Raw genomic sequence first — 461,373 nt, forward strand, 5'->3', positions numbered from 1 at the left:
AGGCACGCTGCCGCTGACATTGCCTTCCTGCGATGCCAGCGCGCCGAACGCGCCCGAGAAATTGCTGAGCACGGCGCTGGCGCCCGGCGCGGGGCTGTTGCCGGCGATAAAGGCGAAGTCGAGGAAACCGGCGCCCGAGAACTGGCTGGTGTCGATTTCCACGCGGTAGGCTAGCGGGTCCGCCAGCGCCACGCTGGAACTGGCGGCCAGCACGGCGGCCAGCACGGCGCGGCGCAGGGCCGGATTGAGTTTCGTTGTCAGCATGATGGTGTCCTCAGAAGTTGCCGGCGTAGATGCTGGCGGAATAATGGATCGTCGCTTTCGACGGATTGGTGAAGCTGACGGCGAACGAGGCCGTCGCACCGGGCGCCAGGCTGGCCGCATTGACGGTGACATAGGCGGCGCCCGCATGGCTGCCCGTGGCGTTGCTCAGGCTGACGCCGGCCGGCAAGCCGCCAAACACCACCTGGAACGGGCCGCTGATGGCCGCCGTGCCCGTGTTCGTGAAGGCGAACGTGCCCGTGTATTGTTGCGTCGCGCGGTTGAACGTGAGGCCCGAACTGGCTTGCGCCACGCCGGCCGTGATGTCGCGGTAGGCGGGCTGCAAGTCCAGGCTGATGACGACGGGGTCGTGGTCCGAGGCGCGGTAGGGCAAGGCGTTGTACAGGTCTTGCGGCTTGGCCGCATCGATGTTGTAGTCGATCACTTCCGGCTCGTCCGCATTCACATGCCATTCGGCAACACCGGCCACTTGCGGACTCAGCGAGGCGCTGGCCAGGGCATGGTCGAGGTAGCCGCTCTGGCCGCCGAATACGTAGGAGTACGGCATACCGGACGGCCGCACGAAGCGTTCGAGTTCATTGACGAAGCCGGCGCCCGTGATGAGCTGGATCGGGTCTTCCGCGCCATACGAATTGAGGTCGCCGATGACCAGCACGTCCGCGTCGCCGGCGGCGGCCGCCACTTGCGGCACGAAGCTGCCCACCAGGCGCTGGGCTTGCTGCACGCGGGTGGCGTTCCAGCAGCTCTGGCTATCGTTGTTGTCCGCATCCGGCCCGCTTGCCGGGCAGCTGCCCTTCGATTTCAGGTGGTTGACGATCAGCGAGAATTTCTCGCCATTGCCCGCAAGAAAAGTTTGCGCCATGGGCGGACGGTTGTTGATGGCGTTGGCATCCGACAAGGCGCCGCCCACCAGGCCCAGTTTGGCGGGCTTGTAGATCATGGCCACGCGGATGGCGTCCGTGCCCGTGGCGGCCGGCTTCGGCACGACGGCGTAGGTGACGCCGCCGATGGCCGCGTTCAGCTGCTCGACCAGATAGGTGACGGCCGTTTCGCCATTGTTCTGGATTTCCATCAAGCCCACCACGTCCGCATCGATGGCTTTCAGTTCGGCCACGATCTTGTCGCGCTGGCGCTCGAACTCGGCCAGGTTGTCGGCGCCGCGGCAATTGCTCTTGCTGGTCGATGACCCCACGGTGCAGCCCTGCCCCGTCTGGCCAAACACGTTATTGCCATTGGTAAAAGTCGTAAAGAAATTCAGCACGTTGGCGCTGGCCACCTTGACGTTGCCTGATGGCAGTTCCGGGCTGCCCGTGCGCGGGTTGTCGCGCGAGAATTGCGGCGTCTGCGTCGGCTGCAGTTTATATGCGGCGCCGCCACCGCCGATGGCACCGAAGTCCACCACGCCCGTCAGGTCGGCCACCGTGTCGCCGCTGCGCACGGTGCCATCCTGGCCGATGTACGGTATCGTCGGCGGTGTGACGAATATGCCATCATCGAGCACGATCAGGTTGTTCGCATTGGCCGCGATCAAACTTTGTGCCTCGTTCGATCCCGCCGGATAGCGGTTGGTCGGCACCTCGCGCCGGCCCGCCGACAGGGTCAGTTCGCCGCGCGCGCCCAGGTAGGCGTTTTGCGACACGGTCAACGGTTGCGTGAAGCGCACCAGCATGCCTTCCACGGCGGCCAGCTTGTCGTTCGGCAACATCACATTCGCCGGCACGATGCCGTGGCCCGCGCTTTGCGTGAGGATGGCCGTCACATCCTTCAATTCCGTATAGGAATTCTTCGCGCCCGTGGGCGTGTATTCGAACACCGTGCCCGTCACGCGCACCAGCTCGCCCGGCTGCGCGGTGGTGGCCGTGCTGCCCGTGTAGACAAAAATGCCGTCCGACGTCGATGGGTCGCCATCGCCGGCCGCGTCCTGCATGAAGAAGCCCGTGCCCACTTTCAGGGTCACCACGCCCTCGGTCGTCTGCACGGAATTGGCGTAGGGGCTGGCCGCGCCGCTGCCCTGGATTTGCGGGATCGTGTGGCTGACGGCGGCCATGCCTTGCACGGCGACGTCGACCTTGCAGCTGGCGCTTTGCTGCTGGTCGTTGCTGAAATTCACGATGACGGGATAATTGCCCACCGGCACGCCAGCGGCCACCAGCAGGCTCACCGTGGCGCTGTCGCCCGCCACGCCGGCCGCGCTGAAATGGGCCAGGCTGATGCCGGCCACGGCCGGCGACGCCAGGCTGGCCGCATTCACGACGCCATCCACGTCGGACGCGCGCAGCACGGCGCTGCCGCCATTGCCCACGGCCAAGGCCAGGCTGGCGGGGCAGCTGGCAATGATCTGGTGCACGACGGGGCCGCCGCACGCATGCAACGGCGAAGCCGTATTGCGCGGCGTCACGCTGCCGGTGGCAAAATCCGCGCTGTTGTCATCCGTGTCGCTGCAGCCGCCATTCGCGCGCGCAATCGACAGGGTATTCGATGGCGCGGGCGCCGCGGCGCCTTCAAAGCCGTTGGCCGTGCCGAAGCCGACGAGGTCGATGACGGCGGCGCCCGTGGGGCTGGTGCCCGTTTGCGCCGTCTTGCTATTACTCAACAGCACCTTGCCCGCCGTGCCCGACATGGCCAGGCTGCCCGTGGCGTCCGGCGCGGGCAAGTCTTGCGTGCCGCCCGTGCCCCTGGCTTGCTGGACCAGCAAATACTGGCCAGCTTGCAAATCGATAGCCGGCAAGGCCGTCACGGCCCAGCTCGTACCGGCGGCGGACGCGTATTGCACGCTCCAGTTGCCCAGGTTGACGGGACTGGCGCCACGGTTGAACAGCTCAATGAAATCGTTGCGGTACACGGCCCCCGTGTTGCCGCCGCCTCCATACACCTGGCTGATGACGACATCGGAGGCGGCCAGGGCGGACAGGGACAGGCTGGCCAGCACGGCGGCCATGACCGTCAGGCGCAACGGTTTACGCAGGGACAAGGGCGAGAAGGACACGGCGGCAAGGTGGGAAGTCATGGTTTTCCTGGTCAGTAAAATGACAACGAACTTATGATTTGCATACGAATTTGCATACTAAACCGGGCGCATGACGATTTGATGACATTTCATTAAGTTGAACGGAGTCATGCCTGACAGCGATCCAGGCTGGCGACCGCATGCCGGCAGTATCCTTTCAGCAACGCCATGCTTTACAAAGCAAGCTTGATGCGTACTCGGCTGCACAATATGATATAATTCAAACAAATAAGTTTAATTCCTGATAAGAAATTGAACGGCAACACCAGACCCAGTAGTGCAGGCCCCATCCATGCCTGACCTTGAAACGCACTCCCCACCTTGCTCGCAACGGTAGCCTGGACGGGAGCGGCAACATTCGCATGTGGATACACGCGTCGAACGGCGCACCCTTCCATGCTTTTTGAGAGATCGATCATGCCAACACCAATCTTCACGCCAGCCTCTTCCCGTCCCTTGCTGCTGGCCGCAGCACTGATGCTGTTCGGTGCCAGCGTACAGGCGCAAACGGCCGCGCCTGCGCAAAAGAATGAAAAGAATTGCCAGGCCAGCACGCAGTCGGCGAACGGCAATACGAAAGATGCCAACCTGGACGGCACCTACAGCGCCTGCAGCCTGTCCAACGGCTTCATCGGCGCCGGCACGCGCACCAACGACGGCACGAACAAGACGCCGGAATTTGACGGCGGCGTGTCCGACCAGGAATTCCGCAACGCGTCATCGGCCGAGAATAATCACCGCCTGGCCACGCGCCAGTTGCCTGCCGATGCCAGCACCGGCGAACCGCGCAAGGCGCTCGTCAGCAACGACCGCGACTTCCGTTTTGCCACGCGCGACTTCGTCGCCTCCGAAGCAAACCGTCCCTTCGACGACGCAGCCGGATACCGCGGCCCGGGCCGTTCGTATAATCAGGGCCGCAGCGGCGACACCCAGGCGCCATTGATCGTTTCGTCGTCGCTGGGCGAAGGCTTGCCTACAGGCAGTAACGGTGTCGGCGGCGGCGGCTCGGGTGGCGGCTTCACGGGCGGCAGCATCATCCCCGTGACGCCGGACATTCCCGCCGTGCCGGAACCGGAAACCTATGCCATGCTGCTGGCCGGACTGGGCCTCGTCGCCCTGGCGCGCCGCCGCAAGAGCAAATAACGCCGCAGCATGAGAAAAGGCCCGCAAGGGCCTTTTTTATTGCCTGAAAGAATCAGGCCTCAACGCCGCAAGCCCGCATACGGGGCCGCCAGCGGGTCGCCGAGAAACAGGCCCTGGGCCGGCCACAATACGCTGCCCCAGTACGCTTCCAGCGCCGTGCTGCCGGACAGGTAGCGGCGCAGCAGCACGGTCGGATTGGGAAACTTCTGCCAATAACTGCACGGTTCGCTGACGGTGCCATAGCTGGCCGTCGCGCCCGCCTCCAGCCAGCGCTGGCTGCTCATCTGGCTACTGCCCTGCAAGTCGCCGCCAAACGAGGTCAGGTGGTCGGCCAGGGCGCCGGGCAGGAAGTGCAGGGTCTCCAGCTTGGCCACCTTGGCCAGCCCCGTCTGGTACACCATGATGTCTTGCGCCCCTTCCAGGCTGTCCGCCTTGAGGTGCCTGATGGTCAGCTTGCGCTGGCGCACCACGCCGGCGGGCGGAAAGAAAGCGGCGCGGCTGTTGCGCGCCGCGTCGCTGGTGCTCAGGTAATACGCGCTGGCGGCCGGCACGGAAAAGCCGCTGACGGCACCGCGGTCCACCACGGCCTTGGCCTCTTCCACGAAATCGATGGGCAGCAGCATCGACAAGCGCAAGCCCAGCTGCGTGTAGGGCTGCGCCACCTCGCTGTTGAAATATGCGCTGGGCTTGCCCGGATCGCACGTCTTCGCGCATTGATCCCCGTCATAGCCGAGTGTAAATGCGGCAGTGATGGCGTTGCATTCGACGGCATACGGCGCGCTCCACACCATCAGCACGGCCTGGATGTCGGGTTTCAGCTGCGCATTGATGCGCTCTTTCAGCTGCGCGAACTGGTCGATGCTGAGCTTGCGGGGGCGGTTGGGAATATTGACGTGCGCCACGTTCGCGGCCGGAATGCCGTGCGCCTTGCGGTAGTACTCGCCCACCTCGATACTGTTGGGCTCGGCGTCGTTGACGACGATGGCCAGCTGCGAGGCCTGCAATCCGGGCGGGGCCACGGCTGCGGCAGGGTCGGCATGGGCGGCGCCGGCGGCCAGCGCCAGCGAAAGACAAAGGAAGTTGCGCAAGGGTCGGTGCACCGGTAAGGGGGAAATCGGAGGCAGGCGGCCAGGGGCGCGGCTGCCTGCCGAGTATGGCGCCATCAGGCGCGCTGGTAGACATCCTCCAGGCGCACGATATCGTCTTCGCCCAGGTAGCTGCCCGACTGCACTTCGATCAGGTGCAAGGGCAGCTTGCCCGGGTTTTCCAGCCGGTGCGTCATGCCGATGGGAATGTACGTCGATTCATTTTCCGTCAGCAAGGTCACCTTTTCGCCGCACGTGACTTGCGCCGTGCCGCTGACCACCACCCAGTGCTCGGCGCGGTGATGGTGCATCTGCAGCGACAGCTTGCCGCCCGGATTGACGGTGATGCGCTTGACCTGGAAGCGCTCGCCGATATCGATGCCTTCATAACTGCCCCACGGGCGGTACACCTTGCGGTGCTGCACGTGTTCGCTGCGTCCCGCCTGCTTCAGGTGGTCGACCACCTGTTTCACGCGCTGCACCTGGTCCTTGTGCGCGATCAATACGGCATCGTCCGTTTCCACCACGACCAGGTCCTGCACGCCCAGCACGGCCACCATGCGGCGCTCGGCACGCACCAGGCAATTGCTCACGCCATCGAGATACACGTCGCCGCGCACCACGTTGCCGTTGGCATCGCCCGGCTGCACTTCCCACAGGGCCGACCAGGAACCGACGTCGCTCCAGCCGATGGCGGCCGGCAGCACCACCGCATGCGCCGTATGCTCCATGACGGCATAGTCGATCGAATCGGACGGGCAGGCGGAGAAGGCCTTTTCTTCCAGGCGGCAGAAATCGAGGTCGCGGTAACCGTCGCGCACGGCCGCTTCGCAGGCGGCCAGCATGGCGGGCTGGAATTGCCCCAGCTCGCCCAGATAGCGTTCGGCGCGGAACAGGAACATGCCGCTGTTCCAGAAATAATTACCGGCGGCAAGGAACGACTGCGCCGTGGCCAGGTCTGGCTTTTCCACGAAACGCTCGACCTTGCAGCCCACGGCGCCCGGATGCACGGGCACGCCGCTGCGGATGTAGCCATAGCCCGTTTCCGGCGCCGTCGGCACGATGCCGAAGGTGGCCAGCGCGCCGTCGGCTGCCAGCGATGCCGCTTCGGCGATAGCCTGGTGAAACGCGGCCACGTCGGTGATGACGTGGTCGGCCGGCAAGACCAGCATCAGCGCCTGCGGGTCGATGGCCAGCAGGTATTGCGCGGCCACGGCCACGGCCGGCGCCGTGTTGCGACCGACGGGTTCGAGCAGGATGCCCAGCGGCGGCAAGCCGATCTCGCGCAATTGCTCGGCCACCATGAAGCGGTGCTCATTGCCGCACACCACCAGCGGCGGCATGACGTCGAAGGCGGCCAGTCCGCTATCGCCGGCACGGCGGTTCGGCAAGCTCGTCACGCGCAGCGCCGTTTCCTGCAGCATGGTCTTGTCCGTTACCAGCGGCAACAGTTGCTTGGGCAACACGGCGCGCGACAGCGGCCATAAGCGGGTGCCCGAACCGCCGGACAGGATGACTGGGTAAATTTTCATGGTTTCATTTCAAAAACAGTTTATTGGGCAGCATACAGGGCCGGCGGCGTTTCCGCGCGGCGCAGGCTGCGCCGGTCGCGCGCATTGCCCCACGCATCGTTCTCATACTCGGAAACGTGGCGCATCTGGCCGGCACGGTCGACACTATAATCCTTGAAGACGATCATTTCATCAAGCAACACGCCAGGCAGCACGCGCGTGTACTCGAACAGCACGCTGCGCACCACTTCGGCGCCGCCGCAGACATGGCTGCCGTGGCCGATCCAGGCCGGCCCGATGATGGTCGTGCCCGCTTCGATGCGGCAGCCCGAGCCGATGTAGACGGGCCCCTCGATGCGCGTGCCGCCGCTCCAGTCGATGCTGGTGTTCAGGCCGGCCCACACGCCATCGGCGATGCGGGTGCCAGGAACATGTAAATTGGCAACTTTTCCCATCAACACACTTTGCAGCACTTCCCAGTAATCCTTGATGCTGCCGATATCGATCCAGTTGTACTGGCACTTTTGCGCATGGAAGGGCAAGCCCCGCTCTACCAGCAGGGGAAACAGTTCCGAGCCGATATCGAAGGGCTGGCCGGCGGGAATCAGGTCCAGCACGGCCGGCTCGAAAATATAGATGCCGGTGCTGACGCAATTGGACAGCGCATCGGCCTGCGCCGGCTTTTCCTGGAAGGCGCGGATGCGCCCGTCTGCATCGCTGACCACCACGCCATAGCTCGACACCTTGTCCCACGGCACTTCCAGGGTGATGACGGTCGCCAGCGCGCCCTTGCTGCGATGCTCGCGCACGGCCGCTTCCAGGTCCAGGTCGATCAAGGCGTCGCCGCACAGCACGATCGTCGTCTCGTCGAAAAAGCCGCCGAACTCCTGGATCTTCTTCATGCCGCCGGCCGAGCCCAGCGGCTGCGGCACGACCTCGCCCGCGTCGTTCGTATAGCCTTCGAAGGAATAGCCGATGCGCACGCCGAACTGGTGGCCTTCGCCGAAATACTCCTCGATCTTTTCATGCAGGTAGCTGACGTTGACCATGATATCGGTCACGCCATGCTGCGCCAGGTGTTCCACCAGGTAAGCCATCACGGGTTTGCCCAGGATGGGAATCATCGGCTTGGGCAAATCGTAGGTCAGGGGCTGCACGCGCGTGCCCTTGCCTGCGGCCAATATCATTGCTTTCATCGTCGGACATACTCCATCAGGATTGAGTGCACTTCAGCGGCCATCCTTGCTCAAGGTCACGGGAGCGGCGGGCGCGGCGGCGGGAAACAGGCGCGCATACGCGGCCAGCAGCTTGGGCGCTTCATATTCCCACTCCAGCTCGTTGATCACGCGGTGGCGGCCGAAAGCCCCCATCTGTTCGCGGCGGGCGGGGTCGTCCAGCAATTCGACGATCTTGCGCGCCATGTCGACAGGGTCGTTCTTCAATGCATACAAGGATGCCTGCTGGGCGGAAACCTTGCCCTCGACCAGATCAAACTGCACGATCGGTTTGCCCAGCGCCATGTATTCCATGATCTTGTTCATGGTCGACTTGTCGTTCATGTCGTTGGCCACGTCCGGATTCACGCACACATCGGACGTGTTGAGCATTTCCAGCAGCTGCTGGTCCGGCACGCGCCCCGTAAACGTCACGTAGTCGGCGATGCCCAGGTCCTGCGCCATCTGCTTCATCTGCTCCAGCGACGTGCCGCCGCCCACCAGGCCGAACTGCACATCCTCGCGCTTCAGGGTTTGCACGATGTATTGCGCCGCCTGCAGCAGCAGGTCAATGCCTTCCTGCGCACCCATCACACCCACATAGCCGACCAGGTAGGCGCGGCCCTTCTTGAGTTCCGCCACGGGCGGCAGCACGCGCAGGCGGTCCAGCTTGGGTCCGCTGCGCACCACGTAGACGTCGTTCGGGTCCATGCCGCCCCGCTCGATGGCAATCTTCTTGTACGACTCATTGGTGGCGATCGACACGTCGGCGCTCTGGAACGACCAGCGCTCGAACAGCACCATCAGCTTGTAAAAGAAATCGCGGCGGCCGAACTTGGCTTCGTACAGCTCCGGATTGATGTCGTGGTGGTCGAACAGGAAACGCTTGCCCATCGTCAACTTGAAGAAGCCGCCGATGAGGAACAGCAAATCGGGCGGATTGCAGGCGTGAATCACGTCGAAGCCGCGCGCAAAATGCACTTTCCATGCCAGACGGAAAGTATGGAACAGCGCCAGCGAGTATTCCACCAGGTAGCCCTTGGCCCCTTCCGCTTCCAGCGGCAGGTTGTAGCGGTAGATATGGATGCCGTCGATGGCTTCGTAGCGCGACTCGTAGCCCTTGCCCGTCGGGCAGATGATCGACACTTCGTAGCCATTCGCATGCAGGGTGGTCGCTTCCTGCCACACGCGCCGGTCGAACGGCGACGGCAGGTTTTCCACCAGGATCAGCACGCGCCTTGGCTGGCCAGCCACGGTATTACCAGCAGATGCCGTCATATTGCTCTCCACTTTGTTCCTTGCTGATGCGCACCAGGTCGACGATGTGCTGGTGCGGCCGCAGGCTGGCGGGCACGGTCTTGAATTCGGCCGCGCCGTTGCCGATGACGATGGTGTCGGCAAAATCGAGCACGTCCTGCATGTTGTCCACCATCAACTTGGAAATGTGCGGGATCATGTTCAGGATGTAATCCTGGTTGGCGCCCGTCAGGGCGGCCAGGTTGACGTTCTTGTCGTACAGCTTCAGCTCGTAGCCCTTGCCCAGCAAATACTCGATCACATCGACCAGCGGCGACTCGCGCAAGTCGTCCGTGCCGGCCTTGAACGAGAAGCCCAGGATGCCCACCTTGCGCGCGCCCTTGTCGACGATCATCTTGATGCCCTTTTCCACTTGCTTCTGGTTCGATGGCAGGATAGAGTTAAGCAAGGGCAAATCGAGATCCAGGCTGCGCGCCTTGTAGGTCAGCGCGCGCACGTCCTTCGGCAGGCACGAGCCGCCGAAGGCAAAGCCCGGCTTCATGTAGTACGGCGACAAATTCAGCTTGGTGTCCTGGCAGAAAATCTCCATCACCGTGTGGCCATCGATGCCGACGGCCTTGCAGATATTGCCGATTTCATTGGCGAACGCCACCTTGACGGCGTGCCAGGTGTTGTCCGTGTATTTCACCATTTCGGCCGTTTCCACGTCCGTGCGCACCAGCGGCGCGTCCATTTTTTCGTACAGCTGCACCAGCAAGGCGCCCGCCTTTTCATCGGATTCGCCGATCACCGTCTTCGGCGGATTGTAGTAATCGTAGACGGCCGTGCCTTCGCGCAGGAATTCCGGGTTGTTGCAGACGCCAAAGTCGACGCCGGCCACCTTGCCCGACGCCGCTTCCAGGGTCGGGATCACCAGCGCGCGCATGGAGCCGGGCAGCATGGTCGAGCGCGCCACGACGACGTGGAAGCTATCCTTTTCACGGATGGCGGCGCCGATTTCCTGGCACACCTTGCGCACATGGCTCAGGTCCAGGTTGCCATTGAGCTGCGAGGGCGTGCCCACGCAGATGAGCGACATGTCCGAGCCGAAGACGGCGTCGCGCACGTCGAAGGTGGCGCGCAAATGGCCGCTTTTGACGGTGGCGGCAATCATCTCGCCGATGTCTTTTTCGATGATGGGCGTGGTGCCCTGGTTGATCAGCTCCACCTTGGTCCTGTTCGGATCGACGCCGATCACTTCGTGTCCATCCGTTGCCAGGCAACCAGCCGAGACGGCACCCACATAACCCAAACCAAATATGCTAATTTTCATGTTTTCCTCGTATTTTCTGACAGATCAGGGGTAGCCAAACTCAGGTGAAACTCCGTGCGCAAGGTGGCCGCGCCTTGCACTTGCGCGCGCCAGACCAGGGTCGGCGCAGCCTGTTTTTCATCGAAGCGGCGCGAAATCCAGCCCAGCGGCGGCTCATCGCTGCCGCATACCAGTTGCACGGTGGCATCCGGCAAGGACGGCAGATGCATTTCCAGCGAGAAATCATCGCCCGCCACGCGCAGCACCCGGCCATCGAGCCGCACGCGGCAGCGGGGGTCAAAGTGCCAGAACAGCTCCACTGCATGCGCGCCCTGGCATGCGAGCACGTCGTCGACCACGATCAGCGCGGCGCCGGGCGCCACGCGCACGTCGCGCCGGTGCAGCACGGCATCTTTCAAGCCCATATAGCCGTCATGGCTGGCGCTCCAGAATTGCCCATCGGCATCGTCACGCCACGCCAGACACTGCGCGCCGGCCTTGCGCAGCCACAGGAAGTTGCCGCCTGATTCGGACTGGTCGCGGCCATCGACGCGCACGGTATTGTGCGCGCTGGTGCCGCGGAAGTAATCGCGCCACTGCTTGTGCGTGTGGTAGGCGTAGGTGCCCGGGTCGACCAGCACCGCCTGGCCCGCCACGGACAAGGTCAGCGCCAGCGCATCGGCGTGGCCATGCGCGGCGATGCCCAGGTAGCCCAGCGGGCCGGCGTCGGCAATCAGGCGCACTTCGGATGCCGTATCGAAACGCGCGCCCATCACGTAATAGCCGCCATCGGGGAAGGCGCGCGGCAAGGTTGCCGGCGCGGCGTCCGGCAAGGCATCGAAAGCCTGCGCGCCCGCCTCGCCCAGCAGCCAGGCGCTTTTCTCATCGAAAGTGCGCGCCTTGGCCTTGAAGTCGGCGCGGCTGAACAGGGCCGCGCCGCTGGCCAGCAGCGAGGCATAGGGATTGGCGCCTGGTGTCATGTCCCAGTGCGCCAGCAGCGCGTCGTCGGCGTCGCCGATCATCGGCACGTCGCCCGCCACGTTCGTCATGGCGGCGAGAAAGTCCAGCATGGCTTCCAGGCGCCGCAAAAAGGCGGCCGAGCGGGGACGGCCATTCGCGCGGCCCGCCAGCACGCACAGCAGCATTTCATCGGCCACCGTGTGCTGGTAATAAATAGCTTGCTCGCGGTTCACGCCGTCCGGGCCGTTCTGCAGCAGCGCCTGCGCTTCCAGTTCGCGTTCCGTCTGCGCCAGCCAGCCGGCACTTTCTGGCCAGCAAGGCCATGTGAGCGCGGCGATATGCAAGCCCGTCAATTCGCCAAACAGGTGGTTGTTGGCCGACGAGTGACGCGACAAGTGGCCCGCGATGAAGTGGCAATGCTGGTAGATGCTGTCGAGCCAGCGCTGCAAAAAGGCTTGCCCTTGCGCTCCCGCAAACAAGGGGCTGTTGATGCCACCGAGCAAGTGCCACGCATGCGACCAGCTGACCAGGCGCAGGGCCAGTTCCAGCGCGCTGCTCCAGTTCGGTCCCAGCGGATACGGACACTGCTGCCACCACGATTCGAGCAAGGCTTGCGCCCCGCGCGCATGGCGCAGGTCGCCGCCCAGGCGGTAGGCCATCGCCAGGTCGGCCACGGCCAGGTGGCGGTTCGGTTCCCACAGGCATTTGATGTCGCCCACCACCGTTTCATCGCGGTAATTGAGCGTCTTGCCAAAGCCCAGCGGCACCACGGTGCCCGTCTTCGGATCGCGGTTCCATTGCGGCGGGAAACCCAGGTCCGCATCGCGCAGGGCGAACACGTCGAAACGGCCCGCCAGCAGGCGTTCGGCGGCCGCCAGGTGCGGCGCCGCATCGATGGGCAGACCCAGCCATGGCGCGCCGAAACGCTGGCGGGCGGCGGGCGGCGGCACGTGCGCCAGGCCGTAGCCGCGCGCCTGCAGCCGCTGCTGCACGGCATCACGCACGCGGTGCGCCACCTCGGGCGCCCCCATGGCGCGCAAGCGGTTCAGTTTCCAGGACAAATTGCTCAGCATGGGCATCTCACAGATACTGGCGCTGCCAGATTTCCAGGGTGAGCAAGCTCCACAGCAGCTTCTCGTGGTTTTGCCGCCCTGCAACGTGTTCAGCCAGCACCTGCTGCAGCGCCGCCACATGGTAGTAGTGGCGCGTGCGCGACCCGGCGCCCGTCAGGTGTTCGTACAGGTAATCCTTCATGGGGCCGCGGAACCATTCGTTGACGGGCACGCGGAAACCCACTTTCGGGCGCGCCAGAATATTTTCCGGCAACAACTGTTTCATGGCTTCGCGCAAGATCCACTTGGTGGTACGGCCGCGCACGCGGTACTCATCCGGCAGGCTCGACACATACGCCGCCAGTTCGTGGTCCATGAAGGGCATGCGCGCTTCCAGCGACGCGGCCATGGTCATGCGGTCGCCCCGCTCCAGCAGATTGTCGGGCAGCCAGCTCAGCTGGTCGAAGCACAGGATGCGGCGCAAGGCGCTGTTGTCCGCGCTGCCGCAGCCCAGCGAGGGGTCGCGCTGGCGCACCGGCGGCGGCATGGCCACCAGGCGCGCCCGCTCCTGGTCGGACATCATGCCGAACCAGCGCGGCATGCGCTCGTCGAACGCCTCCAGGCCCAGGTTGACGATGGCCGTCTTGGCGCGGCGGAAACGATACGGCAAGGCGCCGATGGCCGGCTCGATCAGGCCGTGGCGCAGCAGGCCCGGCAGCATCTGGTAGTTGTCCGCATAGCGCTCGTACACGTGTTTCGGGTAGCCACCGAGGATTTCATCGGAGCCTTCGCCCGTCAGCACCATCTTGACCGTCTTGCGCGACTCTTTCGCCAGCAGGTAGATGGGAATGTCGGACGGCTCGGCCACGGGGGCGTCGCGGAAGCGCACGAGGTCGGGCAGCAAGGCGATGACCTGGTCGACGGACACTTCCAGCTCATGGTGTTCCGTAGAAAATTGCCGGGCGATATCGGCCGCATACGCCAGTTCGCTGAAACCGCCCTCCTTGAAGCCGACGGAAAAGGTTTTCACGGGCACGCCCGCATGGCGCGACATCAGCGCCACCACGGCCGACGAATCGATGCCGCCGGACAGGAAGGCGCCGAAGGGCACGTCGGAAATCATGCGGATGCGCACCGATTCATCGAGCTTGGCGAGGAAAGTGGCGACGGGGTCGGCCGGCAGCGGGGCCGCCGCACGGGGCCGGCTGTCGGGCGGCGTGTAGTACACGCGCTCGCGCAGCACGCCGTTTTCCCACGTGGCCGTGGAACCGGGCGCCAGCTTGCGGATGCCCTGGAACAAGGTGGCCGGGCCAGGCACGTAGCGGTAGGCGAAATAATCCCAGATGGCGGCCTCGTCCGCTTGCGGCGCCACGTCGGGCAAGGCCAGCAGGGCCTTGATTTCCGAGCCGAAGGCCAGTTTTCCCTCGTGTTGCCACAGGAACAGCGGTTTCTTGCCGAACGGGTCGCGCGCCATGAACAGGCGGTCGTTGCGCGCATCCCAGATGGCAAACGCAAACATGCCGCGGAAATGCCGCACGCACTCCTCGCCCCATTGCACGTAGGCATGCACGATGGTTTCCGTGTCCGATGCCGTGCGGAAATGGTGGCCCAGCGCGATCAGTTCGTCGCGCAGGGGCTGGAAATTATAGATTTCGCCATTGAAGATGATTTGCACGTCGCCATCCGCATTGCCCAGCGGCTGGTGGCCCGTGGCGATATCGATGATGGACAGGCGGCGGTGCAGCAAGCCCACATGCCAGGCGCCGTCGGCCGTCGCCGCCTGCAGCACGCCCGTGTCATCGGGGCCGCGGTGGGCGATGGCGCGCCCCATGGCGTCGAGCGCGGCGGGCAAGCCGGCGACGGACGAAGGGAAGATCAAACCGGCAATACCGCACATATAGGCTCGCTTAAAAAAGAGTTCGGCTAGACTGCCGGCGGCGCCAGCATGGCGCGGTAGACGCGGCGGAAATCCTGCGCCAGGCGCTCGACCGTATAGGCGCTTTCGATGCGCTCGCGGCACGCTTGCCCCATGCGCTGCAACAGGCCGCGGTCGGCGTCGAGGCGCACGATGGCGTCCGCCAGCGCCTGCGCATTGCGCGGCGGCACGAAAACGCCATGCACGCCGTCTTGCATCACATCGGGAATCGCGCCCACGGGGCACACGAGCGCCGGCGTGCGCGCGGCCATGCTTTCCAGCAAGGCGTACGGCAAACCCTCATGGTGCGTGGGAAAGCCGAACAGGTCGGCATCGCGCCAGGCCGCCTCTTTTTCCACGCCAAATTTTTGCCCCAGGAACGTCACCGTGTCCTGCAAGCCCAGCGCCGCCACCCGCTCGCGCAAGGCCGCGTCGGCCGGGCCGCTGCCCACCAGGGCCAGGGTGGCTGCCACGCCGGCGCCGCGCACCAGGCGCATCGCCTCGACCAGCTCGAACAAGCCCTTGCTGTCGGCCAGGCGGCCCACGTACACGAGCGACAGCGGACGCTGCGGAGCAAGCGTCTTGGCGCCCGCATCCGTACCGGCATCGATGGCGTTCGGGATGACTTCCGGCGCCAGCGCCGCATCGAAGCGGCGATAGCCGAGCAATTCGCACTGCGCCAGCAGCACCAGCGCGTCGGGCAGGCGCAGCACGCGCCGCAGCACGCCCGTCAACAGACCCTTGCCGCCGAAAAACACCTGCGGCAAGGCGCCGCCATGCACCTGGTATAGCACGCGCTTGCCCATGGCCTTGGCCAGCAGCAAGTACACGAGGTCGCGCCAATAGCTTTTCACTTCCATCGACGTGTTGATGTGCACGATCTGCGGCTGGTGCACGTGCAAGGCGCGCACGAACTGAACGGGACTCCAGGCAAAACGCAGCAGCTTGCGCAAGCGCGACTCTTGCCGGCCTTCACTTCCCACCTGGAAATGCACCAGTTGAAAGTCGCGCGACAGGGAACAGGAAAACAGTTGGTTCAAATGGGTAGTCACCCCGCTGACCGCATTGAGCGCGGGTCCAAGCAACATTACAGTAGTCATATTGACATTATATGTTATAAATTTGTAATTTAGCTATGGACGCACCTATTTTTACACCGATCAGGCCACACCCCAGTTGCTTCCACGCAGCATGGCCAGCTTCATTCTGCGCGCCACGGCTTGAATCGGCAACAAATACTTGCTGGCTGTACACATACCGTCAGGCGCCAGCCAGGGCCCGGTAGCGCTGCGCCAGTTCGGCCGACAGCACGCGGTAGCTGCGTTGCGTTTCGATATACGCGGCGCCGGCCTGGGCACGCGCGCGCGCCGCCGGCACATCGCGCAGGATCGCCGTCATCGCCACGGCCAGCGCCGCCGGATTGCTGGCCGTCAGCCAGCCCGCCTGGCTGTCCGACAGCACGCGCACCTGGTCGGGATTGTCATTGCCCACGGCCGGCAGGCACAGGGCCAGGTATTCCAGCAGCTTGGTGGGCGAACAGACATCGCCGATGATGCCGCGGGGAAAGTACGACAGTGCCGCATCGGTGCCCGCCAGCAAGGGCCAGGCCTGGCTCGACGGCAGCCAGCCCGTCACGCGCACGGCGTCGGCCAGTCCCGCGCGCTGCGCGTAGGCCAGCAAGGCATCCACGTCGGACGGCGTGTCCGAGGCGCCGATCAGCAGCAGACAGGCGTCGGGCAACTGCTGGCGCACGATCAGCAAGGCGTCGAGCAGGCGTTCGAGCTGGCGCGACTGGTCCAACGTGCCCAGGTAGCCCAGCAGCGGCACGCTTTCCCAGCCGGCGGGCCGGCACGCCACGATCGATTGCTGGCCCAGCACTTCCGTATCCACGCCCATCGGCACGGCGCTCATGCGCTGCGCGGCGATGCCGTGCGTGCGCATCAGTTCGAGCATCGCCTCGCTTTGCACGAAGACATGGTCGGCGCGCGGCAGCAGCACCCGGTACAGCAGCCAGCGCTCGACCAGGCCCTTGCACAGCACCAGGCGCGCGCGCAAGGTGCGGCGCTGCGCCAGGCTGCTGCGCGCCCGCTCGATGCGGCCTTCGCTGATCAGGAACGAGACCCAGTAATAAAAGGGGATGCCTTTCAGGCGCGCCGCCAGCAGGGCCAGCAGCCCCGTCGGCACCATGTCGCGCACCTGGATCGCATCGCAGCTGGCGCGCCTGGCGGCCAGCAAGGCGCGCACGCAGGTCCATTGGAACGCCAGTTCGCGCGCGATGCGGTTGTGCCGGAAGCGCCCGCTGCGCACGGAGCGAAAGCCCTGCCCCGGTTGTGCCTGCGCCGCGGGCGCATCGGGCGAAGGCATGCCGACGATGTCGCATTCGATGCCGTGGCGCGGCAGGTATTTGCCGAACAGCACGGCGACGTCGGCGCGGAAGGTGGGCAAGCTTTCCGGTACAAATTGCAAAATCTTCAGGGGCATGGGGAAACCGTCTACCTGGCGCGTCAGAGGGGAAGATGGCTCGGGCATAGTCTGCACGAGCCGATACTCATATGAATTTATTATCTATGTTACATGAAAAACAGCATGGCCGTGACTGGCTGCGGCGCAAAAAAAAAAGCAATGCCTGGGCTGGCATTGCTTTTCTTGTGCGGTGCGCGTGGCTTTACTTGGGCAGCGGCAACGTCAGCGTTTGCGTGCCGACGATCACCTTGCGCAAGCCGCCGCTGGTGTCGAGCTTGACGGCGGTGTTCTTGCAGCCCACGTCGAGCACGGTGAGGAATTCGCCGCTGGTGGCCGCGGCCGCCTTGACGAACACGCCATGGTCTTCATAGGTGCCGGCTTGCGGCGGCGGCCCCACGCGGCGCTCGAAGCGCTGCGCCGTGGTGGTCAAGGGCACGATGCACACGCTGCGGCTCTGGTTGGTGACCGAGATCTTGCCGGCAGCGTCGACGACGATCGGCGCGTAGCCATGGAAATTCCATTCGAACACGCGCGGCGTGGCCGACGAGAACTGGTCGAGGATGACGGCCGTGTTGCTGCCGCGCACATACCAGATCTTGCGCACGGCCGACTTGAGCTGCCCCGCATACGCCAGCGTGGCGTCGCCCTCCACGTAATCGACGGCCGGCGTGGTGGAAAACGCCATGATGCGGCCATTGCGCGCCAGCGGCTCTTCATAGCCATCCACGTTTTGCCCGATGCCGCCGTCAAAGGTCAGCGCATTGTGCGACTTCGACGGACGGTACCAGGAATTCCACAGCGGCGAATCGTACCAGTCATACCAGCCCGTCTCCGTCAGCAGCGGCACGCCGCCGCTGAACAGCACGAAGCCGTTCTGGTCGCCATGGCTGTGGTTGAACGAGCCATACGCGCTGGACTTGAAGTACAGCGAAGTGCGGCCACTGTCGGCCAGGTTGCTGTGCATGGCCGTCCAGCCGATGCTCGGATAGTAGGCGGCGTTGGCCGGCGGCGTGGGAGTCGCCGTCACCGTATTGACGGGCATCGGGTAAGGCGACTGCAGGGTGGCCAGCACGTCGTCGGGACGCGTCAGGTTCTTCACATACCAGGCCGACTGCGGCGTGGCGTAGCGCGAGGCGAAGCCTTTCATGAAGCGGAACTCGGGCGCCGTCTCGTGGCCATCGCCAAAGACGTGGGTTTGCTGGCCCGGCGGCACGAAATGCATGAGGAATTGCGCAAAGCCGCGCGACCAGGGCTTGTCGAACATGTTTACGCCCGTGGCCTGCGCCAGCGCCGGCCAGATCTGCAGCGCGAAGTCGGCCTCGTATTCCGCATACGCCGTGCCGTTGGCGAAACCGCCCTCCGGACCGCTCCAGATGCTGAACGAGCTGGCAAACGCGCGGAAGGCGAAGTCGAACCAGGTCTGCGCCTCGGGAATGTCGCCCAGCGCCAGCGTCGACGTCAGGGTCAGGTAGGCCATGCTGGTGGCCGCATGCGAATCATACGGATACTGGTCGAGGCGCCCGCCATTGGCCGACAAATCCTTGTACAGCGCATTCGTGCGCGCCGCCACCACGGACAGCCACTTGGTGCGCCGCGTCGTATCGCCATTGACGACCAGCGCCGTACCCAGGTTGTCGATGGCCTTCATCAGGCTTTGCGCCATGACGCGGCTGGCCATGTCCTGGTTGACGAAGCTGGTGGGACCGGTGATGTTCAGCGCGGCGAACTGGTCGCCGCGGCGGATCGCTTCATCGAGGTAGATCTTTTCGCCCGTCAGGCGGTACAGCAGGGCCGCGCCTTCCAGCTGGCGCGCATTCGGATTGACGCGCGTCATGATGTTGGCCGCCTGCGCCACCACGGCGGCCGTGCGGATGGCGCCCGGCACCAGCGGCCATTCGGCGTCGGACACCGTCTTGAGCGCCGTCATGTAGTACTTCACTTCGTTCGTCAGGCCATTTAACGCCGGCGTGCGGTCCGTGCGCATGGCCGAGGTCCACGTGGAAAACAGCTTGGTCCCGCTGGGCAGTGCGCGCGGCCGGGGCTTGCTCAGGATAGTGTTACGCAAAGTCACATTTTCCGGCACTTCGAACAGCTGCGAGTTACTACCGATCACAAAGTTGCGGGGGCTGGACCACTCTTGCGAAGTGGATGGCCGCACGCGCCATGTATAGTTACCTACAGGAAATGATTTCGGCGGCAAATACCAATTGCGCGAAGTATTGAAGGTTTTATACAGCACACCGCCCTGCATCACCTGGACGACGTAGGCTGGCGGCAAGGTGGCATGCCGTGACCAGGTGAAGGTGGGAGGATTTTGCGGCTGCGACTGCATATTGTCGGGCAGAGGACGAACGGCAAGGGCTTCGCTCGACTGGACCCAGTCGGCCTGGGCCATTCCGCACAGCGGCAATAACAATAGCCAGGCGGCGCGCAGCAGGGGACGTTTGCTAGATTTCATGGCGGGGGCTTCCTTTGCCGGGGGGCGGATTGAAGGTCGGGAAAACATTACTTTTGGTTACTATTTAACTTGTACAATGTTACCGCAACGCAAACAGTACGGCTTTTTCGCACACAAGTATGGAGGTTTGGGCGCCCAAAGAACTCGGGCGTATGCCGCAATTATACCGAAATGCCTCCCGGCAACGCCGGAATTAAGCGGGGGTGCGTGATTTACGCCACAAGGACCAGCGCCGCGTCATGCCCGGTGTAAATAACACGCACATGGCGGCCGTCGTCCACCAGTGGCGCGTCACGCCATGGCGGGCAGCGCGCGCCAGTTCGGCCAGGGCCGCGCCGCGCCGCCCCCCTTCGAGCATTTCGCGCACCACGGCCACGCGCGCATTCGAGGCCAGCAGCAAGGCCGGCCGGCGTGCCCGGTTGCCGGCCGGCCAGGCGCGCGCGCGCGCCTCGAGCCGCAGAAACACGGGCAAGACCACGTCGCGCCCCAGGATGGCCGTCAGGCTGCCGCCCACTTCGCGCCGGTACGCCACCAGCGGCGCCGCCGCCAGCACCAGGCGATGCTGCTCGGCCAGGCGAAACCACAAGTCCAGGTCTTCGCCGAATTGCTCGCCTTCCGGGAAACACGGTTGCAGCGCGGCCAGCGCCGCGCGCCGCACGGCGACGGAATTGGTGCAGAAGAAGGGCCAGTGCTGGTTGAAATGCGTGAAGAATTCACCGATGCGCTGCGCCTGGGCGGGCGCGACGGGCGCGCCCGCCATGTCCGGCGTGCTGCCGGGCGCGAAACTGGTGTAGCCGGTGGCAAAAAAACAGTCGTCGGGAAATGCCTGCGCCAGGCCGACCTGCGTGCGCAGGTAGTCGGGCGCGTACAGGTCGTCCGCATCGAGAAAGCAGACGAGTTCGCCCCGCGCCTCGGCGATGCCGCGGTTGCGCGCGCGCGACACGCCGCCATTCGCCTGGCGGATCAGGCGCACGCGCGCATCCGCGCAGGCCAGCACGCGCTGCGCGCCGTCGTCGCCGGAACCGTCGTCGACCACCAGTACTTCCCAGTCGGCATGCGTCTGCGCCAGCACCGACGCCAGGGTCGCCTCGACATACGGGCCCTTGTTATACAGCGGGATGATGACCGAGCACAGCATTACGCCATTCCCGGCACGCGTACCTTGCGCGCCCTGACCGCCTGCCGGTCGGCCGTCGGATAGTAGGCGGCCACGATGATGAGCAGCAGCAAGTGCGTCAGCGCCTCGGCGGCGAAACCGGCCAGCGACAGGGGCACTTCGCTGAAGGAGCGGCTGATGATCAGCACGAACAGCGCCATCGACAGGCCCTGGCTGGCCCGCGCCGTGCGCGCCGCGCCGTACAGCAGCACGATCACGTACAGCACCAGGCCGACGGCGCCGACGGTGCCCGCGCTCGACAGGCTCTGGTAGAACTGGCTGTGCGCATGCGTGGCGTACGGCATGCCGATGCTCAGGCGGAATGCCTCATCCCAGATCTGCAAGCCATAGCCGAACACGGGGTTCTTGTGCCATTCCTGCACCGCCACCTGCCAGATCACGTCGCGCCCCGTAAAACTGAGCAATTCGAAGCCTTCATTGCTCGAGGCAAAGCGCGCCAGCTTGGCGTCGAGGTTGCCGAACATCACCAGCAGCATGCCCAGCACGCACAGCAAAATGAAACAGAAGATGCCGATGATCGACAATTGCGGGCGGCGGTAGTCGAACAGGCGCTCCTTGATCTGCTCGCGGAAACCGAAATACGCGATACAGGCAAAGCACAGGATGCAGGCGATCCAGTTGGTTTTCGATTGCGCCAGCATCAGGCTGGCCAGGCCCAGCGTCCAGGCGAACAGGTTCAGTGCGCGCCAGGCATACGGCTTGCGCCACAGGCACAGCAGGAAGGCCACGGCCATCGGTCCCAGTCCGTTCGCATGGCTGGCCAGGCCCGCATAGCGCACGCTGAGGAAGGGAATCAGCCCATGGTAGTTCTTGTTGAAGACCATGTTCGGGTTCCAGGCCGCGACGGCCGCGCTGAGCACGAGGAACAGCAAGGTCGCATTGCGCATCGACACGATGCTCATGTCCACCTCTTTCGGCGTCATCAGCAAGGCGGCGTAACCGGCCAGGAACATGTACAGGTATTCATGCGAGACATCGGTATGGCTGCCCAGGAAGGCGGGGCTGAGAATATTCGTCAGAAAATAGATGAACAGCGCCCAGAACAGCAGCATCGGCATGGGCTTGAGCGTTTCGCGCTCCATCAAACGGTGCAGGATGCGCTCGCCGCAGGCGAAGATCACGAACAGCGAGGTCATGCGTCCAAACCAGACGCCGACCGGGTGGCGCACCGTTTGCGCCGTCAGCAGGATCTCGTTGCCGGAGATGTCGCGGTTCGACAGGATGGCCGTCAACGCGATCGACAGCATGACGGGATAGAACACGTAGGGCACCAGCCCCGTCTCGCGCTTATTCCCCCAATGAATGCTCAAGGCGATGACGAACACCAGCAGCAGCGCGCTGATCAGAGCAAACAGGCCAAACAGTATTTCACTCATGTGATTCTCGCGTATCCAGTAAGTTGTCGCAGGCGCAACGCGCCGCTTGATCGGTATTTCCCTGCCCTGCTCCGCCCCGCCTCAGGCGCTGCAGCGGGCGCGCAGATAACTGCCCACGCGCGCCGGCAGCGGCGGACTGAAACGGGCCAGCATGCCCACCACGCGCGCGCCCAGCAAGCCCGGCCAGGCCAGCACGGCCAGCAGCAAGGTCAGGCCGCCGAGCAGCGCGCCGCCCAGGAATGCCGGCAGCGGATGGCTGCCGCCCAGGCCGCCCAGCACGGCGCCGCCCCAGCTGCCCGCGCCGGCCAGCAAGCCCATGGCCAGGCCGCGCGCGGCCAGCGGCGCCAGCTCGCCCGGCCCCACCTGCAGGCGCAAGCACGCCACCGTGCCCACCACCAGCGCGCGCGCCAGCAAGGTGCCGGCGGCGATCATGGCGACCACGGCCACGCCCTGCCCCGCCCACAGCAACAGCGCCGCGCCGGCCAGCGCGATCAGCGGCAGCTGCAGCAGGCTTTCCAGGTGCTTGCCGCCCGTATTCCATAAAATCGGCGTCGACATGCCCCACGTGATGTAGGCGGGCATGGCCAGCGCGAGGATGCTCAGCACGATGCCCGACTCTTGCCACACCTTGCCGTACAACACGCCGATCAGGTCCGGCGCCGTCATCGCCAGCAGCACGAACAGCGGCAGGATGACGATCCAGATGGTCGCCAGCACCGACAGATACGTGTCGCGCAGGCGCGGCAGATCGTCCTGCAGCTTGGCGCCCGTGGCCAGGAATGCCGGCTGCAAGGCGCTCAGGAACAGCGAGTTGGGCGTATTGGCCAGGTTGTAGCCGACCGCATACACGCCCACCGCGTGGGCATTGAGCAAGCGGCCGAGGAATACGCGGTCCATATTGTTCAGGCACCAGTTGCACAGATTCGTCACGAATACCGTCACGCCCACATTCGTCGAGCGCCGCGCGCCCTCGTACCACAGCAGCGGCTTGAGCGAAAAGCGCGTGCGCGCATACGTCAGCACCAGCGCCGTGGCCGCCTGTCCCAGCCAGGCGCACACGAGGGTCCACACGCCGGCGCCCGCATACGCGAGCGGCAAGCCCACCAGCAGGTAGCCGACGATGTAGCTGCTCACCTGGATGATGTTGAGCCAGCGGAAATCGAGCGCGCGCCGCAACAGGCTGCTGCCCGGCGCCGTCAGCGCATTCAGCAGGCAGGTCAGGCTCATCCAGGCGATCACGGGCGCGATGCGCGGTTCCTTGAAGTACGCGGCGATCCAGGGCGCCATGAAAAACAGCAAGGTCATCGCCGCCAGGCCCGTCAGCGCCTGCCACGTCACCGTGAAGCGCACGTCTTCCTCGCTGAGCGTGCGGTTTTGCACCAGCCCCCAGGAAAAACCGAAATCGGCCAGAAAGTTGCTAAATGTCAGCACAATCAGTCCCATGGCAAACAAGCCGTAGTTTTCCGGCCCCAGCAGGCGCGCCAGCACCACTTGCGTGACCAGCTGCAGGCCAAACATGAGGACCGTGCCCATCGCCGCCCATTTGACGGCGCTGACGCTTTTCTTATTGATGTCGCTGCTCATGATTCTCGCTATCTGCCACCGTGCGCCACGCCCGCTGGCGGTATTTCATACTTCAAAGCCACGCCTCAGCCGCGCGGCGCGCCGATCAGGCGGCTCCGGTCCGCCGCCGGCATGCTGGCCAGCAAGCCGTTGACGAAATCGTCCTGCAAGCGGTACGCGCGCGGCAAGTCCGTATCGATGCTCGACACGCGGAACAGCATGGCGTCGGCGACGGTGCCCGTCAAGCCGTAGCGCAATTGCTCCAGGCGCTGCTGCATGCCCACCTTGCTGATCTTGTCGCCGACGGTGATCCAGTACGTGATGGGCTCGCTGCGGTTGCCACTCACGGCCAGCAGGCGCTTCACGGGCAGGCTGCCGTAGGCCGAGGCCAGCTCGCCGTACTCGTCGCGCTCGACCTGGAAACCCTGCGCCGCGTAGCACACTTCCGGCTTGTGCACGCCCATGTTGTCGCTCTGGTCGCCGCCGTAGGCGATCGACAGCATCACCCGTTCGCCGTGCGCATTGATGTAGGTGCGCGACAGGGTCTGGTTGTAGATCTTGTTCAGGCGCGCCTGGGTCTCCGGGTCGACCTGCAGCGGCACGATGGAGCTGTCGACGCGCCACTCGCCGAACGCTTGCGGTATCGCCGCCTCAAGCGAAAAACTGGGGCGCTGGTCGGCCAGCTTCACGCCCGGCGCCACGCCATGACTGACGACGGCCGCGCCCAGCAGCAAGGCGCCCAGCAGTACATTCATGCGCAATGCCCCGTTCATGTCGACGCTCCCACGGTGGGCGCGCGGCGCGCCTGGCGCTTGCGCACGACCCACTGCAGCAAGCTGTCGACACTGAGGATCAGCAGCAGCGCGGAAATGAACAGCACCATGCCGGCAAAGCCATGCAGGAAGCCCTGCCCGGCCGCATCGCCGAAGTAATACGTAATCAGGGTCAGCACCACCACGCGAATGACATTGGCCGTAAAGGAAATCGGCACGATCAGCAGGGCCAGCACGATGTTGCGGAACGGCGAAGTGTGCCGCACCAGATTCAGGTAGAACAGGCCCAGCGCTTCAAGCGTCAGCAAGGTCTGCAAGCCGGCGCAGGCGTCGGCCACCAGCAGCTGGTACTGGCCGATCTGCAGGATCACGCCGTTACGGCCAATCGGATAGCCGGCCAGGAACAGCAGGTGTTCGGTCACATACGACACGGCCATTTTCATCGGCATGGTCAGGGTCGTCACCAGCGGCAGCGGCAGCGGCACCATGAACAGCATGAAGAAGAAGGGAAACCACAGCACGCGCGCGGCCACCCAGCCGCGCTTGAGCAGCAGCAGCGCCAGGCCGGTGCCGATCAGGGCGAGGATTTCCAGCGACAGGATCTGCTGCGAACGGCCCAGCACATACAGCAGCAGCGCGGCGGCCAGCAGCGGCCAGCCGGCGCGGGCCGGACGGGCGCCGGCGCTCTGCGCCAGCATCTCGGGCCATTTGCGGTAGATCAGCCACAGCGACAGGGCCAGGATAATGGGGCCGTGCGCCTGCTCTTCGGTCGACCAGATGCCACGCAACAGCCCGACCAGGCTGGGCACGAGCATGGCCAGGAAGCCCAGCGCCAGCGGCAGCCAGTCCGGCACGGCGGAGCGGCCGGCCCGTGCCGGCGGCATGGCATGGCCAGGCGCAGCCATCAAAAGTCGACCATTACCGAACCGACCACCTGGGCACCGCTATGCGTCATCTGCTCGCTCATGGCCGCCACTTCCGCCATCGGCGTCTTGTTCTTGCGCGCCACCAGCAGCACGCCGCCGGCACGCGCCGCCACGGCCAGCGCATCGGAACCGGTGGCATACGCCGGCACGTCGTACAGCACCACGTCGTAGCGGCTTTCCAGCTGCTTGTTGAGCGTGACGAAGGAGGTACGGCTGAGCAATTCCTGCGGATTCGGCGGCAAGGTGCCGGCCGCCAGCACCGACAGCGCGACAAACGATTCCACCTTGGCGATGATATCGAGTTCGGCGCGGCCGGCCAGCACGTCGGACAGGCCCTGGCGCGTTTTGAGGTCGAAGATTTCATGCTGGCGCGGCGCGCGCAGGTTGGCGTCGACCAGCAAGGTATGCTCGCCCAGCTGGGAAAACACCACGGCCAGGTTGGCCGCGAACAGGCTGGCGCCGTCGCCCGGCTCCATGCCCAGCACCACCAGCGACTTGCTGCCGCGGGCAAACCAGCGCAGCATCAGCTGGCTGCGCACGGCGCGCAGGGTTTCCACCTGGTGGCTGAAAGGCTGGTAGGCGGCCACCAGTTCCTGCGGATACTTGCCGGCGCCCGGCTGCAGATACGGGTAGTCGAACTGGCGCGCCAGCACTTGCTCGATATCGGCTTCCGTGATCAGGCCCAGGCGCAGGGCCGCTTCGCCGAAGCGGATGCCCAGTTCCTTTTGCATGCGCAGCACGCGTTCGGCGTTTTCCGGCGTGATCTTGCCCGATTCGAGCAACAGGCCGCCAATGCTGGAATCGGCGCCGCGCACCAGCGGTGCGGTGTTATTCAGGAGGTGTGGACTTGAAGTCATGATAGGTTCCATCTCAGTTCAGGCGCAAGCGGCGCGGCAGCATGCCGCGCATGCGACGCTGTTTAGGTTTCCAGTCGACCACGCCGAACACGGGAATCTGCAGCACTTCGCTCAGGTCCTGGTCGGAACGGATACGGCGGTCCAGCAATTCGGCCAGCAGCGCGATGCCGCAGCCCAGCATGAGGCCGAGGAAGATCGACAGCAGCACGTTGCGGGGAATCTTCGGGCTGTCCGGCTCGATCGGCGCCGTGGCCGGGTTGAGCATGGCGATATCGGACTGCTCCGCCTGGCCTTCGATGCGCGTCTGCGACAGGCGCTGCGAAGTCACGTCGAAGGCGCGCTGGGCGCTTTCCACATCCTTGCTCAGCACGCCCATTTCATCGCGCGTCCGGTTCAGTTCCAGCACCTTGGCTTTTTGCGCCGCCAGGGCGGCACGGATCGCGCCTTCGCGCTGCTGCAGGATCTGCGCATTGTTGCCCACGCTTTGCGAGGTGGCGCGCGTCTGCTCGGCCAGGTCGCGGCGCAGCTTGTCCACTTCCGCCTTGGCGCTCTGGTATTGCGGGTGATTGCGGTCCAGGCGCTGGCCCAGCTCGGCCAGCTTGCCCTCGGCGTTGCCCAGGCCCAGCTTCAGGCTCTGGATCAGCGGATTCGACGCCACGTCCGGCGATTCGGACAGGTTGCCGCCCTGCGCCATGCGCTGGCGCGAATTGGCTTCCATGGCCTGGCCTTGCGCCAGCACCAGTTGCGCCGACAGGTCGTTCAGGCGGTTCGATTCCACGTCGAGGCGGTTGTCGACGCTGACGATGCCGTTATCCTGCTGGTATTTCGACAGGCGGCTTTGCGCGCGCTCAACATTATCGCGCAGCAATTTGGTCTGGTCATCGAAATAGGTGGTCGCCTTGCGCATCGGGTCGACCTTCAGCTGGATGCTGACCTTTTGATACTGTTCCGCAAAGGCATTCGACACGGCCGCCACGAATTGCGGGTCGGCGCCCTTGAAGCTGACATCGACCACGCTGCTTTCGCGCGACGGCATCACTTCGAGTTTCTTCAGCAGCAAGTCGGCCAGCCAGTCGCGCACCGTGCCCTTGCCTTGTGCCGCTTCGTTGAACTGGGCGATCACGGCGGGGCTGCGCGCCAGTTCCAGCTGGTCGACGACGCGCAAGGCGACGTTCTTGCTGCCGATAATATCGACCTGGGTCGCCATATAGCCGGGCAGCAACTGCCCCGGCATGGTCATGCCCGTCAGGGGATCGACGCCCTTGTAGTTCATCAGCAAGGTGCTGGTGGCCTTGTAGGTCTTCGGCAGCACCAGGCTGACGCCGAGCGCCAGCGCCACGGTGATCAGCAAGGTCAGCAGCACAATCTTCTTGCGTGCCCGAAGGATCAGCAATAGTTGGGTGAGGTTCATTTGGAAACTTTCAATACAAAAAGATAGGGAGCCAGTTGCTCTTAGAACAGGCTTTCCTGGACATACACGATATCGTCGACGCGCAGCAGGTCGTCATGCTTGACCGGCAGCACTTCCATCTGGCCTTCCGCATTGCGGCGCTTGACGCGCACGCCGCGCTCGGTGCCGCGCACCGTCAGGCCGCCGCCCACGGACAAGGCTTGCAGGACGGTCATGTTGCGTTCCAGGCGGAAGGCGCCCGGACGCTGCACTTCGCCGTAGATATAGAAGCGCGGCGCGCGTTCGACATAGATGATGTCGTTGCCGCCCACTTCCGTGTCGCCCTTCAGATCGCCGTTGCGCACGATGTCGAGGATATCGGCCACCTCGCGCGTGGCCGTGCCGCCGCGCTTGCGGATCACGGTGATCTGGTCGGCGCCGTCAGGACTGACGCCGCCGGCCATGGCCAGCATGTCCATCACGCTGCGCTTGCCTTCCACCGGATAGCGGCCCGGGCGGTTGACCTGGCCCAGCACGGACGCCTGCTGGCTTTGCAGGCTGGTCACGATGATGTTCACCTGCGCCTTGCGCAGGAAGCCGCCGCTCTCGAGCAGGCCGCCCAGTTTCTTTTCCGCTGCCGACGTGGACAAGCCGCCGAGCGCGACCGTCCCCACCAGCGGGAAGGTGATTTCCCCCGCTTCGCTGACGCGCGTCTCCAGGCCCAGGTCCGGGTTGCCGTAGACGGAAATTTTCAGCACATCACCGGCCCCGAGGGGGACATCGGCTGCACCGGCCATGCCTGCGGCGAGGGCCAGAAAGGCCGCCATCATCCAGTTTGCGAGTCGTTTCATGATTACAGATTCCCGTTGGTAGATTGCTGATGTTTAACTACTTGTTGATACGTCACTTATTTCAATCCCGCCACGCCGCGCACATTGGCTTCATGCGCGCTGTCCGCCGGCGCCGCTGCCGCCGGGGCCGGAGCCGGAGCCGCAGCAGCAGCAGCAGCAGCAGCAGCAGCAGCCGGTGCGCTGGCTGGCGCGCTGGCCGGTGCCGCCGCATCCTTGTTGAAATACTCGATCTTGGCGCTGGCGCGCAGCCGCTTCAGTTCCGCCTCGGCCGCATCCTTGTTCTTCTTGTTGGCCAGGAACTGTTCGATCTGCGGCGCCGCCGCGTCCAGGCCCACCGGGCTGTCCTTGATATCGGCCAGCGCGATGAGCAGGCTGCGCTCGCCTTCGCGCACGATGAACAGCTGGCCCTTGGGCATCGATTGCAGTTTGCTGCTCAGTTCCGGCGCCAGGTCGGCGCTGGTGCGCGACACCTGCGTGCGGCCGTACGCGATCTTGTGCTCGTCGAGCCATTGCGCCACGTCTTCGAGCGACTTGGCGCGGTCCATGACGGCCTTGAGCTCGTCGTTCAGCGCCGCCGTCGGAATGACCAGCTCGCGCAAATCGAATTGCTTGCGCTGGCTGAAAAACAGGGGATTTTTTGCGAAATACTCGTCCACTTCCGCCTTGCTGGGGCGGGTCGCCGCGCCGATGCGCTTTTGCATATAGGCCTGGGCCACGATCAGCGCCTTGGCACGCTCGATGGCTTGCATGACTTTCGGATCGCGGTCGACCTTTTCCTTGGCCGCCTCATTTTGCAGCAACTGGCGGTCGATCAGCGATTCGAGCAATTGCTTGCTGGCCGCTGCCTGCTGCGGCGCCTGCACGCCGGCGCGCTGCAACTCTTCATTCAACTGCAGGATGGTGATTTCTTCGCCGTTCACGCTGGCCAGCGCCTGGCCAGCCTTTTTTTCCTTGTTGCCGCAGGCGGACAGCCCGGCAGCGGCCAGCAGGACCAGGGCGGCGCACAGCAGACGCGGCGCGGGACGGGAGTGAAAAGAATGATTCAAGCGTGCTCCTTCGAAAAACAGGTATGACGGGTGGAAAAATCCGGCGTGGTGGACTGGCATGGCCAGGCTGCACGACATGAAATAATTTCCCCTGAAAATAGTTATTCGTCAAATAATTAATAATATTGTAAACATAATACACATAATGCAAGGCAACAAGGAAAATATTTTGCTTAAAAATCTACTAATGAGATATAAAAACAACTATTTCCGCAGTCCACTTCATTGCAAAATATTATGTATTGCACGGTTCAGAGCGACTTTAAAAATGATAGTTGGCGCGTGCCGTCCCTGACGGCTACCGTCAGGGTGACGCAACGACCGGCAGGGGCAGGGCCGGATACTGCACACATCGTGAACCCTTCCCAAGAGGAAAGTAATGGCGCATGGCCGGCACGACTCGTGGCAAGGTGAGCGCGAGTGGTCGCGTAATGCGCTGGTGCTCTATAAGATGCTCCATTTTAACGCGTATTGACACCGTGCAAAGTATAATCAAACGCTATTTTTTCCTGCCAGCAGCAGACTGGCGCTCAATGGGCGTTCTCGCGCGCCAGCACCACTTTCACCGTGCGCGCGATAATCCACAGATCCAGCCACAGCGACCAGTTGCGCAGGTAATCGAGGTCGAAATGGATGCGCGCCTCCATCTTGTCGAGCGTTTCCGTCTCGCCCCGTAAACCGTTGACCTGGGCCCAGCCCGTAATGCCGGGCTTGACCTTGTGGCGCAGCATATAGCCCTTGATCAGCTTGCGGTATTGCTCGTTGTGCACGACGGCATGGGGGCGCGGCCCCACGATGCTCATGCGGCCCTGCAAGACATTGAGGAATTGCGGCAGCTCATCGAGCGAGCTGCGGCGCAGGAAGGCGCCGACCCGCGTCACGCGCTGGTCGTTCTTGGTTGCCTGCACCACATTGTCGCCGTCTTCGCCCACCGTCATGGAGCGGAACTTGTAGACGACGATCTCTTCGCCATACAGGCCATAGCGGCGCTGGCGGAAAATCACCGGGCCTTTCGAGGTGCTCTTGACGGCGATGGCGATGACCAGCATCACCGGCAGCAGCAGCACCTGGATCACCAGCCCCAGCACGATATCGCTGCCCCGCTTGACCATGCTGTTAAAGCCCGTGAAGGGCGATTCGCGGATGGCGATGACGGGCATGCCGCCCACGTTGTCGAAACGCGCCTGCATCAGGTCAAAGATATAAATATCCGGCAGGAAATACACGGAAGCCGTCGTATCTTCGAGCTCGTCGAGCATCTTGCGGATGCGCGGCTGGGCCGAGATCGGCTGGCTGATGAAGATCATCTTGATATTGTGTTCGCGCACGTAGGTGGCGATATCATCCATGCGTCCCAGCATGGGTTCGCGCATCTTTTCCGGCCAGCGGTCGTCCGTGCGGTCGTCGAAGAAGCCATGCACGTGCATGAACAGGTTGGCATTGCGCTCGACGGTGGCGGCAAACTTCAGGCTGGCGTCATTGGCGCCGATGATGACCACCGAGCGCACTTCGCTGTCGCCGTCCGGGTGCAGGCTGAACTTGCGCCCGGCCAGGTGCCCGGCCAGCAGCACGAAGGGCGTGAGGACAAACCAGGCCAGCACCACCTCGGTATCGAAATGATAGGCCAGGCCCGTGGCCGAGCCCAGGAAGATGAGGATCAGCGCGACGATCGCCCAGCCCACTAGGATATCGCGCGCGTACGCGAGCATGCGGCCGCTGCGCCAGGTACGGTAGGGGTCGACATGCTGGTACACCGTCGATGAAATGAAGACGGCCAAGATCATCAGCACCAGCGTATAGCCGGTAAATGTCGCCCCCGACAAAACCGTCATCAGGTACAGCAAGCCCATGATGATGATCGGATCGAGGACGCGCTGGAAAAACGAAATCAGGGGTATATCATTGACAGTCATGTTGATCTTTAAAACTGGACGCTGCCATTGAAGGAAATGCCCTTGGCCCGATAGCTGCCGCTATCGATGATGGCGACGCCTTCGCGCCGCTCGTGGAACAGGCGCACGCCAAGCTGGATTTTCTGGTGCGGCGCATACGTGGCGCCCAGCGACGCCGTGCGGGTGGTGTCGCGCCCGTCGCCAGGCAGCACCAGGCCGCTGATGGCGGCGAAATCGCGCCGCTCCTGGCGCAGCAGCGCATCGACGCGCACCTTCGACGTGGCCGCCCACGTGGCGCCCACGCTGGCGCCCGTATTCAGGCTGCTTGTCACCAGCGAATTGTCCACGGAACCGAATTCACGCCAGACGATGCCCGTGAAATTGACCTTGCCCAAAGGCTTCCAGTACACGCTCAGCCGGCCATTCGTGCCGCTGTCATCGCGCCCGGCCAGCAAATTGTTGCGGTGGCGTACCCAGCCGCCGAGGAATTCCACCTGCGTGATGCCGCTCAACTCCCAGAAGACATTCGCCTTGATCTCGTCTTGGCGATAGCCATTGCCGTACACGCTGGCTTCGAGCGCACTGCGGTTCGGATACTTGCCGTTCAGGTGGCGCAGCTGCAGGCCGATGCGGCTATTGCTGCGCGCCAGGTAATCGACGCCGAACTCCGTCGCGTCTTCCGTCCAGTTGGAAAACGCCTGCGATGGCAAGTCATACAAATAGCGGTCGCGCGACAGGCCGCCGCGCACGCGCCAGCTGGGGTGGAAGCGCCAGGCGCCATTCAGGTACTCGCGCCGCTGCGTGCGCAAATTGCGCACCGTGCTCTGGAAGTCGCTGAACGGCGTCAGGGTCTGGGCATAACTGGCGCCCACATGGCCTTCGAGGTGGTTGGCGATGTGCCACTCCAGGTCGGCCAGGTAATCCTTGCCATCGTAGTCGAACTGGCTGAAGCGGTTGAAGCTCACCTTCGACCACTTGGCCTGGCCCGTCAGCACCTGGCGTCCGATGGGACGGTTGAACAGGAAGCCCGCCTGCAGCATCCTCGACGTATCCGAACGGGGGCCGGAAAAACCGGGCACGTCGTCCGGCAAGCGCATCAGGTTGTCGTCGTACGAATAGGAAGTGGCAACGAAAGGCTTGATGGTGTCGCTGATATCGGCCAGCGCGGCGCCACTGGCCAGAGTGCCGGCCAGGACCAGCGCAACAGACAGGCGGGGGCGGGCCGTGAAGGCGGCGGCAACAGCTTTTTTACGCAAGGAGTTCAACATGGATTTTGTCTTTGAAAGATCACACAGTTGATAGGCAATACTACCAGTAATTCCAGTGCCCACCAGAAATAATCCAGAGCCCCAGCACGCCGTTCGTCACGCCATGCGCGAGGATAGGCGACCACAGGGACTGGCTACGCATGTACAACACACTATATGCCGCACCGGCCACCATGCCGGCCAGCCATAAATTATGCTCGAAGCCAAACAGCAGCACGCTGATGGCGAAGGCCTTGGCGCTGGCCTGGCGCGGCGCGGCCCGCAAAAAATCCGGCTTGTCGAGCCAGCGCAGCAGGAAGGAGCGCCAGAACAGCTCCTCCATCACGGGCACCACCAGCGCCGCGCCGGCGATGCGCAGCAGCACCAGGCTCCACTCGATGCGGCCGTCGGTGCGGGGATCGTAGCCATCGGCGTTGCCGATGCGCATCCAGCCGGCGTCGAGATTGATCCACAGCAGAAAAACAACAACACCGCTTGCCAGCGCCCCGAGAATGGCACGCGCGCCCAACGGCGTCCACAGCAATTCCGTGTAACTGCGGCGCCAGTACAACAGCAGGCCCAGCACGACGCCGATCTTGACGGCGTACAGCCAGCGCAATTCCTGCGCGGCAACGCCCAGACGGCCGAGCATGTCGGCAATGAAAATAAAGGAGAGGTAGGCCAGGAATGGCGCTACCCGGGGCCAGGCGGCGCGGTCAACCATGCTGCTGCGCAGCGGAGATGGTGCCACGCGCCGGACGCCGTGGTCCGGAGCGCGTGTTTTTCATGACAAACATGCATCCCCCGATGTAATAAATATAATTATATAATTATATCAAGCAGGACCGTTGCCGTGGCAAATAATCCTGACTTAATTACAACAGGGTATGCAAAAAAGCATCAACCGTTGGCGCGCGCCTCGATCTGCTCCCACTTTTCCAGCGCTTCCAGCAGTTCGCCTTCGATCTCGGCCACGCGCGCGTTCAGGCGCTTGCCTTCGGCCGGCGTCTTCTTGTAGAAGTCCGGATGCGACAGCTCGGCAGCCAGCACCGATTGCTCGTCTTCCAGCTTGGCGATCAGTTTCGGCAGTTCTTCCAGCTCGCGCTGCTCCTTGTAGCTGAGCTTTTTCTGCTTCGCGGCCGGTGCGGCGGCCTCGACCTTCACGGCCGGCTTGCTGGCGGGCGCCGTGGCGATCGGCAAGGTGCGCACGCGCTCCCAGTCCGTGTAGCCGCCGACGAATTCGCGCCACTTGCCCTCGCCTTCGGCAACGATCACCTGCGTGACGACGTTGTCGAGGAAGGTGCGGTCATGGCTGACGAGGAAAACCGTGCCGGTATATTCTTCCAGCAACTCTTCCAGCAATTCCAGGGTATCGATGTCGAGGTCATTGGTCGGCTCATCGAGCACCAGCACGTTGGCCGGCTTGGCGAACAGGCGCGCCAGCAGTAGACGGTTGCGCTCGCCACCGGACAGCGACTTGACGGGCGAACGGGCACGTTCCGGCGCGAACAGGAAGTCGTTCAGGTACGTCATCACGTGGCGGCGCTGGCCATTGATCTCGACCCAGTCGCTGCCCGGGGCGATGGTTTCCATCAGGTTCGCCTCTTCGTTCAGCTGCGTGCGCATCTGGTCGAAATACGCCACTTGCAGCTTGGTACCCAGGCGGATGGTGCCCGTGTCCGACTGCTCTTCGCCGAGGATCATCTTCAGCAAGGTGGTCTTGCCGGCGCCGTTGGCGCCAATCAGGCCAACCTTGTCGCCGCGCAAGATGGTCGCGCTGAAATCCTTGACGATGACCTTGTCGCCATAGATCTTCGAGACGTTTTCCAGGTCCGCCACGATCTTGCCCGAGCGTTCGCCGGCCGATACGTCCAGCTTGACTTGTCCCTGCTGTTCGCGGCGCGCATTGCGCGTCAGGCGCAGCGCTTCCAGGCGGCGCACGCGGCCTTCGTCGCGCACGCGGCGGGCCTTGACGCCCTTGCGTATCCACACTTCTTCCTGCGCCAGGAACTTGTCGAACTTGGCGTTTTCCACTTCCTCGATTTCCAGCTGCTCCGCCTTGCGCACTTGATACGCCGTGAAGTTGCCCGGGTACGACAGCAAACGGCCGCGGTCGAGTTCGATGATGCGCGTGGCGACGTTGTCGAGGAAGGAGCGGTCATGGGTAATGAACAGCACGCTGCCCTTGAAGTCGCGCAACAAACCTTCCAGCCACAGGATGGAGCTGAAGTCCAGATGGTTGGTCGGTTCATCGAGCAGCAGCACGTCGGGGGCCGATACCAGCGCGCGCGCCAGCGCCACGCGCTTTTGCATCCCGCCGGACAGGGTTTTCATGGCCATGTCGCCCGTCAGGTTCAGACGGTCGAGCACGGTTTCCACCTTGTTCGGCAAGCTCCACGCATCGGCCGCATCGAGTTTGACCTGGATGTCGTGCATGCGTTCCATCAGTTCGTCGTCATTGCCCTGGCCAAACTGGCCCGTCAGCGCATCGTATTCCTTCAGCCACGCCTGCGATTCGCCCATGCCGGAGGCGACGGCGTCGAACACGGACATGTCCGGATCGAATTGCGGTTCCTGCTCCACATACGCGATCTTGATGCCTTGCTGCATCACCAACAAGCCGTCATCGAGCTTGAACTTGCCCGAAATAACCTTCAACAGCGACGATTTACCCGTGCCGTTGCGGCCGATCAAGCCGACCCGTTCCGAGGTTTCCAGTGAAAATTCCGCGTGATCGAGCAGCGCGACGTGACCGAACGCAAGTTGCGCCGATGAAAGAGAAATGACAGCCATAATGAGTAAGAGTGCTCGGGCGCCGCCTCGCGCACACCGCGTGGTGTGCAAAACAGCCGCCGATTAGATGAATGAAGCACGCATTGTACCGATACTCGCGCAAGCATAGGCATATCTTGCGAACTGTCGGCTATAATTGCGCTCGATCCGCGACACATGGGACGTCTTGCACGCCCCTTGCCGCCGGATCCGGCATGGCAGCTTGCCACGCCTGAGCGTCCTCCCCGTAGCACAATGGATAGTGCACATGCCTCCTAAGCGTGGGATACTGGTTCGATTCCAGTCGGGGGGACCACGCATACGCCCGCGCCCTGCCGCGCCGCGTGCAATCGATTCATCCTGGAAACAAATCAACGCAGATCAATCCTCAAGCACGGGCTGCCCTGCGGCGCCAGCCTGCCAGCGAAACCAGGCCCAGCAGCAACAGCGCGTAGCTTGCCGGTTCCGGCACGGCGCTGACGCTAAAAACTTGCATGGCGCCAAAGGTGACATTCGGATAGGAGCCATACGGCGCGCCGTCGAGCAAGCTGGCGCCAAAGATGCCATTGACTGGATCGATGTACGAATAGCGCGAAGAAATCCCATTGCTGGTCAGGTCAGCCGACATGCCCAGGTCGGCGCCGATGCCGAACGTGGGACCGGCGTTGATGTCGTTAAAAGTTTGATATGCCCCCACCGAGTCGAGCGCATAGGTTTTCGGCGTCTGCCGGAAATGCTGGCCCGACGTCAGGTTGAAGATGAAGGCCGTGCGGTCGCGGTCTTCCGGCGTCATGTTGTAGTTGCCCGACGAATTCCAGCTTTGCGGGTTGTAGCCGCCCACCAGCCAGGTCTGGCCGGCGGCGTTGCTCGCCTGCATCACGGAAAACGTGCGTCCCTTGCCGTCGGCGGCCAGGTGAAAGTCGCGCGAGGTGTCGCCCGCCGCCTTCGTGTAGATGGCCGTCAGCGCCAGCGGCCCTTCGCCCAGCCAGGCGGACAGCTGCGCCTCCTGCGCGCCGTTGAGCAAGGACTGCGCCGAAGCGGCCGGAACGGTGCTGCCGCACAGCAAGGCAGCAGCGAGCAAGGTGACGGGCTGCAGCGCCTTGATTTTCAGCATGATTTGTTGTTGCATCGCTCCCCCTGTGTGTTTGCCGTGAATTTTCGGCATATCAATATAGCACATGGTGATATATTAATTGCATTAATTTATTTCAATTGAAATGCAGTTAATGCAATAGTTTATACAGGCATCATGGTGGCAGCACTGCCGTCACCTCGATCTCCACCCTGGCGCGATCCTCGATCAGGCCGGCAACCTGCACCGCCGTCATGGACGGGTAGTGCTTGCCGATCAGCTCGCGGTACGCCACGCCGATTTGCGGATACGCCGCCACATACTCTTTCTTGTCGAGCACATACCAGTTCATGCGCACGATGTGCTCGGGCAAGGCGCCCGCCTCGGCCAGCACGGCCACGATATTCTGTAGCGCCTGGCGCACCTGTCCCGCAAAATCGTCCGTATGGAACTGGCCTTGCGCATCCCAGCCTATCATGCCGCTGACGTACACCGTGCGTCCGCTGGCAGCCACGCCATTTGCATAGCCGCGCGGTCTTGCCCATCCGGGCGGTTGCAGCACTTGCATCGTGTTCTCCTCGTTGTCCATGCGGTTCATGCCGTTCATGCGTTGGCCGCCTCGCGCAGCAGTTCGCGCGCGATGATCAATTGCTGTACTTCGCTGGCACCCTCGTAGATGCGCAAGGCGCGGATTTCACGGTACAGGCGCTCGACCGGATGGTCGCTCACCACACCCATGCCGCCGAACAGCTGCACGGCCGCATCGATCACCTGCTGCGCCGTTTCCGTGGCCGTCAGCTTGGCCATCGCCGCTTCCTTTGTCACCTTGCGGCCCTGGTCGCGTTGCCAGGCGGCGCGGTAGGTGAGCAGCGCGGCCGCGTCGATGCCGGTGGCCATCTGCGCTAATTTTGCCTGCGTCAGCTGGAAGTCCGCCAGGGTCTGGCCGAACATCTGGCGCTTTGTCGCGTGGCGCAGCGCCTCGTCGAAGGCGCGCCGCGCAAAGCCCAGCGCGGCGGCGGCCACCGAGGTGCGGAAGACATCGAGCGTGGCCATCGCCACCTTGAAACCCTGCCCCGCCTCGCCCAGGCGCTGCGAGACAGGCACGCGGCAGTGATTGAAACGCAGGCGCGCCAGCGGATGCGGCGCGATGACGGCGATGCGCTCGGCGATTTCCAGCCCGGGATTGTCGGCGTCGACGATGAAGGCGCTGATGCCGCGCGCGCCCGGCGCCTCGCCCGTGCGGGCGAACACCACGTAAAAGTCGGCGATGCCGCCGTTCGAGATCCACGTCTTTTCGCCGTCGAGCACATAGTCGTCGCCATCGCGGCGCGCCGCGCACGCCATGGCCGCCACGTCGGAGCCGGCCTGCGGCTCCGACAGGGCAAACGCGGCGATGCGCTTGCCGCTGGCCACGTCCGGCAAATAGCGCGCCTTGTTCTGCGCGCTGCCGAACAGGCCGATGGCGCCCGAACCGAGTCCCTGCATGGCAAAAGCGAAATCGGCCAGGCCGTTATGGCGCGCCAGGGTTTCGCGCATCAGGCAAATGGCGCGCGTGTCGATCTTGCCATCGGTGCCGGTGGCGTAGGCCAGCCAGCCGCCCTGCCCCAATTGCGCCACCAGCGCGCGGCAGGCCGCATCGACGTCGCCGCCATGGGCGCCATCAAGGTGCTGCGTCGCCCAGGCATCGAGCTCAGACTCAAGCTCGGCATGCCGCGCTTCGAAAAACGGCCAGTCCAGGTAAGTCGTATCGCGTGTATGTTGCATCTTAATCGCCCTCGAATTGCGGTTTTTCCTTCGCCACGAAGGCGTGATAGGCCCGGTGAAAATCGTTGGTGGCCATACAAATGGCTTGCGCCTGCGCTTCCGCCTCGATGGCTTCGTCGACGCCCATGTTCCACTCCTGCTGCAGCATTTTTTTCGTCATGCCGTGCGCGAACGTGGGGCCGCTGGCCAGGCCGGCGGCGAACAGCTGCGCCGCCTCGGCCAGTTCTTCCGGCTCGACCAGGCGGTTGAGCCAGCCCCAGCGCTCGCCCTCGGCTCCGGCCAGCGAGCGCCCCGTGTACAGCAGTTCGGCGGCGCGGCCCTGGCCGATCACGCGCGGCAGCAAGGCGCAGGCGCCCATGTCGCAGCCGGCCAGGCCCACGCGGGTAAACAAAAAGGCCGTCTTGCTGCGCGCCGTGCCCAGGCGGATGTCGGAGGCCAGCGCCAGCATGGCGCCGGCGCCCGCGCAAATGCCGTCGATGGCGGCGATGATGGGCTGCGGGCAGGCGCGCATGGCTTTCACCACGTCGCCCGTCATGCGGGTAAACGCCAGCAGGCCGGGCATGTCGAGTTGCGTCAGCGGGCCGATGATGTCGTGTACGTCGCCGCCCGAGCAGAAATTGCCGCCGCTGCCCGTGATCACCACGGCCTTGACGTCGTCCGCATGCGCCAGCGCGCGAAACAGCTCGCGCAATTCCGCATACGAGTCAAAAGTGAGCGGATTCTTGCGCTCGGGCCTGTGCAAAGTCAAGGTGGCGACGCCTTCCTCGACGGAGAATAAAAAATGCCGCGCGGCGTAATGGCCCAAGCTGGCGCGGTTGCCTGGCAGGTCTTGCGGCTGGCCGGGTAGATGGCGCATGCTCAGTCCTTTAGAGGGGTGTTATTCAACTGCTGCTTCATGTGCGACAGCAGGTCGATCAATTGGTTTTTGTCGTCCGGTGTCACGCCGTGCAGCAGTTCGGCGATCCAGCCTTCATGCACGCGCGCCATCTCGTCGAAGGCGCGCCGGCCCGCTGGCGTCAGCTTGACGCTGTACGAGCGGCGGTCTTTCGGGTCGACCACGCGCGCCACCAGCTTTTCCTGCTCCAGCTGGTCGGTGATGCCCGTGATATTGCCGCCCGTGACCATCATGCGCTTGGACAGCTCGCCCATGCGCAAACCTTCGGGAAAGCGCTCCAGCTGCGCCATCAGGTCGAAGCGGGGCAAGGTGATGCCGAAGCTGGCGCGCAGTCGCGTGCGCACCTCGTTTTCGATTTTCACCGTGCACGAGAGCATGCGCAGCCACAGCTTGAGCGACTGATGGTGGTCTTGCGTCAGGCGGCTGGACAGGTCCAGTACCGGTTGTTCTTGCGCGTCAGCGCTTTCTTTATCCATGATCTTCATTCCGTTACATGACTTCGCCGCCGGCGACGGCGATCGATTGTCCATTCATGGCGGACGACGCGGGCAGGCAAAGCCACGCCACCGCATCGGCCACTTCCTGCGGCTGCACCAGCCGCTGCTGCGGATTGGCTGCCGCCAGTTCCGCGCGCGCCGCCTCTTCGCCGCGCCCCGTCTTGCGCACGATGTTCTGCACGGCCTGCGCCACCATCTCCGTTTCCGTATAACCGGGGCAGACGGCGTTGACGGTGACGCCGCGCGGCGCCACTTCCAGCGCCAGCGCGCGCGTCAGGCCGATCACGCCATGCTTGGCGGCGACATAGGCGCTGACGTAACGATAGCCTTTCAGGCCCGCCGTCGACGCCACGTTGACGATGCGTCCCCAACCCGCTTCCAGCATGGCCGGCAGGACGGCCTGGCAGCAGTGGAACACGCCCGTCAGGTTCACGGCCAGCATCTGCTGCCAGATGGCGGCGTCCGTCTTGCCGAACGGCGCCGCATGCGCCTGACCCGCGTTATTGATCAATACATCGATACGGCCGAAATGCGCGGCGGCCTGCGCGAAACCCGCCTGCACGGACGCTTCCACGCTCACGTCAAGCACGCAGATGGCCACCCTCCCCGCATGGCCCGCCTCTTCCAGCTGCATGCGCGCGCGCGCCAGCCGCGCGCCGTCGCGCCCGGCCAGGGTGACCCGGGCGCCCGCGTCCAGCAAGGCGCCCGCGCAGGCCAGGCCGATGCCGCTCCCGGCGCCCGTCACCAGCGCATGTTTTTCTGACAGCGTGTCCATCAATGCTTGCTTGCTCATGTCATCCTTCCAGCAGCCGCGCGGCCACCTGTTGCGGGGTCAAGCCCGTATTGGCGGCAGCCAGTTGCCGCTCGCGCTGCAGATTGCGCTCCAGCTGCTGCTGGCCCGGACGGTACTGTTTCGGCCACGCGGCTGCCCCGCCGCTGTAGCCGATGCGCGCCATTTCCGTCAGGATCCAGGCCGGGTTGGCCAGGTGCGGGCGGCCCACGGCGCACAGGTCGGCGCGCCCGGCGGCGATGATGCTGTTGGCGTGGTCGGCTTCAAAGATCGAACCGACGGCCATGCTGGCGATGCCTGCCTCGTTGCGCACGCGGTCGGCGAACGGCGCCTGGAACATGCGCCCGTACACGGGCCGTTCGAGCTTGCTGACCTGGCCCGAGGAGCAGTCGATCAGGTCGGCGCCGGCCTGCTTGAACAGGCGCGCGATGACGACGGCGTCATCGGGCGTGATGCCGCCGTCGACCCAGTCGTGGGCCGAAATGCGCACGCTCATCGGTTTATTCTGCGGCCAGGCGGCGCGCATGGCGCGGAACACGCGCAGCGGATAACGGCAGCGGTTTTCCAGGCTGCCGCCATACTCGTCCGTGCGGCGGTTGGTCAGCGGCGAGATAAAACTCGACAACAGATAGCCGTGCGCGCAATGCAGTTCCAGCCAGTCGAAACCGGCGACGGCCGCGGCCAGGGTGGCGCGCACGAAGTCCTGCTCGATGCGCGCCAGGTCGCTTTCCGTGGCCGCGCGCGCCGTTTGCGACACGCCGGCCAGGTATTGCTGTTCCGAGGCCGAGGTCAAAGGCCAGTTGCCCTCCCTGAGCGGCTGGTCGATGCCGTCCCACATGGGCCGCGTCGAGCCTTTCGCGCCCGCGTGGCCCAATTGCAGGGCGATCTTCGCATCGCTGTTGGCATGCACAAAGTCGACGATGCGGCGCCAGGCCTGCGTGTGCGCCTCGCTGTACATGCCGGGGCAGGCGGGCGTGATGCGCGCGTCGGCCGACACGCACGTCATCTCGGCAAACACGAGGCCGGCGCCGCCCATGGCGCGCGCGCCCAGGTGCATCAGGTGGTAGTCGCCCGCCACGCCATCGACGGCGCTGTACTGCGCCATCGGCGAGACGGCGATGCGGTTTTTCAGCAGCACGCCGCGCAGCTTGAACGGCGTGAGCATGGGTGGCACGGCCTGATCCGGCAAAGGTACTTGCGGAAATACAACGCCGGCCTGCTCGCCGGCGCGCCGCGCCAGCCACAGTTCATAGCCGGCCACGTAGGCGGGATCGCGCAGGCGCAGGTTTTCGTGCGAGATGCGCTGGCTGCGCGTGAGCATGGAATAGGCGAACTGCGGCGCGTCCATGGCGCTGTAGCGCTCGACGTTTTCAAACCACTCCATGGAATTGCGCGCCGCGCTCTGGATTTTCAGCACCTCGATGGCGCGCAACTGCTGGTAGGCGGCCAGCGCAGCATCCGTATCCCCATGCTGGCCGAAGCAGCGCGCCAGCTCGATGGCGTCTTCCAGCGCCAGCTTGGTGCCGGAACCGATCGAATAATGCGCCGTATGGGCCGCGTCGCCCATCAGCACCACGGGCACGCCATCCTGTACATGCACCCATTCCCGGCAGACGATGCGCGGGAAGGTGATCCACTGCGCCGAGCCGCGCAAGTGCGGCGAATTGCTCAGCAAACCGTGGCCATCGAGTTCCCCGGCGAACAGCGCTTCGCAAAAGGCGATGCCCTCTTCCTGGCTCATGGCGTCCAGTCCCGCCGCGCGCCACACGTGTTCGGGCGTTTCGACGATAAAGGTCGAGGTCTCGCCGTCGTATTGATAGATATGCGCCTGGAACCAGCCGAATTCCGTCTGGCGGAAGGCAAACGTGAAGGCCTCGAATTTCTTGCGCGTGCCCAGCCAGACGAAGCGGCAATGGCGCTGGTCGATCTCGGGCTGGTAGCTGGCCGCATAGCGCGTGCGGATGCGGCTGTTCAAGCCGTCGCTGGCGATCACCAGCTCGGCGCCGTACTGGCGCGCGATGGCCTGGTCGTCCCGCACTTCCGTCTCGAACACCAGCTGCACGCCGAGTTCCTCGCAGCGCGCCTGCAGGATATTGAGCAGGCGCTTGCGGCCGATGCCGCAAAAGCCATGGCCCCCGGAGCGCACGGTCTGGCCCTTGAAGTGGATTTCGATATCATCCCAGTGGTTGAACGCCTGCAGGATGGCGCGCGCCGTCGGCTCGTCCGCGTTGGCCAGGTTGCCCAGGGTCTGGTCGGAAAACACCACGCCCCAGCCAAACGTGTCGTACGGGCGGTTGCGCTCGATGACGGTGATGCGGTGGTCCGGGTTCTGCTTTTTCATGAGCAGGCTGAAATACAGGCCGGCGGGGCCGCCGCCGATGCAGACGATATTCATGGGGTGTCCGTGCGAAGTTTGAAGCGCTGCAGCTTGCCCGTTTCCGTGCGCGGCAACGCAGGCAGGAAGCGGATGGCGCGCGGGTATTTATACGGGGCGATCTGCTGGCGCACGAAGTCCTGCAATTCGGCTGCCAGGGCATCGCCGGGCTGGAAACCATCTTTCAGCACCACGTGCGCCTCGACGATCTGGCCGCGCTCGGCATCGGCGCGCCCGACCACGCCGCATTCGGCCACGGCCGGGTGGCGCAGCAGCGCCTCTTCCACTTCCGGGCCGGCGATGTTGTAGCCGGCCGAGACGATCATGTCGTCGCTGCGCGAGCGGTAATAGAAATAGCCGTCGGCATCCATCTCGAAGGTGTCGCCCGTCAGGTTCCAGCCGTTCTGCACGTATTCGCGCTGGCGCGGGTCGGACAGGTAGCGGCAGCCGGTGGGGCCTTTCACGGCCAGGCGGCCCGTCACGCCGGGCGGCTGCGGCACGCCGGCGTCGTCGACGATGCATGCCTGGTAGCCGGGGATGGCCTTGCCGATGGCCCCGCGGCGGATGCCCTCGCCCGTGGCGGAAATGAAGATGTGCAGCATCTCGGTGGCGCCGATGCCGTCCGTCATGGCCAGTCCCGTCGCCGCCTGCCAGGCGTCGCGCGTGGCCAGCGGCAGCGCTTCGCCGGCCGACACGCACAAGCGCAGGCTGCGCAGCTCGTAACTGGCCGCCAGGGGCGCCATCTGGCGGTAAAAGGTGGGCGCCGTGAAGCAGATGGTGGCCTGATAGGCGCCGATGGCGCGCAGCAGCGCGTCGGGCGTGAGTTTTTCCAGCAGCACGGCGCAAGCGCCAAAGCGCAGGGGAAACAGCAGCAGGCCGCCCAGGCCAAAAGTAAAAGCCAATGGCGGCGTGCCGATGAAGATATCGTCGGCGCGCACCTGCAGCATGGAGCGGGGAAAGCAGTCGCAGATGGCCAGCAGGTCGCGCTGCATGTGCATGGTGCCCTTGGGGACGCCCGTCGTGCCCGAGGTAAAGCTGATCAGGCAAACGTCGTCGGCCGCCGTGTCGCATGCGGCAAAGGGGGCGGCGTGGGCCGCCATGCGCCGTTCCAGTTCCGCGTCGTCGGCGCCAAAGCACAGCATGGCCGGCAGGCCGGGCACGCCGTCGAGTTCCCCGCGCAAGCCCTGCGCGCACAGCACGGCGTTCACTTCCGCCTTGGCCAGGATGGTGGACAGTTCGCGCGCGCGCAGCAGCGGCATGGTCGGCACGGCGATGCAGCCAGCCTTCAGCACGGCCAGCAGGCAGGCGGCCATCATCGGGGTATTCGCGCCGCGCAGCAAGACGCGGTTGCCGGGAATCAGGCGCAGGTCGCCGCGCAATACGTGGGCGATGCGGTCGACCTGCCGCGCCAGCTGCGCGTAGGTCCAGCGCTGGCCGTCGGCAAGGATGGCGGTGCGCTCGCCGCCACCGTTGGCGACGGCCGCATCGAGCAGCGCGGCGACGCAATTGAGACGCGCCGGATACTGCAGCTCGGGCAGCTCAAGGCACAGCTGCGGCCAGAGTGCGCGCGGCGGCAAGTGCGCGCGCGCAAAGTCGTCCTGGGGAGTGGCGGTGGTAGGCGAAGGGTCGCTGCTCATGCTCATCCTGGCTGGTAGCGGGCGCGTGCACATGGCCCGGAAGCAGATACTTTAAACCTAAAGTATTTTCCCGGCAAGCGGAAAACAGCAGATTCAGTCGATCCCGTCCTGCTGCCGCAGCAAACGCGCCTGCTGCGCCACGCTGCGCGCCAGCGCGGCCAGGGCCGCCTGTATCTGCTCGCCATCGAGCACCGAGGCCTGCAGCAGGGCCATCATCTCCGCCTCCGCGCCATGCAAGCCGAGGGTGCGGCAACCGAGGTGCAGCCGTTCGAGCTGCTGGCGCGCCTGCGCCGGTTCGCCGCGCGCCAGCAAGGCGTCGACCTGCTCGCTGGCGGCGCCGATCTGCCCCTGGAAGCCCGTCAAGTAGGCCAGCAAGCGTTCGCCGTCGATGCCCAGCCGCTGCAGGGTGTCGCGCGGCGCCTCGGCCGGCAAGGCGGAGACGTCGAAGCAGGCGTCGATATGCTGGCGCACCTGCTCCGGCTGGAAGGGCTTGACGATATAGCCGGCGGCGCCGGCCTGCACGGCGTCGCGCACCGTGTCGTGGTCATTCGCCGACGACACGAGCACCAGCGGCATGGCGTCGAGCGCGCTGTCGGAGCGGATTTTCTGCAGCAGCTCCATGCCGGACAGGCGCGGCATGCGCAAGTCGCAGAAGCACAGCGCGGGGCGCAAGCCGCCTTCGAGCTGCTCCCACGCCGCCGCGCCATCTTCGGCTTCCACGATATCGTGCACGCCGCAGCTGTCGATCAGATGCATCAATACCATGCGCGACACGACATCATCGTCAACCACCAGTACTTTCATTGCTTTCTCCATTGCCGGCGGCATCAGGGGCCTGGCCGTATTCTACCCAGTTTCGCCGCGCGCCCGATGGCCGGCATTGCCTATTTTACATTTCCTTGCCCGAAACGGCTATTTGCGCCAACAGTGCGCGCAATTGCGGCAAATGCAGGGCCACCTGGGTCCAGCGCCCGCCATCGGCCGCCTCCTCCATTTCCGTGCACAGCATGTGCAGCTGCGTTTCATCGAGATAGGCGGCGCTGCCCTTCAAACCGTGCAGCAGGCGCCCGGCGTTGTCGCGGTCCTGCGCCGCCAGGGCGGCGTCGAGTTCGCGCAGGCGTCCCTCCAGGTCGGCGACGAAGGCGACGCGGATGCGCCGCTGCAGTTCACCGCTGCGGATGGACTGGGAGGGTGCCGCGACGGGGGCCGCCGGCGCGATGCCGAACAAGGCGTCGAGTTCGGCCTGCCCCCGCGCGCTGGCGCGCGGCGCGTTCGACGGCATGCGCGGCAACATGAAACCGCGCTGCAGCTGGCGCTCGATGGTGCGCGCCAGCAAGCCATGCAGCGCCGCCTCGTCCACGGGCTTGCTGAGGAAATCATCCATGCCGACGCCCAGATAGCGGCCGCGATCCTCTTCGCTGGCATTCGCCGTCAGGGCCACGATCATCAGCTCCTGGTCGCGCACGGGCTGGTCCGGCCAGCCGCCCACGCGGATCAAGCGCGTGGCCGTGGCGCCGTCCATCTCCGGCATGCGGCCGTCCATCAGGATCAGGTCATAGCGCGTATGCACGCAGGCCGCCACCGCCAGCGCGCCGTTGGCGACCACGTCGACACGGTGCCCCAGCTCTTCGAGCATGACGCGGATGATAATCTGGTTGGTGGGGAAGTCTTCCGCGCACAGCACGCGCAACTGGTGGCTGTGCGGCGCCAGCGCCACCTGCGGCACCAGCGGCGGCGCCACGCCATCGGCCAGCGGCAAGGTGAAGGCAAACGTGCTGCCCTGCCCCGGCGTGCTGGCCACCTCGATCTCGCCCTCCATCAGTTCGACCAGCTGGCGGCAGATCGCCAGGCCCAGCCCCGTGCCGCCGTAGCGCCGCGTGGTGCTGGCGTCGGCCTGCTCGAATTTCTGGAACAGGCGCGCCATCGCGTCCGCATCGATGCCGATGCCGCTGTCGCTGACCGTAAAGCGGATCAGGTTGACACGGCGTCCGCCGCTGCCGCTGGCCACGCCGGCCCGCTCCACGCACACGCTGACGCCGCCGCGCTGGGTAAACTTGAAGGCATTGCCGACCAGGTTGACCAGCACCTGGCGCAAGCGGGTTGGGTCGCCCACCACGAAGGGCGGCAGGTCGGGCGCGAAATCGATGGAAAAACCGATGCTGCGCGCGGCCGCCTGCTCCTCGAACAGGCTGACGACCGCCTCGATCGCCGCGCCGAGCGCGAAATCGATATTTTCGATACTCAGCTTGCCCGCCTCGATCTTGGAAAAATCGAGCAAGTCATTGATGATCACCAGCAGCGACTGGGCATTGGCCTGGCCGCGCAGGATCTGCTCGCGCGTGGCGTCGTGCAGCTGCTCGTCGCGCAGGGCAAAGCCCAGCATGCCGATCACGCCGGCCAGCGGCGTGCGCATCTCGTGGCTCATGTTGGCCAAGAATTCCGACTTCTGGCGCGTGGCATCCTCGGCTTTGCGCTTGGCCTGGCGCAAACTTTCCTCGTTTTTGGTCAAGCTGTTGTTGACCTGTGCCAGCTTTTCCGACTGGGCCAGCACTTCGATTTCCTTGCTCTGCAACTCGGCCGTGCGTTCGCTGACCTGCTTTTCCAGTTCATTCTGTTGATGCCGCAGCGCGCGCACGCGCTGGCGGTACGCGCCATAGATGGCGCCCAGCAGCAGCGCCGCCATCAGGGTGCGGAACCACCAGGTTTTCCAGAACGGCGGCAGGATCGTGATGGCCAGCGTGGCGCCGCTCTCGTTCCACACGCCGTCCTTGTTGGCCGCCTTGACGCGAAACACGTAGTTGCCGGCATCGAGGTTGGTGTAGGTGGCAAAGCGCCGCCCAGCGTCCGTCATGACCCAGTCCTGGTCGAAGCCTTCGAGCCGGTAGGCGAACATGTTGCGCTGCGGCGCGGCGAAATGCAGGGCCGCGAACTCCAGCGAAAAGACGCTTTCGCGGCTGGTCAGCACCAGCTGGCGCGTGTGGTCGATGGCCCTGCTGAGCACGTGCGCGAACTCGCCGCGTCCGATGGCCACCGGCTTGTTGAAGATCTGCAGCTCCGTGATGGCCACCAGCGGCGGCACGCGGTTGTCGTGGATATCCTGCGGCACAAACGCCGTCATGCCATTGAAGCCACCGAAATACATGGTCCCGTCCGCCGCGCGCAGGGCCGCACCATCGAAGTACGAGCCTTCCACCGTGCCATCGGCGCTGTCGTAGTTGCGAAACAGGCCGCTGCGCATGTCGAGGCGCGTGATGCCGCTGTTCGTGCTCAGCCACAGCTGCTCGTTGTCGTCGCCGAGGATGCTGGCGACGGCGTCGTCGGCCATGCCATCCTTGCGCACGAAGCGCCGGAAGCCGATTTCGCCCTTGGCGTCGACGTCCATGCGGTTCAGGCCATTGGCCGTGCCCACCCACAGCACGCCGCGCTTGTCCTCGTGCAGGAAATGCACTTCGTCGTGGCTCAGGCTATGCGGGTTTTGCGGATCGTGGCGGAAATGGCGGAAGCGGCCGCTGGCGCGGTCCAGCAAGTCCAGGCCGTGGAAAGAGCCTATCCACAGCCGCCCCTTGCCGTCTTCCAGCACGGGCCGCACCATGTTGTCGGACAGGCTGTTCGGGTTGGCCGGGTCGTGGCGGTAGGTGGTAAAGCGGCGGCTGACGGGGTCGAAGCGGTGCACGCCGCCCCGCGTCGAGACCCACAGCATGCCGCTGCGGTCGCTCACCACATTGCGGATGGTGTCGCTGTTCGGGTCGCCGGCGGCAAAGCGCATGGTGAAGAAGCGCTCCAGTGCCGGATCGAAGCGGTGCAAGCCCGTCGAGCCGCCCACCCACAGGGTGCCGTCCGGCGCCTTGTACAGGGTGGTGACCTGCTCGTCGCGCGACATGCCGGGCGAACTGCGCAGGTCGAACAGGCGCGAACTGCCGTCGCGCGTGTCGTACAGTTTCAGGCCGCCCTTGGTGGCCAGCCACAGCTTGCCATTGCCCGCGTCGGCCACGGCGCGCACTTTCTTGTCCGCCAGCGCGCCCACGTCGCCGGGGGCGCGCGCCATGCGCGAAAAGCCGCCGCTGCCCAGGTCCACCCGGCTCACGCCGTTGTACCAGGAGCCGACCCAGAAGGTGCCGGCGCGGTCGCGGTACAGCGACGACAGCTGGTTGTCGGCGACGCTGAACTTGTCGCCCGTCTGGTGGCGGTACTGCAGGAAGCTGTCGCTGCCGGGCAGCCAGCGGAACAGGCCATCGGCATTGCTGCCCAGCCAGACGGTGGCATCGACGTCCTGGTACAGGCTGGCGACGCGGATGGCGGAAAAGCCATGTTTCTCGCCGAAGCGCACTCGTACCTGGGGCGCCTCGCCGGCGCCGCCCAGGCGCCAGCGCTCGGCGCCGGCCATGGTGCCGATCCACAGGTTCTGCTGGCGGTCGATCAGCAGCGACTGGATCACGTTGTACTTCGAACCGGGCTCCGTATCGACGGCGAAATGCTCGAAGCGCTCGCTGCCCGGCGCCAGCATGTCCAGGCCCGTCACCGTGCCGATCCACAGGCGCTGTTGCGCGTCCAGCGCCAGCGCCTTGATTTCATTGTCGCCCAGGCTGTGCGGGTTGCCTTCTTCATGGTGCCAGGTGCGGAAGTGCCCCGTGGCCGGGTCGAAATGCTGCAAACCGTCCGAGGTGGCGATCCAGAAGCCGCGCGCGCCATCGTCGAGAATGGCATGGATATGCCGGTTGCCGTTGCCGCGCTTGCTCTTTTCGGCCGGGACGTAATGGATGAAGGTCTGGCTGGCGGCGTCGAAGCGGTCCAGGCCATTGTCGGTGCCCACCCACAGCTGGCCCTGGCTATCGACATGCAGCTCGCCGACCCAGTTGTCGGCCAGGCTGGTCTTGTCGCCCTCGATATTCTTGTAGACGACCATGCGGTAGCCATCGTAGCGGCTCAGGCCAGACTGGCTGCCGAACCACATATAGCCTTGCCGGTCCTGCGCGATGGCCAGCACCGATTCCTGCGCCAGGCCCTGGTCGACGCTGAGCTGGTCGAAGCGCAAGGTGGGCGCAGGCGCCGCCGCGGCCCAGCCGCCCAGCAGAAGAATTAACAGTAAGGCAACATCGAAAACACGTCGAAATACCAGCACAATCGTCCTGTCAAAAAAAACGCGAAAAACCCGCACGCCGCTCCAAGGGCCGTCTCAAGAACCAAAAAACGCCAGTACATCGTCCTTGCGGGCCTGCGTATCGCGCTGTCCAAGACGGATCAGCTCGTTAGTATACGTCGATTCGAACAACAAATACGATGCCAGCGCCGCGCCGCGCGCTTCGGCCGCGCCGATACCCGACAACATGGTGCGGATGGGACGCGGCAAACTGCCGATATGCCGGCTGGCAATGGCGTCGAGCCGTTCGGACGGCGCGATGACCAGCAATTCCACCGGTTTCAAGGCCGTCTTGCCCAGCAACTCGGGCGGCAGCATCGACAGGGTCAGGTTGATGCGGTTCAGGCGCTCGATATCGACGGCCAGGCCATCGAGGAAGATCGACGACAGCGCGTGGCCGGCGATCTGCGCCAGGCTCGGGTAGCGCGCCGCTTCGGACGCGGCGGGCGCCGGTTCCGTCATGCGCCCCGCGCCCACCACCAGCACCTTGTTCGCGCCCAGGTGGATGGCCGGAGAAATAGGCGCCAGCTGGCGCATGGAACCGTCGCCGCAGTATTCGCGCTGGCCGCCCACGTACAGGGGCACGGCGGGAAAAATAAAAGGGATGGCTGCCGAGGCGAGCAAATGCTCCACGCCGATCTGGTCGGGCAAGGCCAGGCGCTGCGTGCGCACCCACGGCGCGATATCCTCGGCCGTCTGGTAAAACGTCATGTGGCGGCTGCCAGAGTACGACGATGCCGTCACGGCCAGCGCATGCAGCAGGCCGTCGGCCAGGGCCGCATCCAGGCGCGGCAGGTCGAGCATGCGGTGCAGCAGGCTGACCAGCGGGGTATTGTCGAGCAGGGAACTAGGCGGCGAGGCATGCCACTGGCGCAGCAGCCAGCCGAACGACAGCAAGGACAGCCAGCGCGCGCCCGAGCGGATCACGCCCAGCGAATCGGCCCGGTACACTTGCTCGACCTCGATGTGCTGCCACACGTCGAGCAGCTTTTGCACGCCTTCGCCGAAGTTATCCGCGCGGCAGGCCAGCGCCGTGGCATTGATGGCGCCGGCCGAGGTGCCGCAGATGATGTCGAACGGGTTGCGCGCCGGCGCCCAGCCCGCTTCCCACAGAATCGCCGAAATCGCCTGCAGCACGCCCACCTGGTAGGCGGCACGGGCGCCCCCTCCCGTGAGTATCAAGCCTGTTTTATTTTGCATTCCCATGCCGGCAGATTAGCAGGGTCTGGATGCTTTGTGGAAAAGATTAGTCTCCCCGTACCATGCCTTCGCGCCGCGGATCCGCCCCGCCAAACCAGAAATCCTTGCCATGCGCAGTCAAGCGCATGATGCCCTGCAAGCCGGAATTCTGTTCGATCACGCGCACTTCGTGGCCCATCGCCTGCAGCGCCTCAACTTGCGCGGCCGGCGCGCGGCCCTTTTCCAGCTCCGTCGGGCCATTGCGGCTGCCGAAGTTCGGCAGGCTGATCGCCTGCTGCACGTTCAAGCCCCAGTCCATGGTGCCGACCAGCACCTTGGCGACATAATTGATGATGGACGAGCCGCCAGGCGAGCCCGTGGCCAGAACCAGCTTGTGCGTGCCCTTCTCGAATACCAGCGTAGGCGACATGGCGCTGCGCGGACGCTTGCCCGCTTCGACCCGGTTGGCGATGGGACCGTCGGCATCGCGCGAATCGAACGAGAAATCCGTCAGCTGGTTATTCAGCAGGAAGCCGTCGACCATCTGGCGCGAGCCGAAGGCGTCTTCCACGCTGGTGGTCATCGACAGGCCGCCCCCAAAAGCATCCACGGCCACCAGGTGCGACGTCGACGGGCGCTGCAAGGCGTTGTCCATGCCCCACGCCACCTGCATGCCGGGCGGCGTGCCGGGCAAGGCCTTGCCCATGGATTTGTCGCCGATCAAGGCGGCGCGCTGCGCCAGGTAGGTTTTATCGAGCATCGAGGCGATGCCGTTACCGGGCAGCGGCACGAAATCCGTGTCGGCCACGTAGCGGTTGCGGTCCGCGTAGGCCAGGCGCCCCGCTTCCGAGAACAGATGGATCGCCTGTGCATCGGGCACGCCGTCGACGGGCGCATACGGGCCGATATCCTTCACTTCCAGGATGCCCAGCATCTGCGCGATGGCGATGCCGCCCGACGATGGCGGCGGCATGCCGCACACGGTCCACGCCTTGTAATCGCTGCAGACGGGTTCGCGCACCTTGGCGCGGTAGCCGGCGATATCAAGCGCCGTCAGCTTGCCCGGATTGGTCGGATGCGACGCCACCTTGGCGGCGATGTCGCGCGCGATGCGGCCCTGGTAAAAGGCGTCGGCGCCGCCGCGGGCGATCTCGCGCAGGGTGCGCGCCAGTTGCGGGTTCTTCAGCACGTGGCCGACGGGCCAGGCCTTGCCCTCGCCGTCATAGAAATACGCGGCGGCGACAGGGTCGCGCTTGAGGGCCTGATCCCAGCTTAACAGGCCGTTGAGGCGCTGGCTGACGGGAAAGCCGCCGTGCGCCAGGCGGATGGCGGGGCCGAACAGGGTCGCCCACGGCAACTTGCCGTGTTCCTTGTGCGCCAATTCCAGCATGCGCAGCACGCCCGGCGCGCCCACGGAACGCCCGCCCACGACGCCCGTGGCGCGCGAGACGGGGCTGCCGTCGGCATTCTGGAACAGGTGTTCGTCGGCGGCGGCCGGCGCCGTTTCGCGCCCGTCGAACGCCTGCACGCCCTTGGCCGTGGAGTACAGCAAAAAGGCGCCGCCGCCGATGCCCGACGATTGCGGCTCGACAAGGGTGAGCACCAGCTGCGTGGCGATGGCCGCGTCGATGGCGCTGCCGCCCTTTTTCAGCATCTGGTAGCCGGCATCGGCGGCCAGCGGGTTGGCGGCGGCGACCATGAATTTCTGCGCCGCCCAGCCCGATTTCTCCGCATATGCGGTGGCGATTTCCGGCGCCTTTTGCGGCACTTCGGCAAATACGGGACTGGCAGCCAGGGCTCCCAGCAAGGTCAGGCTCAGCGCCAGCGGCTTCAATGCGATCATGGATTCTCCGATAAAAAAAGGGCGCACAGCCAGGCAAGGCTGTACGCCCCATACGGGGGTATCCTACATCAAATCACGCCAGGCTTATTTGGGCTGCATGCGGATCGCGCCGTCCAATCTGATTGTTTCGCCATTGAGCATGACGTTTTCCACGATGGCTTTCACCAGCTGCGCGTATTCGCCGGGCTTGCCCAGGCGCGAAGGGAACGGCACCATCTTGCCCAGCGCATCCTGCACTTCGGCCGGCATGCCGAGCAGCATCGGCGTTTCGAAAATGCCGGGCGCCACCGTCATCACGCGGATGCCGTTGCGCGACAGGTCGCGCGCCATCGGCAGGGTCAGTCCCACCACGGCCGCCTTCGACGAGGCGTAGGCCGCCTGGCCGATCTGGCCATCGTAGGCCGCCACGGAAGCCGTGTTGATGATGATGCCGCGCTCGCCTTCCGCCGTCGCATCCTGTTTCGCCATGGCGTCGGCCGCCAGGCGGCACATATTGAAGGTGCCGACCAGGTTGATGTTGACGACTTTCTGGAACAGGGCCAGCGGGTGCGGGCCATCCTTGCCCACGGTTTTCACGGCGGGCGCCACGCCGGCGCAGTTGACCAGGCCGCGCAAGGTACCCAGCTTCGTGGCCGCCGCCACCACAGCCATGCCGTCTTCTTCCGACGTCACGTCGCACTGCACGAACACGCTGTTCAGTTCAGCGGCCAGCGCCTGGCCCGCTTCCGTCTGCACGTCGGCCAGCACGACCTTGCCGCCGGCCGCCGTCAGCATGCGCGCCGTGGCCGCGCCCAAACCCGATGCGCCGCCCGTGATGATGAATACATTGTCCTGAATCTGCATGAAATCTCCTGAGTGATAAGAGCCGTGTTCCCGGCGCCTGATGGTTGATGCACGATGCCATTATTACGCTATTACGCGCTATTACGTTTACGTAAACGTAATGTCGGCGACAATTGTAGCCATTTTTGCCGTCACCGAGCGAAAACTTGCAGCGCCAGCGCGTGGCAGGCTTAAAAACACTGGATAAAAGCGCCGTTGCGGTGGCAGATGCGCCCGTTGGCATCGAGCGTGGCGTTGCCCGCGCCGTCGTAGCGCGCGCCGGACGCGTCGCGGCAACCGCCCGCGTCGCAGGAACCGATGGGCTGCGGCGCGCGCGGCATCGGCACGGCCGGGCCGGGCGGCAAAGGCGCCATGGGCACGATGGGAGGCGCTGGCTGCGCCGGCATGCGGCCGATCACCTGCGCCACGGAACGGCGCGGCTGCACGGGCGGCGCCGGGCGGCACGGTTCCACGGCCAGCTTGCCGCTGTCGCGCGGGTCGAGCCGGCACACGGGAAAAGGCTCAGACAAAGACTCGGCAGGCGCCGCCGGTTCCTGCGCCCGGGCATGGCCACCAGCCGCTACCAGCAGGGCGCCGGCCAGCGCCAGCATGCTTTTTACCATCGTCTTCATGCCACCTCCCCAAGCATCGATCTTACCGCTTTCATTATTGGCACACACTGCGCCAGATGCCATGCACATACTGCAACGGTGTTTTATTTCCTTTCAGCACTTTCCTTCTTGCCAGGATGGCATTACAATAAGAACGATTCTTATTCTCATTATCGGAATAGGAGCGCAGTTTATTGCATTTTCAATCATTCATACCCGAGCCACCCGGAAGGCAGCCAGGAAAAAACAACATCCGGAAAGTTCACCATGACCAAGCGCAGTCCCGCCTTCGTAGTCCCCGCTTCCACTCCCGCCCGTGCCATGCATTCCGCCGCCCTGCTCCTGCCCTGCCTGCTGTCGCTGGCCGTCAGCAGCGCCTGGGCCGAAGGCAATGTGGCCGCCGATCCCACCATGAACACGGTGGTCGTCACCGCGTCGGGCACGGCCATCGACATCAAGGATGCGCCGGCCAGCATCAGCGTCATCACGCGCGAAGAAATCGAGCGCCAGCCCGTGTATGACCTGAACACCTTGCTGCGCCGCATCCCCGGCGTGACGGGCGGCACCGGCCCCGAACGCGAAGCGTCGAAGATCAAGCTGCGCGGCCTGCCCGACAAATACACGCTGATCCTGGTCGATGGCAAGCGCGTGGGCAGCTCGGCCGACACGGCTTACCGCCCGGATCTGGGCCGCCAGGACTTGAACTGGATCTCGCCCGACATGATCGAGCGCATCGAAGTGGTGCGTGGTCCCATGTCCTCGCTGTACGGCTCGGACGCCATGGGCGGCGTGATCAACATCATCACACGCAAGGTGCCGGGCAAGTGGAACGGCTCGGCCACGGCCAACTACACGCAGCCGCAGGACAGCGACCGCGGCACGGCGCACCAGTTGGGCGTGAACCTGGCCGGTCCCCTGTCGGACACGGTCGGCATGCGCCTGGGCGTGAACCAGTCGCGCCAGAATCCCGATGAAAAATCCTTCGACAAAGCGGGCGCCATGGGCGGCGAACGCAACCAGACTGTCTCGGGTCAGCTGACCTGGGCGCTGGACAAGAAACAGAACCTGTCGCTGGACGCCAGCTATGGCAGGCAGGAAGCGAGCAATTCGAGTGCGCATGATGCGGATGGCGAGCCGCTGGTCTACAGCTGGGGCGCCAACAAGCTGATACGCAAGAGCGTCAGCCTCGGCTACGAAGGCCGCTGGGACTTCGGCAAGACCACGGTCAACCTGTATCACAACGACTTCGATAACCAGGACGTCGGCACGGTGGCGAAATCCAAGGACAGCACGCTCGATGCCAGCCTGGAAAAACGGCTCGGCTGGGGCGGCATCGAGCAAATGCTCGTGATGGGCGGCCAGTGGAAGCACCAGGAACTGACGAACACGAATACCATCGGCACCGTGCCCACCGATTATCTGGGCAACACCGTGAGCGGCGCGACCCTGTCGGGAACCACCTCGGCCCTGTTTGCGGAAGATCAATTGTTCTTGCGCGAGGACTTGACGGCCACGGCCGGCCTGCGCCTCGATCACCACAGCAAGTTCGGCAACCACTACAGCCCTCGCCTGTACCTCGTGTACCACCCCGCCCCCGCCTGGACCATCAAGGGCGGCGTGTCGCAAGGCTTCCGCGCCCCGAGCCTGAAGGAAAACTCGCCGGCGGCGGCGACCAACTCGGCCGGACGCGGTTGCGGCAGCCTGAAACCGCTCGGCTACATCACGGGCGACTGCTACATGGCCGGCAATGCGGACCTGAAGCCGGAAACGAGCACGGCCGGCGAGATCGGCGTGGCGTGGGAACAGAATGGCTGGGACGTGGGTCTGACCTACTTCCACACGGATTTCAAGAACAAGATCGACTATGCGCCGCTGGGCTTTTACCAGCAGCGCTGGTGGACCAAGATGACGAATATCCAGAAGGCGCGCACCAGCGGCCTGGAAGCGACGGCCACCATCCCGCTGACGAAAAACCTGAACTGGCGTAACAACGTCACCTACATGGCGGAAGCGAAAAACCTCACTACGGGCGCCAACCTGCTGTCCACGCCAAAACTGTCGTGGTACTCGGCGCTGGGCTGGCAAGTCAACGACCAGCTGTTCGGCGAAGTATCGGCCCAGTACACGGGCAAGGAACTCGATGCCGGCAAGCTGGCCGACAAGGCCTACACCATCGTCGACACCGTCGTGTCGTACAAGGTCACGCCCCAGTGGACGGTGCGCGGCGGCGTGCAAAACCTGTTCAAGAAGGGCCCGATGGCCGACGGCCTGGTCGACTACTACGTGCCGGGACGCCGCATGTTCGTCGGCCTGACGTCGCGCTTCTAAGCGGCTAATAACGGGGCGGCGGCGTATCGGGCGGCGGCGTGGCGGCATTCGCCGGCACGCTGCCCAGCATCCGCCCGGCCAAGGGCACCTTGTGGCCGCTCGCATACATACATTTTTGATAAGAATCATCGTAGCTGCGCTGCATGCCATGCGAGGAGCTCTCGGCCGCGCCCGTGCCGGCCAGCTGCGCCTGCGCATAGCCACGGCAACTGCCGTCATCGACGCGGAATTGCTCGAGGCTCTTGCCCGTGCCGGGCAAGGCCATGGCCGACGGCCCTTCCGGCAGCACCGTGCAGGCGGCCAGCAGCAGCGGCGCCAGCAAGCCGGCACGCCCCATCAACGCTCTCGTGTTCATGTTCTCCTCCCCGTCAGCGCACGCTGCTCGGCAGCACGGCACTCCATGCCGTACTGCAATTTTTCACGTGCCACGGGGCTGCGGGAACCGCACCCTCTTATTGCGCGGGCAAGCTTTGCACGGGTGTGGCCGGCGCCATGACGGGTGGCGCGGGCGCGTGGACGGGTGCCGGCGCCGCCACGGCCAGCCAGCCCGTGGCCGGCAGCAGCGGCACCAGCAGCAGGGCCACGATATTGATGATCTTGATCAAGGGATTGACGGCCGGTCCCGCCGTATCCTTGTACGGGTCGCCCACCGTGTCGCCCGTGACGGCCGCCTTGTGCGCATCCGAACCCTTGCCGCCGAAGTGGCCATCCTCGATGTATTTCTTCGCATTGTCCCAGGCGCCGCCGCCCGTGGTCATGGAAATGGCCACGAACAGGCCCGTCACAATCGTCCCCATCAAGAGACCGCCGAGTGCCGCAGGCCCCAGCAGCATGCCCACGACGATGGGCACGACGACGGGCAGCAAGGACGGCACGATCATTTCGCGGATGGCCGACGCCGTCAGCATGTCGACGGCCTTGTCGTATTCGGGCCGCGCCGTGCCTTCCATGATGCCTTTGATGTCGCGGAACTGCCGGCGTACTTCCACCACCACGGCACCGGCCGCGCGGCCCACCGCTTCCATCGCCATGGCGCCGAACAGGTACGGTATCAGGCCGCCGATGAACAGACCGACGATGACCATCGGGTTCGACAAGTCAAACGTGATGTGCTGGCCCACGGATTCGAGCGCATGCGTGTAGTCGGCAAACAGCACCAGCGCGGCCAGCCCGGCCGAGCCAATCGCATAGCCCTTGGTGACGGCCTTGGTGGTGTTGCCGACGGCATCGAGCGGGTCGGTAATGGCGCGCACGGAGTCGGGCAAGCCCGACATTTCCGCGATGCCGCCCGCGTTATCGGTGATGGGGCCGTACGCGTCGAGCGCGACGATGATGCCCGCCATCGACAGCATCGAGGTGGCCGCAATGGCGATGCCGTACAGGCCCGCCAGCTGGTACGAGACGAGGATGGCGATGCAGACGGCCAGCACCGGATACGCGGTGGACTTCATCGACACGCCCAGGCCGGCGATGATATTCGTGCCGTGGCCCGTCGTCGACGCTTCGGCGATGTGGCGCACGGGCTTGAAATCCGTGCCTGTGTAGTACTCGGTGATGTACACCATCAGCCCCGTGAGCACGATGCCGACCACGGTGGCGCCCAGCATCTTGTAGCGCATGGCGTCGTCGGGCCACAGCAGCCACGTGACGACGGCAAAGCCCACCAGCGACAGGCCGGCCGCCCACCACAGGCCCGTGTACAGGGCCGACATGATTTTCTTGCCCGGGGCCGTTTTCACCATCGAGCAGCCGACGATGGACGCGAGGATGGAGACGGCGCCCAGCAGCAGCGGGTAGATGATGGCCGCGTTGCTGGCTTCGGCCATCAGCAAGGCGCCCAGCAGCATGGTAGCGATCAGGGTCACGACATAGGTTTCGAACAGGTCGGCCGCCATGCCGGCGCAGTCGCCCACATTGTCGCCCACGTTGTCGGCAATGACGGCCGGGTTGCGCGGATCGTCTTCGGGGATGCCCGCCTCGACCTTGCCCACCAGGTCCGCGCCCACGTCGGCGCCCTTGGTGAAGATGCCGCCGCCGAGACGCGCGAAGATGGAAATGAGCGAGGCGCCGAAGGCCAGGCCGATCAGGGGCTTGATCAGGTCATGCTGGGTCAGGCCGGGCGCGCCCGTCGTCGCCAGCAGCCAGTAGAACAGGGTCACGCCCAGCAAGCCCAGGCCGACGACCAGCATGCCCGTGATCGCCCCGCCCTTGAATGCGACGTTCAAGGCCTGGTTGATGCCCAGGGTGGCCGCCTGCGCCGTGCGCACATTGGCCCGCACCGAGACATTCATGCCGATGAAGCCGCAGGCGCCCGACAGCACGGCACCGATCAGGAAGCCCAGCGCCGTGTGCAAGCCGAGCAGCACATAGATGGCGATCAGCAGCACCACGCCGACGATGGCGATGGTGCGGTACTGGCGCGCCAGATAGGCGGCCGCGCCCTGCTGGATGGCCAGGGCGATTTCCTGCATGCGCGCGTTGCCGGGATCCTGCCTCAGGATCCAGCTGCGCGACACCAAACCGTAAATGACTGCGACCACGCCGCAGGCTACCGCAAACCACAAACTGGCTGCCATATCGTCCCCTTCTGTTTTTATCCGACGTCATTGCCAACAGCTGCAGACCGCACCGGGTAGGCACGCGCAGCCAGGAAAACACGACCTGCAAAAAACCTGAACCACGAAAACGACACGGCACCGCTGGCGAAAAGCGGGCACAAAAAAAGCGGACACTCAGGTCCGCTTTTCAATACTGCTTATTCCGCCAGGGCGGCAAATGCGCTGTCGCGGATTTGCTCGACCGGACCGACGCCGGCGATGCGGCGGTATTTCGGTGCGCCCGGCAGACCGGACTTGGCCCAGTCGTTGTAGTAACCGAGCAAGACCTTGGTCTGGTTGTGGTACACATCCAGGCGCTTCTTGACCGTTTCTGCCTTGTCGTCGTCGCGCTGGATCAACGGTTCGCCCGTGATGTCATCGACGCCGTCGACCTTGGGCGGATTGAATTTGACGTGGTAGACGCGGCCCGAACCCGGGTGGCTGCGGCGGCCGTCCATGCGCTCGATGATCGACTCGTCCGGCACGTCGATTTCCAGCACGTAGTCAACATGGATGCCCGCATCTTTCATGGCGTCCGCTTGCGCGATGGTGCGCGGGAAGCCGTCGAACAGGTAGCCATTGGCGCAATCGGCGTCCTGCAGGCGGTTCTTGACCAGGCCGATCATGATGTCGTCCGACACGAGGCCGCCCGCATCCATGACTTTTTTCGCTGCCAGGCCCAGTTCCGTGCCTTCCTTGATCGCCGCGCGCAGCATGTCGCCCGTGGAGATTTGTGGAATATTGTATTTTTCTTTGATGAAATTAGCTTGGGTGCCCTTGCCGGCACCGGGTGCTCCTAAAAGTATCAGACGCATTGAAAAGTTCCTAAAAAACAGATTTTGGATGGTGGTATGTGTAATTATTTTTAGATGGTGTTGCTATGGCTATCTTTCCCTACGAAACTTACCACAAAAAATCCCCAGAGCGCCAGTTTGCTATCGAATTGCTATGCCCTGATTGATCAAAGCCAGCAATTAGCGAGGCGGACGTTTCAAAATGTGGTTTTTGCTGCAGGCATACAAATTATATTTGCACGCCTGCCGTTTTGCGGGTAGCGCTTACAGGGCGCCGTAGTGGGCTTGCACCCTGGCAAGATCTTCCGGCGTGTCGACACCGGCGGCCGGCGCCGAGTCCGTGACGTGAACGGCGATGGCAACACCGTGCCACAGCACGCGCAACTGCTCCAGCGCCTCGATGGCTTCCAGCGGCGAAGCGGACAATTGCGGATATTCTTGCAAAAATGCATTGCTGTACGCATACAGGCCGATATGGCGCAGCGGCACGTAGCCTTGCGGCAAGTTTTCACGGGACTGGGCGAAGCCGTCGCGGTGCCACGGAATCGTTGCACGCGAGAAATACAAGGCGCGGCCGTTCTTGTCCAGCACGACCTTCACCACGTTCGGATTGAACGCGTCGGCCACGTCGTGCAACGGATGGGCGCACGTGGCCATGGGGACGGCGGCGCTGATCTGCGCCGCGCAGGCGGCCAGCAGGGCCGGATCGATCAGCGGTTCGTCGCCCTGCAGGTTGACGACGACGGCGTCCGGCGGCAAAGCGAGCGTGCGCGCCACTTCGGCGATGCGGTCCGTGCCCGACGGATGGTCGGCGCGCGTCATGCACACTTCCACGCCATGCGCGGCGCAGGCGTCGCGGATGGATTCATGGTCGGTGGCGACGATGACGCGCGCGGCGCCAGAGAGCGCCGCCTGCTCGGCCACGCGCACCACCATGGGCTTGCCGCCCAGGTCGGCCAGCGGCTTGTTCGGCAGGCGCGTCGAAGCCAGGCGGGCCGGGATGATGACGATGAACGCCATCGTTATTCCACTGCGTCTTGCAGGGTGCGCGCTTCGTCCGCCCACATGATGGGGATGCCATCGCGGATAGGATAGGCCAGGCGGTCGGCGCGGCAAATCAGTTCCTGCGCCTTTTTATCGTGTTCAAGCGGACCCTTGCAAACAGGGCAGACCAGGATATCAAGCAGTCGAGCGTCCACGACATTTCTCCACAATTTGTTGGGCCAGCGCGCTATCGATGCGCGCACTGACGGGGACGACCCACAGTCTCGGGTCATCTTTGAGATGTTCAATTTGCGCACATTTTACTGCATCCTTCTCGGTGATCAAGATCACATCCGTGTCGAGTGCCGCAAATGGCTGGTCGAGAAAGTCGTGATGGTCGGGCAGGGGCAGTTCCATGAAGTCCAATCCGGCCCCGCGCAGCATGGCAAAGAAGCGCTGGGGGTTGCCGATGCCGGCCGCCGCCACGATGCGCCGGCCGCTGGCCGCCAGGGTTTCCAGGGGCATGCGCTCGCTGCGGTCGAGCAGGCGTTCGGCCACGCCGCCATCGAGCAGCATCTGCACCACCAGCGAGCCCTTGGGCGCGACCTGGTCCACCAGTGCCGGCGCCAGCGCGGGCGCATTGATCACCGTCACGTCGCGCCGGCGGCGCGGCGATTCGCGCAACGGTCCCGCCGGCAGCAGCCAGCCATTGCCCGCGCCGCGGCCGTCGAACAGCACGATTTCCACGTCGCGCCGCAAGGCGTAATGCTGCAAGCCGTCGTCCGTGACCAGCACGTCGACGTCCGGGTGCGCCGCCAGCAGCGCCCTGCCCGCTTGCGCGCGGTCGCGCCCCACCATCACGGGGCAGCCGCCGCGCTGGAAGATCAGCAGCGGCTCGTCGCCCACCTGCTGCGGCGTGGACGCGGCGGTGACGGCACGCGGCAACCGGTCGGCGCTCCCGTGACCACGCGAAATGACGCCCGGGCGCATGCCCGCGTCGCGCAAGGCTTGCACCAGCCAGATCGTCAGCGGCGTCTTGCCCGTGCCGCCGATAAAAATATTGCCGACGACGACGACGGGCACGGGCAGGCGCGCCGATTTCAGGATGTTTGCCCGGTACAGGCCGCGCCTGACGCTGCTCAGGGCGCCGAACAGCAGCGACACGGGCCACAGCGCGCACGCCAGCGGGCCGCGCGTCAGCCAGGCGCGGGTGAGTGTGGTTTCAAGCTTGGCGGGGGAGGATGTGGGCATGCGGTGTCAACTAAAATTGGAACCCAAAATCGACACCTGGGGTCGGACCCTGAGGGTCCGACCCCGGCACTTCGGTTGGGGTTGGGGGTTGGCCTTACTTGCCGCCCGCCTGCGCCGCGAACGTCAGCTTTTCATAGCCGGCCAGGCGCGCCGCTTCCATCACGTGGATGACCATCTGGTGCATGGCGAACTGGTCGGCGTTGACCACCACCACGGGCGTCTGCGCCGGCGCCTTACCGCCGTTGGCAGCCTTGGCCGCGTTCTGCAGGGCATCGGCCAGGCCGGCCACGTCGCGGAACGAGACGGGTTCGCGGTTGACCGTGTAGTTGCCCTTGGCATCGATGGTGACGTCGATCTGCTGCGGCTTATCCTTGACCTGCTCGGCGTCGGCCGTCGGCAAGGTGATCTGCAGCTCCGTAAACTTGCTGTAGGTGGTGCTGACCATGAGGAAGATCAGGATCACCAGCAACACATCGATGAACGGGATCAGGTTGATTTCGGGGTCTTCACGCCCCTTGCCTTTGCGGAAGTTCATTTGCGGCCACTGTGGACGATGTCGACGAACTTGACGGCTTGTTGCTCCATATCAATGACGAAGCTGTCGACAAGGGCGCGGAAGTGGCGGTAGAAGATCAGGGCCGGCATGGCGATGGCCAGGCCAAACGCTGTGTTATACAAGGCGACGGAAATACCGTGCGACAGCGCCGTGTTCGACGCGGTGGCGCCGGGCGAGGCAAAAATCTCGATCATGCCGATCACCGTGCCGAACAGCCCCATCAGCGGCGCCAGGGTGGCGATGGTGCCCAGGGTCGTCAGGAAACGTTCCAGCGTGTGGGCCACGCCGCTGCCCGCCTCTTCGATCGATTCCTTCATCACTTCGCGCGGCGCGTCGACGTTGCGCAAGGCGGCGGCCAGCACCACGCCCAGCGGCGAATTGTCTTCCAGCTTGGCCACCGTGTCCGGCGTGATCTTGCCGCTGCGATACACCTGCACCACTTCATCAAACAGCTTGCGGGGCAGGATCTTGGCACGTCGCAAATACAGCAGGCGCTCGATGATCAGGGCCAGGGCGACGATGGAAGCGATCAACAACAGCCAGATGGGCCAGCCAGCGGCTTGAAATATAGCGAGCAAAAGAAACTCCTGGTAAAGGGAAGGCGGCGGACCACCCGGACAGCCTGTATTGTACCGAGCGCCGAAGACCGATTGTACGTCCGCGCAGGAATGGCGCAATGTAGCGCGTTGCCGCGCCGGCGGCAAGTGGCGCCTGCATGGCACTTGTCCACACGGCGCGGCAGGCGCGTGTCGCTGGCGCTCAGTTTTGCACACTTTGTGTGGATAAGATTGTGAGCAAGCATGAAGTCCAGCATGCAAGTCATTGATTTACATGAAAATTATCGTGCTGCGCAAAATACAGGCATAGCAGCTTATCGCCAGTAGTCAATATCAATAAATTAATACCTGAAGAGTTCTGCACATTTACTGTGGACAAGATTGTGCGCAAAGCCGTGCAATTCATATAAGTCATTGATTTTAAACAAAATTAAATCAATGAGTAAAAAAGTGGCAGGCAGCGCGCAATCGGCGGCAGAAGGAGCGTCAAAGTTCTGCACACAATCTGTGGACAAGATTGTGCGCAAGCTCAAAGATAGACGCTAAGTACATTGATTTATATCGTTTTTATTGCCGTGCATAAAAATGTAGCAAGGGCTGAAAAGCTGGGTTTTCAGCGTCCGATTTGACTTCAAAAACGCAGTTTTCCACCGCGAAGCCAGTTTCACACATAAAGTGTGGATAAGATTGTGAGCAAGCCGATTGACTCCATGCAAGAGCATTGATTTTAAAGGAGTTTTTTTCAATGCTAAAAAATAAGGCAGCGCAAGCGCCTGCTCGCGCCCTGGAAAACCCGGGGAAAAGACGAAACGATTTATGCGGTTTTGCACATATTCTGTGGATAAGATTGTGAGCAAGGCGCACGACTGCACGCTAGACCCTTGATCTATATGGCTATTTTTATGCTGCGCAAAATTCAGGCAAGCCATGCCATGGGCATTCCGCTGGATAAATCCGCTGCCGTGCCAGAGTTCTGCACATTTTTTGTGGATAAGATTGTGCGCAAGGCCATGCATGGCATACTAAGCACTTGATTCCTATACACTTTATTTCCGTGCGCAAAAATGTAGCAAGGCATTTTTCTTCACCGAAAGCAGCCTGCCCGGCCATGTTTGTCCAAGGCAAAAAGTTCCGCACACTTTCTGTGGATAACTTTGTGCGTAAGTGGCAGGGGCTGCACTGATGTGCTTGATATTAAAGGATTTTTTCCCTGTGCACGCAAATCAGGCATGCGGGAATTCTGCATGAAATCAATTACTTAGAAATAGATCTTGTTGTTTTGCACGATATATGACATAAGCATGACCTCGCCGATAATATGTGGACAGCTTTCTTCTTTCCCCTTGCCTGATGATGAACGACACCCCGACTGACAGCGGCTTTGCCGCCCCGCCCGTGCTGACCGTCAGCGCCCTGAACCAGGCCGTCGCGCGCCTGCTCGAGCGCTCGTTCCCCCTGACCTGGATCGCCGGCGAGATTTCCAACTTCACGCGCGCCGCTTCCGGCCACTGGTATTTCACCTTGAAGGACGATGGCGCCCAGGTGCGCGCCGTGATGTTCCGCGGCCGCGCCCAGTTTGCCGGCTTCACGCCGCGCGAAGGCGACAAGGTGGAAGTGCGCGCCCTCGTCACCCTGTACGGCGCGCGCGGCGATTACCAGATCAACGTGGAAGCCATTCGCCGCGCCGGCGTGGGCGCCCTGTACGAAGCGTTCCAGCGCCTGAAGGAAAAACTGGCCGCGCAGGGCCTGTTCGACCAGGAACGCAAGCGCGCCATCCCCATGTTCGCGCGCAGCATCGGCATCGTCACCAGCCCGCAGGCGGCCGCCCTGCGCGACGTGCTGATCGCGCTCAAGCGCCGCGCGCCGCATGTCAACATCATTCTGTATCCCACGCCCGTGCAGGGCCAGCAGGCGCCGGAAAAAATCGCGCACGCCATCCGCACGGCATCGGCCAGGGCCGAGTGCGACGTGCTGCTGGTGTGCCGTGGCGGCGGCAGCATCGAGGATTTATGGTCGTTCAACGATGAAGCGGTGGCGCACGCGATCGCCGATTGCTCCATGCCCGTGATCAGCGGCGTGGGCCACGAGACGGATTTCACCATCGCCGACTTCGCGGCCGACCTGCGCGCGGCCACGCCGACGGCGGCAGCCGAACTGGCGGCCACGCCGCGCGCCGACTGGCTCGCCTCCCTGCGCGCCGACGCGGCGGATCTGCGCCGCGCCATGCGCCGCAGCCTCGACGACGCGGCGCAGACGCTGGACCGCCACAGCCGCCGCCTGCTCAATCCGACAGCGCAGCTGCGGCAGCAGCGCTTGCAGCTGCTGGCCCTGTCCACGGCCATGACGCATGCGGCGCGCGCCCCCGTCAGCCAGTCGCAGTACGCACTGGAACGCCTGCGCAGCCGCTGGGCCGCCTTGCGGCCCGACGTCACGGCGCCGCGCGCCCGCCTGGCCGAAGCGCAGCGGCGCGGCGGCGCGGCCATGGCGCAGCTGCTCAGCCAGCGGCGCCACCGCCTCGATGGCCTGGCGGCGCAGCTGGAACTGTTGAATCCGCAGCGCACGCTGGAACGCGGCTACGCCATCCTGCGCGACGAAAAGGGAAACATCGTGCGCTCGCCGGCCCAGCTGCAGGCGCGCCAGAACGTCAACGTGCGCCTGGCCGAAGGCAGCGCGCAGATCGGTATCGCCAGCGTGCAGGCGACGTTAGAGTAAAAAAGGCCGGGGAAGCTCCCCGGCCCAACACCTTCCCCTACTGAGTGGACTGCGACTGCAACTGCTCTTTCACACTACCTCATTTAAAACTTCATCGACACGCGCGCGCCAACCGTGCGCGGCGCGTTGTAGAAGGCGCCGTAGATCTGCTGCGTGGGCTGGCATGGCATGCCCACGTCCGTGCAGATTTCATTGACGTCCAGCTTGACCGCCTTGTCGGTGGCGTTCTGCACGAACGCTTCCACCGTGTACGCCTTGTTCGCCGGCTGGAAGCGCAGGCTCAGGTCCAGGGTCGTGTAGGCTTCCTGGCGCTTGACGCCCGCATGGCCCGGCACGTCGCCGTTGAACGCGCCCGCACCCACGTACGACATGGTTTCATAGTGCACCGAGGCGCGCGGCGTGAGCTGGCCGCCGGCGACCGTGAAATCATGCTCGTACTGGACGGTGGTGGAAAACTTCGGCGCATGCTTCATGGTGCTGCCGCCCACGTTCACCAACGGAGCCGTCGAACCGCAGGACTGGCCATTCGCGCGCGCCGCATCGACGTCGCACGACATGAAATCATCGTACACGGCTTTCAGCCAGGTGGCGTTGCCCGTCAGGCGGTCGACCTTCGTCGGCCGCCACACCCATTCCGCTTCCAGGCCCTTGACGGTGGCGCCGGCCGCGTTGAAGTTGGCCAGCACGCTGTTGACCACCTGCGATTCGAGCTTGTCCTTGTACTTCATCAAAAACGCGTCGAGGTTCAGGGTCAGTTCGCGGTTCAGCAAGTCCGACTTGAAGCCGATTTCATAGCTGGTCAGCTTTTCCGGCTTGGTGGTGGCGCCGCCGTCGCCGATGGCCGGCGAATGGAAGCCCGTCGTCACGGAGCCGAACAGCAGAATGTCCGGGCGCAGCTTGTATTCGATGCGGCCCAGCCAGGTGGCCTGGCCATATTTCAGGTCGGCCGTATTGTCGCCCGGCGTATTGCCGCAGGCGGCCGCCGTGATGGCGCCGCCGGGGCCGATATTGTGCGTGTTGGCCAGGCCCGTGCCCGGCGTGACCAGCTGGCGCAGCTGGTCGGCGGTCAGCACGGTGGTGCCCAGCGGCGTGTTCGCGGGCCAGTTCGGGCAAGCCCAGTTCTTGCCGCCGACGTCGAATTTATGGTCTTTCGTGTAGCGCGCGCCGGCCGTCAGCTTGATCTGGTCCGTCAGCTGCTGGCTGACCTGGCCGAACACGGCTTTCGATTTGAGCTGGCGGTCGCCCTGAATGAAGGACATGGACGAGGCATACTGGCCCACGGTCGGCTGCACGAAGATCACGGCGCCGTTGGCGATATCCTGCTGCACGGCCGCCTGCGAAATCTGGCTGCGGTCGATATCGAAGCGCACCTTGTTCTTTTCATTGAACAGGAACAGGCCGGCGACCCACTGGAATGGCGCATCGTCGTCCGAGCGCGCCTGCAGTTCGTGCGAATAGCTGTCGAACTGCGCCCAGTCGGTGCGGTTTTCCGACTTGAAGCCGGGGAACAGGCCCGCATCGGCATCGTTGCTGTTCTGGCGCTTGTACCGGCTCCAGCTGCCCAGGTAAGTAAAATCCAGCGCATCCGTCGGCTTGTAATTGAGCTTGCCCTTGTAGGTCAGGATCGACTGGTCCAGGGTGCCCGGCGTATCGATCAGGGCCGAGCGCAGCTTCTCGCCCGGCTTGGGTTCGGCCGCCAGGTAGACGTTGCCGGCGCCCTGGTCGAGGAAGTAGTCGGCGATGAAGGTACCGCGCAGCTGAGGCGTGAACTTCCACAGCAGCGAGGCGCGCACGCCCATCTGGTCGCCGGCGCCATACTTGGCCGTGCCCGGCATGACGTTCGAGCCGCGGCGGAAATCCACCGTGCCGTCATGGCTATCCTTGATGGCGGCGATGCGCAGCGCCACATCGTCGGAAAACGGGATATTGAGCATGCCCTGCGTCTGCAGGTGGCGGTAATCGCCGACGGTGATGCCGGCCGAGCCCATGAACTTCGACGTATTTGGCGCGGCCGACACGAGATTGACGGCGCCGGCCGTCGAATTGCGGCCGTTCAAGGTGCCCTGCGGTCCGCGCGCCACCTCGACGTGACTCAAGTCATACATCAGCGCGGTGGCGCCCTGGGGGCGCGGCGAATACACGCCGTCGACATAGAAGGCGACCGCCGGGTCGCCCAGCTCCGTGTGGTTGGCCGAGCCGACGCCGCGCATGTAGACGTGCACGCCGCCCGAGTCGCCATGCTGCTCGACGACGAGGCTGGGCACCATGGTGGCCAGCGAGGCCAGGTCCTTGACCTGGTTGTTTTGCAGGGTGTCCTGGTTGAAGGCGGTGACGGCCAGCGGCGTCTCCTGCACGAAGGTATTGCGGCGCGTGGCCGTGACGACGATGCGGTCCATCTGTTCGGCGGCCGGTTTTGCCGCGTCGGTGGCTGCCGTGGTGCTGACCGCTTCCTGGGCCATGGCGGCGCCGCTGCCCAGCAAGATGAACTGGGCGAAGGTCGCATGCGCCAGGCTGAGGGCGATGGTATTGCGTTTGAGCTGTTGCATTGTTGTTGTCTCCTGTACCGCTGGTTGAATGATGATCACATAGCTCTTTGGCTACTGCTGCACATTTTTTGGGTGTCAATCTGAAGTCATGTCGCCTCCGTGCGGGGTCAATGGGTAGCCACGGCGCGCCCGGCCGTGTCGAACAGAAAGGCATGGCCCTCTTCCGGCGCGAAGCCGATGGCGCTGCCCTGCGCCAGAGCGTGGCGCGCCTCGCCGTGCAGCTTGATGGCCACCGCTTGTGAACTTCCCTTGAGCGTCGCGTGGATGATCTGCGCGTCGCCCAGCTGCTCGATCAGGGTGACGGTAGCGCCGTAGCCCTCGCTGCGCGGCACCAGGCGCAGGTGTTCGGGGCGTATGCCGACCAGCATGCCCGCCGCGCCGCCAAGCTGGCTGGCCAGCGCGGGGACGGCGGCGCACGGCAAAAAGTTCATGCGCAGGGCGCCGATGAAGCCGGCGACGAACTGGCTGGCCGGATGGCGGTACAGGGCCAAAGGCGCGCCCACCTGCTCCAGGTGGCCGCCGTGGAAAACGGCGACCCTGTCGCCCAGGGTCATGGCCTCGACCTGGTCGTGCGTGACGTAGATCATGGTCGTGCCCAGTTCCTGGTGCAGCTTGGCCAGTTCGATGCGCGTCTGCACGCGCAGCGAGGCGTCGAGATTGGACAGCGGCTCGTCAAACAGGAACACCTTGGGCTGGCGCACGATGGAGCGGCCGATGGCCACGCGCTGGCGTTCGCCGCCCGACAAGGCCTTGGGTTTGCGGTCGAGCAGGTGCGTGATCTGCAAAATCTCGGCCACCTTGCCGACTGCGGCGCGCACTTCGGCTTCCGGCTGGCCCGCCAATTTCAAGGCAAAGCCCATGTTGTCGCGCGCCGTCATGTGCGGATACAGGGCGTAGCTCTGGAACACCATGGCGATGCCCCGCTCGGCCGGCGCCACGTCGTTGGCCAGCAGCTCGCCGATGCGCAGCTGGCCCGCGCTGATGTCTTCCAGACCCGCGATCATGCGCAGCAGGGTCGACTTGCCGCAGCCGGACGGCCCGACGAAGACCATGAATTCGCCGTCATGGATATCGAGGTCCAGGCCCTTGACGATTTCCGGGCCGTCGCCGTAGGTCTTGCGGATGCCGCGCAGGGAAATGGCGGCCATCTCAGTGCTCCCCGGCCAGGACGGCCGCATCGGCATGTGCGGCGCGCTGCGCGGCGATGAAGTCGCGGTACCACAGGGCGCTGTCCTTGAAGCTGCGCTGCTGCGTGGCGTAATCGACGTACAGCATGCCGAAGCGCTTGACGTAGCCCGAGTTCCACTCGAAGTTGTCCATCAGGCTCCAGTAGAAATAACCGCGCACGTCGATGCCCTGCGCGATCACGGCGCGCAAGGCGTCCAGGTGCAGCCGCACGTATTCGATGCGCGGTTCGTCATGGATCTTGCCGCCGACGGGCTTGTCGGCCACGGCCATGCCGTTTTCCGTGATGTAGACGGGCGGCAGCCGGTATTCGCGGTGCAGGCCCACGAGCAGCTCCGTCAAGCCTTGCGGATAGGTTTCCCAGCCCATGTCGTTGACGCCGAGCTTGCATTCGGGCTTGCGCGGCGGCGTCTCGGCGCTCATGAAGGCGCGCGTGTAGTAGTTCACGCCGAGGAAATCGATGGGCTGTTTAATATCTATGAAATCGTTTTCAAAGATGGCCAAAGCGGAAGCGTCGGCGTGTTTCAGGGCCAGGGCCGGGTAGCGGCCCTTGAAGATGGCGTCCATATACCACTGCACCGAGCGCGCATATTCGAGTTCGGCCAGCTCCCGGTCCTGGGCGCTGTCGGTGGCCGGCGTGGCCGTCCATTGATTGAGCACGATGCCCAGTTTCGCCGGCGGATTGACGGCGCGCATGGCCTGCATGGCCAGACCATGCGACAGCAGCAGGTGGTGCGACACTTGCACGGCGGCGGCCGGATCGGCCATGCCGGGCGCGAACTGGCCCGTGCCGTGGCCCAGCACGGCCGTGCACCACGGCTCGTTATGGGTAGCGATGCTGGCGACCCTGTGGCCGAAGCGGCGCGCCACCTCGGCCGCGTAGGCGGCGAAGTGGTAGCAGGTGGCGCGGTTGAGCCAGCCGCCCTCGTCCTGCAACGCTTGCGGCAAGTCCCAGTGGTACAGGGTCAGGTGCGCATCGAGGCCTTTGGCTGCCAAGGCGTCGAGCAGGCGGGAGTAAAAATCGAAGCCGGCCTCGTTCCAGGCGCCGGAACCCGTGGGCTGGACGCGCGACCAGGACATGGAAAAACGGTAGGCGTTCACGCCCAGGCTGGCGATCAGCTCCACGTCCTCGGCATAGCGGTGATAGTGGTCGCAGGCCACGTCGCCATTGCTGCCGTCGATGATCTTGCCGTCCGTGTGGCTGAAGGTATCCCAGATGGACGGGCCGCGGCCATCGATGGCCGCGGCGCCCTCGATCTGGTAGGCGCTGGTGGCCACGCCCCAGGTGAAGGTGGCGGGAAAGTTGGTGTCAATGTCGTCGTTGTGCATGGTGGTGGTATCAGTGTGAGGGGTTGAAATAAGTGAGTGCATCAGCCTTTGACGGCGCCTTGCGTGAGGCCTTCTATGAGACGCTTCGAGGCGACAAAAAACATCAGCAGCAGCGGCAGCACGGCGATGGCGGCGCCCGTCATCAGCGCGCCCCACTCCGTGTTGTTCGGCGCCTGCATGCTGCGCAGGGCCAGCGGGATCGTGTAATTCTCGACCGAGCGCATGACGACCAGCGGTGTGATGAAATTGTTCCACGAGTTGATGAAGGTGATCAGGCCCAGGGTGCCCATGGCGGGACCGATCAGCGGCAGCACGACCCGCCAGTAGATGGCGAATTCGCCGCAGCCGTCGATGCGCGCCGCCTCGATCAAATCCTTCGGAATCGCCGTGCCGATGTACTGGCGCATCAGGAAAATTCCCAGCGCGCCGGCCGCTCCCGGCACGTACAGGGCGCGCGGCTGGTCCAGCCAGCCGAGGAAATCCATCAGCATGAAGGTGGGGATCATGTTCATGAAGGACGGGATGATCATCGACGCCATCACCAGGGTGAACAGGGGCCGCTTGAAGCGGAATTCGTACATGGCGAACGCATAGCCGCCCAGCGAGCAAAAGAACAACGTCAGCGCAGTGGTCATCAGGGCCACGTACAGGCTGATGCCGATATTGCGCCAGAACGGCAGGCGCTCCTGCAGCAGTTCCAGGTTGTTCAGCAGGGCCGTGCCGAACCAGCGCGGCGGTGGCAGGCTGTAGATCTCGGCGCTCGTGTGCGTGGCGAAGACGAACATGAAGTAGAACGGCGCGACCATGATCAGGGCGCCGATGGCCACCATGGCGTAGGCCGTCCAGCGGGTAGTCTTCATTTGGCCTCCTTGGCTTCTCGGCGTTCGTTGCGGCTGAAAATGCGGTTGTTCACCCAGGTGGTGCTGGCGATGATCAAAAACAGCAGCCAGGAAATGGCCGACGCCGTGCCGAAATCGCCCGAGGAAAACGCCGTCTTGTAGACGAAGATGGCCGTCGTCATCACGGACTGGCTCACGCCGCTCGATTCGGCCACCAGCACGAACGGTTCCTCGAACAGCTGCAGGTTGCCCATGATGGTGAGGGTCACGGCCAGGTAGATCATGGGGCGCAGCTGCGGCAGGGTGATGTACCAGAATTGCTGGCGTTTCGAGGCGCCGTCGATAGTGGCCGCTTCATATAAATCCTTCGGTATCACCTGCAGCGCGGACAGGTACAGCACCAGGTTCCAGCCCAGGTAGCGCCAGAAAATGACGAAGGCGACGGCCGGCTTGATGAACAGCGAGCTGCCCAGCCAGTCGATCGACTCTGACGGAAACAGCCCGCCCACCAGCGGCAGGCTGGCGCACCACTGGAGCAGCACATTGATCTGGCCATAGTCGCGCGAAAACAGGGTGTTGAAGACCATGGCGATGGCTACGCTGGAGGTGATGAACGGTAAAAAGTAAATGCCGATCACCAGGTTGCGCGAGCGCTTGAAGCTGTTGTGGATGAACGCTGCCAGCGGAATGGCCACCAGGTGCTGCGGCACGCCCGAGGCCAGCGCCAGCCAGACGGTATTGCCCAGCGAGCGCAAAAACCACGGGTCGCTCAAGGCATACTTGTAGTTGTCCAGGCCCACCCACTGCATGGCTTCCACGCCGCTGGCCGCTTCCCACTGGTTGAACGACAAATAGATGGAAAACAGCAGCGGGAACAGGCTGAAGACGGCGAACAGGATGAAGAAGGGGCTGATGAAGATATACGGCGCCCATTTTTTCATGTTGAAGCGTTTTTTGGCAGGCCGCGCCGGGATGGATCCGGTTTCGGCGCATTGCATGGTCGTATTCATGCCGCTTCCTAGCGCCGCGCGCGGTGGGTGATCAGGGCCTTGGCGTCGGCCAGCGCCGTCTTGATATCCTTGTTCTGCGCCAGCACGCTTTCCAGTTCCATGTTGACGATGTCGCGCGCCACGGCGTCGAACTTGTCGACGCGGATGATGGGAATCTTCGCCGCCGTGTCGCGCGCCAGCAGGCGCGTCTTCTGGCCGCCGAAATACGCTTGCGGCTCGCCCATCATCGGGTCCGCATACGCCGCCGTCAATGCAGGGAAGGCGCCGATCTCTTTCAGGGAGTGCAGCTGGATATCCTTGTTGACGGTCATGAACTTGATGAATTCCCAGGCCTGGGTTTTATTCGCCGCCTTTTTCGGGATGCCGTAAAAGGAGCCGCCATACGACGCCAGCGCGCCGGCCGGCAGGTTCGCCGCGCACCACTGGCCTTTGGAATCGGGCGCCAGCCACTTGGCCAGGTGGCCGCTGAGCCACGACCCCATCATCTGGCTGGCCACCTTGTCGCGTTTAAAACCTTCGGCCCATTCGCCCGTCCATGCCACGGTGCGCGCATCGATGCCGGCCACCCGCGCCGCCCTGGCCAGCTCGAACGCTTTCACGAAACGGGGCGAGTCGACCAGCACCTGCCCCTTGTCGCCAAAGTAAATGCCTTCGCCATCTTTCAGATTGGCGCGGATATAAATGTCGGCCAGGTCGCTGGCGCCGGCCAGCAGATAGGTGCCCGTGGCGGCCTTGAGCTTCTTGCCGGCGGCGATGTACGATTCCCACGAAGCCGTCAAATCGCTTTCCTTGATGCCCGCCTTGTCCATCAAGTCCTTGCGGTAGAACAAAGTGCCCGGCCCCAGGTCGGCCGGCATGGCGCCCAGGGTGCCGCGCGAACTGGTCGCCTGCACGAAGGTGAAGGGCACGAACTGGGCGCGGTACTGCCCTGCCCCGTATGGCGCTTGCAACAGGTCTTCCATGCCCTTCGATTCGGCGAAGCTGCCGACATAGCGGAAGTCGATGGCCATCACGTCGGGCAGGCGCGCGCCAGCCGCCAGCGCCGTCGTCATCGAGTTGTGGTGGTCGTCGATCTGCAGGCTGACCAGCTTGACCTTCACTTGCGGATACAGTTTTTCCCACAGGGGCAAGGCCGTCTTGACGGCGCGGTCCAGGTCGGGGAAGGAGGCGACGGTGATCGTGGCGGGGGCCAGGGCAGGCAACGGTGCGGCAGGCGGGGCGGCTGCGGCGGCCACGCCACAGGCCAGGGTCAGCGCGGCCAGGGGGGCGGCGCCAAGGATGCTTGACTTCATTATTTCATCTCCGTTTTATTGAGCGTCTTCTATCTTGAAAACGTTTTCACAACATGCGTCCATTTAACACCGCAAAGAAAATCAAGTCAACCGAAAAAGTTGTCATTTTTATCGAGGGCGGCGTGGCAAGACGGCCGCCGTGGCGCGTGTTCTCCTATGAGAAAGCACAAAAATTCGTCATTTGAGCCGCCGTTGTTTTTTGTGAAAACGTTTTCATAATTGGATCGGGATAGCGCGCCAACGCGTAACCCGACGTGCACGGCCAACAATATGTCGGGCTACGCCCGCAGGGCTAACCCGACCTACGGCCCACCGTGGGCATTTATGGTAACCTTTCAATGAAAAGGTTTTCAGAACACTGACGACCAGCCATCTTGATACCCAGGAACCGCCTTGAACGATAGCGACCACGCCGCCTCTCCCTCCACCCTGCTCGACGTGGCCCGCCAGGCAGGCGTGTCGCCCAGCACCGTTTCGCGCATCCTGAACGGCACGGCCAGGGTGTCTGACGACAAGCGCGACGCCGTGCTGGCGGCGATTGCGCACATGAAATTCGCGCCGAACCAGATGGCGCAGGGGCTGAAAAAGGGCCGCTCGATGACCATCGGCATCGTGGTGCAGGATATTTCCAGCCCCTTCTTCGACGAAAGCCTGCGCGGCGTGGACGATGGCTTGAAAGACACGGGCTACGCGTCCGTCATCGTCAGCGGGCACTGGAATGCGCAGGAAGAAGCGGATCGCATCCGCCTGCTGCTGGCGCGAAAGGTGGACGGCATCATCCTGCTGTCGGGGCGCATCTCGGACGAGAGCGTGCTTGATTTCTCGCAGCAGCGACCCATCGTCTCGACGGGCCGCCTGCTGGCGACCAAAAGCGCCATCGGCTTCAAGCTCGACAACGAATACGGCGCCTACCTGGCCGTGCGCCACTTGATCGAACTGGGCCACCGGCGCATCGCCTTCGTGGCCGGGCCCGCCAACAACACGGATGCGGCCGAGCGCCTGACGGGCTACCAGCGCGCGCTGCGCGAAGCGGACATCGCCATCGACCCGAAGCTGATGGCGGAAGGCGATTTCCACGAGGCAAGCGGGATGCTGGCCATGAACCACTTGTTTGATACGCAGCAGCAGTTCAGCGCCGTCTTCGCCGCCAACGACTTGTCCGCCTATGGCGTGCGCCTGTGTTTGTACCGCAAGGGCATCCGCGTGCCCGACGACATCTCGCTCGTCGGTTTCGATGACTTGCCCGGCTCGTCCTACACGACGCCGCCGCTGACGACCATCCACCAGCCCCTGTACGACATCGGCCGCATCGCCACGGAAGCGCTGCTGGGGCTGATCAATGGCGAGGCCGTGCAGGCGGCGATACCTCCTCTGGAACTGATCGTCAGGGAAACTACCCGACGTGTTCGCTAGGTCTGGCGCTGAACGAGAATCACTACGCCAGCAGCATCCGCAACGCGTGCGGGAATCTGCAGCAATGACGCATCCGCTTTACAATAGTGGCTCGTTCAGCAAGAATGCTTGGTTCAAGCACGCAAGGCTCAACCCTCCGGCCCGGGCCGGAAGACTCCGAACACTCACCATAAAGGGACATCACATGGAACATACTCTGCCACCACTGCCGTATGAAATGGACGCTCTGGCGCCGCATATTTCGAAAGAAACCCTGGAATACCACTATGCCAAGCATCACCAGGCGTATGTCACCAACTTGAACAACCTGATCAAGGGCACCGAGTTCGAAAACCTGTCGCTGGAAGAAATCATCAAGAAATCGTCGGGCGGCATTTTCAACAACGCGGCACAAGTATGGAACCACACCTTCTACTGGAACGGCATGAAGCCGGCCGGCGGCGGCGCGCCTACCGGTGCCGTGGCTGACGCGATCAACGCCAAATGGTCGTCGTTCGCCAAGTTCAAGGAAGAATTCACCAAGTCGTGCGTGGGCAACTTCGGTTCGGGCTGGACCTGGCTGGTGCAAAAAGCCGACGGCTCCGTCGACATCGTCAACACCTCGAACGCCGGCTGCCCGCTGACCACCGGCGACAAGCCGCTGCTGACCTGCGACGTCTGGGAACACGCCTACTACATCGACTACCGCAACCTGCGCGCCAAGTATGTGGAAACGTTCTGGGGCCTGGTCAACTGGGATTTCGTTGCCAAGAACTTCGCGTAAGCGGTTCCTGACAACGTAAAACGGACGCGCCCGCGGTATTCGCCGCTGCGGCGCACCAAAAGAAGCCTGTGCTTGCGAGCGCGGGCTTTTTTTATGTCCACGCAGAAAGTAGATGCGGGCGGCACACACTGGTCAAGCGAACAAGATCAGCATGCGCGATGTTATAAGATACGCAAGCGCACGCCCGTGCTTGCCGGCCAGCCTCGCCGCCATCCCTTGCTGAAAGAAAACAATGAAAAAATTCATGCTTGCCCTGCTCGTGTTTGCCTCCGGTTCCGCCTTCGCCAACTCCGCCTGCGACACGCCGCGCAACGACTTCGACGGCCTGTATTGCCTCAACAAGGTGTACCAGGAAGCGGACAAGGAACTCAACGCCAACTACAAGAAACTGAGCGCCCAGCTCGATGCCGCCGGCAAGCAGAAGCTGAAATCGGGCCAACTGGCGTGGATCAGCAACCGCAACCAAAATTGCTCCAAACGCGAATCGTCGGGCTTTTATGTGAACCTCGATTGCGCCACCCAGACCACCATCGAACGCGCGCAATTCCTGCAAGACCGCGTGCGCGAATGCGTGAGCGCCGGCTGCCAGAACAGCAAACTATGATGTAACACTGCGCCAGCGCAAACGGGAGCGGGCGGCAAGCGCATAAACTGGCGGCTCCGACCTCTTCCCCGTTTGCGCCATGAGCAAGCTCGTCGACATTTCCCTGTCCCGGTGGGACGCCAGCGGCAGCGCCGCGCAGCAAGCGGCGGCGCTGCAGGCGCTCGAAGACGGGCAAGTCGTGCTGCTGCCCCGCCTGGGTTTCCCCCTGCAACAGGAAGAGCATGCCCTGCTGAACGGCGCTGTGGGTAGCGCCAGCAGCGCCAAGAACATCAGCTGGGAACCGGCGCGCGGCGTGCGGGGCCAGGGCGATGCCTGCGATGCGGCCCTGCTGGCCGCGCTGATGCGGCGCTATGCGCTGCACACGCAGCACTTGCTGGCCGGCTTGCTGCCCGGCTATGTTCCCCACCTACAGCAAGGCAAGGGCAGCTTTCGCCCCGTGGAAATCGCCGGGCGCATCACCTCCTGGCGCAAGGACGATACGCGCCTGCACATCGACAGCTTTCCCTCCTCGCCCACGCAAGGCCGGCGCATCCTGCGCGTCTTCACCAACATCCATCCGCGCGATGCGCCCCGCGTGTGGAAACTGGGCGCGCCATTCGAACAGGTGGCGCAGCATTTTTTACCCCTTGCAAAGCGTCCGCAACCCGTGCTGGCGGCGCTGCTGCAATGGCTGCACGTCACCAAGTCGCGGCGCACACCCTACGATCACTACATGCTGCAGCTGCACGACGCCATGAAGGCCGATCTCGCTTACCAGGCGCAGGTGGAGCAGCACACGCATGCGTTCGCGCCGGGCCAGACGTGGATCGTCTTCAGCGACGCCGTATCGCACGCGGCCCTGCGGGGACAGCATGCGCTGGAGCAAACCTGGCTGCTGCCCGTGCGCGCCATGGCTGCGCCCGACAAGTCGCCGCTGGCCATCCTCGAACGCCAGTTGCAGCGGCCGCTGGCCTAGCCTGCGCTGGACTGGACTGATTAGGTCTGGCCTGATTGGGTCCGGCCTGATGGGATCCGGCCTGATGGGGTCCGGCCTGATGGGGTCTGGCCCGGTCTCACACCCCGATCAAACCGGATTCAGGCCGGCAAACGGGCCGCCTTGAAGCGCCGCCATGCCTTGTGCATGCGGCCATCGGCACCTTGCGCTTGCGCGCGCGCCGCCAGGTAGCCGCGCACAAAGGCCGCGTGCAGCCGCAATCCGTCCTGGGCGGACTGGTCAGTCTGACCAGCCTGAACTTCGGGCAATTGCTGCAGCAGCCGGTCGGCCACCTGCACATCGTTGAGCCAGCCCAATTCATCCTGCAGCGCCGACAGCCGCCCCACATACGGCTTCACAGCCCGGCCCGCAAACAGCGAGGCAAAGAATTCCGTCGCATACCGCGTCTTCTTGGCCGCGATGCGCACTTGGTGGCGCTGCTGCGGCGTGGCATGCAGCAGGCGCTTGCCGCGCTTCATCAGGCGGCGCTGGTCCTTGCGCAGGGTGGCGCGGGCAAACGGCGACACGCGCGCGTCCAGGCGCCGCAATTGGCGCATGGAGCAACCGTCGCGCCATGCGCGCGCCTGCAGCCAGCGCTGCACGCCCAGCATGCAAGCCGTATAGCGTGCCGAAGTGACGGCCTGGGCCGCTTGTTGGTGCTTGAGCCGCGCCTGCGCGTGCGCCGCCTGTGCCAGCGCGGCCGCATCGGCCTGCGCCTCGCCATCGAGCTGCGCCAGGGTGTTACCAGCCAACACATCCCAGTCGCGCGCCTCGCCCAGCGCGCCGCCCAGCCAGTCGAGTTCCCCCTTCAAGGCGTCAGGCAGCACCAGCAGGGACTTGAACATGCCCAGCGCCGAGCGCAAACGGCGCAGTCCCACGCGCATCTGGTGCACGCTTTCCACGTCTTCGCCCGCCGCCACGCCATCCTGGTTGCCGCTGACTTGCTCCAGGCAATTGCCGGCGATGGCCAGGAACACTTGCTCCACCGACATCGCCGCATCCAGCGCCAGCGGCTGCGCCTTGACCGCCTGCAGAGGCTGCGGCACCGCGAGACGGTAACCGCGTTCCGCCTTGCTCATGTGGCCCAGCTGCAGCGGTACGTCCTGCAGCAGCGCCAGCGCCACGTCGAACAGGCTGGAAGCTTGCCCCTGCTTCAATTCCAGTTCGACCTCGCTGACGGGCACGCTGCGCGCGGCCCCGTCCGTGCCGCTGTCAATGACGCCCTGGTCCAGCACGCATTCGATCTGATCGCCCTGCGGCGTGCGCAACTGCCAGACGGTGCGCTCGATGCGCGTGGTAAACACGGGCTGCAAGCCGTCGCGGACAGCGTCCTGGCGCAGCAGCGCGCGGACGGGTTGCTTGCGGCCGATGGCCGACTCGAGCGCGGCGAGATCCGGCTGCGGCCCCGGCACGTCGCCTTCCCATTCGTGGCGGCTGTGCAAGCCGCCATTGACCGTGCCGCCCGCCTTCAGGGTTTGCACCCAGTGTCCGTCCACCTGGCGCACGCGCAAGCCCGCGTGGTGGCGGCACAGCTGCAAATCGGGCGTATCGACATAGATATCGTGCATCTGCAGCACCTGCGGCGCACCTTGCGCAGTCTGCGCCAGCAGCGGGTGGGCGCGCAGGCGGGGCGCGTCTTGGGGCGCCAGCAGCAATTTCAATTCGATTTCCATGACCGCTCCTTGCGAGATTCCTGAACGCCCATTGTAAGGCGCGTCCCGCCGCGCGCAAGGCGCACGCACGCAGACCTTGATTTTGCGCCAAAATAGGCGATTCATTTACAAGGAGATGCCATGACCTACCACGCCGCCGAGAACCGCTACGACAGCATGCCATACCGTACGTGCGGGCGCAGCGGACTGAAACTGCCGCTGCTGTCCCTGGGGCTGTGGCACAACTTTGGCGACAGCAACAATCTGGCTTCGCAGCGCGACATGCTGCGCACGGCCTTCGACCTGGGCATCACGCATTTCGACCTGGCCAACAACTACGGCCCGCCGTATGGCAGCGCGGAAAGCAATTTCGGCAAGCTGCTGCGCGACGATTTTTTACCCTACCGCGATGAACTGATCATTTCCACCAAGGCGGGCTGGGACATGTGGCCAGGCCCGTATGGCCAGGGCGGCGGTTCGCGCAAATACGTGCTGGCCAGCCTGGACCAGAGCTTGCGGCGCCTGGGCCTCGATTACGTCGACATCTTTTACTCGCATCGCTACGACGCCGACACGCCGCTGGAAGAAACCATGGGCGCACTGGCCACTGCCGTGCAGCAGGGCAAGGCGCTGTACGTGGGCCTGTCCTCGTATTCGCCGCAAAAGACGGCCGAGGCGGCCGCCCTGCTGAAAGAATGGAAAGTGCCGTGCCTGATCCACCAGCCCGCCTACAATATGCTCAACCGCTGGATCGAGGAAGACGGCTTGCTCGATACCTTGCAGCAAGAAGGCATGGGTTGCATCACGTTTACGGCGCTGGCGCAGGGTCTGCTGAGCGACAAATACCTCGATGGCGTGCCGCAGGATGCGCGCGTCAACCGCCCCGGCGGCGGCTCGCTGCTGCAAAAACACCTGAGCGCGGAAAACCTGGCCCGCGTGCGCGCGCTGAACCAGATCGCCGCGCAGCGGGGCCAGACCCTGGCGCAGATGGCGCTGGCCTGGGTGCTGCGCGATGCGCGCGTCACCTCGACCCTGATCGGCGCGAGCAGCAGCGCGCAAATCCGCGAAAACGTGGCCGCGCTGCAGCAGTTGTCGTTCACGGCCGACGAGCTGGCCGCCATCGACGTGCAGGCGCGCGAAGGCCATATCAACCTGTGGGAAGGCCCGTCGCGGGCCGTGTAAGGCGTTCACGGTGGCGCTGGCGGCGAGATGGGTGGTGGCAGCAGGGCCAGCAGTTCCTGCGCCACCTGCCGGCGCCGTTCGGGCGTAGCGAACACGCCCACGTCCACGTGCGCGCCGCCAGCGCCGCTATCCTTGATCTGTATCAACTGGCGCGGCCACTGCGGCACGGCGATGCGCGTGCGCCACGGATAAAAATGGTGGCGCCGGCAGTGGCCGGCGCTGACCTGTTCGATGATCAGCTCGCCGTCGCGCAGGGCGATGTGCTCATAGTCGCGCGCATGGCGCAGGTAATGCAGCAAGGCAAGGGCCACCAGGCCCAGTTCGGCGAACGAAAAGACGGGAATGTACCAGAGGCCGCGCAGCGCGAAGGCGGCGGCAATCGTCAGGGAAAACAGGCAAAGCAAGCCATAGGCGCGCAATAACTGGCGCGCCGTCAAGGCACTGTGGCGCGCCAGCAGCCATTGCGGCTGCTCGCGCGAGTGATCGCGTGGCATGACGCCTCCCGCACTATCGCTCCATCACCCTATCACCGTGGCGGCCTTCGCCGCCGCCAGATTCCGCCAGGCCGTTCAGACCAGCTTGCGCCAGGGTCAGGCGCCCATGCGCACCAGCGCGTGGCCCACGTGCTGCCACCAGTGATCGCGCGACTTGACCTGCTTCAGGCAAGACGTGTCGATTTCCGAGGGAAACACGCGATCCTGGCACGCCTTCGTTTCCAGGGCATAGCGCTGGTTTTCCGCTGCCGCCAGGGCCACGACCAGCCAGAACGCCAGCGCCAGCAACATCACCAGCAAACTCCAGGCCAGGTGATTGGTGTTACTTTTTTCGCCAAAAAACTCGCGCGGCCGCATCTCGCGGTACATCGACATCAAGTCTTTTTCTTTCTCTTCCGACATCTGCGTTTGCATCCTCTGACATCCTATCCTGTGCCGGCCGGCTGGCCATGGCGGCGCGCACGCCGCCTTGCCTGTATTTTACGCTGATGGCGCAGGAGGGACAGTAATTCGTGGGGGCAATTTCCCCTCGCCCTCCTCTGCCGGCGGCACGGGCGCCAGGCTTTCCACATGGTCGACGTCGATGTCGCCGCCATCGGGCGCCGTGTTGTGGGGTTCCACGCCGGCCCGCTCGCCCGTACCGGCCGCATCGCTGTCGTTATCGAGCTCCTCCGCATCCTGGCCGGGCACGCCCTGCATGTCGCTGCCGCTGTCGGAACTGTCGCTGGGACCGAGCGCGCCCTTGCCATGGCCGCTGCCCAGCACGCGGTCGGAAGTGACGGGTAAATTGTCCGGGTCGAGTGAACTGCTGCTCATGGCCGACTCCCGTTAATCAAAAAACCAGCTTACTCCCCTGGCGCGGCCAGCGGCGCACGCCTGCACGGCATCCTCCCCAGGGGAAATGCGGCATCGCACAAATATTTTCAGAAATTACTTCACAAATGTACTATTCATTGCTATAGTTAATTCAAGTAAGCATCTTCTCATCCAGAAACTGCTTCATCGGCGGCACGGCGCCCACCAGCGCCCTGCCGACGAACCGACCGGTACGTGGCGATCCGGCCCATCCACCCAGCCATCATGCACATTTTGGAGTCTTATCATGCAAGCCAAATCACTCATCGCAGCATTGTTCGCCATCACCACCGCCGCTTCGGCTTTTGCCCAGAGCGCCGCGCCTGCCGCTACCAGCCAGCAACTCACGCGCGCTGACGTCACGGCCGAATACATCCGTGCCCGCAACGCCGGCGAAATCGCCACCAGCGAAGTCGACTATCCGAAAACGCCGGCCACCGCCGCCAGCAAGGTGACGCGCGAAGAAGTCATGGCCGAGTTCTACGCCGCCCGCAAGGCTGGCCTGATCCCGCAAACGGAAGCGGACTTTGATGTCGCGCAAACGACAAAACACGTCGTGAAATAAGAAACCAGTCAGCCGGTTTCAGTCAGTCAGTAACACACCTCAGTTGCGGCGCAGCACTCGGGCCACTCCCGAAGCTCACCGCGGCGAGCTGTCAGCAGCACCCCCAACATATCTCTCCCGGAGTCCCTGCATGTCCCTGCACCGCCGTTTGCTTGCCGCCAGCCTGATCCTTGCCTTGAGCGCTTGCGCCGACATGGGCCATATCGCGCCGCAATCGGCCATGCTCGATGCCAACAAGCTGAAAGCGAGCCAGGCCATGGATGCCGCCGCCAGTGCCGCCATACAATGGCCGCGCACGCAATGGTGGCAAGACTTGCACGATCCCCAATTGAACCGTTTGATGGATCAGGCGCTGGCCGACAGCCCCACCCTGCGCGGCGCCCAGGCGCGCGTGCGCCAGGCCGAAGCGCTGGCCGGCGCGGCGGAAGACAAGACGCGCCCGCAGGCGGACGCGAACGTCTCCATCAACCGCGAACTGTATTCGCAGCACGGCAGCACGCCGGCCCCGCTGGCCGGCAACTACGCCTGGCGCAACCAGGCCACCGTCACGGCCTCGTACGACCTGGACCTGTGGGGCCGCAACCGCGCCGCCCTGTCCGCCGCCCTGGGCGACGTGCAGATGGCGTCGGCCGAATCGCAGATGGCCCGCCTGGCCCTGGAAACGGCGCTGGTGCGCACCTACATCCAGCTGTCGTATGAATTCCAGCTGCAGGATGTGATCGAACGCAGCCTGGCGCAGCGCGCCCGCATCCTCGACATCACGCGCCAGCGCAAGGCGGCCGGCATCGGCACGGACATTGACGTGGCGCAAATCGAAACCACCTTGCCCGCGGGACGCCGCCAGCTGGAGCAGTCGGCCGAGTCGCTGGCCCTGCTGCGCAACCAGTTGGCCGCGCTGGCCGGCAAGGGTCCGGCCGCCGGTGCCGCGCTCACGCGCCCCGTGCTGCGCCTGGACCAGCCGCTGGCCATTCCCGCCGCCCTGCCCGCCGACCTGATCGGCCGCCGCCCCGACATCGCCGCCCAGCGCTGGAGAGTGGAAGCGGCGGCGCAGCGCATCGATGCCGCCAAGGCCGAGTTTTATCCGAACGTCAACCTGGTGGCCTTTGCCGGCTTCCAGGCCTTCGGCTTCAGCCATTTTCTCGACGCGAACTCGGACATCCGCGGCATCTCGCCCGCGCTGAGCCTGCCCATCTTTGCGGGCGCCCGTTTGCGCGCGCAGCTGGGCAGCCAGACGGCCGTGTACGACGGCGCCGTGGAGCAATACAACGCCACCGTCATCAATGCCATGTCGGACGTGGCCAATGCCGTTACCCGCGCACAATCGCTGGCAAAGCAGCACCAGCTGACCGTGCAGGCGCTGGCCACGGCGCAGCGCGCGCGCGACCTGGCGGAAAAGGCGTACAAGGCGGGCATGAGCGACGCCATCGCCATGCTCAACACGCAAGTGGCGCTGCTGGCGGAAGAACAGCAGCAGGCGCAAAATGGGGCGCGCGAACTCGATCTGTACGTTTCCTTGATGAATGCATTGGGAGGCGGGATCTAAGCTTGCAATCCTGGCATTGCCCTAGCCCAACAAGATACAATCGGAGCTTTATTGATACATGAAGGAATATGACATGACCGCTTTTGACGCCACCTCCAAGCGGCTGCAAAACATCCGCACGCGCATGCCAGGCTTCCCCATGGAACTGATGCGCCTGCTGCGCATGACGTACCACATCCAAAAAGGCATGAAGGACCTGACCAATGCCGCGCTGAAAAAGCACGACCTGGTCGATGCCAGCTACATGGTGCTGGCCGTGCTGTACGGCACGGAAGACGAAACCTCGAACGCCTGCACCTTGGGCATGGCCTGTCACGAAAAGCCGGCCAACCTGACGCGCGTGTGCAATGACCTGGAAACGCGCGGCCTGATCCACCGCGGCACGCGCCCCGGCGACCGCCGCTCGGTGATGATCTCGCTGACCGACAAGGGCCGCGCCCTGATCGAAACGGCGCTGCCCGACGTGTACCAGGAAACCTCGGCCCTGTATGAGGGTTTTACTGAAGAAGAGCTGCAAGTGCTCGACAAGCTGTACGTGCGCCAGTTGCGCAACCTCAACAATCTCAACAACCAGAACTGATAGCCTATCGATGACGCCAGCCACAACACCTACATTTGGGCCCCTGACCCGGGCGGCCCGCTGGCTGGCGCTGGCGCTGCAAGACTGGCGCACGACGGAAGGCGAACGCTGGATCTACGTCGGCAAGACCCTCATCGCATCGTTCTGCGCCCTCTGGCTGGCCTACCGCCTGGGCCTCGATTCACCGAGCACGGCGATGACCACCACTATCATCCTGGCCCTGCCCAGCAGCGGCATGGTGCTGGAAAAAAGCTTTTACCGCCTGTGCGGCACCCTGCTCGGATGCACGGCCGCGCTGACCCTGATCGGCCTGTTCCCGCAGCAGCCGGTGCTGCTGTTCGCCGGCCTGGCCCTGTGGGTGGGCCTGTGCACGAGCGGCTCGGCCCTGCACCGCAACGCCCAGTCCTACGTGTACGTGCTGGCCGGCTACACGGCCTGCATGATCGTGCTGCCCGCCATCGAGCAGCCGACGCAGGTGTTTTCGCTGGCCGTCACGCGCGTGGCCGAAGTGGGCCTGGGCATCATCTGCTCGGCCGCCGTGTCCAGCGTGCTGCTGCCGCGCCACCAGGGCACGCAGGTGATGCGCACGGTACAGGCCCGCTACGGCAAATTCCTCACCTTTTGCCAGGACGTGCTGCAGCAAAAACTCACGCCGGCCCAGGTGGAACTGACGCATCTGCAATTTGCCGCCGACGTGGCGGCGCTGGAACTGGGCCGCTCGGCCGCCCTGTTCGAAGTGACCAGCAAGGTGAGCCACGTGCGCGCGCAAAACCGCAAGCTGCACGCCTTCAACGCCACCTTCATGACGGCGCTGACCACCTTCTATACCTTCCACCGCCTGTTCGACCGCCTGCAGCGCGACGGCGAAACACAAGTCATGCAGGCGTGCGCGCCCCTGTACGCCATCGTCGCCGAAGCGCTGCAAACGACGCCCTCGCAAGACTCGCTCGACACCATGCAGCTGCATCTGCAGACGGCGCTGGGCCAGGCGCGCGCGGACATCGACGGCGCGGCCATCGCGCATGCGCAGCAGATCGACTTCGACACCGTCTGCGAGCTGCTCGAGCGCTTTGCGCGCGACATGAGCCGCTTTCACGAAGTGTATTTCAGCCTGGCGCACGATACGCCGCTCGAAGTGAGCACGCCGCAGGCGTATGCGCCGAAGACGCCGCCCGCGCTGGTGATCGCCAGCGGCGCGCGCGCCGGCATCAGCCTGGCCCTGCTGGCGCTGGGCGCCTACTTCCTCGCCTGGTCCTATGCCGGCACGGCGATGCTGATGGCAGCCGTGTTCTGCGCGCTGGCGTCGTCCTCGCCGCGCCCCATCCTGATGATCCGGCAAGTGCTGGCGGGCTTTTTGATCGCCATGCCCCTGTCGCTCGTGTGCGTGTACTTCGTGCTGCTGCACGGCGACGGCTTCCCCATGCTCGTGCTCAGTTTCGCGCCCTTCCTGGCCGTCGGCCTGTACCTGATGACGAATCCCGCCAAGCTGGGCGTCGGCCTGGGCGTGTCGACCTTCATCACGCAGATGGCGCCGCTGAACGTCATGCGCGTCGACGGCGCCGGCTTTCTCAACACGGGCATGGCGCTGATCGTCGGCCTGATGCTGGCCGCCCTCGTGTTTGCCGTGCTGCTGCCAGAGCACACGATGGGCCACAAGGACCATATCGGCCGGGCACTGTGGCGCGAAGCGCTGCATGCGTGCACGGCCCCTGCGCGGCGCGTGAAACACCGCTTCGACAACCGCGTGCGCGACCTGCTCAGCCAGCTCAATGCGGCGGCCGGCCCGGCGCCGGGCGAAGCCACGCGCGCCGTCGTGCGCCAGGCCCTGACCCTGCTGGAAATCGGCCATTCCGTGATCGAATTGCGCGAACTGATCGCGACCGCCCGCCCGGGCGCCACGCGCCACGCGCTGCAGCAGTGCGTGGACCACATCGCCGGCTGGCTGCGCACGCGCGGCGATGCGCAGCTGCAGGCGGCGCTGGCCGCCACCCTGCAGGCGGGCGCCGTGGTGCGTGCGGCGCAGGCCGAAGCGGGTGCGACACAGGAACGCGGCGCGCGCCTGCAGACGGCGCTGGCCGACCTGCATTCGATCTACACCTCATTGCTCGACCACATGGCGCCTGGCGCCGGAGACCACCATGCCGCGTGAATTCGCCCTGTTCGGAATACTGATTCCCACCCTGCTGCCCCTGTTCATCCTCAGCATCGGCCTGCAAACCCTGCTCGACCGCGTGCTGGGCTGGCTGGGCGTGTACCGCATGGTGTGGCACCCGTCGCTGGCGCGGCTGTGCATCTTCATCGCCATCTTCGGCGCGCTGGCGCTCTCGCTTTACAAATAAAAAAAACTGTTCAACCCGATCAAGGAAAGGCTGCCGACATGGTAAGCAAACTGACCCGCTATGCAATCACCCTGCTGCTACTGGCCGCAGCCCTGTGGATAGGCAAGACCGTCTGGGACCGCTACATGGAATCGCCATGGACGCGCGACGGGCGCATCAAGGCCGACATCGTCAACATCAGCGCCGACGTGGCCGGCACCGTCACGGACGTGCTGGTGCGCGACAACCAGGTGGTGCAAAAGGGAGATATCCTGTTCGTCGTCGACAAGGAGCGCTATGCGAGCGCGCTGGCGCAGGCCGACGCGGTGTTGGCCGCGCAAAAAACGGAGCTGGGCCGCCGCGGCAAGGAAGCACAGCGCCGCGCAGGCCTTGACGCCAGCATCATCTCGACGGAAAGCCGCGAAAGCGCCGCGTTTGCCGCCAGCTCGGCCTCGTCGCAAGTGCAGGCCGCCGTGGCCGCGCACGCGCTGGCGCAACTGAACCTGGAACGCACCACCGTGCGCGCCCCCGTCAGTGGCTACGTGACCAACCTGAACGTGCACAAGGGCGATTTTGCCGCCGTCGGCGCCCCCAAGCTGGCCGTCATTGACAGCGCCTCGTACTATGTCGTCGGCTACTTCGAAGAGACCAAGCTGGGCATGCTGGCGCAGGACGACAAGGCGGAAATGAACCTGATGAGCGGCGGCACCCTGCACGGCCACATCGAAAGCATCGCGCGCGGCATCACCGACCGCGACGCCGCCACGGGCCGCGAACTGCTGGCCGACGTCAACCCCACCTTCAACTGGGTGCGCCTGGCGCAGCGCGTGCCCGTGCGCATCCACATCGACGAGCAAGACAGGAACCAGGTCCTGGTGGCCGGCACCACCTGCACCGTGGTGATCACGCCCCACTCGGCGCCGCATTCGGCACCGGCGCCGAAACCGGCGGCCGCGCACCCCGCATGAGCGGCGGCGCCGGGCGCCTGGCGGAAATCGCCCTGTTCCTCGATGCCGCGGTGCTGGGCAGCTTTTCCGCGGCCGGCCGCAAGCACGGCCTGTCGCCGGCCGCCGCCAGCGCCGCCATCGCGCGCCTGGAAGCGGCGCTGGGCGCCACCCTGTTCGAGCGCACCACGCGCCAGCTGCGCCTGACGGAAGAAGGTGTGCACTACCGCCAGTACAGCGAACAGGCGCTGGACTTGCTGGCGCAGGCGGAAGACGGCTTGCACGGGGGCGGCGGCGCCGCGCGCGGCCTGGTGCGCATCTCGGCGCCGTCCGACATCGGCCGCCAGCTGCTGCTGCCCATGCTCGACCGCTTTGCCGCGCTGCACCCGCAGGTGCGCCATGCGCTGACCCTGACGGACATGACGGCCAGGCTGGTGCAGGACGAGGTCGACCTGGCCATCCGCTACGGCGAGCTGCCCGACAGCGAGATGGTGGCGCGCCTGCTGCACCCGGGCCGGCGCGTCGTCTGCGTGGCGCCCGCGCTGGCCGCCAAAGTGGGCATGCCGGCCACGCCGCGCGACCTGGCGCTGCTGCCCACCCTCGTGCTCACGGCGGGCGACGGCGCGCCGCAGGACTGGCGCTACCGCGAAGACGGCAAGCGCCACAGCCTGCGCCTGCAGGGCGCCTGGCACAGCAACGACGGCGAAATCATCCGCCGCTGGGCCGTGGCCGGCCATGGCTATGCCTACAAATCCCTGCTCGACATCGGCGACGACCTGCGCGCGGGGCGCTTGCAGACGGTACTCGACGATTACTTTGCCGACAGCGTTCCCCTGCACCTGCTGTACCGGCGCAGCCGCTTCCAGCCGCCGCGCGTCGCCCTGCTGGCCGACTTCCTGCTGCAGCAGTTCGCCGCGCTGCAAGCCTGACGTCCGCCCTTACTGCGGCAGCACGCCCAGCTGGCGCAGCAGGGTCAGGTTGTCTTCCAGGTGCCAGTTGTCGCTGATGCGTCCCTGCGCATTGACCTGATATAAATCAAACGCCTGGAAATCGATGGCTTGCCCCTGCCCGCGCAGCTCGCCCTGCGGCGTGGGAAAGACGCCCGTGAAATGGCCCGTGAAGTGCAGGCGCAGGGTCACCCGGCTTCCTGCCACCAGCATGTCCTCGATGGCCACCTGCAGATCCGGCACGGCCGCGTGAAACACCTGCGACGCCTGCAGCGGGCCGGCCAATCCCTGCGGACGGCCGGCGGGCAAGGTGCGGTCGATAAAATCGTCGGCCAGAGCCAGGCGCGCCAGGGCCGGATCGCCGCTCTGCCAGAACGCGGCATAGCGGCGCGCCGCCAGCGCCACCGTGGCATCGGCTTGCGCGCCGGACAAGTGGGCGGGCATGGGCAGCTTGGCGGCGGCATGGGCCGGCGTGGCAGCCAGCAGGGACAGGGCCAGGATGGCGGGAGCAAAAGGAGAAACAGGCATGGTCATTCCAGGTGAGTTGATCGGCGTGCAGATGGCACACCGTCATTCTGGACTCGCTTGCCCCGCCTGATAATTGGCCCAGCGCTTGAATCATCTGCTTGTCAGGGTTGAAACTGCGTTGAAAATCAGCGCCCGCCGGCCACGTCGAGGATGCTGCCCGTCACATACGTGGCGCCCGGCCCCAGCAGGTAGAGGATGGCGCCGGCGATTTCCTCCGGCTGGCCGCCCCGCTGCATGGGCACGCCGGACGCCAGGCGCGCCACCCGCCCCGGCTCGCCGCCAGACGCGTGGATCTCCGTGTAGATGATGCCGGGCCGCACGCCGTTGACGCGGATGCCTTCGGCCGCCACTTCCTGCGCCAGCCCGAGGGTCAGGGTATCGACGGCGCCCTTGGAAGCGGCGTAATCGATGTATTCGCCCGGGGAACCGAGGCGCGCGGCCACCGACGACACGTTCACGATGCGCCCGCCCTGCCCGCCGTTCGCCGTCGACATGCGCCGCACGGCCTGCTGGCAGCACAAAAAGTAACTGATCACGTTGGTGCGCAGCACGCGCTCCAGGCGCTGCACGGAAATCTCGGCCAGCCGGCATTTCCGCTCCAGCACGCCCACATTGTTGACCAGCGCCGTGAGCGTGCCCAGGCGCGCATCGACCTCGGCAAACAGGCGCGCCACGTCGGCCTCGTCGCTGACGTCGGCCTGCACGGCAATCGCATCGCCGCCCTCTGCCACGATGCGCGCGCACAGCGCTTCGGCCGCCTGCGCATCGCGCACATAGTTGACGCACACGGCATAGCCCTGGCGCGCCGCCAGCAGCGCCGTCGCCGCACCGATGCCGCGGCTGCTGCCGGTAATCAGGATCACTTCCTTCATCGTCCCTCCTTGGTGGTTGTCACATCATCATACGCGGACGAAAAAAAACCCGCGCAAGGCGGGTTTTTCTGGCAGGCGCATTCAATTTCTAAAGTGCGTCATGGCATAAGTCAGATGCTGCCACCAGTGCTCGCGCGACTGCACGGACGCCAGGCATTTCGCGTCGACCTCGTTCTTGAACGCGGGGTCCACGCAAGCCTTGGTCACCAGCGCATTGCGCTGGTTTTCCACGTTGACGACGGCGATCGCCAGCCAGGCCACGAGGGCGAGGGCCAGTACGCACAGGGTCCAGGGCAGCTGTTTCATGGTCTTCTCCGCAGTTACTTCTTCGCTGGCGCCGGTGCGCGCTCTTTCAGGACGCGCGCCACCAGTTCATCCATCACGCGCAGGGTCGCCGCCTGGGTCTGCGGCTCGGACTGGCCCGGACGCGACAATTGCGCCGGCGACGTGACGAAACGGCCGTCGATGACGATGGTCGGCGCGCTGTCGATCTTGCTGGCGGTAATCAGTTGTTCGTTGCGTTTCAGCTTGGTCTGCACGCCGAACGAGTTGAACATGTCCAGGTATTTCGCCTTGTCGATGCCGTTCTTGACCAGCAGGTCGAGGATGGCGTCATCGCGGTTCAGGCGGTTGCGCTCGACATGGATGGCGCGGAAGATCTTGTCGTGGAACTGGTCCAGCTGGCCCATCGCTTCCAGCGTGGCATAGGCGTGCGCCTGCGGGTCTTTCGGGCCGGAGAAGGCCAGGTGAATGCGGCGGAAGGCGATCTTGTCGCCCTGCTTCTTGACCCAGTCGTGCATCAGCGGATCGAGCGCGTAGCAATGCGGGCAGGAATACATGAAGTACTCCACCACTTCCACCTTCTTGCCCGTGTCCGTGCGCACTGGCGTCGGGAGCGTGGTAAAGCCGGTATCGGCCGCCATGGCGCCGCCGGTGGCCGCCACCAGGGTGACGGCGGCAAGCAGGGGACGCAAGAAACGCAGAAAACGCATAATAATCCTTCATCATAAAGTGGTCGTGAACGGGGCGAGATTACCACTTTTTGCGCCGGCCATTGAAGCCCGGGTGGAAAAAAGGCGCTTTTGCGCGCTCCGTTTGCGCCCGATTAAGCCGCTCTTAAGCGCCGCCGCGCGTCTGCCTCAGAAATGGTAGCGCGCCGACACGCGCAACTGGCGCGCGTCGTTGAGGTAAATGCTGGAGCGGCAGCCCGGCGCATCGCCGTAATGGCGGCGGTTGGCCAGATTGCTGCCGGCCAGTTCCAGCTCCCAGGCACCCAGCTTGCGCGCATAGCGCCCGTCCACGGTGGCAAACGCGGGCACCTGCGCCAGGCAGCTGTTGGCGAAATCCGGACCATAGCGCAGGGCGCGCAGCCATTGCACGCCCACGTCGGCACTGGCGCCGGCCTGCCCCGTCCAGTACAGGCGCAGGCTGGCCAGGGTTTTCGGCACGAGGGCGATGTCCGGGCCGTCGTAGGCGTAATCGTCATAGCGCGCATGCACCTGGCGCAGCTGAGCGTCGAGGCGCCAGTCGCGCGCCAGCGCCAGGCCGGCCTCGATGGCGATGCCGGCGCGGCGCGAGGGCTCGAGGTTGCCCGCAAAGCCCAGCTGGCCCAGGCTCTGGTCGAAGACGATCTGGTTGCTCAGGCGCTCGCTGAACAGGCGCACGGAAGCGCTGCGCGCCGCGTCGCCGAAGGTGGCGCCCACTTCCGTTTCGCGCCGCAGCTGTCCCGCCAGGGGGCGGTAGCCGGCGCGGGTATAGCCATCGTCGTCGATGCGGTAGCTGCGCGCGGCCTTGGCGTACACGCTCAGTTGCGGGCGCAGCTGCAGGCTGCCCTGCAAATCCCAGGCATTCTGGTTTTCCCAGTCGCTGCCGCCGGCGGGCATGTCGGCCGGATCGAGCTGGAACTGTTCATGCCGCAGCCCCAGCAGCAGTCGCGGCGCATACGCGCCGCCGAAGGCCAGCTCTTCGCGCAGCAGCAGCGCGCGCGAGTACTGGCGGCGCTGCCCGTCGCCATCGCTGCCCGGCGCCGCGCGGTCCGAGCGCCGCTGCCACTGCATCAGGTCCAGGCCCACTTCCGTATCCGTGCCCACGCCGCCCACCTTGCCGTAATGGCGCAGACGGGGCGCCAGTTGCCGGCGGCGGCTGCTGTAGCGCGATTCGCTGCTGCCGTCCTCGCCCGCATAGCGGGCCGTGGCGCGCTTTTCCCGCTGCGACAACTCCACGCCCAGCTCGAAACTGCCCACATAGCGCTGCACGAAGGCGCTGGCGCGCCGCACCTCATAGCGGTACAGGTCTTCCGGGCGGGCCGCCAGCAAGGCCAGGAACGGCGCCTCGGGCGCGGGATAGCGGGTGTCCTGGTTCAGCTGGTCGGCGCTGAAGCCGAAGCGGCCCTGGCGCACCTTCCATTCCGCGCCGCCGTTGAAGCCGCGCTGGTGAAACACGCTGCCATCGCGGTAATTGCCGTTGCGTAGCCCGTCGATGGCCACGTCGAGCGTCATGCCGTCCTGCTCGCGCGACAGCGCGCCGCGCACGCTGTGCTGGCCGCCCTGCGCCAGTTCGGCGGACAAGTCGCCATGCGTGACGCCGGCCGCGCCGCCATCCACGCCATCCTGCGCGCACGCCGGCATGGCCAGGGCGCACAGCAGCAAGGTGCGCGTGGCGATGGTCAGGGCGGGAGGGACAGGCATCATGGCGGAAAGCTGGGTGCGCTGCCGGGGCGCGGACGCTCGGCAGAGGGACGGAGGGATGGCAAAAGCGAATCATTATACCCACGGCGCACGGCGCCGCAAGCACCAGCCCGCTGGTACTTTCCTTATGCCAATATTTTATTGGTGATTTGGCATTTTTGTAGGTATATTAAGGTGCACCCGGCAATCCCGGGCGCAGCCGACTGCATTTAAAAATCAACAATAAGAAGTCACTGTGGGAGTCACGCATGGAAAGTCGTAGCACAACGCGCCAGGGGCCGCCAAGTCCCCGCGGCACGCGCCGCAGCATTGGTTTTTTCCCCATCTCGGGCAAGTTCAAAGCCCTCTCCATCGCCGCCCTGCTGCTTGCCGGCCTGGCCCTGCAGGCCGACCTGTTCGCCCAGCCGGGCCAGGGCAAGCCTGCCGGCGCGCCCGTGCCGCTGGCGCCATCGGCCGACGGCATCGCCCTGGCGTCGCCGCACGCGTCGGCCGTCGGCACGCCCAGCGCCAGCAACGCGTGGGGCGGCGCGCGCACGGGCGCGCAAGCGACCCTGTCGGACCGCGTGGTCGACTACCAGATCGAAGCGACGCTCGATCCCGTCAAGCACACCATCGATGGCCAGCAAAAGTTGCGCTGGCGCAACCGCAGCGCGCAAGCCGTCAGCAGCGTCTACCTGCACCTGTATCTGAACGCATTCGAAGGCGAACATTCGACCTTCTTCACCGAAAAGCGCAAGCTCGACACGGGCTTCCGCTCGGGCGTCGACACGCGCGACGGCGAGTGGGGCTACATCGAACTGCGCAGCATGACGCAGAACGGCGCCAAGGCGCCCTGGCATTTCGTCCAGCCGGACAACGGCCCGGCCACCGACCGCACCGTGGTGCGCGTCGACTTGCCGCAGGCCGTCGCGCCGGGCGCCGAGACGACGCTCGACATCCGCTTCTTCGACCAGCTGCCGCGCGTCATCGCGCGCACCGGCTATTTCGGCAGCTTCCACCTGGTGGGCCAGTGGTTCCCGAAAATCGCCGTGCTGGAACTGCCCGGCGAACGGGGCGCCACCGCGCCGCGCTGGAACGCGCATGAATTCCACCTCAATTCGGAGTTCTACGCCGATTTCGGCCACTACGACGTGAAACTGACCGTGCCCAAGGAGTACACGGTGGGCGCCACGGGCGAACTGCAGGGCGCGCCGCAGGAAAAGAACGGCATGCTCACGCACCACTACGTGCAGGGCGACGTGCACGATTTCGCCTGGACGGCCGACAAGCGCAGCGCCCAGCCCCTGCTGGGCAGCTGGAGCGGCCCAGGCAGCCCGCCGGTGGCCATCAAGGTGCTGTACCCGCCCGAATACGCCTCCAACGCGGCGCCCGCGCTGCAGGCGGCGAAGGATTCGCTCACGTATTTCTCGCGCACCCTGGGCCCGTATCCGTACAAGACCCTGACGGTGGTGATTCCGCCGTTTAATGCGGCCGAAGCGGGCGGCATGGAATACCCGACCTTCATCACGGCATCCAGCTACGCCAGCCTGCAGCCGAAGACGGCGGCAGAATTCGGCCTCGACTTCGTCACCATCCATGAATTCGGGCATGGCTATTTCTACGGCATCCTGGCCTCGAACGAGTTCGAGGAACCGATCCTAGACGAAGGCTTGAACGAGTACTGGGACCAGCGCATGCTGCGCGCGCGCGGCCAGGACATCCACGCCACCACGCCCCTGCTCAAGCGCCTGGGCTTCGATCCCGCCTTCAAGGTCTTCGAATTCGAGCGCATGGCCGCACCGCGCCAGGATGCGGCCGACCCGCTGGGCCAGAATGCGTGGAACCGCCTGCAGGGCGTGGGCCCCGTCTACAGCCGCACGGCCGTCACCCTGCGCGACCTGGAAGCGCGCATCGGCAGCGAGGCCATGGAACGGGGTTTCAAGGCCTATTATGAACAGTGGAAATTCCGCCACCCGAGCGTGGCCGACCTGCGCGAAGCGCTGGCCGAGGCGACGGGCCAGCGGCGCATCGTGGAACAGGTCTTCGCGCAGCAAGTCTATGCCAGCGCGAATATCGACGACCGCATCGGCAGCTTCACCAGCGAAGAGCAGACGCCGCTGGCCGGCACGGCGCTGGTGAACGGCAAGCGCGTGGAACACACGGCCGAGGCGCTGGAAAAAGAGGAGGAAAAGGTGCGCGAGGCGTGGGACAAGGCGCATCCGGACGCCAAGCCCGGCACGGGACCGTATCCGTATCTGACCAGCGTGGTCTTGCGCCGCCGCGGCGCGCCCGTGCCGCAGGTGCTGCTGGTGAAATTTGCCGACGGCACGTCCGAACGCGTGGTATGGGACAACGAGCAGCTGTGGCAGCGCTACACCTGGAGCAAGCCCGTGAAAGCCGTCTCGGCCGAACTCGATCCCGACCGCGTGCACTACCTCGACGTCAACAAGCTCGATGACAGCCGCACCCTGAAAGCCGATGCCTCGGCCGCGCGGCGCTGGAGCTTCGACCTGGCCGCCGCCTTCCAATACCTCCTTTCCCTGATTGCCATCGTATGAGCGCCACTTCCACGACACGGGCCAGCGGCCTGACCCTGACCACGCGCGCCAGCCGCGCCGCCCTGCAATGGCGCTTGCTGCTGCTGTGGGCGGGCTTGCTGCTGATCCCCGCCATCCTTGCCGTCTTTCCCCTGTGGCGCACCCTGAGCGCCAGCCTCGACCAGGCCGTGCATGCGGCGGCCCTGGCGCACCAGCTCGACATGTCGACCCTGGCCGACCTGGTCGCCAATGCGGCACGCAACGGCGCCGCCATCAACCAGGCCGCCATCACCGGCGCCATCCTGGCCTTGCTGCTGTCGCCGCTGCTGAGCGGCCTGGTGGTGACGGCCGCGCGCGCGCCTGCGGCGCTGGGCTTCGGCCCCCTGCTGACGGGCGCCTTCGGCGAATACGGCCGCATGCTGCGCATGCTGCTGTGGAGTATCGTGCCGCTGGGCGTGGCGCTGGCGATCGGCGCCGGCGCGCTGAAACTGGCCGACAAGCACGCGGCCAAGGCCATCCTGGAAGCGGACGCCGATCTGGCCCGCCACCTGGCCTTGCTGCTCACGGGCGTGCTGTTTCTGCTGGCCTGCGCCACGCTCGACGCGGGCCGCGCGGCGCTGGCCGTCGACCGTCGCCGCACGTCGGCCGTCAAGGCCTGGTGGCGGGGCCTCGGCATGCTGCGCCGGCGTCCGCTGGCCAGCCTGGCCATCTACCTCGTCATCACCGTGCTGGGACTGGCCCTGTATGCGCTGCTGGGCGTGGCCCGGCTGAACCTGGCCGCCCCCGGTCCGCTGGCCCTCGTGGCCGGCTTCCTGGCGACGCAGCTGGCGGTGCTGGTGCTGGCGTGGATGCGCAGCGCGCGCCTGTTCGCCTTGATCGACGTCAAGCGTTCAATCGCCTAGTCAGGCCCCCAGGCGCCCTTCATCGGCGAGGAAGTCGATGAAGGTGCGCACTTTCGACGACAGGTAGCGGCGGCTCGTGTACACGGCGTACACCTTGCCGCCCGCCAGCTGGTAGCCGTCGAAGAGGCGCACCAGCCGCCCCGCCGCCAGGTCCGCATCCGTTTGCCACGATGGCAGCAGGGCAATGCCCATGCCGTCGAGCGCGGCCGCGTGCAGCAAGCTTTCGTTATTGCATTGCAGCACGGGCGAGAACTTCACCGTCTCGCGCCCCTGCGCCCCGTCGAAAGCCAGTTCATTTCCGTTTGACAACAAGGAGTAGCTGATCATGGCGTGTTGCGCCAGGTCCTGCGGCACGTGCGGATGGCCCGCGCGCGCCAGGTAGGCGGGCGCGGCCACCAAATGAAAGGCGATGCTGCCGATGGGCCGCGCGATCAGGCTCGGCGACGGCGCCTGGCTCACGCGCAGGGCCAGGTCGAAGCCCTCTTCCACCAGGTTGACGACTCTTCCGCTGAGATCGACGTCAAAAGTCACTTCCGGGAAGCGCTCGTGGTAGGCAGCCAGCGTGCGCGTAAAGATGGCGTTGGCGAACCAGACGGGGGCGCTCAGGCGCAGCATGCCGCGCGGCACCACCGTCGTGCGCCCGACCGTCGCTTCCACCTCGTCGAGGTTGTCGAGCATGTCGCGGCACTGTTCAAAATACACCTTGCCGATTTCCGTCAGGCTCAGGTGGCGGCTGCTGCGGTTCAGCAGGCGCGCACCCAGGTGGCGTTCCAGGTGCATCACGTGCTTGCTGACCATGGCGGGCGACAGATCCAGCCGCTCGCTGGCGCGCACGAAGCTGTCCAGTTCCACCACGGCGCGAAACACGCGCATGCTGCGCAAGGTATCCATGACCGCCCCATCATCAACAAAATGGAAATGATATATCAATAATTGCGATCTTGATCAACTGACCGCGCATGACTATCATCGTTCCATCATCAGCCATTCCTACCAGGAGCCGCCATGCAAGAGCACACCTTCCCTACTTATTTCCTGTCGCACGGCGGCGGCCCGTGGCCGTTCATGAAAGACCAGTTCGGCGGCCGCTACGACGTGCTGGAAGCGTCGCTGCAGGATATCCCGCGCCAGATCGGTACGCGTCCCAAGGCCGTGCTGGTGGTGACGGCGCACTGGGAAGGGCCGCAATTTCTCGTCTCGGCCAGCCCCCGGCCGGGCATGATCTATGACTATTCGGGCTTTCCGCCGCACACGTACCAGATCCAGTACCCGGCACCGGGCGCACCGGAGCTGGCGGCGCAAGTCAAGCAGTTGCTGGACGCGGCCGGCCATCCGGCGCGCCTGGACCATGAGCGGGGTTTCGACCACGGCACTTTCAGTGCCCTGTTCCCCATTTACCCGCAGGCGGACATGCCGCTGGTGCAGCTGTCGCTCAAGCACGGCTACGACCCGCTGACGCACGTCGAAGTGGGCCGCGCGCTGGCGGGCCTGCGCCGGCAAGGCGTGCTGATACTGGGCAGCGGCCTCAGTTACCACAACCTGCGCCAGTTCGGCCAGGCGGGCGCCGCCGCCTCGCACCAGTTCGACGCCTGGCTGCGCCAGGCCATGGCCTTGCCGCCAGAACAAAGGCTGGAACAGTTGCTGGCCTGGGACCGGGCCCCGGGAGCGCGCCAGGCCCATCCGCAGGAAGACCATCTGCTGCCGCTGATGGTGGCGCTCGGCGCGGCCGAGCAGGAGGCGGCGCAGGTCGTGTACCACGAGGAGGATTTTTTTGGGGCGCTGGCGGTGACCAGTTTCAAATTCGGATAATCGGCTCGCGCATGAAAAAAAGCGCCGCAACATTGCTGTCGCGGCGCTTTTTGCATGGTGAAGCGGTAACTTACGTGCCGCGCTTGCCCCGCGCCGCATTTTTCGCCTTCTCGGCGGCAAGCTCCGCTGCCTTGGCCGCTTTTTCCGCCATCTCGGCCGCGTGCTGGGCCAGCAGGGCGGCGCGCGTATCCGGCGTTTCCAAGGAGATCCGCCCGAGGATGCCGCTGCGGTAGTCGAGCAGCAAGGTGTGCGACGCTTTCTCGAAATCGTAGTCGCCGCCCTTGATGCGGAAGCCGCGCCTGGCGGCGATGCCCTCGACCACGCCGATGGCGTCGACTTCATCGACCTTGGTGCCGTAGCGGGCAGCCAGCAAGTCCGGGTAGCGCTTGAGCAATTCCTCGGCCAGGAACACGGCCACTTCCTCTTCGATCAGCGCATTCGAGCCGATGGCGTGGCTGGCCGCCAGCATCAGGCCATCGCTGGGGATGGCGATCTTTGGCCACAACATGCCGGGCGTGTCGACCAGAATCGTGTTCTTGTCCAGGTACAGCTTTTGCTGCATTTTGGTCACGGCCGGCTCGTCGCCCACCTTGGCCACGCGCTTTTTCAGCAGCGCGTTCATCAGGGTCGACTTGCCCACGTTGGGGATGCCCATGATCATGATGCGCAGCGGCTTCGTCGGCACGCCGCGGTGCGGCGCCAGCGATTTCGCCAGGTCAGGGATGCGCGCCACGTCGCCCGGCTTCTTGGTCGTCATCGCATACGCGGTCACGCCTTCCTGGGCATTGAAATAGGCCACCCAGGCGGCTGTCGCGGCAGGATCGGCCAGGTCAGTCTTGTTGAGGATCTTCAGGCAAGGGCGCTGGCGGAACAGGCGCAGCTCGTCCACCATGGGATTGCAGCTGGCTGCCGGCAGGCGCGCGTCCACCACTTCAATCACCAGATCGGTGTTTTCCATGGTCTCGGCCGCTTTCTTGCGGGCCGCGTTCATGTGTCCTGGGTACCATTGTATCGCCATGCTCTTGCTTTCAAAATCGTTCGGTCAATCCGCTATTTTACGTGGTTGCCGCCACGACGTCCCATTTTCCGCCGCCAGCGCCAGCTGTGCGACACGAACGAGACAATTGGTGATAATTTGGCAGTTACATGAATGATAATATCCGCAGTCCGTCCAGCCTGGCCGGTTCACCATTGCAAGCTTAACCTGGCACGCCTTCCATGCACTTTTCCCGTTTTTGCCTCCTCGTCTCCCTTAGCGCCGGCCTGCTGCCCGCCATGGCCCAGGAACAAGCGGCGGCGCCCGGCGACCCGGTGAACCAGGAAATGCAGCAGATCGTCGACGTGCAAGGCACGCGCGATCCCGACCTGCGCCCCTACCGCACCATGCTCAAGGGACTCGACGCGTATGCCGACCACCAGCGCCTGGCGCCGGACGCGCCGCTGCGCTTCATGCTGGTTCCCGCCACGCCCCAGGCCCGGCTCGATGGCGTGACCTTGCACCTGTCGGCCGACAACCTGTCCATCCCCGTGCCCCTGGCGGCGGACGGCAGCTTCACCTTGACGCGCGACAAGACGGCCTACGATGCGAATGCCGACCTGGTCAGCAACAAGAAGCGCGACACCCTGCGCTGGCGCGCCGACATCCATACGCCGGGACTGCCCGCGAACGTGCGCCGCCTGGGCGACTTGCGCCTGGAATGCGAAATCCGCTGGGCCGTCGAACAGGACCAGCTCCCCTTTGTCCGGCGCAACCTGTTCCGCCTGGCGGGCGGACCGTGCCACTCGTCGCTGATCCACGTACCGTTTCCCGTGCTGCGCAAGCTGCTGGCCGTGCAGGCGCGCTCGGGCGAGCGCACGCTGGACATCCGCGTCACGCAAGACCGCCAGCGCTTCGTGCCGCCGCTGCATGACGTGACCTGGGACGACAATACCCTGCTGACCCTGACCTATGCCGACGACGGAAAAATGGCCGGAGCCGCCCCGGCAGCGCCGTTGAAGGCAGCACAGCGCCAGTGATGCGCGCCGGGGAAGCCAGGTCAAGTATTTCCACAAGGATTTTTATATTTACTGAGAGTAATAAAAAAGTGTGCTCTAATATCGCCTCTTAAATGAAAAGCAATTATTTCCAGGCTGGCTCCGCCAGGTGCAGGGAGATACGCGATGGGGATAGGTCGATATGATGATGGAACACACTGGCATGGCGCCCAAGCGCCCGCCGCGCAATGACTGGAAGAGGGAATGCCGGCAGTTGCAGGGGCAAGTGGCGCAGCTGGAAGAGCGCCTGAAACGCCAGAGCGCGGACAGTTATGGCTTGCAAATGCTGTATGACCAATTGGTCAATGAAATCAAGCACCACCGCGACATGCTGCAGCTCGACAGCTTTGACGCGGAGAAATCATCGCTCGTCTACACGCAAGCCTGGCGCCGCTTCATGGCCGGCGATGCGCTCGACTACCAGACGCACCGCCACACCAATTCCCGCAGCCGCCCCACCCTGCTGTAGTCAGAGTTCCGCCAGCGCCTTCACGTGCGCCGCCACACTGCGGCCCAGCGACGACAGGTTGTAGCCCCCTTCGAGACAGCTGACGATGCGCCCCTTGCCATACTGATGGGCCACGGCCATCATCTGCTGCGTCATCCACGTGTAGTCGGCCTCCACCAGGCCCATGCCGCCCACGTCGTCTTCGCGGTGGGCATCGAAACCGGCGGAAATGAAAATCATCTGCGGCTGCTGCCGGTGCAGCGCGGGCAGCCAGTGATCGAGCACCAGCTGGCGCACGGCGTCACCCTTCGAGCGGGCCGGCACGGGCACGTTGACGCGCGTATCCGTATACGATTCGACGTCGCTGTACGGATAGAACGGGTGCTGGAAAAAACTCACCATCAGGATGCGCGGGTCGTTCGCCACGGATTCGGCCGTGCCATTGCCGTGATGTACATCAAAGTCGACGATGGCGACCCGTTCAAGCCCGCGCACGTCGAGCGCATGCTTGGCGGCGATGGCGATATTATTGAACAGGCAAAAACCCATCGGTTCGCTGGGCCGCGCATGGTGGCCGGGCGGGCGGATCGCGCAAAAGGCGTTGCTGATCTCGCCATCGATGACGGCGTCCGTGGCGGCCACGGCCGAGCCAGCGGCCGCCAGCGCCGCCTCGTAGCTGTGCGCGTTGAGCAGGGTGTCGCCGTCGAGCGGATAGTAATCGCCCGCCGGCGGCACGTTGTCGCGCACCAGGCCGATGGCCGTGGCGCTGTGGTTGCGCTCGATATCGGACAATTGCGCGCGCACGCCGTCGCGGTGCTCGACCAGGTCGCTGATGTGCGCGAGGATCAATTGATCGTTGATGGCCTGCAAGCGGGCCGGCGATTCGGGATGCCAGTCGCCCATTTCGTGGCGCTGGCAATCGGGATGGGTATAAATGGCTGTGCTCATGCGCTGTACTGGTTACCTCTGTCTCTATCCATTCTCCGGGAACACTGCATGGCATTCCTGTTCGCCCTGCGCGTTCTCGCATAAAATCACTGGCTGGTCTGTGCCGCCCTGGCCGTCCTTGCTGCCTCTCTAATCTACCACGAGCGCGCAACGGGCGGGCGGCGCGCTTTGACCTGGCCAAAGCGATTGTAAATTAAATAATCCATCGTACTGTGATAGAAATAGCATGTTTTCGAAAATACACCAGGCCGCACAGCAGATCGGCGAAGTTCTCGTCGGCAAACAGTTACAGATCCGCCAGACCCTCGCCTGCGTGCTGGCGGGCGGCCACCTGCTGATCGAAGACGTGCCCGGCGTGGGCAAGACGACGCTGGCGCATGCGCTGGCCATCTCGCTGGGCCTGCAATGGAAGCGCCAGCAATTTACCAGCGACCTGCTGCCGGCCGACGTGGCCGGCATGAGCGTGTATGACCGGGGCAGCGCCAGTTTCATTTTTCATCCAGGCCCCCTGTTTACCCAGGTGCTGCTGGCCGACGAGATCAACCGCGCCACGCCGAAGACCCAATCGGGCTTGCTCGAAGCGATGGAAGAGCGGCAAGTGACGCTCGACGGCGTCACGCGCGCGCTGCCGCAGCCGTTTTTCGTCATCGCCACGCAAAACTGCGCACACCAGCTGGGCACCTTCCCCCTGCCCGAATCGCAGCTCGACCGTTTTCTCATGTGCGTCACCCTGGGCTACCCGGATGCGGCCGCCGAACGGGAACTGCTGCTGGGCGCCGACCGCCGCGCCATGCTGCAAACCTTGCCAGCCGTCATGAACGCGGAAGAATTGCTGCAGGCGCAGGCGGGCTTGCGCACCATCCACGCTTCGCCTGCCGTGGTCGACTACGTGCTGGCACTCGTGCATGCCACCCGCGTGCCGGGCGTGTTTGCCGATGGCCTCAGTCCGCGCGCCGCGCTGGCCCTGCTGCAGGCGGCGCGTGCCTGGGCCGCGCTGGCCGGACGCGACCACGTCACGCCCGACGATGTGCAAGCCGTACTGCTGCCCGTCTGCGCCCACCGCCTGCATGGCGCCTCGGATAGCCGCGTGCTGCTGCAGCACATGCTCTTGAACACGCCCGTCTGACCGGCATGCGCTGGCGCAATGTTTCCTGGCTGCCGGCACGCCCCTGGCTGGGCGCGCAGCGCGTGCACATCCGCCCCTCGCGCGCGGGCCTGGCCTTTGCGGTGCTGCTGCTGGCGCTGTGGATCGCCGCCGTCAACTACGGCCTGGGCCTGGGCTACGCCCTGACGTACTTCGCGGCCGCCTGCGCCATCACCGACATGCTGTTTACAAGCCGCAACCTGGCGGGCCTGGCCTTGGCCGCCACGCCGGGCAAGCCCGTGTTCGCGGGCAGCCACGCCTTGTTCACCTTGCGCCTGATCAACCGCAGCGCGCGCCCGCGCCATGCGATCCACCTGGCCGCGTTCGGCTCGCCGGCAGCGCCCAGCCTGGCCGACATCGCCGCCCATGGCGAAACGGCCGTCAGCATCGGCGTAGTGGCGCAGCAACGGGGATGGCTCGCGGCTCCTCCCGTGCGCCTGTCCGGCCGTTTTCCGCTGGGCCTGTTTGTTGCCTGGTGCCATTGGCAGCCGGAGGCGCGCGTGCTCGTGTATCCGCAGCCAGAGCACAACGCGCCGCCGCTGCCCTTGCCTGCCGGCACGGTGCGGCAGGCAAGGCAGGCACAACCGCCGCGCACGTCCGGCGGCGCCCTGGAACTGGCCGGCGTGCGCGCCTACCAGCCCGGCGATCCCTTGCACCGACTGGCCTGGCGCCACATCGCCCGCCATGACGGCGAGCATTTATTCAGCAAGCAATTCCAGCCAGCCGCCGACGCGCAGGCGGGCGCAGCCCATGGCAGCATCATGCTCGAGCACGCCGCCCTGCACGCGCTGGCGCCGGAAGCGCGATTGTCGCGCCTGGCCGCCTGGGTGCTGCAGGCGGAACGCACGGGCCTGCCATACGGCTTGCGCCTGGGCACGCTGACCGTGGCGCCGGCCCTGGGCGCCAGCCAGCGCGACGCCTGCCTGCGCGCGCTGGCCCTGCACGATTTGCCACACGACGAGGCCATGCCATGAGGCAATGGCTAGCCAACTTGCCGCGCGACAAGGCCGACATCCTGCTGCTGTTGCTGGCCGCCGCCATGGTGCTGGCGCCGCACGCGCTGCACCTGCCCCCATGGCTGTCGGCCGCCGCCGCCGCACCCCTGCTGTGGCGCGCCTTCATCACCGTGCGGGGCCGGCGCCAGCCGCAGCTGGCCGTGCTCGCGCCGCTGGCCTTGCTCGGCATCGCCGGCGTGTACGCCAGCTATGGCAGCGTGCTGGGACGCGATCCCGGCGTAGCCATGCTGGCCCTGCTGCTGGCCTTGAAATCGCTGGAAATGCATGGCCGGCGCGATATCTTCGTCTTCGTCTTCCTCAGTTTTTTCCTCCTGCTGGCGAACTTCTTCCATGCGCAAGGCATCCTCAGCGCCGCCTGGATGCTGGCCACCGTCCTCGTCTTGCTGGCCGGCCTGCTGTCGGCCCAGTACGGCACGCTGCAGCCGCGCCTGGCGCAAAGATTAAGTTTGCTGGGACGCATGCTGGCGCTGGCCCTTCCCCTGGCGGCCCTGATGTTTCTTGCCGTGCCGCGCATCGACGGCCCCCTGTGGGGCGCGCCGCACGAGGGCACGCAGGCGCGCACGGGCTTGTCCGACAGCATGCAACCGGGCGCCATCGCCTCGCTGGCCCTGTCTGGCGAACCCGTCTTCACTGCCCGCTTTTCCACCCCGCTCCCGCCGCAAGAGCAGCTGTATTGGCGCGGCGTGGTGCTGGGAGACTACGACGGCGCCACCTGGACGCGCCGAGGCGCGAAGGGGCGCGCGCCTGCCGGCGACAGCCGCATCGACATCGTGCTGGAAGGCCAGCCCAGCCAATATGAGGTGACCTTGCAGGCGAGCGGCCAGCGGCGCATCTTCGCGCTCGACGTGCCCCGCAGCATCGAACGCTTGCCCGGCAATCCCTACGTCGTGTCGTCCGCGCTGGAAGTGCTGACCATACAGCCTATTACTTCGACCGTACGTTACCGCGTCAGTTCCCACTCCCGCTACCGGCTGCAGGCCGGCTTGTCTTTGACCCAGCAGCAACCCTGGCTGGCCTTGCCCGCCGGCAGCAATCCGCGCAGCGTGGCCTGGGCACGCGCCCTGCGCGGCAGCGGCGCGCAGATGCTGGCGCCCGCCGACGCCATCACCGCCGTGCTGGAGCACTTCCGCCGCGCGCCCTTCCGCTACACCCTGCAGCCGCCGCTGCTGGGCAAGCATGGCGTCGACGACTTCCTGTTTACGACGCAGGCGGGCTTTTGCGAACATTACGCGGGCAGCTTCGTCGTGCTGATGCGCGCCATGGGCATACCCGCGCGCGTCGTCACCGGTTACCAGGGCGGCGCACGCAACAGTGACGGTGCCAGCCTGACGGTGCGCCAGTCCGATGCCCACGCCTGGAGCGAAGTGTGGCTGGCGGGCCGGGGCTGGGTGCGCATCGATCCCACGGGCGCCGTCGCACCCCTGCGCACCGAGCGCAACCTGGACGCCGCCCTGCCGCCGGCACCGTCGCCGTTGACGGCGTGGCGCGCCCTGGCCGGCCTCGATGGCGGCGCGCACGGGGCGCTTGCCGCCTGGCGCCAGCAATGGCAGCAGGCCGAGCAAGCCTGGAGCAGCTGGGTGCTCGACACCACGCCGCAGCGCCAGCGCGCCATGCTCGATCATTTGAAAAACTTGCCGGCGAAGACACTGGCACTGGCTTGCGCCGTGCTGGCCCTGCTGTCCGCCGTGGCCGGTGCACTGGTCTGGTGGCGCCAGGCCCGGCAAGGCGATCCGCTCGACGCCCTGTACGCGCAGTTTTGCCGCCAGCAGGCGCGGCGCGGCTACAGCCGTGCGCCGCATGAAGGCCCGCACGGTTATGCTGCGCGCCTGGCGGCAGGCAAGGCCACACCCGAGGCGCACGCCGCCATCGCACAGTTTCTGGCAATCTATGCCGCGATGAAGTATGGTAATGCCCACCCAGACGAACAACTCCGCGCGCGGCGCAGCTTGCGCCGCCTGTTAACCCAATGCCGATGAGACGCTCCTTGTTACCGATCAAAACCTCCGCCCTGTCCCTGCTCCTCTCCCTTCCCCTGTGCCTGGCCACCGCGCACGCCGGCGAAAACAGCCATATTTCCGCCGCCGACCGCGCCCGCGCCGTGCGTGCGGCCAAGGCCCCGCCGAAGGCGACAGCCAAGAAAGCACCGGCAAAATTCGACTTCGAAGGCGAGTTTGTCGACTATGCCAACTGGAAAGAAGTCCGCGCCTTCCTCGACGAGATGTCTGCCAAGCATGGCTTTGACCGCGCCGGACTCGATACCCTGATCGGCAAGGTGCGCTATGTCGAGTCGACCGTGCAGCTGATGAAACCGGCGCCGCCGGGCAAGCCGAAGAACTGGCAAGCGTACAGCGCGCGCTTCATCGAGCCGGTGCGCATCAATGCGGGCGTGAAATTCTGGGAAGAGAACGCGGAAGCGCTGGCGCGCGCCGAGCGCGAATATGGCGTGCCGGCCGAGATCATCGTCGGCATCATCGGCGTGGAAACCGTGTACGGACGCAATACGGGCCGCTTCCGCGTGCTCGACGCGCTGACCACCCTGGCGTTTTCCTATCCGGAAAGCCCGACGCGGGCCGCGCGCATGGAATTTTTCAAGGGCGAACTGGAAAACGCGCTGCTGTACGCGCGCAAGGATGGCATCGATCCACTGACCCTGCTCGGCTCGTATGCGGGCGCCATCGGCCTGCCGCAGTTCATGCCTAGCAGCATCATGAAATATGCGGTGGACTTCGATGGCGATAGTCATATCGACCTGCGCAACTCCACGGCCGACGCCATCGGCAGCGTCGCGCATTTCCTCGTCGAACATGGCTGGCGGCGCGACGATCCGGCCATCAGCACCTATCCTGTCACCGTCTCGGCCAGCCGCGCCTGGGAAAAATTCATCGGCCAGGGCTTGCAGGCCAAGTACCGGCTGGGGGAATTGCAGGAAGCGGGCGTGAGCACCGTCGCGGCCACGCCCCAGAACATGCTGTTCGGCTTGATCGACTTACAAAATGGTTCAGAAGCAACTGAGTATCACTTGGCAACCAATAACTTCTTTGCTATAACTCAGTACAACAGAAGTTATTTTTATGCCATGTCAGTCATTGACCTGGGCAAGGCCATCAGCCAAGTGCGCGCACGCTAACCGAAAGTCAGTGTAAAGTTATAATATTACTTGTAAGAAAGCGTAAGGGATGTTGAAGCGGCCACCAAACAAGACTATGGTAGGGCCGATAACATGTGCCAGCCTCGCTCGCCAGCCTTTGTGCGGCACGGAATACGGAAATGGTTTTATACTTAACTTTTGTCAAAGTACAATTTTTGTTCTATCATGGAGCATAATAAAGAATAAATAGGTGTTGCAACCAGACAACACCGATTCTGTACAAAGCAAGATTAGCAGGCTTTCCGGTCTGAAATTGAATCCTGTTGTACAATTGTGTATATATCATGAAAAACTGTATCCCGGATCGTACCGTGTGTGAATTCGTTCCTTTTAGTAAAGAATGAACATGAACGCAGCAAGAGCGAGCTCCGAGTGTTTTTTACTTTGCAGTGCAACTACAGAAGGAACAATAACATCATGACAAACCAAGTCGGCATTGATATGAACAGCGATTCGGACTCCGACGATCTGCTTCAATACAACCCAAACAGATTGCTCGATACCCTGATCGAAAACCTGCGCCTGAAAAACGACGCAGCCTTGTCTCGCGCGCTGGAAGTAGCGCCACCGGTCATCAGCAAAATCCGCCACCACCGCCTGCCGGTCGGCGCATCGCTGTTGATCCGCATGCACGAAGTCAGCGACCTGAGCATCCGCGACCTGCGTTACCTGATGGGTGACCGTCGTAACAAATTCCGCATCAGCGACAAACAATTCAAGCCAAAAGAAGGCGAAACGCCACAAGGCTGATCCTGCCAGTTTCGCAGGTTTTCCCTCCCCGCCGTGGGGAGGGGGTAGTTTTCAGCAGTTCTCAGGCCGTCCTGGCCAACATCAGTTCCATGACTTCAGCCGTTACGCAGGGAAAACACCGGTCGACAGATAGCGGTCGCCGCGGTCGCACACGACGAATACGATGGTCGCGTTTTCCACCGTTTGCGAGATGCGCAGCGCGATTTCGCAGGCGCCGGCTGCGGAGATGCCGCAAAACAAGCCCTCTTCCGCCGCCAGGCTGCGCGCCATGCGCTCGGCCACGCCCTGGCTCACGTATTCCACCTGGTCCACGCGCGACTTGTCGTAGATTTTCGGCAAATAGGCTTCCGGCCATTTGCGGATGCCGGGAATCTGCGAACCTTCCTCGGGCTGGGCGCCGATGATCTGGATGGCGGGATTCTGTTCTTTCAAATAGCGCGACACGCCCATGATGGTGCCCGTCGTGCCCATGGCGCTGACGAAATGCGTGACCCGGCCTTCCGTGTCGCGCCAGATTTCCGGTCCCGTGCTCTCATAGTGGGCGCGCGAATTGTCTTCGTTGGCGAACTGGTCGAGGATCACGCCGCGGCCATCCTTCTGCATCTGCTCGGCCAGGTCGCGCGCATATTCCATACCGCCCGTCTTCGGCGTCAATAAAATGTCGGCGCCGTAGGCGGCCATGCTCTGGCGGCGCTCCACGCTGAGGTTATCGGGCATCAAGAGCAGCATCTTGTAGCCGCGCAAGGCGGCGGCCATGGCCAGGGCGATGCCCGTATTGCCGCTGGTCGCCTCGATCAGGGTATCGCCCGGCTTGATGACGCCGCGCTCTTCAGCGCGCTTGAGCATGGACATGGCCGCGCGGTCCTTCACGGAGCCGGCCGGATTGTTGCCTTCCAGCTTGCCCAGGATGACGTTGTTGCGCGCAAGCGCATCGGCGCCCGGCAAGCGCGTCAGCTGCACCAGCGGGGTATTGCCTATCGTATCTTCAAGTGTCTTGTAAGCCATCGTGTCTGTTTGAGTAATTTCAACAAAGACCCATTCTAATATGAGATGCTGGGCAGCGTATCGCTGATCGGCGGAGGCATCCGGGTTCGCGCGCGCGCGTGCGCATGCCGCCGCATGCCGCATGGCGCCTGCCGCGCCGCCATTTCCGGGCATGCGCAGGGGGTATTGCGGCGGGCGCGCGCCGCATGCGCTAGACTCGCCACTGTTAGTTATTTTTGTTATTTGCTTATTCAGCCTCCGATCGGACTCGCCATGGCCAGCAGCACCCCCGAATTCATTCCCGAAACGACGCAGGACGATCCCGTCCAGTTCGCCACGCTCGACTTGCAGGGCCGCAGCCACCAGATCTCGCCCGTCTTCAATGCGCCCGAACTGCAGCGCTTGCAGCGCTATGGCACGCGGCAGCGCTTTGCCGATGGCGAGACGCTGTTCGAGGCGGGCAGCAGCAGCTTCGGCATGCTGGTGATACTGTCCGGACGCGTCAGCATCAAGCGCCACGAAGTGCTGGGGCAGGCGTCCGTGCTGCGCGAAGTGGGCGTCGGCCATTTCATTGCCGAGGTGGCGCAATTGTCCGGCCGCCCCACCCTCGTCAACGGCAGCGCCGTGGGCGAGGTGGAATTGCTCGACATCAGTTCGGAATCCTTGCGCGCGCTGATCGTCGCCGAGGCGGAGATGGGCGAACGCATCGTGCGCGCCCTGATCCTGCGCCGCGTGGCGCTGATCGAATCGAATTCCGGCGGCCCCGTGCTGGTGGGACCGCGCGGCAATGGCAATCTGTTCCACCTGCAAAGCTTTCTGTCGAGCAATGGCCATCCGCACACGGTGCTCGACCCGGCCACCGATGCGGCCGCCGCCGCGCTGGCCCAGCGCTACCAGCCCACGCCGCAGGATTGGCCGCTGGTGGTCTGTCCTGATGGCAAAATCATGAAAAATCCCGGCAATGCAGAACTGGGACGCTGCCTGGGCATGCTGCCCGATTTGTCCGGCGACAAGATTTTCGACGTGCTGGTGGTGGGCGCCGGTCCCGCCGGCCTGGCCACGGCCGTGTATGCGGCCTCCGAAGGCTTGTCGGTTCTGGCGCTGGAACAGCGCGCGTATGGCGGCCAGGCGGGCGCCAGCGCGCGCATCGAAAATTATTTGGGCTTTCCCACCGGTATCTCCGGCCGGGCGCTGGCGGGACGTGCCTATGTGCAGGCGCAAAAGTTCGGCGTCGAAATCGCCACCCCGGCCAGCGCCGCCAACTTGCTGTGCGACACCTGGCCGCTGCGCGTCAAGCTGTGCGACGGCACGCAGGTGCGCGCCCGCACGGTGGTGCTGTCGTGCGGCGCGCGCTACCGCCGCCCCTCGCTGGCCAACCTGAAAACGTATGAGGGACGGGGCGTGTATTACTGGGCCTCGCCCATCGAAGCCAAGCTGTGCCGGCAGGAAGAGATCATTTTAGTCGGCGGCGGCAATTCGGCCGGCCAGGCGGCCGTGTTCCTCTCCGGCCACGCCGCCAAGGTCCACATGGTGATCCGCGGCGAAGGGCTGGCAACCAGCATGTCGAGCTATTTGATCGAGCGCATTGCCGCCACGCCCAACATCACCTTGCACACGCACACGGAAATCATCGCCCTCGAAGGCGACGACGATGGCTTGACGGAAGTGCGCTGGCGCAACAACCAGACGGGCACAGAGTGCGATTGCGCCGTACGCCGCGTGTTTCTGTTCGTGGGCGCCGATCCGAACACGGACTGGCTGCACGACTGCGCCGTGGCCGTCGATGAACAGGGCTTTATCCGCACGGGCTTCGACGTCACGCGCGCCGAATGCCGCGCCCACGGCCACGCCGCGCTGTTGACCGAGCCGCCTCCCGACCTGCCTGAGCGGGCCGCGCTGGAAACGAGCGTGCCGGGCGTGTTCGCCATCGGCGACGTGCGGGCCGGTTCGACCAAGCGCGTGGCCGCCGCCGTCGGCGAAGGCGCGGCCGTCGTTTCCCAGATTCACGGCTTCCTGGCACGGCTGCCGGCGGGCTCGGCCTGAAATCGTGCGTTGTAGAAACTGCTACAATCGGCTCTCGCTATCCCGTTGAAAGAGTCCGCATGCCCCACACCACCAGGCTTTCCCCGCGCCGCAGCATGCCCGCGGCCCGCTGACGGTGCGCCGCATGCTCGTCAAACTATTGCTACTGGGCACGCTGTTTGCCGTGCTCAGCATCGCCGCCCTGTACAGCTACGGGCGCTTTGCCCAGCGTTCGCTGGGAGCGCCAGGAATGGCCTTGCCCGTGGCGATGGATGCCACCCTGCTCGACCGCGTGCTGGCGCCGCAGCTGGCGCAACGCCCGGGCCACAGCGGCACGGCCCTGATCGACGACAACCTGGAAGCGTTCGCCCTGCGCGCCCTGAGCGCGCGCGAAGCGGGCCGCAGCATCGACCTGCAGTACTACATCTGGCATAACGACGTCACGGGCCGCCTGCTCGTGCGCGAGCTGCTGCGCGCGGCCGACCGCGGCGTGCGCGTGCGCGTATTGCTCGACGACATCAATGCGCGGGGCCAGGACGCCGCCATCCTCGCGCTCGACAGCCACCCGCTGATCGACGTGCGCATCTTCAATCCAGGTCGCAACCGCGACGGCATCTGGTGGCGCGCCGTGGAAATGGCCTTGCGCGCCGTCAGCCTGAACCGGCGCATGCACAACAAGGCCTGGATCGTCGACGGCAGGGTTGCCCTGGTCGGCGGGCGCAATATCGGCGATGAATACTTCGATGCCGCCGAGCAAGTCAATTTCCAGGATGCCGACTTGCTGCTGGTGGGCCCCGCCGTGCAGCAGACGAGCGACATCTTCGACCGCTTCTGGAACAGCCGCGCCGTCCTCCCCATCGGTGCCTTGCATGCAGGCAAGAACGCGGGTGCGCCCGAATTGCAGGCGGTGCGCGCCCGCCTCGATGCGCTGACGGGAGAACTGGGCGCTTCGCCGTATTTGCGGCAACTGACCGACACGGGCCAGCTGCAGGCCCACCTCGATGGCCGGCTGCGGCTGCACTGGAGCGCGCAAGTGCAGGTGCTGTCGGACCCGCCGGAAAAAGCCGCGCCCGTGGCCAGCCTGCAGCGCAGCGAGCACTGGCTCATGCACAACCTGCTGCCCCTGCTGACGCAGGCGCGCGAAGAAGCGCTGCTGACTTCGCCCTACTTCGTGCCCGGCACGGCGCTGAGCACGCTGCTGGGCGACAAGGTCGCGGCCGGCGTCCAGGTCAAAGTGCTGACCAACTCGCTGGCGGCCACCGACGTGGCCCTCGTGCATGCGGGCTATGCGCGCTACCGCCAGCTGCTGCTCGATGGCGGCGTCGACCTGTATGAATTGAAGACGCAGCATCGCAAGCGCATCAGCCTGATGGGTTCGAGCCGCGCCAGCCTGCATACCAAGGCCGTGGTGGTCGATGGCCGGCGTGGTTTCGTCGGCTCCTTCAACCTCGATCCCCGCTCGGCCCAGCTGAACACGGAAATGGGCGTGCTGTTCGACGATGCCGCGCTGGCGGCCGACATGCGCGCCCTGTTCCTGCAGTCGACCTCGGCCGACACCAGCTACCGCCTGTTCCTCGACGATGGCGCCTTGCGCTGGTCCGACGCCACCGAGCAGCCCGCCAAGCTATGGACGCACGATCCGGAGTCGGGTTTCTGGCGCCGCATGCTGGTGTCCGTGATGCGCTGGCTGCCGATCGAGTCGCAGCTGTAAACTGGCTGTCGCATAAAAAAACCCCGCGCGGCCGGTACCACGCGGGGTTTTTTTGCATGCTGCGCGGCACCACCACGCAGCACGCTCTACAACAAAACGCTTATTTTTTCTCGGCTTCCGCTTTCTTCGCCTCGGCGGCAGCCAGTTTCGCTTCTTTCTTCGCGGCAGCGGCAGCAGCCTTCGCTTCTTTCTTGGCAGCGGCAGCCTCCTTCTTCGCTTCGGCGGCCGTCTTCACGGGCGCGGCGCCATCGGCTGCGGCGGCGGCAGGCGCTGCAGCGGGCACTGCCTTGGCGGCGGCTTCTTTCTTGGCTGCTGCAGCAGCGGCCTTGGCTTCTTTCTTGGCTGCAGCAGCTTCTTTCTTCGTTTCAGCGGCCGTCTTGGCTGGCGCCGCAGCGGTGTCGGTCGCAGCAGCTGGCTTCGGTGCGGCTTCTTTCGCTGCAACTTCCTTCACAGCAGCTTCCTTTTTTGCCGGGGCAGCCTTCGCCGCCGGGGCGGGTGCCGCCGGCGCGCCGGACTTGGCCTGGCCATTCACCTGCAAGCCCGCTTCCGACAGCTTCACGGAGCTTTTCGGGCCGATGCCCTTCACGCGGCTTTCGAAATCGGCCCAATCCTTGAAGGCGCCGCCCTTGGCGCGCTCGTCGATGATGGCTTTCGACGTGACGGGGCCAATGCCCTTGACGCTGTCGAGTGCCGCCTGGTCCGCCTTGTTGACATCGACCTGGGCAAAGGCAAAGCCCATCGTCGCGATCAGGGTGGCGATGGCCAGCAGTATTTTTTTGAACATGGGTATCTCTCCGTGATGTGGTTTCAAGATGACTCGAACGCAAGGGAGGAACAGCGCCTTAACGGCTTTAACGGCTGTGGCGTGATATGGTTGACAAGACGGCACGGCAGAACGGCAGGAAAACCTGCGCCAGATCAAACGGCCTGGCGCAGGTAGTGCAACAATTTACTGCGGGAACAGCTCTTCGCGGGTGACGGTGGCCGTGCCCAGCTTGCCGACGACGATGCCGCCGGCGCGGTTGGCCGTACGCACGGCGTCGCCCAGGTCCATCCCGGCGCCCAGCATGGCCGCCATGGTGGCGATCACCGTGTCGCCGGCGCCCGAGACGTCGAACACTTCGCGCGCATCGGTGGGCATGTGCAGCACATCATCGGCCGTGTACAGGCTCATGCCTTCTTCCGAACGCGTCAGCAGCAAGGCATCCAGCCCCAGCTGCGCGCGCATCTGCTGCGCGCGTTCCGTGAGTTGCTCTTCCGTGCTCCAGCTGCCGACCACGCGGCGCAGCTCGGACTTGTTCGGAGTGAGCACTGACGCTCCCGCATAGCGGCTGAAATCATCGCCTTTCGGATCGACCATGACGATCTTGCCGGCGGCGCGGGCCGCCTTGATCATCTCGGCCACGTTCACCAGGCTGCCCTTGGCGTAATCGGACAGGATCACCACGTCGTAGCTGGGCAACAGCGCATTGAATTGCTTGAGCTTGTCGCGCAGCACCGTGTCGCTGGGCGCATCCTCGAAATCGATGCGCAGCATCTGCTGCTGGCGGCCGATCACGCGCAGCTTGATGATGGTGGAAATGGCCGCGTCGCGCTGCAGATAGCTGTGGATGCCGCCGCCTTCGAGCAGGCGCTCGACCTGGCTGCCGGCCTCGTCGTCGCCCACCACGCCCAGCAAGCTCGTCTTCGCGCCCAGCGCGGCCGCATTGCGCGCCACGTTGGCCGCGCCGCCCAGGCGCTCTTCGCGCTTCTCGATGCGCACGATGGGCACGGGCGCTTCCGGCGAAATACGGCTGACGTCGCCGAACCAGTAGCGGTCCAGCATCACATCGCCCACCACCAGCAGGCGTACCTGGGCCAATGCGGCCGGCGCCGTCAAGGCGACCACCTCATTGGCGCTCATGCGCGCGTCAGGATCGAGCGACCGATCCCGTGGTATTCGATGCCGTTCTCGGCCATGACGGCCGGCTCGAACAGATTGCGTCCGTCAAAGATCACGGCCTGCTTCAGGCGCGCCTTGACCTGCTCGAAGTCGGGGCTGCGGAAGGCTTTCCATTCCGTCACGATGAGCAGCGCATCGGCGTCCTGCAGCGCATCCTTCGGACTGTCGGCAAAGCGCACCTTCGCCAATTGCTCCGGCGTCAAGTCCAGTTGCAGCACGCGGCGCGCCTCGGCCATGGCGACGGGGTCGTACACGGCCACGGTTGCGCCGCGTCCCAGCAAGTCCGCCAGCAGGACGCGGGCCGACGCTTCGCGCATGTCGTCCGTATTCGGCTTGAAGGCCAGGCCCCACACGGCGAAATGCCGGCCCGTCAAATCTTCGCCGAAGCGAGTGACCACTTTGCGTCCCAGCACCTGCTTCTGCTGGTCGTTGACGGCTTCGACGGCACGCAGGATCAGCAATTCCTGGCCGTAGCCGCGCGCCGTGCGCTCGAGCGCCTGCACGTCTTTCGGGAAGCAGGAACCGCCATAGCCGCAACCGGCGTACAGGAAACTATGGCCGATGCGCGGGTCGGAACCGATGCCATGGCGTACGGCTTCGATATCGACGCCCACCTTGTCGGCCAGGTTCGCCAGTTCATTCATGAAGGAAATGCGCGTGGCCAGCATGGCATTCGCCGCATATTTGGTGAACTCGGCCGAGCGCACGTCCATCCAGTGGGTGCGCTCGTGGTTGCGGTTGAACGGCGCGTACAGGCTTTTCAGCAATTCGCGTGCGCGCTCGCCGTCCGGCGTGGCATCGACGCCGACGACGATGCGGTCCGGGCGCATGAAGTCTTCGACGGCCGCGCCTTCCTTCAGGAATTCCGGGTTCGACGCCACCGAGAACGTGGCGGCCACGCCGCGCGCGTCGAGTTCGCCCTGGATGGCGGCGCGCACTTTTTCAGCCGTGCCGACGGGCACGGTGGACTTGTCGACGATGACCTTGAAGTCCGTCATGTACTTGCCGATGCCGCGCGCGGCGGCCAGCACGTATTGCAAGTCGGCCGAGCCGTCTTCATCGGGCGGCGTGCCGACGGCGATGAATTGCATCACGCCGTGCGCGGCGGCCGCTTCGATGTCGGTGGAAAAGGTCATGCGCCCGGCGGCGCGGTTGCGCGCGACGACCTCTTCCAGGCCCGGTTCATGGATGGGGATGCCGCCGCTGTTGAGCAAAGCGACCTTCTGTGCGTCCAGGTCGAGGCAAAAGACGTCGTTGCCCAGCTCCGCCAGGCAGGCGCCGGTCACGAGGCCCACATAGCCCGTGCCGATAATGGTGATTTTCATGGTTGTGCCGTATTTCTGAAATATAGGTGTTACATACGAGTACACGCCACGTTGCGCGAGGCAAGGTGGCGTGTACGATTGATCAATTCATGACATTTAATTCTTCAGTGCGGCGCGGCGGGTAGGTTTCCCACTTATTGCAGCCAGGGCAGTGCCAGTAGAACTGGCGCGCCTTGAAGCCGCAGTGGCTGCACTGGTAGCGGGCCAGCTTCTGCGTGTAGCCGTGCACGAGGTTTTTCACCATCGACAGCTCCGACCAGATGGCGGCCGGGGCATCCATCATGCGCGCTTCCAGCAGTTTATCGAGGCCCAGCAGGGTCGGCGTGCGGCGCAATTCCGCGCTGACCAGCTGTTTCGCCGCTTCCACGCCGTCGAGTTCGATGACGGCCTTGAAGACGACTTCGATCAGGTCGATCGACGACGCCTCTTCCAGGTAGGAACGCAGCAGGTTGACGCCTTCCTGCGGACGGCCCAGCCTGGTGTAACCATCCATCAGGCGCTGGGCCACCAGGGCCACGTGCGGCACGCTTTGCTGCTCGACGCGGCGCCAGGTGGTCAGCGCGCCTTCCACGTCGCCGCGCGCCAGCAGCACGTCGCCCGTCAGGATGGTGGCGCGCACGCTCTTGCGGTCCGTCTGCAGGGCTTTTTCCAGCAGCGGCATGGCTTCGTCCGGTTTCATGTGCACGAGGGCGTCATGCGCCAGCTCGCAATAGAACTGGGCGATTTCCTTCTGGCGCGCGCCGGCGCCCGATTCCTGCAAACCCACGGCCGCTTCGATGGCGCGTGGCCATTCCTTTTCGCGCTGGTAGATTTCCAGCAGCGCGCGGCGCGCCTGGGCCGCATATTGCGTGTCGACCAGGCTGTTGAAGGTTTCTTCGGCGCGGTCCAGCAAACCCGCCTTCAGGTAATCCATGCCCAGCTCGTAGGCGGCATGGCCCTGCTGTTCCAGCGGCAGATCCGGGCGCGCCAGCAAGTTCTGGTGCACGCGGATGGCGCGCTCCGTCTCGCCGCGGCGGCGGAACAGATTACCCAGCGCAAAATGCATATCGGCCGATTCCGGGTCCAGCTTGACGACTTCGATGAAGGCGTCGATGGCCTTGTCGTGCTGTTCATTGAGCAGGAAATTCAAGCCCTTGAAGTAATTGCGCGGCAGGCTGCGCGATTCGGACACCAGTTGATGAATGTCAACACGCGCGGCAATCCAGCCCAGCGCGAAAAACACCGGGATACCCAAGAGCCACCAGAGTTCAAAATCCATGCGATTGTTTTTATTCGAGTAAGAGAGATAGGAGCGAGGACGGCGCTTACTGCGCGCTCACGCTGTCCGGTTGCGGCTGGACATTGCTGGGCACGCCAACTGTCTGCAGCGCGGCAATGGTGGTTTTTTGCTTGCTCGCTTCGCGGCGGTGACGGAACACGGTCGGCGTCAGGGCCAGCACGCCCAGGCTGGCGCCAGCGACAAAAAAGCCCAGCAGCATCAGGACCAGGGGGCCGCGAATTTCATAATTGAGGAAAACATGCAGGTCGACAACCTGCGCATTCTTCAGCGCAAAACTGAAGAACAGGACGAAAAGAACACAGCCAACGATGGTGGAGATGATTTTCATCGATACGCCCAGAAAGTACAAAAAATGCCCGTATGGCACAACCTTGGAATGCCTGACAGAAGCGCAGCGAGCGTCAGTGATTTGTGGCCAAGAAGCGCAACCGTGCTCGAGCACGGTGAGCATCGCCGGCCGCAAAGCGCGACGCGCAGTAGCTTATGTCAGGTATTCTCAGCATATTAACAAAAAAAAGCGGCATCCAAGGGACGCCGCTTTCTATGTCGCCTTCCAGCAGACGATTAATCCTCGATAATCGGTTGCCCGACCATCGCGTCCACCCGCTCGCGCAACTGTTTGCCCGGCTTGAAGTGGGGTACCCGTTTTTCGGGCACCATCACCTTGTCGCCGGATTTCGGGTTGCGGCCGATGCGCGGGGGCCTGCTGTTCAGGGCAAAACTGCCAAAACCGCGGATCTCGATACGCTGACCGGTCGCCAGGGCGTTGGTCATCGCATCGAGAATGGTCTTGACGGCATACTCCGCATCTTTCGCCACCAGCTGAGAATAACGCTCAGCGAGGCGGTTGATCAGCTCGGACTTTGTCATCTGCCGGTATCCGCGAAGTCTTAGTTCTTGTTATCGAACTTAGCTTTCAACAAGGCGCCCAGGCTGGTGGTGCCCGAAGCTGCGTTGTTGTCGGTAGCTGCCATCTTCTGCATGGCTTCCTGGGTTTCCACGTTGTCTTTCGCTTTGATCGACAGTTGGATACCACGGGCTTTGCGGTCGATGTTCAGAACCATTGCTTCAACGGTATCGCCGACTTTCAGGTGCGTACCAGCATCTTCAACGCGGTCGCGCGAGATTTCGGAAGCGCGCAGGTAGCCTTCAACTTCTTCGGACAGTTGGATCACGGCGCCTTTAGGCTCAACCGATTTAACGGTACCGGTTACCAGCGAGCCCTTGTCGTTCATGGCTGCGAAGTTGTTGAATGGGTCACCTTCCAGTTGCTTGACGCCCAGGGAAACGCGCTCGCGCTCAACGTCGATGGCCAGAACGATGGCTTCCAGTTCGTCACCTTTCTTGAAGCGACGCACGGCTTCTTCGCCGGTTTCGGTCCAGGACAGGTCGGACAGGTGCACCAGACCGTCGATGTTGCCGGCCAGGCCGATGAACACGCCGAAGTCGGTGATCGATTTGATCGCGCCGCGGACTTTGTCACCTTTCTTATGGGTAACACCGAAGTCGTCCCATGGATTGGCTTTGCACTGTTTCATGCCCAGCGAGATACGACGACGCTCTTCGTCGATTTCCAGAACCATCACTTCTACTTCGTCGCCCAGTTGGACAACTTTGTTAGGAGCAACGTTTTTGTTCGTCCAGTCCATTTCGGAAACGTGTACCAGACCTTCGATACCCTGTTCCACTTCAACGAACGCGCCGTAGTCGGTCAGGTTCGTTACTTTACCGAACAGACGGGTGCTTTGTGGGTAACGACGGGACAGACCGGTCCAAGGATCGTCGCCCAGTTGTTTCACGCCCAGCGAAACACGGTTTTTCTCTTGATCGTATTTCAGGACTTTGGCGGTGATTTCCTGGCCAACCGTCAGAACTTCCGACGGGTGACGTACACGGCGCCATGCCAGGTCGGTGATGTGCAGCAAGCCATCGATACCGCCCAGATCCACGAACGCGCCGTAGTCGGTGATATTTTTGACGACGCCGGTCACGACCGTGCCTTCTTTCAGCGTTTCCATCAGTTTCTGACGCTCTTCGCCCATCGAAGCTTCGATGACGGCGCGGCGGGACAGAACCACGTTGTTACGCTTGCGATCCAGCTTGATCACTTTGAATTCGAGGGTTTTGCCTTCGAATGGGGTGGTGTCTTTGACAGGACGGGTATCAACCAGCGAACCCGGCAGGAATGCGCGGATGCCGTTGGTCAACACGGTCAGACCGCCTTTGACTTTACCATTGACGGTACCGACGACGATTTCGCCCGATTCCATCGCTTTTTCCAGAGCCAGCCACGAAGCCAGACGCTTGGCTTTATCGCGCGACAGGATGGTATCGCCGAAACCGTTTTCCAGCGATTCGATCGCCACGGAAACGAAGTCACCAACTTTGACTTCCAGTTCGCCGTGGTCGTTCTTGAATTCTTCGACAGGGATGAATGCTTCGGATTTGAGGCCGGCGTTGACGATCACGAAATTGTGGTCGAGGCGCACGACTTCAGCGGAAATAACTTCGCCGGAGCGCATATCTTGACGCGACAACGATTCCTCGAAGAGCGCAGCAAAACTTTCCATACCGGTAGATTCGTTAGTTGTAACAGTAGACATAGGGTTCACACAGGTTATCCAGCAGAGATCGCACGATGCGACTTAAACTGGGTTAGGTTTTTGACACACCCGGACAGGCCAGGAGCCGTCAACGGGCACCACATAGCATAGTAATCACACTATTTTGCAACTGACGCATACCATTTCAACACGGTTTCGACGGCATCATCTGCCGTCATTGCCGACGTATCGAGGACATGCGCCCCTTCCGCGGGGACCAGCGGCGCAATCGCACGGTGAGTATCACGTTCGTCCCGCGCCTGCAAATCCATCAGAAGGTCTTCCATATTAGCAGAAAAACCCTTGTCTATCAATTGCTTGTAGCGCCGTTGCGCGCGCGCCTCGACGCTGGCCGTGAGAAAGACCTTCAATTGGGCATGCGGGAAGATCACCGTGCCCATGTCGCGCCCGTCGGCCACCAGGCCCGGCGTCTTGCGAAAACCCAGCTGCAAGCCCACGAGGGCATGGCGAACCGTTGGCAATACGGCAATTTTCGACGCCGTATTGCCCACTTCTTCGGCGCGGATCTGTTCGGTGACGTTTTCCTGCGCCAGCAGGATTTCGCCGCCCGCGAAATGGCAGGGCAAGTGCTCGGCCAGCTTGGCCAGCGCGTGCTCGTCGCGCAAGTCGGTGCCGCGGCGCAGCGCGCTCAAGGCCGTCAGGCGGTACAGCGCGCCCGAGTCCAGGTAATGAAAGCCCAGCTTGTCGGCCACGCGATGGGCCACCGTGCCCTTGCCGGAAGCGGTGGGGCCGTCGATGGCGATGACTGGGATGTTGGAGGTTGGCATAGTATTAAACAATCAATTAAATCAAGGTGTCTTTGGCAATCCCCGCAAATGCGGCGAAATACTCGGGGAAGGTCTTGGCCACGCATTTCGGATCGTTGATGCGCATCTCGTTGCCGCGGCGCGCGGCGCCATCGAGCGAGGCGAGCGAAAAGCACATGGCCATGCGGTGGTCATCATACGTGTCGATGGTGGCAGCGGCAATTTGCGCCGGCGGCGTCACGCGCAGATAGTCCGCGCCCTCCTCCACTTCGGCGCCCAGTTTACGCAATTCCGTCGCCATGGCGGCCAGGCGGTCCGTTTCCTTCACGCGCCAGCTGGCGATATTGCGCAAGGTGCTGGTGCCGTCCGCGTACAGGGCCGCCACGGCGATCGTCATGGCCGCGTCGGGGATGTGATTAAAGTCCATGTCGACGGCTTTCAGCACGCCGTTCGAACGGGCCTCGATCCAGTTCTCGCCCATGGTGATGGTCGCGCCCATCTGCTGCAAGGCTTCGACGAAGCGCACGTCGCCCTGGATGCTGTCGCGTCCCACGCCCTCCACGCGCACGGGACCGCCGCCGATGGCGCCGGCCGCCAGGAAGTACGAGGCCGACGAGGCGTCGCCTTCCACGTGGATGGTGCCCGGGCTTTGATACTGCTGGCCCGGCTGCACGGTGAACGACTGCCAGCCGTCATGCTCGACCTTCACGCCGAAACGGCGCATCAGGTTCAGCGTGATCTCGATGTACGGCTTCGAAATCAGCTCGCCCGTGACATCGATGGTCACGGCATGGTCGCGCGCCATCAGCGGCGCCACCATCAGCAAGGCCGTCAGGAACTGGCTCGACACGTTGCCGCGCACGGCGATGCGCTGCGCGTGGATGTGACCGCGGCGAATGCGCAGTGGCGGGAAGCCCTGCTCGCCCGTGTATTCAATCTGCGTGCCGACGGCGTTCAGCGCGTCGACCAGGTCGCCGATGGGGCGCTCGTGCATGCGCGACACGCCATGCAGCGTGTAGTCGCCGCCGATCACGGCCAGCGCCGCCGTCAGCGGGCGGATCGCCGTGCCGGCGTTCCCCATGAACAGGTCCGCCGCGTGGTGCGGGAACACGCCGCCGCAGCCTTCCACGTGGTGCACCTGGTGGGCAGTGGCCGGGTCGCCCGTCAATTCATCCTGCGTCCATTTGACGCCCAGCGACGTCAGGGCCGTCAGCATGACGAAGGTGTCGTCGGAAGCGAGCAAATCGATGATTTTCGTCGTGCCCCTGGCCAGCGCGGCCAGCAGCAGCACGCGGTTGGAAATGCTTTTCGAGCCGGGCAAACGCACCGTGCCTTCGACGTGCATCACCGGCTTCAAATCGATATGGTGGGGGTAGTGCTTGATCTGGGTCATGCTGGAATCCTTCAATTATTGTGTGGGCGCGGGCGCTTCCGCCGTTTCGATCGCCTCTATCCATTGCTGCCGCGCGTGCTGGGCGTTCGCGTACACGCCCTCGATGGCGGCGCCGTCGTTGGCGGCCAGGTGGGCGCGCAAGGTCGTCAACTGCGCCAGGTAGGCGTCCAGTTCGTGCAGCAGCGCCGGCTGGTTGGCCAGGCTGATGTCGCGCCACATTTCCGGCGATGAGCCGGCGATGCGCGTAAAGTCGCGAAAGCCGCTGGCCGCGTATTGAAACAGCAGGCCCGCGTGCGGCTTGTTGGCGATGTCGTCGACCAGCGCAAAGGCCAGCAAATGCGGCAGATGGCTGACGGCGGCAAACACCTTGTCATGTTCTTTGGGGCTCAAGGTGTGCAGGATGGCGCCGCAGGCACGCCAGGCGGCCGTCACCCGTTCCACGTCGGACGCGGCGTTTTCCGCCAGCGGCGTGAGCACCACTTTCTTGCCTTGATATAAGTCAATGATGGCCGCATCGGGGCCATTCGTCTCGCGTCCCGCGATCGGGTGGCCGGGCACGAATTGCGCCACCTTGACACCAAGTGCTGCGCGCGCGGCCGCCACCACGTCGCTTTTCGTGCTGCCCGCGTCGGTGACGATGGTTCCCGGCTGCAGGTGCGGCGCGATGGACGCGAGGATGGCACCCGTCTGCGCCACGGGCGCGGCCAGCAGCACCAGATCGGCGCCCGCCATGGCTTGCGCCATGTCGCCGCCGATTTCGTCGATGATGCCCAGTTCAAGCGCGCGCGCCATCGATGCCGGCGACCGGCCCATGCCGACCACCGTGGCGACGGCTCCCGCGTGCTTCAGGGCGCGCGCGAACGAGCCGCCGATCAGGCCCACGCCGAAAATGACGACCTTGTTCAGTGCAGGCGTCGTCATATCGTCAGGCCAGCGCTTTCGTCAGCGCGGCGATGAAGATGGCGTTTTCCTGCGGCAGGCCGATGGAAATGCGCAGCCATTGCGGCAAGCCGTAGCTGCCGACGGGGCGCACGATCACGCCCTGCTTGAGCAGCGCCAGATTGACGCGCGCGCCCGCTTCATCGTCGTCGCCCACCTTCACCAGCACGAAATTGCCATGCGACGGCACATATTCCAGGCCCAGTTGCGTAAACGCCTCCGTGAACTGCTGGTAGCCGGCCGCGTTGTTGCGCGCGCTTTGCTCGAGGAAGGCCTTGTCGTTCAAGGCGGCAATCGCTGCCGCCTGCGCCAGCGAATTGACGTTGAATGGCTGGCGGATGCGGTTCATCAGGTCCGTCAGCGCTGGCTGGGCGATGGCAAAGCCGATGCGCAGGCCGGCCAGGCCATACGCCTTCGACAGGGTGCGCGACACCACCAGGTTCGGATACTGGCGTACCCACGCCGTCGACTCGTACTGGTCGTCGGCAGACAGGAATTCGTTGTAGGCCTCGTCCAGCACGACGACGACGTGCGCAGGCACCTTCTTGAGGAAGGCTTCCAGCTGCGCGGCCGTCAGGAAGGTGCCGGTCGGGTTGTTCGGGTTGGCGATGAAGACCAGACGCGTATCGTCGGCGATCGCCGCCGCCATGGCGTCGAGGTCATGGCCGTAGGCTTGCGCCGGCACGACGATGTGGCGCGCGCCCAGGCCCTGCGTGGCCAGCGCGTACACGGCGAACGAGTATTGCGAGTACACGACGGACTGGCCGTGCTCGACAAACGCGTGCGCGGCGATTTCCAGGATGTCGTTGCTGCCGTTGCCCAGGGTGATCCAGTCGGCCGGCACGTCGTAGCGTTTCGACAGCACGGCCTTCAAGTCAAAGCCGTTGGCGTCCGGGTAGCGGCCCAGGTCATCGATGGCGGCGATCATCGCCTGCTTGGCCGATTCCGGCATGCCGTACGGATTTTCATTCGACGCCAGCTTGACGATGGCTGCCTCGTCGAGGCCGAATTCGCGCGCGACTTCCGCGATCGGTTTGCCGCTCTGGTAAGGGGCGATGGCGCGGACGTATTCTGGACCGATATTTTTAGACATGGTGTTCTTTAAAAAAGTGGGTGATTGTAAGAATCGCTACAACTTCACAGGCTGACCGGATACGACCCCAGCACCTTGAAAAACGCCGCGTTGCTCTGCAGCTCGGCCAGCGCCTGCGCGACGGCCGCGTCATGCACGTGGCCCTCCACGTCGACATAGAAATAATACTCCCAGCTGCCCATGCGCGCCGGGCGCGACTCGAAGCGCGTCATCGACACGCCGTTCCTGGCCAGGGGCGCCAGCAACTGATACACGGCGCCGGCCTTGTTCGGCACGGCCAATACCAGCGAGGTCTGGTCCTTGCCCGACGGCGCCGTCTGCAAGGTGCCCACGACGGCAAAGCGCGTGCGGTTGTGCGGGTCGTCCTGGATGTGGCCCTTGACCACGCCCAGCTTGTACTGCGCGCCCGCCAGTTCGCTGGCGATCGCCGCCACCGTGCCATCTTCGCCGGCCAGGCGCGCCGCCTCGGCGTTCGAGGCCACGGCGCGGCGCTCGACGTGCGGATAATTCTGGTTCAGCCACACCTGGCACTGCGCCAGCGCCTGCGAATGGGCGCAAATGGCCGTGACGCCATCCATGTTGCCGCTCTTCGTCATCAGGCTGTGGTGCACGGCAATCGCGACTTCACCGCTGATGATGAGGCTAGTCTGCAGCATCATGTCCAGGGTGCGGTTGACGGCGCCTTCCGAGGAGTTCTCGATCGGCACCACGCCGAAATCCGCCGTACCCGCCTCGGCGGAGCGGAACACTTCGTCGATGGAGGCGCACGGCAAACCTTCGACGGCGCTGCCGAACTGCTGGTAGACGGCCTGTTCGCTGAAGGTGCCTGCCGGGCCAAGATAGGCGACAGTGACGCGTTTTTCCAGCGAGCGGCAGGACGACATGATTTCGCGGAAGATGGTCTGCACTTCGCGGTCGCCCATGGGGCCGGGATTGCGCTCGGCCACGCCGCGCAGCACCTGCGCTTCGCGCTCGGGGCGGAATACGGGCGCCTGGGTTTCGGCCTTCACGTGGCCCACTTGCTGGGCGATCTGCGCGCGGCGGTTCAGCAGTTCGAGGATTTGCGCGTCGATGGCATCGATCTGTTCGCGCAGCGGTTTCAATTTATCGGTCATGGTTGGTTTGTTTCGTCAGCTGTACTTCAATCATTGCCGCGCGGCCTGCGCCGGCGGCGGGCCGGCGCGGTCGGTTAAGCGACTCAGCGTCCGGCAAACTCGTTCAGATAATTCACCAGGGCTTGCACGCCCTCGATCGGCATCGCGTTATAGATCGATGCACGCATGCCGCCGACGGACTTGTGGCCCTTCAGTTGCAGCAGGCCGCGCTGCTTGGCGCCGGCCAGGAATGCGTCGTTCAGACTTTCGTCGCGCAGATAGAACGGGATGGTCATGCGCGAGCGGTATGCGGGGTCGACCCGGTTCTGGTAGAAATCGTCCGCATCGAGCGCCGCATACAGCAGCGCCGCTTTCTCAATATTACGCTGTTCCATGGCTGCAACGCCACCCTGGCGTTTGAGCCACTGGAAAACCAGGCCGGCGATATAGATGCCATAGGTAGGCGGCGTGTTGTACATCGACTCATGTTCGGCCACGATGGTCCAGTCGAAAGCGGACGGGCAGATCGGCAGCGCCTTGCCCAGCAAGTCTTCGCGCACGATGACCAGGGTCAGGCCGGCCGGGCCGATATTTTTCTGCGCGCCGCCAAAAATGACGCCATATTGCGATACGTCAATAACGCGCGACAGAATGTGCGAAGACATGTCGGCCACGATGGTGGTGCCTGCGGGGACATTCGGCGCCTGCTGGAATTCCACGCCGTCGATGGTTTCATTGGTGCAGATGTGCAGGTAGGCGGCGCCCGGCGTCAGCTGCCATTCGGCGACGGGCGGCACGCCCGTGAAATGGGCAGCCTTGGACGACGCGGCCACGTTGACGTTGGCATACTTGCCCGCTTCCTGGATCGACTTGCCCGACCACGAGCCCGTATGCACGAAATCGATGGTGGCCGGCTGCTGCGCGGCCAGACCCACCAGGTTCATGGGGATGATGGCGTTCTCGCCCAGGCCACCGCCCTGCAGGAACAGGATTTTATAGTTCTCGGGCACGGCCAGCAGCTCGCGCAGGTCGGCCACCGCCTGCTTGTAGATGGAGATGAATTCGGGACCACGGTGGCTCATTTCCATCACCGACATGCCACTGCCATGCCAGTCCTGCATCTCGGCCGCCGCTTGCGCCAGCACTTCCTTGGGCAGGACGGCGGGGCCGGCGGAGAAGTTGTAGATATGGGTCACGATACGGTCCTTAATAAAATGAAATTATTGGGGCGGCTGCGTGGCCGCCCGCATGACCTGGTCAAGCACGGCATTCACGCGCGGGATCAGCACGCGCTGGCTGATGGCCATCGACTCGGCCGACAGTTGCGGCATGGTGGCCAGCATCTTGCGGCCCAGCGGCGTCTTGTAGAAGGCCGTCAGCTGCTCGACTTCCTGCACCGTGTAAAAGCGCGCGTACAGGGGCACCATTTCAGCGCTCAGATCATCGATCAGGGTCGGGTCGGCCAGCACCTGCGTCAGGGTGGCGATGGCGACGGGGATCTCCTCCTCGGCGCTGGCCAGCGCGCGCGCCTTGCGCTGCTCGTCCAGGTTCGGGTTGCTGCTGATTTGCTGCTGCGCCGACTGGCGGATCATGGCAGGCACCGATTGCAGCATCTGGTCGAAGATGTTGCGCGTCAGCTGCGGGAATTGCATCGCGTCGAGCATGCGCCGCACGGCCACCTTCATGGCGGGGCTGGGCGCCGCCTGGCGGGCGGGCGTGGCTTGCGTGCTCTGGGCCAGAGCCGGCAGGGTGGCAAGGAAGGCCAGCGAAAACGCGGCGAAGAAGGTGGCGACGATTTTTCTCATGGCATGCGGGATGTTGATTGACTGGTAAAAGGGCACTGCCGGCGATGCATGTCGGCTTACGCCCGACGGGCTAAGCCGACCTACGAAATTGTGCTGGCGGCGCCAGGAAAAGGCACGCCAATAGCAATTGGGGCTCCCGAAAGAGCCCCAATCATCTTACTCCGGCTGGGCCGGGTCGACAGGATCGGCTGGTTCGGCCGCTGCCGGCGCAGGCGCGGCGTCCGCCTCCGTCGTCAACTCGACTTCGTCGATATCCGTCTCCACCACGCGCTGCAGGCCGGACAGCTTGGTGCCGTCTTCCACGGCGATCAGGGTCACGCCCTGCGTCGCGCGGCCCATCTCGCGGATTTCCGACACGCGGGTGCGGATCAAGACGCCACCGGTGGTGATCAGCATGATTTCATCGCTGGCATCGACCAGGGTCGCGGCAACCACTTTGCCATTGCGCTCGCTGGTCTGGATGGCGATCATGCCTTTCGTGCCACGGCCATGGCGCGTGTACTCGGTGATCGGCGTGCGCTTGCCGTAGCCGTTTTCCGTGGCCGTCAGCACCGACTGCTGCTCGTTCTCGGCCACCAGCAGGGCGATCACGTGCTGGCCTTCTTCCAGGTTCATGCCGCGCACGCCGCGCGCCGTGCGGCCCATCGGACGCACATCGTTTTCGTCGAAGCGCACTGCCTTGCCCGAATCGGAGAACAGCATCACGTCGTGCTGGCCGTCCGTCAGCGCCGCGCCGATCAGGAAGTCGCCGTCGTCCAGGTCGACCGCGATGATGCCGGCCTTGCGTGGATTGCTGAAATCCTTCAGCGGCGTCTTTTTCACGGTGCCCAGGCTGGTCGACATGAACACGTAATGGTCTTCCGGGAACGTGCGGTTCTCGCCCGACAGCGGCAGGATCACGGTGATCTTTTCGTTGTCCTGCAGCGGGAACATGTTGACGATCGGCTTGCCGCGCGAATTGCGCGAGCCTTGCGGCACTTCCCACACCTTCAGCCAGTACATGCGGCCACGATCCGAGAAGCACAGGATGTAGTCGTGCGTATTGGCGATGAACAGCTGGTCGATCCAGTCTTCCTCTTTGGTCGCCATGGCCTGCTTGCCGCGGCCGCCGCGCTTCTGCGCGCGGTATTCGGTGATCGGCTGCGCCTTCATGTAGCCGGTGTGCGACAGGGTCACGACCATGTCTTGCGGCGTGATCAGGTCTTCCGTTTCCAGGTCGGTCGCATTGAGCTCGATCTGCGAGCGGCGCACGTCCTTGTTGCCGGCGCCGTATTCGTTCTTCGCCAGAGTCATTTCATCGGTGATGATGACGGTAACGCGTTCCGGCTTGGCCAGGATGTCGAGCAAGTCGGCGATATGTTCCATCACGTCCTTGTACTCGTTGACGATCTTGTCCTGTTCCAGGCCCGTCAGGCGCTGCAGGCGCATCTGCAAGATTTCCTGCGCCTGGTCGTCCGACAGCTTGTACAGGCCATCGGCCTGCATGCCGTAGTGCTTCGGCAGGTTTTCCGGACGGTAGGCGTCCACGCCGCCTGGCGTCGTGCCGTCGCCCGTGCGGGCCAGCATTTCGCGCACGACGGACGAATCCCAGGCCTTGGCCATCAGCTCGACCTTGGCGATCGGCGGCGTCGGCGCGGCCTTGATGATGGTGATGAAGTCATCGATGTTGGCCAGCGCGACAGCCAGGCCTTCGAGCACGTGGCCGCGTTCGCGCGCCTTGCGCAGTTCGAACACGGTGCGGCGCGTGACCACTTCGCGGCGGTGCGACAGGAAGCATTGCAGCATCTGCTTGAGGTTCAGCAGCTTCGGCTGGCCATCGACCAGGGCCACCATGTTCATGCCGAAGGTGTCCTGCAACTGAGTCTGCTTGTACAGGTTGTTGAGCACCACTTCCGGCACTTCGCCCCGCTTCAGCTCGATCACCACGCGCATGCCCGACTTGTCGGATTCGTCGCGGATGTCGGAAATGCCGTCCAGCTTCTTGTCACGCACGTTTTCGGCGATGCGTTCCAGCAAGGATTTCTTGTTGACCTGGAAGGGCAGCTCGTCGACGATGATGGCGATGCGGCCGCCATCCTTGCCGTATTCTTCGAAGTGGGTCTTGGCGCGCATCACCACGCGGCCGCGGCCCGTGCGGTAGCCGTCGCGCACGCCCGACACGCCATAGATGATGCCGGCGGTAGGGAAATCGGGGGCGGGAATGATCTCGATCAATTCATCGATCGTGCATTCCGGGTTGCGCAGCACGTGCAGCGCGCCGTCGATCACTTCGGTGATGTTGTGTGGCGGAATGTTCGTCGCCATGCCGACGGCGATACCGGACGAGCCGTTGATCAGCAGGTTCGGGATACGCGTCGGCAAGACCGTCGGTTCCTTTTCCTTGCCGTCGTAGTTGGGCTGGAAGTCGACGGTGTCCTTGTCGATATCGGCCAGCAGCTCGCTGGCGATCTTGTCCAGGCGGCACTCGGTGTAACGCATCGCCGCGGCGCCGTCGCCGTCGACGGAACCGAAGTTGCCCTGGCCATCGACGAGCATGTAGCGCAGCGAAAAATCCTGCGCCATGCGCACCAAGGTGTCGTAGATCGAGGCATCGCCGTGGGGATGGTATTTACCCATGGTTTCGCCGACCACGCGGGCGCACTTGACGTAAGGGCGGTTCCACACGTTATTCATTTCATGCATCGCGAACAAGACGCGGCGGTGCACTGGCTTCAAGCCATCGCGCGCATCGGGCAAGGCACGGCCGACGATCACGCTCATGGCGTAATCGAGGTAGCTCTTGCGCATCTCTTCTTCGAGGGAAATAGGAATTGTTTCTTTTGCGAATTGATCCATTGGCGGTTCGACTGATCTCAGGCTGTGGTTAACTTATCTGTTACGCAATGTATGACGCAATACTGCATATCCTGGGTGGCTGTCGTCGTGGATGCCGCACTGCGCGCTGCTGGCGCGGCCCGGCGTCCATGTCGCAGAGTGCCTGACAAACCATCCCGGGCGGTAGCGCCGCCGCGGGCATTTGCTTCACACTCTTGACAGTCAAGCGCACGATTTTAGCATGCGCGCCCTGTTACCTGTACAAATTGGCCAGACCGGCAATATTGCCAGTTTGCACCGGGAGCGTGCACGCCGGCCTGTCGATAATGCACAATGGCAATACCAGTTCAAGACGCCTGCCCTTAAAAGAGGCAAAAAAACCGATCAATTGTTACAGATGCGTTACAAATGGGCATTTTCGTTGCGCAAAAACAACGTGCGGTCTAAAATCGGGTAAGCTTTGATTTAACCACGGTCGTGCGCCCCTGATGCGTGTGGCAAAATGACTGAGAAGTTAATTGCTAGTTTCGCAATCTGAAACGAGCGCATATGGTCTACATGATAAAATCTTGGCACGTAGCACCAGTAGCGCAGTGTTGTTCTGCGGATATCACCCCCCGAAAGGAAAAAAGAATGAATAAATTTGTAACGCTGTTTTTCGCTGCATCCGCAGTGATTGCTGGCTCGGCTTCGGCCCAAACCCCAACCTCCCCACCATTCGCGCCAGTTACCACTGACATCAAAGCACCAAGCCCAAAAAGCGCTTACGTGCAAGATGCCCGCGGCGTCATCGTGCGTGACCCATTCGGTCTGTGCTGGCGTACCGGCTACTGGACACCTGCTGACGCAGTGCCAGGTTGCGACGTGCCACTGTGCGTAGAGCCAGAAACCCTGCAAGACGGCAAATGCGTGGCTCCTCCAGCACCAGTCGTACCAGCACCGGCACCAGTCGTTGTCGTACCAGTACCAGTCGTCGTTGCTCCTACCTCGGAAAAAGTCAGCTTCGCTGCTGATGCCTTCTTCGATTTCGACAAAGCTACGCTGAAGCCAGAAGGCAAAGCCAAGCTGGACGAGCTGTCCGCACAACTGGGCGGCATCAACCTGGAAGTCATCATCGCTGTGGGTCACACCGACTCCGTCGGCACCGATGCTTACAACCAAAAACTGTCGGTACGTCGTGCTGATGCTGTCAAAGCCTACCTGGTTTCCAAAGGCGTTGAAAGCAACCGCGTGTACACCGAAGGCAAAGGCGAAAAACAACCTGTTGCTGACAACAAAACTGCCGAAGGCCGTGCGAAAAACCGTCGCGTGGAAATCGAAGTTGTTGGTACCCGCAACAAGTAATAGCTGAGCCCCTGGACTTGCCGCAAGACATCGCGCAAGTCAAGGACCGCATGAAAAACCCCGCCATGGCGGGGTTTTTTTTCGTCCGTGGCTGCCCAATTGTAAAATTGCCGCTATTATTCGACCTATGAACGCCGACCCTCTCGAAATCCAAAAATTCAGTGAGCTGGCCCACCGCTGGTGGGACCCCACTTCCGAGTTTCGTCCCCTGCACGAAATTAACCCCCTGCGCCTGGAATGGATCAACGCGAAAGTGCCGCTGGCCGGCAAGCGCGTGATCGACATCGGCTGCGGCGGCGGCATCCTGGCCGAATCGATGGCCCGCAAGGGCGCCGACGTGACGGGCATCGACCTGTCCGACAAGGCCCTGAAAGTGGCCGACCTGCACAGCCTGGAATCGGGCGCCAAGGTACGCTACAAGCTGATCGCCGCCGAAGCCATGGCCGAGGAAGAGCCGGGCCAGTACGACGTCGTGACCTGCATGGAAATGCTCGAACACGTGCCGGATCCCGCCGCCATCGTCAAGGCTTGCGCCACGCTGGTGAAACCGGGCGGCCACGTCTTCCTGTCGACCCTGAACCGCAACCCGAAAGCGTACCTGTTCGCCATCCTCGGTGCCGAGTACCTGCTGCGCCTGCTGCCGAAAGGCACGCACGACTACGACAAATTCATCACCCCGGCCGAGCTGTCGCAATACGTGCGCAGCGCCGGCCTGGACGTCAACAGCATGCGCGGCATGGGCTACAATCCGCTGACCAAGATTTACTCACTTAATAGCGATACCAGCGTCAATTATTTGGTGGCCTGCACCCGGCCGTTGTAACCATCACGCACAATACCAGGCGGCTGCGGCCGCCATTTTTCATTCTTACTTGACACACTTCGCCCGCCATGATCACAGACCCTCTGCCAGCCCCGCGCGCCATCCTGTTCGACCTCGACGGCACCCTGGCCGACACCGCGCCCGACCTGGCAGCGGCCATCAACCTGCTGCGCGCGCGCGCCGGCCTGGCGCCGACCCCGTATGACATCCTGCGCCCCACCGCCTCGGCCGGCGCGCGCGGCATGATCGGCGCGTCGTACGGCGTCCAACCCGGCGAAAGCGGCTATGAAGCCCTGAAAGACGGCTTCCTGAACAATTACGAAGCGGCCCTGGCCGTGGAAAGCCGTTTATTCGACGGCATCCCCGCCATGCTCGACGGCTTGAGCGCCCTGGGCCTGGCCTGGGGCGTGGTCACCAACAAGGCCGCCCGCTTCACCGACCCGCTGGTGGGCCAGATCGGCCTGGGCGCGGCCGGCTGCGTGATCTCGGGCGATACCATGCCCCACCCGAAACCGCACCCCGCCCCCCTGCTGGAAGCGGCGCGCCGCCTGAACCTGGCACCGGAAGACTGCTGGTACGTGGGCGACGACCTGCGCGACATCCAGGCCGGCCGCGCCGCCGGCATGCGCACGGTGGCCTGCGCCTGGGGCTACTGCGGCCCCGTCGAACCGCAACACTGGAACGCCGATCATTTGCTGGACACGCCGCAGGCGCTGCTCGAGCTGGTGAGTACTGTGGTGAAGGCGGCGCAGGCCCGGCAATTGGCGGCATAAATCGGCCTGCGCTTGATCTGGCACACCAGCAAGCGAATGCACCATGCAAGAGTGGTCAGATTGCGCTACAATGAAGGTTCTGTGGGGACGACCTGGTTTCGACGTGGGTTGCAAAGCAGCGCAGGGCATACCGAGGGCGGGCTACCTCGTAAATACAACCTGAAAAAACTTAACTGCAAACGATAACTCGTACGCACTGGCAGCTTAATCGCTGTTAGCTCTAGAACACCTCGTCCCTGGGGTGGGCCGTCAAAAGCTCTAGAGTCATTTACAGGGACTCGTCGTATGCTGGGTTACTTAGCGTCCGACTAAATAATAGGTAACTCGCTTGCCCATAACGTGCACATCCGTGCTGGCTGAGTTAAATTAAATGATAGTGCTAAGTATGTAGAACTGTCTGTGGAGTGCTTGCGGACGCGGGTTCGATTCCCGCCGTCTCCACCACTGAATTGTTTAGAATCAAGTAGTTAGCAAGAAGAAGGCTGTCATTATTTGGGTTGTTTTTGGGCTGTTTCAGCCTAGGAATGACAACAAAATGACAGCCTTTTTTTTGCTCATGAAATGCGCGCGCCAAGGCGGCACCAACTAAAATTCAAGCAAAAATTGAAATGTTTGAGTACTTCTTACCTCGGACATACCTAAGGCAAAAAACCGCGACTGTAGTAGTATCGCGGACCGGCAGATAGTCGCAATGGAGCAAAAGGTAATGTCCCCCGTCGTCGCAAGACTCCCCAAAATAACCGAAAATATTTCCTCGCAGCTTGATTCCATACGCGGTCTTGCAGCAATTTCAGTCGTGATCGGACATGCCAATCAGGTCTTGTTAGCCCCGTTTTACGAGAGGTTATCGCCATGGCTTGGGTTGTTGGCTCAAAGTTCAGTAATGATTTTCTTTGTTCTCAGCGGCTTTTTGATCGGGAAATCCATCAGCAGCAATATTGCAAAAAACGGCGGTGCGCTCTCACTAAAAAAATATCTTGGTGATCGCATTATAAGAATCTGGCCACCGCTCCTGCTATCTATCGCATTGTTGATTTTACTATATCAGATTGCCCCCTTCGTCTTCGCGAGCGGCTCCCGCGCATTTCTGTCTATGCCCGGTCATGCGCTTGCGCGCCAAGAATTCACCTATGAGCCAATGCAGCTTCTTGGGGCTGCCGTTGCGGTGAACGGTTTCTTTACCGATACGCCAAATTCGAACGGCGCTTTATGGAGCCTGTCTATCGAGGTCTGGTACTACCTGCTGGCCGCAATTGTCGCCTGGCCAAAACGCTGGTGGAAACTGGCTTCGATCCCCGCAGTAGCGGCATTGCTTTATGTCGGATGGAACAATGATCAGTTTTACTACTACCTGCCGGTCTGGTGGGCCGGTTACCTAATATCCATCTTGCACAATCGGTCCGTCCTTCCGCCGGCCAAATATTTGTGGCTGGCAGCCACCGTGTTCCTTTTCCCCGCAATTTTCTTTGCGACAAAGACGCTGACTGTTGAAGACGCCCGCACTGCGTGGCATTTTCTTGTTCTCTACAATATCGCTACCGGCTTATGCTTTTCAGCCATTCTTGCCCTCATTCTGGTCGGCAGTGCCAAATTCACGACCATATTTCGTTCGGCAGCTCCATATTCCTATACCCTTTACATCATCCACATGCCTATCCTTCTGTTTCTTTTTGGCATTGTTCAACCTTGGATGCAAAGATCAGTTTTACTTTGCCCCCTCATAGCAGTTGGCAGCGTGGTATGCATTATTGCGATAGCCCGTTTGGCAGCCCTGGTCGTGGAAAATCGAAACAAGGTCAAATCGTTTTTCATTCACGCAGCAATTTAGCTCCATGGTGTTGGCATACAACAGAGGTACGCTGCATTCCCCACCATGGCACGAAAGCCGTCCTTCCCACGCCATTGCACCAACCGTACGAAAAACCGCTCAAAGTGCGTCAAAATGCGTCAAATCGCATGCCCCCTCTTCGCCCCGCCGCGCCAGTCCTCATGCGCCTTCGGCCATGGCGCAAATTTGAGTCAAAAGCCCCCTATATAGCGGGCAGGTGTGGAGGGGGGACAACTGCGCGCGCCGGGCCGAAATGGGGATTTTTCTTGCCTCCATGGCAATTTCATTCATTAGGACGTAAAAAAGCCGCCTCGTAGGCGGCTTGTGCGGTGGCTGGGGTGCGCTGGCGCGCCTGGGCTGCCACGGCCCGGCCCTGCCAGCTATCGCTGCGTGGTGGTCATCCTGCGCGGCCGGCGCGCGCCTTGGCCACCTGCTCTTTCTCGTAGTCATCGCGGCAGTCCACATTGCAGAACAGCAGCGCGGGCGCCAGCGCCTCGTCGCAGTAGTGGCAGCAGCCATGCGCCACCAGGGCGGGCCGGCACCGTACAGCAGCCAGGCCGCGCGCCACCTCGGCGAAGATGATCTTGTCGGTGTTGTCGATGTGATCGCTCATGCCGCGCCCTCCCCGCCCGTGGCCAGGTCATACGGGGCGAAGCGCACCACTTCCACGCCGGCCCACTCGTTGATCGCTTCGAACTGCGCCTGCAGCGGCACCAGCTCGTTACGCGCGAAGACGCGCGCGGCCGGTTCGACGGCGCCGAAGCCGCCGGCATTGTTCGGCAGGATACCCATCAGCTGGGGCGGCACGCGGTGCGCGGCCAGCTGGTCGTCGCGCGTCACGCTCTTGATGTTGAAAAATTCGTCCTTGGCGGCCACGTCCGACACGGGCAGGATCTGGATGCCATCCTTCTTGCCGTTCGGCGCGTACATGAACAGGTTGCGGAAGTTGCCCGGCCCCTTGCTGTCGCGCATGGCCTGGCGCAGGTTGTCCACGTCCTGGGTATTCGCCGCAGCGTCCGTCATGTAGAAGACGAAGCCGGCGTGCGAACCGTTCTTGTAGTACTTGCGGCGGAACAAGGTGGCCGCCTCGTTGAGCCAGGCCGATTGCAGGGCGCTCAAGTACTGCGGCACGCCGTACAGCTCCTGATTCACGTCCGGTTCCATCAGGTGGAACACGCGGCCCTTGTCGAACTGGTGCACAGCCTGGTAGCCGTTCACGAAGAAATACGTGTCCAAATCGACGCCGCGCCGCATGTACTTGGCCAGGGCATGCTGGTACGCCAGCGCCTTGCCGCTGCGGCTGGGCCGATCTTCCAGGTAGGCATTGCCGAATGTCAGGAAGTCCAGTGCCATGCGTTTGAAGGCGTCGCGCGACAAATACTTGCTGGGGATCAGGGTAGACGCCAGCACGTTGGCCTTGAAGTGAATCGCGCTGCTATGGTGCACGCCGGCATTGAAGGACTTGGCCAGGCCGGCCAGGTTGACGGGCGGCTCATACCAGTGGCCGTTCTTCCAGCATTCGAAGCAGTCGAGAATATCGGCGTGCTCGAGCACGGGCGTCGGGTCGCCGAAGGAAAACGCCTCGATGCCGGCGGCGGCCGGCGCCGTGGCCGTGGCCGTGGCCGCTGTTGATGGCGCGCTCCCGGCCTGCTGGCCGCGCGCGCGCAAGTGTCGTGCTTTGCTCAAGAATAAATCTCCATGAAAGATTGGTGGTTGTCGGTGGTGCCTTCGAAAGGCTCGTGGTCGAGGGCGTGCATGCAGGCCCACGCCAGGTCGGCGTGGCCGGTTTCATCGCTGCGGCCGGCGACATAGGTCACGTGCCGCCCGCTTGGGGTGAGGGTCTTGTGGATGGCCATGAACGATTGCGCGATGTCGGTCCAGCCGGCGTCGAACTCCAGCCGGCCCTTGCTGATGATGTTTTTGGCTTTCAGCACCATGCGGGTTTTGACTTCGGGCGAATAGTTCAGCGGCGTGACGGCCGGGAAGAAGCCGCGGACAATGGGCAGCACGCCGATGCCCATGCCCGTGGTATCGATGCCGATGTATTCGACGTTGTAGCGTTGGGTCATCTGACGGATGGCGTCGGCGTGGTCTTCAAAGCTCTGCCCGCGCCACTGGTGGCGCTCCAGGATGCGGAACTTGCCGCCGGCTGTCATCGGCGGCGCCAGCACGACGCAGCCGGCGCTGTCGCCATTCAAGGCCGGGTCGTAGCCGATCCACACGGGCCGGTTGCCAAACGGGCGCAGGCCCAGCAAGGGCTTGTAGTCGTCCCATTCGACCCAGGAATCGACCATGCAGCGCTGCAGCTCGGCCAGCGGGAAGACCGAGGCCGAGTCGTCAATAAAGTTGCACATCAGCAGGTTGTCAAACTGGTCGGGGCTGTATTCGAAGTTGCGCAGCTCGTCGATATCGAACAGGTTGCAGCCGCCGCGCTCGGCGTCCAGGATGGTGACGATCTGGCGCCAGATCTTGTCCTCGCCCGTAAAGCCCGACGACAGGCGGCCATGGCTCACGTCGATATTCACCTGGTCGGCCTTGGCGCGGCGCTTGTTGAACAGCTCGCCCGTCCAGAACGGATAGGCCTGGTGCGTGGTCGACGATGGCGTCGAGAAATAGGTCTTGCGCCACTTCTTGTGGATGGCCATGCCTGAGGCCACTTTGTTGAGTTCCTGGAAGTTCTGCGTCCAAAAGAATTCATCGAAGTAAAAATTGCCGTGGTAGCCCTGCGCCGTGCGCGCATTGGTGCCCAGGAAGTACAGATGCGCGCCGTTCGGCAGCACGATGGGATCGCCCGTCAGCTCGATGCCGGCCGCTTCGCGCGCAAATTGCACGATGTATTGCTTGAAGACGTGCGCCTGCGACTTCGACGCGGACAGGAAAATCTGGTTGCGGCCCGTCTCCATAGCATCGGCCAGCGCCTCGCGGGCGAAATACCAGGTGGCGCCGATCTGGCGGGACTTGAGGATGGCGCGCGTGCGCTGGTCGCCGTTGCGATACCAAACTTTCTGGTAATCGAACAGCGAATCCTGGAAGGCGTCGAGCAGCTGGATTTTCTGTTCTTCGCTGAAATCGTTGCGCGTCGGCTTCTTCTTCGGGCCGGCATTGCGGTTCGCCAGCTTGGGGTTGAGATCGACCTCGTTGCCGCCCGGCTGCTCATAGCGGCGCACGCGCGCCATCTGCACGATGGTGCGCGCGAGTAAATCGATTTCCTTGTAGTCGCTGCCGCTCTTGACCTCTTTTTCGATCAGTTTGACCAGGCGCAGCTCGGCCGACGCCTCGACGTGCTCGATGGCCTGGGCCTTGTCCCATTCGTCGCGCAGCTTCCAGCTGTTGATGGTGCTGCGCTTGATTCCCAAGTGGCGGGCGATGGACGAAATGCGCCAGCCCTTCCAGTACAGGGCGCGCGCGGCGCGGCGTGGCTCGGACTCGGGCACGGCCAGTTCCGCGATTTTCTCGTCGGCCGTTTGTTCGCTTGTTTTCTCGATTGTCAGCATGCCGCCAGCGTAGGCCGCGCGCGCGCGGAGCGGGGAAAGGCAAAAGTCGCTATTGCCCATAGCAACCCGCAGCGCATTGAATCGCAGCGCCAAGACGTTGACCATGGCGTTATCCGATCAACCGAGACACGCCACCATGCCTAAATCCCAATTCTTCCGCGTCGCCACCGAAGGCGCCACCACGGACGGCCGCAACATCGACCGCGCCACCATCGAGCAGATCGCCGCCAGCTACAACCCGAAGACCTACGGCGCGCGCATCTGGCTGGAACATATCCGGGGCATCCTGCCCGACAGCCAGTTCAAGGCCTACGGCGACGTGATCGCCGTCAAGACCGAGGAAGTGGACACCGACAGCGGCAAGAAACTGGCCCTGTTCGCGCAGATCGAACCCACGCCGGAGCTGGTCGCCATCAACAAAGCGAAACAGAAGCTGTACACCAGCCTGGAAATCCAGCCCGACTTTGCCGACTCGTCGCAGCCCTACCTGGTCGGCCTGGGCGTCACCGACAGCCCGGCCAGCCTGGGCACCGAAGCGCTGAAATTCTCCGCCGGCCGCAAGCAGCAAAGCGCCAACCTGTTCACCTCCGCCGTCGAGGTGACGCTGGAATTTGACGAGCCGCAGGGCACCAAGCTGGCCGACGCCGTGAAAAACCTGCTGTCGCGCTTTTCGAACAAATCCGGCGCCGACGCGGCGCAGTTCGCCGACATCAGCGAAGCCGTGGAGGCGCTGGCCGGCCACGTCGTCACCGTCAACGACAACTATGCCGATGCCATCAAGCGCCTCGATGCCGCGGAAAAAGCGCAGAAAGCGACGCAGGACGAGCTGGCCACCTTCAAGGCGCAGATGGACGAAGCGCCCGGCAACGGCCCGCGCCGCCCGGCCGCCACCGGCAACGACGGCGCCGTGCAGACCGAGTTTTAAGCGCCCGCGCCCTTCCACGACACCCCATCAACAACGGAGCACTGATTTATGAAAAAGCAAACGCGCCAGGTCTTTGGCCAATACGAAACCCGCCTGGGCCAACTGAACGACACGGACAACGTGGCCAAAACCTTCAGCGTCACGCCCAGCGTGCAGCAAAAGCTGGAAACGAAGATGCAGGAATCGAGCGAGTTCCTGTCAAAAGTGAACATCATCGGCGTGACCGAACAGGAAGGCGAAAAGCTGGGCCTGGGCGTGTCCGGCCCGATTGCCGGCCGCACCAATACCAAGGACAAGGAACGCAAGACGCGCGACCTGTCCACCCTGGACGGCACCAAATACCGCTGCGAACAAACCAACTTCGACACGCATCTGAACTATGCCAAGCTGGATGCCTGGGCCAAGTTCCCCGACTTCCAATCGCGCGTGGCCAATGCCATCCTCACGCGCCAAGCGCTCGACCGCATCGTCATCGGTTTCAATGGCGTGAAAGCCATGGCTGACACCGATCTGGACGCCAATCCTCTGCTGCAGGACGTGAACAAGGGCTGGCTGCAGCACCTGCGCGAGCTGGCTCCCGAGCGCGTGCTGGGCCTGGTCGCCAACGGCATGCCGGGCAAGGTCATCATCGGCGACGTGGACGGCGCCGACTATGCCAACCTCGACGCGGCCGTCACCGATGCCGTCAACCTGCTGGACCCGTGGTATCAGGAAGACACCAATCTGGTGGCCATCGTCGGGCGCAAGCTGTTGAACGACAAGTATTTTCCATTGGTCAACACCAAGCAGGCGCCCACGGAAACCCTGGCGGCGGACATCATCATCAGCCAGAAACGCATCGGCGGCTTGCCGGCGGCGCGCGTGCCCTTCTTCCCCGATAACGCGATCCTGATTACGCGTTTCGACAATCTGTCGATCTACTTCCAGGAAGGCGCACGCCGCCGCCGCGTCGAGGACGTGCCGAAACGCGACCGCATCGAGAACTACGAGTCGTCCAACGACGCCTACGTGATCGAAGACCTGGGCCTGGCCGCGCTGGTGGAAAACATCGAGCTGAAAGACAAGTAATGGCGAATATCTCCCCTGCCCTGCGCCACCGCGCGCGCATGCTGGCCGAGCGCACGGCCGGCGCCGCCGCGCCGCAAGGCGTCACCACCGGCACGGCCTACGAGCTGATGCTCTACAAGCTGGCCGACGACCGCCGGCGCCTGAAGTCCATCCAGTCGGTGGAACGCAAGATCGAGGTCAAGGCCACCTTGCTGCCCGACTATGCGCAGTGGATCGACGGTGTGCTGGCCGGCGGCAAGGGCGCCCAGGATGACGTCTTCGCCACGCTATTGGTGTGGCATATCGACACGGGCGAGTATGCGCGCGCCCTGGTCATGGCCGAATACGCGCTGGCGCATAAATTCACCCTGCCCGAGACTTACAGCCGCGACATCGCCACGCTGATGCTGGACGAGTTCGCCGAGGGCTATTTGCACGGCAAACTGGCCAGCGATCCGCAGCACGCGGCGCAGGTGCTGGGCACCGTCGAGCAGTTGACGGCCGCCAGCGACGCGCCCGACCAGGCGCGCGCCAAACTGCACAAGGCGATTGGCCTCGCCATGATCGCCGTGCTCGATCAGGCCGACGATACGGACATCGCCCCGGAACTGGTGCAGCAGGCGGAAAACGCCATGGCCCAGCTGAAACGTGCGCGCGCCCTGTCGGAGTCTTGCGGCGTCAAGAAAGATATGGAACGGCTGGAGCGGCGCCTCAAGCGCGCGGCCGGTTCCACGTAAAGAGCATCCCCCGCAGCACGGCGGCACGGGGGGATTCTGGCCGAACCATCGACCTGATGAACCCCGTCCACCGCCCACTTTTTGAAAGCGCCCCGTATGTCCTTCATGGCCCTGCCTCCGTCAAACCAGCCTGGCACCACCCCTGCTCCGCCAGCGCCGGCCGCCGGCATCATCGAGAACGACGGCTGGTTTCCCGACATCCTGCTCACCGATATGCGTGACGCCATGCGCCTGGACGGCACCGTCACCGACGCGCGCCTGGTGCAAGCCGTGGTCGATGCCATCCTGCACGTCAACCGCGAGCTGGCCGACTGGCAGGCCGCGCATGCGCAAGCGGGCATAGCCGCCCTGGTCGACGTGCCGGCCACGCGCATCAACCGCGAGTCCCGCTTGCTGGCGCAGTACCGGCGCGCCGTCTACAGCACGGCGAAGGCAGACCTGATCGAGCGCTACCGCGATTACGACAGCACGGCCACCTCCGTGAGCGACAAGAAAAGCATGGAGTGGCTGGACGAGGCGCCCGGCGCGCAGCGGCGCAATGCGCAATGGGCCATCGCCGATATCGTCGGCCGCACGCACCTGACCGTGGAACTGATCTGATGCAGGTACGCACGCAGCAGCACGACACGGTGGACGCCCTGGTGTGGCGCTACCTGGGCGACGGCGCGGGATACGTCGAGCACACCCTGGAAATGAATCCCGCGCTGGCGCGCCACGGCGCCGTGCTGCCGGCCGGCCTGGTCGTCACCCTGCCGGAACCTGCAGCCAGCGTGGCCACCGTGGCCAACGTTGTGCAGCTATGGGACTGACTTTTTTAACAACCTTCACTTATCCTCATCATGGAGAAACAAGCTATGTCCGCAGAATCATTTGGTGGTTTCGCCACCCTGGTCAAACTGTACGGCTTCAAGGCGGCGCTGGGCATGGTCGGCGCCGCCATGCTGTACATCGTGCTGCCGCCGCTGAACAGCGACGGCACCTTCAACAAGGGCGAATTCGTCGCCCGCCTGGCCTGCGCTGGCGTGTTCTCATGCCTGCTGGGCGGCACCGTGTACCAGCTGCTGTGCGCCCAGCTCCCGGCCATCGGCGCCATGGTCAACGCCTCAGCCATCGACCTGATCGTCGGCGCGCCCGGCTGGTGGGTATCGCGCGCCGTGGCGCTGTGGTTCCAGCGCCGCAGCGACAAGGACATCGCCGAGCTGGTCAAAGACGCGAAGGAACATTGATGGCCACCACCGACAATCCACTGATCGCGCGCGTCATCGACGCCATCTTGCGCGCCGAAGGCGGCTATGTGAACGACCCGCAAGACAAAGGCGGCGAAACCAATTACGGCATCACTGTCGCCGTGGCGCGCGCCAACGGCTACGCGGGAGCGATGCGCGATCTGCCCGTGGCGGTGGCGCGCGCGATCTACACAGCCCGCTACATCACGAAACCGCAGTTCGACCAGGTGCTGGCCCTGCATGCCGGCATCGGCGCCGAAGTGATCGACACGGGCGTCAACATGGGGCCGCACCGCGCGGCCGAGTTCCTGCAGCGCTGGCTGAACGGTTTCAATGACACGGGCGCCCGCTATCCCGCCCTGTTCGTCGACGGCCGCCTGGGCACGCAGTCGCTGGGTGCACTGGCCGCTTTCCTGAAATGGCGCGGCCAGGATGGCGCCACCGTGCTGCTGCGCGCCTTGAACGGCCTGCAGGCGGCGCGCTACCTGGAAATCACCGAAGCCAACAAGAGCCAGCGCCGTTTCCTGTTCGGCTGGATCAAGGAACGGGTGGCCATGTGACCGCAACCACCTGGCGCCCGCTGGCCGCCTGCCTGCTGTGCGGCGCCCTGGCTGGCTGGACGGCGCAGGGCTGGCGCAAGGACGCAAGCATCGCCGCACTGCAGCGGACGGGCGCCACCAATAAAACCAATGCCGCCATCGCGCTGGCCCAGGCCACCGCCCGCGTGCTGACGCTGGAACGCGCCGCCGGCGCCGCCCTGGCGCAGCGCGCCGACCACCTCAACCAGGAGCAAACCCATGCGAAAACCGAGCGTGACCGTTTTAACGATGACGTGCGCAGCGGCGCTGTGCGCCTGTCAATCCCCGTTGCCAGCGGCCAGTGCGCCGCCACTGCAGATCCCGCCGCTGCCGCAAGCCATCGGCACCAAGCGCGCGCCGAACTTGACCCAGCGACTGCGGCAGCTCTTGACGCCATTGCCGGCGACGGCGACGACGCCACCCGCCAGCTGAACGCCTGCATCGACGCCTACAACCTAGTACGAGACACCTCCCATGTACAAACCGAATAGCCTGCGCCAGCACTTGGCCGCCGCGATTCCCCAGCTGCAGCGCGATCCCGACCGCCTGCTGGTCTTTGCCGACGAGGGCAACGTGGTGGCGTCGGCCACCGCCTCGCTGTCCTTCGAATACCGCTTCAAGCTCAACCTGATCGTGACCGACTACGCGGGCGACGCCGACGCCATCATGGTGGCCCTGATCGCCTGGCTGAAAGTCCACCAGCTCGACCTGATGACCAACGAGGAAACGCGCAAGCACGGCATCGCCTTCGAGGTCGATTTTAATAATCATGAAACGGTCGATATGTCCATCAAGCTGGACCTGACCGAGCGCGTGGCCGTCAAGACCGGCGAAGCGGGCCGCCTCGACATCAAGCACCTGGCCGAGATACAGCACATGCCAGCCTATGCAGACGAGTTCTGGAAGCTGTACGACGGCGAGACTCTGCTGGCCGAATGGCGCACGCCCGAGGCCACGCCATGAGCGGCGACCTGCACGCGCTGGAAGTCTGGGCGGGCGCCCTGCTGGCCAAGCTGCAGCCCGCCCAGCGCCGCGCCATCAATCACAAGGTGGCCACCGACCTGCGCCGCAGCCAGGCGCAGCGCATCAAGGCGCAGCAAGGGCCTGACGGCGCGGCCTATCCGGCGCGCAAGCGGCGCAAGGAATTGAAGGGAAAGAATGGGCGCATCAAACGGCAGAAGGCAGCGATGTTCGCCAAGATTCGCACCGCAAAACACCTGAAAGTAAAGGCAACCGGCGATCAGATCGAGGCCGGGTTCTTTGGCTGGGTGGCGCGAGTGGCACATGTGCATCAGTTTGGCCAGCAAGACCGCCTGAGCAAGAAAGGGCCGGTATACAAGTACCCGGAGCGGCCGCTACTGGGCTTGAGTGAGCCGGATCGGACGTTGATACGCGAATCCTTGTTGCGTCACATGGAAAAAAACTAAGATGCTTCAATGCAAACTTCAACTGACATTAGTTATCAGATGAGTTAGAGTCGCAGGATACAGGCGGTCACTAGCCAAAAACGATAATTTCGAAAAAATATTTTTTATGAGTTTAGGATCATTAGATGAATGGACCATTTCCACGTATGCCTTTGCCACAAGAATTGGCATATGAATTCATAGGTATATTCGCAAGATGCGAATACGCGTTAAAAAGTACTGATTTTGCCAGAGGTGGGGAGGTCTCCGTCGAAGCAAACTGGGACAAGTTCGCAACATCAATAGATGAGAGTTTTCGACGCGTCCCCGCTCAGCCATTCATGGATGCTGTACATTATCTTCTAACCGAACCACCAAGAAAACAGGTATTACGAGAAGGCCGTGTTGATTGGAATAACTCCCCTCCCGACGTTAATCTTCCTGATGCGCAGAAGGTACTTCTGATGGTTCGACGAGTTAGAAATAACCTATTTCACGGAGCCAAAATCTGGTCTCCAGAATATGATAACCGAGAGCGAGACATTAAATTAGTTGAGGCTTCACTATGTGTACTCAAGCACGTTGTAGAGCTAAACACAAATGTTAATATTGCATTTGCCGTTGGGGCATTTTAAATATAATTTCCTCGCTTCCAATCTTCCGTACGACTAAAAAATTTCAGATGCAGCCAGTCCCGTGCACGAAGTTGAATTTGAGTAGCCATGATAAAAAATGACCCGAAAACTTCAAACAGTCCTAAACCTGAAGACGATGTTTATAGTGAAATAAATCTATTAACGAGCTCGCTACGTGAACTTGACGACCGAGGCTTGGTCCTTTCGCTAGCCGCATTTGCTGAGGAGGCCCTTGGCGATCTTCTGAAAGCATTCTTAATGCCTTCGGACGCAACAACTCAACTAGTTGAAGGGTTCAATGCCCCACTTGGAACATTTTCGTCTCGCATTAAAGCTGCTTATTCCATTGGCTTAATCACCAAAGAGCAATTTCAAGATCTTGAGATTTTGCGTAAGATTCGGAACGAATTTGCACACAACTGGAAACCAGTTGACATGGCTAAGCAAAAAATTGCCGCGTTAATTGATAATATGACATATAGTCGATTAGATAATAATTTCCCGACTACTTCCAGCGAGAAGATTCGTAGTTCCATGAGTTGCTTGTTGATTGAAATATGTGCTTCGACCCACCAAATCAAAAAACGCGGCACCCAAGCGAAATTAATCGGAAATCATCTCATGTGTGGATTCTCTGGAGACTTCGCCTCCCAGATTAAAAAAGCCCGTGCAGAGCTGGATAACATCGTACATAATCTAGAAAAATCACAAGGAAAGGAAGTCAATTTCTACCTAATACTACTTGTACGATTCAAGGATAGATTGACGGTTTTAGCGAAACCAGAAAATCCCGAGCAGAAAAAAGAACTTACAGATTTCTATGAATATTTTGATAGTCGACTGCGTGATTTGCAGGCTAATAAATGATCCACTCCATAGTGGCGCCCTTAATCTCCTACTTGATGCGTACCAATCTCTTCAATGACAGCCGTGGGGAGGAAATAACCGCTAGCCACATCACTCCATAAAAGGAAAATATGAGTGTATGCCTGGTGGACCGCCATAGTCACTAAGCCACTTATCAACCCGCCTCCGCGTGCATCCGCACGCGGACTTCGGCAACATGCATTGCATGAACGCCGACCTGTCCGACCTCCTCCGCTTGCTGCAAAACCTGATTCGCCTGGGCACCATCGCCGAGGTCAACGGGGCCAAGGCGCGCGTACGGCTCGGGCCAACCCTTACCACCGAATGGCTGAAATGGTCCACCCGGCGCGCCGGCAGCACGCGCACCTGGTCGGCGCCCACGGTCGGCGAACAGGTCATGGTATTTTCCCCCGGCGGCGACCTGACGCGCGGCATCATTTTGCCCGCCCTGTACTCGCAGGAATTTGACGCGCCCGAAACCAGCGACACCATCCACACCACGCATTACCCGGACGGCGCCGTGGTGCAGTACGACCATGCTGCCCACGCCCTGACGGCGACGCTGCCCGGCGGCACCGCCACCATCACGGCCGACAAGGTGACATCAAACGCGCCCAGCACCATTTGCACGGGCGACCTGACCGTCATGAAAAACCTGATCGTCAACGGCGCGACCGCCCTGAACGGCGGCGTGAACGCCAAGGCCGGCGCCGCTGGCGGCGTGGCCATGGCCGTGCAAGGGACGATCAAAGCCAGCGAGGACGTGCTGGCCGGCGCCATCAGCCTGGCCAAGCATGCGCACGGCGGCGTCAAGGGCGGCGGCGACCAGTCGGGCGGGCCGCAATCATGATGGGCATGCACGCCGCCACCGGGCGCAGCCTGACCGGCCTGGGCCACCTGCGCCAGTCCGCCACCGACATCCTCACCACGCCCATCGGCTCGCGCATCCGGCGCCGCCGCTATGGTTCCGAAGTGCCCGAGCTGATCGACCAGCCCCTGAACAGCGCGACGCAGTTGCGCATCTACGCCGCCACCGCCTTTGCCCTGCGCCGCTGGGAGCCGCGTTTGCAGCTCGCCAGCGTGCAGCTCACGCGCGACACGGACGGCGCCATCGCGCTGCTGCTCGATGGCACGGCGAATGGCCAGGCCATCACCATGGCCGTACCCGTCAAGCAAGGCGGCGCTGTATGAGCACGCCCATCGACCTGACCCAATTGCCGGCACCGAGCGTGGTTGAGGTGCTGGACTTCGAAGCCATCCTGGCGAGCCGCAAGGCGCACCTGGTCAGCCTGCTGCCGGAAGCCGAACGCGCCGCCGTCACGGCCCTGCTGGAACTCGAATCGGAACCGGCCACCAAGCTGCTGGAAGAGAACGCATATCAGGAAACCATCCTGCGCAACCGCGTCAACGAGGCGGGCAAGGCCGTCATGCTGGCGTTTGCCCTCGACGGCGACCTGGACCAGCTGGGCGCCAACGTCAACGTGGCGCGCCTGGTCATCACGGCGGCCAATCCCAACGCCCTGCCGCCCGTGGCCGCCGTCATGGAAGATAACGACGCCTACCGCCTGCGCATCCAGGAAGCGCCGGATGGCCTGTCCGTGGCCGGCCCGAAAGCGTCCTACGAATTCCACGCGCGCAGTGCCGACGGCCGCGTCAAGGACGCGAGCGCCACCAGCCCCGCGCCGGCCAGCGTCACCGTCACGGTGCTGGCCAACAACGACACAGGCATCGCCGACGCCGCGCTGCTGGCCACCGTGGCGCGCGCGCTCAACGCCGAGGAAGTGCGCCCCCTGGGCGACCGCTTGAGCGTGCAGGCCGCCCAGGTCATCGACTACCAGATCGAAGCGACCTTGTATATCGGCGTCGGCCCGGAAGTGCCGATTCTGCTGGACGCCGCGCGCGCCAACGCCGTGCGCGTATCGCAGCCGCGCCGCCCGCTGGGGCACAGCATCTACCGTTCCGCCTGCAGCGCCGCCGTGCACGTCGAAGGCGTGCGCAAGGTCGTCTTGACCAGCCCGGCGGCGGACATCGAACTGAACGCCACCCAGGCCGCCCGCTGCACGGCCATCAAGCTCAATGTCGTGGTGCGCGATGAATAACTTTGTGCCGACTCTGCCGCCCAACACCACGGCGCTGGAACGCGCCATCGCCATGGCCTGCGCCGAGCTGGTCAACGTACCCGTGCCGCTGCGCGAGCTGTGGAACGCCGACCGCTGCCCGGTCAACTTGCTGCCGTTCCTGGCCTGGGCCTGTTCCGTGGACCGCTGGGACGACACCTGGCCCGAATCGACCAAGCGCGGCGCCATCAAGGCGTCCTATTTCATCCACAAGCACAAGGGCACGATTGCCGCCGTGCGCCGCGTGGTGGAGTCCCTGGGCTATTTGATCCGCATCACCGAATGGTGGCAGACCACGCCACCGGGCGTGCCGGGCACCTTCCGTCTCGACGTCGGCGTGCTGGACACGGGCATCACCGACGCCATGTTTCAGGAAATGGAACGCCTGATCGCCGACGCCAAGCCCGTCAGCCGCCATATGACCGGCCTGGCGATTTATCTGGAAAGTCGCGGCACGGTTTACACCGGCATTGCCGCCTACCACGGCGACGTCATGACCGTCTTTCCGTGGATTGCGGAAACCATCGAAGTGCGCGGCACGCTGTTGCAGGCCGGCGCATCCCATACCATCGACACCATGACCATCTATCCATGAGCACATATTTCGCTATTCTGACGCAGGTGGGCGAGGCCAAGCTGGCCAATGCCATCGCCCTGGGGCAAACCCTGAAACTGAAAAAAATGGGCGTCGGCGACGGCAACGGCACCCTGCCGGTTCCCGACCGAGGACAAAAGGCGCTGCTACGCGAGGTGCACCGCGCCGACTTGAACAAATTGGACAAAGACCCGGCCAACAGCAGCCAGATCATTGCCGAACAAGTGCTGCCCGAGAACGTGGGCGGCTGGTGGATGCGCGAACTCGGCATCTACGACGAGGCGGGCGACCTGTGCGCGGTGGCCAACTGCCCGCCCAGCTACAAGCCATTGATGGCCGAGGGCAGCGGGCGCACGCAAGTGGTGCGCATCGTGCTGATCGTCGCCAGCACGGCTGCCATCGAGCTGAAAATCGATCCGTCCATCATCCTGGCCACCCGTAAATATGTCGATGACCAGGACATCACCGTGCGCGCCTACAGCGACGCGCAACTGGCCAAACACCTGGCCGCTCTTGATCCGCATCCGCTGCTGGCCAAGGTCGCCTATGTCGATCAGCAGGACGCCAGCGCGCGCGCCTATGGCGAACAGCAACTGGCCAAGCATCAGGCGGCTCTTGACCCGCACCCGCTGCTGGCGAAGGTCGCCTATGTCGATCAGCAAGACACCAGTGCGCGTGCCTATGGCGATCAGCAACTGGCCAAGCACCAGGCTGCTGCAGATCCGCACCCGCTGCTGGCGAAGGTCGCCTATGTCGATCAGCAGGACGCCAGCGCGCGCGCGTATGGCGACCAGCAACTGGCCAAGCATCAGGCGGCCGCCGACCCGCATCCGCTGCTGGCGAAGGTCGCCTATGTCGATCAGCAGGACACCAGCGCCCGCACCTATGGCGATCAGCAACTGGCCAAGCATCAGGCTGCGGCAGACCCGCATCCGCTCCTGGCAAAGACTGCCTATGTCGATCAGCAGGACACCAGCGCGCGCGCCTATGGCGACCAGCAACTGGCCAAGCACCAGGCCGCAGCCGATCCGCATTCGCAATACAGTAAAAAAGAAGTGGCAACACTGCCGAAGTTCAGCGCGTCGAGCAAGCTGGCCAGCGCCGAGTTTGTACAGCAGGCACAAGGCAGCATGGTGAAATACGTTGGCGTGAATGCCGACCGCATCTTGACAGCGGACGACATGGGCGCCGCCCTGTACTTTACCGCCCCTGGTCTGACCCTCACCATTCCCAGCCCGGACTCGCTGGGCATTCCCGCCAATTCGGGCAAGTACTTCAAGCTCTTCGGCCTGAACCAGTCGCCAGGCACGATTGCGTCCGGAGCCGGCGTGGTCATTGGCTATGACGTTGGCGACGTGAAAAAAATCATCATCAAACAAGGCCAGTTCATCACCGTGATGGCAACAAGCGGCCAAGTCTGGCAAGTCATCGATGCAACCGCCGAAATGGGGCGCAATGCCGACTTTTCGTCAAAGTTGGTTGGAAGTAACGGCCACCAAAAACTGCCAGGTAATTTCATCATGCAATTTTGGCGATGCCACCGCGACGCCTGCAGGAAGCTTCATTACATTCGATATCGCCTTCCCTGTGGAGTGCTTCGGCGTCTGCCTCACCGGCGCCAACAACGACGCCGTCAATCGCCTGGGAACCGGCAAGCCAACCAGGACAGGCTTTGCTGCGTACTCGTCCGACTCCACTCCGGCCACTCGTTACATCGCTTTCGGGAAATAACATGACCATCTTTTATTCCAATACCACCCGTGGGTTTTATCCCGAGGATATGCGTGCCGACTACGAACAGGCCGGCACCTGGCCGGCCGATGGCGTCAAGGTCGCGCCCGAGGACGAGGCCATGCTGCGCGAGGCAATCACCGCTGGCGCGACCATCCGCAAGCAGTCCGGCGGCAAGTGGAGTATCACCGCGCCACCGCCGCCACCGTTTGCCGTGCTGGCCACGCCCTACCTGGCCGGCGTGCGCCAGGCGCGCGACGCCATCCTCAACCGGCTGGCCGGCATTGGCTTTGCCGCCATGGCCAGTGGCGACGCGGCCACCGCGCAAGCGGTTGCCACGGCGCGCACCTGCCTGCTCGACATCACCACCTGCGCGACGGTCGCCGCCGCACAGGATCTGGATGCCCTGCAAGCGGCCGTCAGCGCCGAATTCCAGCGCATCGCCGACGCCTTGCCGGATGAGGCGCGGCGCGCCTTCGATGATGCGGGCACGACAGCGCCCCAGTAACGTCTTTTCACCACTCACCAGGAGAGCCCTATGGCCACCGACTACCACCATGGCGTGCGCGTCATTGAAATCAACGAGGGTTCGCGCCCGATCCGCACCGTCTCCACGGCCGTGCTGGGCCTGATCGCCACGGCCGACGATGCCGACCCGGAGGCCTTCCCGCTCGATACGCCCGTGCTCGTCACCAACGTGCTGGCCGCCATGGGCAAGGCCGGCAAGACGGGCACCTTGTATCGCAGCCTGGCGGCCATCGCCGCGCAGACCAAGCCGCTGACGGTCGTCGTGCGCGTGGCAGAAGGCGAAACGGAAGCGGAAACCACGACCAATGCCGTGGGCGGCGTCTCGCCCGATGGCAAGTACCTGGGCGCCCAGGCGCTGCTGGCCGCGCAAAGCAAGCTTGGAGCGAAACCGCGCATCCTGGGCGCGCCGGGGCTGGACACCCAGGCCGTCACCAATGCCCTGGCCAGCGTGGCGCAGCGCCTGCGCGGCTTCGTATATGCGTCGGCCTACGGCTGCGCCACCATCACGGCGGCCACCGCCTACCGTGGCCAGTTCGGCCAGCGCGAAGTGATGATGATCTGGCCGGATTTTGTGAACTGGAATACCGCCACCGACGAGGAAGCCGGCATTTCGGCCGTGGCCTACGCCATGGGCCTGCGCGCCAAGATCGACGAGGAAACGGGCTGGCACAAGACTTTATCGAACGTGGTCGTCAACGGCCCGACCGGCATCAGCAAGGATGTGTTTTTCGACTTGCAAGACCCGGCCACCGATGCCGGCGTTCTCAACGCCAAGGAAGTGACCACCCTGATTAACATGGGCGGCTACCGCTTCTGGGGTTCGCGCACCTGCGAGGCGCCGGGCGGCTTCTTCTATTTCGAAAGCTACACGCGCACGGCCCAGGTGCTGGCCGACACCATCGCCGAGGCGCACTTCGCCTACGTCGATGTGCCCTTGCATCCGTCCCTGGTGCGTGACCTGCTGGAAAGCATCAACGCCAAGTTCCGCGACCTGAAATTGCAGGGCTACATCATCGACGGCCATGCCTGGTATGACGAGCAATACAACGACAAGACGGCGCTGAAAGACGGCAAGCTGGCCATCGATTACGACTACACGCCCGTGCCGCCGCTGGAAAACCTGAAATTCCAGCAGCGCATTACCGACCGCTACCTGGCCGACTTCGCCTCCCGCATCGCGGCTTAACCATCCCCGTGCCCGCCGCGTGCGGGTGCCACTGACCACTGGAGAACACTATGGGCATGCCCCACAAACTCAAGCAATTCAACGTATTTCAAAACGGCGTCCTGTTCATGGGCATGGTGCCCGAAGTCACCTTGCCGAAACTGAGCCGCAAGATGGAAGAGTACCGCGCCGGCGGCATGAGCGGCCCCGTGTCCGTCGACTTCGGCAACGAGGCGCTGTCGCTGGAATGGAGCGGCGGCGGCCTGATCGCCGAAGCCCTGAAACAGTACGGCGCGCACACGCATGGCGCCGTGCAACTGCGCTTTGCCGGCGCTTACCAGAACGACGATGACGGCAGCGTCGCCGCCGTCGAGGTCGTCGTGCGCGGCCGTTACAAGGAAATCGACATGGGCGGCGCCAAGATGGGCGACGACACCACGCACAAATACACGATGGCGTGCAGCTATTACAAGCTGATGATCGACGGCGCCACCGTCATCGAACTGGACTTCATGAGCGGCACCGAGAACTTCGGCGGCGGCGATACCAACGCGGCCATCCGCAAGGCCATCGGCCTGTAATCCCCTTTTTTACTGACCACTCCACCACAAGGAACACAGCATGAACAACGATACCCAAAACAGCGCCGTCATCGAGCTGGACGAACCGATCAAGCGCGGCGACAGCTTCATCACCTCGCTGACCGTGCGCAAACCCAAGGCGGGCGCCCTGCGCGGCATTTCCCTGATCGAGCTGGCCAACCTGAACGTGTCGGCCCTGCAGATCGTCCTGCCGCGCATCACCGAGCCGACCCTGACCGCGCACGACATCGCCAACATGGATCCGGCGGATCTGCTGGCCGTGGGCGCCGAGGTTGCCGGTTTTTTGGCGAGCAAAGCCGATCGCCTTTCGGTATCCCCGGCGAAGTAGAAGACGCCATGGCCGACATTGCCGGCGTCTTCCACTGGACGCCGGCCGCGATGGACGGTTTTACGATTGATGAACTGATGGCCTGGCGCGAACGCGCCCGGCAGCGAAGCGGAGCGGAATAGATGGCTGGTCGGGATCTGAAATTACAGGTGGTATTTGCAGCGCTGGACAAGATTACCGGCCCGCTGAAAAAGATCATGGGCGGTTCCAGCGAGACGGCCAAGGCCTTGAAGGCCACCAGTGACCGCTTGCGCGACCTGAACGCCCAGCAAAAGAACATCAGCAAATTCCGCGAGCTGCACGGTGGCCTGGACGCCACCCGCACCAAACTGGAAGCGGCGCAACAGAAGGTGGCCAGCCTGGCCACCAAAATGAAACAGACGGAGGCGCCCACGCGTGCCATGACACGCGAATTTAACGCCGCCACCAAAGCGGCCAGCGCCTTGAAGACGGCAGGCCAGCAGCAGGCGCAGCAACTGCAAGTCATGCGCGAGCGCCTGGCGGGCGCCGGCATCGGCACCAAAGACCTGGCCAACCACGAACGCACCTTGCGCCGCGAGATCGAGGCCACCAACAAAACCACTACCTTGCAGCAGCAGAAGCTGGCCAACGCCGCGGCCAAGCAGCAGCGCGTCAGCAATGCCACGCAGCACGCCGACAAGCTGCGCAACAAGGCCGGCAACCTGGCCATGGCCGGTGCTGGCGCGACCGCCACGGGCGCCGTCATCGGCGCGCCCGTGGTCAAAGGGCTGAACGAGGCCAAGCACTATCAAACAGAAGTGGGCAGGGTCAACGCGCTGGGCCTGGGCGACAAGGTGTCCGGCGAGGCCGTCGCCTTCGCGCGCAACATGAAGACCTACGGCACCAGCCAGCTCGACAACCTGCAGCTCATGCGCGACGGCATGAGCGCCTTTGCCGATGTGCACCATGCGGAAATGGTCGCCCCTACCCTGGCCAAGATGAAGTTTGCCAATCACGCCTTCTTTGGTGAGGAAGAAGGCGCCGACAACGAACGCAAGTTCATGGACATGCTCAAGGTGATCGAGCTGCGCGGCGGCCTGGAGAGCAAGGAAAAGTTCGAAGCCCAGGCAAATATCGTGCAGCAGGTCATCACCGCCACGGGCGGGCGCGTCGGCCCGAATGAATGGCTGAACATGATCAAGACGGGCGGCATCGCGGCCAAGGGCTTGAAAGATGATGCCTTCTACTACCAAATGGAACCGCTGGTGCAGGAAATGAGCGGCAACCGCGTCGGCACGTCCCTGATGAGCGCCTACCAGAACTTATACCAGGGCCGCACGACGAAACGGTCGGTCAAAAAGCTGGATGAGTTCGGCCTGATTGGTGACAAGAGCAAGGTCACGCCTGACAAGGCGGGGCAAATTGCCTTCCTTGATCCAGGTGCGCTGCTGGGTTCCGAGCTGTTCCGCGAAAACCAGTTCGAATGGCTGGAAAAGGTGCTGTTGCCGCAACTGGCCAAGAAGGGCATCACGGAGAAAAAGCACGTGCTCGATGCCATCGGCAGCATCTTTTCCAACCGCACCGCGTCGAACCTGTATTCGCAGATGTACCTGCAGCGCGTGCAGATCCACAAAAATGAAAAACTCAACCGTGGCGCCGCCGATATCGGCCGGCTGGAAAAGCTGGGGCGCGACTCGGCGGCCGGCAAGGAACTGGAAGCGCAGTCCAAGCTGGCCAACCTCAAGCTCACCATGGGCGAAAAAATCCTGCCGCTGTACGCGCAGGGGCTGGAACTGGCGATTTCCGCCGTGCAGCGCCTGAACGGTTTCATGGAGCGCAACCCGACCGTGGCCAAGCTCATGATTACCGCCTTTGCCGTGCTGGCCGGCCTGCTGCTGGTGCTGGGGCCGCTGATGCTGGGCATCGCCGCCATGATCGGCCCGTATGCCATGCTGCACGTCATGTTTGCCAAGATGGGCGTGACGGGCGGCGTGCTCACGCCCATCCTGCGCAAGCTGGGCGGCGCCTTCATGTGGGCGGGCCGGGCCGTGCTGTGGCTGGGCCGTGCTCTTCTGATGAACCCGATTGGCATCGCCATCACGGTCATTGCCGGCGCCGCCTTCCTGATCTACAAATACTGGGAGCCGATCAAGGCTTTCTTTGGCGGCCTGTGGTCAGACGTCAAGGCGGCGTTTGCCGGCGGCTTTACCGGCATCAATAGCCTGATCGCCGACTGGTCACCGCTGGGCCTGTTCTATCGCGCCTTCGCGGGCGTGCTGGGCTGGTTCGGTATCGCACTGCCGGCCAGGTTCACCGACTTTGCGGCCAGCATCCGGGGGCGCTTCGCCAAGGGTCTGGCGCCGCTGGCCAGCTTCTTTACCGGCATCTGGTCGCAGATCAAGACCGCCTTTGCCGGAGGCATTGGCGGCGTCAGCGCCCTGATCGCCAACTGGTCACCGCTGGGCCTGTTCTATCGCGCCTTCGCGGGCGTGCTGGGCTGGTTCGGCATCGCGCTGCCCACCAAGTTTACCGACTTCGGCGCCACCATCCTGCAGCGCATCACCGCGTCCTGGGCGCCTATTTCCGCCTTCTTTGTCGATATCTGGTCGCGCCTGCGCACCGTCTGCGCCGGCGGCATGGGCAGCATCACGGCCCTGATTATCAACTGGTCGCCCGTCGGCGTGTTCTATCAGGCGTTCGCGGGCGTCATGAGCTGGTTCGGCATCAAGCTGCCGGCCCAGTTCACCGAGTTCGGTGCCAACATCCTGCGCGGCCTGGTCAACGGCATCACCGGTTCCATGGGCGCCGTCAAGGACGCCATCAGCAATGCCGGCTCCAGCACCATTGCCTGGTTCAAGGAAAAGCTGGGCATCCACAGCCCGAGCCGCGTGTTTGCCCAGCTCGGCGACTACACCATGCAGGGGCTGGCCGTGGGCCTGGACCGCAGCGAGGGCGAGCCGATTGCCAAGGTATCGAGCATGGCGCAGCGCCTGACGCAATTGGGCGCCGGCATCGCCATCGGCACGGCCACCGCCCTACCCGCCAGTGCCTTCGACACGCGCGCGCCGCTGGCCCAGGGCGGGTTCGGCGCCGGATTAAGCATTCAGGGCGACAAGATCGAAATCACGATCCAGGCGCAAGCCGGTTCCGATCCGCAGGCCATCGCCCGCGCCGTGTATGCGGCCATGGAACAGCGCGACCGCGAAAAGGCGGCGCGCATCCGCTCGTCCCTGCGCGACCACGATTAAGAAAGAAGCACACCATGATGATGATTTTAGGAATGTTCGTTTTCAGCCTGCCGACGCTGGCCTATCACGAGCTGCAGCGGCAAACGGAGTGGAAGCACGCCAGCACGGCCCGCGTGGGCCTGCGCGATGCGCACCAGTATGTGGGGCCAGGTGACGACACCATCACCCTGTCGGGCTGGGTGGCGCCGGAACTGACCGGCTCCCTGTATTCGCTCGATGCGCTGCGCATGATGGCCGACACCGGTAAATCGTGGATATTGATCCAGGGCACGGGCCGCATTCTCGGCTCCTACCGCATCACCAGCATGACCGAGGGGCGCAGCATCCTGGACGGCAGCGGCGGCGCGCGCCGCGTCGAGTTCTCGATTGCGCTCAAGCGCGACGACGACGGCGTGCTGGCCATGCTTGGCCTGGGCGACATCGGCGACCTGAAAAACATGCTCAGCATCGACGGCATGACCAGCAGCATCGCGGGCGCGGCCAAGAATGCCGTGGGCAGCGTGGTCGGCAATGTGGTCGGCGGCATCACGTCGAAATACGGCGGCGTGGTCAGCGAGATGAAAGACAAGATCGGCGCCGGCATCAGCGGCGCCATCGGCAGCGCGGCGGACAAGTTCAAATGAGCGAGCATATCCCCGCCTTCCGCGTCACAATCGAGGACAAGGACATCACCGCCATCGTCTCGCCGCGCCTCATCAATCTGACCCTGACGCTGTGCCGTGGCGACGAGAGCGACCAGCTCGACCTGGCCCTGGACGACAGCGACGGCAAGCTGGCCCTGCCGCCGCGCGGCGCGCAGATCACCATAGCGCTGGGCTGGCAAGCGTCCGGCCTGGTGGATATGGGCAAGTTCACCGTCGACGAGGTGGAGCACAGCGGCGCGCCAGACACCATCACCCTGCGCGCCAGGTCGGCCAACCTGATCGATACCTTCAAGCAGCAGCAGGAACACAGCTTCCACAAGACAACCGTGGGCGCCATCATCGAGGCCATCGCCTTTCGCAACGAGCTGGCGTCGGGCGTGTCGGCGCGCCTGCGCGACACGGCCATCGAGCACATTGACCAGACCCACGAAAGCGATGCGGCCTTCCTGCGCCGGCTGGGCAAGAAATACGATGCCGTGGCCACCGTCAAGAATGACACTTTGCTCTTCATCCCCATCAACCAGAGCCGCACCGCCAGCGGCAAGGCGCTGCCCGTCATCCCCATCACGCGCGCCCTGGGCGACGGGCACCGCTACCACAGCGCCGAAAGCGACGCCTACACGGGCGTGCGCGCCTTCTGGCACGACGAGCGCTACGCGCGCCGCCGCAGCGTGGTGGCCGGCGTGCCCGGCAACAGCAAGCGCCTGCGCACCACCTTCGCCAACGAAACGGACGCGCGCGCGGCGGCCGTGGCCGAATGGCAGCGCATCCTGCGCGGCTTGGCCACCTTTGAAATGAGCCTGGCCTTGGGCAACCCGGCCGTGTTCCCGCAATCGCCCGTGACGGTGCAAGGCTTCAAGCCCGAGATCGACGCCACCGAATGGCTATCAGTCAAGGTCACGCACAGTTTGGGAGGCAACGGCTTTACCACGCGTGTGGAGTTCGAAACGAAAACGGAAGCGGTCGAGGCCGAGCGCGAGGAAGAGAAAGATCCGGACGAGGGCATAACGGGCGTGGTGGCGAAGTGGAGGGATGTGGCGGCGAAGAAGAAAAAGGCGGGACAGGAACAGGCCGGCGCCACGGGCCAGTTCAAGACGCTGGAGCATCTTTACAAGAGCAAGCAGGCTGCCAAGCGGGCGGCGCTGCATGCATGGAGGCATATCGAAGAAGTGCGCGATATTTTAAGAGAAAATACCGGATAACCTCATAGTCAGGGAAGCATACGCTCTTTGACGAAGAAATATTAGTCCTCGGATGCAAGTCACCTCGAAGAATATCTACTTTAATCACGACTTCCCCTTTACATCGGCACGCTAATATTAAAATTTCTTAGTCTATTTTCTAGGATGCAAAATAATCACATTTTGCCGTTTCAGATGAAAATGCATTCGGCGAATACAACCCATAGAACTTAATAAATCTTAAAGATGGACATTCAGAAAAATCAAGATTATCAAACAAAGCATATTTATCCGATAATACTCTAAATTTACTCCCCCTATCCGTCAGCCCATTGTAGTACTGATATACACCTTCGATCCATGACAACTGCGCACGAACTATTCCAACATAAAACCATTTTTGGTGAGAATTCAAAACGTTCTTTGGTTGATTATCTATCCAAGTTATTAGCCGATATAATGTCCTAAAAGAACCATCAAGTTGAAATGATGTCTTCCTATACAACCCCTCCCAATTTGCCAAAAGACTGTCATAAATAGCCTTATGGATTTCTGATGGCGCATCTTCATAATATAACTCGCTTAGTATCGCCGAACCCAAACCAGCATCAGTAAGAATCATCGATTGCCCGACCCGGAGAGTGTGCTCATTAAATCTATTATCATACCACTTCTTCATTGCCATAAGACCTGTACGTTCAGAAAGCACGCCATCGTGAGTCTCAAGCTGCAAAGCTGCTATTTGCTCTCTATACATCTTTAGCCATGAAAAAAAAGTTTGTTCAAAATTTTGCAAAGATAAAGTACTATTTTGCAATATCAATGCATCATTTGACTTCGCCAACTCATCTAAAGAAGCTCTAAGCTCTCTTCTCTGTATTCGAATAGAATGAAGTACCAAAAATACAGTAAGCATTCCGACAATTGGATTTATCACCCCTCCAAAGTAATCCCCAAAAGTTCCCCAGTGCCCATTGTCCGACGACAAACCAAGCGCTCCGAATTGCTTAAAATACAAACCAAGCAGAACTAGGGATATTACAACAACTAATATTGCTGCCCACTTAATTAAAATTAGTTGCTTTACGTCTTGATCCAATACTTTAGAATTGTCTGAACCGCCAACTTCAATTTTATCAATTTCCATTTAAATCAATCTTTAATTCAAATAATTTTAAATCACTGCAATTAATCACGACGCATACAGATGCGCGTTTAAGGGTCAGATCTGCCATTCCTACACAGGCCCAGCTATGCGAATCCTCAAGCTGAAGTCTTTGCGTAAGCTCAGCGTCTGTACGCATACGCAGCATAGTTAGTCGAGCCGTATTGACAATTAATAAATCATAGTCTACTGTGAGCTTAGACCCCAAGGCTGAGATCGCCAAATGCCAGACATGAACCCGCAACCTGCTTGCTCCGCCGCCTGCTTATTCATTTTTTCGACGGCAAATCGAGCCAATTAGCCGTCCATTTTTGCCAAGTCGAAAGTTCCGCAGTTTCAGCCGGATCTAATTTAAGCATTGCAATTTGATTTTCACAGAGTGTAAGAAGGTTGAACATTATCAACGGCTCTGTAGACTCTATAGTCATAATTCTACTCAACCACAAATCAAACTTTTTGCTTGTTAAATTATCCCAGCCGTCCGCAATAACCTCGGCCTCGATTAATGCAAACTTCTGAGCAAGTTCGGCATGAATTCTGGCTTTATCATTCCACGCAAAAACAAGTCCAGGCATAGTAGCCAGCGCTACCATGAGGCCAGCTATCGCTTTGGAATCGGCAGTAACTAACAGAGAGCTAAATGCAGCAGTTCCGGCTATAAGTGACCCTGCTTTCCCCCATCGATCCAATAAAGAGTAGAAGCGCTCACGTTTACGATGATAAAGTACACTCAGCTGTGTTCTATGTGTAATAAATCTACGGGTTTCCAAAAGCCATTGGCTCAAACCTTCATCATCATCTTCGTCATCAGTTAGTTCATCTGCAATGTCGGATGTAATTTCAGCAGCGATCTTTTGACTTTCATTTCCCTCTGATACCTCCGGCAGCTTAAGTGACATAGTCTCCATGCTTTCCTTAAAAAAAAGCGCTCTGTTACTAGCCGCACCAAAATTACTGAGCGATACATGGTAGACACCCAGTGACGGCGTGCTGGCCGAATCAATTGATGTCTTGATTATAGAGTTTGGATCCTGCCGCTGCAACTTTGTCAGCACCTGAAATTCGGTGCTCCACCCATCTATTGTGAGATTAACTATATTACATTGACGCGCCACTTCAATGACATTGCCGACGACTACTTGCGAAACATTTCCATAAAAATCTACAATTCCCTTGGAAGACATTTTTTCAGCGTCTCCAAAACTACTAGCTTGCACTATAAATCTAGCCTTTAAAATCACATCGATTCGCCATCAACCAGTAAGCAGTCCGCGTCTGCGGGATAATCTTTTTCCCGCGAATAATATACGAGGCCCGACCGCCGCTGATAGGACAAATCGCTTTCACAATTTGGTTTGGCTCGGTCAAGAAAATGTCAATCACCTCGTCGCCGGCAAGAAAATACGGAGGTTCATCTTCCCCCTTTGCAATATTACCAAACTTAACATATTGCACAGTCATGCCTAAATTCGGCAGGCGTTCACCGAGATTCTTGTAATTCAGAGTTTTATCCGTTACAGGAATCTTCGCCAGGAAAAAGCTAATTTTTTTTGGATCTTTTGTTGACTCGTCAGCATGAGCCGACGTAATAAAAGATACTGTCAATAATGCCGCCATCAATACGTTTTTCACTTCTTCTTACCACCCATATTGAACGTCTGTTTTCCGGTCACGTCGCCGGTTACTTGCTGGCTGACTTTGCCGTGGAAAACAACCGTAGGGGCACTGGCACCTGTCTCAGAATTCGATAGCGCCGCTTTAACCGCAGGGGATGCGCTCATACCATCAATCATTCCCAGTACCCCTGCCTTACCCCGAATATCTAAGCCACGATAGCCAGTCAGCAATTCCTTTTCATCCTGAGTAAGCGCCGCTGTCGCCTGATCCCCGGTAAGAATAAATTGAACATCAGCGCCAATCGTAGAGATTGCGCGCAAATAGACTGCATCGGGCGATCGCTCGTCCTGTTCATACGATATTTGAGTACGTTTTTTTACGCCGCCTGCCGCGCCGAACTCGTCTTGATTCATGCCTAAGCGCAAACGCTCGGCTTTTAGTGCTTCCCCAATGGTGCTCATATTTTCACTAAATCTCATTGACAAGTGCACATTCGTACACTATAGTTACGCCATCCTGTAGCGATTACACATCATAACATTATGAAAAACGTATCCAAAACCGGGCGCACTACCAAGGGCGTCACTTCGCAACCTCTGGGCGTCCGCCTGGCGCCTGATGAAGTGCTGGAAGTCGAAGCCTTTGCCGCCGCGCAACAACGTTCCCGCGCCTGGTTCCTCCGGTTCCTGATACTGCGCGGCCTGGCTGACTACAAGCGCGAAATCGCTTCCCAATTCACCCAATAAGGACAACGTCATGTACCCCGATGCAAAACGTATTCGCAAACATACAGTCGCGCTGCGCCTGGACGATTATGAGCACCAGCTCGTTTCCTCGATCGCCAACTACCAAGGCGAAGAGCTTGCGGTGCTGGTGCGCCAGATCGTCATGCGTGAAGCCCTTGCCGCTATTGCTGCAGACGACATCGACAGCGTACAGCGTCGCAGCGCTTAAACCGAGTCCCTGAATAGTAACTTTTGAGTAACTGAAAAGCTGCCGAACATGCCCGATCACGAAATTCATATCAATGACGAAGAACTCGCAGCGCTGGAAGTCGTTCGTCAAAGGCAAGGGCTGGCAAGTATCGAACAGGCAGCGGAATGGCTCGTCAAATCGCGCTTACGCAAGCAGTCGAAAAACATGACGGGTCGCGGTCGCGCCCTGTACCAAGTGGAAAGAAAGCTGAAATGAGAGTCATCGGCCTGCCCTGCCCGCATTGCGAATACACCGTCCGCGCCGTCAAGAGCCGCACGATGTCCGCCATGTTCAAGGAAATTACCTACATGTGCCAGAACCCCGAGTGCGGGCACTCCTTCGTGGCAGGCCTGGAAGTACTGCGCACCCTCTCGCTGTCCGCCATGCCCAAACCGGATATCCGCATCCCGATGTCCCAGCATGCGCGCACGGCGGCCACCAGCCAGCTAGCCCTGGACCTGACAGCGGGCTGCTGATGACTATCCCGATCCTCGCGCCGCCGTAGCCCGGCCGCCGTAACTCCCCTCTTTTGCTGTGCCCTGCTGCGCTCTCTTTTGAGCGGGCGGGATTCGTTCAACCTGAAATAAGGAAAACCGATGGAAAACACGCTGCACGCCACCAGTGATGCCGACAAATCTATGGCATCAAGCACGATCCGCCCGACCTTGCAAAATTGTATTGTCCCCGTGGCACCAACGTGTTTTCTGCTGCAAGCCAGTGCAGGCATCGGCATCGCGGCGCTGACCGCCCGCATCCATGAGATTGCCAAGACCTATCACGCCTACGGCGCGGCCAATCTCACCTTCATCGTCAGCGATGCGCAGACATTGGAGCGTGACGGCTTTTTCGCGCCAGCCAAGCAACGCGCCCTGGTCGGCAAGCTACCCATCGAAGTGAACTACATTTTCGCCACCGAAACGGGTTCCCGGCACTGCTGCGGCACATCGCACACGCTCCCGTACTGGGCAGAACAATTTCTCAAGCCAGGGGCACGCTGATGCTGCGCCTGGCCAAAGCCTGCGGCATCTGGCTGCTGTCGCTGCTGATCGTCATTACCCCCGGCGTGCTGCGGGCCATCGGCGCCATCAAGGACTGAACCATGCCGGCGTCCCTTATCGACAATCACCTGTCCTTTCAGCCTGCCGCCGAGATTCTGGCCGCACGCGACAAGGACATGCCGACGCCACCAGGCGCCGGGCATGCGCTGGCCGCCATCGCCGAAGCCAAGGCCCAGCTACGCAGCATCAAGCCGCGCAACCTGGCGCCCTTCATGGCCCAGGCCTGGGGATTGTCGCCGCGTGGCGCGCGCCGCTCTGTGTTGATCGCCGCTGGCATGGACGCCGACCGCTGGGAATCGCCCATCCACTCCTTTACCGAGGAAGAGCGCATCGAGCTGCGCGCCGCCACCTCTGCCGCTATCCGTGTGTACGAAAGACTGTTGAATGCAATCTAAACAAATCCTGCTGCCTGCCCCGCAGCGTCACGAAGCCTTCTTGCGATCCGCCCAGTTTGCTCCCGAGCTAGCCCGCATCCCGTTCAAGTGGCGCAACCGCGTCATCACGGCCGCCATGGCCAAAATGGTCTGGTCGTCCTGGTACAAGGTCTATGAATCCATCGCCACCAGCTTTGTGCGCGAGTTTGCCGAACAGTACGTGCCGGCCGGCGTCGACTTGTCGCAGAGCGATGCCGACATCGTGGCCACCGCTGAGCGCGCGGCGGCCGGCGTGACCAAAATGCTGTGGATGGCCGTGTCCGACACGCACGCCCTGCAGATCATGGAAGACGAATGCGCCTCGTATGGCATCGAGCTGCCCGAGTTCGACACGATGACCGACACCATCGCCCGCCTGGTGGACGCCCGCTGGTGGCGCCGCCAGTTGCGCAAGCGTGTCAAGCGCGCCTTTGAAGCGGGCAATATCCGCCTGGGCTATGTGAACTATCGCGGCGAACCCTACGCCAGCAACGACGCCGTGCTGTCGCGCCTGGCACAGAACCGCCGCAACGCGGCGGCACTGGCGGCCACGCTGGTGCAGAACGAGAACGGCCAGCAATTCAGCATCGCCGAGCTGGCCGAGAAAACCACCGCCAACAAAGCCATCCGGCGCGGCGAGCTGATGTTGCGCATCAACGGCTTTGAGCAGATCGCCCGCGAGTGCGGCGACCAGGGTATTTTCATCACCTGGACGTGCCCGTCACGGTTCCACGCCATGCAGCACAGCGGCAAGCCAAACGACAAGTTCGACGGCTCCACGCCGCGCGAGGCAAACGCCTACCTGGGCAAGATGACATCGCTGTGCCGCTCTGCGCTGGCGCGCCGGGGCATCGGCCTGTACGGCTTTCGCATCGCCGAGCCGCATCACGATGGCTGCCCGCATTGGCATCTGCTGCTGTTCGTGCGCCCGACTGCGAAATACAAGACGACCCACCTGCAGGACGTGGCCGCCCGCGCCATCCGCATCATGAAGCGCTACGCCTGGCGCGTGGACCGTGGCGAACCGGGCGCCTTCGCGCGCCGTCTGGACGTGAAACGCATCGACTGGGCCAAGGGTAGCGCCGCCGGCTACATCGCCAAGTACGTGGCCAAGAACATCGACGGCGTGGCCGAGCACAAGACGAAAGAAGGCTATGTCGTCACGGCCGACACCGAAGGCGATGTCGAGTTGACGCCATCGGCGCGCGTCGAGTCCTGGGCCGCGTGCTGGGGCATCCGCCAATTCCAGCAATGGGGCGGCGCGCCCGTCACCGTGTGGCGCGAACTGCGCCGCATCGAAGAAAGTATGCTCAACGAAGCCCCGGCCGCCATGCGCCGCGCCTGGGACGCCGTGCAAAAGATCGACGGCGAAAAACGCGCCTGCTGGGCCGAATACCTGCGCGCCCAGGGTGGTGCCCTGGTGCCGCGCAAGGAACTGGTCGTCACGCTGGCCAAGGACGAAAAGACCGTCATCGGCCGCTACGGCGAAACGCTGCGCACCACTCCCTACGGCGTGCGCTGCAGCGACCTCATCGGCGTGGTCTTCAAGTCCGTGCGCCATACGTGGACGCCGGTACAGGCCACAGGCGGGCGCGGGGTGGCTGTCGGGGTTGCCGTTCCTCGGACTCGTGTAAATAACTGTACGCACCCCGACCGCCCTGCCCCGGCCACGCCGCCGGCGGCACCCTTGCCGAACCTGTCGAATGAGGCAAAAACAGCATTGATTGCAGCCTGGGCAGCCGTCAACGCCTGCCCGTATCCCCGGCTGATCGTCCCCGACAACCCACCCCATGAAGGAAATGGCACATGAGCACCTTTGCCGTGACCGTTCGCACGCAAACCGAACGCTTTGAATTTTTTGAGGTTGCCGCATCCAGCGGCGACGTGATCGACGCCGCTATCGACCGCTACGGAGTGTGCGGCGTTACCGCCAAACTGAAAGGAGCACCGCAATGCTGACCACCCTGACCGATTCACCGCGGCAAATCGCCCTGGGCGACCGCGTGACATTCGATACCGATGAAGGCTACCAGGCCGGCACCGTCAACGACTTGCGCCGTGATGTGGGCAATGGCGAGCTGCATGCGTGGGTGGAGCTGGATCACCAGTGGGCGGGCATGTTCCGGGCCGTACCGCTGGGCGCGCTGCAGTCTGCAAGCGTTGCAGCGCCGTGTGCGGAACTCGCAAGATGAGGCTACCCCGGTGAGCGCTTTTTACAACGAAATTGACCCATACGCAGCCGCTTGGCTGCGCAACCTGATAAAGGCCGGCCACATAGCGCCGGGAATTGTTGATGAACGATCGATCGAAGATATTTGTCCCGACGAGCTCGTCGACTACACGCAATGCCACTTTTTCGCTGGCGTTGGAGTTTGGTCCTATGCTCTTCGTCGCGCAGGATGGGACGACGCGCGACCAGTCTGGACAGGCAGTTGCCCGTGCCAGCCTTTCAGCTCGGCAGGCAAAGGAACTGGGTTTGCTGACCAGCGGCACCTGTGGCCAGCCTTCCAGCACCTTATCAGCGAGTCGCGCCCTGCAGCAGTCTTTGGAGAACAGGTTGCAGGCAAGGACGTCGATGCTTGGATCGACCTTGTACAAGATGACTTGGAAGCCTTGGGTTACACCTTCGGGGCGGTCGCGTTCCCGTCTGCGAGCATCGGCGCGCCGCACATCCGCGACCGCACCTACTGGGTGGGTTACACCAACGACACGGGACCACAAGGATACGCCCGGCATGGTAGCCCAGCGAGACGGCAAGGACCGGGTCGACCAGCTACCGCGCCAGGCCTATCTGGCGGGCTGGCCAACGCCACAGGCAAGCGACTCGACGGGTGGAGGCCAGGCCTGCCGGGCAATGGGAGAGACACGGCACGGCTCCAATCTGAACGACTTTGCGATGCTGGCGATGGACTCCCCGGCCCGGTTAACGGCCTCTGGCGATCTGCTGACTGGCTTACATGCCGGGATGGAAGGTGGCGGCCAGTTGAACCCAGCACATTCCCGCTGGCTCATGGGGCTCCCGCCCGAGTGGGACGCCTGCGCGCCTACGGCAACGCGATCAACGCAGAGCAAGCGCGCATCTTTATCGAATCGGTAATGGAGACGACGTGACCCACAAGCTATCCAGTCAACAAATCGAACCACAAACTAAAAAGATGGACCAGTACACCGAATTTTGCCGACTGCGCGATTATCGCAAGCCAGGCGCTGAGGTGCCGCAATACACGGAGGCCGAAGCGTTTGCTTTGGCGGTACAAACCGATTCCGAGAATAGGAAAAAGAAATGCTTCGCTACATGACCATACCGAAGTTCTCTACCGAGTCGGGTTACACGCCCGACGCAATCAGAACAAAGATCCGGGACGGGATCTGGCCGAAAGATGCCGTCTGGATCAAGGCACCAGACAATCGAATTTTAATTGACGTGAAAGGGTATGAATCATGGGTAGAGACGGGCGAGGTGTTAAAGCTGCATCGGAAAGCAGCATCGAAATCACCTTCATGTATCGCGGCACCAGGTGCAGGGAAAGGATCGCGCTCAAGCCCACCTCCGCTAATCTGAAACGGGCCGAGAACCACCGGGCGGCGATCCTGCACGCTATCGCCACCAACAGCTTTGACTACACGGCCACCTTTCCGCAATCGTCCAATGCCGTCAAATTCGCTGACCAGGTGGGGGATGTCCAGACCATCGAGGCGTTCCTGGACAAGTGGCTGGACAGGCAGAAAAAGCACCTCAAGGCCAGCACATACAACGGCTATCGCAAGATAGTCGTTGGCCAGCTGATCCCCTGGTTCGGCACCATCATGCTGTCGGCACTGCGAAAGAAGGATGTACGGGCGAAGCTTGAACCCATGAACGCGACCAACAAGACCATGGCCAACATCCAGAGCGTGCTGCGCAAGGCACTGGACGATGCAATAGAGGACGAGCTGATCGAGGTCAATCCTCTCGCGCGCTGGTGCTATTCCAAGGTCGAGGCGCCGCAGTCGAAGGACGATATCGACCCGTTCACGAAGGAAGAGCAGGCGGCCATTTTCGCTCAGGCAACCGGACAGGGGCGCAACCTGTTGCAGTTTGCGTTCTGGACAGGCCTGCGCACGTCCGAACTGGTGGCACTGGATTGGGCCGATGTGGACTTCGTGCGCGGCGTCGTGTTGGTGACGCGTGCCCTCACGCAGCACTCCAAGGTGGCAGAGGGTACGAAAACGAACGCCGGCCGGCGCGAAGTCAAGCTGCTGGAGCGCGCCATGCACGCCTTGCAAGAGCAAAAGGCATTCACTTGGGCGAAAGGTGAGGAAGTGTTTCAAAATCCGCGCCTGGAACGGCGCTGGGAGGGGGATCAGCCGATCAGAAAGACTTTATGGACCGGCATCCTGCAACACGCTGGTGTGCGGTATCGCAACCCTTATCAGACGCGGCACACCTACGCCAGCATGATGCTCTCGGCCGGTGAACACCCTATGTGGGTAGCAAAACAGATGGGGCATGCTGACTGGACGATGATTGCCAGGGTTTACGGGCGTTGGATGCCGGATGCAGATCAAACGGCCGGATCAAAAGCAGAAATTGTGTTCGGTCTTTAAGAATTAAGTCTACCAGTTCAGAAAATTTCATGACCCGGCAATCGGGGCATGACTTTTCGTATTTCCAGTCGCAGGCTTATAAGGCGGCTTCGCATCGATGTGCAGCTCCTTCACCAGCGCTAGCGACAGTGGCTGACCGCTGGCGTTGAGCAAGATCGTCGCAGTCGATTCTTCTCGGATAGCAGGCAAGATCGAGGTCAATTCAATTTCCGATATCGACGTGATTTTCTTGTAGTTCAGAAGAAAATCGCGAAAGCTCTGCTGTTTTTCCAGCGGAAATGACACAGGGTATCTTTCTTTGCTCGTTTTCACACCCTGATTTTGGGAGTGCTTTTTTTTACCTTCTTTATTGAAATACGTGGCGACTACAGCGAGTTTTTCAAACAGTACGGTGTTGACCTCTTGATTCTTCGGCTTTGCCGGCCACATGACGTATACGAATTCTGTGTAGGCTTTTGGCCGGACCTGCTTTTGCAGATTGAGCAACCTGCTCAGTTGGTAATTCTCTGCCTCGTGGGCGAGATCGGCCTCCTCGGGCGCACCGTCTGCAAGTGCGCTCTCCAAGCGCATGGTCGCCGCATCCTCCCACCCGCCCGTCTCGTTCTCGCCGCTTGCTGCAGGGACGTCGCCCCGATCATCGCTGCCGCCGTCTTCGCGAGTTTCCTGCTTCTTTTGGGAAAATGCCTTGCGCCTGATGTTCACTGTCTTGGGGGCCGCCGCGGTGAGTCTCTTAGCTTGCGCCACGATCACGCGATAGACGGTGGCGCCCTCTTCATGGTCGACAAAGATAAGGCTGAAATCGGCACCCAACACGGTTTCTTCCTTATCGCTGTAGTGCTGATAGAGGATTCGCACGTCAGCCTCATCTTGCGGCCAGACCCAGAGGCGCGGCCACATTTCGCTGGCAGCGGCCAGTGAGGCGGCAAAGGCCGCGCTCACGGCCTCCTCGCCCATCCCGGAATAGAGAGCGCCCTCGTGCAGCAGGTAGAAAGTCTCGTCGATGATCACCTCGATCATTGGGGCCGGCGCGCCGGTTGTCTTCTCGACGGCTTCGTGCTTCTGGACGGCTTTTTTCTGACGGACGGCCGCGATCACTTGCTGAACGGCCTGGACGGCCTGTGTATACGGGGCGGTTTTCTCTGACATGGAGGATTTGTAGGAACCTTGCTTTCTGTTTGAGGGATTCATGTTTTTCTGGCTGCTGTGTCTACGGCGGTTGAGGGACAACGTTTCAGGCATGTTAGGAAAAACCCGTCATTCCGGTCGAGCTGTACGCTTGCCCCACAGCCCCTTAAAAATTCCCCAAACCTTATTCGTGAGTGTTCGCTGCTGGCAGATAGCTGCCTGTGCTGGTTGATTGTCTGCATTTTGCCAGCAAAACCTTCAAGATGCCTAAAAAATCTAAGTTTACGGTAGGTTCGATTCCCGCCGTCTCCACCACCGAATAAATAAAAAGGGCTTCCCCGTTTTGGCGGGGAGGCCCTTTTTATTTATTCCATGCATGCAGAACGCGGGCGTCGAATCCGCGTCCGGTACGGGCGCGGGGGTTGTGCGGGGCCTTCGGCGAGCGCAGCTCGGCGCCGCACAACCGGGTTGCGCTTGCAAGCGCAACCCTCTCCGATTCGTCTGGCTAGCTTTTGCGCCGCAGGCGGTTTTTCCTAACAACAACATCAACTGCTCAGGCCGTATACGAATGGCGGACCTGACCCTTGCCTACACTCCATACATGCGAAGCACGGGTATCCGGTACGGGCACGAGGGGCTTCAGCAAACGCAGATCAGCGCCAAAAAACCGAGTTGTACTTGCAAGCGCAACCTACTCCAATTCTTCTGGCTAGCTTTTGCGCCGCAGGCAGTTTCTACTAACTCCTGAGAAGTGAAAATTACTCAACAATCGAAAACTTGCTTCGTGCAATTTTTTCAAGGTGCGTCAAAAATTCGTGAGTGTCAAGAAAATAGTTCGGGTATGCACGCTTTAGAGATTCAATAGAGCCTGCAGCAACCAATACTACTTGTGTCCCGGTCAATTTAGCTTCTCGTTCAGCGCTGCTGTACTGCGTATTTGCCTCTTCTAGCTTATCCCTTGCAAACGAGGTGATTTTCACATTAGAGTCATCTCCCGTAAGTTGAAGTTCAACTAAGTAGTACGCGGCCCTTTTCTTTCCGGTAGTGGGAATTGCACGTACTGCACTACTAAATCGTTCGAGCTTTTCTCTCACTCCTAGACGCTCGGAGTCTTCTTTCGTCTTCCTATACGTTTCAGCCTTTGATAGGTGTTCATATCCTGGCACGAGTGGCATTTTCTCGGAATGGGCAAAAGCCGAAGATACAAGTGCAAAAAAATTTAGCCATTCATCCGGTCCTTCGCTCGACTTCAAAGAATGCCGAAGGAATGTCCCCATTGTTTCAACTGCCGTAGCCCATGCGTGCTGTAGCTTAGTTCGCATTTGAAGTTCAAGTTGAAGGCCATCATAAGGTGAGTCGTATCGTAGTTTATACCTATAAATAAGATGAACACTGCGATATCCAGATTCTTTTGGTTCTTTCACATAATCATATTCGGAAACTAATGTATGTGTAAAAATCGTAGTTTTATATTCTTGGTGGAGAATCTGAAGCTGCGGCAATGAATTTACAACGGCTCGCAATCCACCGATATCTTGCATCCGAGCCAAATTCATTCCTTTTATTCGTTGGAGTTTATTTATAATCGAAGGTGTTCTTTTAAGCCGTTGTGCAACAAGTGCATCAGGATCAATTTTTTTTAGTTTATTCCTTAAAGTTGCTTGAAACGTATTTATCGGGTAACCGTGACAAGCTCTCCAGTTCGTAAGAACAAGAAATGCATCATGCCAAGCCTCCATGTCAAAATCACCTTCACTCTCCTCGAAATTTACCAACGTATATCCTGCTCGCTGCACTTGCTTCCGTGAAAATTCTGGTATGGGAAAGCTCATAAAAATCCTTAGATCAATATATTTATTTACACAATACTACATCAAAATTTTACTTATGGAAAAAAATTTCCAAAAAAATATAATCCAACGCAAACAATGAGCCTGATAAAATCGCAGAGGTCACTCATATTCCAGTTTGGAAAAATTTTCTATCGTTACAACCAGTATGGGGCTCAATATATTTTCAATCTATGCATCCTGCGACAAGGTCAATTCCAGCAAAAATACAAACATATTTTGACAAAAATCAATTTTCGACAATCATCTCAACCACCCTGCCAACGCCCGTTATTTTTTACTTTAATTTCTCATATTGGAGGGAGTAACCCTACTCCAGTTTCTGATTTCTCATAGATTCAGATAAACAAATTAACTCATATCACTATCTATCTTTGCCTGCAATCGTTACCGGCCACCATGTAGTTAACTCAATTTACCACCAAAGCCCCGATCGCCCGCCGATACTTCGCTATCCTCTCCAGATCCTTCCGCGTCGGCGCCCCTATCCTCGACAAGTCGCTGTTCTCGGCCAGATCCGCCAGCTTGACGGCCTTGCCGACCGGGTCCAGGGCCGCGCGGGCGATGAAATCCTCGTACGATTCGCCCTCGACCTTGGTCACGGCGCGCACGGCGTCGATGACTTCTTGCGAGAATCCTTCGTGCGCCAGGTCGTCGAAGGTGATTTTTCCGCCGCTGTCTTCCACCACGTCATGCAGTACGGCGACAATTTGTTGGGCGCCGGGGGCGACGCGCAGCATCACGCGCAAGGGGTGCAGTATGTAGGGCGCGCCGCCCTTGTCCGTCTGGCCGGCATGGGTGGCGGCGGCGATTTCAATCGCGCGTTCCAGGGTGCCGCGTCTTGCGTGTTCACTCATGTTTACTCCTTGTTCACTCCAAGTTGGTTGCTGACCCCGTTGCGCGCCAGCCGCGGCGCTGCAAATGGCAAACGCTGCTGCACAGCAAGACTGGCACCAGTAAATTGAGCACCGGTATCAGCATCAGCAAACACAGCAGTAGTCCCAGGGCAAAGATCGCCGGGCGCTGTGCGCGGCGCAACACCGCTTGCTGTTGCTCGTCGAGCACATCCTTTGCCGCCGCGCCATAGATCGCTTGCACGTTCCAGGCCAGCAGACAAGCAATCAGCACGCACATGGCCCACACGGGGATCAGCAGGGAAAGCAGCAGCAACAGGCGGCGCCACCAGGCCGGGCGTGCGGCGGACAGCGCCAGGCTTGCCGGCGCTTGCCAGCCGGCATAGCGGCGCGCCGCCACCGCCTTGGCGCGCGCCAGCAAGAACCAGCGCAGCGGCAAGCGCGCCGTGCCGATGGCGCCGACAATAAAGACCATGACATAGAACAAGGTGGCCAGCGCCAGCAAGGCCAGGGCGATCTGGCCGATCGACAACAGGGCTTGGGCAGCGCTGCCCAGACTGCCGGCGATATTGCCCATCTGAGAAAGCGTGGCAGGCCCGTTGGCCAATGTCCCGATGCCATCCATCACGCCCAGGCCCAGCAGGCCAGTGACGGACACCAGCGCCAGCATGGCGCTCAGCTCGACAAAAAAACGGCCGAAGCAGCTATACAGCCCCAGCCACAACGCCACGACCGCCATGCACCACAGCGCGGAGCGCCACCACAGCCCCGCATGACGCGCATCGCGCAATCCCAGGCCGATGCACGTGAAGGCTTCGCGCCAGGCCAGCAGCCAGGTTTGCAATGTTTGTGTCACGCTAGTGGGCACTCCGCGATGAGGGGTGGATACGTCGATCCGGATGTTGCCGATTGTACATGGACACGGCGGGCGCACGCGCCACCGAGGACGCAGCGCACAGCCCACGCCGGCCCCGCCCCTTCAAAATTGCTATCGAAACGCCAAAACAGTCACAGCCTGCACCGCACTTTCAAAGGAAGATTCAAAGCAGACCCGGTTTCTGCCGGCTGCCTTGGCCTTGTACAGGGCCTTGTCAGCGAACTCAAGCAGCTCGACTGCCTGGTTTTCCAGATGCGTCGGCATAAACGCCGCCACGCCGACGCTGGCCGTCACCACGCCAGGAGGATTGCCCCGATGCTCGATTCCAAGCGATTGGACGGCATCGCGCACGCCTTCCGCCACCGCCAAGGCGCCGGCCATATCCGTGCCGGGCAATAAAACGACCATTTCCTCGCCGCCATAACGCGCAGCAAGGTCTCCCGGCCGGCGCATGCTGTAGGCCACCACCTTGCCAATTTTTCTCAGGCACTCGTCGCCGGCCACATGGCCATAGATATCGTTGTATTGCTTAAAGAAATCGACATCGATCAGCACCAGTCCCATGGCGCTGCCTTCACGCTGCGCACGGCTGAATTCGGCAAGCAGCGACTGGTCGAAGTGGCGCCGGTTCGCCAGTCCCGTCAGCCCATCCTGGTTGGCAAGGCGGGCCAGGGTTTCATTGATCAACTCCAGCTCGTTACGCGCCTCCAGCAAACCCGCCTCGCTCTTGACCCGCAAATCGATTTGCCGCACCACGCGGTAACCGATGAAGGCAATCAGCAGTACCAGTACGCCACCCACCGCGTTTTGCAAAATCATGTCGAGACGCCACTCGGCGAGCACTTCTTCCTGCGACAAGGCGGCAGAGACCACCAGCGGGTATTCCTCGATTCTTCGGTAGCTGTTGATACGCGTTACGCCATCGACCCGCGACTTGATCACGGCCGTGCCAACGGGGCTCTTGGGCAAATAATCATGAAATAAAGGAAACTGCGAAAGATCGCGCCCCAGCATGCTTTCATCGAACGGCCTTCGCAATAAAAGAATGCCTTTTCCATTCGCAATGAAAATGGCGCCTTTTTCTCCTATCGAAAAACGTTCGTAAAACTGCCTGAAATAATGCATATCGATGGTCGCCAGCGCCACGCCGCCGAAACTGCCGTCCGGCATATTGATACGCCGCGATACCGTGACGATCCAGTCCCCGGTCGATTTGCTGCGCACGGGCGGGCCGACATAAGGCCCGCGGTCATCATGCGTTCGGTGGTAGTTGAAATAATCCCGATCGGAATTATTCAGATGGCTCAACAGCGTTTTCTGGGAGTTCACCAGCCAGCTGCCATCCTTGGCATAAATGAAGATGCCGTGCAGCTGCGGCAGCTCGCCGACACGGGTGACCAGCAATTTATGGATACGCTCCAGTTCAAGGTCGGAGACACCATCTGTCTCCACCCGCTCCACCAGTCCGACCAGCACCGTATCGGCTTCCTTGATGGTGTCATAGGCATGCTGCGCAACGGATTGCGCCAGATTGGCGCTTTCACGGGCCGCTTCATTGAGCTGCACTTCCCGCGCGCGCAAGGTCATCCATAATTGGATCGCCAGGAGCGACAAGCACACCAGCACGACAAAGAAGATTGCCAGCGGCAACAAAGAGAATCCCCGGAAACCGGCACCCAACAGGCGTGGCGGCAAGCTGCGTGACCTGGTCATGGATTAACTCCCGGTTTGATATCCGGCAAAGTGTGCACCAAATAGGCAGCAACATACTCACACATCGTCACAAAAGATATAAAAAAGTTACCGCAACACTGGCCGGGCAAGGTGTTCTTTCCGCCATGGCGGCGTTGACTCCTGTTCCAGCCCGCAATTGTTTGCGGAAGCGCAATCCTATATGAAGCGGAATGCGAAACAATGCCAGTTCCCCCAGCGTTGCGTATCGCGGAGTTGAGCATGCTTGAAGTACAGCCCAGGGACAAGCGTGGATTTTTCATCCTGCCGCAGGCTCCGGAAGGTGCCGGGTATTACGTCTATGGCACCCCTGGCAGGGGCGCGGGTCAATATGCGCATCCGAACATGATGATGGCGCTCCTGTATGTGGAGCGCGAATGGCAAGCGGTCGATGACCGGCAATTTGGCATTGGCAACATCAGTCTGGCTAACGGAACCGCCTATGGCCAGCACTCAACCCACAAATCCGGCTTGGAGGTGGACATTCGCCCGCTGCGCAAGGACGGCCTTCAACTCCCTGTTTATTGGTATGACAGAGACTACGATCAAGCCGCGACGGCGAAGCTCATCGCACTTTTTCGTGCCCATGCCAGCGTGCGCAGGGTGCTGTTTAACGATACCCACATTCCATTCGTGACGCCATTCAAAAATCACGACCATCACTTTCATCTGGAACTGAGAGCCTGATATGAAAACACTATGGCCTATGGCGCTGAGCGCCCTCACCCTGTTTTCACCGGCCTATGCAGGTGGCAACAGCGACTGGGGCGCAGACAAACAGTTCAAGGGTTCTTATCTGATTTATTCGAACACCTTGGGCGAGCAACAACCTCCCACACCGCATGACCGCAAGATTTCTTTCATGGTCACGGGGGCCGTTGCCAAGGAAATGTTTGACTCCATGGCTCCGGATTCGAAAGAACGCTGCAGTTTGGAGAAAGGCTATCGGCAGCGCGATAAGGAAAATGTTTCCTGTGTCCGGGATCATGACGGCTACAGGTGCTACTTCGGCTTTAACTTGCGCAATGGCAAAAGCATAGGTGGCTCGATTTGCTAGCGTCCATACAGCCTGGCAGCCATTAAACAGCCAGGCTCCCGCGCCCCCTACCTTCGGCTCAACGGCACATACTCGCCCGGCAAGCCCGCCACTTCCAGCGCATCGGCAAACGCCAGTAAAAATTTCGCCGGGCCATGTTCGGACACCAGCAGGGAGGCGCCCTTGTGGCGCAGCAGTTTCAGCACTTCCTGCTGGTGCGCCTGGTATTCCTGTGAATGGCCGTAGAACGTTTGATACATCTCAAGGGTTTCCATGGCCTTGGCGGCCAGGATGAATTCGGGTTTGTCCATGATGTCTCCTCGTTGTTACTGCTGCCAAAACCACGAAAAAAAACCTGCAGGACGTGCTGGCGCGTGCCGGTCGCACTGCCTTGCGGCAACCACATCCGTATTTCCATCATACGCCTCAAGCGGGCCGTTGCGCCGTCCTGCCGTGCATCTTTTTCTATCGCTCCCATCCGGCGCCATCGCTGCGGTGCGCGCGCTGGCGCCAGGTGCCCGCGCATGGCATCATGCGCGTTGCCCACCCCTCATAACGACATATGGACCAATATCACTTCCTCGTAGGCGAATTCAAGAAAAATACCCCCTTCATTGCCGCTGCGGCCAGCGCGCAGCTGTTTGCCTGGTTCGCGCACATCGGCGAACCCGTCGAGCGCTACGGCAACAAGCGCGGCAAGATCGTCAAGTTCTCACAGCGAAATTACGAGAAGATGCTGTTCGCGCCAGAGACCAACAGCATCGGACTGCTTTCACCGCGTCTCGTACCGCCCGACGAAGCTTACGAGGCCGTCAATTGCGACGCGCAGGCCATGTATTCATCGGACTCGGAGCTGGTTCTGTCCATACGCGCCAGCAAGCTTGCGCTGGCGCCGCTGTTCGACGGTGCGCGGGCCATACCCGGCCTGTTTGAGCATTGCGAATATGTGTACTGCTACGCTGAAACGCAGGGCTATGGCACCGGCTACGCACTCGGCTACCGGCAGCTCGATGAGGCCCATCCGATGACCTTTGGCACGCCTTGCCCCGCAAATAACTGGGCCGCCATCAAACGGCGCGGGTTGCAAGATGCGCACCTGCGCGATGTCTATCCCATCAATGGTTTCACGCAAGCCAGACTGGATGCGCTGCCGCCCGAGCGCCGGCAAGCGCTGCGCGCTGCGATGCAAACCCATGGCCGCTGTGAAGAGCATGCCGGCTGGATCTTCTGGCACCTGCAGCCCGGGGAACTGGAAGCGGCCCGCGCCGCACTGAACGCACACGCCATGCTGGGCGCCTACATCAACAACTGAAGCTCATGACCCCACATTTATCGCTGCACTGCTATCTGCAAGACGCGGCCGCCGAACGTCCGCTGCCCTGCTCCGACGTGACGATACAGGCCGATCCGGCCACCCTGCGCGCCATCGCCCATTTTCTGCTGGCCAGCGCGGACGCCTTTGATCTGGCGCAAGACCGGGCCGGCATGCACGCGCACCTGCAAGATGCATGGGCCGGCTGGCAGGACGATTTCCCCGACCTGGTCGTGGTGGCCGCCTAGCTTGGCGCCCCGCTTGCTGCGCGTCGGGTAACATACGCCACCGTTGCCATACAGAGAACCTTGATGCCCGATTCCCGAAACGCCCTGGCGTCGCTGCGCGCCGCCGTGCTGGCCGCCGCGCTGGCCAGCCTGTCCGCCTACGCCAGCCCGCCCGCGCATGAAACGCTGTTCCTCGCCACCACCCTGACCGCCCCGCATTCCTTTACCAAGGGCATCGAAGGGCCGGCCGTCGATGCGGATGGCAATATCTATGCCGTCAACTTTGCGCGCCAGCAAACCATCGGCAAGGTCAGCCCCGGCGGCGCTGCCGAGGTGTACCTGACCCTGCCTGGCACCAGCATCGCCAACGGCATCCGCTTCGGCAGCCGTGGCCAGATGTATTTGGCCGACTACATGGAACACACGATTTACCTGGTCGATCCGGCCACGCGCGCGCTCGCCATCCACGCGCGCGAGCCGCGCATGACGCAGCCGAACGACATCGCCATCACGGCCGACGACGTGCTGTATGCGAGCGACCCGAACTGGAAGGAAAACACGGGCCGCGTGTGGCGCATCGCGCAGGACGGCACGGTAACCCTGGCGCTCGACACCATGGGCACGGCCAACGGCATTGAAGTGAGCCCCGACGGCAAGATTCTGTACGTGAATGAAAGCGTGCAGCGCAATATCTGGATGTATGACATCGCCGCCGATGGTAGCCTGAGCGGCAAGCGCCTGCTGATCAAGTTCGACGATTTCGGCATGGATGGCATGCGCGTGGACGTCGACGGCAACCTGTACGTGACGCGCTACGGCAAGGGCAGCGTCGTCAAACTGTCGCCGCAGGGCCGCATCCTGCGCGAGATCAGCGTGCCCGGCGCCAAGCCCAGTAACATCACCTTTGGCGGGCCCGATGGCCGCACGGCCTACGTGACGGAAGTGGTGCAGGGGCGGCTTCTGCAATTTCGCGTCGACCGCCCGGGCCTGGAATGGCAGCGGGCGCAGCGGCACAAGCAAAATGCGGCGAATGCGGCAGCGGCTGCAATGCCGCCACCGGCCGCGGCGGACAGCGTCAGCGCGGAATGATGCGCTGCGCCTTCAGGCGCTCGAACAGTTTGATGAAGGCATCGTGCGTGTCCTGGTAGTCAAGAAAACCCGCCTTGCGGCTCTTGCCCATGTCCGTCATCACTTCCATCGGTCGGCCCAGGTCGGCATCCGTATGCCACCATGAGGCCAGGCGGCCGATGTCCGCTTCCGCCAGGCCATGCTGCTGCGCGATGGCACGCCATTGCGCGGGCGCGTCGTGCATGCGGCCGGCCAGCGGCGCCATCGTTTCCGGCAAGTCCGCCGCTTCGATGCCGAAATACGCGGCCAGGCGCGGCCACAGCCACTTCCAGCGGAACACGTCGCCATTGACGATATTAAAATCTTCGTTGCGCGCGCAAGGGCTGTCCGCCGCCCACGCCAGGTGGCGCGCGATCTGGCCCGCATCCGTCATGTCGGACAGGCCGTGCCACTGCGCGGACGAACCGGGAAAGACGAAGGGCTGGCCGCCGGCCTTGCATAAATTCGCGTACACGGCCAGGGTCAGGCCCATGTTCATGGCATTGCCCAGCGCATAGCCGATGATGGTGTGCGGGCGGTGCACGCTCCACGTGAAGCCGTACTGCGCGGCCGCGTCAAACAGCCGGTCTTCCTGCGCGTAATAAAAATTCTCGACAGGCTGGCGGCCCTGCTCTTCGCGGAATGGCGTGACGGGCACGGCGCCCTGGCCATAGGCATCGAACGGACCCAGGTAATGCTTGAGGCCCGTCACCAGCGCCGCGTGGCGCAAGCGGCCGTTCGGCCCCAGCGCGGCCAGCACGTTGGCCACCATGGCGCCGTTGACGCGGATGTTTTCCTGTTCATTTTCCTGGCGCGCCCAGGCTGTAAAAAAGACGTGGCTGGCGTCGAAGCCCGCCAGCGCGGCGGCGACGGCGGCGCCATCCGTCGCATCGAGCCGCAGGGCCGTGCAGCCGGCGGGCACTGGCGTGCGTCCGCGCGAGACGCCCGTCACTTGCCAGCCTTCGCCGAGCAGATGCGTGGCCAGATTGCTGCCGATGACGCCGCTGGCGCCGATGATGAGGGCGTGTTTTTGCATGAGAGTGGCTCCGAAAGAAAAATCCATCATATCCGCGACGTAAATTCTTATCCGCGATACTATTTCACCTCATTCATGAATAAAATTCGCGGATCATGTTTTCATCAGAACATCTGAAGGGCCTTACGCCCTTCCTCGCCACGGCCGACGCGGGCAGTTTTACGAAGGCGGCCGAGCGCCTACACCTGAGCAGCTCGGCCGTCAGCAAGAGCGTGGCGCGGCTGGAAGAGCGGCTGGGCGTGCGGCTGTTCCAGCGCAGCACGCGCCGCCTGACACTGAGCGACGCGGGCCGCGCCTATTACGCCACCTGCAAGCGCGTGCTGCAGGAACTGGCGGATGCGGAAAACGTGCTGGGCGACCATGCGGCGGAACTGGCGGGCCAGGTGCGCATCGGCGTGCCCGCCGCGTACGGCCGGCTGCGCGTGATGCCGGCGCTGATCGGTCTGTGCGAAAAATATCCGCGCCTGCAGCCGGCCATCGCCTTCAGCGACCGCTTCGTCGACCTGTTCGAGGAGCGCATCGATATCGCCGTGCGCATCGGTGCGCCTTCGCACTGGCCCGCCGCGCTGGGGCAGATGCAGCTGGGCGACGAACAGCTGATCCTGTGCGCGGCGCCCGCCTACCTGGCGCGGCGCGGCACGCCCGCCTCCATCGCGGACCTGGACGGCCACGACTGCATCGCCTACGGCCGCGGCGACGGTTCGCCCATGCCGTGGCTGTTCCCGGACGGGGACAAGGGCGGCCAGCTGGAATACCGCCTGGCGTCTCCCCGCATGACGGTGGGCGACGCGGAGGCGCGCACGGCCGCCGTGCTGGCGGGCCTGGGCGTGGCCCAGCTGGCCACCTGGCTGGTGGAAGACTGCCTGGCCACGGGCGCCATCGTGGCAGTGCTGCCGGAACTGGCCACGCCGGGCCTGCCCCTGTACCTGGCGTGGCCGCTGGCGCGCCAGCTGACGCCAAAGACGGGCACCCTGCTGCAGGAATTGCGGCAACGGCTGACGATCAGCTGAAAATATCGCTTGACCCTGACGTAGCGTCAGGATCGAACCTGTCTGTACGCAACAAGAAAGGAGCAAACGATGCTGTTAAAAATCGGTGAACTGGCCAGGATGACAGGCTTGAGCATCCGCACCCTGCACCACTACGACAGCATCGGCCTGCTCTCGCCTTCGGCGCGCACGCAAGCTGGCTACCGCCTGTACCAGCACGGCGACATGGACCGGCTGCACCGGATCATGGCGCTGCGCAAGTTCGGGCTGTCGCTGGCCGATATCGCCAACGCACTCGCCGGCCCGGACCTGCCCTTGAGCGCCATCGTGGCGCAGCAGATCGCCATGCTGGAACGCCAGATCGCGCAGGCTTCCACCCTGCGCGAACGCCTGCGCACCTTGCAGGCGCAACTGGCGCAGGGGCAGGCACCGGAACTGGCCGAGTGGCTCACCACAATGGAGTTGATGACCATGTACGACAAATATTTTACCGAGGAAGAACTGCAACAGATGCCGCTGCTGACAGATAGCGCCGTGGAACAGGAATGGAAGGCACTGGTGACGCGCGTGCGCGCCGCCAGGGACGCGGGCGCGGGCCCCGGCGATGCGCAGGCGCAAGCACTGGCCACAGAATGGATGGTCAAGCTGGTGCGCGACACGGGCGCCCACCCGGGCTTGTTCGCGCGCCTGAACAGCATGCACGAGCAGGAGCCATCCATGCAGGCTACCACCAGCATCGATGCGGAACTGATGCAGTTCATCATCGCCGCCTTCAACGCTTCGCGCATTGCGCTATATCGACCTTTCCTCGATGAGCAGGAATATGCGTATTTACTCGCCAACTACGGCAGGCGCTCGGGCGAGTGGCCGGCCCTGATCGCCGCCGTGCGCGCCGCCATCGATGCGCGCACGCCGCCCACGGATCCGGCCGTGCTGCAGCTGGCGCGGCAGTGGCTGGATCTGTTCCGCTCGTATGCGGGCACGGACCCGGCCACGCAGCTGAAGTTCCGCCAGGCGCACCAGCAGGAACCGCGCTTGATGCAAGGCAGCTTCGTCGACGCCGCCATGCTGCAATACCTGGGCGCGGCGATGGCCGTGGTGGCGCAGGAGCGTCCGGCCAAATAAGTTGACGTGTGGCATCTCGTGGGCGGGGCCATGTAGAATCGGCCTTCGCCCACGAGAGGAACCACCGATGCGCCGCTTTCTGTTTGCCTGCCTGACCCTGCCCGCCTGCCATATCGCCATGGCTGGCGATACGCCCGTGCAAGGCGTGTGGCAGGGCACCCTGGGCAAGGCGAATATCGTCGCCTGCTTCAACCAGCCCAGCCCCACGCAAGGGTCTGACCGCAGCGGCAATTACTACTACACGCGCTACAAGACGCCGATCATGCTGTCCATGGCGAACGGCAAGAGCGAGTGGAGCGAGTCCGACGCCAAGGGCGATACCACGGGCACGTGGAAACTCAATGCACCTCAGGGCGGCAAACTGTCCGGCACCTGGACGGAGCCAAAAAGCGGCAAGACCCTGCCCCTGGCCTTGACCCTGCTGGAAGCGGCGGGCGACCGCGAGCATCCATCCTGCGCCAGCGATGCCTACAACCTGGCGCTGGAAGATTTTCCCAATACCAAGACGAGCAAACCGATCGCCTTCGAAGGCAAGCAATACCGCAACCTGCAAGTGGGCGACACCATCACCGTGGAATTGATGGCGCCCGGCGACGGCGTGGCGAAAATCAACGCGCAGCTGCGCGCCGTGCTGGCAAAAAGTAAAAAAGACCTGGAAGACTTCTATGCCACGCGCCGCGAGTACCTGGGCCGCAACGGTTTCACGACGGAAGACGAAGTGTATGCGGAGCCCACCTACTGGTCGCCGCGCTGGGTGACGGTCAAATTCTACCGCTGGGCGGCCGGCTATGGCGCCAGCGGCATTTCCATCCGCTTCCGCACCTGGGACGTCAAAACGGGCCAGGAAACGGACGTGTGGAACTGGTTTGGCGCCAGCGCCAGCGATGGCGACGACAAGGCCGAATTGCCGGACCGCCTGCGCCAGGCCCTCTTCAAGGATGTGAAAATCGACGCCGAGTGCAAGGGCACGGATTACGACGGCCGCGGCCGCTTCCACCTGTCCTTGAAGCCGGAAGGCGTGTCGTTCTGGGAAGACGCGAACGGCAGCGGCTGCGAAAACGATTTTTTAATGCCCTACAGCAAGGTCGGCCCCTTCCTCACCGTCAAGGGCCGCGCCGCGCTCAGCGATCTATTGCCGAAGAACTAAGCACCCGCCTTGTCCACCGCCTTGTCCACCATCATGGCCACCATCTCCGCCGTGGCGGCCGCCAGGGTCCAGCCCAGGTGGCCGTGGCCCGTGTTGTAATAGACGCCCGGCGCCTTGCCCGGCCCCACTTTCGGCAGCATGGCCGGCAGCATGGGGCGCAGGCCCGCCCACGGGATCACCTTGCGCGTATTGACTTCAGGAAAGCACTGCTGCACCCACTGCAATAGCGGGCGGATGCGGTCGGCGCGGATGTCGTCATTGACGCCGTTGAACTCGGCCGTGCCCGCCACCCGCAACCGGTCCTCGCCCAGGCGGCTGCTGACCAGCTTGGTGGCGTCGTCGAGCAGGCTGACCTGCGGCGCGCCCGCCCGGCTGGCGGCGTCATCGAGCTGCACGGTAATCGAATAGCCTTTCACGGGATACACATTCACATGGTCGCCCAGCATGGCCGCCATGGCGCGGCTGGCCGTGCCCGCGCAGATGACGACGGCGTCGAACACGCCGCTGTCCTCGCCCACGCTCTCACCCACGCTGATGCGCACCTGGCCGTGCTCGCGTGCCAGCGCCGTCACCTGCGCGCCGTAGCGGCAGGCCACGCCCAGGCGGGCGCAGGCATCGGCCAGGCCGCTGGTGAACTTGTGGATGTCACCCGTGGAATCGCTGTCCGTGTAGTAGCCGCCGTAAAAGTCGCCGTGCAGCGCCGGTTCGATGGCGCGCATTTCCAGCAAGCTCACGGCGCGCCGCTCCAGCCCTGCCTGCGCCAGCAGGCGCGACACGCCGGCCGCCCGCTCGAAGCCGGCTTTGTCACGGTACACATGCAGGATGCCGGCGCGGCGGTGATCAAAATCAATGTTTTCTTGCTCGGCCCACGCAAACAGGTGTGCGCGCGCGGCGATCGCCAGGCGCGCCGTGGCGATGGTGTTGCGCTCGTAATCCGGCATGGCGGCGAGAAACTCCGCAAACCAGCTCAGCTTGTGCCAGCTGGGCCAGGGATGCAGCAGCAGCGGCGCATCGCGCCGCGCCATCCATTTCAGCGCGTTCAAAATCGTTGCCTTGTGGTTCCACACTTCCGCGTGCGAGGCCGACAATTGCCCGCCGTTCGCATACGACGTTTCCATGGCCGCATAGCGGTGGCGCTCGATCAAGGTGACATCCGCGCCCCGTTTCGCCAGCGCATACGCCGTGGTGACGCCCGTGATGCCGCCGCCGATGACGGCCACGCGCTTCATGTCCTGGACTCCACCTTGTGCACCACCGTATCGCCCGCCTGCAGGACGCGGCCATCCTCGGCCAGCACGTCGATGCGGCGCACGGGCAAGCCTGACCCGCGCTGCAGCAGGGTGGAGTGCGCCTCGCCTGGTTCAAACAATTGCGCCTCGCTCCACTGGCGCAAGCCGACGACGACGGGAAACAGGGCCAGCCCCTTGGGCGTCAGCACGTATTCCTGGTAGGCCGTGCCGTCCGATGCGGGCGCGACCGTAAAAATGCCCTCTTCCACCAGGGTATGCAGGCGGTCGGCCAGGATGTTCTTCGCCACGCCCAGGCTTTTCTGGAATTCGCCGAACCGGCGCATGCCGTCGAAGGCGTCGCGCACGATCAGCAGCGACCAGCGCTCGCCGATCGCGTCGAGCGCGCGCGCCACGGGACAGGGGTCGGTTTTCAGGCTCTTGCGCTTGGCCATCGGCATGCTCCAGGATTGAGTGGTTGCATTTTAAAACTAATCACCGTAGACTCCAACTGGTTTTAATTTGCAACCACTATTGGACTAGCCCATGCGCGACACGACCATCCCCATCACAGCAGCACTTCCTTCCACTCTCGTCTGGCTGTTTGCCACGGCGGCCGGCCTCAGCGTGGCCAATGTGTATTACGCCCAGCCCTTGCTCGCCACCCTGGCGCACGAGTTCGGCATGACGGAAGCGGCCAGCGGCATGGTCATCACGGCCACGCAACTCGGCTGCGCGCTGGCCCTGCTGCTGCTCGTGCCCCTGGGCGACATGCTGAACCGGCGCCGGCTGACCCTGTTCCAGCTGGGCTTGCTGGCCATTTCCCTGGCGGCGCTGGGCTGTGCCCGTTCCACGGCCGCCTTGTTGGGCGGCATGCTGCTGGTGGGATTGCTGGGCACGGCCATGACGCAGGGCTTGATCGCCTACGCGGCCAGCGCGGCGGCCAGCCACGAGCGGGGCAGGGTCGTCGGCATGGCGCAGGGCGGCGTGGTGATCGGCTTGCTGCTGGCGCGCACCCTGTCCGGCGTGGTGGCAGATATCGCCGACTGGCGCGCCGTGTATTTTGTCTCGGCCGCCATCGCCTGCGCCCTGTTGCTGCTGCTGTGGCGCAAGCTGCCGCCGGCGCAACCGACCAGTCAACGGCTGGCTTACGGCGCCCTGCTCGCTTCCATGCTGAACATGTTGATGCACAACAAGGTCCTGCGCGTGCGCGGCATGCTGGCCCTGCTGATGTTTGCCGTCTTCAATATTTTCTGGAGCGCCCTCGTGCTGCCCCTGACGGCGCAAGGCTATACGCATGCGGCCATCGGCGCGTTCGGCTTAGTGGGCGTGATCGGCGCGCTGGGCGCGGCGCGTGCGGGCGCCATGGCGGACCAGGGCCGCGCGCAGTGGACGACGGGCGCGGCCCTGCTGTTGCTGCTGGCCGCGTGGCTGCCGCTCAGCTTTGCGGGCGCGGCCCTGTGGCCCCTGGTCATCGGCATCATCGCGCTGGACCTGGCGGGCCAGGCCATCCACGTGACGAACCAGAGCCTGATCTTCAAGGACGACAGCGACGCGCACAGCCGCCTGGTGGCGTGCTACATGCTGTTTTATGCGGTGGGAAGCGGTGTGGGGGCGATTGCCGCCACCAGCGTGTATGCGCTGGCGGGCTGGCATGGGGTATGCGCGCTGGGCGCGGCGGTCAGCTTGCTCGCCCTGCTGTTCTGGCGGCTGACCTTGCCTGCTGAAAAAGCTGAGAGCGCCTAATTCAGCATGGCCGTGGCGGAACCGTGGCGGTACGTCTTCAGCGCATCGGGCTGGATCTGGATCAGCGAACCGCTGACTTTAATCAAATGCAAGTCCGTCAACTGGTGCAGCACGCGCGACAGGGTAGCGGGCGCCAGGTTCAGGAACGACGCCAGCAGACTTTTCTTCAGGTCCAGCTTGACCTCGTTGGAACGCTGCTGGTCCGATGCCTGCAGCAGATACTCGACCACGCGCTGGGTGGCGTTCTGCACGGAGCAGCGCTCCACGTTGCGGATGAACCCCATCAGGTGGTGCGACAGGCTGTTCATCATCTGGCGCGCGATGCGGGGCGACTGGTCCAGCAAGCGCAGCAGCGCATGCGGCGGGATGCGCAGCAGCAGGCAGTGCTCGAGCGCTTCGGCGCAGAATGGATACGGTTCATCGAGGAAAATCATGGCTTCGCCGAAACTCTGGCCCGGGCGGATCAGTTCCAGAACCTTGTCGGTCCCTTCCATGGAAAACACGCTCAGCTTGACGAGGCCGAAGACCACCACGTAGGCGCCTTCCGCCACTTCGCCCTTGCGGAACAGCACTTTGCCTTTTTCCACTTCGACGCGCACGACATCCTGGCGCAATTGCTCTAATTGCGAAGGGGAAATATGGCGGAACAGAGCCTGGCTCGACAGCAAGCCATCGACGTTGACCTTATGCATGACACTCTCTTATTAGATTAGCGAATGACTAAGAGTGTAATGCGCAGGCACGGTCAAGGCCATACGTCAAAGGAACTAGGGTTGTCTAGGCCGTAACGCCATGCAGATCAAACAATCGCGCATTCCTTGCGCACTATTTGCGCTTTGCTTGATCTTTATTTGCCGAATTCGCGCTCGACCGCGTAGACGGCGATCTGCACGCGGCTGCTCAGCTTGAGCTTTTTGAGGATGTTTTGCACGTGGATTTTCACCGTGCTTTCGGCCACATCGAGCTGGCGCGCGATTTCCTTGTTGCTCAGCCCTTGCGCCAGGCAAGCCATGGCTTCGCGTTCGCGCGGCGTCAATTTGTCGTAATCGGCCTGGGGCGCGTTCTGCCCCGCGCGGAACTGCGACACCAGCTTGGCCGTCATGGCGTCGGCAATCACGGATTCGCCGGCGGCGGCGCGGCAGATGGCCTGGCCCAGCTGCTCGGCCTCGATGTTCTTCAGCAAATAGCCGCGCGCGCCCGCGCGCAGGGCCGCGCCCAGGTCGGCCGCATTTTCCGACACGGTCAGCATCAGCACGACCATCTGCGGCATGTCCTGCAGGATCAGCTGCAGCGCTTCGACGCCGGTCACGCCGGGCATGTTCAAGTCCATCAGCACCACGTCGGGCCGCAGTTCGGCCGTCAGGCGCACGCCGTCGAGCCCGTTCGATGCCTCGCCCACCACCTGGAATTGAGGATTGCGCTGCAGCAGCAGCTTGACGCCGCTGCGCAGCAAGGTGTGGTCGTCGACCAGCAGGATTTTGATTGGAGCGTTCACTATGTTTGTTGCCTGATAAGGATGATTCATCTGTTACGCGGCCTGGCGCCGGGCTGCCGGCAAGGCCAGCGAAATCGTCGTGCCGCCGCCGGGCCTGCTGTCGATGGCAAATTGCGCACCGAGCCGCTCGGCCCGTTCCTGCATGATACGCAAGCCGATCTGCAATTCCGTTTTCTTGTCGCGCAGGTTGGCGGCGAAGCCTTCGCCATCGTCGCGCACCTGCAGCGCAAAATCGCGTCCGTTTTCCACGCGCAGCGCCACATTGCTCGCTTGCGCGTGCTTGCGGATGTTCGACAGCGCTTCCTGCACGATGAACAGGATCTGCAATTGTTGCTCGGGCGCCAGCGGCGCGCCGTTGCCGCTCATGTCCAGCGTGCCGACGACGCCCGTCTGCAGCTCGAACTTGGCCAGCACTTCCGACAGTTTGCTTTCCAGGTCGCTGCCATGCCAGCGCGTGCGGAAATTGACCAGCAATTCGCGCACGTCCTGGTAGCTTTGCTCGACGCCCATGCGCATCAGCGGCAACACTTCGGCCGCCTCGTCGAGCTGGCCCCGGCGCACGGAATCGTCGAGCATCTGCACTTGCAGGCTGATGAAGTTCAGGCTTTGCGCGATGCTGTCATGCAAGCCTTCGGCCAGCAGGCTGCGTTCGCGCGCCACGGCAAATTCCTTTTCGCGCGCGATCAGGCGCTGGTTTTCGATGGCGATGCCCAGGCTCTGGCCCAGGGTTTCCAGCCAGCCCTGCTGCTGCGCATGGGCCGCTTGCGGGCGCGCAAAGTGCAGCGAAAAACTGCCCACCACCTGCTCGCGCGCGAGGATGGGGAAGACGGCGATGGCGATAAAACCTTCGTCCTGGCAGCGGAAGCGCTGCAAGGCATCGACCTGGCGGAAATCGCGGATCTGGATCACGCCTTGCGCCACGGCCGCGCCGCACAGGCAATCGTTGTTACGGATGCAATGTTCCTCTTCCACCATGGCGTCGGAAATGCCCTCGTGCACGATGATGTGCACGGTATCTTGTTGCGGATCAAGGATGCGCACGGTGCCGCCTTCGGCCTGCGCGAACTGCATCACGTGGCGCAAAAAGCCGCGGCACAGGGCATCGATCGCGTGCTGGCCCGCCAGCAGGGTGGAAATGTCATGCAGGGTGGCCAGCTGGCGTTCCTGCGCGGCGCTCAGGCCCGATGCGGCTTGCGCCTGGCGGCGCTGGCGCCAGCGCGACGCTGGAAGTTGTTTGCGGGAAGGTTGACTGCGCGGCGCATGCATGAAGAACTCGAATCAAAAAAGGGGAAACACCCGCCAGGCTGGCGTGCAGCGCGGCGGGCAAATCTATCGTTACAAATGGATCTCGGTACCGAGCAGCTTGACGAACTGCGCCAGCCACGCCGGATGGGCGGGCCAGGCGGGCGCCGTAACGAACTGGCCATCCGTGACGGCGTCCGTGACGGCGATGTCGGCATACGTGCCGCCCGCCAGTTTCACTTCCGGCGCGCAGGCGGGATAGGCGGAAATGCGCTTGCCGCGGATGACGTCGGCGGCGGCCAGCAATTGCGCGCCGTGGCAGACGGCCGCGACAGGCTTGCCCGCCTCGGCGAAATGGCGCACGGCGGCGATGACTTTGTCGTTCAGGCGCAGGTATTCGGGCGCGCGGCCGCCGGCGATCATCACGGCGTCATAGTGGGCCGGGTCGATCTCGTCGAAGCTGGCATTCAGGGTGAACAAGTGGCCCGGTTTTTCCGTGTAAGTCTGGTCGCCCTCGAAATCGTGGATGGCCGTCTTGATCGTCTCGCCGCTTTTCTTGCCGGGGCAGACCGCGTGCACGGTATGACCGAGCATCAGCAGGGCCTGGAAAGGCACCATCGTTTCATAATCTTCTGCAAAATCGCCGGTCAAAAACAGAATTTTCTTCGCTGCCATTTAGTTCTCCTATGAAAGATTGATCCCGCAAGCCGTATCTTAGCGCGACTTGGCAGCCATACTGGATATTTATCAAACTTTTGCCACCGAATGCAGGCATTTAGAGGCTGAGCCAGAATTATTTCAAGGCTCGCAGGTCAAATCCGGAAGACCCTCTTTGAAAGCCTGGCCATGAGCACCTCCACCAGCCCCCTTGTTTCGCCGGCCCTGATCCGTATCTTCGACCAGTTTGCCGATGCCCAGCAGGCCCGCAGCGCCCTGCTGGGCGACGGTTTCCCCCCGCACGCCGTACAGCTCGACACGGTCGACGACGAGGCCGTCCCCGTACAGGGCAAGGCGGCGTGGCGCGGCATGTTCCGCCTCGTCGTCGCCGTCAGCACGCCGCAGGAACGGGAACGGGCGCACGCCATCGTGCAGGCATGCAATGGCTGCGACATCGAACAGCGCACGGCCAGCCACGCGGGCGGGCGGCGCACCGGCACGCCTGCGCTGGCGGGCTGACACCCCTCCCCTGCGCGGCCAAACTATGGCAAGATCAGCGTTCCTTCATTCCACAGTGGAACTTGCCATGATTTATGAAATTGCCCATATCCAGATCAAATCGGCCACGCACGCAGCCTTCGAGGCGGCCGTGACGCAAGCCGTGCCCCTGTTCCGGCGCGCGCGCGGCTGTGAATCGATGCGCCTGGAGCGCTCGATCGAAAACGGCGACGCCTACCGCCTCGTCGTGGGCTGGACGACACTGGAAGACCATACCGTGCATTTCCGCGGCAGCGAAGACTTCCAGGCCTGGCGCGGCCTGGTCGGCGAATTCTTTGCCGCCCCGCCGCAGGTCGAGCACATGAATACCGTGGTCACGGGTTTTTAAGCCGTCAGCGCCTGCCCTGCCGCCGTCATGCCGCAGGGTGGTGGAACACTTGCCGCAAATACGCGAGGAAGGTTTCATCCTTGCACAGCGTCTTGCCCGGCGAATCGGACAGTTTCGCCACGGACTGGCCATTGCAGCGCACCAGTTTCATGACGATATTGAGCGGCGTCAAACCCACGTCGTTGGTCAGATTGGTGCCGATGCCAAAGCCCGTCATGATGCGGTCGGCGAAGTGCTGGTACAGGGCAAACGCCTTGTCCAGGTCCAGGCCGTCGGAAAACACGAGGCGCTTGGTATTGGCGTCGATGCGCAAGGCCGCATAGTGGGCCAGCGCCTTCTCGCCCCACTCGACGGGGTCGCCCGAATCGTGGCGCAAGCCATCGAACAGCTTGGCGAAATACAGGTCGAAGTCGGCCAGAAAGGCATCCATGCCGACCACGTCCGTCAGGGCGATGCCCAGGTCGCCACGGTACTCCTGCACCCAGTCTTCCAGTGCCGCCTTTTGGAAGTCGCGCAGACGCACGCCGAACGACTGGAACGACTGCATGTATTCATGCGCCATGGTGCCGATCGGCACGATACCGAGCTTTTTCGCCAGGTAGACATTCGACGTGCCCTTGAAATACTCGGGCACTTCGCGCGCCAGCCGCTGCACCACCTCGTCATGCCAGGCGCCGGAAAAACGCCGGCGCACGCCGAAGTCGGAAAATTCAAATGGATGCTTGCGCCGCGGCAATTTACCGAATTCCTTGACGGCCGCCACTTTCAAGCCCAGGCGGTGGCGCCCTTCGCGCATGGCCGCATCGAGGTCGAAGCGGCGGAAATACAGTTCGTTGATGATGTACAGCACGAAAATCTCGAAGCCCATCACGTGCACCTGCGGCCCTGCCGCATGCACGAGCAAGGTGTCGCCGTCCGTGCTGACCTCGATGAATTTTCTCTGGAAGCGGAACACCGTCAAAAAGTCGACGAAATCGCTCTTCATGAAGCGCAAGGTGCGCAGATAGGCCAGCTCGTCGTCGGCAAACGACATCGAGCATAAATGGTCGAGCTGTTCTTCCAGCTCGCCCTTCAGTTCGGCCAGCGGGAACGCCGTTTTATTACGGCAGACAAATTCGTATTCGGTATGGGTATTCGGATGACCGTGCAGCAATGCTTGCCACATTGTAAATTTATACAGATCGGTTTCCAGCAAACTGCGCACTATCGGGGTCATGTGTGTTTTCTCCAACTTCCTGAAGCCAGAATAGTACGCCACCGCAAGCATTTCAGCAGGGCACGATTAACATTGGCTCAGGCAGCCGCGTTGGCCAGCAGCTCGGGAACGGCGTCGGCAGCCGTGGCCAGACGCACGCCGCGCTCTTGCATGGCAGCAAGAAACTCGTGCTGTTGCCGTTCAAAACCCGTGACGGGGCTCATGCAGTCCGTCAGCAGCACCAGGCGCGACAGGGCCGCCTTGCCTTGCTGCGCTTGCAGGTAGTCGGCGATGTGCTCGGTGCTGGCTTTGACGCAGTGGCTGCCCGCTTCGCCGCAGACATAAATCTGCTGCGCCGGCAGCAAGGTGTCGAGGAAAGCGCGGTTGAGCTGGGTGGCCGCATCCTGCGCATCGGGCACTTCGGCCATGACGGCCGAGTAATGCTCGGTCCACGGGTTGGAACCCTTGCTCAGCTTGGCGACCACTTGCAGATTTGCCACTTCCCAGCCGTTGTAGGCGGCGCGCACGGCCGCGTGCACATTCTGGCCCCAGCTGCCGATCTCGCAGTGCACGGGCCACACCATCAGCTGGTAGCGCCCCGCCTGCTGCAAGGCATCGAGGTAAGCCAGCGCGCGCGGCAAGGCGCCGCTGGCGGCGGGCAGGAACAAGCGGTCGCGCACCTGCTGCGCGCTGATCTGCGTAAACGGCGCGACGGGGCCGCCATCGCCCGTGCGCCAGAAGGCGGGATGGGCGATGTCGTAGCGGTGGTGCGCATCGAGCGTGATGCTGATCTGCGTCAAGCCGCCGCCCGCTTCACGGATCAGCTGCGCCACGCGCAGCATGTCGGCGTGGGCGCCGGGCACGGCCAGGGCCGGCGCCGCATCAGGCGGCAGCCAGGTGGCGGGCAAGTCGCAAAAATCGTTTTGCGGGTCGATGACGAGCAGGTGCAACTGGCGTTTCATGGCGGTCCTCTGGCGTGGCGATATCTTGCATGATAGCTTGCATAATACGGGCAACTTCGCTGGCGCGCCTGGCCAGCCGGCGCCAGGACTGTGCTCATTCGCAATAACTTGCGCCTGAACAAGCCAGGTCAGGGGTGGAAGACATAGCGGCGCTGGCGCCGCTCGACCAGCTTCACGGCCGCCTCGTCCGCTTCCGCCATGGCATCCGCTTCCGTTGTAAACTGGTGGTCGGCCGCTACCCTGCGCTTTTTCACCAGGTTCACCCGGTGCATGGGGTTGGGCGACGGGGCATAGATGGCGACATAGGCGCCCCACAGCTTGCAGCCCCGCAGGCGCTCTGCCGTGTAATTCACCTCATAAAAATCAACATACTTTATCGGCACGATGTACGCTCCAAAAATGACATGGCCGGACAGCTTGTCTCTACGGACTGACGCGGTAAGGGTAAAACCATGCGCTCGCGATTGCTTGGGATACTTGATTCAGCTCTCTTTTTATCACGCGGCACAGGAGAAAAAGGATGAATGACTACATCATCTTCATGCATGACGACACGGAAACACCGATGGACGTCGCCACCTCGGCCTGGGAAGACTACTTCGCCATGCTCAGGGCCAGCGGCCGCTTCTGCGGCGGCAGCTCCATCGGGCCCGGCATCTGCGTGCACCGCTCAGGCCAGGCCAGAGCGGTCACGCCACACTTGTCAGGCTATCTACGCGTGCAAGCTGAAAGTATAGACGATGCTAAAAAATTGTTAATCGGAAACCCCGTACTGAACGCAGGGGGGACGGTGGAAATCCGCGAACTGCCGCGCGACTGACGCGGCACGGCTGGCCCTATTTTCCTGCCTCGGCGGCGGAATGCATGGACCAGACGACGCTGAGGATTTTCCATGCGCCGTCGCGCTTGACCATCTGCCATGCTTCCACGCCATAGTTCGATAATTTGTCGCCGACGAGGAATTCGTAGTCGAAGTTGACCCACGCCACATGGCGGTCCTGGGTGATCTTGACGTTGTAGAATTTTTCTTCCGTGCGCTGCGGTTCGCGCTTGATGAAGTTGGCGAAAGCGACATAACCGCCCGCCGCGACGCCGTCGAAGTGGACGTCCGTCGTGTCGCGCATTTTCTTGATGAAACCGTCGTCGGCCGGCGAGGCGAACAGGATGTTGGTGTGCAGCATCAGCGACGACAGCAGCCTGACGTCCTTGGCGACCAGCGCCGCCTGGAAGTCGGCGACGACTTGCTCGATGGCGCGGATATCTTCGGGCGTGGAGGCGTGGCGGCCCACGTGGGGCGGTGCAGGTGGTGCAGCGGGCGCGGTCTGCGCCAGCGCCATGCCTGCTGAAAACAGGGAACATCCGAACAGTACTGCGCTTGCCAACTTGTACATGGGGGACTTTCATGGCGAACGGCTCGCCGGCCTGGCACGGGGCGTGCCGCCGGCAAGCTTATGTCAACCATGGCAGATTGGCAATCCCCCTTTGGAACTAGGGCGGGGCCAGACTCAGGCCGCCAGGGCCTCGATCGAAGCGCGCCCCTTGGCGATCGCGCTGGCAACGGCGTCCTCGCCCATGGCCACGCCTTCCGCTTGCACGAACTCGATATCGGTGATGCCGATGAAGCCCAGCGCCGTGCGCAGATAGGTGCTCAGGTAGTCATACGCGGCGCCCGGGCCTGCGCTGTAGACGCCGCCGCTGGCCGTGAAAATATACGCTTTCTTGCCCGTGGCCAGGCCGACGGGACCCGTCGCCGTATATTGAAAAGTGCGGCCGGCGCGCGCCACATGGTCGATCCACGCCTTCAGGGTCGACGGCACGGAAAAATTGTACATGGGCGCGGCCAGCACCAGCACGTCGGCGGCCAGCAATTCATCGACCAGGGTATCGGACAATTGCACGGCCGCTGCCGCCTGCGCGCTGCGCTGCTCGGCCGGCGTGAAGAACGCGCCCATCACCTCTTCCGTCAGGTGCGGCACCGGCTGCGCCGCCAGGTCGCGCTCGACGACGCTGGCGCCTTGCGCGGCCAGTTTGGCGACGAATTCGCCCGATAATTGGCGCGACAGGGAACCGCTGTTGCGCACGCTGCTATTGATGTATAAAACCTTGCTCATGAAGTGCTCCTGTGAAAACGGGTGACGGGAATGGCCGCATCGCAGCCCTTGCATACAGCATAGTTCGGGTCTACCATCGATGAAACCGTATAAATATCAATGGTTAGCATCGAATTTCTAGATAGGGAGTTGCCATGAGAGAACCGGGCCAGCCTTCGCTCGACCAGTTGCGCGTGTTCGTCGCCGTCATCGACGCGGGCGGTTTCGCCCACGCGGCGCGCCAGCTGCACCGCACGCAGTCGGTGATCAGCTACACCATCGCCAACCTGGAAGAACAGCTGAACGTGGTGCTGCTCGACCGCGGCAAGCGCAAGCCCACCCTGACGGACGCGGGCCGCGCCCTGCTGGCCGACGCGCGCGCCGTGGCGCTGAAGGTCGACGGCATGCGCGCGCGCGCCAAGGCGCTGGCCGGCGGGCTGGAGGCGGAAGTATCGGTGGTGGTCGACGTGATGTTCCCCACTTGCGTGCTGGTGCGCGTGCTCGAGGCGTTCCAGGCGCAGTTCCCCACCGTCGCCCTGCGCCTGCGCATCGAAGCCATGGGCGCCGTGGCGCAGCTGGTGATGGATGGCAGCTGCCACATCGGCCTCGGCGGCTGGATGACGGCCACGGCCAGCGTCTTCGAACGCCTGGCCGTCGGCCACGTGCGCCTGATTCCCGTGGCCGCGCCCAGCCACGCGCTGGCGCAGCTGCAAGGGCCGATTGCGTCCAGCGTGGCGCGCGAGCACGTGCAGCTGGTGCTCAGCGACCGCAGCGTGCTGACGGAGGGCCAGGATTTCGGCGTGCTGGGATTGCGCAACTGGCGCCTGGGCGACCTCGGTTCCAAACACGCGCTGCTGCGCGCGGGCCTGGGCTGGGGCAACATGCCCGAAGCGATGGTGCGCGACGACCTGGAAGCCGGCCGCCTGGTGCACCTGCCGCTGGCCGTCGACAACGGCGAAAATTACCCGATTTACCTGATCCAGCGCGCCGACACGCCGCCGGGCCAGGCGGGCAAGTGGCTGACGGAACGGTTTGCGGAGCAGTTGCCGCTGCTGGAACAAGTCTTCTAGAAGCGCGCGCGGACGGGTATCATGCGCGCATACATTGATCAGTATCAAAAGGAAACACCATGGCCGGCATCGACGACTTCGTCAACAAACAGAAACCAGGCGCGCGCTTCGTCATCACGGCGCAGATGCTGCGCATGACGCCGCAGCAGTTCGACTCGCTGGCGCAGGAATGGATGGAAGACGGCGGTCCCGGCTTCGACGTGGCCGGCATCCCGCACCGTGTGGTCGTCGACGGGCAATTTTATATTGCGCGGCTCACCGTGGCGCGCCACGGCGAGCCTGAGTAAATAAAAGCTACTCCACGCCCAGCACGTGCAGGCGGCGGCGCAGGCGCGCCACTTCTTCCGATAAATCGACCACCAGCGCGGCCAGTTCCGCGTTCGCGTCGAACACGGATTCGATTTCGTGCAGGCGGCGGGCGCGCACCAGGTCCAGGCTGGTGAAGCGCCACGCCGTCCATTGACCCGGCGGCGGACCATCCTGCAGCAGCACGCCCGTCTGCACATGCTGCACCACCCAGTCCGGCTCCACGGCGCAGGCGCGCGCCAGTTCCTCCAGGCTCAGGGCACGGTCTTCGAGCAATTCGCCAATTACCTTGTTTGTCATGATTTACCCTCCCAGCTTCTGGCGCGGATTGAAAGCCATCTCGCGCGCCATGGTTGCATACAGTTCGCGCGCCTTGTCGTCGTTCGCCGGCGGCAGCACGACTTCCAGCAGCAGATACAGGTCGCCCGGCTGGGCGGCGGGAATGCCGCGCCCCTTCAGGCGCAGCTTGCGCCCCGTCTGCGAATTGGGCGGCACGCTGACGGACACCGTGCCCGATGGCGTGGGCACGTCGATGTCGCCGCCCAGCGCCGCTTCCCATGGCGTCACGGGCACCGTCTCGAACACGTCGCGCCCTTCCACCTTGTAGCGCGCATCGGGCCGGAAGCGGATTTCCAGATACAGGTCGCCGGCGGGCGCGCCGCCGCTGCCCGGATGGCCCTGCCCCTTCATGCGCAGCTGCTGCCCTTCCGTGACGCCTTTCGGTATCGTCACTTCCAGGGTGCGCTCGCGCGTGACGACGTGGCCCTGGGCGTCCGCTTCGGGCACGCGCATGACGATGTGGCGCCTGGCGCCCTGGTAGCTGTCCTGCAGGTCGATGGTGATGGCGGCGTGGCTGTCCTCGCCCTGCATCTGGAAAGTGCTGTTGGCGCGGCGCCGGCCGCCCACATGGGCGAACAGGTCGGCAAAGAAGTCGCTGTCGTCGGCGCCCGACGATTCGTAGCCCGAACCCCAGTCCGGCGGCGGCCGAAACGGCTGGCCCTGCGCGCCCTGGTTGCGGCCCAGTTCATCGTAGGCGGCGCGCTTTTCCGCGTCGCCCAGCACGCCGTAGGCTTCGTTCAGGGCCTTGGTGCGCTTGTCCGCGTCCGGCTCCTTGCTCACGTCGGGATGGTATTTGCGCACCAGCTTGCGGTACGCCTTCTTGATCTCGGCCTCGGTCGCCGTCTTTTCGACGCCCAGTTCCTTGTAGTAGTCCTTGTATTCCACCGTGCCTGCTCCCCATGGTTGAACTGCCTGAGGGAAGAGTACACGAATTAGTCGCTGGACAGCGTGCGCACAATACGACGCTGCCCGGCAGCGGAATCAGCGCACGCGGCGCAGCGAGGAAATGCGGCGGTCCAGACCACCGTGCAGGCGGCCGTAGCTGCCCGGCCCCATCACCACGCAGCGGCCGCGGAAATTGGCGTCGACGCAGAATTCCCAGCGGCCGTAGTTGACGACGACCGATTCGGCGCGGTCGTTGAAGCCATAGCGGCTCAAGTCATGCACTTCGCGGTCCAGGCGCACGGGCCGGCCGCGCATGCCCGCATCGGGGAACAGCAGCACGGCGCCATTCATGTCCGGACGGTGGCCGCCGCCGTGGCCGGGATAACCGGGATGAGGACGCTCGGGGCGCGGCGGGTAGGGACGGTGGTCGCCGCCGCCGTGGCCCGGGCGGCCCACTTCGCGCACCGAGGAAACGGCGTCGTTCATGCCCGGCATGCTGTCGTAGCGGCCCGGTCCGAAGGTACGGCAGTTGCCCCGGTAATTGGCATCCTTGCACACTTCCCAGGTGCCCGAGCGCACGATGATGCTGGAGGTCTTGTCGTTAAAGCCCATGCGCGACAGGTCGCCCGTGTCGGAACGCAGGGTCACGGGACGGCCGCGGAAACCGGCATCCTGGAACAGGGTGATTTCGCCCGCGAAGGCGGCCAGCGGGGCGAGGAAGGTGGCGGCGCACAACAGCGCAGGGCGGAAAGATCGAACCATGACAACTCCAATACTGAGACATTTTCGCCAGTGTAGTCCAGGCGGCAGGCGGCGAGTGTAACAAAGGGCAAGCAAATGTCAGCACACGGCTGGGAATGTAAAAGCCGCCTGGCGGGGCATTCCCGGCAGGCGGCCTGTCCGCATGGCGTCAAGGCGCGGTCAGCGCACGCGGCGCAGCGAGGAAATCTGGTTTTCCATGCTGTTCAGGCGCCCGTATTCGCCCGGCCCGATCACTTCGCAGCGGCCACGGAAGTTCGAATCGCTGCACACTTCCCACTGGCCCTCGTTGACGACGATGGACGAGGCGCGGTCGTTGAAGTTGTAGCGCACCAGGTCTTCCGCATTGCGGTCCAGCGCCAGCGGTTCGCCACGCATGCCCGCTTCGGGGAACAGCAGGACGGCGCCGCGCTGCTGGTATTGCGGCTGCTGGTATTGCGGATACTGCGGCTGGTCGTACTGCGGCCGCTGGTACTGATTATCGTATTGCTGCTGGCGGCGCGCCTCGCGCTCGTCGACCATGCGCGCCGACGAAACGCGCCCGTCGAGGCCGCGCCCCAGGTCGTCGTGGCGGCCAGGGCCGAAGATGCGGCACACGCCGTTGTAGTTCGAATCGCTGCACAGCTGCCAGTAGCCGTTATGGATGACGATGCTGGTGGTGCGGTCGTTGAAGCCGATACTGACGAAATCGTCCGTATCGCGGTTCAGCCGTGCCGAGCCGCCATTCTGGCCCGCGCCCGAATACACTTCCAGCGAGCCGCCACGGCCATAGCCGCCGTTGCCGCGGTCAGGGTCGCGTCCCGGGCGTCCCGGATTGTTGCCATCGCCGCGGCCCGACTCGCGCACCGAACTGATGGCGTCGTTCATGCCGGGCATCGAGCTGTACTCGCCAGGCCCCAGGGTCTTGCACCTGCCGCGGAAGCCGGCATCGGTGCACACGTCCCAGGTGCCTGAACGCACGAGGATGCTCGACACCTTGTCGTTGAAGCCAAAGCGCGACAGATCGTCCGTCGTCTCGCGCAGGTTCACCGCGCGGCCACGGAAATCAACGTCTTCGAACAAGGTGATATCGCCCGCATGGGCGGTCGCATGCGCCCCCAGCGAGAGCAGCAAGGTCGCCGCGCATGCCAGCGCGTGTTTGAGAGGGCCCGTCATGATTAACTCCATTCTTCATTCTTTGGTGATGATTTGCCTGGCGATTGCGCCAGGGTGTTAGTGTAACAAATACAAGGCCTCGGCGAAGGCCCGGTCGCGCGCTCAGTACAGGCGACGCAGCGAGGAAATGCGCTTTTCCAGCGTCGCGCCCAGGGTTTCATACTTGCCCGGCCCCATGCGCTCGCAGCTGCCGTTGAACTGCGAGTCCGAGCACACTTCCCAGGTGCCTTCGTGGATGGCGATGGAGGCGGCCTGGTCATTGAAGTTCAGGTGCACCAGGTCGCTGACGTCGCGGTTCACCTGCAGCCCGGGACCCTTCAGGAACGCGCGGCCGTACAACACCACCAGTCCCTCGTTATTTTGCGGACGGTTCTCTTCGCGCGGATCGACAAGGCGCGCAGACGACACGCGCCCGCTCAGGCTGCCCAGGTCATCGTGGCCGCCAGGCCCGAACACGCGGCAGCTGCCGCGGTAGTTGGAATCGCTGCACAGCTGCCAGTAGCCATATTCGATGCGCGCGCTGCTGGCGCGGTCGTTGAAGCGGATGTCGACCAGGTCGTCGCGGTCCGCGTTGATGCCGGCCGACGCGCCGCGCTGGCCGCCGTCCGCATACAATTCCAGTGCCGCGCGGCGGCCGCCGCCGCTGCTGCCGCTGCCGCCGACTTCGCGCACGGATGAAATTTTGTCGTTCATACCCGGCATCGAGCGGTAGTCGCCCCGTTCCAGCGTCTTGCAATCGCCCTTGAAATCGGAATTCGTGCACACTTCCCAGCTGCCCGACTCGACCTGGATGCTCGACACGGTGTCATTGAAATTGACGCGCGACAGGTCATCGGTCGTATCGCGCAAGACTACCACCCTGCCCTTGAAATTATCGTCGGTGTACAGGCGAATCTCGCCGGCCTGCGCCGCGAGGTGGACAAACAGCGAACTGGCGCACAGCAGGGCAAAAGCGAACGGGCGATTCATGGGGCGGTCTCCGGTGGCGGCAAAGGCAAGTGATCGACATGACAACTGATGCCAGTGTAGCCATCTGCAGAAAAAACGGTGTAACAAAGTATGCGAAAAGCACAATAAATTGTTACCAAAAGCAATGGCAGGCCCCCGCGGGAGCCTGCCATTGCCATTTGCCTTGCCGGGCGACCCGCGTCAGCGCACTTCGCGCACCGACGAGATGCGGTTGCTCATGCGCTCCAGGCTCGCATATTCGCCGGGTTCCAGGGTGCGGCAGCGGCCGCGGAAGCCCACGTCCTCGCACACTTCCCAGTAGCCCGAACGCACGCGCACGCTTTGCACCGTGTCGTTGAAGTCGCGTTCGCGCAAATCGGCCGAACTATTGCGCACGGTCAAGCTACGGCCGGCGAAATCGTCGCGCGTATAGAAGGTCAGCTCGCCGCCCAGCGAACGCCCCGGCAAATGGCCGCGCTCGCGGTCACGCTCGCGGCGGCCGTCCCAGTCGCGGTCCCGCTCGCGGTCGCGCTCCCAATCGCGGTCGCGGCCCGGATGACCGCCCCAGCCGCCGCGCACTTCGCGCAGCGACGTGATCTTGTTGGCGCGCCCGTCCAGCGACGGGTACTCGCCCGCCTCGAGCAGGAAGCAATCGCCGCGGAAATCGGCTTCCTCGCACGCTTCCCAGCGGCCCGAGCGCACGCGGATGCTTTGCGTCGTGTCGTTGAAGCGCAGGGTTTCCAGGTCGGCGACGGCGTCGCGCACGGTCTGCGAGCGGCCGTGATAATCGTCGCGCGAATACAGGGTCAGTTCGCCGGCGCCGGCCAGTTCGGCCGTCATGGCGGCGCCCAGCAACAGGGCGCACCTCAGGGTGTGTTTCAGCATGGTCTTGCTCCATAGTCAGGGTATTGCGGTTGACTATTTGGTCATTTTGCCAAATAGAGCGCGCAGTCTATCCGCGACTGGCATTCTTAGCTGTAACAAATGATTACCGTGGCGGGCGCCGGGGGCGCCGCGTCGGACAAGCACGGCGAATGCCGGTAGAATCTTGTGTTTAGTCAAGCTTGCCGCACATGCCACACACGACCTCGTTCACCCTGCCCGCCGTCCGCAATGAAGTTTCCTCGCTGTGGAAACTGGCCTGGCCCATCCTGATCGGCCAGCTGGCCACCGTCGGCATGGGCGCGGCCGACGTGGCCATGACGGGCCATACCAATCCCGAAGAGCTGGCGGCCGTGTCGCTGGGCGCGGCCATCTGGTCCATCGTGCTCGTCACCGTGAGCGGCATCATGATGGCGATCAATACGCTGGTGGCGCATGAAATCGGCGCCGCGCGCCACGACCGGGTGCCGCACATCGTGCGCCAGTCGCTGTGGAAGGCGCTGCTGGTCGGCCTGGTGGCTTGCCTGCTGACGAACATGGCGGCGCTGGTATTCGACCACCTGATGCTCGAACCGGCGGTGGCCGCCAAGGCCAAGCTGTTCGTGCACATCATCAGCTGCGCGCTGCCGCCGTTCGCCGCCTACCGCGCGCTGTACGGCTACAGCACCAGCATCAACCAGACCAAGCCCGTGATGGTCATCGCGCTGGCCGCGCTGGCGCTGAATATTTTCGTCAACTACCTGCTGATCTACGGCCACTGGGGCATGCCGAAACTGGGCGGCGTGGGCTGCGCCGTGGCCACCACCTGCTGCGTGTGGATGATGCTGCTGGCCATGCTGGCGTGGATCCGGATCGCGCCCGCCTACCGCGCCACGTATCCGTTCACGCACTGGGAAGGGCCGCAGCTGTCGTCCATCGGCCCCATGCTGCGCCTGGGCCTGCCCATCGGCGTCACGTATTTTGCCGAAGTGAGCGCGTTCGGCGTCATCAGCCTGCTGGTGGCGCGCTTCGGCGTGATCCAGGTGTCGGCGCACCAGATTGCCCTCAATTTCTCGTCCGTCGTCTTCATGGTGCCGCTCACGTTCGGCATCGCGCTCGTCACGCGCGTGGGCCATGCCGTGGGCGAAGCCAATCTGCGCCGCGCGCGCTTCATCTCGTGGGTGGGCGTGGCCATGTCGCTGACGGCGGCCATCGTCTCGGCCACCCTGATCACCGTCTTCCGCCACCAGATCGCGCAAGCCTACACGTCAGACCCGCAAGTGCAGGCCCTGTGCGCGCAGCTGCTGCTGTTCGCCGCCCTGTTCCAGCTGTCCGACGCGACGCAGGTGGCCACTTCCTGCGCCATCCGCGGCTACAAGGTGACGCGCCAGCCGATGCTGATCCAGCTGCTGGCCTTCTGGGGCTTCTCGCTGCCGATCGGCTATGTGCTGGGCCTCGCGCCGCAAGGCTTCATCTGGTCGCCGGCCGAACCGATGGCCGCCGCCGGCTTCTGGATCGGCCTCGTCACGGGCCTGACGGTGGCGGCCGTGCTGCTGACCTGGTATCTGAACCGATTGTCGCTGCAGCGCCTGCGCGCAGCCTGAGACAAGGAGCACCCCATGCACAAGGAGCACACCATGCCGCAACCACGCCCCTTCAGGCAAGTCGACGTCTTCAGCACGGTTCCCTTCTCGGGCAATCCGCTGGCCGTCGTGCTGGACGCGAATGGCCTCGACGCCACGCAGATGCAGGCCATCGCGCGCTGGACGGGCCTGTCGGAAACCACCTTCGTGCTGGCGCCGCGCGACCCGGCCGCCGATTACCGCGTGCGGATCTTTTCGCCCGAGATGGAATTCCCGTTCGCCGGCCACCCGACCCTGGGCACGGCGCACGCCCTGCTCGATGCGGGCATGCAGCCCAAGGGGGCGCGCATCGTGCAGGAATGCGGCGTCGGCCTGGTGCAGATAGAACGCGGCGCCGGCGGCGTGCTGGCGTTCCAGGCGCCGCCCTGCGCCACGCGCGCGCTCGCCCCGGATCTGCTGCCGCTGCTGCAAACGGCGCTGGGCGGAGAACCGGCCGCTGGCGCCACCATCGCCGACATGGGCATCCGCTGGCTGTGCGTGCCGCTGGCCAGCGCCGCCGCCTGCCTGGCCGTGCGCGCCAACATCGCCGCGCTGACGCCATTGCTGGCCGCCGCCGGCGCCGACGGCCTGGCGCTGTACGGCCCGCACGGCGCAGGCGGGCCGGCCGACTACGAAGTGCGCGCGCTGCTCAGCGAGCATGGCGCGCTGGTGGAAGACCCCGTCACGGGCAGCGCCAACGCCTGCATCGCGCACCTGCTGGCGGGCGCCGACTACACGGTCCGCCAGGGCACGTGCCTGCAGCGCGACGGCCGCGTGTCCGTGACTTTCCGCGATGGCCACGCCTGGATAGGCGGCGCATGCCTGACGGTAATCGAAGGCACGATATTGGCCTGAACGGGGCAAAGCGCCATGGAATGGGCGGCTGCTGGACATTTTTGACGAAGGAAATATGGCCAGGAACGCCATATTCCGTGGCATGGGCTATCGCATAAACAGGCACGCTCTGGTATCGTCTTACGCTTAGGCAACGCTCAAGCTCGCCTTAACATGCAGTGCCCTTCCCTTCCAACTACCGAGACATCCATGCGTTTTATTCTTTGTTTCCTGGCCGCGATGGCCAGCGTTCCCGCATCGGCTGAAAAGCTGACCCTGGAACGCATCCACGCCGATCCGGCGCTGGCCGGCCCCGGCGTGCGCAACCTGAAGGTCTCGCCCGATGGCGAGCGCGTCACCTTCCTGCGCGGCCGCGCCGACAACCAGTTCCAGCTCGACCTGTGGGAATTCAAGCTGAAGGACAAGAGCACGCACCGCCTGATCGACTCGAAGGCGCTGGTGCCGAATGAAACGATTTCGCCCGAAGAGCAGGCGCGCCGCGAACGCGAGCGCACGGCCAGCCTGAACGGCATTCTCAGCTACAGCTGGTCGCCCGATGGCAAGCAGCTGCTGGTGCCGCTGGCCGGCAATCTGTACCTGGTCGACGCGGCCCACCCGGACAAGGCGCGCCTGGTCGCCAAGGGCAATGTGCTCGATCCGAAAATCTCGCCGAAAGGCCGCTACGTGTCGTTTGTGCGCGATCAAAACATCTATGTGATCGACCTCAAGACGGACAAGGAACGCCAGCTGACGACCGACGGCAAGGGCACGATCCGCAACGGCGAAGCCGAATTCGTGGCGCAGGAAGAAATGGGCCAGCGCACCGGCTACTACTGGGCGCCGGACGATTCCGCCATCGCCTATAAACGCTACGACGAAGCGCCCGTGCCCGTCGTGCGCCGCTTCGAAATCTTCGCCGACCGCACGGACGTCGTGGAACAGCGCTACCCTGCCGCCGGCGACCAGAACGTGCTGGTGCAACTGCTGATCGTCTCGCCGGAAACGGGCGCGCAGCGCCAGGTGGCCCTGGGCACGAACCCGGACATCTACCTGGTGCGCGCCGACTGGAGCGCGGACAGCAAGTCGCTCGTCTACCAGCGCCAGTCGCGCGACCAGAAGACCCTGGACCTGGTCGCCGTCGATGCGGCTTCCCTGGCGCAGCGCACCTTGCTGACGGAAACGTCGACAACCTGGGTCAGCATCCATGACGACCTGCGCTTCCTGTCGAACGGCACCTTCCTGTGGTCGTCCGAGCGCACGGGCCGCAACCATCTGTACCTGTACGACATGGGCGGCAAGCTGCTGCACCCTGTCACTTCCGGCGAGTGGGGCATCGACAGCGTGCTGGCCGTGAACCAGAAGACGGGTAAAGTGTTCGTGTCGTCGAACCGCGACGCCGTGATCGACAAGCAGACCTACGCCCTGGCCCTCGATGGCAGCACGGCCGACAAGCCGCAGCGCGTCACCAAGGCCGACGGCTGGCACGACACGACGTTCTCGCGCAACGGCGAAGTCTTCGTCGACACGTATTCCGACCCTGCCACGCCGCCGCAGGTGAGCATCCGCCGTCCGGACGGCGCCATGGTGGGCTGGCTGGAAGAAAACGCGCTGAACGCCGGCCATCCATACGCCAAGTACAAGGCCGACCACCTGCCGACCGAGTACGGCACCCTGAAGGCCAACGATGGCCAGACCTTGCACTATTCGATCGTCAAGCCGTCGAACTTCGACGCGGGCAAGCGCTACCCCGTCTACCTGTCGACGTATGGCGGCCCGCACTCGCAGCACGTGGCGCGCCGCTGGGGCAACAACTTCGACCAGTACATGGCGCAGCAGGGCTTCGTCGTCTTCCGCCTCGATAACCGGGGTTCGTCGCGCCGCGAGCGCGCGTTCACGGACGCCATCTATCACAACCTCGGTGCGGCCGAAGTGGCGGACCAGCTGGTCGGCATCGACTGGCTGGGCAAGCAAAGCTTCGTCGATCCTAAACGCATCGGCGTCTTCGGCTGGAGCTACGGCGGCTTCATGACCCTGCGCCTGCTGTCGGCAGCATCGGACAAGATCGCCATGGGCGTGTCGGTTGCGCCCGTGACCGACTGGTCGCTGTACGACACCCACTACACGGAGCAATTCCTCGGCATGCCGAAGGAAAACGTGGACGGCTACAAGGCCAGCACCGTGTTCGCCCACCTCGACGGTCTGAAGTCGCCGCTGCTGCTGGTGCACGGCATGGCCGACGACAACGTCTTGTTCAGCAACAGCACGCGACTGATCGACGCGCTGGTGAACCGCGGTGTGCAATTCGACCTGATGACGTATCCGGGCGCCAAGCACGGCATCTCGTCGCGCGCCGGCCAGCGCCACGTGTACAAGAAAATCGAGCTGTTCTTCAAGCAAAACCTGATGAAGCCAGCGCAGTAAGCTTGCGCTGTATCAAATAAAAAACCGCCGCCTGTCTTGCGACAGGCGGCGGTTTTTTTATACTGGAGCAGAAATTATGGCTTGCGCGTGACAGTTTCCACCGCCTCTTTCACATCGCCAACTTTCTTCTGCACTTTGCCTTCGACCTGGTTTGCCAGGCCCTTGGCTTGCTGTTCTTCGCTACCGACGACTTTGCCAGCGGCTTCCTGGATTTTACCGCCGACTTCCTTCAGTTTACCTTCGACTTGATCTTTGTTCATGATGGATCCTCACTGTAGTTGGTACATCTGTTGTCCAGCCCATCAGGGCCGGTACTGCGGCTCACACGCTGCTTGTTGCGTGTCGATGTGTCCATAGTACGCAGTGGGGATCAAAGGCTCTGTACGGTTCCTAACACAGTGCCAACATCGTCGATCAGGCCGTCAAATCCTTGCGCCAGACGGTGGCCAGCCACGGCTGCTGCTCGCGCGGCAAGCCCGGCGGACGGTAGTACTGCTCGACCAGGGTAAAGCCGGCCGCCTGCACGTAGGCGGCCCACGTCGCTTCGTCGTGGTAGCTGCCGTAGCGCGCGCCATTCCAGCCTTCCTGGTTCTGCCCGCGCGGGTTCGAGCTGAACAGCACGCCGCCCGGTTTCAGGCACGCGTACAAAGCGCGCAGCACGCCGGGCAAGGCGGCGCTGGGCACGTGGAACAGCACGGCATTCGCGAACACGCCGTCGAAGTGCGCGGCCGGCAAATCGAGGTCGACGAAATCCTGCTGCCACACGGTGCAGCCGCTGTAGGCGCGCGCCATCCCGACGAAACGGGGGCAGCCATCGACGCCCGTCGCATGGTGGCCCAGGCCCGTAAACGCCTTCAGATCGCGGCCGGGGCCGCAACCGAGGTCGAGAATCGCCAGCGGTGCGGGCTTGCCGATGGCGTTCAGCAGCGCGCTAATGTTCTGGCTGACGTCATGGTCGCGCGTGCCTTCGAAAAACTGCTCGGCGCTGGCGTCGTAATGGGCCAGGGTGCGGCCCGTGATGGCGTGGATGGGATCTTGCTGGTCTTGCGAGGTCGGCTTCATGGCGCTCCAATCAGTAATCACGCCATTTTACGGCGCCGGCGCATTGCGCGTCCGGCACCGTCCACATTGTCTACCAGACGCGCACGCGCTGTTCCGGCGCCAGGTACAGCTGCTGCCCCGGCTGGACGTCGAAGGCCGGATACCAGGCGTCGAGGTTGCGCACGGTGGCGGCGCGGTATTGCGCCGGCGCATGGCCATCCGTGAGGATTTGCTGGCGCGCCGCCGCTTCGCGCGCCTTGCTGCGCCAGCTGACGCCGTAGCCGATGAAGAAATCGCGGTCGGCGTCCGCCTGCGCCGGCTTGCCCTGTTGCGATAGCGCAAACGCATCATGCGCGGCCGCCACGCCGGCCAGGTCGGCCAGGTTTTCGCTCAGGGTCAGCTGGCCATTCACGGCCAGGTCGGGGAACGGTTTGTAGGCGGCGAACTGCGCCACCAACTGCTTGGATGCCGTCTGGAAATGCGCCAGGTCGGCCGGCGTCCACCAGTCGCGCAACTTGCCCTGGGCGTCGAACTGCGCGCCCTGGTCGTCGAAGCTGTGGCTGATCTCGTGGCCGATGGTGGCGCCGATGCCGCCATAGTTGGCCGCGTCGGACGCTTGCGGGTCAAAGAATGGCGGCTGCAGGATGGCGGCGGGGAAATTGAGCGCATTTTGCAGCGGCAAGTTGACGGCGTTGACCAGCTGCGCCGGCATGGCCCAGGCCTTGCGGTCGGGCGCCTGGCCCAGCCTGGCCAGTTCCTGCCGGTAATGAAACTGCTCGGCCCGCTGCACATTGCCCAGCGCATCGCCGCGCACCACGCGCAAGCCCGCGTAGTTTTCCCACCGTTCCGGGTAGCCCACGCCCACGTACAGGGTTTGCAGTTTTTCCTGCGCCTGCGCCTTGGTGGCCGGCGCCATCCAGTCCAGCTTGTCGATGCGGCGCGAGAAGGCGGCGACGATATTCGTCACCATGTCTTGCACGCGGGCTTTCGATTCCGGTGGGAAATAGCGCTCGACGTACAGCTTGCCGACGGCGTCGCTCAGGGCCGCATTCGTCGCGGCCAGCGCGCGCTTGCTGCGCAGCGACTGCTGCGGCGTGCCGCTCAGGGTGCTGCCATAGAAGGCGAAGCGCTGGTCGGCGGCCGCCTTCGGCAAGGTGGTGCTGAAATGGTTGATCGCGTGGAAGGCCAGGAAATCTTTCCACGTGGCCAGCGGCACGCTCGCCACCAGCGCGGCGCTGCCCGTCATGGCCGACGGGTGCCAGACGATGAAATCCGTCTGCTGGCCCAGCCCTGCCGCCTGGAAGAAGGCTTTCCAGTCCAGGCCCGGTGCCTTGCTGGCGAAGTCGGCGGCGTGCCACGCGTTGTTGCCCTTGACGACATCGGCCGAATCCTCGCGGCTGGCGTGACTCGCGGCAATTTGTTGTTCCAGCGCAAACACGCGCGCGGCGCGGGCCGGTGCATCGCGGTAGCCGGCCTGCTTGAGCATGGCGGCGATATGCGCCTGATAGCCCGCGCGCAAGCCCTGCATGCGGGCGCTGTCGCCCTGGTAGAAGGCGCGGTCGGGCAAACCCAGGCCGCCTTGCAGCAAGTAGGCAACGTTGCGCGTGGTGTCGTTCAAGTCTTGCGCCACCCACAGGCCGAACAGGTTTTCCGTATAAAAATTGGTGGCGTTGAGCGGATCGACATCGGCGCGCAAGCTTTCACCCAGCGCGCGGGCCAGCCCCGTCCGGTCGCGTATGCCATTGATCTTGGTCAACAAGGGCTTGATCGGCGCCCAGCCTTTCGCTTCGATAGCCGCTTCATCCATCCAGGAACGGTAAAAATCGCTGACCTGGCGCGCGGACGCGTCCGCCTGCGGCGTAGCGGCCAGGCCCTCGACGAGGCCGATGATGCGTTCGTTGGTGGCGTTGGACAGGATGGCAAACGAGCCCCAGCTGCTGCGGTCGGCGGGAATTTCCGTGCTGCGCAGCCAGTCGCCATTCACGTAATCGTAGAAATCGTCGCCGGGCAAGGTCTTCGCGGCAGCGGGCACGGCCGCCTGCTGGCCATGCGCCTGGGCGGGAAAACCGGTCAGCGAGGCGCCGGCCAGGGCGAGGACGATGGCGGCCTGGACTGGCGTCCGGGACCAGGAAAAACGCAAACCGTGCATGGCGATCCTTTCGATGAAATAGCTGAAAATGAGCTGAAACCAGGGCTGAAATCATAGCCTGTTTCCCGCCCAAAATCCGCTCCTGAACTTTTTTGCATGCGGACAAAAAATCAGCATATAGTTGCACGACCCCGTACCGCGCGAACGCCAAGGAGATTGCCATGCAACTGGAAGCGCTGTTCCAGCATCCCCACGCCCTGCCCGCCGCCCCGAAGATCGTCGATGAACTGGTGCGCAGTTTCGACAACCCCGCCTGTGCCACCGAAGACATCGCGCGCCAGCTGAGCGCGGATCCTGTGCTGAGCGCCAAGCTGCTGCGGCTGGCCAATTCGGCCTATTACCACGTCTCGCGCAGCATCGGCACGGTGGAAGACGCCGTGCTGATGCTCGGTTTTGTGACCGTGCGCACCCTCGTCATCAGCTCGGGCCTCGTCAGCGGATTCAAGACCGTGCCCGGACTGAATCTGCAACAGTTCTGGCGCTACAGCCTGCACAGCGCCGTGTCGGCCCGCTGGATCGCCAGGCAGACGGGTGACAACCAGGACCTGGCGTTCACCATCGGCATGATGCATGCGATCGGACAACTGGTTATCCATGCCGTCATGCCCGAGCAAGCCATGCAGCTCGACAAGATCGCACCGCCGCTCGATGCGCGCCGGCTCGATGCGGAACGGGTATCGCTGGGCTATGACTACGCGCAAGTGGGCGCCGAACTGGCGCGCCGCTGGAAGTTTCCGCCCGCCTTTGCCGAGGCCATCGCCGCCTTTCCCGATCCGCTGGCCAAGGCGCCGTTGAACCGCCTGGCCGCCATCATCCACCTGGCCGCCTGGCGCGCGCGCATCGAGGAAAATGCGTTGAGCAATGAAGAAATCATCGCCTGCTACCCGAATGAAGTGGCTGAAGCGCTGGGTTTGCCGCCCTCCGTGCTGGTCGACAAGATGCCGCCACCTGCCGAACTGAGCGCAGGGCTGGAAGAACTCGTCAAATAAATCCACCGCTGCCGGTATCGCCACCCCCAGCATCCATGCGGGTTTGCGGGCGATTCCGGCGGCACGCCAAAATCAGGCAAATTATTTTCACTTTTTTTTCAAAAACACCCTCAAGTTCCCGTTGGACCCGCCGTTAATCTAGACAAGCGGTAATCCATTCACTAGTTACGGGTGTGCTCATGACCTCCAACGACGTTCTCTCGATGTATGAAAATATTGCAGGAATGACCAACAAAATGGTCGTGGCCGCACGTTCGAGCGACTGGGATGGCCTGGATACCCTGGAAAACCAGTGCGCCAGCGCCGCCAGCGCGACCATGGCGGGCAGCATGCCTGCCCAGGCCGGCGCCTCGCGCCAGCGCAAGATCGATTTGCTCAAGCAAATCCTGGCAAACGACCGCGAAATCCGCGCCATCACGGAACCGTGGATGACGCAGCTGTCGAACGTCATGCCGGGATCGCGCGCCCGCATGTAAGAAGCAGCCGCATCAGAAACGATAAAAGCACCCGAGGGTGCTTTTTTTACGTCTGCCGCCGTGCCAGGGAGCGCGCCATCTGCGGCGCCCAAAAAGCAAGGAGGGGAATTTGGAAGGCGAGCCCCAGGTATCTCCTGGCGTCGCCTCGCTGCCGGTTGCATCCGGCGTTCGCGAGCACATCGTCGGCATCGCGAACCGCTTCCAGACCCAGGCGTTTATGCAACGCTACACCTGTTTGCCGCGCCACACTATCGTTGGTGACTGCGCCAGGCTGGGGCTGTTTTGTCGTAGAGCAAGTCCACTGAATTAATCATAGCACCATCTTTAAGAAACAGGCAACGTGATTGGCAAGCGTTCCCATGTATTTTTTCAATATCTTTTTTTATATCAAATTGGAGTGCGCCCTTGCAGCGGCATTAACGCGAGAACGGCTCCGCTTCCGGCGCGGCCGCTTCCTCCTCCACCGCTTCCGTCAGCACGGGCACCTCCTTCTTCCTGCGGCTGAACGGCTTGCGCAGCAAAACCCAGTATTTCGACGGCGTGCCCGGCCCCGCCCCTTGCCTGCGCTTGCGCACGGCATACGCGATGAGCGCCGTCACCAGCAGGAAGAGCAAGGTGCCGACACCGAGCCACAGCAAGCCGTTGCCACCCGGCTTCTTTTCCTTGTCGGCAGCCGGCGCCGCGTGCAGGGGCTTGGGCTTGGCATGGGGCGCTTCCGCCACGGCTGGGGCGGCAGCAGGCGGCACGGCCGCGGCGGCAGGCAGCGCCAGCGCCTTTTGCAAGGCGCCGATCTTGCCCTCCAATTCGCCGAGCTTGTCATTCAGGGCCGTATTTTTCTCGTCCAGCGCCACGCACGCTGCCGCCTGCCCGGCATCGGCCTGCGGCGCGCAGGCGGCCACGGGCGCCGTGGCGCGGCGCAACGGCGGCGGACGCAGCGCGGGAGCGGCTGGCGCAGGCGCGGCGGGCGGCGGCACGAACACGCGGGCCGGACGCACCAGTCCCTCGGCGCGCGCGCGGGCCGCCAGCGCGGCAGCATCGGGCGGCGGCGCTCCGGCCACGGCGCGCGGCGGCGCTACAGGCATGAGCGCGGGCACTGGCGCGGGCGCCGGAACAGCTTGCCTGGCTGGCGCACTGGCGGCAGCGGGCGGCGCCGGCGTCAGCCACAAGGTGCCCAGGCGCACGACGGCACCATTACCACTGCCCAGCAACAAATACAGATGCACGTGGCCAGCCTGGATCGCTTGCCGGGTGGTCACGCGCACATAGTGGCGTCCACCGCGTTCAAACGGACTGATCGCCAAGGTTTGCAGGGCGGCGTCCATGCCGATACCGCCACCCCGGTATACATCGGGCGAAGCCAGGCGCACGGCCACGCCGCCGGCTTCCTCGGGCGCCAGCGCCGTCAGTTCGATCTCGGCCAGCAAGGGCTGGCCCACGTGCGACAGCACGGCCATGTCGCCCAGTTCGGCCGCCATCACGGGCGGCAAGGCCAGGCTGGCGGCGGCGCACGCGATCAGGGACCAACGGGGAAAGATGCTGCTCTGCATGGACTGATCGCTTTGATAACAAGATAAATAATGGAGACTCGCCTGTCTTTAACGGCAGGAAATCGCAAAAATATAGATGAGCCAAGGCAAAAATGATGCAATACAGCATCATCCTGTGCCTTTTTGACGTCTGGAGTACACTCGATCCACCTCCATCGATGAAAGGGATGCCATGAGTAGCAGAATCGAACGCGACAGTTTCGGCCCGATCGACGTACCCGCCGACCGGCTTTGGGGAGCGCAAACGCAGCGCTCGCTTGAGCACTTCCATATCTCCACGGAAAAGATGCCGCCCGAACTGATCGCCGCCCTGGCCACCGTCAAGCGCGCGGCCGCCCACGTCAACCTGGACCTGGGATTACTGGATGGCAAAAAAGCCATCGCCATCACGCAGGCGGCCGACGAAGTACTGGCCGGCAAGCATGACGGGGAATTCCCGCTGGCCGTCTGGCAGACGGGTTCCGGCACGCAAAGCAATATGAACATGAACGAAGTGCTGGCCAACCGCGGCTCCGAGCTGATCGGCGGCTTGCGCGGCGCCGAGCGCCTGCTGCACCCGAACGACGACGTCAACCTGGGCCAGTCATCGAACGACATCTTTCCCACCGCCATACACGTGGCGGCCGCGCTGGCCGTCGCCCACACCGTCTTGCCGCCGCTGCGCCAGCTGCGCGCCACGCTCGACGCGAAAGCGACGGAATTTGCCGACATCGTCAAGATCGGCCGCACCCATTTGCAGGATGCCACGCCCTTGACCCTGGGCCAGGAATTTTCCGGCTACGTGGCGCAGCTGGACTTTGCCGAGCACATCATCACGGCAGCGTTGCCGCCGCTGCTGCAGCTGGCCGCCGGCGGCACGGCCGTCGGCACGGGATTGAATGCCCACGTGGAATTTGCCGGCCGCATCGCTGCCGAACTGGCGCGCCTGACGGGCCAGCCTTTCGAAACGGCCAGCAACAAGTTTGCCGCCCTGGCCGCCCACGATGCGCTGGTCGCCGCCCATGGCGCCTTGAAAACCCTGGCCACGGCCCTGATGAAAATCGCCAACGACGTGCGCTGGATGGCGTCCGGCCCCCGTTCCGGCCTCGGCGAAATCACGATCCCCGAAAACGAGCCGGGCAGCTCCATCATGCCGGGCAAGGTCAATCCCACCCAGTGCGAAGCGCTGACCATGCTGTGCTGCCAGGTATTCGGCAACGACGTGGCCATCACGGTGGGCGGCGCCTCGGGCAATTTCGAGCTGAACGTCTTCAAGCCCTTGATCGCGCACAACTTCCTGCAAAGTGCGCGCCTGCTCGGGGACGGCATGCGCAGCTTCGACGAGCATTGCGCGCACGGCATCGCACCGAACCGTGGTCGCATCGCCGAACTGATGGAACGCTCATTGATGCTGGTCACGGCGCTGGCACCGCACATCGGCTACGACAAGGCGGCGCAAATCGCCAAACAGGCCCAGCACGAAGGCACGACCCTGAAACAAGCGGCGCTGGCCCTGGGCTTTGTGACGGAAGAGCAATTCAGTGCATGGATCGTTCCCCTGGAGATGACGCAGCCCAACAAAAGTTAAGGCTCAGCCTGCATTCCCCCTCGCTTCATGTAAACTATGACCTTAGTTGACACTGTCATTCAGTGTTTAAAACACATCGTTGCAATAAGGGATACAATGCAAAAAGTAAGCTTTGATTTAACATCCGAGTTCGTCGAGCTGAACCAGCTGCTGAAGCTGGTCGGCCTGTGCGACAGCGGTGGCGCAGGCAAGGTCATGGTCGATAGCGGCGTGGTGAAGGTCGATGGCAAGAAGGAATTGCGCAAGACCGCCAAGATCCGCGCCGGCCAGGTGGTCAGCGTGGGCGATATCCGTATCACGGTCGTCGGCCCCGTTTGATACCGGCATGGGGTGCGAAAGCAGCCCCATGCGTCCAGCCAGCACCCCTGCCAGCCCGGCTGCCCAAGTCAAGCTGCGACACGTCGTTATTGTCAGATAAATATCGATTGCAGAAGGGAAGCGCCATGGACCATCCCGAACAAGGTACGCGCAGCCAGGAACGCCTGATCGGCGACTTGCGCCAGGTAATAGAAAACGCGGAAGAATTACTGCGCAACACAGACAAATATACCAGCAGCCTGTACCAGAGTGCGCGTGCCAGGCTGCAACTGGCCCTCGTTGCGGCCACTGCCGAGCTTGCCCGCTTTGAAGAGGAGCAAGTCACCCGCATGATGGACGCCACCCTGGCCGCGAATGCCCTGTACCGCGATCAGACGGGCGAAGCGCGTCTGCTGCGGGCCTTCGAGTCATAGTTACGCCACCAGCACCGCATGCGCCAGCCACTGGCGCAAGTGCGCGGCCAGGTCGAAGGCCGGATCCAGCTCGAACGCCGCATCAAGCGCGGCGCCGAACGTCTGCCCCTGCCGCAAGGCTTGCAAGGCGGCATGCGCGGCCACATCCAATACCAGCACCTGCGCCTTCCAGCGCGGCCGGCACACCAGCGCCTGGCTGGCCACCTGCAGATCTTGCGGAAAGATCCCCGAACCGTCCCCCTCCTGATGCGCCTGCCACATGGCCGCCACCTGCCAGCCGGACGCCAGCAAGGCGCAAGCGGGATGCAGGGTAAAACGGCGCGCTTCCAGCTGATCCGGGTGCAAGGCGGCCAGCGACTCGGGCGCCAGTGCCTGCGCATCGGCCGCGTAATGGGCCAGGTGCAAGGCCCATTCCAGGCGCGCCATGTCCGGCAGGTAAGGCAGCTCATCCACAGGCGGGAACGCAGCAAGAAAATCGGCGAAACGGGCGCCAAACTGGTTCAAATCGGCGCTATCGGATGGCATCTTCCGGCCGTATGCACGCGCCAGGCCGCCAAAGAAATCCTCGCCCACCAGCGCCAGCACGACGGGATAGGCGTGCGCCAGCGTGCGGCGCCAGGCGGCGCTCAAGTTGCCACGGTACAGTGAAAAACGCTGCGGCACCACGTCTCCCGCGAACGCTGGCAATGTTGCCTCAGTATCCAGCAAGGCGGTGGCGAACGCTTGCTGGCCAGCAGCCAGCGCGCCTGGCGGCGCGGCCGGCGGCGGTGACGGCAGCGGCGGCATCGCGTGCCACGGCGCATGTTGCGCGTGGCGCGCCAGCATGGCTTGCGCCTTGTCCGCCTCGCCCAGCAGGATATCGAGCGGCGGCAAATCCGTGTCCCATTCGACCAGGGTGGGCACGGCGCCAAAGCGCTGCAAGGCGGCCGCATATAACTCCCAGACGGGATCGGCCACGGCGGCGCCGTGATGGTCGATCACGGCGTGCGGTGTCAGCAGGTGTCCACCCAGGTGCAGCTCGCCCACGCTGCCCGGCGCGATGGCTTGCATGGCCGCCAAGGCATCTTCGCCGTGATTGCACTGGTTCACATACAGGTTATTGATATCGAGCAGCAGCCCGCAGCCGCTGCGGCGCGCCAGTTCCGTCAGGAATTGCGCTTCGCTCATGGCATCGTCGGCAAAACGCAGGTAAGTAGAGACATTCTCCAGCAAGATCGGCCTTTTCAGCACATCCTGCACCCGCCCTACTCTTGCGCACAGTAAATCGAGGGCGGCGCCATTCAAGGCCAGCGGCAACAGATCATTGAGTTGCTGCTGCGCCACGGCGCCCCAGCACAGGTGTTCCGACACGAGGGCCGGCGCGATGCCTTCCACCACCGCGCGCACGCGCTGCAGATGGGCTTCGGAAAAGCCCCGGACGGATCCCAGACCCAGGCCCACGCCATGCAGGCTGAGCGGGTAGTCCTGGCGCAGGGTTTGCAGCACATGCCAGTCCCAGCCCGAAGGCTGCAGATAATTTTCAGTGTGCACTTCCAGCCAGCCGACCTTGGGCCAGCGCGCCAGGAAGTCGCGGTAGTGGGCCGCGCGCAAGCCGACGCCGGCGCCGGCTAGCGCGAGGACGGGCGGCGGCATGGGCGGACGGCGGATGCTCAGGGCTGCGTGGCCGGCTTGGCAGCCTTGGCGGCCTTGACGGGTTTCACGGAGCCGCCCGCCTGTTCGCACGTGCCCTTGGCAACATATGCCCATTCCGTGGGCAAGTTGTCCGCCTCCGCCTGTCCCGCGCAGGAATGCGCGCCATCGGACGAAGCGCAATCGTTCTGCCCCGCCTTGGCCACGCCATAGCATTTTTCCTTGTCGCCGGGGGCGGGACCATCGTGGGCGGCCGCGTTGACGGTGGTGCCGGCGCACAGGCCCGCGAGGGCGGCGGCGATGAGAGCTTGACGTTTGTTCATGGGGAATCCTCTTGCATGGGTCAAAGTAAAGTGGGCACGCCCCGGGCTGCACGATGGACAACGCGAGGTGATGGACGTCATTCTACTGAATCGGCCGGGTCATGGCGAACGGAGACGGGAGGAAGGCGAAAAGACAAACAAAAACGCCCACGCGCCACCGTCGATGACGGTGGTGTGGGCATGGGTACGACCAGCGCCGGACGGGCGCTACCGACCTGCGCTCAGGCTGTCGTGTTGATGCGGTTACCGAGGTGAGCCGGCAGGCTCGGCGCCGACTGTATCGGTGGCAGCGCTTCCAGCAAGGCAGTGGCAGTCGAACTTTGAATATCCTGCGCTTTTTTCAGGACAGTCAAACCGACGGCTTGACGCGTGCCTGTCTCCGCCATCGTGGTTGACAGTTGAGCAATGCTTGCGACGTCCATACGTTTCTCCAATGAGGTTCTACCCTTGTTAACGGATGCTGCCGGCAAACCTTTAACTTATTTTTCAAGCCTGTGCAGCAGCCAGGCCAGCACGTGCTCGCGCGCATTCAAGTCCAGCCATTGCACGCCCTCGCGCAGATCGTCCGGTGCCGGGCTGTCGGAGGCGACGGCGATCACATGCGGATCATGCGGATACAGGGGCGCTTGACCCACTTCCGGGCGAAACACTTCCAGCTTGGGGATGGGATCCGTCTTGAAGCCCTCGACCAGGGTCAGGTCTGCCGGCCCCATGCGGGCCAATTGCTGCGCCAGGCTCGGTTCCGGCGCGCCGCGCAGCTCATGCACGATGGCAAAGCGATACGGCGACGCCACCAGCACTTCCGCCGCGCCCGCCAGGCGCAGGCGGGCGCTGTCCTTTTGCGGCGGCTCCAGCGCCAGGTCATGGTGGCTGTGCTTGACCAGGTTGACGCGCAAGCCGCGCGCCGCCAGTTCCTTCACCACAAATTCCAGCAGGGTCGTCTTGCCGCTACCGGAACGGCCGATCACCCCCAGTACCGGGTGTGCGGGCATCGCATCGTGCATGGTCACTCCTTGATTGAGAAGGAATGATTATACGCAGCCCCACCCGCGCACTGCCCAGCGCATTGCCTTGCCCAGTGCCAGGCTCATCGCCCAAATCAAGCGCCTCCGGATTTTCCCCCATTCCCGGCGCCGGCCGGCGCCGGCTTGCCACCCTGGCGCTGGCGCCGGCCGGCCGGCTGGGCCGCATTTTTTCCCGCATTTCTCCCCGCATTTTTCCCATTCTGCGCCTGCACATTCCTGGCCATGCGCGCCAATTGCCGATGCGCGGCAAGCGCGCCCGCCTCGGCATCGGAGAGCGCGGGCACGGCGGCAGCAGCGTCCAGCTCGCCAGCCGTCGCCAGGTCAGCGGCGGGCTGGCAGGCAGGCGCCAGCGGGGCGAAATCCCGGGCCCGCACATCCGCTTCCCAGGCGGCGCGCTGCGCCAGCACTGTCGCGGGCACGGCCGGCGCCGCGCGGGGCTGCGCCAGGGTCAGCACGGCGCCCAGGCCGCTGGCGGCCGCCACGCGCGCGCCCATCTGGGGCAAGCTGCCATCGGCGGCGCGGCAAAAGCGCTGCAGGATGGTTTTGATGATCGACGTATGGTCGACCACCTGGTGGCTGACGCTGCCCGGCGCGATCAGCGGCGACACGAGCAGCATGGGCACGCGCACGCCATACTGGCGAAACGCGGGGTCGTCGTCGGCGGCGGCGGGCGGCGGCACATGGTCGAAAAAGCCGCCGTGCTCGTCATAGCTGAGGATCAGCAAGGTGCGCGCCCAGGCGGGACCGCGCGACAGGGCCTGGTAGACCTGCGCCACCAGCGCCTGGCCGGCGCGGATATCGGCCGGCGGGTGGTCGTCATTTTCAAAGAAATGCGGATCGATCCAGCTGACCGGGGGCAAGGTGCCGGCCAGCGCATCGCCGATGAAGCCATAGCGGCGCGCGCTGGAACCGAACGGCTCGTACCACTCGGACGAGCGGTAATGGTCGTCGCTGAAGGCCAGGCTCCAGGGCTTCCAGGCGGAATAAAATTTCCAGCCGACCTGGGCGCGGTCCAGGTGCCGCACGAAGGACTTGTTCGCATACAGGGGCACGCGCTTGCTATCCTTGCTGCCGGCCGCCTTGCCGCTGACCGCATACAAACGGTTGGGCCAGGTAGCGCCCGGCACGGAACTGTAGCAGCGGTCGCAGACGCAAAACTGCTGCGCCAGGAAATCGTACATGGGCAAGTCGGTCCCGTTGTAGTAACCCATCACCAGGTCGATGTCGGGGTCGCCCGGATGCGTTTGCGCATAGTCATCGACGAAGCCGCCGTTATTGTTTTGCAATTGCTGCGCCACCGACTGGCCCGTATGCGACGGGTCTTGCTGCGGGCCGAAGGCCGTGCGCCGCAAATGGTGCACGGGATACGTCACGCCCGCATGCAGGTTGGCATGGCTGGCCTGCAAGCCGTCGATATCGGCACGCCCGCCTTCCAGGCTCAGGTAGCCAAGCATGTGGTCGAACGAACGGTTTTCCATCATCAGCACGACGATATGCTCGATGCGCGCCAGGTTTTCCGGCGCATCCGCATCAAGCACACCCTCACCGGCAGCAGCAATCATGGGACCTCCCCGGCCGCGCGCACGGACGCGGCAATCCTGGTTCGACCAGGCCAGGCCAGTATGATTCAGCTACTGTACCCCTGCCTTGATGTGCAACAACTCAATACGGCACGCGGTAGCGGTAGCCCTTGAAACTGAAGATGGCCGCCTTCGGCTGCAGCTTTTCCAGCACCAGGCCAGGCGCCAGTTCCTCGCCTTCGTGGCGCAGCACCTTGTCGATCAGCAGCAAACGGTCGGCCGGATTCTTCGAATAAATATAGCCGCCGATGGCGATCGGGGGAATTTGCCGCTGTATCGGCTCGGGCAAGTCGCGCATGCCGGGCACGGCCTCTTCAACCGGCGGCGCGGGAGCAGGCGTTGCGGGGGGCGGGGCCACTACGGGCGGCGGCGCGGGCTGTCCCGGCGTTTCCTGCTTCGGTTCCGCCACGGGCCTGGCATGGTGTACGGGCGCGGCGGTGGCCGCCGGCGGCACGGGCACGGGCGCGGCGACCGCTGGCGGGGCCGCCACGGGCACAGGGACTGCCGGCATCGGCGCTGGCACAGCCTGGGCCAGCACGGCAGGCGCGGCAGCAGATAAGGGAACAGGTACGGCTACAGGCGCCGCCGCGCCCGCCTGCCACGGCTGCCACAGCAGCAGTGCGGCAGCCACGGCCACCGTCACGCCGCCCAGCGCCAGCCAGACGGGCGCGCGCCGCGCCGTGCCGGATGCCGCGCCATCGTGCAGCTGCACTTGCGGTGCGTGGATCGACGGCAACTCGCCCAGCTGGCGCTCGGCTTGCGATTTTTTCAGTGCTTCAAGTATGTAGGACATCTTATTTCCCCGCCACCATCGCCGTCGCGGCGGGCGCCGCCACGGCAGGAGCAGCACCGCTCAGGCGCGGCTCCCCGTTGTCGCCCAGTTGCCTCAGGCGTATATATGTTTTCGGGCCCGCCAGGCCATCGGCCCGCAGGTTCTGGCTTTGCTGGAAAGCGCGCAGCTGGCCTTGCATCTCGGCATCGAGCGGCAGGTTGGCGGCCGGCGCCGGCAAGCCCCGCTGCTGCGCCAGGCGCTGCGCCAGCCAGTCCACGTCGGCGCCGCGGGCGCCCAGCGGCACTTCATCGCGCCAGCCGCGCGGGGCGCGCCAGAAGGTGGTAAAACTGCCATCGCTGCGCTGCGCCAGCTGGGCCAGCGGCAAGCTGATCTGCTTGCCATCGAGCATCAAGGTGGCGGTATCATCCTGCAGGCGCGTCAGCAGCGCCGGCTGTTCCGTGCCACCCGCATCGCGCAAGGCCAGCATGGCGGGAGTGTCCAGCACGCGCAGTTCGGCGATGCCGCCACGGCTGTGCAAACAGCGCAGGCCGGCGCGCGCGCCCGCCTGGCAAGCGTCGCCAGCCGGCAACTGCTCGCCCCACAGGGCGGCCAGCTGGCGCAGCACGGCGTTGCGGTCCGGCACGCTCGCGGGTGCGGGCGCAGGCGCCTTCGCAGGAACAGCGGCGGCAACGGGCGCCGCCACGGCGGGCGCTTTCGCCACGGCCACGGTGGCAGGCGCGTGCGGCATGAAATGCCAGGCCAGCGCAGCCGTCACCAGCGCGCCGGCCAGCACGCCACCGGCCACGTGCGGCCAGCGCAAGCCCCGTCCGGCAGCCGGCTTGCCCTCTTCCGCAAACACTTCCTCGGCGGCGCGGCGCAATATCTGGCGCGTCACCTGGGGCTGGTTTTCCACGTAGGCGCCCAGCAGGGCGCGGTCGCACAGCAGGTTGATGCGGCGCGGCACTCCTTTGCTCAAGGCATGGATGGTCGCCATCAAACGGGGCGCGAACGGCGTCTGCGCCGTGCTGCCCGCCACGGCCAGGCGGTGGCGGACATAGCTGGCCGTCTCGTCCGCCGTCAGCGAACCCAGGTGATAACGGGCGATGACGCGCTGCGCCAGCTGTTCCAGCTCGGGCCGGGCCAGCATGGCGCGCAATTCCGGCTGGCCGATCAGGATGATCTGCAGCAGCTTGCGCTCACTCGTCTCCAGGTTGGTCAGCAAACGCAGCTGCTCCAGCACGGCGGCGGACAGGTTTTGCGCTTCATCAATGATCAGCACATTATTCTTGCCCTGCGCATGGCTGGCCAGCAAGTGCGCATTGATGGCGTCGACATAGCCTTTCACGCTGGCCACGCCGGGCGCCAGGGCGATGCGGAATTCCTCGCAGATCGACAGCAGCAATTCCTCGACGGACAATTTCGGATTGAAGATATAGGCAAGCTGGCAATTTTCCGGAATCTGCTCCATGAAGCAGCGGCACACGGTGGTCTTGCCGGCGCCGATCTCTCCCGTCAGCAGCACGAAGCCGCCGCCGCTGCCCACGCCATACAGCAGGTGCGCCAGCGCTTCACGGTGGCGCTCGCTCATGAACAGGTAGCGCGGATCGGGGGCGATCGAAAACGGCGATTGCTTGAGCTGGAAATAATGCGTGTACATGGAGACCCTGCGGATGAAACGATCAAAATGCGCTGCGGCAAGCCAATACCCTCAGCGGGTGCGGGCGGGCGGCAAGGGCTTGTATTTGGCGCAATACACTTTCGCCTTGCTACGGAAGTAGACGATTTTACTGCCAGGCACGGAACCACGGACAGGAAAGGCGGAATTGTCGAGTTTATTGAAACGCAGGCCAGAGGCGCCGCGGATGGCCGGTTCCAGCTTTTCCGGTGTCGAATCCGCCACCACGCCCATGAAGACGAGGGGACTGGTATCGTCGCTGACGATCACGTCGGTAACGGGCGCGCCCCACAGGGTCGCTTCCGTGCGGAACCAGTAGGCGCCCCCTTCATGCTTGTAGGCGGGGCCGAAGGCCGTCAGCAGGTAGGCATAGAAGGCCTTGTTGTCGATATGGTCGATGCACAGCACGGCATTGCCCACCACTTGCCCGAACGTGGACGGCGCCGGCTTGGCCTGCGCCAGCACGCCGGACACGGGCACGCCAAAGCCCAGCAGGGCGAACGCCGCCAGCAGGGCCGGCGCACGCCACGGGCGCGTCAGGGTACGGCGCAGGCGCATGATCAGCGCTTGCGCTCTTCTTTCTTGACCTTCTTGGCTTCCTTCTTTTCCTTCATGGTCTTGGCCGGTTCTTTCTTGGCTTCTTTCTTGCTGTCCTGTGCCTTGCTCATCATCTACTCCATGCCTGGGCGGAAATGCCTGGGCCATTATGACACTCCCCCATGAAAATGCCACCCGAAAAGCAAAACGGCCGCGCAAGGCGGCCGTTCCAGTCGTACGTCAGTGCCGGATCAATGCAGGCACAGGCGGCGGCGCGTCTTTTCGATCAGCGCCGCATCGTAGGGATACAGGTTCTCGATGAAGAACAATTCCGTTTCCGCCTCGTCTTCCAGGCACATCTCGATCATGACCGGGCCATCGCTTTCGCGGCCCAGGAAATCCTTCGGCCAGCGGTTCTTGCGGTGCGTGCGCATCATTTCCATGCCCAGCGCAGCCAGCGGCGCCGACACGCCGGCGGCCAGCGCCTCTTGCTGCCAGTCGTCCCAGTAATCGCTCTTTGCTGCCTTGTCGTTCATCATGCTCTTCCAACTCAGGTGTAAAAGGCCGACTTTACTCTTCATGGCGTCCCTTGCCAAGCATGCACAAAAGCAATACCGCAACACCGGGCACAGACCAGTGGGAAAAAATTGGCATTAAACAAGGCCAATTTCAATACCATTTTCAATCGACAAAAACTCCTTTATTAACAACAGCTTGTGGCGAACTTTCCGGGCGCGACACATCAAGCGCAAGAATATTTTACAATACCACTTAAATACCTCTTGACTAGCCATCGAGGCAACAATATAGTGCCTTCAGCTTTTTCGCCGCCCGACAAATAAAAACGAGACAGGCGCATCCAACCATACGCGGGACTGCACACACATGATCGAATACATAATCGGCGTCGACGGCGGGGGCAGCGGCACCCGCGTACGCCTGGCGCGCCTCGATGGCCAGGAACTGGCGCAGGGACAAAGCGGCCCTTCCGGCCTGGGCCTGGGCATCGAACGGGCCTGGACCTCCGTGGCGCACGCCGTCACCCTGGCCTTCCGCGCCGCCGGCCTGGAACAGCCGCCCCTGCAGCGCATGGCCATCGGCCTGGGCCTGGCCGGCGTGCACAACAAGCAGTGGGCCGCCAGCTTCATCGAACACAATCCCGGCTATGCCTTGGTGGCATTGGAATCGGATGCCCTGACCACCCTGCTGGGCGCGCATGCGGGCCAGCCGGGCGTCATCGTTGCCATCGGCACGGGCAGCGTGGGCGAAGTGCTGCACGCGGACGGCAGCCGCCACGAAGTGGGCGGCTGGGGCTTCCCCTCCGGCGACGAAGCGGGCGGTGCCTGGATCGGCATGCGCGCCATCAACCACGCGCAACAGGTGGCCGACGGGCGCGTGCCCGGCAGCGCCTTCGCCACGGCCATCATCGACGCCTGCGGCGGCCAGCGCGACGCCATGCAGGTGTGGCTGGCGGCCGCCAGCCAGACCAACTTTGCGCAACTGGCGCGCCTGGTGCTCGAACACGCGGCCACCAACGTGGTGGCGCACACCATCCTGACCGACGCGGGCCAGCAGATCGCCCTCATCGCGCGGGCGCTTGACCCGGCCGGCACCTTGCCCGTGGCCCTGTGCGGCGGCCTGGCGGCGCCCTTGTCGGGCTACCTGCCGGCGGCCCTGTTGCAACTGGTCGTGCCGGCACAGGGCGACTCGGCGGCAGGCGGCCTGCGCCTGATACGCAAGCACTTGCAGGAGCAATGACCATGCTGGCCAAACTGTCCGCCTTCAAACCCAATCCCGCCAGCGACACGCCGCTCTACATGCAGCTGGCGAACATGCTGTCGGACGGCATCGCCAGCGGCGACTGGCGCGCCAACCAGGCCTTGCCCTCGGAGCGCGTGCTGTCGGAAATCCTCGAGATTTCGCGCGTGACGGCGCGCAAGGCCATCGACATGCTGTGCGACCGGGGCATGCTGACGCGCAAGCGCGGCTCGGGCACCTACATCACGCCCAAGCTGGAACAGCCGCTGTCGCGCCTGACGAGCTTTTCCGAAGAATTGCGCCAGCGGGGGTTTACCGCCGGCTCGCGCTGGCTGCAGCGCGACATCGGCTCGGCCGCGCCGCTGGAACTGCTGTCGCTGGGACTGTCGCCGCACATGCCGGTGGCGCGTTTGCGCCGCCTGCGCACGGCCGACGAAGTGGTGATGGCGATCGAGACGACCACCATCCCCGCCCTGTACATGCCGGACCCGCAGCAAGTCACCGATTCGCTGTACGGCTACCTGGAGTCGCGCGGCACCATCCCGATGCGCGCGCTGCAGCATATCCGCGCCGTCAACGCCACGGCGGAACAGGCCAAGCTGGCCAATATCAAGACGGGTGAAGCCATGCTGCACATCACCCGTGTCAGTTATCTCGACAACGGCGCAGCGGTGGAACTGACCCACTCGTATTGCCGCAGTGATTATTATGAATTCGTAGCGGAGTCGCGCAGATGAGCAGCACTATCAAAGGCAATATCCTTACCCCCGGCGGCTGGATCCACGGCGCCATCGCCTTCGGCGAGCGCGTCGACAGCATCGAGGGCGATTCCCTCCACCCGTCGAACAACAGCGACGACTATATCTTGCCCGGTTTTATCGACCTGCACGTGCATGGCGGCGCCGGCAAGGACATCATGGAAGGCGGCGAAGCCGTCTACACCATCGCGGCCATCCACGCGCGCCACGGCACCACCAGCCTGCTGGCCACCACCATGACAGCGCCGCCGGAAGACATCGACATGGCCTTGACGGCCATCGGCATCGCCGCCAACAACCGCCGCCCGAACACGGCGCGCGTGCTGGGCGCCCACCTGGAAGGCCCGTACATCAATTCCGGCAAGCTCGGGGCGCAGCCGAACTACGCGCGCGCCGCCACGCTGGCCGAAATCGAACGCCTGCAAACGCTGGCCAGGCTGCGCGTCATTACCGTGGCGCCGGAAATCGCCGGCCACCTGGATTTGGTGCGGGCCCTGGCCGACGCCGGCGTGCGCGTGCAGATCGGCCACACGCTGGGCTCCTATGAAGACGGCGTGGCCGCGCTGGAGCACGGCGCGGTGGGCTTCACGCACCTGTTCAACGCCATGAGCGGCCTGCATCACCGCGAGCCGGGCATGGTCGGCGCCGCCCTCGCGCACGCCGAATACGCGGAACTGATCCCCGACCTGCTGCACGTGCATCCGGGCGCCATCAAGGTGGCCCTGCGCGCCATCCCGCGCCTGTACTGCGTCACCGATTCGACCGCCGCCACCGGCATGCCGGACGGCGAATACATGCTGGGCCGCCACGCCGTGCAGAAATGCATGGGCGGCGTGCGCCTGCCCGACGGCACGCTGGCGGGCAGCACCCTGACCCTGGACCAGGCGCTGCGCAACCTGGTGGGACTGGGACTGGACCTGGCCGACGCGTCCAAGCGCGTGTCGACCAACGCCGCCGATTACCTGGGCCTGGAAGAACGCGGCCGGCTGGCCCCCGGCACTTACGCCGATCTGGTAGTACTCGATCGCGATCTCAAACTCAAAGCAGTGTATATAGAAGGAGAAATCTGTGACCTCAATGATGCTTAAAGAAGCCGTTTCCGCCGCCGAATGCGTCGCCCTGCAACTGGCCAGCGACACCGAACGCTACGCGGAACTGGGCCGCAAATTGAGGAGCACCTCGTTCTCGACCGCGCTGACCATCGCGCGCGGCAGCTCCGACCACGCCTGCAACTACGTCGCCTACCTGATCATGGCGCGCCTTGGCCGCGTCGTCGCGTCCCTGCCGATGTCGCTGGTGACCCTGAACAAGTCGCCGCTGGTGACGCGTGATACCCTGGCCATCTCGATCTCGCAATCGGGCCAGAGCCCGGACGTGGTCGAACCGATCCGCTACTTCCGCGACGGCGGCGCCACCACCGTGGCCCTCGTCAACGACATCGATTCGCCGCTGGCGCACGCCGCCGAATGGGCCATGCCCCTGCGCGCCGGCAAGGAACAAAGCGTCGCCGCGACGAAAAGCTTCATCACCAGCCTGGTCGCCGGCGCCCGCATGGTGGCCCAGTGGCAGAACGATCCCGAACTGCTGGGGGGCCTGGAAGCGCTGCCCGAAGCGCTGCTCGAAGCGACCCGCGTCGACTGGTCGCCCGCCATCGACGTGCTGGCCCCGGCCCGCAACATCATGGTCGTCGGACGCGGCATCAGCTTCCCCGTGGCGCTGGAATCGGCCCTGAAATTCAAGGAAACCTCGGCCCTCCAGGCGGAAGCGTTCAGCGGCGCCGAAATCAAGCACGGCCCCATGGCCCTGATCGAAGACGGCTACCCGCTGCTGATTTTTGCAACCCGTGGCCCGACCCAGGCCGGCCTGCTGCAGCTGGCAACAGAGATGCGCGGCCGTGGCGCCAAGGTCTTGCTGGCGGCGCCCGCCGACGTGGCCGAGCGCGACCTGACCCTGCCCGTGGCGGCCACGCCCGATCTCGATCCGATCGTCGCCATCCAGTCGTTCTACGTGATGGCGGCAAAACTGTCGGCCGCGCGCGGCATGGACCCGGATGCGCCGCGCCACTTGAGCAAGGTAACAAAAACAAACTAAGCAACAAGTAGTAACTTACGCCCCCCCAAAGGCAGAGACGGGGGTCGGACCCTGAGGGTCCGACCCCGGCACTTGCGGGGTCAGTCGCCAGGATAATAATAATGATCAAGAGACTGTTGGCAGTGTTTGCCTGCGCGAGCCTGCTCGCGCCGCAGGCATGGGCTGCCGAGAAAATCGAATTCTGGACCTTCAGCATGAAGCCCAAGTTCACGCCGTATTTCAATGCGGTGATGGCGCGCTATGAGGCGCAAAATCCCGGCGTCAAAATCGAATGGATCGACTTCCCGTGGGACATCATCCAGACCAAGCTGGTCACGCGCATCGTGGCCGGCACGCCGCCCGCGCTGGTCAGCCTGAACGTGCCCTGGGCCGACGAATTTGCGCGCGACGGCTTGCTCACACAAGTCGATGGCCTGATCGCGCCTGCGCGCGCCAGCTACATTCCCAGCGCCCTGGACGACCTGCGCTTCAAGGGCGGCACCTACGGCTTCCCCATGTACAGCAATGTCGCGGTGATCGCCTTCAATACCGCCATTTTCAAGCAGGCGGGACTCACGCGCGGCCCCGCCAGCCTCGATGAACAGCTGGCGTTTGCGCGCCAGATCGCGCAGCGCACGGGCAAGGCCGGCATCGCTCCCGCCCTGTCGAAAATCGACGGCCTGTTCATGCAGCAGGGCCTGGCCGTCATCACCGACAACCGCGCCGTCTTCAATTCGCCGCGGCACGTGGCGCTGGTGCAAAAGCTGGCCGACACCTACAAGGTCGGCGGCCTGCTGAAAGAAAGCCTGTTCGCCGAAGACAATTTCCCGGCCGTGATCGACGCCTACAAGGGCGGCCGCCTGGGCATGCTGCTGGCGCCGCCGACGGCCATGCAGCGCATCCGTGGCGACGCGAAAGATATTTACGCCATCACCGACGTGGCGCCCGCGCCGCTGGGCCCCACCGGCATCGCCGACGGCGGCTGGCTCGTGCACTTCGCCATTCCGAAAGGCGTGCCGGCAAGCCTGCTGCCCTCGGTGGGCAAGTTTGCGCGCTTCCTGACGAACGATGACAACCAGCTGGCCTTCGCCAAACAGGCCAGCGTCTTTCCCACCACCGTCAAGGCGGCGGCCGACCCGTTTTTCCTCGCCACGCCGAAGAACGCGGGCGCGGCCGAAAAGGCGGTGGCCGCCGGCGCGCTGTCGATGGGCCACTCGCGCACCCTGTACGTGGCCGGCATCGACGACTACGACGAGCTGCGCCGCTCGCTGGTGAAAGCCGTCGAGGCGGGCGTGACGGGCAAGCAGGATGTGCAGCAGGCGCTGGACCAGGCCGTCGCCATCTGGAACCGCAAGCTGGCCACCCTGCCGCGCCACTAAGGACACCATGAAACTCGCCCACCGCCACACCGTGCAAGCCTGGCTGTTCCTCGCCCCGGCCCTGCTGCTGCTGGCCGCCTTTTCCTTCTGGCCCGTCGGCTACGGCTCCGTGCTGGCGTTTACCGATTACAGCCTGATACGCGAGACGCGCTTCGTCGGCCTCGACAACTTCCGCTACATCTTCAACAACGAGATGTTCGTCTCGGGCCTGAAGAATTCGCTGATGTTTTTGCTGATGGTGCCCTTCGTGCAGGTGGGCGCCATCACCCTGGCCGTGCTGGTGAACAACCGCCTGCCCGGCATCCGTTTGTTCCGCGCCGCCTTCTACGTGCCCGTGGTGACCACCGTGTCCGTCGTCGGCATCATGTGGGGCTTCATGTTTCACGAACAGGGCGCCCTGAACTACGTGATGATGACCTTGAAGCTGGTGAACGCGCCCGTGGGCTGGCTGTCGAACGACAGCCTGGCCCTGTTCGCCGTCATGTTCGTCACCCTGTGGCGCGGCCTGGGCTGGTACATGGTGATGTACCTGGCGGCGCTGCAATCGATTCCGTCGGACATGCAGGAAGCGGCCATGCTCGACGGCGCCAACCGCTGGCAGCGCTTCTGGAAGATCACCGTGCCCATGCTGCGCCCGACCATCATGCTGTGCTCCATCCTGTCCGTGCTGGCGGCCCTGAAGGCTTACCAGGAAGTCGACGTGCTGACCCAGGGCGGCCCGATGAATTCCACCTTCACGGCGCTGTATTACGCGTATGACCAGGGCCTCAAACACTTGAAGCTGCCGCGCGCGCTGGCCGCCAGCTTCGTCGTGTCCCTATTCTGCATCGGTATCGCCCTGCTGTGCCTGCGCTACCTCAAACCCAAGCACCGCTGACCGGGGAATGACCATGAAAATCCGTTCCCGCCCCCTGAAAACGCGCCTGCACATACTGGGCCACTATGCCGTGCTGTGCGCGATCGCCGTCGTCTGCGTCTTCCCGTTCTGGTGGACGCTGGTGACGGCCATTTCCACGGAAGGCAATATCTTCGCCTTCCCGCCCACCTTCTGGCCGAAGGCACCGTCCTTCGAGAACTTCATCGAAGTGTTCAACGCGATTCCCATCTGGTCGTTCTTCAAGAACTCCGTGCTGATCGCCGTGTTCACCGTGTTCTGGAAACTGCTGCTGTGCTCACTGGCCGCGTATCCGCTGGCGCGCCTGAAATTCCGCGGCCGCAAACTTGTGTTCGGCCTGATCCTCGCCACCTTGGTGCTGCCGTCGGAGGTGAACTTCCTCGTCAACTTCATCACCATCACGCAAATGAGCCTGGTCGACACCTACACGGGCGTGATCCTGCCCAACGTGGTGACGGCCGTGGCCATCTTGCTGCTCAAGCAGGCGTTCGAGGAAGTGCCGCAAGACCTGATCGACGCGGCCAGGGTCGATGGCGCCTCCGAGTGGGTGATCTTCAGCCGCATCATGCTGCCGCTGATTACGCCGTGGCTGGCCACCGTCGGCATCCTGACGGCCGTCGAATCGTGGAACGAGTACATCTGGCCGTCCATCGTCATGAGCAAGCCCGATGAATTCCCGCTTTCTGTCGGCGTGCTGTATTTGCGCGGCACCTTCGGCAGCAGCACGCGCGTGATCGCCGCCGGCACATTGATCACCATCGTGCCGACCCTGCTGGCGTTTTTGTTCACCCAGCGCTTCTTCATGCGCGGCATGGACGGCGCCGTCAAATGAGCGCCGCCATCGCCACCGACCTGCGCCTGCTGGCTGGCCAGCTGCTGATGACGGGCATCGCCGGCACCGGGCTCGATGCGGCCACGGCGCAGTGGCTGCGGCAGAACGGCATCCGCGCCGTGTGCCTGCGCGCGGCCAATCTGCGCGATGCGGCGCAGCTGACGCGCCTGAGCACGGACTTGCGCCGCGCCCTGGGTCCGCAGGCGCTGATCGCCATCGACCCGGCCGGCATGCCTCCCGCTTATCCGGCCTGGCTGCCGCAGCCACCGGACGCCATGGACCTGTGCGCCCTTGGCGACGCGGAACTGGCCAACGGCACGGGCGCGGCGACGGCGCGCGGCTTGCGCGCACTGGGCATCAACTGGCTGCTGGCGCCCCTGATCAATCTCGATACGGCTGCCGGACAGGCGCCGGGCGCGGCGCAGGCGTTTGGCGGCGATCCGGCACAAGCGGCCGCCATGGCGCACGCATGGACGGCGGGCTGCCAGGCCGAGGGCGTGGCGTGCTGCGCCAGGCTGTACCTGCCGCAGCACGGCGCCGGCAGCCCTCTCCCCAGCGTCGACAAGACCCGCTCGCAGCTGGAAGAACACGATTTCGTGCCGTTTCGCCGGGCCGCCGCGCAGACGGCCTCGATGATGAGCGCGCACGTGGCCTATCCGGCCCTCGATGAAAACCAGCCCGCCAGCCTGTCGCACGCGGTGATGCACGGCGTGCTGCTCGCGCCGGGCATCGATGCGCAGGGCGGGCATGTCGGCGCGCGCGCCCTGGCCGCCGGCGCCGACATGGCGCTGCTGGCCGATGCCGCGCAGCTGCCGGCCGCGCTGGACGCCGTCGGCGCCGCGCTGGCCTCTGGCGCCCTGCCGCTGCAGGCGGTGGGCACGCGGCTGCAGCGCCTGGCCGCGATGGCCGCACGCTACCCGGCCGGCGCCGGCGTGTACGCGCAGGAGGCGGCCGACCGCATCATCATGGCCGAGGCCAGGCGGCGCTGCCAGTGAGCGCCGCCCTTGCCACCGAATCAAACCGCACTTTCAAGACGACCCGAGGAAGCATCCATGAATGACAAGACCAGCAGCAGCAACAGTAGCAAGGGCGGCGTCCGCAGCCCGATTTCGTGGGTGCCCACCTTGTACTTCGCCCAGGGCTTGCCGTTTTACGCGGTCGCCCTGGTGGCCGGCCTGATGTTCAAGAGCATGGGGGTGCCGAACGACCAGATCGCCCGCTGGACGGGCCTGATCGGCTTCGCCTGGGTCTTCAAGTCGCTGTGGAGCCCCTTCCTGGAGCTGGCGTCGAGCAAGAAGACCATGGTGGTGCTGTTCCAGTTCGCCGGTGGCCTGAGCCTGGGCCTGATCGCGCTGGCGCTGCAAACGCCGCTGTGGTTCGCCGCCTGCATCGCCGTGCTGTTCGTCGCCGCGCTGGCCTCGTCCACGCACGACATCGTCTGCGACGGCCTGTACATCGCCAGCCTGTCCGACAAGCAGCAGGCGGCCTACGCGGGCTGGCAGGGCGCCTTCTTCAATGCGGGCAAATTCATCTCGCTGGGCGGCCTGGTGATCCTGGCCGGCTACCTGGAAAAAAACATCGGCGTCAAGCCCGCCTGGTCGGTGATTTTCCTGATCATCGGCGCCATGATGGTGTCGCTGGCCGCGTACCACCTGTGGGCGCTGCCGCAGGTGCGCAACGCAGCCGTGGCCGACAAGAGCGTGGCAGGCATCAGCCGCACCCTGTGGGACGTGCTGGTGGACTTCCTGAAAAAACCGGGCATCTGGGGCATGATCGCCTTCATCATCCTGTTCCGCGCGGGCGAGGCGCAAGTGCAGACCATCGGCCCGCTGTTCCTGCGCGAAGCGCGCGAACTGGGCGGCCTGGGCCTGTCGACGACGGAAGTGGGCGCCGTGTACGGCACGGCCGGCACGGTCGCCTTCCTGCTGGGCAGCATCGGCGGCGGCTATTTCACGTCCTGGCTGGGCCTGAAGCGCGCCATGCTGTTCCTGATCCTGGCCATGAACTTGCCGAACCTGGTGTTCTACTACCTGAGCCACAGCATGCCCACCGATCTGACCCTGATCACGGCCGCGCTCAGCGTGGAGATGTTCGGCTATGGCTTCGGCTTCGTCGGCCTGATCCTGTTCATGATGCAGGTGGTCTCCGTCGGCAAGTACCAGACGGCCCACTATGCGTTTGCCACCGGCGTGATGCAGCTGGGCTTCGTGCTGTTCAAGATGATCAGCGGCGACATCCAGACGGCGCTCGGCTACAAGACCTTTTTCCTGTGGGTGCTGGTGTCGGCCCTGCCCGTCCTGATCCTGTCGCGCTTCATGCGCATCGGCCCCAAGGACGCCGCCGGCAAGCCCGACCTGAGCAAGGCCGATTCCCCCCAGGCGCCAGCCAGCGCCAGCTAAGATAGAACCACTCCATGGCACACATTGCTTTAAAGAATATCGTCAAGCTGTACGATGACAAGCACCCGGTCATCCACGGCATCGACCTCGATATCCGCGACGGCGAATTCGTCGTCTTCGTGGGGCCTTCAGGTTGCGGCAAATCAACCCTGCTGCGCATGATCGCCGGCCTGGAAGACATCACGGACGGCGAGCTGCATATCGGCGGCAAGCTGGCCAACGATATCGCCCCGGCCGAGCGGGGCCTGGCCATGGTCTTCCAGAGCTACGCCCTGTATCCGCACATGACGGTGTTCGAGAACATGGCCTTCGCCCTCTCCCTGGCCGGGCATAAAAAGGCCGAGGTGCGCGCCGCCGTCGAGCGCGCGGCCGAGATCCTGCAGATCACGCCTTTGCTCAAGCGCAAACCGAAGGACCTGTCGGGCGGCCAGCGCCAGCGCGTGGCCATCGGCCGCGCCATCGTGCGCAAACCCAAGGTATTCCTGTTCGACGAACCGCTGTCGAACCTCGACGCCTCGCTGCGCGTGCAGATGCGCGTGGAAATCTCGCGCCTGCACCAGGAACTCAAGACCACCATGATCTACGTCACGCACGACCAGGTCGAGGCCATGACCCTGGGCGAGCGCATCGTCGTGTTCAACGGCGGGCGCATCGAGCAGGTGGGCAGTCCGCACGAGTTGTATAACCATCCCGGCAACCTGTTCGTCGCCGGCTTCCTCGGCGCGCCGAAGATGAACTTCATCGCTTGCGAGGCCGTCGCGGCCAGCCCCGGCTCCGTGGCCGTGCGCCTGCCCGGCGGCGCCGCGATCGACGTCGAAGCGCAGGGCGGGAGCGTGGCGCCGGGCGACCGGCTGACCCTGGGAGTGCGGGCCGAGCATGTCAGCCTGCAGCACGGGGACGATGCAGGCGACAACCTCGTCGACGCGGCCGTCAGCCACGTCGAATACCTGGGCGACGTGGCCATCGTTTACGCCAGCATGCCGGGCGTGAGCGAGATGCTGGCCGTCAAGCTGCCGGCCGAGGAAGGCTTGCGCCAGGCGGGCGACGCCATGCGCCTGCATCTGCCGCCGCAGCGCTGCCTGCTGTTCGATGCAAAAGGGCAAGCCCTGGCGCGCACGTTTGCCGCACCCGCTCAGCCGTTTATGTGACAATAGCCGCTTTGTATCATGCCGCTTCTGTTTGACTTACGCAGGCAGAACGGCAGAAATGTGTTTTTTCGAGCTTCCTTGCCCCTCTGGCAATGCCACTGCACGATGTTGCGGCTGCCACTGCAGGTGCGTATTTTTGTTATTGATTGAAGGATAACCCATGTCCCAATTCCGTCTTGCCCGTCTTAGCCTGCTCCTGGCCGCCATCGGCCTGAACTGCCTGCCCACCCTGTCGCACGCGCAGGATGCCAAGCCGGCTGCCGCCGCTGCCGCTCCAGCCGACACGGTGCGCCCTGAAGTGTTCAAACTGCTCGATCCAGCCGCCGTGAAGGCGTCGATGGATGCCAAAAACTACGCCGACGTGCAAAGCCGCATCGACCAGGCTGCCGCCATTCCGGCCCTGACGCCCTACGAATTGTTCGTGCTGAACCGCCTGCGCGTGGCGCTAGCCTCGACCACCAACAATGCGGCCATGGCCATGACGGCGCTGGAAGCGGTGATCGAATCTGGCAAGCTGGACAAGAAATCGGAAGGCGACTTCATCCAGGCACTGGCGAACTACCACTACAACGCCAAGGATTACCCGAACGCCATCAAATGGTTCACCCGTTACCAGACAGCAACGGGCGACGTGGCGGCCGTACGTCCCTACATCATCCGCGCCTATTACTTCAGCAATGATTTCGCGCGCGCCAAACAGGAACTGATGGCCGACGTGACGGCCAAGCAGCAAGCGGGCAAGACGCCGAGCATCGAAGAACTGCAATTGCTGGCCAATACGGGCTCGAAGAGCAAGGATCCAGCCACTTACCTGGTCGCCATGGAAAACCTGGTGCGCTACTACCCGTCGGACGACTACTGGAGCGACCTGCTGGGCCGTCTGCAGGGCAAGGCCGGCTATTCGGACCGCTTCGCGCTGGACGTGCTGCGCCTGCAATTCAAGGCCGTCGACACCATGCCGCCACAGGATTACAGCGACATGGCTGAAATCGCCTTGCAGAACGCCTTCCCGACGGAAGCGAAAAAAGTCCTCGACGCCGGCTTTGCCAAAGGCGTGCTGGGCACGGGCGCGAATGCCGCCAAGCACAAGAAACTGCGCGACCAGGCCACCAAGGCTGCCGCCGACGATGCGAAAAACATCGCCAGCGGCGAAGCGTCGGCCATGAGGAGCAAGGATGGCACGGGCTTGATCAACCTCGGCTACGCCTTCGTGACGATGGACCAGTTCGACAAAGGTATCGACCTGATCCAGAAAGGCATCGCCAAGGGCGGCCTGAAGCGTGCTGAAGACGCCAAGCTGCGCCTCGGCTATTCCTACGCCATGGCCGGCAAGAAAGATGAAGCCATCAAGGTCCTGGAAACGGTCAAGGGCGGCGATGGCGTGGGCGACCTGGCACGCTACTGGATCCTGTGGCTGAACCGTCCTGCCACGGCAGCGGTGGCGCCGGCAGCAGCGGCCCAGTAATTCCTGCTCCCTGCCACATGCGCAAGGCAGTTCCCGGCTCAGGCCGGGGCTGCTTTTTTTTCGACCTTTTTTCATCCTGCCATGCCGCCAGCCACCGCCCCCGCACCCGCACCTGAACGATTGATCAGCCTGGACGCCTTCCGCGGCTTCGTCATCGTCACCATGATCTGGGTCAACTACCTGGCCGGCATGCCCGGCATTGCCTTCTGGCTCGAACATGCGGGACCGCGCGCCGACGGCATCACCGTGCCCGACCTGGTCTTTCCCGGCTTTCTGTTCATGGTCGGCATGGCCATTCCGCTCGCCTTGCAGCGCCATTGCGGCCACGTCACGCCGGCCTTGCTGGGACGCCTGCTGTGGCGCTCCGCCAGCCTGATGCTGGCCGGCGTGGTGCTGGCGAACGCCTACCGCTACGATGCGCAGGCGGCGCTGCTGCCGCACGCCGTCTACTTCCTGCTGTTTTATATGGCCATGATACTGCTGTGGCGCCAGGGCGCGGGCAAGCTGGAGCTGGCCGCGGGCGGCGCGCTGATGCTGTTCCTATTGGCAACTTTTCGAGGGAAATTGAACAGCGAGTTTTCCAGCACCTGGCTGCAGCCGTCGTGGTGGGGCATCCTCGGCATGATAGGCTGGGCGTATCTGCTGTGCAGCCTGCTGTACCTGGCATGCCAGGGTAGCGGCACGGCGCTGATGGGCGTATTTTCCCTGCTGATCGTGCTGTACATGGGGGGCACGGCGGGCAGCCTGGATTTCTTGCCGGCTGGCGTGAACGCCATCGTCAACGTACCGCAAGTGCTCGGTTCGACGGCGGCCAATGTGCTGGCCGGCACCCTGGTGGGCCAGCTGTTCCTGCGCGGTGCCGCCCTGAGCCATGGGCAGCGCATCCGTTTCATGGCGTGGTTCGCGCTGGGCTTGCTGGCGGCCGGCCTGCTGCTGCGGCCGTATCACCACATCAACAAGATCGCGGCGACGGAATCGTACACGCTCGTGTGCAGCGCCCTCATCCTGGCCCTGTTCCTCGTGTTTTATGTCGTCATCGACGTGTGGCGCTGGCGCGCCTGGGCGGTGGTATTGTTGCCTGCCGGCACCAATGCCCTGTTCGCCTACATCGTGCCCGACCTGTGGCAGCAACTGGCGGCCGTGCTGCACCTGCCGCGCTTCTGGTGGCCCTGGCTGGAAACGGGCGGCGCGGCGGGCCTGTGGAATGCCGCCGCCGTCACCGCCCTGATGCTGGCCTTCACCGCGCTGGCCACGCGCTACGGATTAAAACTGAAGTTCTAGACCTTGATATAGATCTTGCGCTTGTCCATGGCGTAGGCGATCAGCCAGCACAGCAGCATGAAGCTGACGGCAAACAGCAGCGAGCCCATGCGCACCGGCGCCCAGCCCGTAAAGCCGTGCTGGTACAGCCACTGGTACAGGTTGCCGCTGCCGATGCGCACGGTGAACGCGATGATCACCAGCACTTCCGACACCAGGTAGATGAACAGGGTGTTCTTGCCGAAGACTTCAAAGAAGTAGGTCCAGCCCGTCATTTGACGCACGTCAATGATGAACATCAACAGTGCCAGCAGCAGCAAGTCCAGGCCGATGCCCAGCATCACGTAAGAGCTGGTCCACAGCTTCTTGTTAATCGGAAACACTTCATTCCAGCACAAGGCCACCGCCACGCAAATGGCACCGGCCACGGCCAGCTGAACCAAGCTGGCGCGCAGCCGTGCCGGCGCCGTCTGGCGCAGGAAACTGCCCGCCAGATAGCCGGCAATCACATTGACGATGGCTGGCAAGGTGCCCAGCACTCCCTCCGGGTCGAAGGCGATGCCTTCGCCGTGGTACAAATGGCTGTCGCCCAGCAAGATCAGGTCCAGCTTGGCCGGCGCGTTGCCGTGCAGGCTGTAGTCGCCCCAGGTCGCCAGGATGGCCCAGTAGCCGAGCAAGGCGCAGGCGCTGAAGACGAGCGCACCGCGCGTCTTCCAGTAATGGAGGATCAGGGCGGCGGCCAGGTAGCACACGGCGATGCGCTGCAGCACGCCGGGAATGCGCGTGTGCGACAGCGGCGACCAGGCGAACTGGCCCGCGTCGTCGATCTTGAAGAAAGGAAACCAGTACAGCAAAAAGCCCAGCAGAAAGATCAGCGCGCTGCGCTTGCACAGCTTGGCCAGCACGGCGCCATGGCCCAGGTGCTCATATTTCCCCAGCGCAAAGGCCAGCGCATTGCCGACGACAAACAAAAAGCTGGGAAAGACCAGGTCCGTCACAGTAAAACCATGCCATTCGGCATGCAGGAACGGCGCATACACGCTGCCCCAGTCGCCGGGCGTATTGACGACGATCATCAGGGCGACGGTCAGGCCGCGCAGGACGTCGAGGGCGAGGTAGCGCTGGTTCATGGCTGCGCCCCCTTCAGGACAGGCGCCAGGGCCGAGCCCAGCACATGTTGCGCATCGCCGCTCAATTCCCAGAACATGCCACCGCGCAAGCCCTTGTCGCGGATATAGCGCACTTTGTGGGCCACCGACTGCGCATCTTCATAGCTGATGAACACGCCGCTGTCGCGGTTGTACAGATACGGCACTTGCGACGCGGCATTCCAATGGCGCTGGAAGCCCCGCGCGCCCTGGCCGTCGACCAGATACCCTTGCTCCAGCAGATGCCGGTAAGTAAATGTCGGCGTAGCGTCATTGCCGCTGGCCGCGCCCTGGCAAGGCTGGTACAGGCCATCGCCACGGGGGCCGGCGGCGCACTGCTTCCAGCCATAGCCATAGAAGGGCACGCCCAGCACCAGCTTGGCCGCCGGCACGCCGGCGCGCAGGAAACGCGTCACGGTGGCGTCCGCATACAGGTGCTTGTCGCGCTGCGGGTCGGCGGGGTCGGCGTACAGGGGCGCCAGCTGGCCGTTCTCGGCATCCCACACGCCGCGGTAGTCGTACGTCATCAGGTTGATCCAGTCCAGCTGCGCCGCCAGGCGGACGATCCAGCCGGGCGCGGCGTCGCTGTCATCGGTCAGGCTGGCGTGCGCGCCGGCGGCGATGGTGATCAGGTAATGGCGGCCGGCCGCCTGCTTGCCAGCCTGGTCGAAGGCGCTGCGCAATTCGCTGGCCAGGCGCACATAGTTTTCCTTGTCGTCGCTGCGGTGGCAGAGGCGGCCTTCGATACAGGGAATGCCCCCCGTGGCCGGATGTTCCCAGTCGATATCGATGCCATCGAGGCCATGGCGGCGCACCAGCTCCAGCGCGGAAGCGATAAACGCCTGGCGCGCGGCCGGCGTGGCGGCCACGTCCGAAAAACGGTTCGACCAGATCCAGCCGCCCACGGACAGCAGGACGCGCAGCTGCGGATTGCTTTGCTTGAGCGCATTGAGCTTGCGCAAGTTGTCGGCGTCGGCTTGCGGCGCCGGCAGCACGATGCTGCCATTGGCCGGCCGGGATGGCTGGCCGGCTGCATCGAGGCAGGCGCTCACGCCGCCGCCCTCGGGCGCGGGGTTGCCATGTTCGCCATCCCAGCAAATGTCGGCGAACGCGTACTGGATCAGGCTGACATTGCTGGCGCGAATATTGTGCTCGTTAACGGGAAAATCGGCCGATTTCCAGCCGGGATAGTAAGCCACCACTTCCGGCGCCAGGTTCGGCGCGGCGGGAGCGGCGGAGGCGGCCAGTGGCAGCGCGCAGGCGAAGCAAGCCAGCATTGCGTGTAAGGTCATCGGAGGTATCCCAACATATAAAAAAGCCATCTTGCAATAAAAAAATGGCGGAGCCAGCTGCGCTCCGCCATTGTCATGCCATCCCGGGTGTCCGCCGGGAGGCATTAACTAAATAAAAACGTATTACATCTTGCCCTGCAGTGCCAGGTAGATCTGACGACCGTTCTTGTAGAACGCGCCTGGCATGTCGGCATAGCCTGCCGTACGGATCTTCGAACGCACCATTGGATTGTTCAGGTCCTTGCCATCGAGCGTGATGGCCAGGTTTTCCGTCAGTTGGTAAGCGATCGATGCCGACAAGGTACCAATCGAACCTTGATAGGCAGCGCTGTTGCGGCTGGTCCCGTTCAAGAAGCCCGAGCGGTAGTTGTAGGTCAGGCGGGCGCTGAACTTGTCGTTTTCAAAGAAGGCGCCGATATTGTAAGCATTGCGCGAAGTACCGATCAACGTGCAATCCTGACGAATTTCATTGGCGCAAGGCGAACCGACAGCGTGACCCGTTTCCTTACCATCCGTGAAGGTGTAGTTGGTGTTCACACCAAAACCACCCGGCAGCGCTTGAACATACGCCAGTTCCAGACCCTTGACTTCAGCCGTCGTATTAACCGGCGTACCGATGACATACTCGGTATTCTTGTTTTGCAGCTGGTTAAAGTACACACCTTTGGTCGTGCCGTAGGTCACGTAGCCATCGAGTGCCGAGAAGAAGGCATTCGCCGACAACAGCGATTTTGGCGCAAAGTACCATTCCACGCCGATATCGGCATTGTTGGAACGGATAGGACGCAGGTTAGGATTGCCGACCACGCCGAACAGTTGCTGATCGCGCAAGTCCAGGCCCGCCATTTGACCCAGTTCCGGACGCGCCATCGTGCGGCTTGCACCGAAGCGCGCCACGACGTTTTTCGACACGTCCAGGCGGAAGTTTGCACTCGGCAGAATATCGGTGTAACCATTCTTATAGTTACGCACGGTATACACGCCAGCACCATCCATCTCGGAGCGGGTCACATCTTCAGTGGTATGCACGACGCGCACGCCGAAGTTACCGGAGAGTGCTTCGGCGCCAAAGTTCGCCATCACATAAGCCGATTGGGTCGGCTCCTTGATGTTGAATTCGTTCTGACGCAGGTGACCCGAGTAATTGGCATACTTGGACAGCCAGCCATTCACGGCATTTTGCGAGAAGGTCCAGAAACCGGCGCCATTCGTGCCCAGATCTTTGAAGCCGCTCGGGAACGCTGTCAGGCCACCGAATGGCAGGTTGGCAGGATTGCCCAGCGCGCCAGCATCCGTGTTGCCGGCAACGTTCGAATTGATGCCGATGGCTTCCAGCGTACGCTTGTGTTCCGCGACACGTGCACCGAACTGCAAGGACGAAATCGATGGCAGATCCAGTTTCAGCGTAGCATCAACCTGGCCATAAGTTTCCTTGTCGACGGCTTTCACGTGCGAGCCATAGGTATATGGGTCAGCTGTGCCGCGAATCGAAAACTGGTCCGCGCCAGGAATCGTGTAGGTAACCGGATTTTCCGAACCGTTCATCTGATAGCTGCCGCCGCGGAATGGCATCCAAACACCCAGCGCGCCACTGACGGTTTCGCCGACACCTTTGGTGGTGCCGAGTTTGCCGGTCAGCACCAGGCGCTCATTGACGCGGAATTTACCGTCGAGGTTGATGAAGTCGGATTTGCTTTTTGCTACGGGACGGCTGAACTCTTCCTGCACCGAACCGGACGTACCGGCGCAGGTCGGGCAATTGGCTGGCACGGTGGTGTTCAGATTGGTGATGACACCGCCGGCAATCGCGCCATTGATATTTGCCGAAGGAAAGCCAGGTGGCGATGCCCACGAGGTACCGAATGCACGACCCAGCGATTGCATGAAGTTATGGTTGATGTTCGGTGCATCCAGTTGCGAATGGAACAGCGTCAGGTCCAGCATGACATCGTTCGACGGTTTCAACTGAATGTCGATCAAGCCGCCATCGCGTGTACGCTTCTGCTCAAACCACGCGGTGCCGCCCAGGAAGTTGGCCATCGAACCAGCCGCGCCCGGGATGGCGCCAGCGATAGGCGTACCAGGCTCAACTTTGTCGTACCACACCTGGTTTTCTTGGCCGTAACGGGTAAGGGTGCGTTTTTGATGGAAACCCTGTACCAGCACACCCAGGGTATTGGTGTCGTTCTTCCAGGCGATCATGCCGCTCAACTGAGGGTCGGTTTTACCGGAATTCGACGAATACACGGCACCGGCGTTAACCTGGCCCGTAAACGACTTTTTGAAGTCCAGCGGTTTGCGCGTCTCGATGTTAACCACGCCTTCGGCGCCGCCTTCCAGCAAATCGGCTTGCGAACCTTTATGCACCGTCACGCGGCCGATCAGTTCCGATGGGAACAGCGAGAAGCTGACGCTGCGGCCACCGCCGATGATGTTGTCGGCGAACCAGTCGCCGCTGCCGACTGCGTGGCCGTTGAAGGTGGTCAGGGTCAGGCCGAACGGCGTGCCACGCAGGGCCACGCGATCATTCTCGCCAAAGCTGCCTTCGCCGCCGCCAGCCGCGGCAACGCTCACGCCTGGCAGGCGTTGCAGCGAGTCAGCGATGTTTTTGTCAGGCATCTTGCCCACGTCTTCAGCCGTGATCACTTCGACCAGGCTGTCAGAATTGCGTTTTTGATTCAAGGATTGTTGCAGCGATGCGCGGATACCGGTCACGACGACGGTCTGGCCTTCGTCAACATCAGCCGTCGCTGCCGGCTTGGCCTCTTTGGCCACGGCTTCCTGCGCATGCGCCGAGAAACTCGCGCCGGCCATCAACATAGCCACAGCAGCGGCGATAGGCGTCAAATTGCGTGCTGCAGAGCTAGCTGTCAAATTGCGTTTCATGTACTCCCCCTTGATTTAGGCTCCAGGATTGGAACCTTTTCATTTTTAACGTAGATCTTCTTTCCAGCCCGCCCACTCTCGCCGGCATGCTGCAGACCCTTCGGTACAACCACTTACAAAACCAATTCAACGCCAATATACTACTATCCAATACCAGAACACTACCAGTTGCAACTTTTTTTTTATAACGTTGTTTGAATCACACAGACCACTTTATCTAAATCAATCCGTAGCCCGTGTGGACGGACTAAATACGAGCGTAGCCAGGCATAAATTGCTGGCTTGATAATTGAAATTGGTTTTATAACGGCCTTTTTTGGTATTATCCAGCGACACAAAACAGATACAGAGCGCGTCTGCAACGCGCCGTAACGGAGACCCTCAGCGTATGACAACCCTGGCTCACATCATGCAAGGCCTGGGGCAGACGAGTAGCCTGCCCCTGTACCAGCAACTGCAGCGCGCGCTGCGCGAAGCGATCGACAAGCGCATCCTCGGCCCCGACGAAGCCCTGCCGGCCGAGCGCCAGCTGGCCAGCGACCTGGCCGTCTCGCGCATCACCGTGCGCAAGGCCATCGACGGCCTCGTCAACGAGGGCTTGCTGGTGCGGCGCCCTGGCTCGGGCAATTTCATCAATACGCGCATCGAGAAGAATTTCGCCAAGCTGACCTCGTTTTCGGAGGACATGCGGGCGCGCGGACGCACGCCGCGCAGCGTGTGGCTCAAGCGCGCGGAGGGTACCGTCACGCCGGAAGAAGCCTTGCGCCTGCGGCTGTCGCCGGGCGCTCCCGTGTACCGCTTCCACCGCATCCGCTATGCGGACGAGGTGCCGATGTGCCTGGAATACGCGACCATCGTCGCCAGCTGCCTGCCGGCGCTCGACGCCGTCGACGTATCGATGTACGACGCGCTGGAACAGGCGGGCAACCGCCCCGTGCGCGCCTTGCAGCGGCTGAGCGCGCTGTTGCTGACGGGCGAGCAGGCCAGCCTGCTGCAGGCGGAGGAAGGCGACGCGGGCTTGTCGGTGGAAAGGCTGGGCTTTTTGCGCGATGGCCGCGCCGTGGAATTTTGCCGCTCCTACTTCCGCGGCGATATGTATGACTTCGTGGCCGAATTAAGTACCAATTAATACCAATCGCCCCATTTCACGAATACCAGATAACACCACTTATTGCAGTGCAATATATATGCCGGCGCCGCGCCGATATATGCACCACCATGGTGAATTAATCGGCGGCGATTATGTGGCCTGCGTACGGAGAATATAAAAAGGGCTACATAATGCGGTTTTGCGCATTGCAGCAAAACCTGTCATTTCCCATCAGGCAGAAGGCACGGCGCGGCGCCCCGCGCACAGCAGGATCACGCCCAGCGCCACGCACAGCCAGCCGAACAGCGGCCCCAGCCAACCGGCCCAGGTTGCCACAGGCAGCGCCGCCGGCAACGGCGCCAGCAAGGTGCTGCCCGGCATGGCGCTGCTGGTCCGTTCCGCCAGCACCCGTCCATGCGCATCGCTGACCGTCAACATGCCCTCCCGCGCCGCGCGCAGCACGGCATAACCGTTTTCCACGCCGCGCACGACCGTCATGCGCGCCCCCATCCAGGCGTCAAACTGAAAATCCCAGGCCGGCACCAGCATCGCTTGCGCGCCAGCCGCGCCGTATGCCCGCCCCAGCGGCGCAAAATGCATGTCCTTGCAAATGGCCAGGCCCATGGCCTGCCCCACCACGGGCTGCACGGCATACGCGTTGCCAGCAAGAAACTCGCGCTCGGGCGGCGCCAGATGATGTTTTTGATAGCTGACCGGCGCGGCGCCATCGGGAGCAAACAGCCAGGCTAGGTTGCGCCGGCCGGCGGCGTCCTGCACGCCGATGCCGAGAACGATCCACACGCCTGTGCCGCGCGCCAGCGCCTGGAAACGCTGCCGCACGGCATCCGCCTGCGCAGGCGCCAGCACGGCGATCTTTTCCGGCAACAGCACCAGCCGGGCGCCCTGCCCGGCAAGCTGCACCACGTGGCGCGCGTACTGGTCCCAGATGGCTTGCGCGCGCGCCGGCGGCGTGGCCGGGCCGATGAAGTCGTCGATGGCCGCCAACCCCGCCAGCGGCCCGCCTGGCGCCGGCGCCGGCGCACCTTGCACGCGCCAGGCGCCAGCGGCGAACGCTGCCGCCAGCAGCAACACGGCGGCACCCGCCGCCGGCGCATACGCGCGGCCGCCCGCCAGCAACAAGGCCAGCGCCGAGGGCAGCAGGCACAACAAAAACAGCAGGCCAGGCACGCCCGCCAGGGCTGCCACCTGCAGCACGGCAAGGTTATCGGTTTGCGAATACGCAAGGCTGCCCCAGTTACCATCGAGCAAGAAAGCAGCCATCAGGGTATCGATGGCCACCCACAGCAAGGGATACGCCAGCACCGTCCAGCCGGAGCGGTAGCGCAGCACGAGGCGCCGCGTGGCCAGCACCACCAGCAGCCACAGCAAGGCCTTGGCGACGGTCACGGCCAGCACGGCCGGCAAGGGCATCAGCAAGCGGAAATAGCTGAAGTTCGATGACAAGCCCAGCAAGGCGGCCAGGAAGGTCATCCAGGCGGCATCGCGGCGCGAAGAACGCAGGGCCAGCCACAGCACGGGCAGCGGCGCCAGCCAGGCCAGCGGGCCCAGCGGCTGCGGTCCCAGCACCCAGTACAAGGGCAGGCCCGCCGCCAGCGCGGCGGCGATTTGCAACAGGCGCTGGCGCAGCGCGGTGCCGCCGGCAGCCGGCGCAGACAAGGTATTGAGCATGCTCATGCTTTCAAGGGAAGCCAGATTTCCACGCCGCCGATGCCGCTGGCGGGATCGAATTGCCGGTCGTAGCGTTCAAAATCGGGCGCGTCGGCCACCTCCAGCCCGGACTGCGGCAACCACTCGTTCCACACGGTATGCCAGGTGGCGCGGATGGTGGAAATGTGGCCGCGGTGGTGAAACACGGCGTAGCGCCGCGGGGCGATGCGCAGCCGCATCCAGCCCTCGGGCGCCCGGGAAAAGTCGCTGACCGGCATGGCGCACAGGTAATCGAAATTGCCCGCGTCATCATTGTTGCAGCACACGCCATACACGAGCTGGCCGGGCGCCACATGGGGCAGGAAACGCTGCCACAAGGCGGGGATGCCGGCAGATGTTTCCGCGCGATAACGTTCGACGAGGCCCGCCAGCAGCATGGCGGGGCCCTGCTCGAAACGGGGCGGCGCCAAAGGCACGCCAGGCGCCACATCCATCTTGATCGCTTCCACCAGCGCGAGGTTGGCGACGTGGCGCTGGGCCCGCACCTTTTCCGGCGTAACGTGGAACTGTTCGCGGAAAGCCCGCGTAAAGGCTTCATGGGAGCTGTAACCGGCCTGCAGCGCGACGTCAAGGATGTCTTGCGCGCCCTGGGCCAGCGCGCGGGCCGCCTCGCTGAGCCGGCGCGCCCGCACATAGCGCATCACGGAGTGGCCCGTGGCCAGGCCAAACGCGCGCGTCAAATGACACGGCGAAGCGCCGCCCACGTGGGCGATATCGCCGAGCGAGAGATCGTCCGCGTAATGCGATTCGATATACCAGAGTGCCTTGGCCAGATAGTGCATGAACGCTTCCCGTTGAACGAGCAGCGACTGTAGCATTTTCAGCAAGCCGTGGCTTGACCGGAATTGCGCAATAACCGGCTAGCGCTTCCTATTTTCGCGTGCGCTTTTCGTGAACCAGCTGGCCGCTGCTGATGCGGGCCAGCTCGGCCATTTCCTGGGCCAGGAAGGCCAGCAGGTCGTCGATGCTGACGACGCCGGACAGCGCGCCGAGGCTATTGACCACGGGCAAGCGGCGGATGCCGTTGACGCGCATGCGTTCGATGATGTCGTAGACGTCTTCGTCTTCGCTGGCCGTCAGCAGTTGCGCGCTCATGATGTCGCCCACCAGCAGGCTGGCGGGGTCGAGGCCCAGGGCGATGACGGAAATGACGATGTCGCGGTCGGTGAGGATGCCGATGGGGACGCGCTCGCCGTTCGGCTGCTCGGCCACGATCAGGTCGCCCACGTGATGCTGGCGCATCAGCAGCGCCGCGTCTTGCACGCTGGTGTCACGCTGGCAATGGATGGTGTGCAGGGTGCAGATGTCGCCGATACGCATGTCGCCACTCCGTTTGAGGCAGAGTGTCTACGCTACGCCAGCCCGCCGTGGCGGGTTTGCGGCAAATCAATTGAAACGGTCTTACGTTTCTTCGGGGGGCGGCAGGAAGCAGGCTTCGACGATTTGCAGGTCATTATCCTTGGCAAATTCGCGCACGAAGTGAAACGCCATCGGCTCGATCTCGCGCAGCTTGGTGTTGACCACCACCGACTTGACGCCGTTGACGACAGTCGGGCGCACGTAGGGCGAATACTGGAGGTGCGCGTTGCGCCCGCCGCCTTCGGGATTGAAACAGGACATCACTCCGCAAAGGCGCTCGGCCCAATCGCTGGGTCGGAATTGCTTGCCATTGCTGGTGAGACCAAGGATGAAGAACTCGTCTGAGAGTTCCCCTGTTTTTTGAGATAACTCGGCCATGTGGCTTGTCGGGACTGGATTGCGTGAATGGCCCCGGCGGGTAAGCCGGGCTGGTAATTCAACTACGTTTGCTGCGGTAAGCCAGTATTATATCTTATAGAAGACTTGGGTTCTACCTCGATCTGCCCTGACGATGCAAACAGGGGCCGGCACGCCTTGCGCGCCAGCCCCTATTTTAACCTTGTTCCGCGCGCAAGGCGCATGGATGGCGCGTGTGCGCCCGCGTCAGCCGAGGAAAACGGCGCCCGACATCAACAGCAGCAGCAGCATCCACAGCAGCAAGGCGCGCCAGACCAGGCCGACCGTGCTCTGCAAGGCGCGCGCGCCCGGTTCTTCGCCGGGCAGGATATCGCTTTCGCTGTCGCTGTCATCGACGGCCATGTCGGGGGTTACCAGCACGCGGGCCGCCGTTTCCGCTGGCGTGCCCAGGCGCACGCCCATGGCGCCGCCGCCGGCCGTCAGGATGATGCCGATGGCCTCGTCCTGCCAGCGCTGGGCGAAATTGCGCCAGGCATAGATGGCATCCTCGAAATTGCCGACCACGGCAAACGCCACGGCCGTCAGGCGCACGGGGATCCAGTCGATCCAGTAAAAGGCGCGCGCGGCGAACTGGCCGAACGCTTCATTGCGCATGTGCTCGGGCTCGTTCCAGGCGCGCGCCAGGTATTCGGCCACGCGGTACATCACGGCGCAGGCAGGGCCCAGCGGCATCAGGAACCAGAAGAACACGCCAAAGACATTGCGGTGCGTGGTGATCAGGGCTTTTTCCACGGCGATACGGGCAATTTCGCTCGCTTCCATGCCCACCGTGTCGAGTTTGGTCCACTCGGCCAGCAAGGTGCGCGCGGACGCCTCGTCGCCGGCGCTCAGGGCCAGCTGGATCGACGTGAAGTAATGGCTGTAATGGCGAAAGCCCAGGGTCAGGTAGACGATGAGGACATTCCAGACGAAGGCCAGGGGAGTCAGCTTGTAATACAGCAAGAGCCAGTACACGCCTGCCGTCGGCACCATCAGCGCGCCGATCATGAGGAACCAGCCCGTGCGGCCATGGTTGGCGTGGCCGGCATTGAACCAGGTCTCCATGCGCATTGCCAGGCTCTTGATTTCGGCGTAGATGGGATTATCCGCGCGCAAAGGTTTGAGCTGCTCGATCAGCAATGCGCAAAGTATGGAGAGAAATGTCATCAATGGTCCTTTTTGTCTTTTTCAGCAATACCGCAATGCCCGCTACGATAGCGCAGTGCCGTGCTGGAATCAAACTTATTACGTGCGCGGCGCCATTTTACGCGCGCAAGAGGTGAAACAGATTGCGCAGCATGCCGGCCGTGGCGCCCCAGATATAGAAGCGCTCGTACGGCATGGCGTAGAACGAGCGCCGTCCGCCGGGCAATTCCACCGACAGGCGCTGATGGTTGAGGCCATCCATGAGGAAGGCCAGCGGCACTTCGAAGATTTCCGCCACTTCGGACGGGTCGGCGCGCAGCTCGAACGGCGGCGTCACCAGGCCCACCACGGGCGTGACCTGGTAGCCGGTGCCCGTCAGGTAATCGGGCAGGCAACCGAGCACTTCGATATGCTGGCGCGACAAGCCCACCTCTTCTTCCGTTTCGCGCAGGGCCGTGGCGATGGCCGAGCCATCGAACGGTTCGCTGCGCCCGCCGGGGAAGCTGACCTGGCCCGCATGGCTGCTCAGGTGATCCGTGCGCATGGTCAGCAAGATGGTCAAGCCCTGCGGACGTTGCACGAGAGGAATGAGCACGGCGGCGCGCACGGGCACGGCGCGGGCGGACAGGAAATCCTGGGTGATCTCGGGCTGCCAGTCCGGCGGTTCGGCAAGGCGCTGGCGCAGCCAGTCCGGCGTCAGGCGCACGGCGTCCAGCGCCGCCTCACCGGCGATCGAATCGATGGCTAGTTGTTTTGGATCAAATGCGATGGCGGCCATGGCAGCTTGTCCCATTAGCAATTCAGAATAAAAAAAGGGGCACCAATACGGTACCCCTTTTCCCAACGCAGACGCTGATATTACGCGCTTGCTTTCGCCACAACGCGGCGATTTGGCAATTTTTCTTTGATACGCGCCGATTTACCCGAACGCTCACGCAGATAGTACAGCTTGGCGCGGCGAACATCACCACGGCGTTTCACTTCGATCGAAGCGATCAGCGGCGAGTACAGTTGGAACGTACGCTCAACGCCTTCGCCGGACGAGATCTTACGAACGATGAAGTTCGAGTTCAGGCCACGGTTACGACGGGAGATAACGACGCCTTCGTAAGCCTGGGCGCGCTTGCGCGTGCCTTCGACTACGTTGACGCTGACGATAACGGTATCGCCTGGTGCGAAGTCAGGAATCGATTTACCCAGACGGGCGATCTCTTCTTGCTCTAATTGTTGAATCAAGTCCATTTTTAACACTCCGAAAACCATCATGCCGGCGCACTGTGGATAGCAAGTATCCGCCCGGTAGAGGATGGGTAACACAATATGGGCAACATGCCCGGCACTACAAAGCCACCCTGCCGGCCGTCCGGAGACGGCTTACAGGCTGGCCAGGAATTTTTCGTCCGTCTTGCTGAGCAAGCCGGCGGCACGTGCACTGACCAGCAGGTCAGGCCGCTTCGCCGCGGTCGCTTCCAGCATGCGCTGGCGGCGCCACTTGACGATCTCGGCATGATTGCCACCCATTAAGACGGGCGGCACGGCCATGCCTTCATATGTTTCCGGCCGCGTGTAGTGCGGCGAATCGAGCAAGCCATTGACGAAGCTGTCCTCGATGGCCGATGCCTCCGTGTTCAAGACACCGGGCAACAAACGGATTACCGCGTCCATCAGCGCCATGGCGGGCAATTCACCGCCCGACAGGACAAAATCGCCCATGCTGATCTCTTCGTCGACGCAACGGTCCAGCAAACGCTGGTCCACGGCTTCATAGCGGCCGCACAGGATCACCAAACCAGGTTCGGCTTTCAGCTGCGTGACGCGCTCGTGCGTCAGCGGACGGCCTTGCGGCGACATGAACACCACGCGGGGCGCCGCCAGGCCGAGATCGGTCTGGCGTTGCTTTGCGGCATTAATTGTCGCTTCGAGGGGACGCGCCATCATCACCATGCCGGGGCCGCCGCCATACGGGCGGTCATCCACGGTACGGTGATTGTCGGTCGTGAAATCACGGGGATTCCACAGCGACAAGCCACATTTCCCCTGCTCGAAGGCGCGCCGGGTCACACCCGACTGCGTCAGCGCGGCAAACATTTCCGGGAACAGGGTCACGACATCAAATTGCATCGCTCGCCATCCTGAAAACATTGCTCGGCGCAAAATTATGCGCAGGCGGTTTAATAATCGAGGCCCCAGTCGACCGTGATCTTGCCGGCAGCCTTGTCAACGTTAATGACAAACTGGCCAACAAACGGGATCAGGCGCTCAGGCGCCTTTTCAACGGTCTCATCGGCAGTGGCGACGGGCGTGACGCGCAAGATCGACTGCGGACCATTGCTCATCATGTCGTGCACGGTGCCGAGGCACTCGCCTTGCAAATTCTCGACTGTCAGTCCGATCAGATCGGACCAATAAAATTCATCGGCCGTCAGCGTCGGGAAATGGCTACGCGGAATTTGCACAGAGACGCCTTTCAGCGCTTCTGCGGCATCCCGCCCGACCACACCCACCAGCTGGGCCACGACGTCGCCGCCGTGTAACTTCGCTTGCCTGACTTGAACATCATGCAAGGTCGGTTTATCAAACCACCAGGTTTTGACGCTTAATAATGCATCCGCGTCGTCGGAGAAAGGAGTGATCCTGACCCCGCCAGCAATGCCATAAGCACCGGAGACATAGCCTACCTGTACCAGGTCATCGGGGACTTTCACCCCGGATGCAGTCTTGACCGTCAAACCAGTGATCTAATTAAGCTGCTGCTTTGTTGTTGCTGGCTACCAGGCGAGCAACGGTTGGCGACAATTGTGCGCCAACGCCTTGCCAGTAGGCCAGACGGTCTGCGGTGATACGCAGTGGAACTTCGCCACCTTGCGCCATCGGGTTGTAAAAACCGATACGCTCAATGAAGCGACCATCGCGGCGATTGCGCGAATCAGTAGCGACGATGTTGAAGAACGGGCGCTTCTTGGCGCCTCCACGAGCTAAACGAATAACGACCATAATATTTCCAAAAAGTGTGCTGAGGCGGAAAAAGCCGCAAATTATAGCGCGCTTTACCGCCAGGCAGCAAGCGTTATGATGACGGGCGTGTAATTTGGGCTAATCAAACATTATGACCAGACATCGCCGAAGACGCAATAGGCGCGTGCGTCTATCGTGCCGGCCATGGCTTGGAATCAGACGAAATCATTCCATAAACGCCACAGGAAAGTGCTATCGTTGCACGAGACAATGACCGATACTGGCAATCTTTACCGATGAGCAACTCTGGAGTCCCATGAACACCGCTACCATTTTGCAACAGTCGCACAAGAACAAGGCCTTCACCACCTTGCTGGCCTTCCTGCTGGGCGCCCTGGGCGCGCACCGCTTCTACCTGCACGGCGCCAAAGACCGCTGGGGCTGGCTGCACCTGGCCGCCCTGCCCGCCAGCGCGCTGCTGCACCAGCTATTTCCCGAGGCGGACTGGTTTTACCAGATATTTCCGCTGACCCTGTCCGCCCTGGGCGGCTTCCTGGAAGCGCTGGTGCTGGGCTTGATGCCGGACGACAAGTGGGACGCCCGCTACAACGCCGCATCAAGCCGCCAGTCGGACACGGGCTGGCCCCTGGCCGTGGTGCTGGTCGCTACCTTGATGCTAGGCGCGGGCGTGCTGATCGCCACCATGGCGCGCCTGTTCGACTTGCTGTACACGGGCGGCGCCTACGGTTAATTTCCGTATGGAAATGGCATCATTTGCCGCGCCCCGCGCGCACATGTAAGTGTTGGTAAGCAATCATGATTTTCCTCTATACTGCATTCACAATGCCGACATTACTGGCTCATTCAACACCCTAGGAGAAGATCATGATTCGTCGCCCACTCATCCTCGCAGTCGCCGTTACGGCCCTGTTCAGCACTTCCGCCTTCGCGCAAAACCTGTCGCCGAAGGCGCAATACGCCTACGATACAAAGCAAGCGAACACGCGCTATGCGGACGACAAGAAATTGTGTGCCGAAGAAACCAGCTCGAAAGCCCGCATGCAATGCCTGCGCGACGCCAAGGGCGAATACGACCAGGCCATCATCAACGCCAAGGCCGCGCAAAAAGCGGGCAATTCCTACGCCAGCCAGCCTTCCAAGCAGCCGCAGCACCAGATCTGCGCCGAGTGCGGCAAGGTGCTGGCAGTCAACGTCACTGAAAAAGCCGGTGAAGGCGGCGCCCTGGGCATGATCGGCGGCGGCGTGGCCGGCGCCCTGCTGGGCCGCCAGGTGGGCGGCGGACGCGGCAAGGATCTGGCCACCCTGGCCGGCGCCGCCGGCGGCGCGTATGCCGGCAAGCAAGTCGAAGGCCACATGAAGAACGCCAAGACCTGGACCGTCACCGTGCAATACGAAACGGGCGCCAAGGCTGACTTCGCGTTTGATCAGGACCCTGGCCTGGCCGCTGGCGATCTGGTGCGCAATTCCGGCAACGGCATCGCCAGAAGGTAAGCTTTTGAAAGAGTAAAAAAAGCGCTGGAGAGTGATCTCCAGCGCTTTTTTACATTCAGCCAGCTTGCGCTGGCCAAGTTTCAACTTAAAACTGCTCTTCCGACAGCGCCATCACGCCGGCGCTGCCATCGATGATGGTGGCGCGCAAGCCGGGGGCCTGCGACAGGATGTGGTCGGCAAAGAAGCGGGCCGTGGCGATCTTCGCCTTGTAGAACGAAGCGTCGCCGCTGCCTTCTCCCAGCTTTTGCTGCGCCGCCACGGCCGCACGGGCCATTTGCCAGCCGCCCAGCACGATGCCGGCCAGTTTCAGATACGGCACGCTGCCCGCGAAGACGGCCTTGATGTCCGTCTTCATATTCGCCACCACATATTCCACGACCGCTTCGAGCGCGGCGCTGCCTTCGGCCAGATGGCGCTGCATGGCCTGGAAGTCGGCGCCGGTCAGTTCGCCCAGCTGGGCTTCCGTGGCGCGCACCTGGGCAATGATAGCCTTGGCTACGGCCCCGCCGTCGCGCACCGTCTTGCGGCCCACGAGGTCGTTCGCCTGGATGGCCGTCGTGCCTTCGTAAATCGTCAGAATCTTGGCGTCACGGTAATGCTGGGCCGCGCCTGTTTCCTCAATGAAACCCATGCCGCCATGCACCTGCACGCCGTCGCGCGTGACGTCCTGCGACATTTCCGTGGCCCAGCCCTTGATCACGGGCACCAGGTATTCATAGGTCGCCAGGCTTTCCGCGCGCACCTCGGCGTCCGGATGGTGGTGCGCCACGTCGCTGATGGCCGCGCCCACGTAGGCCAGCGCGCGCGCCGCCTCCGTCTGCGAGCGCATCGACATCAGCATGCGGCGCACGTCCGGGTGGTGGATGATGGAGACCGGGCCGGCGGAACCGGCCAGGTCGCGCGACTGCACGCGGTCCTTGGCGAAGGCCACGGCCTGCTGATAGGCGCGCTCGGCCAGGCCGATGCCTTGCAAGCCCACGCCGAAGCGGGCCGCGTTCATCATGATGAACATGTATTCGAGGCCGCGGTTTTCCTCGCCCACCAGGGTGCCGATGGCGCCGCCGTGGTCGCCGAACTGCAATACGGCCGTCGGGCTGGCCTTGATGCCCAGTTTATGTTCGATGGAAACGCAGTGCGCGTCGTTGCGCGCGCCGAGGCTGCCATCCGCATTGACGAGGAATTTCGGCACGATGAACAGCGAAATGCCTTTCACGCCGGCAGGCGCGTCCGGCGTGCGGGCCAGCACCAGGTGGACGATGTTTTCCGCCATGTCGTGCTCGCCGTACGTGATGAAAATCTTCGTGCCGAAGACTTTATAGGTGCCGTCCTCCTGCGGCACGGCGCGCGTGCGCACGGCGGCCAGGTCGGAGCCCGCTTGCGGCTCCGTCAGATTCATGGTGCCCGTCCACTTGCCGGAGACCAGGTTTTCCAGATACGTGGCCTTCTGTTCGTCGCTGCCGGCCGTCAGCAGCGCTTCGATGGCGCCGTCCGACAGCAGGGCGACCAGGGCGAACGAGATGCTGGCCGAGTTGAGCATTTCGATGCACGGCGTGGCCAGCAGCTTGGGCAAGCCCTGGCCGCCGAACTCGGTCGGATGCTGCACGCCCTGCCAGCCCGCTTCGCCATACGCCTTGAACGCTTCCTTGAAGCCTTTCGACGTGGTGACTTGCCCGTCGTGCCAGAAGCTGGGTTCCTTGTCGCTGGGGCCGTTCAGCGGGGCCACCACGCCGCCGCAGAACTTGGCGTTCTCTTCCAGCACGGCTTCGGCCGTGTCGGGCGTCGCGTCTTCACAGCCAGGTAAAGTATGGATTTCGGCCAGGCCGGCCAGTTCGTTCATGACGAACAACATGTCTTTCAGCGGGGCTTGATAGCTCATCTATTTCTCCAAGAAAAAAGCCACGCGCGGCTCGCCGTGTGGGGCGGGCCGGCGTGGCTTTGTCAATAACAAAACCTGAATGGGTAAGACTTAGCCCAGTTCTTTGACCAGTTGCGGCACGATCTCGAACAGATCGCCCACGATGCCGTAGTCGGCCACGGCAAAGATCGGCGCTTCCGGATCCTTGTTGATGGCGACGATGGTCTTCGAGTCTTTCATGCCGGCCAGATGCTGGATCGCGCCCGAGATGCCGACGGCGATGTACAGCGATGGGGCGACGATCTTGCCCGTCTGGCCCACTTGCCAGTCGTTCGGCACGAAGCCGGCGTCGACGGCGGCGCGCGAAGCACCCATGGCGGCGCCCAGCTTGTCGGCCAGCGGCTCCAGGATGTGGAAGTTCTCGGCCGAACCCATGCCACGGCCGCCCGACACGATGATTTTCGCGGCGGTCAGCTCAGGACGGTCGGACTTGGCCAGTTCGCGGCCCACGAAAGTGGACTTGCCATTGTCGGCAACGGCGGCAACGGTTTCCGTGGCAGCCGAACCGCCGGTGGCGGCAGCGGCGTCGAAACCGGTGGTGCGCACGGTGATGACCTTGACCTTGTCGCCGGATTGCACGGTGGCAATGGCGTTACCGGCGTAGATCGGGCGCTCGAAGGTGTCTGGGGAATCGACCTTGGTGATTTCCGAGATTTGCGCTACGTCAAGCTTGGCGGCCACGCGCGGCAGGATGTTCTTGCCGTAGGCGGTGGCTGGCGCCAGGATGTGGCTGTAGTTGCCGGCGATGGCCAGCACTTGCTCGGCCACGTTTTCGGCCAGGCCGTCGGCAAAGTATGGCGCGTCGGCGACGATGACTTTCGTCACGCCGGCGATTTGCGCGGCGGCAGCGGCGGCAGCCGATGCGTTCGAGCCTGCGACCAGTACGTGCACGTCGCCGCCGCACTGGGCAGCCGCGGTCACGGTGTGGTGGGTGCTGCCCTTTAAGGTAGCGTTGTCGTGTTCAGCAATAACTAATGCGACCATGATATGTCCTGTAATTGTTCTGGAGTGACGGCAAAGCCGCTTAGATGACTTTGGCTTCGGTACGCAGCTTGGCGACCAGGGTGGCGACGTCCGGGACCTTGATGCCGGCCGAGCGCTTGGCTGGCTCGACGACTTTCAGGGTCTTCAGGCGTGGCGCAACGTCGACGCCCAGGTCTTCCGGCTTGACGGTCTCGAGCGGCTTTTTCTTGGCCTTCATGATGTTCGGCAAGGTCACATAGCGTGGCTCGTTCAAACGCAAATCGGTGGTGATGATTGCTGGCAAGGTCAATGCCAGGGTTTCCAGGCCGCCGTCGACTTCGCGCGTGACGGTGACTTTGCCGTCTTCCAGCACGACTTTCGAAGCGAACGTGGCTTGCGGCCAACCCAGCAGGGCAGCCAGCATCTGGCCGGTCTGGTTGCTGTCGTCATCGATCGCCTGCTTGCCCAGGATGATCAGTTGCGGCTGTTCTTTCTCGGCCAGGGACTTGACCAGCTTGGCGACGGCCAGCGGTTCCAGTTCGGTCGTCGTTTCCACCAGGATGCCGCGGTCGGCGCCGATGGCCATGGCCGTGCGCAGGGTTTCCTGGCACTGCGTCACGCCGCAGGAGATGGCGACCACTTCGGTGACCTTGCCGGCTTCTTTCAGGCGCATCGCTTCTTCCAGCGCGATCTCATCGAAAGGGTTCATCGACATTTTGACGTTGGCGGTATCGACGCCAGTGCCGTCACTCTTGACGCGGACTTTGACGTTATAGTCGACCACGCGTTTGACGGGTACCAAGACTTTCATAGCTATGCCTTTGGGAAATTATAAAAATGACGGATCAAGTGCTGATTGTGCGTTCGATTATAAGAGAAATTTGAATCCTGAACCGAATTTAAGCACGATCGTGCGATTTTTTGTTAGAGCAATCCATCTAAACTGTCCAGCTTCGAGGATTTCAGGGGAGTCGGCCGCTACGCTGCAGGGCAGCAAAAAGGCGCAAAAATGGCACGGCTGGGTATCGACCAGGCCGCGCCACGGCGGCCCCGGCTGGCAGAATTATTTGCGTTGCATCAGGAAGACGAATTCGGTGCCCGTCTGCACGTGCGACAGCAGGGCATTGCCCGTTTGCTTGGCGAAAGCCTGGAAGTCGCGCACGGAACCGGGATCGGTTGCCATGATGCGCAGCACTTCCCCGCTCTGCAGCTCCGACAAAGCCTTTTTCGCCTTCAGAATCGGCAACGGGCAATTCAAGCCCCGCGCGTCGAGTTCTTTGTGAAATTCCATAATCTCGGTATCAAGTAGTGTGTCGCTCATCATCAATATCCCACCATTGTTTTGTTGTACTGATTTTCGACATACTACTCTAAATCAGGGGCATTGACGCGCTGCACCAAAATAGTTCATCGGCTGTTGTGGTGTCACAACGAGATTCCACACGGCAAAACGGCCCGCAAACAATGTCTGCGGGCCGTTTTCACGGGGCTGTGGGATGAAAACCCCGCATGCCCTCTAGCTTACGCCTTATTTGGCGCGTTCGCCGACCCAGGCCGGCACGCCGGCCAAGGCGTTCGCCAGGCCGCTCGGATCGGTGCCGCCCGCCTGCGCCATATCGGGGCGTCCGCCGCCTTTTCCGCCCACTTGCTGTGCAACGAAGTTCACCAGCTCGCCCGCCTTGACCTTGCCAGTCGCGTCGGCCGTGACGCCGGCGATCAGGCTGACCTTGCCGTCGGCCACGCTGGCCAGCACGATGGCGGCCGTCTTCAGCTTGTCCTTCAGCTTGTCCATGGTTTCGCGCAGACGGGCCACGTCGGCGCCATCGAGCACGGCGGCCAGCACCTTGATGCCATTGACATCGACGGCTTGCGTGACCAGCTCATCGCCCTGGCCCGACGCCAGTTTCGATTTCAGCGCGGCCAGTTCCTTCTCCAGCGCCTTCACGTGGTCTTGCACCTGGCCAATGCGGGCCGTCAGCTCTTCCGGCTGCGCCTTCAGGGCGTTGGCCGCTTCGACCAGGCGGCGGTTGATGGTTTGCACCAGCGCCAGCGCGCCCTCGCCCGTCACCGCTTCCACGCGGCGGATGCCGGCGGCCACGCCGCTTTCGCCGATGATCTTGAACAAGCCGATGTCGCCCGTGCGCTGCACGTGGACGCCGCCGCACAGCTCTTTCGAGCTGCCGATGTCGAGCACGCGCACTTCGTCGCCGTATTTCTCGCCGAACAGGGCCATGGCGCCATGCTTGACGGCATCGTCAAACGACATCAAATGGGCTTGCGTGGCGCGGTTTTCCAGGATTTCCTTGTTGACAATCGTTTCCACGGCAGCGATCTGCTCGGCCGTCATCGGCGCATTGTGGCTGAAGTCGAAACGGGTCTTGTCCGGGTCGACCAGCGAACCCTTTTGCGCCACGTGGCTGCCCAGCACTTCGCGCAAGGCCTTGTGCATCAGGTGCGTGGCCGAGTGGTTGCGGATGGTGCGCGCGCGCTTGGCCGTGTCGACTTCGGCCGAGACGGCGTCGCCCACCTTCAGCACGCCCGATTCCAGCACGCCGTGGTGGCCGAACACGTCGGCCTGGATTTTCAGGGTGTCGCTGACGGCAAAGCTGCCCGCGCCCGAGGCGATCACGCCCTGGTCGCCCACCTGGCCGCCCGATTCCGCGTAGAACGGCGTCGTGTCGAGCACGACGATGCCCGCCTCACCGGCCTTGAGTTCCTGCACGGGCGTGCCGGCCGCGTACAGCGCGACAACCTTGCTGCTGAACGTCAACTGGTCGTAGCCGACGAATTTGTTTTTCTCGCCCGTGTACTCGACCTTGCTGTCCTTGTGCGTCTTGCCGCCCTTGCGCGACAGTTCCTGGCTTTCCTTCAGGGCCGCATCGTAGCCCACCTGGTCGAACGTGATGTCGCGTTCGCGGCAGATGTCGGCCGTCAGGTCCGGCGGGAAGCCGTAGGTTTCGTACAATGTAAAAGCGGTGGCGCCGTCGATGCCCGTGGCATCCTTGGCCAGCTGCGCTTCCAGCACTTTCATGCCCGTTTCCAGCGTTTCGCCGAAACGTTCTTCCTCGGCTTTCAGCATGTTGGCGACGTTTTCCTTCGCTTCTTCCAGCTCCGGATAGGCGCCGCCCATCTCGATGGCCAGATCGGCCACCAGCTTGTAGAAGAACGGTTTCGTCTGGCCCAGCTTGTGGCCATGGCGCAGGGCGCGGCGGATGATGCGGCGCAACACGTACGCGCGGCCTTCGCTGCCCGGAATGATGCCGTCGACAATCATGAAGGCGGCGGAGCGGATGTGGTCGGCGATCACGCGCAGCGACTTGTTTTCCAGGTCCGTGGCGCCCGTTTCGCGCGCAGCGGCGCGGATCAGGTGCTGGAACAGATCGATTTCATAGTTCGAATGCACGTGCTGCAGCACGGCGGCCAGGCGCTCCATGCCCATGCCCGTGTCGACGCATGGCTTCGGCAGCTTGTGCATGACGCCCGCTTCGTCGCGGTTGAACTGCATGAACACCAGGTTCCAGATTTCAATGAAACGGTCGCCGTCTTCGTCAGGCGAGCCCGGCGGGCCGCCAGGAATGTCGGCGCCGTGGTCGTAGAAGATTTCCGTGCACGGACCGCATGGGCCCGTATCCGCCATCTGCCAGAAATTGTCGGAGGCGTAGCGCGAGCCCTTATTGTCGCCGATGCGGATGATGCGCTCGACGGGCACGCCGATTTCTTTCGCCCAGATGTCGTACGCTTCGTCATCTTCGATGTACACGGTGACGGTCAGCTTGTCGGCCGGCAAGCCGTACACCTTGGTCAGCAGTTCCCACGCAAAGTGAATCGCGTCGCGCTTGAAATAGTCGCCGAAGCTGAAGTTGCCCAGCATTTCAAAGAAGGTATGGTGGCGCGCCGTGTAGCCGACGTTTTCCAGGTCGTTGTGCTTGCCGCCGGCGCGCACGCAGCGCTGCACCGAGGTGGCGCGCGTGTACGGACGGCTGTCCATGCCCGTAAACACGTCCTTGAATTGCACCATGCCGCTGTTCGTCAACAGCAAGGTCGGATCGTTGCCTGGCACCAGGGAGCTGGAACGGACGATGGAATGGCCCTTGGATTCGAAAAATTTGAGGAACTTGTCGCGGATTTCAGATGATTTCATGTTTTTTTGGCAAAAAGTGGCGGCAGCTTTAAAGGGAAGATTATACGTGATATGGGGTGCGGCATTGACGGCTAGCCAGGGCATTGTTGCGCCCGTACCAACATCGACAGCCTGCCGGCTCAGGCCGGGTCGTGGCCGCTGGCGCAGGCGTGCGCAGTGGTCACGGCGGCGGGCACTGCGGCGCCGGCAGCGGCATTGCAGTCGGCGCAGCGGCCGTACAGGGTCAGCTCGTGGCGCTCGACGACAAAGCCTTGCGGCGCCATGCGCTTCAAGTCGCCCGGGCAATCATGCACGTCGAATACGCGCTGGCACGTGGTGCACTGGAAATGGTGATGGTGGTGATTGGCGGCCGTGTTCGACTCATAGCGCGGGTTTTCGCCCGGCAAGGTCACCACGTGCACCTTTTCTTCCAGCACCAGCGATTTCAAGTTGCGGTAAACGGTGGCGATGCCCAGCTGCGTCACCTGCAAGCTGGCCTGTTCGAGGATTTCCTGCGCCGACAAGGGGCGCTGGGCCGACTCGATGGCGGCTTGAATAGCGGTTTTTTGACGTGTTGTGCGTTCCATAGCCGACAGAATACACCATCCGCCTGTATCCACTGCCCGGAAAAACTGTCACACAGTAATGATAATGGGTTATCATTATCAACTTGGGGCAGGCCATTACCTTGCGCGCGCTGCCCAAACCCTGCCAATAACGATAGCCGATAAGGAACTCTTACCCATGTCCATCCGTCCTCACCAACCGACTCCCCTCGCGCTGGCCATCATGCTGGCCTTTGCCGCTCCCGCCAGCGCCCTGGCGCAACAGGCAGCCACCTTGCCCGCCGTCACCGTCTCGGCCAGCGCCCTGGCCCTGGGCAGCGACGACATGAGCACGCCCGTGACCGTGCTGGAAGGCGAGGCACTGGTGCTGGCAAGGTCAGCGACCCTGGGCGAAACCCTGGCCGGCCAGCCCGGCATCACGTCCAGCCATTTCGGCGCCGGCGCCAGCCGTCCCATCATCCGCGGCATGGATGGTCCGCGCGTGAAAGTGCTGTCCGATGGCGCCGAAGTGCAGGATGCCTCGACCATCAGCCCAGACCATGCCGTCGCGGCCGAACCGATGCTGTCGGAACAGATTGAAGTCTTGCGCGGCCCGTCCGCGCTGGCCTACGGCGGCGGCGCCGTCGGCGGCGTGGTCAACGTGATCGACAAGAAAATCCCCACGCGCGTGCCGGCCAAGGGTTTTGAAGGCAGCGCGGAAGTGCGCGCCAACTCAAACGCGCGCGAAAAGGCGGGCGCCTTTGAAGTGACTGGCGGCTCCGGCAACATCGCCTTCCACGCGGAAGGCGTCAAGCGCGATGCGAAGGAATACAAGGTCGGCAGCGGCTGGGAAGGCGGCTCCAGGGTGGCAGGCAGCTACAACAAGACGGACACGGGCAGCGTGGGCGTGTCATGGGTGGGTCAGCGGGGCTTCCTGGGCCTGGCTTTCACCAGCCAGCATGCGGAATACGGCTTGCCTGGCCACAACCACGAATTCGAGAGCTGCCACCCGCACGGCACGCATCTGCATTGCGGCGGCCACGAGGGCCACGGCCATGGCGACGAAGAAGAACATGAGCACGAGCATGAACACGAAAGCGTGCCCTACGTGAAACTGAAGAGCGAACGCTGGGACGTGCGCGGCGAATTGCGCGATCCCGTGCCCGGCTTCGCCAAGCTGCGCCTGCGCGCTTCATTCACTGATTACAAGCACGATGAAATCGAAGGCACGGAAATCGCCACCACGTTCAAGAACAAGGGTCACGATGCGCGCCTGGAGATGGAACACCATCCCGTCTTCGGCTGGCGCGGCGTGGTCGGCCTGCAAACGTCGAAGCGCGATTTCTCCGCCCTGGGCGAGGAAGCCTACGTGGCGCCGACGGTCACGAAGAAGCACGCGGCCTTCCTGGTGGAAGAATACAAGCTGGACCAATGGCGCTTCGAAGCGGGCTTGCGCCACGAATGGCAAGACATCGCGGTCGACAGCGCCACCTTGCAAGACCGCAGCGCCAAGGGTACGTCGGTCTCGCTGGGCGCCGTGTGGAAATTCGCTCCCCAGTACTCGCTCGGTTCGACCATTTCCCGCACCCACCGCCTGCCCAGCGCCGAGGAACTGTATGCGCACGGCGTGCACATGGCCACGGCCACATATGAACTGGGCAATCAAAACCTGGGCAAGGAAACGTCGAACAATATCGACTTGACCTTGCGCAAATATGCGGGCGCCACGACCTTCTCGGCCAGTGCCTACCGCAACAAGGTCGACAACTACATCTTCGGCTCCACCTTGGACAACCACGAAGGCTTCCAGCTGATCCAGTACGCCCAGCGCGACGCCACGTTTACGGGCGTGGAAGGGCAAGTGCGCCAGCAATTGAACCCCATGTTCGGCGCCAGCGTGTTCGGCGACTATGTGCGGGCCAAGCTGGCCGACGGTGGCGCAGCTAACAATAGCAACCTGCCGCGCATCCCGGCCCAGCGTTTTGGCGTGAAGGTCGACGCCAACTGGCAGGCATGGAGCGGCGTGGCCGAGTTCTACCGCGTGGGCAAGCAAGACAAGGTGGCCGCGTTTGAGACGGCAACCCCGGGCTACAACATGCTGAACCTGTCCGCCAACTACGACACGCGCATCGGCACGACGCCGGCCCAGTTCTACATCAAGGCGAACAACCTGACGAATGAACTGGCGTACAGCCACACCTCGTTCATCAAGAACGCGGCGCCTTTGATGGGGCGCAATGTCACCGTCGGCATGCGCGTGACTTTCTAGTAACGTCAGGCGCTGTTGAGCTGAGAACTTATCAGCTTGCCTTGATTAGATCGATCCGATCCGTGCAAAAACCGTCCACGCCCCAGGCCAGCAGTTCGCTGGCCCGTTCGGGCGTGTTGACGGTGTAGCAGAACAGCCCGTATCCCGCCTCCTTGACCTTTCGCGCCAGTTCCGGCGTCAGTTGCTGGTGGTCGCAATGAATCGCCACCACGTCCAGCTGCTTCGCCGTGCGCACCCAGTCATCCGGTATCTGTTCGACCAGCCAGCCGCGCGCCAGTTCCGGCGCCGCCTGGCGCGCCGCCTGCAGCGCGTCGATGCTGAACGACGAGAGCAAGGGCAATAATTCTCCAGCAGCAATTTCTTTTGCGAAATAATCGCGCGTGGCCCGCGCCACCGCCTCGCCCGTGGCTACGTCGAAGCCGGGTGCCGGCTTGATTTCGATGTTCATCCAGATGCGCTGCGCCTTGCAATAGTCCACCACGGCCTCGAACGTGGGCACGCCCTCGCCCGCGAATTGCGGGCCGAACCAGGCGCCCGCCTCCATGGCGCCCAGCTGCGCGGCCGTGTAATCGCTGATATGCCCGCTGCCGGCCACGGTGCGCCCCAGCTCCGGGTCGTGCACGACGACGGGCACGCCGTCGGACGCCAGCATGACGTCGAATTCCACGGCGCGGTAGCCGTAGGCGAGGCCGCAGCGCAGGGCGGCCAGGGTGTTTTCAGGCGCCAGGGTGCCGCCGCCGCGGTGCGCCAGGGTGCGTGGGTAGGGCCACATGGTGTTCCTTTATCATGATGAGGTTTTCAATGAGGACGTCTTGCCATCATCGCGTGCAAGCGCCACCATGTAAAGGACGCGATCGGGCGATTGGCGCCGTCTCCACCCGCTTTCGTCGCAACGGCGTTGCGCCCGCATGCAGAGCCGCCCATAATTGCCGCATTGCCAACCCGAACGCCCACCCGAAAGCGGTCCCGCATGCACACTACCGACACCGCCCCCCGCAAGACGGGCTTTCCCTACCGGCGCCTGCTGGGCGATGCACGTTATGCGCTGCTGCTCAATGTCCTGTGCGCCCTCTTCATCACCTTCGTGCTGAGCGGCGGACAAAGCTTCTGGCTCAACCTGCTTGCATCCATGTGCATAGGCGGCATCGCCTTCCTGCTCATCGACGGCATCCGCCTGGCCTGGTGGGGCGAGGGACGCCGCCCCCCAAGACTGCCCTTCACTGCCCTCATCATCGTCAGCGCCACCGTGGCACAGGTAGGCGGCACCATGCTGTTCGGCTGGCTGGCCAATATCGACGTTCCCGCGCCCGTCTCCATGTCGTCACGCAATGTCGGCATGACGGTGTTCACCTTGGCGGTGGCGGGAGCGGCCATCCTGTTCTTTGGCAGCCGCGAAAAAATCGCCCGCCTGCAAATGGAAGCGGCCCAGGAAAAAGCCCGCGCCGAATCCGTGGCGCGCCAGGCCATGCAGGCGCAGTTGCAGCTGCTGCAGGCGCAGATCGAACCGCACATGCTGTTCAACACCCTGGCCAACCTGCAGGGCCTGATCAGCTTTGATCCTGACCGCGCCCAACTGCTGCTCGATCAATTGATCCAGTATCTGCGCGCCACCCTGTCTTCCTCGCGCGCCGAGTCCACCACCCTGGAGCAGGAGTTTTCCCTGATGCAAGCCTATCTGGGCCTGATGTCCATCCGCATGGGTGCGCGCCTGAGTTACGCGCTGGACTTGCCCGAGGCCTTGCGCCAGATCAAGGTGCCGCCCATGCTGCTGCAGCCGCTGGTGGAAAACGCCATCCAGCACGGCCTGGAACCGAAGATCGAAGGCGGCCACATCCACGTGCGGGCGTCCACGGACGCTGGCGTGCTGACTCTTACCGTCAGCGACGATGGCCTGGGCCTCGACCATCCGGGCCAGAGCAAGGGCACGCACCTGGGCGTGGCGAACATCCGCGAACGCCTGCGCGGCATGCATGGCGATGCCGCCAGCCTGGTGCTGGCCGCCAACACGCCGGCAGGCGTCGTCGCCCGCCTGCAATTTCCCATTCACCCCACCACCGCGAGTCCCACGCCATGAGCAACCCCATCCCGCGCGCCCTGATCGCCGAAGACGAACCGATACTCGCCGCCGCCCTCGCGCACGCCTTGCGCCGGCTATGGCCGGAACTCGACATCGTCGCCACCTGCGCCAACGGCGTGGAAGCCCTGCAGCAAGGCCTGGCGCTGCAGCCCGACATACTATTTCTCGACATCAAGATGCCGGGCAAGACGGGCCTGGAAGCGGCCGAGGAGCTGGCCGAACAGTGGCCCGACGGCGTGCCGTTCCCCCATATCGTGTTCGTCACCGCCTACGATGAGTTTGCACTGGCCGCCTTCGAGCATGCGGCTGCCGATTACGTCTTAAAACCCGTCAACGATGCGCGCCTGGGCAAGACGGTGGAACGCCTGCAGCAGCGCCTGCGCGACAGCGCTGGCGCCAGCGGGACAGCAACGCCAGCGGCAGCCACGGCGGCGCCGGTGACGGCGAACGGAACAGCGTCCGCCAGCGACGGCAACCTGGCCCGCCTGCTGGCCCAGTTGCAAGCCATGGTGCCGCCCGCCCCGCGCCTGCAGATGATACGGGCGGCCGTCGGCAACAGCGTGCGCATGATCGCCCTGGCCGACATCGTGTATTTCGAGGCGCTGGACAAATACATCAACGTCGTGTGCCAGGACAGCGAAGCGCTGATACGCACGAGCCTGAAGGAATTGCTGCCCCAGCTGGATCCGCAACAGTTCTGGCAAATCCACCGGGGCACCATCGTCAACGCCAGCGCCATCGCCACGGCCGTGCGCGACGAGGCGGGCAAGCTGTCGCTGACCCTGCGCCAGCATCCGGCGCAACTGCGCGTCAGCCCCTTATATGCCCATCTGTTCCGGCAGATGTAGCTAATGCAACTGGTGTTTTAAGTCGGACAGTTCATCGTGCACCTTGAGCACGGCGCTCTTCATTTCCGGCGTCACGCTGGACGCCGTGCCGCACGCCCGCTTGGCGCGGTCGCCCAGCGATTCCATCTGGTCGACGGCCTGGCGGATGCGCGCATCGTCGTGCGTGTCGATGGCTTGCCGCACGGCGCTCTTTTGCTGGTCCAGCTGGTTGATGCAATCCTTCAAGTCCATCGGCATGCCCTGCTGCTTGCCGCACAACTGGGCCGCCTGGCCGATTGCGTGTTCGATGGCGCCAAAGCGCCGTGCCACTTCCTTTGCCTGCATCATGATGTGTCCTCCCATGGTATTGGGAGTTGGATCGCCAGGCTGGCGCAGGGTTCCCCACCACGCGCCATGGAGTCGAAATTTCCATACGGCACTTTTTTGTAAGCGCTTGTGACATTCTAGATAATTATCAAATCCTTCAGATACATTGGCGTACCCGAACTACCCTGCCCACCATGACCTCGCTGCCATCCCTGTCCCGCCGCGCTCCCGGCCTGCTGCTGATCGTCCTGCTGCACGCGGGGCTGGCCTACGTCGTGCTGCAGTCGCGCCCCCGTCTTGCCGCTGACGAGCACCTGCCGCAGGGTCCGGCCATCGCCTGGCTGCGCTACACGGCCCCCGCGCCGTCCACGCCGGCAGCCTTGCCCAGCGCAAAACCGGCTGCTGAAAACGTGCCGCGCCGAACCATACCGGTGCCCGTCAGCCGCCCCTTGCCGCCACCCGCCGCCGAGCCGGCGCAGGCGCCGGTAACGCCGGAAGCGATCACGGCGCCGCCAGCGCCCAGCGCAGCCGATATCCTGGCGCAAGCCAAGCGCGACGTGGGCAAGATCGACAAGGATTTACGCAAGGAATTCCCCCAGCGGGGCGGGGAGAAATTCGACGACACGGGCTTCAAGCGCATGCAGCAAGGCTTTGCCGAAGCCTACGCAGCCGTGCCGCCGAAATGGTACGAGGCATCGAAAATCGAGGAAGTGGGCGCGAATGAGGCCAGGGGCAGCCGCACGTATAAAATCACCAGCGCGCTGGGCACCTTGTGCGTGACCACGCGCGCGGGCAAGCAGGGGGAAACGATGATCGGCAACTGCCCCAAATAGCCGGACTCAGCCCACCGCTTCGCGCGCCCCCAGCGGCTGCAGATGGCGCAGGCGCAAGGCGATCAGCACGCCGCCGCCCAGGCACACGCCCAGCATGATGATGACGCCCGTCCAGCCATCGAAGCCCCACATCATGCCCGAGGCGGAGCCGATCAGGCTTGATCCCAAATAATAGAACAGCAGATAAAAGGCCGAGGCCAGCGCCTGCGGCGCGCGGGCGCGGCGGCTGACCCAGCTGCTGGCGATCGAATGCGAGGCAAAGAAGCCGAAGGTGGCCAGCGCCATGCCGGTGACGATCAGCGGCAGCGAGTCGAACAGGGTCAATACAATGCCACTGAGCATCACCGACAGCATGATCCACAGCACGCCCCGGCGTCCCAGCCGGTCCACCAGACGGCCCGCCCAGACGGAGCTGAAGATGCCGATCAGGTACAGAAAGGCCAGCAAGCCGACCGTGCTCTGGCGCAAGCTGAACGGCGCGGCCAGCAAACGGTAGCCGATGTAGTTATACAGGCTGACGAAACAGCCCATCAGCACGAACGCCAGGCAGAACAGCCACGGCAAGCCCTGGTCGGAAAAATGCTGCTTGATGGCATGCGGCAAGGCGTTCCAGCCGCGGGTTGTGGGCACGAAGTTCTTCGACGCGGGCAGGCTGCGCCAGAATTCCGCCGCCGCCAGCACGCCGGCCACGCCCAGCACGCCCAAGGCCCAGCGCCACGACAGGAAATCGCTGAGCATGGAAGCGATCAAGCGCCCCGACATGCCGCCAAACGCGCTGCCTGCAATATATAAGCCCATCGACAAGCCCAGCGACGGCCCTTCGATTTCCTCGCCGAGGTAAGCCATGGCCACGGCCGGCATGCCGCCCAGGGCCACCCCCAGCGCGGCGCGAATCGCCAGCAATTGCGCATAATCCTGCGCAAAGGCGGACAAGATCGTCAATATCGCGGCGGAAAACATCGACGCCACCATCAGCGGCTTGCGTCCCACCCGGTCCGATACGGCACTGAGCAGCACCAAGGAGATGGCCAGCAAGCCGCTCGACACGGACAAGGACCAGCTGCTTTGCGCGGGCGTCAAATGAAACTGGTGCGACAGCAGCGGGAACAGGGGCTGGATGCAATACAGCAAGCTGAAGGTGGAAAAGCCGCCAAAGAACAGCGCGCGGTTGCTGCGCTTGAATTCGATGGACCCCTTGGCGATGGCCGTGCGGGCAGCGGGCGCGGAACCGGGAGCGGATACCGGAATGGCGGAAGGGGCGGCGGGGGCAAAGGCAAGCGATGAATCAGACATGGCCGTGTTTCGGAAAGGAAGCGAGTCTTCATCTTAGGATTGCCAACTCATATCGTCCAATATATATTCAAGGCCCAACTCATACTTTTAAAATATTACTTACATGGAACTGCGCCACCTGCGTTACTTCGTTGCCGTCGCCGAAGAGCTGCACTTCACGCGCGCGGCCGAACGCCTGCACATCGGCCAGCCGCCGCTGAGCCAGCAAATCCAGGCGCTGGAAGCAGAACTGGGGGCGCAGTTGTTTGAGCGCAACAAGCGCTCCGTGCGGCTGACGCAGGCGGGTGCGCTGTTTCTCGACGATGCGCGGCGCATCCTGGCGCTGTCGGAACAGGCGGCCGTCACGGCGCGCCGGGCACAGCGGGGCGAAGCGGGCGAATTGCGCATCGGCTTTACCTTTTCCACGCCGTTTACGCCGTACTTCGCCACCGTCATCAACCGCTACCGCCAGCAATTCCCGCACGTCACCCTGACCTTGCACGAGATGGCGACATTGCATCAGCTCGAAGCGATCTCGGGCCGGACGATGGACCTGGGCTTCGTGCGCCCGCCGGAAACGACGTATCCGGACGACATCCGCCTGACCGAATTGCGCAAGGACCCGCTGTTCCTCGTGCTGCCCGTCGCCCACGCGCTGGCGGCCAAGGACAGCATCGCGATTGCCGACATGGCGGGCGAAGGCTTTGTCATGTATCCCAGGGATGCGGGCACGGGGATTTATCCGCAGATCTTCCGCCTGTGCAAGGCGGCCGGCTTCGTGCCCCAGGTGGCGCAGGAAGCGGGCGAAGCGTCGACCATCATCGGCCTGGTGGCGGCAGGCTGCGGCATTTCCGTGTTGCCCGCCTCGTTCGACCGCATCCGCATGGATGGCGTGTGCTACCGCCCCATCGCCGACCCGCAGGCGAGCACCAGTTTATTACTTGCACAGCGGGAAGAAGAGACGTCGCCGCTGGTGGCGGCGTTCGTGAAACTGGCCGAGGAAGCGGCGCTGGAAGGGGGAGCGTAGGCCGGCAGGCGCCAGCCCACGTACTGCATTACGAGTAGTCGGCGTCCAGCTCGGAACCGGCGTAATTCTCCAGGTCCTCGAACAGGCTCTTCATGCTGGCCCGCGTGAGGATTTTATGCACGACGGTGCAGCTGCGGCGGTAGGACGCGATGCGGTCGAGCAGCACCGGGTGATGCTGCACGGGCACCTTGGCCACCAGGGCGGCCCAGCCTTCCTCGAAGTCGGGCTTGTTCTTGCGCACGGAACGCACGAAACGCTCGAACTCCTTTTGACCCGTGCGCGCCACGATGCGCCCGCCGCCTTCGATGGCGAAGATGATGGCCAGGGCGATGACACCCTCGGCATTCAGGTCGCTGTCGCTGACGGGGCCGTTGTCGTGGTGGCGGCGCAGCCAGCCGGCCAGGCGCACGACGGCTTGCACTTCCTTGCGCTGTTGCAACTGCAGCGCATACTTTTCATAACCGGCCCAGTTCTGGTTCGGGTCGGCCTGGCAAATATCGATGAACAGCTCGCGCAGCCGGCGCGCAAGGTAGACGGGGTCCTGGTCGTATTCGCCGACGAGGGCGTCTTCCGGCAGCTGCGACAGCTCCTTGATCAGGCGGAAACCCACCTGGAACGCGTGCTCGGCGCCGTGCTCGACGAGGAAGTCGAGCGCCGCCTGGTCGCCTTCGTGCGTGACGGCCTGTTCCAGGCCCAGCGACACGCCGCCCACCGTCAGGTACAGCGCCTTCTGGATGCCGTCGGCCGTGCGTTCATTCGTGAACTTCTCGGCCACCATGGCCGTGATGCCCGTCAATTCGTCGGCCAGGTTCAGCGCCGCATCCTCGCGCGGGTCGCCCGGCAACAGCTTGATGGCGCGCACGAGGCGCGGAAGATTCTCTACAACAATTGCTGGCAGCATTAGTAGTTCCCTGCTTTCATTACGAGAAAATGCCCGTGCCCAGGCTGCGGCGCGTGCTGGAACGCGGTGCGCTGCGCGTGCTCGGCACTTGCTTGCGCAGGCGGTACAGCAATTCCTTGGTACTGCGCTGCAACATGGTCGGCTCTTCGTCCGGGTCGTCCGAGTATTCCGCGTCGGCCAGGTCGGCGCTGTGGCGGAAGTCGGGGAACAGTTCGAACAGCGAGCGGTCCCAGCCGTCTTCATTGGCCTGCGCCAGCTCGATGGCCAGCGGCACGATGTCGTTGTCGGACGACGTCACGCCCGTCACGTACGGCCCCTTGATGACGATCTCGCCCGCCACTTCGAGGATTTCCTTCGGCGCCATCGAGAACAAAATGGCGAACGCCGTGGCGCCCCAGTCGGTGGCGGACGCTTCGAGCAGCAGCTCGCGGCGGCGCTCGGCGTCGTCGGTGGAAAACACCACGCCGTGGATGTGCGCGAACAGCGCTTCGGCGATGCGTTCCGGATCGTCCTCGATCTGGTCGTCGCTCCAGGTGGCGGCGATGAAGGCCAGACTGTCGGCCCAGGCCTTCGGCGGCACCAGCAGGGTGGCCAGCGACATCTTGCCGCCGTCGAAGCCGGCCAGGTGCAGGGCCGTCACCTGCGGCGGGATGGAATTGAGCACTTCCACCACGGCAAGATCGCCGTACTGGTCGGCCGCGTCCGCAAACGCCTGCTCGGCGTGCCCCAGCGAACCGGACAGCACCAATTCCGTGACTTGCTTCGTCAGCGCGGGAAGGTTGCTTTTTTGTTCATCCTTGTTATCGGCCATGGTCATCTCCATCCTGGTCAAACATCTGGGCGAAATCGTCGGTGGCTTCATCTTCGTCGTGCTCGTCGTCGCCGTCGTCATTGGCGGCCAGCTGGTCGAGCGACTGGTCGTCGTCGTCCCACAGGCGCGGATTCTTGTGCAGGAAGGCCGTGATGATGGCCTGTCGCGCCAGGTCGGGGAAGCTCTCTTCGATGGCGGCGTACATCTTCGCCGCTTCCGGCGCGGCGCAGGCAGCCATCGAGAACACGCGGGACGGGTCGCCGAACTCGTAGTCTTCGCTTTCGGCCAGCAAGCCTTTCGGATCGCTGAAGGTGATGTGGTCGACCAGCGCGAAGGCCAGCATGTTCACGTCTTCGATGCCGCCGCCGCTGGCGTACTCGCTCACCAGCGCGTCGACCATGCTTTTGTAGTTCTTGCGGTTCGGCGGGTCGCCGAGGATGCCGTCGATCTGGCCTTCCAGCTCGCGCGACTGGTACGCGAATTCAGGGTGTACTCTTCTCATGCTGTGCTTTCCAATGTGATGCGCGGCGCTGATAAAAGCGCCGTTGTTGTTGTTTTAAATATCATTCAAGCCGCCCGATGGCGGCTGCCGGCAGACTCAGTCTGCTGGAAGGTTGGTGCCGTGGAGGCGGAACACGCCGCACCACAGGGCATAGGCTTCCGCTTCCGGATCGATGATGATGCGGTGGTTCACGCTCTGGTCGTATTCGGCGCGCTTGGCCGGGTCGGCCAGGATTTCATACGCCTTGGTGACGCTCTTGAAGCGCGCCTCGGCGCCGGGGGCCTGGTTGCGGTCGGGGTGGAAGCGCATGGCCAGCGAACGGTAGACTTTCTTGATTTCATCGTCGCTGGCATTGGGTGCGACACCGAGGACGTTATACAAATTTTCCATAAATGGCTCCGGGGTCACGTTTTGTTTGCTAATTAAAGGCGAATTATCCTATAGAACGGCGCCGGCGTCGCTTGCATGCTGGGAAATGGGGGCAAATACGTGCTTATAAAGCGCTTGCGGTACGGTAAAATGCTTTTTACTGTCACTCTTCCGCATTGATCAATGAGCAACGATAAACCGAATACCGCCGCGCCAGCGCTGGCGCCCAATTTCTTGCGTAACATCATCGAAGCCGACCTGGCTGCCGGCACCCACGTGCGTCCCGGCCTGCCCCAGGTGATCACGCGTTTCCCGCCGGAGCCGAACGGTTACCTGCACGTGGGCCACGCCAAGTCGATCTGCGTCAACTTCGGCCTGGCGCGCGATTACGCCGGCCAGTGCAACCTGCGCTTCGACGACACCAATCCGGCGAAGGAAGAGCAGGAATACGTCGACACCATCATGGACAGCGTGAAATGGCTGGGCTTTGACTGGGAACCGAAGACTGCCGATGGCCACAGCCACCTGCACTACGCGAGCGACTATTTCGACCAGCTGTACGCGATGGCCGAATACCTGATCACGGCCGGCTTTGCCTACGTGGACAGCCAGAGCGCCGAAGACATGGCCGCCAACCGGGGCAATTTCGGCCAGGCCGGCAAGAATTCGCCGTTCCGCGACCGTCCGCGCGACGAATCGCTGGCCCTGTTCCGCGCCATGAAGGCGGGCCAGTTCAAGGATGGCGAACACATCCTGCGCGCGAAGATGAGCGAAGATGCCATGAGTTCGCCGAACATGAACTTGCGCGACCCGGCCATCTACCGCATCCGCCACGCGCACCACCACCGCACGGGCGACGCCTGGTGCATCTATCCGATGTACGACTACACGCATCCGATCTCGGACGCGCTGGAAAACATCACGCATTCGATCTGTACGCTGGAATTCCAGGATCACCGCCCATTCTACGACTGGCTGCTGGAAACCCTGGCCGCCGGCGGCTTCTTCCAGCAACCGGTGCCGCACCAGTTCGAGTTCTCGCGCCTGAACCTGACGTACATCGTCACCAGCAAGCGCAAGCTGCGCCAGCTGGTGGAAGAACACATCGTCGACGGCTGGGACGACCCGCGCATGCCGACCCTGGTGGGCATGCGCCGCCGCGGCTACACGCCGGAAGCGATTCAACTGATGTGCGAACGCACGGGCGTGACGAAATCGGACGGCTGGATCGACTACAGCGTGCTCGAAGGCTGCTTGCGCGAAGACCTCGATCCGAAGGCGCCGCGCACGGTGGCCGTGCTGCGCCCCTTGAAATTGATCATCGACAATTTCCCGGAAAACGAGAGCGTGGAATGCACGGCGCCCGTGCACCCGCACTTCCCGGAGCGGGGCTTGCGCACCTTCCCCATCTCGCGCGAGCTGTGGATCGAGGAAGACGACTTCATGGAAGTGCCGAACAAGGGCTATTTCCGCCTGTATCCGCCGATCGACGACAAGCCGGGCAGCAAGGTTCGCCTGCGCTACGGCTACGTGATCGAGTGCACGGGCTTTGACAAGGATGAAAACGGTAAAGTCATCGCCGTGCATTGCACATACTTCCCGGACAGCAAGTCGGGCACGGAAGGCAGCGCCAACTACAAGGTCAAGGGCAATATGCACTGGATCAGCGCGCCGACGGCGATTGCCGCCGAAGTACGCCTGTACGACCGCCTGTTTACGGACCCGCAGCCGGACGCCGGCGGCAAGGACTTCAAGCTGGCCCTGAACCCGCTGGCCAAGGAAGTGGTGCAGGCGTGGCTGGAACCGGGCGCGGAACTGGCCCAGCCGGAACAGCGCTTCCAGTTCGAGCGCCACGGCTACTTCGCGGCCGACCGCGTCGACAGCCAGCCGGGCAAGCCCGTCTTCAACCGCATCGTCACCCTGAAAGACAGCTGGCAGCCCGCAAAATAAGGCGCCGGACGCCCGCCCCCCAAAAAAACCGCTGCGGCGGTTTTTTTTCGTTTTAGCAATATCTATCACCAGAGAAATATTGCCTGTTGACTATATTCACGATAGTTTTGTATATTAGGCAGCTATTGAGCAATTTGCAATGTCGATGGTGCTTGTACAACGCAGCCTGGCCACCGCCACCGAGGCGGCACCCGATTCCTCCTCTTGATGCGGATGGCGATGTCCTCTACTGCTGGTGAACAACAGTTATCGCTGGAAAAAAGGCCGCAGTGGCTGATTGGCTTCGTGCTGTCCTTGATGGTCGGCCTGCTGTTCTACATCGCCGCCTCGCTGTCGATCGAAAACGATGCCAGCGAGCTATTCAACAATCTGGCGCGCAATACCCAGAAAAACATCGAATCGCGCGGCAAGTCATATGCCAATTTGCTGCGCGGAACGGTCAGCCTGTTCCACGCCAATGAACACGTGAGCCGCGAGCAATTCCACCGCTACGTGGCAAACCTCGCCTTGCATCAGAACTACCCGGGCGTGATGAATCTCAATTACAGCCGGGAACTCGACGATTCGCAGCGCGCCACCTTCGAAACGGCCATGCAGCGCGACTATCCGCCCGGGCGCGACGGCTATCCGGCGTTTGCCATCCATCCGCCCGGCCCGCGCCCCCATTATTCCGCGCTGGTCTACATCGAGCCGATTGCCAGCGCTGCGGAAAAGTATGGCTATGACATCGCGGCGCGGCCCATGATCGCCGAAGCGCTGGAACAGTCGCGCGATACCGGGCAGATCTGCAATTCCGGCGTGCCCGTGCCGATGGACGGCCGGCCGCAGCTGACGGGCATGGCCATGCGCCTGCCCGTGTACCGCTTCGGCATGCCGACCGATACGCTGGAGCAAAGGCGCGCGGCCTACCAGGGTTCCGTCGGCATCGGCTACGACCTGGTGGCGATGATGCGCAGCGCGCTGGCCGACATGCCGGTACGCAATGTCCGCCTGACCCTGTTCGATATCGGCCAGCAGGCGCTTGAACAGCCGGACTTGCCGCACGATATGCGCCCCATCTTCGACAGCACGGCGGCGGGCATGCATGCGCCATGGTGGCAGCCCGGCAACTCGGGCCGCTACCTGAGCAGCACGATGCTGATCGAACACAATGGCCGCGTGTGGCAAGCGCTGTTCAGCGTGCGCAAGAGCGACCTGTATACCCGCTTCGATGCCTTCCTGCCGTGGCTGGCCCTGATGACCGGTTTTGCCAGCACCATGCTGCTGTACATGCTGTTTCACACCCTGGCGTCGTCGCGCCGGCGCGCCATCCAGATGGCGACGGGCATGACGGAGGAATTGCGCGCCAGCCAGATTCGCCTGCAGCTGTCGCACCAGAAACTGCGCCGCCTGGCGGCCCACGCCGACCAGATCAAGGAAGAAGAGCGCAAGCGCATCGCGCGCGAGATCCACGACGACCTGGGACAGAACCTGCTGGTGCTGCGCATCGATGCCGACATGCTGGCCTCGCGCACGCAACGCCGCCATCCGCGCCTGAACGCCCGCGCCCGCTCAACCCTGGAGCAGATCGACGCAACGATTAAAAGCGTGCGGCAGATCATCAACGACTTGCGTCCCACCGTGCTGGACCTGGGCGTGAATGCGGCCGTCGAATGGCAGGTGGCGCAATTTCGCCAGCGCACGGGCATCGCCTGCGAAATGAGCGAAAGCCATGACGATATCTATTTGAGCGACCAGTGCGCCACGGCCCTGTTCCGCATCCTGCAAGAGTCGCTCAGCAATATTTCCCAGCATGCCAATGCCAGCCGCGTGCAAGTCAAGCTGGAAAAGTGCCGCGACACCGTATCGATGAGCGTCAGCGACAACGGCGTGGGCGCGGCCATCGACGGACGCAACAAGCAGGGCTCATTTGGCCTGGTCGGCATCGAAGAGCGCATCAAGTTGCTGGGCGGCACTTTCTACATCGAAAGCAGCCCCGGCGCCGGCATGAGCGTGCATGTCAGCGTGCCGCTGGGCGCCGACGCCACCGCGTTTCCCTACCAGGAAGACAGCCGGGCCAGCGCCTGACAGCCACGTCCCGCTTGAAACAAGCTCAGCTTGCGTATTTTGTAATTAGATGCAATATTGATGTAGAACAACTCAGCGCCTGCCCGCCATGGGTCAGGCATTCCTCGACGACTTGCCAGGAGTACACACCCACCTTTGTTTCACTGTATTTCCCACAACACTCTTTACCACAAGGACATTCATGGATACGAACGACAGTTTCAAGACAATTGCCGATTTGAATTTGGACGCGATCAAGGTCAAGCTGATGCACCGGGAGTCAGGCGAAGGATGGAGCCTGGAGAAGGCGAATGCGGTGGAATTCGAATACCGGCGTTTCCTGATCCTGATGAAACAGTTTCCGGAAGAAGAAACGGCGCCGCTGATGGACGTCGATACTTTCTGGCACTACCACATCCTCGACACCCTGAAATATGCAGAGGATTGCGAACAGGTGTTCGGCTACTTCCTGCATCACTTTCCGTACATCGGCCTGCGCGGCGAAGACGACGAAGCGGCGCACCAGCGCGTGGGCGAGCGCATGAAACAGCTGTATGAGCAAACATTCGGGGAAGATTATATCCGCGCAGAAACGGCGTATTCGGGGCGCGCCGTACAGGCGGCGTATTCGGGACGGGCCGTGCAAGCCGCGTATTCAGGGCGTGCGGTACAGGCGACCGCATACTCGGGCCGGGCCGGGCAGACGGCGTTTTCCGGTGCGGCGGTGCAGGCGACGGCATATTCGGGCCGCGCGACGGGCGCTGCCAGCACGGCATTTTCCGGCGCGCCCGCCACCTTGGCAGCAGCGGTGCTCAAGTCGTCTTCGACCAGCCTGGAAATGGGGCGTTTCTATGTCGATCGTCCGGTGTTGAACCGCGACCCGCAATAGCAAAACGGAAAACAGATGTGGCTGCCGCACGCGGCAAGCCTGACTTACCCAGACGGCACCTCTCAGTTTGCCGTCTGTCAGGCGCTCTTAGGCAGCCATCAACTCGCGCAGTTCACGAATGCTGAAATCGCTGATTTCATGCATGCGGATGAGGATCGTGGCGCCGATCGGCAAGGTGTTGTGACGAATCTTGCTGATGACAGGCGGCGCCACTTCCAGGGCTCGCGACAGGGCGGCATCGTTTTTCAGTTGCAGCTTGTCGATGATCGCATCAAGGACGCGATTCGGGTTGTAGGTAGGCAAAGAGGTAATTTGTTTGAGAGACATGGTCGAAAATCCGTACTTGTTGTATTAAGGCAAAAAGAAACAGAATGTCTCTTCTGCAATAATTCAGGGTAAACACACTAAAAAGCGCCATCACTTATGCGGCTTTTCTGCCGCAAACAATATAATACACGCTATTGTTGATTTTTGCGTAACTTAAAGCAAAATTGTGATAATTGAAGAGAATTGACGCACTTGGAATGTGCTAGAGGATAACTCAAATCGGGGAAGTTTGCTGCAAGTCATCAATTTTTACAATGAGGAACACCGCTGCGCATCAGCCAGGCAATCGCCATGAGCGTGCCCAGGCGTGCCATTTCCGCAGATAAATGCCAACCCTGCACGGCCACGCCTGCCGGGGTGGCAAGCAGGCAAGTACCCGGCAAGACATCCACGCGGCACCAGGCCAGCTGGCGGCGAATTTCATCGGGCGGCGGCGGCGGCTGCCGCGCATGTTCGCGCCGGCGCATATAGGCGCGCACCTGTTCCTTGCTGGGGTGATTCGTAACTCGCATGACCCGCTCCTGCTGACGAAAAACAGCGTCGCGCTGCGTAGAGCCCGTCACAAATAGCCCAAACGCGTGACGACATTGCTCACCATATCGCCAGCGTGCCATGACACGTTTGCGCTGCATCAAACGGCAAGGCCACGGCGTTGCGCCGCAGCCCGTATTGCCCACGGCCTGGCGGCCGTCCTTATTTCTTTTGCTGGCGCACGCGCTGTTGCTGTTTTTCCTGCGTCTGCTGGCGGTTCTGCTTGCGCTCGAACAGGGTGACCGCATCTTTCTTGGCTTGCTCCAAGGTACGCATTTCTTCATGCGCATCGTGCGGGACAAAAAATTCGGCGTCCTGCGCCGCCACGACCAGCTTGATGGCGGCGTCGTCGTCGAGGTCGTACAGTTCCGTGAGGACGGTGGTGACCTCGTCCAGGTATTCTTCGTAAGTGAGGGTGCTCATGCGGTATTCCTTAAGTGAATGGCGCACCGCCGGAACGGCGCGCCGCGCGCCGGCCCAGGAAAAGTGCGCAGATAACCGGTCATTTTACCCGATGCCGGCCCCGCCGGCTGCCATCGCCCGCAAGGCATCGGCCACGCGCGCATAGCGCAGGCGCACGCCCAGCTCGCGTTTCATGCGCGTATTGTGCAGGCGGCGCGATTCGGACATGAACGACAGCAGCATCGGCGTGACCGCTTGCCGCAGTTCGGCACGGGGCAGGCGCGGCGGGCGCGGCAGCTTGAAGGCATCGGCCACGGCATCGAAATAGTCCGCCATCTTGAGTTCGCTGTCATCGCTGGCGTGATACACGCGTCCCGGCTTGCCCCGCCACAAGGCCCGTTCAATGATGCGCGCCAGGTCATCGGCGTGGATATGGTTGGTGTACACGTCGTCGCTTGCCGCCAGGGCCGGCGTGCCCTCGCGCAAGCGCTTCAGGGGCAGGCGGTCGTCCGCATAAATGCCCGGCACGCGCAGGATGGCCACCTTGGCGCCGCGGCGCGCGCCCCAGGCCCGCAAGACCTGTTCCGCGTCCACGCGCCGCTTCGCGCGCGCATTCGCCGGCGCCACGGGCCGCGTTTCATCGACCCAGGCGCCGCCGCCATCGCCATACACGCCGCTGGTGCTCACATACACCATGCGGGCATGCTCGGGTAAAATGGCGGCCAGATTGCGCGTGCGCCGGTCCAGCAAGCCCGACGACAGGGGCGGCGCCAGGTGCACGACCAGCGGCGCCAGTCCCGCCAGCCGTTTCAGGCTGGCGCGCTCGTCGAGGTTGGCCACGATGGGCACGGCGCCGGCCGCCCGCAGCTGCGCGCAGCGCGCCGGCTGGCTGGTGACGGCAAAGACGCGAAAGCGCGCGCGCAGCAGGGGCAGCAGCCGCATGCCGACGTCGCCGCAGCCCAGGATCAGCAGGCGCGGCAAGCCCACAGGCTTGCGCAAAGAGTGCATTAACATATTTTTCATCTCAAGGATTGTATGACTTTTCAAGTTACTGTTCAGCCCAGCGGCCACCAATTCAGCTGCGAAGCGGACGAAACCGTGCTGGCGGCGGCGATACGCGCCGGCGTGGGCTTGCCGTATGGCTGTAAAAATGGCGCCTGCGGTTCCTGCAAGGGTAAAGTGCTTGCCGGCACCGTCCAGCACAAGGCGCACCAGCAGCGCGCCCTGACGCCGGAAGAGGAAGCGGCCGGCTTTTCCCTGTTCTGCTGCGCCACCACGGACGCCGACCTCGTCATCGAGGCGCGCGAAGTGGCGGGCAGCAGCGACTACCCGATCAAGAAAATGCCGTCGCGCGTGACCACCATCGAAAAAGTCGCGCCCGACGTCGTCGTGCTGACCCTGCAGCTGCCGGCCAGCGAGCGCCTCAACTACCGCGCCGGACAGTATATCGAAATCATGCTGCGCGACAACAAGCGCCGCAGCTACAGCATGGCCAGCGCACCCGTCGAAGGCGGCCCCGTGAGCCTGCACATCCGCCACATGCCGGGCGGCCTGTTCACCGACCAGGTGTTCGGCACGATGAAGGAGCGCGACATCCTGCGCTTCGAAGGCCCGATGGGCACCTTCTTCCTGCGCGAAGATTCCGACAAGCCCGTCGTGCTGCTGGCCTCGGGCACGGGCTTTGCCCCGCTGAAAGCCATCGTCGAGCACATGATCAACGAGCAATCCCCGCGCCCGATCACCCTGTACTGGGGCGGCCGCCGTCCGCACGACCTGTACATGGATGCGCTGTGCCGCCAGTGGGCCGCCGACTTGCCGCAGTTCACCTATGTGCCCGTCGTCTCGGAAGCCTTGCCGGAAGACGGCTGGAGCGGCCGCACGGGCTTCGTGCACCAGGCCGTGATGGCCGACCTGCCCGACATGTCCGCGTATCAGGTGTATGCGTGCGGCGCACCGATCGTCGTCGAATCGGCCAACCGCGATTTCGTGCAATTGTGTCAACTTCCAGCCGACGAGTTCTACGCCGACGCTTTCACCACGGAAGCCGACCTGGCCAAGTAAGCATCCAGACAGCGGGGTGCTGCTGGCGCGGCATCCGCTGCCGCCACCCGCCCCACCCCGCTGTTTCCTGGAAATTTCATGTCTCTCGCCATCCTGCGTCACCGCAACTTCGCCTGTTACCTTTCCGCCCGCGTGCTGGGCACCGTGGCCGTGCAGATGCAAAGCGTGGCCATCGGCTGGCAGGTGTACCAGATCACGGGCAGCCTGTTCGACCTGGGCCTGATCGGTCTGGCGCAATTCGCGCCCTTCCTCGTCTTGATTTTGCCGGCCGGCCACGTGGCCGACCACTACAACCGCCGCAACATCATCGCCTGGTGCCTGGCGGCACAGCTCGCCTGCGCGCTGGCCTTGCTGGTGTTTACATTAAGCAATCTTTCCATCGTCTGGCCCGTGTTTGCCGTGCTGGTGCTGTTCGGCAGCGCGCGCGCCTTCATGATGCCGGCCACGCAAGCCGTGCTGGTGAACATGGTGCCGACGCAACACTTCAGCCGCGCCCTCGCGCTCAGCTCGTCAAGCTCGCACGTGGCCATCATCCTGGGGCCGACTCTGGGCGGCTTGCTGTATTACTTCGGCCCCAAGGTGGTGTATCTGGTCTCGTCGGCCTTGCTGGTCGTGTCCGTCTTGCTGATGCGCGCCACCACGCCCGCGCCGCAAGTGGTCAAGCGCGAACCCGTCAGCTGGCACACCCTGCTCGAAGGCTTGCGCTTCGTCTGGTCGAAACCCATCGTGCTGGGCGCCATTTCGCTCGACCTGTTCGCCGTGCTGTTCGGCGGCGCCACGGCCCTGCTGCCGGCGCTCGCGCATGACGTGCTGCATATCGGCCCCAGCGGCCTGGGCCTGCTGCGCACGGCGCCGGGCGCCGGCGCGGCCCTGTGCTCGATCGCGCTGGCCATGTTTCCCATCACGCGCCGCGTGGGCGCCTGGATGTTCGGCGGCGTGGCCGTCTTCGGCCTGGGCACCCTGGTGCTGGGCAGCACCAGCTATTTCCCGCTGGCACTGGTTGCGCTGTTCCTGATGGGCGCCGGCGACATGGTCAGCGTCTACATCCGCCACCTGCTGGTGCAGTTCGAGACGCCGGACGAGATCCGCGGCCGGGTCAGCGCCGTGAATGCCGTCTTCATCGGCGCCTCGAACGAACTGGGCGAATTCGAATCGGGCCTGACGGCCGGCTGGTTCGGCCTCGTGCGCGCCGTGCTGTTTGGCGGCGCCGCCACCCTGGCCGTGACGGGCGTGTGGGCCGTGCTGTTCCCCGTGCTGTCGCGCATGGACCGCTTTCCCCACCACGAGAAGGAAGCGGCCGCCAGGACGGCCACCGCGGCAAGCCCATAAGGATTAAGATGCGCTACTGCCACTGACTAACTTGCACCATGAAAATCACGCTTCCCTTGCACGGCTTCATCCGCAGCCGCCCCCACCTGAGCATGGCCACGGCCATCGGCGTGGCGGCCGGCCTGCTGCTGCCGCCGTCCTGGCAACAGATGACGCGTTTGCTGACGGCGTGGAACGTGGCCGTCTGGTTCTACCTGGCGACGATGGCCTGGATGATGATGCGCGCCAACCATCACAAGGTCAAAGCCATGGCGGCGCGCCAGGATGAGCGGGCGGCAACCGTCCTGTCGGCCCTGTCCGTCGCATCCGTGATGAGCCTGGTGGCCATCGTCTCGCAGCTGTCCTCGATGAAAGACATGGCACAGGACGAGCGCGCGCTGCACTATGGCTTGACGATCCTGACACTGGTCGGTTCCTGGTTCCTCGTCGGCACCCTGTTCTGCTTTCATTACGCCCACCTGTACTACCAGGCCGACCCCGCGCTGCGCCCCCTGAAGTTTCCCGACGACGAGCAAAACCCCGATTACTGGGATTTCCTGTATTTCGCCTTCACCATCGCCGTGGCCGTGCAAACGTCGGACGTGTGCGTGCAGACAAGGCCGATGCGGCAGATCGTGCTGGGGCAATCCGTGCTGAGCTTTTTCTTCAACCTGGTCGTGCTGGGGCTGTCGATCAATATCGCTGCCGGGCTCATTAATGGCTAAAAAATAATTTCGTAGCGGAAACTTGACCTGGCTGAAGGGTTAAGCTCATCTTAATCGTGCGCACCCTCTTGAAATACCGGAAAGAGGAGTAAGATAAGTTCCATGCACGAGGTCATGTGCATGAGGCAGCAACCAGGCCGCAGCACGCCTGAGATGGGTTTTTTTTGAATTGACAGGAGTAAGCATATGCAAATCAATATTCATACCGACAGCACCATCGCCAACACCGCTGGACTGAACGAACATGTGCAATCCGTACTTGAAAGCGCACTGAGCCGCTTCCGCGACAACCTGACCCGCATCGAAGTCCACATCAGCGACACGAATGGCCCGAAAGGCGGCGCCGACGATATCCGCTGCGTCATGGAAGCACGCGTTGCAGGCTATCAACCGATCGCCGTGACCGAACAGAACGCCACCGTGCATCAATCCGTGGCCGGCGCCACCGACAAGCTGAAACGCGCCATCGATAGCGCCCTGGGCCGCCTGCAAGACAGCAAGCGCCATGCGACCGGCAAGAATGCCGTGATCGATACGGCCGAAGCGGAAGAAACCGCCGAGTAATCCCCCACCCGCAGGATTTCCAGAGACTGAGGCAGCCGTTCAAGGCTGCCTTTGCACATCCGGCCCCACCTTTCGCGTGCGGCAACATCCATACCAAAACCACAAGCATTCCAGCGTATTAACACGGCAATGAAATAATTGTCGTATTTCTCACAGTAAGTGACATCAAGCAAGCCTTTGCCGTTACAGCCAAGGCTGCTTTACGCTATCATGAAGCTACCGGCCTTCTGCTCGCGCGCCGGCTTTTTGAAAGTGTGATTGTGGAACAGATCGGCAACTTCAGCGCTTCAGGCTGCAACATCGGCGATTTACAGCTATTTCGCGATGGGGCGGATAGCCAGACGGCCGCCATGCTGGCGCCTTGCCCCGTGGTGCGCCTGGAAGCGGGCGAAGCTATTGCCGACACACAAGGAGCCAGCCTGTACATCGTCCTGCGCGGCTCGCTGGCCGTAGCCGCCGACACCCACACGGGCATGGATGACGGCACCGTCAGCAAGGTCTTGCCCGGCGAAAGCGTGGGGGAACAGTCGGTGCTCGATGAAGCGAGCAACCTGGCCGCCATTTCCGCCCTGGAAGAAACCGATTTGCTGGTAATCGACGCGGCCATCGTCTGGGAATTGATCGAGCAATCGAACGGCCTGGCGCGCAACCTGCTGCGGCTGCTGTCCTTCCGCATCCGCGCCGCCAACGCCCTGCTGCGCCGCCGGCAGAAACTGGGCGAATTCTACCGCCAGCTGTCGATGGTCGACAGCCTGACGGGCTTGTACAACCGCGCCTGGCTCACTGATTTACTGCCGAACATGATCGTCACGGCCCACGCCAGCGGCTCGCCGCTGTCGCTGGTGATGATAGACCTCGACCATTTCAAGCGCTTCAACGACACCCACGGCCACCAGGCGGGCGACCAGGCGCTGCGCATCGCCGCGCAAGTGCTGGGCGCGGCCCTGCGGCCCACGGATTTTGCCGTGCGCTATGGAGGCGAGGAAATGATGGTGATCTTGCCCGATACCAACGAACACGTGGCCTTGCGCGTGGCCGAGCGCCTGTGCGAGCGCATGCAGCTCGCCGTCATCTTCGCCGACATGCGCAGCGCGCTGCCGCACATCACGGGCTCCTTCGGCGTGGCCAGCCTGGCGGCCGGACAGGACGACGAAGCGCTGATCGCGGCGGCCGACGCGGCGCTGTATCGCGCGAAGGCAGGCGGCCGCAACCGGGTCATGCTGTAGCTCAGGCAGCCTTGCTGTCGGCCGGCTTGGCGGCGTCGTCCTTTTTGCTGCTGTGGGCGGCGATGAAATCCGCATAGCCCTTCTGCACCAGCTCATACGTCTTGTCGATATTGCCGGCGATATCGCCGTTCAGCACTTTCAAGCCGCCCAGGATGTCGCGCGCTTCCTTGAAGCCTTTTTCCATGCCGCCGCTGATGGTGTCCATGAACTTGGTCAGGGCCGTATCGTCGTCCATGCCGGGGTTCTGCTTCTTGTAGGCGTCGAAAAAACCCGTCGACAGCGAGACGATGCGGCTCGCCGTCGCTTCGGCGCTGTTGTCCTGCGAGGCGGCGTTCTGGATCGCGTCCTCGCCGTACTGGCCCTTCAGCGCTTCATTGATGTTGGTGATGGCTGTCTTGTACAGCAGCGCCAGCGGCTCGTTTTCCGAACCGATGGACACGTTCAGCGACGCCTGCATGATGGAAGCGTTCAATTGCAGCTTGGTGCGGTCATTGACGCTCATTTCAGCGTTGACGCCATCCTTTTGCTGGACTTTATCGTCCTTTCCGGCAACACCCGTACTGACGGAAGTCACGGAAGGGGTGGAATTGCCGCTTGCGGCGATGGGAATTGACACGATAGACCTCCTTGAACGGACAATGTATGCCACCATGCGGGAAACGCGATGATGAGCATCCTCTCGTGTAGTATCGGCAGGTTTTCAGAAAACTGAAGCGGCGGCTTGTTTTTAGCGGCCCGGATAACCCATTCAGCAACATTAAGTTACGACCATCAATGACTAACCAGACCTTTCTTTGGCACGACTACGAAACCTTTGGCGCCCAGCCGCGCCGCGACCGCCCGGCCCAGTTCGCCGCCATCCGCACGGATGCGGATCTCAACGAGATCGGCGAGCCGATCATGTTGTATTGCCAGCCTGCCAATGATTTCCTGCCCGACCCGCAATCGTGCCTGATCACGGGCATCACGCCGCAGCAGTGTTTGCAGCTGGGCGTGCCCGAGCACCAGTTCGCCGCCACCATCGAAGCGGCCTTTTCGGAGCCGGGCACCATCGGCGTGGGCTACAACACCATCCGTTTCGACGATGAAGTCACGCGTTTCCTGTTCTGGCGCAATCTGATCGACCCGTATGCGCGCGAATGGAAGAACCATTGCGGCCGCTGGGACATCCTCGACGTCGTGCGCATGACGCACGCGCTGCGCCCGGAAGGCATTCAATGGCCGAAGCGCGACGATGGCCAGACCAGTTTTAAACTGGAACACTTGAGCAAGGCCAATGGCCTGGCCCACGAAGCGGCGCATGATGCGCTATCGGACGTGCGCGCCACCATCGCCCTGGCGCGCCTGATCAAGCAGAAGCAGCCGAAACTGTTCGAATTCTGCCTGGCCCTGCACAAGAAGGACCGGGTCGCCAGCGAAATGGGCATGCACCTGGCCGCCGGCGAGCGCCAGCCCTTCCTGCACGTGTCCGGCATGTTCCCGGCCGAACGCGGTTGCCTGGGCGTCGTCTGGCCGCTGGCCACGCACCCGAGCAACAAAAACGAGATCCTCGTCTGGGATTGCGCCTACGACCCGCGCGAACTGTTCACGCTGGACGCCGACACCATCCGCACGCGTTTATTCACGCGCAAGGAAGCCATGCCGGAAGGCATGACGCGCCTGCCCGTGAAAAGCGTGCATTTGAACAAGTCGCCCATGCTGGTGGGCAATTTAAAGACCCTGTCGCCCGCCATGGCCGCGCAATGGGGCATCGATCTGGACGCGGCGAAGGTCAACGCGCAATTCGCCGCCGCGGCGCCGAACATGGATGCCATCTGGGCCGAAGTCTTCCAGCGCCCGGGCGCGAACACCGCGCTGGACGTGGATGAGGATTTGTACAATGGTTTCGTCAGCAACGACGACCGCCGCCTGCTCGAATCCTTGCGCCGCGACACGCCGGCCAGGCTGGCCACGGCCCGCCCCTCGTTTGCCGACGAACGCTTGCAGGAATTGCTGTTCCGCTACCGCGCCCGCAATTTCCCGCAAACCCTGAGCGAAGCGGAAAGCCTGCGCTGGGAACAGCACCGCGCCGCCCGATTGTTCGACGGCGACGGCGGCGCCCGCACCATCGAAATGCTGTTTACGGAAATCGACGTGCTGTCGGAATCGGTCGATGAGCGGGGGGAAGAGATTCTTGGCGAACTCTACGATTATGCGGAGATCGTCGCCCCGCAAAGAGACTGAATGCAAAATGCCGGGCTAGCCCGGCATTTTGTATGCATGCAACTTAAACCGAACGGTGCTGATTGATCGCATCGCGCGTTTCAATCGCCACGCGGCGCGCCGCGTCGGCCCAGTCTTCGCCGTCCTGCGGCTTGGCGTAGATGATGGCGCGCGAGGAGCTGATCATCATGCCCATGCCGTTCGCCGTCTGGCCTGCGCCGACGGTGGCGGCGATGTCTCCGCCCTGGGCGCCGATGCCGGGCACCAGCAGCGGCATGTCGCCGACGATGGCGCGCACTTGCGCCAGTTCTTCAGGGAAGGTGGCGCCGACGACGAGCGCGCACTGGCCATTCTTGTTCCATTTCTCGGCCACCAGGCGCGCCACGCGCTGGTACAGCGGTTCGCCGTCCGTATTCAGGAATTGCAGGTCCGAGCCGCCCGGGTTCGAGGTGCGGCACAGGATGATCACGCCGCGGTCTTTCCACGCCAGGTAGGGGTCGAGCGAATCCTCGCCCATGTACGGGTTCACGGTGACGGCGTCGGCGCCGTAGCGCTCGAACGCTTCGCGCGCGTATTGCGTGGCCGTGGCGCCGATGTCGCCCCGTTTTGCGTCGAGGATCAGCGGGATGTGCGGATAATTCTCGCGCACGTAGCGGCAGATGTCTTCCAGCTGCTTTTCCGCGCCCAGCGCGGCAAAATACGCGATCTGCGGCTTGAAGGCGCAGGCCAGGTCGGCCGTGGCATCGATGATGCGCGTGCAAAAGGTGGTGATTCCATCAGGCAAGTCGCGCAGGTCCGCCGGCAGTTTCGCCAGGTCGGGGTCCAGGCCCACGCACAGCAGGGAATTATTGGCCGTCCACGCGGCGGATAATTTATTGATGAAATTCACGGCACACCTTCTCTATATTCAGTTGCAAACCCCGTATTGTAACGCGGCCAGACACGGCCACCCGCGCTTATTAAACCGACATGGCGGGCCGTTTCAGGTATATTTGCCTCACCTCCCTTACTCAGCACGGAACCCATCATGCAAATCACCAATCAATTCACCAAATGGCTGCGCCTGGCGCTGAGCGTCACCGTCCTGGCCGGTATCCTGACGGGCTGCGGCTACAACGACTTCCAGAGCAAGGACGAAGCCACCAAGGCGGCCTGGGGCGAAGTGGTCAACCAGTACCAGCGCCGCGCCGACCTGATCCCCAACCTGGTCAATACCGTCAAGGGCTATGCCACGCACGAGCGCGAAACCCTGGAAGCGGTGACCAAGGCGCGCGCCGCCGCCACCAGTTTCCAGATCACGCCCGAAGTGCTGAACGACCCGGCCGCGTTCGAGAAATTCCAGCAAGTGCAGGGACAACTGTCGTCGGCCCTGTCGCGTTTGATGGTGGTGTCCGAGAAATATCCTGACCTGAAAGCCGATACCAGCTTCCGCGACTTGCAGTCGCAGCTGGAAGGCACGGAAAACCGCATCACCGTGGCGCGCCAGCGTTACATTGCCGCCGTACAGGATTACAACGTGCATGCGCGCAGCTTCCCGAACAACCTGACGGCGATGGTCTTCGGCTACAAGGTCAAGCCGTCGTTCACGGTGGAAAATGAAAAAGCCATCTCGACCGCGCCGACCGTCAACTTCGGCAAATAAGATGAAAGCCTGGTCTTATCTGGCCGCGCTGGCGACGGCCCTGCTGCTGTGGGCGATGCCGCCGGCCGGCGCGCAGGGCTTGCAGCCCGTGCCGCCGCTGGCCGCGCGCGTGACGGACAACGCCGGCATGCTCGATGACAAGCAAAAAGCGGCGCTGGAAGGCGTGCTGGCCGACTACGAAGCCAAGACGGGCAGCCAGATCGCCGTGCTGCTGGTCAAGAGCACGGAACCGGAAGCCATCGAGCAATACAGCATCCGCGTGACGGATGCCTGGAAGCTGGGCCGCAAGGGCGTCGATGACGGCGTGCTGCTGATGGTGGCGAAAGACAATCCCTCGTCCTTGCGCCGCCTGCGCATCGAAGCGGGCCGCGGCGTGCAGGGCGTGCTGACGGATGCGCAATCGAAACGCATCCTGCAAGACGTGATCGCCCCGCATTTCAAGCAAAATGATTATTACGGCGGCCTGGTGGCCGGCGTGGGGGCGATTGCCACCTTGCTGAACCAGGAGCAATTCCCCGCCCCGGCGCAAAAACAGGCGCCGGCGACCGTGGAAGCGGGCGGCCTGACCTTCTGGCTGCCGCTGCTGTTCTTCGGCTTCCTCGTCGTGCTGACCGTGTTCCGCTCGCGCGGCGGCCCCACGCGGCTGCAGCGCGGCAGCAACTGGTCCAGCGGCGCCACGGGCGTCGTGCTGGGCAGCATCTTGAACCAGGCGCTGAACAACCGGGGCGGCGGTGGCGGCTTCGGCGGCGGCGGTGGTTTTGGCGGAGGCGGTGGCGGCGGTGGCTTCGGTGGCGGCGGCGGCGGTTTTGACGGCGGCGGCGCCTCGGGAGATTGGTAATGACGAAACAACTGACATTCGGACAACGCTGCGGACGCGCCTTGAAACATTTGCGGGGCACGCCGGCGACGGCGCGCCAGGCCTTTCCCGAACGCACCCTGAAAGCCATCGAAACGGCGATTGCCGACGGTGAAGCCATGCACCGCGCGGAAGTGCGCCTGATCGTCGAAGCGGCCCTGACGCCGGGCATGGCTTACCAGGGCGTGAGCAACCGCGAGCGGGCGCGCGAACTGTTCGCCCAGTATGGCGTGTGGGATACGGAAGACAACGTTGGCGTGCTGATCTATATCAACCTGGCCGAGCACCAGGTCGATATCGTGGCCGACCGCAACGTGGGCCGCCGCATCACGCCGGAACAGTGGCAAGCCGTATGCCGCGCCATGACGGGCGGTTTCAAGGATGGCAATTACCACGACAGCACGCTCGATGCCTTGCAGCAGTTGAATGCCATGCTGCAAAGCCACTTCCCTGCCGATGGGACGCGCGGCAACCAGTTGCCGAACGAACCCATCCTCCTCTGAATCCTTCCCGCCGAGGCGATTACATGAAACTGGTCAATAAAAACGCCATCGTCACGGGCGCCACGCAAGGCATCGGCCTGGCTTGCGCCAGCCGCCTGATCGCCGAAGGGGCGCAGGTGATGCTGGTCGACATCAAGGAAGAAGGCGCGCAGGCAGCGGCCGCCCTCGGGCCGCAGGCGCGCTTCTTTTGCGCCGACGTCAGCCAGAAGGCGGACGTCGATGCGATGCTGAAGGAAACGCTGGCGCAGTTCGGCCACATCGATATCCTCGTCAACAATGCGGGCGTCACGCACGCGGCCGATTTCCTCGACGTCTGCGAAGACGATTTCGACCGGGTCATGCGCATCAACCTGAAATCGATGTTCCTGTGCGGCCAGGCCGTGGCGCGCGAGATGGTCAAGCGCAACAGCGGCTGCATCATCAATATGTCCAGCGTGAATGCGGAGCTGGCCATTCCGAACCAGGTGCCGTACGTGGTGTCGAAGGGCGCCATCAACCAGCTGACCAAGGTCATGGCCCTGAACCTGGCGCCGCACGGCGTGCGCGTGAACGGCATCGGGCCGGGCACCATCCTGACGGAACTGGCCAGGCAGGCGGTGCTGTCGAGCCCGCAGGCGCGCCACACGATTTTGTCGCGCACGCCGCTGGGCCGCTGCGGCGAGCCGGAAGAAGTGGCCGGCATCGCCGCCTTCCTGGCCAGCGACGACGCCAGCTATATGACGGGCCAGACCATCTATGTCGATGGCGGACGCATGGCGCTCAACTACACGGTGGCCGTGAAAGAGTGAAACCGGCGAGTTATATCAAAAAAGAATAATGCATATCTAAAAAGATCATTAGACACATATCGTGCGACGCAGCATAATGCACCTGTCTCCACTATTCTCCTCCAAGAAAATAGTTTTAAGCCCGCTTTCACCAGCGGGCTTTTTTTTTGCTGTCGCGACTGAAACATGGCTATTCTTGCCATGCCGCCCGAATTTTTCCATCAATCTGCCGGTTTCCTCAAAAATGTTGCGGCGTGTCATAGGCCCGTCATGTTCGCCCCCTATACTTGCTTCATCTGCTGTACAGGCAACCGATATGCCTGACTACAGACAGGTGTGCCGCGATGGCACACCACTCCCCTTTCATGACCGTGGCGGGCGCCGGCAAGGCGCGCGACATGGTAAGTACCGAGCAACTCTCAACTCTTGACCCATTTCATTTGGGTTTTTGGCCCGCGCCCCCGCGGGCCTTTTTTTTTGCCTGACCGGCAAGCTCTTGCGCAAGAACACGGTGGCCCGCCATGCGCATGATATTGTGAGTACCTTTCCATTTATCCTGACGCATCATGTCCGCCCCCTTGCCCGAACTCTGTTTTTCCGACCGTTACGAACGCCTGCGCTACCGCACGGCCCTGGTGTTGTATGTCCTGGTGATTTTGATCGGCGACATTCCCGGCGTGCGCGCCGACGTGGGCCAATATGCGTCGGGCGGCGTGCTGCATTCCTTCGGCTACGGCGTGCTGGCCCTGATCCTGTTCAGCGGCACGTCCGGCGGCATGGCGCGCCGCGCAGTGCTGGCCGTGCTGATGGTGGCGGCCATGGGCGCGCTGGACGAATTCATCCAGAGCTTCCTGCCTTACCGCCATGGCGCCGTCAGCGACTGGGTGGTCGATATCACGGCCGCCGCGGCGGTCTGCCTGCCGCTGTATTTCCTCTGGCCGAAAATGGTCGCCGCCGCCCTGGCCCAGGGCGCGCCGCTGCACAAAGGCTGAACCGGCACCGTCCGTCAGGCGCGGTCCGCTTCACTATCCTGCAATGCCAGCCGCAACTGCCCCTGGCTGCGCGCGCCCAGGCGCCGCATCAGGGCGCGCGCCTCGCGCCGGCTGCCGGCGCCCATGGCGCGTGCCGCATCGCGCTGCATGTCCAGCAACTGTTCCGAGCGCGCCAGCCGCACCAGTCCATGCAAGGCCTGGGCCAGTACATGGCGCGCACGGGCATCGTGCGCGGTGCCGGCGACGGCCAGCACCAACTCATCGATCAGTTTTACGGTAGGGCCAGATGACATTTTTTCTCCCGATTCAACAGTGAGGAAACGTGCAGCCGCACGAAGTGGTAATTGCCAGCATCTTTTATACCAAGCACGGCAATTAGACGCTTGATCTAGCTCAATCACCAATGACGGGCGCCGAACATCCCGGCGACGCCATGCTCTTACATGCAGCAATCGCTGCTATCCGCCTCACCGCGGGTGCCGATCCTGAGTGTTCGACCATGAGGAGACCAAGATGAGATCGAAAAAAACCCTGCTGCTGACCGGCCTGACATGCGCCTTGCTGGCGGCCTGCCATTCCACGGACAATGCCAGCCTGGCGCGCAGCAACAGCGGCGAAACCTATGCCGCACCGGCCGGCACGACGCCGCAAAGCAGCATGCCGGCCAGCAGCACAGCCAGCACCGCCACCGATACCGGCATGAGCAGCGATATGGCGGGCCAGTCCAGCATGAACATCAGCTCGGCCACGGTGCAATCGATAGAAACCGTGCCGCGCGGCATGGATCAAGGCAGTGCCGACATGCAGGCGGGCACCTCGGGCACGGCCGGCAGCACCTCGGGGGCGGCGGGCAACATGCTGTACCGCGTCACCTTGCGCCTGGACGACGGCACGACGCGCACCTTTATGCAAAATACCCAGCCCGCCTTCCAGATCGGCGACCGGGTCAGCGTGCAAAAAGGCGTGATGCAGCGCTATTGATGCAGCCGGTGCTGGCCGACACTTGCCGCTGCCTGCCGACGTTTTCCGCCCCTGGCCGCATCAAGGCGCATCAGGCCAGCGCCAGGGTCAGCGGCCGGCTGCGGCCCTGCACCATGGCCGAAGGCCAGGCCGGGTCGTGCGTCAGGTTGTGCAATTGGTTGCCGTCGAGCAAAAACGTGTCTTCCACCGTGCTGCCGGGCAGGCTCGGGTGGAATGCCAGGGCCATGCCCCGCTTGAGGATGATTTCCGTATGCGCGCCAGCTGCCACTTCGGGCGCCAGGTAGCCATGGATACCACCCTGCCGGCTGGTGCGCACCGTATCGGGCTGGCCCGCATAGGCGTAGGCGCTGTCGAGCGCGTGGTACACCATGCTCAGGGCACGACCCGTTTCGCAAGCGTCGAGCGCCACGGCTTCCAGCGCCAGCATGGCGGCATCTGCATCGCCCACGGCCACGCCATCGGCGCGACGCTGCGGCGGGCCAAAGCGCCGTTGACGGCTGAGGCTGGCGCACAGGCCGAAACGCCGCGCGCACAGGGCCAGCACGGCTTGCGTGCCCAGCACCACCTGGGCCGGCGGCGCGCGCCGATAACGGTGTTGGCGTTCCTCGCCGCTGACCAGCACGTGCACGGCCTGCAAGCCGCGCAGCCACAGCGCGCGCACGCAGGCGGCAGCCAGCTCCAGTTCGCTCCAGTCGGGGCGGGCCTGGCGCAGCGCATCCGCGGCCGCGCTGGCGGCCAGCTGTCCCACCTGCCGGTAGCGCTGCTGCTCCGATTCCAGCAGCACCAGCCGCTCTTCGCGCAGGGCCACGGGCAGGCTGCGTTCGTGCAAGCCTGGCCGGTCGGACAAAACAGGCAAGCCGCCAGCCACATGCTGCACGAAATGCTCGCGCAATTCATACAGCTGCGGCTGCATCCACGGCGACACCTGCCACGTCCATGGCCCGCGCACCTCTTCCTCGCGCATGCGCATGGCTTCGGCTTCGTCCGTCAGGATGTAGGCGGCGGCGCGCGTCACCAGCACTTCCGCGCAGCCGCACTCGGCAGTATGGCGATGGCTGTTCGACGCGCCCGCCGTGGCCCACGCAAACCAGTCCACGCCACGCAGGCGCACGGCGCCGGCATGCTGGTCTTCCAGCCAGCCCCGCATCTGCGCCAGCTTGTGCGCCACTTCCAGTTCCAGCGGCCAGTTCATGACCGCTCCTCGTGCGGGATGCGGCACGCCACCGCCCCGCCTGCCCTGCCTGGCGCCAGCCGGGCGTCCTGTTGTGCATGCATAGCTGCTCCCTTCCTACATGGAAACGTAAGACCAGCACGCGCATAAAAAGTTCGGCGCCTGGCCTCGTCTCAGGCTTGCAGTCTATGACTTCCCGCTATTTTTGCAAGCGACTATTTCGCCAGTTCAATCAGCACGGCCGTGTACATCTGCAAGTTCAGCAGCAACTGTTTTTCCGTGATGAACTCGTGCTCGGAATGCCCCGTGTACACGGTGTGCGGCATGGCGGGGCCGAAGCTGACGGCATTCGGGAACAACCGCGAATTGGTGCCGCCGCCGATGGCCACCGGCTGCGGATTGGCGATCCCCGTGTAATGTTCGAAAACGGATAGCAAGGTGGGAATCTGCGGCGCGTCCGTCTGCAGCCACGGCTCGCCGATCTGCACCTGCAGCGCGGCCGGTACCTGGCGCCGCGCCTTCCAGCCGTCGAAGGCGGCCGTCACCTGCTGCTGCAGCACGGCTGCCGTCTTGCCTTGCGGAAGGCGCAAATTGATATTCAGTTCCAGCGCGCCGCCTTGCTGCTTGAGCACGGTAGGCGCCACCGTCATCGGCCCCATGAAACCGTCGCGGTAGGCGATCTGGCCGAAGCGTTCGCCGTAAATGCCGGTGCCCACCAATTCATTCAGGAACGACAGCATGTCGGCCGCCTGCGTGCCCTGCCACGGCTGCACGGCCAGGGCGTCGGCCAGCATGCTGATGGCGTTGACGCCGTCTTCCGGCTTCGACGAGTGGGCCGACACGCCCAGCGCCGTCACGCTCAAGGTGCCGCCATCGCGCGCATACGTGTAGCGCACGCCCTGTTGCCGCTGTGCGCGGGCGCGGATGGCCGCTTCCAGCGCGGCCGGCGCGCGTTCGATGACGGCGGTGGCGTCTTCCGGGATCTGGCTGCCGAAAAAGCCGCCCGTCAGGTTCGTCAGCACGGGGCCGCCCTCGGCCGGCAGTGCCGTGCGCGGCGGCAAGGTCAGCTTGATGGAGCCGTAGCCTTTCTCGGCCGTCACCACCGGATATTCCGCATCGATGGTGATGTTCACCTGCGGCGGCGTGTGGGTTTTCAGGAATTGTTTCAGCGGTTCCCAGTCCGATTCCTCCGCCATGTACACGTACAGCTCGATGCGCTTGCTCAGCGGCACTTGCTTGTCCTGGATGGCTTTCATCGCATACAGGGCCGTGGCGATGGGGCCCTTGTCGTCTTCCGTGCCCCGTCCCAGCAGTTTGCCCGGTTCGCTGGTACGGTCCAGCTCGAATGGCGAGCGGGCCCACTTGGCGGGATTGACGGGCTGCACGTCGCCGTGCGTGATCACGCCCACCCGCTCGCTGCCCTTGCCCATGCCAATGATCACCACGTGGCCGTGATCGTGGAAATCGAATCCCAGGCGCTGCGCCTCGGCCGCCAGGTAGCGTTTAAAACCCGTGTGCTGGGGATTGTCGGCAAACGGCACGGCCGGGTCGGCCACCGTGTTGAAACTGACCATCTGCGCCAGGCTGGCGATCAGCGGTTCGGGATAGGTGGCCAGCGCGTAGCGGGCCGTCTCCTGCGCCTGCGGGCTGACGGGAGCGGCGTGAACGGAGGGCTGCAGCAGCAGGCCAAGCAGGGACAACAGCAGGGGTTTCTTGAACATGGCGGGGCGCGTGAAATGGGGAGGCCCACTCTAGCATCGCCCGCACCGATTTCCAATCGCTACGAGTTTTTTACCGATCAGTACGCAAATTCCCGATTCGCATTATCATGTGCACAGCCTGTCTTCCCCGCCACGCCGTCATGGGTGACCCTGCCGGCGGCAGGGGATAGACAAATCGTCCATTGTGATTTTCCACCACGTCCCGATATCGCTACCATGATTCCATTTTCCATACTCGACCTGGCGCCCATCGCCGAAGGCAGCAACGCCAGCCAGTCGTTCAAGAACACGCTCGACCTGGCGCAGCACGGCGAACGCTGGGGCTTTAACCGCTACTGGCTGGCCGAACACCACGGCATGCCCGGCATTGCCAGCGCCGCCACGGCCGTCGTCATCGCCCATGTGGCGGCAGGCACGACAACCATCCGCGTGGGCGCGGGCGGCGTGATGCTGCCGAACCATTCGCCGCTCGTCATCGCGGAACAGTTCGGCACACTGGAAGCACTGCATCCGGGCCGCATCGACCTGGGCCTGGGCCGCGCGCCCGGCTCCGACCAGACGACGGCGCGCGCCCTGCGCCGCGACCTGCAGTCCGACGCCGAACAGTTCCCGCAAGACGTGCTGGAATTGATCGACTACATGTCCGACGAGCCGCGCCAGCGCGTGCTGGCCGTGCCCGGCAAGGGCGCGAAAGTGCCCGTGTGGATACTCGGTTCCAGCCTGTTCGGCGCCCAGCTGGCCGCCCACCTGGGCTTGCCGTACGCGTTCGCCTCGCACTTCGCGCCGCAGATGATGATGCAGGCCGTGGCGTATTACCGCGAACACTTCAAGCCGTCCAAACAATTGGCGCAACCGTACGTAATGCTGGGCTTTAATGTGTTCGCCGCCGACACGGATGCCGAAGCGCACCTGCGCGCCACGTCGATGCAGCAAGCGTTCGTCAACCTGCGCACGGGCCGCCCGTCGCGTCTGCAGCCGCCCGTGCCCGGCTACCTGGAGCAGCTGGGCCCGCAGGAACGCGCCATGCTCGATTCCGTGCTGTCGTGCACGGCCATCGGCGCACCGGACACGGTGAAGGCGAAGATGGCTTCCTTCATCGCCGAAACGGGCGCCGACGAGCTGATGATCACCTCGCAAATCTTCGAGCACCAGCACCGGCTGCGTTCGTATGAAATCACGGCGCAAGTACATGCGGAGCTGGCGCGCGCGCAGTAACTTCACTGTCTCCCCTGGTATTTCCCCAAATACCCTTTTCCCGGCCGTCGGCAACGATCGCCGGGATTTTTTTGCTCACGCCCAGTAGCAAAATCGGCCGCGCCCGGCAAGAACTACGCCACCCCGCTATCATGCTCATCCAAAAGCATCATTCCAAGAAAGTTGTATCGCATGAAATCCGCACCATCGTCCGTCGACGCCAGCACCCTGCTGAGCTCCACCCGCATCCTGTTGTTCGCCCTGTCCGCCGGCGTGTTCGTCGCCAGCCTGTATTACGTGCAGCCGCTCACGTCCATGCTGGCCGCCTCGTTTGGCGTCAGCGTGCCGCAGGCGGGCTACCTGGTCACGGCCACGCAGATCGGCTACGTGCTGGGCATCGTCTTCCTGGTGCCCCTCAGCGACGTGCTGAACCGCCGCCAGTTGCTGACCTGGATGCTGGTCGCCAAGATCGGTGCCCTGCTGCTGGCCGCTACCAGCCAGAATATTATCGTCTTTGCCATCGCCAGCGTCTTGATGGGGATCACGGCCAGCGCATTGATGGTCGTCACGGCCATGGTGGCGTCGTATGCGCCCGATCACAGCCGGGGCCGCATGGTGGGCACCGTCATGACGGGATTATTGTTGGGCATCTTGCTGGCGCGTACCGTGTCCGGCACCGTGTCGCAGATCAGCGGCGGCTGGCGCACCGTCTACGTGCTGGCTGCCATCGTCGTGGCCGCCCTGCTCGTCATGCTGCGCCGCATCCTGCCGAACGAGGCACCACGGGGCACGCTGCAATACGGCAAGCTGATGGCTTCGCTGGCCGACATCATCCGCCAGGAACCCTTGCTGCGCCAGCGCGCCCTGTTCTCGGGCCTGGGCCTGGGCACCTTCAGCGTGTTCTGGACGGGCCTGACCTTCCTGCTCAGCGGCGCGCCGTATCACTATTCGGAAATGCAGATCGGCCTGTTCGGCCTGGCGGGCGCCACGGGCGCCTTTGCCGCGAATACGGCCGGCCGCATGGCCGACCGCGGCTATGCGCGCCAGGCCACGTGGCTGCTGGCCGTCGCCTCGATCGCGGGCTGGGCCCTGATCGGCTTCGGCGCCCATTCGCTGGCGCTGCTGTTGATCGGCATCGTGCTGCTGGACATGGGCGTGATGGGCTTGCAAGTGACGCACCAGTCCATCATCTATAAACTGGCGCCGCATGCGCGGGCGCGCGTGACCACCGTGTTCATCGCGGGCGGCTTCATCGGCGCGTCGGCAGGCTCGGCCCTGGCCAGCGCCAGCTTTGCCGCCGGCGGCTGGCCCGCCCTGTGCATGGTGGGCGGCGCCATGCCGCTGTTGCTGCTGTTGGTGTGGAGCAAGTACCGGCACACGCAGCGCAGGCTGGAACGGGCAAGCTCAACCTGACCAGCGCAAAAAAAACCGCTCGACAGAGCGGTTTTTTTACGTCCTTACTTCGCCTGCTCACGCGCCTTGCCAAACGCATCGCCCGCCTTCCAGGCCGGCATCTTCGCCGCATTTGCCACCATCTGCCCCAGGTTCAAGGTAAATTGCGCCTGCTGCGTCATGCCGGACAAATCCCAGCTGGCGTCGTACTCATCGGTCACCTGATGGTAGCGGGGGCCGTAGGCGGCCGCCTTGGCTTTCGATGCGGCCACGTCCTTGATGTAGTCGCGTCCGCCATTGATGGAAAACGCGGGCACGCCCGCCTTGGCAAAACTGAAATGGTCGCTGCGGAAATAACCGCCGGCCAGGTCGGGACGGGCTGGGGCGATATGCATGCCCATGGCTTTGGCCGTTGCCGCCGCCATCGCCCCCAGCTCCGTGCGCTCGCTGCCCTGCGCGCCGATGTCATGCGTGGCGCCCACGAAATTCAGGCTGTCCAGGTTCAGCGCGGCGGCCGTCTTGTCCAAAGGCCACAGCGGATCGGCCGCGTAGGCGGCGCTGCCCAATAGCCCCTGCTCTTCGGCCGCCACCCACAGGAAGATCTGCGTGCGCTTCGCCGGCTTTTTCACGGCTTCCTGCGCCATGGCCAGCAAGCCGGCCGTGCCCGAGGCATTGTCGACGGCGCCGTTGTAAATCGTGTCTCCAGCGTCACCTTGCTTGCCCAGGTGGTCCCAGTGGCCGCTGTAGATGACGGCTTCATCTTTCAATGCCGGGTCGGTGCCCGGCACCATGCCGGCGATATTGAACTGCTCTACCTTGCGCACGATGGACTTCATCTCGCCCGACAACTTGGCATTCAAGGCGACGGCCTGGAAATCCTTGTGTTCCGCCTTGGCGCGCAAGGCGTCCAGGTCTTGCCCGCCCGCAGCAAACAAGCGGCGCGCCGCGTCTTCCGCGATCCAGCCCTGCAGCGGCGTGCCGGCCGTGCGGTCGGCCAACTGGAAGCGCTCGCTGCCGCTCCAGCTGTTCTGCACGACGCTCCAGTCGTACGAGGCCGACGGTTTCGTGTGGATCAGCAAGACACCAGCGGCGCCCTGGCGTTTGGCTTCCTCGAATTTATACGTCCAGCGGCCGTAATAAGTCAGCGCCTTGCCGGCAAAGCGGTTCGGATCAAGCGCGGTCGGCTGCGGGTCGTTGACCATCATGACGACGATCTTGTTTTTGACATCGGCGCCCTTGAAATCGTTCCAGCCCTCTTCCGGCGCCGTGATGCCGTAGCCGACGAAGACGAGCGGCGCGTCGAATGTGTGCGCGGCAACGGAGTCGCCCGTGGCCCACACCCAGTCCGGACCGAATGCCAGCGGCACGGCCTTGCCGCCCGCCAACGCCTGCAGGCTGCTCTCGGCCGGCAGCGACTTCACGCCGGCAATCTGCACGCTCTGGCGGTAGCTGTTGCCACGTACGGGTTTCAGGCCAGCCATCTGCGCCTGGGTTTCCAAATAAGCCACCGTCAGGTCGGCACCGCGCTGGCCCGTGCCGCGGCCTTCCAATAAATCGTTGGACAGGAAGGCCAGGTGGGCGCGCAGGGGCGCTTCCTGCACCACGGGCAAACTGGTAGCGGCTTGGGCGGAAAACGCCAGCGCCGTCAAGGCGAGGGAAGAAAACAGCTTCTGCATAAGATCCTTTGGGTAAGAGGAGACATTCAGTCCGGCGGATGGCCGGGCCGGCGATTGTATGCCATGGGGAAAGATGCATCAAAATGCGGACGAAAAAAATCCCCGCGGCAAGGCGGGGATGTCATCGAGGCGTAATTTACACCAGCAGGGCGGCCGCCAGGGATTCGATCTCTTCAGCCGATTCCTCGAGGATGGTGTGCAAGGTGCTGCCGCCGATGCCGAAATCGATCTTCGCGGCCGCCTGGCGCCGCTCGGCGCTTTCCGGCGGGTGCAGGGGCGAACCGACGGGCGACAGATCGTTGGCCAGCACCAGGGTCGCGCCCAGGGTGCGGGGCGGGAACGGGCTGCCGCCGTGCCACATGCCTTCCACTGCTTGCAAGACCATGTCGGGCACTTGCAGCTGGCGCAGCACGCCGCGGCCGATCAGTTTTTCGCCGTATTCGATCCAGTCTTCGGTATTGTCGTCGAGCAAGCCCGGATATTCCTCGGCGCGCGACAACAGATAAAAGCCGCCCACTTCGTGCACGATGGCCGCGAACATGGCCGTTTCCACATCCACATGCGTGACTTTCCGGGCGATCACCTGGCTCAGCGCGGCCACGTGGGCCGTGTGCTCCCACAGTCTGGCCGCCTTGGCGCGCAATTGCGGGTCCGTGATCTGGCTGCCCAGCTGGCGCACGATGACGGACGCCACCATCGACTTTAACGTGGCAAAGCCCAGGCGCGAGACGGCTGCGCGCACATTGGCGATTTCATTGCCGGAACGGTTGTAGGCGGCCGAGTTGGCCAAGGCCACGACCCTGGCCGACAGCAGCGGCTCGGCCATGACCATGCGGGCGGCCGCTTCGATATGGCAATCGGGGTCGTCCAGCGCTTCCTGCAGCTTCAAGGTGGCCTTGACGTTGGCGGGGAACGTCAGTTCGCCCTTGCTCGCTTGCAGCGCGATAATCTTGAATACTTCCAGTCTGTCCATGGGTCTGTCTCCGGTACGGGCTTGTTCAAGCTCTGCTGTGTGGGTGGGCCGGGAACGCGCATGTATCCCCGGCCCTGCTCCCGTTTCCGGCAATATTACAGCAAGTTCAAACGCAAACCTATTACTTTCCGGAAACTTTTCCTGCCACGCCTTCGACAAAATAATCCATCTTCGTCAGCGCCGCATCATCCAGCACGCCTTTGTCCAGGCGCACCTTGCCATCGTTATCCTTGATCGGCGCGCTGAACGGATTGAGCTTGCCAGCAACCAAGTCTTTCTCGCGCGCCAATACAAACTGTTTCACGTCAGCGGGCACGGCGGTGTTGATGCCTTCCAGCTTGACCATGCCATCCTTGATGCCGCCCCAGGTGCTGCTGGACTTCCACGTACCGTCCAGCACGGCCTGCGCCTGCTTCGTATAGTACTCGCCCCAGTGATGGGTGACGGCGGCCAGCTGCGCCTTCGGCCCGTACTTTTTCATGTCCGAGTGGTAGGCGATCGCATACTTGCCCTTCTCTTCCGCCGCCTGCACCACCGCGGTCGAGTCCGTGTGGTGGGTGACCACGTCGGCGCCCTGGCCGATCAGCGTGATGGCCGCGTCGCGTTCCTTGCCCGGGTCGAACCAGCTATTCACCCACACCACTTTCACTTCCGCCTTCGGGTCGACGCTGCGCATGCCGCGCGTGAAGGCGTTGACTCCCTGCAACACTTCCGGGATGGGAAACGCCGCCACGTAGCCGGCCACGTGGGTCTTGCTCATTTTGCCTGCCAGCACGCCGGCCAGGTAGCGGCCTTCATAAAAACGCGCATTCGTGTTGGCCACATTCGGTGCCGTCTTGTAGCCCGTCAAATGAATGAACTTCACATTAGGAAATTGTTTCGCCACTTTCAAGGTGGGATTCATGTAACCGAACGAAGTCGTGATGACCAGCTTGCTGCCCGTTTGCGCCAGGTCGCGGATCACCCGTTCCGCATCGGCGCTTTCCGGCACGTTTTCCACAAACTTGGTGCTGATCTTGTTGCCCAGCGCCTTTTCCATTTCCTTGCGCGCCTGATCATGCTGGGTAGTCCAGCCCGCGTCGCCGATGGGGCTGATATACACGAAACCGACGTTCAACGGAGCGGTGGCGGGTGCGGCGGCCATGACGGGCATCAAAATGGCACTGCAAACGGCGGCGCATACTAGTTTCTTGGACATGGTTTTCCTTGTGGTGAGTGATTAATTTCCGGGACTGAAATTTTTCCCCAGCGAAGCGGGCATGTTGAGCTTGATGTAATTGGCATTGCTGGAAATGAGCACGAGTACGACGATGGCCGCCACATACGGCAGCATCGACAGCAGTTGCGACGCGATGGGCACGCCCAGCGCCTGCGCGTGGAAGGTCAGGATCGTGATGCCGCCGAACAGGTAGGCGCCGCCTACCACGCGCGCCGGGCGCCAGGTGGCAAACGTGGTCAGCGCCAGCGCGATCCAGCCGCGCCCGGCCACCATGCCCTCGACCCACAGCGGTGTGTACACGAGCGATAAAAACGCGCCGGCCAGGCCGCAGCAGGCGCCGCCGAACAGCACGGCCGCCAGGCGGATGCGGCGCACGGGGTAGCCGAGCGCATGCGCGGAAGACGGCGACTCGCCCACGGCGCGCAGCACGAGTCCCGCCCGCGTGCGGTACAAGAACCAGGCGATGGCCACGCACAGCAAGAGCGACAGATACACCATCGGATGCTGGCGGAACAGGGCCGGCCCCAGCACGGGAATGTCTTCCAATAAAGGGATGCCGAAGCGGCCGTTGTGCAAGCTGTTGCCCACGTACTTCAAGCCGATGTACGTGGACGCGCCTGCGCCGAACAGCGATAAAGCCAGGCCCGTCGCGTACTGGTTCGTGCCCAGCCACACGGTCAGCCAGGCAAAAAAGCCGGACAGCACCATGCTGGCCCCCGCCCCCGCCAGAAAGCCCAGGGTGGGGCTGCCCGTATTGACGGCCACGGCAAAGCCCGTGATGGCCGAGACCAGCATCATGCCTTCCGCGCCCAGGTTCACCACGCCCGCCTTTTCATTCACCAATAAACCGAGCGCGGCCAGCATCAGCGGCGTGCCCGCATTGATGCTGGCGGCAATCAAGGGCGCGATGGTGAGCAGCAAGTTATCCATGTTTCCTCCAGCGCAGTTTGTATTGGATCAGCACGTCGCAGGCGAGCAAGGCGAACAGCAAGATGCCCTGGAACACGCCCGTGATGGCGCTGGGCAAACCGAGGCGCGATTGCGCCAGTTCGCCGCCGATATAAAACAGGGCCATGACGAAACTGGAGAAAATCACGCCCACGGGATGCAAGCGCCCCACGAAGGCGACGATGATGGCGGCAAAGCCGTAGCCGGGCGACACCGTGGGCGTGAGCTGCCCCATCGGTCCCAGCACTTCGCACGCGCCCGCCAGGCCCGACAGGGCGCCGCAGATCAGCAGCGACGACCACAAGGTCTTGCGCGAGGAAAAGCCCGCATAGCGGGCGGCGGCCGGCGCCATGCCGCCCACGCGCAGGCGGAAGCCGGCAATGCTTCTGGATAAATACAGCCAGCCGCCCAGCGAGGCCAGCAAGGCAAACACGATGCCCACGTGCAAGCGCGTATCGCTGATCACCATCGGCAACAGCAAGCCGTCGGACAGCAGTTTCGACTGGGGAAAATTGAAGCCTTCCGGATCGCGCAGCACGCCGTACACGAGATAGCTGAGCAGCAATTGCGCGATGTAGACCAGCATCAGCGAGACGAGGATTTCGCTGGCGTTGTAGCGGTCGCGCAGCCACGCCACCAGGCCCGCCCACGCCATGCCGCCCGCCATGCCGGCCAGCAGGGACACGCCGATGATGGCCGCGCCACCGATTCCGTCATCGAGGTACAGGGCCGCCGCGCCGCCGCAGATGGCGCCCAGGGTCAGCTGCCCTTCCGCGCCGATGTTATAGATGTTGGCGCGAAAGCAGATGGCCAGGCCGACGGCGATCAAGAGCAGGGGCGCCACCTTGAGACCCAGCTCGGACCAGCCATGCGCGTCGCGCAAGGGTTCGACGAAGAACACGGCCAGGCCCGCCAGCGGATCGTGTCCCAGCGCAACAAACAGCAGCGCACCGCACAGTACCGTGAGCAGCACGGCCAGCACGGGCGACAGCCACGACATCAACCGCGACGGTGTGGGCCGGGCTTCCAGGCGCAAGGCGAACTTAGCCATGGACAGCCTCCTGCGGCCACAGCCCGCTCATCCATTGCCCCACGAGATCGACGCTGGCCTCGCCCACGTCCAGCGAAGGTGAAATTTTTCCTTTTGCCATCACCAGCAGGCGGTCGCTGATCTCGAACAACTCATCGAGTTCCTCCGACACGATGAGCAAGGCACAGCCAGCGTCGCGCAGCGCCAGCAGTTCGGCGCGGATTTGCGCGGCCGCGCCCACGTCCACGCCCCAGGTCGGCTGCGCCACCACCAGCACGGTCGGTTCGCGCATGACTTCGCGTCCGACTATGTATTTCTGCAAGTTACCTCCAGACAAGCTGCGCGCCAGCGCCTGCGGCCCGCCTGCCTTCACCTGGAAGCGGGCGATGATGGCGGCCGCCCGCTGCGCGATGACCTTGTGGCGCACGAAGCCGTGGCGGATGGTGGCGGGGGTCTGCAAGCTCAACAACACGTTGTCGGCCAGCCCCATGTCGGGCACGGCGCCGCGACCCAGCCTTTCTTCCGGCACGAAGCCGAAGCCCAGCGCGCGCCGGCGGCCCGGCGGCAAGCGCCCGGCAGGCGTGCCGTTCAGCACGATGCTGGCCGGAGCCGCGCGCATGTCCTCGCCCGACAGGGCCGCCAGCAATTCCTGCTGGCCATTGCCGGACACGCCAGCGATGCCGACAATTTCTCCCGCGCGCACGTCGAAATTGATATCGATCAATTGCGTGGCGAACGGATGGCTCTTCGGCAAATCCAGATTGCGCACGCTCAGCATGGCCGCGCCGGGCGTGCGCGCCACACGGGTGACGGCGGGCGGCTCGGCGCCGATCATCATGCGCGACAGGCTGGCTGCCGACTCTTGCGACGGGTCGCACACGCCCGCATTCTTGCCGGCGCGCACCACCGTGCACGTGTGGCACAGGGCGCGGATTTCGTCGAGCTTGTGGCTGATGTACAGGATGCTGCAGCCTTCGGCCGCCAGCTGGCGCAAAGTCATAAACAGTTTTTCCACGGCGCCCGGCGTCAGCACGGACGTCGGTTCATCGAGGATCAGCAGTTGCGGCTTGGCCAGCAGGGCGCGCACGATTTCCACGCGCTGGCATTCGCCCACGGAAAGCGTGTGCACGTGGCGCTGCGGCTCCAGGTCCAGGCCGTACTGGCGCGCCGTGTCTTCGATGCGCTGGGCCAGCTCCGCCATGTTGGTGCCGGCGGGCAAACCGAGGGCGATGTTTTCCGTGACCGTCAAGGTATCGAACAGGGAAAAGTGCTGGAACACCATGGCGATGCCCAGCGCGCGCGCGGCCGACGGGTTGGCGATCGCGACCTCGCGGCCGTTCCACACGATGCGCCCGCCATCGGGCTGCACGGCGCCATAGATGATTTTCATCAAGGTCGATTTGCCGGCACCGTTTTCGCCGAGCACGGCGTGGATTTGTCCGGGCGCGACGGTGAGACAGATGCCGTCATTGGCCACCACGGCCGGATAGCGCTTGCTGATATCGAGTAATTCCAGACGTGCCGTCATTGTTTTTTTCGTGCCTCGCTGCGGGGGGGAGCCGGCATAGCCGCCGGTGCAAAAAATCAAGCTGTTGTCTCTATCGTATCGGCATCCGCGGCGCTTGGGGGATGACGCGGCGGCGCGCATTTCTATTTCCGCAAAAAAACAACACCTGTATACAATTTTGAAAAAAATTATCAGCTTTACAGCGGCCGCCTTGCCCCGCAAGGGCGAGAAGGTGCGATGATTATATGCAAGAACTGATAGTAAGTATGCAGATAAGACATATCGCCCAACGCGGCGCTTCTCGCATCATGGATTGAACGGCGCGCGATGCCCCATCGCAGCGCTTCATGCGGGCTACGCCCCCTGCTATTTCATTTCCCGTTTTCCAACACCGCCATCAGGAGCCGAAAGTGCCAAAAACCATACCGTGTCTGTTGCTCTGCCTTACTACCACCCTGGGCATGGGCGCGACCGCCCAGGCTGCCGAATGGAGCGATACCGCGCTGAGCTGGCGTGCCGGCAATGACTACCGCGAGCCGTTCAACCCGGACGACATCAAGAAAAACATCTTTGCCATCACGCACGCCAGCGGCTACAAATACGGCAGCAACTTCGTCAACCTGGATTTCCTGATCTCCGACAGCAAGGACCCCGGCGCGCTCGGCAAGACGTCCGGCGCGCAAGAGGCCTACCTGGTGTACCGCAACACCATCGACATCGGCAAGGTGCGCGGCAGCGACATCAAGTTCGGCCCCGTGCGCGGCGTCGGCGTCACCCTGGGCTTCGACGTCAACACGAAAAATGACGTGGGCTACAACTCGCGCAAGCGCATGCTGGTGGCCGGCCCCACGCTGATGTGGGACGTGCCCGGCTTCTTCAACACCAGCCTGCTGTTGCTGCGCGAAAGCAACGCCCCCAGCGGCGCCTTCCCGCCCATCTCGCAAGTGACGGGTCGCTACACATTTAAAACGCACGCCATGCTGACGGGCGCCTGGGCCATCCCGCTGTCGCCGCTGTTCTCGTTCGAAGGTTTCTTTAACCTCATCGACTCGAAAGGCAAGGATGAAGTGGGGCGCGACACGGCCGTGGAAACGAATATCGACATGCAAGTGATGTACGACGTGGGCGCGGCCCTGGGCAGCGCCAAGAACACCTTCCGCGTGGGCCTGGAATACCAGTACTGGAAGAACAAGTTCGGCAACTCGCCCGCCACCACGGGCAACGTGGGCCAGACGGCCAGGACACCGATGATACGCGCGGAGTACCATTTCTAAGAATCATTGTCACGCATCAACACCCACCTTCGCGCCTGATGCCAGCATGAAGCTTTCCAGCTGGCGGAGAGCGCGAACGTGGAACAACTGCTGCCGTATTACGAGCGTGAGCTGGGCCTGTTCCGCCAGTACACGCGCGCGTTTTCCAGCCGCTATCCGAAGGCGGCCGGGCGCCTGCTGATCGCCGGCGAGACGTGCGAAGACCCGCACATCGAGCGGCTGATCCAGTCCGTCGCCCTGCTCACGGCCAGGGTCGCCAAGCGCCTCGACGACGCCTATCCGCAATTCACCCATTCCCTGCTTGAAACTTTGTACCCGCACTACCTGCGGCCGTTTCCTTCATGCTCCATCGTGCGCATCGCGGCAGACGAAGCGCCCGCTGGCGGCCAGCTGGCCCAGGTGGCGCATGTTCCACGCGGCACCGTGCTGCGCTCGCAGCCGGTGCAGGGCGTGGCTTGCAAATTCACCAGCACATACGACGTAACCCTGGCACCGCTGGCTATTTCTCGCCTGCATTTCTCGCCGATCATCGACGCGCCGCCTGGCCTGCGCCTGCCCGCCGGCGCCAGCGCCTTGCTCAGCATTCAATTCACCAGCAGCAGCGACAACTACCATCTCGATCAGCCGGGTTTTGCCAGCCTGCGCCTGTTTGCCGATGGCGAAGCGTCCGTGCGCGCGGCGCTGCTCGACGCCCTGTTCCTGCGCGGCACGGGCGCGTACGTGGCGCTGGACGAGCACAGCCAGTGGCTGGCCGTCGACGGCACCTTGCTTGCCCCGGCCGGCTATGCGGACGACGACGCGCTGATCCCCTTTTCCGCCCGTTCGCACCCGGCCCTGCGCCTGCTGACCGAGTACTTCGCGTTTCCCGAAAAATTTCATTTCATCGATATCGACTGGTCCCTGCTGGCTCCTCTTCTGCCGAAACAGTGCCGCCAGTTCACCCTGCACCTGCCGCTCAAGGGCGTGCGCAGCGACAGCCACGAGGCGCGCCTGCTCTCCGGCGCCAGCCGCGACAACCTGCTGCTGGGCTGCACGCCCGTCGTCAACCTGTTTGCCAAGTCCGGCGTGCCGATTCGCCTCACGCACACGGAGCCCGACTACGCGCTGGTGGCCGATGCCACGCATGCGTTTGCCTACGACATCCACAGCATCGAGACCGTCACCGTGGTGCGCAAGGACGAAGCCGGCGAGCGCCTGAGCACCTTCTTGCCGCTGTATGCCTCGCTGCAGGGTTCTCAGACAGAGCATGGACAATACTGGCTGGCGCGCCGCGACGAAGCCGTGGCCGCCATCAGCCCCGGCCATGAAATGCGGCTGAGCCTGATCGACCCGCAGTTTTCACCAGACAGCGCGGCCTGCGCCACCGTCTCGACGCAGCTGCTGTGCAGCAACCGCGACTTGCCCACCCACCTGCACTACGGCTTGCCCGGCGGCGACTTGCTGGCCGAAGACGTGCCCGACGGCATCCCTGCGCGCTTCCTGCGCAAGCCCACGCCCAGCCTGCGTTTCCTGGCGGACAATGGCGCCCACTGGCGCCTGATTGCGCACCTGTCGCTCAATTACTCGGGCCTGACGCAAGCGGGCCTGGGCGAATTCCAGAAAATGCTCAGTCTGTACGACCTGCCCCGTTCGCCCACCACGCAACGGCTGATCCAGGGCATCGTCACGCTCGAACACGGCAGCACGCGCGCGTGGATGCCAACGCTACCGTTTCCCACCCTGATGCCCGGCATCGGCATCCGCCTGGGCATCGACGAGCAAGCGTTTGTCGGCAGCAGCGTGTACATCTTCGCGCAGGTGCTGCAGCGCTATTTCGCCCTGAACAGCCAGCTCAACTGCTTTAGCCAACTGACGCTGCTATCCCGGCGCAGCGGCGAGGAAATCCTCCGATGCCCAGAACGCAGCGCCGACGCCACGCCAGCGTGATCCAGCAATTGCTCGACGCGCCGCAGCGCTTCGAGTGCTTCCAGGCGCTGCGCCTGCTGCTGGCGTGGCTGGCCGAACACGGCATCGATGAGCACACGGCGCTGGCAAAGCGCGTGCGCTTCGACAACAGCGTCTCGCTGCGTTTTCCCGCCAGCCAGGTCGAAGCGCTGACCACAGATGGCATCGCCGATGCGGATGCCTTGCTGCAGGCGCTGCTGTCGGGTCAGTTACCCCATATCCACCTCACGCCCACCTTCATGGGCCTGCTGGGCTGCCAGGGCAGCTTGCCCAGCCACTATTCGGAGCGCATCGCCGCGCATCAATACAGCGAACGCGACACCAGTGCACGCGCGTTTCTCGACCTGTTTTCCAGCCGCGCCGTGGCCCTGTTTTATCAGGCCTGGCAAAAATACCGCATCGAGCAGGCCGGCCACAGCGGGGACTTCCTGTCGCGCCTGCTGGACGTGGCCGCATGCCAGCCGGGCCAGGGTCAGGACGAGGCGGCGGCCGGCCTGTACAGCGGCTTGCTCCAGCAATGCAACATCTCGTCCATCGTCATGGCGCGCATCCTCGCCGACCACTTCGGCGTGCCCTGCCATATCGACGAGGCGACGGGCGCCATGGACGTGCTGGCGCCGCGCGAACAAACGGCGCTGGGCATGGCCAATGCCGTGCTGGGCCAGCGCGCCACCGTCGGCGAGCGCTGCCGCCGCCCCGACCTGGCCGTGCGCCTGCGCCTCGGCCCGCTCACGGCAGAGCAGCACGCCAGCTTCCTGCCGCGCGCCCCTGGCAGCGAGGCGCTGCGGCACATGCTGATGCTGTTCGGCCAGCCGCTCGTGCGCTACGACATCGTGCTGGTGCTGCGCGCCAGCGATGTGCGGGGAATGGCGCTGACGGCCACCGGGCAAGCTGGCCTCGGCCGCAACAGTTTCCTCGGCGATGCGGCAACGCCGCGCCACCGCGACGACATGCATTACGTAATGCAATTGATGCCCTCACTCAACGATTAAACCTTGCGGCCGCGCAAAAACGCTTGTGTTCGCTATTGCTACAGTCGGCCAACGATCCCTACCGTGAAGCGATGCACGATGAGCCAGTTCCCCGATACGACGGCGGCATGGACGGCATTAGTGGGCGACATGCAGGGCCAGCGCCTGCTGCGCCTGCACTTTCCGCATGGCGACGGCCCTGCCGGCATCCAGTTCCTGGCCAACAGCCTGGCCGCCAGCGAAAGCCTGTCGCGCGATTTTTCCTATGTGGTGGAAGTATTGTCCGACGACGCCGCCATTGCGCTCGACAAGGTGATGGGCAAGATGGTGACTATCTATCGAACTTTTACACACAAATCACCCGCACAAATATTGAGTCAAAAAAAAATTAAAGGAGAAAAATTATGGAAAAAATCCGAAAATTTGATGACGAAATCTCTGGAAAATATTTTAGATACACAACAATTGCTTACATTGACTTTGAAAAAAAACAAAAAAATATTGAGGATTTTGAAATATTAATCAGGGACGACAACCAACAAGTAGAAATAATTTTCATGCCCAATCTTGCTCCAGGAGAACACCAAAGTTTAGGAGGAGAAACATCCTTAGGACACGCAGTAACATATTTGATTTCCAAAAAAGACAACATGATTATCAGATCATATCGCCATAGATAGCTAAATTTTAAAAAATATAAATATTGATTATTTAAAATATCAAAATTCAAAGACAACGCAAAAATATTTAAATTTCCTAGGCCGCAAATGAATATAAATAAGAATACTGGATATATTGAAATAAATGAGAATTTTTACGTAAACAAAAACACATCAACCAAAGAAATAAAAAACATAAATTTTCTTGAAAGTTTTTGGGAAATAAATGGATTTGAAACATATAGCATGCAAAATATTCAATTTTTCAATCTAAAAACAAGAGTAAATCTCAGATTTAAAAATGGAATTCTTTATATTATTGAAATAATCTGGATAGATGGAATCACCAACAGACTTGTCTATGACTCCAGTCACTCGGACATGATCAATGAAAAAAATATCTAAGTAAGTTAATTTCAAAATCACTAGATCAACCAGCTGAAATATCGACAAAGTATGAGGATTTTTTTTCTTTCTCGTGGGGATACATAATAGTCAAAGCAGATCAAAAATCATCACTTTGCTCAACAATGATAATATATGGCAAAAATACAAACATATGATAGAGAATAAATATTAATTAAAAGAGTACTCCAATAAACCTTTCCTATTCCGATAGAGATATGGAAAAACATACACCCAACATAGAAAACTTAGAAGAAAAAATTTCCGGAAAAAATCTTGAAAAATTGCTCGTGGTTTTGGATGAATTCAAAAAAGAACAAAGAAATATTTCAGATTTTGAAATATATATTCAAGACAAAAACGAAGATATTAAAATAACTTTCGTACCAAATTTTTCACCCGGCGAAAAAATACTAGGTGGAAAAACATCATTGGGAAGATCCATCACTTATACCATTTCAAAAAAGACGAGAAAAATCATCAGTTCAAACTATCATAGATAAAACGAGACTATCAATGATAACGTTACACACTTGATTATCAATTAGGCAGCACCTGGAACAACCCAGGATTTGACTTGTCCATCGCCCTGCACGATACTTGCCGCTGTCGCCAAGCTACCGATCCTACGCAATAAACCATCAGCGCCTGTCACCACCGCCTACACTCACAGCATGCCGTCTCCGAACTCCCCCACCGCCCCCTACATCGGCCGCTTCGCCCCCTCCCCCTCCGGTCCCCTGCACATGGGCTCGCTCGTTGCCGCCATGGCCAGCTATCTCGATGCCAAGGTACATCGCGGCACGTGGCTGTTGCGCATCGAGGATCTGGACTATGACCGCAATGTCGAGGGTGCTGATCTGGGTATCCTGGCCAGCCTGCAGCGCTGCGGCATGTACTGGGATGGCGAGGCGACGTGGCAGAGCCGCAGGCTGCCGCTGTACGAGGCGGCGCTGAAACAGTTGCAGGACGATGGCCTCGTGTATGCGTGCGGCTGTTCGCGCAAGGAGATTCAGGATTCGGTGTTGCAGGCGGGTGCGCCCAAGGGGGGCGCCGCCGTGTATCCGGGCACGTGCCGCCACGGCCTGGCGCCGGGCAAGGCGGCGCGGGCCTGGCGGTTGCGCGTGCCACAGGGGCCGCAAGCCGTGTACGGCTTTAGCGACCGCTGGGCGGGTCCGCAGCGGCAAGACCTGGCCAAGGAAGTGGGCGACTTCATCGTGCTGCGCGGCGACGGCTTTTGGGCGTATCAGTTGGCCGTGGTGGTCGACGATGGCGCGCAGGGCATCACGCAGGTGGTGCGCGGGGCGGATCTGCTCGATTCCACGCCGCGCCAGTTGTATCTGCAGGATGTGCTGGGCTTGCCCCATCCCGGCTTCTTGCACGTGCCCGTCGTCACCAATAACAGCGGCGAGAAACTGTCGAAGCAGACGGGCGCCCTCGCCTTCGACACGGGCACCAGCGCCGCGAACCTGCTGGCGTCGGCGCTGCTGCCGGCCGCCCGCTTCCTCGGTCTCGACGTGCGCGCCGACGACGTGGAAGATTTCTGGCGGCAAGCCGTGCCCGCCTGGGCGCAGCGGCTGGCGCGCCTTCCCGGGCGGGCATAAAAAAACCCGCCGCGGCGCGAGCCGTCGGCGGGTTGAAGCAGGCGCCAACCGCAAGGGCCGGCGCCAGGCATCAGGCAATTAGAAGTTGCCCTTGAATTGCACGCCAAATTGACGCGGCTCATTGATGAAGCCCGTGCGGTTGTTGAAGTCGATGGCGCCCGTGATACGCTGGGTATCGGTGATGTTGCGGCCAAACGCGGCCACTTCATACTTGCCGGCATCCCAGGTGTAACCCACGCGCAAGCCGCCTTCGACCATCGGCTTGCCGGTGAACTCGGTGGATTCATACAGGAAGAAATTGATCTTGCTGCGGTAAGCCCAGTCCGTGAAGACGAAGAATTCGCCGTTTTCCATCGGGATCGAATAACGGCCCGTGGCGGTGATCGTCCACTTCGGCGCTTGCGGCAATGGATTGCCGTCGATAACGGCCCGGTTTGCAGCGTTGATCGGATCGGTCACGGTGCAGCTGCGGCACGGGGTTACCGACAGGCTCGGGTCCTTGATTTCCGTGAAGTTGTAGCTGCCGCCCAGGGACATCTTCAGGCTAGGCGTGACAAAACCTTCCAGTTCCAGTTCCGCGCCGCGGCCATTCGTCTTGGCGGCGTTGATCAGACGCGTGACGTTCGAGGTGCCGCCAACGACCGTCAGTTGCTGGTTTTTCACCTGGTAGTTGTACAGGCTGAAAGCAACGCGGGCGCGGCGCTCGAACAGATCGGCCTTGATGCCTGCTTCGAACGAGGTGATGGTTTCCGCATCGGCCACGGTCACAGATACATCCTTGCTGGCCGGCGCGATACTTGGCGCGCGGAAACCGGTGGCGATACGGCCGTAGAAGTTCACGTCCTTGTTGTACTTGTAGGTACCGCTCAGGTCCCAGTTGACCTTGGCTTTGCTGACATCGGCGCTGGTCGGGTTGATTTGCTTCACGCGGTCCGCTTCGACCGTGTTGAAATCCTTCTTGTCCTTGGTGTAGCGCAAGCCGGCACGCAGCATGAAGTCATCGTTGACGGCATAGTTGACGGAACCGAAAGTAGCCCAGGCACTGTTTTTCTGGCGGCTGGCCAGGTGCGAAACGAGCGCATGGTCGCTACCGCCGAAGTTATCCGTATAGCCGTTGGCATCTTCGTTGAAGTAGTACACGCCAGCCTGCCAATTGAGCGGACCGGCATTTTTCGATTCGGCGCGGAATTCTTGCGAGTACTGTTTCACGCTGCTGATGCCGCCGGCGGTTTCCACCGGGAATGGAATCGCTGGCACCATGCCTGGTGCGCCACCGTCGATGTCGCCATGCGACACATACTTGCCCACGCGTTCGAAACCGGTGATCGAGTACAGCTTGACGCCGTCGAGTTCCCAGCTCAGGCGAGCGCTGGCGCCATTGGTGCGCAGCTCCTGGAAGTTCAGGCCATCGGTGTAGGATTTTTTCGGATCGAAACCGTCGACGATATCGTTCGTGCCCTGCTTGATCATGTTGGCGTAGAAGACGCGCGCGCTACCCGTGGTGCTGCGCTGATGCACGTTGAACAAGGCGTTGAACGTGCCGTTCGGCGCATACATCAATTGCACGCGTTCGGCGTGTTCGTTGTAGCCGTCCAGCGCGTTTTTCTGGCCCGTAAACGTGTTGTCGACGTAGTCGTCGCGGTGCTGGCGCAAGGTCGAGACGCGCATGGCCCATTCTTTGCTCAGCGGAACGTTGACGGCGCCGTCGAAGTTGGTCGTGTTGTGCGTGGCGGCGGAAACGTTGTAATAGCCTTCAACCTTGTCCAGCTTCGGCTTGACGGATTCGAACTTGACCACGCCGGCCGGCGTATTGCGGCCGAACAAGGTGCCTTGCGGGCCGCGCAGCACTTCCACGCCGGCCACGTCGAAAATCGGATAGCCTTTGAGGATAGGGTTTTCTTGCACGACATCGTCGTAAATCAGGGAAACAGGTTGCGATGCGAAGATGTTGAAGTCGGTATTGCCATAGCCGCGGATGTAGAAACGGGGGAAGGTGCGGCCATTCGACGATTCCACGTTCAGGCTCGGCACTTTGCCGGCCAGCACGCGGATGTCTTGCCCACCGGAGACCAGCACGTCGAGCTTCTCGTCGCGCAGCAGCGACACGGAGACGGGCACGTCGCGGATATTTTCCTTGCGGCGCTGTGCCGTGACGGTCACGGTTTCCAGCTGGCTGGCGGCAGGGGCCGTATCAGCAGCGACTTCATCAGCGTAAGCCGAGCCGATAGGCAAGGCAGCGGACAGTGCCAGCATTGCGGCGCTTTTGGCGCACAAACGCTTGTGCATCTTGGACATCTTGATCATGTGGTTTCCCAGAAGTTTAAAAAAAGAATTGCGAAATCTGTCTTTCTTGCAACCTGTCTCCGGGTTATATACGGCGCTGGACGATCGTTCGCACCATCACGGTGCGGCAGCGCGAGCGGATGTTCCCCCGCTCTCGGCGTCACTGGCTCTGCCCTGGCTGCCGCGCAAGCGGACAGCGGTTCCGGCCGCATCTCTGAGATGTCTGATGAGCACCAACTTTTTAGCAAGGCGCCAATTTAATTCAAGCAGCTTATGCGGAGCAAGAATATTGTTATGTAAAATATTCATTCGTCAACATAATGGGCCGACTAGTGGTTATTCAGCCACAATAGCGCCTCTGTATTGCTATTTCTTTGCCATTTCCCCCATGACATGCCATATGGCGCGACTTTTTCTGCTGGCCAGCCGAAAGCGGGATTGGCGTCCTGCAAGACAGCCCCGAGGGTAAAAATAGTTGTAATATCGCCAGACTTGAGCTGCCATGCCGCCCCATTCCAGTGCGGCGGCGGCGCCCCGCACCATCGTTGATCGCCTCCATGCCAGAACCCAGCCAGCCCAGCAACGCCGTCCCGTCCTGCATCGCCGCCGCCCAGGCGGCACATTTACTGTTGGGTGCCCATTGCGACATCGTCTGGAGCACGAAAACCTTCGGCCAGTTCGATGCCGACCAGCCGTCCTGGCGCGCCTTCACGGGCCAGACGGAGGCCGAACTGCTGGGCCGCGGCTGGCTCAATGCCCTGCACCCGGACGACCGCAACTTGCCTTACGTCATGCCGTCGCATCTGACGACCGTGTTCGAAGCGGAATACCGGCTGCGCCACGTCAGCGGCACCTACCGCAACGTCATCGTGCGCATGCTGCCCGTGCTGGCACCCGACGGCAGCATCGTTGAATGGCTGGGCTCGCATTGCGACGTGACGCAGCAACGGCAGACGGAACAGCGGCTGCGCCTGGCCATGCAGGGCGGCCGCATGGGCACGTGGGAGATCGACCTGGGCAGCGGCAGCATGACGTGCTCCGATGCGTTCAAGGCCAATCTGGGCTTGCCGCCTGCCAGCCGCATCGGTTACGCGCAGCTGACGGGCGCCATGCTCGACGGCGACCTGCAGCAGTGGCAGACGGTGGTGCACGCGGCCATCGCCCGCGCCAGCGATTTCGAGATCGACATCCGCGTGCGCTGGCCCGACAATTCGCTGCACTGGGCGCACATGCGCGGCACCTGCGCCAGCGACGGCGCCGGCAACGTGATCGCCCTGTCCGGCATCTCGCTCGACTTGACGGCCAGCAAGCAGAACGAGGAAACCCTGCGCCTGACCCTGGCGGCCGGCGAAGTGGCCACCTGGAACTGGGACATCGTTGCCGACCGCGTGACGGCCGACAGCAATATGGCGCGCTTGTTCCACGTCAATGCCGATGCGCCCACGGCGGCGCCGCTGGCACGCTACCTGGACATCATCCATCCCGATGACCGCGAGCAAGTCAGCGCGCAGATTGCCCAGGCCGTGCACGCCCACACGCCATTCGAGGCCAGCTACCGCGTCGCTGCCGGCGATGGCCAGTACCGCTCGGTCATCGCGCGGGGGCGCGCGGAATACGCACCCGATGGCACGCCCTTGCAATTTCCAGGCGTCCTGCTCGACATCACGCGCCAGAAACAGGTGGAAGATGCGCTACGCCGCAGCGAGGAACGCTACCGCACCCTGATCGAGCTGATGGACCAGGCCTTTTGCGTCATCGAAATGCTGTACGACGAGCAAGGCCGCCCCGTGGACTTCCGCTATCTGGAAGGCAACGCCGCCTTCGTCAAGCAGTCGGGCCTCGACAATGCCATCGGCAAGACCATCCGCAGCTTCGTACCCGACCACGACCAGCACTGGTTCGACCTGTACGACCAGGTCGTCAAGACGGGCGAGCCCGTGCGCTACGAAAACGAAGCCGTGGCCATGGAGCGCTGGTTCGAAGTCTTCGCCGCGCGCCTCGGCGGGCCCGGCAGCCGCCTGCTGACGGTGCTGTTCAGCGACATCAGCGAGCGCAAGCGTTCTGAGCAGCAATTGCGCCAGCTGGCCGACAACCTGTCCGAGATGGACCGGCGCAAGACGGAATTCCTCGCCACCCTGGCGCACGAACTGCGCAACCCGCTGGCACCGATCCGCAACGGCCTGCAAATCATGCGCCTGGCCGCCGACAAGCCCGCCACCGTGTCGCGCGTGCGCGACGTGATGGAACGGCAAGTCAATCAGATGGTGCACCTGGTCAACGACTTGCTGGACGTGGCCCGCATCACGCGGGGGCAGATCGAACTCAAGCTGGAACGCGCGGACTTGAAAACCATCATCGCCAGCGCCGTGGAAACAAGCATGCCGCTGATCGAGGCGGGCCGCCACCAGTTGCAGGTGCAACTCGACGAGCAGGCGCTGCCGCTTGAAGCCGATCCTACGCGGCTGGCGCAAGTGCTGGGCAATTTGCTCAACAACGCCGCCAAATACACGCCCGCCGGCGGCCACATCAGCTTGCGCGCCCTGCGCGATGGCAACGAGGCCTTGATCGAGGTCAAGGACAGCGGCGTGGGCATCCCCGCCGAGTCGATCGCCACCGTGTTCGACATGTTCACCCAGGTGGGACAAAACATGGGCCGCGCGCAGGGCGGCCTGGGCATCGGCCTGTCGCTGGTGCGGCGCCTGGCCGAGTTGCATGGCGGCAGCACCACGGCGGCCAGTCCCGGCGCCGGCCTGGGCAGCACGTTTACCGTGCGCCTACCGCTGCTGAAGGAGGAAGCCCCAGCCCCAGCCCCCGCCGCACCGGACGCGCCCGCCCCTGCCGCCAGCGGCCGCCATTTCCGCGTGCTGGTGGTCGACGACAACGTCGATGCGGCCGATACCCTCGCCGCCGTGCTCGACATGATGGGCCATGCCACGCAAGTGGCCCACGACGGCGCGCAAGCGCTGGCCGTGGCGCCGCAATTCTTGCCAGACATCATCTTCCTCGACATCGGCTTGCCCGGCATGAACGGCTACGAAGTGGCGCGCGCGCTGCGCCGGATACCGGCCGGCGCCAAGGTCGTGCTCGTCGCATTGACGGGCTGGGGCGCCGAAAACGACCGCAGCCAGTCGAGCGCGGCCGGCTTCGACCACCATCTGACCAAACCGGCCAACCTGCTCGCCATCGGCGAACTGCTGGCCGCCCTTTCCACTCCGAAAATACCTACAGACCATGACTGACTCCACGAACCACGTCCGCCGCCACCTCCTGCTGGCCAGCGGCGCTGCCCTGCTGTGCCCAACGCCGCTGCTGTTTGCCGCGCCCGCCACCGGCATCGCCGCCGCCCACACGCAGCTGGCCGCGCTGGAACAGGCCGCAGGCGGACGCCTCGGCGTTGCCGCCTGGCGCCAGGGCAGCGAGCTGCGCGTTGCCTACCGCGCCGATGAACGCTTTCCCCTGGCCAGCACCTTCAAGGCCATGCTGGCAGGCGCCGTGCTGGCCCGCAGCGTCAGCCAGCCGGGCTTGCTGGACCAGCACGTGCGTTACGAAAAAAAGGAACTGGTCACGTATTCGCCCATCACGGAAAAGCATCTGGCCGACGGCATGAGCGTGGCCGACCTGTGCGCCGCCACCTTGCAGTACAGCGACAATAGCGCGGCCAATTTCCTGATGACAATATTAGGCGGGCCGCAAGCCGTGACGGCGTTTGCGCGCAGCATCGGCAACACGGTATTCCAGCTGGAACGCTGGGAAACGGAATTGAATAGCGCCATCCCCGGCGAAGTGCGCGACACGGCCAGCCCCGCGTCCATGGCGCACAGCTTGCAGCAATTGTTGTTGGGAAATAGTTTGCCGGCGCCGCAGCGCCAGCAACTGGACGCCTGGATGCGCGGCAACACGACGGGCGACAAGCGCATCCGCGCCGGCGTGCCGGCCGGCTGGCAAGTGGCGGATAAAACGGGCTCGGGCGCGTATGGCAGCGTCAACGACGTCGGCGTGGCCTACCCGCCCAGCGGCGCGCCGCTGCTCATCGCCGTGTACTACACGCGCGAACAGAAAAAAGCGGACACGAACCAGGACATCATCACGGCCGCCACGCGCATCGTGACGGCCGCGCTGGCGTAATTACTTCGGCAGAGCTGCCATGAAGCCTGCATACGTCGACCAGGCCGGATCGGCCGCGCTGCGGATTTCAATCGGGAACTTTGGACGCGGCGCCAGCGCCGTGTTCAGGCGGTTGAAGAATTCTTCGCCCGACTGCGTGTAATAAATCCATTCGCGCAGGTTTTCGCCCGTCGACACCAGCGCCAGCGTAGCGAAGCCTTCTTCTTCCACCACGGGCGCCAGCGCCGCTTCCAGCTCTTCCATATGCTCGCGCTCGTTCGGCGCGGGCATGCCTGTTTCATCTTCATAACGCCAGGCGATGATGATGCGGTCCGGCTGCGACGACAGGTCCCAATCGTCATGGAAAGTGTCGACATAGCGGTAGATGATGGCCATCTCGTCGCTATGCGTGACGATGGTGCCCCAGCTGCGGGCGGAAGTGGAGTTTTCGTTCATGGTTGCAACAGTCAAAAAAATAAATCGAGGGAGCGCAGCTTACAGCACTGGCGGGCAAGTCACATTCCAGGCATCATACTGGGCGCCGCTCTTGCGCAGCCAGACGCGGGCGTAGCTGTCGCGGTCGCTCTTGAACACGAGCGCATAGCGCTCTTCGGCGCGCGGGGCGGCGGCGCCCACGTCGACGGCCGCCAGCGTAAATTTCAGCGCCCGTAGCGGCGCGCAGGCCGTGTTACCCGCCATCAATAATCGTGCCCGCTCCAGCAGCGGCTTCTGGTACAGCAACACGCCTTCCAGTTCCACATCGGGAATCCGTTGCAGCATGCGCACGGGTTCGGCCACCGCGCGGCAGGTGCCACGGTCGAGCCAGGCGTAATACTCCATGCCCGCCTCCTGCCAGCGCGCCTGCTTGCCTTCACCGTGCAGCACGAACTTGGTGCGCTGCGTCCGGCACAGCGCGCCATGACCGCGATACGGCGGCGTTTCCACGCTGCCCACCACTTCGCTGCCACGTCCCCCCACGATGGGCACGCTTTCGAACACGGTGCGCGCAGCCGGCTCGCCCGGATATTGCTGCGCATAAAAATCCAGCAAGGACGCGCGCTGCTGCGCATCCCCTGCCACCGCCTCGGCGGCACTGGCTGAGATGCAGACGGCCGATACGGTAAAAAGCGCGACAGAGCGCATGAAATATCCTGGCATGGCATTCCTTCAATCGACGTTCAGGGGCGGGTATCGCCCAAGCGCCGATTATATAGTTACCAGGAAATGCCAGGCGGACAGGCTGTCAGGAGGTCCGGAAGTTGACGCCGCCAGCCAACAGCCTGGCGCCGCAAGTGGTGGTATCGCCTTCGAAGGCGATAGCGATGCCGTTGATGGTATGCCGGGACGAGCCGCTGGCAATCTTGCAGCCTTGATGTCCCTTGATGGGGCAGCTGCACAAGTCCCCGACACAGGCGACAGCAATACCATTGACCGTAAAGTGCGTGGCGGCACAACTGAGCACCTTGCCGCCATGCGAGGTGGAATCGCCCAAGCGGATGACTTTGCGCATGCTGCCTCCAGAATTATTGCCCAGCCTGACTTTCCAGGATGGCTTCCACCGATGGCGCCGCGTAGTTGGCCGGATCGACGGCCGGCGTGATGCGGCTGCGGAAGATGTCGCCATTGGCATCCTGCTGCTGGCGTTTGGCATCCGATGGTGGTGTAATAAAAATGATGCTGGCCTCATTGCTGTCGCGTAAATTAATCGCCGCACTGGCGCCCCCATCGCGATAGCTTCCCATCACGCCGATCGCCATCTGCATGAACCACGTGGCCGCGCCCGTGTTGCCCAGGCGAAGATCGGTATTGATGAACTGCGCGCTCTTGCTACTTTCGATTTCGGGGCCGCCCTGTGCCGCATAGTCATGCAGCATGCTTTCCAACATCAGCGACTGTTCCGGCTGGTTTCCCGTACCGGCCACGATACGCGAAGGCCCCTTGCCGCGCTCGGCTTGCGGCAAGGTCTGCAGCGCCTGCTGCCAGCCTGCATTGAATATCTTCTGGCGCGCATCGCGCCGCGTCACGGGCTTGCCTTCCTCATCCGCGAACTTGACGAATACGGGGCGGTGCACGAAACCGAACGAGGGCAGGCGGTCAAAGGTTTCCATCTGCTCCCGGTTCCACGGAATGGGAAACCACGGCGTCGGCTTCCAGTCGCGCGGCGGACGATTTTCCCAGGGATTGAGCTTGTCGAAGGTATGCAGGCCCACGCCACGGATATCGGGCCGCTGGGCGAAAGCGGCGGCGGCGGCGAGCCATTCGGCGACGGTGGGTTGACGCTCGCTGAAGGCTTCAGGTCGCAGCTGTTTCGCGCGTGAAGGCAACGACTGCATGACGTTGTAATACATGGCCCGCAGTTTTTCTTGGACGAATTTATTCTCCGGGTCATCCCATACAAAAGGACGCAACGGTTCTATTCGTTCGCGGCGTGCCAGGATGAACACCGCCGTGGCATCAGGCATATCCGGAATGAAATACCCGTTTACCAATTTTCTTGCAGTTCCTGGCTTCCGGTTGCCATCCCGCGTGCCAACGCTATCCTCGGAGTGTAAGGCGACGTAAGGTACGTCAGGATGCTTATCGAAAAAATCAAACACATCAATCAGCAATTGGTCGGGATGTTCATCCAGCTTCCAGGAAGCCACGGAAAATAGATGCAAGGGCATGCCCCCCGTACCAGCGCCAGCCACAAGTCCCGCCATCGGCTCTATCAAGCTCGGTTGTGCAGTCGGGTCAAGAATGGGCGCTCCAGCATAAAACGAAGGCAGGTTCCAATACATCGGAGTGAAATTGATGCCATTTTCCAGTGCATCGTAGGCTCTGCTACCACCGTCGCCATCCTTGTCATTACCCGTCCAGGGATACTTCTTGGGATCTTGTTCGCGTATGCTCGTGTAAGGACTTCCTTTTTGCAAGGCTCCCCACAATTTACCCTGCCGATACTTGTCCAGCGTCACACCCAATCCGATCACTTCCAGCACATACTCTTGCCGTGGCTCCACCGGTTTCCTTGGCTGTTTTTCCTGGACCTGTAATGCAATTTCACGCGCCTGGCTCTTCGACAAAGCACCTAGCCATAACACGCCAAAAAATAAAATTACAATAACTATTGATATTCCCAACCAACGAAGCGTCATCATAGCTTTCACCTTTTTGGTCTACTATTCAGGAGAAAAGATCATCGGTCCAAACAAGTTTTTCGACGAGTCCTAGACCATCCAATTATTTTTCAGTCACTATCTTCATGTCTTTTGTTTGTGACACAACGATCTTCCATAAAGCACCCGATAACAATGGAAGTCCTGCGGGCAGAATTCCAGTGTTGTAATAGTCCATACCGCCATTGATCGCAGCACTTCTCCATGCAGGTTCTACGGATAAATATGCTGCAAAATCAGATAAGAATTTTTCCTTTATCAGCATTCCTTTACGCCCTTTATCATTAGTCTTCAAATCCTTCACTCGCCAATCCGCCACAGCACATAAGTACTCGTAGAACTGCGGATCAGAGCTGGCCTTGCCACTACCTATGGCAACGTCATACGCCGTCACCTGGCTATGATTCTTCACGTTGCCAATAATCGAACTGTGAAAGGACTTGGCGCTGACCTCGTGTTGCCAACGCAGACGTGCTTCGTTAGGGCTTTCCTGGATATTTGCCCATACATTGCCTTTCTTGTCCCTCGTCGCAGAAATCACCTTGCGTTGTGCCAACGGGCCTTTGTCATCCAGCTTCTGTTCCTTGTTATAGGCCACCGTCATCTTTTGTAACTCGGTTTCGCGTAAGGCCTCAACACTCTCCGGAAACTTGCGATAACCAGAAGGATCCGGACGCTCTTCCGATTTACTGATCAGGCCGCGACCGCTGGCAATTGCCGTTGCCGCGTCATTAGGATCCACCGCTTCCGTCGGCCCCTCATCCTTCTTCGCTCTACCATGCATTATTGAATCGCGGGGTATGTCTGCCGGGTCAATTTGCGAGGTGCCGCGCAGGTCTGCAGGAACAGGCTTGCGCAATGCTTCACCAGTAATTGTGCGTATACCGTTTCGCTGCTCGACAGGTTTCAGCTTGGTCTTGATGGGCCATGCGACTGCCTTGTGCGTACCCCGGTTGCCGCGTACAGATGCCTCCACATGTGCATGTTCGTCTTCTTTTTCCAGGCACAATGGGTAATCATGGGGTGGTGGCATGCCGACAAGAGACACTGCCTTCTTTCCAGTGCCTGGATCGAGACGTATCTTGTTACTGAACACCCGTTGATAAAACCTGGTTCCCAATTCGGAGAGTGCTTTTCGTACTTGTTCAGTACCCCGATTATGAAAGCGACCAGTGGAGTAATTTCTTCCTCCATAAGCATAAATTTCCTCTTCGGACTTCACCTCGGTTCCTGTTACAAAATCGGGTACGCCATCCCAGCCAATTCCCTGAATGTTATCGAGCGCCACAGTCATGTCTTCGGGACAAAAATACAGATATACTTTCCTGCGGTTATCTCGATCCGCTACATTGCTCCAACTGGCGCCGACCATACCGCGATGCTGATCACCATTCAACTCCGTAAATAACGGAACGCAGGGTTGTCCATTCCCTTTCGCTACCCCAGCAACAATATTGACAAGCGTCTGCAGGCGCGCGGCCAGCGTCTGAACACCGTCGAGTAGATGATAGTGCGCCCGCATCGCCGCATCCTCGCCACCATCGAGTCCGCTCGCCTTCCTCAGCAGAAAGGGAATATTTTCCACCAGGCTGTATGGCGGATGCGTGAGTATCAAATTATCGGCCGGCGCCAGCCCCTTTTCCATCAGCATGGCTTGCGCCAGCAGCGACAGCAGACAGCCCTGGCTGTGCGCAACAATGCTGACGGTATCCTGGGCGTCGTAATCGCGGATCATGGAAATCAGTGCTGCCAGGCGCTGGGCCGCCAGCACCATATACATGCGGCCAGGCGCCGTCTTCAGCGGACGCAAGGCATCACCCATGGGATCGGCAGGTGCATAAATACCCCTGCGCCACATGTCGGGCAAACTGCTGGTGGCGTTGCCGAACGGCCCGCCTTCCTTGGACAGATCCTTGTCCAGCCGGTTGCCGTAACGGTCGACGAACTGACCATGGATGGTAGTCGTCTTACCTTCAACTTCGCGGTAGCCCCAGTAAAACGGAATCACGGGGCTGTTGGTATCCTTGGCGATCGTGCGCTTGAAAAAGACGACGTCGGGATCATCTTCCAGCTTGTCCTTATCCGCCGCCACGGGCATGCGGTAAGAAGCTGGCGTAAAGCCGCGCCCCAGCCTTTGCGTCAATCCCTCGCACAGTCCATCTTCCACCGCCTTGTAGCTGACGCCCACATCGTTGACGCCGTGAATGACGATGATATTGCCCGGCAGGTTGCGGCGTATTTTCACCTTCTTGCAGACGGTGCGTTCGCAATGCAGGAGCGTCACGTCTTCGCCCACCACGTACGGCAATTTCGGATAGCTGCCCATCGCACTCTCCTGGCGTCATCAATCCTTGTTGTTGAACACTTCGATGGCGGCCAGGTGCATGGCCGCGCGCTCCAGTACCTCCGTCTTGCCGTCCCCGTCGCTGCGGCCATCGGCCGACGAGCCATCCTCCAGCTTCACGGCAAAGTGGGCTTGCGGCGCCAGCTGGGGAGCTGGCGGCACGCCATCGGCGGGACTGTCGTCGCCCTCATATTGAAAAATGAATTGCTGATCGGCCTTGCCCTCGGCAAAGCTTGGCAATTGCACTGCCATGCTCTGCGGGTCATTGAAGACGAAATTGGGCGCATTGAAGTTCAGCGGCGACTTGCTGCCGAAGGTGATGCCGTCGGCGATGCGGATGAAAGCACCATGCTTGGAAATCAGCACGATTTCATCGGCCATGCCCGTCAGCTTGCCCTCGCTGGCGGTGAGCTTCAAATTTTTCGCCGCGTTGAGGTCCATGTCGTCATGCTGGCTTTGCAGCAAGAACTTGCCATGGTGGGCGATGGCGCGGATGCCATCCGCATGGGCAAACAGCGAGATGCCCTTGCCCGCGTTCACGCTGTAGCGCTGGCCCGCCACCGCTTGCAGGTGCTGCTGCGCCACCGTATCGATATTGCTGACGGCATAGCTGACGATGGCCTTCGAACTGGCAAAGCTGATGCCGGCGGGCGCCGTGACGGCAATCGCCGCAGCACCGCCCAGCTCGGCACGGGGCTGCGTATTGCTGCCGCCTTCCCAGCTTTTCAAGCTGTGCTGCAGCTCCTGCTGCGCTTCATCCGCATTCTCCAGTGCCTGATGCGTGGCAGCATAACTGCCCAGCGAGCGAAACAATTCCAGGCAATTTTCCATCAGCCCCAGATATTCGCTGCGCGCCATGTGCCCGCCGTCGCCGTTCAGGCGCTTCCAGGCCGAAATCAGCATGCCCTTGCCCGCCCGCATCGCCAGTTGCTCATCGGTACGCAGCTCGGCGCCCTCGCCGCGCGCCTCGCCCTGGCCATTGCGCCGATCCTGCGTCAGCCAGCCCAGGTTGAGCTGGGTGGAGCCATGGTCGCTGGCAAGCTGGGCATTAATTTGCCCGTGCACATCATCGAAACGCAGCTGGTTGCCACGCGTACCCTTGATCTCGCGGCTCTTGATGCCGGACAAATAGCGGTTTCCCGTCAAGTCGCCCGCCTTGCTCAAGGCAATCGGCAACGCGCTGTGGTTGTACAGCTGCCCCACGATGATGGGCCGGTCCGGGTCGCCGCCCAGGAAAGCCAGCAAGACTTCGCTGCCCACGCGGGGCAAGCCCAGATAGCCGCATTGCTGCATGCTGCCAGGTCCGTTGCCCGCCCAGCTGGACGCGACTCTTACCCAGGCTGAATCAGCATCCGTGTCGGAGGCGCCCGCGCCGCCGGCGTGCTCATGGTCCAGCTTGCGCGTGGCGGGAAAGCGCACCTTGACCCGGCCCATGGCGTCGCAATGAACTTCTTCATTCGCCGGCCCCACCACCACGGCGCTCTGCATGGTGACATGCGGCAAATCGCTACGCGTGTCATAGGCGGGGACGATGGCCACGCCGCGCCGCACGGCGCTCAGCTCGATATGCATGCGCAAGGGGCCATCGTCCACCGCCGTCGCCAGCTCGCGCTGCAGCAACGCCGTGCCATCGCCCAGCCAGCGGTTGCGCGCAAACAGACGCGCGACCCTGGCAGCCAGTTCCCTGGGTAAATTATTCTGCGCCGCCACCTGCAGCGCCGTCACGACAAAATCGCGCTCGGCCGGCGGAAGTGCGTCGACGTCGGGATGCTCGGCCAGGCTAAAGTATTCGCCCGGACACAGGTCGCGCACGCTGCCCTCGGCATGAAAGCAATGGCTCTCGTAGTCATGCTGCTGCATGGCCAGCATGCCCAGCTGGCACAAGGCATCATGATCGCTCCCCGCTCGCGGCGGCAGCACGCGGTAATCATCGAGGCTGGCGGCAATGGCGTTGCCATGCATGCCTTGCCGGCCCTGCCCCATGGCGTCGGCAGTCATGAACGGCCGCGCGCGTGGATGTTCCTCGTTCCAGCTATGCAGCGTCACTTTTCCCGCTTGCAACTTGCGGACTTCGTTCCACGACGTCAGGGTATCGCGCTGTTCCGTCGCGCGGTCCGCGTGATAGCGCACGGTATCGGCCATGTTTTTCCGCAAGCCATCGGCATGGTTGAACAGCACCAGGGTATGTGCCGGCTCGGCATGCGCATCCGCATTGCCTTGCGCGCGAAAAAACCAGGCGACGCCGCTGCGCTTGAGCAGGCGCCGCACGAAGGCCGCATCGGACTCATTGTGCTGCATGACAAATTCGCGTTGCGGATACGTCTGTGCTTCGAAGAAATCGGCAAACGCATACTGGAAGGCATGCGCCAGCACGGTATTGCTGCGTATCCATTCGTCGAGCAAGGTCTTGACGATGTCGATATCCGTCAAACGCCGGAAGACGCGCGTATTGCAGCGCTTTTCCATGATGGCGAAGGCGTCCGTCAACACCAGCTGATAGCTGGCCAGCGCACCATCGCAGTCCCCCGCACTGGCTTGCGTGACGAGGCCGCAGCTGCCCCTGGTCGGTAACAATGTCGATAGCGGCAGGCAAGGCAATCAAACTACTGAGCGGCAAGTCCACATGCGTCGAGACGCACAGCACGCGGTACTCGATGCCGCCACAGATGGCCTCGCTCCCGGCGACGCGCTGCGGTATCAGCGCACCGGCCGGTACCTTGGGCGAGACACCCAGGCGCAGGCGCAAGGGACGTTCGCCATCCGATATCGACTCATCACCGTCCATGGCGCTCTCCTCATTCGCACTTGCATCTAGTCAAGCTGGAGAACCGACAATGCCATGGGATAGCAAGGAAATACTTGATATTTAGTAAGAATCTGTCTTGCTGCTCAATACATCCATCAACAATTGCCGCTTCGCCAGCAAGGCGGGATCAAACGCCGTCCACTGCTGCAGCCGCAACGCATACGCGGGCGTCAGCATCCAGCCGAACACTTCCGCCTTGTCTTCCTCGGGGCCGTAGGCCGCGTACAGGCTCACCAGCCCGGGCTGCGGGTGGCCCAGGTTCTGGAAACCCTTTCCGTAGGCCGTGGCGCCGCCCTGGCCATAGGCCGTGCCGGGCGGGTTCAGGGCCAGCCAGGCGGGGTCGCGGTAATAGAAATCGTCGAACAGCCGGTATTCGATGAAGTGGTAATACTCGTGGTGCACGCGCAGCTCCATGCCGGACGGACACATCGCGGCCAGCAGGTTGTCGGCGTAGACGACGCTGTCGATTTCCGGCGCCGGCATGGCCAGGCGGCGCTGGCCTTCCACGCTCAAGTCTTTCACCAGCACGACGTGGCGCAAGCCCGTGCGCGCGAAGACGCCGGCCGGGTAGCGCTCCATGGCCGGCAAGACGATGCTGAGCAACAATTGCAGCCCGGCGCGGTCCTGCGCCGAGTCCGTAAAGGCGTGCGCCTCGCTGCCGGGCATGGCCAGAGTCCAGGCGGGTGAAAGTTGCATTGCCGCCAGGCGCGCCGTGGCGATGGCCTGCAGTTGCGCCACGCTGGCGTCCTGTGACGCGACGGGTGCATAACGCACGTCCCAGTCGCACTCGCTGCGCATGCTGTCTTGCTGGGCGGCACGCTCGAACGCTTGCGTGTAGGCAGCCGACGGCGCGGGCGGAACGACATTGGCGCAAGCGGACAGCAGCACGGCGGCAAGACAGGACGGCAAACGGCAAGCAGGCATGGGATCTTTCGCAGGCATAAAAAATGGGGCGCAATTGCTGCGCCCCATTGTACAAGCTGTAAATTGCCTTACTGCATCAGCGCTGGTAATTCTTGAAGAAATTCCAGCTGATCACGGTGGCGTCCGGGCCCAGCTCATCGCTGAAGGGCCAGCCCGGTGGACCGCCGCTCCACGCGTGGTTCATGCCCTCGACCGTGTACTTTTGCGCGATGACGGCGCCGTTGTGCAGATACGTATCGATGGAATAGCTGCGGCCGTACGGCACCGTCTGGCGCACGATGCTGTCCGCACGGTAGCGCACGCTGTCATTGTCGAGGCCATCGTCGCCATAATCGCTGGTCTGCAGGAATTGTTCGATGGTTTGTTCGCCGTTGACGGGGTTGACGACGATGTCGGAAGTACCGTGGAATACCATCGTCGGCATCAGCCGGCGCGGCGAACCGGAACAGCGCCAGGCATCCTTGCCCCGCACTTTCGGGTCGAAGGAACTGCCGTTGAACAGCGAATCGGCGGCCGTAATCATACCGGTGGCGCCCTTGTACATGCCGCCCGAATGCACCATCACGGCGGCGAACACATCGGAGTAACAGGCGGCCATGATGGAGGCCATGGCGCCGCCGGCCGAGATGCCCGTCACGTACACGCGGCTGTCCTGCACCGCATATTTGCTCTTGATCTTGTTCAAGATGCCCATCAGCACGGCCGGCTCGCCCGTGCCCCGCTCCTGGTTCAGCGGCAACATGAAATTCCAGCAGCGCATGGGGTTGGCCGTGACGTTCTGGCGCGGATAGACGACGATGAAGTTTTCGCTGTCGGCCAGCTGGTTGTAACGGCTGACGGCGGCCATGCTGTTCGGCTCGGAACCGCAGCCGTGCAGCATCAGCACGACGGGCAGCGGCGTGTTCGGATTGTAATTGCTCGGCAGCCAGACCTGGTATTCACGCGAGCCCCACAGGCTCGCGTACAGGCCGAAGTCCCACTGCCCGGCGGCAGCCGGCAGCGCGGCCAGCAAGCCGCAGGCGGCGATGAATGCAGATAAGAATTGACGCAGTTGTTGATGCAGATGTGCCATGCCAGTCTCCTGATTATTATTAAGGACGAAAACAGCGACAACGACCCGGCTTGACGCCCGTCAAGCCGGCACTTCTACCACCCCTTAAAATTTGTAGCCAGCCTTGGCGATGATCTGGCGCGGCGGACCATAGAAACCGTCGAGGATGAACACGGCCGGAATATTGTAGCCATCCGTGCGGTAGCGCTTGTTGCCCAGGTTGCTGCCGTGCAGACTGAAGGTCCAGTTCTTCGGCGCTTCCCACACGACGCCGGCCGTCCAGATGCTGTAGCCGCCCTGCGCCAGGGTTTCGCTCAAGTCCGTCGTCGGGTAGACCTTGCTGCGGTAGCCATAGCCGAGCATGCTGCGCAAGGCGCCGCCGAACACGTCGCGGTCCGTGCGCGTCACATTCAAGCCCACTTGCCGGGCTGGCGTGTTGCTGAACTTTTGCGTATCCGCAATGTTTTTGCCGCCGCTCATGAACTCGTCATAGTTGGCATCGAGCAAGGCCAGGAAACCGTTGACTTCCCACTGGCGGTTGGGCCGCCACGAAAACTCGAACTCGGCGCCTTTCACCGTCGCCTTGCCCGCATTCGTAAAGTCGCCATAGAAGCCCGGCACGCCGCCCGGCTGCACGTAGCTGGTGAAGACGGACAATTGAATATCCTTGTAGCGGTTGTAGAACAGGGCCACGTTGGCGTCGAAGGTGTCGTCGGGCGCCGCGTACTTCATGCCCACTTCCAGCGCGTCGAGTTTTTCATCCTTGTACGGGCGCGCGGAATCGGGCACCACCAGGTTGTTGGCGCGCACGTTGTAGCCGCCCGACTTGAAGCCGCGCGACAGGTTGCTGTAGAAATTCGTCGTCTTCGACGCTTCATAGCGCACGGAAATTTTCGGCGAAGTATTGCTCACCGACAAGGACTTGTCGAAGTCGGCCGCCGTCTGGATGGGCCGCGTGAAGCCCACGTCGGCAAAAGCGCGGTTGAGCACGATGGCGCGCTTTTCCTCGCGCGTGTGGCGCAAGCCCGCGTTGATGCTCCACACCTTGCCCAGCGGCCAGGTCCAGTCCGTGTACAGCGCCGTGCTGTCCGTTTCCACCGTGCTGACGGCGGCCGTGAACTGGCGCCCCAGGAAGTTGTTGTAGATGCCGCCGCCGGCCGTGCCTTCGAAGCGGTACAGGCCGATCACGCCGGCGCCGTAGTCGCCGCTGTACGAGGCCTGCAATTCCAGGCTTTTCTGTTCGTCGCGCGAGTCGCCGAACACGTCGGCAATCGGTTGCGGCAAGCCGTCGAAGTCGATGGTTTGCTCGGAGGTGCTGCGCCGCTTGGCGCCGATCACTTTCACGGACCAGTCGTTCGACAAGGTGTAATTGGCCACCAGCGAGCCGCCCCGGTTGTGCGTGAAGTTGTTGCCCGGCATGCCGCTCTGGATGTCATACGCATCCGTGCTGGCCGGCCGCTTGAGCGGGTCGAAGGCGCTCACGCCCATGCGCTGGAAGCCGCGCACGCCCGATTTGTCGTCCGTGGCGTCCAGGCTCAGCACGACGGTCAAAGGGATATCTTGCGGAAAGTAGCCGACGGACAAGCGTGCGGCCGTGCTGTCCTGGTCGCTGACCTGTTCGCCATTGAAGGTGTTGCGGCCGAAACCGTCGCGGTCCAGCTTGGCGGCGGCCAGGCGCGCGCGCCAGGTGCCGCTCTCGTTGGCCACATTGAAGGCAGCCTTGAAGTTGCGCTGATTGTAATTGCCGATGCCCACTTCCGCCGAGGCGCCGTTTTCCTTCGCCAGCGGGCGCGAAATGTATTTGATGGCGCCGCCGATGGTGTTCTTGCCATACAAGGTGCCTTGCGGGCCGCGCAGCACTTCGATGCGCTGCACATCGAACACGTCGAGCAGCGCGCCTTGGGGACGCGCCATGTAGACGTCGTCAAAATAAATACCCACGCCCGGGTCCACGCCCCAGACGGGGTCGGCCTGGCCCACGCCGCGGATAAACGCCGTCAGGGTGGTGTTGGTGCCGCGCGAGGCGTACACGGTCAGGTTCGGCACGCGCTCCTGCAAGTCGGCCAGGTTCTGGATATTCGCCCGTTCCAGGGCCTTGGCGGAAAACGCCGTGACGGCCAGTGGCACGTCCTGCAGCCGTTCTTCGCGGCGGCGGGCGGAAACGGTGACGGTTTCCATGCGTTCTTTTGCGTCGCTGGCTTCCTGGGCGCTGACAGCAGTGGCCGGGCTGGCCTCCTGCGCCTGGGCCTGGGTGGCAAACGCGCCGGCAACGGCGAGGGCGGCGGGCATCAATTTCAAAGCAAGTTTCATAGCGTCTCCAATGTCAGGCTTGCTTACCACCAGGGAAGACGGCCGGATGCCAGGATCGCAAGACGTAACGGTACCGGCGCGCGCAATGCGAGCACCTGCCCTGCGATGACTGTTTCCCGACCCCTGCCCGTGCGGCGAGTGGCCTGTTTATTTTGAATGTGTGGCGAGGAAGGACTGCAACAAGGTATTCACACGCTGCGCCTGGTCCAGGGGCGTGGCATGGCGCGAGTTCGCGATGATCTCGATCTCGCACTGCTGAAACTGTGCGGCAAAGGCCCGCTTGCTGGCGACGGGCGTGTAATCCTGGTCCGCCGCCATGATGAAGACGGGCATGGCCAGGGCCTGGAAGTGAATATCGATATCCCAGTGGAAAATGGCATCGAGCGCGGCCAGGTAGGCGCGCTTGTCCATGCCCGCCATCTGCGTGGCGAAGCGCTCGACCAGCGCTTGCTGGGCCGGCTCGGGGAACAGTTTCTTGCCGATGATCTTGCCCATGGCTTTCAAGCCGAAGGTGGCGATCACCGTGCGCCGCAGCCAGTAGGCAAACAGCAAGGACGCCGGCTTGCTGCCCTGGAACGGTTGGGAATTGATCAGGCACAAACTGGCGACCCGGCCCGGCGCGCGGTTGGCCATTTCCAGGCCCACCATGCCGCCCAGGGAAAAGCCGACGATGTGCGCGCGCGGCACGTCGAGCTGGTCCATCAAATTGAAAAGGTCGTTGGCGAAGTCGCCGATCTGCCAGTCGCCGTTGGGCGCCGGACTGGCGCCATGGCCGCGCAGGTCGGGCACGATCAGGCGAAAGCTGCTGCCGAGGGCGTCGATCTGCGGGCGCCAGTCTGCGGCGCAGGAACCGAGGCCGTGCAACAAAAACACGGGATCTCCCTGCTCCCTGCCCAGGTCGAGGTAATGCAATGGAACATCGGATGTCGTGTGACGCCGCATTCTGTCTCCTTGCTGTTGAACATGCTTTGTGTTCAGGTGCAGGAATATGTTTTCCTGCTGTTGGAAAACATAATACGGAATCCGAATTCCGATTTCAAGTTAAATCGCTAAATATCTGAAGTCAGGTAATTTAAAGCAACACGCACGAGTTCATCCTCGAGCGCAGCGGCCGACAAAAAGGACAGCGAGCCCGACAAAACGTGCTGGTTCAGTATGCCCAGCAGCACGGGCGGCACCACCATCATGGCCTGCGTGGGGTTCGGGTGGCGGATGCTGGACGACTTGCTGGCCAGCACGGCCACCGTGCGCTGCGAAATCAGATGGTTGATCTGGTGCACCTTGTCGCGGAATTGCGCATCCTGCGAACAGCGCGTGATCAGGGCGCGCAGCACGCCGCGCCGGCCCGTGTTGACGGCCACGAACATGGCCACCATGGCGCGGATGAACGCTTCCAGGCTGCGCCCTTCCCACTGGCGCAGCTCCGTCAGGGTTTCGACCTTTTCCACCATATCGGAAAAAAAGCGCTGCAGCAGCAGGCGGCTCAAGGTGTCCTTGTCGCCCAACAAACGGTAAAACGTGCCCACCGAGGTTTCCGCCAGTTTGGCCAGGTCGGCCACGCCGATTTCATCGAAACGGTTTTCCGCCAGCAACTGCTCCCCCACCAGCAGCAAACGCTCGAACGCCTGCTTGCTGCGCGCCTGGGTGGGCTCGGGTGGAACGATCATCTGCGGGAAGGGCATCGGGAAGGAAGGCATGCGGCGTCGGCGTCTCTCAATAGTGGAACCACGGTTCCGTTATGGAAGCACGTATTGTAACGCGGGAGACGGCCGATGGGGAGCGCCGCGTGGCGCCCTCGCGTGTGCTATCTGCCCTGCCACTCCATGTAGACGTCGGCGCGCTGGTAATGGGCGTCGCCGGCCGGCCGCGCCACGTGCGTAAAACCGCTGCTTTCGTACAGGCGGATGGCGGGCGCCAGCTTGCTGTTCGATTCCAGGAACAGCAGTTGCGCGCCGCTGGCCTCGAAGGCGTCGAAGGCCCGCTCGATCAGCCGGCGCGCAATGCCCAGTCCCTGGCATTCGGGCGTGACGGCCATCTTCGACAGCTCGATGCTGGTGTCGCCGGCGCGGATCAGCGCGCACGTGCCGACGGTCTTGCCATCGAGCCGCGCGAGGAAAATCTGCCCGCCAGCGTCGAGGATCGAACGTTGCGGGTCGGACAGCACCTTGTCGTCGAGCGCCTCGACATAAAAGTAGCGCTCCAGCCAGGCGATATTCAGGCGCTTGAAGTCGGCCGCATACTGGGCGTCGTACGCGATAATCTCCACGGCGGCCCGTTCGCGCTGGCGCCGGCAAGCGGCGATCGTCTCGCCAAAGCCTTGCGACTGCAGGCGCGCTTCAGCCCGGTCCAGACTGGCCATCAGCTGCGGCGTGCCCTGCTCGAAGACGGCGTCGACGGCCGCGCGCACATCGTCCCACAGGGGCGCCATGTTGCGCAGCAGCGCCTGCCCGGCGTCGGACAGCGCCAGCAGCCGGCGCCGCTCATCCCTGGCGTCCGGCAGCTCCGCCACCATGCCGGCATCGAGCAGCTTGCGCCCCAGCTGCACCACCACCGGGTGCGTCTGCCCGATCTGCGCGGCCAGGGCCGTGATCGCCGTCGGGCCGTTGTCGCGCAGCAGCAATAACAAGGGGAAACAGCGCGACGTCAGTTCGACGCCGGCGGCCACATAGCTGGTATCGACACCCGCATACAGTTGATCGGAAAGACGGCGCAGGCGGCTGGCCAGCATCAGGGAGCCGTAGGTTTGCAGGTTGGAAGACATGTTGGGCAGGATATATGTAAGTAGTTACGTATACCCTAACGTAAACCAGTTTCCTTGGTCAAGAAGAAGTATTCGCCGCACAACAGGCACGCCGAAGTCAGAACACGCCAGCCTTGCCCGCCTCAAACGCTTCCTTCCACATATGGTAGCCCTCCAGTTCGCTTTCATGAACGGGTTCATGGCCAATCAATGACTGCCCCTCCGCCGCGCCCGGACTGCGATTCGGAGCGTGACCTATCCTGACCGTCCAGCTGCCATCCAGCGCAGCGGCCTGCGCCTCCTCGGCCGTGTCGAACTCGTATTCGCCGTATGCACAGCCGATGATCAGCAGGTAATCATCCTCCGTTGCCACGATGTCCTTGCCACCCATGTAAATCGCCTCGCCGTGCCCAACTTCGATCGCATCGATCGCCAATACCTTGGAAACAGAGAACTTGCCGTCTTCGCCTTGGGAAAGCAGCAGGTCTCCTTGCTTGAAAGGAAAAGTTTTATAGTCGGGAGGGAAGAAATTTCCTGTAATTATGAGTACACCTGTCAGTTTATATTTACATCAATCTTCATCGGCCAGCGCCGCTTGCAGCCTGGCCCGGAACACGGTCTCGACCACCTGCCCCAGTCCCGGCCACACCTGCGTCAGCCAGCGCCTGCCCTCCTCGCTCACCGCCACATACGGTGCGTCGCGCGTGGCGCAGGCCAGGCCAATCGCGATGACTTGCCCCGCCTCTTCCAGGCCGCCCGCGATCATGGCGTCGATGGGCAAGGCGATCAGCTCGGCGGTCAGATGTGGACGCAGCAGGCAGGCGGGCGCGATGATGGCGAACGACGCTTCCACATAACTCCAGCAGTTGGTGGGCCAGTGGGCATTTTTCACGTTGTCCAGGAAGACAGCGTCACTGATCGTTTCAGGATGGGCTTGCGCCCGCGCATAAAAGGCGGCGAGGGCGACGAGTTGTGGCGGGGAAGTCCAGGTGGGCATGGGAACACAGGCAAGAAGGGCTGGCGAATACGGGACCGAAGCCCGGCATTCGCCATATTACATCACTTAATTTGACGTGAAGTCTGCGTTATAAACGAAAGACTGGCCCGTTTCCGCCACAAAGAACTTGTACGTCAGTTTGGCAGTTGCGCCATTCGTCTTGGGCGACACCAGCGAGAAGGTGGCGCTGCTGCCGGCAGGAATGACCTGGCCCGACACCAGACCGACGATGGCTGGAACGACCTTGCCGGTACTGTCGACGGCCGTCACCTGGGTAATCATGAAGCTCGTCCCGGCGGCGGCCACCTTGAAGGTATCGACCGTAAAGTTGGCCGCACACGATCCCGAGCACGACTTATGTACCGTCGCATTGGCGAGGTAAGGCAAACCGGCCTTCGTGTCGACCGGACCGGCCCCATTGTCCTGCACCTGGTACAAATTGAGCAGATTCGGCGTCGCCGTCACCGCCATATTATCTTCGCTACTATTCACCGAGCCATCGTTGACGATTAATGTCGCGACATAACTGCCGGCCATATCTGCGAAAAATGTCGGCTGCGCGGCAGTCAGTGATGACAGCACGGCCGCGCTGCCAGCAGGCTTGCTCCTCAATTGCCAGCGGTATGTCAAGACATCGTGTTCCACATCCGTACTGCCAAGTCCCGTCAAACGCACGGTCGTTCCTGGCGCGACAAACTGATCTATGCCCGCATTGGCCCTCGGCTCCGCATTGGTCGAACTTGCAGTGGCAATAATGGTGGCGGTCGATGGCGCACTGTCGACCGTACCGTCATTGACGACAAGGCTGACGACATAGGTTCCCGGCACATTCGCCAAAAATCTGCTGACTGTCTGGCTGCGGTCCCATTCGCCGGGAAATGGCTGCAGCATGCTATTTGCAGGCACGGAGATGAACGTCCATTTATAACTGAGATTGTCGCCGTCCGCATCCGAACTGCCCCTGCCATCGAGGGTCACACCATACGCACTTGCCTGCACACGCTGATCCACCCCGGCATTCGCCACCGGGGCGGCATTCGTGGACGTCGCCGTAATCGTGACGCTCATTGAATCGCTCATTGTCGCTGCGTCCCACACACGCAACGTGGCGACATACGTGCCAGCCTTGTCGGCGATAAAAGAGGGGTTCACCAGCGTTGCGGACGACAACGTGGCAGTACTCCCCACAGGACGGTAAGTCAGGGTCCAGTAATACGTCAGGGCATCGCCATTCGCATCGGAACTTGCGCTGCCGTCGAGAATGACGGTGCTACCTTTAAGCACGTTCTGCGCCACGCCCGCATTGGCCAATGGCCGGACATTGCCGACAACCGCCGTCGTCGTCACGAAAGCCGGCGCACTATCCACCTTGCCATCATTGACAACTAGGCTCAGTTCATAGGCACCCGGCAAATCCACGTCGACATACGGACGCACGGAGTTTGCATCCACGATCCGTGCAGTACTGCCGGCCGGCTTCGATACCAGGCTCCATTTATAGGTGAGGATATCGCCATTCGCATCGCTGCTTGCGCTACCGTCCAACATGATGCCCATACCCGCAACGATGGTCATTGCATGCCCCGCGTTGGCGACCGGCGGTGCATTGGCTACCGATACGGTGATCGTGACCGAAGATAGCTCGCTGCTGATCTTGCCATCGTTGACCTGCAAGGTGGCCATGTAAGTGCCAGCCACATCAGCGGTAAAGGTCGGTTTCACGGCGGATAAGGAATCGAGGGCGGCGGCACTGGTGACGGGTTTGGAACTCATCACCCATTTATAGGTCAAGGCATCGCCATTGGCGTCGGAGCTGGTACTCGCATCCAGGGTCACAACGCTGCCAACCACCACGCTTTGGGTGGGCCCGGCTTGCGCGACTGGCTGCGTATTGGCCACAGTAACGGGGGGCGCCACGACGCCGCCATTGTCCGCCGCATCATTGCTCCCGCCACCACAGGCCGACAAGGCAGCAAAAGCCAGCGCACAAAATAAAATTCTACTATTCACGTGATATTCCGATCAGGTTAATGATATTTCACTCGACCCGAATTATTCACGATAACTAAAAAATATGATAGGCAACAGCTGAATTGAACAGCATAAAAATATCGTAATTCCAGCGCCGGATTCTTATTATCTATTTCAAGCAAAGAAAAATAATCGCATTGAAACCATCAACCTACTTTCATTTGTAACGATGAGTCGCCACAGCCAGTGAACAGTAAAGTCAATAAATAGAAGAACAAAGATGATTCATTTTCACCGAAAAGGAATCTGTCACTGTGAGTAAAATACGGGCACACAAGTCATAATGAGAGCCCATCGCGATCATTTCATTCATGCCATGCCAACTGCATTTGAACTCTGGAAAGCCGAATTATTAATTGTGGGCAATATCGTCCAGGATGACGACACGTCCACGCCGCCTAATGAAGCCCAGCGGCGCTTCCAGCGCTACTGCGCCATGCTCGACGCGCTGACGGGTGATGAGGGCGCGCACTACGCGCTGGCCATTTTTCAGTCCGTGCAAGCCGAACACGACTACGGCGCCTACCAGACGGCCAGCCGCGCCGCCTGGCGCTTCGGCGAGACGGCGTATTGCACGGCCCTGCTGCACGAACTGCCGCGCCTGATCGCCACCTTGCCCGACTGGGCGGGCGACTTTCTCGTCGGCATTGCCAACGGCGCCGGCACGCCCCACGCCTCGGCCATCAGCTGCTTCAACACCTTGCTGGCCACCGTGCCGCCCGCGCAGCAAGCGCTGATCGCGGCGTTTATTGCCCAGGAAGAAGACGACGGCTGGTTCGAGCATTGCCCGGGCGTGCTGGGCGCCACTGCCGGCGAGCGCTACGCGGGCATCATGCCTGGCCAGGACGGTGCCGCCGGCTACCAGCTATTCCTGCTGCCCGGCGAGGCCGATGCCCTGCCCTGGCAAGCCGCGCTGGACTGGGCCGCGGCGCGCGGCGCCTGTTTGCCGACGCGCAGCGAACTGGCCTTGCTGCACGCCAACTTGCGCCACGCTTTCCCGGATGCCTGGTACTGGTCGTCGGAAGCGGACGCCATCCTGCCCCGCATGGCCTGGAGCCACGATTTCGACAACGGCACCCAGTACAACTATCGCAAGACCTACGCCGGCCGCGCCTGCGCCGTGCGCCGCGCCGAACTGCCGCCAGCGGCCGTCGCGCCTGTCCCCTTGCAGCAGGGCGAACGCTACGCCGGCCTGATCCTCGGCCGGGATGGCGCGCCCGATTACCACCTGGTGCTGCTGCCGGACGAGTGCGAGCTGGAGAACCATTGCTGGCAAGCCGCATCCAACTGGGCCGCCGGCCTCGGCCACAGCTTGCCGGATCGGCGCGAGCAGACCTTGCTGTATGCGACCTTGAAAGACGCATTCCGGCCCAACTGGCACTGGTCAAGCGAGCCGGGCGACAGCGAGGACGAAGTCTGGTGCAAGGATTTCGACACGGGCGTTGCCTACCAGAACGCGCGCGAATTTGACGGCTATGCGCGCTGCGTGCGCCGGGTGCTTGCTTAGTGCTTGTATAGTGCGCGTTTGCTCAGGCGAACGCTGCCCATCATCAAGGAATCCCATGCTGCTATCACTCGACGATCCCCTCTGGCCCACCCTGGAAGGCGGCTACCGCGTACCTTACGACGTGGCCGGGGCGCTCAAGGCCATGCAGGCGGGCGAAGACGTCTGGCATGAGCTGTGGGAAGAGCTGCACCACCAGGGCGACGTGGGCGTCGCCTCGTATGCCGCCGTGCCCCAGCTCGTCGCCATGCTGGGCAACGCGCAATCACGCGAGGAAGATTTTTATGCGCTGATCGCCCTGATCGAACTGGAACGCCACCGCCAGCACAATCCGCCTCTGCCGGACTGGCTGGCCGACAGCTACCGCGATGCCTGGGCGCAACTGCCCGCCATCGCCGCGCGCGACCTGCAGGGCCAGCTTGATCCCGTCATGCTGGAATCCGTGTTCGCCTTGCTGGCCCTGGCCAAGGGCCAGCTGCGGCTAGGCGCCCTGCTGCTGCACATGGACTCGTCCGAAGCGGATGAGTGGCTGGAAGAGCGTCTCGGCTGGAGCGAAGTCTATGGCGCAGACGCCTAGCGGCTAGAAACGCTCGTCGCGCAGCGCCGGCAGCACCAGTTCGCGCACGAACGAGGCATTCGACAGGCTCAGCAGCATGCGCACGACGGCGACGACGTCATGCACGGGGATCAGCTCGCCTTCGCCCCGCGCTGCGGCGTCCGCCAGCGGCACGGACAAGCCATCATAGGTATTCAAATAACCGAGCTGCAGCGCCGTCACGGCCAGTCCCTGTGCGCGGAAACCTTCGCGCAAGGCGTCGGCGATGCCGTTCAGGGCGAATTTCGAGGCGCTGAACGTCACTTCCGGGCGGCCGCTCTGGCGCAGCCCGGACGTCGAGCCCGTGAGGATCAGCTGCGGCTTGTTGCTACCCAGCAAGCGCGGCACCAGGCGCTTGAGCAGCAATATCGTCACCGTGATGTTGGTATTGACCATGTCGACGATGGTGTCGTCCGCATCGCCGAGGAACGCATAGTCGTCGCTGAAGGCCTTTTCTTCCCATATGCCCAGGTTGTAGATCACCGCGTCCAGTATGGCCGGCGCTTCGCGCGCGATGCGTTCGACGGCCTCCGCGGGTGCGGCCAGGTCCGCCGCGATCCATTGCAGCTGTGTACCTTGGCCGGCAGGCAAGTCGGCGGGTTGCTGGCGCGATACGCCGATGACGGCATGTCCGTCAGCGAGCAAACCGTCCACCAGCGCGCGTCCCAGGCCCCGGCTGGCGCCCACGATCATGATATGCATACTGTGTCCTTTCCAATGAAGTCAACGCTGATGATAGCGGCGTTGTATTAAGCGCAGCTGAGGCTGCTCCCCATACGCGCCGCATTTACTCACGCGGCGGAAATGCGTATGCTAGATCTGGCAATCTCCGATAACATACAAGAACGAGACACATGCCTACTTCCAACACCGCCGCCATCCACGCCGCTAGCCGTCCCCTCACCCAGCAAGACTATAAAACCCTGTCGCTGGCCGCCCTCGGCGGCGCGCTGGAATTCTACGATTTCATCATCTTCGTCTTCTTTGCCAACGCCATCGGCCAATTGTTCTTCCCGCCGGAAATGCCGGAATGGCTGCGTCTGCTGCAAACCTTCGGCATCTTTGCCGCCGGCTACGTCGTGCGTCCGCTGGGCGGCATCGTCATGGCCCACTTCGGCGACTTGCTGGGCCGCAAGCGCATGTTCACCCTCTCCATCCTGATGATGGCCGTGCCGACCCTGCTGATCGGCCTGCTGCCGACCTACGCCACCATCGGACTGGCCGCCCCGCTGCTGCTGCTGTTGATGCGCGTCTTCCAAGGCGCGGCCGTGGGCGGCGAAGTGCCGGGCGCCTGGGTGTTTGTGTCCGAACATGTACCGAGCCGTTTCACGGGCTTTGCCTGCGGCGTGCTGACGGCCGGCCTGACTGTCGGTATTTTGTTGGGTTCGCTCGTGGCGACGGGCTTGAATACCGTCTACACGCCGGCAGAAATCACCGACGGCGCCTGGCGCTATCCATTCTTGCTGGGCGGCATCTTCGGCTTTGGCGCCATGTATCTGCGCCGCTGGCTGCATGAAACCCCGGTTTTTGCGGAAATGCAGCAACGCAAGGCGCTGGCTACGGAAATGCCCCTGAAATCCGTGCTGCGCAGCCACCGCGGCGCCGTCGTCGTATCGATGCTGCTGACGTGGATGCTGTCGGCCGGCATCGTCGTCGTCATCCTGATGACGCCGGCCCTGCTGCAAAAGATCCACCACATCGCGCCGCGCACCACGCTGGTCGCCAATACCGTGGCAACACTCTGCCTGGCCTTCGGCTGCATCATCGCCGGCATGCTGGCGGACCGCCTGGGCGGCAAGCGCGTGATCTTCACCGGTTCCGTGCTGCTGGCCATCAGTACCTATATCTTCTACACCACCGTCGGCACCCGCCCCGACCTGCTGCTGCCCCTGTACGCGATGACGGGCCTGTTCGTCGGCGTCGTCGGCGCCGTGCCCTACGTGCTGGTGCAGGCGTTTCCGGCCCAGGTGCGCTTCTCGGGACTGTCGTTTTCCTACAACTTGTCGTACGCGATCTTCGGCGGCCTGACGCCCGTGGTCGTGACGTTAATGCTGAAGAACAACGTGCTGGGCCCCGCCTATTATGTGATCGGCGTGTGCGTAATCGGCATGCTGACGGCGCTGTTCATCAAGGATCAGCGGCAGACTGTTGGCCGATAACTCAGCTGGCTACGGCCCAGGCCACCTTCGGGTGGCTTTTTTTTCGCCCAGAATGTCGCGCTGCACCAAAATCTGAAAAGACGTTTCATATTGCGAAATCCTGATGAGCAATGGCTCACACCGCCGCTCTCACTTTTTGAAAATTCATTTCACATCCTGAAAAATTATAATTAAGCCGTTGAAAAACAAAGACTTAATTTAAGTTATATGTCTTATATAAGACTTGAACATCGGCGCGAATCGGCCTACTATTTAGTCATGCAGTTTGCTTCGACAAGACGTTGTGGCGCACTCGGCGATTTTCTCAAACATAGCTTTTCTTTTTAGGAGATTCACATGTCCCAATATCAAGACGACATCAAAGCTGTTGCCGGTTTGAAAGACCAACAAGGCAGCGCATGGAACGCCATCAATCCCGAGTCCGCCGCCCGCATGCGCGCCCAGAACAAGTTCAAGACCGGCCTGGACATCGCCAAGTACACGGCCAAGATCATGCGCAACGACATGGCTGCCTACGATGCGGACCCATCCAAGTACACCCAGTCGCTCGGCTGCTGGCACGGTTTCATCGGTCAACAGAAGATGATCTCGATCAAGAAACACTTCAACAGCACCGACCGCCGCTACCTCTACCTCTCCGGTTGGATGGTCGCCGCCCTGCGCTCCGAGTTCGGCCCGCTGCCGGATCAATCGATGCATGAAAAAACCGCCGTCTCGGCACTGATCAAGGAGCTGTACACCTTCCTGCGCCAGGCCGATGCCCGCGAACTGGGCGGCCTGTTCCGCCAGCTGGATGCAGCCCAAGGTGCTGAAAAGCAAGCGATCCAGGCCAAGATCGACGGCCACGTCACCCACGTCGTGCCCATCATCGCCGACATCGATGCCGGTTTCGGCAATGCCGAAGCCACCTATCTGCTGGCGAAACAGTTCATCGAAGCGGGCGCCTGCTGCATCCAGATCGAAAACCAGGTATCCGACGAGAAACAATGCGGCCACCAGGACGGTAAAGTGACGGTGCCGCACGAAGACTTCCTGGCCAAGATCCGCGCCATCCGCTACGCCTTCCTGGAACTGGGCGTGGACGACGGCATCATCGTCGCCCGCACGGATTCGCTGGGCGCCGGCCTGACCAAGCAGATCGCCGTCACCAATGAACCAGGCGACCTGGGCGACCAATACAATTCCTTCCTCGACTGCGAAGAAGTGTCGGCCGACGCGCTGGGCAATGGCGACGTCATCATCAAGCGCGAAGGCAAGCTGCTGCGTCCAAAACGCCTGCCGAGCAACCTGTTCCAGTTCCGCGCCGGTTCCGGCGAAGAGCGTTGCGTGCTCGATTGCATCACCTCGCTGCAAAACGGCGCCGACCTGCTGTGGATCGAAACGGAAAAACCGCATATCGCGCAAATCGGCGGCATGGTCAGCGAAATCCGCAAGGTCATCCCGAACGCCAAGCTGGTGTACAACAACAGCCCGTCGTTCAACTGGACCCTGAACTTCCGCCAGCAAATCTTCGACGGCATGAAAGCGGCAGGCAAGGACGTGTCCGCCTACGACCGCGCCCAGCTGATGAGCGTGGAATACGACCAGACGGAACTGGCGATCGCCGCCGACGAGAAGATCCGCACCTTCCAGGCCGACTCGGCCCGCGAAGCCGGCATCTTCCACCACCTGATCACCCTGCCGACCTACCACACGGCAGCCTTGTCGACCGACAACCTGGCCAAGGAATACTTCGGCGACCAAGGCATGCTGGGCTACGTGGCCGGCGTGCAGCGCAAGGAAATCCGCCAGGGCATCGCCTGCGTGAAACATCAAAACATGTCCGGCTCGGACATCGGCGACGATCACAAGGATTACTTCAGCGGCGAAGCGGCGCTGAAGGCGGCTGGTAAAGACAACACCATGAACCAGTTCTGAGCGTTTGGTTTGACGGTAGAGTGAAAAAGCCCGCTTTGGCGGGCTTTTTTCGTTAACCGAACGGCAATCCCACCTGTTTAAGGATGTTAATGCTTCATTGGCATGCCACGAAACGATGGCGCCGATGCTAACGGCAATCGATATCGATCTCGTTCTGCCCGGCCTTGCGGCCTTTCCTGTAGGTGAACTCGCATAGGCTGACGCTGTCGTCCATCCTCCGCGACAGCGTGACTTCGCCATGCTCGCCATAGCTGCATTGCAGCCACTTGCCGTCTGGATAGCGGCCTTCCAGGCGGTAGCTGAGCGTTGTTTGCCCTTTGTTCTTGCGCTCCCCGCTGGGTACGAGCTGTCCCCTGCGCTGCGGTGCGCCGTCGATCGGCGCCGCGGCACTCAGGTAGAGTGGGCTGCCGATATACGGCGTCCAGCCAGCCGGCACGGCGTTCAGGCTGATCGAAGTCGCAGGCACGCTCTCCGGGCAGGCATATGAGGCAGTCACGGCAGCCTGCGCGAACAGAGGGAATAGGCAGCAGGCGGCGCCGGTCAACCAACGTTGATGTTGCATGGACACTCCCCTATTCGATGACGAAAAAAGCGTCGGCATTGTTGCTGGGGTCGATATGCAGGCCATTCTTGTACTGGCCTTTGGAACGCAAGGTGCGCGAAGTCACGATGCCCGGGCGCTTGCCCGTCCACTGGTCCATGACAATGATCCCGTCCAGCGCCTGCCCCATATACAGGGCCGCGTGATTGCCTTGTTGATGATTCGCATACTTCCCGTTGATAAACGTGGCAATGGCCGTGCCCTTGCGCAGCAAACGATTCCCCAGCACTGCCTCCCCCTGCTTCCAGGCCAACGTGGCCGGCGCGCCCGCGTAGTGGCGGACCAGCGCAACGCATTGATGGTTGCCAACCATGGTGGTTTTTTCCAGGTCGGTGACTTTGGTGTAGGCATAGGGCATGGGACTCTCCGGGGTTGGTGGGAGAGGCTTACGATACATGGGGGAAACGATGAGGGGGTTGAGATGGGATAAGGTTTGCGGGGGAATAAGGCTTATTCAAATTTGATTGCGCATCTGTGTTCGAATGAATACAGATATCTCAGAAGACGGTTACAAAAAACAGGCACTTCAGCGACTGCTTGTTCGATATCAAGGACGATAAGACCCAGCACATCGTCCGACTGTAAAACTAGCTGGGTGACGTGAAGGCAGTTGGTGGTGGCGTGCGTAAATTGCGTATTGATGCAGGGCCAGGCTGGCGTGTCTACTTCATTGAAGTTGAAGGCTACGTGATCGTGCTCCTCGTGGGCGGCGACAAGAGCACCCAGGCTGCCGATATCAAGAAGGCCAGGCAGATGGTCAAGGAATTGAAGAAGTCTGCTGCAGCGAAATCCGCCGCAAAACCGAAAAATTAATAGCGACCCGAAGCAATACAGGAGGTGCATCATGACTGAGCACAACATCACGCTGTCCGACCTTGAAGCGCTGGATCTGGAGGACTTCGATCCAGCGGAATACATCACCAGCGATGAGGCCGCCGCTGCATACATCACGCAAGCGCTGGCAACGAACGATGCCGCCATATTTGCCGCCGCCATTGGCGATATCGCGCGTGCGTGCGGCATGAGCGAAATCGCCAAGGCGGCTGGCTTGGGACGCGAGAGTCTGTACAAGGCACTGCGCCCGAATAGTCAGCCACGCATGGAAACCATGACCCGCGTACTTGGTGCGCTTGGGGTGCGGCTGGTGGCGGAGGTTGTTGGGACTGGGAAGAGGGATGCGGCTTCGGCCGATAGCGTTGCAAGGGCTACTCTGCCGGACAAACCTATTGCGAAAAAGGCAGTGGCTGGGAAACAGCGTTCGCGAGGCAAGACGGCTTTGGCCTAGCCTTGAACTGCCAAGGCCTTTACTGCCTGGCGTCGGGTATACCCTTTGGACACAGCCTGATGCTTTGTGCCAGTAGAGCCTATTAAATCCTTGTCGGCGTAAATTTATAGTCAATTGGCGAATTCGAAGGGTGTACTTACCGACCCAGCCCTCTTCGAATCGAACAGCTACTGCCAACTGCGCGGGCCGCTTCGCACGCTGAGGGCATGCGTTCGCAGCTCAGGTTTTCGACTGAGCGGGTTTCCATCGCTCCCAATGCCTCAGCCCGTGTTCAAATGGCGGATCTGACCCTGCTCGCGCAACAAATACTAAGGTAGATACCACTCAACCATTTCTTGAATATGGCTTGGCGCCCGCTGTATTTCCGGGGAAAAAACGATTTCCTTCTCATTAATTTTGACAACATATGTCGCTATCTCAGCAACGCTTTCCGGAGGAAAACCATATCGCATCAACAACATATAAGTATCGTTATTTGTTCCAAACCGTAAAAGCTCTAACATTTTATCGGATCGCCTATCCTGATTTTCTTCTCCATATATTCTAAATGCAGCAGAAAAAACATCTGAAAGCGAAAATGAAATTACCTGATCCATATAATCATATGTATCAAAGACGATTGCGTCATAGCCAACCTCTTTCGCCGGGGTATTTGGGAAAAATGGATATTTTTTCACCAACGAACTATTCGGTAGTTTTTCCGCTTTTTGAGAAAACTTTGCTCCACCGGCCCCGCTTCCTTCCCTGTTAGAAATGTAACTATATCTCTGCCCTACTATCTCACGAAACGTTTTACCACCTAGCGTCATTAAAAATATCCTGATTGCCTGTTCAAATATTGCCTCCTCGCCCTCATAGAGCATCCTTGCGAGCGAAGCCTCAAATATCAACTTAAAATCAACGATCAGTGCGAGGCGTATTGGTTCATTATCCTTACCAATTACCATATCAGATATCATCTCCCGCTGATACAATAGGTTCAAAATACGCCTACACGCAGAAGATATCGGATTTTCACTCAAACGCATCACTTTTGACTTTGGCAAATTGTGCTCATCATCGAAAGTATCTTTTTTTATTGAGTCAACTAATTCTTGATTATCTTCCTGCACCTCATCTGGTAAATTTTCCACAATAGAGGTTTCCGAAAGTTCATATTTTTCATTAATCCTTTTAGAGAAAAGATCGGCGCTTTTTGTATAAACGTATCCATAATCAAATTTTTTCTTATCAGATAAACGTCCTGCTCGACCTATTAAGTTTTTAAAAGAAAGAGCACGATCACCCTCACTTTCGCCAATAATACGCATGCTCTCCAGCCACACAATATCGAAAGGCATATTAATTCCTTGAGCCAATGTACTTGTGGCAAAGCATATTCTTGCGTAACCGAGTCGTATAAAATCCTCGATTAAAAATCTTACTTCTAATGGAACCGAGCCATGATGAATAACTACCCCCTTCTGTAGTAGCGCGACCATTGAAGACCTGTGCACTCTCTCGTCAGCTCCGAGCAGTTGTTTAATCGTTTCGATTATATCAAGACCTTGGATTTCCATAATTTCCGGAAGAGAATCTATATATAACTGAAATGGGGCAGAGAACTTTCCATTATAGATTGACGCCTTTGAAACGTAAATTAATATCGAGTGCTCATTTGAGAACGCAAAATTCTCAAATCCGCCAGGGAATTCGATGCACCGGTTTAACAGGTGACCTTTATCCCCGAAAGGGGAGAAATAAAAATCCCGCTTGTTTGAATGTCGAAAAACACATATCTTCCCAACGGCACCATGGTTGTATGCCCGTGCAAAACTCGATTCAACAATGCCATGTTTCTTAAACTGGGCATCAGGATTTTCTACAAATGGGTGAGCAAAAATCAACTTTGCACCGGGGAATATTTTTCTTACTCGCCGTACTAAAACATCAAAAACAACACCTCGTTGGCTCTCCTCCGACATTTGAGCCTCATCGAAGAAAAACACCTCAACATTCAACTTCGACTTTATTAAAAATAATTCGCGGGCCCGCTCCGGAGTTAAGACAAAAATATGACGCAGATCACGCTTTTTAAAAACATCATCGACGAACGCAGACACCATAACCTTTTTATCTAAACCAAAGGCGGCCCGCATACTATTGATATATTCTGCAATTAAAGCACGAGATGGGACGATAACTACAGCATCACCCGTCTGTTGCGCAATAAAATCTCTAATGGAAAACGACTTACCCGCACTAGTTGGGGCTGAGATCGATACAAATTGATTTTCTTCTATAGCCCAACGAACGCTAGCCTGAACCGGCGTTAAGGTTTTACCAAAAACTTCCTTATTCTCATCTCCGACCCCGGACAGAATAAAAGAATATAAATTATCAGGACTTGGTACTTTATAAAATAGCCCCATTGAGGATATTATTTTTTCCTCTATTTTTTCGAATTCATCTTCATGAAATTCCTTATACAACGAAATTAATTGCAAAATTTCACCGCTACTTGGACCTTCTTTATGGATTAACTCCAGCAACGAGGATATATCTCTAGAAGGATTTTTGGAATTTTTTACTTGCTCGACGGAAAGCAGCATATTAACGAACTCCGACCAAGTAGAAATTCTTAACCTTTTTTACCTTCATCATTTGTTCGGCAGCCAGAAACGCATTAGCCAATATCAATTCTGGCTTTTTTGCATTCACCGAAAATGCAGCAATTACGCCAAATTCGTCGGAGTCCAAATACGAGATAGATGTTTCGTCCACCAGATTTTCTAAATCCGTCACATCTCTTAGATGTTTATTATCGTTAAGGAATTCTTGCGCCTGATCTATCGCATCAGTATAGGGGTTTGCTGAGCTAGAATATTTTGCCTCGCCGAAATTTATGAACTTTTCCAAACATGTCGTGTGAAAATCAAAACCTCCATTTTGACTTATCTGCGGCTTCCATAACTCCGCCAGCGGAACTCTCAAATGCTTAAAAAGCATTTCTAAGGCACGAGATGATCCAATGGAAACCATAGTTTCACCGAAATCAGACTCAACATTCCCAGCGCTTGCAGTTTTAGTAAATGTTGCTACCAGCTTCGCCGCTGTTTGGCTAACCGTTTTGCTATACGCACGGCGATATCTATTATCCAAGTTAGTTATCCATGAGTTGTCAAGGACTACCTCCACCAGCGCCTTTGCGAAGACTTGCAAATCCTTTACCTCAACGAAACAAAGCTTTATATTTTTATTTAAAGCCGAGCTCGTGGCTTGCTGATAAGTGCAACCCCAAAGTGCGTCAGCATGGGGGGATGAAAAAGTAATTGTCATAGCGCACTCCGGTTTGATAACCAACATTTCCGTTAAGCATGACCCATAATCATCAACCTGTCTAGCTACCAACATAATTTCTGAAGCAAGCAATGCTTACAAATTGCATTTTTAAAACATTCCTAATGGATTCAATGACTTAGAGCACTTCTAACGATCTGTGTAAAACGTAACGGGGTCAGGTCCGCCATTCGGACACGGGCTCAGGCATAGGGCCGTAGATGCCCAAATTTACTTGACCATCGCACAATGCAAGGAGTGTATGGCGTCGACATCTGATGCGATAAAGTGCACTCGTTCCAGTTCTTTCCCGTAGTCTCTTCCACGCGCCATCTCTGCCATGCGCGCGGGATCAGATCCGCCATTTGGACACGGATTGGTGCAGTGGTTGGAGTAGAAGACCTTAGGTCTTTGTCGGTAGCATCGCGTTCCGAGGACGTATGTTCGTTGCTCTAATTAACTGGGCTTCTGCAGTGCTCATTGCATCAGCCCGTGTCCAAATGGCGGACCTGACCCCGGCCCATTCAGTCCTCTTGCCAGCCAGGCCTATCGCTCCATGCCTGATGCTGTGCGGACGAACAGCATGGCGCGATGCGCCTCGCACACTCGCCGATCAGGCGGCATCCACCAGAAAGGGCAAGGCCAGATACTGGTCAAGCAAGCGATCTTTGTCGAGGTCAAACGGAATTACCCACATCGTCAGCTTGCCTGAAAAATGGAATGGCTCCAAGGCCGCCGGGAAGACGTCGCTGCACGGATAAATCAAAATAAGCGTACCCTCCCCGTTCAGATACTTATGCCCATAAGCGAAAAGTTGGTAAAAGTCGGACTGGCTTAATCCATAATTAAGTTTTGATTCTGGGCCATTGCCTGCAAGCCTTTTCCATTTGGCGTCCAGCACGACCGGCGGATGGTTAGCCGATTGGATCAGGATATCGGGTTTGAGCTGGAAAAATTCTTTCTCAAGATGGGTGCATAAATGCTTGCTGCCCACACCAGTGCTGATGCGCCTGTCCGCCGGCATCATGCGGGCCAGGAACGTAGCGACATAGCGCTCAAACAGCTTCTCCATCGGAAACAACATGCTGATCCCATGCCACGCGCCTTGTTGCGTCAGCGGCATTTGCTGACCCAGGACCAATTCACACCAGCACTTGATGTCGTGATAATGCGCCATCGAACGATCGTCAGCCCAATTGCCAAAATCCATGCCAGGGTTGCGGGATGCAGGGATATCGACCAGCGCGCCGGAAAGCTCGCGCGCCAAGCGCCAGTTGCCGGCATCTTGTGCAGCCTTGGCGACGCTGTCCAACGCTTTCTTGATGAGCCGGTTCTCTGCACGATCAGGCAGAAAGACATCATGCCGGATACGGAAAAAATGCTGCTTGCCGAGCGGTTGCCGCATCTGTTGCGCAACATCCAGTTGCCCCCGCAAATAGCGCTGCTCTTCCTCGACACGGTTATAGTCATAGCGTATCCCGCGCACTAACAAATGTTCTAGTGACAACAGGAACTGGCGCATGACCCATTCCGTCAGCGGTTGGTCGAACAGTTCGATATCGGCCGGTCCGACGTCGCGCACTGGCAGGTCGTGAACCACCCTGAGCATTTTGCACAACAATTTGCGCGAGCGGGCCGCGTCGTCAGCGCTGTACATATGCTTGGGTAAAATTTCCAGGCGCGTGCCGCAAGGCGTTTCGATGACTCCGACGAAGTTATCGAGACACAACCATTGCTGGTCTTGAATTTGCAACAGGACAACGCCATTTTTACGAAATTGTGCGTTCATGCTGCACAGCCACTTGAAAGCAGTCTGGGTCACCTGCGCTAGATCCAGGCTCGGCATGACCTCAGCCGTTGTCAGCCTGGCATATTCGCGAACGACTACGTCAATCACGCTTTGCTCGCCGGCAATATACCGATGAAACTTTGCTCCAACACAAATGCGCCCCGGTTCAAACGCCAGCGCTTGTTTTTCAAGGCTTCGGCCCCTTTACCGAACAATACCTCCACACTTTCATCCGCTTGCGTTGGTTCGACAATAAACCGGTGAGCCGGGTCGGGTTTGTTTTGATCGTTCAGAACCCAGCTGATACGCTCCCAATCTTCAAAAAAATATTCCTGCAAAAGCGGAATGATCTGATGGTCGAAGATGTACGCCAGATCCACGAGATCAGATTGCTCGTTCAAACCGAGGAAATAGGCATGGCCGATGCAATGCTCACGATCCAGCAGCACTTCGATGCGCTGATTTATGACACGCAACAACTTCCCAATATTCAGCGTACCGATATTTAGATTACTCAAACGGTCGGGATTTGGTGTCATTTCAGTGAATGCGAAACGGCGGCGCAAAGCGATGTCAAGGCCGACCAGCGACCGGTCGGCCGTATTCATCGTACCAATGATATAGACATTTGATGGAATATTGAAACGCTCTTTCGAATACGGCAAGACAACTGACAGCTCTTCGGCATTGCCGGCACGCTTACCTGGCTCGATCAGCGTAATCAGTTCGCCAAGAATACGGGAAACATTTCCGCGGTTGATTTCATCGATGATAATGACGAAATTACGCCGCTCCTGCGCCGCCGATTGGGCTTGCTGGTAAGTCGGCAAGCCGCACTGCTCTTTCAAGTAATTCAGCATGCCTTCGACGTAAGAAGGGTTGTACATGCCTTTTTTATCATGCCCCTGGTAAAGCTTGCGCACCAATTCAATATTGGCCACGTAGTAGGCATCGTGCACCGTCGACTCTTTCGGGAACACGCGGAAGGTCTTGCTCCCTTCGTATTCGACCTCGAATTTTTTCCCTGTTCGGGTTGATAGAACGGGACGAGCTTCAGGGTCGCTGCAAAGCTCAGCAAGTACCGCTATCGCTTTATCGAACGGGTCTTCCGCCGCTGTCGTTCCAAGCTTGGCGCGCTCGCAAAGTTGTTTGAAAATACCAGACTCGACAGCATATTGCAACTGCCCTTGCTCTGACGTCGCGCGCAGTCCCTCGACAAAATCTTCGTAGCTGAAACTTTGGTGGAAGGTGCAAAAAACGATTTGCCCGCTTTGCAAATATTGCTGAAATGCTGTTTGTAGATTCCGGCGCGACTGCGGATCGCGCTCGTTGTAATTCTGCACACTTTCCGGTGCGACGATCTCCATCGCAGCGGTGACGGTATTGAAGGTTTTCCCGGTGCCAGGCGGACCGTATAAGATTTGATTCAGGGGAATTATCCGCTCATCATAAACTGATGGCGGCAAGCCCGTTCCATCTGGCTCCGTCTTAGTAATTTCAGAAATTCCATATTTTGCAGGGACATTCCCATCACCGCTCATCGCCTCCGGCCACTCCGAAAGATGCAATTTCAGTTTTTTCAACCACGCGTTCAATGCAACATCGTCCGCACTGGTCGACATATCAATCGTGGCAGCGATCCCTGCACCTTCCCGGTAATCGCTATTGAGTGAAAGTCTCGCCTTCGAACCTGCTATTTTTTGCAGATACAGCAATGGCCGGCCTTTTATTTTGCCAGGTTTTTTTACTCCCACCCTGATGTCGATATATTTGCTATCAACACCGCCAGTCGTCCATATGTCGGCATCGACAAAATTACGCCTGATGCAAGTCAATGCTTTCAAAACCCAATTTCGCTCATCATCTATAAGTCGTTTGAGAAAAATTTGTCCATCCTGGTTTAAATCTGCTGGCGACATATCGACCCATGAGTAGTTGACGCACGAATTAACAAAGATGCCATTACGCGCAAATGAATAAGAATACTATTTCCAATACTAACATGGCATGATTTTTCAGATGCCTTCACCATGCTATATCTCCAATAAAAAACTTCCCAATCGAAGAATTTTTTTAACTGTTCAGACTGAACGCTTTTTCATAAACAGTTGTAAACCTTTTCAAGCATCAAATTATCAGTGGAGCAGGGTCAGGTCTGGCATTCGGACACGGACTGATGCATGGGGCGCCGTAAAAGCTTGCTCAGTCGAAACCCTGATTAGAACCACGAACGCGCGCCGTGAGTGGAGCAGTGGAGCAGGGTCAGGTCTGGCATTCGGACACGGACTGATGCATGGGGTGCCGTAAAAGCTTGCTCAGTCGAAAACCTGATTAGAACCACGAACGCGCGCCGCAGGCGCGCGGGGCTGCCGCGCAGCGGCAGCAGTTGGTCGATTCGGAGAGGGCCGGGCCGGCAGGCCCGACCCTTCGAATCCCCCGCGCACGCCCCGCAGGGGGCGTGCTTCTCTCCGCGTACAGACGAAAAAAAAGCTACCCGAGGGTAGCTTTTTCTTTTTCGTCTGTGGCGAGAGGGGGATTCGAATCACTTAAATTAGGCCCAAATTCACTGATATCGTCTTGGTGAAAATTTTCGCTTGCCCCCAACTATGCCCTAAAAATTTTACATAAGCTTGACTTATTCGTTATCCAAAAAACTTTCTTTCGGCCATCTGATGTGCTGAAGCAAAGTTTAAAACGCTAATTGTATTTCCGAAATTCTCTAATTCCTCTAGCGTCGGGATTGGTAGAGAGTTCAGATCTTCCGCATTAATCTGGGTATGGCCAGAAAATCTCCGGAAGTACTGATCTACGGACGGCGTTGAAAGATATGCCGCCAACCCGGCGCAAATACTTTCATTCATCTCTGCATGCTCCCCCCAAATATAATTTAAATGATTTTCGATTGCCAGAGCATCACATTCAAAATCAAAATTAAACAGTGGGGAGCATATTATTCGATTTGGAGACTCCTTGAAAGAAATTCTCCGAACTAAAACAAAATTTCCTTTTTTTACTAACAATTTATTAGTTTTCTCGCCGATCTTAATATAGTGAGACTTTCCAAAAATCTTACATGAAAAATCAACAAGGTTGTTAGCAACAACTGAATCCTGATACAAAAGTTGAACTGTAGTATCTGACTTTTTTTTCCGCAGCCATTTTAGCGATCTAAAGTCGACAACTTTTCCGGTCGATGCTCGGCATCCGACAGAAAGAAGTGTTTGCGGAAATTTTGCCATCTTAGAAAGCAAGACGTCATCTCCTGGTGCAACCGGAATGTGAATGAATTTGTTTTTATCGCCGATGAACAATATTTTCTCAAGAGATACATCTTCAGATCTGATCGCACCAGCGATATTTTGATGAGAAATTTTTACCGTGAGACTTTTTAACGGAGAAATTTTTAATATCAATATTTCTTGGAGTACTGAACTGTCAGCAAAAATTTTCCTAGATTCAAACAAATAAATCTCATGCAAATAAAATTTAGAAAATAAGAAATATCGGAAATTTTTAAAAGTAGTTCCATTGCAAAAACTACGCGGAACTATGGCGACGAGTTCTCCTCTATCCGTCAGAATCTTCAAACAGCAACTTATGAATGCAGAGTATAAGTTAGCCTCATTATGCCCTAACATAGACTTTGCAATCTTCGCAGCTTTTGAAGTCGCGACCATTTTCGAATACGGTGGATTTAGAATTATTCTGTCAAACTTATTCTGACATGATTGAATAAAATCAAAGAAATCCTGCTCGTGAACCTCTATTTCCTTTATTTCTGAAAAATTTTTCTTAGCCTCCGTTACAAGAAAAGGGTCGAGTTCAACAAGAGTCAGATGGATTTTTTCAGAACGTTCTAGTGAGTCAGATAGCATCGATGCTGCCAAATTTCCGACGCCACAGCAGGGATCTAAAACCGATATTAGAGTTCCTTTCGGAATATCGGAAAACATTTTCGACATGATTTGCGATACATGAAGCGGTGTAAAATATTGCTCTGCCAGTTTTTTCTTCACTTCGGCAATTTGTTGCTGAGTGGCAATGCGTGAAGATTCAACATTTTGCAAAAAATTATTCGTCACGTTTTATGAATCCAACATATTTAAAATACTCGGCCTGCAAATCGCACAGCGCTTTCACGCCAATATTGTCGTTGTAGCCTTTAGCCTCAAGTGCCACCCTAAGTAGTTCCAACTGCTTTTCCATCCGATCTAAAAGCCAACAAACTTGCCGACGTTTCAGGCTTAGGCGTAGTTTTTTGTGAATATAATTTCCCAACGGGGTTAGAGGAATAATTTTTCCATCAAAATCACGAGCTAAGTGACTATGATAAGCCGGATCACATGGATCTACAAAACCCTTGTCTCCGATAACCGATATAGCCGGATCTGTTCCAGGCCAATCATTACTTTTCCCGATGTTACAAATGGGACAACAATATATTAAATTTTCATAGGTGTTACTTAAATTCTGAAATTTTGACTTCGGTGCAAAATGATCGATGTGGAACCCACGTCGCCCCCCGGAGTAGTGGTCAGGGGTGTCGCAATAACCACACTTAAAAATAAAATCCTCGCGCAATTCATTTTTGTACGAGGAATATCGTGCCTTCACATCGACATTAGCTCGGCGTTTTGGAATTGCACTATGAATTGAATGGTACATAAATTAGTTTTTTTCCAGAAATTTATCAACTTGCAAAATTAGCTTTGTCAATAGATCTATGCTGCGTTCATCTCGTATCTCGTCTGGAAGTGGATCGGATCCCAATCCATGCTCCTCGATATATTTGTCTAACTCTAGAGCGCGGTCGCGGTCTATACCCGTCCGCTCCTCTGTGGGCTTCGCCACCAATTGTTCAAGCTCCCTCTCCGCTTGGGCAAGCTTTGTATTGTGATCCACAATAATCTTGGCGATCTGCGAACGAAACAATGTGGCGAGATCATCATTAGATGCAATCATTACGGCTTTTGCTTGGACGATCCGGGCATCATGAGTAGCGGCGACAGCATCGGGCGGATGGGATGTTAATAAAAAACAAGGAAGATGTCGATTTCTTTCTTGCAGCATATCAATTAAAGCTTGGCCATTAAAGCCCACCTTAGCTTTTTCATTGAGCATGAAATCAGTTATCACCGCATCAGGCGGGGAATTCAATATATCATCGACTATTTCCTCAAGATTCGAATCATTATCGATTTGGATAATATCCACATCAAAATGCCCATCTGCAAATTGCTGAAAATAGATTATATCCTCAGGATCTTCGTCAATGTAAACTACTCTGCCTTCACTCATATACTACATCTCCAAAATAATCGAGAATCCTGAATTTGGCATCAATTTTGCACTACCCGAATACTCTTCAACTGTTTTTTCAATCAACCACATTCCTAAACCCGTGCCAATTTCCTCACCTAGGTTATTCTTTTTTGTTGTGAAAGTTGGTTTAAAAATATCGGATGGCTCAATTATGTCATTCGATAGACCTGGGCCAGTATCTGTGTACGTAAACGCTATTTTTCCACTTCTAGATACTGCATTTATTTCAATATTTCTATTTCCGGAAAATCCTGCACGTTTAAAAGCGTCTGCTGAGTTTATAATTAAATTATTGAATATACAATCTAGGTCGATTTCGTATGCTCGAATTGACAAATTTTGCGAAGCAACATTTACATTTATAACGATTTGCCGATCTAATAAAGTGCTTTGCCACTCATCACGTAGGTTTTCGAGGTAGTTTGCTACGTTCAGCGTGACGCGTTTTCTTTTATCCTTACGAATAGTTCGCAATGAGTACTTAATCCAGTTCTTCACTTTTTCATCATCTCGGCGAAGCATTCCAATTCGATAATATGGGTTCTTGAAATTTTGCACGTCCTTGCGCTCTTGCTGAGCCATATCTACATAAGAGCGAAAAATCGTCTCCAATTGGTCGAACCTGTTGCCAAGTTTCGCGTTCAAACCATCCAACTCATGCGTGAAAGACGCGATCGTAATACCACTCGATGCAAATACTCGAAGTAATGAATTTTCCTTCTTCATATCCTCCAATCTGTCACCTGTCTCACGGGCGCGCGCTTTTTCCTTGAGTAATGCCAGCGCAAGCTTAGTTGAGTCGTCTACTACTGGTTTGGGGTCTTTCTTAACGTCGTCAAAGATTTTCAGCGCAAGCTTTTCAGCGTCCTCTTCGTGTCTTTCGCTTAATTCTTCATCAGTTGGGGCACTTTTCTTCTCGCTGTGCGCCGTGTAAATTTCCTTGTATATACCGCTCCGGTCTTGCTCAAACTCCTTGACCATAGCAGCCACTAGCAATTTAAATAAAGTAAAAGCCCGGTTTTCCTGAATGCCTTCTCGACTTGATTTATCCTCCAGCCCGAGATTACTTATTCTGGAAATATTGATTACACCAGAAATATTATTCGGAGTTACCTTCCAACGGCCAGAACGCAGCGCGGATGGATCCTCCGCTTGGCGGCGACCTAAGCCTAACCAATCCCATGCAGCTTTTCCAATTTCTCCGTAGGGGCGTACGCGAAAATTATCCCGAAATATTCTAATTCCGTTATTATTGTCTAGCCACTTCTTTCGATTAGCACTATCAAATGATCTGTGAAGATAAATTTCTGAATCTTTTTTATCAGTAGTCCGCTTCAAAAAATAAAGGGTGAAACGAAATGCGCCTATTATTTTATGTGCTTCTGAGTCAACTTCACTTAGGCCAGGCAGTAGTTCGTAGAAAGTTTTACGATACAATACTGGCGCCCCGGTTAACCCATCAAATGAATGACGACTTCCTGAAAAAAACTTACGTTTTAAAATTTCAGATCCAATTCTCAATGGATCCAATTCTTTTCTTATCAACTCAAAATCCACGTTTCCGTGTTCATCCATATCTGCGGATATTTTATAGTCGAAGTCATCGCATATGTTAGGAAGTACTTCCCCAAAATCTGATTCATAACGATTACTATAAACATATACTTTAAAATCACCTGCCTCTGCGGGCGGAATTAATGATTCCAACTCCTGATAAATTTGTTGTATGTCTCGCTGTTTCCATGCATCTCTAACTCGCGTCACCTTTATATGACTACCACTCTTCGTGGAAAATTTGAGAGCCGATAGAGAAAAATTTTTCTTAGTAAGATCCTGAAAATTCTTTTCAAGTTTCTCAGCTGAAATTCCAAGCCGGGCACTTACTCCGTCAATGGTTGCTCCAAGTTTGTCAAAATCTCCCCAGCTAACTTTCCAAAGTAAAGTCTGATCTGATTCGCTTGTTTTCGTGAGTAAATCACACTCCTCACCTAACCGGTCTAGCGCGAACCGCCCAATTCCTTTAGCGCCAGACTTAACTCGGCCAGTTGTACTCGAAATGAAATCCAAATTCTTACTGTCGGTGCCGATAGTCATCCAAGACTTCTCGATAATTTCTTCAGTCATCCCGACGCCATCGTCCATAATATAAATACTAACTTTTTCGAGCAGATTCTTTTCAATAAGATTCCTTTGGCTCGCATCGTATTTCTGATTATAGATATCTGGATCAAAGAGATGCTCCGAACTATCCGGTTTGTACATGAAGCAATCATCAAGACTCGGCATCTTTTCCTTAGCTAAAAACTCTATAAACTCCTTAAATTCTGCGGGCGTTAATATCTTGGGAATTTCTGAATATTTGTCGTCGAAGAACACTATGCAGTTCTTTGCATCCGCGTCATAGCTGTTCTTAACTAGCTCGATAAGAGCTCCTTCTGCGGAGGAAACGTTTTCCCGACCGATAAGGCGGGCTGTTCGCGCTGAAACATTAAATGGAATATTCTTCATTTTTTAGGTTTTCTGGTCTCTGGCGAAATTCGAATGCCGAGATGCGGCATGAGCTTGAACAACGTCAAATCGTTGCAAAGTTATCAGTATTGCACTTAAAACTGTGATTGACAGCAGTTTTTCTTTTTTTGCGAGTGGCGTACAAGATACAACGTAGAGGTTAATAAAACAATGATGGTGTTAATTTTTCGCTTTCCGCACGGCCATCATAGCAACTTGCGCGGAGCCAGGCTCAAGTCCGCCATTCGGACACAGACTGATGCATTGGACGCCGTAAAAGCATGCTCAGTCGATACCTAATTAGAACCACGAACGCGCGGGGCTGCCGCGCAGCGGCAGCAGTTGGACGATTCGGAGAGGGCCGGTAGGCCCACCCCGTGACGTCTTACGAGGTGGGGTGCTCCTATCCAGCCACTATTAACTCCCACTCAAGCGACTCCACGCCTAGCGTCAATACAGCGCTGCTGCCATTGGGCGATTTCCTCAGCGTCCCAAGCGATGGACTTCGGGCCGATGGGAATTGGTGCTGGCAACACGCCTGCCTTCACCTTGCGCCAGATTGTGGCGCGGGACCAGCCGGTGGCCTCGATTACCGCAGGCAAGCGGAGGAATTTTTTAGTCGTGGTCATAAGATTCTCCTTCGATTGATGAACTGCAAACAATGGAGAGTCATGCCGACTCTCCGCGATCATTCCGGCAGCGCCAGGACTGTCCCCCTTACATATCTTCAGCTCCATACGCTGCGGCCCTGATACATGGGGACGGTTATCTCCCCAAATAGATGGAAGTGACCTGTTCACGACCATGCCCCATCTCCACCGAAATCTTCATTCGCGCAGCTTGATCTGCGAGTTTTTGTGAAGCATCCAGCTGCCTCGATGTCGCGCCGCCACAGGCTGGGCTAGGTCGGCCAGCTAACTCGGCATAGCGCCGCTGCGCGTACTCGTGGCGCAGTCCATGCACGCCATGGATGCCAGCCTTATCGCACTGCGCCCGAAAGCGGTTCAACTGGTCCCGATACCGCAACTGCGCGGGAATCAGGCTGCCGTTGCCCGCCAGTGCCTTGGCCGCTTCCAGCACGGCGCGCTGCTGCATGGTGGCAATCGGCACCTCACGATACTTTCCGCCTTTGGTCCAGCTATCCTTCAGCCGCAGAATGCTCCCGCCGTCGGCCCATCCCGGCTTGATCTTGATGCTTTCCTCGCGCCGCAAACCAAACGCCGCCTGCAACTGCAGGGACATGCGCGTATAGGGATCGTTCACGCGGGCCAGCGTGTCGGCGTCCAGCACCTTCGCCTTCGAGACGTTGGTGACAAACACCCGCTCCGCGATGCCGTATTCGCCGTTGGTGCGCGCAATGATGTTTTCCTTGCCGATCTTCTCGGCCCACCAGCGCAGGGCGCTCATGCGATTCTTGATCGTTCCGGTACTGACGCCATCCTGCTTCCACTTGTCGAGCAGCGCCGCCACATGCTTCGGTTTCAGACTGTCCACGCTCATATGCTGGAAGCCCCGTTCCGCCAGGTCGTTGGCGCACAGGTTTAATAAGCGTTCGCGGTCGGCCTGCGTCGCAAAACTGCCATCCCGGTTGCGGTGACACAGTTGCTTGAGCTGGTAGTTCAAGTCGCGCATGGCAAAGTCATCCCTTCGATCTTTGGTTTTCACATCGATGTTGCGTGGTGTAAGCCTGTCAGGTAAGTGTTTCTGGCCACCCTCACTGCCTCGGCAGAAAAGGTTGAATCAAGGGCCTCGGGACACCACTCCCGTGTATGCGGTTGCTGTTAATGCCTGCCCGCGCCGCATGCGCGTGTGGCACCGCTGCGCGCTCCCGGAGGAAGCCGCCGCAGCGGGGACCAATCACCCAGGGTCCATGGAGTGCACATCGTGCACGGATCAACTTCTATTAATCAGCCCGTAGCGGGCAAAGGACATCGCAGGGCTTGCCTGCGATGGGGGCCGCCTGGCCCCGTCACTGAACAACATCACGCGGTGGAATTCCGCTTGCCGCCTGGGCCTATGCCGTCGGCGGCGCGTCGTCACTGGCAGCACGCTGCCAGTAACGACGCGCGCACGCAGCCATGGCATGCGACGGCATATACGCCAGCATCGCACTCGCGGTGACGATACTGGCGGCTCTAAGGCACATGCGCTGGCGGCGGCCGCGATGGCATCGCATCGCTGGCATTTCTGCTGACGGTGCGGCTCGCGGCAAAGCCATGCTGTGCTTCATAGGGTGCGCTACCTCGCGGAGTATGCGAACCAATCGGGGCAGGAGTCTTGCTCCTGTTTGAAGAAGCGCCCACCGGGCGCAATCATCCAGGCAATCCGTCTTGCGGATTGTGGGATATGAAAACGCTGAAGGCAGCGCTTTATCGTGCCGAGATGTGCATACTTCTGCATGGCCCGGCGATATATATCTATAGCAGAAACTGCTAGGTATCATGGTGGCGGGTGACGACCGCAACGCCTATGCCGCTAAGCATAGGGACATGCTCGATGCATGCCCTCGTGGGAGCGATTCCCACATAAGAGAACTTCATTCTATGCCTGATATCGACGTTTGCAAGCGGTTCGTTTCGTCAAGTGCGCTTTTCGTAGTACACAGAATTGCGACCGGACAAAGGCTCCGATAGCTACTGCATGTTGTCGCCCTGGCGCCGTACCCGCCTCCTTGACTCCTTCATCGCACTAACCAATTGGTCCATGCTCATACCGTTACGTAAATAGCTGGCAGCGAGCGCCGTCGCGACACCCTCCAGGTGTCGGGAAACGACCTGCAAACCGTCCTGTTCAATTTGCCGAATGGCTGCTTGCTGGATACTATCCTGTGCTTCACTGATGGAAATGCGCTCCCGCTCCAATGCAGGAAATAAGGCGGTTTCGAGGTGACGGATAGCGAGCAGGGTCGCCCGCAGAACACTGGTCTGCACATGGCCCCACTCCGGCTCATCAAATATTTCGTCGATTGCAATAGGCTTTGGCAGTGGATGCAATTTTTCTCGATTGAATTCTGTGCCCGGGTCCTGCTTCCGCTCCAGCATCTGATGCGCTGCAAGCCTGTGTTCGCGGGCTTTGGCGATGGAGACTTCGGGATACCGGCCAAAAGTCAGAACGCTTTCACCACCGCCTTGCTGGCGATACTTCATGCGCCAGACCTTGCTGCCGCTGGGCTGCACTTCAATGTACAGACCAGCCCCATCGGATAGTTTATATAATTTTTCCTTCGGAGCAGCTTGCTTGATAAGCGCATCCGTGAGGCGCAATACATACTTAGACATGGTGCCCTCCTGTTCCGCCATCCCGGCTGAATTCGCCGCTAACCAGCGTTAATCTGGGCGTCTGCGGCGGCGCTCCCTTGCCGTGGACGGCATCGATGTAGTCGGCCCAATCCTGCATCATCTTGCGCCGTTCCGCCAGGAACTGCGCCCGGTCATAGGCACTGGCCACCTTGTCCTTCGGTGCATGTGCCAGCTGCCGGTCCACGACTTCATGCCGGTAGCCCAGGCGCTCCTTGATGGTGCTCATGGCCAGCGCCCGGAAGCCATGGCCGGTCATCTTGCCCTTGTATCCCATGCGCCCAAGCGCCACCAGTATCGTGTTATTGCTGATCGGCTTTTCGTGGTCGCGCTGATTCGGGAACAGATACTTGCTGCGGCCCGTGATCGCGTGCAGTTCGCGCAGCAGCTCCAGCGCCTGGCGCGACAGGCAGACGTGATGGTTGGTCATATCCGGATTGACGGTCAGCTTGCCGCGCTTCATGCGCTGCCATGGAATGATCCACTCGCCGCGCTCCAAGTCGATTTCACTCCAGGGCGTCTCGATCAACTCGCTGGTACGCACAAAGCACAGCAGCATCAGCCGCAGCGCAATGCGGGTCGGCGCAAACATGCGTGCTTCGTTGCGGTCCAGAATGGCCAGAAACTGCGGTAGTTCGTCAGCGCTGATGGCGGCGAAGTGTCCGGCCCGGACGGTCTTCAACACATCCTTCATATCGGTGACCAGATTGCGCTCTGTGAATCCGCATTGAATCGCGTAGCTGAAAATTGACGCACATAGCGCTCTCAGGCGATGGGCGACTTCACTTGCGCCACGCTCCTCGATCTTGCGCAGTGCGGCGATCAGATCGCGGTGCTTTATCTCATCGATCGGCATGCGGCCGATGGCTGGGAAGATGTCCGCTTGCAGGCGCTGGATGGTGTTCTTGGCGGTGCGTTCGCTCCACGTCGGCACCTTGTTGCCGTGCCACTCGCGCGCGATTTTTTCAAAGGTGTTGGACGCCTTATCCTTTGCCAGACGTTTGGCGTCGTCGCGATGCTTGGCGGGGTCGATTCCTTGCAGTAGCAGGCGGCGTGTCGCCAGGCGCTTTTCTCGTGCGTCCTGCAAGGTGATTTCCGGGTAAGGACCGAACGTCAGCGTATTCTCTTTGCCGTTGGCCTGCCGGAACTTGAACCGCCAGATGCGGGAGCCGGTTGGCGCGACGACGAGGTACATGCCGTCACCATCGAATATTTTGTATGGCCGCTCGCGTGGCTTGGCGTTGCGGATGAGTAAATCTGTCAACGGAGCAATGATCTTTGGCATGGCAAACCTCCTGCGCGGCATGCTGTAAAGATCAATATAGTCGTTTTTTTGATTTTTTGGGGCAAGCGGCAATGGCTGAGTACGAGAAGCCCCCAAACTTGCGCCCACTTGAGGTGGATATCCTGGGACGCTGTGCAACGTCCAGAAACGAAAAAACCGCTTAGAATCAAGGCTCTAAGCGGTTTTTGAGGGACTTCCTGAGACGTCCTGATCTTACTTAATTGCTATCCGTGGCGGAGAGAGGGGGATTCGAACCCCCGATAGGCTATGAACCTATACACGCTTTCCAGGCGTGCGACTTCAACCACTCATCCACCTCTCCTGCAGGCAATGCGTCTACTTGCTCGCATTGCGTACTATTTCTCGCTTGTCGCGAAGCCGCAGATTATAGCAAAGATTCTACGGACTGCCAAAGTTATTTACCGTGGGGTAAAAGTTAAAGCTGGCAACGACAAGCAGCAGCCCAACAGAGGCCGTGGTCGGCCACCGCAGGGACCGACCTTTCATTACGACGCTTCCTTCAACTGATCCAGAATCGCCGGGTTTTCCAGGGTCGACACGTCTTGCGTGATCGTCTCGCCCTTGGCCAGCACGCGCAGCAGGCGGCGCATGATTTTGCCGGAGCGGGTTTTCGGCAGGTTGTCGCCGAAACGGATTTCCTTCGGCTTCGCAATCGGGCCGATTTCCTTGCCGACCCAGTTGCGCAGCTCCAGGGCCAGCTTCTTCGCTTCTTCGCCCGTCGGACGCGCCTGCTTGAGCACCACGAAGGCGCAGATCGATTCGCCTGTCGTGTCGTCCGGACGGCCCACCACGGCCGCTTCGGCCACCAGCGGGTTGGCCACCAGGGCCGATTCGATTTCCATCGTGCCCATGCGGTGGCCCGACACGTTCAAGACGTCATCGATGCGGCCCGTGATGGTGAAGTAGCCCGTTTCCTTGTTGCGGATGGCGCCGTCGCCTGCCAGGTACATCTTGCCGCCCAGTTCTTCCGGGAAATAACTGGACTTGAAACGCTCGGGGTTGTTCCAGATCGTGCGGATCATCGATGGCCATGGGCGTTTTACCACCAGGATACCGCCCTGGCCGTTCGGCACGTCCTGGCCCGCCTCGTCGACGATGGCGGCCATGATGCCCGGCAATGGCAGGGTGCAGGAACCGGGCACCATCGGCGTGGCGCCCGGCAGCGGGGTGATCATGTGGCCGCCCGTCTCCGTTTGCCAGAAAGTATCGACGATAGGGCATTTCTCGCCGCCGATGTGCTTGTAGTACCACATCCACGCTTCTGGATTGATCGGCTCGCCGACCGTGCCCAGCAGGCGCAAGCTCGTCAGGTCGTAATTGCTTGGATGGACTTTCGGGTCCACGTCGGCCGCCTTGATCAGCGAACGGATGGCCGTTGGCGCCGTGTAGAAGATGCTGACGTTGTGTTTTTTGATGGTTTCCCAGAAACGGCCCGCGTTCGGGTAGGTCGGGATGCCTTCGAACACCACTTGCGTGGCGCCCACGGCCATCGGGCCATACGCGATGTAGCTGTGGCCCGTCACCCAGCCGATGTCGGCCGTGCACCAGAACACGTCGTCCGGCTTGATGTCGAAACTCCACTTCATCGTCAGCGCGGCCCACAGCAGGTAGCCGCCGCTCGAATGCTGCACGCCCTTCGGCGTGCCGGTGGAACCCGAGGTGTACAGGATAAACAATGGATGCTCAGCATCGACCCATTCCGGTTCGCATTGCGCGCTCTGGCCTTCGACCAGGTCGTGCAGCCAGGTGTCGCGGCCGGCCACCATCGGCAGGTCGCTGCCCGTGCGTTGATACACGATGACGTTTTTCACGCAATCGCAGCCGCCCAGCGCCAGCGCTTCGTCGACGATGGATTTCAATGGCAGCTTTTTGCCGCCGCGCAATTGCTCGTCGCCCGTGATGACGGCCACGGCGCCCGCGTCAATGATGCGTTCCTGCAAGGATTTTGCGGAAAAGCCGCCGAACACGACGGAATGGGTGGCGCCGATGCGCGCGCACGCTTGCATGGCGGCAACGCCTTCGACGGACATCGACATATAGATGATGACGCGGTCGCCCTTGGCGATGCCCTTGGATTTCAGGCCGTTGGCGAACTTGCAGACCTTTTCGTGCAGCTCTTTATATGTTGCCTTGGTAACGGTGCCGTCATCCGCTTCGAAGATGATGGCTGTCTTGTCGCCCAGGCCATTTTCGATGTTGCGGTCCAGGCAGTTATACGACACGTTCAGCTGGCCGTCTTCGAACCATTTGTAGAACGGGGCGTTGTCATCGTTCAGGGTGCGGGTGAACGGCTTTTTCCAGCTCAGGTTCTCGCGCGCCAGCTTGGCCCAGAAGCCTTCGTAGTCGCGTTCGGCATCGGCCACCATGGCGCGATAGGCGTCCATGCCGGAAATCGTTGCCTGTGCGGCAAACGCAGCCGACGGTTCAAATACGCGCGACTCTTCCGGTCCCTGCTGCTCAGTGCCCTGCCCTTGGTTCTCTATAGCGGCCATGCTAGTCTCCAGTGTAGTAATTGTTTGCTAACACAATATTCCTGCTGTCTTACGGACGCCTTACAGTCGGCGTTTTCCTCGATCCATTCTAACCATAATCGCCACAGGCGACGGGCGTCAAGGGTGCGCCGCCCAGCATTCTGGATGGAAAAACTGATAACACGCCAACTACTTGATGCCACTTTGCGTTTCATCAAGGCCAAGAATCCAGATCGAGGGCATGCGCAGTGATCAGCAGCAAGTGTAAAATGTCGGGCATACCAAAAATTGGTATTTACCCCCAGGAAACTCCAGATGATCGACCATTCACAAAAACCCAAACATAGCAAACTGCATCCCCTGTCCGCCTTCATCTTCATGTCGCGCTGGCTGCAGCTGCCGCTGTACCTGGGTTTGATCCTTGCCCAATGCGTCTACGTATTTCACTTCTGGGTGGAACTGTCGGACCTGATCGGCGCCGTGTTCGGCAATGATGCGGCCCTGCAGCACGTCTTGACGGCCGTGGCCGTACCGGGCGGCGCCCTGCCGACCAAGCTCAATGAAGCGACCATCATGCTAGTGGTCTTGGGCTTAATCGATGTGGTCATGATTTCGAATCTGTTGATCATGGTCATCATCGGCGGCTACGAAACGTTCGTCTCGCGCATGCACCTCGACGACCATCCGGACCAGCCGGAATGGCTGTCGCATGTGAATGCGTCCGTGCTGAAGACGAAGCTGGCGATGGCCATCATCGGCATCTCGTCCATCCACCTGTTGAAAACCTTCATCAACGCCAACTCGTACAAGATCGAAGTGATCATCGCGCAAACGGTGATCCACATGGTCTTCATCCTGTCGGCGATGGCGATTGCGTACACGGACCGCATCATGACGGTTACCCAGAACCAAGCCAGGGCGCCCCACTAAGGAGCATCCATAAAAAAGTCCATGGCGTTGTTGCCTTGCCTAGTCGTACATTCGTACTGCCTTCGGCAAGGCGCCTAGCCCTGAACATTTTTCTGGCGCTCCTATACTGATTAGCAAACAGCAAACAGCATCAAAGTCTTACCCTTCTTATCCACCGCGAGAACACCATGACTGTCATAAAGCAAGAAGACCTGATCGAATCCGTCGCCGCAGCGTTGCAGTACATTAGCTACTACCACCCTGCTGATTACATCGAGCACCTGGCGCGCGCCTACGCGGCCGAGCAAAGCCCGGCGGCAAAGGATGCGATCGCGCAAATCCTGACCAACTCGCGCATGTGCGCGGAAGGCAAGCGTCCTATCTGCCAGGACACGGGTATCGTCAACGTCTTCCTGAAAATCGGCATGGGCGTGCGCTTCGAAGGTTTCAGCGGCACCGTCACCGACGCCGTCAATGAAGGCGTGCGCCGCGCGTACAACTTCGACGACAACAAGCTGCGCGCCTCCATCGTGGCCGACCCGCATTTCGACCGCAAGAACACCAAGGACAACACGCCAGCCGTCGTGCACATGGAACTGGTCGAAGGCAATACCGTCGACGTGAAGGTCGCGGCCAAGGGCGGCGGTTCGGAAAACAAATCGAAGATGATCATGATGAACCCGTCCGATTCGCTGGTCGACTGGGTCATGAAAACCGTGCCGACCATGGGCGCCGGCTGGTGCCCGCCAGGCATGCTGGGCATCGGCATCGGCGGCACGGCCGAAAAGGCCATGCTGATGGCAAAAGAGGTGTTGATGGAAGACATCGACATGTTTGAGCTGAAACAACGCGGCCCGCAGAATAAACTGGAAGAATTGCGTATCGAGCTGTGCGACAAGATCAACTCGCTGGGCATCGGTGCACAAGGCCTGGGCGGCCTGACGACCGTGCTCGACGTGAAAATCATGATGCACCCGACGCACGCCGCGTCGAAGCCGGTCGCCATGATCCCGAACTGCGCCGCCACGCGCCACGGCCACTTCGTGCTCGACGGCTCCGGTCCTGCCTACATGACGCCGCCATCGCTGTCGTCGTGGCCGGAAGTGCACTGGACGCCGGACACGGAAAAATCCAAGCGCGTCGACCTGAATACCCTGACGAAAGAAGAAGTCGCTTCGTGGACGCCGGGCCAGACCTTGCTGTTGAACGGCAAGATGCTGACGGGCCGCGACGCCGCGCATAAACGCATCCAGGACATGCTGGCCAAGGGCGAGGAATTGCCGGTCGACTTCAAAAACCGCGTGATTTACTACGTCGGCCCGGTCGACCCGGTGCGCGACGAAGCCGTCGGCCCGGCCGGTCCGACGACGGCCACGCGCATGGACAAGTTCACCGACATGATGCTGGAAAAGACGGGCCTGATCGCCATGATCGGCAAGGCCGAACGTGGCCCGGTCGCCATCGAATCGATCCAGAAGCACCAGTCGGCTTACCTGATGGCCGTGGGCGGCGCCGCCTACCTGGTGTCGAAAGCCATCAAGCACGCCAAGGTGCTGGGCTTTGCCGACATGGGCATGGAAGCGATCTACGAATTCGACGTCGTCGACATGCCGGTCACGGTGGCCGTCGATGCGAAGGGTACGTCGGTGCACAACACGGGCCCGAAAGAATGGCAGGCGAAGATCGAGCAACTCAATAGCGTCAGCAAGATTCCCGTGACGGTCGCTTAAACAAGCTCTACCATAGACGCCGCGCGGCAACATAAGCGCGGCGTTTTTTTATCTACTCCGGTTCCCCATGACTTCTATTGCAAGCAATGCCCACCCAGACGCGCCCATCGGCATTTTCGACTCTGGCGTGGGCGGCCTGTCCGTGCTGCGCCATATCCGCGCGCAGCTGCCGCAGGAAGATTTGATTTACTTTGCCGATTCCGCCTACGCGCCGTATGGCGACAAGACGGAACAGCAAGTGGTCGACCGTTCGCTGGCGATCACCGCCTTTCTATTGCAGCAAGGCGCGAAAGCACTGGTGGTGGCGTGCAACACGGCCACCATCGCCGCCATCAAGGCGCTGCGCGCGCGCTACCCCGACCTGCCCATCGTCGGCGTCGAACCGGGCCTGAAACCGGCGGCAAGCATCAGCCGCAACAGCAAGATCGCCGTGCTGGCGACGGAACGCGCCTTGCGCGGCGACAAGTTGCTGGCCCTGCGCGAGCAGGTGAGCGCCGCCACGGGCGCCACGTTCATCTTGCAGCCCTGCATAGGTCTGGCCGACCGCATCGAGCAATGCGAGCTGGGCCACGACCCGCTGGACGCCACCAGCGCCATGCTGGAGCGCTATATCGCCCCGATGCTGGAACAGGGCGTCGACACCCTTGTGCTCGGCTGCACGCACTACCCGTTCGTGCAGGACGCCATCGAACGCACGGTGCGCGCGCATACGCAGGAAACGATCACCTTGGTGGACACGGGCGAAGCCGTGGCGCGCCAACTGGCCCGCCTGCTCGATGCGGCCAGCTTGCGCCGCATCAATAACGATGCGCCGCAACTGCAGGGCTACACGACGGCCAAGGTCGAATCCCTGGCGCAAGCCTTCTCCGGTTTGCTGGACTTGCAGCCGCCCGTCGCACACCTGTCCGTGTGAACGGTGCGAGCAAAAGCGGCCGTTTTCATGCAATCTTTCGATTCTTTAAAAAAGACTGCATTTAGATTTGCCACTTCGCCGAGTTCTTTGTATAATTCGGCACCTGTTCAGCAAAACAGCTAAACAGGTAAGTAAGACAGTGGTGGCTGTAGCTCAGTTGGTAGAGTCCAGGATTGTGATTCCTGTTGTCGTGGGTTCGAGCCCCATCAGCCACCCCACAGAATTAGCGGCAAATCAAAGGGTTACATGCTTCGGCTTGTAACCCTTTTTTCATTTCCGCCAGCCATAAATAAAAACGGCGCCATCGGCCGCTTCACTCCGCCTTGTGCGGTAGCAATCCCAACAAGAACCGGCGCGCACTGGCGGAATCAGGCGAACGCGACGAAGGATGCTGAATGCGGTAGCACGTCCTGTGGCCCAGCGGGAACTGCCACAATTGCGCATTCGGTATGCCATCCTCAACATAATCGCAGCCCAGCGCCTTGCCCTGCGCATCGCGGGCCAGCGGAAAGAAGTCGCGCCGGTGTCCGGCCGTAGCACTGCCATTGGCAAAAATGATGATCTCGGGCTGGAAGAAATCGATTTGCACGTCCAACAACAGTTTGGAATAGCGTTTGATCACCTCAAAGTGATCGCACCGAACGGGGCTGCCACGCTTCCACGCCATGCACAACAGGTTGGCGTAGATCAAGCCATCGCTGCCGGAGCGCTGTGCAACGGCGCGCGTAAAATTATGGAAGGCGCGGCCCTGGATATCCGAGCGTGACAATTGCTGCGCAAAATAATCTTGATGCACGGCCATGGACCGCTCGACATAGTACTCGAGCGAACTAAAACGCTCGCCTGCCTGCAGCACATTCCATTGCCGCGTTTCGCAGCCCACGATCATGATGCGCTGCCGGGCGCCAAGCAAGTTGGGCGGCATGCTGGGAAGGAAGAGGCCGGAAAGTTTTTCCGCATCGGTCTGCGGCGCATGACGATCCAGCAAGGCCGTATCAAAATCGGCCAGTACGCCCAGATAGCGGCTGGCCAGGTCGGTGCTTGCTGCTTGCTGCGGGGAATGCATGGTCATTGCGTGCCTGTGTCCGGCTGCCCGGGGATGGATCGCAACCATAGCACAAATGCTACCCCGCCAGCACCGACTGCACCGTCGTCGCCAGGTCTTCCAGTCGCACGGGTTTCACGAGGAAATGGCGGAAGCCCACGGCCAGCGCGTCGTCCATGTACATGGGCAGGCTGTGGCCCGTGACGGCGATCAGCACGGCGTTGGCCGTCTCGGGATTGTGGTGCAGGCGGCGGCCGATTTCGATGCCGCTGATGCCGGGCATTTCGATGTCGAGGTAGACGGCGTCGGGCACGCACAGCTTGACTTGCTCGACGGCCATCTGCCAGTTGCGCACCACCACCGCGTGGTGGCCCAGCGCTTCGAGCAGCATGGCCAGCGATTCACCCACTTCCTGGTTGTCGTCGACCACCAGCAGATTGAGTTTGCGCGCAGCACTTGCCGGCTGGTCGCCCTGGCGGCGTTCCACGGAGGAACTGCCTGGTGTCGTTTCAGTTGTCTGGCTCATTGTACGTTCACGTCTGACGGCTGCAAAAACGGGAGTATACAAGAAGCGCGCGCAATGCCGCCGCACCCGAGCAATGGCGCCAAGCAACAATCCAGACACCCTGCTGTACCGCGCCAGCAACACTTCCCCACCCGCGCGCGGAGAAAGCCAGCCCTACGCAGTTTGCGCAATTGACGGATAAAATGAGAATCATTATCATTATCATCCCCTTGCGCCGGATGCCTACGCCACGATGTTGTCGCGCCGCCTGAGCGAACGCGCAAACATTGTCATTACGGAGATCCATGCATGGCCGCCACTCTTTCCCCACTGCCGTTTTCCCTGCGCCCATGCGCGCTGGCCATCGCCCTCGCCTGCCTGGGCGCCCCGCTTGCCGCACAGGCACAGGACGCCAATAGCGCCAGCACAGCCGATAACGCCGGCCCCATCCTGGAATCGATCCAGGTCAGCAGCAATCTGCTGGGCACCAGCATGGCCGCCAGCACGAAGAATTTCGCGGGCGCCCGCACGGTGGTGCAAAGGGACGATATCGAGAATTCGGGCGCGGCCAGCCTCAGCGACGTGATGCGCCGCATTCCCGGCGTGCAGATCAGCGACAACTCGGGCAGCGCCGGCAGCGCCATCTCCCTGAATATCGGCGTGCGGGGCCTGGCCGGGCGCTATTCGCCGCGCAGCACGGTGTTACTTGACGGCATCCCGATGTCGGTGGCGCCGTATGGCCAGCCGCAGCTGTCGTTCGCGCCCGTCAGCCTGGCCAATGTCGAGACGGTCGACGTGGTGCGCGGCGGCGGCGCCGTGCGCTTCGGCCCGCAAAACGTGGGCGGCATCATCAATTTCAAGACGCGCCGCGTGCCCACCACGCCAGGCGTCACGGGCGACGCCACCGTGCGCTACAACTCGTACAGTGAAGTGGGCAACAACACGCAGGCCAGCGTGTTTGCCGGCACCCAGCTCGACAGCGGCCTGGGCCTGGCGGTGCTGTACTCGGGCATCCGCGGCAGCGACTGGCGCGTCGGCAGCGACGAGAAGGTCAACGACTTCGCCCTGAAGTTCCGCTACGACCTGAGCCCCACGGCCGAGGTGTACGGCAAGCTGTCCTACTATGACGTGACGTCGCGCACGCCGGGCGGTTTGACCGCGGCGCAATACAAGCAGGACCCGTTCCAGAACACGCGCCCCACCGATTACTGGAGCGGCGAGCGCAAGGCTGTCGACATCGGCTACCTGAACGCCCTGTCCGGCACGCAGGAATTCGAGGTGCGCGCCTATTACAACAAGAGCTCGCGCGAAAGCACCTTGATCAACGCCGGCCGCACGGGCCTGGGCCACCAGCCGCGCAACTATGAAACGACGGCCATCGAGCCGCGCTACACGCAGCGCTTTATTACCGGCAAGGTGTCTCAGGACGTCACCGTCGGCTACCGCTATCTGGCCGAGCGGGCCGACGAGGCCATCTATAACGTGGTCATTGCCAGCGGCGTGCGGCAGGCGCCGACGCGCTTCGCCGACAATGCCACCGATGCGCAGGCCGTGTACATCGACGACAAGATCGCCATCGACGCGTGGCGCATCACGCCGGGCGTGCGCTACGAACACATCAAGACGGAACGCTTCAATCACTTGCCGGTCGACCAGAAGATCGAGTTGCTCAACAACAAGGCCCTGCCCTCGCTGAACGTGGCCTACTTGCTCAACAACAACGTGACCCTGTTCGGCAACTACAACAGCTCGTTTGGCGCCGTGCAAAATACGCAGCTCAATGCGCAGTCGAGCAAGAACCCGCTGCAGCCGGAACTGGCGAAAACAGCCGAGCTGGGCGCGCGCTGGAAGAGCGGCCAGCTGTCGGCCGAAGCGACCTTGTTCAACATCAAGTTCGACAACCAGATCCAGTCCGTCGGCAGCGGCGAAAACGTCGTCTTCTACAACGTGGGCGCCACGCACCACCGGGGCCTGGAATCGGCCGTCGACTACCGCTTCGACAAGTCCGGCCCGCTGGCCGGCTTGAACGCCTACGCCACCTACACCTATACCAAGGCGACCTTGCAGGATGGCGCGAACGCGGGCAACGACGTGCCCTTCTATTCGCGCACCACGGATACCGTCGGCGCCCACTACCAGCTGGGCGCCTGGGGTTTCGATTTGTCGAGCAGCCACCAGAGCCGCCAGTTCGCCGACGAGGCGAATACCGTGGCGGAAAATCCGGCCGGCAGCCTGGGCGTCATTCCAGGCTTCCGTACCTGGAACACGCAAGTGAAATGGACAGTGCCGGGCCAGAAGGGTCTGGAGCTGGTCGCCGGCGTCAACAACCTCGCCGACAAGCGCTACTTCACGCGCACCTCGGACGGCAACCTGGGCAAGCTGGTGGGCGCGCCGCGCATGGTCTACCTGCAGGGACGCCTGGCGTTCTAGGCGCACCTATCAAAACCTGCATCGCCGTCACGTCGATGCAGGTTTTTTTCGCCTGTCCTGTCACAAAGATGCTTAATGCAAGCCTAAACATGGCCGCCTCACCCTCGAAGCTGACAATATTAGTTCACCATGGAAATTATTTTCAATTTAAACACAGATAATTTCATAATTACAAATTTTTTAGCGAGAAACATCTACTTCCGGTGAGTTTTAGTGATATTCTTTAATATCATTTAAGAAATTAAATTAATCATTAAATAAGATAACAGACCATACATGAACATGCCTGCCACCCTCATCAAGATCGCCGCACTCACTTCCCTGATCACTGCCGGCGCCGCCAACGCCGCGACCGAACTGGTCGTCAACGGCAGCTTCGAAAGCAATGCCATCAACACGCCGTTCGCGCAACTGAGCGCCGTCACAGGCTGGACTTCGTCCGTCAGCGGCAATACGGCGTTTGAAATCCAGAAGGGCGCCACGCAAGGCGGCCAGAGCGGCTTCAATCCCGTCGCCGCCGCCGGCACGCAATACCTGGAACTCAACGCCGCGCGCCTGACCTCCGTGTCGCAAGCCATCGCCACCACGGCCGGCGGCACGTATGCGCTGTCGTTTGCCTATTCGGGCCGCCCCGATACAGCGGGTGGCGCGAACAGCCTGATGAATGTCTACTGGGGTTCGACCCTGCTCACGCCAACGGCCCTGGTCGGCACCACCACCGGCGTGTGGCAAACCTACAGCCAGAACGTGACGGCGCTCGGCTCGTCGAGCCTGCTGCGCTTCGAATCGGTCGGCCCCGTCTCCGCGCCGACCTATGGTTCCTACCTGGATAACGTCTCGGTGACGACCGCCGTGCCGGAACCGGAAAGCTACGCCATGATGCTGCTGGGCCTGGGTTTGCTGGGTTTCATGGCGCGCCGCAAGAACGCTGCCTGAGCCTGACAGAGCGTCGCGAATCAGCCGCCCCGCCACCATGGCCGGGCGGCTTTTTTCATGGGAAAACGGGAGCATAATTTTCAGGAAATGTTGCCAAGAAGAATTAAATTGGCGCTACAATAGGGGGTATCAAGCAATGCCAAGCATCGCTCCGCCAGGGCCCCTACCCCGCCCTGATCATCAGCACGCATTTTTTGAACAGGATGACTGGCGCTGCCGGGCCCGATTGTGCTCCCGGCACGGCCGCCACACACGCACCATGTCCGCAGAAAAAACCATTACCGAAACCAGTTCCTACGGCAAGGAAACGCCCGTGGGACGTCCCGACATCGATGGCCGCGCCGGCATCTTCGTGCCCACGGCGGAATTTGACATCGACAACACCACCACCATCCGCAAGGGCGCGGGCATCGTCGGCTTCGGCAACCTCGATGGCACCCTGACCGTGTATTTCGAAGCGAACCGCTTCGACGAAAGCAATCTGCACAAGTGGGAACACAAGGCGCGCAAGGCGTATGACCGCATGGTCATGGGCGCGCCCACGGTGTCGAAGGCGAAGATCGATGCGCGCATGCTGGAACAAATCGGCATCATCGATGGCATGGGCATCAATCTCAAGCATCCGGAACGCCTGACGCACTGGCTGGCGATCTCGAACGTGCCGGACACGGCGCCGGAAGAGCCGGTGCTGCGCTGGAAAAACCGCTAAGCGGCAGGACAGCCAGGCAGCGACGAGGTGTTGTCCTACATGGCGGCGGACATTCATCCGATGCCCAAAGGCATCAATTCATCCTATGATGAAAGCCTGACCACACCTCACACACTCAGGAGTACGACATGTCCCGCCTCATCCCGATCAGCTTTGGCGCCTTGCAAATAGGTCTGGCAGCGGCGGCGATGTACATCCTGTGCTCGGCGGACGTGCTGCACCAGAGTTCCGTGTATTTCCACTGATGTCATCAGGCGCCGCCGCAGCCCGTCACCGGACAACGCGCGCCGGCTAGCGCCGGCCGTGGTAACGGCCATGCCCGCCCCAGCCGCCGCGGTGTCCACCGTAGCGCCCAAAGCCAAACACGAAATCGAGCCCGATCGACACGGGCGGATTGTAATAATACGGTTGCGGCGCGTAGACGGGTGCCGGCACATATACGGGCTGCTGCACGTAGACGGGCTGTTGCTGCACATACACCGGTTCATTCGTGTATTCGACGCGCGGCGCGCTCATCACGCGGCCCGACTGCACCGGTTCGGACGAGACCGTATGCCATTCATAGGGATTGTAGGCCGCCTGTGGCGCGCGCGAACCGTAATACGCGGGCCCGGGCGGCGCCACGGCGCAGCCACCGAGGGCGGCCAGCGAGATTACTGCCAACAGGGTTTTCATCGCAATTCTCCTCTTGTACCAATACCGATCTCTAATGAAGTACTATAAGAAATTACGCCGTGCTTTGCTGTGCTTTTACCTATTGTTACACCCCGACGCACGCCGCAACATGAAATGTCGCAATCGCGCCACAAGCGGCGCACGCGGCATGTTTCCTCAGATAAATGGAATCGCACAGGTGTCGATGGCCTTGCCGGCCGCATCGTAGCGCTGCACGCACACCTGGTAGCGCACGCCGTAATCGAGCTCGACCTGCTCGACCTTGCCATACTTCAATTTCCAGCTGGGCTGCACGCGCTGCTTGCCCGCCAGGGCCGGCACATCCTGCGGTATCGCCATCGCCGTCTGCGTCTCGCCCTGGCGCGCGTCCTGGCGCCGCGCCACGTCGATCGATACGCTCAGCGCCACGTCCACGCCGCCGTCTACAAAGCTCAGCGTGGGTGCGCTGCGCTGCGCCCGCATCACGCCCCAGGCGCAAGGCGTGCCGCCGGCCTCGCACTGCTTCAATTGCGCCAGCGGGAAATATTCAGGGGCAATCTTGCCATCCTTGATGGGCCAGCTGGTGCGCACGCCGTCGCGCTTGCCCGTCAGGGGATTGTCCCAGCTCAAGCTGTTGACGACGGCGACGGTTTGTCCCGCCTGCAAGCCGACAGGCGTGCCCAGCGATGCGCAGGCGGAAAGCAGCAAGCCGGTGGCCGCCAGGGAAGAAAGTGTCAGGATGCGCTGCATGGTAGGCCTCTTGTGGTGGGAGATCCCGAAGGTATGTTTCGAGGGTAACAGAATCGTCGGCGCCGGCGCCGTTGGCTGGCGCACATAACAATACGGGCGGCGCCCTCGCAGGCGCCGCCCGTAGCGGAGAACGCATGCCGGGAGTTATCTCCCGGCAATATGTGGATCAGTCCAGCTTCCAGGCGTAATCGACCTTGGTCCAGGTTTGCGCAGCAGCGCCATCCTTGGTGCCCGGCTTGAACTTGCACGCGGACAGAGCCTTGATGGCGGCCTTGTCCAGGTTCTTGAAGCCGCTGCTCTTCTCGATTTTCGAATCGGCAACGCTACCGTCGGCGTTGACCAGGAAGGACATCGAGACGGTGCCCTGCTCTTCGTTCATCAGCGAGGCTTTCGGATAGTCGGCCTTGCAGTTCTTGGCATCGAACGACGCCGGTACCTCGGCCGCGAAGGCGGCGGAAGAAACGGATACCAGCAAGGCTGCTGCAACACTCATCAAACGCTTATTCTCAAACATGTGCTTCCCCATGATTATCAGATACGGTAATTACGATTTCCTGTGCGCTGTTGGCCGCGCTTAAAACTCTTCCCACTCGTCATTGCTGCTCGCCGCTGCCGCCTTGCGCGGCGCCGGGGCGGCCACGGGTGCGGCCGCTTCTACCTTGCGGGTCAGCGACTTGACCGGGCGCAATGCCGGCGCCGGCTTGCGCGCGGCCACTGGCGCCGCGGCGGCGGCCACGGGGGCCGGCACGTACGCCGCCGGCTTCTCTTCGCCTTCGACCAGCTTGAAGATGCTGACCACGTGGGCCAGTTCGGCCGCCTGGTCCTGCAAGCTTTGCGCCGCGGCGGCTGCCTGCTCCACCAGGGCCGCATTTTGCTGCGTCATGCCATCCATTTCGATGATCGACAGGTTGACCTGCTCGATGCCGGCGCTTTGTTCCTGGCTGGCACTGGCGATCTCGCTCATGATGTCGGTGACGCGGCGCACGCTGTCGACCACTTCGCCCATCGTCACGCCGGCCTGGCCCACCAAACGCGTGCCGCGTTCCGTCTTCTCGGCCGAATCGTCGATGAGGATCTTGATTTCTTTCGCGGCGCCAGCGGAGCGCTGGGCCAGGTTGCGCACTTCCGACGCCACCACGGCAAAGCCGCGGCCTTGTTCGCCGGCACGTGCCGCTTCCACGGCCGCGTTCAGCGCCAGAATATTCGTCTGGAAGGCGATGCCGTCGATCACGCCGATGATGTCGACAATTTTCTTCGCCGATTCATTGATCGAGCTCATGGTGTCAACCACTTGCGAGACCACGGAGCCGCCTTTCAGGGCCACGTCCGACGCGGTGGCGGCCAGTTTATTGGCTTCGCGCGCATTGTCCGCATTCTGTTTCACGGTCGAGGTCAGCTCTTCCATGGCCGACGCCGTTTTTTCCAGCGCGCTGGCCTGCATTTCCGTACGCGACGACAGGTCGATATTGCCGTCGGCAATTTCGCGCGAGGCCGTGCCGATGGTTTCCGTACCGACGCGCACCTGGCCGACGATGCCCACCAGGCTGTTGCGCATTTCCTTCATTTCCGCCAGCAGGCTGGAATTATCCGATGGCTGGGTGTGGATGCCGATCGACAGGTCGCCATTGGCGATGCTGCCGGCGATCGATGCCGTGTAGTCAGGCTCGCCGCCCAGCTGTTTCAGCAGGCCGCGGGTAATCACCAGCGCCGCCGCCACGCCCATCGCCACGGCCAGCACGCCGAGGATGATCATGAACAGGCGCGCGCTGTCGAAGGCCTTGCGGGCATCCGATTGCATCTGCTCATTGAGCTTGTCTTCCAGCACGGCCAGTTGCTCCAGCGCTTCCATCCATTTTTTCTGTACCGGGCGGATTTCCTTGATCATCACGCGCGTGGCGCCTTCCGCATCGTTGGCCATCCACAGTGCCGACGCCTTGGCGATGGCTGGCATGGCGGCCGCCTCGTATTCCTTGATCGAGGCCAGCAAGGCTTTTTCTTCAGAGGTCGACTCGATGGCGAATTTCTCTTCGAGCTTCTTCTGCGTTTCCTGATAGGTGCTGGTCTGCGTCTTGATACGTGCCATTTCCGGCTCCATATCGCCCGCGTCCGTCATCAGGGTGAGGATGCGCAGCGAGGTGATGCGGTCGCTGACGTTGCCACGCATATCGATCACCAGGCGGGTGACGACGTTGTTGACATTGATCACGTGATCGAGACGTTCCTGGATTTGCGCCATCCGCGCGATGCCGAGGACGGTCACGGCCACCAGCAGAACCAGTACCAGGGCGAAACCCAGGCCCAGGCGGGTACCAACCTTCATTTTTGCTAAATTCATTTCGGCTCTTCGTAAATGAAACTATTGATAAGGATTTTTGCCCGGCACGACAAGACGAAGGCTGCGCAACACCGGCATCCGCCCTTACCCATTGGTATGCTGGCGGTATCCGGCCGCACGCAGCCTGGGGTACTTCCTGATCTACAACAGCCCTGAAAACGCCAGTGACTGCGAATGCAAACTTGTTCCACACCCTGAATTTTTGACACTGATGATGCGAGATCAACATCAAACATTCATATGAGAAATATTTGTCTATAATCAATTATAGGTGTAAATTTTGCCTCAAAGCAAGCAATAAGTACCTGAATAAATGGCAGATTAACTTTCTTCGGGGAAATGGCAACAACGCCGATTCTTGCCCCATAGAAACGCCCCACGACAGTGCGGGCGTGCGCCGAAACAGCGCATTTACAACACATGGCATAGCCATATTGCATTGTTTTGGGAGGGGTGCTCAGAGGAGGGGGAAGTACGGACAATACCACTGCGCAGGTGCAGCGGTATAGACAAGTTGGATCAGCTGTCCCAGCTGCAATGCATCACATAGGCGTGGCACTCTGTGCCGAAGACAAAGACGCTCCAGATGGCGCCCAATTGGCCGGCCAGGCTGCGCTGGCCAGACAATACCAGTTGATACCAGTGGGGCTCGCCGCGCAGCAATTCGGCCAGTTCGCGCTCGAAACCGTCATATACACGCGCATCGAGCGGCTGGCGGTCCGCCTCGCTCATGGGACGAATACGCTCCAGCAGCCACTGGCGCGGCGTGCAGGCGATGCCGCTGCATGCCACGCTCTCGAGCGGCTGCAAGGACAAGCCCTCCGGCGCAATCCGCAGCACGCGGCACAGCGCATCGAGCGATGCCTGCGGCGCGACGGGTCCCAGATACTCGCAAAGAAACAGGCTGCCGTCATCCTTCAGCGCGCTGACGGCTTGCAGGTAACCATGCAACTGCTGTGCATGGGCGTGGCAGTCGCCGCTCATTACGCGGGCAGCGACAGGCGCGCAGCCGCTTCCAGCAGCAAACGGGGGTCGCCCGACGCCAGCTTCTTCGAGTCGGACAAGGTCTGGCGGAAGCCGCGCGCGCCGGGCAGGTTTTGCATCAGGCCCAGCATGTGGCGCGTCACGCTGTTCAGTTTTAATCTCCCCGCTTCCTTCTCCAGCTGCGCGCTGATATACGGAATCATCGCCTCGAGCACCTGCTCGCGCGTTTTCACGGGCGCGTCGTCGCCGTAATAGCGCTGGTCGAACTGCGCCATCACATACGGGTTGTGGTAGGCCTCGCGGCCCAGCATCACGCCGTCCAGGTGCTGCAAATGCAGGTCGATCTCATCGAGTGTCTTGATGCCGCCGTTGATAATGAACTCGAATTGCGGAAAATCACGCTTCAAACGGTAGGCATAGTCATACTTGAGGGGCGGCACTTCGCGGTTTTCCTTCGGACTCAAGCCTTTCAGGATGGCGTTACGCGCATGCACAATAAATGTCTTGCAGCCGGCATCGGCCACGGTGCCGACGAAATCGCGCACGAAGTCGTACGATTCGCTGTCATCGATGCCGATGCGGTGTTTCACCGTGACGTCGATGTCGACCACGTCGCGCATGGCTTTCACGCAGTCGGCCACCAGCTGCGGCTCGGCCATCAGGCAGGCGCCAAACGCGCCTTTTTGCACGCGCTCGGACGGGCAGCCGCAGTTCAGGTTGACTTCGTCATAGCCCCACTGCTGGCCCAGCTTCGCGCTGGTGGCCAGGTCTGTCGGATCGCTGCCGCCCAGCTGCAGGGCGACGGGATGCTCTTCCTCGTTGAAGCGCAGATGGCGCTCCACGTCGCCGTACACGAGCGCGCCCGTCGTCACCATCTCGGTGTAGAGCCAGGTATGACGCGTGATTTCGCGGTGGAACTTGCGGCAATGGCGGTCGGTCCAGTCCATCATGGGGGCAACGGACAGGCGGCGGGAAGGCAGGGGGGACGTAGTCATAGGATCAATAAAAACAGGTCAATACACAACAGCTTCTACAAACAACAAACCCGCTGCGCGCATCACCGGTTAAAGTCATGCGGCGCAGCGGGCCGAAAACGGCATGGACGTCAATCCATGCTCACGCGGGTATTACGCGTCGCGCGACGCTTTTTTACGCTCGTGCTCTTTCAGGAAGCGCTTGCGCAGACGGATCGATTTCGGGGTGATTTCCACCAGTTCGTCGTCCTCGATGAATTCGACTGCGTATTCCAGCGACATCTGGATAGGCGGCACCAGGCGCACTGCTTCGTCGGTACCCGACGAACGCACGTTGGTCAGCTGCTTGCCCTTGATCGGGTTGACGACCAGGTCATTGTCGCGCGAGTGGATGCCGATGACCATGCCTTCGTAGACCGGGTCATTGTGCGACACGAACATGCGGCCGCGGTCTTGCAGTTTCCAAATCGCGTAGGCAACAGCGGCGCCGTCGTCTTGCGAGATCAGCACGCCGTTGCGACGGCCAGCCATTTCGCCACGGGTGTTGTCGACTGGCGCGTATTCGTGGAATACGTGGCTCATCAAGCCGGTGCCGCGGGTCAGGGTCATGAATTCGCCCTGGAAGCCGATCAGGCCACGTGCCGGGATCAGGTACTCGAGACGCACGCGGCCCTTGCCATCCGATTCCATGTTTTGCAGGTCGCCGCGACGACGGCCCAGTTCTTCCATGACGCCGCCCTGGTTGGCTTCTTCCACGTCGACCGACAGGTTTTCAAACGGCTCGTGGCGCACGCCATCGACCATTTTGAAGACCACGCGTGGACGCGATACGGCCAGCTCGAAGCCTTCGCGACGCATGTTTTCGATCAGAATCGTCAGGTGCAGCTCGCCGCGGCCCGATACTTCGAAGATCGTGTCGTCGTCGGTCGGCGCTACGCGCAGAGCAACGTTGGCTTTCAATTCTTTTTCCAGACGGTCACGCAGTTGGCGCGAGGTAACGAACTTGCCTTCGCGGCCAGCCAGTGGCGAGTTGTTGACCATGAAGTTCATGGTCAGGGTTGGCTCGTCGACGGTCAGCATCGGCAGCGCTTCAGGCGTGTCCACTGCGCACAGGGTCGAACCGATGCCGATTTCATCGATACCGTTGATCAGGCAGATGTCGCCGGCGACGGCTTCGTCCACCAGCACGCGCTCCAGGCCCTTGAAGTTCAGCACTTGGTTGATGCGGCCTTTGATTGGCGTGGCGCCTGGGCCATTGATGACCAGCACGTCTTGACCAACTTTAACGGTACCGCGGTTGACGCGGCCAATGCCGATCTTGCCGACGTACGACGAGTAGTCCAGCGAGGTGATCTGCATTTGCAGCGGGCCTTCCGGATTGTCGTCACGCACTGGAACGTGTTCCAGGATGGCGTCGAACATCGGCTTCATGTCGCCGCCGCGCACGTCTTCGGTCAGGCCGGCATAGCCGTTCAGGCCCGAAGCGTAAACGATAGGGAAATCCAGTTGCTCGTCGGTAGCGCCCAGCTTGTCGAACAATTCGAACGTCTGGTTGATGGCCCAGTCCGGACGTGCGCCTGGACGGTCGATCTTGTTGACGATAACGATAGGCTTCAGACCCAGTGCCAGCGCCTTGCGCGTGACGAAACGGGTTTGCGGCATCGGGCCTTCCTGTGCATCGATCAGCAGCAGAACCGAGTCCACCATCGACAGAACACGTTCCACTTCGCCGCCGAAGTCGGCGTGGCCTGGGGTGTCGACGATGTTGATGTGGGTGCCTTCGTACTCAACGGCGCAGTTCTTCGACAGAATCGTAATGCCGCGCTCCTTTTCCAGGTCGTTCGAGTCCATGACTCGGGTGTCGACCGCTTGGTTTTCACGGAAGGTGCCGGACTGGCGCAGCAGCTGATCCACCAGCGTGGTTTTGCCGTGGTCAACGTGGGCGATAATGGCGATATTACGAATTGCGCGTTTTGTATTTGACATGGTCGTAGTAGTTACTGAAAAACTGCGGAGTGCGTACAAGATGTACGAGATACCCGAATGCTAATCTATTTCCGGAACCGCGTAGTATAGCATGTTGCGTTGCAACGCTATCTAAAAATGCTGGCGGCTCCCGCAGTCGGGGACGGTTTGTTTAAAAAAGCGACACTGTTTGAAGAGTGTCGCTGGGTAATATGACGTTGCTGTGACTTATTGATGCGCCGTGGCAATGAGCCGTTCGGGCGCCAGGATGCTGTACTCCTGCAACTGGCCCGTGCCCAGCAATTTGGCGTCGTGATACACGCGCACCCTGCCCGGTTCGGCTGGCACGGCGACGTCTTCCTTGCCCAGCGCGATGCGCTGGCCGTGCAGGAAACGCTTGGCCAATTCTTCCGTCAGCTGGACGGCGGGGAAACTCGACAATAATGCATCGACGGGCGCCAGCAGACTCAGCGGCGCGGCATGCGCCGTCAGCTCATCGAGCGTGACGACGCCGTCCAAAGTCAGGTTGCCGACCTGCGTGCGGCGCAAGGCGTTCAGATGGCCGCCGCAACCGAGCGCGTGGCCGATGTCTTCGCCCAGCACGCGGATATACGTACCCTTGCTGCACATCACGGACAATTTCAGGAACGGGGCTTCATAGCCGAGGAACTCGAGCTTGTGGATGGTCACCGGACGCGCTTCGCGCTCCAGCGTGATGCCTGCCCTTGCATACTCATATAGGGGCTTGCCGTCCCTTTTCAAGGCCGAGTACATGGGCGGCGTCTGCAGGATCGGCCCGCGGAACTGCGCCAGCACGGCTTCGATCTGCTCTTCGGTGACGTTGACTTCACGCGTTTCCAGCACTTCGCCTTCCGTGTCGCCCGTATCCGTCGTCTGCCCCAGGTGCACCAGGGTTTCGTAGGTCTTGTCGGCTTCCAGCAAGTCCTGCGAGAACTTCGTCGCCTCGCCAAAGCACAATGGCAGCAAGCCCGTGGCGAACGGATCCAGCGTGCCCGTATGGCCCGCCTTTTTCGCGTTCAAGACACGCTTGGCCTTGATCAGGGCGTCGTTGCTGGACCAGCCCACGGGCTTATCGAGCAGCAAGACGCCGTCGACCAGGTCGCGCACCCGCTTGATGCCGGGCGGTTTCTTCGGTCCGGCCACTGTTATTGCTCGTCCGCTTCTGGTTTGACATCCGGCTCGGCATCGGCCGCGCGCGTGGCGTTGGCCTTGTCGATCAGCAAGGACATTTCCATGCCGCGCGAAGTCGAGCTGTCGTGCACGAAATGCAGCATCGGCAGGGTGTGGATGTGCAGGCGCTTGCCCAGCAGGCCACGGATGAAGCCGGCTGCGGCCATCAGGCCCTCGGTGGTGTTCTTGATGGCTTCCTTGCTGTCTTTCAACATCGTGAAAAACACCTTGGCGTGCGCGTAATCGGGCGTGATCTGTACTTCGGTGATGGTGATCATCGTGCCCACGCGCGGGTCTTTCAATTCGTAGGCGATGATTTCAGCCAGATCGCGCTGGATCTGGTCCGCCACGCGCAAGCCGCGCGCCGGCATGGTTTTGCTATGTTTAGCCATGATTTTATGCTGTCCTAAGTGCCGCAGGGCGCATGGGTCAAACGGTTGCCCGTTGACCAATGCGCCCCACGTGTTTGCGCGGACAACGATATGTCCGCGCCATTACTGCTGTGATTACAGGGTACGAGCGATTTCCTGGACTTCGAACACTTCCAGGGTGTCGCCAACCTGAATGTCGTTGTAGTTCTTCAGCGACAGGCCGCACTCCAGACCGGCGCGAACTTCTTTCGCATCGTCCTTGAAGCGTTTCAGGGAGTCGATCTCGCCGCTCCACACCACGATGTTGTTGCGCAACAGGCGGACGGAAGAAGCACGCTTGACCACGCCATCGGTGACCAGGCAACCGGCAATCGCGCCCACTTTCGAGACCAGGATAACCTGGCGGATCTCGACCTGGCCGATGACGGTTTCGCGTTTCTCTGGTGCCAACATGCCCGACAACGCCGATTTGATCTCGTCGATCGCATCGTAAATGATGTTGTAGTAGCGAATGTCCACGCCATTCGACTCGGCCAGCTTGCGTGCCTGGGCATCAGCACGGGCGTTGAAGCCGATGATGACCGCTTTCGAGGCGACTGCCAGGTTGACGTCCGATTCCGTGATGCCGCCGACGGCTGCGTGCACAACTTGTACGCGCACTTCGGAGGTCGACAGTTTCTGCAGCGAGCCAACCAGCGCTTCTTGCGAACCTTGCACGTCGGTTTTGATGATCAACGGCAAGTTTTTCACTTCGCCTTCGGCCATCTGGTCGAACATGTTTTCCAGTTTCGCAGCTTGCTGTTTCGCCAGTTTCACGTCGCGGAACTTACCTTGACGGAACAGACCGATTTCACGCGCCTTGCGCTCGTCAGCCATGACGACGACTTCTTCACCGGCGACCGGCACTTCCGTCAGCCCCTGGATTTCGACCGGAATCGAAGGACCCGCTTCGGCGATCGGCTTGCCGTTCTCGTCCAGCATGGCGCGAACACGGCCATACGAAGAGCCGGCCAGGATCACGTCGCCGCGGCGCAAGGTACCCGACTGCACCAGGATCGTCGCGACAGGACCACGGCCCTTGTCCAGACGCGCCTCGACTACCAGGCCGCGCGCTGGCGCATCGACCGGTGCCGTCAGTTCCAGCACTTCGGCTTGCAACAGCACTTGTTCCAGCAGGTCATCGATACCCTGGCCCGTTTTGGCCGATACCGGCACGAATGGCGATTCGCCACCGTATTCTTCCGGCACGACTTGTTCGGCAACCAGTTCCTGCGTCACGCGGTCCACGTTACCGCCCGGTTTGTCGACCTTGTTGATCGCCACCACCAGCGGTACGCCGGCTGCTTTCGCATGGGCAATCGCTTCTTTCGTTTGCGGCATCACGCCATCGTCGGCGGCAACCACCAGAATCACGATGTCGGTTGCCTTGGCGCCACGGGCACGCATGGCGGTAAACGCTTCGTGGCCCGGGGTGTCGAGGAAGGTGATCATGCCGCGTGGCGTATCGACGTGGTAAGCGCCGATATGCTGCGTAATGCCGCCCGCTTCGCCGGAGGCAACCTTGGCGCGACGGATGTAATCGAGCAGCGAGGTCTTGCCGTGGTCGACGTGACCCATGACGGTGACCACCGGTGCGCGCGGCTTGGTTTCGAAGTGCGCGTGTTCGCCCACATCGGCCAGCAGCGCTTCCGGATCGTCCAGTTCGGCGGCGAACGCCTTGTGGCCCATTTCTTCCACCAGAATCATGGCGGTTTCCTGGTCCAGCACCTGGTTGATCGTGCACATCTGGCCCAATTTCATCAAATGCTTGATGACTTCGGATGCCTTGACGGACATTTTGTGCGCCAGTTCGGCCACGGTGATCGTTTCCGGTACGTGCACGTCCTTGACGACGGCTTCTGTCGGTGCCTGGAAGTTCGATTCACGGTCGTCATGGTGCGTCGGGCGACGGCCCTTCGCGCCACCGCGCCAGCTGTCACGGCCGCCTGGGCCGCTGTTGCCGCGTGGCTTGGGACCACCGGTGGTGCCGCGTTTTTTCGCGTCATCGGACCAGGTGGACGACACATTCGCCGACTTGATGGATTTCTTGTCTGCAACAGCAGGCTTCTTGTCGCCCGGCTTGTCGCCAGGTTTCTTGTCAGCAGGCTTGTGCAGGGTGCCTTCCGGCGCCTTCGGTTTCACTGGAACCGGTACGGGTTCCGGTGCCTTGATGGCGCGGCGTGGCGCGTTCATCATGGCCTTGATCTGGGCGACTTCGTCGGCAACGGCCTTGCGTGCACGCTCGGTGGCTTCCGCTTTGTCAGCGGCTTCCTTGGCGGCAACAGCAGCGGCAGCGGCTTTCTTCTTCGCTTCTTCAGCGGCAGCAGCTTTTTTCGCTTCGGCGGCGGCGTCGTCAACGACAGGCGCAGCGGCGCTGGCGACAGGCGCGGCGGCAGCCTTGGCGGCCGCTTTCTTCGCTTCCGCTTCAGCTTCTTTCTTAGCAGCAAGTTCAGCCTGTTGCGTGGCTTTCGCCTGGGCTTCTTTTTCCGCGTCCAGCTTGGCCAGACGTTCCTGCTTTTCGCGCAGATCGGCTTCCTGGCGGGCGATCAGTTCAGCCTGTTTACGGGCTTCTTCTTCACGGCGCGCCACGTCGGCGGGATCGATCACCGGTGCGGCAGGCGCAGCCGGTTCTGCCGCGACCGGCGCAGCTTCGTCACGCTGGACGAATGTGCGTTTCTTGCGCACTTCCACCTGGATGGTGCGCGACTTGCCGGTGGCGTCAGCTTGCTTGATCTCAGTCGTTTCCTTGCGGGTCACGGTGATTTTTTTCTTTTCTGTGTCAGCCGCTGCGCCGTGTGTGCGGCGCAGATGATCCAAAAGCTTGTCCTTATCATCTTTCGACAATGGATCTGACGTCGAACTTTTCTCGACGCCGGCAGAACGCAGCTGCGTCAGCAGCAAATCTGCAGGCATCTTCAGTTCGGTGGCAAATTGGGCTACGTTGTTACTCGCCATTCAGTCCTCTTTTCTATGTGTCGCGGAGATGATAAAGATACTCAAATTAAGCCTTTGCGGATTCGGCCAGACTCCATGCCTTGGCTTGCAACGCCTTGGCACGATCGTCGTACTTCGAGTCAACCAACTTCATCTCATCGTCGGTCACATCTTTAAATTCACTTGTAATCAGTTCACGCGCACGGTCCGCAGACAAGGCCAGGATTGCGCCAAATTCGTCGTATGCCAGTGCTGCAAATGCTTCAACGGTCTTGATACCAGCCAGACCCAGCTTGCCGGCGGTAATGCGGTCCATGCCTTCCAGACCCACCAACGCCTCGTCCATGCCTTCCAGACCCTCTTCCGAAGCAATCGCTTCGGTCACGAGCGCATCACGCGCACGGGTACGGAGTTCATTGACGGTATCTTCGTCAAACGATTCGATTTCCAGCATTTCGGAAATTGGCACGTAAGCGATTTCTTCCAGACTGGCGAAACCTTCTTCCACCAGAATATCGGCCACTTCCTGGTCGACATCGAGCTTTTCCATGAACAGGATGCGCACGGCAGCCGTTTCCTGGGCAGCTTTGTCAGCCGATTCTTCGGCCGTCATGATGTTGATCTTCCAGCCGGTCAGGTCCGAGGCCAGGCGCACGTTCTGGCCGGAACGGCCGATCGCGATTGCCAGGTTTTCTTCATCGACGACGACATCCATCGCGTGTTTCTCTTCGTCAACCATGATCGACGACACGTTCGCCGGCGCCAGGGCGCCGATGACGAACTGCGCCGGATCTTCCGACCACAGCACGATGTCGACGCGTTCGCCACCGAGCTCGCCGGTCACGGCCTGCACGCGCGAACCGCGCATGCCGACGCAAGTACCGATCGGGTCGATGCGCTTGTCGGCCGTGTAGACGGCGATCTTGGCGCGGACGCCGGCATCGCGGGCTGCGGATTTGATTTCCAGCATGCCTTGTTCAATTTCCGGCACTTCCAGCTCGAACAGCTTCATAATGAATTCTGGCGCGGTGCGCGACAGGATCACTTGCGGGCCGCGCATATTGCGGTCGATGCGCAAGATATATGCACGCACACGGTCGCCGATACGCAGATTCTCTTTCGGGATCATCTGGTCGCGTGGCAGACGTGCTTCGATCTTGCCCGATTCGACGATAGCGTCGCCGCGTTCCATGCGCTTGATGGTGCCGGTGACGAGCGAATCGCCGCGTTCCAGGAAGTCGACCAGGATCTGTTCGCGTTCGGCATCACGCACGCGCTGCAGGACCACCTGTTTGGTATCCTGGGCGAAACGGCGGCCGAATTCAACGGATTCGATCGGTTCTTCGATATGGTCATCGACTTCGATATCGGGAATCTGTTCTTTTGCCTCGAAATGCAGGATCTCCTGATCCGGCAATTGCAGGCCCGCTTCATCGGGCACGACGTGCCAGCGGCGGAACGATTCGAATTCGCCCGTTTCGCGGTCGATCGAAACGCGGATGTCTACTTCACCCTCATACCGTTTCTTCGTGGCTTGCGCCAACGCGAATTCGAGGGCGCCGAAGACGACATCTTTATCGACGTTTTTTTCGCGCGCCAGCGCGTCAACCAATAATAAAACTTCGCGGCTCATGCTTTGCGTCCCTTAAAAACCACCTGCGGCACCAAGCGTGCCTTATCCACATCCGCGAGCGTAAACTCCAACATCGCCGGACCATCCTTACCTTCAAATTCCAACGACAATTTATCGCCCACGGGTTCTTGCAATATCCCCTGGAACGATTTCCGGTTGTTCGTACCCGGCATCGCCACCATCAGCTTGACGATGATTTCCTGGCCTGCGAAACGGACGAAGTCTTCCAGCTTGCGCACCGGACGATCGAGACCCGGGGAAGAAATCTCGAGACGCTCGTAAGGAACGTTCTCTACCGTCAACACATGCGATAACTGGTGACTCACCGTGGCACAGTCTTCGACCGTGATCGGACCTTTTTCAGCGGCATCGGCGGCGCTGAAATCAATAAAGACGCGCAGCAGTCCGCGCTCGGCACGTTCGACATCAACGAGCTCATAGCCCAGACCTGTAACTGTCTTTTCAATCAATCCCAACTGCTGCAAGAAATTCTCCAGAAATAAGGCCCGTTTTCGGCATGACAGCGCCGCATTGGGCGCCGAAAACATGCAAAAACACGCATTCAAGTCATATATGGCCCCTTGTTGGCGCCATTACAAACGGTTCAACAAAAAAAAAATGGGCATCTGCCCATCTTCTTGTATTTCCCCAACCAGATGAAAGCACTCCCCACCAAACAACCCTGCGGAGAACTTTTATTAGGCTGCAGATTATAACCTCTTATTAACTTCGCCGCAATGCCGCACACGAGGAACGGCCCGGCTTACAACAGTTACAAGAGCGCGCACCCGCCGCAGATCGGCGGGCGCGCAAGAAGAAACTCTTCCCGATTAACCTTTGCTGCGGCGGCGCGGCATGCCGTCCATGCCGCCACGATCCATGCCGCCACGCGGCTGACCGCCGGAACGCGCTTGCCCACCGGCACCTCCGCCAGCATTGCGGCGCGGACCCGTGTTGGCGAAGCCGAAGGCCGTCTGCAGCGGATCGGGCTGACGCGGACCGCGCTGCGGCGCGCGGCCTTCGCCACCGGGACGTCCCTGGCCCTGGCCTGCCGCACGCGGCGGACGGCCCTGGCCTTGCGCGCCGTCGAACGACGCCGACGAGCGCGGCTGGCCACCCTGGAACGGACCTTGCGGCTGGCCACGGCCCGGACCACGCGCGTCGCCTGGACGGCCGGCGCCGCCTGGGCGACCCTGGCCTTGCGGACGGGCAAACTGGCCTTGCGGCTGGCCACGGCGCGGCGCCACGGGGAATGGATCGGCGTTGCGGTTACTCACATCGATACGGTTGCCATTCGGCTCGTCATCGCGGTCCTTGCGTTCGACCTTGCGCGCTTCGCGGCCCTTGGCGGCGCCAGCGGCACGGGGGTCGCCCGAAGGCGGCATTTTCTTTTCGATGCCATAGGCGGCCAGCAGGTCGCGCACGGTGTTTTCATCCATCTCTTCCCAGCGGCCCCGTTTCAGGCCGCTCGGCAGGGTCATGGCGCCGTAGCGGGTACGGATCAGGCGCGAGACGGTCAGGCCGATGGCTTCGAACATGCGGCGCACTTCGCGGTTACGGCCTTCGCCGATCACCACGCGATACCACTTGTTGATGCCTTCGCCGCCGCCATCGGCAATCTTCGAGAACTGCGCCAGGCCGTCTTCCAGCTCGACGCCGGCCAGCAGCTTCTGGCGCATGCCCTCTTCCAGCTCTCCCAGGGTACGCACGGCGTACTCGCGGTCGATGCCGTAGCGCGGGTGCATCAGGCGGTTGGCCAGGTCACCGGAGGTGGTAAACAGCAGCAAGCCTTCCGTATTGAAGTCGAGGCGGCCCACGGCCAGCCACTTGCCGGCCTTCATGGTCGGCAAGCGGTCGAACACGGATGGACGGCCGTCCGGGTCATTATGGCTGACGATTTCACCGGCCGGCTTGTGATACACCAACACGCGCGGCGGTTTCTTGCTGACGCGGCGCTGGATCAATTTACCGTTGATGCGCACGTGGTCGCTCGGCAGGATGCGCTGGCCAATGTGGGCCGGCTCGCCATTCACGGACACGCGGCCCGAAATAATCAGGTCTTCCATGTCGCGGCGCGAACCGAGACCGGCTTCGGCCAGCACCTTGTGCAGCTTCGGCGCGTCGTCGTCGGACGTCAGGTCGCGGCGCACGGCCGCTTTCTGCACGCGGCCCGTGCCGCCTTCTTCGCTGTCGAACGCGTCGGAAGTAACGAACGAGAAGACAGCATCGGCGTCGCTGACCTTGCCGGGCGCAGCCTGGCGGCCCTTGCCCTTCTTGCGGCTCTTGCCGGCATTCTTGCCGGCGCCCGGCACGTCGTTGCGCGGACCGCGCGGCAGGCGCGGGCCGGAAACGAGGTTGCCTTCGGCGTCGAACACGTCGGCGACCGGCGCGGCAGCTTGTTCTGCGGCAGGCGCAGCGGCTTGCGCTGCCTGCGGCGCTTCGGCGCGCGGCGGCTGGCGCAGCGCGCGTTCGGCCTGCACGCCGCGCATCTGGCGCGGACCGCGGGTCGGACGTGCTTCGGCCGGCTTGTCGGCGACGGCTTCCGGCGCCGTTTCAGCGACGGCGGCAGCGGCCTTGGCGGCGGCGCGGGCGCGCGGCGGACGCGGCGCCGGGGCGGCAACCGCCTCGGCTGCGGCTTCCGCGGCTTCGGCCACGGCCTTCAGGGCCGGCTTGGCGCGGGTTTTCTTGACCACTGGCGCAGCTTCAGTTTCAGCAGCGGCGACGACGGGCGCGTCGGCGGCCACGTCGGCTTTCGTGCGGCGCTTCGGCTTGGCCGCGGCGGTGTCGCCAGCAGCGGTTGCAGCAACCGCGTCGGCCTCGATCTGGGCTTTGGTGCGGCGCTTGGGCTTGGCAACGATGGCTTCGTCGCTGGCGGTTACTGTCTCGGGTGTGTTCGGATTATTCATTCTTCGTTTCTTGGCTGTGCTGACCTGGCGCAGCGTCAACCGTTAGTTCTGGCGCAGGGTCGTGAGTGTAGGCTTCGTCCGTGGGCGAAGCATCGGGGCCGGCATCAAGGCTTGCTGTCACATCTACATCTGTCACAGCCGTATTGCTACCTGCACCAAGCTGGGGGGCAAGCTCATTGCTTGCCTTGTCAAAATTTTCTTGCAGGGCCGCTTCCAGGGCTTCGAGCCCATTGCCCTGCATCTCGCTGATTTGCTGCAAAGGCGGCAGCTGGGACAGCGAATGCAAACCCAGGTCATCCAAAAATTGCTTGGTGGTGGCCAGCAAGGCCGGCCGTCCCACCACGTCGCGGTAGCCGATGGCATCGACCCAGCCGCGGTCTTCCAGCATCTTGATCGTCTGCGAATTGACGGCAACGCCGCGAATCTCCTCGATATCGCCCCGCGTCACCGGCTGGCGGTAGGCGATGATGGCCAGGGTTTCCAGGGTCGCCCGCGAATACTTGGGCGGCCGCTCGGGCGTCAGGCGATCGAGATACATCTTCATTTCCGGGCGGCTTTGAAAGCGCCAGCCCGAAGCCAGACTGACGATCTCGATGCCGCGCCCTTCCCACTCGTCACGCAACTCTTCCAGCAATTGCTTGATCGTGTCGGCACCGACGCCGACACCGCGCACGCGGCCGTTCTCGTCCGCATCGACGAACAGCTTTTTCAGGCTGTGGATCGTCAGCGATTCACGAGCGCACAGCAACGCGGTTTCGAGGACTTTTTTAGCCTCAATTGTATTCATAGCAATTCTGTGCGGATGTGTGTTGCAATTCGTATGCAGAGAAAGAAATCAAAAACGTTCATTTCAACGTAACAGATGGCATACATCGATGATGACGCCGTGCTGGGTTACTAGTTGAGGCTGTTTTTCCGACGCCTTGGCCGATGCGCGCAAAGCGGGACTAAAGCGGATGCAGTGAAAGTCCTGCCATCCATGGTGCTGGCCTTAATTAACCTTCACTAAGTAACCAGCAATGAAACGATCTCCGGAGCAGCTGCTTTTCCCGTGGCGACGAAACAGCCAGACAGGAGAGCGACAGTCGTCGTTTCATCCAACGATGCCAATTGTACCTGATAAAAAGCGGAAAAGCGCAAAACCGGGTAAAACACGCGTTTTACCCGGCCCTGGCGCGACACATCGCCCGCTACCCGCATCACAGGGAGGCGAGTTTCTCCGAGAGAATAGCCGATGCGCCCAGGAAAGCTGGATACTGCGCCGTGATCACGAAGGTCGGCACTTGCGACACATAATTGGCAAAGCGCCCCTTGCGCTCGAAGCGGGCGCGGAAGCCGGAGCGGTCGAAACGCGCGCCCAGGCGCGGCACGATGCCGCCGCCGATGTAAATACCGCCCAGCGCGCCCAGGGTGACGGCGACGTTGCCCGCCACGGTGCCCAGCATGCAGCAGAACGCTTCGATGACGTCGTCGCACAGCTGCGATTCGCCGGCCAGCGCGCGGCGCGTGATTTCCGCGGCCGGCAAGTCTTCCGCCGGCACGCCCGCGCGGTCTGCCAGGGCGCGGTAGATCAGTTCCAGGCCATCGCCGGAAATCAAGCGCTCGGCCGAGACGTGTTCGTATTCGCGCCAGGCAAATTGCAGGATGCTCACTTCCGTTTCATTGAACGGCGCAAAGCTGACGTGGCCGCCTTCGCTTTGCAGGGCGATCCAGCCGCCGTGCGACGGAATCAGGCCCGACACGCCCAGGCCCGTGCCCGCGCCGATCAGGCCGATGGCCGTGTTCGGACGGGCCGTGCCCGCGCCCACCTGGTGCTTTTGCTCGCTCGACAGCTGCGGCAATGAACGCGCCAGGGCCGTGAAATCGTTGACCACGTCCAGGGTCGTGAAGCCGCACTCTTCGCGCATGGCGCGGATCGAGAATGACCAGTGGTGGTTCGTCATGCTGAGGAAGTCGCCGTCGACGGGGTTGGCGATGGCGATCACGGCATGGCGCACGGCTTGCCCGCCGGCGGCAGCGATGTGCGGCAGGGCCAGATAGGCTTGCAGGGCGGCGGACAGGCTCGGGTAATCGGCACAGGGCAGCACTTCCACCAGCGTGATGTGGCCGGCGGCCACTTCCAGGGCGAAACGGGCATTCGTGCCGCCCACGTCGGCCAGCAGGCGCGGTCCATCGGCGAAGGCGGAAGTCGGCAGTACGGGAGAAGACGAAGCGCTCATGATTTTAAATGATGAAGTGGGACGCATGGGACGCCAAGCTTAAAGGATGAATGCGCCCGGAGGCAAGCAAAGTTTGTAGTTTAAGTACATCAAAACAAGCCTTTATTGGTAGTTCCACTCCAAATGCAACAGGCAAGGCTAAAGTTGCTCGCAAACAATGATTTATAGTAAGTACTTGCACTCGGTGGGCGCACGAAAAGCATGCTGCATAGCAGCAGGAATCGCCTGAAAACAAGAGTATGCCGCAGTTTGCGCAAAGCCGCTTTGTATGGGGCGGCGCAGGCGTAGCGCTGCCGTTCCGGCGGCCCGGCGACGGTGTTTTCGTATTATTACTACCAGTTTTTACTGATCAGGAAGGCAAGCCTTCGCCCAGCAGGCTGGCGGGCGCCGGCTGGTCCGAGCGGTAGGCGGCATTCCACGCGTCGAGGCCGCCATGCAGGGGCTTGGCCCGGTGAAAGCCGTGCTGGTGCAGCAGCTTGGCCACTTGCGCGGCCGTCACGTCGTTGGGACAGCTGCAATACACGATGATGTGGCGGTCCTTGTCCATGGCGATCATGGCGGGCACGGGTTCCTTGCCATTGAAGAACAAGGCACCCGGCACGGCCGGCTCCAGGGCCTGCGCCGTGGCGCTGCGCGCGTCGACCATCAGCGGTTCCTCGCCCTGCTCTATGAGTTCCAGCAATTCATCGATGCCGATGCGCTCGATCTGCAAGGCCTGGCGGAAGCGCCGGCGTTCGAGGAATTTATATAGCAGGAACAGTCCCAGCAAGGTGGCCAGCATCAGCAAGGCCGTGCTGCCCATGGTGCTGAGCAAGTCCAGCACCTGCTGCACGCTGGCGTGAAAGATCACGCCGACGGCGATGCCCGTGCCGCTCCACAGCAAGGCGCCCAGACCCGCATACAGGAAGAACAGGCGCGGCGGCGTGCCCAGCGCGCCCGACATGGGCGCGGCCACGGTATTGAATCCCGGCACGAATTTGGAAACGATCAGGGCTTTCGGGCCCCAGCGCTTGAATTTGTCTTCCGTCTGGCTGACGCAGTAATCGGGCGACAGCGAGATGCGGCACAGCAGCCGCAGGATGCGCTTGCCGAAATGGCGGCCCGCGCGGAACCACGTGAAGTCGCTGATCAGACAGGCGCCCAGCGCGGCGGCCAGCACCAGTCCCCCATTCATGTCGCCATCGACGGCCAGCGCCCCCGCCACCACGAGGATGGGAAAGGCGGGAATCGGCAGGCCGAGCTGCTCCACCAGCACGATGCCAAAGACAATCAGGACACCGTAATGTTCGAGCAGGTAAATGAGGTTGGGCATGGCCGCTATCTTACCGTAAAAATGCCCTACACCTGGACGCCCTTCGGTATGGCGCTGAGCAGGGTGCGCGTGTACGGATGCACGGGATTGCGGTACAGCTCGTCCGAATCGGCCAGTTCCACCACCTGCCCCTTGTGCATCACCATCACCTGGTCGGCGATGTATTTGACGACGGACAAATCGTGCGAGATGAAGATATAGGACAATCCGAATTCATCCTGCAAGTCCTGCAGCAAATTGAGCACCTGCGCCTGCACCGACACGTCGAGCGCCGACACGGATTCGTCGCACACAAGGATTTCCGGCTGCATGGTCAGGCAGCGGGCAATCGCGATGCGCTGGCGTTGGCCGCCGGAAAACTCGTGCGGATAGCGGTGGAAAGCCTGTTCCGGCAAGCCCACCTTGTCGAGCAGCCAATAGGCCTTGGCGATGCGTTCCTGGTCGTTGGCGCCGATCTTGTGGATGCGCATCGGTTCGAGCAAGATCTGCCCCACCGTAAAGCGGGGGTTCAGGGACGCATACGGATTCTGGAAGATGATCTGGATGCGGCGCTTATACGGCAAATACTCCTTGTTCGGCATGGCGATCAGATCCTTGCCGTGGAACATGGCCGTGCCACTAGTTGCCTGGTGCAGGCGCAGCAGGGTCAAGCCCACCGTCGTCTTGCCGGAACCGGATTCGCCCACCACGCCCAGCGTTTTTCCGCGCGGCAAAGTGAACGACACGTCCTTGACGGCCTGAAATTCACGCTTGCCGAACAGGCCCTCGCGCGTGTAAAAGCTTTTACTTAAATTGTTGACTACCAGCACCGGCTCGTCGCCCGGCGTATAGCCGCGCGTGCGCTGCTTCATTTCGATGCCGGGGCCGGCCTTGCCGTCCATGTAATCAGCGATCACGGGCAAACGCCACGGGCGCTCGTCCAGCGAGGGACGGCAATGCAGCAGGGCTTTGGTATAGGCGTCGGCCGGCGCTTCAAACACTTGCCGCACTTCCCCCGTTTCGCGCACTTCGCCGTGGCGCATGACGATCACCTGGTCGGCGATTTCCCCCACCAGGCCCAGGTCGTGGGTAATGAAGAGCACGGACATCTGGTGCTTCTTTTGCAGCGCCGCGATCAGGTCCATGATCTGCTTCTGGATCGTCACGTCCAGTGCCGTCGTCGGTTCGTCCGCGATCAAGAGTTTCGGTTCGCAGGCGATCGCCATGGCGATCATCACGCGCTGCTGCTGGCCGCCCGACATCTGGCTCGGGTAGGCGTCGATCTTGGTGGCGGGGTCGGGTATGCCCACTTCTTCCAGCAGCGCCAAGGTGCGCGCCCTTGCCTGCTTGCGGTTCATGCCCATGTGCTGGCGCAACACTTCGGCGATCTGGAAACCGACCGTGAACACGGGGTTCAGCGACGACATCGGTTCCTGGAAGATCATCGAGATATCCTTGCCGCACATGGTGCGCCGCTCGGCGATCGACAATTTGAGCAGGTCGCGTCCGCCAAAGTGGATGCTGGACGCGGGATCGATGATGGTGTTATCCGGCGGCAACAAGCCCATCACGGCCAGGGAGCTGACGGACTTGCCGCTGCCCGATTCGCCCACCAGGGCGACGGTGCTGTTGCGCGGCACGTTGAACGAGATGCCCTTGACGGCCTCGAACGTGGTCTTCTTGTCCAGGCGGAAGGTGACGCGCAGGTCGCGCACTTCCAACAGGTTATTCTGGTCCATGAGCAACTCCTATTTCACTTTGGGGTCGAGCGCATCGCGCAAGGCATCGGTAAACAGCGAGAACGCCGTCACCAGCACGGCCATCGCCGTGGCGGCGGCCGTCAGCTGCCACCATTTGCCCAGGATCAGTTCATTTTGTGCCTCGTTGAGCATGCTGCCCCACGAGACGGTGCCCACCGGCACGCCAAAGCCGAGGAAACTCAGGATCACTTCCGCCTTGATGAAGCCCACCACCAGAATCGACATTTGCACCAGAGCAACGTGGCTCACGTTCGGGAAGATGTGCGAAAACATCTTGCGCCAGTGCGAAGCGCCGATGGCGTCGGCCGCCATCACGTATTCGCGCGCCTTGTGCTTGATGTATTCGGCGCGGATCAAGCGGTACGGCCCCGTCCAGCCCGTCAACCCAAGGATCAGCACGATGGTCAGCACGCCCTTCTGCTGCAGCACCGCCGCGACCGTCAAGATCATCAGAATCGATGGAATTGAGGTAAAAATGCTGTAGAACCAGTTAAAAAAGTCATCGACGATGCCGCCGAAGTAGCCGGACACGGCGCCGAACAGGGTGCCCAGCACGACGGCCAGCAAGGCCGCCACCAGACCCACGACGATCGACGTTTCACCGCCCTTGATGGTTTTCTGCACGATGTCGTGGCCCCACTTGTCGGCGCCGAACGGCAAGGTTGCCGCCTTGTGCGCGATCAACTTCTTCGTCTTGCCCATGCCGGCGCGCAAGGCCGTCAAGTCGTCGGCCAGCGGGTCGGTGACGCCGTACATCTCGACGCCGGCAGAAGGGTTGCTGCCCATCTGGGCGCGCAGTTCCGCGATATCGTCGGCCAGCGGGTCGAGCACGTTGACGGGAGTGGGAGCGCTGCGCTCGTCGGACTGGGGAATGGCGCCGTCGGCGGCGCCGGCCACATCCTTGTCGGCACCGACAAACGTGGGCGGCGCATAGCTGACGGCCACTTCGTCTTCCCAGTTCGCCGCCACCAAGCCGCTGGCCGAGGCCAGCACCAGCAGGAAAAATGCGCCGACCACGGCCAGCGATACCATTGCAATCTTGTCGCCGCGCAAACGGCGCCACGCCAGGGCCCACAGGCCGGGCGATGTATGAGGTTTCGACATCGTCTCTTTCTACTTCAGTTGTACGCGAGGATCGACCGCCTGGTACAGCAGGTCGGTGAGCAGGTTGAAGAGCATGGTGGCGGCGGCAACATACACGGTGATCGCCTTGATCACCGGAAAGTCGCTGCGCTCGACGGCCAGGATCACTTCACGCCCGATGCCGGGGATGCCGAAGAAGCGCTCGAGCAGGAAAGCGCCGATCAGCAGGGCCGGCAAGTTCGACATCACATAGGTAATGATGGGAATGGCGGCATTGCGCAGCACGTGCACCCACATGATGCGGCCTTCCTTGAGGCCCTTGGCGCGCGCCGTGCGCACGTAATCCTGGTTGGCCTCGTCCAGCACGAAGGTGCGGAACAGGCGCAGGGTCGGCGCGATCGACACGGCCAGGCCGATCAAAATCGGCAGGGTGGAATAGCGCAGCAGGTTTTCCCAGAAACTGTCGCCCCAGCCCTGCACGGGGAACAGGCCCAGCTTGTAGGCGAAGCCGTACTGGAAGACGATGATGTAGACGAGGATGGAAATCGACATGCCCACCGTGCAGGCGATCATCACCATGCGGTCCGTCAGCGAGCCGCGGACAAACGCGATGGCCAGCGCCAGCGCCACGCCAAAGAACGTTTCCAGCACGGTCAGCGGAATCAAGACCATCATGGACGGCCCCAGGCGCGAGGTGATGATGTGCGACACGGATTCCCCCGTGGCCCAGCTCTGGCCAAAATCAAACGTGACGATCTGCTTGATGAAGATCCACAGCTGTACATAGTACGGCTGGTCGACGCCGAGCTGGCGGCGGATGTTGGCGATGCTTTCCGCACTAGACATCTTGCCGGCCAGGATGTAGGCGGGGTCGCCCCCCACCCAGTTAAACAAGATAAACACCAGCAGGACGACGCCCAGCATGGTGGGCAGCATCTGCCACAGGCGGCGCAGGATATAAGCGAACATAATGATTCCTTGTCTTTATAAGCTGCGCTTATTTTTTAGCCGAGGCTGCAGGGGCTGGCGCGGCAGACACGGGCGCGCCCGTGCTGTCGATATCCATGTACGCCCACTCCTGGAACAGGATCGGGTGCTTCTTGTAGCCTTGCACCGACTTTTGCGCCAGCATGTTGCGGTAGCGCGCATAGCCGATCAGGGCGCCCGCATTGACTTCCAGGCGGCGCGCCATCTTGTGGAACAGCTCGTCGCGCTCGGGGCTGGCCGGCATGGCCTGGCTGGCCGCGTACCATTTATCGTACTCGGGATCCTGGTAGCAGCCATTGTTGTTCTGGTGCGTGTTTGGGCCGTAGAACAGCTGCATGAAGTTGTCGCCGTCCGGATAGTCGGCCAGCCACGGCGCCGTGCGCGTCTGCATCTTGCACTGCTTTTCCGTTTTTAGAATGTCGGAAAAGATCATGCGGTCGTTTTCCATGCGGATGCCCAGCGAGTTATACGTCTTGCGCCACATTTCCGCCTGCAGCACGCCGTTGGCTTCGTTGCGCGAAGCGTAGCGGATCAGCAGCGGCTTGCCGTCCGGCAAGGTACGCCAGCCGTCGGCGCCCTTCTTGTAGCCGAACTTGTCCAGCAATTTGTTTGCCAGCACGGGATCGTATTGCAGCAGGGATTTATAGTGCGGGTCGTAGCCGACGACACCGGGCGGTATCGGATAGTCGAGGCGCTTGGCCTGGCCATTCCAGATGATGCGGATTTCTTCGTCGATATTGTGCGCCATGGCAATGGCGCGGCGCAGGGCGATCTTTTCCTTGCTGAAGCCGCCGAGGGTCGGGTCTTCCATATTCCAGTAGTAATAGCTGATTTCCGGGTCCAGCAAACGTGACAGTTGCACGCCCTTCTCCGCCAGTTCCGGGCGCAGCTTGCCGTTCAACAAGGCCTTCGGCGCCAGCGGGCCGTCGAGCCAGAACACATCCGTGCCGCCGCTCTGGAAGGACAGCCAGCGCGACTGGTCTTCGATCATCACGGAAATTTCGATGCGGTCGATGGCGGGAATGCGTTTACCCTGCATCTGGCGCACGATGCGCTGGTCGTCCGGGTCGTCGCCGGCCATGAAGTTCCACGTTTCCGGCAAGTGCTGCGGGTTGCGGTTCAGGACGATGCGGTTGCCGCGCGTCCATTCGCCCAGGGTGTAATAGCCGGTGCCGACGGGATTCGAGCCCACTTCGCCCTTCACGTCGCCGTATTTGTCCACCACTTCGCGCGCCACGGCGGCCGTCGGCACGTAGGCGAGGATCATGGGGAAATTGAAATCAGTCTTGGTCAGCGTGATGCGCAGGGTGTAGGGGTCGAGGATTTCCAGCCCGGCCACTTTCTTGTTGTAATCAAGCTTGTTCGACTTGGCCGCGTCCTTGGCCAGATCGTCCAGGCCCACCACCTTGCCTTCGAACAGCCAGCTGTGCGGCGACGCCAGGCGCGGGTCGAACAGCCGTTTCCACGAATACACGTAGTCGGCCATCGTCAGTTCGCGGCGCTTGCCGCCGAACGCGGCGTCGGGCGTGTACAGGATGCCTTTTTTCAGGCGGATGGTGTAGGTCTTGCCGTCGGCGGACACTTCCGGCATGGCGGCGGCCGCGCCGGGCACCACCTTCACGGGGCGCGCCAGGTAGTCATACGTGTACAGGGTGTCGAAGACGGCCTGCGTGATGTGGTTCGAATACAGGTCGCGCGCGGTGGCCGGGTCGAAACCCGTCTCGGCGGCCGGCAGGATATAGCGCAAGGTTTTCACCGGCGCGGCCGCGGGGGCAGCGTCAACGGCAACGGCGGCCAGCGGCAGGGTGGCCAGGCAGGCGAGCAGCGCCACGCGCCGCATCCATGGTGACTTCATGTAATACCCTTCATCTCGATTATCCGTCGCACCGTATTGGTGCGCTTGTACTGGCTTCCCCCTGGGATACAGGATTCCACCGCCAAAACCAGTCCATCCACGCAAGATCTGTGCCTTGCTCATCGCCAACCCCGTCCGCATGCAGACGAGCTGGAAAAAGGCGTAACGATAACGCATATTTTGTTCGCCGGGCGAAAAGCCGCCGTACTGGCGTGGCGCGCAGCCACGGCCACCTGCCGCATGGGGGAAATTTTCCGCATTGCAACAAAAGCAGGTCGCCACCATGAAAAAACGCCTTGGCAAGAACCCTTACGGCCCCGAATGACAACTGTTTTTATGGCAGTACGGAAAATATGCGGCGCAGTGCAACATTGAAATAATTGCAAATATTGAAACAGGTCAATATTATAAAAAACACTGTTGTTTCCATGCTGAAAAAGCATGTGTGCGCGTTGACAGGGTTTCCCGGCAAATGGTCTTATCAATCACGGCAACGCACGATATGCCGTTTGACCCACAGCGATTGCCGACGCAGCAATCTTTATCACCCTGGCAAAGCTGTGCCGCACACAGGCCGGCCGAGCATACTTTCGGAGTTCTGAGAATGATGATGGAAACAGTGATATCCCGCTCCGTACGCCTGATCTTTTCGGGTAGCGTAGCGGCGCTCAGCCTTGGCATCATGGCTGCGCCGGCAATGGCGCAAGAGGCCAATGTACAACGTGTGGAAATTACAGGATCGAGCATCAAACGGGCGACGGCCGAGACCGCATCGCCGGTACAGCTGATCACCCGCGACGACCTGATGAAATCAGGCAAGGCCACCGTCGCCGAATACCTGCAAACCCTCACCGCCGATGGCGCCGGCTCCCTGCCGACGGGCTTCGGCAACGGCTTTGCCGCCGGTTCCACGGCCATCTCGCTGCGCGGCCTGGGCGCCACCTCGACCCTGGTCTTGCTCAATGGCCGCCGCATGGCGCCGTTCGCGCGCGCCGATGATGGCCAGAAGAGCTTTACCGACCTGTCCACCGTGCCGATGCAGATCGTCGAGCGCATCGAAATCCTCAAGGACGGCGCCTCGTCGACGTATGGCGCGGACGCCATCGCCGGCGTCGTCAACATCATCCTGCGCAAGGACTTCGAAGGCCTGACCCTGAAAGCCGACACGGGCATGTCCGGCGACAGCGACGCCAAACAGCACCGCGCCTCGCTGACCTTCGGCAAGGGCAACCTCGACACGGATAAGTTCAATGTCGTCGTCAATGCCGAGTACACCAAGTCGGACATGCTGATGAACAGCGACCGCGCCGGGCGCAAGTGGATAGGCAAGGGCGACCTGCGCCCGTATGGCTATGCGATCAACACCCAGTTCGCCGGCGGCTACATCAACAGCAACAACGATGCGAATGCCGCGCCGACGGGCCTGATCCGCGACCCCGTCACCAACAACTATGTATCGCTGCCCGGTTGCTCCAGCTTGTCCGTTTCCTCGCCGCAAGATCCGAAAGGCGGCTGCGTGTGGCACCACGACCAGTTCCGCTCGATGCAGCCGAAGATCGAATCGGTCAACCTGTACACGCGCGGCACCTGGCAAGTCAATGCCGACACCCAGGTGTATGCGGAAGCGGGCTACTCGAAACGCGATACGGCCTTCACCATGATCCCGCCATCGGTCACGCCCACGGTCGCCTTCCCGCCGAACGCCGGCAACAAGGCCGGCGTCATCAACTACGCCAGCGGAGAGGGCACCAGCATCGTGCTGGCCGCCGGCCACCCGCAAAATCCGTATGGCGTGCCGGTGCGCGTGCGCTACCAGGCTTTCGACGTCGGCCCCAGCACACGCAAGGCGAATAACGAGTTCAACCGCATCGTGCTTGGCGTCAAGGGCAATGCCATGGGCTGGGAGTACGATGCCGGCTACACGCATTCGGAATCGAAGCTGCACCTCGATTACAGCAACATGCTGAACATGGCCGTCGTCAAGGCGGCCTTGGGCGATTCCAGCCCCAAAAACCCGTATTTCCCCTACTACATCGGTGCACAGGCAGGAAAGAATCCCGCCTCGCTGTACGCGGCCATGGTCACCAACGCCACCTCCGATTCCACGACCAAGCTCGACATTATCGACGTCAAGGCTTCGCGCGAGCTGATGCAGTTGCCGGGCGGCGCCCTGGGCCTGGCCGTGGGCGCGGAGCACCGTCGCGACAAACTCGACAATCCATCGCTGTCGGGCACGCAAGACGGTTCCATCAACGCCAGTTACGTGGCGGCCAAGGGCGACAGCAAGGTCTCTGCCGTGTTCCTGGAAGTGCTGGCGCCCGTCTTCAAGACGGTGGAACTGTCGGGTGCCTTGCGTTACGACAAATACGACCGTTTCTCCTCGACCACGCCGAAACTGGGCGCCAAGTGGACGCCGGTCAAAACCTTCGCCGTGCGCGGCACGTATTCGGAAGGCTTCCGCGCACCGGGCCCGGCCGAAAGCAATGCCGATTCACAATCGACGGGCACCTCGACCGTGACCGATCCCGTGCGCTGCCCGGGCGGCAACCGCCTGCCCGGCGCCAATGCCAGCGACTGCGAACTGCAGGTGGCGGCCGTCAAGGTCGGCGACCCCAGCCTCAAGCCGGAAAAATCCAAGGGCTATACCCTGGGCATCGTGTGGGATCCGTTCAACGATACCAGCCTGTCGCTCGATGGCTGGAAAATCAAGCGCGAAAACGAGATCAATCCGCTGCCGTACAACGAAGCGGCTGCCCTGCCGACGGCCATCCGTTCCGACAACAACCTGACCATCAATGGCGTCGTCACGCCGAACACGGGCACCTTGCTGATCACCAAGGCGCCGTACCGCAACTCCAGCTTTACGGAAATCAAGGGCATCGACCTGGACGTCAAGCAGCGCGTGCGCCTGGGCGACTACGGCCGCGCCACGTTCGGCCTGACCTGGACCCACATCGCCTCGTGGGTGCGGGCCGAGTCGGCCACCGTGCGCTACCAGTTCGCCGGCACGCATGGCAATTGCGATACGTCCAACTGCGCCGGCACGCCGAAAGACAAGATCAATCTCACCGGCTCGTGGGACCTGGGCAACTGGAACGTCAGCGGCGTGCTGAACTACCGTTCGGACATGAAAAATATCAAGTTTGAGGGCGACCCTTGCGCCTCCAAACTGGCGAACGGCACGCCGGCGCCGAACGGCTGCAAGCTCGCCTCGTTCACCACGCTTGACCTGTCAAGCCGTTGGAACTACAGCAAGCAGCTGCAACTGTTTGCCTCGATCAACAACGTGACCGACAAGATCGCCCCGCTCGACCCGCTGACCTATGGCGGCATGAGCTACAACCCGATGGATGCCAGCGGCGCCATCGGCCGCTACTTCAAACTGGGCGCCAGCTACAAGTTCTTCTAAGCTGACGCCGGCATCCTGACGCGAGGCGGTGAGCAATCACCGCCTTTTTTTCGTCTGCGACTGTGGCGCAAGGCACTCATCCACACGCCTATTGCGCCAGCGCAAACCTTACCTGCTGTGCGCCTGTAAAACTCCCTTGCAGGCCACTTGGCCCATGACCATGCCACAGGAGTGTCAGATGATGCCAACCCGCAGTCCCTCCCCTACCTTGCGCCTGCTGTGCGCAGCCTTGCTCGGCGCCTATGGCCATGCGGCCATGGCGCAGGACACCGGCGCAGCCGGCACGCCCGCCATGCAGCGGGTCGAAGTCACCGGTTCCTCCATCAAGCGCCTCGTCTCGGAAACGGCCACGCCCTTGTCCATCTTCAAGGCCGAAGACTTCGCCAAGCAGGGCCTGACGACGGCCCAGGAAGTACTCAGCAAGATCCCCGCGAACTCCTCCAGCATGGGCAGCGGCAATGCCGTCGGCGGCAACACCAGCGGCTTGCCCACGGGCGGCCAGGCCAGCGCCGACTTGCGCGGCCTGGGCGGCGACAAGACGCTCGTGCTGCTGAACGGCCGGCGCATCGCCAACCACCCGTATGACGGCGCCAGCGTCGACCTGAACATCATCCCCATCGCCGCCCTCGAGCGCGTCGAAGTGCTGCGCGACGGCGCCTCGGCCATCTACGGCACGGACGCCATCGGCGGCGTCATCAACTTCATCACCAAGCGCTCGGTGAATGTCACGAACATCACCGCCGAAGTCATCGCTCCCCAGCACAAGGGCGCCGACGAGCACCGCCTCAACCTGTCGACGGGCTTTGGCGAACTCGACACGGATGGCTACAATATTTTTGGCGTGCTCGACTACCACAAGCAAAAAGTGCTGACTTCGCAAGACCGCGCCTTCTCGGCGACCGGTATCGTCCCGTCGCGCGGCCTGTCGATTACCAGCGGCACGACTTTCCCCGGCAATTACTTTGATGCGGCAGCCAATGGCGGCGATGGGCTGGCCGGCAACCCCTACGCGGCCAGCGGCTGTCTGCCTCCGCTGTCAGTGCCGGCCGTGCCGGCGAACGGCACTTGCCGCCAGGATTACACGCGCCAGATCGACGATCTGCCCGCGCAGGAGCAAGTGGCCTTCTTCGGCAAGGGCGCCTTCAAGCTGGGCGGCGGGCACCTGGCCACCGTCGAATACTTACATTCGGACAACAAGGTCAAGGCACGCACGGCGCCGCCGCCGCAAACGGGCTTGATCTTGCCCAATACCAGCAAATACTATCCGGGCAATGCGGGTGGCGTGCCGGCCCAGCCGGGCTTGTCCGGCCAGCCGCTGAGCGTCAACTGGCGTCCCGTGGAAGCGGGCCAGCGGCAGATCGATTCCACCGGCAAGGCGGACCGCCTGGTGCTGGCGCTCGAAGGCGAGCTGGCGGGCTGGGATTACAAGACGGGGCTGAGCCATGCGATCAGCAAGTCATCGGAGAAATTCACGAACGGCTATGTGCAGGATGCATCGTTTGCGGCCGGCGTGCTCAATGGCATACTGAATCCATTTGGCGTGCAGGATGCGGCCGGCAAGGCTTACCTGGCCAGCACGGCCCTGCGCGGCGAAGTGCAGAACGCCAGGGTCACCACCACGGGCTTCGACGTCAAGGGCAGCCGCGACCTGAAGCAGCTGGCCGGCGGCCCGCTGGCCATCGCTTTGGGCGGCGAAGTACGGCGCGAAAAGGCCAACTTCAATGTCAACCGCGACATCGCCGGCCAGGCCGCCAGTTCCGGCCTGTCCGGCTCGCTGTCGAAGAGCGGCGCACGCACGATCCAGGCCGTGTTCGGCGAAGTCAACTTGCCGCTGATCAAGGACCTGGAAGTGCAGCTGGCGGCCCGCTTCGACCATTACAGCGACGTGGGCAGCACCACCAACCCCAAGCTGGCCCTGCGCTACCAGGCCAGCAGCGCGCTGGTGCTGCGCGGCTCGGCCAGCACGGGTTTCCGCGCTCCCACGTTGTTTGAAAAGAATGCGCCGCCATCGAAGAACGATACCAATGATACCTATGACGACCCGATCTTGTGCCCCGGTGGCGTGCCGCAACCGGGCGCCAACCCCTTGCGCGATTGCGACTTGCAGCAATTCAAGCTGCAAGGCGGCAATGAAAAGCTGAAACCGGAGAAATCCACCACCTTTGCCTTCGGCGTCGTGGTCGAACCCATCAAGGAAGTCACCGTCGCCGTCGATTACTGGAACATCCATTTGAAGGACAAGATTTCATCCTTGCCCGAGCAATCGATCTTCGGCAACTACGAAAAATACAAGGCCTTGTTCCTGCGCAATCCCGACGGTTCACCCTACGCCATTCTCGACCTGAACGATAACATCGGCGAAGTGAAGACCGACGGCATCGATGTCAGCCTGAATGCGCGCCTGGGACGCGGCGCCTACGGCGACTTCAGCGTGTCGGTCGACGGCACCTGGACCCACAAATACGACTACCAGAACGAGCGCAATGGCCCCTTCATCGCCAACGTGGGCCGCTATGCGGACAACAATCCCGTATTCCGCTGGAAACATACGGCCGCGCTGAACTGGCGCATGGGCAATTGGGGCGCCACCGTGTCGCAATCGTTCAAGTCCGGCTACACGGACCAGAACAATGTGGATCCGCAGTACAAGCACGATGTGCCCTCGTACAGCCTGCTCAACGTGTCGGGCAGCTATGCTTGGAAGGGCTTGCTGCTGACGGCGGGCGTAAAAAACCTGTTCGACAAGGAACCGCCGTTCTCGAACCAGGGCACCTTGTTCCAGAAAGGTTATGACCCGCGCTACACGGATCCGGTCGGACGCGCGTATTACCTGCGTGGCAGCTATACGTTTTAGCACCTGTCTCGGCAGCTGGTCAGCCTAAGTGTAATAAAGGCGCCAAACACCGTCATCATTTTGCCGCAACTACGCGACCGCTTGCCAAAACTTCAGGCAAGCGGTTTTTTTTATGAACTAGTTCAACAAAATCATAAAAATATCTGTTGTTTTTTTGTCTCATTGCTCAATCGAGTTCCTTGACAGTGCCGAGACAGAAGTGGTCTGATGAGGCCCTGATTTTATTCAAGCGCAACTTGAATAATGATGGAAATGTATGATTTTTGGGACAAATTACCAACAAAAAATCGATATTCAACACAATATCCGAATTAACTTACTATTTTGGAAAAACAATGATCGAAGAGAAAAAGCTGTCGCGTTCCATCAGAATCATCTGCTCGACTGGCGTCGTCGCCGGTATGGCATTATTTGCAAACAATGCTATGGCACAAGAGACTGCCATGCAAAAAGTCGAAGTGACGGGTTCCTCGCTGAAACGGGTGGACTCCGAAACGGCCCTGCCAGTCCAGATCATGACGAAAGCGGAAATTGCGCGTACTGGCGCCAGCAGCACGGAAGAATTGCTGACATCAATTTCCGCCCTGTCCTCGTCTGGCTCGACTGCAAACGCCACGGGCGCGGGCAGCTCCACCTACGGTCTGTCCTCGATCTCGCTGCGCGGTCTCGGCGCCGAACGCACCCTGATCCTGGTCAACGGCCGCCGTCTGGCCGCCTTTGCTGGCGGCGGCGGCGCAGCCGTCAACGTCAACGTCATCCCCCTGGCTGCCATTGAACGTGTCGAAGTGCTGAAAGACGGCGCTTCCGGCGTGTATGGCTCGGATGCGGTCGCAGGCGTGGTCAACTTCATCCTGTCGAAAAGCTTTGAAGGTATCGAAGTCAACGCTGGCTACGGCAGCCCAAGCAACAGCGGGGGCGGACAGAATAACAAATTGTCGATCACTGGCGGCTTCGGCAACCTGGAATCGGACGGTTACTCGGTTGTCCTGTCGGCTTCGTCCGAAAATGAAAAAGCACTGTTCTCCAAAGACCGCAAGTACGCCGCTTCCGGCGACCGGTCACCGTACTACACAGCTGGCGCCACAGGCCAGGGCAATATCGAAGGCGGCGTAGACCCAAGCAAGTATCCCAACGATCGCCTGCCAGGCTTCGGCGATAACCCGGGCGCAGGTTACGGCAACCCTCTGGCCGCCAGCAATAATTGCGGTACGATCAACATGGTGAAGAACGACACCAACACCACCCACGGCTCACCATATTGCGCCTTCGACAGCAATGCCTTTGTCGGCCTGATCCCGAAACGCAAGCTGAACAACTTCACCGGAAATGCAGCGTACAAGCTGAACTCGACCACCGAACTGTTCGCTGATATGCTGTATTCGAAGAGTACGGTAACCCAATCGTTCCAAGGCAGTCCCCTGCGCCGCAGCTTCCTGACCACCGATGCCGAATTTGATAAGCAGGGTGTTTACCCAGGCTTAATCTTGTACCCAAGCAACCCGGTGTACCAATCGATCGCCGTACCTTATTTGACCAGCCAGGGTCATAACGATCTGATCGGCAAGCCGTTGGCCATCACCAGCCGCGTGTTTGACTACGGCAACCGCATCAGCGAAGATGAAGCAACCCAATCGCGCCTGGTATTGGGCGCCAAGGGCACGATCGGCAACCAGGACTATGAAGTTGCACTGACCAGCAATGAAAGCAAGACGCACGGCACCGTTCCTGGCGGCTATTTCTCGCAAGTGGCGTATGCGAAAATCATCAACGATCCAAGCAATAATTGGAACCCATGGGCCAATGGCGGCGTGCAGACAGGCGCCCTGGCCGACAAGCTGAAAGGCGCGTTGTACACTGGCGACACGCTGGTCGCCAAATCAAAAAATACCATCTTCGATGCCAAGCTGGCTGGTGACCTGCCGCAAATTGCCGGTATCACGGCGCAATACGCGGTGGGCGTGCAGGCGCGCAAGGAAACCTACACGACTTCGCCTAGCCCTGCCCTGGAATCGGGCGATATCGCCGGTCTGGGCGGCGGCGTGCCGCCGGTGAACCGTGACCGCGTCATCAAATCGATCTTTGGCGAAACCAATGTGCCGCTGATGAAAAAACTCGATGTGGGCCTGGCCGTGCGTCATGACCGCTACGACGATGTCGGCCATTCGACCAACTTCAAGCTGAATGGCCGCTGGCAGCCAAGCAAGGCAGTCCTGCTGCGCGCATCGGGCGGCACCGGCTTCCGCGCGCCTAGCCTGACCGACCTGTGGACTCCGCAATCGCTGCAAAATTCGGCATTGTTCAACGATCCAGCGACGAACCAGACGCAGTTGCAGGTCAATGCTCTGGCTGGCGGCAATCCCAACCTGAAGCCGGAAAAATCGAAGCAATTGTCTCTCGGCGCGGTTCTGTCGCCATTCGAAAACTTCACCGTGGGTGCGGACTGGTTCCAGATCAAGATCAAGGACATCCTGGCCACCCCATCGGCACAAGAAGTCGTGTCGCGCTTCCGCGCTGGCGACAAAGCCTATGCAGGTCTGGTAACCCTGAACGGCAACAACGTCGATAGCATCATCACGACCCTGGCCAATACCGGCGACGCTACCGTACGCGGCGTTGACCTGTTTGCCAACTATCGCCTGAACAGCAGCATCGGCCGGTTTGACGTCAACATGAACGGTACCTATATGGATACCTACGACCAGACCAGCCCTGGCGGCGATATCTCGCACAAGGTCGGCACCATCGTTGACAAAGACGGTAACCCGGTATTGGGCGCGGATCAAGGTGGTGTGGTATTGCGTTGGAAGCATGCACTGAGCGGCACCTGGAGTCAGGGTCAGTGGGCTGTCACCCTGACCCAGAACTACTCATCGCGCTATGAGACCGGCAATCGCCAAGTCGACGGCGTACGCAACTTCGTCGGCGCGCAAGCACTGTACGACACCAACGTCAGCTACAAACCGATGAAGGCATTGACGTTCAATTTCGGCGTACGTAACCTGTTCGACAAGCAACCAAGTATGTTTGTGCCAGTCAGCAACCAGTTCCAGTCGGGTTATGACATTAACCAGTATGACCCACGCGGCCGCTTCATCTACGCCAGCGCAGGCTATACCTTCAAGTAAGCAGCATAAAAAACAGGGCGCCTCGGCGCCCTGTTGATGGTCTTGCCAGCAGCCCCAACTCCGTTGGGTTTTTTTTTGCCTGCGCTCGAACGACTCTACGCCTCGTCTTCGCGCAAGCGGCGCTGCTTCACGGCCGCCGCCAGGTTTTCCAGCACGGCCACGCTGGCACTCCAGTCGATGCAGCCGTCCGTGACGGACTGGCCGTAGATCAATTCCTTGCCCGGGATCAAATCCTGGCGCCCCGCCACCAGATGCGATTCCACCATCACGCCAACGATGCGGCCATCGCCGCCTGCCACCTGGCTGGCGATGTCGGCGCACACGGGGATCTGGTTTTCCGGCTTTTTCGAGCTGTTCGCATGCGAGGCGTCGATCATCAGGCGCGCCGCCAGGCCCTGCGCGGCGATGGCCTTGCACGCCTCGTCCACGCTGGCCGCGTCATAGTTCGGGGTTTTCCCACCGCGCAAGATGATGTGGCAATCCTCGTTGCCGTTGGTCGATACGATGGCCGAGTGGCCGCCCTTCGTGACGGAAAGAAAATGGTGCGGCTGCGAGGCGGCCTTGATGGCTTCCACGGCAATTTTCACGTTGCCATCCGTGCCATTCTTGAAGCCGACCGGACAGGACAATCCCGACGCCAGCTCGCGGTGCACCTGCGACTCCGTCGTGCGCGCGCCGATGGCACCCCAGCTGATCAGGTCGGCGATGTATTGCGGACTGATGACGTCGAGGAATTCCGTACCAGCCGGCAAGCCCAGCTCATTGATATCGCGCAACAGTTCGCGCGCCATGCGCAAGCCGTCGTTGATGCGGAAGCTGTTGTCCATGTACGGATCGTTGATCAGGCCCTTCCAGCCCACCGTGGTGCGCGGCTTCTCGAAGTAGACGCGCATGACGATTTCCAGTTCGCCCGCAAAACGCGCGCGTTCCTTGACCAGCAGGCGCGCATATTCCATCGCCGCCTTGGTGTCGTGAATGGAGCAAGGCCCGATCACCACCATCAGGCGGTCGTCCTGGCCATGCAGGATACGGTGCAAGGCAATGCGGGCGCTGGCGGCGGTCTGTTCGGCTTGCTCCGAGCAGGCGAATTCGCGGATCAGGTGGGACGGCGGGGTCAGTTCCTTCATTTCGCGAATGCGCAAATCATCGGTGCGGGGCATCATTTTCTCCAAAATTTAAGGAAGGGTAAAACATCTGGGTAAAAAAAAACCGCCATCAGTGGCGGTTTTTTAGAATTTGCTGGGATCTCGTTTTGCTGCTACGTGAACCGACCGCTACTCCACCGCCTTTGGGTTGGAATTGCTAAAGTAAAAATAAGCGGTAAAAAAGTGGCGAGCGAACATGCGAGTCATCCGTAAGTGATGAACGACTATAAACCTAAATTGCAAGGGTTGGCAAGCATATTTGTCGGCAAAGCCGCATGCCGCTGCCGTTTTACACTGCATAAGCCGCAAAAAAGCATAAAAAGTTGCGCACGGTGAATCTCGCTGTGACGCTGCATACCGGGCGCCACCGCTGTGCCCGTCGTGGCAACCACGCCACGCCAGCCATTCTATCGACGACAAGCAGGACACTCCTTGATCCATATCTAGTCCCGGCATCGCCGCACAGACAAAACTCAAGGACGTAGCGACGACCTTTGACTGCCTGACCTTTCCGGAGAACCGCATGATCCCTACACCATCCTTGCAATCCACTGCCTTTTCACCACCCAGACTGGGCCTGGCGCTGGCCAGTGCACTGCTGAGCCTACCCGTTCTGGCACAAGATGCCGCGCCCATTGCCCGCGTGGAAATCACCGGCTCGAACATCCGCCGCGCCCAGGCGGAAACGGCATCGGCCGTACAAACCCTGAACGCGGCCGACATTGAAAAATCGGGCAAGTCCAGCGTGGCCGAACTGCTGCAGACCCTGGCCGTCGACAACCAGGGCTCGGTGCCCACCACCTTCGGCAACGGCTTTGCCGCCGGCGCTTCCGGCGTGTCGCTGCGGGGCCTGGGCACGGCCTCGACCCTGGTGCTGCTGAATGGCCGCAGGGTGGCGCCGTATGGCCTGGCCGACGATGGCCAGAAAGTGTTCGCCGACCTGAACATCATTCCCCTGGAAGCGGTGGAGCGGGTGGAAATCCTCAAGGATGGCGCCTCGGCCATCTACGGTTCGGACGCCATCGCCGGCGTGGTCAACGTGATCCTGCGGCGCGACTACCAGGGCACGGCCATCAAGGGCAATTACGGCAAGACGAAGGAGTGGGACGGGCGCGACGCGCGCGCCGCCATCACGCACGGCTTCGGCGACATCGATACGGACCGCTACAACGTGCTGCTGAACCTCGAATACAGCGAAAAGGCCGCCATCTGGAACCGCGACCGGGCCGGGCGGGGCGCCGTCGGCCGCAGCGACTTGCGCGACCTGGGTTTCAGCGCACAGGAATCGCTGAGCGGCGCGGGCGCCATCACCACCAACAATGCAGCCGGCAGCGCCGTCAACGGCAATGTGCGCAATCCCGACACGCTCGACTACTACAACCGCGGCAACCTGGCCGGCGCGGACTTTACGCGCACCTTCCCCGGCGCCGCCTGCGGCAACTTCACCACGCATCCGCAGGGCGATCCGGGCGGCGGCTGCCTGACCGATGCCGCACAGCAATATGGCCAGATCCAGCCGAAACAGAAGAACATCAACTTCTTCGGCCGTGGCGCCTGGCAGCTGACGCCAGCGTTGCAAACGTATGCCGAACTGAACCTGTATCACAGCGAATCGCACTCGGCCACCACGCCCTCGACGGTCAGCGGCTCGGTCGGCTACCCGGGCGGCCCCGTCAGCAATGCGGGCGTGTCGCTCGGTGCCGCCCACCCCGACAATCCGTATTTCGGCACGGCGGCGCGGCTGCGCTACCTGGCGGCCGACGTGGGGCCGCGCCTGTCGGAAGTCCAATCCACCTTCACGCGCTTTGTCGCCGGCATCAAGGGCAGCGTGGCGGGCTGGGATATCGACAGCGCCTTGCTGTACTCGCAAAACAAGGTCTCGAACGACCTGGACGGCTACCTGCAGCGCGACGTCGCCTTCGCCCTGCTCAACCCGACTTCCGCCAACGTGGCGGCGGCCAGCCTGAACCCCGCGTATGCGGCCCTGCCGGCCGGCAGCCTGTGGCGCATCGCGGAAAACGCGGGCCTCAATTCTGCCGAACTGTACGCGGCCCTGTCGCCGCGCATCTCGAACGATGCCAAGACGCATATCGCGCAGATCGACTTCAAGGCCAGCCGCGAAATGGCCAAGCTCGACGGCGGCGGCCTGGGCGTGGCCGTGGGCGCGGAATTCCGCCACGAATCGACGGAACTCAAGCCCACCACCGGCACGGAACGGGGCAACATCATTGGCCTCGGCTATTCCGCCTACAAAGGCAGCCGCAATGCCTCCGCCATCTATGCGGAAGTGCTGGCGCCCGTGCTGAAGACCGTGGAACTGTCGGGCGCCCTGCGCGCCGACCATTTCACGGACGTGGGCAACTCCTACACGCCGAAAGTGGGCGTGAAATGGACGCCCGTGCGCGAACTGGCTTTGCGCGGCACCTTCGCCAAGGGTTTCCGCGCCCCCAGCGCGGCGGAAAATGGCGTCGGCGGCCTGGCCGCATTCTCCACCGCAAGCGATCCGCTGCGCTGCGCGCTGGGCGTGGAAGTGGCCTGCGATCCCGCGCCGATCGCCGTCATCACCTCGCCCAATCCGAATCTGTCGCCCGAGCGTTCGCGCAGCTTTTCCGTGGGTGCCGTGTGGGATCCGCTGCCGCGTACCAGCATTTCCGTCGACCTGTGGCAAATCCGCCGCAAGAATGAAATCAACCAGGAGCAGACGGATGCGGCCATTGCCGCCGGCAGCGTGGCGCGCGACCCGTCCACGGCCACCGGCATCGCCGGCGATCCAGGCGCCATTACGGCCGTGCTGGCCAACTATGTGAATTCCGCGCAAACGACGGTGCGCGGCATCGATATCGACGCCCGCCAGCGCTTCAACCTGGGCAGCGACTATGGCAACCTGGTGTTCGACCTGAAATGGACGCATTTGTACAAATGGCTGCGCACGGAACAGGACGGCACGCAACGCGATTTTGCCGGCACGCATGGTAATTGCGACGTGTCCAACTGCATGGGCACGCCGGACGACCGCATCAATCTGGGCGCCACCTGGGAACGCCAGAACTGGCGGGTCAGCGCCAACGTCAACTACCGCGCGCCGCTCGACAACATACTGTTCAAGAATGACCCGGACGGCTGCGCCACGCACTTCGCCGACGGCACGGATGCGCCGCGCGGCTGCCGCATCGCCTCGTTCACCACGGTGGACCTGACGGCCCGCTGGCTGGCCACGCCCAAGCTGGAAGTGTTTGCGACGATACAAAACCTGTTCGACAAGATCGCCCCGCTCGATCCGCTGACGTATGGCGCCACGGGCTACAACCCGCTCGATTATGCGGGCGCGGCGGGACGCTTTATCAGTGCGGGGGTGAAGTACAAGTTTTGATCTGTATCAACGTGCCGGGCGTGTCGGGCGTTGCAGGAACCGCCGGTGCCTGCAACGCCCGTTCAAGTACCTAGGCCGTGCCGCCGACCGTGATGCCATCCAGGCGCAGGGTCGGCTGCCCTACGCCCACGGGCACGCTTTGCCCCTCCTTGCCGCACACGCCCACGCCCGAGTCCAGGCGCATGTCGTTGCCGATCATGGAAACGCGGTTGAGCACGTCCGGGCCGTTGCCGATCAGGGTCGCGCCCTTCACGGGGTAGCTGAGCTTGCCGTTTTCGATCATGTACGCCTCGCTGGCCGAGAAGACGAACTTGCCGTTCGTGATATCGACCTGGCCGCCGCCGAAGTTGACGGCATACAAGCCGTTTTTGACGGATGCAAGGATTTCGCCCGGGTCCTTGTCACCGCCCAGCATATACGTATTCGTCATGCGCGGCATGGGCAGGTGGGCGAACGATTCGCGGCGCGCATTGCCCGTCACGGGCATCTTCATCAGGCGCGCATTCATCGTGTCCTGGATGTAACCTTTCAGGATGCCATTCTCGATCAGGGTCGTGCACTGCGTGGGGTTGCCCTCATCGTCGATATTCAGCGAGCCGCGGCGGCCAGCCAGGGTGCCGTCATCGACCACGGTGACGCCCTTGGCGGCCACGCGCTCGCCGATACGCCCGGAAAACGCGGACGAGCCCTTGCGGTTGAAATCGCCTTCCAGGCCATGGCCGATGGCTTCGTGCAGCAGGATGCCGGGCCAGCCCGGGCCCAGCACGATGGTCATGGGGCCGGCGGGCGCCGGGCGCGCTTCCAGGTTCACCAGGGCCGAATTGACGGCGTCCGTCGCGTATTGTTCCAGCACAACATCACTGAAATAGTCATAGCTGAAACGCCCGCCGCCACCGGCCGAGCCCGTTTCGCGGCGGCCATTCTGCTCGGCGATGACCGTCACTGACACGCGCACCAGCGGACGGATGTCGGCCGCCAGCACGCCGTCGCTGCGCAGCACCAGCACCACGTCGTATTCGCCGGCCAGGCCCGCCATCACTTGCACCACCCGGGGGTCTTTCGCGCGCGCCATCTTTTCCACACGTTCCAGCAGTTGCACCTTGGCCGTGGCATCGAGCGAAGCGAGCGGATCATTGGGCAGGTACAAGGAACGCCCGCCCTGCGCCAGCGTCTGGCCCGCGATCTTGATCTTGCCGCTACCGGCGCGCGCGATGGTGCGCGTGGCCGCCGCCGCTTCCAGCAGGGCCCGCTCGGAAATGTCGTCGGAATACGCAAACGCCGTCTTGTCGCCGGACACGGCGCGCACGCCCACGCCCTGGTCGATGGAAAAACTGCCCGTCTTGACGATACCCTCTTCCAGGCTCCAGCCTTCGCTCCTGGTCGACTGGAAGTACAGGTCGGCGTAATCGACCTTGTGCGTAAACATCGTGCCCAGGGCTTTCAACAGCTTGTCTTCATCCAGGCCGAACGGCGTGAGCAGGATATCGCGCGCCACGGCAACGCTGGACAGATTGGGTTCAAATGGGATCATGACTCTTTCTCAACATTCAATTTACATGGTGCGGTGGGCGAGCGCCGGCAAGGACTCGCGCACGCCGGCCAAAAACACCAGGTCGATCTCGCCGCTCACCACGCCCTCGCCTTCCGGCAACACAGCCTTCACTTCGCCCCACGGGTCGATCAGCATGCTGTGGCCCCAGGTGCGGCGGCCGTTCGGATGCAGGCCGCCCTGCGCCGAGGCCAGCACATAGCACTGGTTTTCGATGGCGCGCGCGCGCAGCAGCACTTCCCAGTGGGCGCTGCCCGTCGTGTGGGTAAACGCGGCCGGCACGACGATCAATGCGCAATCGCCCATGGCGCGGTACAGTTCGGGAAAGCGCAGGTCATAGCAGATGGACAGGCCGACGCGGCCGAACGGCGTCTCGATGGCGCGCACCTGCGCGCCGGGCACGATGGTGCGCGATTCGTTGTAGGACTCGGTGCCACGCGTAAAACCGAACAGGTGGATCTTGTCGTAGCGGCCGGCCGGCTCGCCTTGCGGGTCGTACACCAGCGTGGTGTTGAGGACCTTGCCCTCCTCGCCGGAAATCAGGGGCAAGGTGCCGCCGATCAGCCAGATCCCGTGCTGGCGCGCCATCTGCGCCATGCCATCCTGGATCGGCCCGTGGCCGGGCTGTTCCGCATGAGCCAGCTTGTCCGTTTCCTGCTTGCCCATGATGGCCCAGTATTCGGGCAGCACCACCAGCTGCGCGCCACCGGCCGCGGCTTGCGCCACCAGGCGCCGTGCCGTGGCCAGGTTGTCTTCCACGGACGGCGAGGAAATCATTTGTACCGCTGCGACTGTATGCATCATTGCCACCTCTTATCCATTCGAACGCCTCGCTTATTTCGCCACGGCCTCCGCCGCCGCGGCGGCAGGCAAGGCGACAGGCTCCAATTTACCACCATCGAGCTTGGTCACGACGGGCGCCTTCCACGGGCCGGCGAACTGCATGTGGTAAGTGAGCGCCTTCATCACGGGGGCGCGCAGGAACAGCTGCGCCAGGAAGCTGCCCAGGCCGATGACGGGGTTGACGGCCAGCGCGTACACGAGCGGTCCCGTGCCCAGGTTAAATTCCGGGATCACCACCACGTGCAGATTCGTCGTTTCATTGGCAATATCGGCCGTGCCATCCATCAGCACCGTGGCCGCCACGCCGTGCATCTTGAGGTTGTCGGTGGTCACCACGCCCCGCTTGATGCTGGCGTTGGCCGTGATGCCGTCGAAGGCCAGGCCTTCGGAAAACACATCGTGGAAATCGAGTTTCAGCAAGCGGGGCAAGGCTTGCAGGCTGAGCACGCCCAACAGCTTGGCCGCGCCCGGATCCTGCTTGAGGAACTGCCCCGACTCCACGTTCATTTCGATCTGCCCCGACAGGGTGGGAATATCGAGCGAATACGGCAAGCCGTTCCAGGCGATGTCGCCGCTCAGTCGGCCCTTGCCGCGACGCACCGTATCGGCAAAGCCGAAGCGGTCGAGCAGCTTGCCCGCATCGACGATATCGAGGCCGAAACGCAGGCTGGTCGTGCTTAGTCCATCCTTGATGACCCATTTGCCATTGCCACTCAGGGCGCCATCGGGGTTCGACAGTTGCAGCTTGCCCACGCGCCACTCGCGCCCGCCCGCCGCCATGGTGTTATAGGCCTGCAACTCCAGCCGGCCAATCTTCTTGTTGAACAGTTCAAATTGCTCGGCAACAATATCGAGCGAGGGGATCGACTGGGCGCCGCTCTTTCCCTCCAGCAAATTCTTCACATCGTTGGCGGCCGACTCCGGAATGATCAGCGACGACAGGCGCGCCGTCATCTTGCCCAGGCCGGATGGCGTTTCCAGCCACGTCACATAGCCCGACACTTGTTTTGCATCAATATTGGCTTGCCATACATCCTTCTGGTGCGTGGCGCCGACCACCACGTTTTCCAGCTTGCGCTCGCCCAGCATCAATTCGCTGGCACGGGCCGCCATCATGTCCGGCACCACGTATTGCGCGATATCAGGTGCGTCGCCATCGGCCTCGGCGGAGGCCGCGGCGCTGCCGGCGATCTCGCTGCCGGCGGCGATCCAGCTGTCCACGTCCAGGGTTTTCAAATTCACATTGAGCATCATGCCGCTGTCCGGTTCCGGCGCCGGCACGTTCACGCCGATGCCGCCGCGTACCAGGCGCCAGGCGTCCTTACCCTGTTTCTGGCGCTGGTAGCGCGCGGCGATGCCGGACCCCAGCGCGATGCGGATCTCGTCCGTGCGCAGGCCGGCCCCGTTGGCCGCATTGCCCGTCAGGGTGAATTTCACGGGCAGGCTGTCGCCGGCCGGCTTTTTCAGGGGAGCGGGGAAATCCAGGCCCAGGCCCGTCAGCGGCGACTCCACATTGACCACCACCTGGTGGTCGCGCGCCGTGATCAGGCCGCTGTAGCGGGCGCCGCCATTCAAATGTTTCGCCAGGCGCTGCAGCACGGGCGCCGGATACGTCTTGCGCAAGCCATCGATGGTCATGTTGCCGGCAATCTTGACCTGGATGGAATTGTCGGCCTGCGTGCCGCCCGAGACGGCCAGCGGCCCGCCCAGCAGGCTGCCGTTCAAGCCATTCAGGTTGACGCCCTTTTCGTTGAACTCGATCTTGCCCTGCGTGCCCAGCACGGGTGGCATGTCGTGGAACAGCACCACGTCGTTGCCCGCCAGCTGCAGGCTGCCCTGCACGGTCGCTTCCAGCATGCGCTCGATCGGCAAGTGCAATTTGAGGGCCAGTTTGGCGTTGCCCGTCGCTGTCGTTTCATCCGTGAAATGCTCGATCCAGCCCAGCACGGGGCTGGCCGTCACATACTTGAGGAATTCCTGCATCGGGCCGGCCGCGTTGCCGTCGATATCGAGCAAGGTGTCGAACACGGTCAGGTCGGGGATCACGGCTTTGACATTCGTCAAGGCCACGCCGCCCGTGGTGGCCGTGTCGCCGCGGATTTCCATGCGCGCCCGCTCGAAGACGAAGCTGCCCTTGATCTTTTCCGCCTGCGGCCACAGGGGCGCCTTGCCCGCCAGCGGCCCGCTTTCCGCAAATTCGCCGGGTGCATAATTCAGGGTGCCGTTCTCGAGCTTGCCGGCGATACGGAAATCGCCCCGGTTACGCTGGGCTGGCGTGTCGGCCTTGAAGGGAAAATGCTCGAGTTCGCCACGCAGGCGCAGGCTGACATCGCGCGCCACGCCGCCTTCCAGCGCACCCGTCAGCCAGTGGCGCAGGTGCTCGGGCGTTTGCAGCGGCAGATAGCGGCCGATGGTGTTGATCTGGAAATTGTCGATCGACCCCGTCAAGTCGACCTGGCCCAGGTTCTTGCCGTCGAGCGGCAGGCGGTGCGTGCCTTGCAAGGCGACGCGCAAGCCTTGCTGATTGAAGTCGAGCTTGTCCAGTTCGACCTGCAGCATATTCTCCGCTTCGAAGGTCCAGCGCGCCTGCATGGCGAATTGTTCGAACGGCATGGCCGGTTCGCTCAAGTACGTGGGCAATTGCAGCACCAGGTCCTGCGCGTCGATGGCAATGCTGCCGCCCTTGTCGCTGGCGTCGATGCTGCCGCTCAAATGGTCGAAACCGGGGATGGCGGGCGCGGCGGCCTGCGCGGGGCTGCTCGCCGTCTTCGCCACAGCCAGTTGCGCCGGCTGCGCATTCAGGCCCAGGCCGATGAGCTTGCCGCGCAGGCGGTAGCTGGCGGGCGCGGCCATGTCGCCCTCCCATTGCGCGGAAAAATCCTGCAGGCGGCCGCGCGGCGCCAGGGCGTCGAGGCGCTGGCGCTGCTGCTCGCCCAGCGGCAGCTTGTCGGCCAGCGCGGCCAGGGTTTGCAAATCGAGCGACTTGGCCGCGATTTCCGTGCGCGCCGGCTTGCGCTTCGTGGCGGCAATAAAGCGTTCGGACAAGGTCGTCGGCGGCAGGCTGAGGCCATCGCGGGTTTCTACTGCGAAATTCGTCAATTCCACCTGATGGCCATTCGCGCCAAAGGTGGGTTTGCCGTCCGGCACCTGCGCCGACAGCTCTTCCTTTGCCGAAATGCGCCCGCTCACCGACAGCAGGTCGAGCGGGGCGATATGCTCGCCCAGCCGCGCCTGCACGTCCGTCAAGCCCACGTCGGCCGTGAAACCGGCCAGGCGCGCGTGATCCAGGCTCAGCCAGGCGCGCAGGGCGCCCTTGCCCTGGCTCAGTTCGAACGGATAATCGAGGTAGCGGCGCCAGGCGGCCAGGTCGGCGTTTTTCAGGTCCGCGTACAGCTCGCCCTTCCACATCGATACATCCGAGATGCGCGTGCTGAAAGGGGGATGGGTGAAGTGAGCGCGCACATCGATGGGCGCGGCCAGGCTGGCCGGCGGCGTGGCCTGCAAGCCCAGGCGGTGGCTGCGCCAGCGGTTGCGCAGCAGCAAGTTGACCTGCGACAAAGCCAGCTCCGGCGTGCCGCGCGCTTCGTCCGTCCAGCGCACCTTGCCGTCGCGGATGATGACGTCATGCTGCGACAGCAGCCAGTCGGCACCCTTGCCATCGCTGCCTTGCGTGCTGTCGATCAATACCCCGGCCACGTACAGCTTGCCATCCAGGCTGCGCCGCACGTCCAGGTCGGGCCGCGTGATTTCCAGGGTAGTGAAGCGCACGGAACCGAGCACGCTCCACCACGACACGGTGGCCGAGATGCTCGGCAGGCTCAGCGCCTGGCGCCCCGCCTGGTCGCGCAGGGTCACGTCGCCGAGGAAGAGATTCGGCCGCAGGCCGTGCCAGGAAGCATAAATACGCGCAATGCTGACGGGGTTGCCCAGCGCGCGGCTGGCCGCCCGCTCGATATCGCCTTTGTAATAATCGATATTCGGCAAGATCGCGTAGCGCAGGAACAAAAACAGCACGGCGAAGGCGAAATACGCGAGCAGCACCAGTTTGACGGTAAAACCCAGCACATGGTGGGTGGCCAGGTTGGCCATGCGATAGGCGGCACGCAGCCGCTGCCAGCGCAGGGCCAGTGGCACATGTTCTGTCACGCTTGCTTCTGGCGGTTTTTGCATCAATAAGCTAATAAACTGGCCCGGCGTCAAATAATGGCAAAAATCGTCTGCATTCGTGGTGCGCGCCTGCATCCTTGCGCTTGCGTCAGAGCAAAGCCTCCCTTACCATCGTCCGGAAGAGCACGCACTGCCGGCGGCTTAGCGCCAGCGGCACAATTTTACCGCATCCCCCGCCGTTCGCAGCCAAGTTAAACAAGAACATGCACGCAGCATCCACGAGACACTTACCGATACCATGAGCACACAGCCTTTGATCTCCGCCTCCCGTTTCTACCAGCGCTGGCTGGACGCCGCCCCCGAGCGCGCCGCGCAGGTAGCGCAACTGGTGCGCGCGCCGCTGGACGGGCTCGATTTTGCCGCCGAATTGGCCGCCCAGGCGAACGCCGCCACGCCGCCGCTGCCGCCCGAGCGGGCCATGCGCCGCCTGCGCAACCTGCTCGTCTGCGGCCTGATCGCACGCGATCTGGGCGGCCAGGCGGACTTGAACGAAGTCGTCACGGCCATGACGGGCTTTGCCGATTTCGCCATCCGCACGCATGTGGACGCCATCATGGCGGAGATGGTGGCCCTGCACGGCATGCCTGTCGGCGAGGAATCGGGCGAGGAACAGGCCTTGATGGTATTGGCGATGGGCAAGCAGGGCGGCGGCGAGCTCAACGTCTCGTCGGACATCGACCTGATCTTTGTGTATCCGGAAGATGGCGACACGCAAACGACCTTGCCGGGCCAGCGCAGCCTGTCCAACCACGAGTTTTTCATTCGCATGGGAAAGAAACTGATCGCCGCCCTGGCCGAGATCACGCAGGATGGTTTTACTTTCCGCGTGGACATGGCCTTGCGCCCGAACGGCAACTCGGGGCCGCTGGCCGCCAGCCTGGGCATGGTGGAGCAATACCTGATCGTGCAAGGCCGCGAATGGGAGCGCTATGCCTGGGTCAAGGCGCGCGCCGTGACGGGCAAGCCCGAAGACATTGCGTCCCTCGACGCCATCGTGCGCCCGTTCGTCTTCCGCCGCTACCTCGATTTCGGCGTCATCGACGCCATCCGCACCATGCACGGCCAGATCCGCGCCGAGGTCAACCGCCAGGAGCGGCTGCACCCCGACCGCAGCAACAACGTCAAGCTGGGCCGCGGCGGCATCCGTGAAATCGAATTCCTCGCGCAAGTGTTTCAATTGATACGGGGCGGGCGCGACGCCGAGCTGCGCGAGCGTTCCACGCGCGCTACCCTGCGCACGGTGGCGGACAAGGGCTTGCTGGAACCGGCCATCGTGGAACAGTTGCTCAATTCATACACTTTCCTGCGCAACCTCGAACACCGGCTGCAATATCTTGATGATGCGCAAACCCACACCCTGCCCGCCAGCGAGGCCGACCGCCTGGTGGTGGCGCAGATGATGGGTTTGCCCGACACGCCCACCCTGCTGGCCCAGCTGGAAGCGCACCGCGTGTTTGTCGCCGGTCAATTCGACGAAATGTTCAGCGACAAGAGCAGCGGCACGCCGCCGGCCGACACGGGCATCGACCCGCAAACGTCGAACGACTGCGCCGCCTCGGACCAGCAGGAAGCCATCGAGGCGCGCTTCGCCGCCCTGGGTTTCCATGAGCCGGCCGCCTGCGCGCGCCGTTTGCTGGCCACGTGGCAGGCGCCGCGCTTGCAATCGCTGCCCGAGGCAAGCCGCACGCGTCTGGTCGCCCTCGTCAATTCCGCCCTGCCCCTGATCACCGATTGCTCCGTGTCCAACGGCAATGCCAGCCAGCTAGCCACCCTGGGCCGGCTGCTCGATTTCCTGGAAGCGATTGCGCGCCGCTCGGCCTATCTGTCATTGTTGACGGAATACCCACACACGCTGGAACGGGTCGTGCGCATGGTGTGCGCCAGCGGCTGGGCCGCCACCTTCCTCACGCAGCACCCGATTTTGCTCGATGAACTGTTAGACGAGCGCATCCGCAACACGGTGCCCGATCCGGCCGCGCTGGCGCTGGACCTGCAGCGCCAGCTCGACGACGCCCCCGGCGACACGGAGCGGCAGATGGATATCCTGCGCGAAATGCACCACGCGCAGCTGTTCCAGTGCCTGGCGCAAGACCTGGCGGGCGACCTGAGCGTGGAAAAACTGGCCGATTACCTGTCGCAGCTGGCCGACATCATCGTCGCCGCCACAGTGCAAGCCGTCTGGCAAACGTTACCGACGCGCCACCGCGAAGTGCCGAAATTCGCCGTCATCGCATATGGCAAGCTGGGCGGCAAGGAACTGGGCTATGTCTCCGACCTCGACGTTATCTTCCTGTTCGACGACGACGACCAGGACGCGCCCGGCCTGTACGCCAAGCTGGCGCAGCGTTTTATCACCTGGATGACCTCGCACACCTCGGCCGGCATTCTGTTCGACATCGACATCGCCCTGCGCCCCGACGGCGCCTCGGGCATGCTGGTGTCCAGCGTGCAAGCCTTCGAGCGCTACCAGGGCAGCGCGGCCTGGGTGTGGGAACACCAGGCGCTCACGCGCGCGCGCTTTTGCGCAGGCGACGTCAGCATCGGCAAGCATTTCGAACGCATCCGCGACACAATCTTGCGCAAGGAACGCCCGGAAAACGGCCCGCTCAAGGGCGAAGTCGTGGCCATGCGCAAGAAAATGCTCGATGCCCACCCGCCCCGCCCCGGCAGCTTTGATCTGAAACAAGATCCGGGCGGCATGATCGACATCGAATTCATGGTGCAATACCTGGTGCTCCAGCATGCGGCGCAATATCCGCAGCTGACGGCCAATTCGGGCAATATCGCCCTGCTGCGCCTGTGCGGCGAGCTGGGGCTGATCGACGCGCAACTGGCCGCCCTGGTGGCCGACGCCTACCGCGCGCTGCGCAAGCTGCAGCACCAGCTGCGCCTGCAGGGGCAAGACCTGGCCCGGGTGGAACCGGAACGGGTGCGCGTGCATGCGGACAACGTCATGCGCCTGTGGCACACGATCTTTCCCGCGACGATTGCATAAGCCCGGCGCCGGCGTATGATACGTACAGGCAACTCCACTTCCCAGTAGTGCCGTACAACAGGCCGCGCCGGGGTTGCCCATACCAGGAGACAGCGTATGAAGACAAGTGTAAAAACGGCAAGTGTAAAAACGGGCATCCACGCCCTCGTTGCCAGTTTCATCATCTGCGCCATGCCGGCAACGGCATGGGCCGCCCCCAGAGGCAGCGCGGATGAAGCCATCGCCATGACCAAGCGCGCCGTGGCCATGATCAAGGCCGACGGCAAGGAAAAGGCCTTTGCCGCCATTGCCGATCCCGCCAACACCAGCTTCCATGACCGCGACCTGTACATTTATGTGTACGACATGAATGGCGTCACCCTGGCGCACGGCAACAATCCCAAGATGGTCGGCAAGAACCTGATCGACCTGAAGGACAATGAAGGCAAGGCCGTCATCAAGTCGCTGATTACCACGGCCAGCACGCCGGCCGGACGCGGCTGGGTGGACTTCAAGTGGCCCAATCCCCTGACCAAGGTGGTCGAACAAAAATCCGGCTACATCGAACGGGTCGACAATATGATCGTCGGTTCCGGCATCTATAAATAAGCCACGGCAAGAGGAAAACGCGCCCGCATGCCGCTCCATTACCTGTCCCGCCTGAGCGGATCGGCGCGCGATACGCAAGCCAACCTGCAGCTGGGCTGCGTGCTGGCGCTGGTGGCGGGCGCCGTCAACGCGGGCGGTTTTCTCGCCATCGGCGGCTATACCTCGCACATGACGGGCATCGTCTCGGGCATGGCGGACGACCTGGCGCTGGGCAATATCACGGTGGCGCTGGCCGCGCTGGGTGCCTGGCTGGCCTTCGTCAGCGGCGCGGCCGTGACGGCCATCATGGTGAACTGGGGCAAGCGGCGCCGGCTGCACAGCCAGTTTGCCGCCAGCCTGCTGCTGGAAGCGGCGCTACTGCTGCTGTTCGGCCTGGCGGGCAATTACCTGGCCGCCATGCCCGACGTGCTCGGTCCCGTCACCATCTTGCTGCTGTGCTTTGTGATGGGCTTGCAAAACGCCATCATCACCAAGATTTCCGGCGCCGTCATCCGCACCACCCACGTGACGGGGCTGTCCACCGACATCGGCATCGAACTGGGCAAGATGGCGTATTACAACCGCAGGCAATTGCCGGACCGCGTGGTCAAGGTCAACCGGGGCAAGCTGAGAACGCACAGCCTGCTGATCGGCTGCTTCTTCATCGGCGGCGTCAGCGGCGCCCTCGCCTTCAAGCACATCGGTTTTCCCGCCGCCACCATCATCCTGGCCGGCGTGCTGACCCTGCTGTCCGGCGCGCCCGTGCTGCGCGACTTGCGCCTGCTGTGGCGCTTCTACCGGCGCCGTTTCTAATCATACGGACGAAAAAAAACGCCCAGGCAACTACCTGGGCGTTTTTTCTTATGCGGTCAACAATTACTTGGCCGACATCAGTGCAACGGTGGTGTCCAGCATGCGGTTCGAGAAACCCCACTCGTTGTCGTACCACGACGATACTTTCACCAGGCGGCCCGACACTTTGGTCAGGGTCGAATCGAAGTTCGACGACGCCGGGTTGTGGTTGAAGTCGATCGAGACCAGCGGTTCGGTCTGGTACGTCAGGATGCCTTCCAGGGCGCCTTCCGACGCGGCTTTCATCAGCGCGTTGACTTCTTCCACGGTGGTGTCGCGCTTGGCGATGAAGGACAGGTCGACCAGCGACACGTTGATGGTCGGCACGCGGATGGCGAAGCCGTCCAGCTTGCCATTCAGCTCAGGCAGCACCAGGCCCACGGCGGCAGCGGCGCCCGTCTTGGTCGGGATCATGCTCATGGTGGCAGAACGGGCGCGGCGCAGGTCTTCATGCATCACGTCGGACAGCACCTGGTCGTTGGTGTAGGCGTGCACGGTGGTCATCAGGCCCGTTTCGATGCCGATGGCGTCGTTCAATGGCTTGACCAGCGGTGCCAGGCAGTTGGTGGTGCACGACGCGTTCGAGATGACGGTATCGGTCGATTTCAGCACGGAGTGGTTCACGCCGAAGACGACGGTTGCATCGACGTCCTTGCCGCCTGGTGCCGAGATGATGACTTTTTTCGCGCCGCCCTTCAGGTGAGCCGAAGCTTTCTCTTTGGTGGTGAAGAAGCCCGTGCATTCCAGCACGACGTCCACGCCCAGCTCGCCCCATGGGATTTCAGCCGGGTTGCGCTGTGCGAATACGCGGATCGGATCGCCATTGACGATCATGTTGTCGCCTTCGACCGTAACCGTGCCCGGGAACTTGCCGTGCGCGGTGTCGTAGCGGGTCAGGTGGGCGTTCGATTTGGCATCGCCCAGGTCGTTGATGGCAACGATCTGGATATCCTGTTTCTTGCCGCCTTCGTAGAAAGCGCGCAACACGTTACGGCCGATGCGGCCGTAGCCATTGATTGCAACTTTGATCGTCATACTCTGCTCCTGATTAAAAAAAAAGGTATCAGCACAGCACCCCGGCATTACTTGCCAGGGTCTGCTCAAAATCAATATTAGCCAGCGATAACGGCTTTAACCTTGGCTACGACGTTCTCGACCGTGAAGCCGAAGTGCTTGAACAGCACGCCGGCCGGCGCCGATTCGCCGAACGTGTCGATACCGACCACGGCGCCTTCCAGGCCCACGTATTTGTACCAGAAGCTGGTCACGCCCGCCTCGATGGCCACGCGCGGCACGCCCTTCGTCAGCACGCTGGCCTTGTAGGCGGCGTCCTGGCGGTCGTACACGTCGGTCGACGGCATCGACACCACGCGCACATTGATGCCTTCCGAGGCCAGCGCGCTGGCGGCGGCGACGGCCAGTTCCACTTCGGAACCGGTGGCGATCAGGATCGCCTTGGCATCGGCCACGTCGTTCAGCACATAGCCGCCGCGGAAGATGTTCTCGATCTGTTCGGCGCTACGCTCCTGGTACGGCAGGTTCTGGCGCGAGAAGATCAGGGTCGATGGGCCATCCTTGCGGCGCACGGCGGCGCCCCAGGCAGCAGCCGACTCGACGGTGTCGCATGGACGCCAGTTGTCCAGGTTCGGGATCAGACGCATCGACGAGACGTGCTCGACCGATTGGTGCGTCGGGCCGTCTTCGCCCAGGCCGATCGAATCGTGGGTAAACACGAAGATCGAACGCAGTTTCATCAGGGCGGCCATGCGCAGCGCGTTGCGGCTGTAGTCGGAGAACGTCAGGAACGTGGCGCCGAACGGGATGTAGCCGCCGTGCAAGGTGATGCCGTTCATGATGGCGCTCATGCCGAATTCGCGCACGCCGTAGTTGATGTGGTTGCCAGGCTGGCCCGAACGCACGGCCACGCACTCTTTCCAGTTGGTCAGGTTCGAACCGGTCAGGTCGGCCGAACCGCCGAGGAATTCCGGCAGCGACGACGCCAGTGCCTGGATGGCGTTCTGGCTGGCCTTGCGGGTCGCGATGTTTTCTTTCTTTTCCACGCAGGAAGCGATGGCGGCGCTCAGGGCCGCTTCGAATGCCTGTGGCAGTTCGCCCTGCATGCGGCGGCTCAATTCAGCGGCTTGCTGCGGGAACTCCTTGGCGTAGGCGGCGAAACGCTCGTTCCAGTCTTTTTCCAGCAGGGCGCCCTGCTCTTTCGCATCCCAGGCGGCGTACACGTCGGCCGGCATCTCGAACGGTGCGGCATCCCAGCCGATGTATTCGCGCACGGCGGCGATTTCCTTGTCGCCCAGCGCGGCGCCGTGGACCTTGTCGCCGCCTTGCAGGTTCGGCGAACCCTTGCCGATGATGGTCTTGCAGCAGATCAAGGTTGGCTTGCTGGCCGTCTTGGCGGCGGCGATGGCGGTAGCCACGGCGGCAACATCGTGGCCGTCGACGGCGCGGATGACGTTCCAGCCGTACGCTTCGAAGCGGGCCGGGGTGTCGTCCGTGAACCAGCCTTCCACTTTACCGTCGATGGAAATGCCGTTGTCGTCGTACAGGGCGATCAGTTTATTCAGGCCCAGGGTGCCGGCCAGTGCGCACACTTCGTGCGAAATACCTTCCATCAGGCAACCATCGCCGACGAAGGCGTAGGTGTAGTGGTTGACGATGTCGTGGCCAGGCTTGTTGAATTCAGCGGCCAGCAACTGCTCCGACAGGGCCATGCCGACGGCGTTGGCGATGCCCTGGCCCAGCGGGCCGGTGGTCGTTTCCACGCCGGGCGTGATATCGACTTCCGGGTGGCCCGGGGTTTTCGAATGCATCTGGCGGAAGGCCTTAATGTCATCCATCGACAGGTCGTAGCCCGTCAGGTGCAGCAGCGCGTAGTGCAGCATCGAGCCGTGGCCGTTCGACAACAGGAAACGGTCGCGGTTCTGCCATTTCGGATTCGCGGGATTGTGGCGATAGTGACCACTCCACAGGGCAACTGCGATCTCGGCCATGCCCATCGGCATGCCTGGATGGCCGGAGTTGGCCTTTTGTACAGCGTCCATTGCCAGTGCGCGGATCGCATTGGCCATTTTGGTAGTCGGGAGCGTAGTTGTCATGATGGTGTGGGTCAGTCGCGAGTTTGGGATTCGTTTGCAACAGCGCGGACAGGGAAGCCGGCTGCTTTCTGTAGTCAACTATTTTACCAGACTGGGGGGCCGCAAATTAGAATTGCGGCGTACTGGCCCGCCAAATGGCTATACTTTGACGTCTTTCCACCCCACTTACCCCCCGTTGAGGATTTGCATGCCGCGTTTTTTCTGCCCCCAGCCGCTCGTCGCCGGCGCCACCGTCTCCCTGCCGGAGGCTGTCGCCCACCATATCCAGGTCGTGCGCCTGGCGCCGGGCGACGTCATCACCCTGTTCAATGGCGAAGGCGGCGAAGTGCAGGCCAGCCTGGTGGCGGTCGCCAAGCGCAGCGTGACGGCGCAAATCCAGGCGCACGTGGCGCGCGAGGCGGAACTGCCGTATGCCGTGACCCTGGCGCAGGCGTTGCCGGAAGCGTCGAAGATGGACTGGATCATCGAAAAAGCCATCGAACTGGGCGCGGCCGGCATCGTGCCGCTGTCGGCGCAGCGCTGCGTGGTGCGCCTGTCCGCCGAGCGGGCCGAGAAAAAACTTGCGCATTGGCAAGCGATCATCGTTTCCGCATCGGAACAGTCGGGCCGCAACCGCCTGGCGCAGCTGGCGCCGCTGCAGGAGTTCAATAGCTGGAGCAAGCAACAAGATTTACATAAGCGCATCATTTTGACGCCGCGCGCGGAGCAGTCGCTGGCCGACTGGGCGCGCCACCAGCCGCCGCAGGCGATCACCGTGATGGTGGGCCCGGAAGGCGGCTTTTCGGAGGCGGAAGAAAAGGCGGCCATGGCCGCCGGCGCCATCGGCCTGGCGATGGGCCCGCGCATCCTGCGCACGGAAACGGCGGGCTTGACGGCGCTGGCGACGTTGAGTGCCCTGTGGGGCGGGATGTAAACACTGCCCAAAAATAACAACACCCCGCAAGTGGCGACACTTGCGGGGTGTTTTTTTTCCAGCGAACCACTTGCGCGGTGCGCCAGCAGGACAGCCGAGCCAACCCAAAGGTCAACTCAAGCTGTCAGCTTGCATCAGAACTTGTGGTTGTACTCGACCGACAATTTGACCGTGCGTGCTGCTTGCAGGGTACGGTATTCGTCGTAGTTAGCCAGGATCCCTTCGCCGCTGCCGTCATCGTAAGTTTCTTGACGAGCCGTTGCCGTTTGCGAGTTGGTGACGTTGAACACGTCGATCTTGAACTCGACGCCTTTCAGAATCGCTGGCTTGTAGGCCACGTTCATGTCAAGACGCTTTTCGTATGGCATACGGCCAAGGCTGCCACGTGGGGTCGGTTTGCCGCCGCAGAAGTAGTACTCTGCGCCGTAGCCAGGGCCGCCGAATGGATTGTCTTCGCCTGCATCGGCAACCGGGTTGGTACCCAAGCAAGTTTTCGGACGACCCGATTGGATCAACAGATTGGCGCCAACCGACCACTCGTTAGTGAACTCGTAGTAGCCGAATGCTTTCAACTGATGACGACGATCGTTAGGCAGCAAGCCCATCGAATCCGGAGTGAACTCAGGGAAGTCCCAACCAGCCGAGGTACCAACGTCGGTTTGACCGGTATCGGAACGGGTTTGACCTTCCATGTTGCCGTAGCTACGCGACCACGTGTAGTTGATCTTGCCATACCAGCCATTGCGGAATGGATGTTCGGCAAACAAGTCCAGAGCAGCGTACGTACGTTTCACTTTCGGGAAACCCAGTTCTTCTTTGGACAGGTGTACATAACGACCGCTGCCATCGGAACCGTTCAACCATACCGTTGCATCTTCGCCCGGATTGAAGATGAAGCAAGGAATATCCGTAGCGGAAACAGGAATGCCGTTTTTGGCGGCATACGCGCGCAGCGGACGGGTATCGCAGCTATCATCGATACCGGCACCCAGTTTGCGGTAGGTTGCCTTGGCGCCGAAGTTCAGGCTAGGGTTGTAGGCTTTTTCAAAGCCCAGCGTGATTTCATCCTGGTAGTTAGGCTTGAGATCTTTGACAACGACACTGCGCACGTCCTTGCGTTGGCCGTACTCATTGTCTGGCGAGATCGGGGTATTGATGGCAACCAGGCCCGTAGGCTGGCCTTGAGCGTCGATACCGGTATAGGTAAAGTCCTGCGTAATCAAGGTCGAACGGCTGGCGGCACGTGCAGCGACCTGGGTAGGCAATTGCAGGTGATAACGACCGGCGCTACCAAATACCTTCATCGAGGCGTCGCCAAAGACGTCCCACGATGCGGCCAGACGCGGAGCGATCTGGTTTTTCACATCGATGAATTTTTCGCCATCGCCATTTTTGTTGGTGTATTGCTCATTACGCAAACCAGCCGTGATCAGCAAGTTCTTGGTTACTTGATAACGATCTTCCAGGTATTGCGCCGATTGAGTTGCCGAAGCATCCGTCACGCTGGAGAAGTCCGACAGGCGTGCGTAGAAACCGCGCGTGCCGTAACCACCGAAATCACCGACCACGCCAGGACGACCGCCCGACAGGTTGACCGGTTTAAAGGCATTTGTCTCACCTACCGTACGATAGGTCCACGAACCGCCACCAGCACGGAACTGGCCAGCGTTAACGGAATCGATTTCATTGTGATCGACACCGACGCGCAGGGTATGGCTACCCAGCTTGTATTCCAAGTCGGCACGGAAGGATTTCACCTTGTCGCTACCAGGCTTGGTGATGTTGCCGGTCGCACCCGCATATTTTTGGTAGTTGCGGTACAGGTTTTGCGCGTCGAGCTCAGGCACACGGCCAGCCACGGTGGAAGCGACCGAACGCAAGATGCCATTGACGTCATAGTCTTCGTACGTGGTGCTGCGCGGTGCCTTGGAGATGCCGTACAAGGTCGTGAAGACCAGGTCATCGGTAAGTTGGCCCGTGTACTTCAGCGCATTCGACTCGGCGCCGTTGCCGCCGCCGTTCTTGTCGTTCTGTTCCGAGTACTTGACGCCGTTCGACTTGTACGTGTCGGTGTTCAAACCATACGCGCGCTGGCGATCTTTGGTGGTATCGCCGATCGACGTCCATTCCAGACGATGGTTATCGCTGATATTCCAGTCGAATTTGGCCAGGTAGCGGGTTTGTTCTACACGGCGGTCAGCCCAGCCATCGCGTGCCAAGGTGGTGCTGGCGGTGCTGTTGGCGATGCCGGTCTTGGTTGCGGTTTGATCCACGGCGACAAACATGAACAGCTTGTCTTCCACGATCGGGCCACCCACGTACGCGCCGTAGTAGTTCTGCGTGCTCTGGCTGGTGTCACGGCGGAAATGCAGCTTGCCGTCCGTAGCCGGATTCTCGCCAGTGTTTGCATAGTAGATATTCTTCGGGTCCGAACGCATCGAATTTGGCGTAATGGCAGCTGTTGCGCCAAATTCCCAATTATTGGTACCGCTCTTGGTCGTGACGTTGAGCACGCCACCGATGGAGCGGCCGAATTCCGCACCGAAACCACCGGTCAGCACTTGGGCTTGAGCGATGGCACCAAACGGCAGTTCCGACGAGCCGAGCTGGGTCAGCGGGTTGGTGACAGGGAAACCGTTGACATAGAACGCGTTTTCCGATGCGCCGCCGCCGCCGATACTCGTGCCGCCATAAGCGGAGTCAGCGCGCGTGGTGTTCGGCGCCAGCAAAATGATCGAACTCAAGTTCGTGGCAACTGGCAACTTATCCAGTTCCTTGGCGGTAAAGATCGCGCCATTATTGGTATTCGAGACATCGATACGGTTACGGCGGCCCGTCACTTGCACGGCCTGCACTTTGGAACTGAAGGATGCATCCACACCCTGGCCAATCACAACATCCGTTTCCTTCGATTCGACAACCTTGCCATCGCGGACCAGATCAACCTTGTAGCGACCGATAGGCAACGCCGTGACCGTATAGCGGCCGTTGGCCTCTACCGTAACGGTACGCTTCAGTCCTGTATCCAAGTTTTGCAGCGACACGGTGGCGCCAGCAGGCGCATCAACCGTACCAAAAATCGTACCGGCTGCGTTCGATTGTGCCATGACAGGCGCAACGACCATCGTGGACATGGCACCGGCACTGAAGGCCAGCGCCAGGGCACGCACTAAAACAGTTTTTCTCAACATGTGGTTTCCTAATTATTAGATTAAGCGTCTCTGGTAGAGTTGCTTGGTAAATTTAAGCACTAAATCATGTTTAATACGTTTTTATTTCCGGTTTTAGTTTTTTGATAATTTGACACTCCCCCACCAATGATATGGCAGTCCTCAGACAAAACAGGAAGAACCCTCTTGCCTAAGAGACACATAAAACCATAGGCGATTGTTCACTGTCAACATAGCGGGAAAATATGATGCAAACAAACAACAATTTAAATAAACGGAGAAATATTGAACAAACCAGCGAAAATGGTGCAGCAGCGCACCATTTTGATGCAGTGCAGAAAAAGAGAATAAGAATATGTGAAAAATGTACTTTGAGACCGTGCATTATGGCGTGCGCCTTGCAGACATGATGCGGCAAGCTGCGGGCATGCTGCGATGCACGTAGCCCTTGAAACAGCGCCTTTACCCCCTTGGCATGACAGGATAAATGTTGCAAAACAACAACGTTTCATGAAATTAAATTGCCGAAAGTTGGGATTTTCAATTACATTGAATAATTACGATTTAAAAGAATATTCGCTCTTGAATGGATATTTCAAAAAAATCACCATCGAAGAAAATGGCAACTTCATATACATCATTAAAAATCGAATATCAAACATAAACACTCACCCCGGCAAGCTCGCGAGAAACGAATAAAATCAGCAGCATCCAAAAAATATCCAATTCGGAAATAACAAGAATAATCCGGCATATGACTGCGGCAATCACCGAGAAACTCCGCACTGATGCAATGCGCCAGTTATAGAGCAGCATCATGTCGACGCATATATTGTTGTCGGCAATATCAAGCCGTGCCATCCGGGCATGCTCGCGAAGATGACGGCCTCAGCAGACGCCGTCCTGCCTCCCCCTCGATGCCATCCTTCTGGCGGTCTGGAGCCTTGGCCAATCCGCAGAAGTCTCTGCAATACGACCTTGTCCATGCAACTCAATAGAAAAACCGAGCAATTGCCTATACATCCCTATTCTCAATTTCTTTTCGATCCCTTTAGCTTGGCGAATAAGCAAGCGAACTGCCGTGGATAAAATGCCATGCCGTGAAACATATTCAGCATACAAATGAGTGATATCTGAAAACTGGCAAGGCTGCCTGACTTCGGCAATTGTCGGCCAGTTCGGCCGGCCACATTGCCTGTACAAACCAGCCTGCAAAACGACGGGCCAACGCACCGGTATGGTGCGCCGCAATAGGGTGCAGGTACGACTGCAACCTGCGTCAGGCTACTGTTAAATAGCGTCCTGGTGCCTTGAGTAGTGAATGCGCCCCTTCCCGGCCGGGCAAGCGATCACGGTCCTGCGCGGGTATGTTTTTGCGCTCAAGCAGCGGGACACCCACTTGCACTAGCCCTACGCCGTGCCGGGCAGTTGCTGATGCCCACCCTTATCAGGCCTTCCGCATAGCCGGAACAGGTGTTGCACGCGCAGGAAGCGCCCTGAAACGCAAGCGTCGTATGCCGTTCCCTGTCCAGCGGCAGCGCCGGCGATCTTGGCCTGTGTCTGGCGGCAACAGCTGATATGCTCGCGGTCCCCGGCAAGCAGGGACACTCCAGGAATCTTCCTCGGCCCCTGCTGCTTGGCAACACGCCGCAAAACGCGATCATGGTGCTCCTTGAACACGCTGCGCAAGTACGCTTGCACTGTCCCGCCTGCCACTCGAAACACTTGCACCCGCATGTTCATGCACACGGCCTCCGGCGCGGCCGTCACGTGCCCTGCGGGCGCATCTTTACTTGTGTTCAGCGGCATGCAGCTGGCCCCTTGCACCACGCGACCTCGTGGCTCGACTACGCACATTCCCTGCTGGTATCCGATTCCGTGCGCAAGGTATTCTTGAAGGCAACTTTAGGTATGCCTCCACACCTGATTGTGCGATAGCCATAAAAAAAGGGCGGGATGACTCTTCAGTCATCCCGCCCTTTCGAAGAACGGGGCGGCATCGCTGCCGCCTTGCTCACCTTGCTATATTAGAAGGTATATGCCAGACCCAGGCTCAGGAAGCGGCCAACAGCGCCTGCCTGGTGCAGCGATGCGTTGTACGTGGTTTGTACAGTGGCATTGCCGTAGGTGCTCAGGTCAAACGGTGGCTGACGGTCGAACAGATTCAGGATCGAACCTTTCAATGTCAGGTTCGGGCTGACCTTGTACTGGATGTTCAGATTGGTCGTCGTGAACGATGGCACGTGGCAATACTGATCAGGCTGCGTAAGGTTCTGGTAGTAAGGACGGCTGGTGATGACAGCCGATGCCTTGGAGCAATCGGTAGCACCCACCGATGGGTCCAGTGCCGAGAAGCTGCTGGTGTAGTTCAGCGTGGCATTCACGTCCAGCGGACCACGGGTCCAGCCCAGGCTCAGCTGCGCACGGTCTTTCGGCGAACCGGTTGCGCCGGAAACCACCGTCGGGCCTTGGGTTCCTGCCAGCTGGTAAGTCACGCCAGCAACGGTTTGCTCGTAGCTGATGGTGTGAGCATAGCTCAGGTTGGCACGAATGATGCCGTTTTCGGACAGGTTCCAACGGTAGCCGATATCGGTTTCCACGCCGGAGGTCTTGGTCGAACCACCATTGATGTAGGCCGATTCTGCAAACAGAATAGGACCAACCGATGGGGTACCCTGAGCAACGCCCGTACCTACGCCAGTAGCGATGTCGATCGGCACGGCGGCACCACGCACAAACGTCTCGCGGTAGCTAGGATCGTTGCCGGCGGCGGTCACGATCTGGTTACGCACTTCGATGTTGTAGTAGTCGATGGTCGCGTTCAAGCCCTTGAATGGCTGGAGCACGGCACCCAGGGTGTACGATTTCGATTTCTCTGGCGACAGATCCTTGTTCGGACGTTGTACGTACGTAGGCTGGATGTTGCAAGAGCTTGGTACGTTGCCAGCGGTGTACTGCTGGCCGTTGGCGCACAGGATAGGATCGTTGATGCCGTGGTACAGGAAGAACGAACCCGAATTGCCTGTCTCTGCCGGGTTAGGCGAGCGGAAACCACGAGCGAAGGTACCGCGCAAGGCGATTTCCTTGGTCGGCGTCCATTTCAGCGTTGCTGCCGGGGTGAACGATTTATTATTGTCAAATTTATCATAGCGACTCGACAGATTGAACTCGACGTTTTTCACTGGAATGGCTGCCAACTCGGCGAAAATAGCCTTGTTGGTCTCTTCACCAAACACGAAAGCCGACGTCGAACCAACTTGACCGTTCAGGGTCAGTGGCGACGGTGGCGCATCCCAGGTACGTTTGTGCCAGTGGGCGCCAACTGCCAGTTTCAGCGGGCCTGCACCCAGTTGCGGCATCAGTTCGCGCGAACCGACCACGTCGATGTAGTTCAGCTTCGATTCCAGCGTGTTCGAGAAGCGTGGCGACACCTGGTCGATCAGCTGTTGCGAATTACCACCCACTGCATTCCACGCACCGGAGCGCAGCAGGCTGTACAAAGCGGCACGGTCAACAAAACCACTGTAATCGACTTCTGCCTTGGACTTGGTCAAGCCGCCTGCCAGTTGCAGATCCCAGCCCATCGCGGCACCAGTCAGGTCGATCGCCAGACGGGTGGTGGTCGCCGTGTTGCTTTGCTGCGAGTTGCCGTCCAGGCCAGGAATGTAGCCATACAGGCGTGCATTATTGGCGAACGGGTTGTTCACGTTGGCACCGACAGCTGCACCGGGAGCAAACGTGGTGCTAGGCATGGCGCCGAAGCCCGGGATCAGTACGCCATTGTTATTGACGTTGGTACCGGCGAACGAGGTCGGCGAGTAAGCTCCTGGCAAGCCGCGATTGTTCAGGTTATCACGCTGGAAGATCGAAGCCTTGACCGACATTTCCCAGTCTTGCGGCAGCTTCTTGGTAAAACCGACCAGCAAATTCTTGTTCTCGGTTTCAGGCTGGATGAAGGCGTATTTATCCTCCACCGCGCAGCCGCCGGCGCGATACGTAGTGTAATTACATTTAGGATCCAGGAAGACGAAGTTGGCCGCGTTTTGCGCGCCGCCCGCACCAGAAGGGTTATACAGGAATGGCGAGTTCGCTGCGGTCAGGAAGCCGTTGCGGGCGGTTGGCACGCCGAAAGTCAGATTCTGGCCACCACGTGGACGCCAGTCCAGCTGGTCCCAGGCGTACTGCTTGCGGTCGTCGACCTTGATCGCGCCTTGGCGACGCCATTCGGCGGTAGCGAAAACGTTGTAGCCGTCGGTGTCGAGATCACCGAAACCGGTGCTCAACGAAGCGCGGTTGGTCGTGCCGCCGCCATGTTCCGTGGTACCGCTGTCAGCCGAGAAGCGGGTGCCCGTGAAGTTTTTCTTCAGTTTGATGTTGACCACGCCAGCGACCGCATCCGAGCCGTACAGCGAGGAAGCACCGCTTTTCAGCACTTCGATGCTGTCGATGGCATCGAATGGAATGTTGGAGACGTCAACGAAGGAGCGTTGCGAATCGTCACCGATCGCGTAAGGCGACATGCGGTGGCCGTCGATCAGCACCAGCGTCGAACCAACGGTCAGGCCGCGCAGCGAGACGCCCGATGCACCGTTGGCGAATGCGCCAGAGAAGCCCGTACCGAGCGTACCCGCACCGTTGGAAGCCAGATCCTGCAGCAGCTCGGCAACCGAGGTTTTACCGCTGCGCTGGATTTCGGCTGCAGTGATTACCTGAACTGGTGCCGCGGTTTCGCTATCGGTACGGCTGATCAGCGAACCGGTCACCATAACGCGTTGCACAGGCTCGCTGGCGGCAGCTTGTTGAGCCATTGCCGGGGAAATAGCTGCAACGGAAAGTGCGCCACTTGCAAAAACTTGCAAGATCGCAACTGGCATAGGTTTGATACGTAACTTCATGTAAAAAACTCCTTCTGGACATGTGCCTGAATTTTTGTAAGGAAACCCCTGGGTAAAGGTTTTCCCAGTAAATGTGTCAAAACGTTACAAATGTGACGCAGCGACTACATGGAACCATATGGCACTGAACGATGTCAATTTATTAGAAAGGTAGTATGGCTTTGGAACAATATCTAAATTCATACAATCAACTTTTATCCCATACATTATTCGGCAATAGTGCAGAAACAATTTAAATTAGTGCGTTAGTGTCGTTTTTTTGTGCAATGATACATATATTGCAATGCAACAAAAAACTAAAAGGATATTTACAAAACACCGTTACAATTTTGCGCGAAATTACTCCTCTTTACCCTTCTTGAGACCTGAAAAAGAAGGCTGCTTTCCCTGCTCATTAGCGATTGTGCAAATGCAGCAAATGAAAGACTGGCAAAGCCGGTGCGCGGCGCTATCAAGGCGCCGACCGCGCCTGCGGTGAAATGTTGTTTTTTTGCAGCAACAACATGCTGTGCACTGCCGCTCCCCCTGCTGCTTGCGCCAGAACAACATTGCCTGCGCCCATCCATTCCCCACTGCCGGCCTGCCCATGTCCACTGGACCGTAACAGCGTTGGCAGTTACATTTGTTGCGATACAGCTATGACATTGTCATTTTTAAAAACCCGGCGCACGGCGGCTTCCAGGCTGGAACCATAGGCAATGCATTGCCCGCCGGAAGGAGTAAAATGCCGCCTTGCGCCGCGCCACGCGGCTGCCCACTCTCCGCTAGATACGGAGCCCTGCACTTTTCGGATAGACACCATGTTGCGACTCAACGAAGTAAAACTCCCCCTCGAACACGACGAAGCGGCCCTGCCCGCCGCCATCCTGGCGCGCCTGGGCATCGATGCGGCCGATCTGCTCGGCTTTACCGTCTTCAAGCGCAGCTATGACGCGCGCAAGCGCAGCGCCGTGGTGCTGATTTACTCGCTGCATGTGGACGTCAAGAATGAAGCGGCCGTGCTGGCGCGCCTGCGGCACGACGTGCACCTGATGCCCGCGCCCGACACCGACTACAAATTCGTCGCCGGCGGCGAACAGCTGGCCGGCCACAGCACCGAACCGCGCCCCATCGTCATCGGCACGGGCCCCTGCGGCCTGTTCGTGGCGCTGATCCTGGCGCAGATGGGCCTGCGTCCCCTGATCCTGGAACGGGGCAAGCAGGTGCGCGAACGCACGGTCGACACCTTCGGCTTCTGGCGCAAGCGCGAACTGAACCCGGAATCGAACGTGCAGTTCGGCGAAGGCGGCGCCGGCACCTTCTCGGACGGCAAGCTGTACAGCCAGATCAAGGACCCCAAGCACTACGGCCGCAAAGTGCTGACGGAATTCGTCAAGGCGGGCGCGCCCGAAGAAATCATGTACGTGAGCAAGCCGCACATCGGCACCTTCCGCCTGGTCAAGATGGTGGAGGAAATGCGCGCGAATATCGAACAGCTGGGCGGCGAATACCGTTTCAGCAGCAAAGTGGTCGATCTCGACATCGCGCCCGGCCCGGACGGCGGCCAGGTGCGTGGCGTGGTGCTGGAGAATGGCGAAACCATCGCCAGCAACCACGTCGTGCTGGCCATCGGCCACAGCGCGCGCGACACGTTCGAAATGCTGCACAAGCGCGGCGTGTACATCGAAGCGAAACCGTTCTCGATCGGTTTCCGCGTGGAACACCCGCAATCCTTGATCGACAGCTGCCGCTTCGGCCCCAGCGCCGGCCACCCGATCCTGGGCGCGGCCGACTACAAGCTGGTGCACCACGCCAGCAATGGCCGTTCCGTCTACAGCTTCTGCATGTGCCCGGGCGGCACGGTGGTGGCGGCCGCATCCGAACCGGGCCGCCTGGTGACGAACGGCATGAGCCAGTATTCGCGCAATGAGCGCAACGCCAACAGCGCCATCGTCGTCGGCATCACGCCGGCCGACTACCCGGGCGACCCGCTGGCCGGCATGGCCCTGCAGCGCGAACTGGAAGAACGCGCGTTCGCCCTCGGCGGCGGCAACTACGATGCCCCAGGGCAATTAGTCGGCGACTTCGTGGCCGGCCGCGCCTCGACGGAATTCGGCAGCGTGGTGCCGTCGTACAAACCGGCCGTGCACCTGACGGATCTGGCGCCTTCGCTGCCCGAATACGCGATCACGGCCCTGCGCGAAGCGTTTCCGGCGTTCAACAAGCAGATCAAGGGTTATTACAAGGCCGATGCCGTGCTGACGGGCGTGGAAACGCGCACCTCATCGCCGATCCGCATCAAGCGCCGCGACGACAACCTGCAAAGCCTGAATACACGGGGCCTGTTCCCCGCCGGCGAAGGCGCCGGCTATGCGGGCGGCATCCTGTCGGCGGCCGTCGACGGCATCAAGGTGGCCGAGGCGGTGGCGCTGTCGATGGCGGCGCGCTAAGCCAGCCTCAGGCTGCCAGCGGCAGCCTGATCTGTATATGACAGCCTGGCGTGGCATCGATGGCGCTGACCTGGCCGCCCAGCTGCTGCACGATGGTGTAGACGATGTGCATGCCCAGGCCGGAGCCGCCCTGGCCCCGCTTGGTGGTGAAAAACGGTTCGAACATATGTTCGCGCACGGCCGGCGCCAGGCCGATGCCGTCATCGGAAAACTCCAGCAGCAGCCATCGCCCGGCTGCGTCTTCCCCCTCTTCCTCCTCGATGCGCGCGCGTATCGTGATGCGCCCCGGCCCGCCGTGCGGATAGCCGTGGCGGGCGCTGTTCATCAAGAGGTTCGAAAGGATTTGCGACAGCTTGCCGGCCGCCAGGCGCACCTGGCAATCGGGCGCGATGTCGAGTTCCACGCCCAGCGCCGCCTTGCGCAATTCAGGACTGTGCGCCGACACCAGGCCGTGCACATAATCGTGCAGCGCCAGGTCGGCCACGTATTCGCTGACCTGGTCCACGGCCAGCTGCTTGAAATTGCCGATCAGGTCGGCGGCGCGCGCCAGGTTGCGCTCGATCAAGGCCGCCGCACCTTTCAGGGATTCGGCGATGTCGATCAGTTCGGCACGGCTGACCTTGGCCCCGCCCAGCAGCTGCACCAGCTGGTCGGCATAGCTGCCCATGCTCGACGCGGCCGTCAGCGCCACGCCGATGGGCGTGTTGACTTCATGCGAGACACCGGCCACCAGCGAACCGAGGGCCGCCATCTGTTCCTGCTCGATCAGGTTCGCCTGCGCCGCCAGCAGCGATTCGGTGCGCACGCGCACGATTTCTTCCAGTTGCTGCGTGCGCTCCTGGTGCTGCAGTTCGGCCGCGCCGCGGGCCGAGAAGATCGACAGCAGCAGCAAGGCCAGCAAACGCTTGTTTTCATCGATGGGACGCGTGTCGATGGCCGACAGGATGCCCAGGGTCTTGCCATCGGTATCGATCAGCGGCATGCCGACATAGCTTTCCGCATGCATGTCGACAAGGAGGGTATCGAATGGAAAGCGACGCTGGATATCGCTGCCGTGAAAACACATGCTCTGGCAGGTGACGTCCTGGCAAGGCGTGTGCTGCAGGCTGTATTCGATATTCGGCTGGTAGCCATTGCCGCCCCACAGGGCGAGGGTGCGGATGCCTTCGCTGCCATCGTCCATGCGCACCAGGCGCCCGGCGATCACATACTGCACGTCGAGCGCTTCGGCCAGGTCCTTGACGAGGATGCGCAGGAAGTCGTCGCCACGGGCGTGCGCCGTCGAGGCGGTGATCGAGCGCAGGGCCGCTTCCGCCAGGGTGCGCCGCTGCTCGGGATCGAACAGGGGTTCTTGCGAATTCACATCAAACAACGGAATACTCATGAATGCTCCTGCACGGCACCGGCAGCGCAGGCACAGCTGCCGGCGCGGCGATTCTCAGCCATGACCCGCCCCAGCGGACCTGCCGCGATTGTACCCCTGGATATTGTTCAATAATACAGATACACAGGAATTTTTTAAAGCCAGCCGGAACGCTTGAACAAGTAATACATATAACCGCAGACACAGCTCATCACTGCCACGGCGGCCGGATAGCCATAATGCCAGTCCAGCTCCGGCATGAACTTGAAATTCATGCCCCAGATGCCGGCAAATGCCGTGAACACGGCAAAGATGGCCGCCCAGGCCGCCAACTGCTTGTTCACTTCGCTCTCGTCGATGGCCACCATCGACAGATTCACCTGGATGGCCGTGCTGATGGTGTCGCGGATGGTATCGAGCGTGCCATTGATGCGCGCCAGATGATCGTGCACGTCGCGGAAATACTCCTGGGTATCGTGGCACAGCGGCGGCACGCGCCCGCCGTGCAGCTTGCCCACCGCTTCCATCAGGGGCGCCACCACGTGGCGCAAGACCATGACCTTGCGTTTCAATTGATACAGCCGTTCGATATTGTCGCGCTCGGTGCCGCGGTCGAAGATACGGTCCTCGATCAGTTCCAGCTCCGATTCCAGCGCGTCGAGGACGGGAAAGTAGCGGTCGACGACGGCGTCCATCAGCGCGTACAGCACGAAAGCCGAGCCCTGGCGCAGCAAGTGCGGTTCGCGCTCGGCACGCGCGCGCACGCCGAGGAAGCCCTGCGAGCTGTTGCTGCGCGACGAAAGCACGTAATTGGCGCCGACAAAAATGTCGACTTCGCCCAGCACCAGTTCATTCTCGACCATTTCCACGGTTTTCACCACGGCAAACAGGGAATCGCCATATTCCTCGATCTTCGGGCGCTGGTGGCCCCGCTGCGCGTCTTCCACCGCCAGTTCGTGCAGGCAAAACTCGTGCTGCATCTGTTTCAGCTCGTCCGGCGTGGCGTCGAGCAGGGCGACCCAGACGAAACAATCGGGGCGCTCGACGTAATCGCTGATATCGTCGATCGGCAAGTCGGCCAGTTTTTTGCCATCCTGGTAGGCCACGCAGTTAATCAGCATACAGTTCCACAATGAAAGTTAAGACCGGACGAAACAGTCCGGCAGGCGCCAGCTTACCTTATCGCCTGCTGTGGGTGTTGTAGCGTGTAAGGAACACCGCAAGAAAAAGCGGACGGGGGAGCCCCCGTCCGGCAAGGCGTCAATCGTCCTTGGCGCCGTCGATGCCCAGTTCGGAGATCTTGCGGGTGATGGTGTTGCGGCCGATGCCCAGGCGCACGGCGGCGTCGTTCTTGCGCCCGTGCGTATGCTTGAGCGCCGTCTTGATCAGGGCCGACTCGAATTGCCGCCCCAGCACGGCCATGACTTCCTGCTGCCCTGCGCCCAGCATGCCGGCCGCCTGCAATTCCAGCAAGCCGATCCAGCCCGGCGGCGCGCCGTTGGCGGGCGCGACAGCTTCGAATACCTGGCCGCCTTGCACATGAGCAACATTCGCCGGCGGCGCATCAGCGGCCACGGCCTGCGCGGCGCCATCGCCCTGTCCCTGCGTCAATTCCAGCGGCAAGTCCTTGATTTCCACCGTCTGGCCCGGCGCCATGACGGTGATCCAGTTGCACAGATTTTCCAGCTGGCGCACATTGCCGGGCAAATCGAGGCTGCTGAGGAACTGCATCGTCGGCTCGCTCATGCGCTTGGCTTCCACGCCCAGCTGGCGCGCGCTTTGCACCAGGAAGTGGCGCACCAGGATGGGGATATCCTCGCGCCGCTCCCGCAAACTGGGCAGGCGCAAGCGGATCACGTTCAGGCGGTGATACAAGTCTTCGCGGAACAGGCCGTCACGCACGCGCTGCTCGAGGTTCTGGTGCGTGGCGGTAATCACGCGCACGTTTGCTTTCATCGGCTGATGGCCGCCGACGCGGTAGAAATGCCCGTCGGACAGCACGCGCAGCAAGCGCGTCTGCAGGTCGAACGGCATGTCGCCGATTTCATCGAGGAACAGGGTGCCGTTCTCGGCTTGCTCGAAGCGGCCCCGGCGCGTCGTTTGCGCGCCCGTAAACGCCCCCCGCTCGTGGCCGAACAGTTCGGACTCGAGCAAATCCTTGGGGATCGCCGCCGTGTTCAGCGCGATGAACGGCTGCGCCGCGCGCGGACTGTGCTTGTGCAGCGCGCGCGCCACGAGTTCCTTGCCGGAACCGGATTCGCCCGTGATGAGCACCGTCACATTCGATTGCGACAAACGGCCGATGGCGCGGAAGACTTCCTGCATGGCCGGCGCCTGGCCGAGGATTTCCGGCGTTTCCGACGGGCCCGATTCGACGCTCGTCTCGCGCAGGCTCTCTTCCAGCGCACGGCGGATCAGCTCGACGGCCTTGTCGATGTCAAACGGCTTGGCCAGGTATTCGAAGGCGCCGCCCTGGAAGGCCGCGACGGCCGAATCGAGGTCGGAAAAAGCGGTAATAATGATGACCGGCAAGCCGGGAAAACGCGACTTGACCGTCTGCAACAGTTCCAGGCCGGATGCGCCCGGCATGCGGATATCGGACACGAGCACTTGCGGCGTGTCAAATTCCAGTGCGGCGATGGCGTCGCGCGCATTGGCAAAACTCTTGGTGGCGAGATTTTCCCGCGCCAGGGCTTTTTCCAGCACCCAGCGGATTGATTCGTCGTCGTCAACTATCCAGATTGGCTTCATTAGTGTGTGCGTCCCGCAATGGATTTCATGGGTGGGATACTGCCTCGCTTATGGCAAGGGGAGAACGATTCTGAAATCGGTGTATCCAGGCCGGCTTTCGCACTCGATCACGCCCAGGTGCTGTTGCACGAAGGTTTGCGCCAAGGTCAGCCCCAGCCCGCTGCCGCCTTCCCTGCCCGACACCAGCGGGTAGAAAATCCGGTCGCGGATCTGGGGTGCGATGCCCGGTCCATTGTCAATGATATGCAAGTCTAATGCCAGGTTGTAGCGGACCTTGGCCAGGGTCACCTGGCGCGCCACGCGCGTCTTGAAAATCAGCTCCGCGTCGCCCGCCTCGATGCGCTCGGCCAAGGCCTGCGCCGCGTTATGCGCGATATTGAGCACGGTCTGTATCAGCTGCTCCTTGTCGCCGCGAAACTCGGGGATCGAGGCGTCGTAATCGCGCGAAATGGTCAGTCCGCTGGGAAACTCTGCCAGGATCAGGCTGCGCACCCGTTCGCACACTTCATGGATATTCACGTCGCCCACGATGTGCGGGCGGCGGTGCGGCGCCAGCAGGCGGTCAACCAGGGTCTGCAGGCGGTCCGCCTCCTTGATGATGACTTGCGTGTATTCGCGCAGTTCGCTCAGGTGCAGGGCCGGCAGTTCCAGCTCCAGCAGCTGGGCCGCGCCGCGGATGCCGCCCAGCGGGTTCTTGATTTCATGCGCCAGGTTGCGGATCAGCTCCTTGTTGACCTGGCTCTGGTCGAGGATGCGCTCCTCGCGGTCGAGCTTTAATTGCTGCACGTTTTCGCGCAGTTCGATCAGCACGCCGTCGCTAGGTGCGTCGAGGGCGCTGACGATGCTGTGCACGCGCAGCGGTTCGCGCCCCAGGCGTTCCAGGCTCAGGTCCTGGCGCAAGTCAGAAAACTTATGTTCGAGCGCCTGCGCGCAAATGCCGGCCAGTTCCTCGGGATTGAGGAACAGCGCCGTCAGCTTTTGCCGCGACAGCGCCTTCAGCGAGCTTTCCAGCAGGTTTTCCGCCGCCGCGTTGGCATAGCCGATGCGGCCGTCGCCGTCGAGCAGGATCACGGCCGAAGCGAGCAAATCAAGGCCGGCCAGGTGGGTGGGACGGCTGGAATGGTTGTCTAGTGTCATGTGCTTTACCGAATATTCGCGATCTCGCGTTTCAGGGCGTCTATGTTTTGCTGCGTGCGGCTGATGTTGTCCTTCAACTGCGCCACCCGTTCCTGATATTTCGCATAGTTGCGCTCATTGCCCTGGCGTTCGGGTTGGCCGCCGTTAAATTCCAGGCGCTGCGCCGCCAGTTTCTGCTCTTCGCTGCGCAATTCGTCCTGCAGGATCTGGCGCCGGTCCAGGTCGCGCGCCCGCTGCTCGGCGCCATCGACCTTGGGAAACGCGCCGGCGGCAGGCGCCGCCGTGGCCACCGCCTGCGTGGCGGACCGGGCAGGCGCGCCGGCCAGCGGCGCCGTCTTGCGTGGCGGCTCCGTCATGGCGCCCGGTAAATCGAGCAGCTGGCAATGCGCGCCGGCCCGCTTGTCCGTGTACGTCTTGTGTCCCTGCGCATCGGCGCACACATACAGCTGCCCGTGCGCCTGTGCCGCCGCGCCCAGCAATCCTGCCATCAGCGCCATTCTGTAATGCTTGGTCAATCTTCACTCCTGTCGGCTCGTGCCGCATGGTTCCTGGGCCGACTATACAACACCGCACCGGCGCCGCATTGGCGCACAGCATAAAAAAACGCGGGCAAGACCATCGCCTCACCCGCGTTTTTTATTCACTACCGGCAAGTTGCCGGCATGGCGCCATTACAGCGAGTAGTACATGTCGAACTCGGCAGGATGCGTGGTCATGCGCATGCGCTGCACGTCCTGCATTTTCAGTTCCAGGTAAGCATCGATCATGGAATCGCTGAACACGCCGCCGCGGGTCAGGAACTCGCGGTCCTTGTCCAGGGCTTCCAGTGCTTCTTCCAGCGAAGCGCACACGGTAGGGATCAGTGCGTCTTCTTCCGGCGGCAGATGGTACAGATCTTTCGAGGCGGCTTCGCCCGGATGGATCTTGTTGGCAACGCCGTCCAGGCCGGCCATCAGCAGTGCGGCGAAGCACAGGTACGGGTTCGCCAGTGGATCCGGGAAGCGCGCTTCGACGCGGCGGCCTTTTGGATTGGCCACGTGCGGGATACGGATCGAGGCGGAACGGTTTTTCGCCGAGTACGCCAGTTTCACTGGAGCTTCGTAGCCTGGTACCAGACGCTTGTACGAGTTGGTGCCCGGGTTGGTGATCGCGTTCAGTGCCTTGGCGTGCTTGATGATGCCGCCGATGTAGTACAGGGCGAAATCGGACAGGCCGGCATAGCCGTCGCCAGCGAACAGGTTTTTGCCATCTTTCCATACGGATTGATGCACGTGCATGCCCGAACCGTTGTCGCCAACGATAGGTTTCGGCATGAAGGTGGCGGTCTTGCCATAGCTGTGCGCCACGTTCCACACCACGTATTTCAGGTTTTGCGTCCAGTCGGCGCGCTCAACCAGGGTCGAGAACTTGGTGCCGATTTCATTCTGACCGGCGCCGGCCACTTCGTGATGATGTACCTCAACCGGGATGCCCAGCGATTCCAGAATCAGGCACATTTCCGAACGCATGTCCTGGAAGCTGTCCACTGGCGGCACGGGGAAGTAGCCGCCCTTGACGGTAGGACGGTGGCCGCTGTTGCCGCCTTCGATGTCCTTGCCGGTCGACCACGAACCTTCGTCCGAACCGATCTTAACGAAGCAGCCCGACATGTCGATCTTCCAGCGCACGCTGTCGAAGATGAAGAATTCCGGCTCAGGGCCGAAGTAGGCGGTGTCGCCCATGCCCGACGATTTCAGGTAGGCTTCGGCGCGTTTCGCGATCGAGCGCGGGTCGCGGTCGTAGCCCTTGCCGTCCGACGGTTCGATCACGTCGCACTGCATGAACAAGGTCGTTTCTTCCATGAACGGGTCGATATTGGCCGTGTTTGGATCCGGCAGCAAGATCATGTCGGACGCTTCGATACCTTTCCAGCCAGCGATCGAAGAACCGTCAAAGGCGTGGCCCGACTCGAATTTGTCCATGTCGAAGTGCGACACGGGAACCGTCACGTGCTGCTCTTTACCACGGGTATCAGCAAAGCGGAAATCAACGAATTTGACTTCGTTTTCTTCTACCATCTTCAAGACTTCTGCGGCTGTCATTGCCATGCGTATCTCCTAAATGAATGTGGGGTGAGCCGACCTTAGTGCGTCTGGGCTGATGAAGCGAAGCAAACATTGCGTGCCACCAAAACTCATAAGGATCATAGCAGATTCCATGCCAGCTCCAGAAGAGACCTGGCCGCCAGAGGCAAAACCCGGCTATCCCAATGAAAGTTTTCCCGCCCGCGATTTTCCTGCTGAGTTTGCGTCAAATCAAGAATGCACTATGCAAGTGCAAAAAACGAATAACGCACCATTATCGTGCATTTTGTGCGGATTTCTGAAAAATGCCTCGTTGTGGTGCATTGAGCGTGCACCATGGCATTCCCGTTTGCGGGGCGCGGATGGCGCACTATAATCGACCATACCTGCCCACTTTCATCGAGGACGCCATGACCACCGCCGCCGACATCCTGACCACCGCCCGCAGCCGGGCCAATGAAGGTACGCCATACGCCGGCGCCGTCACGCCGCAGGAAGCGTACGAGTTGCTGCAACTGGACGCAGCCGCCAAGCTCATCGACGTGCGCACGAATGCCGAGCGCGACTGGGTCGGCCGGGTCGACATCGCCGATACCCAGCATGGTGCGGTGCAATGGGCCACCTACCCGGGCGGCGTGCCGAATCCCGATTTCCTTGCGCAACTGGCCGCCCAGGCCGGCAAGGACGAGGTACTGCTGTTCCTGTGCCGCTCCGGCGTGCGCTCGCGCCATGCCGCCAAGCTGGCGACCGAGCACGGCTACAGCAACTGCTTCGACATCCTCGAAGGTTTTGAAGGCGACAAGGACGCCGACGGCCACCGCAAGCAGATCGGCGGCTGGTGCAAGGCAGGCTTGCCTTGGCTGGGCGCCTGACGCTGGCCGCTTGATGCTGGCCGCTTAATTATCTGAACAGTGTTTGATCTGGCGGGCCACGCGATGGCCCGCCATCGGCTACAACCATCCATGCGCGCCCGATTTTTCAACTGCGGCGCAAATTCTCCTTGAAAAAATGTACCTTATATAGTACAACGTAGAAGTGCGTCATGGATGCTTCCGGCTTGCGGCAGATTACCCTGCTGTTCTACGCGAACGGTAATGGCGGCGAACCCGTGCGCGACTGGCTCAAGTCGCTCCCCATCGAGGAACGCCATGTGATCGGGCAAGACTTGATGCATGCGCAATGGCGCTGGCCCGTGGGCATGCCCCTGTGCCGCCATCTGGGGCACGGCTTGTCGGAAGTGCGCAGCAGCTTGCCCGGCAACCGCATCGCGCGCGTGCTGATCTGCCATCACGGCGATTGCCTGGTGGCGCTGCACGGCTTTATCAAGAAAACCCGGACGACGCCGGACGATGACCTGGCGCTGGCCCGCAAACGCTACAAGGAACTGACATGAACGCCACCGCTCCCCACCTCGGCAGCAGCCTCGACGATTTTTTAAAAGAGGAAGGCATCTTTGAGCAAACGCAAACCCGCGCCATCAAGGAAGTGATCGCCTGGCAACTGACACAGGCGATGCAGGAACAATCGCTGTCGAAGACGCGCATGGCGGCCCTGCTGCAGACGAGCCGCTCGCAGCTCGACCGCCTGCTCGACCCCGGCAGCGACGTGACCCTGTCGACCCTGGAGCGGGCCGCCACGCTGCTCGGGCGCAAGCTGTCGGTCACCCTCGTCTAAACTACCTCGGGCTGTTCGCCCATCAAGGTCAAGATGCGCTTGCGCACGAAATTGATGTGGCTGCGCAAGCCATACAGGCCATCCGCAAACGACAGCGGTATCGAGATCTGGTTGACCATCTCCTCGATCTGGTCCAGCCGTTGTAATTGCTCCGCATACACGTGCGCGCGCTGCTCTGGCGGCACGTCTTCCAGCGCCTGCTCGACCGTGCGCAGCTGGCCATACCAGCGGTACACGCGCGAGCGGATGCGCCACACGTACAGGGGCGGCACCACGCGCGACAGGGGTAATATCAAGGCACCGAGCGCCACCACCAGCACCCACATGCGATCAAAAAAATTGGCCAGCCAGAAACTCATGTAACGCTGCAGCACGGGCGCGCCATCCTTGTAGAATTTCAGCGCTTCGGGCGCGACGGGAATTTCCGTGTAGCGCGCGGACGGGAACTGCCCCTGCTGCTGGAACCAGCCCGTGCCGCCATGGATGCCGGCCGCCGCCTGCACGAACAGGTCGACGAGGGCCGGATGCAAGTCTTCGCGCGCGACCAGGGTGGCCGTCGGCGCGATCAGATGATAATCCTGCGCCGGAATATTCTGCCCCAGGTCGACTATGCCGCGCGGTAAAACGACATGCGTGAGGAAAGGCAAACGCCGCGTGTACGCTTCCGCCTGCGAAAAATCAAACAGCTTGATGCCCGGCGTCTGCAGCAGCATCTGGATCAGCGGCGCTTCCGGCGCCGAGCTGAACACGAGACCATCGATGCGCCCTTCCAGCAACTCCACCGTGGCGGGCGTATTTTGCAAGTCGCTCACCGTCAGCTCCTTCGCTTCCACGCCATTCACGGACAGCAACTGCCGGAACAGGCTGGGCACGCCCGTGCCTTCCGGCCCCAGGTTGATCTTCATGCCTTTCAATTGCGTCAACTCCGTCACCGCCTTGTCTTCGCGCAAGAACAGCCAGACGGGTTCCGTAAACAAACTGCCCAGGGAAATGAGGCCATGGCGCTCGGCATCGGCGTGCTCCGTCGAGCCGCTTTGCACGAAGGCGATATCGGTCTTGCCGTTATTCAGGCGCTGCAGGTTTTCCTGCGAGCCCAGCGACGGTTGCAAGGTCACCTTGATGCCGTGTTTGGCCAGGGTGGCCGCGTATTTCTTGCCGAACTCTTCGTAGGCGCTATTGTCCTGCCCCGTCGACAAACTCACCTGGCGCGGCGGCGCCGGGTCGACCAGCCAGTAGGCGAGCGCACAGAACGCGCCGACCAGCAGCAAGGTGGGACCGGCGGTGGCGAGGAAGTCGCGCACGGAAAAGCGGCTGAACGCGAGGATTTTGGACATGTGGTGGCGCATAGGTTTCATGGGTGGCTACGATGCCAAGAAAACCTCAACTATGCAAGGCACTTTCACAGGCGCGGCGTAGCCAAATCGGCTACAGTAGCAGATCGATCACCTGCCCTCTGGAGCCCCGCATGCTGAAAATTCTTGGAAAAGCCGCCTCGATCAATGTCCGCAAAGTCCTGTGGACGTGCGAGGAACTCGACCTGCCCTACGAACGCGAAGACTGGGGCAGCGGCTTTCGCACCACGGACGACCCGGCCTTCCTGGCCCTGAACCCGAACGCCATGGTGCCCGTACTGGTTGACGGCGACCTGGTGCTGTGGGAATCGAACACGATCTGCCGCTACCTGTGCGCCCAGGCGGGCCGCGAAGACTTGCTGCCGAGCAATCCTCGCGCCCGCGCGGAAGTGGAAAAATGGATGGATTGGCAGATGGGCGATTTGAATAACAGCTGGCGCTACGCCTTCATGTCGCTGGTGCGCCACAGCCCCGCGCACCAGGATGCGGCGCAGCTGGCGGCTGGTATTGCCGGATGGAACAAGATGATGGGCGTGCTGGAGCAGCAGTTGCAGCGCACGGGCGCGTATGTGTGCGGCGAGCAATTCACGCTGGCCGATATCGTGCTGGGCCTGTCCGTCAAGCGCTGGCTGATGGCGCCCATGCAACGTCCCGATTATCCCGCCATCGCCGCCTACCACGCGCGCCTGGCAGATAAAACGGCCGTGTTTGCCGGCTAATCGAGTTCGATGGCCTCGACCGTGCCGCCGATGACGTAGCAATCGCCATCGCGGCGCACCTCGTCCAGGGACGCCGGATCATCGTGCGCATACGTGCCGTCGACATCGACGCACCAGACATCGCCGAAACGCAGCAACTTCACGCCGCAGCAGATGCGGTTGATGAAGTTGCCCGGCATCCTGACCAGCACTTCGCGTACGTCACCCACCGTGATGGCGACGTTGCGCCAGACATTGCCGTCCAGCGCATGATTTCTTGCGTACAACACGATGCGCACGGCCTGCACGCCGCGCGATCCATACACATGCTCGAATGATACGAGCGCGCCATCGTCAAAACGGTGATATTGCGCAAAGATGTGCTGCATTCTTTCCATAGCTTCTTTCTCCTCCATAAAAAAACCGGCCCATTCAGGCCGGCTTTTCATTGCAGCAACGATTTAATTCGCACACTGCTTCGCCACGCCCTCGGCCGGCGCGGGCGGTTCGATCAGCGGCATCAGGCTCGGCGCCAGCGACACCAGCAGTTGCACGGGCAAGGCGCTGGTGAAATCGTAATTCTTCGATTCCGGCCCCCGCACATACGCCGTCATGCTGCCATAGAAGCGCTCGCCGATATTGAAGACGAACGTGGCCGAACGGTTCACATAGCGCGACTCGATCAAACGGCCGCCGGTGCCATACACGTCAAAACGCTGGTCGCCCGTACCCGTCTTGCCGCCCATGGGAATCGGCACGCCATCGGCGCCGACAAACGCCGTCTTCGCCCGCTTGGCAGTACCGTCCGACACCACTTCGCGGATGGCCTTGGCCACGGCTTTCGCCACGTCCGGCGACAGCACTTGCTCCGCCTCCACCTTGCTGCCCCGCTTGACCATGGTGTCATACGGCGTATTGGCGGCGAAATGCATGGAATCGATGCGCACGCTCGGCTTGCGCACGCCATCGTTGATGATGATCCCCATCAACTCGGCCAGCGCGGCGGGACGGTCGGCCGACGCACCCAGGGTGGTCGCATACGACGGCACCAGCGAATCGAAGGGGTAGCCCATCTTTTTCCACTGGCGGTGGATTTCCAGGAAACCTTCCACTTCCAGCAAATTGGCGATGCGGCGGTCTTGCGCATGCTTGCGGTGCGTGTTGAACAGCCATTTATACACTTCCTGGCGTTCCTTCTCGCTGGCCGCCACCATCTGCGACAGGGTGGAACCTTCGTGCTGGCGCAGATACGCCACCATCCACAGTTCCAGCGGATGCACATTGGCAAGGTATCCCCGGTCGGCCAGCGACCAGTTTTCCATCGCGTACTGCTCGTACATTCTGGCGACGCGCTCGGGCGGCACTTCATTTTGCGACGGCAAATTGGCGTTGAGGAAATCGCCGAATTCCGCGACGGTCCCTTTCGGATTGACGGTGCGGAAAATGTTCGCCAGGCGAACTGGTGTCGGGCGGATGCTGGCCAATAAAATCTTTTCCTGCTCGTCAACGCTCTTGCCGCGGTACTTCTGATAGAAACGGTGCAGGAATTCGCGCCCTTCCTTGTCGGCAAAACGGCTAAGGTACTGGGCCCGGCGCGGATCGTCCGCATCCGCCAGCAGCGAGGCCGAGGAATCGGGGCGCGAGAACATGTAGTAGCGGGCCACGTCGCGCATCAGGCGCACGAACACCAGGTTGGTCGACTGGCGCAGCGCTTGCTGCACCGTCATGATGCGGCTGTCGTCGAGCTTGGAGAAGTTGCCGAAATGGTGCAAGCCGCCGCCCGTGAAGAAGCCTTCGCCAGGATTGCCCGAATATTTGCGTTCCATGGCGGCCGCCAGCATGGCCGGCAAATTGCGCGCCTCGCCGATAGGCAACGGTTTCAGATAGGCAATCGCCCACTGCGACAGCATGTCCTTGGGATCGACGGCAATCTTGCCCAGCTCGGCGGCGCCCATGCCGCTGTAGCGCTGGTGCAACTGGTCGATGATGTCCAGGTAGGTCACCAGGGTGCGCAGCTTGGCAGTGGAACCGAGGTCCAGCTTGGCGCCCTCGTTGATGTCGAGCGGCTGGTCAAAGTTATCCGTCTGCACGCGCAGCAAGTTGGCTTGCTCGCCCTTTTGCAGCAAAGTAAAACTGTAGACCACATTGGCGGGGTCGCCATTGCCCAGCATGCCCTTGCCCGTCAGGCCGGCCGCTTTCGCCACTTCCGGGTCGCGCAGCTCGCGCAGGACCTTGGTGACGGCGTTTTGCGCCTGCGCGTCGAGCGTGCTGACCACTTTCAGGTCGAGGCGGTCGAGGTTGTACAAGCGCGGATCGCCGAGCATGCTGGCCAGGTGGTTGCGCACGGCATTCGATGCCTTGCGCGTGACGAACGAGGTCGACGCTTCCGATTGCACGCCCGATGCCGTCGATGGACGCAGCTTTTCGGCAATGGCCGCATTGCGCAGCTGCGGCGAAATCACGCCCGCCTGCGCCAGCAGGCGCAGATGGCTGTTGGTCAATTCTTCCAGGTCGGCGCCGCCGGCCACCAGGTAGTGCGAGGGACGGCGCTGCGCGATCAAGAGGCTCAGCGCCTGCTTGTAGGCCAGCGCACTGCCCGGCTGATCCATATTACCCTTGAGCAAAGTCTTCACTTCGGCAAACGGACGGCCATACCAGACCCACATGCCGTCGCCGATGCCGTTGACTTCGCCAAAACCGCTCTTTGCCGACAGCGGCACGGTATTCAAGTAATTGACGACGATCTTGCGCCGCGCTTCCATGGTGTTTTCGCCATCCTGGTACGAGCGCAGGCTGGCCGAAATCATCTGCATCAGCTTGTCCTGCATGGAACTGGTGCGCCCGTCTTCCGAATGGCGGTATTTTTCGATCTGCGTGGCCAGCGTGCTGCCGCCGCCACCGCGGTGGCCGCCGAACAGGTTCAGCGCCTTGTCGAGAACGGCCTTGCTCAGGCGGTCCCATTCCACGGCGGGATTGCGCTCGGGCGTGCCCGGGTCCAGCAATTCGCGGTTTTCGATGAACAGCAGGCTTTGCACGAGCACGGGCGGCGCTTCGGCAAAGCCGTCGAACATGCGCTCGGGATAGCTGGCCGCGAACAGCGGCGCGGCGCGGCAATCGAGAATGGTCAGGCCCGCGCGGTTTTTCTCGTGATACGTGGCAAAGATGCCCCGGTCAACCAGTTGCACCATTTTCGGCGACATGCGCGCCTGCGCCGTGACGGCGTAGTCGCGCGCATTCAGTTTGGTGATGAAGTCGGGCAAGCTGGCATAGCCGAGCCGCTCGTCATACGGGCCGTGCTGCGGGTAGCGGATGGCGCCCGCCGGCGCAGGGCCAGGCTCGACCTTGAACGTCAGCTGACGGTCCAGGCGCGTGAAAAACTCGGCCTGCAGGGCCGACGTGCGCACTTCGCGCATGACGAACCACGCCACGCCGGCAATCAGCGCCAGCAGAATAATGGCAAAGATGGGCCAGATGCGCGAACGGCGCTTCTTCGGCGGGCTCGCCGGCGGCGGCGCCTCGGCAGCTGGATCAGAGGGGGGCCGCTCTTGCGCGGCCAGATTGACGCCTGTGTCTTTCATGGGATGCTGGGATAAAGTTGGGTTTGGACGGCGCGGAAAAGGCGGTAGCGATACCGCTCCGCGCGGGATAAGACGAGGGCCAGCCAGGGCCGGTCACAACAAAGCTTGCTTAACATGATGTCCATACCGGTGAATCGAAAAAACACGCTACTGCACAGGCAGGCGACCCCGCGTTCGACACGCGAAGCCCCTGTTCACCATTCCACCACATCGGCATGAAAACGACTGACGAGCGCGCACAAAAATCTTGCTTCATTGAAGATTTTCGCAAAAAAACAACGTCTGGGAATGTACGCTTGCGTACATAGATGCAAGGCGGGCTGGACGCCAGCGAAAAAGCCGCCGGCGCCGGGCTGGCGGCATGTCAGATGGTGGTGTATTCCGCCTGCAAGGTATCGAGCGCGGCGCGCATCTCGGCAAAGGCGGCCGCCGCCTGCGCGGGCTCGCCCTTGACGCCCAGTTCGATATGCCGGCGCGTCTGCGCATCGCCCACGCTGGGCAAGCTGAATACCTTGATCAGCGGAAACTCTGCCTCCAGGCGCACCATCAGCGGCGTGAGCAGGGATTCGGCCGTTTCATACACGAGCAAGGCATGTTCCGCATGCGGCACCTGGTTGAACAAATGGCTGTAATGCGTGTCCAGCACCCATTCGATCATGGGCCAGGACATGACGGGAAAGCCCGGCACGAAATAATGCTCGCGCACGGCAAAGCCGGCAATCTTGTTGTACGGATTCGGAATCAGCTCGGCGCCTTCGACAAATTCCGCCATTTTCAGGCGGTGCAGGTTTTCCGGCGAGTGCAAATCGGCCGGCACGCCCGCCTCTTCGCCCATTTCCGTGATGCGTTGCTGGATATTGAGCTTGCCCTGCGGATGCAGCACCAGCGGCAAGCCCAGCGCATCGGCGGCCGCCTGGCGCGTATGGTCGTCCGGCGTGGCGCCGATGCCGCCAAAGCTGAAGACGATGTCGCCGCTGGCAAAGCTGCGCTTGAGCAAGGCGACCAGGCGGGCCGGCTCGTCGCCCACGTATTCCGCCCAGCTCAGCTGCAAGCCGCGTGCCTTGAGCATGCTCACGACTTTCGGGAAATGCTGGTCCGTGCGCTTGCCCGACAGGATTTCGTCGCCGATGATGATCAATCCGATAGCCATGAAGCTCCCTCGTAGAATGCAATAAAAATGGTCAGGCGTCCGCCGGCGCCACGTCGGTCATGCCGCGTACGCCCCGCAAACGCGCCAGTGCTTCCAGGCAGTAATACTGGAACCACAGACCCGTAAAGATAAAGATCAGCACATACAGCCAGATGGCGAACGCCGCCAGGAAGGGGAAGAACACCACCGACATCACGCCGCCCATCCACAGCATGCCCGGCACGGCGCCGGCCGCGCCGGACACCATGCCGATGGCCAGCAGCGGCCAGCGCTGCGTGCGCATGATGGCGTGGCGCTCTTCCACGCTGGCGTAATCGGCCATGGCGTCATACGCCATCACGCGGTACGTCAGCCAGCCCCACAGCACGGCTTGCCCCACCAGGGCGGCCGGCGGAAACGCGTACAGGGGCAGCATGAGCACCCAGACGATGATGAAAAGCAAGAACGTGGCCAGCGAGGTGCCGACGCTGCCCAGCAGGCTGCCGCCATGCTTCTTTTCCAGCTGCGGAAAGTGCCGCCCGCCGATATGGCGGCCGATGGCCGGCATGGCGAACAGGCCCATGAAAATGAGCGCCGTCAAGATCATCAGCGGCAGCAGCATGAACATGGCGATCAGCGGCACGATCACGGCTTTCAGCACGCCCAGGCCGAAGGCGGACAGCACCTGGCCGCTGGTGCGGAAGAAGTCGTACTGCGTGAACAGCGCATGCAGACTGTCGATCAGCGGCTGCAAGCCCACGTACAGCAGGGCGCCCCACAGGACCAGCGACAGGATGAACGGTGCGATGCTCAACAGCAATATCCTGCCGTGCAATTGCGACAGGAAAGCACGGCCATACGAATTCAGCACATTACGCATCAACGGCGTCCTTTTCGTTTCAATCTTGCAAATTCCACCATGCGGCGCAGGCCCAGCCATTGCTGCTGCCAGAAGCCGCGGCCATAGTTGCGCCCGGGCCGGCCCACGCCCTGGCTGTCGATGCGGGCCAGCTGGTCGCGCACGCCCGTGCGCGCATAGCCCGCCGAGAAATTCGCGGTGCCCAGCAGCATATCCCAAATCGGCAGCACCACGCCGAAGTTGCAGCCACCCAGGCTGCCCTTGCCCTTCGACTCGTGCCCCACGCCGATCGCATGGTGCGTGCGGTGGAAACGGGGCGAGATCAGCAGCCGCTCGCCGATGCGGCCGAAGTGTATCCTCACATTCGCATGCTGCAAGCTTTGCAAAATACGCGAAATCGACACCAGCAGCACATATTGCCCTGGCGGCACGCCGATACCGAGCGCCACCAGCGCCATCACCACGTCGCGCAGGAAGTCGTCGAGCAGGTGGTTGCGGTCATCGCTCCACAAATTCATGTTTTGCTGGCTGTGATGCAGGCTGTGCAAGCCCCACCACCAGCCGAAATGGTGCGAGGCACGGTGATAGCAATAGTCGACGAAGTCCAGTATCACAAAATAAATGATAAAACTGACTAAGGGACTGATGCCGGGCAACAGCGACTCCAGATTCAATGGATGGATATTGTCGAAACGCAAAGCACCCGCCAATGCATCCATCAGCGGATCGAGCGTGAAGAAGACCAGCACGGAAAACAGGCCGATGCGGTGCAGCACCGTGTAAATAAAATCGTTCCAGCGGGCGCGCGGGTCGGTGATCTTTTGCGCGGGTATCCAGGCTTCGAGCGGACGCAGCACGAGAAACAGCAGCACCAGTTCGCACAGGCCGATCAGCAGCCATTCCGTGCCCTCAAACGCTTCTTCCGTGAATTCGCCAAAGCCCAGGTGGTAGACGAGAGGATTCACCACGGTCTGGAACAGCCAGCCTTGCGCCACGCCAAAGGCGTCGACCACGGCGTCGATGACGGGCGTGACGACGCTGACGATGTCCGCGGCGGTCATGGCTGGCCCTTCTTCGGCGCGTAGCCGGGATGCTCGCGCAGGGTGGCAAAGCAGAAGCCCTTGTCTTGCAAGCCGGAAATCAAGGCGTCCAGGTTGGCCGGCGCCCACGGCTCCTTGCGCGACCAGATACCCATGTGTGCAATGAAGATGTCGCCGCTGCGCAAGTTCGCCAGCGCCTTTTTCAGCAGCATGGCGTTTGGATACTTGTCGCTGGGCAGTTCATCGCCCGAATACCCGGCTGGCGCCCAGCCCGCATGCTGGTAGCCGCAGGCGCTGCCAGCGGCCAGGGTGCGCGGCGACGTGTAGCCGCCCGGCGCGCGCCAGAACGGGTCGAGCTTGTGCCCGGTCAGCTCCTGGAAGCGCGTATCGACGCGGCGCAATTCCTCGCAAAATTGCTGATCCGTGAAAGACGCCAGCTTGCCGCCATCCTTGCCGAACTGGGGCTTGACCTGGATCAAGCCGTTGGCCAGATCCTTCTTCCAGTACACGTGGTCAAACGTATGCGTGCCGAACGCATGGCCTTCGGCCACGCGCGCTTTCCAGTACGGTGCCCACGAGGCATCGAGCGAATAGTCGCCGCGCGTGGTCTTTTCGTTGGCCAGGAAGAACGTCGCTTTGATATGGCGCTTGTTCAGCACGTCGGCGATCAGTTGCGCTTGCGACTGGCTGCCCGTGTCGAAGGTCATGTAGAGCGTGCCCTTGCAGGCGGCCGGGGCCGAAGATGCGGCTGGGGCTGGTGCTGCTGGTGCTGCTGGCGCCGCTACGGCGGCATGCGCGGGCGACAGCATGGCGCTGGCGCACAGCAGCATGGCGGGCACATGGCACGCGAAAGTGAAACGTTGCATCATCACACCCGTCATCACATGCGCGGCGAGTGCGTGGCGAAATACACGCCATGGGGCGAGCGGCCCACCGGTATGGTCTTGATCACCTTGCGCGTGGTCAAATCGATCACGGCCACTTTCTTGATCCAGCGCAAGGTTACCCACATGGTCTTGCCATCGGGCGTGATTTCCATGCAGTCCGGGCCACCGGGCACATTGATGGTGCCCACGTTTTCCAGGGTTTTCTGGTCGATGATGTTAATCGTGTTCGACACGCGGTTCGAGACGAACGTCATGCGGTTGTCACCCAGCGCGCGGAAATTGTGCGTGCCGGCGCCCGCCTTGATGCGCTTGACGGTCTTTTGCGTGCGCCAGTCGATCACTTCCACGTAATCGCTGCCCATGATGCCGACCAGCAAATATTTACCGTCGGGCGTCATCGTGATGCCGGCCGGCGCCGGACCGACGGGCATGGTCCATTTCACCGTTTGCGTGGCCAGGTCGATGGCGCTGACCTGGTTGCTGCCCTGCTGCGTAATGAACGCCATGGTGCTGTCGGCCGTGAAGGCCATGTGGCTGGGCAATTTCGGCAGCGCGATGCGCTTGGCCAGGGTCAGGTTCTTGCCATCGTAGCGGTACAGGTCGATGCGGTCCAGGCGCAGCGAGTTCGAGATGAACCATTTCTGGTCCGGCGAAAAGCCGATCTGGTACGGGTCGAGGATATTGCTGATGCGGCGCTGGATCTGGCCCGACACGGGGTCGAGGAAGATCAGCTCGTTGCCGACGGAGCTGGCGACGATCAGCGACTTGCCGTCCGGCGTCTCCATCAGATGGTGCGGTTCCTTGCCGACGGCAAAGGTGGACAGGGGGGCGTAGGTTTTCTGGTCCAACAGTTGCACCGTAGCATCACGGGAATTGAGCACCACCACCACTTCGGCTTGCGCCGTCGATATTGCGGAAACCAGGCACAGCGAGGAAAAAACAAGGCGGCGTAGACTGCGGAACATGGAAGAAATCACTGTTAAATACAAAACATGCATTTTACGTGGAACACCGTATTTATTGTGTGAAATCCCCCTTAAATGCACCGGGCGGCCACACATCGCCTTCATTTCCGGTTTTTCTTCGCTCCGGGCCTGGAATGGCGCTTTGCAACTCATTGCTCTACAATCTGAAGCTTTCATCGCCTACACAAGGATTATCATGACCACCACCACTACCGCTTCCGGCCTGCAATACATCGATACCGTCGTCGGCGAAGGCGCTGAAGCGCAAGCCGGCAACAATGTTGTCGTGCACTACACGGGCTGGCTGCAGAACGACGACGGCAGCGCCGGTTCGAAATTTGACTCGAGCAAGGACCGCAACGACCCATTCGAATTCCCGCTGGGCGCCGGCCGCGTCATTCAAGGCTGGGACGAAGGCGTGCAAGGCATGAAAGTGGGCGGCAAGCGCCAGCTGATCATCCCGGCGGCACTGGGCTATGGCGCCCGCGGCGCCGGCGGCGTGATTCCACCGAACGCCACCCTGATTTTCGACGTCGAACTGCTGGGCGTATAAGCACCGACTCCGCAGCGCTCAAGCGACTGTACCAGGCGCCGCCCCTGCTCACGCAGCGGCGGCGTTTTTGTTTTGAGTGTGTCCTCTAATGCACGGCGCGCTTTTTTCACTATGATGTCAGGCACTGCAGCACGCACGGTGGCCACTCCGCCGCGCCTGCCGCACTTTTCCAGCGATTCCATCTGTACACAGGAGCCATCATGAGTTTACAAGAGCAATTCGACCAAGCGCAGCTCGATTCCAAGACCCTGTCCGAGCGTCCGGACAATATGACCTTGTTGAAAATCTACGCCTTGTTCAAGCAAGCGTCGAGCGGCGACGCCACGGGCGAGCGCCCCGGCATGACCGACTTCGTCAACCGCGCCAAGTTCGATGCCTGGGCGGCCCTGGCCGGCACCTCGAAGGAAGATGCGCAACAGCAATACATCGACCTGATCGAAGACTTGAAGGATTAAACGCCGAAAATGCCTGTTGTGCAGAGAAACAGGCCGAAAACGGCTGAAAACTCACCAAAAACCACCAAAACAGGCCGTTAACGCAAAAGTGGCTACCAAACCGGTAGCCACTTTTTTTACGCCTGTATTTACGCCTGTATCAGCCGCAATTTACTTTTTTGCCGCCGCCAGCGCTTGCGCGATCCAGCCGTCAAACTTTTGCTGGTGATACTTGATCCAGCCGGCCGTATGGCGGGCGATATCGGCCTGCGTGTTTTCGCCGCGGCGCATGCGCTCGTTCTGCGCATTGATGTCCGCCACGGGCAATTGCATCACCTCGAACAACTTGGCCGCGGCCGGATTTTTCTCCGCCCATTCCTTGTTAGAAACAATACGGGCCGTGTTGACGGCAAAACCGTAATCGCTGCCATCGTCGAGGCGGGTATTCACCTTGTCCGGATTGGCCGAGAATGGCACTTTCAGCCAGACCACGTCCTTGCCCGGCACCAGCACGCCGCTGACCCAGTACGGCGTCCACGTGTAGTACAGGATCGGTTCGCCACGCTTGTAGCGGCCCAGGGTGTCGGCGATCAGGGCCGCATAGCTGCCCTGCACGTGCGTCACTGTCTCGCGCAATTTGTACGCATCCATGTGGTTCTCGATCAGCGCTTCGCAGCCCCAGCCCGGGTTGCAGCCCGTCAAGTCGGCCTTGCCGTCGCCATCGTGGTCGAACAGCTTGGCCAGCGTCGGGTCCCGCAACTGGTCGATATTCGTGATGTTGTACTTCTCGGCCGTCGCCTTATCGATCAGATAACCTTGCGCGGCCGGCCCCGCATACTGGCCCGTGCGCAGCAGCTTGGCGTCGCCGCCCGCATTGTTATAGAAATCCTTGTGCATGGGGTCCCAGTGCACGGCCATGAAGGTGGCGTCGCCGTTGGCGATGGCGATATGCGCGGTCGGATATTCCACTTCCTTGATCGGCTGCACGTCGTAGCCGAGCTTTTCCAGGGCCTTGTCGACCAGCATGGTCTGGAAGGTTTCTTCCGCGATCGAGCTTTGCAGCGGCTGGACCTTGACGCCCTTGCCGGGCAGCGCATCGGCGGCCGGCGTCTGCGCCATGGCCAGGCTGGTGGTCAGCGCCATGGCGGCGATCGCCAGGGCGGAAAACAGCTGGAACTTGCGTTGCGATTTTTGCGTCACTTTAAAATTGTCAATTTGATGCATGTAAATCCTTTCTTATTGTGCGTTGGCCAGCGTTGCTTGCTGTTCAACATTATTTTTCTCCGTGTTGCCGCGCACCAGGCGCAGCACGAAACCGGCAGGGCCCGTCTGGTACCAGTGGCGCACGCCACGGCGTGGCTGGCCCATCGCTTGCGTCAAGCGGTCGAGGGTGATGGCCAGCAGCACGATACCCAGGCCACCCACGGTTGCCAGGCCCATGTCCAGGCGGCCAATGCCGCGCAATACCATCTGGCCCAGGCCACCGACGGCGATCATCGAGGCGATCACGACCATCGACAGCGACAGCATCAGCGACTGGTTGATACCGGCCATGATGGACGGCATGGCCAGCGGAAACTGCACGCGGGTCAGCAGCTGCCACGGCGAGGCGCCGTAGGCACGGGCCGCTTCGATCAGATCGGGACGCACCTGGCGGATACCAAGGTTGGTCAGGCGCACCAGCGGCGGCAGGGCAAAGATGATCGTCACGATCACGCCCGGCGCATTACCGATACCAAACAACATCACCACGGGCACCAGGTAGACGAAGGCGGGCGTCGTCTGCATGGCGTCCAGCAGGGGGCGCAGGATATTCTGTGCGCGGTCGCTGCTGGCAAGGAAAATACCGAGCGGCAAGCCAATGGCCAGACAGAAGGCCAGCGACGTCAGCACCAGCGACAGGGTGGTCATGGCTTCCGGCCAGATGCCCAGCATCGACACGAGCAGCAGCGCCAGCACGGTGCCGATGGCCAGGGTGCGGCTGGTAAATTGCCACGCCAGCAAGCCGATGATGGCGATCACCGTCAGCGACGGGGCCGCCAGCAGCACGCCTTCCACGCCGGACAGCACGCTGTCGATCGGCGCGCGCACGGCCTGGAAGAAGGGGCGGAAATGCGCGACGACCCAGCCCAGGCCCTGGTTGATCCAGCTTTCCAGCGGCAGCGAGCCGTCGAAAATCTGCGTCAGGTGAAAACCGGTCGCGTGTTCCGGCTGCACGGCGGGCGCGGCGGCATCGAGCCACGCGGTGCTGGCGTCGGTCGGCGGCGTCAGCGCCCAGGGATTGATCTGCGCGGCCTGTTCAACAACAGGTTCTACTGTGGAAACGGTGCTTGGGTTCATGCTTGTCCTTTCTGTTGTTGTTCGGCAATGGCTGGCGTATCGCGGTCGAGGAACTTCAGCAAGGTTGTCTTGCTGATGGCGCCGCGGAAGCTGCCGTCATTGGCCACCACAGGGACGGCGTAAGGCAGTTGCGCCACCTGGCCGAACAGGCCGGCGACTGGCTCGTCTGCATTGATGGTCTGCACGTCGGGCAAATAGGCATGCGCCAGGCCCAGCGGTCCGACATGGCCGTCGAGCGCACTGCGCAGCGAATCGGCCGAGACGACGCCGAGGAACTTGCGCTGCGGATTGACGACGTAGGCAAACGCGCGATCCTGCTCTTCCAGCATCGACAGCGCGGCGCGCGAACCGCGGCTCGGCGACTCGGACACGACGATCTGGCTCTTGCGGGCGATATCGCTGGCCTTGAAGACGGCCGCCGCATCGACGCCGCGCACGAAGTTGCGCACGTAATCGTTGGCCGGTTTGCGCAAAATCTCTTCCGGCGTGCCCACCTGCACCACATGGCCATCTTTCATGATGGCGACGCGGTCGCCGATGCGCATAGCTTCATCGAGGTCATGCGAAATGAAGACGATGGTGCGGCGCTTGATTTGCTGCAAACGCAGCAGTTCCGATTGCATTTCCGTACGGATAATCGGATCGAGCGCGGAAAACGCCTCATCCATCAGCAAAATCGATGGATCGCACGCCAGCGCACGGGCCAGGCCCACGCGCTGCTGCATGCCGCCCGACAATTCGTCGGGATAGCTGGCGCCGTAGCCGTCCAGGCCCACCTGCTCCAGCGCTTGCTGGGCCAGCGCATGGCGCTCGGCCTTGGGCATGCCGGCCAGCTCCATGCCGAAGGCGGTGTTGTCGAGCACGGTAATTTGCGGCAGCAGCGCGAACGACTGGAACACCATGCTGATGTCCTTGCGGCGCAGGGCGCGCAATTGGGCGTCCGGCAAGGTATTGATGTCGTTGCCGTCGATCAGGATGCGGCCGGCGGTGGGCTCGATCAGGCGGTTCAGCATGCGCACCAGGGTCGACTTGCCCGAACCGGACAGGCCCATGATGACGAAGATCTCGCCCGCTTCAATGGTAAAGGTGGCGTCGAAGACGCCGATGGTGCAGTCCGTCTTGGCCAGAATGTCCTGCTTGCTGGCGCCCTGGCGGACGAGTTCAAGTGCTTCTTCTGGCTTGTCGCCGAACACTTTGAACACATGGTCGATAATGATTTGTTTTGCCACGATGTGGTTCTCCCTCGATTTGACGAATGGATTGAAACCCAGCAAGCCTGCTAGCTTGCGGCGGGAATCAGCAAACCCTGTTGCGTCGGCTACGCCACGGCGCCAAAATGCGCACGGGAGCGACAATAAACAGGGGGTGACACGCGTGTGACCAGCGGATGGCCTAAGCCGGTGCCGGGGTGCCGTGTGCGTGCTAAAAGAGGCTGTGGTTCAGGACTTTTAACAACGCTAGCGCCATGCAAATACATGGCACCAAATGTATTTGACCGAAAAAAAAATCGACCAAGCTACTTTTAACTGGATGCGGGTGTAAAACCCGAAGAATTATTCACCACTCAGCGAGCGGAGAGTACTGCGAAGCAGAAGGTGAAACGCGGTGTAGCTGTTGTAAATATGACTCAAGTATAACGCAAAAAGACACAAAAGTCCAATAGCTTTCCAAATAGAAATGTGATAGCAATGTTCGCTAGCGTACAGTCAGACGTAAAAAAGGCGAAAAGAGACGTGTTTTCATCGTCTTTTCGCCCATTGCTGCGGCACGCTTCCTAGCACCAAACGGGGCGCCAGACAAGCGCGTGAAACGCCATCAAGCTGACTCGGTAAACACCTTGCGCATCTTCTCGGCGATCTTGCCTTCGATCGTGGAAGCAAACGCGCTGAGCATGAAACCCAGCTTGATTTGCAGTTGCGCCTGCTCTTTTTCCAGGGTCAGCGAACCATCGACGCCGCTGCGCTCGAAGCGCAGCACGTCACCATCCCAGGCGCACGCCAGGTCATATTCCTGGGCCAGCTTGTCGGCCACTTGCTGCGCCGCTTCGCGCGCCTTTACCGCTGTCAGCTTATGTTGCTGAACTATATTTATATCCGCCATCAAACGATCCTTTTATTATAAAAACGGGGCAATACGGCCAGCATCATACCAGCCGCCATGCGGCGGGCACGGCCGCAGCCGGCGCCGGGCGGCTAAAAAAGCCCGTCCTTCCCGCATATCGTTTGCGCGCGATCAAACCGGACGCGCCGAAGCGGGACGACTATTCCAGTTCCAGTTGCGAGTGTCTTGGAGAGCTACCATGGACCAGAAAGTCATCGTGCCGGTCGAAGCCGTGCTGACCAAATGCGTGTCCCTGCCCGTCGGCTACGTCCCTACTCCTTCGGCGCCGTATCGCCAGCACCGCAAGAATGCGCAACTGACCTTGCAGCCGGGCCCGCCGCGCCTGAGCGAGGCAACGGCCCGCAACTTGGCCGCCGTGCCCGTCGGTTCGCGCGTGCTGATCTGGAAGCAAGACCCGTCCGTCAGCGACCTGGGCACGCGCAAAGCCTTCTTGCCCGGGCTGATCCTGCAAGGCCCGCGCGACGCGCGCATCACGTTTGGCGAACCGGGCATCGCGCAAGTCAGCCCGAATGCCTTCGGCGACTTCATCGTCTCGCCCAACACCGACCAGTTCGACGCCGTGCACACCTTTGCCATCGTGCGCATGACGCTCACCATGTACCAGAGGGCGCTGGCCAGCAACGACACGGCGCCGCCCCTGCCCTGGCAATGGAATAGCGCCAGCAATACGGCGCCCCTGCGCGTATTCCCGCACGGCTTGCCCAACGTCATGAACGCGTATTACAGCCGCAGCGACAAGGCGCTCAAGTTCGGCGACTTCATCCCCAGCGGCGCCACCGAGCGCGTCTACACCTGCCGCTCGCTCGATATCGTCTCGCATGAAACGGGGCACGCCGTGCTCGATGGCCTCAAGCCGAATTGGCTGCTCAGCAACAATCCGCCGCAAACGGGCGGCCTGCACGAATCGTTCGGCGACCTGACGGCCATCTTCCTGGCCCTGTCGCAG

Annotated in this window: 412 protein-coding genes, 3 tRNA genes and 1 other RNA gene (2 of these 416 running past the window's edge); 168 read left to right on the plus strand and 248 right to left on the minus strand. The window is 62.0% G+C overall.

The genetic code is table 11. From position 1 onward, the window contains the following. Window positions 1-264 carry the 5' end (the start) of an NF038129 family PEP-CTERM protein gene (locus IGS61_RS03855; protein WP_230538403.1) on the minus strand. 366 nt of this gene lie to the left of the window's left edge, so 264 of the gene's 630 nt are visible here — the first part of the coding sequence; the start codon lies at window positions 262-264; its stop codon lies beyond the left edge, outside the window. A gap of 10 nt (window positions 265-274) precedes the next feature. Continuing rightward, on the minus strand, window positions 275-3,289 hold the full coding sequence (locus IGS61_RS03860; protein WP_230538404.1) for an ExeM/NucH family extracellular endonuclease: 3,015 nt from the start codon (window positions 3,287-3,289) through the stop codon (window positions 275-277). A 417-nt stretch (window positions 3,290-3,706) separates the two neighbouring features. Between IGS61_RS03860 and IGS61_RS03865 the strand changes: the two genes are divergently transcribed. Next, window positions 3,707-4,432: a PEP-CTERM sorting domain-containing protein gene (locus IGS61_RS03865; protein WP_230538405.1), complete on the plus strand. Its 726-nt coding sequence runs from the start codon at window positions 3,707-3,709 to the stop codon at window positions 4,430-4,432. Window positions 4,433-4,491: 59 nt separating this feature from the next. On the opposite strand, the gene IGS61_RS03870 is transcribed toward IGS61_RS03865, so the two are convergent. The 23 genes from IGS61_RS03870 to IGS61_RS03980 form a co-directional block, all read right to left on the minus strand. After that, the gene (locus IGS61_RS03870; protein WP_230538406.1) at window positions 4,492-5,520 is read right to left on the minus strand and encodes a TIGR03790 family protein; all 1,029 of its coding nucleotides are present in this window, start codon (window positions 5,518-5,520) and stop codon (window positions 4,492-4,494) included. Window positions 5,521-5,594: 74 nt separating this feature from the next. Continuing rightward, window positions 5,595-7,049 carry a mannose-1-phosphate guanylyltransferase/mannose-6-phosphate isomerase gene (locus tag IGS61_RS03875; protein WP_230538407.1) on the minus strand — a complete coding sequence of 485 codons (1,455 nt, stop codon included), beginning with the start codon at window positions 7,047-7,049 and terminating at the stop codon, window positions 5,595-5,597. 20 nt (window positions 7,050-7,069) lie between these two features. Continuing rightward, on the minus strand, window positions 7,070-8,224 hold the full coding sequence (locus IGS61_RS03880; RefSeq protein WP_230538408.1) for a sugar phosphate nucleotidyltransferase: 1,155 nt from the start codon (window positions 8,222-8,224) through the stop codon (window positions 7,070-7,072). 33 nt (window positions 8,225-8,257) lie between these two features. Further along, entirely contained in the window at window positions 8,258-9,520 is a 1,263-nt protein-coding gene (locus IGS61_RS03885) for a glycosyltransferase family 4 protein (protein WP_230538409.1), read from the minus strand. Then, on the minus strand, window positions 9,501-10,811 hold the full coding sequence (locus IGS61_RS03890; protein WP_230538410.1) for a nucleotide sugar dehydrogenase: 1,311 nt from the start codon (window positions 10,809-10,811) through the stop codon (window positions 9,501-9,503). The genes IGS61_RS03885 and IGS61_RS03890 overlap by 20 nt, the downstream gene beginning before the upstream one ends. Further along, on the minus strand, window positions 10,808-12,823 hold the full coding sequence (locus IGS61_RS03895) for a heparinase II/III family protein (RefSeq protein ID WP_230538411.1): 2,016 nt from the start codon (window positions 12,821-12,823) through the stop codon (window positions 10,808-10,810). Before IGS61_RS03895 ends, IGS61_RS03890 begins: the two co-directional genes overlap by 4 nt. Before the next feature lie 7 nt (window positions 12,824-12,830). After that, window positions 12,831-14,699 carry an asparagine synthase (glutamine-hydrolyzing) gene (asnB, locus tag IGS61_RS03900; RefSeq protein ID WP_230538412.1) on the minus strand — a complete coding sequence of 623 codons (1,869 nt, stop codon included), beginning with the start codon at window positions 14,697-14,699 and terminating at the stop codon, window positions 12,831-12,833. Between the two features lie 26 nt (window positions 14,700-14,725). Continuing rightward, complete coding sequence (locus tag IGS61_RS03905; RefSeq protein ID WP_230538413.1) at window positions 14,726-15,805, minus strand: glycosyltransferase family 4 protein; 1,080 nt, start codon at window positions 15,803-15,805, stop codon at window positions 14,726-14,728. A gap of 172 nt (window positions 15,806-15,977) precedes the next feature. Next, window positions 15,978-17,246, minus strand: coding sequence for a glycosyltransferase (locus IGS61_RS03910; RefSeq protein ID WP_230538414.1), 1,269 nt, complete (start codon window positions 17,244-17,246; stop codon window positions 15,978-15,980). 136 nt (window positions 17,247-17,382) lie between these two features. After that, entirely contained in the window at window positions 17,383-19,638 is a 2,256-nt protein-coding gene (locus tag IGS61_RS03915) for a heparinase II/III domain-containing protein (RefSeq protein WP_230538415.1), read from the minus strand. Between the two features lie 193 nt (window positions 19,639-19,831). Next, on the minus strand, window positions 19,832-20,776 hold the full coding sequence (locus tag IGS61_RS03920; RefSeq protein ID WP_230538416.1) for a glycosyltransferase family 2 protein: 945 nt from the start codon (window positions 20,774-20,776) through the stop codon (window positions 19,832-19,834). Beyond that, the gene (locus IGS61_RS03925; RefSeq protein ID WP_230538417.1) at window positions 20,776-22,191 is read right to left on the minus strand and encodes an O-antigen ligase family protein; all 1,416 of its coding nucleotides are present in this window, start codon (window positions 22,189-22,191) and stop codon (window positions 20,776-20,778) included. The genes IGS61_RS03920 and IGS61_RS03925 overlap by 1 nt, the downstream gene beginning before the upstream one ends. Before the next feature lie 81 nt (window positions 22,192-22,272). After that, complete coding sequence (locus tag IGS61_RS03930; protein ID WP_230538418.1) at window positions 22,273-23,775, minus strand: lipopolysaccharide biosynthesis protein; 1,503 nt, start codon at window positions 23,773-23,775, stop codon at window positions 22,273-22,275. 65 nt (window positions 23,776-23,840) lie between these two features. Beyond that, on the minus strand, window positions 23,841-24,527 hold the full coding sequence (gene epsI / locus IGS61_RS03935) for an exosortase-associated protein EpsI, B-type (protein WP_230538419.1): 687 nt from the start codon (window positions 24,525-24,527) through the stop codon (window positions 23,841-23,843). Further along, the gene (gene xrtB, locus IGS61_RS03940; RefSeq protein WP_230538420.1) at window positions 24,524-25,411 is read right to left on the minus strand and encodes an exosortase B; all 888 of its coding nucleotides are present in this window, start codon (window positions 25,409-25,411) and stop codon (window positions 24,524-24,526) included. The genes epsI and xrtB overlap by 4 nt, the downstream gene beginning before the upstream one ends. Before the next feature lie 20 nt (window positions 25,412-25,431). Beyond that, window positions 25,432-26,310 carry a chain length determinant protein tyrosine kinase EpsG gene (epsG, locus tag IGS61_RS03945; RefSeq protein WP_230538421.1) on the minus strand — a complete coding sequence of 293 codons (879 nt, stop codon included), beginning with the start codon at window positions 26,308-26,310 and terminating at the stop codon, window positions 25,432-25,434. Window positions 26,311-26,323: 13 nt separating this feature from the next. Further along, window positions 26,324-27,721 carry a chain length determinant protein EpsF gene (gene epsF, locus IGS61_RS03950; RefSeq protein ID WP_230538422.1) on the minus strand — a complete coding sequence of 466 codons (1,398 nt, stop codon included), beginning with the start codon at window positions 27,719-27,721 and terminating at the stop codon, window positions 26,324-26,326. A 41-nt stretch (window positions 27,722-27,762) separates the two neighbouring features. Next, window positions 27,763-28,551 carry a polysaccharide export protein EpsE gene (epsE, locus tag IGS61_RS03955; RefSeq protein ID WP_230538423.1) on the minus strand — a complete coding sequence of 263 codons (789 nt, stop codon included), beginning with the start codon at window positions 28,549-28,551 and terminating at the stop codon, window positions 27,763-27,765. A gap of 56 nt (window positions 28,552-28,607) precedes the next feature. Further along, window positions 28,608-29,597, minus strand: coding sequence for an EpsD family peptidyl-prolyl cis-trans isomerase (locus tag IGS61_RS03960; RefSeq protein WP_230538424.1), 990 nt, complete (start codon window positions 29,595-29,597; stop codon window positions 28,608-28,610). 530 nt (window positions 29,598-30,127) lie between these two features. Further along, window positions 30,128-31,510 (minus strand): undecaprenyl-phosphate glucose phosphotransferase, encoded by a 1,383-nt coding sequence (locus tag IGS61_RS03965; protein ID WP_230538425.1) that lies wholly within the window; start codon window positions 31,508-31,510, stop codon window positions 30,128-30,130. 8 nt (window positions 31,511-31,518) lie between these two features. Next, window positions 31,519-32,757: an XrtB/PEP-CTERM-associated polysaccharide biosynthesis outer membrane protein EpsL gene (gene epsL / locus IGS61_RS03970; RefSeq protein WP_230538426.1), complete on the minus strand. Its 1,239-nt coding sequence runs from the start codon at window positions 32,755-32,757 to the stop codon at window positions 31,519-31,521. Between the two features lie 40 nt (window positions 32,758-32,797). Then, window positions 32,798-33,487, minus strand: coding sequence for a CAAX prenyl protease-related protein (locus tag IGS61_RS03975; protein WP_329958037.1), 690 nt, complete (start codon window positions 33,485-33,487; stop codon window positions 32,798-32,800). A 149-nt stretch (window positions 33,488-33,636) separates the two neighbouring features. Continuing rightward, complete coding sequence (locus IGS61_RS03980) at window positions 33,637-35,529, minus strand: ATP-binding cassette domain-containing protein (RefSeq protein WP_230538427.1); 1,893 nt, start codon at window positions 35,527-35,529, stop codon at window positions 33,637-33,639. A gap of 220 nt (window positions 35,530-35,749) precedes the next feature. Between IGS61_RS03980 and IGS61_RS03985 the strand changes: the two genes are divergently transcribed. After that, window positions 35,750-35,824 (plus strand) — tRNA-Arg (locus IGS61_RS03985). Between the two features lie 72 nt (window positions 35,825-35,896). Here IGS61_RS03985 and IGS61_RS03990 read toward each other — a convergent pair. The 14 genes from IGS61_RS03990 to IGS61_RS04055 all read right to left on the minus strand — a co-directional run bounded on the left by IGS61_RS03990 (window position 35,897) and on the right by IGS61_RS04055 (window position 54,150). Then, window positions 35,897-36,637 carry a PEP_CTERM-anchored TLD domain-containing protein gene (locus tag IGS61_RS03990; RefSeq protein ID WP_230538428.1) on the minus strand — a complete coding sequence of 247 codons (741 nt, stop codon included), beginning with the start codon at window positions 36,635-36,637 and terminating at the stop codon, window positions 35,897-35,899. A gap of 118 nt (window positions 36,638-36,755) precedes the next feature. Then, on the minus strand, window positions 36,756-37,148 hold the full coding sequence (locus IGS61_RS03995; RefSeq protein WP_230538821.1) for a RidA family protein: 393 nt from the start codon (window positions 37,146-37,148) through the stop codon (window positions 36,756-36,758). Window positions 37,149-37,183: 35 nt separating this feature from the next. Beyond that, a complete protein-coding gene (locus IGS61_RS04000) occupies window positions 37,184-38,344 on the minus strand; it encodes an acyl-CoA dehydrogenase family protein (RefSeq protein ID WP_230538429.1) in 1,161 nt (386 codons plus the stop codon). A gap of 1 nt (window position 38,345) precedes the next feature. Continuing rightward, a complete protein-coding gene (locus IGS61_RS04005; RefSeq protein WP_230538430.1) occupies window positions 38,346-39,200 on the minus strand; it encodes an enoyl-CoA hydratase family protein in 855 nt (284 codons plus the stop codon). A gap of 2 nt (window positions 39,201-39,202) precedes the next feature. After that, window positions 39,203-39,715: a MarR family winged helix-turn-helix transcriptional regulator gene (locus tag IGS61_RS04010; protein ID WP_230538431.1), complete on the minus strand. Its 513-nt coding sequence runs from the start codon at window positions 39,713-39,715 to the stop codon at window positions 39,203-39,205. A gap of 13 nt (window positions 39,716-39,728) precedes the next feature. Continuing rightward, window positions 39,729-40,529, minus strand: coding sequence for an SDR family NAD(P)-dependent oxidoreductase (locus tag IGS61_RS04015; RefSeq protein ID WP_230538432.1), 801 nt, complete (start codon window positions 40,527-40,529; stop codon window positions 39,729-39,731). 1 nt (window position 40,530) lies between these two features. After that, on the minus strand, window positions 40,531-42,921 hold the full coding sequence (locus IGS61_RS04020; protein ID WP_230538433.1) for a bifunctional salicylyl-CoA 5-hydroxylase/oxidoreductase: 2,391 nt from the start codon (window positions 42,919-42,921) through the stop codon (window positions 40,531-40,533). Next, window positions 42,918-44,537 (minus strand): AMP-binding protein, encoded by a 1,620-nt coding sequence (locus IGS61_RS04025; RefSeq protein ID WP_230538434.1) that lies wholly within the window; start codon window positions 44,535-44,537, stop codon window positions 42,918-42,920. Before IGS61_RS04025 ends, IGS61_RS04020 begins: the two co-directional genes overlap by 4 nt. 93 nt (window positions 44,538-44,630) lie before the next feature. Continuing rightward, entirely contained in the window at window positions 44,631-45,341 is a 711-nt protein-coding gene (locus tag IGS61_RS04030; protein ID WP_230538435.1) for a response regulator, read from the minus strand. 85 nt (window positions 45,342-45,426) lie between these two features. Beyond that, complete coding sequence (locus IGS61_RS04035) at window positions 45,427-49,656, minus strand: hybrid sensor histidine kinase/response regulator (RefSeq protein WP_230538436.1); 4,230 nt, start codon at window positions 49,654-49,656, stop codon at window positions 45,427-45,429. Window positions 49,657-49,710: 54 nt separating this feature from the next. Next, the gene (locus IGS61_RS04040) at window positions 49,711-50,880 is read right to left on the minus strand and encodes a patatin-like phospholipase family protein (RefSeq protein WP_092715093.1); all 1,170 of its coding nucleotides are present in this window, start codon (window positions 50,878-50,880) and stop codon (window positions 49,711-49,713) included. A gap of 40 nt (window positions 50,881-50,920) precedes the next feature. Beyond that, entirely contained in the window at window positions 50,921-52,696 is a 1,776-nt protein-coding gene (gene ggt, locus IGS61_RS04045) for a gamma-glutamyltransferase (RefSeq protein ID WP_230538437.1), read from the minus strand. Window positions 52,697-52,780: 84 nt separating this feature from the next. Then, a complete protein-coding gene (locus IGS61_RS04050) occupies window positions 52,781-53,539 on the minus strand; it encodes a 3-hydroxyacyl-CoA dehydrogenase (RefSeq protein ID WP_230538438.1) in 759 nt (252 codons plus the stop codon). A 170-nt stretch (window positions 53,540-53,709) separates the two neighbouring features. Beyond that, window positions 53,710-54,150, minus strand: a complete 441-nt coding sequence (locus IGS61_RS04055) for a hypothetical protein (RefSeq protein WP_230538439.1) — start codon at window positions 54,148-54,150, stop codon at window positions 53,710-53,712. 246 nt (window positions 54,151-54,396) lie between these two features. On the opposite strand from IGS61_RS04055, the gene IGS61_RS04060 reads away from it, so the two are divergent. Next, window positions 54,397-56,457, plus strand: a complete 2,061-nt coding sequence (locus IGS61_RS04060; RefSeq protein WP_230538440.1) for a TonB-dependent receptor domain-containing protein — start codon at window positions 54,397-54,399, stop codon at window positions 56,455-56,457. Between the two features lie 4 nt (window positions 56,458-56,461). On the opposite strand, the gene IGS61_RS04065 is transcribed toward IGS61_RS04060, so the two are convergent. The 8 genes from IGS61_RS04065 to IGS61_RS04100 form a co-directional block, all read right to left on the minus strand. Continuing rightward, complete coding sequence (locus tag IGS61_RS04065; protein WP_230538441.1) at window positions 56,462-56,812, minus strand: glycine zipper family protein; 351 nt, start codon at window positions 56,810-56,812, stop codon at window positions 56,462-56,464. A 97-nt stretch (window positions 56,813-56,909) separates the two neighbouring features. Continuing rightward, complete coding sequence (locus IGS61_RS04070) at window positions 56,910-59,033, minus strand: sodium-translocating pyrophosphatase (RefSeq protein WP_230538442.1); 2,124 nt, start codon at window positions 59,031-59,033, stop codon at window positions 56,910-56,912. Window positions 59,034-59,212: 179 nt separating this feature from the next. After that, window positions 59,213-59,869, minus strand: coding sequence for an adenylate kinase (gene adk, locus IGS61_RS04075; protein ID WP_230538443.1), 657 nt, complete (start codon window positions 59,867-59,869; stop codon window positions 59,213-59,215). A gap of 243 nt (window positions 59,870-60,112) precedes the next feature. After that, a complete protein-coding gene (gene kdsB, locus IGS61_RS04080) occupies window positions 60,113-60,868 on the minus strand; it encodes a 3-deoxy-manno-octulosonate cytidylyltransferase (RefSeq protein ID WP_230538444.1) in 756 nt (251 codons plus the stop codon). Window positions 60,869-60,870: 2 nt separating this feature from the next. Then, window positions 60,871-61,047 (minus strand): Trm112 family protein, encoded by a 177-nt coding sequence (locus IGS61_RS04085; protein WP_010395789.1) that lies wholly within the window; start codon window positions 61,045-61,047, stop codon window positions 60,871-60,873. Next, window positions 61,028-62,083, minus strand: a complete 1,056-nt coding sequence (lpxK, locus tag IGS61_RS04090) for a tetraacyldisaccharide 4'-kinase (RefSeq protein WP_230538445.1) — start codon at window positions 62,081-62,083, stop codon at window positions 61,028-61,030. Before lpxK ends, IGS61_RS04085 begins: the two co-directional genes overlap by 20 nt. Window positions 62,084-62,177: 94 nt before the next feature. After that, on the minus strand, window positions 62,178-62,618 hold the full coding sequence (locus IGS61_RS04095; protein WP_230538446.1) for an ExbD/TolR family protein: 441 nt from the start codon (window positions 62,616-62,618) through the stop codon (window positions 62,178-62,180). Continuing rightward, window positions 62,615-63,217 (minus strand): MotA/TolQ/ExbB proton channel family protein, encoded by a 603-nt coding sequence (locus IGS61_RS04100; RefSeq protein ID WP_230538447.1) that lies wholly within the window; start codon window positions 63,215-63,217, stop codon window positions 62,615-62,617. The genes IGS61_RS04095 and IGS61_RS04100 overlap by 4 nt, the downstream gene beginning before the upstream one ends. An 881-nt stretch (window positions 63,218-64,098) precedes the next feature. On the opposite strand from IGS61_RS04100, the gene IGS61_RS27815 reads away from it, so the two are divergent. After that, on the plus strand, window positions 64,099-64,230 hold the full coding sequence (locus IGS61_RS27815; protein ID WP_268993739.1) for a hypothetical protein: 132 nt from the start codon (window positions 64,099-64,101) through the stop codon (window positions 64,228-64,230). A 316-nt stretch (window positions 64,231-64,546) separates the two neighbouring features. Then, window positions 64,547-65,908 carry an exodeoxyribonuclease VII large subunit gene (gene xseA / locus IGS61_RS04105; protein ID WP_230538448.1) on the plus strand — a complete coding sequence of 454 codons (1,362 nt, stop codon included), beginning with the start codon at window positions 64,547-64,549 and terminating at the stop codon, window positions 65,906-65,908. 83 nt (window positions 65,909-65,991) lie between these two features. On the opposite strand, the gene IGS61_RS04110 is transcribed toward xseA, so the two are convergent. From IGS61_RS04110 to IGS61_RS04135, 6 genes are all read right to left on the minus strand, one after another. Continuing rightward, window positions 65,992-68,454, minus strand: a complete 2,463-nt coding sequence (locus IGS61_RS04110) for a TonB-dependent receptor (RefSeq protein ID WP_230538449.1) — start codon at window positions 68,452-68,454, stop codon at window positions 65,992-65,994. 107 nt (window positions 68,455-68,561) lie between these two features. Further along, a complete protein-coding gene (locus IGS61_RS04115; RefSeq protein WP_230538450.1) occupies window positions 68,562-69,602 on the minus strand; it encodes an ABC transporter ATP-binding protein in 1,041 nt (346 codons plus the stop codon). A gap of 1 nt (window position 69,603) precedes the next feature. Beyond that, entirely contained in the window at window positions 69,604-70,968 is a 1,365-nt protein-coding gene (locus IGS61_RS04120; RefSeq protein ID WP_230538451.1) for a GH1 family beta-glucosidase, read from the minus strand. Between the two features lie 41 nt (window positions 70,969-71,009). After that, window positions 71,010-71,828 (minus strand): carbohydrate ABC transporter permease, encoded by an 819-nt coding sequence (locus tag IGS61_RS04125; RefSeq protein WP_034751746.1) that lies wholly within the window; start codon window positions 71,826-71,828, stop codon window positions 71,010-71,012. Then, window positions 71,825-72,817, minus strand: coding sequence for a carbohydrate ABC transporter permease (locus IGS61_RS04130; protein ID WP_230538452.1), 993 nt, complete (start codon window positions 72,815-72,817; stop codon window positions 71,825-71,827). The genes IGS61_RS04125 and IGS61_RS04130 overlap by 4 nt, the downstream gene beginning before the upstream one ends. Before the next feature lie 8 nt (window positions 72,818-72,825). After that, entirely contained in the window at window positions 72,826-74,109 is a 1,284-nt protein-coding gene (locus tag IGS61_RS04135; RefSeq protein WP_230538453.1) for an extracellular solute-binding protein, read from the minus strand. Window positions 74,110-74,502: 393 nt separating this feature from the next. Here IGS61_RS04135 and IGS61_RS04140 point away from each other — a divergent pair, with 393 nt between their 5' ends. From IGS61_RS04140 to IGS61_RS04155, 4 genes are all read left to right on the plus strand, one after another. Next, window positions 74,503-75,522, plus strand: a complete 1,020-nt coding sequence (locus IGS61_RS04140) for a LacI family DNA-binding transcriptional regulator (RefSeq protein WP_230538454.1) — start codon at window positions 74,503-74,505, stop codon at window positions 75,520-75,522. A gap of 184 nt (window positions 75,523-75,706) precedes the next feature. Beyond that, window positions 75,707-76,285, plus strand: coding sequence for a superoxide dismutase (locus tag IGS61_RS04145; RefSeq protein ID WP_230538455.1), 579 nt, complete (start codon window positions 75,707-75,709; stop codon window positions 76,283-76,285). Window positions 76,286-76,529: 244 nt separating this feature from the next. Beyond that, entirely contained in the window at window positions 76,530-76,889 is a 360-nt protein-coding gene (locus tag IGS61_RS04150; RefSeq protein WP_230538456.1) for a lysozyme inhibitor LprI family protein, read from the plus strand. Window positions 76,890-76,968: 79 nt separating this feature from the next. Then, window positions 76,969-77,844 (plus strand): Kdo hydroxylase family protein, encoded by an 876-nt coding sequence (locus IGS61_RS04155; RefSeq protein WP_230538457.1) that lies wholly within the window; start codon window positions 76,969-76,971, stop codon window positions 77,842-77,844. Window positions 77,845-77,963: 119 nt separating this feature from the next. Here IGS61_RS04155 and IGS61_RS04160 read toward each other — a convergent pair whose 3' ends face one another. Further along, complete coding sequence (locus IGS61_RS04160) at window positions 77,964-79,535, minus strand: CYTH and CHAD domain-containing protein (RefSeq protein WP_230538458.1); 1,572 nt, start codon at window positions 79,533-79,535, stop codon at window positions 77,964-77,966. A 120-nt stretch (window positions 79,536-79,655) separates the two neighbouring features. On the opposite strand from IGS61_RS04160, the gene mgrA reads away from it, so the two are divergent. Continuing rightward, window positions 79,656-80,696 (plus strand): L-glyceraldehyde 3-phosphate reductase, encoded by a 1,041-nt coding sequence (gene mgrA, locus IGS61_RS04165; RefSeq protein WP_230538459.1) that lies wholly within the window; start codon window positions 79,656-79,658, stop codon window positions 80,694-80,696. 5 nt (window positions 80,697-80,701) lie between these two features. On the opposite strand, the gene IGS61_RS04170 is transcribed toward mgrA, so the two are convergent. The 3 genes from IGS61_RS04170 to IGS61_RS04180 form a co-directional block, all read right to left on the minus strand. After that, window positions 80,702-81,190, minus strand: a complete 489-nt coding sequence (locus IGS61_RS04170; RefSeq protein WP_230538460.1) for a DUF2244 domain-containing protein — start codon at window positions 81,188-81,190, stop codon at window positions 80,702-80,704. A gap of 96 nt (window positions 81,191-81,286) precedes the next feature. Continuing rightward, window positions 81,287-81,604 (minus strand): hypothetical protein, encoded by a 318-nt coding sequence (locus tag IGS61_RS04175; RefSeq protein ID WP_230538461.1) that lies wholly within the window; start codon window positions 81,602-81,604, stop codon window positions 81,287-81,289. A gap of 66 nt (window positions 81,605-81,670) precedes the next feature. After that, window positions 81,671-82,006, minus strand: a complete 336-nt coding sequence (locus tag IGS61_RS04180; protein ID WP_230538462.1) for a hypothetical protein — start codon at window positions 82,004-82,006, stop codon at window positions 81,671-81,673. 286 nt (window positions 82,007-82,292) lie between these two features. On the opposite strand from IGS61_RS04180, the gene IGS61_RS04185 reads away from it, so the two are divergent. The 7 genes from IGS61_RS04185 (at window position 82,293) to IGS61_RS04215 (ending at window position 88,924) form a co-directional block, all read left to right on the plus strand. Beyond that, window positions 82,293-82,610 carry a DUF4148 domain-containing protein gene (locus tag IGS61_RS04185; protein ID WP_230538463.1) on the plus strand — a complete coding sequence of 106 codons (318 nt, stop codon included), beginning with the start codon at window positions 82,293-82,295 and terminating at the stop codon, window positions 82,608-82,610. Between the two features lie 130 nt (window positions 82,611-82,740). Next, window positions 82,741-84,153, plus strand: a complete 1,413-nt coding sequence (locus IGS61_RS04190) for an efflux transporter outer membrane subunit (protein WP_230538464.1) — start codon at window positions 82,741-82,743, stop codon at window positions 84,151-84,153. 73 nt (window positions 84,154-84,226) lie between these two features. Then, the gene (locus IGS61_RS04195) at window positions 84,227-84,733 is read left to right on the plus strand and encodes a MarR family winged helix-turn-helix transcriptional regulator (protein ID WP_230538465.1); all 507 of its coding nucleotides are present in this window, start codon (window positions 84,227-84,229) and stop codon (window positions 84,731-84,733) included. Between the two features lie 10 nt (window positions 84,734-84,743). After that, window positions 84,744-86,882, plus strand: a complete 2,139-nt coding sequence (locus IGS61_RS04200; RefSeq protein WP_230538466.1) for an FUSC family protein — start codon at window positions 84,744-84,746, stop codon at window positions 86,880-86,882. Next, a complete protein-coding gene (locus IGS61_RS04205) occupies window positions 86,872-87,072 on the plus strand; it encodes a DUF1656 domain-containing protein (RefSeq protein ID WP_070224633.1) in 201 nt (66 codons plus the stop codon). Before IGS61_RS04200 ends, IGS61_RS04205 begins: the two co-directional genes overlap by 11 nt. A 38-nt stretch (window positions 87,073-87,110) precedes the next feature. Further along, window positions 87,111-88,019: an efflux RND transporter periplasmic adaptor subunit gene (locus tag IGS61_RS04210; protein ID WP_230538467.1), complete on the plus strand. Its 909-nt coding sequence runs from the start codon at window positions 87,111-87,113 to the stop codon at window positions 88,017-88,019. Continuing rightward, window positions 88,016-88,924 carry a LysR substrate-binding domain-containing protein gene (locus tag IGS61_RS04215; protein WP_230538468.1) on the plus strand — a complete coding sequence of 303 codons (909 nt, stop codon included), beginning with the start codon at window positions 88,016-88,018 and terminating at the stop codon, window positions 88,922-88,924. The genes IGS61_RS04210 and IGS61_RS04215 overlap by 4 nt, the downstream gene beginning before the upstream one ends. A gap of 9 nt (window positions 88,925-88,933) precedes the next feature. Here the strand turns inward: IGS61_RS04215 and IGS61_RS04220 are convergent, their stop codons facing one another. The 5 genes from IGS61_RS04220 to IGS61_RS04240 form a co-directional block, all read right to left on the minus strand. Then, the gene (locus tag IGS61_RS04220; protein ID WP_442908021.1) at window positions 88,934-89,476 is read right to left on the minus strand and encodes an ester cyclase; all 543 of its coding nucleotides are present in this window, start codon (window positions 89,474-89,476) and stop codon (window positions 88,934-88,936) included. Between the two features lie 119 nt (window positions 89,477-89,595). After that, window positions 89,596-90,342 (minus strand): SDR family oxidoreductase, encoded by a 747-nt coding sequence (locus tag IGS61_RS04225; protein ID WP_230538470.1) that lies wholly within the window; start codon window positions 90,340-90,342, stop codon window positions 89,596-89,598. 81 nt (window positions 90,343-90,423) lie between these two features. After that, complete coding sequence (locus tag IGS61_RS04230) at window positions 90,424-90,648, minus strand: hypothetical protein (RefSeq protein ID WP_230538471.1); 225 nt, start codon at window positions 90,646-90,648, stop codon at window positions 90,424-90,426. A gap of 14 nt (window positions 90,649-90,662) precedes the next feature. Next, window positions 90,663-91,334, minus strand: a complete 672-nt coding sequence (locus tag IGS61_RS04235; RefSeq protein ID WP_076567474.1) for a thiol:disulfide interchange protein DsbA/DsbL — start codon at window positions 91,332-91,334, stop codon at window positions 90,663-90,665. A 147-nt stretch (window positions 91,335-91,481) separates the two neighbouring features. After that, a complete protein-coding gene (locus IGS61_RS04240; protein ID WP_230538472.1) occupies window positions 91,482-93,032 on the minus strand; it encodes a TonB-dependent receptor domain-containing protein in 1,551 nt (516 codons plus the stop codon). Between the two features lie 245 nt (window positions 93,033-93,277). Between IGS61_RS04240 and IGS61_RS04245 the strand changes: the two genes are divergently transcribed. Both IGS61_RS04245 and IGS61_RS04250 read left to right on the plus strand, forming a co-directional pair. Further along, window positions 93,278-95,566: a M1 family metallopeptidase gene (locus IGS61_RS04245; protein ID WP_230538473.1), complete on the plus strand. Its 2,289-nt coding sequence runs from the start codon at window positions 93,278-93,280 to the stop codon at window positions 95,564-95,566. Then, window positions 95,563-96,447, plus strand: coding sequence for a hypothetical protein (locus IGS61_RS04250; RefSeq protein ID WP_230538474.1), 885 nt, complete (start codon window positions 95,563-95,565; stop codon window positions 96,445-96,447). Before IGS61_RS04245 ends, IGS61_RS04250 begins: the two co-directional genes overlap by 4 nt. Here IGS61_RS04250 and IGS61_RS04255 read toward each other — a convergent pair whose 3' ends face one another. Beyond that, window positions 96,448-97,338 carry a LysR family transcriptional regulator gene (locus IGS61_RS04255; RefSeq protein WP_230538475.1) on the minus strand — a complete coding sequence of 297 codons (891 nt, stop codon included), beginning with the start codon at window positions 97,336-97,338 and terminating at the stop codon, window positions 96,448-96,450. A 114-nt stretch (window positions 97,339-97,452) separates the two neighbouring features. On the opposite strand from IGS61_RS04255, the gene IGS61_RS04260 reads away from it, so the two are divergent. Further along, the gene (locus IGS61_RS04260) at window positions 97,453-98,256 is read left to right on the plus strand and encodes a DODA-type extradiol aromatic ring-opening family dioxygenase (RefSeq protein ID WP_230538476.1); all 804 of its coding nucleotides are present in this window, start codon (window positions 97,453-97,455) and stop codon (window positions 98,254-98,256) included. 70 nt (window positions 98,257-98,326) lie between these two features. On the opposite strand, the gene ylqF is transcribed toward IGS61_RS04260, so the two are convergent. Next, window positions 98,327-99,247, minus strand: a complete 921-nt coding sequence (ylqF, locus tag IGS61_RS04265) for a ribosome biogenesis GTPase YlqF (RefSeq protein ID WP_230538477.1) — start codon at window positions 99,245-99,247, stop codon at window positions 98,327-98,329. Between the two features lie 227 nt (window positions 99,248-99,474). Between ylqF and IGS61_RS04270 the strand changes: the two genes are divergently transcribed. Together IGS61_RS04270 and IGS61_RS04275 are read left to right on the plus strand one after the other, a co-directional pair. Beyond that, entirely contained in the window at window positions 99,475-100,272 is a 798-nt protein-coding gene (locus tag IGS61_RS04270; RefSeq protein WP_230538478.1) for a hypothetical protein, read from the plus strand. Between the two features lie 163 nt (window positions 100,273-100,435). Next, on the plus strand, window positions 100,436-100,759 hold the full coding sequence (locus IGS61_RS04275) for a BREX-1 system adenine-specific DNA-methyltransferase PglX (RefSeq protein WP_230538479.1): 324 nt from the start codon (window positions 100,436-100,438) through the stop codon (window positions 100,757-100,759). Here the strand turns inward: IGS61_RS04275 and IGS61_RS04280 are convergent, their stop codons facing one another. Then, window positions 100,760-101,686, minus strand: a complete 927-nt coding sequence (locus IGS61_RS04280) for a histone deacetylase family protein (protein WP_230538480.1) — start codon at window positions 101,684-101,686, stop codon at window positions 100,760-100,762. Between the two features lie 226 nt (window positions 101,687-101,912). On the opposite strand from IGS61_RS04280, the gene IGS61_RS04285 reads away from it, so the two are divergent. The 5 genes from IGS61_RS04285 to IGS61_RS04305 all read left to right on the plus strand — a co-directional run bounded on the left by IGS61_RS04285 (window position 101,913) and on the right by IGS61_RS04305 (window position 107,744). Beyond that, complete coding sequence (locus IGS61_RS04285) at window positions 101,913-102,812, plus strand: AAA family ATPase (protein ID WP_230538481.1); 900 nt, start codon at window positions 101,913-101,915, stop codon at window positions 102,810-102,812. Between the two features lie 5 nt (window positions 102,813-102,817). Continuing rightward, complete coding sequence (locus IGS61_RS04290; protein WP_230538482.1) at window positions 102,818-103,804, plus strand: DUF58 domain-containing protein; 987 nt, start codon at window positions 102,818-102,820, stop codon at window positions 103,802-103,804. Further along, the gene (locus IGS61_RS04295; RefSeq protein ID WP_230538483.1) at window positions 103,801-105,822 is read left to right on the plus strand and encodes a transglutaminase TgpA family protein; all 2,022 of its coding nucleotides are present in this window, start codon (window positions 103,801-103,803) and stop codon (window positions 105,820-105,822) included. The genes IGS61_RS04290 and IGS61_RS04295 overlap by 4 nt, the downstream gene beginning before the upstream one ends. Next, entirely contained in the window at window positions 105,813-106,973 is a 1,161-nt protein-coding gene (mltB, locus tag IGS61_RS04300; protein WP_442908022.1) for a lytic murein transglycosylase B, read from the plus strand. Before IGS61_RS04295 ends, mltB begins: the two co-directional genes overlap by 10 nt. Window positions 106,974-107,411: 438 nt before the next feature. Next, window positions 107,412-107,744: a hypothetical protein gene (locus IGS61_RS04305; protein ID WP_034751784.1), complete on the plus strand. Its 333-nt coding sequence runs from the start codon at window positions 107,412-107,414 to the stop codon at window positions 107,742-107,744. Window positions 107,745-107,846: 102 nt separating this feature from the next. On the opposite strand, the gene cysM is transcribed toward IGS61_RS04305, so the two are convergent. After that, window positions 107,847-108,749: a cysteine synthase CysM gene (gene cysM, locus IGS61_RS04310; RefSeq protein ID WP_034751785.1), complete on the minus strand. Its 903-nt coding sequence runs from the start codon at window positions 108,747-108,749 to the stop codon at window positions 107,847-107,849. 252 nt (window positions 108,750-109,001) lie between these two features. Between cysM and IGS61_RS04315 the strand changes: the two genes are divergently transcribed. Continuing rightward, window positions 109,002-110,771, plus strand: a complete 1,770-nt coding sequence (locus tag IGS61_RS04315) for an FAD-dependent oxidoreductase (RefSeq protein WP_230538485.1) — start codon at window positions 109,002-109,004, stop codon at window positions 110,769-110,771. 124 nt (window positions 110,772-110,895) lie between these two features. Next, window positions 110,896-112,461 carry a phospholipase D family protein gene (locus IGS61_RS04320; protein WP_230538486.1) on the plus strand — a complete coding sequence of 522 codons (1,566 nt, stop codon included), beginning with the start codon at window positions 110,896-110,898 and terminating at the stop codon, window positions 112,459-112,461. Window positions 112,462-112,561: 100 nt separating this feature from the next. On the opposite strand, the gene IGS61_RS04325 is transcribed toward IGS61_RS04320, so the two are convergent. The 15 genes from IGS61_RS04325 to gyrA all read right to left on the minus strand — a co-directional run bounded on the left by IGS61_RS04325 (window position 112,562) and on the right by gyrA (window position 129,536). Next, complete coding sequence (locus IGS61_RS04325; RefSeq protein WP_230538487.1) at window positions 112,562-113,245, minus strand: ComEA family DNA-binding protein; 684 nt, start codon at window positions 113,243-113,245, stop codon at window positions 112,562-112,564. A 165-nt stretch (window positions 113,246-113,410) separates the two neighbouring features. Next, the gene (gene rfaE1, locus IGS61_RS04330; RefSeq protein ID WP_230538488.1) at window positions 113,411-114,364 is read right to left on the minus strand and encodes a D-glycero-beta-D-manno-heptose-7-phosphate kinase; all 954 of its coding nucleotides are present in this window, start codon (window positions 114,362-114,364) and stop codon (window positions 113,411-113,413) included. Further along, complete coding sequence (locus IGS61_RS04335) at window positions 114,361-115,728, minus strand: UDP-glucose dehydrogenase family protein (RefSeq protein ID WP_230538489.1); 1,368 nt, start codon at window positions 115,726-115,728, stop codon at window positions 114,361-114,363. The genes rfaE1 and IGS61_RS04335 overlap by 4 nt, the downstream gene beginning before the upstream one ends. 82 nt (window positions 115,729-115,810) lie before the next feature. Further along, window positions 115,811-116,986 carry a lipopolysaccharide assembly protein LapB gene (gene lapB / locus IGS61_RS04340; protein ID WP_230538490.1) on the minus strand — a complete coding sequence of 392 codons (1,176 nt, stop codon included), beginning with the start codon at window positions 116,984-116,986 and terminating at the stop codon, window positions 115,811-115,813. Between the two features lie 46 nt (window positions 116,987-117,032). Further along, window positions 117,033-117,335, minus strand: a complete 303-nt coding sequence (locus IGS61_RS04345) for a LapA family protein (RefSeq protein ID WP_076567441.1) — start codon at window positions 117,333-117,335, stop codon at window positions 117,033-117,035. A 236-nt stretch (window positions 117,336-117,571) separates the two neighbouring features. Next, the gene (locus tag IGS61_RS04350) at window positions 117,572-117,877 is read right to left on the minus strand and encodes an integration host factor subunit beta (RefSeq protein ID WP_008446215.1); all 306 of its coding nucleotides are present in this window, start codon (window positions 117,875-117,877) and stop codon (window positions 117,572-117,574) included. A gap of 20 nt (window positions 117,878-117,897) precedes the next feature. Then, window positions 117,898-119,610 carry a 30S ribosomal protein S1 gene (gene rpsA, locus IGS61_RS04355; RefSeq protein WP_071650172.1) on the minus strand — a complete coding sequence of 571 codons (1,713 nt, stop codon included), beginning with the start codon at window positions 119,608-119,610 and terminating at the stop codon, window positions 117,898-117,900. Window positions 119,611-119,729: 119 nt separating this feature from the next. Further along, window positions 119,730-120,398, minus strand: coding sequence for a (d)CMP kinase (cmk, locus tag IGS61_RS04360; RefSeq protein ID WP_230538491.1), 669 nt, complete (start codon window positions 120,396-120,398; stop codon window positions 119,730-119,732). Window positions 120,399-120,414: 16 nt separating this feature from the next. Continuing rightward, the gene (gene aroA, locus IGS61_RS04365; RefSeq protein WP_230538492.1) at window positions 120,415-121,770 is read right to left on the minus strand and encodes a 3-phosphoshikimate 1-carboxyvinyltransferase; all 1,356 of its coding nucleotides are present in this window, start codon (window positions 121,768-121,770) and stop codon (window positions 120,415-120,417) included. Window positions 121,771-121,785: 15 nt separating this feature from the next. Further along, on the minus strand, window positions 121,786-122,691 hold the full coding sequence (locus IGS61_RS04370) for a prephenate dehydrogenase (protein ID WP_230538493.1): 906 nt from the start codon (window positions 122,689-122,691) through the stop codon (window positions 121,786-121,788). A 4-nt stretch (window positions 122,692-122,695) separates the two neighbouring features. Continuing rightward, the gene (gene hisC, locus IGS61_RS04375) at window positions 122,696-123,802 is read right to left on the minus strand and encodes a histidinol-phosphate transaminase (protein ID WP_230538494.1); all 1,107 of its coding nucleotides are present in this window, start codon (window positions 123,800-123,802) and stop codon (window positions 122,696-122,698) included. Between the two features lie 44 nt (window positions 123,803-123,846). Continuing rightward, on the minus strand, window positions 123,847-124,917 hold the full coding sequence (gene pheA, locus IGS61_RS04380) for a prephenate dehydratase (RefSeq protein WP_230538495.1): 1,071 nt from the start codon (window positions 124,915-124,917) through the stop codon (window positions 123,847-123,849). Between the two features lie 83 nt (window positions 124,918-125,000). Beyond that, complete coding sequence (serC, locus tag IGS61_RS04385) at window positions 125,001-126,092, minus strand: 3-phosphoserine/phosphohydroxythreonine transaminase (protein WP_230538496.1); 1,092 nt, start codon at window positions 126,090-126,092, stop codon at window positions 125,001-125,003. A gap of 24 nt (window positions 126,093-126,116) precedes the next feature. Next, window positions 126,117-126,701 (minus strand): DUF2059 domain-containing protein, encoded by a 585-nt coding sequence (locus IGS61_RS04390; protein ID WP_230538497.1) that lies wholly within the window; start codon window positions 126,699-126,701, stop codon window positions 126,117-126,119. Window positions 126,702-126,857: 156 nt separating this feature from the next. Next, complete coding sequence (gyrA, locus tag IGS61_RS04395; RefSeq protein WP_230538498.1) at window positions 126,858-129,536, minus strand: DNA gyrase subunit A; 2,679 nt, start codon at window positions 129,534-129,536, stop codon at window positions 126,858-126,860. 220 nt (window positions 129,537-129,756) lie between these two features. Here gyrA and IGS61_RS04400 point away from each other — a divergent pair, with 220 nt between their 5' ends. From IGS61_RS04400 to IGS61_RS04425, 6 genes are all read left to right on the plus strand, one after another. Next, window positions 129,757-129,972, plus strand: a complete 216-nt coding sequence (locus IGS61_RS04400; protein WP_230538499.1) for a hypothetical protein — start codon at window positions 129,757-129,759, stop codon at window positions 129,970-129,972. A gap of 176 nt (window positions 129,973-130,148) precedes the next feature. Continuing rightward, window positions 130,149-130,859, plus strand: a complete 711-nt coding sequence (ompA, locus tag IGS61_RS04405) for an outer membrane protein OmpA (protein WP_071078971.1) — start codon at window positions 130,149-130,151, stop codon at window positions 130,857-130,859. A gap of 127 nt (window positions 130,860-130,986) precedes the next feature. Then, window positions 130,987-131,682 (plus strand): bifunctional 2-polyprenyl-6-hydroxyphenol methylase/3-demethylubiquinol 3-O-methyltransferase UbiG, encoded by a 696-nt coding sequence (gene ubiG, locus IGS61_RS04410; protein WP_230538500.1) that lies wholly within the window; start codon window positions 130,987-130,989, stop codon window positions 131,680-131,682. 68 nt (window positions 131,683-131,750) lie between these two features. Next, complete coding sequence (locus IGS61_RS04415) at window positions 131,751-132,455, plus strand: HAD family hydrolase (RefSeq protein WP_230538501.1); 705 nt, start codon at window positions 131,751-131,753, stop codon at window positions 132,453-132,455. A gap of 83 nt (window positions 132,456-132,538) precedes the next feature. Next, window positions 132,539-132,899, plus strand: a transfer-messenger RNA (tmRNA) gene (gene ssrA / locus IGS61_RS04420). A gap of 262 nt (window positions 132,900-133,161) precedes the next feature. After that, a complete protein-coding gene (locus tag IGS61_RS04425; RefSeq protein ID WP_230538502.1) occupies window positions 133,162-134,283 on the plus strand; it encodes an acyltransferase family protein in 1,122 nt (373 codons plus the stop codon). 397 nt (window positions 134,284-134,680) lie between these two features. Here the strand turns inward: IGS61_RS04425 and IGS61_RS04430 are convergent, their stop codons facing one another. From IGS61_RS04430 to IGS61_RS04440, 3 genes are read right to left on the minus strand one after another with little or no spacing between them, the layout of a single operon-like run. After that, window positions 134,681-134,896, minus strand: a complete 216-nt coding sequence (locus IGS61_RS04430; protein WP_230538503.1) for a hypothetical protein — start codon at window positions 134,894-134,896, stop codon at window positions 134,681-134,683. Further along, a complete protein-coding gene (locus IGS61_RS04435; RefSeq protein ID WP_230538822.1) occupies window positions 134,893-135,951 on the minus strand; it encodes a phage portal protein in 1,059 nt (352 codons plus the stop codon). Before IGS61_RS04435 ends, IGS61_RS04430 begins: the two co-directional genes overlap by 4 nt. A 14-nt stretch (window positions 135,952-135,965) precedes the next feature. Continuing rightward, complete coding sequence (locus IGS61_RS04440; RefSeq protein ID WP_230538504.1) at window positions 135,966-137,777, minus strand: terminase ATPase subunit family protein; 1,812 nt, start codon at window positions 137,775-137,777, stop codon at window positions 135,966-135,968. Between the two features lie 136 nt (window positions 137,778-137,913). Between IGS61_RS04440 and IGS61_RS04445 the strand changes: the two genes are divergently transcribed. The 25 genes from IGS61_RS04445 to IGS61_RS04565 all read left to right on the plus strand — a co-directional run bounded on the left by IGS61_RS04445 (window position 137,914) and on the right by IGS61_RS04565 (window position 157,319). Beyond that, on the plus strand, window positions 137,914-138,702 hold the full coding sequence (locus tag IGS61_RS04445; protein ID WP_230538505.1) for a GPO family capsid scaffolding protein: 789 nt from the start codon (window positions 137,914-137,916) through the stop codon (window positions 138,700-138,702). 48 nt (window positions 138,703-138,750) lie between these two features. Beyond that, window positions 138,751-139,770, plus strand: a complete 1,020-nt coding sequence (locus IGS61_RS04450; protein WP_230538506.1) for a phage major capsid protein, P2 family — start codon at window positions 138,751-138,753, stop codon at window positions 139,768-139,770. Next, a complete protein-coding gene (gpM, locus tag IGS61_RS04455) occupies window positions 139,770-140,486 on the plus strand; it encodes a phage terminase small subunit (RefSeq protein WP_230538507.1) in 717 nt (238 codons plus the stop codon). The genes IGS61_RS04450 and gpM overlap by 1 nt, the downstream gene beginning before the upstream one ends. Before the next feature lie 96 nt (window positions 140,487-140,582). Next, the gene (locus tag IGS61_RS04460; protein ID WP_442908023.1) at window positions 140,583-141,086 is read left to right on the plus strand and encodes a head completion/stabilization protein; all 504 of its coding nucleotides are present in this window, start codon (window positions 140,583-140,585) and stop codon (window positions 141,084-141,086) included. Then, window positions 141,086-141,295: a tail protein X gene (locus IGS61_RS04465; protein WP_230538508.1), complete on the plus strand. Its 210-nt coding sequence runs from the start codon at window positions 141,086-141,088 to the stop codon at window positions 141,293-141,295. The genes IGS61_RS04460 and IGS61_RS04465 overlap by 1 nt, the downstream gene beginning before the upstream one ends. A gap of 45 nt (window positions 141,296-141,340) precedes the next feature. Further along, entirely contained in the window at window positions 141,341-141,712 is a 372-nt protein-coding gene (locus IGS61_RS04470; RefSeq protein WP_035820867.1) for a hypothetical protein, read from the plus strand. Beyond that, on the plus strand, window positions 141,712-142,272 hold the full coding sequence (locus tag IGS61_RS04475; protein WP_230538509.1) for a glycoside hydrolase family 108 protein: 561 nt from the start codon (window positions 141,712-141,714) through the stop codon (window positions 142,270-142,272). Before IGS61_RS04470 ends, IGS61_RS04475 begins: the two co-directional genes overlap by 1 nt. Next, window positions 142,269-142,781, plus strand: a complete 513-nt coding sequence (locus IGS61_RS04480) for a lysis system i-spanin subunit Rz (RefSeq protein WP_230538510.1) — start codon at window positions 142,269-142,271, stop codon at window positions 142,779-142,781. The genes IGS61_RS04475 and IGS61_RS04480 overlap by 4 nt, the downstream gene beginning before the upstream one ends. Further along, window positions 142,765-143,253 carry a phage tail protein gene (locus IGS61_RS04485; protein ID WP_230538511.1) on the plus strand — a complete coding sequence of 163 codons (489 nt, stop codon included), beginning with the start codon at window positions 142,765-142,767 and terminating at the stop codon, window positions 143,251-143,253. The genes IGS61_RS04480 and IGS61_RS04485 overlap by 17 nt, the downstream gene beginning before the upstream one ends. Continuing rightward, window positions 143,250-143,717, plus strand: coding sequence for a phage virion morphogenesis protein (locus tag IGS61_RS04490; RefSeq protein WP_230538512.1), 468 nt, complete (start codon window positions 143,250-143,252; stop codon window positions 143,715-143,717). Before IGS61_RS04485 ends, IGS61_RS04490 begins: the two co-directional genes overlap by 4 nt. Window positions 143,718-143,842: 125 nt before the next feature. Then, window positions 143,843-144,331: a hypothetical protein gene (locus IGS61_RS04495; protein ID WP_230538513.1), complete on the plus strand. Its 489-nt coding sequence runs from the start codon at window positions 143,843-143,845 to the stop codon at window positions 144,329-144,331. 87 nt (window positions 144,332-144,418) lie between these two features. Next, complete coding sequence (locus IGS61_RS04500; protein WP_230538514.1) at window positions 144,419-145,198, plus strand: MltR family transcriptional regulator; 780 nt, start codon at window positions 144,419-144,421, stop codon at window positions 145,196-145,198. Window positions 145,199-145,403: 205 nt separating this feature from the next. Then, window positions 145,404-146,048 (plus strand): phage baseplate assembly protein V, encoded by a 645-nt coding sequence (locus tag IGS61_RS04505; protein ID WP_230538515.1) that lies wholly within the window; start codon window positions 145,404-145,406, stop codon window positions 146,046-146,048. After that, window positions 146,045-146,389 carry a GPW/gp25 family protein gene (locus IGS61_RS04510; protein WP_230538516.1) on the plus strand — a complete coding sequence of 115 codons (345 nt, stop codon included), beginning with the start codon at window positions 146,045-146,047 and terminating at the stop codon, window positions 146,387-146,389. Before IGS61_RS04505 ends, IGS61_RS04510 begins: the two co-directional genes overlap by 4 nt. After that, window positions 146,386-147,297 carry a baseplate assembly protein gene (locus IGS61_RS04515; RefSeq protein WP_230538517.1) on the plus strand — a complete coding sequence of 304 codons (912 nt, stop codon included), beginning with the start codon at window positions 146,386-146,388 and terminating at the stop codon, window positions 147,295-147,297. The genes IGS61_RS04510 and IGS61_RS04515 overlap by 4 nt, the downstream gene beginning before the upstream one ends. Beyond that, the gene (locus tag IGS61_RS04520) at window positions 147,290-147,910 is read left to right on the plus strand and encodes a phage tail protein I (RefSeq protein WP_230538518.1); all 621 of its coding nucleotides are present in this window, start codon (window positions 147,290-147,292) and stop codon (window positions 147,908-147,910) included. Before IGS61_RS04515 ends, IGS61_RS04520 begins: the two co-directional genes overlap by 8 nt. Continuing rightward, the gene (locus IGS61_RS04525) at window positions 147,907-149,646 is read left to right on the plus strand and encodes a phage tail protein (protein WP_230538519.1); all 1,740 of its coding nucleotides are present in this window, start codon (window positions 147,907-147,909) and stop codon (window positions 149,644-149,646) included. The genes IGS61_RS04520 and IGS61_RS04525 overlap by 4 nt, the downstream gene beginning before the upstream one ends. Then, window positions 149,643-150,149 (plus strand): hypothetical protein, encoded by a 507-nt coding sequence (locus IGS61_RS04530; protein WP_230538520.1) that lies wholly within the window; start codon window positions 149,643-149,645, stop codon window positions 150,147-150,149. The genes IGS61_RS04525 and IGS61_RS04530 overlap by 4 nt, the downstream gene beginning before the upstream one ends. 30 nt (window positions 150,150-150,179) lie before the next feature. Then, window positions 150,180-151,355, plus strand: a complete 1,176-nt coding sequence (locus IGS61_RS04535; RefSeq protein WP_230538521.1) for a phage tail sheath protein — start codon at window positions 150,180-150,182, stop codon at window positions 151,353-151,355. Between the two features lie 50 nt (window positions 151,356-151,405). Continuing rightward, the gene (locus tag IGS61_RS04540; protein WP_230538522.1) at window positions 151,406-151,915 is read left to right on the plus strand and encodes a phage major tail tube protein; all 510 of its coding nucleotides are present in this window, start codon (window positions 151,406-151,408) and stop codon (window positions 151,913-151,915) included. Window positions 151,916-151,955: 40 nt separating this feature from the next. Further along, window positions 151,956-152,264 (plus strand): phage tail assembly protein, encoded by a 309-nt coding sequence (locus tag IGS61_RS04545; protein ID WP_230538523.1) that lies wholly within the window; start codon window positions 151,956-151,958, stop codon window positions 152,262-152,264. An 8-nt stretch (window positions 152,265-152,272) separates the two neighbouring features. Continuing rightward, on the plus strand, window positions 152,273-152,386 hold the full coding sequence (locus IGS61_RS04550; RefSeq protein ID WP_071650284.1) for a GpE family phage tail protein: 114 nt from the start codon (window positions 152,273-152,275) through the stop codon (window positions 152,384-152,386). Next, the gene (locus IGS61_RS04555) at window positions 152,387-155,473 is read left to right on the plus strand and encodes a phage tail protein (RefSeq protein ID WP_230538524.1); all 3,087 of its coding nucleotides are present in this window, start codon (window positions 152,387-152,389) and stop codon (window positions 155,471-155,473) included. A gap of 14 nt (window positions 155,474-155,487) precedes the next feature. Further along, on the plus strand, window positions 155,488-156,096 hold the full coding sequence (locus IGS61_RS04560; RefSeq protein WP_230538525.1) for a phage tail protein: 609 nt from the start codon (window positions 155,488-155,490) through the stop codon (window positions 156,094-156,096). Next, window positions 156,093-157,319, plus strand: coding sequence for a phage late control D family protein (locus IGS61_RS04565; protein ID WP_230538526.1), 1,227 nt, complete (start codon window positions 156,093-156,095; stop codon window positions 157,317-157,319). Before IGS61_RS04560 ends, IGS61_RS04565 begins: the two co-directional genes overlap by 4 nt. Window positions 157,320-157,458: 139 nt before the next feature. On the opposite strand, the gene IGS61_RS04570 is transcribed toward IGS61_RS04565, so the two are convergent. The 4 genes from IGS61_RS04570 to IGS61_RS04585 form a co-directional block, all read right to left on the minus strand. Continuing rightward, window positions 157,459-158,445: a putative phage abortive infection protein gene (locus tag IGS61_RS04570; RefSeq protein ID WP_230538527.1), complete on the minus strand. Its 987-nt coding sequence runs from the start codon at window positions 158,443-158,445 to the stop codon at window positions 157,459-157,461. 287 nt (window positions 158,446-158,732) lie between these two features. After that, a complete protein-coding gene (locus IGS61_RS04575) occupies window positions 158,733-159,647 on the minus strand; it encodes a hypothetical protein (RefSeq protein WP_230538528.1) in 915 nt (304 codons plus the stop codon). 40 nt (window positions 159,648-159,687) lie between these two features. Then, the gene (locus IGS61_RS04580) at window positions 159,688-160,095 is read right to left on the minus strand and encodes a hypothetical protein (protein ID WP_230538529.1); all 408 of its coding nucleotides are present in this window, start codon (window positions 160,093-160,095) and stop codon (window positions 159,688-159,690) included. Further along, window positions 160,092-160,541, minus strand: coding sequence for a helix-turn-helix domain-containing protein (locus tag IGS61_RS04585; RefSeq protein ID WP_230538530.1), 450 nt, complete (start codon window positions 160,539-160,541; stop codon window positions 160,092-160,094). The genes IGS61_RS04580 and IGS61_RS04585 overlap by 4 nt, the downstream gene beginning before the upstream one ends. 81 nt (window positions 160,542-160,622) lie before the next feature. Between IGS61_RS04585 and IGS61_RS04590 the strand changes: the two genes are divergently transcribed. The 12 genes from IGS61_RS04590 (at window position 160,623) to IGS61_RS04645 (ending at window position 167,113) form a co-directional block, all read left to right on the plus strand. Then, window positions 160,623-160,826, plus strand: a complete 204-nt coding sequence (locus IGS61_RS04590; protein WP_230538531.1) for a hypothetical protein — start codon at window positions 160,623-160,625, stop codon at window positions 160,824-160,826. A 10-nt stretch (window positions 160,827-160,836) separates the two neighbouring features. After that, on the plus strand, window positions 160,837-161,034 hold the full coding sequence (locus IGS61_RS04595; RefSeq protein WP_230538532.1) for a hypothetical protein: 198 nt from the start codon (window positions 160,837-160,839) through the stop codon (window positions 161,032-161,034). A 48-nt stretch (window positions 161,035-161,082) separates the two neighbouring features. After that, entirely contained in the window at window positions 161,083-161,271 is a 189-nt protein-coding gene (locus tag IGS61_RS04600) for a hypothetical protein (RefSeq protein WP_086138170.1), read from the plus strand. Next, window positions 161,268-161,531 carry an ogr/Delta-like zinc finger family protein gene (locus IGS61_RS04605; protein ID WP_070300963.1) on the plus strand — a complete coding sequence of 88 codons (264 nt, stop codon included), beginning with the start codon at window positions 161,268-161,270 and terminating at the stop codon, window positions 161,529-161,531. Before IGS61_RS04600 ends, IGS61_RS04605 begins: the two co-directional genes overlap by 4 nt. A gap of 120 nt (window positions 161,532-161,651) precedes the next feature. Beyond that, window positions 161,652-162,053 (plus strand): hypothetical protein, encoded by a 402-nt coding sequence (locus IGS61_RS04610; protein WP_230538533.1) that lies wholly within the window; start codon window positions 161,652-161,654, stop codon window positions 162,051-162,053. Window positions 162,054-162,154: 101 nt separating this feature from the next. Beyond that, window positions 162,155-162,508 carry a hypothetical protein gene (locus tag IGS61_RS04615; protein WP_034745810.1) on the plus strand — a complete coding sequence of 118 codons (354 nt, stop codon included), beginning with the start codon at window positions 162,155-162,157 and terminating at the stop codon, window positions 162,506-162,508. Continuing rightward, window positions 162,498-164,336: a replication endonuclease gene (locus IGS61_RS04620; protein ID WP_230538534.1), complete on the plus strand. Its 1,839-nt coding sequence runs from the start codon at window positions 162,498-162,500 to the stop codon at window positions 164,334-164,336. Before IGS61_RS04615 ends, IGS61_RS04620 begins: the two co-directional genes overlap by 11 nt. Next, entirely contained in the window at window positions 164,333-164,485 is a 153-nt protein-coding gene (locus IGS61_RS04625; protein ID WP_230538535.1) for a hypothetical protein, read from the plus strand. The genes IGS61_RS04620 and IGS61_RS04625 overlap by 4 nt, the downstream gene beginning before the upstream one ends. Beyond that, the gene (locus IGS61_RS04630; RefSeq protein ID WP_230538536.1) at window positions 164,479-164,718 is read left to right on the plus strand and encodes a hypothetical protein; all 240 of its coding nucleotides are present in this window, start codon (window positions 164,479-164,481) and stop codon (window positions 164,716-164,718) included. Before IGS61_RS04625 ends, IGS61_RS04630 begins: the two co-directional genes overlap by 7 nt. Then, a complete protein-coding gene (locus IGS61_RS04635; RefSeq protein WP_230538537.1) occupies window positions 164,609-165,637 on the plus strand; it encodes a DNA cytosine methyltransferase in 1,029 nt (342 codons plus the stop codon). The genes IGS61_RS04630 and IGS61_RS04635 overlap by 110 nt, the downstream gene beginning before the upstream one ends. Next, a complete protein-coding gene (locus tag IGS61_RS04640; protein WP_230538538.1) occupies window positions 165,634-165,825 on the plus strand; it encodes a hypothetical protein in 192 nt (63 codons plus the stop codon). Before IGS61_RS04635 ends, IGS61_RS04640 begins: the two co-directional genes overlap by 4 nt. A gap of 142 nt (window positions 165,826-165,967) precedes the next feature. Further along, window positions 165,968-167,113, plus strand: a complete 1,146-nt coding sequence (locus tag IGS61_RS04645) for an Arm DNA-binding domain-containing protein (RefSeq protein ID WP_230538539.1) — start codon at window positions 165,968-165,970, stop codon at window positions 167,111-167,113. A gap of 27 nt (window positions 167,114-167,140) precedes the next feature. On the opposite strand, the gene IGS61_RS04650 is transcribed toward IGS61_RS04645, so the two are convergent. From IGS61_RS04650 to IGS61_RS04670, 5 genes are all read right to left on the minus strand, one after another. Further along, window positions 167,141-168,301: a hypothetical protein gene (locus IGS61_RS04650; RefSeq protein ID WP_230538540.1), complete on the minus strand. Its 1,161-nt coding sequence runs from the start codon at window positions 168,299-168,301 to the stop codon at window positions 167,141-167,143. Window positions 168,302-168,996: 695 nt separating this feature from the next. After that, on the minus strand, window positions 168,997-170,070 hold the full coding sequence (locus IGS61_RS04655) for a RelA/SpoT domain-containing protein (protein ID WP_230538541.1): 1,074 nt from the start codon (window positions 170,068-170,070) through the stop codon (window positions 168,997-168,999). Between the two features lie 428 nt (window positions 170,071-170,498). Further along, a complete protein-coding gene (locus IGS61_RS04660) occupies window positions 170,499-170,945 on the minus strand; it encodes a GTP pyrophosphokinase (protein ID WP_230538542.1) in 447 nt (148 codons plus the stop codon). A 13-nt stretch (window positions 170,946-170,958) separates the two neighbouring features. Next, window positions 170,959-171,798 carry a hypothetical protein gene (locus tag IGS61_RS04665; RefSeq protein ID WP_230538543.1) on the minus strand — a complete coding sequence of 280 codons (840 nt, stop codon included), beginning with the start codon at window positions 171,796-171,798 and terminating at the stop codon, window positions 170,959-170,961. A gap of 132 nt (window positions 171,799-171,930) precedes the next feature. Next, window positions 171,931-173,532, minus strand: coding sequence for a sensor domain-containing diguanylate cyclase (locus tag IGS61_RS04670; protein ID WP_230538544.1), 1,602 nt, complete (start codon window positions 173,530-173,532; stop codon window positions 171,931-171,933). Between the two features lie 240 nt (window positions 173,533-173,772). On the opposite strand from IGS61_RS04670, the gene IGS61_RS04675 reads away from it, so the two are divergent. Further along, window positions 173,773-174,237, plus strand: a complete 465-nt coding sequence (locus tag IGS61_RS04675; protein ID WP_150130824.1) for a hypothetical protein — start codon at window positions 173,773-173,775, stop codon at window positions 174,235-174,237. A gap of 1 nt (window position 174,238) precedes the next feature. Beyond that, a complete protein-coding gene (locus tag IGS61_RS04680; protein ID WP_230538545.1) occupies window positions 174,239-174,607 on the plus strand; it encodes a hypothetical protein in 369 nt (122 codons plus the stop codon). Between the two features lie 47 nt (window positions 174,608-174,654). On the opposite strand, the gene IGS61_RS04685 is transcribed toward IGS61_RS04680, so the two are convergent. Next, window positions 174,655-174,897: a hypothetical protein gene (locus IGS61_RS04685; protein ID WP_230538546.1), complete on the minus strand. Its 243-nt coding sequence runs from the start codon at window positions 174,895-174,897 to the stop codon at window positions 174,655-174,657. Between the two features lie 251 nt (window positions 174,898-175,148). Between IGS61_RS04685 and IGS61_RS04690 the strand changes: the two genes are divergently transcribed. The 3 genes from IGS61_RS04690 to IGS61_RS04700 all read left to right on the plus strand — a co-directional run bounded on the left by IGS61_RS04690 (window position 175,149) and on the right by IGS61_RS04700 (window position 177,214). Continuing rightward, window positions 175,149-175,898, plus strand: a complete 750-nt coding sequence (locus IGS61_RS04690) for a hypothetical protein (protein WP_230538547.1) — start codon at window positions 175,149-175,151, stop codon at window positions 175,896-175,898. Window positions 175,899-175,903: 5 nt separating this feature from the next. Then, window positions 175,904-176,146, plus strand: a complete 243-nt coding sequence (locus tag IGS61_RS04695) for an Imm32 family immunity protein (RefSeq protein WP_230538548.1) — start codon at window positions 175,904-175,906, stop codon at window positions 176,144-176,146. Window positions 176,147-176,209: 63 nt separating this feature from the next. Next, entirely contained in the window at window positions 176,210-177,214 is a 1,005-nt protein-coding gene (locus IGS61_RS04700; protein WP_230538549.1) for an SMP-30/gluconolactonase/LRE family protein, read from the plus strand. On the opposite strand, the gene IGS61_RS04705 is transcribed toward IGS61_RS04700, so the two are convergent. Beyond that, window positions 177,201-178,268, minus strand: coding sequence for an SDR family oxidoreductase (locus IGS61_RS04705; protein ID WP_230538550.1), 1,068 nt, complete (start codon window positions 178,266-178,268; stop codon window positions 177,201-177,203). The genes IGS61_RS04700 and IGS61_RS04705 overlap by 14 nt on opposite strands. A 95-nt stretch (window positions 178,269-178,363) precedes the next feature. On the opposite strand from IGS61_RS04705, the gene IGS61_RS04710 reads away from it, so the two are divergent. The 3 genes from IGS61_RS04710 to IGS61_RS04720 all read left to right on the plus strand — a co-directional run bounded on the left by IGS61_RS04710 (window position 178,364) and on the right by IGS61_RS04720 (window position 181,529). Next, entirely contained in the window at window positions 178,364-179,278 is a 915-nt protein-coding gene (locus IGS61_RS04710) for a LysR family transcriptional regulator (protein ID WP_230538551.1), read from the plus strand. A gap of 69 nt (window positions 179,279-179,347) precedes the next feature. Continuing rightward, window positions 179,348-180,382, plus strand: a complete 1,035-nt coding sequence (locus IGS61_RS04715) for a MerR family transcriptional regulator (protein ID WP_230538552.1) — start codon at window positions 179,348-179,350, stop codon at window positions 180,380-180,382. A gap of 67 nt (window positions 180,383-180,449) precedes the next feature. Further along, window positions 180,450-181,529: a hypothetical protein gene (locus IGS61_RS04720; RefSeq protein ID WP_230538553.1), complete on the plus strand. Its 1,080-nt coding sequence runs from the start codon at window positions 180,450-180,452 to the stop codon at window positions 181,527-181,529. Here the strand turns inward: IGS61_RS04720 and IGS61_RS04725 are convergent. Both IGS61_RS04725 and IGS61_RS04730 read right to left on the minus strand, forming a co-directional pair. Then, on the minus strand, window positions 181,526-182,758 hold the full coding sequence (locus tag IGS61_RS04725) for a D-amino acid dehydrogenase (RefSeq protein ID WP_230538554.1): 1,233 nt from the start codon (window positions 182,756-182,758) through the stop codon (window positions 181,526-181,528). The two genes, IGS61_RS04720 and IGS61_RS04725, sit on opposite strands and share 4 nt — an antisense overlap. Then, complete coding sequence (locus tag IGS61_RS04730; protein ID WP_230538555.1) at window positions 182,755-183,210, minus strand: winged helix-turn-helix transcriptional regulator; 456 nt, start codon at window positions 183,208-183,210, stop codon at window positions 182,755-182,757. Before IGS61_RS04730 ends, IGS61_RS04725 begins: the two co-directional genes overlap by 4 nt. A gap of 91 nt (window positions 183,211-183,301) precedes the next feature. Between IGS61_RS04730 and IGS61_RS04735 the strand changes: the two genes are divergently transcribed. Beyond that, a complete protein-coding gene (locus IGS61_RS04735; protein WP_230538556.1) occupies window positions 183,302-184,501 on the plus strand; it encodes an MFS transporter in 1,200 nt (399 codons plus the stop codon). Here IGS61_RS04735 and IGS61_RS04740 read toward each other — a convergent pair. The 4 genes from IGS61_RS04740 to IGS61_RS04755 all read right to left on the minus strand — a co-directional run bounded on the left by IGS61_RS04740 (window position 184,498) and on the right by IGS61_RS04755 (window position 187,913). Further along, window positions 184,498-185,193 carry a Crp/Fnr family transcriptional regulator gene (locus tag IGS61_RS04740; protein WP_034759676.1) on the minus strand — a complete coding sequence of 232 codons (696 nt, stop codon included), beginning with the start codon at window positions 185,191-185,193 and terminating at the stop codon, window positions 184,498-184,500. The two genes, IGS61_RS04735 and IGS61_RS04740, sit on opposite strands and share 4 nt — an antisense overlap. Window positions 185,194-185,348: 155 nt before the next feature. Continuing rightward, complete coding sequence (locus IGS61_RS04745) at window positions 185,349-186,026, minus strand: response regulator (RefSeq protein ID WP_442908025.1); 678 nt, start codon at window positions 186,024-186,026, stop codon at window positions 185,349-185,351. 3 nt (window positions 186,027-186,029) lie between these two features. After that, on the minus strand, window positions 186,030-187,262 hold the full coding sequence (locus IGS61_RS04750; protein ID WP_230538558.1) for a GAF domain-containing sensor histidine kinase: 1,233 nt from the start codon (window positions 187,260-187,262) through the stop codon (window positions 186,030-186,032). 69 nt (window positions 187,263-187,331) lie between these two features. Next, window positions 187,332-187,913: a DJ-1/PfpI family protein gene (locus tag IGS61_RS04755; RefSeq protein ID WP_230538559.1), complete on the minus strand. Its 582-nt coding sequence runs from the start codon at window positions 187,911-187,913 to the stop codon at window positions 187,332-187,334. A 171-nt stretch (window positions 187,914-188,084) separates the two neighbouring features. Here IGS61_RS04755 and IGS61_RS04760 point away from each other — a divergent pair, with 171 nt between their 5' ends. Both IGS61_RS04760 and IGS61_RS04765 read left to right on the plus strand, forming a co-directional pair. Continuing rightward, the gene (locus IGS61_RS04760; protein WP_230538560.1) at window positions 188,085-188,414 is read left to right on the plus strand and encodes a hypothetical protein; all 330 of its coding nucleotides are present in this window, start codon (window positions 188,085-188,087) and stop codon (window positions 188,412-188,414) included. Window positions 188,415-188,481: 67 nt separating this feature from the next. Then, window positions 188,482-188,781, plus strand: a complete 300-nt coding sequence (locus IGS61_RS04765; RefSeq protein ID WP_230538561.1) for an antibiotic biosynthesis monooxygenase family protein — start codon at window positions 188,482-188,484, stop codon at window positions 188,779-188,781. A gap of 25 nt (window positions 188,782-188,806) precedes the next feature. On the opposite strand, the gene pncB is transcribed toward IGS61_RS04765, so the two are convergent. The 3 genes from pncB to IGS61_RS04780 form a co-directional block, all read right to left on the minus strand. After that, on the minus strand, window positions 188,807-189,997 hold the full coding sequence (pncB, locus tag IGS61_RS04770; RefSeq protein WP_230538562.1) for a nicotinate phosphoribosyltransferase: 1,191 nt from the start codon (window positions 189,995-189,997) through the stop codon (window positions 188,807-188,809). A 77-nt stretch (window positions 189,998-190,074) separates the two neighbouring features. Beyond that, on the minus strand, window positions 190,075-190,938 hold the full coding sequence (locus tag IGS61_RS04775) for a cysteine hydrolase (protein ID WP_230538563.1): 864 nt from the start codon (window positions 190,936-190,938) through the stop codon (window positions 190,075-190,077). A 128-nt stretch (window positions 190,939-191,066) separates the two neighbouring features. Continuing rightward, a complete protein-coding gene (locus IGS61_RS04780) occupies window positions 191,067-191,321 on the minus strand; it encodes a hypothetical protein (RefSeq protein WP_230538564.1) in 255 nt (84 codons plus the stop codon). 137 nt (window positions 191,322-191,458) lie between these two features. On the opposite strand from IGS61_RS04780, the gene IGS61_RS04785 reads away from it, so the two are divergent. Further along, window positions 191,459-191,758, plus strand: coding sequence for a hypothetical protein (locus tag IGS61_RS04785; RefSeq protein WP_230538565.1), 300 nt, complete (start codon window positions 191,459-191,461; stop codon window positions 191,756-191,758). Between the two features lie 16 nt (window positions 191,759-191,774). Here IGS61_RS04785 and IGS61_RS04790 read toward each other — a convergent pair whose 3' ends face one another. Continuing rightward, on the minus strand, window positions 191,775-192,329 hold the full coding sequence (locus IGS61_RS04790; protein ID WP_230538566.1) for a nuclear transport factor 2 family protein: 555 nt from the start codon (window positions 192,327-192,329) through the stop codon (window positions 191,775-191,777). 114 nt (window positions 192,330-192,443) lie between these two features. Beyond that, window positions 192,444-193,049: an FMN-dependent NADH-azoreductase gene (locus IGS61_RS04795; protein WP_230538567.1), complete on the minus strand. Its 606-nt coding sequence runs from the start codon at window positions 193,047-193,049 to the stop codon at window positions 192,444-192,446. Window positions 193,050-193,183: 134 nt separating this feature from the next. Between IGS61_RS04795 and IGS61_RS04800 the strand changes: the two genes are divergently transcribed. After that, window positions 193,184-194,098 (plus strand): LysR family transcriptional regulator, encoded by a 915-nt coding sequence (locus IGS61_RS04800; RefSeq protein WP_230538568.1) that lies wholly within the window; start codon window positions 193,184-193,186, stop codon window positions 194,096-194,098. A gap of 59 nt (window positions 194,099-194,157) precedes the next feature. Next, entirely contained in the window at window positions 194,158-194,385 is a 228-nt protein-coding gene (locus tag IGS61_RS04805) for a hypothetical protein (protein WP_086138121.1), read from the plus strand. Between the two features lie 7 nt (window positions 194,386-194,392). Here the strand turns inward: IGS61_RS04805 and IGS61_RS04810 are convergent, their stop codons facing one another. From IGS61_RS04810 to IGS61_RS04835, 6 genes are all read right to left on the minus strand, one after another. Next, complete coding sequence (locus tag IGS61_RS04810; protein WP_230538569.1) at window positions 194,393-194,704, minus strand: chaperone modulator CbpM; 312 nt, start codon at window positions 194,702-194,704, stop codon at window positions 194,393-194,395. Between the two features lie 3 nt (window positions 194,705-194,707). Further along, complete coding sequence (locus tag IGS61_RS04815; protein WP_230538570.1) at window positions 194,708-195,628, minus strand: DnaJ C-terminal domain-containing protein; 921 nt, start codon at window positions 195,626-195,628, stop codon at window positions 194,708-194,710. Between the two features lie 96 nt (window positions 195,629-195,724). Continuing rightward, on the minus strand, window positions 195,725-196,390 hold the full coding sequence (locus IGS61_RS04820; RefSeq protein ID WP_230538571.1) for a beta/gamma crystallin-related protein: 666 nt from the start codon (window positions 196,388-196,390) through the stop codon (window positions 195,725-195,727). Window positions 196,391-196,549: 159 nt separating this feature from the next. Continuing rightward, entirely contained in the window at window positions 196,550-197,542 is a 993-nt protein-coding gene (locus IGS61_RS04825) for a beta/gamma crystallin-related protein (protein WP_230538572.1), read from the minus strand. Window positions 197,543-197,644: 102 nt separating this feature from the next. Further along, on the minus strand, window positions 197,645-198,511 hold the full coding sequence (locus tag IGS61_RS04830) for a beta/gamma crystallin-related protein (protein WP_230538573.1): 867 nt from the start codon (window positions 198,509-198,511) through the stop codon (window positions 197,645-197,647). Between the two features lie 180 nt (window positions 198,512-198,691). Further along, on the minus strand, window positions 198,692-199,375 hold the full coding sequence (locus IGS61_RS04835) for a beta/gamma crystallin family protein (protein WP_230538574.1): 684 nt from the start codon (window positions 199,373-199,375) through the stop codon (window positions 198,692-198,694). 188 nt (window positions 199,376-199,563) lie between these two features. Between IGS61_RS04835 and IGS61_RS04840 the strand changes: the two genes are divergently transcribed. From IGS61_RS04840 to IGS61_RS04850, 3 genes are all read left to right on the plus strand, one after another. Then, window positions 199,564-200,955 (plus strand): MATE family efflux transporter, encoded by a 1,392-nt coding sequence (locus IGS61_RS04840; RefSeq protein WP_230538575.1) that lies wholly within the window; start codon window positions 199,564-199,566, stop codon window positions 200,953-200,955. A gap of 33 nt (window positions 200,956-200,988) precedes the next feature. Then, window positions 200,989-201,828 (plus strand): PhzF family phenazine biosynthesis protein, encoded by an 840-nt coding sequence (locus tag IGS61_RS04845; RefSeq protein ID WP_230538576.1) that lies wholly within the window; start codon window positions 200,989-200,991, stop codon window positions 201,826-201,828. A gap of 189 nt (window positions 201,829-202,017) precedes the next feature. Continuing rightward, window positions 202,018-204,228 carry a S9 family peptidase gene (locus IGS61_RS04850; protein WP_230538577.1) on the plus strand — a complete coding sequence of 737 codons (2,211 nt, stop codon included), beginning with the start codon at window positions 202,018-202,020 and terminating at the stop codon, window positions 204,226-204,228. 74 nt (window positions 204,229-204,302) lie between these two features. Here IGS61_RS04850 and IGS61_RS04855 read toward each other — a convergent pair whose 3' ends face one another. The 3 genes from IGS61_RS04855 to IGS61_RS04865 all read right to left on the minus strand — a co-directional run bounded on the left by IGS61_RS04855 (window position 204,303) and on the right by IGS61_RS04865 (window position 207,418). Beyond that, a complete protein-coding gene (locus IGS61_RS04855; RefSeq protein WP_071324957.1) occupies window positions 204,303-204,488 on the minus strand; it encodes a CsbD family protein in 186 nt (61 codons plus the stop codon). A 154-nt stretch (window positions 204,489-204,642) separates the two neighbouring features. Next, window positions 204,643-205,290 (minus strand): class I SAM-dependent methyltransferase, encoded by a 648-nt coding sequence (locus tag IGS61_RS04860; RefSeq protein WP_230538578.1) that lies wholly within the window; start codon window positions 205,288-205,290, stop codon window positions 204,643-204,645. Window positions 205,291-205,360: 70 nt separating this feature from the next. After that, entirely contained in the window at window positions 205,361-207,418 is a 2,058-nt protein-coding gene (locus IGS61_RS04865; RefSeq protein WP_230538579.1) for a M13 family metallopeptidase, read from the minus strand. Between the two features lie 161 nt (window positions 207,419-207,579). Here IGS61_RS04865 and IGS61_RS04870 point away from each other — a divergent pair, with 161 nt between their 5' ends. Both IGS61_RS04870 and IGS61_RS04875 read left to right on the plus strand, forming a co-directional pair. Then, the gene (locus IGS61_RS04870) at window positions 207,580-208,407 is read left to right on the plus strand and encodes an HDOD domain-containing protein (protein WP_230538580.1); all 828 of its coding nucleotides are present in this window, start codon (window positions 207,580-207,582) and stop codon (window positions 208,405-208,407) included. 224 nt (window positions 208,408-208,631) lie between these two features. Beyond that, a complete protein-coding gene (locus IGS61_RS04875) occupies window positions 208,632-208,883 on the plus strand; it encodes a flagellar protein FliT (RefSeq protein WP_230538581.1) in 252 nt (83 codons plus the stop codon). A gap of 416 nt (window positions 208,884-209,299) precedes the next feature. Here IGS61_RS04875 and IGS61_RS04880 read toward each other — a convergent pair whose 3' ends face one another. Beyond that, window positions 209,300-210,430, minus strand: a complete 1,131-nt coding sequence (locus tag IGS61_RS04880; RefSeq protein WP_230538582.1) for a type IV pilus assembly protein FimV — start codon at window positions 210,428-210,430, stop codon at window positions 209,300-209,302. 172 nt (window positions 210,431-210,602) lie between these two features. On the opposite strand from IGS61_RS04880, the gene fumC reads away from it, so the two are divergent. The 3 genes from fumC to IGS61_RS04895 all read left to right on the plus strand — a co-directional run bounded on the left by fumC (window position 210,603) and on the right by IGS61_RS04895 (window position 212,728). Next, complete coding sequence (gene fumC, locus IGS61_RS04885) at window positions 210,603-211,997, plus strand: class II fumarate hydratase (protein WP_230538583.1); 1,395 nt, start codon at window positions 210,603-210,605, stop codon at window positions 211,995-211,997. Between the two features lie 96 nt (window positions 211,998-212,093). Further along, window positions 212,094-212,315: an RNA-binding S4 domain-containing protein gene (locus IGS61_RS04890; RefSeq protein ID WP_092798343.1), complete on the plus strand. Its 222-nt coding sequence runs from the start codon at window positions 212,094-212,096 to the stop codon at window positions 212,313-212,315. Window positions 212,316-212,440: 125 nt separating this feature from the next. Next, window positions 212,441-212,728: a hypothetical protein gene (locus tag IGS61_RS04895; protein ID WP_230538584.1), complete on the plus strand. Its 288-nt coding sequence runs from the start codon at window positions 212,441-212,443 to the stop codon at window positions 212,726-212,728. Here the strand turns inward: IGS61_RS04895 and bufB are convergent, their stop codons facing one another. The 9 genes from bufB to IGS61_RS04940 all read right to left on the minus strand — a co-directional run bounded on the left by bufB (window position 212,729) and on the right by IGS61_RS04940 (window position 220,808). Beyond that, window positions 212,729-214,360, minus strand: coding sequence for an MNIO family bufferin maturase (gene bufB, locus IGS61_RS04900; RefSeq protein WP_230538585.1), 1,632 nt, complete (start codon window positions 214,358-214,360; stop codon window positions 212,729-212,731). It lies immediately after the preceding gene. A gap of 17 nt (window positions 214,361-214,377) precedes the next feature. Continuing rightward, on the minus strand, window positions 214,378-214,680 hold the full coding sequence (locus IGS61_RS04905; protein WP_230538586.1) for a BufA1 family periplasmic bufferin-type metallophore: 303 nt from the start codon (window positions 214,678-214,680) through the stop codon (window positions 214,378-214,380). Window positions 214,681-214,901: 221 nt separating this feature from the next. After that, complete coding sequence (locus tag IGS61_RS04910; protein WP_071079054.1) at window positions 214,902-215,102, minus strand: YjfB family protein; 201 nt, start codon at window positions 215,100-215,102, stop codon at window positions 214,902-214,904. Between the two features lie 57 nt (window positions 215,103-215,159). Further along, window positions 215,160-215,684, minus strand: coding sequence for a molybdopterin-guanine dinucleotide biosynthesis protein B (gene mobB / locus IGS61_RS04915; RefSeq protein ID WP_230538587.1), 525 nt, complete (start codon window positions 215,682-215,684; stop codon window positions 215,160-215,162). Between the two features lie 95 nt (window positions 215,685-215,779). Further along, window positions 215,780-217,267: an alkaline phosphatase family protein gene (locus IGS61_RS04920; RefSeq protein WP_230538588.1), complete on the minus strand. Its 1,488-nt coding sequence runs from the start codon at window positions 217,265-217,267 to the stop codon at window positions 215,780-215,782. 100 nt (window positions 217,268-217,367) lie between these two features. Beyond that, a complete protein-coding gene (locus IGS61_RS04925) occupies window positions 217,368-218,078 on the minus strand; it encodes a general secretion pathway protein GspB (RefSeq protein WP_230538589.1) in 711 nt (236 codons plus the stop codon). 1 nt (window position 218,079) lies between these two features. Then, entirely contained in the window at window positions 218,080-219,714 is a 1,635-nt protein-coding gene (locus IGS61_RS04930; RefSeq protein WP_230538590.1) for an ExeA family protein, read from the minus strand. A gap of 51 nt (window positions 219,715-219,765) precedes the next feature. Next, window positions 219,766-220,290 carry a hypothetical protein gene (locus IGS61_RS04935; RefSeq protein ID WP_230538591.1) on the minus strand — a complete coding sequence of 175 codons (525 nt, stop codon included), beginning with the start codon at window positions 220,288-220,290 and terminating at the stop codon, window positions 219,766-219,768. Between the two features lie 230 nt (window positions 220,291-220,520). Next, the gene (locus IGS61_RS04940; RefSeq protein WP_029496217.1) at window positions 220,521-220,808 is read right to left on the minus strand and encodes a hypothetical protein; all 288 of its coding nucleotides are present in this window, start codon (window positions 220,806-220,808) and stop codon (window positions 220,521-220,523) included. A 346-nt stretch (window positions 220,809-221,154) separates the two neighbouring features. Between IGS61_RS04940 and IGS61_RS04945 the strand changes: the two genes are divergently transcribed. From IGS61_RS04945 to IGS61_RS05000, 12 genes are all read left to right on the plus strand, one after another. Beyond that, window positions 221,155-222,027, plus strand: a complete 873-nt coding sequence (locus IGS61_RS04945) for a BadF/BadG/BcrA/BcrD ATPase family protein (protein WP_230538592.1) — start codon at window positions 221,155-221,157, stop codon at window positions 222,025-222,027. Window positions 222,028-222,029: 2 nt separating this feature from the next. Then, window positions 222,030-222,764, plus strand: coding sequence for a GntR family transcriptional regulator (locus IGS61_RS04950; protein ID WP_099410621.1), 735 nt, complete (start codon window positions 222,030-222,032; stop codon window positions 222,762-222,764). Further along, window positions 222,761-223,873, plus strand: coding sequence for an N-acetylglucosamine-6-phosphate deacetylase (gene nagA, locus IGS61_RS04955; protein WP_230538593.1), 1,113 nt, complete (start codon window positions 222,761-222,763; stop codon window positions 223,871-223,873). Before IGS61_RS04950 ends, nagA begins: the two co-directional genes overlap by 4 nt. Then, the gene (locus IGS61_RS04960; protein WP_070221837.1) at window positions 223,863-224,876 is read left to right on the plus strand and encodes an SIS domain-containing protein; all 1,014 of its coding nucleotides are present in this window, start codon (window positions 223,863-223,865) and stop codon (window positions 224,874-224,876) included. The genes nagA and IGS61_RS04960 overlap by 11 nt, the downstream gene beginning before the upstream one ends. 101 nt (window positions 224,877-224,977) lie before the next feature. After that, a complete protein-coding gene (locus IGS61_RS04965; protein WP_230538594.1) occupies window positions 224,978-226,234 on the plus strand; it encodes an ABC transporter substrate-binding protein in 1,257 nt (418 codons plus the stop codon). Window positions 226,235-226,241: 7 nt separating this feature from the next. Continuing rightward, window positions 226,242-227,111: a carbohydrate ABC transporter permease gene (locus IGS61_RS04970; protein WP_219310923.1), complete on the plus strand. Its 870-nt coding sequence runs from the start codon at window positions 226,242-226,244 to the stop codon at window positions 227,109-227,111. Window positions 227,112-227,124: 13 nt separating this feature from the next. Next, window positions 227,125-227,961: a carbohydrate ABC transporter permease gene (locus tag IGS61_RS04975; RefSeq protein ID WP_230538595.1), complete on the plus strand. Its 837-nt coding sequence runs from the start codon at window positions 227,125-227,127 to the stop codon at window positions 227,959-227,961. Beyond that, window positions 227,958-228,956, plus strand: coding sequence for a glycoside hydrolase family 3 N-terminal domain-containing protein (locus tag IGS61_RS04980; protein WP_230538596.1), 999 nt, complete (start codon window positions 227,958-227,960; stop codon window positions 228,954-228,956). Before IGS61_RS04975 ends, IGS61_RS04980 begins: the two co-directional genes overlap by 4 nt. 57 nt (window positions 228,957-229,013) lie before the next feature. Continuing rightward, window positions 229,014-230,360 carry an MFS transporter gene (locus IGS61_RS04985; protein ID WP_230538597.1) on the plus strand — a complete coding sequence of 449 codons (1,347 nt, stop codon included), beginning with the start codon at window positions 229,014-229,016 and terminating at the stop codon, window positions 230,358-230,360. Window positions 230,361-230,374: 14 nt separating this feature from the next. Continuing rightward, window positions 230,375-231,508 carry an ABC transporter ATP-binding protein gene (locus IGS61_RS04990; RefSeq protein WP_230538598.1) on the plus strand — a complete coding sequence of 378 codons (1,134 nt, stop codon included), beginning with the start codon at window positions 230,375-230,377 and terminating at the stop codon, window positions 231,506-231,508. A gap of 160 nt (window positions 231,509-231,668) precedes the next feature. Continuing rightward, window positions 231,669-232,973, plus strand: coding sequence for a tetratricopeptide repeat protein (locus tag IGS61_RS04995; RefSeq protein WP_230538599.1), 1,305 nt, complete (start codon window positions 231,669-231,671; stop codon window positions 232,971-232,973). Between the two features lie 81 nt (window positions 232,974-233,054). Beyond that, window positions 233,055-234,254: a DUF5009 domain-containing protein gene (locus tag IGS61_RS05000; protein WP_230538600.1), complete on the plus strand. Its 1,200-nt coding sequence runs from the start codon at window positions 233,055-233,057 to the stop codon at window positions 234,252-234,254. On the opposite strand, the gene IGS61_RS05005 is transcribed toward IGS61_RS05000, so the two are convergent. From IGS61_RS05005 to IGS61_RS05015, 3 genes are all read right to left on the minus strand, one after another. Continuing rightward, window positions 234,251-235,363: an acyltransferase family protein gene (locus IGS61_RS05005; RefSeq protein WP_230538601.1), complete on the minus strand. Its 1,113-nt coding sequence runs from the start codon at window positions 235,361-235,363 to the stop codon at window positions 234,251-234,253. The two genes, IGS61_RS05000 and IGS61_RS05005, sit on opposite strands and share 4 nt — an antisense overlap. Beyond that, window positions 235,360-236,673 (minus strand): glycoside hydrolase family 18 protein, encoded by a 1,314-nt coding sequence (locus tag IGS61_RS05010; protein WP_230538602.1) that lies wholly within the window; start codon window positions 236,671-236,673, stop codon window positions 235,360-235,362. Before IGS61_RS05010 ends, IGS61_RS05005 begins: the two co-directional genes overlap by 4 nt. Window positions 236,674-236,796: 123 nt before the next feature. Further along, window positions 236,797-239,559, minus strand: a complete 2,763-nt coding sequence (locus IGS61_RS05015; protein WP_230538603.1) for a TonB-dependent receptor — start codon at window positions 239,557-239,559, stop codon at window positions 236,797-236,799. A gap of 388 nt (window positions 239,560-239,947) precedes the next feature. Here IGS61_RS05015 and IGS61_RS05020 point away from each other — a divergent pair, with 388 nt between their 5' ends. Next, window positions 239,948-240,688 carry a GntR family transcriptional regulator gene (locus tag IGS61_RS05020; RefSeq protein ID WP_034759852.1) on the plus strand — a complete coding sequence of 247 codons (741 nt, stop codon included), beginning with the start codon at window positions 239,948-239,950 and terminating at the stop codon, window positions 240,686-240,688. A 192-nt stretch (window positions 240,689-240,880) separates the two neighbouring features. On the opposite strand, the gene IGS61_RS05025 is transcribed toward IGS61_RS05020, so the two are convergent. From IGS61_RS05025 to rpsP, 10 genes are all read right to left on the minus strand, one after another. Next, window positions 240,881-242,344 (minus strand): carbon-nitrogen hydrolase family protein, encoded by a 1,464-nt coding sequence (locus IGS61_RS05025; RefSeq protein WP_230538604.1) that lies wholly within the window; start codon window positions 242,342-242,344, stop codon window positions 240,881-240,883. Then, a complete protein-coding gene (locus IGS61_RS05030) occupies window positions 242,341-243,159 on the minus strand; it encodes an AraC family transcriptional regulator (protein ID WP_230538605.1) in 819 nt (272 codons plus the stop codon). The genes IGS61_RS05025 and IGS61_RS05030 overlap by 4 nt, the downstream gene beginning before the upstream one ends. Window positions 243,160-243,247: 88 nt before the next feature. Then, on the minus strand, window positions 243,248-243,697 hold the full coding sequence (locus IGS61_RS05035; RefSeq protein ID WP_070221849.1) for a CBS domain-containing protein: 450 nt from the start codon (window positions 243,695-243,697) through the stop codon (window positions 243,248-243,250). Between the two features lie 81 nt (window positions 243,698-243,778). Next, the gene (locus tag IGS61_RS05040) at window positions 243,779-244,114 is read right to left on the minus strand and encodes a DUF3579 domain-containing protein (RefSeq protein ID WP_230538606.1); all 336 of its coding nucleotides are present in this window, start codon (window positions 244,112-244,114) and stop codon (window positions 243,779-243,781) included. A 225-nt stretch (window positions 244,115-244,339) separates the two neighbouring features. Further along, on the minus strand, window positions 244,340-245,299 hold the full coding sequence (locus tag IGS61_RS05045) for a CobD/CbiB family protein (RefSeq protein WP_230538607.1): 960 nt from the start codon (window positions 245,297-245,299) through the stop codon (window positions 244,340-244,342). A gap of 97 nt (window positions 245,300-245,396) precedes the next feature. Further along, window positions 245,397-246,056 carry a CoA pyrophosphatase gene (locus IGS61_RS05050; protein ID WP_230538608.1) on the minus strand — a complete coding sequence of 220 codons (660 nt, stop codon included), beginning with the start codon at window positions 246,054-246,056 and terminating at the stop codon, window positions 245,397-245,399. Between the two features lie 80 nt (window positions 246,057-246,136). Further along, entirely contained in the window at window positions 246,137-246,520 is a 384-nt protein-coding gene (rplS, locus tag IGS61_RS05055) for a 50S ribosomal protein L19 (protein WP_035825414.1), read from the minus strand. A 132-nt stretch (window positions 246,521-246,652) separates the two neighbouring features. Next, the gene (trmD, locus tag IGS61_RS05060) at window positions 246,653-247,399 is read right to left on the minus strand and encodes a tRNA (guanosine(37)-N1)-methyltransferase TrmD (RefSeq protein ID WP_230538609.1); all 747 of its coding nucleotides are present in this window, start codon (window positions 247,397-247,399) and stop codon (window positions 246,653-246,655) included. Between the two features lie 50 nt (window positions 247,400-247,449). Beyond that, entirely contained in the window at window positions 247,450-248,007 is a 558-nt protein-coding gene (rimM, locus tag IGS61_RS05065; RefSeq protein ID WP_230538610.1) for a ribosome maturation factor RimM, read from the minus strand. Between the two features lie 13 nt (window positions 248,008-248,020). Continuing rightward, window positions 248,021-248,272 carry a 30S ribosomal protein S16 gene (gene rpsP, locus IGS61_RS05070; RefSeq protein ID WP_010395524.1) on the minus strand — a complete coding sequence of 84 codons (252 nt, stop codon included), beginning with the start codon at window positions 248,270-248,272 and terminating at the stop codon, window positions 248,021-248,023. Window positions 248,273-248,549: 277 nt separating this feature from the next. Here rpsP and IGS61_RS05075 point away from each other — a divergent pair, with 277 nt between their 5' ends. Beyond that, complete coding sequence (locus IGS61_RS05075) at window positions 248,550-248,984, plus strand: NINE protein (RefSeq protein ID WP_230538611.1); 435 nt, start codon at window positions 248,550-248,552, stop codon at window positions 248,982-248,984. Between the two features lie 134 nt (window positions 248,985-249,118). After that, complete coding sequence (locus tag IGS61_RS05080; protein WP_230538612.1) at window positions 249,119-249,745, plus strand: glycine zipper 2TM domain-containing protein; 627 nt, start codon at window positions 249,119-249,121, stop codon at window positions 249,743-249,745. Window positions 249,746-249,830: 85 nt separating this feature from the next. Here IGS61_RS05080 and IGS61_RS05085 read toward each other — a convergent pair whose 3' ends face one another. The 6 genes from IGS61_RS05085 to IGS61_RS05110 all read right to left on the minus strand — a co-directional run bounded on the left by IGS61_RS05085 (window position 249,831) and on the right by IGS61_RS05110 (window position 257,330). Next, window positions 249,831-251,621 (minus strand): acyl-CoA dehydrogenase, encoded by a 1,791-nt coding sequence (locus tag IGS61_RS05085; RefSeq protein ID WP_230538613.1) that lies wholly within the window; start codon window positions 251,619-251,621, stop codon window positions 249,831-249,833. 90 nt (window positions 251,622-251,711) lie between these two features. Further along, window positions 251,712-252,644 (minus strand): electron transfer flavoprotein subunit alpha/FixB family protein, encoded by a 933-nt coding sequence (locus IGS61_RS05090; protein ID WP_230538614.1) that lies wholly within the window; start codon window positions 252,642-252,644, stop codon window positions 251,712-251,714. Between the two features lie 40 nt (window positions 252,645-252,684). Then, window positions 252,685-253,434 (minus strand): electron transfer flavoprotein subunit beta/FixA family protein, encoded by a 750-nt coding sequence (locus IGS61_RS05095; protein WP_034759884.1) that lies wholly within the window; start codon window positions 253,432-253,434, stop codon window positions 252,685-252,687. Between the two features lie 252 nt (window positions 253,435-253,686). Beyond that, window positions 253,687-253,914, minus strand: a complete 228-nt coding sequence (locus IGS61_RS05100) for a sulfurtransferase TusA family protein (protein ID WP_010395510.1) — start codon at window positions 253,912-253,914, stop codon at window positions 253,687-253,689. A gap of 237 nt (window positions 253,915-254,151) precedes the next feature. Beyond that, window positions 254,152-256,764: an alanine--tRNA ligase gene (alaS, locus tag IGS61_RS05105; RefSeq protein ID WP_230538615.1), complete on the minus strand. Its 2,613-nt coding sequence runs from the start codon at window positions 256,762-256,764 to the stop codon at window positions 254,152-254,154. A gap of 119 nt (window positions 256,765-256,883) precedes the next feature. Further along, window positions 256,884-257,330, minus strand: a complete 447-nt coding sequence (locus tag IGS61_RS05110; RefSeq protein WP_230538616.1) for a Fur family transcriptional regulator — start codon at window positions 257,328-257,330, stop codon at window positions 256,884-256,886. A gap of 157 nt (window positions 257,331-257,487) precedes the next feature. On the opposite strand from IGS61_RS05110, the gene IGS61_RS05115 reads away from it, so the two are divergent. Then, window positions 257,488-259,557 (plus strand): TonB-dependent receptor domain-containing protein, encoded by a 2,070-nt coding sequence (locus IGS61_RS05115; protein WP_230538617.1) that lies wholly within the window; start codon window positions 257,488-257,490, stop codon window positions 259,555-259,557. Window positions 259,558-259,588: 31 nt separating this feature from the next. Here IGS61_RS05115 and ugpQ read toward each other — a convergent pair whose 3' ends face one another. Beyond that, window positions 259,589-260,329, minus strand: a complete 741-nt coding sequence (gene ugpQ, locus IGS61_RS05120) for a glycerophosphodiester phosphodiesterase (RefSeq protein ID WP_230538618.1) — start codon at window positions 260,327-260,329, stop codon at window positions 259,589-259,591. A 198-nt stretch (window positions 260,330-260,527) separates the two neighbouring features. Here ugpQ and IGS61_RS05125 point away from each other — a divergent pair, with 198 nt between their 5' ends. Continuing rightward, a complete protein-coding gene (locus IGS61_RS05125) occupies window positions 260,528-261,631 on the plus strand; it encodes a sensor histidine kinase (protein WP_230538619.1) in 1,104 nt (367 codons plus the stop codon). Further along, window positions 261,628-262,482 (plus strand): LytR/AlgR family response regulator transcription factor, encoded by an 855-nt coding sequence (locus IGS61_RS05130; protein WP_230538620.1) that lies wholly within the window; start codon window positions 261,628-261,630, stop codon window positions 262,480-262,482. Before IGS61_RS05125 ends, IGS61_RS05130 begins: the two co-directional genes overlap by 4 nt. Here IGS61_RS05130 and IGS61_RS05135 read toward each other — a convergent pair whose 3' ends face one another. After that, window positions 262,483-262,809 (minus strand): hypothetical protein, encoded by a 327-nt coding sequence (locus IGS61_RS05135; protein ID WP_230538621.1) that lies wholly within the window; start codon window positions 262,807-262,809, stop codon window positions 262,483-262,485. A gap of 173 nt (window positions 262,810-262,982) precedes the next feature. Between IGS61_RS05135 and IGS61_RS05140 the strand changes: the two genes are divergently transcribed. After that, window positions 262,983-263,621 (plus strand): hypothetical protein, encoded by a 639-nt coding sequence (locus IGS61_RS05140; protein WP_230538622.1) that lies wholly within the window; start codon window positions 262,983-262,985, stop codon window positions 263,619-263,621. Window positions 263,622-263,627: 6 nt separating this feature from the next. On the opposite strand, the gene IGS61_RS05145 is transcribed toward IGS61_RS05140, so the two are convergent. Beyond that, complete coding sequence (locus IGS61_RS05145) at window positions 263,628-264,914, minus strand: MFS transporter (RefSeq protein WP_230538623.1); 1,287 nt, start codon at window positions 264,912-264,914, stop codon at window positions 263,628-263,630. A 103-nt stretch (window positions 264,915-265,017) separates the two neighbouring features. Between IGS61_RS05145 and IGS61_RS05150 the strand changes: the two genes are divergently transcribed. Beyond that, window positions 265,018-265,920, plus strand: a complete 903-nt coding sequence (locus IGS61_RS05150; protein ID WP_230538624.1) for a LysR family transcriptional regulator — start codon at window positions 265,018-265,020, stop codon at window positions 265,918-265,920. Window positions 265,921-265,948: 28 nt separating this feature from the next. Here IGS61_RS05150 and IGS61_RS05155 read toward each other — a convergent pair whose 3' ends face one another. The 4 genes from IGS61_RS05155 to IGS61_RS05170 form a co-directional block, all read right to left on the minus strand. Then, complete coding sequence (locus tag IGS61_RS05155; RefSeq protein WP_215405133.1) at window positions 265,949-266,821, minus strand: hypothetical protein; 873 nt, start codon at window positions 266,819-266,821, stop codon at window positions 265,949-265,951. 19 nt (window positions 266,822-266,840) lie between these two features. After that, a complete protein-coding gene (locus IGS61_RS05160) occupies window positions 266,841-267,632 on the minus strand; it encodes a hypothetical protein (protein ID WP_230538625.1) in 792 nt (263 codons plus the stop codon). After that, window positions 267,622-268,134, minus strand: a complete 513-nt coding sequence (locus IGS61_RS05165; protein ID WP_230538626.1) for a hypothetical protein — start codon at window positions 268,132-268,134, stop codon at window positions 267,622-267,624. Before IGS61_RS05165 ends, IGS61_RS05160 begins: the two co-directional genes overlap by 11 nt. Before the next feature lie 96 nt (window positions 268,135-268,230). Continuing rightward, the gene (locus tag IGS61_RS05170; protein WP_070288594.1) at window positions 268,231-268,524 is read right to left on the minus strand and encodes a DnaJ domain-containing protein; all 294 of its coding nucleotides are present in this window, start codon (window positions 268,522-268,524) and stop codon (window positions 268,231-268,233) included. 162 nt (window positions 268,525-268,686) lie between these two features. Between IGS61_RS05170 and IGS61_RS05175 the strand changes: the two genes are divergently transcribed. From IGS61_RS05175 to IGS61_RS05185, 3 genes are all read left to right on the plus strand, one after another. Then, window positions 268,687-270,453 (plus strand): glutamine--tRNA ligase/YqeY domain fusion protein, encoded by a 1,767-nt coding sequence (locus tag IGS61_RS05175; protein WP_230538627.1) that lies wholly within the window; start codon window positions 268,687-268,689, stop codon window positions 270,451-270,453. 219 nt (window positions 270,454-270,672) lie between these two features. After that, a complete protein-coding gene (locus tag IGS61_RS05180; RefSeq protein ID WP_230538628.1) occupies window positions 270,673-272,520 on the plus strand; it encodes a sensor histidine kinase in 1,848 nt (615 codons plus the stop codon). Window positions 272,521-272,701: 181 nt separating this feature from the next. Further along, the gene (locus tag IGS61_RS05185) at window positions 272,702-273,388 is read left to right on the plus strand and encodes a glycine-rich domain-containing protein (protein WP_230538629.1); all 687 of its coding nucleotides are present in this window, start codon (window positions 272,702-272,704) and stop codon (window positions 273,386-273,388) included. Between the two features lie 87 nt (window positions 273,389-273,475). Here the strand turns inward: IGS61_RS05185 and IGS61_RS05190 are convergent, their stop codons facing one another. From IGS61_RS05190 to IGS61_RS05205, 4 genes are all read right to left on the minus strand, one after another. Next, on the minus strand, window positions 273,476-273,715 hold the full coding sequence (locus tag IGS61_RS05190) for a hypothetical protein (RefSeq protein WP_029496207.1): 240 nt from the start codon (window positions 273,713-273,715) through the stop codon (window positions 273,476-273,478). Window positions 273,716-273,957: 242 nt separating this feature from the next. Then, the gene (locus IGS61_RS05195; protein ID WP_230538630.1) at window positions 273,958-274,329 is read right to left on the minus strand and encodes a hypothetical protein; all 372 of its coding nucleotides are present in this window, start codon (window positions 274,327-274,329) and stop codon (window positions 273,958-273,960) included. A gap of 79 nt (window positions 274,330-274,408) precedes the next feature. After that, window positions 274,409-274,669: a hypothetical protein gene (locus IGS61_RS05200; RefSeq protein ID WP_230538631.1), complete on the minus strand. Its 261-nt coding sequence runs from the start codon at window positions 274,667-274,669 to the stop codon at window positions 274,409-274,411. 84 nt (window positions 274,670-274,753) lie between these two features. Beyond that, complete coding sequence (locus tag IGS61_RS05205; protein WP_230538632.1) at window positions 274,754-275,671, minus strand: SDR family oxidoreductase; 918 nt, start codon at window positions 275,669-275,671, stop codon at window positions 274,754-274,756. A gap of 12 nt (window positions 275,672-275,683) precedes the next feature. On the opposite strand from IGS61_RS05205, the gene IGS61_RS05210 reads away from it, so the two are divergent. The 5 genes from IGS61_RS05210 (at window position 275,684) to IGS61_RS05230 (ending at window position 280,532) form a co-directional block, all read left to right on the plus strand. After that, window positions 275,684-276,709, plus strand: coding sequence for a CDP-6-deoxy-delta-3,4-glucoseen reductase (locus IGS61_RS05210; RefSeq protein WP_230538633.1), 1,026 nt, complete (start codon window positions 275,684-275,686; stop codon window positions 276,707-276,709). A 78-nt stretch (window positions 276,710-276,787) separates the two neighbouring features. Continuing rightward, window positions 276,788-278,038, plus strand: a complete 1,251-nt coding sequence (locus IGS61_RS05215; RefSeq protein ID WP_230538634.1) for an MFS transporter — start codon at window positions 276,788-276,790, stop codon at window positions 278,036-278,038. 38 nt (window positions 278,039-278,076) lie between these two features. Then, window positions 278,077-278,742: a DUF1345 domain-containing protein gene (locus tag IGS61_RS05220; RefSeq protein ID WP_230538635.1), complete on the plus strand. Its 666-nt coding sequence runs from the start codon at window positions 278,077-278,079 to the stop codon at window positions 278,740-278,742. A 186-nt stretch (window positions 278,743-278,928) separates the two neighbouring features. Then, window positions 278,929-279,306 carry an HPF/RaiA family ribosome-associated protein gene (locus IGS61_RS05225; RefSeq protein WP_070221366.1) on the plus strand — a complete coding sequence of 126 codons (378 nt, stop codon included), beginning with the start codon at window positions 278,929-278,931 and terminating at the stop codon, window positions 279,304-279,306. Between the two features lie 260 nt (window positions 279,307-279,566). Beyond that, complete coding sequence (locus tag IGS61_RS05230; RefSeq protein ID WP_230538636.1) at window positions 279,567-280,532, plus strand: GGDEF domain-containing protein; 966 nt, start codon at window positions 279,567-279,569, stop codon at window positions 280,530-280,532. 1 nt (window position 280,533) lies between these two features. Here the strand turns inward: IGS61_RS05230 and IGS61_RS05235 are convergent, their stop codons facing one another. Continuing rightward, window positions 280,534-281,148, minus strand: coding sequence for a DUF5610 domain-containing protein (locus IGS61_RS05235; RefSeq protein WP_230538637.1), 615 nt, complete (start codon window positions 281,146-281,148; stop codon window positions 280,534-280,536). 158 nt (window positions 281,149-281,306) lie between these two features. Here IGS61_RS05235 and sbcB point away from each other — a divergent pair, with 158 nt between their 5' ends. Continuing rightward, window positions 281,307-282,755 carry an exodeoxyribonuclease I gene (gene sbcB, locus IGS61_RS05240; RefSeq protein WP_230538638.1) on the plus strand — a complete coding sequence of 483 codons (1,449 nt, stop codon included), beginning with the start codon at window positions 281,307-281,309 and terminating at the stop codon, window positions 282,753-282,755. A gap of 43 nt (window positions 282,756-282,798) precedes the next feature. Here sbcB and pyrF read toward each other — a convergent pair whose 3' ends face one another. Then, window positions 282,799-283,623, minus strand: coding sequence for an orotidine-5'-phosphate decarboxylase (gene pyrF / locus IGS61_RS05245; RefSeq protein WP_230538639.1), 825 nt, complete (start codon window positions 283,621-283,623; stop codon window positions 282,799-282,801). Between the two features lie 138 nt (window positions 283,624-283,761). Here pyrF and IGS61_RS05250 point away from each other — a divergent pair, with 138 nt between their 5' ends. The 5 genes from IGS61_RS05250 to IGS61_RS05270 all read left to right on the plus strand — a co-directional run bounded on the left by IGS61_RS05250 (window position 283,762) and on the right by IGS61_RS05270 (window position 287,494). After that, the gene (locus IGS61_RS05250) at window positions 283,762-284,376 is read left to right on the plus strand and encodes a LemA family protein (RefSeq protein ID WP_070313665.1); all 615 of its coding nucleotides are present in this window, start codon (window positions 283,762-283,764) and stop codon (window positions 284,374-284,376) included. A gap of 1 nt (window position 284,377) precedes the next feature. Continuing rightward, window positions 284,378-285,214: a TPM domain-containing protein gene (locus IGS61_RS05255; protein ID WP_230538640.1), complete on the plus strand. Its 837-nt coding sequence runs from the start codon at window positions 284,378-284,380 to the stop codon at window positions 285,212-285,214. Then, window positions 285,214-285,735: a TPM domain-containing protein gene (locus IGS61_RS05260; RefSeq protein WP_230538641.1), complete on the plus strand. Its 522-nt coding sequence runs from the start codon at window positions 285,214-285,216 to the stop codon at window positions 285,733-285,735. Before IGS61_RS05255 ends, IGS61_RS05260 begins: the two co-directional genes overlap by 1 nt. A 23-nt stretch (window positions 285,736-285,758) precedes the next feature. Then, window positions 285,759-286,523, plus strand: a complete 765-nt coding sequence (locus IGS61_RS05265; RefSeq protein ID WP_230538642.1) for an SDR family NAD(P)-dependent oxidoreductase — start codon at window positions 285,759-285,761, stop codon at window positions 286,521-286,523. A gap of 545 nt (window positions 286,524-287,068) precedes the next feature. Further along, window positions 287,069-287,494 (plus strand): VanZ family protein, encoded by a 426-nt coding sequence (locus IGS61_RS05270; protein ID WP_230538643.1) that lies wholly within the window; start codon window positions 287,069-287,071, stop codon window positions 287,492-287,494. Between the two features lie 14 nt (window positions 287,495-287,508). On the opposite strand, the gene IGS61_RS05275 is transcribed toward IGS61_RS05270, so the two are convergent. Further along, window positions 287,509-287,787 carry a hypothetical protein gene (locus IGS61_RS05275; protein WP_230538644.1) on the minus strand — a complete coding sequence of 93 codons (279 nt, stop codon included), beginning with the start codon at window positions 287,785-287,787 and terminating at the stop codon, window positions 287,509-287,511. A 220-nt stretch (window positions 287,788-288,007) separates the two neighbouring features. On the opposite strand from IGS61_RS05275, the gene IGS61_RS05280 reads away from it, so the two are divergent. Continuing rightward, the gene (locus IGS61_RS05280; protein WP_230538645.1) at window positions 288,008-288,475 is read left to right on the plus strand and encodes a hypothetical protein; all 468 of its coding nucleotides are present in this window, start codon (window positions 288,008-288,010) and stop codon (window positions 288,473-288,475) included. Between the two features lie 70 nt (window positions 288,476-288,545). Here the strand turns inward: IGS61_RS05280 and IGS61_RS05285 are convergent, their stop codons facing one another. Both IGS61_RS05285 and IGS61_RS05290 read right to left on the minus strand, forming a co-directional pair. Further along, window positions 288,546-289,667 carry a peptidase M24 gene (locus IGS61_RS05285; RefSeq protein ID WP_230538646.1) on the minus strand — a complete coding sequence of 374 codons (1,122 nt, stop codon included), beginning with the start codon at window positions 289,665-289,667 and terminating at the stop codon, window positions 288,546-288,548. A 194-nt stretch (window positions 289,668-289,861) separates the two neighbouring features. Beyond that, window positions 289,862-291,367, minus strand: coding sequence for a dipeptidase (locus IGS61_RS05290; RefSeq protein ID WP_230538647.1), 1,506 nt, complete (start codon window positions 291,365-291,367; stop codon window positions 289,862-289,864). A gap of 216 nt (window positions 291,368-291,583) precedes the next feature. On the opposite strand from IGS61_RS05290, the gene IGS61_RS05295 reads away from it, so the two are divergent. Then, window positions 291,584-292,582, plus strand: coding sequence for an LLM class flavin-dependent oxidoreductase (locus tag IGS61_RS05295; RefSeq protein WP_230538648.1), 999 nt, complete (start codon window positions 291,584-291,586; stop codon window positions 292,580-292,582). A gap of 171 nt (window positions 292,583-292,753) precedes the next feature. Then, on the plus strand, window positions 292,754-293,974 hold the full coding sequence (locus IGS61_RS05300; protein ID WP_230538649.1) for an MFS transporter: 1,221 nt from the start codon (window positions 292,754-292,756) through the stop codon (window positions 293,972-293,974). A 44-nt stretch (window positions 293,975-294,018) separates the two neighbouring features. Here the strand turns inward: IGS61_RS05300 and IGS61_RS05305 are convergent, their stop codons facing one another. The 6 genes from IGS61_RS05305 to IGS61_RS05330 form a co-directional block, all read right to left on the minus strand. After that, window positions 294,019-295,629 (minus strand): M28 family peptidase, encoded by a 1,611-nt coding sequence (locus tag IGS61_RS05305; protein WP_230538650.1) that lies wholly within the window; start codon window positions 295,627-295,629, stop codon window positions 294,019-294,021. A 136-nt stretch (window positions 295,630-295,765) separates the two neighbouring features. Then, window positions 295,766-296,602: an HDOD domain-containing protein gene (locus tag IGS61_RS05310; protein ID WP_230538651.1), complete on the minus strand. Its 837-nt coding sequence runs from the start codon at window positions 296,600-296,602 to the stop codon at window positions 295,766-295,768. Between the two features lie 121 nt (window positions 296,603-296,723). Beyond that, on the minus strand, window positions 296,724-297,800 hold the full coding sequence (locus IGS61_RS05315; protein ID WP_230538652.1) for a BMP family ABC transporter substrate-binding protein: 1,077 nt from the start codon (window positions 297,798-297,800) through the stop codon (window positions 296,724-296,726). Window positions 297,801-297,821: 21 nt separating this feature from the next. Next, the gene (locus tag IGS61_RS05320; protein ID WP_230538653.1) at window positions 297,822-298,751 is read right to left on the minus strand and encodes an ABC transporter permease; all 930 of its coding nucleotides are present in this window, start codon (window positions 298,749-298,751) and stop codon (window positions 297,822-297,824) included. After that, window positions 298,744-299,820, minus strand: coding sequence for an ABC transporter permease (locus tag IGS61_RS05325; protein ID WP_230538654.1), 1,077 nt, complete (start codon window positions 299,818-299,820; stop codon window positions 298,744-298,746). The genes IGS61_RS05320 and IGS61_RS05325 overlap by 8 nt, the downstream gene beginning before the upstream one ends. Then, entirely contained in the window at window positions 299,813-301,327 is a 1,515-nt protein-coding gene (locus tag IGS61_RS05330; protein WP_230538655.1) for an ABC transporter ATP-binding protein, read from the minus strand. Before IGS61_RS05330 ends, IGS61_RS05325 begins: the two co-directional genes overlap by 8 nt. Before the next feature lie 440 nt (window positions 301,328-301,767). On the opposite strand from IGS61_RS05330, the gene IGS61_RS05335 reads away from it, so the two are divergent. The 6 genes from IGS61_RS05335 to gluQRS all read left to right on the plus strand — a co-directional run bounded on the left by IGS61_RS05335 (window position 301,768) and on the right by gluQRS (window position 308,163). Then, window positions 301,768-302,580, plus strand: a complete 813-nt coding sequence (locus tag IGS61_RS05335; protein ID WP_230538824.1) for an outer envelope protein — start codon at window positions 301,768-301,770, stop codon at window positions 302,578-302,580. 78 nt (window positions 302,581-302,658) lie between these two features. Continuing rightward, entirely contained in the window at window positions 302,659-304,506 is a 1,848-nt protein-coding gene (gene tssF / locus IGS61_RS05340; protein WP_230538656.1) for a type VI secretion system baseplate subunit TssF, read from the plus strand. Continuing rightward, window positions 304,470-305,516: a type VI secretion system baseplate subunit TssG gene (gene tssG, locus IGS61_RS05345; RefSeq protein WP_230538657.1), complete on the plus strand. Its 1,047-nt coding sequence runs from the start codon at window positions 304,470-304,472 to the stop codon at window positions 305,514-305,516. Before tssF ends, tssG begins: the two co-directional genes overlap by 37 nt. 78 nt (window positions 305,517-305,594) lie before the next feature. Then, the gene (locus IGS61_RS05350) at window positions 305,595-306,017 is read left to right on the plus strand and encodes a hypothetical protein (RefSeq protein WP_230538658.1); all 423 of its coding nucleotides are present in this window, start codon (window positions 305,595-305,597) and stop codon (window positions 306,015-306,017) included. A 760-nt stretch (window positions 306,018-306,777) separates the two neighbouring features. Beyond that, window positions 306,778-307,062, plus strand: coding sequence for a hypothetical protein (locus IGS61_RS05355; protein WP_230538659.1), 285 nt, complete (start codon window positions 306,778-306,780; stop codon window positions 307,060-307,062). 171 nt (window positions 307,063-307,233) lie between these two features. Continuing rightward, on the plus strand, window positions 307,234-308,163 hold the full coding sequence (gene gluQRS, locus IGS61_RS05360) for a tRNA glutamyl-Q(34) synthetase GluQRS (protein ID WP_230538660.1): 930 nt from the start codon (window positions 307,234-307,236) through the stop codon (window positions 308,161-308,163). Between the two features lie 78 nt (window positions 308,164-308,241). On the opposite strand, the gene IGS61_RS05365 is transcribed toward gluQRS, so the two are convergent. Then, window positions 308,242-310,467, minus strand: coding sequence for a TonB-dependent receptor (locus IGS61_RS05365; RefSeq protein ID WP_230538661.1), 2,226 nt, complete (start codon window positions 310,465-310,467; stop codon window positions 308,242-308,244). 536 nt (window positions 310,468-311,003) lie between these two features. On the opposite strand from IGS61_RS05365, the gene IGS61_RS05370 reads away from it, so the two are divergent. Then, window positions 311,004-313,685: a hybrid sensor histidine kinase/response regulator gene (locus IGS61_RS05370; protein WP_230538662.1), complete on the plus strand. Its 2,682-nt coding sequence runs from the start codon at window positions 311,004-311,006 to the stop codon at window positions 313,683-313,685. Then, entirely contained in the window at window positions 313,678-314,571 is an 894-nt protein-coding gene (gene bla / locus IGS61_RS05375) for a class A beta-lactamase (protein WP_230538663.1), read from the plus strand. Before IGS61_RS05370 ends, bla begins: the two co-directional genes overlap by 8 nt. Here the strand turns inward: bla and IGS61_RS05380 are convergent, their stop codons facing one another. The 15 genes from IGS61_RS05380 to IGS61_RS05450 form a co-directional block, all read right to left on the minus strand. Then, window positions 314,572-315,006, minus strand: coding sequence for a DUF695 domain-containing protein (locus tag IGS61_RS05380; protein ID WP_070257244.1), 435 nt, complete (start codon window positions 315,004-315,006; stop codon window positions 314,572-314,574). A gap of 39 nt (window positions 315,007-315,045) precedes the next feature. Beyond that, window positions 315,046-315,693, minus strand: a complete 648-nt coding sequence (locus IGS61_RS05385; RefSeq protein ID WP_230538664.1) for a hypothetical protein — start codon at window positions 315,691-315,693, stop codon at window positions 315,046-315,048. A gap of 100 nt (window positions 315,694-315,793) precedes the next feature. Next, window positions 315,794-316,060 carry a PAAR domain-containing protein gene (locus tag IGS61_RS05390; protein WP_230538665.1) on the minus strand — a complete coding sequence of 89 codons (267 nt, stop codon included), beginning with the start codon at window positions 316,058-316,060 and terminating at the stop codon, window positions 315,794-315,796. Window positions 316,061-316,073: 13 nt separating this feature from the next. Then, entirely contained in the window at window positions 316,074-317,690 is a 1,617-nt protein-coding gene (locus IGS61_RS05395; RefSeq protein WP_230538666.1) for a type VI lipase adapter Tla3 domain-containing protein, read from the minus strand. A gap of 82 nt (window positions 317,691-317,772) precedes the next feature. Next, window positions 317,773-320,034 carry a T6SS effector phospholipase Tle3 domain-containing protein gene (locus IGS61_RS05400; RefSeq protein ID WP_230538667.1) on the minus strand — a complete coding sequence of 754 codons (2,262 nt, stop codon included), beginning with the start codon at window positions 320,032-320,034 and terminating at the stop codon, window positions 317,773-317,775. 18 nt (window positions 320,035-320,052) lie between these two features. Then, a complete protein-coding gene (locus IGS61_RS05405; protein WP_230538668.1) occupies window positions 320,053-322,626 on the minus strand; it encodes a type VI secretion system Vgr family protein in 2,574 nt (857 codons plus the stop codon). A gap of 292 nt (window positions 322,627-322,918) precedes the next feature. After that, window positions 322,919-323,782, minus strand: a complete 864-nt coding sequence (locus IGS61_RS05410) for a hypothetical protein (protein ID WP_230538669.1) — start codon at window positions 323,780-323,782, stop codon at window positions 322,919-322,921. A gap of 76 nt (window positions 323,783-323,858) precedes the next feature. Beyond that, entirely contained in the window at window positions 323,859-324,854 is a 996-nt protein-coding gene (locus tag IGS61_RS05415) for an extracellular catalytic domain type 1 short-chain-length polyhydroxyalkanoate depolymerase (RefSeq protein ID WP_230538670.1), read from the minus strand. A gap of 84 nt (window positions 324,855-324,938) precedes the next feature. Then, window positions 324,939-327,143, minus strand: a complete 2,205-nt coding sequence (locus IGS61_RS05420; RefSeq protein ID WP_230538671.1) for a TonB-dependent receptor — start codon at window positions 327,141-327,143, stop codon at window positions 324,939-324,941. Between the two features lie 147 nt (window positions 327,144-327,290). Next, window positions 327,291-328,085 carry an alpha/beta fold hydrolase gene (locus IGS61_RS05425; RefSeq protein WP_230538672.1) on the minus strand — a complete coding sequence of 265 codons (795 nt, stop codon included), beginning with the start codon at window positions 328,083-328,085 and terminating at the stop codon, window positions 327,291-327,293. 107 nt (window positions 328,086-328,192) lie between these two features. Continuing rightward, the gene (locus tag IGS61_RS05430) at window positions 328,193-328,840 is read right to left on the minus strand and encodes a TetR/AcrR family transcriptional regulator (protein WP_230538673.1); all 648 of its coding nucleotides are present in this window, start codon (window positions 328,838-328,840) and stop codon (window positions 328,193-328,195) included. Window positions 328,841-328,947: 107 nt separating this feature from the next. Continuing rightward, complete coding sequence (locus IGS61_RS05435) at window positions 328,948-329,904, minus strand: bifunctional helix-turn-helix transcriptional regulator/GNAT family N-acetyltransferase (protein WP_230538674.1); 957 nt, start codon at window positions 329,902-329,904, stop codon at window positions 328,948-328,950. A 97-nt stretch (window positions 329,905-330,001) separates the two neighbouring features. After that, complete coding sequence (locus IGS61_RS05440; RefSeq protein WP_230538675.1) at window positions 330,002-330,274, minus strand: hypothetical protein; 273 nt, start codon at window positions 330,272-330,274, stop codon at window positions 330,002-330,004. A gap of 180 nt (window positions 330,275-330,454) precedes the next feature. Beyond that, window positions 330,455-330,880, minus strand: a complete 426-nt coding sequence (locus IGS61_RS05445; RefSeq protein ID WP_230538676.1) for a hypothetical protein — start codon at window positions 330,878-330,880, stop codon at window positions 330,455-330,457. Between the two features lie 66 nt (window positions 330,881-330,946). Further along, window positions 330,947-332,890 (minus strand): PKD domain-containing protein, encoded by a 1,944-nt coding sequence (locus tag IGS61_RS05450; protein WP_230538677.1) that lies wholly within the window; start codon window positions 332,888-332,890, stop codon window positions 330,947-330,949. Between the two features lie 337 nt (window positions 332,891-333,227). On the opposite strand from IGS61_RS05450, the gene IGS61_RS05455 reads away from it, so the two are divergent. Both IGS61_RS05455 and IGS61_RS05460 read left to right on the plus strand, forming a co-directional pair. After that, window positions 333,228-334,418 (plus strand): DUF1566 domain-containing protein, encoded by a 1,191-nt coding sequence (locus IGS61_RS05455; protein ID WP_230538678.1) that lies wholly within the window; start codon window positions 333,228-333,230, stop codon window positions 334,416-334,418. A 55-nt stretch (window positions 334,419-334,473) separates the two neighbouring features. Further along, a complete protein-coding gene (locus tag IGS61_RS05460; protein ID WP_230538679.1) occupies window positions 334,474-334,992 on the plus strand; it encodes a hypothetical protein in 519 nt (172 codons plus the stop codon). A 3-nt stretch (window positions 334,993-334,995) separates the two neighbouring features. On the opposite strand, the gene IGS61_RS05465 is transcribed toward IGS61_RS05460, so the two are convergent. After that, a complete protein-coding gene (locus IGS61_RS05465; protein WP_230538680.1) occupies window positions 334,996-335,712 on the minus strand; it encodes an SDR family oxidoreductase in 717 nt (238 codons plus the stop codon). A 152-nt stretch (window positions 335,713-335,864) separates the two neighbouring features. On the opposite strand from IGS61_RS05465, the gene IGS61_RS05470 reads away from it, so the two are divergent. Together IGS61_RS05470 and IGS61_RS05475 are read left to right on the plus strand one after the other, a co-directional pair. Continuing rightward, a complete protein-coding gene (locus tag IGS61_RS05470; RefSeq protein WP_230538681.1) occupies window positions 335,865-337,169 on the plus strand; it encodes an MFS transporter in 1,305 nt (434 codons plus the stop codon). A 336-nt stretch (window positions 337,170-337,505) separates the two neighbouring features. Further along, a complete protein-coding gene (locus IGS61_RS05475; protein ID WP_072454323.1) occupies window positions 337,506-339,086 on the plus strand; it encodes an isocitrate lyase in 1,581 nt (526 codons plus the stop codon). 127 nt (window positions 339,087-339,213) lie between these two features. On the opposite strand, the gene IGS61_RS05480 is transcribed toward IGS61_RS05475, so the two are convergent. Both IGS61_RS05480 and IGS61_RS05485 read right to left on the minus strand, forming a co-directional pair. Further along, window positions 339,214-339,648, minus strand: a complete 435-nt coding sequence (locus IGS61_RS05480; RefSeq protein ID WP_230538682.1) for an STY0301 family protein — start codon at window positions 339,646-339,648, stop codon at window positions 339,214-339,216. 10 nt (window positions 339,649-339,658) lie between these two features. Next, window positions 339,659-340,045: a BPSL0067 family protein gene (locus IGS61_RS05485; RefSeq protein ID WP_230538683.1), complete on the minus strand. Its 387-nt coding sequence runs from the start codon at window positions 340,043-340,045 to the stop codon at window positions 339,659-339,661. A gap of 242 nt (window positions 340,046-340,287) precedes the next feature. Between IGS61_RS05485 and IGS61_RS05490 the strand changes: the two genes are divergently transcribed. Both IGS61_RS05490 and IGS61_RS05495 read left to right on the plus strand, forming a co-directional pair. Beyond that, on the plus strand, window positions 340,288-340,500 hold the full coding sequence (locus IGS61_RS05490) for a type II toxin-antitoxin system RelE/ParE family toxin (protein WP_230538684.1): 213 nt from the start codon (window positions 340,288-340,290) through the stop codon (window positions 340,498-340,500). Between the two features lie 31 nt (window positions 340,501-340,531). After that, window positions 340,532-340,972 (plus strand): addiction module antidote protein, encoded by a 441-nt coding sequence (locus IGS61_RS05495; protein WP_329958039.1) that lies wholly within the window; start codon window positions 340,532-340,534, stop codon window positions 340,970-340,972. Window positions 340,973-341,280: 308 nt separating this feature from the next. Here IGS61_RS05495 and IGS61_RS05500 read toward each other — a convergent pair whose 3' ends face one another. The 14 genes from IGS61_RS05500 to acs form a co-directional block, all read right to left on the minus strand. Beyond that, the gene (locus IGS61_RS05500; RefSeq protein ID WP_230538685.1) at window positions 341,281-343,563 is read right to left on the minus strand and encodes a DEAD/DEAH box helicase; all 2,283 of its coding nucleotides are present in this window, start codon (window positions 343,561-343,563) and stop codon (window positions 341,281-341,283) included. Between the two features lies 1 nt (window position 343,564). Continuing rightward, window positions 343,565-344,290: a hypothetical protein gene (locus IGS61_RS05505; protein ID WP_230538686.1), complete on the minus strand. Its 726-nt coding sequence runs from the start codon at window positions 344,288-344,290 to the stop codon at window positions 343,565-343,567. A gap of 613 nt (window positions 344,291-344,903) precedes the next feature. Further along, window positions 344,904-346,187: an McrC family protein gene (locus IGS61_RS05510; RefSeq protein WP_230538687.1), complete on the minus strand. Its 1,284-nt coding sequence runs from the start codon at window positions 346,185-346,187 to the stop codon at window positions 344,904-344,906. Then, window positions 346,184-347,998: an McrB family protein gene (locus IGS61_RS05515; protein WP_230538688.1), complete on the minus strand. Its 1,815-nt coding sequence runs from the start codon at window positions 347,996-347,998 to the stop codon at window positions 346,184-346,186. The genes IGS61_RS05510 and IGS61_RS05515 overlap by 4 nt, the downstream gene beginning before the upstream one ends. A 723-nt stretch (window positions 347,999-348,721) precedes the next feature. Then, on the minus strand, window positions 348,722-350,161 hold the full coding sequence (locus tag IGS61_RS05520; protein ID WP_230538689.1) for an Eco57I restriction-modification methylase domain-containing protein: 1,440 nt from the start codon (window positions 350,159-350,161) through the stop codon (window positions 348,722-348,724). Continuing rightward, entirely contained in the window at window positions 350,151-350,744 is a 594-nt protein-coding gene (locus tag IGS61_RS05525) for an HNH endonuclease signature motif containing protein (RefSeq protein ID WP_230538690.1), read from the minus strand. The genes IGS61_RS05520 and IGS61_RS05525 overlap by 11 nt, the downstream gene beginning before the upstream one ends. Before the next feature lie 3 nt (window positions 350,745-350,747). Next, window positions 350,748-351,377 carry a hypothetical protein gene (locus tag IGS61_RS05530; RefSeq protein ID WP_230538691.1) on the minus strand — a complete coding sequence of 210 codons (630 nt, stop codon included), beginning with the start codon at window positions 351,375-351,377 and terminating at the stop codon, window positions 350,748-350,750. Between the two features lie 3 nt (window positions 351,378-351,380). Continuing rightward, on the minus strand, window positions 351,381-353,909 hold the full coding sequence (locus IGS61_RS05535; RefSeq protein WP_230538692.1) for an ATP-binding protein: 2,529 nt from the start codon (window positions 353,907-353,909) through the stop codon (window positions 351,381-351,383). Window positions 353,910-354,337: 428 nt separating this feature from the next. Next, window positions 354,338-354,538, minus strand: coding sequence for a helix-turn-helix transcriptional regulator (locus IGS61_RS05540; protein ID WP_034760447.1), 201 nt, complete (start codon window positions 354,536-354,538; stop codon window positions 354,338-354,340). Between the two features lie 136 nt (window positions 354,539-354,674). Beyond that, window positions 354,675-355,541, minus strand: coding sequence for a phage integrase N-terminal domain-containing protein (locus tag IGS61_RS05545; RefSeq protein ID WP_230538693.1), 867 nt, complete (start codon window positions 355,539-355,541; stop codon window positions 354,675-354,677). A 1,001-nt stretch (window positions 355,542-356,542) separates the two neighbouring features. Further along, entirely contained in the window at window positions 356,543-357,187 is a 645-nt protein-coding gene (locus tag IGS61_RS05550; protein ID WP_230538694.1) for a DUF4102 domain-containing protein, read from the minus strand. Next, window positions 357,180-358,490 (minus strand): tyrosine-type recombinase/integrase, encoded by a 1,311-nt coding sequence (locus tag IGS61_RS05555; RefSeq protein ID WP_230538695.1) that lies wholly within the window; start codon window positions 358,488-358,490, stop codon window positions 357,180-357,182. Before IGS61_RS05555 ends, IGS61_RS05550 begins: the two co-directional genes overlap by 8 nt. A gap of 231 nt (window positions 358,491-358,721) precedes the next feature. After that, window positions 358,722-358,812 (minus strand) — tRNA-Ser (locus tag IGS61_RS05560). A 184-nt stretch (window positions 358,813-358,996) separates the two neighbouring features. Beyond that, a complete protein-coding gene (gene acs / locus IGS61_RS05565; RefSeq protein ID WP_230538696.1) occupies window positions 358,997-361,003 on the minus strand; it encodes an acetate--CoA ligase in 2,007 nt (668 codons plus the stop codon). A gap of 294 nt (window positions 361,004-361,297) precedes the next feature. Between acs and IGS61_RS05570 the strand changes: the two genes are divergently transcribed. The 4 genes from IGS61_RS05570 to IGS61_RS05585 all read left to right on the plus strand — a co-directional run bounded on the left by IGS61_RS05570 (window position 361,298) and on the right by IGS61_RS05585 (window position 364,752). Further along, window positions 361,298-361,912 (plus strand): YqhA family protein, encoded by a 615-nt coding sequence (locus IGS61_RS05570; protein WP_070218187.1) that lies wholly within the window; start codon window positions 361,298-361,300, stop codon window positions 361,910-361,912. A gap of 167 nt (window positions 361,913-362,079) precedes the next feature. After that, complete coding sequence (locus tag IGS61_RS05575) at window positions 362,080-363,621, plus strand: fumarate hydratase (protein WP_086144995.1); 1,542 nt, start codon at window positions 362,080-362,082, stop codon at window positions 363,619-363,621. Window positions 363,622-363,688: 67 nt separating this feature from the next. Next, window positions 363,689-364,534 carry a glutamate racemase gene (murI, locus tag IGS61_RS05580; protein ID WP_230538697.1) on the plus strand — a complete coding sequence of 282 codons (846 nt, stop codon included), beginning with the start codon at window positions 363,689-363,691 and terminating at the stop codon, window positions 364,532-364,534. A gap of 142 nt (window positions 364,535-364,676) precedes the next feature. Further along, window positions 364,677-364,752 (plus strand) — tRNA-His (locus IGS61_RS05585). Between the two features lie 95 nt (window positions 364,753-364,847). Here the strand turns inward: IGS61_RS05585 and IGS61_RS05590 are convergent. Both IGS61_RS05590 and IGS61_RS05595 read right to left on the minus strand, forming a co-directional pair. Then, a complete protein-coding gene (locus IGS61_RS05590) occupies window positions 364,848-365,648 on the minus strand; it encodes a hypothetical protein (RefSeq protein ID WP_230538698.1) in 801 nt (266 codons plus the stop codon). Between the two features lie 10 nt (window positions 365,649-365,658). Further along, complete coding sequence (locus IGS61_RS05595) at window positions 365,659-366,105, minus strand: response regulator (protein WP_230538699.1); 447 nt, start codon at window positions 366,103-366,105, stop codon at window positions 365,659-365,661. Between the two features lie 288 nt (window positions 366,106-366,393). Between IGS61_RS05595 and IGS61_RS05600 the strand changes: the two genes are divergently transcribed. The 3 genes from IGS61_RS05600 (at window position 366,394) to IGS61_RS05610 (ending at window position 370,159) form a co-directional block, all read left to right on the plus strand. After that, complete coding sequence (locus IGS61_RS05600; protein ID WP_230538700.1) at window positions 366,394-368,514, plus strand: TonB-dependent receptor family protein; 2,121 nt, start codon at window positions 366,394-366,396, stop codon at window positions 368,512-368,514. A 276-nt stretch (window positions 368,515-368,790) separates the two neighbouring features. Continuing rightward, the gene (locus IGS61_RS05605) at window positions 368,791-369,450 is read left to right on the plus strand and encodes an FxDxF family PEP-CTERM protein (protein ID WP_230538701.1); all 660 of its coding nucleotides are present in this window, start codon (window positions 368,791-368,793) and stop codon (window positions 369,448-369,450) included. Between the two features lie 259 nt (window positions 369,451-369,709). Then, window positions 369,710-370,159, plus strand: coding sequence for a hypothetical protein (locus IGS61_RS05610; protein ID WP_230538702.1), 450 nt, complete (start codon window positions 369,710-369,712; stop codon window positions 370,157-370,159). Between the two features lie 291 nt (window positions 370,160-370,450). On the opposite strand, the gene IGS61_RS05615 is transcribed toward IGS61_RS05610, so the two are convergent. The 20 genes from IGS61_RS05615 to IGS61_RS05710 form a co-directional block, all read right to left on the minus strand. Further along, window positions 370,451-370,834 carry a hypothetical protein gene (locus IGS61_RS05615; protein ID WP_230538703.1) on the minus strand — a complete coding sequence of 128 codons (384 nt, stop codon included), beginning with the start codon at window positions 370,832-370,834 and terminating at the stop codon, window positions 370,451-370,453. Between the two features lie 156 nt (window positions 370,835-370,990). Next, complete coding sequence (locus IGS61_RS05620; protein WP_230538704.1) at window positions 370,991-371,563, minus strand: hypothetical protein; 573 nt, start codon at window positions 371,561-371,563, stop codon at window positions 370,991-370,993. 166 nt (window positions 371,564-371,729) lie between these two features. Next, on the minus strand, window positions 371,730-372,077 hold the full coding sequence (locus IGS61_RS05625) for an energy transducer TonB (RefSeq protein WP_230538705.1): 348 nt from the start codon (window positions 372,075-372,077) through the stop codon (window positions 371,730-371,732). Between the two features lie 60 nt (window positions 372,078-372,137). Beyond that, entirely contained in the window at window positions 372,138-373,898 is a 1,761-nt protein-coding gene (locus IGS61_RS05630) for a methyl-accepting chemotaxis protein (RefSeq protein WP_230538706.1), read from the minus strand. A gap of 519 nt (window positions 373,899-374,417) precedes the next feature. Beyond that, entirely contained in the window at window positions 374,418-374,882 is a 465-nt protein-coding gene (locus IGS61_RS05635) for a hypothetical protein (RefSeq protein ID WP_230538707.1), read from the minus strand. Continuing rightward, window positions 374,882-375,877 (minus strand): tRNA dihydrouridine(20/20a) synthase DusA, encoded by a 996-nt coding sequence (gene dusA, locus IGS61_RS05640; protein WP_230538708.1) that lies wholly within the window; start codon window positions 375,875-375,877, stop codon window positions 374,882-374,884. The genes IGS61_RS05635 and dusA overlap by 1 nt, the downstream gene beginning before the upstream one ends. 132 nt (window positions 375,878-376,009) lie before the next feature. Then, window positions 376,010-377,842, minus strand: a complete 1,833-nt coding sequence (gene typA, locus IGS61_RS05645) for a translational GTPase TypA (protein ID WP_230538709.1) — start codon at window positions 377,840-377,842, stop codon at window positions 376,010-376,012. A 207-nt stretch (window positions 377,843-378,049) separates the two neighbouring features. Further along, window positions 378,050-378,985 (minus strand): tRNA pseudouridine(55) synthase TruB, encoded by a 936-nt coding sequence (gene truB / locus IGS61_RS05650; RefSeq protein ID WP_230538710.1) that lies wholly within the window; start codon window positions 378,983-378,985, stop codon window positions 378,050-378,052. Between the two features lie 2 nt (window positions 378,986-378,987). After that, entirely contained in the window at window positions 378,988-379,404 is a 417-nt protein-coding gene (gene rbfA / locus IGS61_RS05655) for a 30S ribosome-binding factor RbfA (protein ID WP_076569135.1), read from the minus strand. A 114-nt stretch (window positions 379,405-379,518) separates the two neighbouring features. Continuing rightward, entirely contained in the window at window positions 379,519-382,377 is a 2,859-nt protein-coding gene (gene infB / locus IGS61_RS05660; RefSeq protein WP_230538711.1) for a translation initiation factor IF-2, read from the minus strand. 46 nt (window positions 382,378-382,423) lie between these two features. Beyond that, window positions 382,424-383,989, minus strand: coding sequence for a transcription termination factor NusA (nusA, locus tag IGS61_RS05665; RefSeq protein WP_086144982.1), 1,566 nt, complete (start codon window positions 383,987-383,989; stop codon window positions 382,424-382,426). Beyond that, window positions 383,986-384,474, minus strand: coding sequence for a ribosome maturation factor RimP (gene rimP, locus IGS61_RS05670; protein ID WP_035828693.1), 489 nt, complete (start codon window positions 384,472-384,474; stop codon window positions 383,986-383,988). The genes nusA and rimP overlap by 4 nt, the downstream gene beginning before the upstream one ends. A 345-nt stretch (window positions 384,475-384,819) precedes the next feature. Further along, the gene (rluB, locus tag IGS61_RS05675; protein WP_230538712.1) at window positions 384,820-386,895 is read right to left on the minus strand and encodes a 23S rRNA pseudouridine(2605) synthase RluB; all 2,076 of its coding nucleotides are present in this window, start codon (window positions 386,893-386,895) and stop codon (window positions 384,820-384,822) included. Then, complete coding sequence (gene scpB / locus IGS61_RS05680) at window positions 386,888-387,682, minus strand: SMC-Scp complex subunit ScpB (RefSeq protein ID WP_230538713.1); 795 nt, start codon at window positions 387,680-387,682, stop codon at window positions 386,888-386,890. Before scpB ends, rluB begins: the two co-directional genes overlap by 8 nt. 412 nt (window positions 387,683-388,094) lie before the next feature. After that, window positions 388,095-389,114: a glucokinase gene (locus tag IGS61_RS05685; protein WP_230538714.1), complete on the minus strand. Its 1,020-nt coding sequence runs from the start codon at window positions 389,112-389,114 to the stop codon at window positions 388,095-388,097. A gap of 349 nt (window positions 389,115-389,463) precedes the next feature. Then, window positions 389,464-390,426 carry a VTT domain-containing protein gene (locus IGS61_RS05690; RefSeq protein WP_230538715.1) on the minus strand — a complete coding sequence of 321 codons (963 nt, stop codon included), beginning with the start codon at window positions 390,424-390,426 and terminating at the stop codon, window positions 389,464-389,466. Window positions 390,427-390,452: 26 nt separating this feature from the next. Next, window positions 390,453-392,144: an ABC transporter ATP-binding protein gene (locus IGS61_RS05695; protein ID WP_230538716.1), complete on the minus strand. Its 1,692-nt coding sequence runs from the start codon at window positions 392,142-392,144 to the stop codon at window positions 390,453-390,455. Between the two features lie 9 nt (window positions 392,145-392,153). Continuing rightward, complete coding sequence (locus IGS61_RS05700) at window positions 392,154-393,269, minus strand: ABC transporter permease (protein ID WP_230538717.1); 1,116 nt, start codon at window positions 393,267-393,269, stop codon at window positions 392,154-392,156. A gap of 9 nt (window positions 393,270-393,278) precedes the next feature. Further along, window positions 393,279-394,217 carry an ABC transporter permease gene (locus IGS61_RS05705; RefSeq protein WP_092798198.1) on the minus strand — a complete coding sequence of 313 codons (939 nt, stop codon included), beginning with the start codon at window positions 394,215-394,217 and terminating at the stop codon, window positions 393,279-393,281. A 28-nt stretch (window positions 394,218-394,245) separates the two neighbouring features. Then, window positions 394,246-396,090, minus strand: a complete 1,845-nt coding sequence (locus IGS61_RS05710; protein ID WP_230538718.1) for an ABC transporter substrate-binding protein — start codon at window positions 396,088-396,090, stop codon at window positions 394,246-394,248. A gap of 682 nt (window positions 396,091-396,772) precedes the next feature. On the opposite strand from IGS61_RS05710, the gene IGS61_RS05715 reads away from it, so the two are divergent. The 3 genes from IGS61_RS05715 (at window position 396,773) to IGS61_RS05725 (ending at window position 405,478) form a co-directional block, all read left to right on the plus strand. Then, window positions 396,773-399,499, plus strand: a complete 2,727-nt coding sequence (locus IGS61_RS05715; protein WP_230538719.1) for a TonB-dependent receptor — start codon at window positions 396,773-396,775, stop codon at window positions 399,497-399,499. Window positions 399,500-399,677: 178 nt separating this feature from the next. Continuing rightward, the gene (locus tag IGS61_RS05720; RefSeq protein ID WP_230538720.1) at window positions 399,678-402,353 is read left to right on the plus strand and encodes a TonB-dependent receptor; all 2,676 of its coding nucleotides are present in this window, start codon (window positions 399,678-399,680) and stop codon (window positions 402,351-402,353) included. A 335-nt stretch (window positions 402,354-402,688) separates the two neighbouring features. Next, complete coding sequence (locus IGS61_RS05725) at window positions 402,689-405,478, plus strand: TonB-dependent receptor (protein WP_230538721.1); 2,790 nt, start codon at window positions 402,689-402,691, stop codon at window positions 405,476-405,478. Window positions 405,479-405,573: 95 nt separating this feature from the next. Here the strand turns inward: IGS61_RS05725 and aroG are convergent, their stop codons facing one another. After that, window positions 405,574-406,638 (minus strand): 3-deoxy-7-phosphoheptulonate synthase AroG, encoded by a 1,065-nt coding sequence (gene aroG, locus IGS61_RS05730; RefSeq protein ID WP_099374780.1) that lies wholly within the window; start codon window positions 406,636-406,638, stop codon window positions 405,574-405,576. Between the two features lie 508 nt (window positions 406,639-407,146). Between aroG and IGS61_RS05735 the strand changes: the two genes are divergently transcribed. Then, entirely contained in the window at window positions 407,147-409,993 is a 2,847-nt protein-coding gene (locus tag IGS61_RS05735) for a TonB-dependent receptor (protein ID WP_230538722.1), read from the plus strand. Between the two features lie 70 nt (window positions 409,994-410,063). Here the strand turns inward: IGS61_RS05735 and tldD are convergent, their stop codons facing one another. The 3 genes from tldD to IGS61_RS05750 are packed head-to-tail and all read right to left on the minus strand — an operon-like array spanning window position 410,064 to window position 416,531. Further along, the gene (tldD, locus tag IGS61_RS05740; RefSeq protein ID WP_230538723.1) at window positions 410,064-411,524 is read right to left on the minus strand and encodes a metalloprotease TldD; all 1,461 of its coding nucleotides are present in this window, start codon (window positions 411,522-411,524) and stop codon (window positions 410,064-410,066) included. Between the two features lie 21 nt (window positions 411,525-411,545). Further along, window positions 411,546-412,346, minus strand: coding sequence for a carbon-nitrogen hydrolase family protein (locus tag IGS61_RS05745; protein WP_230538724.1), 801 nt, complete (start codon window positions 412,344-412,346; stop codon window positions 411,546-411,548). A gap of 30 nt (window positions 412,347-412,376) precedes the next feature. After that, on the minus strand, window positions 412,377-416,531 hold the full coding sequence (locus IGS61_RS05750; RefSeq protein WP_329958040.1) for a YhdP family protein: 4,155 nt from the start codon (window positions 416,529-416,531) through the stop codon (window positions 412,377-412,379). A 259-nt stretch (window positions 416,532-416,790) separates the two neighbouring features. Between IGS61_RS05750 and glnE the strand changes: the two genes are divergently transcribed. From glnE to IGS61_RS05765, 3 genes are all read left to right on the plus strand, one after another. After that, a complete protein-coding gene (gene glnE, locus IGS61_RS05755) occupies window positions 416,791-419,547 on the plus strand; it encodes a bifunctional [glutamate--ammonia ligase]-adenylyl-L-tyrosine phosphorylase/[glutamate--ammonia-ligase] adenylyltransferase (protein WP_230538726.1) in 2,757 nt (918 codons plus the stop codon). A gap of 96 nt (window positions 419,548-419,643) precedes the next feature. Next, window positions 419,644-420,135, plus strand: coding sequence for a cache domain-containing protein (locus IGS61_RS05760; RefSeq protein WP_230538727.1), 492 nt, complete (start codon window positions 419,644-419,646; stop codon window positions 420,133-420,135). Between the two features lie 27 nt (window positions 420,136-420,162). Further along, a complete protein-coding gene (locus tag IGS61_RS05765; protein ID WP_230538728.1) occupies window positions 420,163-420,927 on the plus strand; it encodes a YoaK family protein in 765 nt (254 codons plus the stop codon). Window positions 420,928-420,990: 63 nt separating this feature from the next. On the opposite strand, the gene gap is transcribed toward IGS61_RS05765, so the two are convergent. Both gap and tkt read right to left on the minus strand, forming a co-directional pair. After that, window positions 420,991-422,001: a type I glyceraldehyde-3-phosphate dehydrogenase gene (gene gap, locus IGS61_RS05770; RefSeq protein WP_010395244.1), complete on the minus strand. Its 1,011-nt coding sequence runs from the start codon at window positions 421,999-422,001 to the stop codon at window positions 420,991-420,993. A gap of 77 nt (window positions 422,002-422,078) precedes the next feature. Continuing rightward, a complete protein-coding gene (gene tkt, locus IGS61_RS05775) occupies window positions 422,079-424,076 on the minus strand; it encodes a transketolase (protein ID WP_230538729.1) in 1,998 nt (665 codons plus the stop codon). Window positions 424,077-424,263: 187 nt separating this feature from the next. Between tkt and IGS61_RS05780 the strand changes: the two genes are divergently transcribed. Beyond that, window positions 424,264-424,989, plus strand: a complete 726-nt coding sequence (locus tag IGS61_RS05780; RefSeq protein ID WP_230538730.1) for a 16S rRNA (uracil(1498)-N(3))-methyltransferase — start codon at window positions 424,264-424,266, stop codon at window positions 424,987-424,989. A gap of 134 nt (window positions 424,990-425,123) precedes the next feature. On the opposite strand, the gene IGS61_RS05785 is transcribed toward IGS61_RS05780, so the two are convergent. The 3 genes from IGS61_RS05785 to IGS61_RS05795 all read right to left on the minus strand — a co-directional run bounded on the left by IGS61_RS05785 (window position 425,124) and on the right by IGS61_RS05795 (window position 433,054). Next, entirely contained in the window at window positions 425,124-428,180 is a 3,057-nt protein-coding gene (locus IGS61_RS05785; RefSeq protein WP_230538731.1) for a TonB-dependent receptor, read from the minus strand. Window positions 428,181-428,813: 633 nt separating this feature from the next. Beyond that, complete coding sequence (locus IGS61_RS05790; RefSeq protein ID WP_230538732.1) at window positions 428,814-428,978, minus strand: hypothetical protein; 165 nt, start codon at window positions 428,976-428,978, stop codon at window positions 428,814-428,816. Window positions 428,979-430,186: 1,208 nt separating this feature from the next. After that, window positions 430,187-433,054 carry a TonB-dependent receptor gene (locus tag IGS61_RS05795; RefSeq protein ID WP_230538733.1) on the minus strand — a complete coding sequence of 956 codons (2,868 nt, stop codon included), beginning with the start codon at window positions 433,052-433,054 and terminating at the stop codon, window positions 430,187-430,189. Between the two features lie 800 nt (window positions 433,055-433,854). Here IGS61_RS05795 and IGS61_RS05800 point away from each other — a divergent pair. Beyond that, entirely contained in the window at window positions 433,855-435,483 is a 1,629-nt protein-coding gene (locus IGS61_RS05800; RefSeq protein ID WP_230538734.1) for an NAD(P)/FAD-dependent oxidoreductase, read from the plus strand. A gap of 7 nt (window positions 435,484-435,490) precedes the next feature. Here IGS61_RS05800 and IGS61_RS05805 read toward each other — a convergent pair whose 3' ends face one another. From IGS61_RS05805 to glnA, 6 genes are all read right to left on the minus strand, one after another. Beyond that, window positions 435,491-436,867: a GAF domain-containing sensor histidine kinase gene (locus IGS61_RS05805; RefSeq protein ID WP_230538735.1), complete on the minus strand. Its 1,377-nt coding sequence runs from the start codon at window positions 436,865-436,867 to the stop codon at window positions 435,491-435,493. A 134-nt stretch (window positions 436,868-437,001) separates the two neighbouring features. Next, on the minus strand, window positions 437,002-437,967 hold the full coding sequence (gene corA, locus IGS61_RS05810; protein WP_034760218.1) for a magnesium/cobalt transporter CorA: 966 nt from the start codon (window positions 437,965-437,967) through the stop codon (window positions 437,002-437,004). Window positions 437,968-438,106: 139 nt separating this feature from the next. Then, window positions 438,107-439,597, minus strand: a complete 1,491-nt coding sequence (gene ntrC, locus IGS61_RS05815; RefSeq protein WP_230538736.1) for a nitrogen regulation protein NR(I) — start codon at window positions 439,595-439,597, stop codon at window positions 438,107-438,109. Between the two features lie 48 nt (window positions 439,598-439,645). Then, on the minus strand, window positions 439,646-440,734 hold the full coding sequence (gene glnL / locus IGS61_RS05820) for a nitrogen regulation protein NR(II) (RefSeq protein ID WP_230538737.1): 1,089 nt from the start codon (window positions 440,732-440,734) through the stop codon (window positions 439,646-439,648). A 5-nt stretch (window positions 440,735-440,739) separates the two neighbouring features. Then, window positions 440,740-441,249: a DUF4124 domain-containing protein gene (locus IGS61_RS05825; RefSeq protein WP_442908028.1), complete on the minus strand. Its 510-nt coding sequence runs from the start codon at window positions 441,247-441,249 to the stop codon at window positions 440,740-440,742. Between the two features lie 156 nt (window positions 441,250-441,405). Next, window positions 441,406-442,821, minus strand: coding sequence for a type I glutamate--ammonia ligase (gene glnA / locus IGS61_RS05830; protein ID WP_070219258.1), 1,416 nt, complete (start codon window positions 442,819-442,821; stop codon window positions 441,406-441,408). 386 nt (window positions 442,822-443,207) lie between these two features. Between glnA and IGS61_RS05835 the strand changes: the two genes are divergently transcribed. The 3 genes from IGS61_RS05835 (at window position 443,208) to IGS61_RS05845 (ending at window position 444,471) form a co-directional block, all read left to right on the plus strand. Further along, the gene (locus tag IGS61_RS05835; RefSeq protein WP_230538738.1) at window positions 443,208-443,669 is read left to right on the plus strand and encodes a rhodanese-like domain-containing protein; all 462 of its coding nucleotides are present in this window, start codon (window positions 443,208-443,210) and stop codon (window positions 443,667-443,669) included. 170 nt (window positions 443,670-443,839) lie between these two features. Further along, a complete protein-coding gene (locus tag IGS61_RS05840; protein ID WP_230538739.1) occupies window positions 443,840-444,190 on the plus strand; it encodes a type II toxin-antitoxin system RelE/ParE family toxin in 351 nt (116 codons plus the stop codon). Further along, window positions 444,187-444,471, plus strand: coding sequence for a helix-turn-helix domain-containing protein (locus IGS61_RS05845; RefSeq protein WP_230538740.1), 285 nt, complete (start codon window positions 444,187-444,189; stop codon window positions 444,469-444,471). The genes IGS61_RS05840 and IGS61_RS05845 overlap by 4 nt, the downstream gene beginning before the upstream one ends. On the opposite strand, the gene IGS61_RS05850 is transcribed toward IGS61_RS05845, so the two are convergent. After that, window positions 444,468-445,805, minus strand: a complete 1,338-nt coding sequence (locus tag IGS61_RS05850) for a TAXI family TRAP transporter solute-binding subunit (RefSeq protein WP_230538741.1) — start codon at window positions 445,803-445,805, stop codon at window positions 444,468-444,470. The genes IGS61_RS05845 and IGS61_RS05850 overlap by 4 nt on opposite strands. Before the next feature lie 131 nt (window positions 445,806-445,936). Here IGS61_RS05850 and IGS61_RS05855 point away from each other — a divergent pair, with 131 nt between their 5' ends. Beyond that, window positions 445,937-446,542 (plus strand): glutathione S-transferase family protein, encoded by a 606-nt coding sequence (locus IGS61_RS05855; RefSeq protein WP_230538742.1) that lies wholly within the window; start codon window positions 445,937-445,939, stop codon window positions 446,540-446,542. Here the strand turns inward: IGS61_RS05855 and IGS61_RS05860 are convergent. The 7 genes from IGS61_RS05860 to IGS61_RS05890 form a co-directional block, all read right to left on the minus strand. Then, window positions 446,539-446,910 (minus strand): hypothetical protein, encoded by a 372-nt coding sequence (locus tag IGS61_RS05860; RefSeq protein WP_230538743.1) that lies wholly within the window; start codon window positions 446,908-446,910, stop codon window positions 446,539-446,541. The two genes, IGS61_RS05855 and IGS61_RS05860, sit on opposite strands and share 4 nt — an antisense overlap. A gap of 72 nt (window positions 446,911-446,982) precedes the next feature. Then, the gene (locus IGS61_RS05865) at window positions 446,983-450,099 is read right to left on the minus strand and encodes a transglycosylase domain-containing protein (RefSeq protein WP_230538744.1); all 3,117 of its coding nucleotides are present in this window, start codon (window positions 450,097-450,099) and stop codon (window positions 446,983-446,985) included. 364 nt (window positions 450,100-450,463) lie between these two features. Next, window positions 450,464-451,249: a competence/damage-inducible protein A gene (locus IGS61_RS05870; protein ID WP_230538745.1), complete on the minus strand. Its 786-nt coding sequence runs from the start codon at window positions 451,247-451,249 to the stop codon at window positions 450,464-450,466. A gap of 31 nt (window positions 451,250-451,280) precedes the next feature. Then, window positions 451,281-452,108 carry an EI24 domain-containing protein gene (locus IGS61_RS05875; protein ID WP_230538746.1) on the minus strand — a complete coding sequence of 276 codons (828 nt, stop codon included), beginning with the start codon at window positions 452,106-452,108 and terminating at the stop codon, window positions 451,281-451,283. Further along, window positions 452,108-453,148: a sterol desaturase family protein gene (locus IGS61_RS05880; protein WP_230538747.1), complete on the minus strand. Its 1,041-nt coding sequence runs from the start codon at window positions 453,146-453,148 to the stop codon at window positions 452,108-452,110. The genes IGS61_RS05875 and IGS61_RS05880 overlap by 1 nt, the downstream gene beginning before the upstream one ends. Next, window positions 453,145-453,996, minus strand: coding sequence for a polysaccharide deacetylase family protein (locus IGS61_RS05885; RefSeq protein WP_230538748.1), 852 nt, complete (start codon window positions 453,994-453,996; stop codon window positions 453,145-453,147). Before IGS61_RS05885 ends, IGS61_RS05880 begins: the two co-directional genes overlap by 4 nt. An 11-nt stretch (window positions 453,997-454,007) precedes the next feature. After that, window positions 454,008-454,979: a YVTN family beta-propeller repeat protein gene (locus IGS61_RS05890; protein ID WP_230538749.1), complete on the minus strand. Its 972-nt coding sequence runs from the start codon at window positions 454,977-454,979 to the stop codon at window positions 454,008-454,010. Window positions 454,980-455,175: 196 nt separating this feature from the next. Here IGS61_RS05890 and IGS61_RS05895 point away from each other — a divergent pair, with 196 nt between their 5' ends. Both IGS61_RS05895 and IGS61_RS05900 read left to right on the plus strand, forming a co-directional pair. Next, a complete protein-coding gene (locus IGS61_RS05895; RefSeq protein ID WP_034760263.1) occupies window positions 455,176-455,532 on the plus strand; it encodes an FKBP-type peptidyl-prolyl cis-trans isomerase in 357 nt (118 codons plus the stop codon). Window positions 455,533-455,732: 200 nt separating this feature from the next. After that, window positions 455,733-455,987: an acyl-CoA-binding protein gene (locus tag IGS61_RS05900; RefSeq protein ID WP_070219266.1), complete on the plus strand. Its 255-nt coding sequence runs from the start codon at window positions 455,733-455,735 to the stop codon at window positions 455,985-455,987. Between the two features lie 150 nt (window positions 455,988-456,137). Here the strand turns inward: IGS61_RS05900 and proX are convergent, their stop codons facing one another. The 4 genes from proX to IGS61_RS05920 form a co-directional block, all read right to left on the minus strand. Next, on the minus strand, window positions 456,138-457,190 hold the full coding sequence (gene proX / locus IGS61_RS05905) for a glycine betaine/L-proline ABC transporter substrate-binding protein ProX (protein ID WP_230538750.1): 1,053 nt from the start codon (window positions 457,188-457,190) through the stop codon (window positions 456,138-456,140). A 12-nt stretch (window positions 457,191-457,202) separates the two neighbouring features. Then, a complete protein-coding gene (gene proW, locus IGS61_RS05910) occupies window positions 457,203-458,306 on the minus strand; it encodes a glycine betaine/L-proline ABC transporter permease ProW (protein ID WP_230538751.1) in 1,104 nt (367 codons plus the stop codon). Further along, window positions 458,303-459,535, minus strand: a complete 1,233-nt coding sequence (gene proV / locus IGS61_RS05915; RefSeq protein ID WP_086145175.1) for a glycine betaine/L-proline ABC transporter ATP-binding protein ProV — start codon at window positions 459,533-459,535, stop codon at window positions 458,303-458,305. Before proV ends, proW begins: the two co-directional genes overlap by 4 nt. A gap of 586 nt (window positions 459,536-460,121) precedes the next feature. Continuing rightward, window positions 460,122-460,406 carry a polyhydroxyalkanoic acid system family protein gene (locus tag IGS61_RS05920; RefSeq protein ID WP_230538752.1) on the minus strand — a complete coding sequence of 95 codons (285 nt, stop codon included), beginning with the start codon at window positions 460,404-460,406 and terminating at the stop codon, window positions 460,122-460,124. 199 nt (window positions 460,407-460,605) lie between these two features. On the opposite strand from IGS61_RS05920, the gene IGS61_RS05925 reads away from it, so the two are divergent. After that, window positions 460,606-461,373, plus strand: partial view of a hypothetical protein gene (locus IGS61_RS05925; protein WP_230538753.1) — the 5' portion only. 630 nt of this gene lie beyond the right edge of the window; only the first 768 of its 1,398 coding nucleotides appear in the window; the start codon lies at window positions 460,606-460,608; the stop codon falls past the right edge of the window.

This window comes from Janthinobacterium sp. FW305-129 (genome assembly GCF_020858115.1).
Taxonomy (GTDB): domain Bacteria; phylum Pseudomonadota; class Gammaproteobacteria; order Burkholderiales; family Burkholderiaceae_D; genus Janthinobacterium.

Bases quoted from the DNA above. Each gene is read 5' to 3' on its own strand.
- IGS61_RS04620 (WP_230538534.1), top strand. From the start codon at position 162,498: ATGCAATCTAAACAAATCCTGCTGCCTGCCCCGCAGCGTCACGAAGCC.
- IGS61_RS04425 (WP_230538502.1), top strand. From the start codon at position 133,162: ATGTCCCCCGTCGTCGCAAGACTCCCCAAAATAACCGAAAATATTTCC.
- IGS61_RS05320 (WP_230538653.1), bottom strand. From the start codon at position 298,751: ATGGATAACTTGCTGCTCACCATCGCGCCCTTGATTGCCGCCAGCATC.
- IGS61_RS04705 (WP_230538550.1), bottom strand. From the start codon at position 178,268: ATGCAAAAACACGCCCTCATCATCGGCGCCAGCGGCGTCATCGGCAGC.
- IGS61_RS03965 (WP_230538425.1), bottom strand. From the start codon at position 31,510: ATGACTGTCAATGATATACCCCTGATTTCGTTTTTCCAGCGCGTCCTC.
- IGS61_RS04625 (WP_230538535.1), top strand. From the start codon at position 164,333: ATGAGCACCTTTGCCGTGACCGTTCGCACGCAAACCGAACGCTTTGAA.
- IGS61_RS04725 (WP_230538554.1), bottom strand. From the start codon at position 182,758: ATGAAGCGCGTGGCCGTCATCGGCGGCGGCATCACGGGCGTCACCACG.
- IGS61_RS05110 (WP_230538616.1), bottom strand. From the start codon at position 257,330: ATGGAACGCACAACACGTCAAAAAACCGCTATTCAAGCCGCCATCGAG.
- epsE (WP_230538423.1), bottom strand. From the start codon at position 28,551: ATGAAACGACTCGCAAACTGGATGATGGCGGCCTTTCTGGCCCTCGCC.
- IGS61_RS04870 (WP_230538580.1), top strand. From the start codon at position 207,580: ATGCAACTGGAAGCGCTGTTCCAGCATCCCCACGCCCTGCCCGCCGCC.
- bla (WP_230538663.1), top strand. From the start codon at position 313,678: ATGACTGACTCCACGAACCACGTCCGCCGCCACCTCCTGCTGGCCAGC.
- IGS61_RS05355 (WP_230538659.1), top strand. From the start codon at position 306,778: ATGGAAAAACATACACCCAACATAGAAAACTTAGAAGAAAAAATTTCC.
- IGS61_RS04750 (WP_230538558.1), bottom strand. From the start codon at position 187,262: ATGCATGCGCCGCGCAGTCAACCTTCCCGCAAACAACTTCCAGCGTCG.
- scpB (WP_230538713.1), bottom strand. From the start codon at position 387,682: ATGAATACAATTGAGGCTAAAAAAGTCCTCGAAACCGCGTTGCTGTGC.
- IGS61_RS04925 (WP_230538589.1), bottom strand. From the start codon at position 218,078: ATGTCCTACATACTTGAAGCACTGAAAAAATCGCAAGCCGAGCGCCAG.
- IGS61_RS05310 (WP_230538651.1), bottom strand. From the start codon at position 296,602: ATGGACAGACTGGAAGTATTCAAGATTATCGCGCTGCAAGCGAGCAAG.
- IGS61_RS04800 (WP_230538568.1), top strand. From the start codon at position 193,184: ATGAGAGAACCGGGCCAGCCTTCGCTCGACCAGTTGCGCGTGTTCGTC.
- IGS61_RS04125 (WP_034751746.1), bottom strand. From the start codon at position 71,828: ATGAAGACTACCCGCTGGACGGCCTACGCCATGGTGGCCATCGGCGCC.
- IGS61_RS05685 (WP_230538714.1), bottom strand. From the start codon at position 389,114: ATGAGCGCTTCGTCTTCTCCCGTACTGCCGACTTCCGCCTTCGCCGAT.
- bufB (WP_230538585.1), bottom strand. From the start codon at position 214,360: ATGCCGCCGCCCGTCCTCGCGCTAGCCGGCGCCGGCGTCGGCTTGCGC.
- IGS61_RS04470 (WP_035820867.1), top strand. From the start codon at position 141,341: ATGTCCGCAGAATCATTTGGTGGTTTCGCCACCCTGGTCAAACTGTAC.
- IGS61_RS05200 (WP_230538631.1), bottom strand. From the start codon at position 274,669: ATGAGCACCCTCACTTACGAAGAATACCTGGACGAGGTCACCACCGTC.
- IGS61_RS04025 (WP_230538434.1), bottom strand. From the start codon at position 44,537: ATGAGCAGCGACCCTTCGCCTACCACCGCCACTCCCCAGGACGACTTT.
- IGS61_RS04250 (WP_230538474.1), top strand. From the start codon at position 95,563: ATGAGCGCCACTTCCACGACACGGGCCAGCGGCCTGACCCTGACCACG.
- IGS61_RS05495 (WP_329958039.1), top strand. From the start codon at position 340,532: ATGACTGAGCACAACATCACGCTGTCCGACCTTGAAGCGCTGGATCTG.
- IGS61_RS05620 (WP_230538704.1), bottom strand. From the start codon at position 371,563: ATGCAGCGCATCCTGACACTTTCTTCCCTGGCGGCCACCGGCTTGCTG.
- nusA (WP_086144982.1), bottom strand. From the start codon at position 383,989: ATGAGCCGCGAAGTTTTATTATTGGTTGACGCGCTGGCGCGCGAAAAA.
- typA (WP_230538709.1), bottom strand. From the start codon at position 377,842: ATGTCAAATACAAAACGCGCAATTCGTAATATCGCCATTATCGCCCAC.
- IGS61_RS05805 (WP_230538735.1), bottom strand. From the start codon at position 436,867: ATGAGTATTCCGTTGTTTGATGTGAATTCGCAAGAACCCCTGTTCGAT.
- IGS61_RS05280 (WP_230538645.1), top strand. From the start codon at position 288,008: ATGAGATCGAAAAAAACCCTGCTGCTGACCGGCCTGACATGCGCCTTG.
- IGS61_RS04790 (WP_230538566.1), bottom strand. From the start codon at position 192,329: ATGTACAAGTTGGCAAGCGCAGTACTGTTCGGATGTTCCCTGTTTTCA.
- IGS61_RS05270 (WP_230538643.1), top strand. From the start codon at position 287,069: ATGTCCGCCCCCTTGCCCGAACTCTGTTTTTCCGACCGTTACGAACGC.
- IGS61_RS04525 (WP_230538519.1), top strand. From the start codon at position 147,907: ATGAGCACATATTTCGCTATTCTGACGCAGGTGGGCGAGGCCAAGCTG.
- aroA (WP_230538492.1), bottom strand. From the start codon at position 121,770: ATGACCCAGATCAAGCACTACCCCCACCATATCGATTTGAAGCCGGTG.
- IGS61_RS05250 (WP_070313665.1), top strand. From the start codon at position 283,762: ATGCAAATCACCAATCAATTCACCAAATGGCTGCGCCTGGCGCTGAGC.
- IGS61_RS04875 (WP_230538581.1), top strand. From the start codon at position 208,632: ATGACCAACAAAATGGTCGTGGCCGCACGTTCGAGCGACTGGGATGGC.
- nagA (WP_230538593.1), top strand. From the start codon at position 222,761: ATGAGCAGCACTATCAAAGGCAATATCCTTACCCCCGGCGGCTGGATC.
- IGS61_RS03995 (WP_230538821.1), bottom strand. From the start codon at position 37,148: ATGCAAGTGCTGCAACCGCCCGGATGGGCAAGACCGCGCGGCTATGCA.
- IGS61_RS04115 (WP_230538450.1), bottom strand. From the start codon at position 69,602: ATGGCCGCCATTTCCCTGCGCGGCATCCGCAAGACCTACGGCGACGGC.
- IGS61_RS04150 (WP_230538456.1), top strand. From the start codon at position 76,530: ATGCTTGCCCTGCTCGTGTTTGCCTCCGGTTCCGCCTTCGCCAACTCC.
- IGS61_RS05035 (WP_070221849.1), bottom strand. From the start codon at position 243,697: ATGCGTATCGGCGACATCTGCACCCTGCACACCATCCATTGCCAGCGT.
- IGS61_RS04685 (WP_230538546.1), bottom strand. From the start codon at position 174,897: ATGGACAAACCCGAATTCATCCTGGCCGCCAAGGCCATGGAAACCCTT.
- IGS61_RS05795 (WP_230538733.1), bottom strand. From the start codon at position 433,054: ATGAAGTTACGTATCAAACCTATGCCAGTTGCGATCTTGCAAGTTTTT.
- IGS61_RS04605 (WP_070300963.1), top strand. From the start codon at position 161,268: ATGAGAGTCATCGGCCTGCCCTGCCCGCATTGCGAATACACCGTCCGC.
- ylqF (WP_230538477.1), bottom strand. From the start codon at position 99,247: ATGAACGCGGCCCGCAAGAAAGCGGCCGAGACCATGGAAAACACCGAT.
- IGS61_RS04515 (WP_230538517.1), top strand. From the start codon at position 146,386: ATGAGCACGCCCATCGACCTGACCCAATTGCCGGCACCGAGCGTGGTT.
- IGS61_RS04575 (WP_230538528.1), bottom strand. From the start codon at position 159,647: ATGTCTTCCAAGGGAATTGTAGATTTTTATGGAAATGTTTCGCAAGTA.
- IGS61_RS04700 (WP_230538549.1), top strand. From the start codon at position 176,210: ATGCCCGATTCCCGAAACGCCCTGGCGTCGCTGCGCGCCGCCGTGCTG.
- xseA (WP_230538448.1), top strand. From the start codon at position 64,547: ATGATGAACGACACCCCGACTGACAGCGGCTTTGCCGCCCCGCCCGTG.
- IGS61_RS04775 (WP_230538563.1), bottom strand. From the start codon at position 190,938: ATGAAACGCCAGTTGCACCTGCTCGTCATCGACCCGCAAAACGATTTT.
- IGS61_RS05130 (WP_230538620.1), top strand. From the start codon at position 261,628: ATGAGCAACCCCATCCCGCGCGCCCTGATCGCCGAAGACGAACCGATA.
- IGS61_RS04735 (WP_230538556.1), top strand. From the start codon at position 183,302: ATGCGCGACACGACCATCCCCATCACAGCAGCACTTCCTTCCACTCTC.
- IGS61_RS04295 (WP_230538483.1), top strand. From the start codon at position 103,801: ATGAGGCAATGGCTAGCCAACTTGCCGCGCGACAAGGCCGACATCCTG.
- IGS61_RS05480 (WP_230538682.1), bottom strand. From the start codon at position 339,648: ATGCAACATCAACGTTGGTTGACCGGCGCCGCCTGCTGCCTATTCCCT.
- IGS61_RS05045 (WP_230538607.1), bottom strand. From the start codon at position 245,299: ATGACATTTCTCTCCATACTTTGCGCATTGCTGATCGAGCAGCTCAAA.
- IGS61_RS04555 (WP_230538524.1), top strand. From the start codon at position 152,387: ATGGCTGGTCGGGATCTGAAATTACAGGTGGTATTTGCAGCGCTGGAC.
- mgrA (WP_230538459.1), top strand. From the start codon at position 79,656: ATGACCTACCACGCCGCCGAGAACCGCTACGACAGCATGCCATACCGT.
- IGS61_RS04370 (WP_230538493.1), bottom strand. From the start codon at position 122,691: ATGACGACGCCTGCACTGAACAAGGTCGTCATTTTCGGCGTGGGCCTG.
- IGS61_RS04550 (WP_071650284.1), top strand. From the start codon at position 152,273: ATGGCCGACATTGCCGGCGTCTTCCACTGGACGCCGGCCGCGATGGAC.
- mltB (WP_442908022.1), top strand. From the start codon at position 105,813: ATGCCGATGAGACGCTCCTTGTTACCGATCAAAACCTCCGCCCTGTCC.
- IGS61_RS05155 (WP_215405133.1), bottom strand. From the start codon at position 266,821: ATGCTGCCAGCAATTGTTGTAGAGAATCTTCCGCGCCTCGTGCGCGCC.
- IGS61_RS03905 (WP_230538413.1), bottom strand. From the start codon at position 15,805: ATGTTGCTTGGACCCGCGCTCAATGCGGTCAGCGGGGTGACTACCCAT.
- IGS61_RS05475 (WP_072454323.1), top strand. From the start codon at position 337,506: ATGTCCCAATATCAAGACGACATCAAAGCTGTTGCCGGTTTGAAAGAC.
- IGS61_RS04510 (WP_230538516.1), top strand. From the start codon at position 146,045: ATGATGGGCATGCACGCCGCCACCGGGCGCAGCCTGACCGGCCTGGGC.
- rpsP (WP_010395524.1), bottom strand. From the start codon at position 248,272: ATGGTCGTTATTCGTTTAGCTCGTGGAGGCGCCAAGAAGCGCCCGTTC.
- IGS61_RS05175 (WP_230538627.1), top strand. From the start codon at position 268,687: ATGAGCAACGATAAACCGAATACCGCCGCGCCAGCGCTGGCGCCCAAT.
- IGS61_RS04050 (WP_230538438.1), bottom strand. From the start codon at position 53,539: ATGCAGATTCAGGACAATGTATTCATCATCACGGGCGGCGCATCGGGT.
- IGS61_RS03980 (WP_230538427.1), bottom strand. From the start codon at position 35,529: ATGGCTGTCATTTCTCTTTCATCGGCGCAACTTGCGTTCGGTCACGTC.
- IGS61_RS04985 (WP_230538597.1), top strand. From the start codon at position 229,014: ATGAATGACAAGACCAGCAGCAGCAACAGTAGCAAGGGCGGCGTCCGC.
- IGS61_RS05325 (WP_230538654.1), bottom strand. From the start codon at position 299,820: ATGGCTAAGTTCGCCTTGCGCCTGGAAGCCCGGCCCACACCGTCGCGG.
- IGS61_RS05845 (WP_230538740.1), top strand. From the start codon at position 444,187: ATGAACGCCACCGCTCCCCACCTCGGCAGCAGCCTCGACGATTTTTTA.
- IGS61_RS05390 (WP_230538665.1), bottom strand. From the start codon at position 316,060: ATGCGCAAAGTCATCCGCTTGGGCGATTCCACCTCGCATGGCGGCAAG.
- IGS61_RS04845 (WP_230538576.1), top strand. From the start codon at position 200,989: ATGCCGCAACCACGCCCCTTCAGGCAAGTCGACGTCTTCAGCACGGTT.
- rluB (WP_230538712.1), bottom strand. From the start codon at position 386,895: ATGAATAATCCGAACACACCCGAGACAGTAACCGCCAGCGACGAAGCC.
- IGS61_RS04820 (WP_230538571.1), bottom strand. From the start codon at position 196,390: ATGGTTCGATCTTTCCGCCCTGCGCTGTTGTGCGCCGCCACCTTCCTC.
- IGS61_RS04215 (WP_230538468.1), top strand. From the start codon at position 88,016: ATGAGCGGCGGCGCCGGGCGCCTGGCGGAAATCGCCCTGTTCCTCGAT.
- IGS61_RS04635 (WP_230538537.1), top strand. From the start codon at position 164,609: ATGCGTGGGTGGAGCTGGATCACCAGTGGGCGGGCATGTTCCGGGCCG.
- cmk (WP_230538491.1), bottom strand. From the start codon at position 120,398: ATGCCAACCTCCAACATCCCAGTCATCGCCATCGACGGCCCCACCGCT.
- IGS61_RS05005 (WP_230538601.1), bottom strand. From the start codon at position 235,363: ATGAACCAGCGCTACCTCGCCCTCGACGTCCTGCGCGGCCTGACCGTC.
- glnE (WP_230538726.1), top strand. From the start codon at position 416,791: ATGAGCACACAGCCTTTGATCTCCGCCTCCCGTTTCTACCAGCGCTGG.
- IGS61_RS05305 (WP_230538650.1), bottom strand. From the start codon at position 295,629: ATGCAGAAGCTGTTTTCTTCCCTCGCCTTGACGGCGCTGGCGTTTTCC.
- IGS61_RS04505 (WP_230538515.1), top strand. From the start codon at position 145,404: ATGAACGCCGACCTGTCCGACCTCCTCCGCTTGCTGCAAAACCTGATT.
- IGS61_RS05900 (WP_070219266.1), top strand. From the start codon at position 455,733: ATGAGTTTACAAGAGCAATTCGACCAAGCGCAGCTCGATTCCAAGACC.
- IGS61_RS04460 (WP_442908023.1), top strand. From the start codon at position 140,583: ATGTCCTTCATGGCCCTGCCTCCGTCAAACCAGCCTGGCACCACCCCT.
- IGS61_RS04690 (WP_230538547.1), top strand. From the start codon at position 175,149: ATGGACCAATATCACTTCCTCGTAGGCGAATTCAAGAAAAATACCCCC.
- IGS61_RS04995 (WP_230538599.1), top strand. From the start codon at position 231,669: ATGTCCCAATTCCGTCTTGCCCGTCTTAGCCTGCTCCTGGCCGCCATC.
- IGS61_RS04345 (WP_076567441.1), bottom strand. From the start codon at position 117,335: ATGAAAATCATCTCCACCATCGTTGGCTGTGTTCTTTTCGTCCTGTTC.
- IGS61_RS05100 (WP_010395510.1), bottom strand. From the start codon at position 253,914: ATGGAATTTCACAAAGAACTCGACGCGCGGGGCTTGAATTGCCCGTTG.
- IGS61_RS04020 (WP_230538433.1), bottom strand. From the start codon at position 42,921: ATGAATATCGTCTGCATCGGCGGCGGCCCCGCCGGCCTGTATTTCAGC.
- IGS61_RS05530 (WP_230538691.1), bottom strand. From the start codon at position 351,377: ATGAGTGAAGGCAGAGTAGTTTACATTGACGAAGATCCTGAGGATATA.
- IGS61_RS04065 (WP_230538441.1), bottom strand. From the start codon at position 56,812: ATGAACACGAGAGCGTTGATGGGGCGTGCCGGCTTGCTGGCGCCGCTG.
- IGS61_RS04540 (WP_230538522.1), top strand. From the start codon at position 151,406: ATGGGCATGCCCCACAAACTCAAGCAATTCAACGTATTTCAAAACGGC.
- IGS61_RS05260 (WP_230538641.1), top strand. From the start codon at position 285,214: ATGACGAAACAACTGACATTCGGACAACGCTGCGGACGCGCCTTGAAA.
- IGS61_RS04520 (WP_230538518.1), top strand. From the start codon at position 147,290: ATGAATAACTTTGTGCCGACTCTGCCGCCCAACACCACGGCGCTGGAA.
- IGS61_RS04655 (WP_230538541.1), bottom strand. From the start codon at position 170,070: ATGAGCTTTCCCATACCAGAATTTTCACGGAAGCAAGTGCAGCGAGCA.
- IGS61_RS04535 (WP_230538521.1), top strand. From the start codon at position 150,180: ATGGCCACCGACTACCACCATGGCGTGCGCGTCATTGAAATCAACGAG.
- IGS61_RS04490 (WP_230538512.1), top strand. From the start codon at position 143,250: ATGAGCGGCGACCTGCACGCGCTGGAAGTCTGGGCGGGCGCCCTGCTG.
- alaS (WP_230538615.1), bottom strand. From the start codon at position 256,764: ATGAAATCATCTGAAATCCGCGACAAGTTCCTCAAATTTTTCGAATCC.
- IGS61_RS04235 (WP_076567474.1), bottom strand. From the start codon at position 91,334: ATGCGTTTTCTGCGTTTCTTGCGTCCCCTGCTTGCCGCCGTCACCCTG.
- adk (WP_230538443.1), bottom strand. From the start codon at position 59,869: ATGCGTCTGATACTTTTAGGAGCACCCGGTGCCGGCAAGGGCACCCAA.
- IGS61_RS05780 (WP_230538730.1), top strand. From the start codon at position 424,264: ATGCCGCGTTTTTTCTGCCCCCAGCCGCTCGTCGCCGGCGCCACCGTC.
- IGS61_RS03910 (WP_230538414.1), bottom strand. From the start codon at position 17,246: ATGCCCGAGCCATCTTCCCCTCTGACGCGCCAGGTAGACGGTTTCCCC.
- IGS61_RS04010 (WP_230538431.1), bottom strand. From the start codon at position 39,715: ATGGATAAAGAAAGCGCTGACGCGCAAGAACAACCGGTACTGGACCTG.
- IGS61_RS05205 (WP_230538632.1), bottom strand. From the start codon at position 275,671: ATGAAAAATATGTTAATGCACTCTTTGCGCAAGCCTGTGGGCTTGCCG.
- IGS61_RS05635 (WP_230538707.1), bottom strand. From the start codon at position 374,882: ATGAGCGGCGACTGCCACGCCCATGCACAGCAGTTGCATGGTTACCTG.
- IGS61_RS04650 (WP_230538540.1), bottom strand. From the start codon at position 168,301: ATGAATCCCTCAAACAGAAAGCAAGGTTCCTACAAATCCTCCATGTCA.
- rplS (WP_035825414.1), bottom strand. From the start codon at position 246,520: ATGGACTTGATTCAACAATTAGAGCAAGAAGAGATCGCCCGTCTGGGT.
- IGS61_RS05050 (WP_230538608.1), bottom strand. From the start codon at position 246,056: ATGGCCGCCATCGCATTTGATCCAAAACAACTAGCCATCGATTCGATC.
- IGS61_RS04170 (WP_230538460.1), bottom strand. From the start codon at position 81,190: ATGCCACGCGATCACTCGCGCGAGCAGCCGCAATGGCTGCTGGCGCGC.
- IGS61_RS04530 (WP_230538520.1), top strand. From the start codon at position 149,643: ATGACCATCTTTTATTCCAATACCACCCGTGGGTTTTATCCCGAGGAT.
- IGS61_RS04325 (WP_230538487.1), bottom strand. From the start codon at position 113,245: ATGTTCAAAAAAATACTGCTGGCCATCGCCACCCTGATCGCGACGATG.
- IGS61_RS04015 (WP_230538432.1), bottom strand. From the start codon at position 40,529: ATGAGCAAGCAAGCATTGATGGACACGCTGTCAGAAAAACATGCGCTG.
- IGS61_RS04935 (WP_230538591.1), bottom strand. From the start codon at position 220,290: ATGCGCCTGCGCCGTACCCTGACGCGCCCGTGGCGTGCGCCGGCCCTG.
- IGS61_RS04945 (WP_230538592.1), top strand. From the start codon at position 221,155: ATGATCGAATACATAATCGGCGTCGACGGCGGGGGCAGCGGCACCCGC.
- IGS61_RS03895 (WP_230538411.1), bottom strand. From the start codon at position 12,823: ATGCTGAGCAATTTGTCCTGGAAACTGAACCGCTTGCGCGCCATGGGG.
- IGS61_RS04965 (WP_230538594.1), top strand. From the start codon at position 224,978: ATGATCAAGAGACTGTTGGCAGTGTTTGCCTGCGCGAGCCTGCTCGCG.
- IGS61_RS04465 (WP_230538508.1), top strand. From the start codon at position 141,086: ATGCAGGTACGCACGCAGCAGCACGACACGGTGGACGCCCTGGTGTGG.
- IGS61_RS05525 (WP_230538690.1), bottom strand. From the start codon at position 350,744: ATGTACCATTCAATTCATAGTGCAATTCCAAAACGCCGAGCTAATGTC.
- IGS61_RS05080 (WP_230538612.1), top strand. From the start codon at position 249,119: ATGATTCGTCGCCCACTCATCCTCGCAGTCGCCGTTACGGCCCTGTTC.
- IGS61_RS05865 (WP_230538744.1), bottom strand. From the start codon at position 450,099: ATGAAAGACACAGGCGTCAATCTGGCCGCGCAAGAGCGGCCCCCCTCT.
- IGS61_RS04285 (WP_230538481.1), top strand. From the start codon at position 101,913: ATGTTTTCGAAAATACACCAGGCCGCACAGCAGATCGGCGAAGTTCTC.
- IGS61_RS04745 (WP_442908025.1), bottom strand. From the start codon at position 186,026: ATGAATCATCCTTATCAGGCAACAAACATAGTGAACGCTCCAATCAAA.
- IGS61_RS04055 (WP_230538439.1), bottom strand. From the start codon at position 54,150: ATGAAGACGATGGTAAAAAGCATGCTGGCGCTGGCCGGCGCCCTGCTG.
- trmD (WP_230538609.1), bottom strand. From the start codon at position 247,399: ATGCAATTTGATGTCGTGACCCTGTTCCCGGAAATGTTTGCCGCGCTG.
- IGS61_RS03915 (WP_230538415.1), bottom strand. From the start codon at position 19,638: ATGAAATCTAGCAAACGTCCCCTGCTGCGCGCCGCCTGGCTATTGTTA.
- IGS61_RS03875 (WP_230538407.1), bottom strand. From the start codon at position 7,049: ATGAAAATTTACCCAGTCATCCTGTCCGGCGGTTCGGGCACCCGCTTA.
- IGS61_RS04430 (WP_230538503.1), bottom strand. From the start codon at position 134,896: ATGAGCGATCACATCGACAACACCGACAAGATCATCTTCGCCGAGGTG.
- IGS61_RS05505 (WP_230538686.1), bottom strand. From the start codon at position 344,290: ATGACAATTACTTTTTCATCCCCCCATGCTGACGCACTTTGGGGTTGC.
- IGS61_RS04760 (WP_230538560.1), top strand. From the start codon at position 188,085: ATGAGCACCTCCACCAGCCCCCTTGTTTCGCCGGCCCTGATCCGTATC.
- IGS61_RS04130 (WP_230538452.1), bottom strand. From the start codon at position 72,817: ATGAATACGACCATGCAATGCGCCGAAACCGGATCCATCCCGGCGCGG.
- IGS61_RS05610 (WP_230538702.1), top strand. From the start codon at position 369,710: ATGTCCGCAGAAAAAACCATTACCGAAACCAGTTCCTACGGCAAGGAA.
- IGS61_RS04160 (WP_230538458.1), bottom strand. From the start codon at position 79,535: ATGGAAATCGAATTGAAATTGCTGCTGGCGCCCCAAGACGCGCCCCGC.
- IGS61_RS03890 (WP_230538410.1), bottom strand. From the start codon at position 10,811: ATGAAAATTAGCATATTTGGTTTGGGTTATGTGGGTGCCGTCTCGGCT.
- IGS61_RS05150 (WP_230538624.1), top strand. From the start codon at position 265,018: ATGGAACTGCGCCACCTGCGTTACTTCGTTGCCGTCGCCGAAGAGCTG.
- IGS61_RS04315 (WP_230538485.1), top strand. From the start codon at position 109,002: ATGGCCAGCAGCACCCCCGAATTCATTCCCGAAACGACGCAGGACGAT.
- IGS61_RS04715 (WP_230538552.1), top strand. From the start codon at position 179,348: ATGCTGTTAAAAATCGGTGAACTGGCCAGGATGACAGGCTTGAGCATC.
- IGS61_RS05145 (WP_230538623.1), bottom strand. From the start codon at position 264,914: ATGTCTGATTCATCGCTTGCCTTTGCCCCCGCCGCCCCTTCCGCCATT.
- IGS61_RS04305 (WP_034751784.1), top strand. From the start codon at position 107,412: ATGACAAACCAAGTCGGCATTGATATGAACAGCGATTCGGACTCCGAC.
- IGS61_RS03860 (WP_230538404.1), bottom strand. From the start codon at position 3,289: ATGACTTCCCACCTTGCCGCCGTGTCCTTCTCGCCCTTGTCCCTGCGT.
- IGS61_RS05895 (WP_034760263.1), top strand. From the start codon at position 455,176: ATGACCACCACCACTACCGCTTCCGGCCTGCAATACATCGATACCGTC.
- hisC (WP_230538494.1), bottom strand. From the start codon at position 123,802: ATGTCTAAAAATATCGGTCCAGAATACGTCCGCGCCATCGCCCCTTAC.
- IGS61_RS05000 (WP_230538600.1), top strand. From the start codon at position 233,055: ATGCCGCCAGCCACCGCCCCCGCACCCGCACCTGAACGATTGATCAGC.
- IGS61_RS04350 (WP_008446215.1), bottom strand. From the start codon at position 117,877: ATGACAAAGTCCGAGCTGATCAACCGCCTCGCTGAGCGTTATTCTCAG.
- IGS61_RS04185 (WP_230538463.1), top strand. From the start codon at position 82,293: ATGCAAGCCAAATCACTCATCGCAGCATTGTTCGCCATCACCACCGCC.
- IGS61_RS05015 (WP_230538603.1), bottom strand. From the start codon at position 239,559: ATGAAACGCAATTTGACAGCTAGCTCTGCAGCACGCAATTTGACGCCT.
- IGS61_RS04695 (WP_230538548.1), top strand. From the start codon at position 175,904: ATGACCCCACATTTATCGCTGCACTGCTATCTGCAAGACGCGGCCGCC.
- IGS61_RS05095 (WP_034759884.1), bottom strand. From the start codon at position 253,434: ATGAAAGTCTTGGTACCCGTCAAACGCGTGGTCGACTATAACGTCAAA.
- IGS61_RS05395 (WP_230538666.1), bottom strand. From the start codon at position 317,690: ATGATGACGCTTCGTTGGTTGGGAATATCAATAGTTATTGTAATTTTA.
- proX (WP_230538750.1), bottom strand. From the start codon at position 457,190: ATGCATCAAATTGACAATTTTAAAGTGACGCAAAAATCGCAACGCAAG.
- IGS61_RS04765 (WP_230538561.1), top strand. From the start codon at position 188,482: ATGATTTATGAAATTGCCCATATCCAGATCAAATCGGCCACGCACGCA.
- IGS61_RS04260 (WP_230538476.1), top strand. From the start codon at position 97,453: ATGCAAGAGCACACCTTCCCTACTTATTTCCTGTCGCACGGCGGCGGC.
- IGS61_RS04585 (WP_230538530.1), bottom strand. From the start codon at position 160,541: ATGAGCACCATTGGGGAAGCACTAAAAGCCGAGCGTTTGCGCTTAGGC.
- IGS61_RS04000 (WP_230538429.1), bottom strand. From the start codon at position 38,344: ATGCAACATACACGCGATACGACTTACCTGGACTGGCCGTTTTTCGAA.
- IGS61_RS04175 (WP_230538461.1), bottom strand. From the start codon at position 81,604: ATGCAAACGCAGATGTCGGAAGAGAAAGAAAAAGACTTGATGTCGATG.
- IGS61_RS05030 (WP_230538605.1), bottom strand. From the start codon at position 243,159: ATGCACTATCTGGCCAAGGCACTCTGGTATATCGAATCGCATTACGCG.
- ntrC (WP_230538736.1), bottom strand. From the start codon at position 439,597: ATGAAGCCAATCTGGATAGTTGACGACGACGAATCAATCCGCTGGGTG.
- IGS61_RS05435 (WP_230538674.1), bottom strand. From the start codon at position 329,904: ATGTCTTCCAACCTGCAAACCTACGGCTCCCTGATGCTGGCCAGCCGC.
- IGS61_RS05745 (WP_230538724.1), bottom strand. From the start codon at position 412,346: ATGATGCATACAGTCGCAGCGGTACAAATGATTTCCTCGCCGTCCGTG.
- IGS61_RS05295 (WP_230538648.1), top strand. From the start codon at position 291,584: ATGATTCCATTTTCCATACTCGACCTGGCGCCCATCGCCGAAGGCAGC.
- glnL (WP_230538737.1), bottom strand. From the start codon at position 440,734: ATGACACTAGACAACCATTCCAGCCGTCCCACCCACCTGGCCGGCCTT.
- IGS61_RS04565 (WP_230538526.1), top strand. From the start codon at position 156,093: ATGAGCGAGCATATCCCCGCCTTCCGCGTCACAATCGAGGACAAGGAC.
- asnB (WP_230538412.1), bottom strand. From the start codon at position 14,699: ATGTGCGGTATTGCCGGTTTGATCTTCCCTTCGTCCGTCGCCGGCTTG.
- mobB (WP_230538587.1), bottom strand. From the start codon at position 215,684: ATGCACGATGCGATGCCCGCACACCCGGTACTGGGGGTGATCGGCCGT.
- IGS61_RS05410 (WP_230538669.1), bottom strand. From the start codon at position 323,782: ATGCCTGCTTGCCGTTTGCCGTCCTGTCTTGCCGCCGTGCTGCTGTCC.
- epsF (WP_230538422.1), bottom strand. From the start codon at position 27,721: ATGAACCTCACCCAACTATTGCTGATCCTTCGGGCACGCAAGAAGATT.
- IGS61_RS05550 (WP_230538694.1), bottom strand. From the start codon at position 357,187: ATGTCTAAGTATGTATTGCGCCTCACGGATGCGCTTATCAAGCAAGCT.
- IGS61_RS05880 (WP_230538747.1), bottom strand. From the start codon at position 453,148: ATGACCGCCGCGGACATCGTCAGCGTCGTCACGCCCGTCATCGACGCC.
- IGS61_RS05500 (WP_230538685.1), bottom strand. From the start codon at position 343,563: ATGCTGCTTTCCGTCGAGCAAGTAAAAAATTCCAAAAATCCTTCTAGA.
- IGS61_RS04835 (WP_230538574.1), bottom strand. From the start codon at position 199,375: ATGCTGAAACACACCCTGAGGTGCGCCCTGTTGCTGGGCGCCGCCATG.
- IGS61_RS05860 (WP_230538743.1), bottom strand. From the start codon at position 446,910: ATGCAGCACATCTTTGCGCAATATCACCGTTTTGACGATGGCGCGCTC.
- IGS61_RS05920 (WP_230538752.1), bottom strand. From the start codon at position 460,406: ATGGCGGATATAAATATAGTTCAGCAACATAAGCTGACAGCGGTAAAG.
- IGS61_RS04680 (WP_230538545.1), top strand. From the start codon at position 174,239: ATGAAAACACTATGGCCTATGGCGCTGAGCGCCCTCACCCTGTTTTCA.
- IGS61_RS05115 (WP_230538617.1), top strand. From the start codon at position 257,488: ATGTCCATCCGTCCTCACCAACCGACTCCCCTCGCGCTGGCCATCATG.
- ggt (WP_230538437.1), bottom strand. From the start codon at position 52,696: ATGATCGCATTGAAGCCGCTGGCGCTGAGCCTGACCTTGCTGGGAGCC.
- sbcB (WP_230538638.1), top strand. From the start codon at position 281,307: ATGACTAACCAGACCTTTCTTTGGCACGACTACGAAACCTTTGGCGCC.
- IGS61_RS04905 (WP_230538586.1), bottom strand. From the start codon at position 214,680: ATGAACAAACGTCAAGCTCTCATCGCCGCCGCCCTCGCGGGCCTGTGC.
- IGS61_RS05365 (WP_230538661.1), bottom strand. From the start codon at position 310,467: ATGATCAAGATGTCCAAGATGCACAAGCGTTTGTGCGCCAAAAGCGCC.
- IGS61_RS05170 (WP_070288594.1), bottom strand. From the start codon at position 268,524: ATGGAAAATTTGTATAACGTCCTCGGTGTCGCACCCAATGCCAGCGAC.
- IGS61_RS05485 (WP_230538683.1), bottom strand. From the start codon at position 340,045: ATGCCCTATGCCTACACCAAAGTCACCGACCTGGAAAAAACCACCATG.
- IGS61_RS04810 (WP_230538569.1), bottom strand. From the start codon at position 194,704: ATGACAAACAAGGTAATTGGCGAATTGCTCGAAGACCGTGCCCTGAGC.
- IGS61_RS05540 (WP_034760447.1), bottom strand. From the start codon at position 354,538: ATGACCACGACTAAAAAATTCCTCCGCTTGCCTGCGGTAATCGAGGCC.
- IGS61_RS05300 (WP_230538649.1), top strand. From the start codon at position 292,754: ATGAAATCCGCACCATCGTCCGTCGACGCCAGCACCCTGCTGAGCTCC.
- IGS61_RS03930 (WP_230538418.1), bottom strand. From the start codon at position 23,775: ATGAGCAGCGACATCAATAAGAAAAGCGTCAGCGCCGTCAAATGGGCG.
- IGS61_RS05455 (WP_230538678.1), top strand. From the start codon at position 333,228: ATGCCAACTGCATTTGAACTCTGGAAAGCCGAATTATTAATTGTGGGC.
- IGS61_RS05625 (WP_230538705.1), bottom strand. From the start codon at position 372,077: ATGTTTGAGAATAAGCGTTTGATGAGTGTTGCAGCAGCCTTGCTGGTA.
- IGS61_RS04320 (WP_230538486.1), top strand. From the start codon at position 110,896: ATGCTCGTCAAACTATTGCTACTGGGCACGCTGTTTGCCGTGCTCAGC.
- IGS61_RS04970 (WP_219310923.1), top strand. From the start codon at position 226,242: ATGAAACTCGCCCACCGCCACACCGTGCAAGCCTGGCTGTTCCTCGCC.
- gpM (WP_230538507.1), top strand. From the start codon at position 139,770: ATGGCGAATATCTCCCCTGCCCTGCGCCACCGCGCGCGCATGCTGGCC.
- IGS61_RS04400 (WP_230538499.1), top strand. From the start codon at position 129,757: ATGCGCGCCCTGTTACCTGTACAAATTGGCCAGACCGGCAATATTGCC.
- IGS61_RS05400 (WP_230538667.1), bottom strand. From the start codon at position 320,034: ATGGGCAGCTATCCGAAATTGCCGTACGTGGTGGGCGAAGACGTGACG.
- corA (WP_034760218.1), bottom strand. From the start codon at position 437,967: ATGCTGATTAACTGCGTGGCCTACCAGGATGGCAAAAAACTGGCCGAC.
- IGS61_RS04240 (WP_230538472.1), bottom strand. From the start codon at position 93,032: ATGATGCCTGTCCCTCCCGCCCTGACCATCGCCACGCGCACCTTGCTG.
- IGS61_RS04645 (WP_230538539.1), top strand. From the start codon at position 165,968: ATGGGTAGAGACGGGCGAGGTGTTAAAGCTGCATCGGAAAGCAGCATC.
- murI (WP_230538697.1), top strand. From the start codon at position 363,689: ATGACTTCTATTGCAAGCAATGCCCACCCAGACGCGCCCATCGGCATT.
- pheA (WP_230538495.1), bottom strand. From the start codon at position 124,917: ATGACCGATAAATTGAAACCGCTGCGCGAACAGATCGATGCCATCGAC.
- acs (WP_230538696.1), bottom strand. From the start codon at position 361,003: ATGGCCGCTATAGAGAACCAAGGGCAGGGCACTGAGCAGCAGGGACCG.
- ugpQ (WP_230538618.1), bottom strand. From the start codon at position 260,329: ATGTGGCCCTACCCACGCACCCTGGCGCACCGCGGCGGCGGCACCCTG.
- IGS61_RS04975 (WP_230538595.1), top strand. From the start codon at position 227,125: ATGAAAATCCGTTCCCGCCCCCTGAAAACGCGCCTGCACATACTGGGC.
- IGS61_RS05350 (WP_230538658.1), top strand. From the start codon at position 305,595: ATGAGCCAGTTCCCCGATACGACGGCGGCATGGACGGCATTAGTGGGC.
- IGS61_RS04980 (WP_230538596.1), top strand. From the start codon at position 227,958: ATGAGCGCCGCCATCGCCACCGACCTGCGCCTGCTGGCTGGCCAGCTG.
- IGS61_RS03880 (WP_230538408.1), bottom strand. From the start codon at position 8,224: ATGAAAGCAATGATATTGGCCGCAGGCAAGGGCACGCGCGTGCAGCCC.
- IGS61_RS04180 (WP_230538462.1), bottom strand. From the start codon at position 82,006: ATGAGCAGCAGTTCACTCGACCCGGACAATTTACCCGTCACTTCCGAC.
- IGS61_RS04785 (WP_230538565.1), top strand. From the start codon at position 191,459: ATGAATGACTACATCATCTTCATGCATGACGACACGGAAACACCGATG.
- IGS61_RS04190 (WP_230538464.1), top strand. From the start codon at position 82,741: ATGTCCCTGCACCGCCGTTTGCTTGCCGCCAGCCTGATCCTTGCCTTG.
- IGS61_RS05700 (WP_230538717.1), bottom strand. From the start codon at position 393,269: ATGTCGAAACCTCATACATCGCCCGGCCTGTGGGCCCTGGCGTGGCGC.
- IGS61_RS05025 (WP_230538604.1), bottom strand. From the start codon at position 242,344: ATGAGCATGCTCAATACCTTGTCTGCGCCGGCTGCCGGCGGCACCGCG.
- IGS61_RS04570 (WP_230538527.1), bottom strand. From the start codon at position 158,445: ATGGAAATTGATAAAATTGAAGTTGGCGGTTCAGACAATTCTAAAGTA.
- xrtB (WP_230538420.1), bottom strand. From the start codon at position 25,411: ATGCCGCCGGCACGGGCCGGCCGCTCCGCCGTGCCGGACTGGCTGCCG.
- IGS61_RS05335 (WP_230538824.1), top strand. From the start codon at position 301,768: ATGGGCGCGACCGCCCAGGCTGCCGAATGGAGCGATACCGCGCTGAGC.
- tssG (WP_230538657.1), top strand. From the start codon at position 304,470: ATGCCCAGAACGCAGCGCCGACGCCACGCCAGCGTGATCCAGCAATTG.
- gluQRS (WP_230538660.1), top strand. From the start codon at position 307,234: ATGCCGTCTCCGAACTCCCCCACCGCCCCCTACATCGGCCGCTTCGCC.
- infB (WP_230538711.1), bottom strand. From the start codon at position 382,377: ATGGCGAGTAACAACGTAGCCCAATTTGCCACCGAACTGAAGATGCCT.
- IGS61_RS05535 (WP_230538692.1), bottom strand. From the start codon at position 353,909: ATGAAGAATATTCCATTTAATGTTTCAGCGCGAACAGCCCGCCTTATC.
- IGS61_RS05470 (WP_230538681.1), top strand. From the start codon at position 335,865: ATGCCTACTTCCAACACCGCCGCCATCCACGCCGCTAGCCGTCCCCTC.
- IGS61_RS04560 (WP_230538525.1), top strand. From the start codon at position 155,488: ATGATGATGATTTTAGGAATGTTCGTTTTCAGCCTGCCGACGCTGGCC.
- IGS61_RS05330 (WP_230538655.1), bottom strand. From the start codon at position 301,327: ATGACGGCACGTCTGGAATTACTCGATATCAGCAAGCGCTATCCGGCC.
- IGS61_RS04880 (WP_230538582.1), bottom strand. From the start codon at position 210,430: ATGCAGAGCAGCATCTTTCCCCGTTGGTCCCTGATCGCGTGCGCCGCC.
- IGS61_RS05220 (WP_230538635.1), top strand. From the start codon at position 278,077: ATGAAAATCACGCTTCCCTTGCACGGCTTCATCCGCAGCCGCCCCCAC.
- IGS61_RS04495 (WP_230538513.1), top strand. From the start codon at position 143,843: ATGAATGGACCATTTCCACGTATGCCTTTGCCACAAGAATTGGCATAT.
- IGS61_RS05215 (WP_230538634.1), top strand. From the start codon at position 276,788: ATGTCTCTCGCCATCCTGCGTCACCGCAACTTCGCCTGTTACCTTTCC.
- IGS61_RS03920 (WP_230538416.1), bottom strand. From the start codon at position 20,776: ATGCTGTGCTCGGTCATCATCCCGCTGTATAACAAGGGCCCGTATGTC.
- IGS61_RS04445 (WP_230538505.1), top strand. From the start codon at position 137,914: ATGCCTAAATCCCAATTCTTCCGCGTCGCCACCGAAGGCGCCACCACG.
- IGS61_RS05605 (WP_230538701.1), top strand. From the start codon at position 368,791: ATGAACATGCCTGCCACCCTCATCAAGATCGCCGCACTCACTTCCCTG.
- IGS61_RS05710 (WP_230538718.1), bottom strand. From the start codon at position 396,090: ATGAAGTCACCATGGATGCGGCGCGTGGCGCTGCTCGCCTGCCTGGCC.
- IGS61_RS04390 (WP_230538497.1), bottom strand. From the start codon at position 126,701: ATGAGAAAAATCGTCGCCACCTTCTTCGCCGCGTTTTCGCTGGCCTTC.
- IGS61_RS05555 (WP_230538695.1), bottom strand. From the start codon at position 358,490: ATGCCAAAGATCATTGCTCCGTTGACAGATTTACTCATCCGCAACGCC.
- IGS61_RS05460 (WP_230538679.1), top strand. From the start codon at position 334,474: ATGCTGCTATCACTCGACGATCCCCTCTGGCCCACCCTGGAAGGCGGC.
- cysM (WP_034751785.1), bottom strand. From the start codon at position 108,749: ATGGCTTACAAGACACTTGAAGATACGATAGGCAATACCCCGCTGGTG.
- rpsA (WP_071650172.1), bottom strand. From the start codon at position 119,610: ATGTCTACTGTTACAACTAACGAATCTACCGGTATGGAAAGTTTTGCT.
- IGS61_RS05875 (WP_230538746.1), bottom strand. From the start codon at position 452,108: ATGCGTAATGTGCTGAATTCGTATGGCCGTGCTTTCCTGTCGCAATTG.
- IGS61_RS05790 (WP_230538732.1), bottom strand. From the start codon at position 428,978: ATGATGCTGCTCTATAACTGGCGCATTGCATCAGTGCGGAGTTTCTCG.
- gap (WP_010395244.1), bottom strand. From the start codon at position 422,001: ATGACGATCAAAGTTGCAATCAATGGCTACGGCCGCATCGGCCGTAAC.
- IGS61_RS05165 (WP_230538626.1), bottom strand. From the start codon at position 268,134: ATGAGAAGAGTACACCCTGAATTCGCGTACCAGTCGCGCGAGCTGGAA.
- IGS61_RS04855 (WP_071324957.1), bottom strand. From the start codon at position 204,488: ATGAACAAAGATCAAGTCGAAGGTAAACTGAAGGAAGTCGGCGGTAAA.
- IGS61_RS04155 (WP_230538457.1), top strand. From the start codon at position 76,969: ATGAGCAAGCTCGTCGACATTTCCCTGTCCCGGTGGGACGCCAGCGGC.
- IGS61_RS04500 (WP_230538514.1), top strand. From the start codon at position 144,419: ATGATAAAAAATGACCCGAAAACTTCAAACAGTCCTAAACCTGAAGAC.
- IGS61_RS05370 (WP_230538662.1), top strand. From the start codon at position 311,004: ATGCCAGAACCCAGCCAGCCCAGCAACGCCGTCCCGTCCTGCATCGCC.
- IGS61_RS04110 (WP_230538449.1), bottom strand. From the start codon at position 68,454: ATGCAACAGCTCAAACGCAATACCATCGCCCTCAGCCTGGCGCATGCG.
- IGS61_RS04145 (WP_230538455.1), top strand. From the start codon at position 75,707: ATGGAACATACTCTGCCACCACTGCCGTATGAAATGGACGCTCTGGCG.
- aroG (WP_099374780.1), bottom strand. From the start codon at position 406,638: ATGCCCCGCACCGATGATTTGCGCATTCGCGAAATGAAGGAACTGACC.
- tkt (WP_230538729.1), bottom strand. From the start codon at position 424,076: ATGACAACTACGCTCCCGACTACCAAAATGGCCAATGCGATCCGCGCA.
- IGS61_RS04960 (WP_070221837.1), top strand. From the start codon at position 223,863: ATGATGCTTAAAGAAGCCGTTTCCGCCGCCGAATGCGTCGCCCTGCAA.
- IGS61_RS04225 (WP_230538470.1), bottom strand. From the start codon at position 90,342: ATGAAGGAAGTGATCCTGATTACCGGCAGCAGCCGCGGCATCGGTGCG.
- IGS61_RS05195 (WP_230538630.1), bottom strand. From the start codon at position 274,329: ATGGCACGCTGGCGATATGGTGAGCAATGTCGTCACGCGTTTGGGCTA.
- IGS61_RS05225 (WP_070221366.1), top strand. From the start codon at position 278,929: ATGCAAATCAATATTCATACCGACAGCACCATCGCCAACACCGCTGGA.
- IGS61_RS05090 (WP_230538614.1), bottom strand. From the start codon at position 252,644: ATGGTCGCATTAGTTATTGCTGAACACGACAACGCTACCTTAAAGGGC.
- IGS61_RS04910 (WP_071079054.1), bottom strand. From the start codon at position 215,102: ATGGACGTCGCAAGCATTGCTCAACTGTCAACCACGATGGCGGAGACA.
- IGS61_RS04335 (WP_230538489.1), bottom strand. From the start codon at position 115,728: ATGAAAATCACCATTATCGGCACGGGCTATGTGGGCCTCGTGACCGGC.
- tldD (WP_230538723.1), bottom strand. From the start codon at position 411,524: ATGATCCCATTTGAACCCAATCTGTCCAGCGTTGCCGTGGCGCGCGAT.
- IGS61_RS04740 (WP_034759676.1), bottom strand. From the start codon at position 185,193: ATGCATAAGGTCAACGTCGATGGCTTGCTGTCGAGCCAGGCTCTGTTC.
- IGS61_RS04890 (WP_092798343.1), top strand. From the start codon at position 212,094: ATGCAAAAAGTAAGCTTTGATTTAACATCCGAGTTCGTCGAGCTGAAC.
- lpxK (WP_230538445.1), bottom strand. From the start codon at position 62,083: ATGCCCACATCCTCCCCCGCCAAGCTTGAAACCACACTCACCCGCGCC.
- IGS61_RS05285 (WP_230538646.1), bottom strand. From the start codon at position 289,667: ATGAACTGGCCGCTGGAACTGGAAGTGGCGCACAAGCTGGCGCAGATG.
- IGS61_RS05850 (WP_230538741.1), bottom strand. From the start codon at position 445,805: ATGTCCAAAATCCTCGCGTTCAGCCGCTTTTCCGTGCGCGACTTCCTC.
- IGS61_RS04255 (WP_230538475.1), bottom strand. From the start codon at position 97,338: ATGGATACCTTGCGCAGCATGCGCGTGTTTCGCGCCGTGGTGGAACTG.
- kdsB (WP_230538444.1), bottom strand. From the start codon at position 60,868: ATGGCGTTCATCGTCATCATCCCGGCCCGCCTGGCTTCGACGCGCCTG.
- IGS61_RS05840 (WP_230538739.1), top strand. From the start codon at position 443,840: ATGGATGCTTCCGGCTTGCGGCAGATTACCCTGCTGTTCTACGCGAAC.
- IGS61_RS05545 (WP_230538693.1), bottom strand. From the start codon at position 355,541: ATGCGCGACTTGAACTACCAGCTCAAGCAACTGTGTCACCGCAACCGG.
- IGS61_RS04860 (WP_230538578.1), bottom strand. From the start codon at position 205,290: ATGAAGCCGACCTCGCAAGACCAGCAAGATCCCATCCACGCCATCACG.
- IGS61_RS04220 (WP_442908021.1), bottom strand. From the start codon at position 89,476: ATGACCATGCCTGTTTCTCCTTTTGCTCCCGCCATCCTGGCCCTGTCC.
- IGS61_RS04940 (WP_029496217.1), bottom strand. From the start codon at position 220,808: ATGATGAACGACAAGGCAGCAAAGAGCGATTACTGGGACGACTGGCAG.
- glnA (WP_070219258.1), bottom strand. From the start codon at position 442,821: ATGGCAATGACAGCCGCAGAAGTCTTGAAGATGGTAGAAGAAAACGAA.
- IGS61_RS04755 (WP_230538559.1), bottom strand. From the start codon at position 187,913: ATGGCAGCGAAGAAAATTCTGTTTTTGACCGGCGATTTTGCAGAAGAT.
- IGS61_RS04920 (WP_230538588.1), bottom strand. From the start codon at position 217,267: ATGATTGCTGCTGCCGGTGAGGGTGTGCTTGATGCGGATGCGCCGGAA.
- IGS61_RS03865 (WP_230538405.1), top strand. From the start codon at position 3,707: ATGCCAACACCAATCTTCACGCCAGCCTCTTCCCGTCCCTTGCTGCTG.
- IGS61_RS05085 (WP_230538613.1), bottom strand. From the start codon at position 251,621: ATGAGCTATCAAGCCCCGCTGAAAGACATGTTGTTCGTCATGAACGAA.
- IGS61_RS05600 (WP_230538700.1), top strand. From the start codon at position 366,394: ATGGCCGCCACTCTTTCCCCACTGCCGTTTTCCCTGCGCCCATGCGCG.
- IGS61_RS04230 (WP_230538471.1), bottom strand. From the start codon at position 90,648: ATGAAACAGCTGCCCTGGACCCTGTGCGTACTGGCCCTCGCCCTCGTG.
- IGS61_RS05160 (WP_230538625.1), bottom strand. From the start codon at position 267,632: ATGGCCGATAACAAGGATGAACAAAAAAGCAACCTTCCCGCGCTGACG.
- IGS61_RS04440 (WP_230538504.1), bottom strand. From the start codon at position 137,777: ATGCTGACAATCGAGAAAACAAGCGAACAAACGGCCGACGAGAAAATC.
- ompA (WP_071078971.1), top strand. From the start codon at position 130,149: ATGAATAAATTTGTAACGCTGTTTTTCGCTGCATCCGCAGTGATTGCT.
- IGS61_RS05590 (WP_230538698.1), bottom strand. From the start codon at position 365,648: ATGGTTGCGATCCATCCCCGGGCAGCCGGACACAGGCACGCAATGACC.
- IGS61_RS05430 (WP_230538673.1), bottom strand. From the start codon at position 328,840: ATGCCTTCCTTCCCGATGCCCTTCCCGCAGATGATCGTTCCACCCGAG.
- IGS61_RS04595 (WP_230538532.1), top strand. From the start codon at position 160,837: ATGTACCCCGATGCAAAACGTATTCGCAAACATACAGTCGCGCTGCGC.
- IGS61_RS04615 (WP_034745810.1), top strand. From the start codon at position 162,155: ATGCCGGCGTCCCTTATCGACAATCACCTGTCCTTTCAGCCTGCCGCC.
- IGS61_RS05140 (WP_230538622.1), top strand. From the start codon at position 262,983: ATGACCTCGCTGCCATCCCTGTCCCGCCGCGCTCCCGGCCTGCTGCTG.
- IGS61_RS04120 (WP_230538451.1), bottom strand. From the start codon at position 70,968: ATGCACAACGACGACATTGACACCAACTTTCCCGCCACCTTCACCTGG.
- IGS61_RS04005 (WP_230538430.1), bottom strand. From the start codon at position 39,200: ATGCGCCATCTACCCGGCCAGCCGCAAGACCTGCCAGGCAACCGCGCC.
- IGS61_RS04610 (WP_230538533.1), top strand. From the start codon at position 161,652: ATGGAAAACACGCTGCACGCCACCAGTGATGCCGACAAATCTATGGCA.
- IGS61_RS04830 (WP_230538573.1), bottom strand. From the start codon at position 198,511: ATGAATCGCCCGTTCGCTTTTGCCCTGCTGTGCGCCAGTTCGCTGTTT.
- IGS61_RS04280 (WP_230538480.1), bottom strand. From the start codon at position 101,686: ATGAGCACAGCCATTTATACCCATCCCGATTGCCAGCGCCACGAAATG.
- IGS61_RS04060 (WP_230538440.1), top strand. From the start codon at position 54,397: ATGACCAAGCGCAGTCCCGCCTTCGTAGTCCCCGCTTCCACTCCCGCC.
- IGS61_RS04485 (WP_230538511.1), top strand. From the start codon at position 142,765: ATGTACAAACCGAATAGCCTGCGCCAGCACTTGGCCGCCGCGATTCCC.
- IGS61_RS05190 (WP_029496207.1), bottom strand. From the start codon at position 273,715: ATGTCTCTCAAACAAATTACCTCTTTGCCTACCTACAACCCGAATCGC.
- IGS61_RS27815 (WP_268993739.1), top strand. From the start codon at position 64,099: ATGCTGCGCAAAATTCAGGCAAGCCATGCCATGGGCATTCCGCTGGAT.
- IGS61_RS05570 (WP_070218187.1), top strand. From the start codon at position 361,298: ATGATCGACCATTCACAAAAACCCAAACATAGCAAACTGCATCCCCTG.
- IGS61_RS05715 (WP_230538719.1), top strand. From the start codon at position 396,773: ATGGCTGCGCCGGCAATGGCGCAAGAGGCCAATGTACAACGTGTGGAA.
- IGS61_RS05425 (WP_230538672.1), bottom strand. From the start codon at position 328,085: ATGCGGCGTCACACGACATCCGATGTTCCATTGCATTACCTCGACCTG.
- rbfA (WP_076569135.1), bottom strand. From the start codon at position 379,404: ATGGCTAAACATAGCAAAACCATGCCGGCGCGCGGCTTGCGCGTGGCG.
- IGS61_RS04040 (WP_092715093.1), bottom strand. From the start codon at position 50,880: ATGGGAATGCAAAATAAAACAGGCTTGATACTCACGGGAGGGGGCGCC.
- epsG (WP_230538421.1), bottom strand. From the start codon at position 26,310: ATGACTTCAAGTCCACACCTCCTGAATAACACCGCACCGCTGGTGCGC.
- IGS61_RS04825 (WP_230538572.1), bottom strand. From the start codon at position 197,542: ATGACGGGCCCTCTCAAACACGCGCTGGCATGCGCGGCGACCTTGCTG.
- IGS61_RS04805 (WP_086138121.1), top strand. From the start codon at position 194,158: ATGGCCGGCATCGACGACTTCGTCAACAAACAGAAACCAGGCGCGCGC.
- IGS61_RS04895 (WP_230538584.1), top strand. From the start codon at position 212,441: ATGGACCATCCCGAACAAGGTACGCGCAGCCAGGAACGCCTGATCGGC.
- IGS61_RS05695 (WP_230538716.1), bottom strand. From the start codon at position 392,144: ATGGACCAGAATAACCTGTTGGAAGTGCGCGACCTGCGCGTCACCTTC.
- ubiG (WP_230538500.1), top strand. From the start codon at position 130,987: ATGAACGCCGACCCTCTCGAAATCCAAAAATTCAGTGAGCTGGCCCAC.
- pncB (WP_230538562.1), bottom strand. From the start codon at position 189,997: ATGACCCCGATAGTGCGCAGTTTGCTGGAAACCGATCTGTATAAATTT.
- epsL (WP_230538426.1), bottom strand. From the start codon at position 32,757: ATGTTGAACTCCTTGCGTAAAAAAGCTGTTGCCGCCGCCTTCACGGCC.
- IGS61_RS05180 (WP_230538628.1), top strand. From the start codon at position 270,673: ATGTCCTCTACTGCTGGTGAACAACAGTTATCGCTGGAAAAAAGGCCG.
- epsI (WP_230538419.1), bottom strand. From the start codon at position 24,527: ATGAACGGGGCATTGCGCATGAATGTACTGCTGGGCGCCTTGCTGCTG.
- dusA (WP_230538708.1), bottom strand. From the start codon at position 375,877: ATGACTACGTCCCCCCTGCCTTCCCGCCGCCTGTCCGTTGCCCCCATG.
- IGS61_RS05835 (WP_230538738.1), top strand. From the start codon at position 443,208: ATGACCACCGCCGCCGACATCCTGACCACCGCCCGCAGCCGGGCCAAT.
- IGS61_RS04135 (WP_230538453.1), bottom strand. From the start codon at position 74,109: ATGAAGTCAAGCATCCTTGGCGCCGCCCCCCTGGCCGCGCTGACCCTG.
- IGS61_RS04450 (WP_230538506.1), top strand. From the start codon at position 138,751: ATGAAAAAGCAAACGCGCCAGGTCTTTGGCCAATACGAAACCCGCCTG.
- IGS61_RS04270 (WP_230538478.1), top strand. From the start codon at position 99,475: ATGCACTTTTCCCGTTTTTGCCTCCTCGTCTCCCTTAGCGCCGGCCTG.
- IGS61_RS03885 (WP_230538409.1), bottom strand. From the start codon at position 9,520: ATGACGGCATCTGCTGGTAATACCGTGGCTGGCCAGCCAAGGCGCGTG.
- IGS61_RS04275 (WP_230538479.1), top strand. From the start codon at position 100,436: ATGATGGAACACACTGGCATGGCGCCCAAGCGCCCGCCGCGCAATGAC.
- IGS61_RS05885 (WP_230538748.1), bottom strand. From the start codon at position 453,996: ATGATGCAACGTTTCACTTTCGCGTGCCATGTGCCCGCCATGCTGCTG.
- IGS61_RS05725 (WP_230538721.1), top strand. From the start codon at position 402,689: ATGATCGAAGAGAAAAAGCTGTCGCGTTCCATCAGAATCATCTGCTCG.
- IGS61_RS05720 (WP_230538720.1), top strand. From the start codon at position 399,678: ATGATGCCAACCCGCAGTCCCTCCCCTACCTTGCGCCTGCTGTGCGCA.
- IGS61_RS05765 (WP_230538728.1), top strand. From the start codon at position 420,163: ATGCCGCTCCATTACCTGTCCCGCCTGAGCGGATCGGCGCGCGATACG.
- IGS61_RS05515 (WP_230538688.1), bottom strand. From the start codon at position 347,998: ATGTCGCCAGCAGATTTAAACCAGGATGGACAAATTTTTCTCAAACGA.
- IGS61_RS04795 (WP_230538567.1), bottom strand. From the start codon at position 193,049: ATGAGCAAGGTTTTATACATCAATAGCAGCGTGCGCAACAGCGGTTCC.
- IGS61_RS05800 (WP_230538734.1), top strand. From the start codon at position 433,855: ATGTTGCGACTCAACGAAGTAAAACTCCCCCTCGAACACGACGAAGCG.
- IGS61_RS04630 (WP_230538536.1), top strand. From the start codon at position 164,479: ATGCTGACCACCCTGACCGATTCACCGCGGCAAATCGCCCTGGGCGAC.
- IGS61_RS04865 (WP_230538579.1), bottom strand. From the start codon at position 207,418: ATGCACGGTTTGCGTTTTTCCTGGTCCCGGACGCCAGTCCAGGCCGCC.
- IGS61_RS04290 (WP_230538482.1), top strand. From the start codon at position 102,818: ATGCGCTGGCGCAATGTTTCCTGGCTGCCGGCACGCCCCTGGCTGGGC.
- lapB (WP_230538490.1), bottom strand. From the start codon at position 116,986: ATGGATTTTGAACTCTGGTGGCTCTTGGGTATCCCGGTGTTTTTCGCG.
- IGS61_RS04720 (WP_230538553.1), top strand. From the start codon at position 180,450: ATGCGCCGCTTTCTGTTTGCCTGCCTGACCCTGCCCGCCTGCCATATC.
- IGS61_RS05185 (WP_230538629.1), top strand. From the start codon at position 272,702: ATGGATACGAACGACAGTTTCAAGACAATTGCCGATTTGAATTTGGAC.
- IGS61_RS05075 (WP_230538611.1), top strand. From the start codon at position 248,550: ATGAACACCGCTACCATTTTGCAACAGTCGCACAAGAACAAGGCCTTC.
- IGS61_RS05690 (WP_230538715.1), bottom strand. From the start codon at position 390,426: ATGCCCAACCTCATTTACCTGCTCGAACATTACGGTGTCCTGATTGTC.
- IGS61_RS04660 (WP_230538542.1), bottom strand. From the start codon at position 170,945: ATGAGTGAACACGCAAGACGCGGCACCCTGGAACGCGCGATTGAAATC.
- IGS61_RS05255 (WP_230538640.1), top strand. From the start codon at position 284,378: ATGAAAGCCTGGTCTTATCTGGCCGCGCTGGCGACGGCCCTGCTGCTG.
- IGS61_RS05890 (WP_230538749.1), bottom strand. From the start codon at position 454,979: ATGTTCCGCAGTCTACGCCGCCTTGTTTTTTCCTCGCTGTGCCTGGTT.
- IGS61_RS04850 (WP_230538577.1), top strand. From the start codon at position 202,018: ATGCGTTTTATTCTTTGTTTCCTGGCCGCGATGGCCAGCGTTCCCGCA.
- IGS61_RS05275 (WP_230538644.1), bottom strand. From the start codon at position 287,787: ATGTCATCTGGCCCTACCGTAAAACTGATCGATGAGTTGGTGCTGGCC.
- IGS61_RS04475 (WP_230538509.1), top strand. From the start codon at position 141,712: ATGGCCACCACCGACAATCCACTGATCGCGCGCGTCATCGACGCCATC.
- IGS61_RS04545 (WP_230538523.1), top strand. From the start codon at position 151,956: ATGAACAACGATACCCAAAACAGCGCCGTCATCGAGCTGGACGAACCG.
- IGS61_RS04210 (WP_230538467.1), top strand. From the start codon at position 87,111: ATGGTAAGCAAACTGACCCGCTATGCAATCACCCTGCTGCTACTGGCC.
- IGS61_RS05420 (WP_230538671.1), bottom strand. From the start codon at position 327,143: ATGAAACTTGCTTTGAAATTGATGCCCGCCGCCCTCGCCGTTGCCGGC.
- IGS61_RS05380 (WP_070257244.1), bottom strand. From the start codon at position 315,006: ATGAACGAAAACTCCACTTCCGCCCGCAGCTGGGGCACCATCGTCACG.
- IGS61_RS04070 (WP_230538442.1), bottom strand. From the start codon at position 59,033: ATGGCAGCCAGTTTGTGGTTTGCGGTAGCCTGCGGCGTGGTCGCAGTC.
- IGS61_RS04675 (WP_150130824.1), top strand. From the start codon at position 173,773: ATGCTTGAAGTACAGCCCAGGGACAAGCGTGGATTTTTCATCCTGCCG.
- IGS61_RS04590 (WP_230538531.1), top strand. From the start codon at position 160,623: ATGAAAAACGTATCCAAAACCGGGCGCACTACCAAGGGCGTCACTTCG.
- IGS61_RS04600 (WP_086138170.1), top strand. From the start codon at position 161,083: ATGCCCGATCACGAAATTCATATCAATGACGAAGAACTCGCAGCGCTG.
- IGS61_RS05465 (WP_230538680.1), bottom strand. From the start codon at position 335,712: ATGCATATCATGATCGTGGGCGCCAGCCGGGGCCTGGGACGCGCGCTG.
- IGS61_RS05595 (WP_230538699.1), bottom strand. From the start codon at position 366,105: ATGAGCCAGACAACTGAAACGACACCAGGCAGTTCCTCCGTGGAACGC.
- IGS61_RS04245 (WP_230538473.1), top strand. From the start codon at position 93,278: ATGGAAAGTCGTAGCACAACGCGCCAGGGGCCGCCAAGTCCCCGCGGC.
- IGS61_RS05785 (WP_230538731.1), bottom strand. From the start codon at position 428,180: ATGTTGAGAAAAACTGTTTTAGTGCGTGCCCTGGCGCTGGCCTTCAGT.
- IGS61_RS05575 (WP_086144995.1), top strand. From the start codon at position 362,080: ATGACTGTCATAAAGCAAGAAGACCTGATCGAATCCGTCGCCGCAGCG.
- IGS61_RS04095 (WP_230538446.1), bottom strand. From the start codon at position 62,618: ATGAACTTCCGCAAAGGCAAGGGGCGTGAAGACCCCGAAATCAACCTG.
- fumC (WP_230538583.1), top strand. From the start codon at position 210,603: ATGAGTAGCAGAATCGAACGCGACAGTTTCGGCCCGATCGACGTACCC.
- IGS61_RS05135 (WP_230538621.1), bottom strand. From the start codon at position 262,809: ATGATGCAGGCAAAGGAAGTGGCACGGCGCTTTGGCGCCATCGAACAC.
- IGS61_RS03925 (WP_230538417.1), bottom strand. From the start codon at position 22,191: ATGAGTGAAATACTGTTTGGCCTGTTTGCTCTGATCAGCGCGCTGCTG.
- IGS61_RS05315 (WP_230538652.1), bottom strand. From the start codon at position 297,800: ATGTCCAAGAAACTAGTATGCGCCGCCGTTTGCAGTGCCATTTTGATG.
- IGS61_RS05760 (WP_230538727.1), top strand. From the start codon at position 419,644: ATGAAGACAAGTGTAAAAACGGCAAGTGTAAAAACGGGCATCCACGCC.
- IGS61_RS04205 (WP_070224633.1), top strand. From the start codon at position 86,872: ATGCCGCGTGAATTCGCCCTGTTCGGAATACTGATTCCCACCCTGCTG.
- IGS61_RS04840 (WP_230538575.1), top strand. From the start codon at position 199,564: ATGCCACACACGACCTCGTTCACCCTGCCCGCCGTCCGCAATGAAGTT.
- IGS61_RS05445 (WP_230538676.1), bottom strand. From the start codon at position 330,880: ATGCCCACCTGGACTTCCCCGCCACAACTCGTCGCCCTCGCCGCCTTT.
- IGS61_RS04930 (WP_230538590.1), bottom strand. From the start codon at position 219,714: ATGTACACGCATTATTTCCAGCTCAAGCAATCGCCGTTTTCGATCGCC.
- IGS61_RS05040 (WP_230538606.1), bottom strand. From the start codon at position 244,114: ATGGCCGAGTTATCTCAAAAAACAGGGGAACTCTCAGACGAGTTCTTC.
- IGS61_RS03990 (WP_230538428.1), bottom strand. From the start codon at position 36,637: ATGCAACAACAAATCATGCTGAAAATCAAGGCGCTGCAGCCCGTCACC.
- IGS61_RS04710 (WP_230538551.1), top strand. From the start codon at position 178,364: ATGTTTTCATCAGAACATCTGAAGGGCCTTACGCCCTTCCTCGCCACG.
- IGS61_RS04195 (WP_230538465.1), top strand. From the start codon at position 84,227: ATGACCGCTTTTGACGCCACCTCCAAGCGGCTGCAAAACATCCGCACG.
- IGS61_RS04200 (WP_230538466.1), top strand. From the start codon at position 84,744: ATGACGCCAGCCACAACACCTACATTTGGGCCCCTGACCCGGGCGGCC.
- IGS61_RS05385 (WP_230538664.1), bottom strand. From the start codon at position 315,693: ATGCGCTCTGTCGCGCTTTTTACCGTATCGGCCGTCTGCATCTCAGCC.
- IGS61_RS05265 (WP_230538642.1), top strand. From the start codon at position 285,759: ATGAAACTGGTCAATAAAAACGCCATCGTCACGGGCGCCACGCAAGGC.
- IGS61_RS05290 (WP_230538647.1), bottom strand. From the start codon at position 291,367: ATGTTCAAGAAACCCCTGCTGTTGTCCCTGCTTGGCCTGCTGCTGCAG.
- IGS61_RS04030 (WP_230538435.1), bottom strand. From the start codon at position 45,341: ATGAAAGTACTGGTGGTTGACGATGATGTCGTGTCGCGCATGGTATTG.
- IGS61_RS05615 (WP_230538703.1), bottom strand. From the start codon at position 370,834: ATGAAAACCCTGTTGGCAGTAATCTCGCTGGCCGCCCTCGGTGGCTGC.
- IGS61_RS05010 (WP_230538602.1), bottom strand. From the start codon at position 236,673: ATGACCTTACACGCAATGCTGGCTTGCTTCGCCTGCGCGCTGCCACTG.
- IGS61_RS04670 (WP_230538544.1), bottom strand. From the start codon at position 173,532: ATGACCAGGTCACGCAGCTTGCCGCCACGCCTGTTGGGTGCCGGTTTC.
- IGS61_RS04730 (WP_230538555.1), bottom strand. From the start codon at position 183,210: ATGGCCAAGCGCAAGAGCCTGAAAACCGACCCCTGTCCCGTGGCGCGC.
- IGS61_RS05855 (WP_230538742.1), top strand. From the start codon at position 445,937: ATGCTGAAAATTCTTGGAAAAGCCGCCTCGATCAATGTCCGCAAAGTC.
- IGS61_RS05705 (WP_092798198.1), bottom strand. From the start codon at position 394,217: ATGTTCGCTTATATCCTGCGCCGCCTGTGGCAGATGCTGCCCACCATG.
- gyrA (WP_230538498.1), bottom strand. From the start codon at position 129,536: ATGGATCAATTCGCAAAAGAAACAATTCCTATTTCCCTCGAAGAAGAG.
- rfaE1 (WP_230538488.1), bottom strand. From the start codon at position 114,364: ATGAGCGCCAATGAGGTGGTCGCCTTGACGGCGCCGGCCGCATTGGCC.
- IGS61_RS05630 (WP_230538706.1), bottom strand. From the start codon at position 373,898: ATGAATTTAGCAAAAATGAAGGTTGGTACCCGCCTGGGCCTGGGTTTC.
- IGS61_RS05870 (WP_230538745.1), bottom strand. From the start codon at position 451,249: ATGGCTATCGGATTGATCATCATCGGCGACGAAATCCTGTCGGGCAAG.
- IGS61_RS05440 (WP_230538675.1), bottom strand. From the start codon at position 330,274: ATGGGTGGCAAGGACATCGTGGCAACGGAGGATGATTACCTGCTGATC.
- IGS61_RS05415 (WP_230538670.1), bottom strand. From the start codon at position 324,854: ATGGCACATCTGCATCAACAACTGCGTCAATTCTTATCTGCATTCATC.
- IGS61_RS05125 (WP_230538619.1), top strand. From the start codon at position 260,528: ATGCACACTACCGACACCGCCCCCCGCAAGACGGGCTTTCCCTACCGG.
- IGS61_RS05020 (WP_034759852.1), top strand. From the start codon at position 239,948: ATGACAACCCTGGCTCACATCATGCAAGGCCTGGGGCAGACGAGTAGC.
- proW (WP_230538751.1), bottom strand. From the start codon at position 458,306: ATGAACCCAAGCACCGTTTCCACAGTAGAACCTGTTGTTGAACAGGCC.
- IGS61_RS04950 (WP_099410621.1), top strand. From the start codon at position 222,030: ATGCTGGCCAAACTGTCCGCCTTCAAACCCAATCCCGCCAGCGACACG.
- IGS61_RS05735 (WP_230538722.1), top strand. From the start codon at position 407,147: ATGATCCCTACACCATCCTTGCAATCCACTGCCTTTTCACCACCCAGA.
- IGS61_RS05210 (WP_230538633.1), top strand. From the start codon at position 275,684: ATGACTTTTCAAGTTACTGTTCAGCCCAGCGGCCACCAATTCAGCTGC.
- IGS61_RS04415 (WP_230538501.1), top strand. From the start codon at position 131,751: ATGATCACAGACCCTCTGCCAGCCCCGCGCGCCATCCTGTTCGACCTC.
- IGS61_RS04990 (WP_230538598.1), top strand. From the start codon at position 230,375: ATGGCACACATTGCTTTAAAGAATATCGTCAAGCTGTACGATGACAAG.